Consider the following 456,234-nt stretch of genomic DNA (forward strand, 5'->3'; position numbering starts at 1 on the left):
TTAATTCGCTTTCCCGGAAAAAAATACCGGTAGAAGAAGCTTACGGACTCCTCATGGAAGCCCGCAAGTCTTTAGAAGGAGAATAGTTATTTTTTAGCGAGCACTTTCGCCGGGTTGCCCACCACCGTGGCGCCCGGCGGAACGTCTTTCGTCACCACACTACCCGCGCCGATAATCGCATCATCGCCCACGGTTACACCCGGCAAAATCAGCGCACCACCGCCAATCCACACGTTTTTACCAATATATACCGGCCGGCCCGATTCCAGTCCCGCCTTACGCAGTTCCGGATCGCGCGGATGATCGGCGGTTAATATTTGTACGCCCGGACCAATCTGCGTAAAGTCGCCGATGTGCACGGGGTTTACATCCGAGGATAATACAATTGAAATTCATGAATACGCCATTACCCAGCGTAATGTTATACCCGTAATCGCAGTAAAAAGGCGGACGAATATTTACATTCTCGCCAAGCGACGCAAAGGTCTGCGTAAGCAACATAGGCCGCTCTTCAGGTTGCGATTGGTTGTAACGCGCCATCCAGCGTGTAATCTCGGCGGCATCGGCCTGTAATTCGGGAGATCCGGCATTGTATAATTCACCGGCCAGCATTTTTTCTTTCTCTGTGCGCATATGTTTGGCTGTATCGTTATTCCTCTAATTTACGGGGAATTCTACAAACCCTGCCACCCTATCTCCATTGTTGCACCCGGCGATTTATACAACATTTACGCACCCGGAACGTGTGCAACACCTGCTACTCATCGGCACTAAAACCGCCGGGTAAAGTCAATCATCCTATGGGAGAAATTTTTCTAAAAACGGCTTACATCGAAGATTACAGTTTTGAAGATGAAATCATTTTATTTTTTGAACCGATATCCGAACAAAGTGTGCAGGCCGCCAAGGCAAGCCACGATCGCATTGCGGCCCGGGTAAACAAAGACATCAAAATAAAACCTGCTTTATGGCAGCACTACGGCATGGGTTCGGAAGATTTTATTGCAGACACCAATAATATCCGGGGATACCTAAAAACAACCAGCATCCCTATCTGGTGATCTCCGGCGACCATGAAGTATGTTTCCGCCCGAAAACTGGTTCGAGTTAAACCGCCAGCTGCCTACCACCCAGGTAGTGGTAATTCCCCGCGCCGGCCATGGCCCGCATCATCAGCACCCCCAAATGGTAACCCGCTACATCCACGCATTTCTTGAGCACCATTCATAAATAATCAGCATGAAAAAAGTATTGCTTTTTTGCGAGACCCTGCTGCCGGTAGACGGCTAACTCACTGATAACTAAACGCCGCCGCACCTATAGAAAAATACGATACACATTCACCAAATTCGTGCTTATCTTGTCCTTCATGTACATTAAAAACCTGGGGGAATTAAAAGCGCTCGCGTACGAAAAGCAGTTAACCTTCGCTTATCTGGCCTGCGAAAGATTGTACCCCAACTACGTTCATTTCTCCAACCACCACGTTTTTGGTGACCCTACAGCCTTGAAGGAAGCCATTGCGTTCATTCGCAGCGCCATACTCGCCAAAACGCTTAATCACACCCAGCGGGAACGCCTGTTACACGCCGTAAACGAACATACGCCCCTGCCCGAAGATTTCGACTCTATCCTGGCCTCTTCCGCACTGGATGCTACCTCGGTTATTTTTCACACGCTCGATTTTATGGGCGATCAGCATTCTTCTTCCCTGGAAGATATTTCCAATGCCGCTACCGACTCCATCCACATGTTCCTGCAATCGAAGTTGTCGCTGGATTATTTATCGCCCGACTTCGAAAACATTATCATGCAACATCCGTTAATGATACAGGAAGTGCACATACAGGAAGGCGTTATTACTTATCTGAGTAAGATCGATAAAATTGAGGAAGAAGACCTGGAAACCCTGCTGGCCATGCAGGACAAAGAGGGTAAAGGTAATCTGGGCTTATAAAATTTCTCCAACATGATAGAACTGCAACAGGGCGACATTACTAAAGTCGCTGTTGATGCGATTGTAAATGCCGCTAACACCTCGCTACTCGGCGGAGGCGGTGTAGATGGCGCTATTCACCGAGCAGGTGGCAAAGCGATCCTCGAAGATTGTATGCAGATCCGCACCCGGCAAGGCGGCTGCGCGGTGGGCGAAGCGGTGATCACTACCGGCGGCAACCTGCCGGCCAAACATGTGATCCATACCGTGGGGCCGGTGTGGAAAGACGGTTCGCGCAATGAAGCGCAGCTTTTACACAACGCCTATACGAATAGCCACGGAACTGGCCGCGGCGCACCAGCTGCAAACCATCGCGTTCCCGAATATCAGCACGGGTATTTATCATTTCCCGAAAGAAAAAGCGGCAGCTATCGCCGTAGCGGCGGTACAACAGTTCATGCGCCGCGAAAGCAGCGTGCAAAAGGTCATTTTCGTTTGCTTCGATGCGGAAAATGCTGCGTTATACCAGCAGTTACTTACTCGAACGTAATCTCGCGCATTTCGTCAATCAGTTCCGTTTGGGTAATACCTTTCAGTATCTTTTCTGTGCCACGGGCCTCCTGCGATTCCATGTCTATCTTTTCAAATTCTGCATAGTACCGCATTTCGTCGGGCGGTAAGGTGCGAAAATCCCAATTCGATATATATACCAGTTTACTTTTGTGTAAAAGCCCTACTGCATGATTATCCGCGTCCCAAAAGCTCGTCGGTGTCCAGAAGTCTGTGGGGAAGGATTTTTGGATCGCTTCCAGTATGTTCAGAATGGCTGTGTCTTTATCCATATTGCAATCAGTTTAAACAACCGGGAAGAGCCATTTTTTCCCGGGGGACTGAATTTACGACATCTCAGCCTTTTCACCAATACCGTTAGTCACTAAACTTTAAGCGGAGGTAGGTAATTTCCACATCACGCCCGGCATCGAGGTCGCGGCCGGCGATCGTCATGCAATAATCTTCGGGTTCCTCACCATTGCGGAAATACAGGAAGTAACAGTCTTCGCTGGCTACGTACTTCTTTTCGTACTGTGCATACAGCGCAAAAAAATCGGCCAGCTCCGGTCAAATACCCCGGAAAGACTAACCATCGCAGTACCTTCGGGGAGACACTCGAACTCCCAGGTATTGATATAGTGCTCGTTATTGCGCACCACCAGCCGCTGTTCCTGCTCCTCCTGCTCGCCATGCAGGATGTTGCCCAGTAGCATCACACTGTTACGGTGTTCGCGCAGGAGGCCGATAAAGGCGCCAAGGTTGTGCCCGTTGAGCAAAATGTTATTTAATTCGCTGAGGGTCATATATAGGGGACATTGATACCGGTACGAAGGCTAACACACAAACTGGGATATCTACGAATTAAATATAATGTTTTGGGGTGATTATATTATCTTTTTTAACACCGCGACCGGTCCGCGTCAGCCTACCCTTCTATTTGCGCCACACGGCCTACCTGGCCGTCTTCCAGCCGCACTTTGATGCCGCGTGAATGATAAGGTGCAGACGTTAAAATATCTTTCACCACCCCCTGCGTCAGTTTGCCGCTGCGCTGGTCTTTTTCAGGATGATGGACACTTCGAGTCCCGGGTAAATATCTTTTCTGTATCGGCCGTGCATTGTGCTAATGTTGATTTGCTGCAAAAGTACTTAACTTAAACATATGAAATTCAGATACGCACGACATACAAATGATCTCCATCAAATCGAAAAATTCTATACCGAAATCATTGGGCTGGAGAAATTAGGCGGTTTTGAAAACCACGATCACTACGATGGTATATTCCTGGGCTTTCCGCAACAGGACTGGCACCTGGAGTTTACCACGTCTGATGAAAAAACGCAAAGCAGGTTTGACGAAGATGATATTTTAGTTTTTATCTAAGCACCGTGGAGGAATTAGATGCCGTCAAAAACAGGCTGATAAAAAATAACATCCCGCTCGAAACCTCCAAAAATCCCTATTGGAATGAGAACGGGATACAGATTTCCGACCCGGACGGTTACAAGGTTATTTTCTCACAACGCTGATCCGCTCACCGGCCGATAGTAATGAAGCACAGCGCCACCACCAAACAGTTTAGTATTGACGCGGCTCAGGATTATTTTTTCGCTGATGTGTTTAAACAAGGGCAATCCACTTCCCACGATTACCGGGTGAACACAAAGTTGATATTCGTCGATTAAATGAAGCTGCGTTAACGCTACGATCAGGCTTGGGCTGCACACGAAAATGTCTTTACCCGGTTGCTGCCGGAGCTCCCGCACGGTTGTTTCAATATCTTTTGTCGCTAGTTCCGCACTTTGCCAGTCTACACTTTCCAGCGTGCGCGAAAAACCAGCTTGGGTGTGCCGTCTATTGCCACGGCAAAATCGTCCATGGCTTTATCGCCGGTGGGCTTTTCCAGTACGGTACGCCAGTATTCCATCAGCTGGTAGGTGATCCTGCCGTATAAGGCGACACCTGCGTTTCGTAACAGGTCTGCGTAGTGCTCGTGTATTTCTTCGTCGGGCAGGCCTGCGGTATGGTCGCAATACCCGTCGATTGTCATGTTCATGGCTGCAATTACTTTTCTCATATTACAAACATACGGGCTGGGCGCCGGATTAACGGGGTTAAAAACGACAATTGTGGGGTATTTTGGGACGAACGACATAGCCGGCAAAGCTGCTTGCATTTCCCATAGTTTTTGGCGAAATTCGCCTTCAATTCAATCAAAGTCTTTCATCCTATTCGTTTTCTCCCTCTGGTAATGCAACATCTTCCATTTTAATAGCGCCTATTGAACGACGGACAACCTATCGATGCTCCTGAGCTTTACCGACGTATAGCAGCCGGCGATGAAGCCGCCTTTAGCCAGCTGGTGGAAGTGTACGCTCCCCGCCTGCAGGCCATGGCTGCGCGCATTACCGGCTCCGTAGCCGTGGCGGACGATCTCGTGCAGGACACCTTCCTCAAAGTATGGCTCACCCGCGACCAGCTTGCCGACGTTACGCACCCGGCCGCCTGGATCAAAAAGATATGCTTTTACCGCGCTGTCAACTACGTGCGCCGGCAGTCCATCCACAACAAGGTCATCAACGCCATAGGCCCGCAAACGGAAACAACGGAAATGGTAGAGTTCCGCCAGTTGCTCGATATGGTGAATACCGCCGTGCAACAACTCCCGGAAAAACAACGCCAGGTCTACCGGCTCAGCCGCGAACAGGGCCTCAGCATTGCCGAAATTGCGGAACACATGCAGCTGGCCGTCAGCACCGTTAAAAACCTGATGGTGATGGCGCTCAAAAATATCCGGACGGCGCTGCAAAAAAGCGGCTATCCGTTGTTTGTCGTCCTTTTATTAGACTTCCTCTTTTAAGCTGAAAAAAACTTTGCTTTTTTTTCGGTACTAACCGGCTGCCCGATTGTCTGGTATAGATAAGGGAGCCATCACCCGATCATTTAATGGAACAAAACGCACGATTCGCCTATTTACTGGAACGCCTGGCCAGCCACACGGCTACCGCGGAGGAACTGGACGAGCTTACCGCCCTGGTAGACAGCGATACGCCCGGCGCGTCGATAAACGATGCGGAAGAATGGCTGGAAGCCCACAGCAGGCTGCCACTCCCTGCCTCCAGTCCGCAGCAATGGCGACAGTTGGCCAGCCGGATATTACAGGCGGACAAACTTCCGGAGGCGCCGCCGGCAACACGTGTGCACTTCCTCCACCGATGGTGGTGGGCGGCGGCGGCGGTGTTGTTGATAGCAGGTGCGGCCTGGTATGTAAACCGTAATGCCCCGCAGCCTGTTCGCCAGATGGTGCGTAATGCCGCCGTGGATGTGCCGCCCGGACAAACAGGCGCCATACTTACCCTGGCAGATGGCTCGCAGCGGGTGCTGGACAGTGCAGGTAATGGTATTATTGCCGGGCAGAACGGTGCTACCATCCTACTGCAGAACGGCAACCTGCAATACACACCGGAACAAACCATAGCGGGCACAGCGCCCTATAATACTATTACTACGGGCAAGGGAAGGCAGTTTGCCATTACCCTGCCGGACGGTACCAAAGTATGGCTGAATGCCGGCAGCTCGCTGCGGTTTCCCGTGGCGTTCAACGGCGCAGACAGGACCGTGGAGTTTACGGGCGAGGGTTATTTTGAAGTGGCCGCCAATGCCCGGCAGCCGTTCGGGTGAACGTGCCGGACCAGCTACACATCGAAGTACTGGGTACCGCTTTTAACATCAACGCCTATGCCAACGACCGGCGCAGTTATACCACGCTGGTAAACGGCGCGGTAAAAATATCGCCGGCTGGTAAAAGCAGTGGCAGCGTAGTATTGCGGCCGGGTGAACAGTTGCAGGCCACCGGCAGCAGTTTCGATGTAATGAGCAATGCAAACGTGGAAAAGGCCATCGCCTGGAAAAACGGCTTATTTAATTTCGATAACGTAGGGTTGAGAGATATGATGCGCCAGCTCGAACGCTGGTACGACACGGAGGTTACCTACGAAGGCAATGTACCTGATGTCATTTTCTTTGGTGAGATGAGCCGCAAACTGAAGTTATCTGATGTATTGAACGGGCTGGAGCGGTCCGACGTACACTTCCGGCTGGAAGAAGGCCGTAAACTGATCGTTATGCCATAATTATAAATGATGTAGCAATTATCAACTAAAATCGGGCTGCCAACAAATAAAAACCGGAAGTGGTGCAAACACTCCCGGTCGAATGTCGGTAGCTATAAAACGGGTTTCGAGACCTTCATTTTTAACAACCAAACGTTGCAAATCTATGCAAAAACTGCTTACCGGAGCCGTGGGGGTGCGCCATGCCGGCTTCCAACCAAAATCCTTCGGATCATGAAACTAACCAGTGCGCTGCTGCTCCTTTGCTGTTTACATGTGTCAGCCAACACCTTTTCCCAGTCGGTCACTTTTTCGGGAAGAGGCATCCCTATGAAGCAGGTATTCGCCGCTATTAAAAAACAAACCGGGTACGTGGTATGGGGTAAATCGGAACTCCTGCAAAAAGCAGACGCGGTCTCGGTTTCCGTACAAAATATGCCGCTATTGAGCTTCCTGGACCTCATCGTTAAAAATCAACCGTTTAATTATAAAGTCACCGACAATACGATTTTCCTTTACGGTAAAAACGATCCTTCGCCGGACGATGCCGCGAAGGCAACCGCCACGCCTGTATCGGGACGTGTAACCGATAGTACAGGCGTACCGCTGATCGGCGCTACAGTAGTAGTGGCAGGTGGCGGGCGCTCGGCCATTACGGATATGAATGGCAGCTTTTCGCTCCCCGTAGATGCCGGCAATGTACTGCGCATCAGCTTTATCGGCTATCAAACTAAAGAGATGGCCGTTACCAGCGCTATGTTACAAAGCGGTAACGCCGGTAACATCATCCTCGCCCATATTTCTTCCAACCTGACCGAACTGAATGTAACTGCCAATACCGGTTACCAGTCGATCCCCAAAGAACGCGCCACCGGCTCGTTTGGCGTTATTACCGAAGCCACGCTGGGCGCGAGGATGGAAACCAGCATCATGGACCGCCTGGAAGGCACGGTGCCGGGACTTTTCATGCAGAACGGCACCCCTACCGTACGTGGCCTGTCTACGTTATACGGCAACCAGCAACCTTTATATGTGGTAGATGGGTTTCCCTATGAAGGAGACCTTAACTACATTAACCCGGCCGACGTGGTAAACGTAACCGTGATGAAGGATGCGGCTGCCGCTTCGATTTATGGTACCCGCGCAGCCAATGGTGTGATCTCGATCACCACCCGTCACGGCAGCGCCCGTAAGCCAGTGGTGACGTTCAGCAGCGGCGTATTCTTCACCGCCAAACCCGATGCCGGTTATCTGAACCTGCTCAACTCATCGCAGATGGTGGATTTGCAGCAGGAACTGTTTAACAAATGGCATCCCGGGTTCAGCGACGGGATCAGGCGCACGGGCAATACCAAAGTACTACAGGCATTGTACAACCGGGAGCAGGGTTACATCACCCAGGCCGAACTCGATGCCACGCTCAGCCGCCTCAAAACATTGGACGGACAAAGCCAGGTAGAAGACCTGTACATGCGCAACAACATCAAACAACGCCACGCCTTTTCGGCCGGTGGCGGTAACGATGTGCACCAATATAACGTCACGATGAACTACACCGGCAATAGTGGATATGGATTGCGAACGGGCAGCGACGACATCAACATCGGGCTGAAAGACCGCCTGAAAGTATTCCGCTGGCTGGATGCCGAGATCGGCGCCAATACCAACATCCGCAAAGGAAAATACCAGCGGGAAAGCCCGGAATCGTATTACCGGAACATGCCGTACGAAGTGATCCGCAATCCCGATGGTACACCCGGCGACTTTACGAAACTGAAATCTGCTTACGAGATCAAGCGCCTGACAGATATTGGCCTGCATGATGAAACCTATTATCCGCTGGAAGAAATGAACCGGGGAGAATTGTCGTATTGGTCCAACTACTTCCGCGTGCAGGGCGGCTTTACGGCTAGGATTATGGAAGGGCTCAGCCTCGACCTGAAATACCAGACAGAACGGGGTTCCAGCTACAACAAACAGTATTTCAACTCGGCCTCCTACTTTGCCAAACGCATGATCAATGACGCCGCGCAACTCATCAACAATGAGCTGATCAAAAATGTACCCGATGGCGGGCAACTGTACGAAACCCGCGGCAACTCCCGGTCGTATACGGCACGGGCGCAACTGAACTTCGACCGTACGTTTGCCTCAAAGCACCACGTATCTGCCCTGGCCGGAACAGAACGCAGGGCCATCTCGAATGCAACTACGTCGGTGTTCAAAATGGGGTATAATGATAACAACCTGCAGTTTCAACCGGTAGACCAACTGGCGCTCGGCAACCTGAAAGGCACCGAGGCGCTGGGCAGCACCTTTTCGCTACAATTCAACGATGGCAACAGTTTTTATTATGGAGAAGACAGGTACATTTCGGTGTATGGTAACGCCGGTTACACCTACAACGGCCGTTACAACCTGACGGGCAGCGTCCGGGTAGACAACTCCAACCTTTTTGGTACTGATCCCCGTTACCGCTACCTGCCTTTATGGTCGGTGGGCGCAAGCTGGCGGATGACCGAAGAAAACTTTATGAAAGATATCAGCTGGCTGAATAACCTTACGGTTCGTGCTACGTACGGCCTGGGCGGTAACGTAGCCCGTACGGTGGGCCCCTTCCTGCAGGCGCGTTCTTCCTACTTTGCAGAAGCGAGTGCCACGGCCACTGATATCATCTATCCGCCTAACAAATCGTTGCGCTGGGAAAAAACTGCTACCACCAATATGGGTATCGACTTCGCGGTGCTGAACAACCGCATTTCGGGATCTATGGATTATTACATCCGCAACACCACAGACCTCCTGGGCGAAAAAACCATCGATCCCACCAATGCCTTCCCTAGTGCATTGATCAACTATGGCAGCCTGAATAACAAAGGCTTTGAGGTAGCGCTGAACACACGGAACATTGCCGGGAAAAACTTCTCCTGGAACACTACGCTGGCCATGAGTTTCAATAAAAACCGGATGACCGACATCAATACCAAAGACCAAACCGTGTATTCACTCACCGGCGGTTATGGCGTGAACAGGATCGGTTACCCGATGGATGCGGTATTCAGCTTCCGTTCGGCGGGCCTCGATCCCACCAATGGTTCCGTGTTGGTATACGATGCAGAAGGAAAAGTGGTGCAGAACTACGACCAAAGTGGAACGATCATCGCCAACATGACTGATATCAAGGGACTGGTGTACAGTGGTACCCTTCGTCCCACCTACACCACCGGGTTCACCAACAGCTTTACGTACAAACAGCTTTCACTCAGCGTGATGATTATTGCCAACGGCGGCAATGTGATCCGCGATGTGGTGCCCGCCATCCAGAACAATTTCCCGCTCAACAACACCGATCAGCGTGTGCGGAACTTCTGGCGTAACCCCGGCGACGAAAAAGTACCGGGCATGATGCCGGCCCCCGACCTGAAAGGCGACGGCGGTATCTATTACACCCTGCTGTCGTACGCATCCGACCGTAATGTGCTCAAAGGTGATTACGTGAAAGTACGCGACATCGCCCTCTCCTACAACTTTGAACAGCTGTTGTCGAAGGTTAAAAAACTGACGTCCGCCAAACTGACCCTGCAGGTGCAGAACCCGTTTGCCTGGTACCGCAACGATGCGGGTATAGATCCGGAAGCATACGAACACGCCAGTACATACGCCAACAAACTGTTACCGGTAATGCCGGTTTACTCAGCAGGTATTGACATCATCTTCTAAAAAAGCGGATCATGAAAAAATTATCTCTTTATATATTCAGCTTCCTCGTTTTATCCGGTTGCGACAAGTTTTTAGACATCAAACCGAAAGACAAATTTATTCCCGTAACCACGGCCGATTACGAGAACATGCTCAATTCAGGCACCACCGTCAACTTTGGCGATTATTTCTGGGACCTGCAATCGGACGACGCGTTCCTGCCCGAGGGAGAGCCCGGCAACCTGTATACCAAGCAGCAGATACATGGCCGGCGCATCTATACTTTTAACAACAATCCCTACGACCAGGGCGCCAATGATTACCTGTGGAGCGAAGGGTATAAAAGGATCTTCTACTACAACAGCATCATCAATAACATCATGGATGCTACCGAAGGAACAGAAGCCAACAAAAAAGCGTGCGCGCCGAGGCGGACCTGGGCCGCGCCATGGAGCACCTGCAAATGGTGAATGTGTACGCACAGCATTACGATGCCGCCACTGCCGCCACCACACCCGGTATTCCCCTTGCGTTGATTGCGGACATTAATGCGAAATTTACCCGCAACAGCGTGAAAGAAGTGTATGAACAGGTGATCCGCGACGGGGAAGCTGCCATCGCCGATCTGCCGGTAAAAAATAAACTCACGAAGTTCAGGGCTTCCAAAGCCGGCGGTTATGCACTGCTCGCCAGGACCTACCTGTTTATGGGCGATTATGAGAACGCGCGCAAAAACGCGGCGCTGGCCATTTCGCTACAGGGCGAACTGAAAAACATGAATGAGTACAGCATCATCATTCCGGGCCCCTTCCCGAATGTACCGGGCGCACCGCTGGGCTGGACCAACATTCCCGACGCACAGCTGAACCCGGAAAGTATTGTAGCGCGCCACTTTTTACGTCCTTTCGGGCTGGGCATGGACGTTTGCGCTTCGCCGGAACTCAGTGCGTTGTTCACCAACGACGATAAGCGCTGGACGCTCTACTACGCCGATGGCTGGCCACCTGCACCGCCGTTCAACTACATGTCGAGGTACCAGGTAAAGATTTTCCTGCGGGGTGATTTTTACAATAACTACCTCAACGTACCCGAAATGTACCTCGTACGCGCCGAAAGCTTTGCCCGCGAAGGTAAAAAACAGGAAGCGCTGGACGATATCAACAAGCTGCGCCTGAACAGGATTACACCGGCTGCCTATAAAGCATTTACACCGGCCGATTTCGGCAACGACGACGAACGCGTACTCCGCTTCGTACTGGAAGAAAGGCGCCGCGAGCTGGCCTTTACCGGCATGCGGGTAATTGACCTGAAACGATTGAACAAGGAAGCCCGCTTCCGCAAAACCATTAAACACACCGCCGAAGGAAAAGAATATGTGCTGGAACCCGGCAGCGACAAATACCTGCGCCAGCTGTGGCCCAATGCCACCATATTTAACCCGGACTGGCCACTGAACCCGTAAACCATCGCACCAACCATATATACACCCGGCGCCGGAACATCCCGGCGCCATTCATCTCTTATTGCGTAATAAATCTGACATGCAGGATAATATCGTAAAAATCGAAGGACTGTATCACCGCTACAGCAAAGACTGGGCGGTGCAGGACATCAACTTCGAAATTAACAGGAACGGCATCGTAGGACTGCTCGGCTCCAATGGCGCGGGGAAGTCTACCACCATGAACATCCTTTGCGGCGTACTAAGCCAAACCCGCGGCAGGGTGCTGATAGAGGGTATCGATATGCGTACCGACCCGGAAGCCGCCAAAAAACGGATCGGCTTTCTACCGCAGAACGCGCCGTTGTACCTGGAACAGACCGTAGACGAGTACCTCACCTATTGTGCGCACCTGCGGCTGATCGAAAAAAATAAGATCCGCGAATCCATCGACCGGGTAAAGGAAAGATGCGGCGTAGCCCACTTCTCCAACCGGCTGATCGGCAACTTATCCGGCGGCTACCGGCAACGCGTAGGCATTGCACAGGCCATTATTCACCGCCCGCTGCTGGTGGTGCTGGACGAGCCCACCAACGGCCTGGATCCTAACCAGATACTGGAAGTACGGCAGCTGATCAAAGAAATTGCGACCGACCGCGCGGTGATCTTCTCTTCCCATATTCTTTCGGAGATACAGGCTACCTGCCAGGATATCATCATGATCGAAGGTGGAAAAATCGTGTTTAAAGACACGATGGATACTTTTAACAATTACATAGAACCAGACAGCCTGGTCGCCACCATGGAAAATCCGCCATCGGCCGATACGCTGCGCGCCATACCGGGCGTGAAAGAAGTGGTGTTCCTTTCGGACAAAACCGTTCGCATGCGCTTTGATCCTACCGCCGACATTGCAGAAGGACTGGTGGAAACCAGCGTTCACCACAAATGGCGCCTGAAAGAAATCACCCTGGAGAAAAGCTCGCTCGACGCCATTTTCGCACAGTTATCCAACAAAACCGCTAAACCATCCATTCAATCATGAAAGTAATTATCAGAATAGCCCGACAGGAACTGGGCCTCCTGTTTCATTCGCCGGTGGCCTGGCTCATCCTGATCGTGTTTCCCGTACAGATTGGCGTCAATTTCCTTTATTACATACAGATGATCGGCCGCGCACAGCGCATGGGCAATCACTTCAGCGATGTAACGGCCATGGTGTTCGCGGGTTTGCAGGAAGGGTTTTATCCCGGTGTAAAGAGCACCCTCTACTTCTACATTCCCCTGCTCACCATGGGCCTCATCAGCCGCGAAATGCACAGCGGCTCTATTAAACTGCTGTTATCATCACCCATTAAAGTAAGGGACATTGTACTCGGCAAATACGTAGCCATGATGGGATATGGCGTGCTGCTGCTTATCATCATTTGCTTATATGGTGTGGCTGGCTCGTTTTTCATCACGAACATCGACTGGCAGTTTTTGCTGTCGGGCGCCATTGGCCTGTACCTGCTGATCTGCGCCTATGCGGCCATTGGCTTGTTTATGTCGTCGCTCACCACTTACCAGGTAGTAGCGGCCATCAGCACCCTCGCAGTGTTAGCCGGCCTCAACTTTGTGGGCGGGTTGTTCCAGTGGCAATGATACCGTGCGGCATATCACCTATTTCATGTCCATTGCCGGCAGGACCGAACAATTTATTTTCGGACTGATCAGCACCAGGACATCATTTACTTCCTGATCGTGATCGGCTTTTTAGCCATTACCGGCATGCGCCTGCAAGACCAGCGCGAGGCCCGCTCCAAAGCCATGCGCGCCGCGCGTTACCTGGGGCTGATCGGGTTGTGTTTCGTAGTGGGCTACCTGAGTACCTTCCCGGCCTTAACCGGTTATGTGGATATGACCGCCACGCAAACGCATACCCTGGGCAAACAAAGCCGGGAACTGATCGCCAAGATGGAGCATCCGCTGAAAGTGACTACCTATGTGAACATCCCGGATAATAACTACTACCTCGGCGCCCCGGAAAAGAAAAGTGAGGACGAACGCATCCTCACCCCTTACCGCCGTTTTATGCCCAACATGAAAATGGAGTACGTGTATTACTACGACTTTGCCAATAATGAAGGGCTCTACAAAAACTACCCCGGCGAAAGCGATGCGGCCATTGCCAAAAAGGTGGCCGACATCCGGGAACTCGATTACCGCAAGGTGCTGAAACCTTCCGAAGTAAAGAAGATGATAGACCTGAATCCCGAGGAAAACCGGCTGGTCCGCCTGTTGGAGTATGGTGATAAGAAAACCTTTTTACGTTACTATAACGACATTCGCATTTATCCCGGTGAACAGGAATTTACCGCCGCGCTGAAAAGGCTGATCACGCCCGGCGACATTCCCAACATCACGTTCCTGCGCGGCAACGGCGAACGCAGTATTACCAAAGCCGGCGATGCGGAATTTAAAACGTTCGTGAACGAGCTGTCGTTCCGGGGCGCGCTGATTAACCAGGGTTTTAATGTAGATACTGTTAACCTTACGCAGCAGGACATTCCGGCTACCACTTCGGTGCTGGTGATCGCCGATCCTAAAACGGCGTTTTTCCCGCGGTGGCGGAAAAGCTCGCGCAGTACATTGCGAGTGGCAGAAATCTTTTTGTGATTACCGAACCGGGATCGCAAAACATAGTCGCCCCGTTATTGCAGCCGCTTGGCATACAAACCAGTGATTCGGTGATCACGGAAGAAAGCCGCGATTATGCGCCGGACTTTATCCTGGCCCGTTTTGCGGACAGTGCGGGAACGATCGCGCCGCGGTTATCCGGTTACAAGGCTGACAAGGGCGTAGTATCCATGGTGGGTACTTCGGCTATTAGCTTTAAAGACACGGCAGGCTTCCATACCGTTCCTTTGCTGGTATCGAAAAACAATCAAGCCCCTGGCGGTGGCGGCGCAACGTAACAGGCAGCGGATCATCGTAACGGGTGATGCCGACTTCATGAGTTCGGGTGAACTGGGGCGACGTAAGCCTTATAACTGGAACCAGCCGATGATTACGGAGATGTTCCGGTGGTTTACATATTGGGCGTTCCCGGTGAATACGGGGGCGGTTCGGTCGAAAGATGTAATTGATAGTGATGATAGGGGGATATTAATGATGCGGGTGTTGTTTTTTGGCGTGATACCTGGTGGGTTGCTGGTGTTTGCGGCGGGTTTGTTGTTGTACAGGAGGAGGAGATAATGTAGGACGAAGCAGCTGCGGGGACGTGGCTGCATTTTTCCGCGCAGCCAACATAGCGGGACATTTATAACTGACGAGCAATCGCATCTGGCATGAAAGCAAGATGTGATTGCCCGTCAATAAAAATCACGGCTGATGCTTTGCGATTAAAGCGTCTGTAACGCAAGGAGCTTTATGAAGCGGCTAATTACTTGCGCGCCATTTCCACCATTTGTACAACTTCTTCTGCCGCAGCCTCAGCTTTACCGGAAAACCCGGATACACTGAAACGTATCCTGCCATTGCCATCAATAATGAATTTAGCAGGTATGCCGTTTACCTTAAATGCATCGGCAGCCGTACTCCGCCGGGTAGCAGGATCTTTTGGATCCATATACAGGTCGAATGCGTAATTACGTTTGGCCAGGAAATTTTTCGCATCGGTTAGCGGATCGGCAACATTTTCCCAGCAGTGGATAAACAGGAACTTTACGTTAGGATCGCCCGCATATCTGTTCGCGGCCATTTGCATAGCCGGGAATGACTCCACACATGGGCCGCACCAGGTTGCCCAGAAGTCCAGAACAATGGTTTTACCCTTAAAGTCTGCCAACGACACTTTGTTACCACTTACATCGGTTACTGAAAAATTGGGGGCAGCCTGGTTGATCAATAAAGTGGATACGTGAGCTTTAATTTTGTCGATAAAACCTTTCTGTAATTCAGCAATATAGGCATCAACGTCTTTTCCCGGGTTCAAATGGGAATAGGCTTTCCTCACCTCGTCTACATACCTCTTCTCGAATTTACCCTCCTTCACGGATTTAGCCAGGACCGGCAGCGCGTCCTTGTATTGGCCATTTAAGCTGGATAAAAAGGCATAGTTCTCCACCAGCTCATTATCCCGTTCGCTGATATTATTGTATGCCTCAGTGGTAAACTGGTATGCCAGACGGTTATCTCCCGCCTTGAAAAGCAGCTTTCCGTAAGTATTGATAAAACTGTAGTAGGTGGCCTGAGGATTTAATTTCATTGTTGAGCCAGTAGCGGGGAGGTCCTTCGTCTTTTTACCTCCTCCAGATTACTGGCTGCCAGGCTTAACGCTGTTGCATTGTCGAAGGCAGCGATAATATCCAATATCTGTATTAACCCCGCCACTTTTGCAGCCGGCACTTCTATATTACGGATATGCTGCATCACTTTCGCCGTATCGGGAATTTCCGCATAAGCGCAGGCTACGAGGGTCTTTTCCAGATCCAAATTAACACCGGATAATCTTTCAACATCGATTGGAGTAAAACATCAGCTTCCGGCCCTTTACCTATTTTCAAAAGGGTTGCAGCCGGACCATCATGGCAGGCTGGCTCTCAGGATACTTTCGCACAAGGTGCTTAACTGTTGCAACTCGCTTCAAAGAGTCTTTCGCATAATACTGTATCAGCACCTGCAGGTCATCGGCATTTCCGTTCTCCAGGGCTTTAATTTTAGCCTGGAGCGCCGGCTGGCCTTTTTCCTTCTTTAACGCTTCCAGCTTCGGATTTACTGCTGCTTTCTGCTGAGCCGTTGCTCCTATTGAACCTAACAACAGGAAAAACGCAATAACTATTCTCATGTCAAGATGGATTACTTTAATAAAATTTACAATTACGCCCAGTGGCATAACGATGCTCGCCGTTCTGTCGGCTTATTTCCGAAAACGTATATTCGGCGTAGCTTGTAAAAGAAGCCAGGATAGGATATGCTGATAACAGGTTGCCCCTGCTGCGCTGTCCGTACCCTTTTATAGCAGCCGGATAGCAGCGCACCAATGCACCCAGTTTTAAATTTTATAATACCTACTTACCCTGGTTATTTTTAGCAACAGCACCACGTGCCTTCACAATTTCCACCATTGCTTTCAGCTTGTAATATTCCCTGTCTGTGGAGCCGGCATAACCAACTGCATAAAAACGGATATTACCCATCGGATCGTAAATAATTTTGGTGGGCGTACCATTTATATTGAAGGCTTCATTGGGTTCATCGCGCAACACGTCCAGCGTAATACCCCTTCTCTCAACAAAAGTTTTAACTGCGTCCTCTGTTTCAAAAATGTTCACCACAAACAATTTAAACGGCTCTTGTTTATAGTCGGCAACTACTTTTTCAAAACCGGCAAATGCAGCTACGCATGGTGTACAACCTGTGGTCCAAAAATCCACCACCAGTATTTTACCTGCCATGTCCGACAACTTCACCGGCTGACCTGCCAGGTTAGTTAAAGCAATATTTTTCACGGGCTTGTTCGCGTCAAAAAGCGTCAACATTTCACCGCTTCCGTCCGGATGGGGAAATTTGCCGGTAATGGTGATACTGTCACCAGCGATATAGGACTTTTCCACTTCCTTATAATACTGCTGGTAAGCCTGATCCTGCAATGATTTGATATGCTGATCCACACCATCCACATTACCGTGCACCTTTTTGTAAATCTCTTTATACACGGCTACCATCTTTGGATTGGAATCCGCGTGGCGAAATGCCGCATCAAGCGTATCCAGCGCCCTTTTATGCTCGCCTGCAATAGAAATGATCTGGCAATAACGCGTGAGATATTTCGCTTTAGAATCTTTGAAATATTTTATTTCCCTTGCATTATCCTTCTGCAAACCGGACTTCTCGATATTTTTCATCGCCATGTCCAGCTTACCTAATTTGGCATTGGCCAGCGCGTTTACTTCCAGCAATACCTGCGTCCTGCTCACCCCATCACTTAAAGTGCCCTTCAATCTTATCCAGCAGGTCGCGGGAGGCCTTTTCAACGATGGGGATATGTTTGTCTTCATCTACCATGTATTCCAGCGTGTACGTCAGATCCACCAGTTGCAACACCGAAAAATTTGGCTTGGTGCGCATGTAATATTGATAGCGTGCGGTGTCTCCCTTTGTTAACCAACCTACAGCCAGTTGCGCACGATACTCGTTATACATCTCCGGCCTTTTTGCGTCCGGCGGGTTTTGCTTAATCAGCTCGTTATAATACTTTTCCTGGTCCTCTACTTTAGCGATCAGGTTAAAATCGTTGAGATTATATTTCTTACCGGGTTGCTGCTGTGCCCAGGCGGAGCTGGTTACCAACAGGCATAATATCAGTTTTTTCATTTTTATCGTTTTTAAGCCACTAATTATTTCATTACTTCTGCCAACCTTTTATGCAGTTCTTCCCCCTTAAATCCTTACCCACTATTTTACCGTTTGGATCCACGAGTACATTCGCAGGAATAGAAGAAATGTCATACAACTTATTCACCTCGCTTTGCGACGCTTTAAAGTCACAAAGCTGTTTCCAGGAAGTTTATCTTCTGCAATAGCTTTTAACCAACGGTCTTTTTTCTCGTCCAGCGAAACGCCCAGCACCTTGAAGCCTTTGTCTTTAAACTTCTCATAGGCGGCCAGCACATTGGGATTCTCAGCACGGCAAGGTACACACCAGCTTGCCCAAAAATCCACCAACACGTAGCCGCCCTTGTAGGCAGACAGTGATACCGGCTTACCGTCTACATCATTCATGGTAAAGTCCGGCGCGGTCATCGTACCGGATGCCGCCTGGATTGCGCGGTCCAGCCGTGGCTTCCAGCGCACTACCTTTTCGGACTGCTGCATTCTTTTACTTAATGTATTGTACATGGGGCCCACCAGTTGTGGTTGAATGGCGCTTTGCGTAAACAGGTCCATCAGGTCTACGCTAACGTAGGCATCCGGATAACGCTTCACCATATCGGACACCAACTGCTCGTAAAGGCCCATACCGGCGTCGGCGTTCGGCGCCTTACTTCTTTCAACAGCTTCTTTAGCATAAAATTGCCATGCTTCCTGCTCCTTGCCGCCGCCGCGGTAAGCTGCCATGCCTGCGGTGTCAAAAATCACATCAATCGTTTCCTCCAGGTAAAACAAGCCAACATTTTTCATATTGTTGCTCCCCTCTTCTCCCTGCCTGCTACGACTTTTGTCGCCAGCAGGCCGCGGAACAATTAAATTCAACTCTGCCAATTGCGGGCGTCCGATCGTTCCTTTGAACTGGAACTTCCCATTCACGATGGCGGCGGTATCCGCCTTGTATTCCCCGCCCTTGTCATCTTTTGGATAAGACATTACGGCGAGGGTGGCTTTATGCCCGGTTGGTACTGATCCCCTTATATTGTACTTTGTCTGCGCCAGGCCCAGTGCCGGTATAACTAATGCTATGGCTAATGTTTCCAGTCTTTTCATGGTTGTATTTTTCTGGTGATGAATCGCGGCTATTCGATAGTATTCGCTACAATTATGGATTTTCCTCCAGTCCCTTGCTTTCCCGCAGCATGCGTTCGCCAAACTTCAGCGCAAACCGTTTAGGGTCCAGCTGATAGGTCTCTACAACGTCGCCGGGAATACCATCGTTATTAGTATCCACATAACTGCGTACTTCATGGGTGTACCGAACGTGGTTACCATAAACGGGATCCACAGACAATCGGCGCATATCTAGCCAGCGCAGGCCGGTAAAGGTGTATTCACGAATGCGCTCGTCCAGTATGTACCTGACTAACGCCTCCCGGTTGGCGGCAGCTGCCGCTGGTACAGCGGGTGCGCCGGTGCGTTTCGCCCGGAGAAATTCGATATCGGATATGGCGCCGGCGAGATCATTGTCGCGCGCCCTGCATTCGGCCCGCATCAGATACAAATCCGGCAGGGAAGGACCTACAGGCGTAATGAACCCGATCGGATGCTTCATACCCAGTGGGAAAACAGCAGCCCCGTTAAATTCTAAAGAATCATACATGTTTGGGCGTTTATCCTGCGGATCAAACAAGGAAACAGTGTGCGGCGACATCAGAAAAACATTCGCGTTACCGCCCACGTAGGACATGGCACTTACGTCAATACCGTATATCGTCTGCGTATTTTCTGCAGGTAACGGCGTACCAATCAGGAAGGCGCCGATCAGCATAGGAAACCAGGTTTCCGGTGAATCAGGGTCCAGTACCTTATTGTAATCGTATAATGCCAGCGGTATGTTTGCCCTGGGTATTTCCGCAAAAGCGTCGTCCAGTTGTTGCTTTGCCGCTGTAAAATTCTGCATGGCCATATAAATGCGGGCCAGGTAAAATTGTGCTGCCAGCCTGGAAATTTTCCGCCGATGTTCCAGCGGCCCTAAATCAGGGATAGCTGCTGTCAGGTCTTTTATGATCGACTCGTAATTCTCCTTTTTCGTTAACCTTTTAAAGTTGGTGAGGGTAACGTCGGCTTGCGTCAGTTCGGGAATACCCAACTCGCTATTGGCCGTGGCGGGATTGTAGGGCGTAGAAAAGTCCGTAAGGAACATAAAATTGCAAACGGCCCTACCAGCTTTCGCTTCGGCCAGGATGGCTTTCTTTTCTGTTTCGGCGCCGCCCTTCGAGTCCATCACTTCATTGATGATCTTGTTAAACAAGTACAACTTCCGGATATACCCTGTTTCATCACTCAGCTCATCGGGCAAGCCATCTGCCTCATAAATCCGGTCGGCATATTTAAAAAGGCGTTGTACCCGTAGCCTGTGCTCGTTAAAAAAAGGTTGAAACGCAATGATCTCATCCCCCATATACACCCCGGCAGTGCTCTGCATCAGGTAATTCGTATTCAATATTTGACGGTAGTCTTTGGTCGTGCTGGCAATCTGCTGCCCTTTGGGTACAATCTCTAAAAATTCCTTTTTACAGGAAACCTGGGCTACAAGCCCTATCACCAGCACTGCGTAAAGGAAGTATCTTTTATTCGTCATCATAATGGTAATAATTAAAATGTAACATGTGCGCCTAACGAAATAGTACCTTGTGCCGGCCTGGAACGGGCGGAGCCGTTTTCCGGATCATAAAAGCGGTCGTTAGCGGTCCAGATCAGCAAATTGGATACGTTAAAGCGAAACGTTACTACCTGGCATTCACCTTACTTACTAAAAGCCTGGGCAGGTCATAGGCCAAACTGATATCCCTTATTTTAGCATAGGAAGCATTTAAAACCCGCGTGTGTGCGTTGGTGTAATAACCCAAAAAGCGGCTGGCGTTTTCTGAAGCCAGGAATACATACTTGGGAATATCCGTGCGGCTTTCATCCCCGGTTTTCCTCCAGCGGTCGTTAAACTCAGGATTTTCCGGATTAATACCGTTCAATGGATCACGCATCTTATAACCCAGGCTGTAAACAATATTTACAGACAGGTTGAAGTTTTGATACTGGAAATTGTTCGACAGGCCACCATTCCAGGGGCCTGCGTAAGTCCGCTGTAGACAACATCTTCCGGCGAAGTCACATTAGGCTCCGACGTAAGTGTTCCGTCGGCACGCCTGGCCTGGGGGTACCATCCGCATCTAAACCTGCGTAGTTATAGGAGAATAACAAATGCAAAGGACGGTCAAGCATCATCGTCGCCGCCACCTTTCCTTCGCCGGTGGTTGGCGCGTTCATATTCAGTTTGGTGAGTTTGTTACGGTTGTACCCGATTACCAGGCTGGTTGCCCACTGAAAATTGTTCGTACGAACATTCACAGTATTCAGCATCACGTCCACTCCTTTATTTTGAAGATCACCGAAGTTACCTATCACGCTCGGGTAGCCCGCGAGCGGTGAGGTAAACAGTGTACCAATCAAATCCGAAGTATTCTTCACGTATGCGTCAATTGCACCGGTGAGCCGGTTGTTGAGCAAACCAAAGTCTATCCCGGCGTTATATACCCTGGTTCTTTCCCAGGTTAACTTATCGTTGGCGGGAGTGGTAAGGATCAATCCGGCACCTGTTACCGCGCTTTGATCTTCCTCGGCTTCAAGAATATCGAACGAAGCCGCCTGTCCAACAATCGGCGCGTTACCGGTAATTCCGTAGCTGAAGCGGATATCCAGCCTGTCCAAACCTTTTATCCCTTTCATAAATTCCTCCCAGCCTAAAGCCCACTTACCGCCTACACTGTACACCGGCCGGTTCTGAGCCGACTTGTCCAGTCCGAAAAGATTGCTCTGGTCTATTCGCCAGCTTGCATTTAATGTATAGCGGGACTTATAAGTGTAACCAGCCGTTGAGAAGTAGGACGTTCTGCGGCTGGCACGGCCTTCCCCACCACCCAGGTTATTGGGCAGCCCGGCCGTACCGGTGGGGCCGGCAACACCTGTAAAGCCCTGCGACAGCCTGGCAAAGTCTACACGGCGCGACACCTGCAGCTGGTCATCCCAGCCATAGTACGCGGAGGTATTGTTCATGGTCTGGCTATGGGTGGCTTCCTGGCCAGCCATAATGCTCAACCAGTGATCTTCAAACTGTTTGGCGTAAGACAACTGGTTTCTGATCGTCCAGCTTTTGTCCAGCGAGTTTTCCGTGTTCAACCTGCCACCTAATTGGGGTAAATAATAAACCGGTGTTGATGCCAGCGTTGGGGCGGCAGTGTACATCATCAAATCGCGCCGCACGATCCAGTTGGACTCATCCAGCACTTCCCTGTCATTGACGGAAACAATATTGTAACCATACGTACCGGTAAACTTCAGACCGTCCAGGATGTCGATCGTTCCTCCTCCCACAAGCCTTGCAGCCAGCAGATTACCCCGGAAGTTCCGTCGGCCGAGTTCCAACAGCGGATTATAATCCAGGTTCACCCGGCTGCGTGCCTGGTAATCCAACCGCTTAACATCATTCGGTTGCAGGAAAACACCCCATGGGGCAATGTAGTTGATATCAATCGGGCGACCATCAGCATCCTGGTAAAGCTGGTAGCGCGGCGCGCCACTTCCGCCCGAACCTTTGGCGCTGCTGACAATATTAGTAAGGTCGGAGTTGACGTAAAGGCTCACCCGCTTACCCAACACCACGTCGTTACGAAAATTTACCTTGTACTGATTTTGCTTTTCACCGGGAACATTGCTCCTGGTTCCCACATGATTAAGCGAGCCGTAGAAAGAGTGTGCCTTACCACCGCCAGACACCGAAATGGTTTGATTATATTCAGCAGCGGAACGCACGAAAAAATCATCCAGCTGGCTCCAGTTGTCAATTCCGGACAAGCTGTCCAATTTACCCTGGGCCTGCGCCGCGGTCAATAAACCCCGCTGCTGGTCCCAGAGCACTTGTTTATGAGGCGTAAGCCCGTTCACATTCGCGGCGGCATAAGTGGTGCCTGATGCTTCCAGCGGAAATATCTCCCGCTCGCTGTTAATGTAGTCCGCACTTTTCCATACGGGCAAATAGTCGCGCCGGGGACGACCGTTGAATGCGTAATAGCCGTCATATGCTACGCTTAAACGCTCACCGGTTTTACCGCGTTTGGTCGTTATTACGATTACGCCATTGGCTGCTTTGGCGCCCCAGATGGAAACCGAAGTTGCATCCTTCAATACGGTGATGTCTTCCACGTCCTGCATGTTCACATTACCAATGCTTGGCACCTCCACCCCGTCCACAACGACCAGTGGCTCCGTGGCGGCGTTAATAGAAGTAGAGCCGCGGATAACCATTCCGCCATCCTGTCCACCGCTGCCACTCGACAAACCGGGAATCAGTCCTTCCAACCGGGAAAGCACATTCGTGCTGGTTGTGCGGTTGCGCATTATTTTCAGATCAGGCTTGGAAAAGACCCGGCGCTACGCGACCGGTCAATTCTCTCATATCCTGTATTGAATGTAACTTCCACTTCCTGCAGTTTTCCTGTTACCCGGACCAGCTTTATCGTGCCCAGGTCGCGTTCAACCGCCAGTTCTTCCGGCTGGTAACCAACGTACCCCACCAGTATCACGGCCTTGTCTTCCACATTTCGCAGTATAAACTCGCCCTTGTCGTTAGTAGTAGTGGCTATTTTCGAATCTTTAACAAAGATGGAAGCACCAGGTAAAGGTTCCCCATCTTCCCCCACTACCTTTCCGCGAACATCGATCAGCTCGGCAGCGACTACATTATTGTCGACCGCCTTTGGTTTGGGTTTCTTTTTAATCGTCACTATTTTTCCATCGATCGTGTAAGTCAAAGATGAACCTTCCAGTACAGACCTAAGGGCCTCATCGATATTGGCATTCTTCAGGTCCACATCAATGAATTTGTCTTTGGGAATAATTTTCCCGTCATAGAAAAAAATCTAACTGGCTTTGCTTTCGAATGGCCTTTAACACCGATTCTATAGACACATTTTTTTGGTTGATCGAAATCTGCTGTGCAAAGCAAGCAGCACTGACCTGCATGATAGAGGCTATCAATAGTAGGGTAGTTAATCGCATAGCGAATACGATTTTAGCGCCCAGGGGGTAGCGCCAGCCCCGGCGTCTGTTAAAAAATCTATACATTTGTTTAGTTTGGTTTTAACACAGCAATGCGCTTTTCGACGGGCAGCTTGCTGTAATTGATTTCGGTTGATTCCAGACTACGGCCCCGCTTTGTCGGGGTCTTTTTTAAAACGGCTTCTTGTTCATATTTGGTTGATTGAAATTGGTTGATAGTTCAGATATTCTACTCAAACAGTTTGGCGATCATTGCTTCCAGGTCCTGCCCGTGCAAATCAGTGGCAATAACCTGACCATCGCGGTCAATCAGTAAATTTCTAGGTACAGCAGTGATATTGTATTTTTTTACTTACGGGGATTCAAACCCCTTTAAGTCGCATACATTGGTCCAGGTATAACCATCGGCCAAAATGGCTTTTTTCCAGGCAGCGGCATCCGTATCCAGTGAAACTCCAATAACCGCGAAGCCCTTACTTTTATACTTATCATAAACTGGCAGCAGCTCGCGCGCCTGTTTACGGCAGGGGGCACACCAACTGGCCCAAAAGTCGATGAAAGTGTAGCGGGCCTTTGCCACCACGTCGCCGGCGGCAATTGTTTTGCCATCAATACCTGCCATGGAAAAGGCTTCATAAACAACCGCCTTTTTACTGGAATTAGCGCTGTCCACGGGCGCCGCACCATTAGTCGACATGCTAACATCTCCTCTATGATTAATGGCTACAGTGAATTCCTTTTTGGAAGGCGGCAGGCACATCTGGTTGGTACAGGCCATATATTTGATGGTAAAGGAAAGTGAGGTGGGCTGTGCTGCTTTCAGCCTGATGGTTTGGGCGAACGTGACGCCTTTGGCGAAATGTCCGGGCGTTTCACCGTCCTTCTGGTCTACTCCTTTTCCCGGATATTGTCGATAAACGTTACATTACTTTGCGGGGCAAAAATAATCTCGGTGGGCAGCCCCATCCCGCCCCCGCCCTGCTGGGAATAAATGTGATAGGGCGATGTTATAGTAGCGTGCATGTTTAACCGATACGTAAGCGGGGCTATTTCCTCCGTGCTGAACTGCCAGGATACGGGGTGCCCATTTTGCGCTATCGCTGAAAGCGACAGGCAGCTGAAAAATATGAATAGCTTCAACAGTTTCATTTCAAATTATTGCGTTACATAAATTTTCCGGCCTTCTACCCGGAACTTTACCATACCAGAAGATTCAATCGACTTGAGCACCGCAGCGAGTGGTTGCTGGCGGGAGATCCAGCCTCCCGATTCCAGGTTATCCGGAACAGTATTGTCATACACGATTTCCATATCATACCACCTGGCAATTTTTCGCATGGCTGTTTTGAACTCAATACCATTCAAGGCAAAATCACCATTCTTCCAGTCGATTACATTGTCTACATCCACTTTTTGTACTACAACCTGCCCATCCCTATTCAGCGCCTGTTCACCGGGACTAATCCGCCGCTTTATTCCTCCCGCGCTCACATTCACGGCGCCTTCCACCAATGTGGTAGTGACTACCGGTTCGTCGGCATAAGCGTTAACATTGAACTGTGTACCTAACACCTCAATTTCCTGCCCTTTGCTTTGTACCATAAAAGGACGTGCATGCTCCTTCGCTACTTCAAAATAGGCCTCGCCCTCCAGTTGTACCACCCGCTTACCATTGCTGGTCAGGTCTAACGTATAAACCAGGCTGGAAGCCGAGTTCAGCCAGGCGTGCGTATCGTCCGGAAGATAGATTTGATACGTTTCGCCGCGAGCCGTAGACAACTTATTTACACCGCCGGGCTGGCCCTTCTGCCCTTTAATTTCATATATCAATTGCCCGCCCGGGGACTTACTGATCACAACGCCCGCCTCGGCAGCCAATTGGCCGCTGGTGGCTTCAGACAACTTAATTTTCTTACCATTGGATAAGGTGAGCGTAGCGCCGGTCGTTCCCGCCGTAATTTGAACCGGATTTTCCGGGGCAGCTGATCGCTTACCGGTATAAAGAGAAACGCCGATGGCTATTACCCCTGCAACCGCAGCGGCAACGGCCACATGTGGCCAGTACCTGGTACGTTTTGCGGGCAGCGAAGGCTGACTAACAATACGGTCGAATACCGCTTCGGCCCTGTCCCCTGGCAAAAACGTCAATGCGTCGTCTGCCAGGCCATTCCAATGATCGTCCATCCCCTGGTCCAGGTCCGCTTCCTTCTCGGTATCCGGGATCACCTGGCGGAACTCCTCCAACTCTTCAGGACGCATGTTTTTATCCAGGTATAACCGGTATAGCGACTTAATTCTATTTGTATCCATGTAGGTAAATGTAAGTCTAAGTGACCCGTTTCAATGATAGACACCCGCGCGTGCGGGTTCGGGGTACACGCTCCACAAATTTTTTATAAAAAGCCGGAAAATAAAGGTGCTGGTAGGTAATAGCCGGATATGGTTGTGCTGGCAGAGGTGCTAAAAACGGCTTACATCAACTTTAAAATAACCAAAATAACAGCTATGTCTGTATGCGATTTAACATAGGTCCTTACCGATTTTAGTGCACGTTTTACGTGCGTTTGCACGGTTAAGGGAGATATATTCAAACGTTCGGCAGCCTCTTCATATTTAAGGCCCTGTTGCTGGCATAAAATATAAACCTCTTTTGCTGTTTGGGCAGGGCTTCAATGGCCCGGTTTAACACGCCACGAATATCCTTGATCAGCATTTCTTCCGCTAAATCACTATTTTCCTCCCGCCACTCCCTGCCCAGCGCTTTTTCAATTCTCCCATCCAGCGCCATCCGTCGCAGGGCGTTTAAAGACCGGTGTTTTGTCAGCGTTCTTAGATAGGCCTCCAGGCTGCTAATCTCCCGTATACGGTCGCCCATCAACCAGATTTTTAAGAAAACATCCTGCACCATTTCTTCTGCTTCAAACTCGGAATGCAGTAACTGTAAGGCATAAGTATAAACCTTCTTCCCATAGGTATTATAAACGATGCGGAAGGCCTGCTGATCACGTCCAGCAACCCTCTCTAATAATTCCCTTTCACTATACACCGGGGAAATGCCCATAGATTTTGATTTCGAATAAATGTACAAATTCGCCGACAATGATAAACATATTTTGCGATTAACCATATGTTGGAGCGCGATAGTGTACCATTTCGCAAATCGACCAGCTCCGGCAAATTATTGCGTAGCTATTTTGATAGAAATCGCGTAAGGTCAATGCCGTGTTCCCTTAAAAATAAAGGGCAGCCGCCGTCCTCCCTTCATACTCCGGAGTGCAAAGAACAGGACTAGCGGCTCCCCCTCTATATATTAGATAGAAAGACAACGCCCACCTTTTTTTTTTTTAACCAATATGTCAAAGAACTAACTACAGCACGTTCAGGAATCTTTTCGTGAACGAACGTCCTGCTCCAACACAGCCTTTACATCATCTTCCGACGGTAATGCCAGCTTGCAGTTGGATGCGATTTAATCATCCGGTCTTTTTCCTTACACTGGATGATGCCGATGGTCGGCAGCGATGTTATCGCTAACGACCATCGCGTTAACGGCAGGCGGATACATCACGCTTTCACCTTCCATCACCACTTCCCTTACTGTTTCATTGCCGGGCAGGTCTTTCACCGAAACAACCACACGACAGCCATCCAACTGCTTCTTACCGGGAACAAACAGCCATCTCTCATCGTCTTCCTGTACCGCCGTGCCGCTCTCCACCAGTTCACCGTTGCGGCTGTACAAACACACCGTTACCATGGCCACTTTGAAATTATCCGTAGCCGTTACGACGATACCGCCGTCGCCGATCTCCACACCGTGTATCACAGGCGCTTGCAGAAAGTCCGCGATGGCCAGGTTGTGTACGTTCAGTGAGCCATGGAGGCCTGCCTTATAAGTAGCATGCAACAAAGCCGATTTCCGCACTTTTGCGGACCATAACGCACCACCCCGGAAGTTCGCTTTCGTGCGCTCCTGGGCATCTGTGCCTCTGCCGGGACGCTTTCGCGGAGCCTTCGCTATAATCTGTTTGCCATAGCGGTAATACACAACGACCTGCTTACCGAACTGGCCGCTGGCACCACTGGAGATGGCGTTAAAACCTTGCTGGATCATAAGCGATGTTTTATACAAAGATGGGGGTCAAATTTGCGGTTGCCCGTATCATTTTGTCGCAAAAAAGAGTCAATTTATCGCAAAGATGCGGGGCGAAAATGCGTTTCGCCATATCCCTTTCGGTTGAAAAAGTCAATTTTGTCAGGATAGAAAATTGTATGATCGGGTAATGTGATATAGGTAGGCTGGATGGTTCAGTGGTGGTTGGGTGAGGGTTCGGTAACGACACTACAGAGAGAAAATTGAATTGAATCTGAATAAATGCTATTACTAAATAGCATCCGTAAACTGGAAAAATTTATAACTAACTATTTCATTATAACTTATGCTCCTTCAAGTCTTTCGTTTCATTAAATAGTTTATTCCGTAGACGGAGCATATTATCGGTGAGTTAACGTTGCGTCACCTTCGCATAAATCTGCCTAGCCCGGATTGACTTACCTAAGCTCACCGCCTTAATCGGCACATCCTACTGCGGAAATTAAATGCTTATTGATTCCGCAAATGATAGCAATTTCCGTTAGAAAGCGTTGAATTTCTGATTGCGCACTCACGGGGGAACAGGGTTCCGTTCGCCGACAAACCGGGTTGTGCTTATACCGCTAAATGATTTTCATGACGATGGGAAGGAGAGTAATATTCTCCCGGCTCTGCTTTTTGGAGTTACCCTCAAGAAACCCAAGTAAATACTGCATTTACGCATTTTTTTATTCTATTTGCTCTTGCTTGAGCTTCCTCTGTGATTCCGCTGGGACTATATCAAAGGCTTATTTACCGTTATTTTCCAAGGATTTATTAGCTGCTGTAGACGATTTTGTAGACTCGCGAAATAGCTTACTTTGTGGGAGTTTGAAAGAACTTGTAAACGGTACAAAGGTACGAAAAGCCTTGCTAAATAAGCACAAACTGGTATAAATTAAAGATAAAAATGACCACCGTCCGCAAGATCAATAAAAAAATCAGCCAGGGAACTATTCAGCTGACCAGCCGTTTTAAACTGCTTCAGAAAGTCGTCTGATAAAAAATCTTCTGCGTTCAGAAAACAGTATATACAAAAAATCGAGATCAAAATCCCGATTTTTATGATCTACACAGTATATAAGATAGTGACCAAATACCTTTCATTACCAGCTATATTTTCTTAATCTGCAAGTCCAAAGACGAACTACTATGCCTTATAATATAATCCTTATAGCTATCGCCATAAACATTAATATTTTGATGGACATTCGTGAAGCTATTTTCCTGAAAATATGTTTTGCTACCCATAAGTTTGGCTTCCAAATCACGGGCATCAATATGTGCAACCATATCAGCGGGCAAACTATCAATAATGTTCATCAGTCCAGGAAATTCTGCTGAGTGAAACAGTGGTAATTTAGCCATTTCCTCATCAAGATCAGGTAATAGCAATACTAAATAATCTCTTGCTCTACTGACTGCTACATTGATAATAAATTCCTTCTGAAAGAATCTGCTGTAAGAAGCGCGCAGTGACGACGGATTAAACAAGGCAAATACAATTTCTCTTTCTCCACCCTGAAACCCGTGAACGGTATCAGTAAGAATATCCAATTTCGATTTATCGCTATGCGCCTCCAACAATTTATTAATTAGATTAGCCTGCGCTTTATATGGTGACAATATTCCCACATTCCATGGAGCTACTGCCTCTCTTCTAAATCTGAATATAAGTTCATTGATCAACAATGCTGAATACAAATGAAAGGGGCTTTCATTTAGCTTATGGGGACTATAGATAGCATCCTCTCTATTAACCGGATACTTAACGATTGTAACGGGCCTAAATCCCATTTGCGAGAAATAAGCTGGCAACGCCCGCGCCACAGGCGCTCCTCCTATATTATTCTTTCTTCCATGTTCCAGTGTATCTCCATAAAGAAAACGGCTGAAAATCGTTCCTATTGCCTCAATACTACGATATTGAGTTGTCAGATTGCGTATTTTATCTCCGGAAAGTGATCCATACTTAGGTATATTGGCTTGTATTCCACTGTCAAATGATTGTAGTCCTACCATAGTATAAATGTTTTCATCTTTAATCCGTCCATTTTCTTCTCCCAATTCACTATCCGATATATCATATATCGGGGGATCTGAAAAGGATCTCCACCAATGATAAAATCAGTCAGCGGCCCTCCTTCATAGTGGATATACTTTCTTTTAAAGAGTGGATATACGATTGCAGGTAGCATCACCATAGAGGCTTCATCAAAAATGATGGTATCCCAGGGGATATCTGCCATCAACTGCTTTATCTCACCGTCATGGGTTTCCCCGGTGATTATTTTTCATACGGGAAACGCTGTACGGTAGTGACCACTACACATTTATTATACAGATGAAACTTAAGTAAATTGCCGTCATACACCAACTCCATATCTACTAAATTCATGTCCGTAGAAGCGCCAAATCTAACAAGCCAGGAATCAGGATAGTCTTGCCGATTACACATATTTAATATACTGTTCACCAATACATCCGCGGCAGTATTTGTAGGAGTAAGTACAAGTATATACTTACTGTTATCAGAACGAATTTTTTCAAGTATCCGTTTCGACAACTCAGTTGTTTTACCTGTACCCGGAGGCCCAAAAATAAACTGTATATTTTCACTCAGCTCTTCTTTCAGATTATAGTCGTCAGCATACCCCAGATCGCCAAACGCTTTCATTAGTCTTTTTATCAGATCAAGTATCCTTACGAAAGTAAAACTCACTTCAGTCACCTGCGACAATGGAATGTCGTCCAGATCAGCGCTATTCTTCGGAACTACAGCCAATTTGCTTCCTTTCTTACTAACCCCACTTATTCTTACATGTTTTTGCCTTTTTCGCCTGATTCATCCCGATAACTAAATATCGCGACAAAGTCTGTGAACAAATCTATATTCGGCGAAATGGAGGAAGATGGTCCGCAAAGAGTGATCAGGCGTAAATCTGAGGGATTATACTCGATCCTGGAAAAGACAATATTTCCAGCGGCATTATCAAGGGGATTAGTGCTACCACTCATCACCATCAACTCAAGTAACGCCATAAACCATTTCATAGAGTAAGCCCTATTAGTACTAATTCCATCTGCAAGTTCTTTTTTCTTCTGTTCTATTTTTTCTTTTTCCTTAAGTCGTTCGAATTCATCCCTTAATGTCTTATTTGATTGTAACCGCTTTAAAAAATCCTGTATACTTTCGTCATATTTATTGAAGAGCTCTTTCAATCTGTTAATGGCATTTGCAGGCAAATTGATTTCTGCTTCAATTCTCGAAATCATATTCCTGTCATTTAATTCGTTGTTCACAACTATTTTATTCTCAAAGAATATTATGTTGTCCTTTACATAATCGAAGATACTCCCTCCTTCAAACTGAAGGGTATAAGGGACACCTCCGGGATAACCAACAATTCGAAAATCGGGAAACAATGCTTTCCAGTCTGCATAATAGGCAGTACTCAATTCAATCCCTGCTGCAGCAAGAACTGCTTCGTTCAATACATCAAACTGAATATTCACAAGAGGAAACAGTTGATTTAACGCATCTGTTTTCCTCAACAAATCTCTAAATACAATGGGGCTTTTTAGAGAACCCGGTAATTGATGAATGGGATATTGCAGCTCCAGCAAGCTACTACAAAGTACCAAGTCAATTCCAGGAGCAGCCTCAACAAAGGCGAGTTCAATGCTACATATTCTTTGACTACTAATTATAGGAACTGGTATATCCTTATTATAAACTACATTATCGGGTAGCCTACCATATAAATCCCGGAGTAGATTAGCCCTATCGCTGTTAAACATGAATAAGACCTGCTCTTTGTGCAAAAACAGTAGCGTATTTTTCACAACACCAACGTGGAGATTGTTAAGTACAGGTAATGTCTGCTCTAAGTTTAGCAGATATTTTCTTATACGCACAATATCAGATCCACTGAGAGAAACACCAAAAATTCTCAAAAAATCAACCCGTTTTCTTCGTCTACCTTCTTCTACCTCATCCTGCAACCAGTGTATGACAAATTCCGGCAATCTTTCATCTTCCAGTGCTAAATCCGACCCATAAATGGCCAAAGCCGGGTTAAAATGTAGAAAGTTTGTCCAACTTTTCCCTTCTTCCATCTCCAGGAAAGAAAACATCTCCGGGTCTTCTTCCCACAGCGCATATAACTCTTCCATTAAAGCAATTGAGTCTGCCTCATCTTTTAGTCCTGAAACACACGGAATTAAAAATCTTCTCTTATCTAAATAAGGCTTAAAGGAAATTGTTACCTCACCAGTCGCCTTAAACGGGCCCCCTGTTAATGCTAAAATACTGGTAGCTGCTGCGTAATTATCGGCTAAAATGGCCGGCAAAGGTAAATACCTGCTGGGGGTGTCAGGAGCATATAAGACCACATTTTGCAGCTGACGAATGCCGTCTTTAGTCTTAACTGAAAAAAGTGCTGGATTAACTGTATCATTTACGTTGGCATATAACAGCAGGAATGCCAGTTGCTGACCATTAAGCAAAGGTGTTGAAGTATATTCCTCCAATAACTGCTGGTAGATAAATTGCTTGTCAGGCGGGGCTCCTAACCCTAAGAGGTTTCCAACTATATCGCGTTCGTTGCCGATCAATTCTGCAATAACACGCGCTAGTTCACTAATTATTTGGGTTGCCCTGGAATCCGGATTAGGCAAAATTTCCGACAATAGCAATACTCTTTCACTATGCTTCTCCTCAAAAATCACGTCATTTTGCCCAAGCAAATGCGAGGAATCCAAAATAATAAGGTTTTCCCCCTTCTTTACTGAGATACTGGATTTTGCATACTCCTGGGCGCTATTCTGATCATTGAGGCTAAGCAACAACTGAATATATCTGACACCACAGGTATCACCAGAAAGCAGGCCGTCCAGGTCTATTAAAATTTTTTTATGTGATTGACTAAATATACTCTTGAATCGATTCCTGATTCTATCGCCAGTTCGATTAACTCCGATAGCTGACGCTCGTTATTAATGTCGCGTTCATGGGTTAGCCTGTTAATTAATTTACCTCCCTGAAGTGGAATGGAATTCGAAAAATCCTTTAGCACAGCAGGAAAATGGCGGAATATTTCAGAATAATATGCTTTGATATAATCATTGATCTTAGCATTGCCAGAATAAATTAAAAATCTACCCGCTGTTTTCTTCTCAATGAATAGTTCTCCGTCCTCATTTTCGTACACCAACAGCGTACTATATACATCGGGCATTTCTAACTTACAAAGTTGAAGGAAAGCACCGGCTTCCTCAACGCTCAATTTAACAGCATCTTCTCCAGGATCATAACTCCCCTTTTTTGCGGGTATAAGGAACGGTGGACTGGAATAATACTTTAAAAATTCATAATCTGGCAGCGGGGATGCATTTAATCTGGACGTAATTGCCTTCAGATTATCGTACCCGGTCTCGTCAAAATTGCTCTCCAGATCTGTTAAATAACAATAGGGACTAGCTACTGTGACAAATGTCCCGTTAACAGATATGATGGCGCTGTCGGAAAGAGTCAGCGCTTTCGGTATTTTATTAAAAACACCTTGTGTGTATTCAAATATACTGACTTTTATATCCCTTGTATTCGCTACATTCTGAATAATAACATTCCAAAACGGGTTTATAATGTTATTGTAAATATCTCCATCATCATTTAAAAGATACTTATTGAGCTCAGTAGTAAACTCACTTTCCTTTACAGAAAAAGGCTGCAACCAGGTAATAGGCGTATGACTCAACAACCTAGTAAATGGCTGAACTTCCCCGGAACGATTACAATAAAGCGCCAGTTGTTTTACCCTGTCTATTCTATCTTTAACTGTGCGATCCTCTCCCAACCTTTCTACGAGCCCGAGTATCTGATGCTTTTCTTCTACTGTAAACGAGGCCGTCACAAATTTGTTATTGAACAACTTCGTCAAATAGGAGTAATCTCTCAGATACGTTATTATTCTGGGTTGAATATATTTGAATAAATCAGGAAATTCTGAAAGAGATAGAACACTTATTATAAAGCCTGCTTTCCGAAGATAAGGCACTAATCCATCAATCTGGTTGAAAGCGAGGAGGCGCAAAGCATGTATTTCTGGATTTGCAATTTCATCCAGCGTCAGATACTCCCCATTCTCGAACTTCCAGGTCCTGAGATGGGAAATATTTTCTTTAAATATATCGGCCTTAGAAGTTTTGTCGCTGTAACCAATGAGCTTATTATTCAGCTCATCCAATAAAATGCGTATATTTTCATCACTTCTTGCCCATTCATTTATTCTATTGAATATTCCCTTGACTTGCAACAAGTCAATAATTGTAAAAGGGGTCAACAACAATTTGGTGGGAGACATCGCTTCTTTACAAAGTAGATAGTCAGCTTTTTCATCCCAGTAAAACCAACTAATTGTCTCTTCCAACCATCCTTCAGCATCAACAGGCAGGCTAGTTTTCTTAATTTTCACCTGTTGATTTGAAGTGGATAGTTTAAAACTTCCGGTATCAATATCTTTAACGGGAATATTCGCCTGTATGAATTTTAAAAGTGGTACATACAATGGATCATTTACCCATACTCTTTCAGGGTTGTCACTTGGATCCGATAAAAGCAGGTTTGCATAAGCCATTAAAAATTTGCTTCGATCCTCCTCCTGCTGCGAGGCTGCCCATGTCAACATTCTTTCTGCCAGTCTCTTGACAAAGACTCTAAACAATCGTTCATTTATGCCTTCTTCGCCCACACTCCCCTTCTGCAAAAAGGTCCTTGATGCTGATTTGTAAAAAGCATTGGAATGAAGTATAAACCTAAGCCTGTGCTTCTCTTCGCTCAACGGGAAGAACAAATAAAAATTGGGGGCGTTATAGAAAACTTCCTTCCCTTCCCTATAATCAGTATAACCTAACAGGATTTCAATATCACTATCCGTCTGCTCCTTGGAGAGCTCTATCTCTGTCAGATCTGTTGATTTTCCAAAACGGAGTTTTCTGTATTCTTCCTGATCGGCGGTCTTACTTATAATAAATGTCTCAAAATGCAAATCAACAGGTGCTATTTCTTTTCCCTTTAGGTTAACGAGATTTAGCCCAGTATGATTGAGAGAATGTTGGGCAATTTTATTCAAAATAGCCAGCGAGAACTTCACCCCTTCTTCAAGGTTTTCTTCTTCCAGATGCGATTGTTTACCGTGTCCCAACTTGATAAAAAACAACGACCCTTGGTTGAAATCATTTTCTATGAAGTCGTAATGCCTTGTTATCCATTGAGCCATTTTTCTAAGTTCCTGTTTACTAAACGCATTTTTGGTACATACGAATTGACTATCATAAATCGCCTCCTCATGAACGTCATTCTCTGGATGGCAAGGAAAGTTTGTAATAAGAATCTTGAATAGCCAGGGGTCAGTTGATTTGACAGTTGCTTTCCTTTTCCCAAGATCAGTGTACACCTCATATTCCTGAGGATGTGGCAAGACTTCGGGGTTTTCAACCAGGTTTTTCAACTGTGCAATTTCACCATCTTGCCAACTAAATAAAATAGGACCATAGTTTTGATGTATGAGCTCATCTAGTCCATTCTCGCGTCCAACCAGTCGATGTGCCAGTTTAAATCCAATACCAAACTTTCCTATTGTAAAATTATTTGAAGACTTGGTAGATACCCCCACATTCAATATGGATCGAACCGCATCCATACTAAACATATCTCCGTTATTTAGTACCATCAAGTAATTATTACCATCTTCTTCATCTTTTCCCCAAAACAAACAAAATCTGGTACTTTTGGCATCAACAGCATTCTGCATAAATTCATAAACAGCCTGTCCATCTTTAGCCATGTCCAAAAATCCTTCTAAAAATCCCCGAATACCATCACTTTCATTAAACCCCTCCTTATCTCCATGATAAATTTCAAAGAAGCCATATTCACTTCTGCCTTCTATGTCCCTACGTACGCCTACATAATGTTCATTTCTGTTGGTGGAATCTATTTCTCTGATTTCCCTCTTATATAGGGTTCTAAACTGACGAATGTCTTTAATTTTCATAGCAATACAGTAATCCTGTTTTTATTGAAAAGTATAGGTAAATCAGTAAGATGATGGTTATCTGAACGAAGCGGTCGCATTAATATAAAGAGACAGATATATAGTATTCATTACTCTTACGATAACGCGTTTTTTCGAATTTAGGTAAAAAAATCAAGCTTTCAACTTGATACCCTAATAAATTAAGAAGGAAGAGTATAAAATGGCCGGGGCTATGTCATTAAATTTTAGAGAGAAGCTGGTTGCTGTGGTTTAATAAATACCACTGACTTCAACTGCCTCTATCCCAAATCCAAGCTAAGTTTTCTGGATTTTGGATAATCAGGGAAACCGGATTGGCCGAAATAACTGAACTGTTCAATAAAGTCATTTACAATAGGAACTTTTTAAAATTCTTATCCATGATGTGGGCAGAATATGCCGGGCTGACAGCTTATGCGCATCCACCAATGTGGTACGATCAAATGGAGCACTTTGTGCATATTGATAGGTGTCATAAAGGTCATCCACCCTGTGGGTGTAGCCCGGCTGAAATCTAATTCCAAAGCGCTTATACTTGATGTAGGAATCCAGTTGTATTTCTTCTCCTTCTATTTTGCTGGAATAAACCGATGCTACAGATGTGTAGAAACTGAAACCACTCGTAGATAGCTCCGCATCCACCAATGCTTCAAATGCAGCAGATAACGCATGTTCGTCTGTCTGTATTTTGAATGTAACCAGTAAGTCGGTTGGTATGATCTGCAATTCCATCAAAATAAATTGAGGCAGTACACTTTACAAAAAGCCAACTCATACGCCAGCAGAAATTGATCGTATCATTATCACCCCATCCCCTAACTTCACCAAAACAAAAGAGGCTCCACATCGCTGTGAAGCCTCTTTCTGTGATTCCGCTGGGACTCGAACCCAGGGCCCATACATTAAAAGTGTATTGCTCTACCAACTGAGCTACGAAATCATCCCCGTTTGTTTTGGGATTGCAAAGATAGGATTTTATAAATTCCTGCCAAATATTTTTACTTATTCCTGAAAACAATCTTGTACCGCCCCGTATCCGAAGCCGCGAAAACCCGCAACGGGTAATACTTTCCGGCCGTCCAGTCCCCTATCGCATTGTCGTAATATTTGCTGCCGGGATTACCGCTCTGGCCTCCCGGGTAAATGCCGTATGCCTCCGTCCGCTGCCCCAACTGCACCACCATTTTCCATGATGGGCCATGCCGCAGCTTCGTCGCATTCACAATGTGCGGGCCGCCACCCGTTAACAGGCCCTGCCGGCTGAAGGCGGGCAAACCTGCCAGGTGATTAATATTGGTACCGCGGAACTTCCCGAAGGCCAGCTTCCCGTCACGCAACGCGGCGCGGGCGGGTATGGCCATGCGCGAAAAACTGCGCAATACGATGTCGGGCAGCGTTTCCACCTGTGGGGTGCTGCGGTCGTCTACAAAACGCATGGCGCTGTCGCGCAGCAACCATAGTAATGTTGTTTTGGATTGCGGCAGTTCCAGCACGGCGCTGTCCTTATTCGCAAAATCATCTTTCCATATCTGCTGCTCAAATTCCTCCCACCATAAATTAAATACCGTGGCGCCAAAACTTTCGGGGCTTTGCACATAATCCCAGTGCATCAGCGTATCATACCACTCGCGCAGGTTGGGGCGCAGGTATTGTTCGTCCAGGTTCTTTAACAAAAATGGCAGCGCGGTGGCCGCAAACAGGTTTTTATTATCGTTCTGCAACGCCATCATATCCTGCGGCGTAATGCCCTGCATCGGCGCCAGCGCCTCGTTAATGCGTTTGCCGCGGTACAGGTCGTATATGCCGTACAGGTGATACGGGTAGGTGCTGTCTGTAGGATGCTGGTTGGCCGAGTTCAGGTAACCGCGCTCCGGATTGCGGATGTGCGGCACCTCGCCACGGGGAATGTAGCCCTGCCAGGCGTACGTACTATCCCAGCCCGGCATAATGTATTTGCCCTGGTCTTTCCAGCGCAGGGGGTAATCGCCATTATGCCACAGTGCAATGTCGCCCGTTTTAGCGGCGAACAGGAAGTTTTGGGCGGGACAGGTAAAGTGTTGCAGGGCAGCCGGTATTCGTCGTAATTACGGGCCCTGTTCAGGCCGTAAAACGTGGCCAGCTCATTGGTGCCATCGTGCGCCTTCCAGCGTACGGCTAAAAAGCCTTCGCGGGCAGTGTTGTCGGGGAAGGTATTATCGAACATCACCGGGCCCCATACCGTATAGGCCACCGTATCAAAATAAGACGCTTCGCCTTTGATTTTGATCTCCTCTACCCGCAGCTCGGCATTGCGATACTCGCCATTAAACAGGTATTGCGTTTTACCGTTGCGGAACTGCATGCGGTAATAGTCCTTCACATCTTCTGAACCGTTCGTGATGCCCCAGGCAATGTAATCGTTAAACCCGATCAGCACGCCGGGCGCGCCGGGAAGCGATACGCCATATACATTCATCGTGGGTGTGTGCAGCTGCACTTCGTACCAAAGGGAGGGCAGGTTCAGGCCCAGGTGAGGATCGTTCGCCAGGATGGGCGCGCCGCTTTTTGTTCTGCTGCCGGCCACGGCCCAGTTATTACTGCCATTGTCCGGGTCCGGTTTCTCCATCTTAAAGCGCAGGGCCACCTGGTCGCGGTAAAGTATGCTGTCCGCCGGGCGCACAGGGCGTTTCGAAGGGGCTGGGTACGGCGTACCCGCCGGAATAATCGGGTCCAGCGTATCGGTAAAGTCCGGGAACATTTGTTCCGCTTCATTTTCGGAAAAATAACGACGTGCGTTCGTGTATTCAAGATCGTTAGCCGCGCCGGCAAGGTCGTCTGCCATGTATTTGATGAGCAGCGCCGTTTTCAGGTTACTCCAGGGTTCGGGCCGGTAATTCAATAGTTTATATTCCAGCGGTAACTGGCGCGTGCGCAGGCTTTTAATATAAGTATTTACCCCACGCGTGTAGGCGTCGAGGTAGGCTTTCTGTACCGGGTCACTTTCAATGGCCTTCAGGCTGTTTTGTGCGCCGAACACCATTCCCTGCCTGCGTTTCAGGCGGTCGCGCTCCAGCAGCGAGGGGCCGAGGATTTCGCAGAGGCGGCCGGCGGAGGCCATGGTTTGTACTTCCATCTGCCACAGGCGGTCGCGCGCATGCAGGTAGCCCAGCACGTACGCGGCATCGTTTTCCGTTTCGGCAAAAACATGCGGTACCAGGCGCTCATCTTCCCACACCGTTACGTTTTTAGAGAGGCCCGGCAATACCAGCTGCGCGCTGAAGTTGCGGTTCACCGATTCGGCGTTCTGCCAGAAACCGTGTTGTGGACTCAATAACTTCCCGAGCGGCGGCAGTGAACCCCAACTTTTGTTCAGGGCCCATACCAGTACCAGCGTCACGAACGAGGAAAACAGAAAGGCAACAATTCTCATGATTGAAAGTTAGCGGATAAATTTCAAATTTCAATAATTTATGCACCAGCTGCAGCGCGCTCCTCACCCGCCGTTGTCACTCACTTCCTCCGCAACAATCCTACTCAGCTGGTCTATCTCTTCCGTTGTATTAAACACATGCAGCACCACCCTCAACCGCTCCGCTCCCACTGCCACCGTAGGGTGCAGCACCGCCCGCACGTCCAGCCCCGCGGCCTGTAACCGCAGCGCCAACAGCTTCACCCGTTGGTTGCCCGGCGTAATAATGGCCTGTATCGGCGTATCGCTCTGCGTAAGCCGGTCGGCAGGTATCTTACTTCTGAAATATTGTACCAGGTGGCGCAAATATTCACGCTGCACATCCATGTTCCGCAACAGCGAAAGACTCTGCATCACCGTGGCAATAGCCGATGCCGGCAAGGCTGTTGTATAAATAAATGATCGTGCAAAGTTGATCAAATAATCATGCAACGCCCATGAGCCTACGACAATCGCCCCATGGCACCCGACCGCTTTACCAAAGGTATACACCCTGGCAAAACACTGCGTTTCCAACTGCAGTTCCTTCACCACCCCCGCTCCATCCGGCCCTAGTACGCCCGTTGCGTGCGCCTCATCAACGATCAGATGGGCGCCTTCACGCGCACAAAGCGCGCTGATCTCCGCGAGCGGCGCCCGGTCACCATCCATCGAATACACCGATTCCACCGCCACAAACACCCGCCCCTGTGCATGTCTTATTTTCTTCTCAAGGTCAGCCACATCGTTATGCTTAAACGACAACCGCTGTGCGTGCGACAACCGTATGCCGTCGATAATCGACGCATGGATCAACTGGTCATGTATCACCGTATCCCCCTTCTGCGGTACGCTGGCAAACAAACCCACATTGGCATCATACCCCGAATTAAAAATAAGTCCGCACCTGGCGCCAAAAAAATGCGCAATGTCTGACTCCGCCTGTTCTATATACTTGTAATTCCCCGCGAGCAACCGCGATCCCCGCTCCCGTGCCAGTACGCACGATCTTCGGTTTCCTCCTGCGCAAGAGTAAACACATCGGCCGTGCGCGCCAGTCCCAGGTAGTCATTGGAACAAAAGTCCACCCCGTTTTGCGCAATGGCCAGTTGCCGGAAAGATTGTTCCTCCCTGCGTTTGTCCAGCGCCCTATGCAGAAATTCTTCGTTAAGCATAAACCAAATCTAAATATCTTCTATGTAACTTTGCGCCTGTAAACGAAAATCATGAGCAGCAGCAAAGTTTCCATACTCGGCCTCAAATTACCCTCCGATCCCCGCTGGGTAAACCTTGCAGCCATTTCCCTCGAAGAAGTGCTTACCGACCACGCCTTCTGCGAACAAAAGGCCGCCACCTCCTGCATTTCCCTGATACAGCGTTACCCGGATAAGGAAAAGCTGGTGTTTGAACTGGCGCCGATCGTCACAGAGGAATGGGGCCATTTCCGCCAGGTACTGGCCGAAATGAAGAAACGCGGCTACCAGTTAGGCCGCCAGCGGAAAGACGAATACGTGAACAAACTGCGCGAACACGAACGCAAAGGCGGAGACCTGAACCACCAGTTTCTCGACCGCCTGCTCATCATGGCCCTTATCGAAGCCCGCAGCTGCGAACGTTTCCGCCTGCTCAGCGAAGGCCTCGAAGATGCCTACCTCCGCGATTTTTATTATAAGTTCATGGTATCCGAAGCCGGTCACTACCGCCTGTTCATCGATCTCGCCAATGAGTATATGGAGGAGGAAGTGGTACGCCTGCGCTGGCAGGAATGGTTGAAAATCGAAGCAGATATTATTTCGAAATTAGTGGTGCGGGGGATAGGATGCATTAAAAGTTAAACCCAAGATTCACATACACCCGCAGATTCCGCGACTGGTCACTGTACATCACCGAGGCATCCAGCGGCCCCACCCGCGAGGAGTAGCCCAGCGACAAACCATACCCGCTCAGGTAATTGTACCGTGCACCCGCCGCACCGTAGGTAAAGTCGTATACCGCCACCGCCGCCCGGGGTGTCACAAAGAAATTTTTATACGCCTCGTACTGCACACCAATCTGCGTAGCCGCCACGCTGGGCGAAATTACTTCGCCTTCATAGATGCCCACGAACGGCACGCTGTTCCGGGTAAAGGCATTCAAACCGCCCAGCAGGTAAGCGTTTACGAGCGACTGGCTATAGTCGAAGTTCACGCCACCATTAACGCCCAGCTGGATGGCGCCGCGGTACCCCAGGGGTATATAGTAGTTCATCTTCGCCACCAGGCGCTGATAGTTGGAAAAGTCCAGGTTCAGGGTATCTACCGGCAACTCACGCCCATCTTCATACGCGGCAAAATCCGGCTGGTGGCCGAAAATGTAACCGGTTTCCAACTGGATATCCACCCCGCTCGTAGGATACATCTTTCTATTTAAGGTATTGACCCCGAAATTGAAATGGCCATTGTACTGCCACACATTACCCGTCATCTGGATGAAGTTCGCGATCTTTGGCTTCAGGCGAAGGTTTTCGAGGAGCAGACCGCCACCGAACGACATGTTACGGTTGGGCATATACTGCACGTGCGCGCCCATTCCCGGTACTTGTTACGGTACACCTGTTCGCGGTCAAAGTTGCGGTAAATGTTGAGGGGATTGTCTTCGTAATGCAGTTTCAGCCCGAAACCCACGTTGCGTTTGTTGCCCAGGTATTTAAAGTACTCGGCTTTCAGGCGCGGACTTTCACTGATGCCGATCGTTAAAAAGGAACGGGAGTTCGGCACCAGGAAGTTGCGGCGGGTAAAGTTGATGTTCGCACTGATGTCCGTAAATGTATTGTAATGCAGGGAGCCTTTTACATAAGTGAGCGCATTTTCCTCCACGGTCACATCCATGCGGTATTTGCCGAGGTCTTCAGGCACCAGGTCGTAAGTGATCTGTTTATAAAAACGCGTACCGAAAACGTTCATCACCGCTTCACGCAACTCCTCCGAACGGTAACAGCCGCCGGTTTTTAAACCCAGCCGGCCCATAAAGAAGTTTTCGTCCGAATGTCGCAGGCCTTTTACGGTAATACCCGTTAATTCAATATCATGTGCATACGGCAGGCGCGGGCCGGGAATGAACGGCGCTTCCTTGATCGCATTCAGCGAATCGGCCAGTTTTTTAAAGATGGGGTAGTACTCCCGGCCGCGGCGTTTGCCCTCCTCGATAATTTCGTCGGCGCTGTTAAAACTCGCCGCGGTAAACTTCCGGCCGGGATGGTCTATATAAATGTCGGTAATGGGTCTTGCCTTTTTAAAATCCTCCGCCGCTTTGTAAAAGCCAAGCTGGTAAAGGATATCGAGCGGACTCACCAACTCTTCCGCCGGGCGCAGGCCGGAGCTTACGTTGGAACCGATGATAAACTCCGCCCCCATGTCCTGCACGGTAAGCGTCGGGAAGTTGCGCACCACGCCCCCATCCACCAGTTTGCGGTCGCCTATTTTTACAGCGGTGAATACAGATGGGATGGCAATACTCGCACGCACACACGAAACCAGCTCCCCGTTTTCCAGGGTTACCATATCGCCAGTGGCCACATCGGTGGCAATACATTTAAAAGGAATATTGAAGCGGGAAAAGTCTTTGATGTCTTTTACGGGGTAATATAATTTGGCCAGCTCCAGCCACAATTGTTCGCCGGTAATCATGCCCGACGTGAGTTTCGGCTTGCCATGCTCGAACGGCACCTCTATCAGGTAGCGGTTAAACTCTTCTTTCTCTTCATAACTTATATCAGTAAGTGGGGGTTGGTTGGCAAACAGCGTGGTCCAGTCAATTTTGCGGGCCATGGCTTCTATGGAGTCGGCGGGGTAACCAATGGCGTACAGCGAGCCTACAATGGCGCCCATGCTGGTACCGGCAATGTAATCGATCTTCAGCCCCGCGCTGTCAATAGCTTCGAGAATGCCGATGTGGGCCAGTCCCTTGGCACCGCCGCCACTTAACGCAACGCCTATACGCGGCCGCCTGGCGCCCGTACCGCTTGTCCCCGCACCACTAATATCCTGCACAATGGTTTGTGCGTCAGTCGACATAGGGAGCAACGTCAGAACATACAACCATATCAGCCAAAAACGTCGCATCATGCTTATTCAATAAAGTTAATGGTTTAAATAATAGACGCGGCCGATTTTGTATGACCCCTATGAAAATTATTAAAGTTATTTTTTATCTTTTCGGGATAACTGATAACAACAACATGCAAAAGACCCACGGTACGAAAAACATCTGGCAGGTGATCTTTGCCTCGTCGGCAGGTACGCTCATAGAATGGTACGATTTTTACATTTTTGGGAGCCTTTCCCTCATTATCTCTGAAAAATTCTTTCCTGCATCCAACCCTACCCTGGCTTATATAGCCACCCTGGCCACTTTTGCCGTAGGCTTCATCGTTCGCCCCTTTGGCGCCATCGTGTTTGGCCGCCTGGGCGATGTAGTTGGGCGTAAATACACGTTCCTGCTAACGTTGTTATTGATGGGCGGCTCCACTTTCGCCATCGGTCTTATTCCCGGTTACGAAACCATTGGAGTAGCAGCGCCTATTATAGTATTGCTACTCAGGCTCGTACAAGGCCTGGCCCTCGGCGGCGAATACGGCGGCGCAGCCACTTATGTGGCCGAACATTCCCCGTCCGACCAGCGCGGGTATTTCACCAGCTTTATTCAAACGACGGCTACACTGGGTTTATTTCTTTCCCTCGGCGTTATCCCGGCCACGCGCACACTGTTGAGTGCCGACCAGTTCGCTGCATGGGGCTGGCGTATTCCCTTCCTGCTATCGGTGTTGCTGGTCATCATGTCTTACTACATCCGCACCCAACTCGAAGAATCGCCGCTGTTCGCGCAAATGAAGGCAGAAGGTAAAACGTCTAAAAATCCTTTAAAAGAAAGTTTCGGCAATAAAGAAAACCTCCGCCTCGTGCTGCTCGCGCTGTTCGGCGCCACCATGGGACAAGGCGTGGTTTGGTATACCGGGCAGTTCTATGCCCTCTCCTTCCTGCAGGCCACCATGCATGTGGAGTTCGTGCAATCGAACGTAATTATTGCCATGGCCTTGCTGGCAGCCACACCGTTTTTCATTTACTTCGGCCGGCTCAGCGACCGCATTGGCCGTAAAAAGATCATGATGATGGGCATGCTGCTCGCCGCCCTCGGCTACTACCCCATCTACCGGGTGATGGATTACACCGTGGATGTAAAGCAGAAAGAAGAGCTGATGGATAAATTCAGGATCGAAAGCCACACTAATCAAAATGATAAAGGACAACTGGTGGAAAAAACCACCCGCATCCACCTGTATTCCGACAGCACCGAAGTGCGCGAAACGATTACGGCAAAAGATGGCGTTACGGTTGCCGACAACACCGGCAAAGCGGTAAAAGACGTGCAGGTAAAGGTGAATATGCGGAATGTATTCCTTTTAGTACTGATGGTGTTTATCCAGGTTTTATTTGTAACCATGGCCTACGCGCCTATCGCCGCCTTCCTGGTAGAGCTGTTTCCGACCAGGATCCGGTACACGTCGATGTCGCTGCCCTACCACCTGGGTAACGGGGTATTCGGCGGACTCATGCCCACCATCGCCGCCATCATGGTCGCCAAAACCGGTAATCACTTTGCTGGTTTGATTTACCCGATCGCGATTTCGGTGATCTGTTTAATCGTGGGAACGTTTTTCCTGAAGGAAAGAAAAGTGGAAGATCTTATCCACGACTAAAATACGCCAGCTCTTCCTGTAAGTGCAGGTAAGGATGCTGCTCCATCAACCCGCGCACCTTTTGCGCATAATGGGCCAGGAACTGCCGGTGGTGTGCCGTGTCTTCATTGAACGGACGGTGCCGGCGGGCCCTGGAAACTTCGGCCACCACTTTCAGCAACTCTTGCGTAGATGCATCCATACTGGATGTCACGAACTTCTCCCACACATACTGGATGGCCTGCTCGTTCGGGTGCACCATATCTTCTTTAAAAAAGCGATAGTCGCGCAAATCGTCGATCACCAGTTCGTAGGCAGGGAAATAATACAACCGGTCGAATTTATTCACCAGGTGATGGACTGCCTGCAGCAAGATCGCCTTACTCAGGTTATTCTCCACCACCCCATCGCGCACATACCGCACGGGGCTTACGGTAAACAGGATTTTCACTTTACGGTTGACGAAAAACAACCGGTGCATCATGTTGTCGATCGCTGTAATGATCTCTTCGGCGTTATACAGTTTTTTGGTAAACTGCTGTTGCGGTACTTTATGGCAATTGTTAACCAGTTGCCCGTTTTCTTTAATATATAACCAAAAGCTGACCCCAGGGTAATGATGAGCCAGTCGGCTTCCTTCAGCCGCTGTGTGGCGGCGGTTTGTAAAGCATTGATCTTTTCGAGCACCACTGTTTTATCCGTTCCGGAAAAACAGCTGTGATGCTGGTAACTATGCCAGGCGCCGTTTTGTTCAAACAGGTCGGCTTCCGTGTATACGCGGCCATCCAGGTAATGATAAATGGATTGTACAATGCTGATGGGATTGAACAGGATGCCGTTCGGGTTCAGTAACACGTTAAACCGGTGCGACTGCATCAGCCCGCCAATTTCTGCTGCAAAGCACGAGCCGGCCATCAAAATGGAATGTTGGTATTGTATCGGCTGCGGCAGTGGCGGCACCGGGAACTGTAAATGGAAGTGCATGTTCAGTATTTAGACGAATACCTTGCTGGCCAGCAGTTGCGCGGCAAGCAGGGCATCGGCATCGATCTTTGGCAATATTTGTTGTTCGCGGAAAAAGTGCAGCAGGTTTTCGGTAGCAATATTGCCCACGAGCTCGTCTTTCGCCATCGGGCAACCGCCAATCCCCTTAATGGTACTGTCGAACCGGCGGCAGCCTTGCGCAAAAGCCGCACTGATCTTCTCTTCCCAGTTATGAGGGGCAGAATGAAAGTGTGCGCCAAATTCCACCTCCGGGTAAGCCGGTATGAGCTTAGAAAACAGGTAGTTAATGATCTCCGGATCTGCCACCCCCACGGTATCCGCCAGGGAAATGATCTGGATATCCATCTCCGCCAGCTTATCCACCCACTGCAGCGCTACTTCCGCACTGTACGGGTCGCCATAAGTATTACCGAAGCCCATGGAAATATACACCACCAGCTGCATGTCGTTTTTAATGCACAGCTCTTGTATGGCCTGCACCTCGTCCAGCGACTCAGCGATGGTTTTATTGGTATTGCGGAGTTGAAAGGTTTCGGAAATCGAAAACGGGAATCCCAGGTACGCGATACGGTCGCTGCTCACCGCCACCGCCTCCTCTGCTCCGCGCAGGTTGGCCACAATGGCCAATAACTTGCTTTGGGTTTGGGAGAGATCCAATGCTTCCAGCACTTCGCGGGTATCCGCCATTTGCGGGATCGCCCTGGGCGATACGAAACTACCGAAGTCGATCGTGTCGAACCCGGCGCGCAGTAACGTATTGAGATATTCAATCTTCTGCGCCGCCGGTATTTGCCGGTGCCATCCCTGCATCGCATCGCGGGGACATTCAATAAGTTTTACAGCCTGTTGCGTCATGATATAAAACCTTTTGATAGTGAGCCTTTTTCCTACATTCGCTGCTTCATCGCCTCGTACATAATGATGCCGGCTGCCACAGAAACGTTAAACGATTCGAAGCCGCCCGCCATGGGGATGTTAAATACGCCATCCGCCGCCTTCAACAGTGCGGGGTACACGCCTTTATCTTCCGAACCCATGATAATCGCAATGGGTTCTTTCCATTCCATGTCGAATAATTTCTGCTCGGCCGTCATTTCGCTCGCCAACACTTTGATGCCATTCAAATGAAGGGTATCTATGGCTTTCAGCAAACTGTTCACCCTGCATACAGAAATACGTTCCAGTGCGCCAGCGGACGATTTTACCGCTTCTTCATTCAGCGCGGCAATGCCTTTATCGGGAATAATGATCGCCTGCGCACCGCAACACACCGCGCTGCGGGCAATAGCGCCAATATTCCGCACATCGGTAATCCCGTCCAGGATCAGGAACAAGGGCGTAGCGCCACTTTCCGTTACATGGGAGATCACGTCCTGCAAATCGAGGTAGCTAACTTTTGCCGTAACGGCAATAATACCCTGGTGAGTAGCCTGGGTAAGACTATCCAGCTTTTCCAGCGGTACCGCATTGATGGGCACCTGGTTGGCCATGGCCAGCTGGCGGATTTGCAGCATAATTTCGCCACCCGCGTTACGCTGCATAAAAATACGCTCGATAGGTTTACCGGCGTTCAGTGCTTCTATCACGGGCTGACGGCCAATAATCAGCGATGATTGTTTTGGCCGGGGCGCCTGCGGTTTGCGGGCAAAACCGCCTCCTTCCTCTTTTCTCCCCTGGGAGACTTGAAGTTTCTTTGATTCATTGGCGCAAAGATAGGGAAAAGGGCTACAACTCCCCTTCCAACACCATCAACTGCACCTTCTGGATCGCCGCCACTGAAATGGAATCGGTAATCTGGTACTCCTTCACCATCCGGTAAGCTTCGGCAAAAGGCAGTTTCCTGATGGTAAGATCTTCCGTTTCCTCGGGCATGGGGGCATGCTGCTCCGGTTACGGGCTAAGAACACCAGGGCCACTTCATCACTTACAGAATTGGAAAGATGCATTTGCAACAGCGGTTTCCAGCTATGCGCTACAAGACCCGTTTCTTCCAGCAGCTCGCGCTTCGCGGTATCCAGCGGCTCATCGTCAAAAGACCCGCCACCTTCGGGAATTTCCCAGCTGTAAGCTTCTAGTGGAAAGCGGTACTGTCCAACGAGGTAGGTATTCATATCTTCGTCCAATGCAATGACGCCAATAGCCAGTGCTTAAAACTCACCACGCCGTAAATACCGGGACCACCCGCCGGGTTCAGCACCGGTGCTCGGTTACATTAATCCATTTGTTGTCGTACTTCTCCTCCGACGAGAGGATCTTCCAGGGATTCTGCGTTGGTTCCATCCAGCGAAAATAAAGAAAAAGGAAGGCGCCTCAACAGGCGCCTTGTCTTTGCATCCAAAATCTATATTGGTTTAAACTAGTATTTTGTAGTGACCGGCAATACCTGCCCAAGGTGATGTTGCAGGTGCGCCAGGTAATCTTCCGCCAGGAACTGCAGCGTTACCGGCGCATAGTCGCCCACGCTCACCACGTGCGATAACGGTTCGTCGCGGATCAGTTCCAGTACGCGGGCAATGTTATTATTAATACCCTGCCACAGGCCGATGAGTACCAGCCAGTCGGCGTCCTGATAATGCTGTACAGATACCCAATAATCCTGCGCGTACCCCGGCGTTTCGAGGAAAGCCGCCTGTTGCGCGCGGATAAAACGATGGTGGTTATTAAACGCTGAATCGATCAGGTGACCGAGTACCTCTTTACGGCTCCATTTATCCGGCGCCCGTTTCTCCGCTACTTCCCTTTCGCTGAACAACTTCATTTTCGCCGCGGCATCGGCCACCGCGGCGCGAATACCTGCTGCTACCTGTTTTAACACCGGCGGCTCCAGCGGAATTTCCATCTGGATGTTGCAGCGTTCGTAAACGCCCGGCTCCACCGGCACTTCGACAAAACCGTACTTGCGGTACATCGCGATAGCCGTAGCCTGTTTGGTATTGGAGTACAACACCATCTTATTATACCCCTGCCGGCGGGCGCGTTCAATGCACTCCACCATCAGCAGCCAGCCCAGTTTTAAACCGCGGAAGCCCGGGTCTACCGCGAGTTTGGTCATCTCAACGGTATTGTCGTCTTTTTTGCGGAGGCCTACCGTGCCGGCAATCTGGTCTTTTACCGCTACAAAAATGATATCTCCCCCTGTTCTAAAATGTACTTTTCAGGATAACGCAATACCGCGATATCTCCTTCTTCCATTTTGAAATCTTTCTCGATCCACTCCGTGTTAAGGCTTTCGAAGTACGGTTGGTACTGCGGGTGCCAGGAAAGGATGCGCACGTCATTCGCTGTGTTCATAACTTTGGGCTTTTGCTTTATTAAACGACCTGTTCACCAGGTAAACGCCGAGTAATATCACCAGGCTGAAAAGGGCCATATTCCAGTTCAGGCGCTCGCGGAACCAAACCCACCCGAGCAGCAATGCCACCACGGGATTAATATAGGCATACACCGACACCAGCGACGGCGGCAGCCGGTTCAACGCGAATATATAGGAAGAGTAACCGATGATCGAGCCAAAGAAAATGAGGTAGAGCAGCGCGCCCCAAAGTTCCGTGGTAAAGGCGGCGGCTTCAAAATGTTGCCCCATCAGGATACTGATAAACAGCATTTCAACACCACTAAAGATCATCTGGAAACCCGCACCGTACAGAGGGTTCATGTCCAGCGCCCACTTGGCGGTAAGCACCGAGCCCAGTGCCCACAGGATGCAGGCGATCATAATCAGTATAATACCAAAACGAAAGTCGGGCTTCATCAGCTCCGCGAAATAATCATAAAAGATGCCTACTACCCCACCGAACCCTAATAATATGCCGATAATCAGCTGGAACGAAAACTTGCTCTTCGCCACCAGGTAAAAACTGAATATCGTGATCCAGATCGGCACCGTGGCGCCAATGATGGCCCCCAGTCCGCTCGGTACATACTGCATGGCCCAGGTCATGAGCCCGTTGCTGCCGCAAAGCATCAACGTACCGATCACCGCCAGTTTGCCAAGCTGGCTTTTCTCCGGCAACTTGTAACCCCTGAACAGCATAAAGTAACCGATAAGAATAATACCTGCCACCGTTTGCCGGATTCCCGCGAGCGACATGCCGTGCATGTGTTGCACACCTATGCGGGCGGCGAGGTAAGTGGTGCCCCAGAATATACTAACCAGCACCAACGCCAGGTAGGCGGTGGCATTAGATGTTTGTTTCATTGTACGCAGTGGATTAAAAAGGGTCTGTTCTTATTGTGGCGAAGGAGCAACCTGCGTTTCATAAACATGTGACCACCTTGTCGTAAACTCGTTTTTCATTCCTCACAGCCGGCTTTGAAAAAAGCGCAATGGGTGGAGACCCATCGCCCAGGCTTCATCAACCTAATATCTTTTTCAACCTGTAATCTGCCACGGCCTATCAGATACCGTCCGATTACAGGGTCAAAATTCCAACATTTATTACTAACAAAACAGATTCAGTTTTGAAAAATTTGACCATATCAGATTTCAGAACAAGGTTTGGGTGCCCCTTCTTATCCTGTACTCGTGCTCCAACAGCCATTTCTTTCGCCACAGGCCACCGGCATAGCCAGTGAGCTTCCCGTTGCTGCCGATAACCCGGTGGCAGGGTACTACAATGGCGATCTGATTGCGGCCGTTCGTGGCGCCCACTGCCCGCGTGGCCGAGGGACTCTCCACCCGGTTCGCCAGTTGCTGGTAACTGATGGTGCTGGCATACGGAATACCGCATAATTGCAGCCACACGCTTTGCTGAAATGTTGTTCCGGGCTGATGAATGGGCAATTCAAAATCGAGCCGTGTTCCGGCAAAGTATTCTTCCAGTTGCCGCCGGCATTCCAGCAGCAACGGCGGCGCATCTTCCGCTGATATGCCCATTTCTTCCCGGAAATTAATGCCGCTGATAAACTCCGCATCCCCTTTAATTTCCAGGGGACCTACCGGCGTTTCTATAAATAACAGGCGCTCATTTGGTGTAGAGGGAGCGCCAGAGGTAAAAGGTTGCATAAGCAGCGTGGTTTTTCCAATGTTGGGTAAGTGTTTTTACATCGGCAATACCGGGCTTCACCGGCAGTTGCAATTGCGTTTTCAGTGCATTGTGCAGCCCCGCGTCTTCCAGCGGCAACGCCTGCGGGAAGCGGGCATACTTCATCAGTACATAGTTGGCCGACCAGTTGCCAATACCTTTCAGGCTTACCAGCTTTTGCAGGGCTTCCTCATAGTCCATTTCCAGCAGCAGTTGGGGAGATAAACGGCCTTCCGCCATTTCGCGCGCCACGTGCAGGATGTAGGCGGTTTTACCTTTGGAGAACTGCATTGCCAGTAATTGCTCCGGCGGTACCGCAGCAAGCACTTCCGGTGGTGGATACAGATAATAAGGGATGCCGTCAATTTCCGTTTCATAACCAAAAGCCTGCACCAACCGCTGTTTCAGGGTATACGCAAAGGCCAGGTTAATCTGCTGCCCGGTAATCGTCCAGGTAAGGCTTTCGAACAAATCAGGGATACCGATCAGCCGCAGGCCCTGGTAGTTTTTCACCAGCTGCGCCAGCACTTTATCTTTCCTGGCAAACTGATAAAAGGCATGCATATCACCATCGAGATGCAGCCAGCGGGTAAGGTAATCGGCTACCGCGGCTTCGTCTACCTCGCTATCCGTGTTCACCAACACTTCCCCATTCGCATAACTGATATCGAGCAATGCAGGCGCATCGCCCTGGGAAAAGAGTTTGTACAGGCGGCCGTTCGCCACCCGGTGCATACACTCGCGGGGCGACCGGTTCAGGAAGAGCAGGCACTCGTCGAAGTTAAAGTGCTCTGCATCGTTAACAGGTATACGGATCATGGTTTACATCTTTTGCAGGCGCGGAAGCCGTTCTTCTCGGCATCTTCACGGTGAAGGTAAAAGATCACATTGTCCGGGCGCGGATTGGCTGAGCACGAAGGTTTACAAAAGATACCCGTCGTTTTTACTGCATTGTAAAACACGCCATCGAACTCCCTGTCCTTACTCAGCATCGCCTGCAACATGACCGGGTGCGTAAGCGCATCGCCCTTGCGATACCCTTTTTTTCCAGGAACACACCGTGATCGTTGCGCAACGAAGACCGGTCAATATCCGGTACTCCTGCAGCCAGTCTTTCAGCTGATAAAAGGCCGATTTGTTCAGGTAGCCGTAACGCTCCCGCCCAGCCTGGTATATTTTGATCCATCCCGCTTCTTCCAGTACCGCCGGTGTTTGCTTACCGCCTGCCGGCTGATATCCCCGAAATGTTCATTGATCTGGTTCACGTTCAGCGGTTGCCGCGACAGTAATTCGAGTATCTGCCGCCGCACCGGGTCTGCTATGCCTTTAAACAACCCATCCATAGCGCAACTTTTTAGTTGCTCAAACTTAATGCAATTTATTAGTTGCGCAAATTAAAATTCAGATTTAGTGTATTTTTGGGCACCGTCTTTTAAATGGTTCCTGTTATGGCAGATCATCTTTACCAACAAGTGGCAGACCGTATTGAACAACTGATAGAGAAAGAAGTGATCAAAATCGGTGACAAACTGCCATCTGTCCGCACCCTCAGCAAAGAACAAGGCATCAGCCTGAGCACCGCCTTCCAGGCGTACTATCACCTGGAGCGCAAAGGCCTTATTGAACCGCGTCCGAAATCGGGTTACTACGCCCGCTTTTCGCCGCGCAAGTTGCCGGACATGCCCAAGATCTGCGCACCCGTTAAAAAGGTATCCGACGTCAGCGTGAGCGAAATGATCACGCAGGTGTTTTATGATATGCCGGACGACCGCATTCTCCGCTTCTCCCTGGCGGCTCCGCCCGACAGCATCCTGCCCGGCGCAAGACTCAGCAAAGCCATGATCCACGCCATCCGCACACTACCCGGCGGCGGCATCAATTATGAAAGTCTGCAGGGCAACATCGACCTGCGCCGGCAAATCGCCCGCATGAGTATTCACTGGGGCGGCACACTCACCGAAGATGATATTGTTACCACCACCGGTTGCATGGATGCGCTCACCCTCTGCCTCTCCGCCGTCACCGAACCCGGCGATGTGATTGCTTTGGAAAGTCCCGCTTACTGCGGTGCCTTTCAGCTGGCGGAAAGTCTCGGGTTAAAGGTGTTGGAAGTACCGACCAACCCGGTTTGTGGTGGATCTTAAATACCCGGAACAGGCCATCCCCCGCTTCAAAATAAAAGCCTGCCTGTTCGTCACCAACTTCAACAACCCGTTGGGCTCCCTCATGCCCGATGAAAACAAACGGGAGCTGGTGCGCATCATTAACAAGTATGATATCGCTTTAATAGAAGATGATATTTATGGCGACCTGTACTTCGGCAAACAACGGCCTACTACGTGTAAGTCGTACGACAAGGAAGGCAACGTATTGCTTTGCAACTCCTTCTCCAAATCGCTGGCGCCGGGTTACCGGGTAGGCTGGGCAGTGCCGGGCCGGTTTAAAGAAAAGGTGTTACGGCTTAAATTGAATCACTCCATCTCCTCCGCTACCCTGCCGCAAGCGGCCGTAGCACACTTCCCGGAGAATGGCCGGTACGAGCATCACCTCCGTAAAATGCGGAAGATGTTGCATACCCAGTGTTTACGCTACATGCAGGCCATTACCGAATACTTTCCGGAAGATACTTGTGTTACACGTCCGCAAGGTGGATTTGTACTCTGGCTGGAACTAAACCCGCGGGTGAACACTTTTGAGCTGTATGAACTGGCGTTGAAGAAAAAAATAAGCATCGCGCCGGGAAGAATTTTCACTTTACAGGAAAGATATGGCAATTGTTTGCGTATCAGTTACAGTCATCCATGGACAAAAAAGATCGATGACGGGCTGAAAACGCTGGGCAAACTGGTGACGAATATGCTCAGAGAAGCCGAAAACGCGAACTGAAAAGTAGCGCTTCAACATCAAAACAAAACCCGCTCAGGTAGTACCAGAGCGGGTTTGTTTATAAATGGGTTAGTAAGTATTACGCTTATTGGACGGCTTCGCGGTTAGTGATACTCACACACTTTGCTTCCAATATCTTTTTAAAGTTAGTAAAGTCTCTCATGCTTTCAAAATTCTCAGCAAAAAATTCGTAACGATTTTTGCTTTGCTCTGTAAAAAGGATCAGGGAATCGCTGTCTTCTTTGTTCCTTCGTTCACTTCGGAGAAGTTTGCCTTCGCAGCAAACGGCGTGTGCGAAGATTACTGCTGAATATCGATGATCCACTCTTCAACCTGGTGCGCCACTTTCCACTGGCCGCCATTAATAAAGAGATGAACAACCAATGCGGGCAGCCCGCGGCGGAAACTGCTGAAGAATTGCCCGGGTGCAATGGGCTGTATATCCACGACGTGTGGCGCTACAAAGACAATTTTCGCACCGGCGGAGGAAGACTTTTTAACAACCGGGCAACGGTTGTTCGCGCTCACCATATCATCTATCCATTGGTCGATCCGGATACTGGTTTCAAAAGCGCCTCCGGACCTGTCGTCGATAAACATTTTTAGCTTGTCCAGGTTATCAAACGCGGGTTGGACTTTTCGTAATGCCATAGGGGTTTGGTTAAACGTTAAGGTGATAGTTTAAGTTTCTTGAACAAATAATGCCTCTCTTTTCCTGAAGATTGCTGGGTCCTATTACTACCGGTATTCAGTTGTATATACCAGCATTAACAGAAAAAGGTTTTCCGGGCGACATGGATTTTGCGTTTTTCAAAGGTGGACTATGCATCGTCGGCGGAATCGGGAGCTCAAACCGGTTAACAATTTTGCCGCGACAAAGACAGGAGTCCTTTCACGCGGGCAAAATACAAAACTTCGTGTAGCCAGCGTAATATTTTTAGGGTTGATAACTTTAGCTGTAAAAAGGCCGGAACAGGATTGTTCCGGCCGGCTGTTTACCTACAACTGTTACTTGTTATACTGTCTTCCTGTAATTCCATACCGCCACCGCATTCAGCACTACCGCGAACGCGCACATAACCAATAAGTACCGGCTGATGTGCGTCCATCCGCTGCCTTTCAGCATGACCATGCGGATCACCTTTACGAAGTACGTAATGGGGTTAAACCAGGTAATTTTCTGCGCCCATAGCGGCATACTCTCTACGGGAGTGAACAGGCCGCTCATCAACACAAAAATGACCGTAAAAAACCAGGTGATAAACATGGCCTGTTGCTGGGTATCCGTAAAAGTGGAAATGAGCAGGCCCATACCCAGCATCACAAGCAGGTATACGGCGGCAAAGAGGAATATCCAGAGCAGGCTCCCTTCCATCGGCAAGTGAAAGATCATCTTACCCAATGCCAGCCCAAAAGCCAGCTCAAAGAGCGCGATGATCCAGAACGGCAGCAGCTTGCCGATAATGAAATGGTGTTTGCGAATGGGCGTTACGTTCAGCTGTTCAATAGTGCCTATCTCCTTTTCCTTCACGATGTTCATACCACTGAGGAACGCGCCGATCATGGTCACCAACACGACTAAGATGCCGGGCACCATAAAGAACTTATAATTCATACTGGGATTAAACCAGTTGCTCCAGGTAATATCTATCCGCGCAGGACCATTTTTTCATCCAGCGCCAGCCACTCGGTCCGCAGGTCTTTGTTAAAGCTGCGGATGATATTGGTTGCATACCCATTGGCCAGTCCCGCCTTGCTTCCGTTGATCGCGTTCACCAGCAATTGCAGCGACGCGGCATTGTCCCGCACGAGGTTACGCTCGAAGTGCGGCGGAATGGCAAGGACGATATCGGCCTTATCGCGCTCCAGGTCTTCGTATGCATCTTTGATGCTGAAGGGCGCATTGTTCAGCTTGAAATACCCGGAAGCCAGCATTTTATAGGTTAACCGCTGCGACCACGCGCTCCTGTCCTGGTCCACGATATCGATGCGTATATCGCGGATTTCATAGTTGGCGGCAAAGGCCAGCACCAGCAGCTGTATGACCGGCATCACAAAGATGATCGGCAACATGGCTCGGTTGCGGAACACCTGTAAAAATTCTTTCTGGAGGATGTATTTGATGGTACGCATTATGCCAGGCGGGTTTTGAAGTTACGCACGCTCAGTGCAATAAATAAAATCGTCATCCCGCACAGTACTGCCGTAGGCTGCCATATGCCCGGCAGTCCGGAGCCTTTGAGCATCACATCTTTTAAGATGATAATGAACCACTTGGCAGGGAACACGTTCGCCAGGATGCGCAGCGGCAACGGCATACTTTCCAGCGGAAATACAAACCCCGACAATAACATCGTGGGCATGAGCAGGCCAACCATAGAGATCATCATCGCCGCCTGCTGCGATGCGGTGATCGTGGAAATAAGGATGCCGAGGGTGAGCGCAGTAAGGACGAAGAGGCCGCACTCCATTAATAGCAGGAGCAGGCTGCCCTTTACCGGCATGCCGAACAGGAACACGCCCAGCCCGAGAATGATCAGGGCATTGATGAACGATAACAAGATGTACGGCACCACTTTGCCCACGATGATCTTGCCCGGTGAGAGCGGCGACACGAGCAATATTTCCATCGTACCGGTTTCTTTTTCCCGGGTGATGGTAATGGAGGTCATCATGGCGGAAACGAGCATGAGGATGAGCGTCATTACACCGGGTACGAACATAAATACACCTTTGAGGGCGGGGTTATACAGCATGCGCGGTTGCACATCGATCGTCAGCGGCAGCTGCTGATCGCCCATCATTTCCTGCTGGTAGTTATTGATGATAGCCGTGGCATAGTTCAGTAACGTGGAGGCCGAGTTAGGATCCGACGCGTCGGTGAGCAGCTGCACGGGCGCTTTGCGGCCATGGTAAAAATCGTAGCCGAAGTTTTTCGGCAGCACCAGTGCCACTTTTATAGATCCGTTACGGAACGCTTCTTCAATCTCCCGCTCGTTGCGCAAGGCGCGGGTAATTTTAAAATAGCCGGATGCGCCGATCTTGTTGACCAGGCGGTTGCTGTAGTAATCGTTGGCCTGGTCCAGCACCGCTATTTCTGCATGGCGGATCTCGTTGGTAATGGCGTAACCGAACAGGATGATCTGTACCACCGGCATCCCGAACAGGATGAGCAGCGTGCGGCGGTCGCGGAAAATATGATAAAACTCCTTTTTCACAAAGGCCGGGAACTGACGCATATCACTGGTTTGAAATGTTTTGTTGACGGGCCAGCTGCAGGAACACCCCGTTCATGCTGTCGGCCCCGAATTGTGCTTTCAGGCGGCGCGGCGTGTCCAGCGCCTTGATCCGGCCATCCACCATCATCGAAATACGGTCACAGTATTCGGCCTCGTCCATGTAGTGGGTGGTCACAAATACGGTTACTTGTTGATGGGCGGCCTCGTAAATCAGGTCCCAGAACTGGCGCCGTGTAATCGGGTCTACACCACCGGTAGGCTCATCCAGAAACACGATCGACGGATCGTGCAGGATGGCGATAGAAAAGGCCAGCTTTTGCTTCCAGCCCAGCGGCAACGAGCTTACCAGCTGATCGGCTTCCCGCGTGATCTGCAGCTTTTCAAGCAGCTGTTCCGTTTTTAGTTTGATCTGCCGGCGGCCCAGTCCATAGATGCCCCCGTAAAACCGGATGTTCTCCCGCACGGTAAGGTCTTCATATAAAGAAAACTTCTGGCTCATGTAACCGATGTTCTTCTTCACCCTATCAGTTTGTGTGAAGATGTCGTACCCCGCTACGGTGGCCTGTCCCGAACTGGGCTTCAGCAACCCGCACAACATACGCATGGCCGTAGTTTTACCGGCGCCGTTCGCACCGAGGAAGCCAAATATCTCGCCCCGCTCCACTTCGAACGTAATGGCATCCGTGGCGATGAAGTCGCCGAATCTTTTAGTGAGATCTTTGGTAACGATGGCTTTTTCCATATTATTGATTTTGTTCCTGCATAAGGAACATGAAACAATCTTCAATACCCGCCTGTGTGCGTTCCACGCTCAGGCCCCGGTGCCGCGACAAATGCTGCTTCAATGCCGCCTCTCCCGCTTCCCCGCTTTTCAACGTTACATGCAGGTGCTCGCCAAAGGCATAACTGCTGGCCGTGTCCGGGTATTTATTTACATCCTCCATCAGCTCATAACGGCGATCCGCACTCACAGCCCACAGCGGCTGCCGGAACCGTTGTATAATTCCCTGCGGCGTATCAATATCCATCAACGCCCCTTTCTGGATAAGCGCTATGCGGTCACAAAGCACGGCTTCGTCCATATAGGGCGTTGATACCAAAATGGTAATCCCCTTCTGCTTCAGGCGCTGCAACATTTCCCAGAACTCTTTACGCGATACAGGATCTACGCCGGTGGTCGGCTCATCCGGGAACAATACCGAAGGTTTGTGGATCAATGCACAACACAGGGCGAGCTTCTGCTTCATCCCGCCGGAAAGCTTACCGGCAGGGCGCTTTTTAAAAGGTTCGATCTGCACGTAGATGTCGCGGACCAGGTCATAGTTGGCGGCCACCGTTGTGTTAAAGATGGTGGCGAAGAAGGCCAGGTTTTCCTCTACACTCAGGTCCTGGTACAACGAAAAACGGCCGGGCATATAACCGACCGACCGGCGTATCCTCTTATAATCCTTCACCACATCGAGTCCCATCACACTGGCGCTGCCTTTATCGGCCAGCAGCAACGTGGTAAGAATACGAAACAGTGTGGATTTGCCGGCCCCGTCAGGTCCAATGAGCCCAAACAACTCGCCCTCTTCGACCGTAAACGACACATTGTTTAATGCAGACAACTTGCCGAACTGCTTACAAATACTGTTGATGACGATAGGTTGCATAACGCTTAATTTGCGAGGATGATTTCCCCCGGCATGCCTATTTTTAGCGTGCCATCGTTTTTCACTTTTACTTTCACGGCGTACACTAGTTGGGTACGCTCCTCTTTGGTCTGGATGATCTTCGGGGTGAATTCCGCCTCCGAAGCAATCCAGCTCACTATACCGGTCCAGTCGCGGTACTTCCCGCCGGCGGCGTCCGTACGCACTTTCACCTGTTGCCCGTTTTTGATGGCAGACAATTGCTCCGCGCCGATGTACACGCGTAAGATCATCTCGTCCAGGTTAGCGATGCGGTAAAGCGGCTTGCCATAGTTCACCACCTCTCCCTTTTCCACGTATTTCGTGAGCACCGTACCATTCACGGGGTTTACCACCCGCGTCTGATCCAGTTGATTCCGTACCTGGTCTGCCTGCAATTCCAGCGGTTTCGTTTCACTACGGATACCGCTGATCTGGGTTTGTAAAGAAGACGATAAAGAGGCGTACTGTTTCTGCAATACCGGGATCTGCGCGTTGATATCGTCCAGCTGCTTAGGAGTGGCGGCATTGGCTTTCAGCAGATTCTCAATACGGCGCTTTTCCCTACCCTGCGTGGCGATCTGCTGGCGGATCACTTCCAGCTGCGGCGATACATCGGGTTGTTTACTCAGCACCGCTTTAATATTAGCGCCAAGCTGCTGGCGCTTTAAATGCAGTTGGGTAGAATCGATGCTTCCTACAATTGCATTCTCTGCCAGCTTCGCGCCTTCCTCTACATCAAATCCCGTGAGCCTCCCCGTGCCTTCGGCCGATACAATAATTTCCGTAGCCTCAAAGTTGCCGTAAGCATCGGCCGTGTGATCGCCTTTGCCGCAGGCGGTGAGCAACAGCAGCGCGGCCAGCGTATGTATGAGCAGTTTCATATTATTGTCCTTTAGTGATGTTATAGTTGATGATGGCGTAAATCAATTGAATTTCATGTGTTTTGCGACTAATCACCGCCTGTGTTTCGGCATTCAGGTCGGCCAGGTAATCATGGATCGTCAGCACCCCATTATCCACTTGTGCGCCGGATACTTCCTTAACCCGCCTGCGCAATTCCACGATGCGCTCATCTTTTTCAAGGGCGCTTTGCAGGTTGCGGATCTCTGCCTGTTGTTGCAGCAGCTGCGTTTGTGCGCCGAGGACGAAGGTTTCGGATTGCCTGGCCAGTGATTGTTGTTGCAGCGCAATAGTTTGCTGTTCCGTTTTGTTATACCGCCAGTTCCAGATATTCCAGTTCAGGCGAATGCCCGCCATATAATAGAAATCAAAGTCAGCGGCGAGCATGTTCAGTCCCGGCCGGCCATAACCGCCCTGCGCAAAGGCGCTGAGGCGCGGCATGTTCGCCAGCCCGGTCAGTTTGGACTGTTGCGACAGTACGTCGGTTTGCAACTTGTACATGGCCACCTCCGGGCGTTGTCGCACATCCAGCCCCTGCGCCTGGCGGTTGCCGGGAATTTGCAGGCTTGCATTTTCAGGAATATTACTGCCCGTGAGCAAGGCCATTACCTGCATGGCTGCGGCTTTGCCGTTGGCGGCTTCGGCCAGTTGTTGTTCCGATTTTAATATCTCTGCGTCCAGCAGATCGGCCTGCGAGGTGAGGGTGGTACCGTTCGCGACGCCGGCTTTGGCGCGGTCGAGGCGCTGGCGCAGGTCGGCGATCATGACGGCGGTAGCTTTGGCGCGCTCGTCCCACAATAAAGCATGGAAGTACACCTGTGTTACCTGTTGTTTGAGCTTAAACAACTCCACCTCTATCTTCTGCGACTCGGCCTCCCGGTTCGCGGTGCGCAATTCCTGCCGGGCGCTGGTAGCGCCGCCGTCGTACAGCTGTTGTTTAATGTCCAGCGTGGCGCGGTACTGATCTTTAGCCACCTGCGGTATTTTTACATTGGGTAGCGAAATGGGCACTTGTGTCACCTGCGACTGGTAGGTTGCCGCGGCATTCAGTTCTGCCTGCGGCAGCCATGCCGTACGGTCATTTTTCACCTGCAGGGCGGCGATGTTTTCCAGGAGACCCTTTTGCTGTAACAGCGGGTAATGCTCGCGCGCCCGTTGCTGGCAGAAATCCAGGGTGAGCACGGTGTCCTGTGCGTGCAGTGAATGGACACACAGGAGTACGAGCAGCCATAACGATTGCTTCATCTTTAACTGGTTAATTTAACTATTTGGTTAATGCAGGGGCAAAAAAAACTACGGCCGCAAAGCCGCCATCACAAAATCGACGATAAACGTGCGCCTTTCTTCTATAAACTTTGCAAACTGCTTATTGTCCAACCCGAATATTCCCCTGGATCATGGGCCGGGCCACGAAGGGGAAAATGCTCATGGATATAATACTGATCACCAGCTGCAAAGGGTCTACCTTCCGGATAACGCCTTTTTTCGCGCCTGTCTGAATATCTTTTATGAAAGATTTAATTTCCGGGAAATTAGCCCCGCCCGTCATCCGCTGCACCATCCGTTCGGGGTGCTGGTTTACTTCGTGCAGGATGAACAACGGCAGATAAGGGTTTCGGCCGATCACGGTGATATAACTGTTGACGACTACCGTAATTTTCTCTTTCAGCGTCACATCTTTGCGCTGACTGGCCTTAATGTCTACGAACATCTCATTCATGGCGTCTTCGAATACCATATCGAACAGTTTGTCTTTACTGCGGTAGTAGTAATGCAGCAACGCCTTGTTAATCCCGGCTTCGTCGGCAATATCCTGCATACGCGCACCGCTTAGGCCCTTCTGGAAGAAGATCTTTTTAGCAGCCTCGATGATCTGTTTTTCAGTATTGCTGAGCGATTCCATGGTTTAACCTATTATTTTAACCATTTGGTTAATGATGCAAAGTAAGGACGGAAATGTGAGATGGGCAAATATTTTTTATACGGGAGATGGAGTAAAGAACTATAACAACGGCGACACCAACCTTACCAGTGCCTCAAACACCTTCCGCCATTTGCTGCGCACCAGCCAGGGCGTTAAATCCACCTCCGCACTATGCGCCTGGTCCTGCAAAAACGACTGTGTAAGCTGGTGGTTTACACTGGTGCTATATACAAACGCATTCACCTCGAAATTGAAGTCGAAGCTACGAATGTCCATATTGGCAGTGCCCACTACGGTAAGGTTATCATCGACCACCATCGTTTTGGCATGCACAAATCCTTTCTGGTAGCGAAAAATACGAACACCGCAACTGAGCAGGTCTTCGAAATAGGATTCGCTTGCCATGGAAACGAGGCGACTGTCGGTCTTATCGCCGGGCAGCAATAAGCGTACATCTTTACCGGAAAGGGCAGCCTGTCGCAGGGCATCGAAGATGGAATCATTGGGAATGAAGTAGGGCGTGGTGATATATACCGAACGTTCCGCCTGGTTAATTGCCGCCAGGTACGACAGCATAATAGCGGAGCGGTTAGAATCCGGGCCACTTGCGGCTATCTGTACCAGCGAATCATCGGGCTGTCCGCAGTCGGGAAAAAAGGTATGAGTGATGGGTAAATCTGTATCTGCACAGAAGTTCCAGTCCGACATAAAAATGAACTGCAGTGTATGCACCGCATGACCTTTGATCATCAGGTGCGTGTCGCGCCAGTACATGGCCGATTTTTTCGTGGGATTGTACCGCGTATCGTTAATATATTTATCTGCCACATTTATTCCGCCGATAAAACCGGTATGCCCATCGATGACCACGATCTTGCGGTGATTGCGGTAATTGAGCCGGTTAGCCAGGAAACGCACCCGGTAAAATGGATAAACCTGCACGCCAGCCGCGCGCATCTCTTTCAGGAAACGGCGGTTAATGTCACTGCTGCCGAAATCATCATAGATGAAACGAACCGCTACACCCGCCAGGGCCTTCTGCTTCAACACTTCCATGATTTCGCGGCCGATGGTATCTTCTTCAAAAATGTAATACTCAGGTGAATATGATCAGTAGCCAGCTTCAGTGCTTCCAGCAGGCGCGGAAACTTCTGTTCGCCGTTAAGCAACAGCTCCGCATAATTGTTGTCTGTAACGGGCGATAATGTATCGCGGAATAGCAGGCGGGCGATGCCATGTTTATTCCTCACCAGGTCGGCATGTTCGAGCAACACCGTGCGCGATTCCTGCTGCAGGTATTCCTGCAAACGCTGCGACAATCTAACATTACTAAGCCACTTGCGGCCATAGATGCGGTTGATGCGGCGGTTCACGCCTACGGTCATGTATACAATCAAACCTACGCCCGGTAAAAAGAAAAGGAGTAAAAGATAAGCAAGTGTTTTGCCGGAAGAACGGGTTTCCATGAGCGCCTTGTAGGCGGCCATGGCGGTGAAGAAATACAGGATAGTAAGGCCGATGGCTTCCCAGTGTAGTTTGATGAAAGCCCATATCTCGTTAAACATGCAAACGCTTTAGGCGATAAAAGTAGCCATTAAATGGCAAATGCCGGCAGTTACGCCGGCACGGAGTTTTTAAACCAGAAAGGGTAATCAAGGTTAGGCTGCAGTACAGGATATATATACCCTGTGTCAGTAAAAATCAGGTGTATTCACCAACATTCACTACTGTAGGTATAACGCATAAAGATGCATATACATGTCCGTTCTCCAGTTATCAATGTTCCTTTCCTGCCATCCGGCTTTCGCCGGTGTGTTAGAATAGCGGTGGAGGCAGTGTTGCCGCCACAGCTATTCTATATTAAGGGATGTCCATTTTCCAGACTTCCGTTTTTTCTGTTGTATAGATGCACGCGGCGAGATATACTATGCCGTCGCCGGCCACCTGTATATCAAACTCACTCACTCTTGTATTGATCACCCGCACCGGCGCATCCCAGTTATTGAGTTGTTTATTAAACGTTTTCACGAACAGCGCATTGCCATCGGAATAAGCGAGGTACAGCTTTCCGTTCGGGTGTACCGCGAGGTTGAAGTTATCGCGTTCGCCGGCTACGTTCACGGAGTTGCCCAACACTTCCCAGGTAGTGCCCGTGTAATGCATAACATGATTCAAACGTCCGACTGCCGCGGCTTCCTGGTAAGCGATATACAGTTCTCCCGCACGGTCCACGGCCAGTTCCACTTTAAGGAACCCGTTCGCCCCTGTGGCGCTGAACTGTGCATTTCCCACTGTCCGCCAGGCGGCGTTATCCCAGGTGTATACGGAAGGTTTGCTGAGCCCCCTGTCCTTTCCATCACAGCCACATACACTTTACCATTGCGGTTAGCCATTTGTGTGAAGCCGCAGGTAATACCGGCAGGCGGGTTGGCGGCATTCCGGCAGTGCCGTCAAAACGCATGGGATATAATCCACGCTCGGCTACCACCACGCCACCGCGGGCACTCATGGTAATAAACGGAATATTACCCGATCCTATTGTCATACTTAAATAATCTGGTCGTGGTACGGAAAAGCGCGCCTGCCCCACAAGCGCCCATGCCCCGTTCACATATTTCATTACCGTGGCGCGCTGCTCGCTGTTCGTAAAGTCTTTGAAACTTGCGTAAGGCACACCTGTATCATCAAACGCCGTGGTAAGGTCTTCTGCTTTATCTTCTGAAAAGCCTTTGGCATTGCCGTAAAACTCCCAACCGGTACCGGTGTAACTAATAACAGCCACTTTCTCTTCCGCCCCGTCTATCACCACTCCGCCCTCTGAACCATCACGTTGGTAGCCGATCAGCGGTTTATCGGTAACCGGGTTTACGCCAATGACGATGCCGTCTGTCCGGGAACCAATAATGTTCTCGCCTATTTTCGTCCACACAGGATCAGTGAGGAAATGCACCTTTACAATAAACTGTTCGCCACTGGTGGCGCCGGATTCCAGCACTTCGTAAGCCACCGGCTGCGTAAAATCGTGTGCATTTTTGCCGCTCTCCTGCACCACACCATTCACCTTTACGCCCCCTCCGCCACTATACTCGAAGCGGGGCGTCAGTTGAGTAAGGTCAGTTTCTTTAGGTACATAGATGTGGATGTTGACACCGGTGATCACGGCCCGGTAGTCTTTGAACAATACACCCGGGTTCTCATTTTCATAGAAACCGAATTTCGTGATAGCGGCCTTCTTCTCCACGCTCACCGTCCAGGTTTTGATACTGCGGTTCTCTGCCATCACCGTATATTTCACGGGTTCGGTAAAGTCCACAACTGATACACCGCTTTCCTGCACCACACCATTTATTTTGATAATGGTCCGCGGGTTCAGCATTTCAAAGGCGGGCACTAATTTAGATTGATCTACTGCGTTGGGCACGGTGAGCATGATCGATGTATCGCCGATAATACCCTGAATATCTGATGAAAGACCGTTATTGCGGGCGGCAGAGAGGGTAAATGATTTGAAGTCGCGGGTATACGTCAGGTCACGCTGATCCCTGCACCCCATGAGCATGGTGGCCAGGAATAGCACTATTAACATTATAACCAACAGTATAGGCTTCATTTCTCCATTTAATTCTTAATGATCACCAGGCTGCGCTGCAATTTATCCGGCCCCGGTAATCCAATGGTATAGTTTTTTGAATTGCTGATGATCGTTATCGTCAGGTTATTGTTTTTGGTTGCGTCGAGCGGACTTTCCTTCCAGGCAATGCGTACCGGGCGTTCAAACATGCCCTGTACGAAGTTTAAGGTGTCGGTAGTGTTGATCAGTTCATAATCTCTGCCTGCCTGTAAACCGTTGCCGGGTGTTACGCTGTACTTCACGGTAATCGGTTCGAACTGCAGTTTACCGCTGTAATACACATTGTAATTGACGGTATCGCGGCGATTGTAGCGCACATACACCGTGTCCTGGTTCTGCACGTGGATGTGAAAAAATGGATGATCGTAAGGTTTTGTTTCCTCCTTGTTACAGGCGGCCACTATCAACATTACCGGTATCATCTTCGTAAATATCTTCATCAGTTAATTTCTGGATTTGGCTGCATGGCTTTATTGGCATCCAGTTCCTTGCGGGGAATGGGCAATATGAACCTTGCGTTCGGATAAGTCAGGCTGCATCTCACCGCGTTGCAATCGTCGCCACGTTGCAGCTTCTGCTTGCGGCGGGAGATGTCGAACAGGCGGTGCCCTTCAAAGCACAATTCGCGGCGGCGCTCCGCGCTTATCTGCGCAAACAGGTCAGCTGCATCGTTGAATGCGATCGTGATCATATTCTCCGGGTGCGACCGCTGTGAAATCAATTGCAGGTCCTTCGCGGCATCGGCATACCGGCCTTTGTGCCACAACGCTTCGGCGCGGTTCAGGTACACTTCGGACAGGCGGCACACTTTTGGGTCCATCGGCCAGTCGAAGTTGGCGCCGTCCATCCGTGCATACTTCAGTGTATAGTGTTTGCCGGAAGCCGCGGTGCGGAACATCTTTTTCCGGATATCATCCGCATCGTACAACTCGTACAACTGGTTCGCCGCGTAAGCCTGGAACGAGTTGCTGGAGTAAATGGCCGAAAGCGACCCCACGATGCTCTGCGCAGCGCCTTTTCGGGCGTATAGCTGGAATATTACTTCACGGCCGGGCGTCCCGGACATGAACATATCTGCATATGCATTAGCGGGCGTCAGCGTGTAGCCGCCAAAGTTAATCACGCTGTCTGCATATAAAATGGATTTATCCCAATCTTCTTTATAAAGATACACACGGGAAAGCAAACCCCATGCGGCCACATGGCTGGCAGCGAAACTGCTGCGGCCGGGGTGCTGCTTCAGGAGGAATACCGCGTCTTCGAGGTCTTTGATCACCTGGTCGTAGGTCTGCTTCATGGTTTTGCGCGGTATCAGCTCACCGGGACTGGGTGTTTTCAGCAACACGGGCACGCCCCAGTGCGAGGCGTCGGCGGTAAAGGTATAGTGTTGGGCGTAGGCGCGGCTGAGGTCAAAGTGACAAAGGGCGCGCAATACCGGGGACTGGCCGTACAGCGAGTCCAGCTCTCCGCGGCGGTCGGGGTAGCTGGCCTTTAAGCCGGCAATACTGTTAATGATGTTATTAGCGTTATTCATGGCCGCAAATACATGCAGCCAGATATGGCCTACCGCGAGGTCCTCGCTTTCGGGCAGACTCTGGAAGTTGTGTTCGGGGTACAGCGCAAGGCCAGCATCGCCGCTACCGCCGGTAGTATTCAGGTTGACGTCGTCTCCCGCAATATCGGGATACATCATAAATTCGCCGGTATAGTAAAAGGCCATGCGGTTGTAAGTGCCGTTCATAGCCGCACGCACGCCATCCATATCTTTAAATACCGGTCCTTGCTGATCCTTCCAACCGGGTCCTTTTCCAGGAACCCTTTACCACAGGCTCTAACAGGCAGCATATGGCTGCCAGCAGGCCGGTGTGTCGTAAAATCTGCATATATCTGCTGCTCATAGGTCGCTTTAAATACCAGTTATCTCTTAAAAGATAACATCTTTTCCATGGGAAATCAAATTCCCGCTACCAGCCCAAAAGAAATCACCCTTTCCAGGGGATAGGGTGAAAATGAATTTTTGTAGGTGTTCCTGTCTTTCCGCGACTGGTAAGGCGTCCAGAATCCCACGTTATCGGCCTGCAAATAGGCGCTGAAGTTTTGTAACCGCAGTTTGCCGGCGATTTTTTCCGGCAGGCGGTAATTCAAACTCACATTCTGCAACCGCAGGTTGGTCTTTTTATGCACAAACCGGGTGGAGTTGCGGCTGGAAGAGCTGCTGATGCCATACATCAGCTTCGGCGATAACGCCAGGTCTCCCTCCTCCCGCCATCGGTCCAGCTGGTTGCGCGATTGGTTTTTATCGAAGATATACAGCCCGTCGCTTTCCGAGTTACGCCGAAGGCCGCTGAAGCCATATCCACCTACGGAATAATAAACGAGGGCAGAAAGCGAAAACTGGCGATAGCTTACGGTGTTGGTAATACCGCCAAAGAAATCGGGATTGGTAGAGCCGACCGCTACGCGGTTATTAAGGTCAAAAACTTTGGTGATGTTGCCCCGCAGATCATACCACATGGGCGAACCGTCACGCGGGTCCACGCCCGCCCAGCGTACAAGGTAAAGCGTGTTGGCATCCTCGCCAACACGCCTGATGGTTTCCGTTCCTAATACTTTGTCGTTGTTATTATATAATGATATGATGCGGTTCCTGTTGTGGGCAATGTTAAAATTCGTTACCCACTGGAAGTCTTTTGAATCCAGGTTGTTCGTAATCAATGTCAGTTCCACCCCGGTATTGCGCACGCTGCCCATATTCTGGTTAATCTTCGTCTCCCCGTGGTGCGTGATACGTCTACGTTATCGATCAACCGTGAAGTGGTGTTACGGTATCCTTCCAGCTCCACCGAAATTCTTTTGAGGATGCTAAGGTTGATGCCGGTATTAAACATCCGCGTGGTTTCCCAGCTAAAGGCCGGGTTCTCGCCGGTGGTCATCACCGCGCCGGGTTGCCCGTTATACGAATATTCCTCATCGAAGCTGTACAGCCCTTTGGAGGCATAATTGCCTACCCGGGAGTTACCATTCGTGCCATAACTCGCCTTTACTTTTACGAAGTCGATGGTCTTGCTCTTCCACCAGGCTTCGTTGCTTACCGTCCAGGCTACGCCCGCGGAGGCAAACGTACCCCAGGCTACATCCTTGCCGAAGCGGGAGTTGCCGTCGCGGCGAAGGTTAAACAGGGCGGCGAAGCGTTTATCGTACGTATAACTCACACGGCTAAAGCCCGATAACGCGCTTTCCTCTTCCACGCTACTGCCGGCACGTTGGGTTTCTTCCGGTGCAAAGGATATTTCGCGGATGTCGTCGTTCGCGAAGTTAGATCCGAAGGCATACAGGGAGTTCCGGCGGCCGTCCATTGCTTCCGAACCAATCAGCGCTTCCACGAGGTGCGCGCCGAATTGCTTCGCATAATTCAGCCGGTTGATGGAGATCCAGCGCAGGTAGTTCGTTTGCGCACGGCGGGCGTACCCTACCGGTTTACCATCTATATCCATCCCCGACCAGTTCTTGCGCGACTCATACTCATCTTCCCGGATGTTGAAGAAGTCCAGCCCATTGGTGGTCGTGAACTCCAGTCCGTCGATCAGCTTCAGCGTGGCGCTCACGTTGCCGTTTACCGCAAAGGTGCGCTGGTTGAAGTCGTTCTGCGCCGCATAGGCCAGCCGGTTCAAAAAGCGGTAGCCGGTTACAGAGTCGTACAGGGCATAACTGCCATCGGCGTTATACGGATTTATGTTCGGCCGGTTCGTATAATAATCCGACTGCGGCAAAAACAGGTTATTCCGGTTATACGACCCTCCCATCTTAAAGGCCAGCGATAACCTTTTGTTGATGCGCTGATCGAGGTTCATGCGTATCGACAATCGCTCATTGTCGTTCGCTATCATCGTTTTCTTTTCTTTAAAATAAGCACCGGAGATGAAGTACCGCGTCCGCTCGTTGCCGCCGGAAAACGAGAGGTCATGCAACATCGTAAGCCCGTTACGAAAAAATTTGTCGTACCAGTCGGTGTTTGCGGTGTCCTTCATAAGGGGAAATGGATAATCGGCCGGGTTCAGTCCTGCATTGGCATATGCTTCAGCGGCGAGCTCACGATATTCATCTCCGGTGAGCACCGGAACTTTGTATCGGTAATCGTATTGATGCCGGTACGAAAGTTATAAGTGATTTTATCTTTTGACGCCAGCCCCTTTTTAGTGTTCAGGAGAATTACTCCATTGGCGCCGTTAGCGCCGTAAATCGTGGTGGCGGCAGCATCTTTCAGTACGGTAATGCTTTGAATGTCATTCGGATTAATATAGGAAAGGGGGCTGATGCTTACATTAACACCGATGATAGCGTTCGTCGCATTCCCGGTATAAATGGGCACCCCGTCAATGATCCACAGGGGTTCGTTGGAAGCCAGGAACGAGGCCTGTCCGCGTATTCGCGTGCTGTACCTTGGGCGGGGACTACTCTGGTCGTCGGCCTGCACCTCATATTGCAGTCCTGGCACCAGGCCTTCCAGCACCCTGTCTACCCGGTCCAGCGGCTTGCGCTCCAGTTGCGCGGCTGTTACCACCACTGCACTACCGATCTGGTTCTCGCGGCGCTCGCTCAGGCCGTAGCCACTCACCACTACACCTTCGAGCAATCGCAGGTCCTGCTCCATGGATACGTTCATCACGCGGCCGGTAATGGCTACCCGTTTTGTCTGCATCCCCATAAAACTGAAAGCCAGTTCTGTAACGTCGCCGTTTGTTTCCAATGCATACTTTCCGGCGGGGTCGGTAACCGTATGGCGGGATTGTCCCAACGCCGATACGGTTACCCCTTCCAACGGGGTGCCGTCGATGTCGGAAGTGACTGTGCCGCTCACCGTTCCGGCCTTTTTCACTTCCGCTTTGGCGAACACTACCCGCTTGCCGTTGACGACATAGGTAATGCCAAGCGTTTTCGACAACTCGTCCAGAATGGGCGCCAGTTTATCACCTTTCGCCTTGAGGGCTACCAGCTTATTCAGCGGCAGCACATCGGGACTGTAGGCAAACTTCACCTGGAACCTCTTTTCGAGGGCCGATAATAAATCGCTTAGCTTTACCGCGTCCTGTTGTGTCATGGGTACAGGGTCCTGGGCCTGGACAGACCCGGCTAACTGCACGCCCACTAACAGCAGGACGATGAGTAGCATTTTCTTCATTTACGAAACGATTAATTACAGCTATTACTTAGGTTGAATGGTATATTGTTGATGGCCTGACTTTGTAAACTTCATATTTAAGGAGTAGCAGATCACTTCCAGCACATCTTCCAGCGGCTCACGGTCAAACGTTCCCGTAAAGCTCGCGGCGCCCATGTTGGCATGCTGCAACCGGATTTCTACTTTGTAATAGGTTTCCAGCGCCCGTACGATTTCTTCGAGTTTTGTTTCCTCGAAGTACAGGTTGCCGTTCCAGTACAACTGTTTTTCCCGGAGGCGGGCGTCCATTGCTACCACATTACCATGAACGGTGGCGCTCTGGCCGGCCTTTACAATTTTAGCGCCGGCCGCATTACCCGCGGGCTCGTAACTTACGGCTCCGGTTAACACGGCCAGCTGCTCCGTACCATCTTCTGCGTACGCTTTGAGGTCAAAACTGGTGCCCAGCACTTTAACAACGGAATGAGAAGTTTTTACCTTAAATGACACCTTGGGATTGGGCGCTACCTGGTAAAACACCTGCCCCTGCTGCTCCACACTCCGGTGATCCTTGCCAAATCCCGGCAGGAAACGGAGTTTACTATTGCGGTTGAGAAGGGCGGTAGAACTATCGGGTAACACAACGGAGAGAGGCTCGGCGAAGGCTTCATAAGTCTGGTATTCCTCTTTACCAGACCAATAAAATACAGCAAATACGGCGGCCGCTGCTGCTGCAGCCCCTGCAATGGCTAATCGCAGAGAACGAACTTTGCCCTTACCCGTTTCCATCACTGCAGTTTTGCCGGAAGCGGCTACACGGGCAGTAAACTGCGCCCAATGTTTATCCGTATCGATGGTTGCGGCCCAGGCTGGCACGTCCGCCTTATAGGTTTTGAGAAAAGCGGAGAATAAACGTTCGTTTTCAGAAGACGCAGCTACCCAGCTTTTAAGCTGGCCAAAGTGACTTCATCTGCCTCCCCGCGGAGGTAAAGGTCAAGCCACTCATGCCATATAGGGTGTTGCTCTGAAAATGCGCCGTTCATTTTTATCGTTTATTTTAGGGTATGACGCACGAAACGGCAAAAAGGAGTAAAAGGGCCCAAAAAAAAATATGTCATCCCACAAACCATCATTTCATCCACATTTAATGCACATACATCTTATCCAGCTATGAAAACTCCTTAATTGCGAGTATCTTTCGGTCAGGTTTGGCTTTAAATGAATAGTTTGCAGCTTATCAGGTAATAACACGAATGATAGAGGGCCGGAACGTTTAAAATTCCCTTACCCATTCCAGGAATGGACGATTTTGCAGCACATATCGACCCGAAGCGGGGCTTCCCCTGGGGGAACATCACCGATTTTGAGCATTTTTACAAAACACATTTTGTAAAGATGGTCGTGTTATGCGCCAAAATTGCGGAAGACCAGGACCTCTCTTCCCAACTGGTACAGGAAGCCTTTATCAAAATCTGGGAGAAACGCGAGTCACTGAAGAACGTGGCTAACCCTGCCGCCTACTTGTACCAGACGGTGCGCAATACCGCGCTCGACTATATGCGCAAAATGAAACGGGAACGGGTAGGCGTGGATATTGACCCCGATGCCCATCAGCATGAGGAAACCGACGGCAAGGATGAAATGCTTCACTTCGTACGCAGCGCCTCCCAAAAGCTCCCCGAAAAGTGCCGGGTCATCTTCGAAATGGCTTATTTTGAAGGTTTATCCAATGCAGAAATTGCAGATTATCTTGATTTATCGCCACTTACGGTAAAAAAGCAAAAGGCGATCGGGGTGCAAAAAGTAAAGGAATTGTTGATCCCGGCGATGCAGACCCTGCTGCTGTTAATAAGCTATCTAACTAAGTAAGTATATTAAATAACAAATTCATACACTAATGCGCCTCCTTTACGCAATGGTCGTGTTTATGTTCGTTTGCCACGCCCCTGCCCTCGCACAGCGAAAAATATCAGCGATAGCTTTACACTTATTCAACATCTCATCGGTAATAGGTTCACTACCGGACATGCTGTTTACGCAGTACCGGAAAACCGGGATACGCGTGCACTGCATATGCCTAGTGATACAACTTCCCTATTGGAAACCACCGATGGCAACGATACCTTGTTAAAAACATATCCTGCAATAACCGCCGCCTACGAGATAAGCCGTAAGGATTCGACAATACTGGAGGTACACCTTATTTTTAATCCCTCTAAGGCATTGAGCGATGAAATTGATCGTTTGTTGGGAAATCCCAACGTAACAGGAGGTCCGGGCTTAGGCGAAGATGAGGAAGACATTACAAAGGCATGGACATGGCAAAACCTGAGTGCCCTGAAGTTTATTGACGGGCCTTATTATCACGGCCAGATTCCTAAGATAATGGGGATGAAGTTTCGGCGTGCTTTAAGCAAAAAAGAGGTTCATTTTTCAGACTAGGAAAGTCAATATAGGATAATATGGTTATCCATTTGTTATATCAACGACGCGGACGGCGATCGATGATATCGAGCCTGCCGGTATTCGGTAGCGTACAAATTCGAAGCGTTTCTTGTCGGCTTCATCGGCACGTACGTACTTCATGAATATGGACAGCAACCTTGGATTTGCACGGATTTCTTTCATTAAAGGGCTGTTATTTCCTTCCATAAAATTTCCATTTTGTTATAACAAACTTACGTAATTTTCTTTATACGGATGCGCTCTCCCGAATACAAAAAGGCTGTCCCGAAAGGAGACAGCCTAAACAATTTGGTATGCAAAAGTGGATTAGTTACCACCGCCGCCCTGGCCACGACGTTCTCTCATTTTCGCCTGCTCTTCCTGGTATTTTTTGTACTGCTCTTCGGTGAGTACACCTTTGATTTTCTCGTTCAGCGCTTCCCTGTTTTTCTGCATGGTTTCGCGATCGGGACGCTGGCCGCTCTGGAATACTTTGTCCATTTCTTTGTTGTTGTTCAACAGGATAGTATCCAGTTTGGTTACCTGCTCAGCCGAAAGGGTCAGTTGCTCTTTCATGCGGTCCAGCTGCATTTTAGTGCGCTCTTCGGCAGTGCGGCGCTGGCCGCCCGGGCCTTGTGCGCTGGCAGTAAAGGAACCGGCAAGCAGCAGGCCCATGAACATCATGATGATTTTGTTTTTCATCTTCTTTGATTGTTTAAATGAATGATTCGAGTTACGGGTTTATGATTTGTTTTTGATACTGTCTTGTTTTTCTCCCCGGTCGCGGCGGTAAGGGCCGCTCATTTTCCGGATCACCTGGTTCACGAGCGAATCGAAGCGTGGACGCTGCTCGTCCGTACAAAGCCCCCGCACCTGCTGAAAGTGGCGGAACACCTGCATGTCGATCGACTTCTGTTTCAGTGCGATCGAATCGCCATAACTGCTTACTACCGAATCGGGCACCGCATCGCGGTACAATTGCTGGTAAAAGCTGTCTTTCGCCGCGCGCATCTCTGTAAAAACGGTTTCATCCGGTCCCAGTGCTGCTCCCGTAAATGGTTATACGTTTCCATCTGCTCCTTGTTAAAACCTACTTCTTTCTCCAGGATGATGGCTACATCGTACCCACCGCCCCTGGGTTTACCCGAACGCTGCGGCTGCGGCGGTTTCAGGAAAACAAAGAAAACAAGCATAGCTACGTTCGTGATCAGCAGGATGACTACCAGAATGCCGAGTATCCTGCTCTTAGTTGGCATCGTCATCAGGGCAATGTTTTTCATCATCATAAAAAGTTACCACACTCAGGTTATACTCGTCGGCAAAGGCCTGCAAAGCTACCTGCTCCTGCCGGGCGGGCGCCGGATTCCACTGTTTCAGCAGTGTGACTGCATTGATCAGCAGTATTACCGCAATACCGGTAATGGCTACTGCGGGACGGGCAATAAAACCAGCCAGGCGTTCTATCGCCGAAGGCTGCTCCTGTTGCATACGCGCCTGCAGACGGGTATAGAAAAAATCGCCGGGCGTAGCCCGCCCACTTCCATCCATACTGTTCAGTACGGCATCAATCTCCTTCTCTATGTCATGGCTCTTTCTCATACGGTACATATTTATTAGACGACAATCCGGGGAAAAACCTCCGCAACTTTTTCAACTTTTATAATATTTTTCCAGCTGCTCCCTCAAATTCGCTTTGGCACGATGCATCAGCCCCTCCACGGAAGCCAGGCTGATGTCCATTACGGCCGCAATTTCTTTTGCAGGCAAGCCTTCCAGCTTATGCAGCACAAAAACGGCTTTCTGGTTTTCGGGCAAACGCGCCACGGCGCGAAATAACAGCGTAGAACGCTCCTTGTTGGCCAATGTTACACCGGGATGCTCAAAGTCAGCGGGTTCTGGCACCGGCGCATCCTGCAACCCGAACAGACTGGTAATTTTCGCCCAGCGCTTCTTGCGGGTTTTGCGGCGCAGGTGGTCCAGCGATTTGGTAACAGTAATACGGTACAACCAGGTGCTGACACTGGATTCCCCTTTAAACGACGACATCGATTCGTAAGCCTGTATAAAAACTTCCTGGGTCACATCTTCTGCATCTTCTGCCTGTTGCAGTATACCAATAGCCGTATTGTACACCATGTCTTTACAGGTGTTCACCATATTTGAAAAAGCAGACGCGTCGCCCTGCTTCAGGTTGTCGATAAGGCCGGCCAAAGGGTGAAGTTGAACTTTTCTACTGCAGTGCGGCCGCCCCGTTATAATAACGGAAACGGCCTCCTAGCAATTATGATCTTTTGCCGAAATTTTTCAGCTTGTAAGTAAATGTAAGCATAAAATACTGGCGTAATACCATGGTGCTGACGTCTTCGATGACGTTGCCGTCCACCGTACGGCTGATGCTCCTGTTCTGGTTCAGCAGGTCAAACACGCTCAGGCGCAGCTCTCCTTTCTGCTCTTTCAGGAATTTCTTACCCACACCTGCGTTCCAGAGCCAGTACGACTGGTTGTAACCGTCGGCCAGACCGCTATAAAACTGGTTATTGATATCGGTGTTCAGGAACCAGCCGTTTTTGCTGAGCAGGTTCAGGCGTGCGCCGGCTACGTGGGAGAAATAGTTATAGTTCTGAGAAGGCTGCACCGTATTTTTCACCACGTTATAGTTTGCGTTGTACGATACAGTGAAGTCAATATACTCGCTTACGTTGCTGGACAATACCACGCCGCCATTGTAATTGAAGTTATCGGTCAGGCTGGTTACCTGGTTAATGATGCCCGGTACGCGCGAATAGCTGATGCCACCGTTCAGGTTCACATTGGTTTTGATCGCTTTCACGAGGATACCGTAGTTCAGGAAACCGTTCACGCTCCAGTAACCATCCAGGTTCACGGGTTTGGTTAACTGCGAACCGCGTTTGAGTGTATCGTTGCTCACCACCAGCGAATCGGCGCCGCGCACTACATAAGTAGCATTGGCTACGTAGTCCTGCGTTTTCTGGAAAAACAGGTTGGCTACGAAGCTGGAGCCGTTCGATGTGTTCGCGAAGTTATAGCGGGTATTGAGGGTGTGTGAGTACTGCTGGTTCAGGTCGGGGTTACCGGTTGTCCAGAACAACGGGTTACTGACATTGTACACGCCCTGCAGCTGCGTAATCGACGGCTGTGTGGTACGCGCACGATAGAATAACCGGATGCTGTTGCGGTCGTCGAATTTCCAGCGCATCATGGCGTTGGGCAACACGTTCGTAAAGCTCTTCCGGGTCCGGGTAGTCATCGGGAACGTCTGGTCGCCGTTCAGTTCAGAATACTGGTAATCGGTACCCACGGACAACATTTTATCACGGTCGCCGAAACGGTAGGTTATACCGCCGTTCTGGGTCATATAAGTATTGGAATATACGTTGGACAATGTTGTGTCAAACTGGGAGTATTTATTCTCTACATCATCGAACAAGTAAGCCTTTTGATCGGCGTTTGTTTTAGAATACGAAGGGTTATAACTGATCTGCAACTGGCTTTTCTGCCCTATTGGTTCGGTGTACGACAAGTTAGCCGATAACTGGTAACCATCGCTGTTGGGGAGCGTATGGCGGTCGCTGGAATCTGAAGGCTGCGCCACGTTGTTGGCAACATTGGTGGTATATACCTGCTGGTAAGTTTCGCCGGTGCGTTTGTTTACGCCGGTAGTAACCCCAGGGTAATGGTGCGTCCGCGTTTCGCGAAAGCGTGCCTGTACAAAATATTGTTATTGAAGTTGAATCCTTTGTTTTCGTTGGTCCGGTTGTTATAGGTAAGCGAATACGCCTTTACCGGGTCATACCCCAGCGAGCCTTCGGTTAAACTGCTGCTGGTGTTATCCTCGGAAGCTGATGTTCGGCGTAATGAACAGGGTATTGAACGAGTCAATTTTATACTCCAGCCGCAGGTTGATACGGTGGTTGTAGTTTTTACTGTTGCTTTGTGCCGTTTCTTTATAATAAGTAGATGTATCTGCACTCAGGATCGTTTGCCGGTCGGTGCTCGTCCGGTTCTCATTAATACTATTATTGAAGAAATAGCTGCCCGTTACCTGCAATTTTTTACCCCAGTTATCGGTGAAGTTAATACCGAAGGAGTTGGTTTTATTGTTACCGCTGGCATTACCGACCATGAAGTTACCGGAGTTACCCCCGCCCCAGCCACCGAAGCCGCCACCACCGCCACCGCGTCCACCACGGCCACCACCACCGCCGCGGCCACCAAATCCACCACCGCCACCGGTTACACCGAGAATATCCTGCATGGAAAAGTTTTGCTGGTTGATGTTGTTGGCCATGCCGATAATCGAAATCCTGCGGTCGCCGTTAAAGATGTTTACGTTGCCGCCGGCACTGTAACGCTCGTCTGTACCATACCCGGCATATAACTTACCGAACTGTGAAGCGCGCACGTTGCCATTGGTCACGATGTTGATGGTTTTATACGAGTTACCGTCATCGAAGCCCGTAAACTGTGCCTGGTCGCTCATTTTGTCGAACACCTCAATTTTGCTGATTACCTCGGCAGGCAGGTTGCGGAGGGCAAGTGTCGCATCTTCACCGAAATACTCCTTGCCATCCAGCAATACCTTGCGCACGTTTTCGCCCTGTGCTTTTACCGTACCATTCTCCACTGTGATACCCGGCATTTTCGTTACCAGGTCTTCGCCCGTGGCATCGGGATTAGTTTTAAAAGCCGATGCGTTGTATTGTGCGGTATCGCCTTTTTGTTGCACGGGTGGCACCTGCCCTTTTACGGTTACCGTTTTAAGATCCCGCGCACCTTCTATCATGTACTGAACGCCCATATCAGCAGAAGCCGGCTCCAGCATAAATGCCTTTGTATATTCACTAAACCCGATAGACGTAGCCGTTAACATGATCAACTGGGGCTTCATCCCCCTGATCTCGAAGTTGCCGTCTTTATCGGTCACCGCGTTAAACTTGTAAGTAGTATCCTGTGGGGAAGTAATCCGCACCGTTGCACCCCGCACCGGGGCCTCGCCATTCTTATTCCTGAACGTACCTTTCAGTACCAGGTCCTGCGCCTGTGCGCCGACTGATAGTAACACAAAAACGATGATCGCCGTAATCTGCCGCATAAAATTTATTGAGTACATACTTTATTGGACGCCACTCTTTTTAAAAACCTTCGCGCCGTCCGATATTTATTTTTAGACATATATGTTACTGGTATGAGCAAATTATAGTCCGGGCGCATTGCGTATATTGCAGGGAGGCCTTTTTATATGAAAACATCGTCCAGACAACCCAACCAGCGATACAATGCCCCGCTTATGAGCTGGGACATCTTCCTTTCGTACTATCACCGAAACCTGCGGCTGGGCACCGACGTGCAGCAGCTGGAAAAGATGGCGGAAGAGCAGCACTGGCAGCAAACGTGGGATTACGCGCAGCTGCTGCTGGAGCAAAACAAACTGATCGTGGTAACCGACCCGAAGCGGAAAATACTGTTTATCAGCAGCAACCTCTGGGAAATAACGGGCTATAATGCGGAACAAGTGCTACATCAACAACTGAAAAGCTTCCGCAACCCGGACAGCAGTACGGTGCTGATTGAAATGATGGGCAAAGCGATTATCGCGAAGCAACCTTTCGAAACGGCATTTGTGGCGCATTCGCAGACCGGCCGCCCTTTCCAGACGCGGTTAGAGAGCCGACCGGTGTTTAACCGGCAAGGCGAACTGGTAAATTATATTATCTTCTTAAAAGCGATATAGATGGCCTGTCACGAAACGAAATACTGCCAGCGATGCCAAGCGCCTTTCGAATGTAAAGTGGGAAACATCCTGCAGTGCCAGTGTAATGGAATTGAATTAACGGCCGATATGCGGGAACATATCGCTAATGCCTATACGGAATGCCTGTGCCGTCAATGCCTGCTCGAAATACAGGGCGACTTCCGCAATAAACCCCGACGGGAAAAACTTTCGCGCCTGCTTTCCTTTATTAAATCGCGATAGAAACCTGCTAAAACTAGCACCCCCACCCTTAGCAAAGCCGGGATGGGGGATTTAAAAGAATATACTTACTAACAAAAATTTGCTTTGTCGTTAACTATTCTGGTGCAAATATGCTGAAAACATCCAGCATTTACAAGCAAAATAAATATTTAAATATCTACAATTTGATACCTAAAACTGTATTATAAACTGATTGTCAAACATTAACGTAATATTTCAACTCACATTAAAATATTTACTATGCTGACATTTTTTGCTGCTCAGGCAATTTATTAACAACATATTTGTGAATTATATACATTAAAGGAATCATCACTAACATACTTCCGGCAATCACGTAGCCCAACATATCGAACCGGTCAAGGTAGCCCGATGGCTGTTTGATCACGATCAGCCCCCAATGAGGGCCGCCACGCCGCCAGACATCTGCTGTACCGCCGAGTTGACTGCCATAAACGCTCCCCTGTCCTTCATATCCGGCACCGCCGTCATTAATGCCGAACCGGAAATCATGCGGGACGACACGCCGAGCATCATGCACACGTTTACGATCATCACCAGCCAGATGGGGCTGATACCCAGGTGGGTATAGATCAGCACCACGACCAGCGCCAACAGCGAGCCTGCCGTAAACACATTGAACTTACCCACCTTATCGCTAAGTCTGCCAATCAACGGGCCGCCTACCAGCGTAACGAGCCCCACCACCATGTAAATCATCGGCTGCCTGTCTACCGCAATCCCCAGGTTATGGGCAGTGAAGTCGCTGCCGAACGGCATGAGCATAAAGCCACCGGTTGCCATCAGAATCGTGGCCGTAAAAGCCCTTGTATAAGCGGGACGGCGTACCGTATTCAATAAATGCTGTAAAGGACGATGATCATCTCCCTGATGTATCTGCAAATGCGCGTTTACAGGCTTCATTTTTAAAGCGATAACGATACCGATGGGAATACATACCCCACGATCATTAAGAAAGGCGCATGCCAGTTAAACTTCGTGGCCAGCCACAAGCCGATGGGCAGCCCCATGATCTGGCTGACAGAAAAAGCCATTTGCACAAAGCCCATCACCCGGCCGCGCACCTGCATAGGAAACAAATCCGTGATGATGGCGAAGGAAATGGACGATAACACGCCACCAAAAACACCGGTGACGATACGCGCCGCCAGGATGTATCCGAACGTGGGCGCCAGGCCGCAAAACAGTGTGCCTAGTACAAAGCCGCCATAGAAAACCAGCAGCAGCTTTTTACGATCGAACTTGTCGGCAAAGCTGGCGGATAAAAAACCGGAGATACCCGCGCTGATCGCATACGCCGACACCACCCAGCTGAAGTGCTGCGGGCTAAGATCGAGCACGGTTTTGTCCATCAGGATGGTACCCAGCGGCGACATCACCATAAAGTCAAGCACCACGGTGAACTGGAGAAAGGCCAGTATGGTGATAATAAACACCTGGTACGGGGAAAAAATGCGTTGTTTGATTTCCGTAGTCGTCTGTTCCATTAGTTTGAAAGATATATAATTGATTAAGGGGTGAGGGCTTTGACGGTGAGCGCCAGGGCTTCGTCCAGTTTTTCTTCGGTCAGCTGAAAGGGGCGGTCCATCCCGGCCAGGCCGCGCCCCTGCAGGTGAAACTTGATGAGGGAGTACAAAGGCGCATAGGCAATAGCCCAGAACACCTCGGTAGACACCCCATCGACCATCTCTCCGCGTTCACGGTTAATACGCACAAAGTCCGTGAGCTCCTCCACGAAGCGTGAAGTCACCTGTTTGGCGGCCCTGGCCTGGTACGGCGAGTGACGGATCTGTTCCAGGAACTGCATGCCCAGCGGGTTTTCCAGGCAGTACCGGCTACGGTTCTGCCATTGGACTTTTAACCCCTCCCGCAGGCTCATTTCCGGTGAGAAACCTTCGAGCGTCGCGGCTTCCATTTTACGCCCTTCAGTGGCGCAAACCTGGAGGATAAGGTCGTCACGATCCTTGTAATAAATGTAGATCGTAGCTGGTGAAATACCCGCGGCTTTGGCCAGTTTTTGCATGCTGAGCCCATCCAGACCGTCTTCCACGATCATCTTGAGCGCCGCCTGGTGCACAATGGCCTGCTTCTGTTCGTCTCTTAGCCTCATAGGAGCACAAAGATAAGTGAACGAACGTTCATTTATATATAAAATGGGAGGATTTTAATGTCTTTTTAAGCTGATGGTGAACAAAATGGCCTTCGGAGGGGGCTGTTTGTACGTGCACCTTGTAAGTGTAAACCTTAATCCGGATTACTAACCTGGGTGTAAACCTGTTTCCGGACGTAACACCTTTCGAAGAAGATAGCATCATCCTAGGTTCATCCTAGGTTCATCCTAGGTTCAAGGTAGGTTCAAGATAGGTTCATGTACCTATATTGAACCTATTATCAACGAAGGATAAGCGAAGGGTTAACCTAGGATGTCTAAAACATGGCCGAAGGATACACGGGAGATGAAGCGGGAAAACAACATGTCGGCTGTGACAGAGCATGTAAAGAAAATCGCCGCCTTCATGACAACAAAAGCGGCGATCGGCGTCGGACTAGAGGAGGCTGCGCAACTGCTTCCGCAACTCCACCGTTTGTGCCGGACTCACCGGTTCCTGCGGAATACGGTTCCCCTCGCGGTCGAACAGGAAATGACCCGGATAACGGCGGGTGTTGCCGGGTACCAGTACCTGCCAGATGCGTTCGATGTTTTTGTCCATGCGCAGGTGCACCCCGGTAATGTTGTTGGTGTAAATATAATTGCGCCACTTACCGTCCAGCTTGTCATCGTCGTTGCTCACGTAAAGAAACACCACATCCTCCCCGGCCATTTGCTTTTTCAGGGCGTGTGAATACTGCATTTCCTGCATGCATGCGCCGCACCAGGTGCCCCAGATATCCCGGTACACCAGTTTACCGCGATAAGGCGCCAGCAACTGCGCGAGATTTTCAACAGATTTGCCGTTGTCCGCCACCCGGATAGCTTTATTGGCAATGCCTTGTTTCGTTTCTTCTTTGAGCCGCTGCAGATAGGGCAATACTTCCGACCGCGTTTTACCGTTGGGGTAATAGTTGGTAAGCAACTGGCTATAACCCGCTGCCTCTATGGCTTCACGGGCATTGCTGTGAAAGATCACGGCGTTGGCCAACAGGCGCTCGTGTTGCGGGGCCGGCATATGTTTACGGAGATATATAGCGGCGATATAGGCATCTCCGTACAACTGCTCCATCGAGCGCAGAGAATCAATCGGCGCGCCGATATCTTCCAGGATGATTCGCTCCGCAGCCTTCCTGTCCTTTACATACATCCGTTTTACCAAACCAAACTGCCAGTCCGCGTAAGCAGCCAGGTACCCCGCCGCTTCGGGACTCCATCCCACTTCTTCCACGGAAGGCAGGCGATTACGAACGACAAGACTATCCTCAAAAGCCTCCCACAAAGGGTTCCCCCAGGTGTTGCGGAATTCGTAACGGAGTTCGTGCAGCCGGCGTGCGTAGTGAAAATGAAGCTGGGCCTGCAACATATTCTTTTCCAGGGTCGACATTTTAGCAGCCTGCATTACCGTGGCTACGTGTTGTTCCACGCTATCCACCATCTTCACGACCGCCTGCAGCTTTTGCACATCCACCGTATCGGGCAGTCCGGCAAACTTCGTTTCGAACCCGGGATAACCTTCCATCTCCAGCAGCCACTGGTTCGCTATGGCCCCGGAACCGGAGTAAACGGGGGCTTGCCGGGACGATATGCCACATGCAGCGGTTTGCCAGGCACCAGCATGATCCAGTGCGAGCGGGCATCGCTATAACGGAAACGCATCAACTTCGGTTGGGTGCCGGGCAGCTCAAAAGAGAAAGTACTATCTTTTTTAAGGGGCGCGAAAGTGGAAACGGCGGGTTGAAACCATCCCATCCAGCCCGGATTTACCGCAACACTGTCGGTATTATCGGCGAATACTTTGCCGGTAAACCGGAGTTGCCCATTCGACGGCAGGTAACTGGAAAGGATCAATAACAACAACGAATAAATCTTCATCAGGTAACATTTTAATGCAAGTATACCTGGTGAAAAAAGAGGAGCCGGTAAAAGTGACGAAGCGGGGAAAAGGTGGGATAAAAAGGCCGGTGTTGTAGATACACCGGCCGTTGCATTTAATTCCAGTTGAATATTGTATTGATGATCAGGCCATTGTTGCGCTGGTACACCGCCGCGCCATTCACGGGCCTTGGCTGCTGCACGATCTGGTTCAGGTAACCACCTTCCACGCTGAAGCGTTTGGAAAAGCGGTAACCAGCCAGGATACCAACGCGGTTCTGATCGAAAACATTGTTAAGGATCTGCCCGCCGAAGCCGATGAACAGCTCATCGTAAAGGCTGGCGTACAGTGTATTGTCGCCCATGGTTGGCTTATTCAGCGCCACCTGTGTCCGGAACTGGTAACGCACCCTTTGCAGGAACTGCCAGTCGGCGATCTCGCGCTTTTCATCAGCAGGCACGGCAGCGTCCAAAAGCCCCAGCCAGCGCTGCTCGTAACGGAAACGGTGGTTAAATGCCACGCGACCATGCACATCATTGATCACAAGTTGTTCATAAATACGATGCTCCGGAAAAGGTTGCGCCGCAGCAGGCGGATAATCACCATAGGGAAAGGTTTCGATCCAGCCGTAACCAGCTAGCACGCTGATATCTTTGGTGATATTACGCTGCAACCCCACGCGCAGCAGGCTTTGCTGCCAGTTGGTAATCGTATGCGTACGACGCCATTGATATTCTCCTAATACGGCCCATTTTTCATTCAGTTTCACCGTGTGGAACATGTTGTACCAGCCGATCGTGTTATGCGTCGTGAGCCTGTTCTGTGCTTCCGCTTCTTCAGCGGCGAACATCGCGCACAACGACGCGATGGCGTACTTAAATCCGGATAATATTTTCTTCATGCGCTGCTTTGATTATGGCCGCAAAAATAGTGCATCCTTGTTACATTTTCCGGAATACCACGATACCGTTATGTCCGCCAAAGCCGAACGTATCGCTCATGGCCACGTCCACCCTGCTTTCTTCTGCTTTGTTGATCACGATATTGAGTCCCGCAGGCAATGCCGGATCAAGGTTCTCCACATTAATAGTGGGCGGGATGATGGAATGCCTGATGGCCATGACGCTCGTAATGGCTTCAATCGCGCCGGCAGCGCCCAACAGGTGACCTGTCATCGACTTGGTGGCGCTGATCTTCAGGTGCGAAGGCGCATCGCCGAAAAGCCTTGTAATGGCTTTAATTTCGGAGAGGTCACCCACCGGGGTAGACGTCGCATGTGCATTTAAGTATTGCACCTCCGCCGGCGTAAGGCCCGCATCTTTCAATGCAAACTCCATGGCCTTTGCAGCACCGAGGCCTTCGGGATGCGTGGCGGTCATATGATAAGCATCGGCCGTCATCGCCGCACCTGCTACCTCTGCATAGATAGTGGCGCCGCGGGCTTTCGCGTGTTCGTATTCTTCAAGAATAAGCGCACCGGCGCCCTCTCCCATCACGAATCCATCGCGGCCGGCATCAAACGGACGGCAGGCGTGCGCGGGATCGTCGTTGCGGACAGACATGGCCTTCATGGCACTAAATCCACCTACGGAAGCGGCTGTAATCGGCGCTTCAGAGCCGCCGGTAACGATTACTTTGGCTTTGCCAAGCCGGATATAATTAAGCGCGTCCATGATGGCGGTATTGGAAGTAGAACAGGCCGATACCGTAGTATAGTTGATGCCCATGAGCCCGTACTTCATCGAGATCATACCCGACGCCATGTTGGCAATGAGCTTCGGCACAAAGAAAGGACTGAAGCGCGGCACACGATTGCCTTCTACATACTCCGTCACCTGTTCCTCGAACGTTTGCATGCCACCCTGGCCGCTACCCCAGATGACCCCGATATCGAACGGGTCCATTTTAGATACGTCAAGCCCGGCATCTTTCATGGCCTGATCTGCGGCCACCAGGGCATATTGCGTAAAAAGATCGGTACGTTTTATCTCATTGCGGTCGAGTACACCTTCGGCGGAAAAACCTTTCAGCTCGCAGGCGATCTGCGTACGGAAGGCGGAAGCATCGAAGCGTGTAATGGTAGCGGCGCCGCTGACGCCGGTCACCAGGCTATTCCAGAACGTTTGCACATCGTTGCCGATGGGCGTAAGCGCCCCATTCCTGTTATGACTACTCTCTTCATAATGATAAGCATTTACCACTTGTATTTTGCAAGTGAGTTACAAATGTAATGAAAACCGCGCTATATTTGCAAGTAGTGAAGAAAGTGAAAGATATGCGCTCTGCCTGCCCCCTCAATTTCGGGCTGGAACTGTTCGGGGACAAGTGGACCCTGCTGATCATCCGTGACCTGCTGTTATTCGGGAAGCGCCATTTTAACGAGATACTGTCATCTGAAGAAGGCATCTCCACCAACATCCTCGCAGACCGCCTGGCGATGCTGGAGGCGGAAAAGGTGGTGAAGAAACGGAAAGACCCTGAGCATAAGCAGAAAATGGTATACAGCCTGACCGATAAAGGGCGCGACTTACTGCCGGTGATTCTCGCCATCGGGGAATGGAGCGGGAAATATGCGGCGGAGGTGTTGCCAAGGCTGGAGGTGGTAAGAGAAATAGTGGGCGGATTAAAAGATTAAATTTTTTCGCCTTATCTTGCATACTGATAACATATCATTTATGCGCCTTACTATCCTTTCACTCGTTACAATGCTCAGCCTCGCCGCCTGCAGCAAAAGCCCGGTACCGGCAACCGGGTCTTTCGACATCAACGCATCCTTTGCCCACCAGGGCACTACCCGCACCTATGCGGTACACCTACCTAAAAATTATTATCAGTCCAACCAACACTTCCCTGTTGTATTTGCCTTACATGGCGGATATGGTTCCGCAGTTAATATGGCTTCGCTGACCGGCCTTAATGCCAAGGCGGATAGTGCCGGCTTCATCGTCGTATACCCGGAAGGTGCAGAAAATCCGTCGGAAGCACGCACCTGGAACGCCGGCAATTGTTGCGGCGCTAATTCCGGTATAAAAACACGGATGACGTAGGTTTCCTTTCCCGGCTGATCGATACCATGACCACACGTTACCGCGGCAACAACAAAAAGGTATACTTCACCGGCCATTCCAACGGATCGATGATGTGTTACCGCCTGGCCAATGAAATACCGAACAAGATTGCCGCCATTGCACCCAACGCGGGCGCGTTCCAGATGAAAACGGCTTATACACCCGCGCGCAATGTCCCGGTAATGCATATTCACTCTTTGCAGGATGAAAACGCCCGTTACCTGGGAGGCAAAAGCAAAAATTATCTGCTTACAGGATTAGACAATGTACCCGTGGACTCCTGCCTCAACGTAGTGGCCTCGCGGGCGGGTTGTACCGCACTGAAACAAACAGTGGCCACTTATCCTTTGTATACGATTTATAAGTGGGCATCATGTACGGATGCAAACTTCCGGTGTTATTATACCTGACGAACGATGGCGGACACTCCTGGCCCGGTGGCAAAGCCGTGGCGGGGGATTGGATACGGATCCGCCGTCGCAGGCCTTCAGGAATAACGACGTGATATGGGAATTCTTTTCAAAATATAGTTTGCCTTAATAGCAAGGCCGGTCCCACAAAGACCGGCTTTTTTATCATCAGGATAAATTCTTCAACTTCTCCCGCACCTCTTTCAACGCTTTCCCTAACTTCACGCCGGCCCCCTTTTTCGCCATCCCCAGCGCATCAATCAAAAAGTCGAGATGCGGCTCGATCACATAAGCATTACGCTTCCTGCTGCCCTGTACCCAACACTTCTTATACGCCTCGAGCATGTTCACAAACGATGTATTCACATGTGACGCCAGGAACCCGCAGAGATCAATGTCCGCCAGCAACACTGGTGATCGGACGCCCGCTTAAATTCAGGGAGATTATCCAGCGATGTGCGACGACGCACCAGCGCTTCTTCCACGACTTCCCATCCGGGGATATAGTATTTCTCATGGCCGGACGCCTGTACTTCCAAGCCCCATTTACGGCCGGTAACCAGCAATTGCAACAGGAGTTCCATTTCCACCAATGGCACGATCGCGCTTTCCGCGTTCGGGTTATTGCGCATCGACCAGGCTTTGTAGTAGTAGTAGGCCGATTCTTCGTACAACCGCAGTTTTTGCGCATGCGCGCGTTCGGATTGCCCACCTTTCAACATCGCTTTATAGCGGGTGGCATGGCCCAACAGCAAGTAACGTTCTACCGTGGCGCCTAAACGAAGCAGGCCGGACAAGTCACCGATCACTTCGTCCAGCACATGTTGCAGATCGGTGGCGCTGGCGGCGGGAAGGTTATAATCTGCCATACACTTCTCGATACGCACGCGGCTAAAACGCTCCATAGCGGCTACAGAAAACGATGTATCTTCCATCTTCACCAGCACGTCATATTTGGAAATAGCTGCTTCGTACTCCAGCAGCTCGCTGTAAATCAGCGCCTCCTTCTCTGTAATTTCCGCGGTGCGGAGATCTGCATCATCTACCGCCTGAGCGATTTCTTTCATTTCTTCTTTCACCGCTTCGAGATTGGCACTGCCGGTTTCTACGCGGTTGGCGAGATTAGATAACGCTACAACGGCTTCTTCCGGGATGGCGAACATTATCGGGCCACGTTTAAATGCATCGTGATTGGTAACCAGGCGGTAGAACGGATCGCCATAACATTGATACGCGCCCCAGGTATTAGTATGCCCGTACTTCTCAAAAACCTGCACGCGCGCGGCTTGCACGGCATATCCAAAGCTCTGCCCATCGAACATGTATTTATAAAACACCTGCGTAAACTCCAGTGCCGCGGCGTCATCTACCGCCCAACCGGCTACAATCACCGCTTTCACACCATTTTCGATCAGCTGCGTACCGATGTTTGCGGCCAGCTTGTAACGATAGCGGAACAGCGATTCGGTAGCGGCGTCCGTTTTACCGAGGTAACAACAGTTAACGAACACCAGTTCCGGCGCCGCGCTCATCTGCCCCACTTCGCGGGTGGACAAGTAAGTATCGTAACCGATCAGCATGCCGGATCCTTTCGCAGGGTCTTCGTTGAAAACCCCATGTCCCGCAAGGTGAATGATCTTATATTCATTACTGAACATTGCTTCAATGATCGCAGAAGCAGTACTGTTGATCAGCGGTTTCACCTCATAACCATTGTTCGATAACTGTTCTGCCACCAGCTTACCTTCTTCCTGCGCACCCCGCAGTTGCGATACAAAACCGCGCAGATCCGGGTCGCCGACTACCAATGCCTGGTTATTGGTGACCGCGGTAATACGGGCCGGTGAATCCGGTGTAGCCAGTTGCCGTACCATGCCACCGTTCACACAGAGCGGACGGGCATTTGCCACCGTATCCTGCAATAATTCCCAGGGATAACCGGCCGTGGTTTTATCCACGATCCACATGGTGTTACCCTGCTTCTTCAACAATTCTTTAAAGTCGTTCGGAATCAGTAATTCAAAGATCGATTTGGCCAGCGATGGTGTCCAGTTACCACCCTCAGAAATCTCTTTTAATAGCTGGCTGATGATCTGCACCGATGTTAACAGGAACCGCTGTTCCTGCCGCGAACCATCCGTCGCCACGGTAAAGAGCAGTCCGCGGATCGTTACATTGTCCACCAGGTGATCGACTACCTGCACCGTGATGCGCGTCCACCAACCGGCCGACGAATTAGCCGCGATACGCTGCCTGAAACCGGGCTTGCACTGCACCTTTCGATCTGCCAGGGAAATATTCACCAGCCGGTCGTTTTCATTCTCCATGCGGCGCACGGCATGATACGTGCCCAACGCTACATCTTCGTATTGCTCCACGAACTCTATATGCTCGATCAAACGGGCATCGCCTTCGTACAAGCGGCTGATCTTCGCGTTAGCATTCACGATCCCGCGGATAATGGCTTTCACGGACTCTTCCACCGACAGGCCACCATATCCGCAGCCAATCACCAGTGCAGATATACCAATGACTTTCAGTTGCTGCGCGGGACTGCTCCCCTGCGGCCCCCTGGTGTTCAAATCCAGCAAATACCGCGACATTCCCTGCTCCACCGTTTGCGCCAGCTGGTATGCCGTCAGTTTGTTCATCTCTCCCAAACCCACGATGATCGTCCCTTTGAAGCTTTGTTCATTGGTCACGACGATCTCGCTCGATCCTATTTTACCTGGATACAACCCGAGGGCATGCCGCTGGGTGAGCGCACCTTTCAGGTTACTGTTGATGGCCTCCTCCGCATACAAAATACCATCACCCATGAAGTGCCCCGCCATCAGCGGGAACGAAGCGTACCGCAGGTCGCCCTTCGATACCACTACCTGCACCGGCGCTTCAACTGCTTCCGTCGTTTCTTCCTGTTCTATACCAAGCAAAGTATTGGTAATACCCGCCGGCGTCAGATCAAAGTCGTAGCGGTCGGGCATGCGGAATACCTTTTCATCGCCGCGTACAATGGGCCGGTTTTTACTAAGTTGATTGGTGAAGCCGTTTGATAAAATATCTTCAATAGCGCGGAACAGGCTTTTGTCGCAGGACAGGCCACCGTGCGTTACATTCGAGTAATACACGGTGTTTGCGTCGATCATCTTTTTAGGAATCCCGCTATCCCAGGTCACGCTCTGGTCACCTTCCGCCGTACTAAGGAACACCAGCTGTTTGCCATTGACGGTATCATCGATGCGATACGCGCTGGGTGTGGCTTATCGCGGCCGGCAATGTATACGGCATTCGTAAAGTCAATGTCCGGCATCTGTTTATTAATAAAATCGCGGTAGTCGCGGAACGTTTTACGATCAGTATCCGAAGGCAATGGCCAGTCGGCCACACCATAAGCATCCCGCATATTTTCCCAGGTAGATTTCTCCGCAAAGTCGTTCCCCGCATCGGTGGTAAGCGGTAACAAGCTGAGGATGCCGGGCAGTTTGGCAAATATTTTCAGCAAATCTTTCTTCGAGTGAAAAATGTCTACCTTATTTAACTTTTCGATGATGGCATCCTCGCCGAACAACACTGCCGGGATGCGGAACGATCCACCCAACGGCGCGCCCAGGAACAATAACCGGAAGCCCACGGACGCATTCAGCTGCTGCCAGGTATCCGGGAAATTGATAATAAAATCACGTACCAGCACACCGCCCATCGAATGCGCCACAAGCTTGATCGGTTGCCGGTACTTCAGTAACTCCTGTATTTTGGCGTTGAACAATGCCGCCGATTCATTCATCTGCAACCGCCAGTCGAAAGCAAAGGTCACCACATCATACTGCTTCTCCAGTTGCCGCGACAAATCGAGATAAGACGTGCGCACCAGTGAATGCGCCTTAATATTCTTCCCATCAATATTTAAACGCGACAACTTACCCGCCACGATTCCGAAATAATTAATCCAGATCAGAATATCGTCCTGGGATAGATTGGTGCCCATGATACCCGGCAACACCACTGCAATTGGCCGACTGCCGGTCACTTTGTCTTTGAACACCTGTCCGCCTTCGAGTCCCAGTGCGGCATTGCGCTCCTGTGCCAGTTGTTCGGCCTGCGACCTGAGTGCAAAGCCGGCTACGGGCGTATTCGGTTTTGCTTCCAACGCCTGTTTGATCAATAACCTGCTGCGATGGTTCTTAAAATAACTGAAGTGATCAACATCGGTGCCCTCATCGAACAATACCTGCACCAACCCGCTGCGCATCGGCGTTTTGTACATACTTTGTGTATCTACGATCAGGTCATTCTTCTTTAAAAAGAATAACTTACTCGCGATCACCAGCAATGCTTTCAGGTTGAATTTCGCTTTACAGTTGCCCGCGATGATTGTCAGCGGTGTATCTATAACGATCCCGCTAACGGGATGATTCAATATTTCAATAAAGGGCGAACGGGTGTCCATGGCCTCCAGTCCGGGCAGGGTTTTCACATCGTTCTTCGCACTGATCACGTTGGAGATAAGCCCTTTGAACGCCAGGTACACGGGACTTCCCGCCCAGGCGGTGCCGATGCCGATGAGGTTAAACAGCATGTTCAGTACATTATCCAGCCGTTTAGACGCTAACGTGGTACCATCTGCCGGACAAGCAGAGCGGATAAACTTTTCTACCCGGATCTGCTTGTTCATCAGCTCCATGCGCAACGCTTCGATCATTTGCAGGTCTACATTACGATCGGGTTCCTGTTGCAGGCGTTCGATGTTTTGCGTGGTGAAGCCGCGTACATTATCATCGGTGGTGCAAAAACGGCAAATAATATCGCCGATCAATCCGCCGCGCGACTGGCTCATGAGATGCAACGTGGCCCGCGGCGGCAGCGCCTGCACGAGTTGCAGCGCATTCATGAGCGGACTTTTCGTCAGCGATTCATGTTGAAAGGCCAGCAGGTTGTCGCCGTAAGTTTGCCGCAGGTAACTCCACACTTCTGTATTATGCAGGTCGCCGAATGAGCCTTTGGTCGAAGAGGCGGTGCCGTGCAGGAAAACAAAATAAGGCTTATCGGGATTGGACGCATCGAACGATTGAAACTTGAAGTTTTCATCGAGCCGGTACAGGCCACTGAAGTTCTCCAATGTTTTACGTTCCAGGTCGGCCGCGAGTTTGCGCACTTCAACAGCTACGGCTTTTTTGGTGAACACGTTCACCAGTTTGATGAGGACCTTGCCGAACAGGCCCCGTTCCGCCCCCGGCGAACTAATACCAATAGGCAGTTCAAACGCGCCGCTGTCGGTTCCCCGCGCCTGCAGCGCTACTTCGGGAAACACTTCATCAAGCGTATCGGGCCCGCAGATCCGGTGGTATCGTCTTCAAAAACAAGTTCCACCACATCATTGGGATCGAGCGCCACCTGTTGCTGACCGGCGATGCCGCGCATACGGCCGGTGACCACGATGGACTTTTTGAGGCTAAGGAGCTCGCTGGACGCAGCTTCGGTAAAGGTATCGGTTTGATCGTACCCTTTAAGGACAAGACTGGTAACTTTCATCTGTAGTGATGTTTAGATGACTGGATTTTGAGGTTATAATTTGGGGATATTCGTAAGTCAAGTTACGGATTATCAATTGGATAAACTAATTAAAAAACATTCCGGGAGGTCGGTTTACGATATATTGCCAGCTGCCTGTGTCCAACCTCGTTAATTTGCAGAGGTTGTAAAATATCATTCGCATATCAGCAGTATGATCGTCGCCTGTGCGTAGCGGGAGCTATCTTTTTTATACAAATAGCCCTGGCTTTTATTAAATTCGGGGAATAGACATTACCATTTAACTATGAGCCATTTTGAAAAATACCGGGCCGAACTAAAGGAACAGGGCCTTGGTAGCAAAGAAGACCTGACCCGACTTGTTCAACCTTTGCTGCGCAACACGACCCGCATTGCCGTGCAAAGCCCCATGCGTCCGCGTGAAGATGCCCAACTCCGCTCCCATTTTGGCGGTACGCCTTATTTTGAAAAGGGTGAAAGCTGGCCTGTGTCTGAGAACGGAGCGCCGCTCGATTTCATCTTCCGGTGGTGAACGATGGAACGCTGCAGCTGCCGGCCCACATACAAGTATTGCAATTCTATTACGACTGGCGCCTGAATCCCTGGAATACAGAAGACCCGGGCTGGCTGGTGAAAACATACCCGGCTATCGACCCGGAAAAACAGGTACGGCTGGATAAGCCGGCGGTGCTGCCGCGTGCGAAATATTGCGAGATCAAGTTTGCGCCGCAGCAAACATTACCTGACTGGCAAAGCCTGAGCGACTTCCAGTACGATGCGCAGAAACTTTCCTGCGTATTGAACGAAGAAGAGCCCTGGGAGCCTTATGAAACGGTAACAAAAGCCATGGAGGCCGAACCGCAGTACCAGTCACAACTAGGTGGTTATGCAAAATGGCTGCAGGGATTCGATCCGCCGGAGAACGATAACATGGAACTGCTGTTCCAATTAGACTCCGAGGTAAATGCCGATATTGCTTTCGGCGACCAGGGAGTGATTTACGTATTCTACGATCCTACGCAGCCGGGAGAATATGCTTTACGCTTACAATGCCTTTAAATACCAGCCCGGCCACTGCGCCGGGCTTTTGTTTTGTTAACGAGCGCTTAACCCAACGATGCCTGATCTATGCGGAACTTTAAGAGGCAGAACACTGCTTTTTTCCACGCTACCATATCATGGCCATTACCGCCCACATAGTTTTCGCCGTACGATCGCTGATCATGGCCGGCACCCAACACTTATCCGGCCGTGATGCCAGGCGGAGGGTCATTGTGATTAATACACTCGCACTTACCACCTGTTTCCTGATCCTTTGCATCGGGTTGTATTTTTCCGCCCTCACGCAATCAATCTATATCCTGGCAGGTGTGCTGCTCGAATCCATGGCGTTCATTGGCGTAATTGCCCTGAACAGCCAGCAGCAATATTACCTGGCCAATGCCGCTACCCTTATTATCCACTGCGTATTCGGCCTGTACTTTGGCGCCATGTTGGGCGATGCCATGCCTATTGAAGCACTGGCTGCATTCCTGCTCACGTTTTTAACGGCCACCTCATTTTTAGTATACCGGAAAGGATATAGCCGCCTCGCCACCATAGCGGCTACGCTGGCCATCGTCGCCATCTTCTTTTTAAATACCCAGTACGAATTCATCCACCCGATATTTATACCCGCCGACGTTGAAGGCACCATCCAGACAGGCAGCTGGGTGGGCATATGTATACTAATGACCTTTATCGCCGTATTTACCATACGACAGAACGATTTATCGCGGCAGGAAATAGAGGAACTGAACGAGCAGTTGAAAAAAGCCAACATGGCTAAAACCCGCTTCATCCGCGAAAATAACCACGAACTGCGCACACCCCTCAATGCCATTGCTATTGCCGCACAAGCTATCGTGGACATGCGCCAGCGACAGCCCGAACTGGCGGAGCTGGACGAAGAAATAGAAGTGATCAACACGTCCTGCCAGATGGCTGCTGAAATCATCAACGAAAAATTGGATTACGTTAAAATAGAAGCGGGTCAGCTGGAAGAGGTTTCATTACATTCTTTTAAGTTGACAGATTGTTTACAGGACTGCACGGTGATCAACCGCAGTATCGCCAAAGGCAAATCGATCAGCATCCTGCTGGAGATGCAGCCAGACGTACCATCCTTTATCGTTTCAGATAAAATCCTGCTGAAAAAGATATTAAACAACCTGTTGTATAACGCCGTAAAATTCCGGCGAACATGTGCCGATCCGGCTGGAAGTAAAAGCGGAGCAGGATGTGCTGAAGTTTGTGGTCACCAACAGCGGCACTATTCCCGAAGACCGGGTAGGCAAGCTATTTCAACCTTATCAATCTGAAAGAAACTACCAGCTGCCCGGCACGGGGCTGGGCCTGTTCAACACCAAAGCCTTTGTAGCGCAACTGCAGGGCGATATCGGTTTTAAAAGCACCCAGGGCTTTACGCTCTTCTGGTTTACCATTCCGCTGGTACCTGCACCGGAACGCCAATCGGGCCCATCGTTACCCCAACAGCGCCTGCAACTGGGCGGTTACCGCGTACTTATCGTAGAAGATGATACCATGACCCGCGAGGCCATCAAAAACACTTTTCGCGCATCGGCGCCCGCGTAAAGGCCACTGAAACCGCGGAAGACGCCCTGAAATACCTTCCCGGCTTCCGGCCGCATTTAGTCATGTGCGACGATGGACTGCCAGGCATGCAGGGCCGCGAGTTTATCCGCATACTGCGCGAACTGCCCGACTTCCGGCACATCCCCGTGATCGTGATGACCGGCAACGCATTTGACGATGAAGTGAGCGACATTATGGCTTCCGGGGCCAATGAGTTATTGAAGAAACCGGTACACCTCGGCAGCCTGCACGAGCGCATCATCAAACACCTGTTTCCCGCCGGAGTAATTACCTGATTGCATTATTACCGCAGCGTGATTGGCTAACTTAGTTAGGATACCGTATAAAAAGTTAGCTATGACACCCGATCTCCATGCGTTGCCCCGCGCTACCAGCCGCGAACTGCTGCTCATCTGGCGATTCATCAACAACGATATCTGGGATACGGTTATCCCCTGCATCCTCACGTTTATTACAGCATGGATTTACGCCGGCCGCGACTGGCAAATCTTTCCGCTCTATTTCTGCTACTGCCTGCTGTATTCACTATTGTATATCCTCACGTTCTGCGTCACCAATCAAATAAACGGCGTGGAAGAAGACCGGCTTAACAAGCCGCACCGCCCGCTGGTGGCTGGCATCATATCGCCGGACGCCGCGCGAAAGCGCCTGCTCGTCTACAATTTCCTGTTCCTGCTGGTCGCCCTCCCGATGGGACTATTATGGCTGGCGCTGGCCTGGCAACTCATTACACGGATGTTGTGCAACTGGGGCTTCTCCAATCACTGGGCGCTAAAGAACCTGTTATGTATCAGCCTCGGTACAGTAACGCTCCTGGCCGCCGAATGGGCGATCGTGGAACGCATCTCCCCTTCTACCTGGGCATATATTGGTTTCCTGAGTTTATGGGCAGGTTTGGGACTGCCTTTGCAAGATATGCGTGACCAGGCCGGAGACCGTATCATGGGCCGTAAAACGCTGCCGCTGGCCATTGGCGATAAGCGCGCACGCATGGCGCTAAGTCTTTACCTGGGGTTCATATCGCCGCTGATTTACTACTGTGCAATCCTGACGCAGGTGCCGCTTTCGGAGCTGCCAAAGCATTCCATGGCACTCGCTATTCTTTTTATAGAAGTGGGCTGGCATTGGTTCGTGGCCATCCGCCTGTGGTGTTTTAAAACGCCGCGTGCGGATGACCAGACCTATCATTGTTTCGTTTACCTGTTCTGTGCTACCATTCCGCTCATCTGCTTTTTATAACGGGGTACGCCATGCCATTTCGTAGTGAGGAAAATAATGAGGATCAAGGTGGTCAGAACCGCGTAACTGATGCCCAGTCCCACCTGCGTACGTACGGTGAGTCCGCCCGCTACGAGGTAACTGAACGCGGAAGTAAAGATGATATAGCCACCGCCCGCCAGGCCGCTTGCTTTGCCACCATGATGCGTAAACCGCGTGAGGCTGTACGAAAACAGCGTATTGAATACAAAACCCGAGAACATGTGCAGCAACATCACATAAGCCAGCAGGGTAAACAGATTATGCACGTAAAATGTGATGCCAATGAGCACCAGCGCGGCCGTGAGCTGTAACCCCAGCACCGTGGTTATTTTACGGGTAAAGTGTTTGGAGATATAGTACTTGGAAAGCAATCCACCCACCATCATAGACACGCCCGAAAGCAGCGCGCAGTTACCGGTTACGGATGCCGGGTAATGCAATACCTGTTCAATGATGAACGGGCTGGCCATATTGTAAACGAGCAGCATGCTGTACGCCAGGGCCAGGATCAGCAGCGCGGCCACGAAATCCCAGGCCTTTATCATGGACAGGTACGTGTTGGTAATAGCAGGAAGATGGAAGGGATGCGCTTCTTTCAGTGTTTCCCCGCTGAACAGGAGTTCCAGTACAAAGAGGAACAGGCCAAAGAAGCCGAGGAAATAGAAGTTCGACTGCCAGCCAAAATGCAGTTGCAGGTAACCGCCGATAAACGGTGCAATGATCGGCGCCGCCGCCCATATCACGGAAAAGAGGCTGGTATAGTGTTTCAGCTTTTCGCCGCTGTACATGTCTACAAAAAAGGAGCGTTTACTCACCACGATCGTTGCTACCATGATGCCCTGCAGCGCGCGCATGAGGTAAATGGTAGAAAGATCATGGGCCCGGGCAATCACGAAGCTGCTGAGGCTGAAACACAGCAGTGCGAACAGGCTCGGGCGATAGCGGCCGAAGCTGTCGAGCAGCGCGCCGATAAACAGCTGGCAAATGCCGTAAGCAATGAGATAAACAGATAAAGTAAGCTGGATGGCGGCCGGGGTCGTCTTCAGCTGTTCGGCCATGTGCGGCAGCGAGGGTATATATACATCCAGCGCAAAACCGGACAGGGGGATCAATGCAAAAGCCAGCAGGGTGCCGGCGCCTTTGTTCGTGTCGTTAATGGTCCGCATATGTTATTCGATTAGGTACCACAAAATTAGACACCGCTCCCCTTTCCGTTGTAAGACGAAACAAAGTGATCCTTATAAAAATCAAATATTGACAAGCGACCCCGTGCGGGCAGTTTCCCGGAAAAGCAACGGGGTATTGCTGGCATACTGCCGGAAGTATTTATTGAAGTGCGATGGATATTCAAAGCCCGGGGCGTAAGCGATTTCGGCCACATCCCAGTCGGTATTGAGCAACAGTACCTTGGCCTCCGCGATAATCCGTTCGTGGATCATTTCGCGGGTTGTTTTTCCCGTGCCTTTTTGATGACGGCGTTCAGGTAGTTCACATGTACGTTCAACCGGGCCGCATAATCGGCCGGCGTCATCATTTTCAAGGGGCTCTCCGGCGAATCGACGGGGAACTGCTGGTCCATCAGGTGAAAGAACTTTGTTACCAGCCGGTCCGATCCCTGGTAATGCTTTTCTTCCAGGGGCCCGCGCAGCCGGATACCATCATGGATCAACGCGAACAGCAGGTTGCGGATCATATCGTATTTATGCGGATAGTCACTGGCCATCAGTTCTTCCATCTCCAGAAAATACCTGGAAAATCTTTCTACCCCCGCTTCGTCCAGCAGAAATACAGATTCGAGCGTATCGTTGAACAACGGACTTTCATAACGGATTTCCTGGCGAAGACCGTTCAGCAAAAACGCATCATTAAAAATGCAACTGAACCCCGACTGCTCTTCCGACAATGCCGGAACTCCACCGGCAGCGAGGGGCAGGAAAATATAATGGCGGGTTGCTCGATCACCACCTGCCTTTTGCTGGTACTATGCACCATTTGCCCTACACCGAGGCATATCTTATAGTAGTCGCGGCGGTTATACGGCGTTTTGCGGGGAATGTACGTGCGGCGGCGCACATTGAAGTGGCTGTTGCCTGCAAGCAGGTCGGCCGGCACGGGGTGGCCTACGCGTTCGTAGTACTGGCGGATGGTTTCAGTCTGTATCTGCATCTCCCTTATATATTTCAAAGCAAAGGTAAGGAAGATTCACCTTAATCCCCGAACCGCCGCAGCAGGGCGTCCAGTTCGTTGCGGGTAAGATCCAGCTGGAGCCCGTCTACTGCAATGACCTTTTTCGCCCGCAGTTGTTGCAGGGTACGATTAAAGCTGCGAACGGTGATGCCGAGATAGGCCGCCATATCCTGCTTGGAAAAAAATACCTGTTGCGCTTCCTGTAACATAAGAAAGCGAAGCAGCCCGTACTCCAGCGGGTACACCTGCTGATAAGATGTGCGGACGCAGGTTTGCACGAGCCGCGTAGCCAATTCGCCCATCACCAGCCGGTTCAGGCTGGCATCACTGGCCAGCAGCGCGTTGAAGTCCGAATGGGGCATCGTCCAGGCGGTAACGGGAGTAATGGCTTCAATAGTGCAAATGCAGGGAGCGTTTCGGATCGCTTCCAGCTCACCAGTAATTTCACCGGGGCCTAGAAATTCGAAGATATAGTCCTTCCCGTTATCCTCCCGCATGTAACACTTGGTGATGCCTTCGCGGATCACATACACCTGCTGAATGCCGGCGCCCTGCCGCACGATGGCCTCGCCGGGCGACCAGGAGCGGCTCAGGAGGCGGTGGCCGGGTAATTGCGCCATATAGGCGGAGAAATCGGGATTGGTACGTAACATAATGCCTGGGTGGGACAAATGTCCCGTTTTTCGTTGTACTGCGGCCTAGTTTTGCCGCACATTAAAGGTAAAACAATGAAACAATTACTGGATATCGACAACTGGGCACGTAAAGAGCACTTCCATTTTTTCAGGCAATTTGAAGAGCCCTTTTTCGGCGTATGCGCCGATGTGGACTGCACCGGCGCCTATCAACGGGCGCAGGGTGGCCAGGGTTCCTTTTTCCTGACCTACCTGCATGCCACCCTGAAGGCGGCCAACGCCATTGAGCCTTTCCGTTACCGGATCAACGACGGGCAGGTATGGGTATACGATGTGGTGCATGCTTCGCCCACGATCAACCGGCCGGACGGCAGTTTCGGCTTTGCTTATATCGACTACCACGAAGACTTCGGCCTGTTCGAGGAAGCCGGCAACCGGGAAATCCACCGCGTACGCGGCAGCAAAGGGCTGGCCCCTGCTGTTTCCGGCGAAAACGTGTTGCATTGCAGCGCACTGCCCTGGCTGAGCTTTACGGGGCTGTCGCACGCCCGGGCCTTTTCCTTTGCAGACAGCTGCCCAAAGATATCCTTCGGGAAGATAAAAGACCAGCAGGGCCGTAAAATGATGCCCGTATCGGTACATGTGCACCATGCCCTGATGGACGGGTACCACGTAGGATTATTCTATGAGCGGTTAACCGCCTTACTAACTAATCCTTGACTATTTCTGCGGATTTGCCTAATCTTGCCCCTGTTTTGGCCTCAAATAGCGGTCAAAGGCAAAAACCAACATGGCAGATACCCTTAAACATAAAATACAGTCGGCACAACCGGGGCTTGTTTTTTACAGTCTGACCCCACCGAAAATCACTACAGAGGCCACTAAAATAGTTACCATCGCGGAAGCGCAGGTAGGCAGGCTGCAACACCTCGCGATCGACGGTTTGATTTTGTACGACATCCAGGACGAATCCATGCGTACCGATAAGGAGCGCCCGTTTTCGTTCATCCCTACCCTGGCGCCGGAGCATTACGGCCGCATTTCGCTGGCAGACCTGCCGGCGCCGAAGATCATCTATAAAAGCATTGCGAACCAAACGCGCGAGTCTTTCGGGAACTGGTTGCAGCAGAACGAAGACCTGGAGTACATGGTGTTTGTAGGCGCCTCGTCGAAGCAACAGGTGGAGAGCACGAACTTTTCGCTGGCCGATGCCTATCAGCTGCGTAAGGACAGGCACCCGGATTTACTGCTCGGCGGCGTTACCATCCCGGAGCGGCATACGAAGAAAGGTGATGAACACCGGCGCATCTTTGACAAGATGAAGAACGGCTGCAGCTTTTTGTGTCGCAGTGTGTATACAACATTAACGATACCAAAAACCTGTTATCGGACTACCATTACGAAAACGAGGGCGCACTCGCGCCGCTCATATTCACCCTTACCCCCTGCGGTTCCCTGAAAACCCTGCAGTTCATGGAATGGCTGGGCATTGAAGTGCCGAAGTGGCTGTACAACGACCTGAAAAACTCGAAAGATATACTCGAGGCGTCGGTGCAGACTTCCATCAATATCGCAAAAGAGATCATGGAGTATGCGGGCGCAAAAGGAATCCCGGTGGGATTCAATATTGAAAGCATCTCTATCAAAAAAGAAGAAATCAATGCGGCGCAGGAGATACTGGAGCAAGTATTGAAGATGGTGAAGCCTGAATCGGTCCGATTAAAAACACCGGCATATTAATAGCGAAGGCCCGCAGCACTGCTTGCGGGCTTTTTTATTTAACCGGACAGGTTAAAAAATAACACCAATCCTAAAGGGCGGCCGAAGACCGGGACTAGCGGCTCCCCTCTGTATATAAAATAGAAAGACAACGCCCTACCTATTTTAACCAATATGTCAAAGAACTAACTTCAGTACGTTCAGGAATCTTTTCGTGAACGTACATCCTGCTCCAACACAGCCTTTACATCATCTTCCGACGGTAATGCCAGCTTGTAGTTGGATGCGATTTAATCATCCGGTCTTTTTCCTTACACTGGATGATGCCGATGGTCGTCAGCGATGTTATCGCTAACGACCATCGCGTTAACGGCGGGTGGATACATCACACTTTCACCTTCCATCACCATTTCCCTTACCGTTTCATTGCCGGGCAGATCTTTCACCGAAACAACCACACGACAGCCATCCAACTGCTTCTTACCAGGCACAAACAACCACCGCTCATCGTCTTCCTGTACCGCCGCGCCCTTCTCCACCAGTTCACCGTTGCGGCTGTACAAACGCACCGTTACCATGGCCACTTTGAAATTATCCGTAGCCATTACGACGATACCGCTGTCGCCGATCTCCACACCATGGATCACGGGCGCTTGCAGAAAGTCGGCGATGGCCAGGTTGTGTACGTTCAGTGAGCCATGGAGGCCTGCCTTATAAGTAGCATGCAACAAAGCCGATTTCCGCACTTTTGCTGACCATAACGCACCACCCCGGAAGTTCGCTTTCGTGCGCTCCTGGGCATCCGTGCCCCTGCCGGGACGCTTGCGCGGAGCCTTCGCAATAATCTGTTTGCCATAGCGGTAATACACAACGACCTGCTTACCGAACTGGCCGCTGGCACCACTGGAGATGGCGTTAAAACCTTGCTGGATCATAAGCGATGTTTTATACAAAGATGGGGGTCAAATTTGCGTTTGCCCGTATCATTTTGTCGCAAAAAGAGTCAATTTATCGCAAAGATGCGGGGCGAAAATGCGCTTCGCCATATCACTTTCGGTTGAAAAAGTCATTTTGTGTCAACGTGGAAAGTTGTACGATCGGGTAACGGGATATGGGTAGATTGGATGGTTCAGTGGTGGTTGGGTGATGGTTGGGTGAAGGTCCGTGGAGGTCTGTCAATGACGCTTATGAAAGTATGCGCCGGACGGAACAGCAAGCTGAAATGTTTGCCGGCACTCGTTAAAGCGTACTTTAAGATAAAGGTTCTTTCATCACAATACCCTAAATTTATGCTATAAGATTTCCCGGCAACACCTGCGTAAACGGGACATCATTCTAAATTCCTGACAGCATATGACAGACAAACGTACATCTCCGCATATATTAAGCACCTCTACCAACCTGTTGGGCTTTTGCTTATTCGTCATCACGGCCCTGCATGTTACCAATAAAGCAGCTATCACCTACATCGATGAGGCAGCATCCGGCACGGCACTTTTCCTGGCCATATCATCCCTGCTCTCTTTTTCTCGATCCGGCTAAGCGGCACGCGCTGGGAAAGTAAGCTGGAACTGATCGCCGATTACTTGTTCATCACCGCGCTGATCGCGATCATCGTGCTGATCGCATTTATTATGCTCAATTACATTTAACCCACGTGTAGTAGCGTTTATTAAATCGGATACGCCGTATCACTCTTCGCCTCCGACAACACAAAGAAACTCTGCACCGTCGTAATATCCGGCAACGTTGCCAGCTTACGATACAGTATGTGATAAGTCCATATCTGTTGTCGCTATTCGTAAAATAAAATCGAAGGTACCCGTCATCTGGAAACACTCCATCACTTCAGGAAACTTCACTACTTCCTCCTCAAACCGGCTCAGCGTAGCCGCCGAGTGATCCTTCAGCAGCACATGGCTAAAGGCGATCAGGCCCTTGTTAATCTTCTTCCGGTCAACGATGGCGACAATACGTTTAATATACCCCTGTTCTTTCAGTCGCCGGACCCGTTCGTGAATGGTGGCTACCGACTTATGAAGTTTGAAGGAAATCTCCTTATTGGTTAGTTCAGCATCCTGTTGCAGCAACCGGAGAATCGCTATGTCTGTTTGATCTATGTCTTGCATTGTTAGTATGGTTTAAACTGGCATCCGGAAGATATTCGGGACTACTCCCCCACATGGCAGCCAGCATCGTAAAAAAGATAACATTTTGGCGAATTGACCGAATATTTTACGGTTTATTGGCCGACACTGTGGAATTTAAAAATCATTATTGAACTTAGTATGGAAATAATACGGCAGCAATTTAGCATATTTTCTACATCAGTCTGTTACCGCCGCAGTAAAAAAATAAAGACCAAAAACCAGCCATGATTCGCGGAGTTTCTGTAACCGGAGGCTCCGTTTTTATTAATGCATTCATACACCAAAACTTTTTGAAACTTGTAACTGAAAGCATGCCCGGGATCTCCCGGGGCTTTTTTGAAAAAAAAAATGCCGCCTTCCCGTAAAAGAAGACGGCATTTTTGATCAATGACTTACACCCCTATCCTGACACTGCTGCTAATGCTGCATGAAAACCACAAACATAGACATGTATGCGGAGTCAATATACGATTACAAATTGTCAACCAAATAGTGCCTATAGCACTAATTGAGCATTTAACAGGCGTAAAAACTGCAGACCGCAAAGCGATCAGAACAGATCGCCAGTTGCGGCCAGCGTTGTACCACCGATACTAGTCAGCGATACTATAAAGTTTTATTCCTTTACTCTTAAATTCTGGTTACCCGATACCATGTTCGCCACTACCCCCATCGACACCACAGTTTCTGCTGTAAGCGTAAAATTTGCATCAAGCGTTTTGTTGTTCAGGCTACCGTTGGTAAACTTCCCAAAACCAAGGCTTTGTTCGTATGCAGCAGCATCAGGGATAGTCGTACCAGCTGCGGCAACCAGGTAGGTTGCCGGGAGATCGTAGGCAATACTTTCTACCGACGCCTGCAGCTTGTACTTACCGGCGGGCAATGTTACCGTCTGGTAAATTTTACCGTTGTTAATGGCTGGCGTACCCCAGTATTCGAAAGCCAGTGGTACCATAACCGGGATAATTATCGAAACCGCCCTGCCCGCTGATATTCTTTGCAGCGGCGTTGGTCGTCCAATCGGCAAGGGTACCAAAACGACCATTGGCCATTACCGCAGCGTTAAAAGGAAAACCTGCATTTTTCAGGTACAGCGAAGTAATGTCCGCCGTTACGCCTTTTTGCTGCCAGGCAGTGTAAAACGTATCTATGGAAGCGGAATCCGGCAGGTATAATGTTCTGTATTCAAAGCGGGAACCAGTTTTATAGTCGGCCAGCAAAGAAGTATCGCTGATAGCATTTATTATTCGTTTAATTTGCGCGCCGGCGTTATTGGTATATCGCAATTCTGTAAACAATGCCTCCTGGTCTGCACTATACCAGCTGATTTCGGCATTTCCGCTTTTTATTTCCGCCGTTTTCACCAGCCGGTTTAAGAGCCCTGCCTGGTAAGTATCGCCGAATACCTCACCAGACCGCATTACCGTCACAGAGGCGTTGCCATCCGCATCATAGGAAATAATCTCAAAATTATAGTTTCCCTCTACCAGGTTATTGATGTACAGTTTAATGGTATCCACACCTGTTGTGCGCTTAACGACTACAGCGGTGGAATCTCTGCGATTATTCCAGTAAACTTTTGCATTGCTCACTTTCGGGTCCGCTATGTACAACCATTGCAGCAAAACCCTGTTCTTACCAGGGAACACTTTTACGGAATCGGCCTTTCCGGTATATAACTTCTCCCGTCCGTCGGTGAATTTGTCGCGATAGTCATCCATCTTAGTGCAGGCAGAGAACAATGCCACGGCAGTGAAAAAGAGGAATAAAATCCTGTTATTGTTTGGCTTCATGTGTATTATTTATCGTTGCCATAAAAAGTCATTTCAGAAATATGAGCAGCCTGCCCGCCTTTGCCAATCCAGGTATCCAGTACTTTTACGCGGATGTACCGTACTTTCGGCGCGGTGAGCGGAATGTTGAACTCCTCGCCCCGTGCTGCAGCTTCCACGTCCTCTGTAGTGTTCATCCCCGTTGGCTGGCCCGAAGGCTTCACGGAAGTACACTCCACCAGCTTTTCCCAGTTGTTCCAGCTGCCGTCGGACGGTGGGTTTACAGAACCCCATACTTCATAATGCCGCGGATTACCGTGATTGTAGATCCACACACCCCGGCGCTGCCACAATACAAAACGACTTAACTTGGCCGTTACGCCCAGGTCGAAACTAACATGCATGGGCATGGCGCCATCTGCAGAATGCCACATTTCTCCTTCGGCGGCTATTTTGCCGTTCCACAAGTTCGGTATGGGGAGCCCCCAGCCTACAGCAATATCCGTCGGCAGCACTACCGCGCGGAACTTCGATTTGTCAAGTTCTTTTTCGAAAATGGGCGTCATGGTCTGAAACACCGTATCCGTGCGGTTATCCCACCTGTCTCTTAAGTAAACCGCAAACTCAGTTTGTTCGGACGGAAAACCCCGCGAAGTAAAATTCCCTTCTTTCTGTTTGGAGTAAAAGGTTTCATACAGCACAAACGCTCCTGTAGAATCTTTGTAACAAACGACTACCGCCAGATCGGCTTCCGAAGGGTTATTGTAATGGATATTTACGCCCCCGAAATCTTCTTTGAGCTGCACGGTTTTAAAAGCATCATACACGGGCGGCGTATTCGCCTTTACTTCAATCTCCGATGCCGCAGACTTGTTTTCGCTGCGATTAACCGCATATAGCTTCATTTTATACTTTGCCGTATCTGCGAAGCCCTCCACCGTTATTGAATTAGTGTAGTAAGAAGCCTTTACTGATACCTCTTTCCCGTATTTGTTCGTATAAACAGCCTGTACATACAGCAGGTCCTTATCTGCAGGAAGGGAATACGTCATTTTTACCGCGCCGGGCAGACTTTCGTACGTCACGTTACTCACAGGGGCAGGACTGCCGCCAGCGGATTCCAGCGGTTTAAGCTGTTCGCGTTCGCAGCCAAAAAAAGCTGCTGCCAATAGCGCCCAGGACGTCATTTTTATATATCGTTTCATACAAATCTTTTTTGAAGTAATTGTTACCAGCCAATGTTTTGTACGAGATTGGGATTAACGATCAGGTCGTATTCCCGTATGGGCCAGAAGTAATCTCTCGGTGCCACAAACCGCTGGTTGAACAGCAACTTTTTACGGTAGTATGCGGTGGCGTCCGACTGCTCTATATCCCAGCCATAAATGGGCGCATTCATCACCTCCGCTGCTTTTTTCCAGCGCCGCAGGTCCCAGAAGCGGCTACCCTCAAACGCCAGCTCTATAGCTCTTTCCGTGTGAATAATCGAACGCAGCCCTTCTTTAGTGGTGTATTTGGTGGGATTACTGGAATAGGAAGACCCGGGATTCCTCTACCGATTTCAACCCGGCGCGTTTCCTCACCTCGTTAATATAAAAATAGGCGTCGGCAGATGGTCCGGCGCTTTCATTAAGCGCCTCAGCATATAGCAAATAGAGGTCCGCCAGGCGGATAACCGGCCACGCGTATTGCTCCAGGGAGTACGATTGTCCGTCCTGTATCACGAATTTCCAGTTGGCCAATTTTTTAGGAAAATAACCCGTAATTGAGTAGCCGAAGGCCGCTTTGCGCGACTGCAGCTGTCCTGATTTCGCCTGTACTTTCCAGGTGCCATTCTGCATGTACCACAAACCACCATCGAAGGCTATATTGGCATAAAACCGCGGTTCCCTGTTAAAATGCAGGCCAATAGTGGTATACCCTTCCTGCACATAGTTCTTTTCCGCAGCGGTCGCCGTTCTCAATGCATAGCGGTCACCGAAGTTCCAGGTAACATCTTCGCTGATGGGCACTCCTTTGTCGCTATAGAATATCTCGGCCATTTTCATGGTAGGGGCAATCTGGCCGTACGTTTGCTCATTACCCGGTCTTGCCGCGTCCAAACGCGGTAACGCCTGCTGCTGAATACCCGATCCGCCCATTGTGCCGCCCCAGATGATCTCACTGTTCCATCTTTCTGAAACACTGTTACGGATGCTCATTTCGCGCCGTATAGAGTCGTTTACATTCACAAGTATGTTATCGAACGTGTAGAGACGTATATTGGCCCTGTTACAGGCTTCGATGGCCGCCTGGCAAGCTACGGCTGCACGCATCCATTTCTGGCTGCTGGCCGTGGTTGGAAACAAAGTATTATTCTGCTTGTCTTTTAATGCAGAAAAATCAGCATCGCCATTGTAGAGGGGGCTTGCGGCAGTCACCAGCACTTTTGCCTTCAGCGCCAGTGCAATCGGTTTGGTAATCCGGCCCAGTTCGGAAGCGCGGTTCTGGATCTCCAATGGCAAGCCTTCTGCCGCCACATCCAGCAGGTTCACCATATAATTCACCACCGAGTCAACATGCTGGCGGCGCACCCTCACCTGTTCTGTAGTGGCATCTATCGGAAGATTTACATCAATTACCGGGATGGGGCCGTACATTCTGAACAGGTAAAAATGGTAATACGCCTTCAGGAATTTCACCTCACTGATCCAACGCTCTTTCATAGAGGGATCCAGGTCTATCACCTTATCAACATTATCCAGGAATATATTACACTCGCGGATGCCCCGGAAAAGGGGCTTGCCAGACACCGCACCATCCCAGAAATTTAACTTTGGATCCACCTTTCCCTGGTTGCCTCTTGCAATGTTCTGGGGTTCTACGGGCAAACGACTCAGGTTGGTGATCGGCCAGTACGTCCACATTTCGTCACCACCCAGCATCGCCGGGTTTTCATAAATATCATTGTCCTGTGGCAGGAACGAATAGCAGGTAAAGAGGTACTTTTCCGCCTCATTCCTGTTCGCGAATGCGTTTTCTATCGTTGCCACGTTGTCCGGTACAATATCGAGGTAGTCGTTTTTACACGAGGCCACCGCGCCAGCCAATATCAAAGCAAATACTATATTTCTGATCATTTCTTTAAGTTTAGAAGCCCAACAATATGCCCGCGTTAAACACTTTCTGTATGGGATATCCCAGGCCGTTTCCACCCATCTCCACATCCCAGAGTTTAAATGCACTGAAAGTGAGCATATTCACACCGCTTACATAAAGCCTGGCGGAATTGATGCGCGCGCGGGAAGCCAGTTTTTTTGGCAAAGAGTACCCTAATTCGATATTCTTCATCCTCAGGAAAGCGCCATTTCTCATAAACCAGGTATTCCACTGCGTATTATTGGAAATGATCGTCGTGCTAAGTCTCGGCCATAACGCATACAGATCGTTATTGTCTTCCGACCAGTGATTATCCGCGTATGCTTTCAACAGCGCATTCTGGTTCACGAACGGCGAAGTAGCATTCGCATCGATCCAGAAAGACGATCGGGCCGATCCCTGGAAAAACATGGAAAAGTCGAACCCTTTATATCCCGTGGAAAAACCAAAACCATAGATGATTTCGGGTACCGTAGGATAACCGATGGGAACAATGTCGAGGTCCGTGATCTGTCCGTCGCCGTTCACGTCGCGGTACTTCAGGTCGCCGGCCATATATTCGCCGTAGTTCTGGCGGGGAGAGTTGGCGACCTCGTGCTCATCAACGAACAAACGTTCTGCAACAAAACCGTAAATCTGGTTAATAGAACGACCGATCCTGGATTTGTAGGCTTCGTTATACTCGGGCTCCTCGTATCTTGTAAATTTGCTTTTTGCATAGGTAAAGTTGCCATTGGCCTGCAGCCATACGCCGGATGAAAAATTGCGGCTGTAGCTGGCCTGTATTTCCACCCCGTTCGATACCGCCTGGCCAAGATTCGCCCGCACATCCGCCGAAAGCCCCATAGAGGAAGGGATAAAAGAACGGCTCATCAGGATATTATCCCTGTCTTGCGAAAAGTAGTCTACGTTTAACGTGAAGTCATTGTATAATCCCAGCTCCATACCCACGGTCAGTGATTTGGCGCGTTCCCAGGTGATATCTTCGTTGTTATAGCGTGTTACGGTAATACCAGGCCGGTTGTAATTGAAGTTCTCGCCGAACGTATAACCTCTGCCAACGTCGTTCATGTTCACCTCCGACAAATAAAAGAACCGGTCGTCTGCACTGCCGATCGCATCGTTACCTACAAGACCATAGGTAGCCTTAAACTTCAACTTGCTGATCGACTTGCGCAGGGGCTTCCAGAAATCTTCATTGGAGATAAAATACCCTACACCCGCGGCGGGGAAAAAGCCGTACCGTTCCGATTTATAAAAGCGTTCCGACCCATTATAACCAAAGTTGAATTCAGCCAGGTAACGATCATCGTAACCGTAGGTGAAACGGCCGGATACGCCCTGGTTCCTGTAAGGCAGCGATTTCTGTAATGACCCCTGGTTGGCGAACAACTGGTTGCGGCGCATATACACGAGCAAACCGGTAACGTCATGCAGTTTATTGATCTTGGCTGCGTAGTTAACAGCTCCCTCCAGGTAGGCCGTCGTATTAATTTCTTTAAGTCCTTCAGAATAATTCAGATATTCCGTAGCCGAATTCTCATTAAGCAGTTTTAAAGTGTAGGTATTCCCCTGCTTGTCGTAATACCCCGGCGCATAAAAGAAAGGATTGTACGCACGGTTAACATCAAAATAGGAATAACGGGAAGTATTGAACAGGATGCGCGCAGACAGTCCCTTTGCCAGGAACGCAAGGTCCTGTTTAGCTTCAACCTGTGCGTTCATGTTAGACCGGGCATAATCTTTATAGCCCTTCACCATATCTGCATAAGGATTGATCAGGAGGTTGCCATCTGCGTTACCAAACAACGGATGTTTTACCCGTGGCATAATTTCGGAGGGATATACTGCAGGAAACAGCACCGGATTAGCACGCATAATTTTTGCATAAACACCGCTCCCCCGTCGATCGGACCGCGATAGTCATCGAAGGTACCCGTCAGCCGGACAATTACTTCTGTAGACTTCGTCATATTGATGTTCACATTGGAGCGCAGCTGGTAGGTTTTGAGCTTGATATTACTGTTAAAGTTGTTTAATTTCTCTACCTGCAGAATGCCATTATCCTGGTTATAAGTACCCGCGATGTAATAACGCGCCACCTTGCCACCGCCGCTGGCATTGAAGTTCAGACGCTGGTTGGTGGTACTTTTCTTCAGCAGCTGTTCCATCCAGTCATTAGCAGGGTAGATGTACGGATTGGTGCCCGCAATCGTATTATCGATTTTATTCTGCGAGTATGGCAGTACCCCCAGGCGGTTACGCGTGAGCACCGCTTCATTTTCCAATCTCATGTAGGTGATCGGATCTGCCAGTTGTACATTTTTAGTATTGGAAGAGGTGCTGTTCTCGAACCGCACAGATATATTTACCGGTCCTTCTTTACCGGACTTTGTGGTTACCAGGATAACACCATTAGCGCCTCTTGCGCCATATAGTGCCGTCGCGGTGGCATCGCGCATAATGGAGAAGCTGGCAATATCATCCGGCTGCATGCGGGCGAGGTCGGTCGCAGATACTTCCACACCATCCATCATAATCAATGGATCTTTCTTATACCCGAAAGTGGTGACCCCACGTATGAAAAACGAGGCATTGTCCTGCCCCGGCTCCCCGGTGCGCTGATAGGCAATTACCCCTGCCAACCGGCCCGCCAGCGCTGTCGTCAGGTTACTGGAGGGCACTTTTAAATCTTTCGGATCAATAGTAGTGATAGCACTTACCATGCTCGACTTCTTCTGCCGTCCAAAGGCTACGATGGCCACCTCGTCCAGCTCATTCGCCGAAACCGCCAGCCGCACCACGACTGGTGTACCTTTTTTAACCGTCAATATTTTTGACACGTACCCCACCATCGAAAACTGCAGTGCAACGGACTCTCTCGAAATGTCCAATTCAAAAAAGCCCTCGGCATTGGAACTTAAACCCTGCAAAGTTCCTACAATGGCAATCGTTACGTTCGGCAGCTTTTCACCGGTGGTGCTGTCTACCACCGTACCCGTGATTTTTGGCGAAGCCTGCGAATGCGCTTTCTGCGTCCAAAGGCAAATCAGCATCATGATAAAACAAGGGAATAAATTCCGAGGCGGCCTCAAAAAAGGCCATAAGGGATTTGATAAACGCATTTGTAGCATTTTTGCAATAAGTGATAGATAGGACACCGGTGGAAGGGCTGGTGACCATTAGTACATTACATAAAAGAAGGAAATACTGAATAGTGCCTTACAAGCAAAGGCATATGAAGGATATCTTCATAAAAGTGGAATTTAGTTTTAGTTGACCTGAACTGCCCGCCGGATATGTATTTCCGGCAGCATACATCAAAAGTACGGACGTATTTTCTTACCCGAAAGTATGATTAAGACTTTATTTTACCTAAATCCGACTATGCGAAATAGTGAAGTGATTACATATGCAACAATGATCCAGTTGCTTTATTAATGTATGCGATTATTTCATTTCATTTAACTGAAAAATCCTGTTCATCAGCACCCATTTCTGCCCTTCGCCGGCCCACGGAAGCGGCTGCTGAAACTTCCACATTAAGCGCTCCCATTCCTGTACCTTTGGATTTATAGCATCCATATCGGACTTGCGTTCAAAAGAAAAACTTTCTTCAGTTTCCATAATCATGAACAAACGATTCCCGGTACGATAAATTTCCATATTCTCGATACCGGCTTCTGATATACTCTTACGCACTTCGGGCCAGCCATTTTCCTTGTGCCATATTTCATATTCTTCGATTAACGCAGGATCGTCTACAAGATCAAGCGCCAGTGTGTACCTTTTCATAAGTTAATGCTGACGTGGATTTAGATGAAGAATGTTTGGATGCAATCTGCGGTATAGCAGAATAGAATTAAATGTCAGTTACAGCGCTTCCGCCGGACGAATCAAAAGTAACGTCAACAGCCTACTTTAACCACTATAAATAAGACTTTGTTTTGCGCAAATCCGACCTACCGGGATCAGCTCGATATTATGCCGCTTCTTTACGATCTTGTTCGTAACGCGTCAAATATCCAAATAAGACTTTATTTTATCTGAATCCGACTTCCTCTTTTAAAAAATGCCGTAGACCTCACCTATCGCTACAACTGAGTCGGGATATTCATTAATTTTATACGCATGAGTAGAAGACTTTTAAAGCATGCTTTCTCCTTGCTCCACGTAGACCATGTTCAACTTAATACAAAATGGAATTACAGGAACGTCGTTAGTCCGTACTACCGGATGTACTATATTGATGAAGGAGAAGGATGGATATCAAATGCGCAGGATCAATTACTCCCGGAGGCCGGTTTCATCTACCTCATTCCCAGTTTCACAGTATGCAACCTCAGTTGCACCGCTCACTTAGGACAATATTTCATCCAGTTCTTTGAAGAGGCGCCGGACGGCATATCTTTATTCTATAATAACAGGTCGCTGATGAAAATACCGGCGTCAGACATCGACATCGCAAATTTCAAACGCTTACTGCATATTAACCCGGGACGCGGAATTAACAGATCGGACAACCCTAAGGTATATGAAAAAGATGTGTACTACAGAGAATACCGGGGAGCTCAACAATCTACAGAACGATGCTGCGTACCTGGAAACACAGGGAATTCTGTTCCAGTTGCTTTCAAGATTTGTAGGCAGCGAAAAAGATGTTCTTCCCGATAAGCAGGTCATTCCCTCCAAGGTGCTGGATACCATTGCATACATTCAGATCAATTTAAAACAGCCGTTAACCATCACACAACTAGCAGCAAGGGTAAATCAAAACCAGGACTATTTCTCGCGTCAATTCCTTCAATATACAGGGATGCGACCGCTAAGCTATGTGCATGAAAAAAGAATAGAAAGAGCGCAATACCTTATCGCGACCAGTAGCGCTCCGTACCTGGATATTGCAGAAGAAGTAGGATTTGAAAGCCTGCCGCATTTCTCGAAAGTATTTAAAAAAGTGACCGGCATGACGCCTGCCCAATACCGCCAGCAACACCGGTCGGTCAATACAATTTAACCTGAGGAAACGCTGCAATAAAGTACCCAAAAGCTGCGCCCGTTCTACATTCCAGCATCCGAACTCAGCACGATACACACCGTTGCCCTTTGTAGAATTATCTGCCCGCAATAACCCGCTTCCTCCTATAGATCCGCAAAGGCACAATTCTGGCACCCTTTATCCTAAACAATAAATCATGAAAACCCAAAACAACTACGCGGTAATCACCGGCGCCACCAGCGGTATCGGCTATGAACTGGCGAAACTTTTCGCCGAAGACGGCTATAACCTGGTGATCGTTGGCCGCAGAGAAGACACACTTAATACCACGGCAGCACAGCTGCGCAGTTATGGCATTGATGTAAAAATTATTGTTAAAGACCTGTTTGATCCGCAAAATGCTACGGATGTGTACGAGCAGGTACGGCAAAGCGGCATTGAAGTAGGTGTACTGGTGAATGATGCCGGGCAGGGCCTGTATGGCGAATTCACCGAAACCGACATCAACAGGGAGTTAGCGATCATTAACCTGAACATTGCCAGCCTGGTGATTTTAACGAAACACTTTCTGAAGGATATGGTAACACGGGGCGAAGGTAAAATCCTCAATCTCTCGTCCATTGCCAGTAAAGCCCCCGGTCCTTACCAGTCGGTTTACCACGGCACGAAGGCGTTTGTACAATCGTTTACGGAAGCCATCAACAACGAAGTGCGGGAAACCGGCGTCACCATCACTGCACTCCTGCCAGGTGCAACCGATACGGACTTCTTCAACAAAGCAAACATGAATGAAGCTAAAATTGTACAGGAGGGCAAACTGGACGATGCCGCCAAAGTAGCGAAAGACGGTTACGAAGCGTTGATGAAAGGCGACGACATGGTGGTATCCGGCTTCAAAAACAAAGTAAATGTAGCCATGAGCAATGTGCTGCCCGACAGCGTGGCAGCGAACAACATGCGCAAACAGCAGGAGCCTGTTAATAACGATTCATCCAAACAATAATCTCAAAACGTTACAATTATGAAAGCAGCAGTGATACACGGCGCAGGAAAAATTACCTGCGATACGGTAGACGACCCGATCCTGCAAAACGACCGGGATATTATTCTGAAAGTAACAGCGACGGCGATATGCGGTTCCGACCTGCACATTTACTCTGGTGGCATTCCGCAGCCCCGGCCCATGGTGCTCGGTCATGAGTTCATGGGCATTGTGGAAGAAACCGGCAAAGCGGTCACCAATTTGAAGAAAGGCGACCGTGTAGTGGTGCCCTTCCCCATCGCCTGCGGACATTGTTTTTTCTGCGACCATCATTTACCGGGACATTGTGAAAACTCCAACCCGGAACACTACGGTCCCGAAGGTGGACTGATGACGGAGAAAGGTGGTGCACTGTTCGGCTATACAGATCTCTACGGCGGTTATGATGGCGGACAGGCACAATATGTAAGGGTGCCTTACGCTGATTACGGCCCGCGCAAAGTGCCGGACAATCTCACCGATGAACAGGTGCTGTTTTTAACCGACATTTTTCCAACCGGTTATACCGGTGTGGACTGGGCAGACATCCGCGGCGGAGAAACGGTAGCAATATTCGGAGCGGGGCCGGTGGGCATCATGGCAGCCAAAAGCGCCTGGCTTCGCGGCGCTGGCCGCGTGATCGTGGTAGACACGCTGCAATACCGGCTCGACAAAGCCCGCCTGGCAGCAGGCGCTGAAACCATCCTTTGGGAAGATGATGGTAAAAACGTGATTGAACAGATAAGGGCTGTTACACATGGCCGCGGGGCAGACGCCTGCATCGATGCAGTAGGCTTCGAGCCCGACCGTAACATACTGGAAAAGGCAAAAGCACTGGTAAATATGGAAAAAGGTTCCGTTAAAGTGCTGGAGGCCTGCATGAGCGCGGTACGCCGCGGCGGTACCGTATCGGTATTGGGTGTGTACCCTACCATGTATGATAACTTTCCCATCGGTCAGTTCTTCGATAAAGGCATTATTCTCAAAGGCGGCCAGGCGCCGGCGCAAAAGCATATAGACAAATTGCTGGACTATGTGGTACAAGGCAAAGTAGTGTTGGACGATATTATCACGCACCGCCTGCCGCTGACTAAAATTGCGGACGGCTACAGCATGTTCCAGAAAAAAGAAGACGGCTGCGTAAAAGTGGTATTGGACCCGTGGGCAGTTTAATACTTACATATGGGGAGGCGGCACTTGTCCCGCTTCCCCTTTTCATACAATCGTTGACGTGATTGACGACGACCAGGGTAAAGAATGGAAAAAGATGCACAACTAATCACGCAACAAAAATGTTTTCCATAATAAAGCTCATTGTGGCACGCTTTTGATACCGAGGATAAGTTTACCCAATTTTTCTCCCCGCTACTCGTAATAGTAATTTTTCAAAACCCGCAATCCATAAAGCTTTCAGCCTCGTAACTTATTACAGAACCGGTTCAGGGATAACTGCTGAAAACCCTAAAAGAGAGTAGGCACAGATTGTTTAATCCAGTAAAATTTTAACCATGAACTTACAACAACTCAGCCTTCAGGAAATGAAGGAAATCAATGGTGGCCTGTTAGGCCTGTTTGGCGGTAACGATTCCTCGAATATGCTCAAAGGTATGCTGGAAGGCTACGTAAGCATCACTACCACCGATGAAGACGGTGACACCAATAGCACTAAACTGAATTTCGGCCTGGGATCAATTTTTGATTCGATTTCACGCGAAGACTAATTTCATCTGAACTTGCAAGGGGGATAACATTGTTGTCCCCCTTCCTTTTGTTGTAATGCAAACGTGTATGTCCGCTACAGACAAGATATTTCCATTCGACGTTGTGAACACCTCCATAGAAAAGCACTTACAGCAATATGAACCCCGCAGCCGTGTGTTATACCTCTTATTGCTGACGGTTTTCCTCGTGGCTTTCGTATTACTGTTTATGCTGAAGGTGGATGTAACGGTACGCAGTACCGGGTTGCTTCGCCCCGAACAGGAGCGTACCGAAATCCGCAGCCTGGTTGCCGGCACTGTGGATTCGCTGTTTATTCGCGAAAACCAACATGTAACGATCGGGCAACCCATGCTAACACTCGCCGCCAGTGCGGTAAAAGATAAAAACCTTTCTTTGGGCACACAATTGCAGGAACTGCAGCAACAACAACATGACTTGCAGGTATTAACGGCAGGACGACAGAACGGTCTGCAGTCGGGGATGTACAGGCAGGAATGGCTGCTATACCGGCAAAAACTCGCCGAATCGGCCACACGTTTAGCCACCGCGCGCAAAAACTACGAACGATTTAATTCACTGTACAAGGACCGGGTGATATCGGCAGCGGAGTTCGAGCGTTACGATTATGAATACAAGGCGGTAAAAGACGAGGCAGCGCTTGTAAAGGCACAGCAGCAAACGAAATGGCAGGCAGACCTTACTGCAATAGATATACAGCTGCGCGAATTACAGGCGCGGCAAACTTTATATGTAGAACAGGAAGGACAATACACCGTTCGCGCGGCAGCAAACGGATACGTACAACAATTGAAAGGCATTCAGCCCGGAAGTTCCGTCGTGGCCGGCGAGTTGCTGGGTGAGGTGAGTCCCGATTCGGGGCTGGTCGCCGACGTATACGTATTACCGAAAGACATTGGTTACATCCGTGAAGGATCGCTGGTGCGGATGCAGGTAGATGCGTACGATTATAATTTGTGGGGCATGGCACAGGGCCGCGTGGCAGACATTTCAAAAGATGTGATGATCCAGGACGGACAGCCTTTGTTCCGCGTGCGGTGCGCGATAGACAATCCCGTGATGGCACTGAAGAATGGTTATAAAGGATATTTGAAAAAGGCATGACCGTACAGGCGCGGTTCCTCATAACGCGGCGCACGCTGTTCCAGCTGCTGTACGACCAGGCCGATGATTGGCTGAACCCAAATGTTGTAAAAGATGCAGGTTGATAAAAACCGTTTGTGGACATGGTTGCGCGGCCGGCCTTCGGCGCGCAGGTACATCATAAAACAGCACGACATAACAGATTGCGGCGCCGCCTGCATTGCTTCGCTGGCAGGCTGGTTTGGGCTGCAATTACCGATCGCACGCATCCGGCAATACGCCGCTACCGATAAAAAAGGCACATCGCTGCTGGGACTCGTTGAAGCCGCCACTCAATTAGGTTTTTCGGCAAAGGCCGTCCGCGCGCCCCTGGAAAGCGTCGGCGAGCTGCCCTGCCCGGCCATCCTACACGTGGTCATCGATAAAAAACTTCAGCATTACGTGGTTTTATACGGCAGCACGCCTGAAGGCGTCCGCATCATGGATCCCGCTAAAGGCACGCTGGAAACCATGTCAAAAGCCAAAATCGGCGAAATGTGGACAGGCGTAGCGCTGTTGCTGGCGCCTGCTGCGGATTTTCAGCCAGGAAACGAAAAAGTATCGGTAACAGAAAGGTTCATGGCCCTTCTGCAACCGCATAAAGGCATGCTGGTACAGATTGTACTAGGCGCTATGGTATACACCGTGCTGGGACTTTGCACCTCCATTTACCTGCAAAAAATAATCGACTATGTATTGCCGGATGGCAACCGCAACCTGCTCAACCTGATGAGCATCCTGATGATTTTTATAGTACTCGCACAGATATTTATTAACTATACCAAAACGATACTTACCATTAAAACCGGCCAGCAGATCGATGCACGCCTGATCCTGGGCTATTACAAACACCTGCTGAAACTGCCACAGTCCTTTTTCGACAGCATGCGCGTGGGCGAAATCATTTCGCGCATGAACGATGCCGTGAAAATCCGGATGTTCGTAAACGATGTGCTGATTAATCTCGCCGTAAACATTTTCATCTTATTCTTTTCCTTCGCACTCATGTTCACCGCCTACTGGAAACTTGCGCTGATCATGCTGACCGTAGTGCCTTTGTATGGCGTGGCTTATTATATATCCAACAAGTTAAACCGGCGTACGCAACGAAAATTAATGGAAAATACCGCGGAGCTGGAGGCCCAGCTCGTTGAATCGGTGCAGGCCATCGGCACGATTAAACGATTCGGACTGGAAGATTATGCAAATGTGAAAACGGAAGGAAAGTTTGTAAAGTTGTTGCACAGTGTATACAGATCGGGCAGCAACGCACTGCTCACGGGCAGCGGCACATCTATTATTTCAGGTTTGTTTACGATCGTACTGCTATGGGTAGGTTCCAGCTTTGTACTCGACAACTCGCTTACAGCTGGCGAGCTGTTATCATTTTACGCATTGATGGGCTATTTTACCGGTCCGGTTGTAAGTCTTATCGGTATGAATAAAGTGATGCAGGATGCGCTTATTGCAGCAGACCGGCTGTTCGAAATCATGGACCTGGATACTGAAACGCCGCCGAACACCACCGTGCTCACCCGCGATATGATGGGCGACATTGAACTGCGGGGCGTCCATTTCCGCTATGGGACACGTGTAACGGTATTCGACGGGCTCGACCTGCAGATTCCCCGTGGAAAGATTACTGCTATTGTAGGCGAAAGCGGCTCCGGGAAAACTACCCTGCTGTCACTTTTGCAAAACATCTACCCTTTGCAGGCCGGCAACATCACCATTAATGGCCTTGACCTGAAATACGTCGACATCAACAGTCTTCGCACGCTCGTAAGCGTTGTGCCGCAAAAGATCGACCTATTCGCGGGAACAGTTATGGAAACACATCGCCATCGGCGATTATACACCCGATGTAAAAAGGTAGTAGCCATTTGCCGCAAACTGGGCATTCTGAATTTTATTGAAAGTTTGCCCAACGGGTTCGACGCCTGGCTCGGTGAAAACGGTGCCAACCTATCGGGCGGACAACGGCAACGCACGGCCATTGCGCGGGCGCTGTACCGGGATCCGGAAGTGCTGATCCTGGACGAAGCTACTTCATCGCTGGACTCCCTGTCGGAAGTAAGCATCCAGGAAGCGGTAGCGGAATTGCGCGAAGCCGGGAAAACCGTGTTAATTATCGCACACCGTTTAAGTACCGTCATGAACGCGGATAAGATCGTTGTCATGCACCAGGGCAAAATACTGGAAGAAGGATTGCATGATGAATTACTAACGCTGGACGGTGCATACGCACGTATGTGGGAACAACAGTTTCCGGCGATGCGGAAAAAGGTGACAAGGAAGCGAAAAAGTGCGGAATAGCTTGTTACCAAGCTTTTCCAGCCCCGTATTTGCTGATCCGGCAAAAAAACAGACCTTAGCCCATGCTGCAACTCAACAGCGATCGTCCCATGCGCATTACCCATATCGTATTGCCTGTGGAGTAATAGCAAGATAAACTACGCCTTATTACGAATCTCGAAATAACATGCCATGATAACAATAGACAATTATCTGGATAGTCATTACATTCACCGCAGCAATTGGCTGAGAGCCGCAGTGCTGGGCGCCAACGACGGTATTATATCCATATCGAGCCTTGCTATAGGCGTTGCCACTGCGGGCACCATGAGAGCCCCTATCATCCTGACAACTGTCGCAGGGCTTGTGGCGGGGGCTTTATCAATGGCTGCCGGAGAATATGTTTCAGTAAGTTCCCAAACCGATATTGAAAAAGCAGATATTGAAAGGGAGAAAAAGAACTTGCAGAAATGCCCGACGAAGAATTGAATATGTTGGCACAGATCTATGAAAAACGCGGACTAAAAAAGGAAACGGCGATGCAGGTAGCCATTGAACTAACTGAAAAGGACGCGCTTGGCACACACGTACGGGATGAGCTGGGCATTAACGAAATCAGCCAGGCCCATCCTATTCAGGCAGCTTTGGCTTCCGGTGCGTCATTTACGGTCGGCGGCATCCTGCCCCTTTTAGTCGTTCTGTTTTCACCCGTCAAAGGTATGGAGTACTGGCTCTATGGATTTACCATCATTTTCCTGATGATACTGGGCGCCATCTCGGCAAAAACAGGTGGATCAAATATGGGGAAAGCAATTATCCGCATCACTATCTGGGGAACGATTGCCATGGTACTTTCTGCCCTGGTAGGTTATTCTTTTGGTGTTAAGATGTAATGAATAAAAAAAAGGCGACATGAATGCCGCCCTTGTGGTTAATACCTAATGATGAACGTGCTGCCTATTGGCAGCGTTTCTACTACATACAATCAGACAATATCCAACTCCCTGAGAAGAATTCCGGCCATACGTCCGGACTCTTCCTTCAGTGCATCTTCAATTGCCGAATGCAATGCTTCTATATCCGGGCTTAACACCTGCGTTTTACCAACGCCGGAGCCTACCATTAATTTCTGATCACAGAACACTGCGGCCGAGTTCATGAGATGTTTGCGACATGCTATGGGCCTTACCGGGTAAATGAGACAATTTTCGCCTTTTAAAAACACACAGGCGGAATGCGTTTGAGATAGGGGCCGATCTACTTTGCTTAAGGAAAGCTGCGCTTCCAAATATCCGGCATCAATCCCTATCGCATTCACCGCCATGTACTCCTTGATGAGCTGGGCTTCGGTTGAAGTTATATCTATATCCATGTGGCAACAAAAACTGCAGCCCTTTTTGCAGGTGACCGCCACATCCTTTATCAATTCCTCTATAAAGCCATCGATAAGGAAAAAGCTTTCAGCATGGCATCACGCCTGTCACTTTCCCACAACTCCGGGAACATTTTTCTATAAGCCTTTATCACCAGCCTTAATTCAGCGACAATTTCCCCTAGGGTATCGGCCTGTGCATTTTGCTGTAAATATAAATTGAGGTTCGAGCTGAACGCTATGTCGTTTTTCTGATTCAATAGTGAATGTTTACAGAATGAAAATCCAAATAAAGAACAGGGCTTTCTTTATCATGGAAATAATACATATAGAGGGATTCCCCTACCAATCGGGCAGTTACGTGGCCAATTAATGACGTTGAAATGCAACTATGGTAATAGGACTAATCTGCCGATTCCATCTCTCGACATCACTGATAGGCTATGGTATTTCAGAAATTGAATCTTCCAACTGTCATTGTTTACTTCTCGTTGGACCTTGTGATTGAATAGTACGGCGTGCCAGGCTGCACAGGTAAAAAAATATTGCGGGAAACAGCATAAGCTCTATTAACGAGAGGAGCTACGCCTTATACTCAAATATCCCGTAAAACTACGGCATTTATTTAACTATCATAATTAAAGTTTCTCCCGGTTGTTTTCTCTTTTCTAATGAGTATGATGAATATTGAAGAAATCTACCGGTTTTTATGCAGCTGATGTTTTACAATCTGGCTGACAATTCGCTGCGGACAGACAATAAATCATATTTCAACTACCTACTTAAAAAAAGGGGCCGTCTCAAAAAGAGACAGCCCCCATATCAACCTAAATAAAACTATTTATTTCCTCCAAAACGATATCTCACTCAAATTACTATAGAACCCATCGTTACTGGCCACTCGTATCACTCTCACCCGGATATATCGTACCGCCGGCAACCCATCATCAAACGCCACTTTATACGGTGCGACCCCATTATCAGGCCGCGTCACCGATTTCAGTAATTTCCAGCCCTTAGCGGTAGCTTCAGCCGACCAGCCGGTATCATTGCCCGGCAACGTCGTTACCGCTCCCGTAAGGTCATTAATACCCCAGATCTCGAACTGTACCGGGTTATGATATCCCACACGTCCCGTTACTTCCATTTCTGCAAGACCAGCATACGATGCGCCCATATCGAACGTAAAGTGATGGGGCAATGCCCTGTCGCCGTTACTGTGCCAGATGTTCGGGTAATCCTGCGGGCCTACGGAGCCGTCCCACAGCCTGTTAACATCCGTATTGCTGCCATAGGGATTGGCATCGTTGGGCAAACGGGTGATCGAGAACAGGCTCTTATCCACCGGCGCCAGGATGTTCGTCAGTGAATCCTCCCCTTTCGTTACGCTGAACGTATCGATAGCATTAGCCACCGGGATGTACGACGAACGATAGTAGATTTTTGTGCCGGACTTGTAACCATCCAGCACAATATCACCGGAAGCAGCGGGCAACAAGGAAAACCGTGTAGAACCGTCGGTATGCGTGTAACGGATGCGCGTACCGGTATTGATCGTATCGGCTTCCTCGAAGAATAAACGGATACCGTTGTTCACCAGCTCGTAAGGTTTACTCGACACGATGAAGCGGTTCGTAAGGCCCTGGCGGTAGTTATCGCCATATACCTTGATGTTACCGGCTTCCATGGGAACAGAGCGGTTGCCCTTTTCGTCGTAAGCATAAATAGTAAAGGAGTACGTGTATTCCACCAGGTTAGGCACCAATACTTCAATCGTGTCGCCTTTTGTATGTCCGGCAGTAGACACTTCTACAGAATCGCGGCCGTTGTTCCAGAACACCCGGTATTTCGCAACCGACGGGTCAGGACCGGGCTTCCAGCTTAAACGCACGCGGTAGTTGCCCGGGGCCGTGTGTAAACTGCCCGGCAGCCCGGGATAAATGATCTCTTTACCGTTGAGGTAATCGCGGTATTTATCGGCGTCCTTGTCACAGGCATACAGCAACAGGCCGCACCCAAGCACCATCAACAACCTTGTTATATTAAGTTTCATGTGTTTACGTTTTGTTGTGGATTAATTGGTATCGCCCCAGAAAGAAAGCTCCATCACATGCGCAATATCGCCGCCGCCCCAGGTCTGTTTTACGGCCAGGCGAATAAAGCGCACCTTGGGCGCCGTTAATGGAATATTGAATTCAAAACCCGCCTTCACCTGTTCCAGGTCTACCGCGGTGGTTTGTCCCGGTGGATTACCCGACCTTGGTGGCGGACAATCAAAGTTGCCCAGGTTCGTCCAGTCGCCTACCACATCGCCGGGATTAGAGTTTACCGGCAGGTTGGCATCCTGTGGCGCGGCTGCGTTAGAGCCCCACAGCGTCCAGGTTTTAGGGTTGCCGTGGCCAAACGAGTAGTCGTTACCGTAAGCCTCGCCCCTTTCCCACAATTTGTAGCGGCTTAGTTTAGTAGACACACCCATGTCGAACGTACAAATCTGTAACACCTTACCGCTGCCGGCTTCGGTGTGCCAGCCCGGATCATTGGTGTTGTTGTCCCACAAACGCGTGGTGTTCCAGCCCAGGCCCGTAGCGCCCAGCGGGGCATCGGAAGGCAAGCGGTATTCGGAGAACTTATTCTTCGGCACCAGCGTTTCATAAATCGGCTTCAGCGTTACCAGCTGCGTGTCGGAAATATTACCAAAGTGATCGGTGATGTAAACGCCAAACACATGTTGCATGGTGTCAAATCCTCTTACACTAAAGTTGATAAATTCTTCGTTCGTGCGGTTCTGCTCAATCGGTTCCATACGGCCGGACACACTGTCTTCCGTAATCACGATCACGCCGATCTCTTTTTTAGAAGGATTGGTCACTACGATATTTGCGCCGCCAAAATCACGCTGGATCTGCACGGTCGCAAACGCGGTGATGTAGGGCGGTTCTTTAGGATGCACTTTCACCGTAACGGGCTCCGACTGCACATTGGCGCGGGTCACACTCCAGAGGGTTACTTCGTACTCGCCTTCCTTTTCAAATCCTTCCACGGTAATGGTATCGGAATAGTAGGAAGATTTAGCCTTGCGTACCACCCGGTCGTTGATGCGGTACTCGGCCTGTACATACAACAGGTTCGAGGCCTTCGGCAACGTATAGGTAATGATAGATCCGCCGGGAAAGTCGTCGGTCTTGATGTTGGACACCACGTCCGGCTTTGTTTTGTCGCCGTCCGTAATATCATTATATAACTCCTTCTCCCCGCAACTGCCTATGAACAAGGGCAGCAGCGCGAGTAAGGCGATGAGTCGGAATGATAATTTCTGCATAAAAACGCTTTGAAAGATTTACCAATAAGGATTCTGGATCAGGTTCGGATTCACGACCAGTTCATCGTATTTAATCGGCCACAAGTAATCCTTCAATCCAAAAACTGGAATGGTAAGGGTGCGCGGGCGATAGTACGCCTGCGGGTCTGCCTGGTAAATATCCCAGCCTTGTATAGGGCTGGCAAGTACCTGCTGCATCACCTTCCAGCGACGCAGGTCCCAGCCTGCACGGCCCTCAAAGGCCAGTTCTATCCTTCTTTCTGTTTGAATGATCTGGCGCAGGCCATCTTTGCTCGATGCCTTGCCGGGATTGCTGGAGTAAGTGGTCCACGATTCCAGCACACCTTTCAGGCCCGCGCGCTCGCGCACCAGGTCCACGTATTTATACACGTCCGCCGTCGGGCCGCCCGCTTCGTTCAGTGCTTCCGCATACAACAAGTATAAACCTGCCAGGCGGATCATCGGGATGCGGAGGCCAATGGTGGTTACCTGCTCGCCAAACACACTCTGGTAGTTTACCAGCTTCTGCGGCCAGTAGCCCGTTACATTCACCCGTATCTTATCTTTTGGTCCCGCCATGGAGGTAGCACCCCGGGCAGTCACGTAAGGCAGGTTATCCACGCCCTGGTCCAGCATGCCGTTACCAAAGTAATTGGCGCCGTCAAAAGACAGGTCTGCGTAAAATCGGGGCTCGCGGCCGAAGTGCATCTTAGCAGTCTGGTAACCTTCGTGCATATAGTATTTATCTGCCGCAGTCACAGTTTCCACGGCATAACGGCCACGGTAATCAAAGCTGCGGTCTTCATTCATCGGCACGCCGTTTTTTGTATAAAACAGTTCCGCCATCACCAGCGGCACGGCAAAGTTGCCGGGGGCGCCACCAAGGTTCTGCACCATTTTATCGTTCACGCGCGGCATGCACATTCCCTGTAGCCCAAACACCGGGTTCAGTCCCCAGATGATTTCCGGGTTTTGCTCCCATTTCTCACCGATGGTATGACGGAGGTCCATCATCTTTTTTAACTCGGCAGGCAAGGCGGGCAGGTTACCCGGCGCAATAAAGTTGTACAGTTTTAAACCGGCTGCTTCAGCCGCATCTACCGCGGCTTTACACGCCAGTACGGCCGTATCCCATTTCGCGGCCACGTAAGTCTGCGGCATCAGCGGCGCTTCTCCTTTATACCCAAAACCGGCGTAATCCGGGTTGCCATTAAAGAACGGACTGGCTTGTGTTACCAACACTTCCGCCTTTACAGACAGTGCGATCAGCTGCGTAATACGACCAAGGCTCTGGGCCGGGTCCTGGATGGTCATTGGCAAATCGGGCGTAGCTTCATCCAGCAGCTGTTTTACATATTGAAACACGGAATCCGTGGCTTCGCGTTTCGTTCTCACTTCGCTGGTACCCGCGGTAATCGGCAGGTTCACGCGCACTACGGGAATAGGCCCGTACATGCGCAGGAGGTGAAAGTGGTAATAGGCTTTCAGGAATTTCACTTCCGCAATCCAGCGTTTTCTTTCACTGATGCCTAAATCACGGGGCTTATCAATATTCTCCGGAAGATATTGCAGCGACGAATGGCGCGGTATAACGGCTGGCCAAGGTCTTCGCCGTTCCAGTAGTTCATTACCGGGTGATCCACGGTCTGCCGGCCCTGTATGAGGTGAAAACCGGCTTCGGCCGCTTCACTGCCCAACGTGGGCTCCTGCAGGTCCGAAGGAAAAAGATTTCCCCGGAAGTGGTGAAAGCCGGGTTGGTGGTCATGCTGCTCATGCTCTGCAACGTAGAGTAGCAGGTGAACAGGTAGTTCTCCGCCTCGTTGCGGTTGCGGAAAGCATAGTCGATGGTAGCCACGTTGTCCGGCGTCACATCCGGTAGTTTTTACACCCGCCGCAGGCCAGCAACGCCCATATGTATATAATGAGTTGTTTGTTGAATTTCATTCCGCTTCTTTTTACAGGTTGACATTGAGGCCTACGTTAAATACTTTCTGCAGCGGATAGCTGAACGCGTTGGACGACAGCTCCGGATCCCAGTCCTTAAAGCGGCTGAAAGTAAGTAGGTTGAGGCCGTTGAAGTAAATGCGGCAGTTACTGAGGTAAGCCCTTTTCGCTAACCGGTCTGGCAGCGTATAGCCTATTTCCAGTGACTTCAAACGCAGGAACGCGCCGTTGCGCATCCACCAGGAACTGGTTTGCAGGTTGTTCCGGATGTATCGCTCCTGTGTACCCAAACGCGGGTACTTGGCGTATAAATCCTGGTTTTCTTCAGACCAGTGACTGTCCGCAAATACCTGTAACACCTGGCGGTTATTGATAAAGGGACTCACAGCACCCGGATCAATAAAGAAGGAAGTGCGGGCCGATCCCCTGGAAGAAAGCGCTCAGGTCAAAGCCTTTGTAACCGGAGGAAAGACCGGCGCCATACACGATTTCCGGCACCGTAGGCAAACCAAGGAATACCTGGTCCGCTTCAGAAATCACACCGTCGCCGTTCATGTCGCGGTACTTGATATCGCCGCCGCGCGGAGCACTCGCGCCGCTGCCAAACAGTTGCCTGGGCGAAGCCTCCGCTTCTTTATCATCCACGAATAAACGCTCAGCAATATAGCCCCAGCGTACGTTGATCTTTTGTCCGCTCAGCAAACGCCGGGGTTCCTGGTAAGCCGGCTGCTCGTACACGCCGTACTTGTTCTGCGAAAAAGTAAAGTTGGCGCGGCCACTCATCCACAAACCGCTGGCGAAGTTTTTACGGTAGTCGGCCGAAAGGTCAATACCATGACTGTTTGCCGTACCCAGGTTCGCGCTCACTGATGCTTCCAGCCCTGCAGTACCCGGTATGGACGCACGCGACATCAGGATGTTGTAGCGATGTTGTTTATACACCTCTGCAATCACGTTCACCGCGTTAAACAGGCTGAACTCCAGGCCAATATTAGTTTGGCGGGAAGTTTCCCAGGTCACGTCCTCATTCGGATAGTTGCGGATGCTTACACCGGGACGCGTCATGCCGTTGTCCTGGCCAAACGAAGCGGAGTTACCGCCCGCCAGGTTTACGTCAGACAAGTAGAAGAAGCGCTGTGCGCCAATCGCGTCGTTACCCACGAGACCATAACTGGCGCGTACCTTCAGTTTGTTCACGACTTTTGCCAGGTCGCCCTGCCAGAACGGCTCGCGGGATACGATCCAGGAGCCGCCGATGGTCGGGAAAAAGCCAAAACGGTTTTTCTCCGCAAATCTTTCAGAACCATTGTAACCGAAGTTAAACTCCACGAAGTAACGGCTGGCGTACGAATACGATGCCCGTCCGGACACTCCCAGGTTACGGTATGGCAGCGACAACTGTAAACTCGCATTACCGTTCGCATCCACGGCATTCGCATATAAACGCTGCTGCCTGTTGGCGATCAATGCCGCCGACACATTGTGCTGACGGCCGATCTGCCGGTTGTAATCCAGGATACCCCGGAAGTATACGAACGTATTGATGTCTTTAAACTGCTCGTTCGCATTGTAGCTCAGGTACTCGGTAGCCTGTCCCGGCAAACTGTTGATCCACGTCAAATCATAGACGTTGTTTACCCGGTCGTAATTGGATATCTGGTAATAGAAAGGATTGTACTTACGCGTCAGGTCAAAATAAGAATACCTGTTCGTGTTAAAAATGCCTTTAAAGCTCAACCCTTCTGTAATAAAATTCAGCTGTTGGTTCAACTCCAGCTGCGCGCTCATACGGGAACGCGAAAACGATTTAAACCCGCGCATCATTTCCGCATACGGATTCACAAAACCCGGCGTATTGGAGCTGGATCCTTCCGCGGTAGCATTACCGAACAGGATGTGCGTATTGATGCCCAGCGAAGGATCTTCCGGGTAAAACGCCGGGAACCTCACGGGACTGGTGTGCAACGCCCAGTAATACAGATCGGATGAAAAGGAGCCATCGGCCGTAATGGGGCCGTTATATTCGTCAAAGGTACCGGAGAGGCGTAAAATCGCTTCCGTGGTAGGGGTGATATTGATGTTGATATTCGACCGCAGCTGGTAGTTCTTCAGCTTTACGTTGTTGTTGAAATCATTCATCGGGCTTACTTTGAGGATACCGTTATCCACGTTGTAAGAACCGCCGATGTAATACCGCGCCACTTTGCCGCCGCCGCTTACGCTGGCGTTGGCGCGCTGGTTATTGGTGCGGTCTTTAAACATCACATCCAGCCAGTCTACCGCCGGATACATGTACTTGTTACTGCCCGGTGCATTTTTCAGCGTCTGCTCTGTAAAGTAGATCTTGTTTGCGCTGAACAGTGTGGCGCCGCGCACGTCGCGGGTAGACACGGCCTCGTTGTACAATTTCATGTACGAAATAGGGTCCGCGATTTTAATGTTTTGTGTTGGCTGGGAAATAGAGTTTTCAAGGCGCACGTTGATGCGCGCTTTGCCTTCCGCCCCTTCCTTGGTGGTCACCAGGATGACCCCGTTGGCGCCGCGCGCGCCATAGAGCGCGGTGGCGCTGGCGTCTTTCAGAATAGAAAAAGTAGCGATGTCGTCAACCTGTAAACGGGCAAGATCATTGGCAGTGAGTTCCACGTTATCTACGAGAATCAGCGGGTCCTGCTTGTAACCAAAAGTAGTCACACCGCGCACGAAGAAGGTGGAATTGTCGAGTCTGGCTGACCGCTGCGCTGGTACGCCACTACGCCGGCAATTTGCCCGGCCAGGGCGTTGGTCAGGTTACTCGACGGGATTTTTAACGCCCCGGGATTGATAGTGGCAACAGAACCTACCACGGCCTCCCGGCGTTCCTTTTACCAAAGGCGGTAACCACGACTTCGGAAATGGAACCTTCGGAGGGACGCAAACGAAAAGATACCTGCCGGTCGTTGGCGTTGGCCGTAAAACGCTGCTCCATAAAACCGATCGAAGATAACACGATCACATCGCCGTTAGCGGCTTCGATCACGAACTTACCATCGGAATCGGTGGCCGTGCCCACCGCACGGTTGTTGGCAAAATACACGCTCACACCGGGAATGCCGGTGCCGCTGGTATCTTTTACCAAACCGGCGATTTTGAACTTTGCAGGCGTTTGGGCATGCAGGGCGCTGGTCAACAATAACAAAAGCGTAGCTAAAAAGAATACCCGGCCTGGTGGCAAATGGCCGTAGTGGCGGCATAGACGCCTTGCCCAAGTGGAAATGGGACGATCCATAACAATTTTGGTTGTACTGATTTACGATAGTTCCCTGTAACCCGGGATTATTCATTCTGCCTGACGGAGCCAAAAGTACGTTGTCCCCGGAGTGGGCACAATGACAATATCATCGGTTCCGTATAACATATCATCAGTACAACCACTTTATCGCATCAACTTCTCAAGTACCTTTCTCTTTTTGATCGCAATGCGTTTACCGGCGGTAGCAATTACCCCATCCTGCTCCCATTCCGACATGGTTTTAAAAAGTGTTTCATAAGTGGTGCCGGCATAGGAAGCAATGTCCTGCCGCGTCAGCGTGTGTTTCGCAAATCCTTCTTCATCTACCTGGAAAAGCACTTCCAACCGCAATAGTTTTTCCGCGATGCGGGTTTTTACATCGAGCTGCACCAATTTGCGCATGCCCTCCTCCGCTTTCTGCAATTCGGCGGCAAAGAACAAAATGACCTGGTAGGCAAATTCATGGTTGGCCATTAGCGTAGTACGGAAAAAAGCGGGCGTGATAAAACAGGCCGTCACTTTTTCCACCGCAGTGGCGGATACCGGGTACCGCTGCTCCTTGCCGATAGCGCGGTGGCCAAGCAGGTCGCCTTCCGCCGCAAACTTGATGATCAGTTCGCGGTCTTCCAACCAGTGCTGATGCACTTTAACCTTGCCGGTATGAATAAAATAAAAACCTGCTATCTCGTCCCCTTCCCGGAAAATGACGTCGCCGCGGTTAAATTCCACGAGGCGCGCGTTGTCTTCAATAGCGGTGTGCCAGTCAGCAAAGGTATGTCGGCAAAGGAAGCAATTAGAGTGCATAAATATAGTTTATACAACATTATTATACCTCAAAAGTAAAAAATAATGACCAATAATATTGCAAAGGCAATACTTTTGCAGTAAATATTCAACAACATGGAACAAAAAATACCCGTCGCACCCCTGTTGGAAACAACAGGACCGTCCGGGGACATACCTTCAGAAAGGCCTGTATCGAGCCGCGTTTTATGGCTGAGCATACAGGTAGTGATCAATGCTATAATTATCGGATTCATTGCCCGCGGCCTGGTATGGCTGATCAGCCTGATTACCAATTTCGCTTTTTATGGGGAATTTTCTATACACGAGCGCGGTCCGGCCGGGAACCAATTGGGGTTATGGGTAATTGCAGTACCTATCGTGGGCGCCATTATCATCGGCATTATGGCCCGGCTGGGATCCGCTGCCATCCGCGGGCATGGCATTCCTGAAGCGATGGAGCAGGTATTAACGAACGAAAGCCGTATTAAACCCATCATCACGCTGCTAAAACCATTATCCGCCGCCATTTCTATAGGCACCGGCGGCCCGTTCGGGGCCGAAGGACCGATTATTTCCACCGGCGGTGCATTTGGTTCTGTAGCGGGACAAATCATGCGTATTACGCCCTCTGAGCGCAAAATTATGCTAACGGCGGGCGCAACGGCGGGTATGGCCGCCATTTTCGGCACCCCGGTAGCGGCGGTATTGCTGGCGATTGAATTATTGCTGTTCGAGTTTTCGCCCCGTACACTGATCCCGGTATCGCTGGCCTGTGCTACCGGCGCAGCCATGCACCTGATGCTGTTCGGTCGCGAAGCGGTGTTTGCCATGCCGGAGATTCCCGCCGCCCCGGGCAGCGCCATGGTGTGGTACACCGCGATGGGCATTGTACTGGGAGTAATCGCCGCGCTCATCTCCAAAAGCATTTATTTTATTGAAGATCTGTTCGAAAAGCTTCCCATCCACTGGATGTGGTGGCCGGCCATCGGCGCCATCGCCATTGGCGTAACGGGTTACTTCGCACCTTACACGTTGGGGGTGGGGTACGACAATATCAGCGGCTTGCTCACCGGCTCATTGCCGTTACAAATGGTATTAGGCCTCTGTTTCCTTAAATTCATCTCCTGGTCGGTTTCGCTGGGCAGCGGCACTTCCGGCGGTACACTGGCGCCTTTGCTCACTATTGGTGGCGCATCGGGATTGGGTTTGGGCCTACTTATACAGCACTTTTTCCCGGCAGCGGAAATCAATCTGCCTACCTGTGCATTGATAGGTATGGCCGCCACCTTCGCCGGCGCAGCGCGTGCATTGCTCACCGCTATTGTATTCGCATTGGAAACAACCATGCAACCTCACGGCCTGTTACCATTACTCGCCGCCTGTACGGCCGCTTATTTTATTTCCTTCTTTTTGATGAAAGGAAGTATCATGACGGAGAAAATTCGCCGCAGGGGCGTAAGTACACCGGAAGCTTACGAGCCCGATGTGTTACAGCACATCCCCACCAGCGCAGTGATGCAGACCGATGACTGGCAGCGGCAGCGTTGATGGGAACATCGCCCGCGTTTGTATATGACGATAGTAAAATCAGCCTTGCAGCAGCGCTCATGGATAAACACGGCGTTACTGCACTGCCGGTGATGCAGCGTGGCGGACAGGCTACAGGCATACTGGATGCGGCGGGGGTATTACGTGCTTATAATATGCATCGTCATCAGAATGAACCCATGCAACGGGTGATTTCCGTGAAACGAAGGGCTTACAAAATGTGGATTAATCAAAAGGGCCGTACGCAATAGCGCACAGCCCTTTTCTTCTGCCTGATAAAAAACGCGTTATTTAAAACGAATGTTGTAAGTGGTGCCAATGCCCACCGCCGGATGTTACCGCCGTTATCGGCCGAACGCAGCACCCCGTTGTAGAAGGCAAAGAAGTTCCAGTTATAGTTGTGATAACCTAACTGCGGCTTCACCATAAAACCGCCCGTATTCTCTACAGGGCCGGTCACAAAGCTGTAACCCACATCTGTTCCCACAAAAAAACCGCTGCTCTTAGGGTAGTAACGCGCAAATGCGCCCAGCGGTACGGTACCAAAATGATCGCCGTTGTCTTTCGGGAAAAAGTGGTTATATCCGGAAGTAAGACCAATGCCCCAATGCGGCGTGGTCATAAGTTGTCCTTTTAATTCGCCACCCAGCATAAAACTGTTGGTAGACGCTACTTCCCCGATGGGAACACCTGCACTCACCCCAAATTTCAGCCGGGAGTTTTTCTTGGTGATCTCTGTTGCTTCACGGGCTTGTACGCGGCCCGCTGCCAATGCTACTGTTAATAAAATAATGATCCTTTTCATAGAAGACTGTTTGGTTACCATCACATTTACAAACAGCGTACCAAAGCAATTTTAACAAAAATCAACAGGGGTAAATTATCTTCTATACCCCACCGGGTGCAAAACGCCACGGATGCGTCCGAATAGCGCATTAAAAAAAAAAAGCGCACCATGGCTTTCGCCACAGTACGCTCTTTGCTGCTCTTAGTGCGCCCGCCTAATTCTGCGTCAGTGCACCCTGACTGCGGTCTATTTGTTGTTGTGGTATTGGATAGATCGCATCTTTATCCTCAAAGGTGAGGCCCGCGAAAGAACTCAGCAAGCTGCCTTCAAAGGTAGAATATGATTCAAGTACGGACTTAGCCGTACCCCAACGTACCAGGTCATACCAGCGATGGCCTTCCAGCGCCAGCTCCAGCCTGCGCTCGAACTGTACGGCACTGCGTGCATAAGCTACGGTCGGGAAGGAAGTGTATTGCTGTACGCTGTACACCGCCGCAGGACCACCATCCACTACTTTGCCGGGCAATGCTGCTGCGCGCTGGCGTACCAGGTTTACGAGGCGCATGGCTTCTGCAAGATTCGGTGTAGGCCCGTCTACGTTACACTCCGCGGCCATCAGGTATACGTCGGCCAAACGGATAATGTTTACGTTCAGACCGGTGATCTGCAACGCACCTTTTACGGCATTGGAGCCAAAGGCCGACTGGTCGATCATGTGTTTGTAACCTACGAACGGACCAGCATATGCCGGGTCACGGATCCAGCCATCGCCAGCCATGATACCCCAGTCATGATAAGGTACGCCCCTTCTGCCTACGGTGTATTCCATACGCGGATCCACACGGAAGGTCTTATCCAGTACATACGCCGCTTTTTGCGCAGCCGTTAAACCGAAATCGGATTTAATGATCGGCGCGGTGCGGTAGGTATTGTCCAGGTAAGGCAAACCTGCCGCGGTCGTTTTAAATGCATTCACCAGGTCGAAGGTGGGCTGATAGAAGCCACAGCAGTTTACCGGTGCGCTACCGTAAAAACCGCCGAGCATATCGCTCACGTTTGCGTTTTCTCCACTACCATCGGGGTTAATCGCATGTTGTACCGCGAAAATGGACTCGGGGCCATTCTCTTTGGTTACGTCAAAGTTGTCCGGGAACGGCATGGTGGTCAGCGATGCTTTGGCGGCAATTACAGTATTGAACAACGCCGGGGCTTCCGTATACTTCTTTTGATAAAGATATACTTTACCCAGGTAAGCCTGTGCCGCCAGCCTGTCTACACGACCAATCTCCCCTTTCGGTTTGGTGGTGGGCAGATTGGTGATTGCAAACTGGAAGTCTGCTTCAATCTTAGGCCATATTTCCGCATCGTTTTTCACGGCGGCCGCTTGCGCGGTCGTCAGTGTTTCATCGATGTAAGGCACTTTGTTAAAGATCCTGCGGAGGAAAAAGTAATAGTGTCCGCGCAGCATTCTTGCTTCGCCCTGGATTTCCAGCGCGCGGGCATCGGTGAGTTTTTACCGCTGCCTGCCTGTACGGTGGCTACCATGCGCAGTACGTTATTGCAACGGGCAATACCTTCGAACTGGCGGTTCCACATTACTTCCAGGTTATCGTTGGTACTGGTTACCTGGTACAACTCGATCTGGTTCATGTTAGGCTGGTCACCATTGTTACTGCCTTTGTGGGCATTATCTGCGGCTACTTCGCCAAACAGCCATTGGCTGGGACCGGAGGAGTAGTTACCCCAGGTACCGTTTACGTTGCCGTTGAGCAATCCATATGCGCCTACCAGCAAACCCTCCACACCTTCCGGGGTGGCCAGCTGGTCGGTTACCAGTTCGCCCTGCGGTACACGTTCCAGGAAATCACCGGAACAACCACCCGACAGTGCGGATATCAACAGTATAGAAAAAAGATGTTTCGTTTTCATGATTTGAAGCTTTTGAGTTAGAAACCTGCTGTAATACCAATCAGATATTGTCTGCCCACCGGATAAATACCAAAGTCTACGCCCAGTGCCGAGAAGGTACTGTTAGTCTGGCTCACTTCAGGATCCAGGCCGGTGTAGTTGGTAATGGTAAACAGGTTAGTAGCGCTGCCATACACGCGCAGATTTTTCACCCTGCCGCCCAGCACTTTATCCATCTGGAAGTTGTAGCCGATCTGCAGGTTTTTCATCCTGAAATAGCTGCCGTCCTGTACATAGTAGCTGGAAGAAGCATACTCAAAGTCAGACGCGCCCCTGTAAGGAGAAGGCGTTTTGCTGCCTTTATTGGTGGGGCTCCACGCATCCAGCATACGGGTAGACGCAGAACCATCGAAGGTGCTGAAGTCCGTGAAGTAGCGGGTAGCCTCGTACAGGTCGTTGCCCTGTGAGCCATTAAAGAAGGCCGACAGGTCGAAGTTGCGGTAGCGCAGGTTCAGGCTGAAGGAATACAGGAAATCCGGGTGCGGGTTGCCGATAATGGTACGGTCGTTCGGATCAATTTTGCCATCGGGTTTGCCTTCGGGACCGGAAATATCCCGGTATTTGAGGCCACCTACGCGGGCGCGGTCATAAGAAGGACCAGCAGCCACTTCCGCCGCATCCTGGTAGATGCCGATTACTTTATATCCATAGAAGGAACCGAAAGGCTGTCCCGGTTTCAGGATGGTGGTAGACAAGCTCCTGAAGTTACCATACACCTGCTGTTTTACGGAAGGCGCCAGGTTTACCACTTCGTTCACGTTACGGGAGAAGTTTACACCTGCATCCAGGCCGAAATCGCTTTTGCTGTCGGTACCATAGTGGTAGTTCAGACCGATTTCAAAACCTTTGTTCTGCATGTCGCCGATGTTTACGAACGGCGCACTACCCTCTCCGCTGGCCTGTGAAGGCAAAGGAACGGGATACAGCATGTCCGATGTTTTACGGGTGTACCAGTCGATAGCACCATCAAACATACCCTGTGCGAGCGTGAAGTCCAGACCAACGTTCAGTGATTTCAGCTCCTCCCATTTAACATTGGGATTGGCATAAGCGTTCTGCCATACACCTGTAATCACATCGCCGCGGATGGGATAAGCAGAAGAGGCGAGTGCACTTTCGAAACGCTGCAGGTACTGGAAGCCCGGGATACGCTGGTTACCGGTAATACCGTAACCCGCACGGAGTTTCAGGTCTTCCAGCCAGGTAGCATCCGCCAGGAAAGGCTCTTCAGATAAACGCCAGGCCACGCTACCAGCAGGGAAGGTACCATACTTGTTGCTCGGACCAAAGTTTGAAGAACCATCACGGCGCACCGTTGCGCTCAACAGGTATTTATCACCATAAGCGTAATCCACACGACCGAACCAGGAATACAATGAGTTGGTACCGCCGGTGCTGTTATTGCTGATGTTCGCGGAACCCCGTGACAGGTAGTAGTAGTCGAGGTTACCCAGCAGGAAGAACTCGTTCCTGCCGCCCGTCAGCGAACGGCCGCGGTAATCATACGCTTCTGTACCTAACAGTACGGTAAGCGCATGTTTGTCCCTGTTCAGTTTATACGTTAACGTATTGGTCCAGGTCCAGTCTTTATTGAAACCGGAGTTTTCACTCAAGCTGTTGGCGTTGCTGCCTTCAGAGAACTCCAGGTTCGGATAACCGATAGACATGCCGGAGTAGTTTTCATAACGCAGACCGAAGCTGGTTTTAGCAGTCAGTCCTTTAATGATGTCTACTTCCGCAAACACGTTACCGAAGAAGAAATTACGTTTCTGTACGTTATCTTTTGCGCGATACAGCATGGCAAGCGGGTTTTGGGCGTTACCCAATTTGTCGCCGCGGCTGCCCGCAAAGTTGCCCATGATATCGTATACCGGGATGATGGTTGGAATACGGTAAGAGAAGCCCAGTGCACTACCTTCACCCTGGTAATCGCCGGATACGTTCGGGTTTACACCTACGCCATAGAATTGCTCGTAGCTGTATTGCATGTTTTCACCGAAACGGAAGTGACCGTCGAACAAGTTGAACGTAGTATTGGAGCGTACATTGTAACGCTCGTAACCCGTATGCTTCACGATACCCTGCTGCCCCATATAACCGCCGGAAATAGCATACGTAGCGTTTTCGCCACCGCCATTTACGCTCAGGTTATAGTTCTGGATCGGTGCGTTCTGGGTGATTTCCTTGAACCAGTTGGTGCCGGCTTTGTTTGCCTGCGTGATCTGGTAGAAAGTGCCGGATTCGCGGCTGTAGTTATATTTAGCAGGATCGATGTCGGCCGCGGTAATATTCTGACCGGTTTTGGAACCTGCTACGAGGTAGTCCGGTAAGGTTGGCGTAGTACCGGTACCGTAGTTGCTGCCGGTTGTCTCAGAAGTACCGGGCGTAATACCAGCATTCTTAAACGACTGGAACAGGTAGTCGGCATACTGTGTAGGGTTCATCATTTCCGGGAAGCGGTTGCGCTGTGGCACCTGTGTACCGTAGTACGCATCGAAGGTTACGCGGGGCGGACCTTTAATACCCTTTTTGGTAGTAATGATCACAACACCGTTGTTCGCACGGGCGCCATAGATGGAGGCAGACGAGGCATCCTTCAGTACCTGCAGGCTTTCGATATCGCTGGAACTTAACCAGCTCAACTTACCTTCGTACGGAACACCGTCTACCACATACAGCGGATCATTATTATTAATAGTAGAGAAACCCCTGATCCTGATCTGCGGTGTAGCGCCGGGAGCACCGTCGCTTACTACCTGCACGCCCGTAGCTTTACCCTGGAGGGCTTCCACCGGGCTGGCGGCGGGTTGTTGTTTCATCTGGTTTACATTTACCACCGCTACGGAACCGGTGAGGTCCTTCACTTTCTGCGAAGAATAACCGGTTACCACTACTTCGTTCAGGGTGCTGTTAGAGGAGGCCAGCGACTGATCGTAGGTGGTTACACCTGCTTCTACGGTAAATGTTTTTGTGTAAAGCCGATGGAGGAAAGGACGATCACGTCGCCCGGTTTAGCGCTTAATTTAAAGTTACCGTCGGCATCGGTCACAGCGCCTTTTGTAGTGCCTTTAATCTGTACGGCCACACCTGGTACCGGTGTTTTATCCGCATCGCTCGTAACGCGTCCCTTAATGGCCACCTCCTGGCTGAATGCCGGAATAGCCATCATTAGTAGGGCAAAGGTCAGGGTAAAGACAAGAGAAGTCCGTATTGCTTCGGACAAAGCAAATTTTGTTCGTTTTTTCATCTTGGCAGAATTAAGTTTTCAACAATGCTGTAGCCGGATATGTGCGGAACATACCAACTACTGTTTCTGCGTGTTTAAGTGTTAAGAGAATGGCACATGGTACATTTTTAACATGACGTGTATTTAATTAGCAGGTGGAGTACCGCTGGTTGTTATTCTTAATGTAACATGTACTTTTTTGTCAGTGTGCGCAGGCTTATCGCCGTCGATTTTGTTTGGATTTTTTCATTAGACAGAAGAATTATACGTGGTAAAAAATAACCCCGCGGCGGGCAATAGAGTGCCGGAGGCATGAACAGCCTGGATTGATGATAGATAGAATGGCGCGAAAAACGGACTTAACTGTTTTGAAAAGGGTAGTCAACGGAAAACCCCGCATGTAAAAATGCCCTAACGGTCAGATTCTGGTTTTAATGCTTGCATCTTCAAATGGGGGACAGTAAGTTGTTTTTAGTTTAATAAACCATAACGTGATTTGATCTTTTTTTTCTCATAAACGTTCTTAGAACGGCGTGAAATAAAACTACGCTTTCTTTATAGAAAATCCAAATGTAATTTCCATGAAATGAAGAAATAACGGGCTTTGCGCAATAGCTACCCAAACTACGTTTAACCGTTCTTTTAACGCTTATTTTTGGTCAACATAAAAAAAGACTGGTTTATTTGGAATATATTATGCAACTTTGATGCAAAATGAAAACAACGCTGAACATATATAATGGTGTGCGCAAAGTGTCTGCTTTGCTGCTGCTGTTATTGTTGTTTTCAGCTACTGTTATTCAAACACTGCATACACACCCGGCCGCTATTGATTTTTCTATTTCGGAAGATGAAGAAGCAGCGGGCGACTGTTCTATTTGCGATCATTATTATCACCAGGCAAACGCAGCCATAGAGCCGGCATACCCGCCGGTGTTCGACACACCGCTACCTGCGCCGGTAGTGCACCACGGCCGTACTTACGCAAGAATTTATAAGTTCACGTTACAAGGCTTTAGTAATAAAGGCCCACCCCACCCCTACGCTACCATCTAAGCTTTTCCATTTTTTATTTATCGAACAGGCATTGTAGCCTGCAATGCGCCCCTGCGCGTTCATTTCTGTAATGAAGAAAGAAGTAATCTTTTGCCTCGGCCTGTTGCCGTTTGGTAACGCTATTGCACAAACGAAAGACACGATTCAGCTCAACACTGTAAAGGTGCAGGACAACCGTGCCGAACAACGGAAACGCAACACCGCGCTGTCCGTCGAAACGGTGAACAATGCCTTTATCATGAAGCACCTCGGCGGTAGCTTAATGCAGTCGCTCGACCGGCTGCCCGGTGTTAAAACGATTGGTATAGGCTCGGGGCAATCCAAGCCACTGGTCAGGGGTTTGGGCTTTAACCGGGTGGTAGTAACAGATAAAGGTGTAAAACATGAAGGCCAGCAGTGGGGCGCCGACCACGGACTGGAAATGGACCAGCTTGCCGTGGGTGAGGTAACCCTCGTAAAAGGCGCCGCTTCTTTTTATATGGCTCCGACGCCATCGCCGGTGCTATTGATGTAAGACCATCCACGCCGCCCGCGCCGCATACTGCTGGCGGATCGGTAACAATGTCAGGCAAATCGAACAATCATTTATTAGGTGGATCGGCCAATCTGTACGGGCGAAAAGACCACTGGTTCGCCGATGCGCGGGTAACGTACCAAAGCTATGGCGACTACAAGGTTCCAGCCGACACGGTATACATTTATGACTATGCCGCCAGCTTACCGGGCAACCGTTTACGCAACACCGCTGGCCGCGAAACCGCGCTGCACCTGCAAACCGGCTACCTAGGCAACAAGTTTCGCAACATCGTACACCTCAGCCATCTTTTTAATAAAAGTGGCTTCTTCTTCGCCAATGCACACGGACTTGAACCACGCCGTGTAGATGAGGGCCTGCACGATGCCTCTTCGCGCGATATACAACTGCCGCGCCAGCAGGTACACCATTTTAAAGTAATTAATCAAAGCATTTACCAGGCCGGGAAACAACGCTTCGAAATGGAACTGGGCTTTCAGTACAATGGTCGTAAGGAATACAGCCAGTATGTGAACCACGGTTACATGCCCGCGGTGTACCCCAAAGACATGCCCATCCCCTCTGACCTGGAGCGCCAGTTTGATAAAAAGGTGTATTCGTTAAATCTGCGCGATCATATACAACTCGGTAAACACGCACTGGTGGCCGGCGTTACCCTGGAGCACCAACAGAACGACATCAATGGCTGGAGCTTCCTGGTGCCGGGCTTTAAGCAACATGCCGCCGGCGTGTTCGTATACGATAAGTATTCCATCAACGACGCCTGGCAGCTGCATGGCGCGATCCGGTACGACCATGCGCAACTTCAAACGCTAACCTACAGCGATTGGTTTTACTCCGGCTCCGAAAAGTTAGTACGGGCGCATGCGATGGAACGCAACTTTAACAGCCTGGTATGGTCACTGGGATTAAACTACAATAGCGGCCATTACGCCTTTAAAACCAATATTGGCAAGAGCTTCCGCATGCCGATCGCTAAAGAGCTGGCGGCAAACGGGGTGAATTACCACTACTTCAGTTACGAACGCGGCAACCCGGATCTTAACCCGGAAACTTCTTACCAGTTTGACGTAGAAGCAGCATATGCGGATGAGCGTTGGGAACTGCGCATCAGCCCATTTTTCAACTACTTCCCTAATTACATCTACTTAAACCCCACTGCCGGTCACGATTATTACTACGGCGCAGGCAACCAGGTATTCGCGTATGCGCAAAGTCGTGTGATGCGTTATGGTACTGAGTTGCAGGCAAAGTATCAGATCATCAAACAACTGAGCGCGGAGGTGGTGGGCGAATACGTATATGCAAGGCAATTATCGGGCGACAAACAGGGATATACGTTACCGTTTTCGCCGCCGCCTGCCGCGTATGTAAATCTTACTTACAATCCCGTTATTGGAAAAGAAACCTATATCTCGGCCGACTATCACTTTGTGGGCAGTCAGCACCGGATCGTACCGCCGGAGCGAAAAACACCGGGGTATCGTGTAATGCGCCTGCAGGCCGGCACTACCTTATTTGCCCGCAGGCAAGCCATTGGTTTGAGTTTACAGGTACAAAACGTATTCAATACCCGCTACCTGGACCATACCAGTTTTTACCGGTTGATCGGCTTACCTGAACCCGGACGCAACCTGGTGTTATCCATTAAAGTTCCGTTTACATGCAACACATCTATATGAAAAAATTGATGACATTTTTACTACTCGCTGCGTTTTGGGCGGGCTGTAAAAAAAGACGACAAGCCGGTGAAGCCGGTGGCAACCAATGTGGAAATTGGTTTGAGGAATGAAAAGACAGGTTACATCGGCCAGGACTTTCACCTGAATGCAGACATTAAAGCGGTGACGAAGATTGATGAGGTATCGATTGAGATCCGCCAGCGGGACGGCATTTGGGTTTTTAAACAAACCTGGAACGAGTACAAAGGTTTGCGTAACACCAACGTACACAAACACTTTTACATTCCCACCGATGCTCCCGCCGGCGCTGCAGCATTCCTGCTCCGTGTAAGTGACGCAAACGGATCGCTGCTGGAAATGCAAACACCTTTCACCATCCGGGAAAAATAAGATCAACATATGAAAAAACTCCGTTTTCTCCCGCTGTTGTTAGCGGGACTGCTACCCGCATGCTCGAAAGACGATGCAGCCGCGGACACCACTTACCCGGAAATAGACATCAGCGCGGCCGATGCGTTCCCGGTGCAATGCAGTGTGCTCAAACGTGGCGAAAACTTCGATGTAAAAATGCTGCTGCGCGACAACCGCGAGCTTGGCTCCCTGAGCATCGACATCCACCACAACTTTGACCAGCACAGTCATAGTACGGAAGTAAACACCTGCAACAGCGACCCGGTCAAAATACCGGTAAACCCTTTTGTACTGATCAAAAGTTACCCGCTGCCGGCGGCCCAAACCAGCTACCGCGCCGAGATGCAGATCAGCGTGCCGCAGGACATCGATCCGGGTGACTACCATTTCTTAGTGCGCGTTACCGATAAAGCCGGCTGGCAAACGATCCGCGGCATCAGTATAAAAATTATTTAACACTTAAACTACACATACCATGTTTTCTAAAAACAACCTGAAACAACTCGGCGTGGCTGTATTAGCCGCGTCAACCCTCTTCGCCTGTAAAAAAGACGATCATGATCACGACCACGATCATGACGATGACGGCAAAGAATACCAGTTCGTGCGCATCCTCACCGCCGACCAGCACACCAATACGCTGACCCAGCTGGAACCTAACAGCGGCAAAACCACCAGCTTCGAAGCCAAGTATCCACTGGCCAACCTGTACCCAACGGCTTCCGGTCGTTATACGGCAGTGTTGTACGGCACACAAAATCTCGTGGAAGTATTCGACGGTGGTTTAACCCTGCACGACGACCATGTGGACGTTGCGAATCCTGCCCGTTGGAGCGCTATTACTGCTGCAGGTCTGAAACCCACGCACTTCAAAAGCAAAGGCACAGAGTCCCTGATTTTTAATGACGGCGATGGTACCCTAAGCGTAGGCGAAGAAGCAAACTTCAACACCGCGGGCGCCAAGTTCGGCGTGATCAACGCTGGACTGGTTGCCCATCACGGCGCTATGGCACAATTCAACAACGGCACCTACGCGGTAACTTCCGCTCCCGCCGCCGGCGCATCGCCCAACCGCGTACTGGTGATTAAAAAGATGGTACTACCGCCTATGCTTCTACCCTGCTGACCGGTAACATTCACGGTAACGCATCGGACGGACAAACGGCTGTATTTGGCGCATTTAAAGATGCCACTGCCACCAGCGGCGGCGTACTGGCCGTTTCACAATCGGGCGAGCAGGTATTTATCGATAACCCGGAAGGCTTTGGCGCAGCGCGTTTGGGCAGCATTTATTATGCTTCCGCAGCTAAGAAGTTTATTGGTTATTCCGCCGCTAAAGGTGCTTACGTGATAGATGTCGCGGGTCGTAAGATCACCGCGCTCTACACCGGTACCGATGCGTTCCAGTGTAAAGTAGATTACGCGGGTAAAAACCTGTTGCTGTTATCACTCGATGGTAAACTGAGAATTTACGACCTGGTCACCGGGGCGTTAAAGAAGGAAGGCGCTGTAATATCAGCGGTAGCATCGGCAGATACTTACAAACCGGTGTTGGAAGCCACGGCTAGATTCGCGTACATCGCAATGCCCGCGGCTGGTGAAATACTCCAGGTAGCACTGGCGGACTTTGCCCTTATCACCAAACACAAAGTATCGGCAAACCCGGTGAGGATGGCGTTGTTTGGTTTTGAAACAAGCGAAAGCCACCATGAGTAAAACGAAAAGGGCCGCGTTGTTGCGGCCCTTTTCGTTTTACTCCTCCCCTTTTTCGAGTTGGGCGAGTGTAGCTTCATTAATATCTTTCCGAAGTTCGGAAAGCCGCAGCGCGTAAGCCTGCAGTTTCTTTTCCTGTTCCGTTTGCGGGATCCAGGCCGGTACTTCCACCGTTTTACCGTTATCGTCCACCGCCGCAAATACGATTACGCAGTGGGTGGTCTTCGTTTCCTTCTTTGTTTTTGGGTTGATGGCACGGATATCGACCGCAATATGCATGCTGCTGCGGCCCGTGTAAATGATCCGCGCCTGCACCTCTACCATATCGCCGATGTGGATCGGGTTAATAAACCGGATGCCGCCAACATATACGGTTACACAATACTGGCTGCTCCAGTTCACTGCGCAGGTATACCCCGCCTGGTCGATCCACTTCATTACCGCACCCCCGTGCACTTTACCACCGAAGTTAACATCGGCTGGTTCGCTCAGGAAACGGAAGGTGACAATATTGCTTTGCATAAGGATATATTTTGATACAGGCCGGCAATATAGGCAGATAAAATAAAATCCCCTATCTTTGCACCGTTATTCTATATCCCTTCTTCGGAAGTCCTTTAAAATGATGTGTGGATATACAATCTAGCAAACCTTCTCTTTTCTAAAGCTTTGGATTGTTAGCATCATTTTAACATTTAAACTTAACAATTTGTCATTTGAACAATTAGGGCTGATAGCGCCCATTTTACGCGCACTCGAAACGCAGGGTTACGCTACGCCTACACCTATACAGGCACAAGCCATTCCGGTTGTGCTGGCTAAGAAAGATTTGCTGGCCTGTGCACAGACCGGCACCGGCAAAACAGCTGCCTTCTCATTGCCAATCATTCAATTGCTGTACAACGAGCGCCCGCAGGGGCCCCGCCGCATTCGTACGCTGATCCTTACGCCTACCCGCGAGCTGGCCATCCAGATCGCCGAAAACGTACGGGACTACAGCGCGCACACCGACCTGAAACACGCGGTGATATTCGGCGGCGTATCGGCTCACCAGCAAATACAGCAGCTGAGGCAGGGTATCGATATCCTGATCGCCACCCCTGGCCGCCTGCTCGACCTTTACCAGCAGGGCCACATCAACTTGCTGGGCATCCAGCAGTTCGTACTTGATGAAGCTGACCGCATGCTGGATATGGGCTTTATTCATGATGTAAAAAGGATCATCGTGAAATTGCCGGAAGTAAAACAAACCTTGTTCTTTTCCGCTACCATGCCGCCGGAAATCGCGCAGCTGGCCAATTCTATTCTGACCAAACCCGTGAGCGTGGCCGTAACCCCGGTTTCGTCCACCGCACAAAAGGTAGCGCAGAAGCTTTATTATGTTGATAAAACAGCGAAACGCTCCCTCCTGGTGCACGTGTTGAAAGATAATTCCATTGCCAGCGCCCCGGTGTTTACGCGTACCAAACATGGTGCGGACCGTGTAGCCAAGGAACTGAACAAATCGCAGATCAGCGCCAGCGCGATCCATGGCGATAAATCACAAAACGCCAGGCAACGCGCCCTGTCGGACTTTAAAGCCGGCAGCATCCGCGTATTGGTAGCCACTGACATTGCAGCCCGCGGTATTGACGTGGATAATCTCTCCCACGTGATCAACTACGAAATCCCTAACGTACCTGAAACATATGTACACCGCATTGGCCGTACCGGCCGCGCAGGCGCCAGCGGCATAGCCCTTTCATTTTGTGATGAAGAAGAACGCGCATATGTAAAGGACATTATCAAAGTAATTGCACAGCCTATTCCCATCGTGGAAGAACACCCTTTCCTGCCGAGCATGTCGCCGGTAGATTTGGCGCCCAGGCCCGCAGCACCCGTGCAGATGCGCCAGTCTTCCTCGCAGCAGGTAGCCGCGCGGAAAAAGAATAACGGCAACAACCGCAAGTGGCATGGCAACAGGCAACAACAGCACAAAAAAGGTTAATCATAACAACGCCCGGTGTAATGCCGGGCGTTTTGCATTAATGGATGCCGGTATTTATATATCTTTACCCTATCCGTTTTCAATTTGAAATCAATTTTTGTATGACGATATCGAGAAGAAGCTTTTTGACAACTACCGGCCTTGCCGCATCTGCATTATTACTCCCATCTCTGTCTTTTGCAGCCGCTCCTGAAAAGGTAGGCATCCAACTTTGGTCGCTGCGCGACCTCCTGCCATCAGATGTGAAAGGTACCCTGGCACAGGTGGCCAAAGCAGGTTTTAAGCAGGTGGAAACTTATGGCTATTCTATTAACGATAAATTCTGGGGACTGACGCCGAACGAACTAAAGGCGGTATTATCTGCCAATGGTCTCACTGCACCCAGCGGCCACTATGGCCTCGGATCCTTCCTGTTCGACGGCAACACCGACGAAGTGAAAGCCGCCATCGATGCCGCTAAAACACTCGGCAGCAGTTATGTGACCGTTCCGTACCTGGTAGACAGCATCCGCCAGAACGCAGACGACTACAAAAAGATCGCCGCGAAAATCAATATCGCTGCCGAACTGGCGGCCAAAGCAGGTTTACGCGTAGCTTATCATAACCATGATTTCGAATTCGAAAAGCATGGCGATGTAACGGGATACGACATCCTGCTGAAAGAAACCGACAAAAAACTGGTGGATTTTGAACTGGACCTATACTGGGCCGTACGCGCAGGTCTCGATCCGCTGCAGCTGTTCAAAGAGAACCCCGGGCGCTTTACCATGTGGCACGTAAAAGACATGGACAAAGCCAATCACGATTTAAACGCCGTTATCGGACAGGGTGCTATCGACTTCAAACCGATCTTTAAAGCTGCGAAGCTGTCGGGCATGAAGTACTTCTTCGTGGAGCATGAAAGCAATTACATTCCGAATCCAATAGACTCGGTGCGTTTGAGCTGCGCTTACATTAAAAAGAACCTGATCTAAGCAATATTTCCAGGGGCTGCGGGTACGCGGCCCTTTTCTTTAAAACTTCGTTTATGGCAGACTACATCCCCATTAACTGCGACTACTATGATATTCTGGAACACCTGGCCACCTTGCGCCAGCCCGCCGAAATCCAATACCGGCAGCCCGGCAGCGAGGCGCAAACGGTTACCGGTATTATTACCGACCTGCAGGCGCGGCAGGGCGTAGAATATTTATACCTCGACGAAAAGCTGGAGATCCGGCTCGACTGGCTGATTTCGGTGAACGGGCAGCCGGTGCCGGGCGTATGTTAACTACCACTCAATCCAGGACACTACCTCCTCGAGAAACCGCTGATCGGTTTCATCGAACGTATCCAGTCAACACTGTCTACATCCAGCACCCCCACTACCTCGCCATTGCGGATAACGGGGACTACAATTTCCGATTTGGACAGGCTGCTGCAGGCGATGTGCCCGGGGAAGGCCTCCACGTCCGGCACAATCAATGTTTTCGCCTCGGCCCAGCTCGTACCACATACACCTTTGCCCTTACGGATGCGCGTACAGGCTATCGGTCCCTGGAACGGGCCAAGTACCAGCTCACCGCCTTTTACGAGGTAAAATCCTACCCATAACCAGCCAAACTGCTCCTTTAACGCCGCCGTAATGTTCGCCAGGTTCGCCGTTTGGTCAGGCTCGCCGGTAATTAGTCCTTTGATTTGCGGGAGGAGCGATTGATACTGGCTCTCTTTGGAACCTTCTGAAATGCTTAGATCTTCTGCCATGCTTGCAAAGGTACGCCACAAAAAAGGGCCGGCAAAATGCCGGCCCCGTAGGACAAAACAACTCGGGAACAGAAGGTGTATTAAGGCATCAACCAGATTTTTGTGGTGTTGACATCTTTAGCATTCGTTTCCTTCTTCCAGTTTTCGTTATTGAAGTTGAATTCCTCCTGCGGATACACAAAACGGAGATAAGTACCGAAGTTCGCGGTGTAATACGCGGGGTTGTCGGCAGACATCGGCGTTTTGTCGCCGGAGCGGCGCTTGAGCGTCCAGGCATCCCAGGGCTGGCGGAACGCATCGATCCAGTACTGGGCATAGATCTGGCGCAGCGCCGTAGCGGGTGTGGCCAGGTTATAAGCTGTTTTTACGTTCGTGGTTACCGCAGTCACTTCGGCCGGGGTAGCAGCGGCAGCGGCAGGTTTGGCGACCGTCCATACAGACGAAGCAAAAGCGATTCCCTTCCACATGTTTAAAGAAGAAGTAATACCTGCATCATAGGCCGCTTTGGCCAAAGCCGGATTGGCAGCCGTACCGATCCCGCGGTTGTACGCTTCCGCTTTCAGGAAGTATACCTGCGCAGCGGTCAGCATTGGTTCGGGAATAGTAGTGATATCCTGCTCAAAGTAAAAATTGAAAGGTGAATACACATTGCCTGCGCCTTTGTCACCCCACACTTTTGTGCGTTTATCGTAATCATACGGCGCACCGCCTTCCGAGGTAGTACCGGTTACAGGGTTCTGTGGAAATGCCACCCACTGACCAGCATTATTCGGTTCGAAGAATACCCTGGCGCGCAAATCGAAGATGCCGCTGCCGTCAGTATTGTTATTATCCGACATCAGGTTCCACATGGTGGAGCCCATGCGCAGGTAACAGTTCGCGGAGAACGACCACTGGCGCCATTCAAACTTCAAACCCGGTATTTTAGCAGGCCACATACCTACATCTTCGCCCTGCACCAACAATGGTTTGGCCAGTGCCTCGGTAACATGCGTGGTGGCCAGCGCCTGGTTTTTATCATACATGGTGAGCGCTACCTGCAAGCGCAGGCTGTTCGCGAATTTCACCCACATCGCCACATCACCTTTAAACAGCATTTCATAAGCTCCCACAGAATATTGGTCCGCGCCGGTACTTAGATTATCCACCGCCCATTTCAGGTCGGTCAGCACGGCGGCGTAAATGTCCTCCTGCTTATCGTAAGGCACTTTATAAGCCGCTGCTTTTTGATCGCCGCATAACCCGCTTCCTTGTAAGGCATGCTGCCAAAGTAGTTGGTCATCTTGATGGTTTTGTACGCCATCACGGTTTTCAACATGGCGTACACGTTATTCATCGTGGCGGGATTCGCTTCCTTGCTGATCCTGTCTTCGATTAAACGGTAGTTGGACAATGCCGCATAGTAATTAGCCCACAGCCCGTTTATCGCATTCTCGTACGGATATGAGCCGGACGTGATCATGCCCTGTTGCGTAATGGGATAGATCCACGCGTTGAGCACCGATTGCTCGCCACCTTCCAGAGGCAGGGAACTGAGGATCGCGTTGAACACTTCGGGCGTAGAGGCGTCCGTGGCATCCAGCGGCGGCTTGTTGATATCCTCGAAATTCTTTTTACAGGAGGCTGTTGCCAGTAAACCGGCAAACAGGCAGATGTTCCTTATGTATATTAAGTATTTCATCGTCAAGTGTTTTTTGGGTTAGAGCCTGGCTTTGATGGAAAAACCGAAATCACGCATCGCGGGATATTGCGCCCACTGGATGCCCTGCGCGTTACCAATGCCGTTGATCGCTTCGGGGTTAAGGTTGTCCGGCAGTGACGAGTAAATGTAAAACAGGTTGCGGCCGATCAGGGAAACATCCAGTCCCTGGAAAATACCGGTGCGTTTTACGATTGACTGCGGCAGGCTGTAAGTGATATTCAGCTCGCGGAGTTTCGCCCATGAGTTTTCGAAGATGCCTTCGCTGCGCGGCATTTTCACATTCGACCAACCCTGTGATACGGCCGCGTATTTGTACATGTAATGCACCACGTCCGTATTCGGTTTGCCATCTTCAAAAACACCATCCAGTGTTACGCCATGATTAGCCGTTGTACCATCGGGGTAAGTGTAAGGCAAACCTCCACCGTTACGCTCTTTCAGCGTTCTGGGCGAAAGGCCCATACCGATAGCAGCGGCATAATCGGCAGAATAAATATCGCCACCCAGTTTAAAATCGGTCAGCACATACAGGCTCAATCCTTTGTAGTTGAAGGTATTGCTTAAACCGCCCGTCAGTTTGGGCGTAGCGTTTCCAATCGCCACCGGATCGTCTGTTGTTACATACTGCGTACCCACTACTTTGGTCGGATCGTTTTTATCCAACACTTTCTTTACTACGCGTTTACCATCTATGTGCGTATAGTCATAACCGTAAATAGTACCGTAGTTCTCTCCCACTTTCACGTACATCTGCACACCGTTGTTACCCCACAGGTCCTGTAGCAGGTATTTGTCGATGCCTTCTGCCAGCGACACCACTTTGTTGGTGTTATGCGCGCCGTTCAGGGTCAGGTTCCAGCGGAAGTCTTTGGTGGCCACCGGCGTTGCCCGCACAATAAACTCGACGCCTTTGTTGGACAGTTCGCCACTGTTGAAAGTGATGGCATTGGCCCCGGAAGACCATGCCAGTGAACCGCTCATGATCTGGCTGGTGGCTTTGGCAGCGTAATAGGTTACTTCCATGTTCAGGCGGTTCTTGAAGAAGCCTAACTCCAGGCCGGCTTCGATCGATTTATTACGCTGTGGCAACAACAGGTCGGCCGGCGGCAGGTTGGGCTGGTATCTTCTTACCGTAAGACCTCCAAACGTTGCAGGCGCCGTACCGTTGATGTAATTACTGATCACGGTGGAGTTATAAGTGTAGGTAGTCTGGTAAGGATTAGCACCGTTCGCACTTTCGGCAGCCGAGAACTTCAACTTACCAAAACTTAACCAGTTGGTTTCTTTCAGTCCCTGGATCGCTTCGGTAAACACGAAGCTCAGGCTCGCGGAGGGAAAGAAGTAGGACGAAGTCGCTACCGGCAGTGTGGAAGACCAGTCGTTACGGCCTGTTACCCGGAGGAACAGGTAGTCATTGTAAGAGAGGTCGAGTACGCCGAACAGGGAGTTGAGGTTGTAATTGGCCCATGCCTCTTTCGGCAGATCGAGGGTTCCTGTGGTGTTCGCCAGGTAGTATTTAAACGGTACGGCGAAAGAAGTTTTCTCCCCATTGTTCCAGGCGCTGTAGTTGTACATGCGGCTGCGCAAGGCACTGTTACCAACGAGGAAGCTGGCGTTCAGCCCCTTTACGATGTTGTCTTTATGCAGCGTGGTAAACAGTTCGAAGTTCACATCCTGGTTACGTACACTTTCTGTACCGTATTGTCCGCGCACGCCGAAAGCATCTATCGGCGAGTATTTACTTTCGATCTCGGTATTGTTGTAGTTCAGCGAGGTACGACCGGCTACGTTCAGCCAGGGGGTAACGTCGGCAGACAGCTTAACAGAGCCGAGGAGCTGGTTCCTTGTCAGGTCCTGGTTGTGTTCGAACAGGTTCCAGAAAAGATCTTTAAACGAGTTGTTGTTGTACGGATAAAATTTTAAAGGAGAGGTCTGATCAAAAATATTCTTGCTGCCGTCTGCATTCTTGTAAATATCCATCTCTATCGGCTGCCAGTCGCGCGACATACCATGGATCATGAATTTCGCCACACTGTTTTCGGAGCCAATGTCCGGTGTGTTGTGCCGGTTATAATTGGTATAGCTTACATTGATCTCCGCCTTCATTTTACGGGAAATATTCAGCACCGAACCGAGGTTCACGTTGTTCTGATCATAGTTGCTGTTGAGCGCTGTAGAACGATTATCGAGTCGTGTTAACCCCACGCGGATGGTACCAAAATCACCACCGCCGCTGAACGACAGGTTATGCGTTTGGGTATTACCGGTGCGGAAGAACGTTTTGCGGTTATCCGGTTGCGGCGACCACTTACGTTTAGAGCCATCCCACCAAACAAGCTCGGTGCCGTCGAGTTTATGTCCCCAGGAAGCGGCCGGCCCATACCAGCTGAAAATATCCCAGGTAGAATAACCGCCTGGAATGGCGCCCGCTGCCTGGTATTTATCCCCTGCAGGCTGCCCGTCCCACGGATAATTACCGGGGTAACGCTTTTCGCCGGTACCGGTAGTCGGAAACTCCGGAACAGCCGACCACATGGAATTGGAGCCACCGTATCCATATTCGTTCTGCACGTCCTGGAAGCGGTAAGCGTTGGTGAATAAAGCCGTGTAATTATAATCTACCCCAAGTCCCGGGCGTTTGGCGCCTTTTTTAGTCGTGATGAGAATAACACCGTTAGCACCCCTTGCACCATACAATGCTGCTGCCGTAGCGCCTTTCAATACGGTGATATCGTCTACCTCGTCGGGGTTGATGAAGTTCATGAACGAACCCCAGTCCTTCGGGTTTTCCAGGCTTGTACCGGCAGTTTGGGTGGTACCGCCCACGGGATCATTCTGCACCTGGATGCCATCCATTACGATCAGTGGCTGGTTATTACCGAGGATGCTGTTGTTACCGCGGATCACAATACGGCTCGACCCGCCCTGCACGCCGTTGTTAGGCGTAATATTAAGACCGGCGGATTTGCCCATCAGGCCCGAAGATATGTCTGGTGCACCCGCTTTGGTGATTTCCACGCTGCTGACCTTTTGCGCGGAATAACCGATGGCGCGGGCTTCGCGCTTAATACCCATCGCGGTGACTACAATTTCATTCATGGCCTGGGGTGGATTTAATACCAGGTTCAGACTATTGTCTGTACCGACCGTGGTTTCCCCGGGCGAATACCCGATATAACTCACCACGAGCACCGTTCCCGGCTTATCGACAGTAATCGTGTATTTACCATTTTCGTCCGCAATGGTGCCCGTTTGCGAGCCCTTAATTTGTACGGTAGCGAAAGGAACGGGATTGCCGTTCGTATCCCTGATAGTGCCCGTGATGGTGCGTTTCACCTGGGCATAGGAAAGGTTGCCTATGAGCAATAGGGATACTGCACATAAGAACAGTTTGTGTCTGATCATGTGTAAAGATTTTAGGTAGATAAAATGCTGTACGTAGCCGCAATGGCCCGTTACATGGGATTTATCCGTGCATTAAGGAAAGTTCGCCACGTGCGTAAATGGCGGTGTGCAATTGTTCATCTGTTTACGTTTTTTGTTCTCTAACGTGTATGGCTGTTCATCTATAAAGCCTTTCGGCTGTGTCTTGCTCTATTGTTTTATTATTTTTGGTTGATGTAATTTTCCATCACTAGTGCTGCTGCCCCAAGAAGTTCCGCCTCGTAACCCAATTGAGAAACCTCTATTGTAGTATAGTTCATTAATCGTGGAATACAATGTTCATTTAACGCCTGCTGCACCGGGGCGGTCCAGAGTTTGCCCGCCAGCGACCCGCGCCCGCTGAGCACCACCGACCGGGGATTTAAAATGTGGATCAGGATGGCGATACCGCGCCCGATATTATAACCGATGGCCGCCAGCAACTCCACGCAAAACTTATCCCCTTTGCCTGCTGCTTCTAAAATACGCTCTACATCCGTTTCGCTGTGTCCAGATGGAAAATTGCCGTTCAGTACCGACAGCCGGCCCGCACGCAAACCTTCCACCGTCTTCTCCAATAACACCAAAAGAGAGGCTTCTGTTTCAAGACAACCGCTTTTTCCGCAGCTGCATAATTTATTATTATTGAATAAAGGAATGTGGCTGAACTCACCCGCAAAACCATTGTCTCCGCGGAACAACTGCCCTTCGAGCATCATGCCTAAGCCCACGCCCCATCCTACATTTACTACCATCGCATTACGGTGTCCACGCGCGGCACCAAAATGATATTCGGCTAAAGCGACTACGCTGGAATCATTGTCAATACACACCGGCAAACCGGTGGCAGCCGATAAATATTCAACGATGGTGCCGTTATCGGATTGCAGCAGCGGAAACGAATGATTAATACCTTTCCTCACATCTATAAATCCGGGCATTCCTATCCCAATTCCAATAATTTGCTTTTTGCTGATGCCCGATTGCGTAATGACTTCATTTAACTGTCTGGCAAGTTCCGCCGGCACACCGGGATTGTCCTTTAGCGGCAACTCTATCTGTTTAATACCTACCATGTGCCTGTTATCCATATTCATCATCGAAATACGGGTCACCAGCTGGTCCATCGATACGGATAATATAAATAAGGCGTCTTTATTCACTGTATACGTTGCAGCCCTGCGTCCTCCACTTGATGGGGCATAACCGGAGTCCTGCAATATATCTTCATCTGTCAGGTTGCTTAGCGTTCTTATAACAAGGGGTAGACTTTTTCCTATTCGTTCACTTAATTCTGGCGCGGACAATACCTTCGAATAATACAACTCCCTTAATACAAGTCGTTTGTAATGCTCGTCCTTTTTCATAACGCGAGTATCTCCTTCCTAAGATAATATTTTTTTAAGATCAAAGTATAACTTCCTAAAATTTTAAGGAAGTTTAAGTAGTAGGGAGAAATTACTATTGAGGAGCGTTTAGAAAGTATGGTTATGCAAAAAGCCCGGCATCACCGGGCTTCTTTTTGCTTATTGGTGGATGTTTTATTCTGCCCGCAAACTCTTCACCGGGTTGGTCAGCGCCGCCCTGATGGCCTGGAAACTGATGGTTGCCAGTGCTACCAGCAAAGCCATTAAACCCGCCACTAAAAAGTCCACGCGCTTATATTGATACGATAAGCGAAGTCGTTCAGCCAGTTATTCATCAGGTACCAGGCCACCGGTGAGGCAATGATGAACGCGATGAGCACCAGCCGTACAAACTCTTTCGACAGCAGCACCACGATACTCGCAATGGATGCTCCCAGCACCTTGCGCACACCTATTTCCTTGGTGCGTTGCAGGGTAGAAAACAACGACAATCCCAGCAGCCCGAGGCAGGCAATGAAGATCGCCAGCCCGGAAAAGATACCGAAGATGCGGCCGAACAGGCGGTCATTTGCATACTGCGCTTCGAACTGATCATCCACAAAACGGTAGTCAAACAAGTTTCCCGGGAAGATCGCATCATAGCGGGCTTTTACAAGCGCCATCGTGGTGGTTATATCTTTCGTGTCCACTTTCACCGACACGGTGCTGTACTGGCTGTACAACGGGTACATCACGAGCGGCTCCAGCGGGTAGTGCAGTGACTTCTGGTGAAAGTCACCGAAAACGCCCACCACGTCCCAGTCCTGGCCGGCTACGTGTACCTGCTGGCCAATGGCGGCTTCGGGCGTTTTGAAGCCGAGCAACCGCGATGCATTGGCATTGATCATCACATTGTGCACTTTAGAAGGATCGGTGTTATAATCAGTTTCGCCGAGGTTGCGGCCTGCCAGCAGTTTAATGTCATATACTTTAATAAACTCGGGACTAACCCCGGTTTTGCGGGTGGTAAAATGTCCGCCTTCCGGGTTGCTGGTACGCCGGAAATCAAAGTCGCGCCCCATTTCGCCACCTGCCACCGACCAGGAATTGGCCGCTTCACGTACACCGGGCAACTGTTTCAGTTCCGCCTGCAACGTATTCATCTTACCGATAAAAGAGGAATCCCAATGCGTGAGTTGCGGCGGCTGGATGGTCACCACCTGCGATAAATTATAGCCGAGGCTTTGTTTGCTCATGAAGCGCATCTGGTTGTACACGACCATAGCGCCGATCACGAGCACCACGGTTACCGCAAACTGGCCGATCACCGGGGCTTTGCGAAGGTTAATCCCTTTGGCCGTATTTACATATTTACCTTTCAGTACCAGCACCGGTTTAAAAGATGACAATACAAAGGCGGGGTAAAAACCGGAAACAAGGATGCCAAGCAACATGGCAACCGACAGCAGCCCAATAAACCCTATGCCGCTCCAGCCCTCCAGAAGATTGAATAAACTTAACTGGTAACCGATCAGCGTATTAAACGCCGGTTGCGCGAGCGATACCAGCCCCAGGCCAATGCCGAGCGCTACGAGATTAATCAATAGCGATTCGGTGAGGAACTGTTTTACCAGCTGCCCCTTTGTGGCGCCGGACACTTTCCGCACCCCAACTTCGCGGGCTCTTTCGGCCGACTTGGCAGTAGTGAGGTTGATATAATTGATCCATGCAATCACGATGATGAGCAGTGCGATGGCCAGCATGCCCCATACCACGGTGGCGCTGGCCGTACGGCCGATTTCGTATTCATAATCAGAATACAAATGCGCGCGGGTAAGCGGTTGCAGGAAGAATTTCTCCACGCTGCCCGACACTTTACTGCCCTGAAAATATCGGTCACTGAAGGCCGGTAACCGGGCTTCCACGGTTTTATAATCCGTACCCGGACGCAGTTGAACGTAGTGCCAGAAATCAGATTCTGTAAAATCATGTTCCGCCTTTTTCCAGCCATTCCTGCCGGCGTATAACGTTACATAGGAAGCCGGGAACTGGAAATCCAGGTGGGAATTATCCGGTACATCTTTCAATATTCCCGTTACCCGGTAGGGATCATCATTATCGCGCAATACAGACTGTCCGATCACCCTGCCAAAATCATTCCCCTTTACATCGAACAACCCGCGGGCGGCGCGTTCAGTGAGCAGGATCGTATTGGGTTCTTTGAGGGCGGTGTTTTTATCACCCGCCAGTAGTGGATAAGCTAAAATATCCGGGAAGGCATTGTCGACATATAAGCCTGGCTGCTCGCCCAGCTTCTTCTCCCCGTTAATCAGGATACCACCCCGGGGCCGCACCCGCGTGTAATTCACTACCTCCGGAAAATCCTGCGCCATGGCCTTTGCCACCCCTGAATAAGTGATCGTGCCATGCTGGATCAATTTTCCATGCTGATACCGGTCGTTCGTTACACGATACACATCTTCCGCATGCGGATTAAAGCGATCAAAGCTCAGCTGAAAACTTACGTACTGCAAAATGAGCAGACAGGCAGCCAGTCCTACCGAAAGCCCCGCAATATTGATAGCGGTGAATATCTTGTTTTTGGCCAGGTTGCGCCAGGCGGTTTTGAAGTAGTTACGAAACATGCAATGTCTTTAAGTAGAAGGTGTTTGCTAAAAACGATGCCACTCTTTTTTGGCGCTAAGCATCAGCAAGTTATGCTTTTATTATTGTCCGGATTTGATACAATGCCTGTCCGGTTTTACGGCTTAAGCTGCATACGGGACTAAAACTATCTTATGAATTTTGCTTCGCACAGGCAATAACTCCGGTTCATTTATGCACTATGGGAACAAATCATCACGCGCCGTTATGCGGTTTGCCGGCAGTATTCGCGGACGATATCATTGCACCCGCGCAGGAGCGCTATCGGGCTACCTTTGATGAATGGAAAGGACAATACATGCAGTGGTAATAAACAAAACGGCCGGAGAAATTATCCGGCTGTTCTGTTTATTAATCATTTAATCCGAGATATTTTTTCACTTCAGCATAGTCAGACCAGTTTACAGGATTAGCCGATTTGGCGGTGATATTGCCTGGTACGATCATGTAGCGGTATTGCAGATATTTTTTACCGGCTTGGGTGTAAGTGCCCACATTCCCGTTTGAGTATAAATCGATCTTCGTTGCATAAGCCGCGGCCTCAATATAAAGACCGGTTTGAAGGCTGGTATATGGTAACGAGTAAATAGTAGGATTAGCCGTTTCATCAATATTGAGGTATACTTTTACATCTGCAGTACTCAGGAGCGCCTGGGTGAGCTTAGGCGCATCAATAGTGGCCAACCAGCCAACTGTATCAATACCACCACCTGAGGTGTGTACAGTATCAGGCTTATAAACTACATCTAACCATGTGGAATAGATAATGTTACCGGAACCGGCAGGACCGGCGGGGCCAGCAGGACCCTCAGGACCAGCAGGCCCCTGTGCGCCTTCTTTACCACAAGCGGTCATCATTATTACAGAAACAAAGAATGCCGAAAGCATGGCTGCCGGGAAGGAAAGTTTACGTCTTGTCATATGGAGTTGTATTGTGGCATGAAGGGTTAGGGGTTTCACACCTGGTTTTAGTGGGGCTAAAAATACAAATTCTTACTAAAAATTTACATCATGCAATATGTTACCAAATGAAAAGCCCGGTGCTACAGGCATCCCGGCTTTTCATTTATTCGGCGGGCTTTACGCTGACCGCTTTCGCCAGCTCAATTGCTTTTTGTTTGATCTGCTGTACATCAATGTCCGGCGCATCGTACGTTAACACCACGCCCATGCGGCGGTACGGACGCATGGTAGGCTTGCCGAAAAGGCGGATGTCGGTCTTTGGTTGACTTAACACCTTTTCCACCCCGCTAAAAACGGGTTTACTGCCTTCCCGACCGGCGAGGATCACGGCACTGGCACCATTGCGCTCGTGGGTAATTTCGGCGATGGGAAGTCCCAGTACAGCGCGGGCGTGTAAGTCGAATTCGGAAAGATTTTGGGTGCCTGCCAGTGTAACCATGCCGGTATCGTGCGGCCGGGGCGACAACTCCGAAAAATACACACCTTCCTGCGCAAGGAAAAACTCCACGCCCCAGATACCTGCACCGCCCAGCGCCTTCGTTACGCGGGCGGCCATATCCTGCGCCGTGGCAAGATGATCCGTGGCCATCAATGCAGGCTGCCAGCTTTCCTGGTAATCGCCACGCTCCTGCCGGTGCCCGATGGGCAGGCAAAACAAGGTGGGGCCGTTTTGTTGGGTTACCGTCAGCAGGGTTATCTCAGCGGTAAAGTTTACGAAGGCTTCCACGATCACTTCCGTCTGATCGCCGCGTTTACCACTCTGCGCATAGTTCCAGGCGTTTTCGATATCGGCTTCGCTTTTAATCACCGACTGACCTTTACCGGAAGAAGACATAAGGGGCTTTACCACGCAGGGGATGCCAACTTCCTTTACAGCCGCCTGCAGTTCTTCCAGGCTGCCGGCGTAGCGATAATCTGCTGTGCGCAGTCCCAGTTCTTTCGCTGCCAGGTCGCGAATGGCGCGGCGGTTCATGGTAAAGTTGGCGGCTTTGGCGCTGGGCACTACCTGTATGCCCTGCCTCTCATATTCATAAAAACGTTCTGTGCGGATGGCTTCAATTTCCGGCACGATGATATCCGGCTGGTGTTTGGCGACGATGCGGTCGAGTTCCGCACCATCGAGCATGTTAATTACTTCCCGTTCATCGGCCACCTGCTGGGCAGGCGCATCATTGTAGGAATCAACGGCGATAATGTGCTGGCCCAGGCGTTGGGCGGAGATCACAAACTCTTTGCCCAGCTCACCGGAGCCAAGCAACAGGATCTTTTTCTGCATAAGATGGATTTGAGCGACAAAGCTAAGGTTTTCGGCGATGGCGCCAACCAATTTCAGGGCATGCTTAAATGAAAAAGGGCCGTTACTTCGCAAAGTAACGCCCCTCTTCCATCCATTAACATCTTACTGCAACTTTACGTCCAGGTACACCGAATGACGTCCGTATGTCTTATAAAATGGCTTAAACAACACGTCATCGATCTTAAATTCCAGCTGCTGCGGGTCTCCTTTGATGGATTTGCTGATATCGTCCGCATCCAGCGTTATTTTCCGCCAATCCTTCCTGGCTCCCGGCTCCTGCGCCGCGAGCAGAATAGGGCCATAAAACAGGCTCGCAATGTTCTGCTGGTCCATCACAGGATCCAGGTGGAACTGGAACGGCATCTTCAGCTCTATCACATCACCATCTTTCCAGCTGCGGTTTATTTTCAGGTAGCTGCCGGGCGTGGCCTGCACCTTCTGTTCTTTACCATTAATCTTCACAAAAATCCTTTGGTCGCCCAACCAGGTACCCGTACATTGATGTCAAACTTACCATTGCCTTTTATCGTCAGGCGGGTCTGGTCTTCATTCGGGAAGTCAGTGCTTTGCTCCACGGTTATTTTACGCTCCGTCCATTGCAGTGTGGAAGGGATGTACAGGTTTACATACAGTGCTTTGTCATCTTTGCTTTTAAAGTAGATGGAGTTCTGCAGTTTAGTGCTGCTTTCGATCGCGGTGCCGTTGCAGCAGGTAAAGCCCGTCATGTCCGGGTTGCCAAACTGTTTCATCGAACCGGGGCGTAAAGGCACATGATAAGTATTACCAGGACTGTTTTCCGCTACAGAAGCCAGTATATGATTGTACAATGCGCGCTCATAGTAATCCATGAGCTCCGCACGCTGATCGAACATAAACAGGTCGCTGGTTAACTTCAGCATGTTATAAGTAGCGCAGGTTTCATTCTGTCCGCCTTCAGAAAACCCGTTTTCATAGAGGCTCGCGGGCTGACTGATAAAACACTCCGCATTCGCGGGATTACGGGCGCCCGCCACACCGCCGATGCTGTACATGTAGTCGTTCACCGCTTTGTACCAAAAGTTATCGGCGATTTTATAATATTCCGGATTGTGGGATACGCGGTAGGTTTCAATACTGCCCACAATCTGCGGGATGTGCTGGTTGGCGTGCAGGCCGCGGAAGATATCTACGTTTTTAGCCAAACCATGTGAGTGTTTGGTGTCGCCAAAAAACACGCGGACGTTATCAAACAACTGTGCGGTTTTCAAATAGTCCGGATTACCTGTAATCCTGTAGAGGCGCGCCATTGCTTCGTTCATACCACCAAACTCGCCGGCAATGTAAGTGTTCCACATTTTAATGAGCGTGTCGGCCGGTACTTTGCTGAGGCGGGCATATACCCAGTCGCCCATACCGGTGGCGGTTTGCAGGGCTTTTTGTTACCGCTTACTTCATATACGTCCATCAATCCTGCGAGAATTTTATGCAGGGTATAATACGGCGCCCATATCTGGGTTTTCTGTCCACCATATTTAGCACCCTTTTCCAGCATGATAAACTGGTCGGGAGGATATGCGCTGATAAAACCTTTACCCCAGTTCCAATAATCGTTGCGGATGCCCGCATCGCTCAGGTCAGAATCATACGTAGATTTACCGGGACCATAAGGCACGGCTAACGGATCGGCCACATAGCTGCCACCTGGCTCTTTTGCTTTACCGGACAACTGCGACAGGTCGTACAGGGTATTCACCATGTAATCCATCTTTTCGGCAAACTTTGCCTGCAGGGCTTTGTCGTAACCCGTACTGGCATACGCCTGCGCAATGGCCGTAAGATAATGCCCGGTCGCATGTCCTCTCAACTTCGTATCCTGGCTGTCCCAAACACCTAAAGGCTTTGCTCCATCGGGCTGTTTTTGCCCGAAAGCGTGACGGAACATATAGAGGAAAGAGTTGGGATCTGTTGCTGCGAGTGTGTTAATGAATTTATCACGATTGGCAATGAATTGCGTATTGTGACCGTGTACGTCTGTTTTCAGCGTTACCCGGTTCAGATCAAAAGCCGCCAGCTTTAACACCGGTGGAGCGGATTTGACGGCTGCTTTTACTGTTACAATGGCCTTTGGCTGGAAACTGGTGCCGGCAACGCGTCCGGTAACTGTATAGCTTCCCGGCTCAAGCACCGCGCTGTTATCCGTGGGCAAAGGCCATAACACCCTTACCATCGGGCCCTTCCGGCCATCTTTATAAGTACCGGGCACGTGGGCCGGCAGTCGGGGCAGGTCCCCTACTGCTGTTTCCACTTTTACATCGGGCACCGCTGTTAAATAACGATTGTACAACTGCGCCTCGGCGGAGAAAAATGTGGGAGATCATCTTCCTTTTTTGCCGTGGTGTTTACCGCGCCTTCGTTCACACGTTTGCCGGCATTGTTATAGATACCGGCTACCTGTCTGCTGCTGAGCGGCACACGGTAAATACGAAAATCGTACAACAACGCATTAAGATTGGGATCGCCCGCCTGTAGCGACTTACCGATGTACAGGAGATTTTTCTCCCCGGCTGCTGTTCAAATAAAGCTGATAACTCAAGCGGCATTTCCTTCACTTGTCCTACCGGTTTGCTGTCCGCATAAGTGATAATAGCCTTTGAAGGCACATCTATCACAATCACCAGGTGTACCCATTTATTTAATTCGATAGCCGGGGCTACCGCTGCGTTTTTATCCTCCTTTTTAGCGGTCAGCGATGCGAGGTATCCCTGTTGGCCACCGGCGCCTGTGGGCGCTGCAAAGAAGTGGCGCGAAGCATCCTTTCCGAAATCGAAGAACCGCTGTCCCTGCTGAGGAGCACGCAGGTAAATCCATCCCGAAATGCTCAGCGATTCGAGATCAGATAACGTTTCGGCCGGCAGGGTCAGAAAAGCATTGCTTTCGCCGGAGAGCGACAGCACCTTTCCAAACCGGTTATCATTTACAAATTTAACATCGGCGCCTTTTGCATGCAGGTTGTTCCTGGACCAGTCTTTCGTATCGCCGTTAAATACATACCGTGCGATCATACCCGTTTCTCCGATGCCATCCAATATCTGGTCTCCGCTTTGCGCCTGCACGGGAGAAATACCGTTAATCAAAACAGCCACGAGCAGCAGGAGGACTTTGTACACTTTCATATTACTCAGATAGTTCATTTTTTGACAATTCACTAAACTAGCAAGAATCCATGGGCTGGCATGAGTAGATTTTAGCTAATGCTCCAATGATATTAACATGTATTTCCGGCGGATCATGTGCATTATCTACGCGGCACACTGACCTGCGATGGCAGTGTGCTGCCTATTTCGTGTTATTGCCACCGTGTGGTGATTTACTTTCTTTACACTGGAAACCCAATTTCCGCTAAGCAAGATTTTTTAACCCTTAACCCTTATTCCCCCATGAAAAGATCACTACTTTTTGGCATGTTACTGTTGTTGTGTATTGCTTCGTTTGCCCAGCCTTCCGGCTATGTGCCGGGCACGCAAACCTGCTGGACCATCAACGGGCGCGAGTATGCCTATTTCAAAGCGGCCGGTAGCGGCGAGCGGCACATCCTGCTGTCGTTTGCGGCCGACTACCAATCCGGCTGTTCTAATTTGACGGCGGCAGATCCCGCGCAAAGACTATTGACCAATGGCTGGGATGGGCGCACGGTACGCGCACCGGGTGATACGATCGTATGGGAAATTCTTACAATTCCCGATCCCACACCCGGCTCACCCACGTCGGCTACTTTTCCCCTGGTGGTAGACCTGTTCGGCTTCTTTACCAACATTGCCCCGATTGACACGTCGGAGCACTGGCGCTTTCACGCAACGGCCGTTCTCGGCGGCAACTGGCGCATGTGGAACGTTCTTCAGGCCAGTGCATACGGCAAAATTGTGTCCACAACGATTAACCAGTCTGCGCTGCAATTTTACCAGAACACCTATACGCCGGTAACCCTTGCGAGTCCTGGTAAGCGGCACTGGAGCTGGTATGGCACGGACCCTAATCCACTTGGCCCCAACGTGGCACAGTGGGCCGTAACACTGCACAGTTACCTGCAGGGGACCAAACGAATCACTGCACAAGCGGGCTCCGGGGTTACACAACAAACCTGGGACAGCTGCTTCTCGATTGCGGGTACAGATACCTTAACGAACCGCTGGCTATGGATGGTGAATCCCGGGCCGGCTGATATCAGTCCCAATCCCTGCGCTACCTGCGGTCCGAAAAACTATGTGCCCGGCACGCTGGCCATGTGGTACTTCAACGGTACAGAACACGCCTACTTTAAAGCGGCCGGTAACGGCGAGCGGCATATCCTCGTAGCGTTTACGGGCGACAGCATCACGGGCTTCAACAATTACAAAGTAGAAGCGCCGCAGAAACTTTTGAAGATGCGGGTATCAACTGGGACGGCCGTACCGTGCGGGCGCCGGGCGACACTGTTGTATGGGAACTCCTGACAATGCCAACTACCGCCAGCTTCAGTGATGTTAGTTACTTCCTGGAGCATATTGCGCCGGTCGACACGTCCGAAACCTGGCGATTCCATCTTGCAGGCCAGGGAGAAGGCGCCGATAAGATCTGGGGCTTCCTTTCTACCGGCGGTTATGCGAACATCTTCTCTACAACGATCAGCATGTCTGCCCAATTCTACGACGGTTACCTGGCAAATGCTTACAGCTACGGACGGCGTCATTGGGTATGGTATGGCACGAACGACACTTACATGGCACCATCGAAATCCACACAGTTATATGATACCCTGCGGGGCGACAAACAAATTACCGGCATACCGGGATATCACAATCAATATGTGTGGGACAGCTGCCTGTCGCTGAAAGGCGCTGATATCAGCAGCAATCGCTGGTTATGGATGGTAACCCGCGATACACCCGTAACAACTGTTTGCGATTATGGTGGCGGTCCGGCGGGTTACATTCCCGGCACACAGGTAAACTGGCGCTTTAATAGCCGCGACCACGGTTACTTCCGCTCCGGAGTTTGCGGCGAACGCCACGTACTCGTCGTATTTATGGGCGATGCGGCTACCGACAGCACCAACTATCAAACAGAATCGCCGCAGAAAATGCTGAACGATCTTGGCATCAACTGGGACGGCAGTACGATTACACCTGCCGGCGATACCATCTCATGGGAAGTATTTGGCATCCCGTATAACAGCGGCTACTGGCTGCCTAATTATGCCGCCGATGTCAATCATTACTTCGCCAACATGGTGGGTATGGATACCAGCGATCACAGTAAATTCCACATCGCCGGTATAAGCGGCGGTTGGCCGCATGTGGGGCTTCATTTGGAATGACCAGTCGCACAACAGCCCGTACCGCAGTATTTACTCTACGACGATCAGCGTGGCCACTCCATGGTTAGGCAACTACACCCCGCTGGCAGCAGCAAGTGCAGGTCTCCGTAACTGGGTATGGCATGGCGCGGACGATGTAAGCGGTAACCCTCCCGCAGCTTCCACATCGCTGTACAATGCTCTCAGCGGCGATAAGCGGCTTACGTTCCAGGCGGGCGCAGGGCATGACTACGTAACAGTAGATAGCGTGTTCAGTCTCGCGGGTACGGACAGCTCCGACAACCGCTGGATATGGATGGTATTGCCGCCGGAAAGTGGCGGTCTTCTCCGTATTGGCAATGAGCAGGCTTATAAACCATTCGTTATACCCAAAGCCATCAACCTGTACCCTAACCCGGTAACCAGCAGACTGTATGTTGATCTGAGCGCACTGCCTGCAGCGAACTACCGGGTTGGCATCGCAGATATGACCGGCAGGTTGCACAAAGTAGCGAACGATGTGAAGAACGTGGTGTACCAGGCGGATGTAAGCATACTGAAGACCGGGGTATATATACTTACGGTCGAAGGCGGAGGAACACGAGAGCAACGGAAATTTATAAAAGAATAGCACTAACAGGGCGCCGCTTGTAATGAGCGGCGCTTTTTTAAAGCCTTCTTCACACCACCGCACAATATAACATTGCCTTAATAAACATCCTCTTCAGTTATTCCCTACTTTTGTAGTATGATAAACAACGAACTGATCAGGCTTCATTTCCGCAGCGTCTGCGCTGAGGGGGACATGGCAGCCTATGATGCGTTGTACCGGCTGATGTACAGCAGGCTTGTTCACTTTTCGGCCGCCATCGTCGGGTCGTTTCACCTGGCCGAGGAAATTGTATCGGATGTTTTTATCATGATCTGGCAAAAGCGGCAGGAGCTGACCAATGTTGAAAACCCCGTTGTCTATATTTATATCAGCACCAAAAACCGCTCGCTGAATACCCTGCAGCAGCAAAAGCGGCATCGCCACGCCAGCCTCGACATGCTTGATACAGATGCACTCACCATCAGCCCCGATGCCGAGCACACTATCATTTCCGCGGAAATCGTTCAAAAGATAGAAGCGGCTATCCGCAGTCTGCCCGACCGTTGCCAGCTCATTTTCCGGCTGGTGAAGCAAGATGGCCTCCGGTACAAGGATGTAGCGGAGCTGCTGGAAATTTCCCCTAAGACAGTAGACGCACAACTGGCCATCGCGGTTAAAAAAGTGGCGGCCGCCATCCGGCTGAATATGCCACAGGAACTGGCGCAGGCCTTCCTTTTCAGCTAATCCCATCTCCCTGAAAAAAAAATTTTCAATCCTTTAGGGTATTTCTCCCCTCAACATTGTCCTTATAATATGACGCATGATCGGATCTGGTACCTGCTTGGCCGCAAAATGGCAAACGAACTGCTCCCCGAAGAGGAAAAGGAGCTGGAGCGCCTGCTGCAGCAATACCCGGACGTTTCTTACGCCAAAGAAGTACTGCTGCAATCGTGGAAGGACAAGCAAAAAGATTTCGCAGCTGCCGATGTAGAAGCAGCCCTGCAACGAAATAAACAACGCCTGCTGGAAGTACAGGTGGAGGAGGTGCCCACGCCCCGCACCAACAAAATATTCCGCATGGCGCTCCGCCTTGGCAGCGTGGCAGCGGCGGCCATCCTGTTATTTATTGGCGGCAGGATGTGGCTTTCAAGGCAAGCGGACAGCAAACCTGGTCAGCCGGCTTTACAGCAACTGGTGACTAAAACAGGTTCCCGCACATATATTAAACTACCCGATGGCACCAGCGTATGGCTGAATGCCGGCAGTAAACTGGATTACCCTGAGCAGTTCCATGGCAGCAACCGGGAAGTAGTATTGAGGGAGAAGCCTATTTCGAAGTGGCGAAAGATGCCGAGCATCCTTTCCTTGTAAAAACGACCGCCTGCGCGATACGGGTGCTGGGCACTTCGTTTAACATCCGGTTTTATCCCGTCGAAGAAATGGCCACGACTTCACTGGTAACCGGTTCTGTGGAAGTAGTCATAGATGAAAAAGTGGTGCGCCTGCAACCTAACGAGAAATTATCCGTTCCATTTACCCTGCCGGCAACCACGGCGACTGAAACTGCCAAAACACCGCCAATTAAAATAGGCACGCTTACACCTGTACGTGATAACATCATGGCCGAAACGGCCTGGAAAGATAATAAACTGGCTTTTAAAAGACTGCCACTCAGTGAAGTAGTACAACGCATGGAACATTGGTACGGCGTGGAGATACGCTTCAAAAACGAACGTAAAAAGAACCTTTCATTTTCAGCAGTGTTCGAGAAGGAGAGTCTGACCGAAGCATTGCAATACACGGAGATCAGTAGCGGAGGATTTCATTTCACGAAAGACAAAGACAATATTTACTGGATCGAGTAACTATCGGAGAAACAATTCAATAACATATAACAAAGCAGTGATGCCGAAAAAAACGGGAAATGTTCGTACCATTTCCCGTCAAAGAAATCGGCTAATGACATTGCTATGCGTAAACAGTCACTTAATCTATTAACCAACAAATCAAAGGTATGAAAAAAACTACAGTGGTGAGTTGGCTTCCACCAGGGCGAAGCCTCAAAAAACTGTTAATTTTTATGAAGCTCTACGCAATGTTCTTTTTTGCGGTATGTATGCAGGCAAGCGCTTCTGCCTATTCGCAGCATACCATTTCGGTTAAGTTGACCAAAGCCAATTTAGAAAAAGCCTTTACACAGATCGAAGACCAAACCGGTTATCGTTTCGTGTACAACGACGACAACCTTCCCATGTGGCATAAAGTGAGCATCGATGCGAAAGACGTGACCATCAGTGAAGTATTGACCAATATGCTGGCCAATACTAATCTCAGTTTCCGCCTGATGCCGAACAACCTGATCGTTATTGCGCCAGCCGCTACCGTGAGAAAAGACATCACCGTAAAAGGCCGTATCGTAAACCCTGCCGGCGAACCGTTGCAGATGGTGAGTGTGAGGCTTAAAAACAGCACGATCGGTGTTTTAACCAATGAGAAAGGCGAGTTTGAATTAAGTGTGCCCGAAGAAGGCATGCTTGTTTTGTCTTATATCGGTTTTGCATCGCAGGAAGTAGCAGTAAGCGCCAGCATGATGAATATTGTGCTGCAACCCAACTCCAACTCCATGGAAGAAGTGGTTGTGGTAGGTTATGGCGTTCAACGTAAAATCTCCACTACCGGTGCGGTAGACCAGATTGCGGGCAAACAGCTGGCCGAACGCCCGATCGCCAACATCTTCCAGGGTCTGCAAGGCGCCAGCCCTGGTTTGAACATCAACTATTCCGGTGGCCGCCCGGGTTCTACACCGACCATTAACATTCGTGGTGTGGGATCTATCGTGTCCAATGCCAGCGCTGTTACAACACCGCTGATCATTATCGACGGAATTCCGTCTATTACGGAAGATTTCTTCCGCATTAACGCCAACGATGTAAATACGGTTACGGTACTGCGCGACGCCGCATCCGCAGCAATCTACGGTGCACGCGCCGCGTTCGGGGTAATCCTTATCACCACCAAATCGGGCGCTTCCGGCAACCGTCAGAAAATCAGCTATAATAACTATTTCGCTTGGTCAAGACCAACAGTACTGCCCGACCAGGTAACTGACCCTTACATTTTTTCCCGCGTACTGGAAACAGCAACCGACAATACGCCCTGGGATTATGTAAACTATTCGGACTACCAGTACCAGTGGGCTAAAGAGCGTTCCGACAATCCTGCAGTAGAAGATACCCGTATCGACCCGAATGATCCTAACAAGTGGATTTACATGGGCAGCAACAACTGGAACGATTTCTTCTTCAATAAATCCAGTATGTCGGCCAGCCATAGCATTGCTTTAAGTGGCAGCGGCGAAAGCGGTAAAGGCCGCCCGTTCGGCTACCTTTTGTCCGGCGACTACACTAAAGAAAATGGGTTGAACCGCCTGGCGAAAGATGAGTGGAACCGTTATGGTTTGCGCGGCAGAATGAATTTCTCTCCGACCTCATGGCTGAAAGTCGATAACAACCTTAACATCTACCAGACGCAAACGGACGCTCCTGCTTACAAGATCACCGACATTTACTACCTGATGCCTACGCAGGTGGCCATTAACCCGGACGGCACATGGGCTAACACCGCTGCAGGCAGATTGGGCGCGCAACTGGTCAATGGCGGCCGCGATGTGCAAACACGCTTCGGTTTCCAGGACGTAATACGCGGTGTTGCGAGTTTCCTCGACAACGATCTGCAGGTGACCGCCAATGCATCTTTTAAAAGAGAGATGTGGAAATACAACACCGACAACCGCAAATACCAGATAGGTTACGGCCCTAACGACATCCGTGAAGAAGGTGGCAACGGGTTGGTATCTGTTAGAAATGGTATTTTAAAACAGGATGTATATGACCTGTACGCTAACTATACCAAACGTTTTAACGACCATGAGTTCAGATTGCTGGCGGGTTACAACCAGGAAAAATATGAATGGTCTTATGAAGATGCAGCCCGTACGGTACTGATATCCTCTTCCCTCCCCTACCTCGGCCTGACTACCGGCACACCCACCGTTGGCGCCTCTTATTCGGCATACTCCCTCCGTGGTGTATTTGGCCGTTTAAACTATTCCTACAAGAACAAATATATCATTGAAGGCAACGGTCGTATAGACGAAACTTCCCGCTTTCTCGCCAAAAAACGCAGGGGCTTTTTCCCTTCCGTGTCCGGCGCATGGATTGCCACGGAAGAACCGTTCATGCAGGATATCACCCGTGTGCTTTCGACGCTTAAGTTCCGTGTATCGTACGGTTCACTCGGCAACCAGGTAACGGATAACTTCCGCGCGGTACTCAGCCTACCCGTGGGCAACAGCGGTTATATTATCGATGGCCAGAAGCCTTCTATCATCACCCGCTCACCCCTGCTGCCGGTAGACCCCGATACTTATACCTGGGAAAAGATCAGAACTTTTAACCTCGGTGGTGATTTCGGTTTGCTGAAAGATCGTGTACTGATCGGTGTTGATGTGTATGACCGCCGTACCATCGGCATGCTGACCGACGCCATGAAATTGCCAGCAGTCCTGGGCGTGGCACCTCCTCCGACAAACGCCGCCAACCTGAGCACCAAAGGCTGGGAACTGTCTGTAAACTACCGCGACGAGCTCAATGTTGCAGGCAAACCACTTCACTTCGGCGCTAAATTCATTCTTTCCGATTCCCGTACGAAGATCACCAAGTACGACAAGAATGCCCTGGGCCTGCTCAACGATTACCGTGTTGGACAATACACCGGCGAAATATGGGGACTCGTAAATGATGGCTATTTTAAAAACAAGGAAGAAATTGATGCCCTGGACGAAACGGCGCTTATTCCCTGGGGTGCGCTGGACATCGTTCCGGGATGGCCTAAATACGTGGACCAGAACGGGGATAAAAAGATTACGAAAGGAAATGGGACGGTTAAAGATCCGGGTGATTACCGCGTAATCGGTAACAACAGTTCGCGTTACCGTTATGGCATTAACCTGGATGGTAGCTGGAATAACATTGACCTCTCGATCTTCATGCAGGGTGTTGCGAAGCGCGACTTCTACCCCCGTCACTACCTGTTCTGGGGGCCTTACCAGCAGCCATACGCCGGCATTTACCCCTGGAACCTCGACTTCTACCGTGGCACTTCGGAAACCGGTGCTGACCGTGAGCGTCATTCACAGGCGTATATCAATGCCGGACTGGCAGATGCGAACACCAACTCGTACTTCCCCGTGCTGCAGTCATGGCTGGCGGACGCGAACTACGGTTCCGGCCTGGACATTCCGCAAAGCAAATACCTGCTGAACGGCGCTTACCTGCGTGTGAAGAACGTAACCATCGGTTACACCCTTCCCAACCAGTTGACCAAACGTTTCAAGGTGAGCCGCCTGCGCCTGTTTGCTACCGGTGAAAACCTGTATGAATTCTCTTCCATCAAAAAATACTTTGATCCGGAAGCAATTGAAGATGGCTATGGATGGGCATATCCGTTCTCCCGTAAATATGCCTTCGGTTTAAACCTTGATTTCTAAGATCAAAAATCAGACAATTGAAAAAGTTATTCCTGCGCAACATATTGCTCGCCCTTACGGTTATCGTAACGGCAGTCTCCTGTCAGAAAGGTTTCCCGGATCTTTACCCGCAAACCACCGTACCACCAGATCTTTTCTTCCAATCTGAAGAAGACCTGAAACTATACACGCTCGGCCTTTTAACGATGCGCGAACGCGGCAGCTACCTGTCTGACCAGGACACCGACGACAAAGCCACCACCGGCGCGATGGAAGTGAAGACCATCATGACCGGTACCGCTACCTCCCAAACGCTGACCGGCGGCTGGAGCTGGGACCGTTTACGTAACATCAACTACTTCCCGGACAACTACAACAAGGCCAAAGTAACACAGGAAGTGAAAGACCACTATGCCGGTCTCGCCCGTTACTACCGCGCACTTTTTTATTTTGATAAAGTAAAGCGCTTTTCCAACGTGCCGTGGTATGCAGGTACGATCAATCCAAGCGACTCCGCGCAATTGTACAAAGCCCGCGATCCGCGTGCATTGGTGATGGACAGCGTTATTGCCGATCTCGAATTTGCAGCCGCGCATGTACGTACGTCCGTTCCCGCCGGCACACCGGGCAAATGGGTGATGAAACTCGTACTGGCAAAAGTAGCACTGTATGAAGGTACATACCGCCGCTACCATCCGGAGCTCGACCTGGGCGCTACCGCCGCCGCTTTACTGGATAAATCATGGAAAGCAGCAGAAGATGTTATGACGAATAGTCCGCACAAACTCTCCGGCGACTACGCTGCACTTTTTAACAGCGCAAGCCTGGCCGGCAATCCGGAAGTAATGTTGCTGAACGTATACGACCAGGACCTGGGCCGCAGCGGCAACAACAACAGTAATATCATCAACTACGAGCAGTCTCCCTCTCGCGAGCTGGTGCAAGCCTACCTGATGAAAGACGGTAGTCGCTTCACCGCGCAGCCGAATTACCAGACCATGCAGGTGGTACAGGAATTCAAAGACCGTGATCCGCGCATCTATGCGTCTTTTATGACACCAGGTTTTGTAATGGCAGGATCATCTACGCCTTACATCATGCGTTTGAACAAAAACTTCACCGGTTACCACCAGTTGAAGGGTTATATCAACAGCACGGATGCTAAAATCACCAACGGCGCGGATTTCGCGGCCTATCGATTTGCAGAAGTATTATTGACTTTCGCCGAAGCGAAGGCAGAAGCCGGCAGTCTTACCCAGTCAGATATCGATAAATCCATCAAACTGCTGAGAGACCGCGTAAGCATGCCTAACCTTAACCTCGCTACTGCCAACGCCAACGTTGACCCGGTAATGGCCGCTAAACATCCCAACGTAACGGGCGCTAACAAAGGCGTTATCCACGGAAATCCGCCGCGAAAGAAGGGTAGAATTTGCCATGGAAGGTCTTCGTTACGATGACCTCATGCGCTGGGGCGCGGGCAAATCATTGGAAGTTATTCCGGAAGGCATGTACTTCCCGGGCCTTGGCAAATATGACCTTACCGGCGATGGCGTGGAAGATATCATCTTGATAGATAAAAATACTTCCATTCCCGCCGCTGCACAGCAGGAAAGCAATTCCCTGGGCGTGAAGCTGGTTTATTACAAAGCAGGCGCCTTCGGCGACGACGTAACCGTATACCTGAAAAACGGCAATGCCGGCGGCACGATCGTAACCGAAGTACGCCCCCGCACCTTCCAGGAACCGAAGCACTATTACCGCCCGGTACCGTTCAGTGAAGTACTGATGAACCCACGTCTTGCCCCGCAAATCTTTGGCTGGGAATAATTCATATTCGCACGGAGGATGATCGTCCTCCGTGCTTCTTAAATTCTTCAAATATGGATAGAAGGAAACTACTTAAGTCTGGCAGCCTGCTGCTGGCGGCATCCGCCATGGGTGGTGCGGGCAAAGTAGCCGCCGCCAATGCTCCACGCAAGCCCGTACTTACCATAGCACATATCACCGATGTACACTTACCGGCGGAAGAAGCGGTGAAAGCCCGTTTCCGTCAGTGCCTTGAAGCCGTAAAAGACCGGAAACCAGATTTCATCCTAAATGGCGGCGACGCTATCATGGATGCCTCTTACGACAACGTGTCAAGGGATAAAGTGACCGCGCAATGGGCGGCCTGGGACGATTGCATCAGCGTATTGAAAGGATACGAACTGCACAGTTGCCTGGGCAACCACGACATGTGGTGGGCTGCGCCGGACAAAAGCGATGCGATGTACGGCAAAGATTACGTGGTGAAACGATTGAAAATTCCTCACCGTTACTACAGCTTTGCCAAAAGCGGCTGGCATTTTATCATCACGGATGGCAACAATAGCAAAACCACGCTGGATGACGAACAATACCAGTGGCTGGAAAAAGAACTGGCCGGCTTAAAGCCCAATACACCGGTGCTGCTGATGTCGCATTTCCCGGTATTCGGCGCCACGCCGGTACTGGTTGGCGGCAACCACTCCGACAACAAAAAGCTGAAAGACCTTTTCTATCAACATAAAGATAAAGTAAAGGTAATGCTGGCCGGCCACAACCACCTGTACGATAAAGTCATGTATAACGGCGTATGGTACTGCTGTAATGGTGCTATGAGCGGCTTCTGGTGGGGCAAGGGTGATAAAGAATCTGCGGGGCCGGGTTATTACCTGGAAACACCTCCCGGCTTTGCTATTATAAAACTCTATGAAGATGGCACGGTAGAAAACGAATACCTGTCACATTCATTCTAAACACGACCACATGAAAAAATATATCCTCGCTTTCATGCTCCTGGCCGGCGCCAACACGTATGCCCAGCAAAAGAAAGCTGTCTTCATTATCGTAGATGGCATTTCCGCAGATGTAATCGAAGAACTGAAAACACCGGCGCTCGCGGAAATCGCTAAAGAAGGAAAATACATCCGCGCCCACGTTGGCGGCGAAAAAGACGATTATGCACAAACACCTACCATTTCGGCTGTTGGTTACAACAGTGTGATCACCGGCGTTTGGTATAATAAACACAATGTTGGCGGCAACTCCATTACTGCGCCCAATTACAACTACCCGAATATTTTCCGCCTGTTCAAAGCGCAGTACCCGCAGAAAAAAACGGCCATTTACAGTAGCTGGACAGATAACCGCACCAAACTCGTGCAGGATGCTTACCTCGATATCAAGTTCGATGGTTATGAACTGGACACCGCGAAGTTCCCGCACGATAAGCAAAGTGATTATATGGAGCGGATCGACAACCAGGTAGCCACAGATGCGGCAAACAGCATCCGCAAGGATGCACCGGACCTGTCGTGGGTATACCTCGAATACACCGATGACATGGGACATAAATATGGCGACAGCGAACAGTTTCACAGCGCTATTCGTAAGATGGACGAGAAAGTAAGCCGTATCTGGAAAGCCGTGCAATATCGCGAAAAGCAATTCAAAGAAGACTGGATACTAATTGTCACCACCGATCACGGCCGCGACGAAAAAAGCGGCAAGGGACATGGTGGCCAGTCTATGCGTCAGCGTTCGGGCTGGATCGTTACCAACGAGCCACAGCTGAACAATTATGCGCAATATTATTACCCGGGTGTGGTAGACATTCTGCCTACCGTGGCGAAATTCCTGAACGTACAGCTGCCGCAGGATATCCGCAGGGAGAATGATGGCATTTCGCTCATCGGCAAAGTATCTGTGGCGCAACCCACGGTTAACTACTTCCAGCATAAACTTGATATTACCTGGAAAGCGATGGACACGAAGGGCAATGTAAAAATCTGGGTAACACCGACCAATCTTTTCAAAGAAGGGCAGCAAGATGATTATAAACTATTGACCGAAGTACCTGTTGGACAGGAACATGCGGTACTGGACGTGACGGACATGCCGTCAGCGTTCTACAAAGTAGTGCTGGAAGGTGCGGAAAACACCGTAAACCGGTGGTGGATGCCGGAAGATGCGAAGAAACAGCTATTGAAGACCGTAGTTCCTTAACAACCACGAGGGCCGGCCTCTCACAACGGCCGGCCCTTGCAGTTATTCACAAACCCAGACCCCGCCACTCTTTTTAAACTCTCCCATCTTATAAGTGATCATATTTTTCATGATATGATAGTTCGATCCTCCGAATGGCGTGTGATTAAAGTTCAGCATGTCGTCGGGGTGCAGACCTGTTATGATGGTCATTATCTTTTGCGGATTGTCTGGGTTCACCCATCCTGCCATCAATAGATAGCCTTTACCATCGTACTTCTTTTCGCCGATGATGCCGTTTTCGTTCAGCTGGATCGGCAGCGCCGTCATTACTTTTCGTACAATTGCATTACCGGCAGGCGTGCCCGCTACGAACAGATTATATTTACCCAGATCGTAGTTGCGTACTTCCCCGTCTGTAATGATTTTTCCCTTGGCGAGACCGGGAACCTGCTTTATAAATCCATGAATAAATTCCTTGAACCGCCTGTCGCCAGCCGTATCCGCTTCCTGTGCGGCAAGAATGATCAATACGCTGTCTTTATTGAACACCTCATGAATCTGGGGCATCTTTGCAACATCCGGCTTGCGGGTGTCGGCCGCAGCGGCGATCCATTTATCAATATCCGCCTGTGTTATCTTCTGAAACGTTTCCACGATCCGCGGCATAAAACTTTCCAGCGTAGGATACCTGGCACGATTGGCTTCATATTCCTTCAGTGCATCGAGCAGCGGGTACAGGTACGTCCAGTTCTGCCCCTTTTTTACGCGGATGATGTTTTGCGCGGCGAAGTCTTCCCCAAACTTCTGTGCTGCCAATCTGCAGGCCACTGCTTCGGTTAAATGCTCCCTTACTACCGACATCCATTCGTGATAAGCCTTTTGGCGCATGAATTCCCTTACCGGCTCATGCAGGTGTGATAGTGCGTTCAGCTGGTCTGCATACGGCTTTTTATCAACCGCCGGGTTGGCAAAGGAATGCCCGAACTCATGCCATACGAGATCAAACAACCGGGTCTGGTCAAAAGTAGGGATGCGGATGTAACTCTTTTGCGGCGCTATAACAGCGTACATCTCACGCCCCTTGTTGGTGATCAGTCGCGGGCCGAAGTTGCCCCAGCCTAAAAAGTTCAGTATAAGATTGAATTCGTTGCGTTCACTTTGTTTAACGCCGTAATAATTGAGTACCCGTTGCTTTTCGTTAAAATCGTCGAGATTAAACTGCAGGTTGCGCAGACTCAAACTATAGAACGTTTCATTACTATTGAAAAAACGGATGTAGTCCGTTTCCTCCGCAAACCGCTTCAGGCATAACCGGAAAGAATCTATTTTAGGATCGTTCCGCAGTTCATAATTAACATCCGTTCTCCATTCAAAATTATTATCAAGATGTAATAAAAACGTGATGGGCGCATCGATGTATTTAAAAATATTGTTTCTTTTCAGATGCCGCGCAGTGAAATCAAACAGCGGATGGGTTTTATACTTCGCCATCTGTTGATCTACCCTGACCTTGTAATCAATATCTACATAGTTGGTCACCTGCATACCGGAAGCCAGCACGACGGCCTGGTACAATTCAATACGCGGATCTACACTGAAGGCAACGCCTCCGTATTCGAACCTGAATACTTTAAACCGTTCGCGCGGAGCGCTGGCGGCAAACGTATTAATAACAAACAGAGAGAAAAATGTGGTGAGCAGCAGCTTGCTGAGCAACTTCATGGCGGTGATGTTTAATATCCACGCCAAAAGTAAATGAACCGCCATACCAGGAATTGTAAAAATCATGCATTTTTACCGGCGGGAATGAGAATAAGCTTCTCCTGTACAACGGCGATTATCTTGTGGATCAGCCCCGGGCTGTAATTGGAGAAGAGGGAAAAATCCCGGATGAAGTGCGATTGATCGTAGTAGCCCAAATCATACGCAAGGTCGGTGAGACTGGCATATTTTTTCTGCTGAAGCGCCTGCAGGGCTTTCCTGAACCTTACGACCTTCAGGTATTCTTTGGGAGATTGGCCAACATACTGTTTAAACTGCCGGTAAAGCGTTGACCCATCTTTGTTGCCGGCCGCCGCCATCGCAACAACCCGGGAATGCGAACTATGATGCTGAAGCTGTACCAGGAAATGATCGAGATGTTGCTGACGGTTGTTTTCAGAAAGAGCATCCGGGAGAAATTGGTCCAGCAATAGCTGGCGGCCGGCTACTGCACCTGTAGCATAAAGCTGTTCCACCAGGATGTTCCCTTTCTGCCCGAACATGGCGTCCAGCACATCGCCTTCGTCCATCAGCTCCGCGTAGGGAATGCGGGTGAACTTCCGGAGTCCGCCAGCCTGAAAGATGATGCACACCTGGTCCATTTGTCCTTCAACCACCACATCGAACGACTGCTTATGAAATCCCCATAACCTGCTTTGCACTTTGCCGCCGGGTTTCACCACACAATTGTTTTGCGTCTGCGAAACCTTCTTCAGCACCTCATTTTCCCTATAAATGGACAAACAAAGATTCGTAGCCGGAAACGTTTGATACTGGAAGCGCTCCCCGGCTTTTTGCGTGGTAAATATATAATATACCCCCAATGCCTGGAGTGCCTTTTCTGCCGGGTACCTGATTAGAATGTTCATCTCCAGCCTAAAATAGCGGTATTTCACTACTTTTCCCAGCATTACCGGTAATCCCTGCACGATAATTGCCACGTAAATATCCATAAACAGCTGACTTCATGAAGTACCTGACGGCTTTCCTTTTATTGCTCGCTCAACTTGTCCAGGCGCAACGTACGCCCGATTATAACAACCTGAATTACTGGGCTGCCCATCCCTGGAGGGTGGATGCGTCTGACAGCGTACCACAGTTCCTGAAAGGAGAAGTCCGTGATACGGCGGTGGACGTATTCTTCCTCCACCCTACCAGCTTTGTGCAACATTTTCGCAAGGCGCCGCTGATCGCCGATATTGACGACCCGGAGCTGAACGAACTGACCGAACGGCAGATCATCAAATTACAGGCAACCATTTTTAACGCGCATACCCGGGTATTTGCGCCCTATTACCGCCAGGCCCACCTGAAAGCTTTTTTCCAGCAGGACCAGGCGGCGGCCAGCGCGTTTGACACGGCTTACAGCGATCTTAAGGCTGCTTTTCAATATTACCTGAAACACTACAACCATGGACGGCCCATCATTATTGCCGCGCACAGCCGGGGAGCCATGCACGGCATCCGCTTACTGCAGGAATTTTTCGACGGCAGGCCGCTGCAAAAGCAATTGGTATGCGCCTACCTTGTGGGCTGGCGGGTAGGTGAAAATGACTTCAAACATATTCCGCCCGGCACCTCGCCTACCCAAACGGGCTGTGTGTTAACGTGGCGCACGTACGAAAACAAGTTTATCAGTAAAAGTGATAAGGCCACGGCGGAAGGGGCGCTATGTATAAACCCTCTTACCTGGCTGCCAGGCAACGAATGGTCGGATAAATCTGCTTATAAAGGTGCGCCCGACAAACACCTGAAAAAGAAGGTGAACAGCGACATCCGTATACGCGTTCACGAAAAATATCATGTAGTATGGGTAAAGGGGTATAACGAACTGAGTTTAGGCTTGCCAGGCATTGGAAGATTTGCAGAAGCCATAGGCAACCTGCACCTGTTCGACCTTAACCTCTTTTACCTGAATGTAAGAGAAAATGTAAAGCAGCGCATCGACGCTTACCGGGCTGCACATCCTACCTCTTTTACAAACGGTGCGGATTAACAGGTGAAGCTCATTTTACAATAATTATCCTGCTAGCAAGAAATGGCCGCTACCCTTCGTTTATTTTACTATTTTTAGCGGATCAATCCACGTTATGAAGTATTTATTGAAGCAGGCCATCACCTGCATGGCTATCCTGCCGGTTTATCTGCTTGCTGCCGCGGGCAAGCTGCACGCGCAAACGAAGCAACCGAATGTTATCATATTTATAGCAGATGATGTTTCCTACAATGACCTCGGCTGCATGGGACACCCGGTGGTCAAAACACCAGCGATTGATCAACTCGCGAAAAATGGCCTCCGGTTTACCAACGCCTACCTTACAACAAGCTCCTGCAGCCCCAGCAGGGTAAGTATATTAACCGGCAGGTACCCGCATAACACTGGCGCCGCCGAATTGCACAGTGCTATTCCGGCGGGACAAATCGCCTTTCCCAAGTTGCTGAAAGATGGCGGATATTACACGGCACAGGCGGGTAAATGGCATTTGGGATCATCGGGCGTGAAACCCGATGGCGTTTTTCTTAATGCGTTTGACAGGGTCGGCGGCTCACACGCCGAGGGCGGTGGTCCCGGTGGTGAAGAGTTGTGGGTCGATTATATACAGCAACGCCCTAAAGACAAGCCGTTTTTCATGTGGTTTGCCGCGCAGGATGCCCATCGTGGCTGGGACAGCGCCCACAAACCGATCAAGTATTCGGAACGCGACGTGAAAGTGCCTGCTAACCTGGTAGACACGAAGACTACACGCAATGACTTTGTCCGTTACTACGAAGAAGTAAGCCGTTTTGACCATTATGTTGGCAAAGTGGTGGATGAACTGAAGACGCAGGGGGTACTTGACAATACATTAATCATTATAATGGCGGATAATGGCCGGCCTTTCCCCAGGAATAAAACCCGTATGTATGACGAGGGCATTAAAACACCGCTCGTTATTCACTGGCCTGCCGGTTTAAAGGCGCGCAACGAAGTTTCTTCCAGTTTGGTAAGTGTGATAGATATTGCACCAACGATCCTGGAGCTTGCAGGAATATCCGGCTCTCCCACTATACAGGGTAAAAGCTTCAAAAAGCTGTTAGCCGCCCCAACGGCCAAATTCAGGAACTATGTATTTGCCGAACATAACTGGCACAGCTTCCGGGCGTATGAGCGGATGGTGCGGACAGACCAGTTCGTGTATATCGAGAACGGCCTGCCCGAACAGAGTAATGTGGGCGCAACTGACATTATGGGCGGAGCCGCCGGTACAGCGTTGAAAAACCATTACCAGGCCGGTAAAGCAACACCGTTGCAGTCCCTGATCTTTATTACCCCCAGCCGCAATATGAATTGTACGACTATCCAAGGGATAAAGATCAACTGGTCAATCTTTATGGAAAAAAGAATACAAGTCGCAGCAGCAACAACTGGCCAACATATTGGCAACCTGGAAAAAGGAAACCGGCGATGACCAGCCCGCCGATCTGACCCCTGACTGGTATGACAGATGGACGAATAAAGCAGTACCGGAAAAGGATAAACGTGGCACCATGCCCGGGACGCATTCAAACGCAACCTCCATCCTCAAGCCGGGGCCGTTCTAGCATGAAATAGCTGCTATTAATTCAACCTGTCTTATTAACTTTGATTTGGCATGGGCGAGCATTCTAATATATTTATCCTGCAATTGAATTTGCTGGCAACCGTGGTGTTGCTGAGTATAGCCGCTGTTCTCTTTTTCAGGAGAAACAATGTGAAGGCCAATATTTTCCTGGGCTTGCTCTTGTTATACCCGGCAACCACCATTCTTACCAATATCGCTTTCATTATTTTCAGGCAGCATCAATTCCTGTTTCTGGGGCCGGTAAGCATTGGGTTCAATCTTACTTTTGGCCCTGTGTTACTGACCTACCTTCATTTCATGCAAGGGAAAGAGGGAAAAGCGCCTATCCGAAGCATCGCTCATTTCGTACCTGCGTTCCTGGTTTTCGCCAGTGCTGTTTATTATATAGCGATACCCGAAAAAGAACAAATAGCGTTGCTTAACGAGGTGCTGTCCGGTGAAAGTGTATATATCAACCTGATTAACCTGTTCTTGCTTTTACACGTATGCGTGTACCTGGTTGCAGCCTGGCGGGATGTGAAACGGTATTCAAAAGGCGCCGCAGAACTGGAAATACCCCATGTTGAAAACGCCATAAAATGGCAGAAGTCTTTATTGGCTTGCATTATCACCATCAATATATCCCTGTTGCTGGCTTTTGCGTTGCCTGTAATACTGACCGGCAGCGCACATATCTATTCAGATCTGATCGCAGCCCCGGCCTGCGCGCTGCTTATTTATGGCTTCATGATCTACAAAGGCTCCGCTTACCATGTAATATACAACCAGGTCGACTACCGGGCTTTCACGCAGCTTGCCGAACCGGTCAACAGTTTTGTAGCAGAACAGGAAAACGCCGGTAGCCAGCCCGTTTATAAAGAAGAATTTATCGCAGAGCAGAAAACCAAGTTGCTCCGCCTGTTCGACGAGGAAAAAATCTTTACCAAGCCCGGCCTGAAATTACATGACGTGGCAGCCATGCTCGATATCAGTCCGGCCTCGCTGTCGTTCATCATCAATAAACAACTGAAAATGACTTTTTTGAGATGATGAACCAGTACCGGGTAGCGGAAGCCCAGCGGCTGTTTGCCTCGCCGGAGCATCAACATTATAAAATAGAATCTATTGGACAAATGTCCGGATTCAACTCAAAAGCATCCTTCTTTTCTGTTTTTAAGAAACTGACCGGCACCACACCGCAGGCATTTAAAGAAGAACTGACCAGCAAAAAAACCGGGTCAGTCTAAATTCTAACTTACTGTATATCAACACTATTACCCTTCCAGGTAGTACAAACTGGACAAGGCTGGACTCCCCTTTTTATGCCATAAGCCCCATTCTTGGCAACTTTAAGGCGGATCAATATCCCAACCTTTGAAACAGATGAAAGCAGCACTACTATTTGCCCTGACTATTATTTCTTGTCTTCCGCTCACTGCCCAGCCGCAGAGCGGGCGGCTCGTTATCACCAACACTACTCCCTATTACCGATTATCGCCCGATGGAAAAGCGCTCTGTATTTACGAAACAGACGACAACCGGGATAAATGGGGCATGTTCCTGAACCTGGACAACTATACCTGGCAAAAACAGTCCACGATCAGCCTGGCGCATTCCGGCGTGGCATTGTCGCCCGATTTAAACAGCGTATACGGCAACAGCGTAAACTACGATGGATTTAAAGGAGATGGCAACTGGTCGCGGTACAGGAAATATATGTCCCGGTATTACCCGAATGCGAGGGACATGACTAAAAAGGTGCAGTGGCCGGATAAATACTTCATCCTCGCTAAAATGGCCAACGGCAACCTGCTTACCGCTACCGGGCTTCATTTTAAAAAAGTAAAGGCACTGGCCTACCCCAGGATGACGGCAAGCGCCTTCAGTATTGTAAACCCGGCTACCGGCGAAGTTGTGCAAACCCTGCGCACGTTTCCCAGAGGCCAGGAATTTGACGTCGCTGACTCCTGGATCAAACCTTCCGGGGTTTTCTGGATAACGACAACCTGCTGATGTGGAACAATATGGGGCATTATACCACCCTTCGGCCTGCGGACGGGATACTCCATAAGTTTACCCCGCCGGTACCGATCTACTGCTATGCGGGCAAATACGGTATGGGACAAGAACGTAAAACCGGTAGCGGATCCGACAATATTATCCGGAAAGTGATCGTAAATATGGAGAATGGCGAGGTGGTGTACGACCAGACGCTTTCCTTAAAAGGAGCTTTGGGCTACTGGTGCGCCGCATGGGGCAACTACTTCTATACCCTTAATGCTCAAACCTCCCTCCTGTGCAAGGAAGAATGGACCGGCAGCGAGCTGGCGATACGCGATAGTGTGAAGCTGGACATCAAAGGCGTTTTATGGAACGACTCCTGGGGCAACCGCAACGCGTACAATTATCAACTGCTGGTATCGGAACCGGCCGGTAAGGTCATGATGCTGCCCAACGTCTGGAGCGAATTTATCAATCCACCCGAAGCCCTGCTGTCCTGGACGCTGAGAGACGGTCAACTATCCCTCGTTAACCCTAATTTCATCCAGCCATCCGCCGCCTATATGGCTAAACTAAACAGGCCCCGCCTTAATTCCGTTCCCTTTAACGTGCTGATAAAAAACTATCATGGCCTTTATGTGGTCCTGGGACAAAATCAAACCACTAAAAAATGGTCGGTTATTAAATATGTGAAAGACAGGAAGGGTAACTATGAGCGCATCACAAAAGAAGAAGACGCATGGGAATTTGTACCCGCGGGTATCGAAGTCGTTTCCTCGACCGCCTGCGCCCGGTGCAAAAACACGGGTATAATGGCCACGGTTAACCGCGTTACCTCCGAGCATACTGATAAAATGATCTATAACCAGGTGACCACTACCACCACCCGGGATGTGGTTGGACAGAGCACCTGCAGCGATTGCAAAGGTCTAGGCTTTTCAGGGATTCAATAACCGATTTACACGATAACTTATCTTCATGAAACGATATACCCTATTACTGTTATACTTTATTATACTGGCATCTTGCGGTAAAAAGACAAACGAAGGCGACACGCCCGGCAATACACCTACGGTCAATTTTACGCAAATAGGCCCGGCCACGACATCGGCGGCCATCATTACCTACTTTGCGTGTAATCGTAAGGGCAATGCCTTTATCGTTACGGTTATCGATGAAAACAACAGGCGGCAGACTTATGCAGGTAATGGTACCAAATGGGAAAAGCTTGGGGAATTCCAGGCAGCCGGCGCTGCAGTGTCCGACGCCGGTGTTGTTGTTTACTTTGACCACTCCAACACCCTCAAACGTTACACCGGCTCCGGGAGCCCTGAAACCGTTGCACTCAGCGGCTTCAATTACCCGAAGGTGGTATTAGGCATGGACGGCAATTTTTACACAGGTTCTTCTAATGCGAAGGTGTATAAAAGCACCGATGACGGTAAGACCTGGACCGCCACCGACATTCCCCAAAACCGCTTTAATTACGCCGGCAACGTTACCGTTGGCTTTTTAGTCCACCCCGACGGCAAGATGATTTCCTACCTCGGCGGAGGAAAATTTTATCAGTCTTCAGATGCCGGTAAAACCTGGACAGATGTTACTATCACTATTAACTATAGCAATGCAGGATATGTAGATATTTATAGCCCCATCAGCCATGACTTTACTGGTAGCGTCTATATTCAGGGCGCTACCGGCTTGGCGCTTGTCAACACCCTGAATATGAGCAGCCGCTCCGTTTCCTTCCAGTCCGCCGGATTAAATTCCTTTGAAAAATTTGAACGATTCGCCACCGATGCGCAGGGCGTATTGTACGCCGGCGCCACCAACTTCGGTTACGATTATGAAAATAGGAAGCAGGCTGCTGCTATCTATAAACTGGATGGTAATACCTGGCAGAAACAGGCCTTGCCCATTCCTTATGCGGGATTTAGTGGCATGAACATCCGGCAACGCAGGCGGGTATCATATCTGCTGCTAATGGCTTACTAAGTAAAGGACTTTATGCTTTGGATGCAGCAGGAAAATACACAGCCATCGGTGCACCACAATCTTTCGAAAACCAGGTACTGTGTATGGCGCCGCAAAGCAATGGAAAGATATTTTGCGTCGTGCGCCATGCCACGCCGGTAGGCAGTACGGCGGGGGCCGTACTTAACCCTGCCTACCCTTCGCTGATGGTGCTTGAAAACGGGCAATGGAAACATACCGGCAAAGTATCCGACGGTGTATTTGTAGCTTCCAACGGCAATATCTATTCTATTCAAAATGTAGATGCGAGTATTTCCAAAGACGGTGGGGCCACCTGGCAAACAAGCACTATCACGGTAAACGATCCTTTAAACCTACGGAATTTCCTGTCGGCCGAACCGGTACATTTTACCGAGCTGAAAGGAGAAGTACATGTTTACTTCGTAATGGGCTTTGGTGGCGTAGGCGGTGCTTACACGAACTATAGCTGGACAAAGGCGCCATTGGGCAGCACCAGCTTCGAAAAACTGACAGGCAGGGCGGGTAACTACGATCCCAGTTTAAGCCAGGTGCCACTGGTGACCGCCGCCAGGGGAGCTACTGGTTTCTTCTACGATCCGTTTGGCGCGTATGTCTATTATCCGGCGCGGGACAATGCTGTTTATTTCACTAAAGATGGTGGTGTTAGTTATACGCCGGCAGGCAACCTGCTGCCTTTTGCGGGAAGCAATTCCGGGCGTTATGTTGCATGGGGGCCAGGCGGTTTCGTGACTTCCCAGGCCGGCAATCCGCTTAGCTTTTCGGCTGTCAGGTTTAAACTCCCGGAGGGCGAGGTGGACATGAACAAGTTTAATGGGGCCAATTACTTTAAGACGTGGTGCAGGTTTGGGATGGATAATAAACTGTATCTCAATATCGACAATAAGATATATGGTGGAAAGGAGGTGTTGAACTAATGCGTGTTTAAAGTAAGGCCGTTTTGCCGGCGCTTTCAGTTTGCATATAACACTCAGTGAAACTTCTCCCCTTTTTCGAGCTTTGCAATAATTGTGTGCATGCGCTTCTGGAGGGTCTCCGGCTTCTTCGCCGTTTGTAAACGCCAGTTGATAGCGAAAAGGTTGGTTTTGTTCAGGGTTTTGAAGAAGGCGTAGGCAGCCTTGTTCTTTTTCAACAGGTTGATGAAATCCTCAGGCGTTTCGCTGCTGGAGGGCGGGTCGTAGGCAGCTGCCCAGCGGCCGTCTGCTTTGGCTTCCTCGATGGCTTTATGTCCGGCAGGTTGCATCCTTCCGGCTTCGATCAGTCGCGTTACATGGTCGATATTGACCTTCGACCAAAGGCTTTTGGGACGCCGCGGGCAAAAGCGTTGAAGGTAGGATTCGTCGTCGTGTTTTTGGGCCTGTCCGTCAATCCATCCATAGCAGAGCGCGACATCGAGCGCGCCGGAACGGTCCAGCGATTTGACACCTGAATCTTTCTTATACAGTTGCAGCCAAATGCCTGACACGTCCTGGTTCTTCTTTAACCAGGATTCAAACTGTTTGTCTGTTGTAAAAACTTTATTTCTTCGCCGTTTTTTGCTGTTGCCATAACGTAAATTTAATGAATTAACTTACGAGTACAATAAACCCATATGAACATTCCCCATCATAACATTCCACGAAGAAGATTCATTGGCAATCTCAGCAAAGCCGCGGCAGGATTAGCCCTGCTTGGCTGGCAGCCGGTGCAGCTGACGGTTCAGGAGGTGATAGACCTGGTATTGAAAGAAGGCAACCTGTCACCGATCAAAGATACGGTCGATACCCTTAAAAGCGGGCAGCCATCTCAAATCGTCACCGGCATCATTACGACTATGTTTCCTACGATCACGGTCATACAGGAAGCAATTAAACGGAATGCTAACTTCATCATCGCCCATGAACCTTCTTTCTACAACCATAAAGACGATAAAGATTGGGTAAAGGAAAATGATGTGCTCCGGCAAAAGCTGGCATTGCTCGACAAACACAAGATAGCTATCTGGCGCTTTCATGATTACTGCCACGCTTTAAAACCCGACGCCGTGATCTACGGTGTGGCAAAAAAGCGGGCTGGGAGCGTTATTATAAAACAGGGCAACTGTCGCTTACGATACCGGCAGTGTCTTTAAAGCAACTGGCACAGCACCTCAAAACGTCGTTGGGTATTGCGCATGTGCGGGTGATTGGCGACCTGCACCAGCCGTGTGCGCGCATTGCTTTACTACCCGGCGCCTGGGGCGGGCAACGGCAGGTAACTGCGGCTGAAACGGAAAACCCGGACGTGTTGATAGTCGGTGAATTGTCTGAATGGGAAACGGCGGAGTATATCCGCGATGCCAACCTGTTGGGCCAAAAGAAAGGCGTGATCGTGTTGGGGCATAGTGTAAGTGAAGAGGCGGGGATGGAATACTTTGCGGAATGGGTACGGCCCAAATTACTAGGCATTAAAGTTACACATGTGGCTTCGGGAGATCCATTTACGTGGCTGTAATTGGAGGTTTAGATACAATAGAGAGGCCCGCTCGTTGAGCGGGCCCTGTGATGAAATATCTGCATCCGGTCAAGCCGGCTGATTACAAACTATTCCAAATCGCCGGTTAATGAAACGGTCACCTCAAATACTTTCCGGCCCACATCACTTCACATACTTCTCCAACATCTCCTCCAGTAAAGGCCCCCTCAGATTCTGCGCAATGATCTTACCTTCCGGGTTCACGAGAAAATTACTCGGGATGGACGTTACTGAATACAACTGTCCGGCTGCATTATCGAAACCTGCCAGATCGCTCAGCTGCATCCAGGGCAGTGCGTCTTCATGGATCGCACGGATCCACGCGTTCCTGTTTTTATCCAAAGAAATAGCGAGCACCGTGAAGTTTTTATCTTTGAACTTATTGAAGGCTTTCAGTACGTTTGGGTTTTCCGCCCTGCAAGGCGCACACCAGCTCGCCCAGAAGTCGATAAATACGAATTTCCCACGGAGGCTGGAGAGGGTTACCGGTCGATTCAGGGTATCTGGTTGCGAAAAATCCGGCGCCATGGTGCCCGTTTGCCTGCTCAGCCTTGTATCGATCAGCGCGCGAACCTTTGTTGCAGCAGTATATTTTCCGGCAGGCGTTTGCTCGATCAAACGCATCACGCTGTCTACCCTGGCGACCGGCATCATGTTGAGCAGTGGCGCTACGCTCATGACGGCGGCCATGCTGTTAGGGTGCCTGGAAATGAAACGGACCTGGTAATTCCCCAATGAATCTTTCCATTTCATATTGGAGTTGATCACGGTGGCATTCATGGCAGCGGTATCGTTACGCAGTTTGGCTTCATGGTAAGGCTTCTGGAGCTCCATCATATAATGTCCGATCAGCTCCACTTCTTTTCGCTGTTCCGTCAACAATAAATGTTCACGGGACCCCGTAGCGGTGGCAAGATACACGCTGTCTGCATTCCCACTTAGCGTAATTACTGTGTTCTCTACCATAAAAGAATAAAATCCCCTGCGGCCTGCAAAGGCCAATTCAAACAGTCCGGGTTCTGCCACAGTACCCTGGAAAACAAACCGGCCGGCGTCATCAGCGATGGCGCTATCGCGGGAGGAACTGTTTCCCGGTTTCAGGTATACTTTGAGATGTGCCGCGTTTTCAAATTGTCCTTTTACCTGGTAAGATGTTTGCCCAAGATGTTTCTCTAAAGTTTCCTCCAATGCGGCGCCTCTCAAATTTTGCGCGATGATCTTGCCCTCGGGGTTGACGAGGAAATTACTTGGGATGGCGACGACGCCATACAGCTTCGCGGCAGCGTTACCGGATGCGTTCAGGTCACCCAGCTGCATCCAGGGTAGCTGATCTTCTTTATGGCCTTCAGCCAGGCTTCCCTGTTATTGTCCAGGGTTACCGCCATCACGGTAAAGTTTTGGTCTTTGAACCGGTTATACGCTTTCAATACGTTCGGGTTCTCTGCTCTGCAGGGCAGGCACCAGCTTGCCCAAAAATCGATAAAAACGTATTGTCCGCGCAGGTCCGACAGTGAAACACTTTTCCCATTGATATCAGGCTGTGAAAAGTCCGGCGCCATAGTCCCGGTTTGCACACGCATGCGGTTGTTGATCACCGTGCGGATCTTTAGGGCGTAGGGATATTTCCCGGCGGGTGTTTGTTCGATCAGGCGCATCAGGGAGTCCATTGTGCCAGCCGGCTTTGCGCTTATCAGGTAAGTCATTTGTAACAGCGATACGGCGCTGCCGGGATGTTTCCGGATGAAACTGGCCCGCACGTTGTTCATTGAGTCCAGCCATTTGAACGATGATTTGGTGGCTATTTCGATCATCGCGGCCGTATCCTTCCTGGCTTTGGCCTCATCCAATTGAGGCTGTTGCAGCGATACCAGGTAATCATTCGCCAGCTTTTCCTGCTGTTTTATTTCCTTGAACAGTGTATGCTCGCGCGATCCGCCGGTTTCGGTTTGGGTAAGATCGTTTGCATCGCCGCGAAGTGTGATATTTGAGTTCTCTGCAAAGAACTCATAGCTGCCCGTATGCCCTTCAAACTTCAGGTATACACGGCGCGGCTCTGCCAGTTTTCCTTTAAGCGTAAAATGACCGTTGCCGTCTGTAACGGTACTATCGTTAAAGGCCCGGTCATCCGACGTGAGGAACACTTTCACACGGGCTGCATTCCTGAATTGCCCGTTCACCTGGAAAGACGATTGCGCAAAGAGCTGCAATCCGTACAGTGTACATAATATCGTGCAATATATTCTTGTCATCACCAGTATTAGTTGTAAAGATCATTTTGATCGAGTTGATTATTCAAAGCCCGCTCAGCAGCCGGAACAGGCATTAGCGCTTTGTACGGTTCCCAGGTGCCGCCTTTTGTAGGTGCAACAACGCTCATCACCGCATCGATCCTCCCGGTTCGTTTCAGATCGAACCAGCGATGCCCCTGCTCGCAGAACAGTTCCACCTGGCGCTCTTTCATGATAGCGTCGAGGATGGCGGTTTGGGTAGTGGCAGGTGTGACGCCCAGGCCGGCACGTTCGCGTACAACGTTGAGGTCGGACCTGGCATCATCCAGCATGTTTTGCTGTGCCCCGGCTTCCGCACGGATCAAGTATTGCTCACTGATACGCAGGAAGGTGAAATATTCATTTTTGGCGCCTGCCGTTGCTGCATTGTATGCCTTGTATTTGTACGGGAACCTGTATTGCACGCCGCCGATCGTAGCAGTACCTATCCAGCTTGTTTTTCTCAGGTCGTTAGGCTCGAATGCTGCATCCAGCTGAGGACTGATCGTAGCGGGATTGGAACTCGTACCTACAGACGTGGTGAGCACAAAAACCTTGGCTCCAGCAGGGAGTTATTACCGGCCATTACCGGCTGGATCTGGTAGATGGCTTCTTTGGTGTTTTTCTGAAAAGCGGAAGCCACAGGAACAGGCGCGAACATCGCCGTATTACCGATCACGATGGATGCAGCTGATTCTGCCTCTGCCCATTTTTTGTCGTACAGGTAAATACGGGCCAGCAAAGCTGTGGCTGCCCAATAGGTAGGCCGTGCCCTTTCTGCGCTGGAGGGCGCGTAGGGCGTTAATGCGTCTGCATTCAGAAAATCCTTACTAAGCTTGGTTTGCGCATCTTTCAGATCGTTGATCATGGCCGCATACACCGCGCTTACCTCGGCCCTGCCCGCAACCATATTCTTCCGGTAATCTGTAGTGAGCAAGAGCGGTACCTTTCCATAAGTATTTACCATGTAATAGTACAGCAAGGCCCTCATGAATTTGGCTTCACCGATCAATTGCCCTTTTACGGCAGGGTTCAGCGAATTGCTGGCTTCAAGACCTTCGATCGCGGCATTACAATGATAGATCAATGTGTACGAGGTGTTCCAGTACAGCTCATTGTTGGACGTAAGCGTATGCTGGTACAGCAAGGTATAAGAAGAGGCTGCGTTCAGGTTCAGGTTCTTCAGCTCGTCTGCCGAAAAAGCCATATAAATTGTTGCCCGTTCCGACAATACGTTGCTGGTTTCTGCAATACGGATGTATAAGCCATTCAATACGGATGCCGCGGAAGAGTTGGTGGCAAAGGCGGTCGTATAGTTCATCCTGTCTTTGGGCGGATCCAACTCAACGAAGCTGCGGCAACTGCCCAACGACAGCACAAGTAATATCAGGAGGTATATGGAAGTATTACGTTTCATGTTCTTAAGATTAAAGGTTGATTTGTAAGCCTGCAACAAATACTTTCATCGGAGGTAGTATATAGAATGCCTGCGTTTCCGGATCGCGGCCTTCATAAGAAGTGATCGTAAACAGGTTTTGACCAGACAGATTGATACTGGCATTTTTCAGCTTCATTTTATCCTTCAGCCAGCCTGGCAGCTGGTAAGATAATGTGATGTTTTTGGCGCGGATGAAAGAGGCATCAACATACGAAGCATCGCTGTACAACCAGCTGTTATAAGCGTTTCTGCCGGCGGCCGACTGCGAATAACGCTGGTACCTGGCCTTGTCGCCAGGCTTCTGCCACCTGTCCAGGAATTGTACCGGCACATTGCTCGAAATAAACCCGGTAGAGTATACATCAACATTGAATATACCCGGAACATCCTGCAGCAGGCTTTGCTGACCGGTTTGTTTTACGAACTGCAGGAATATGTCCAGCTGCAGGCCTTTATACCGCAACGTATTGTTTATACCACCAAAGAACTTCGGCAGTGTAAGCACCCTCGTGGTTTCATATACGGGATGACCTGCATACAGATTACTGCCCGCATCGGAACCGGTGGTACCATCGAGCTTTCGTACCGTATAAAGACCGGTGTTGGGATCGATGCCTGCATATACCCATGCCAGTGCCCTGCCGGTTACGGGCTGCCCTATTTCCAGTGAAGAAGCGTAGCTGGAGTTTTCAAGATTATCAAATTTGATAAGCTTGTTGCGGTTGATGGAAATATTGAAAGAAGTATTCCACTGCAGCTCCTTTTTCGCGATGTTGCTCGTGTTCAGGATAAACTCCCACCCGGAGTTTTCTACCAGTGCCGGGAAGTTATAGTTCGGGATGCTTGAATACCCCGTCATGGAGGGTAGGCGGTAGCTCAGCAACTGATTGGAGCTGCGATTGTTGTAATACACAGACGAAAGGGAAATGCGGTCGTTGAAGAAAGCGAGGTCCAGCCCGAATTCCAGCTTTGCATTTTTCTCCCATGCCACATCCGGGTTCGCCAATGCGCCGGGGGCAAAACCCGTGGCGCCCTGGTAGGTATTGCTGCGCCGGGAGTAGAGGTCGTAATACGCATAGTTGTTAATACCGTCGTTACCGCTGGTGCCATAGCTGGCGCGTAGCTTGCCAAGACTCAGGAACGTGAGGTCCTGTGCAAATTTTTCGGAAGAAAAGATCCAGGCCATTGCAGCGGAATAAAAGTTACCAAACTGCCGGTCCGGACCGAATTTAGAAGAACCATCCCTTCTGCCGGTCAGGTTGATGATGTATTTATCATCGAGGTTGGCGTTTAAACGACCGAACAGCGCATTATAGTTATATAGATAAGAACCTCCATCGGCTGTTTGTACCGTACCCGCATTCGCAATGTTTCCGATGAGGGCATCGCTTACAAAGTTCATCCCTACGACATAATTTCCCTGGTTGTCCGACTTCTGGAAGGTGGTACCTAGCAATGCGGACATTTTCACGCCGATTAACGAAAAGTCATAGTTCAGTTGCGGCTCCGCGATCCAGGTTTTTTGTTGGTTCTTCGTCAGTATCAGGTTAGGATTAATAGGGCTCAGCGCCAGGTATAACGGCGAGTAGGACGACTGCGGCTGCGTGGTCGTAATGTTTGCGTCCAGCTTGGTCAGACCTATGTTTGCAGATGCTACCAGGCCTTTGATGAGCTGGTACGATGGCCGGAAGCTGATTACCAGATTATCTGTTTTGTTCTCGTATGAACGGACAGTATAGGCATAGGGATTGTTGGCATTGTCGGAGTTCGGGCCACCCCAGTTGAGCGTGCCGTCAGGTTTAAAAGATGCCGGTGCGTTAGGCGCCCGCAATGTAAAAGGCGATACGTCGAATTGTGCGTTTAAATTGGTATTTTTCAGGTAGTTGCCTGTAAAATCGATCTTCAGCTTTTTGTTGGCTGAATAAGAAACCAGGTTGAAGTTCAAGGCGCCGCGCTTGTCGTCGTACTCTCCCGGGAACATGCTGCCCTGGCGGTTGAAGGTGCCTCTTAACGTGTATTGCGTGAGATCATTGCCGCCGGAAAAAGACATATTGAGATTGGTATACGCCGCAAAATTCCCGATCAGTTCCTTCTGCCAGTCGTGATTCTCCGTTTGGCTCCACGTGCCATTTACATCATAGTTCGGGTCACTCGGATTAGTGGCAATGTCGGGGACGGGCAGCCCATCATTCCTGAAGGCTTCGCGACGCATCTCCGGTATTGTTGTGTACTCATCAACTCCAGTGGTTTCGGCGCCTGTGTGAAACCCTGTGTTACGTTCAGGCCCAGCGACATTTGTCCGGGTTTTCCTTTCTTAGTCGTGATCAGTATCACGCCATTACCACCACGGGAGCCATATATAGCGGTAGCATCCGCATCTTTCAGGATGTCGATACTGGCAATGTCGTTAGGGTTGATGTAATTCAGCGGATTGCCCTGCGCGCCATTCGCTGTAATACCGGAGATGCCGTTATTGCCCAGCGGGTCTTGCAGCAGCGCTGACTGGTAAGGCACACCATCGATCACATACAACGGGTTGTTCTGCACTGCACTGTTCAATGAGGAGCGGCCCCTGATGGTAACGCTGACGGTACCATTGGCAACACCGGAACTCTGAATGATCTGCAAGCCGGTGGCCCTCCCCTGCAAAGCCAGCAACGGGTTTACAACGGGTTGCTTTTCGATATCTTTCGAGGTGATGGTAACAATATTACCGGTAGATAACTTTTGCTTCTCCGTATAATAACCTTTGTTGACTACGATTTCGTTCAGGGCGGACACTTTAGTAATGGCAGTGAGGGTAGAAAGATCCGTTTTGCCATTCACGCGCACCTCCATCGTTTCGATCGTTAAGCCGCTGATCACCAGCACGGCATTTTCACTTACATTATTCAACTCGAAATATCCATCGCTGTTGCTGGAGGTCCCATTCTGTGAACCTTTCACCTGGATGGTGGCCACCACGGGCTGGCCCTTGGCATCCACCACACGTCCTTTTACGGGTATGAGCAGTATTGGTGCCTGTTCTGCCTCCACGGGCACTGCGGCAGCGAGTCGCGGGCTGATCACCACATATTGATCAACAATTTTAAAACGCAGGGGCTGATGCTCGAATATTTCCTCCAGTACCTGGGCCAGTGGCGCGCCCTGTACATTCATACTCACGTTCCTGCCCTGTCGGATCAGCTCTTTTCCATAGATGAAACTGAATCCGCTCTGGCGTTTGATTTCGGTCAATACCTTTTCCAATGGCCTGTCTTTGACGGACATGGTGATCGCCTGGCCATTGCTGTTGGCGGCCACCTGCAAAAATGTAATGGTCAATAAAACGGCAGTCAATCGCATAATCCGGGCAATTTGTGGGCTGAATCCGCTACGGTAGCTTACGAAGCGGAAAATGCTCCCGATGAATCCTGGTTGGCCAGAAGTTACTAAATGCATAGTTTTGCACTGTTTGGTGAAGTAATAAATGAGTCGCATTGTTTATTCTCGGTACTGAACTACGCCGTCCCGGTCGCAACGGGGCGGTTTTGGTTTTTTTACCACTTTGTAACGGTCACCTGGTCGCCATCGATCACGAACTTGATCTGGTGAGTCATTTCGAGCAGGGAAAGTAATTTGGAGATGGGCAGATTCCGGTTGATGTCAGCCACAAAAGTTTCGTTTATCTTGTCTTTATATACCACTTTGATATCATACCAACGGGCAATCTCGTCCATGATTTCTTCCATGGTATTGCCATTGAACTGGAAGCGCCCGTTCTTCCATGCCATTACTTCATCCAGGTCCGGCGATGCATTCGTACTGAGTCGCAATTCAGCAGAGAGCACGGCCTGTTGACCCGGTTGGATAACAATGGCAGATTTGTCAGCCTGTACTTTCACGCTTCCCTCCAGTAGCGTAGTCCGCACCATTTCCCGGTTATAGGTATTTATATTGAAATGTGTACCGAGGACTTCTATCACCTGCCTACCGCTCTTTACTTTAAAAGGCTGCGCGGGATTTTTGGCCACTTCAAAATACGCCTGGCCGTTTACTTCCACGATCCTGTCGCCTTTCGGAAAAGCGCCCGGGAAGCGGATGGAGGAAAGCGCGTCCAACCAAACTTCCGTGCCATCGGCCAGATGCAGGTGAAAGATCCTGCCCTTTTGCGTGGTGACGGTGTTGAACGCCGGTGTCCGTCAACCGTGGGTTGGTAGGAAAGCGAGCCTTCCTGCTTCACGGCCTGGGTGCCAGAGAGGCGGAGCGTTCCGTTTTGCACGCTATCTAATGATGTGATGGTGCCGTCGGGCAGGGTGAGCAACACCTGTTGCTGTGCCGGTGCAATATCATTTTTAAACCGCTGCTCCTGTGGCAGGCTGGCAAGGGAATGCCGTGCCGGTGCGCGGAAGAACAAAAAATAACCGCCTATGCCCATGGCTAGCAGTACAACAGCGGCCGCCCACCAGGTTCGGATAGGGATCCGGCGTACAGCGGGGGTTTCTTTAGCGAGAATGTTGGCCAGCAGCTTTTCCGCCCGTTGCGGCTCCAGTACCTCGTCGGTGTCCTGCAATTGCTCGCCATGCTCGGCAATGAGCTGACTTAACTCTTCTGGCGGGGAATGCTGCACCAGGAACATAAATTCCATTTTTTGTTCCTCGGTTGCGGTTTTGTTATAATATAGCCGGAATAACTCCTGTAACCGTTCCATAGAAATTGATTGATACTTACAGGACAAATCCGCTTTTCAAAAAGGGGGAAGGGAAGAAAATATTTTTAGTAGAAAAGAGAAATCAGGGAAACGTAAAGCCCGATCCTGCTCCGCAGGTGGGTAGAAATATGCTTTACGGCCAGTTCTATATGTGTTTTAACGGACTCCTTACCAATGTTCAACCGGTCGGCGATCTGTTGGTAGGTGAGCTTTTCGTGCCGATGCAGCAGGTACACCTGCCGCTGGCGTTCGGTAAGCTGATCGATGGCTTCATCCAGCAAGATGTAAAATGGGGCGGCAGGATCGTGTTGGTCGCCTTTGCCGGCATCTTCCTTTACCCATTTCTCCCAGTTCTGAAATTCCCGGGATATTTTCTGGAGGGCATTCAATGCCCTGGTGTTTGGATATCACAATGAGGTAGCTCCGGAAATTGCGGACGTCTGGTAGCGTTTCCCGGGTTTGCCAGATTTTGAGGAAGGCATCCTGTACAATTTCTTCCGTAAGCTCGCGGGATTCGGTAATACGGTAGATGTGTGTGGAGAGAAATGGCTGCCATTGATGGAACAGGTAGGTGAAAGCCTGTTCATTCCCCGCAGCTACCTGAGAAAGGAGCTCATGTTCATTGTATGGTTGATCTGCCGGCAATTCCCGCTCGTTGTAAACACCTGCAAACTAGTGCAAAAATCCTAAAAGTTCTAATTTCCGCCACTTTGGAAAAATATTGGCCTGGAAGGCTGGCAGCACCCGAGCGGGGTCTGATAAACGGGAAGGTGATGAACTGGAATAAAAATGGGCCGACGCAACAGTATTGGTCAGCCCTAATTTATCCTGAACCGTTCCTACGTTACAAATTCAGGAACCATTTAGTCGTTTCGATCCTGGATGCTTCGGGCCCAATCTCCGGGCGCCTGGCATAAATCTGTTTTGCTGCACCACCGGCAGGATAACGCAGCTGGTCCCTCCCGTCAGTTGCGGCCTCAAAAATAACTTTCGCAATATCTATGGGTTCTCCCGTTTGCTGTATGCGGCCGAGCACCTTCTTTATCACCCCATCGTATAAAGGATGCGCAACGGTATCGGCAGAGGTGAATAAACTGGTTTTCGTTGCATCCGGCGATACCGTTTTAACACCTATACCAAACATTGCTAACTCAATACTTAAACATTCGCTCAAACCCTCTAACGCCCACTTAGTAGAATTATAGACACTGCTTAACGGAAAACCCGTAAGTCCGGCCATAGAAGTGGTGTTAATAAACAACCCACCTTTCTTTTCCCTGAAATACGGTATAAAAGCCTGGATGACTTTCAACGGCCCCAAAAGATTGGTGTTAATCTGCCTTAATACCTGTTCCTCACTAACAGCTTCCAAAGGTCCAAATAAGCCATGACCGGCATTATTCAAGACTACATCAATGTTGCCTGAGGAAATTGCGGTTTGCACCGTTGATTGAATTTGTGCATCGTTTGTTACATCTAAAGGAAGAATCGATACATTTTCAAGTGCGGTTAACTCCGTTTCGGATGCTGGTGTCCTCATGGTCGCTATCACCTTCCAGCCTTTCGCCTGGAACAACTTCGCGGTTGCCTTGCCGATGCCTGATGAAGCACCGGTAATAAAATTGTTTTCATATATCCTGATACTGTTTATGATTCAAAAATATTGGCTAAAGAGTATACATTTGATACTTGTATCCTTTAGGATACTTACTACTATGACAAACAAAAACACCGAACGACATTTTAAAGAGAAGATTAAGGCCATACAGGACACGATGTTTGTACTTGGGGGAAAATGGAAACTGCCGGTCATCCTTTCCATTTACAGTGGCAACAAGCGGTTTAATGACATTGCCGGTTCTATTCCCGGTATAACCAACCGTGTATTGTCTAAAGAGCTAAAACACCTGGAAGAAAACTTACTGATCAACAGAACCGTTATAGATGATTATCCTGTCAGGATCGAATACACCATTACCGATTACTGTTTAACTACGGACGAAGTGGCTGCTCCAATGGAGAAGTGGGGTAAGATTCATCAGAAGAAGCTGAGGGGAAGGATGTAGGTTTAATCATCATTTTAATAGCGAAGCTGTGTCGGCATTGAAGATGGTACTTTGGAGGAATGCTATTTCTCTTTCGTATCCTAATATAAAAGTTAGTAAGACTGTTATACAATTTTTTTATATCGGCAGTATGTTCAATTTTTTTAGAAAGAAATCCAAATCGGCGGTCTATTCACTGGACGCACTAGCCTCCTATGCCAATAAGGACAAATATTTTGTGAGGGTAGCCCGCTTCATGGAGCTTGATGCTAATCAGTGTACCATTACAGTAATTGATCCATATGCACCGCGGATGATTACTATGGATTCATGGCCGGAAACAATCTTCCTAAATGCAACGGGGCAACGCACGGTAAAGCAATTTATCGAAGATACAGCAGAGCGCTATAATGGCCATATTCCGAGTAAACTCGATAGTTTCATTATCAGCGAATTAGAGAAGTTGGTATTTGAGTATAGGATTATAGAACTGACGGATTTCCCAAACGCTCTACAAGCTCAATTTGAAAAACCGGTGCCAAAAAGTAGTAAATGAGTTTTGCGTTTCGAACTAATTTGAGTTTGTATAGGCACGGCTTACATCTAAAGGGTGAAATAACATAAAAGCAGAAAACCCGCTCATAGAGCGGGTTTCACTTCGTTGGTGCCCGGTAGCGGGAGGTTTTCGAACCAGTTTGTGCAGATAATCAACAGATTAAGATATTGACAAATTCGTCTTTTAAAATTAACGATTAGTTAATTGAATTTTCTTACGAAGGGACGAGTAATAAGCTTATCGGGCACAATCCAATCGTCAAATGATATTGCAAGGATAGACTTAATGTTATCCCGCTTTTCTGGAAAATCCTATGGTTACTGTTTGTTCATTTAAATAGCTTACGATGGTTTTCTATCGATATTGGATGCAGGTAGGATGCTTCGATTCTAGTTAAACGGAGATTTTAATATAACTATTATTTTGAATAAAAAACAACCCAATAGAAAACTCCCAACCCCAGTTTTGCATAAAACATCTGAAAAACCTGAGATTACCGGAGTGGTATGAACTAGCATCAAATTTTCCTGGCTGTTTTGACTTGATAGTCTCATTAAAGACGTATATTTGAAAATACAGATATCATGTAATGATGAATTTTTTTAGTAAGAGGGAATAAAGAGTCTTTTCAATTTACTCATCGAATAAAGCATTTGGAGATTAGAATAGCTGGAAATATCGAGCAGAGCAGGGAAAATGCTGCCACGATTTTATATGATAATTTTCACTTGCGGTTTCCGGACTTTCGGAACCTTTATTCATTTACAGAAGAAGCAAAAGGGGCATCAAAGGAGAAACTATACATTTTGTCGGACAAGTATAATTTAGACAGGAATTTTAGAGATGCAATATTAGGTAAAGGGCCAATTGAAATTGGTTTATTCAAGGCTGTATTGTTAATATATGGTTGGATAGAAACTGCATTAACAGATCCCGATGTTTCTAGTATGAACGAAAAAATACATGATGATTTTATCATAGATGTCAACTATAATTCCATTCCGCAGAACGATATTTATTTCATAAAATCAAGTTATTTGAATGGCGCTTATGATATGCAGCTTGAAAAGCTCGTTGATTTAAACCTGTTGGCCGTGGCTTCAGTTAGTTCAGTGGCGGGTAACTTTAATACTTATTTTACCCCACTTGTAGCACCCGGCGCATCGAGAGAGAATTTTACTAGTGAGTCTGATAAGTCTGGAATGAAAACGTATAGCCTTTGGCGTGAAATTCTGAATGATAAACATAATAGAATAAGTTCCTGGCATAATAATAGATTCTAATGGTATTTGATCACACTGTAGCTTGGTCCTATTTTGGCGGATTTGCTTCCCTGGCACTAACAGTTCTTGTCATTTTTCTTAAAGATAATTATAAACGGGATACACAAAGAAAGGTTCTGGAAAAGCTCTATCACACAAGTCCGGAAGAAATAGGTAATATAGATGCAAAACTTGATATAGATGGATTTAAATCGCCTAATGTCTTCCAAATCGCTGCAATGTGGGGCGTGCAGCCGCTTTTTATTTTATGCTTTCTAAATATTCCCACTCTTGGAGGTGAATATTGGGTCATCGTTGTTTTTATCTTGATTTTGATAACTCTATTGCATGAATTTTATTCAGCTGATAGATTTTCGGGAAAATTATTATATCAATTATTTATACTCTCTCTTTGGATTAGCTTATTTTTATTTAATAATAAAATCGCGAAGATAAAGGGACAAGAAAAAATAACTTCTAAATCAGAGGTACTAAAATAATTATTAGCATGAGCTGCTCAATCATATGAGTAATAATACAAGAGCTCTACAATTATTAAACTTTCTATTATTGTCTTACGTTGAAATTTTTGGTTTATTAAATTAGGTATATCCCGGAATAGTGCGATCTACTGTACTGAGATTTTGTGCAGGTTCCTTTTCGCATTTCCTAATACCGTGTCATAGTTTGTTTCTTCGGTGAGCAATTCATCTATTCTATGAATCAGTTCCCTGTGTTTCCCTAAAAAGTAATAGAAGTAAGTACCAAAAATTTCAGCCGTATGCCGCGAGTTTACGCATTTTGCATTTGGGCAAACTCCTCAATTTACTGCATCGCTTCTATCCTCTTCTTATCTGTTTTATGCACGATACCTTGTCGAGTAGAATTGACTGGACAGTCTGCTGGTGGCTCTTTTAGTATCACCATTTGTAAGGACAGTTGCGAGACCATCGTCGAGATGATGCATGGAGAAGTCGTAAGAAAGTGGCAAAAGTAATTCCGGGAAATATGTGATAAAAGTCTGCTTAGGCAACTAGCAATCGATAGCTCAAAGAAGATAAAATGCGAAGTTGATTAAGAGGCCGCGTACTCCCCATAGTTGCGTTCCACTTCTTGTTGTATTTTTTGAATGATATCTGGGAGTGTCATGCTAGGATAACTTTTTGCATTGGCGTATATGATCCATTTGTAACGATAAATAATATGCGGCATGGTTTCCATCAATTTTACATGGGCTCTCAAATTAATCTGCCCGGTACCGTGAGTTTCAAGATTTCTCTGCTCGTAAAGTTCTTCTAAGATTGAATAGTAATAGGCGCGAGTTTGCTGGATTGCACTTGGAGTGAGTCTGGCTTCTAATTCTTTATGAGCAAGTTTGAAGAAATCGCTGTTGATCTTTTTCGCCAATAGTCTGAACGATTTCCCTCCGCGAAAGTAAAGTGACTGCTCATTAGCAGTAATGCCTAAAGACTGATAGCTGCTATTAATGGGGTGAATTGCATTTTGTAAATAGAGATATATTCTTCGTTTGCGAAACGATTGTTCCCCCAGCAACATTGCTCCCGATATAATGCTCATCTTTTTGTTTGCATCAAGTCCCTTGTGTAGTACTTCGATAAATCTCCAGATACCAGAAAGTAATCTGTTTTGAAGCGCATTCTGATACATTCTGTCTAACTTCAGAAATTCATCCTTGGCTGCACTAAGATTATTTTTAAACACTTGATCAGCATTATTATTAACTCGGTCAAGATTAAATTCATCTAAATATACTAATGGCCGTTCTCCTAAATCGTGAAAGTAGTAGCCGTAGTGTTTCTTCCGTCCGGAAGTAAACATATAGTTTCTGTGATTGAATGATAAGGCGGTTTTAAGTATTGAGTTGATATATGCAACAGTTTCTCTAGCAGAATTAATTGCTTTGGCATAAGCGGTTAAATAGGTTACGGCTTCAATCTGGACTTCACAGATTGCATAAGGTTCTTTAAAGAAATGATCCGGTTGTCAGCTGTTCCCTCATGTTTTTCGCATGAGGATGATTGCCATTAAATATTTTGGATTCGTGGTAAGTAAACACATCACCATCCTTCATTATCAAATTCTCTATCTTGAAGGCTATTAGCCATGTTCGTTTAGGCATATCATAGAAGGAATAAATTGCTTCGATCCTAGAGGCCCCGTTAAGTGATTTAAAATGTGCTTTTTTGCTTTTTCTGAGTTGATATCTCTGGGGTAGGGAAATCGTTCATACCGATCAGTAAAAATCTCACTGAGTAAATCTTGAGTTTCCTTTTTATTGTCGCGGGCCATTATAAGTTCCGAAGCAATGATCTGAGCATAAAACAAAAAGGATTTGCTCCATGCTCGCAGTGCAACTGATGCTTAAGTTCAGTTACAGCTGTTTTTATCATTTTTCTTCCAGCCCTTTCTTCAGTTCGCTAAGTAAAATCTCTATGGATGGCTCATGGTTAATTAAATATTGTCTTTGCAGCCTTACTGTTGGTTGGTCAATAGCCGTATCGAAAACGTCCGTTACAGGTTTATAACTGCTGAAACGCTTTAGATACTTATCGGTCATCTTTATTTTTCGATAATAATTCTTAACATATCTCCATCCTTTCGGATCATTGTTATGGTAAAGTTGGAAATGCAGTTTGTCTACAAGCGAAAGAGGATTTTCCAATTCTTTGCCCGATAGCATTCCAGCAAAATGGATATAGTAGCGGAAATAATCGATAAAAAGATTAAATTTTTCCTCAAAAACGGGTCGATTAGCGACGGTGATTCTATTTGCCTGCCATGATATAGGTTTTAGGGTTATAGCAATCTAACCATTTTTTGACTGAAAGATCTAAATCATACCGGTTATTTCTTGCGCCAACTTTTAAACCGGCTTATTAATTCATTGAAATTTATTCCAATGCCTCCAATATTTGGCTTTAACTCCAAAAGGTCTGAATCAAGGAAGTCTTCCGCCAACACTTTTCTTTTCTTTGGCTGAAAAGTTACCTCTACGGCTAAAGTTTCGGCAATTACTTTAATTAATTCAGGACTATAGTTTTCGATAATGTATTGCTTGTATTGCTCTTCCTTAGTTTGCAAAAATCCTCTCACGGCATACCATGATTCAAAATATTCCCTATTAACTTGAATTGAATTATTTCCAGTAAAGTATTCAAAAGATCCTATTCCAAATGGGAAGTCCAGGGTAGTGTAGGTTAGATCCATTGATTTGAGTTGACTAACTAGAAAATCAAATGAATCATCCTTAACCTGAAACCTTCGGCCATCAATAACAATTAAAAGGAGAAGGTCTCGAAGGTGGATCCTGAAGGCTATGTCATATTGTTTGATACTAGCCTTTACAAAATTGATAACTTTATAGGGAAGGCGTCGGAAATAATGGATATGGAAAGATATGTCAAATATAATTTCAAAGATGGCCATGCAAACAATAGATTCGAAGTGGCCTTTAGCAGCTGGAATTAAGCTATCTCGCGTATCTTCAAGGTTCTGGACCTTCGAAAAATCTTTTATCTTTTCCGCGAGAATTGCATTTCCCGGAACCCTCATATATAAATCAAATTGTTTGAGGGTTTCCTGGAGCGATTCCTCTGGCGTTTGTTCTTGACTCATATTACATTCTGTTCATCAGTTATGTACAAAAAAATGACCTTTTGTAGGCTACTTCATTCGCATTTTCGGTTTTAGACGATTAGCGGTAGACATAAGGAATATACTATAAAAAGGAAGATTGTTGGTTCGTCTTCCGGAGAAAGTTAATTTTTCAGAAAAACAAAGTTTGAACCCAAAACCGAATGTTATACTTGAACTGATGGCAGGAAAGAAAAGGACTGGACGTGCTTAAAGAAAAAGGCCGGAGTAAAACTCCGACCTTTCTTTCAGGTGCCCAGTAGCGGAATGTTTTCGAACCATTTTGGTTTGATAATCAATGAATTAATGCATCTAAGATAGCAATTGGCAATGGTGTGGCAGTCATACCCCGTGGGCGAATTTCCTCTTTACTTATTCTTCCTTTCAGCCTATACGCTTGTCAAGTTACTAAGCTACACATTCAGATTTCGATCTACCGAGAAGCGACTGCAGATCGCCTTCCTTGTGTATTCTCTTATATTTGGACTGATGGGTTTTCCATTTTGGATCGCCGCGTTCGTTCATGATACATTCTGGCTTTTCCTGATACTTGCCGCCATTCTTGACTATTATTTCCGCCCTTCAGCAGAACACTGGTAGAAGTTCCTGCGTCAATTGCGTTAGTCAATCTGGCATTCTGGTTTAAGAAGAAATACTGGTAAAGACAGCATGCGATTGCGAAGGAGTTAAGCGCGAAATGTAACTATATAGGGGCATTAATATTGACGACGTGAAACCCGCTCTATGAGGGGGCACGTCCTTGGTGTACGGTAGCGGGATGTATTCGGAACAGTTTACCTTGATCATCAGTTTACCACCGCCGGTATCCCAATCCCGTTAGTGCAAATATTTACATCGAAGATGAAAACCACGGCGACCTCACTACTACGATTACCGTTTATAACAATGCAGGGGTAAAACTGCTGGTATGGACAACAGCGGCAGACATCAAAAGATCAATGTTGGCATGTCTGCCATGCCGGGAGGTTGTACTTTGTGGAAATGAAGCGGAAATTGGGTAGAAGTGAATACTTCAGATTCCTGAAAGTACGATAAAATAGACGTCGTTAATGCTTAACACTCATTGGACTATTGGCAGGATAATATGCCTGACCATCTTTATAAACCACAGGGGAATACCAGCAATTTGAAAAACCTGAGATTTTTCTTTTCAAATCACCACTTGTCGTGCTGTACGCGCTAACATATTTACGACTACCGACGGTAGTGAAAACATAATCTTTACTTAAGGTCATATTTCCTGTGAAATCGCCGGATTGGGACCAAATTAGAGCTCCATTGACAGGATTAAGCTTGGCTATTGCATAGTCTCCGCAAGCATAAACGCCTGTAGTATCTACTGCGAGTTCGTCCAGTTGGTATATATTTACCATTGGCTTCTGCCAGACCAGCTTACCATTATTTATATTGACGGCATGGATAAAAGTCTTACTGGGGAGAGCGTAACCTTGCTCAACTGGAATGTAAATCATTTCATTTAAAATAACCGGAGCACCGGACTCCTCCACCTGCAAGGATGTGCCTACAAACTCATAGCGCCATTTTACTCCACCGGTGATGGCATCATATGCATACAAATAACCCGGCTTATCCATGGTGTTGGTTGATGTCAGATAAACCACCCCATTTTTTGCCACCATGGCGGACAAAATACCATCTGAAGCAGGTATAGTACTCCATTTTATGGCACCGGTTTTCGGATTGATGGCTTTTAGTTCACGCCGATTGGGCCCAACCGAGTTTAAAAGGTATAGTATCCCATTACCCATAGCAAGATCTCTCATGCTATTACAATCAATGCTCCAGATATTAGATCCATCAATTGTACTTATAGCATATAACCTGTTGTAATACTCTACGTATACTATTCCATCATGACAAATTGGATTACGATACTTTAGGGCACCAAACCCTTTTTTCCAAATCACCTTTCCATCAGATAATTTTAAAGCCGAAACTTTATCACTTTCCTGAACGATTAATACGGAATCATTAGTAATTACAGGCGTTCCAACACTAATCCAGCGATTTTCCCAGGAAAGTCGCCCGGTAATATCGTAGCTTCCTATAGCGCTATAAAGATCACTTACCAACAACTGTTCCTGATAGGCAGTGATTTCAAATTCAGCAGCGCGCTGTAACCCCTTTTTATTAGTCGCTACCACTTTACCACGGTAAAATTGGTTCTGTTCCAGACCTGTTATAACATATCGAGTTTGGCTGATATTGTGAATCGGCGTTCTCCCGTCCAGCTCAACGGAAAATGTAAGGGTATCTCCACTGGGGTCCGAAGCATCGTCCCAGGAAAGGAAGGCGGTGGCAGGTTCTCGCAAAACTTCTACGGAAAATTCATCCGGAGGGAGGTCCAGTGCCTTTTCGATCTTACTGCAAGCATAGAGGAGGACGACCACCAGGATCAGTATAGGGAATTTACGCATAAAGACAATTATCAGATTGAGACACCAAAATAGAGATATTATGGCAGATAAATGGTATTTCTATTAGAAAATGGGGCGTGCTGCTTAGTTTCCTTATAAGCTAATATAAATTTGGATATTCGTATTGATGAACGGGGCTACGAACAATTGAAATCGTTCCTGCTGCTGGACCAACGTATGTTCCTTTCACAGATAACGACAAGCCATCTCGCGACAAAACTTTTGCCCAAAAACTCAGTAGTTTTTACATCATCCTGATCGGTAGCTGGGAGGTTATTTACTTCTATAATTATGATTGAACGCGTGTATAAGATTGAAAACCACTAGCGATATCGAACCATTAAATTTTGATAATCATATAGTTAGAAGACTTGCATTAAAGGTATGAAACGACAAAACCCGCTCGTCGAGCGGGTTTCACTTCTTTTGGTGCCCAGTAGCGGAATGTTTTCGAACCAATTTTTACAGATTATCAGCCAATTAGCTGTTTTTTGACCTCATCCGACGCTACTGTTTCCATAGGTAACCCATTTCGCCAATCGCACTTGGTAAAGATCAGCCAGATTTCATACACCTAGTGACAATAAGGTGTGGAATTTGGGAGTAATTCACAGTCTATTTGAAAAACATACATACCGGATTAAATTATAATTATTTGTGTAGGATTTCGTCTGTGCATATTGTGAATAGGATTTTTTGGTTCTGTTGTGGAAAGGCTACAATTTTATGGGTAAAAAAGATATGGTTTCGCGGATTTATGAGCTAATAAGAAGTGAGCAGGTTGTCCTGTGGGCCGGGGCAGGCTTATCGTTAGGTTCAGGCTATCCATCCGGCAAGCAACTAAAAAAATGCTTTATGAATCACTTACAAAAGAAGAACAAACAAAAATAGAAGAAACAGCATCTCTACTGGATTTAACCGAAGAATACGTACGAATTAAGTACAGTCAACAGCCCCTATTCTCGGAAATTCAACGAATTTTCAGGAGCGTTACGCCTACTCCAGGAAGCGTTCATGAAACTATCGCAAAAATACCACAGATACATACAATTATTACTACGAATTATGACAAATGTTTTGAACATGCCTACGGGGGTAATATGGAAATTGTTACGAAGCCTGTGCATACACAATATCTGAACCCTGGTAAACCCCATCTTTATAAAATTCATGGGGACATTGATGACCCGGAATCTATGGTTATCACAAGTTCCCAATATCGAGAATTCTTTAAGGCAAATGAAAATCCAATTTGGTCGCTTGTAAGGTCTAAAATGATCTCCAATAACATATTGTTTATTGGCTATCTTTTGAAGATGCGCACATAAATAACATGTTTGATTCGATTTTAGAATCATTGAATGGACATCACAGGGAGTGCTTTTTGATTGCCCCGGGGCTTCCGAGTCACAAAGCCACGCATCTGGCGAAGCAAGGCATTCACTACATAGATATGACTGGAGAGGACTTTTTCGACGGTCTGAAAAGTGAAATAAAAGATAACGCGATAGCAGATTTTCAAAATGGGAAGTTGTCTAGTGATACTTTTATGAGGTATTGTAAGTTTAATGACGCATATCCTGTTATTGAAACCAGAAGTGACCGAACAGTAGTTGCAACCATAAAACGAGCGGATGGCAGTATCGATGGTAATTCCAACTGGACAGTATTGGCAGACTCCGAATTGGCTGAAAAAATGCGGAACTTTTTTGATGGTTATAGCTCAGGTAAGTTAGTAATTCCCAAGGAAAACCTACAATCATTGTCGTTTGTTTTGGCCGGTTTGCCGTTTCCGGAGGAGAAGTTCTCGTCAGAGATACAACTTGAATCAATTCCTATCTATGATGGGCCGTTTGAAGTCATATTTGATGATAATTTTGAGGTGCGAGGTGGGAACGCAAGAATTTTTAGGGGAAATAAGGTCCAAAGGATTGAGGTATCATATCGATGTATGGAACTGATCATTTTCATTCAAATACAAAAACACTCAGTCAACGTTGAAATAAAAACCATGACACCTGAGGTGTTTGATAGAGTATCCAGTGGATTAGATATTTTCGAATTGCTTACTAGATTATTCGGTGGACAGAGTTTGAAAATCCCCATTACAGGGGACTTAGCTATTGCCATGGCGGACAAAGTTATCCCGAATATAAGGATGCAGCAAAATATAATCTTGATGTATTTAATGACGCGAAAGCCGTTGAAAAACATTTTAAAGTTCGTTTTACTGATTTTAAGTATGACGACATCATAAAACATAGAGGCACACTACGTAATTTAGTATTAGTATCTAAGGGTCAGTCGGTAAAAAAGTCAATAGACGATGAATTTACTTTTTCGAATGGACTAATTTTAAAGGCTCTGCCGGAAGGTATGCTAAGGGGCGAATCGGGTCGAGTACGATTGCAAAATCCGCAGCCAGAAATAGCCGATATCTTAGGGCAAAAAATTAATTTAGGATATAGAACATTGATGATAGAAGACGCATATATTAAGAATCTGGCTGATTCTGATGTAGGTGAGCTCGAAATGATTGTTATTAGAAGCCAGAGTTGTACAGGATATTTAACATACACTACAGATCCTCCACAAAGAGCTCAAGAGTAGACTTAATTGCACGATGAATTTTCATGCTGTCATCATGCTAAATGGCTAGCCAGAAATTACATGATAAAAATAGAATAAAGGAAATTAGCCTCCAAAGCCTTTTGACGCATATTGGCCACAAGTAGTTCTTATTATAGCTACCCTAGGATATTTTGTCCAGCGGCTTTTAAATTTGCGAACGAAAACAATTGAGGTAAAGCAAAGCCTTTTTCAGCAGAATAGAACTATGAGTAAAGTTCGATTTATGGATAAGTATATTGAATGCAGACGGAATATAGAAAATTATTAGCCCGAAGTTTAATATGAGCGAAAATTTAACGAACGATTACATTATACAGCTAACGAATAAATCCGAAAAGCTATATTCTGCATATGTTTATAATAACCTTTTTTCTGATATTCTTGAACAGGCTAGATATTCGGATTTGGCTATTAGCATAAAAAAATGTTGGACCAGATCCTACACTAATGGATTTTCGGTATAAGTGAGGAATAATAGAAGGAGAGTAAGGTTCTATTCCATTTCCTCAGTTTCTATTGCTTCAGAGGCGTGCACCTCATTAGCTTTATCGGGATCAGTTAAAAGCGAAATAAACAACTGCGTAAAACGAACGCTTATTAGGATTGTATAAATGAATAATGCAATGTAGATTGTGTCTATATAGTTTAAACCTTTTATGTAGAATAGTAAGACTTTTCTATGCTCTATGTATTTTACAAGAAATGAGCTAAGCAGAAGTAGGATGTTACATTGAATTGCGGATTTAATATATCCGTACAAGAGTGATGTACCTCCACCTGCTAACACAAATCGCATTCTTCTTGACGTAATTGATTTAATAAGAGTTAAGATAGTCAGAAAGAAACCAGCTAGAGTGACTGATAAAGATATCGCATTGTCACACATTTGATCAATCATCTTTTCAGTATTATTGAATTTATCCTTATAGCATATTGCAACTACAGTAACTATTATAGAAATTACTGAAGGATAAAATTTTTCAACTATATACTTTGCCGAATATTTCTTTTTACTCATCTGGCTCATTCTTTACTTTGTAAGTTGATGTAATTTCAGGCTTAATAATCCGGTACTTATCAATAGCCTGTCTTATAATTCCATCAATTGAGTTAACATCAAAATATCTAGCTTTTGGTAAAGTTACTTCAATAACAACTTTGTTTGTAATAAAATCTATCACTTTAAGAGCTTCTTCATCAGTCTCTCTTCCAGTTACTTCCAGTTTTTTTATATCACCATGAGTATCTGCACGTAATAAATTTCTAAACATCGTCCATATTCCATTTCTTCTAAGTGATCCAGGAGCGTATCCCATGCCTAATGTAATAGATATTGTATCTGCATTAGTTTTATCTGCAATTCCTCGCAATTCGCCTACAGCGCGTACAACTTCATCATTTGCCAATATTCCCCCTCCTTGTACTCTGGCAACGGATAAAGTAACATTTCTAATCTCGCTCATTTGTTGCAGCTTGCGTATCTCGGATGGATTAATTACAATATTAAATTGCACCTTGTTTATATCATTTTTGAAATTTCTTTTGAAATATTTTGCCACACCATTTGCTGTAATTCCATTTCTATTCAATTGAACTAAAATAATACCATTTGATGAATCGTAAAAGAAAGATGTATAGTGCCCCAATCCCTCATCGTCATCTAGATTTAAATCTTTTGGCTGATCTCCCAATTTCGCTCTAGGGGCAGGTCATCCTTTTGTACTAGACAAAAGGTTCCTGAATATATACCTCTAGTTTTTTTTTTATTGCTTCATTCAAGTCAAATTCATCGCCCTCTTTCTTCATTGGAGTAGTATTTGTTGGCATATGATCAAGCATATCCTTGAAAGTTTGTAGTTCGGAATCCAACTTTGGTGTAACTATTACGTGATACATATAAAAACGTGAAACCTTACTCATTGAATTTAATGGGGATTTATTGGTAAATAGATATAGATAAAACGTGATTTTAACTGATTGTATTTCGATCACTGAGTCGTTTTTAGAAAATGGCGTAGGCAAAAAAACTCGCCAACCCTAACCTCCAACGCCGCACTCAAGTTTATTAAGGATTTAAAGGTGGAGTCATATAATACATATTTTGCTTGCAAAGCTCCACTCGCTTTTCTAATCTCGAATTGATTTACACTTATTTCCATTTAAAAAGGTCGTATAACTCGTCGAGCGGTTGCTCCCATTCATTTTTGAACTCAAGCCGATCCCGTTTCAGCATATCATTTGAATAGACTGTTCTGAAATAGGTGATTTTGCTACTACTATCACGATAGCCATAAGCCTGCCCTTCCTTAAATTGAAATTCAATTTCGCTTACATGATCAGTGAGAGAGTCTGTAACTCGAACGGGGCCGAGCATATCGGAAAACATAATTCCTTCAGAACCCGATTGGAAAGTTGGAGTGTCAATTTTAAGAATCCTCTCAGCGAATCTCTCGCAAAAATGGGCGGTATATATTTTTACCCATTTCTGCCAGCCAGTTGTCATTAAGGCACCGGTAGTAGGGACGCCGCCATTTGAGGTATCGACTGATATCAAAATTAGTCCTCTGGTGGTTTTATGAACCATTCCAATACTGACAATAGGAGAATCTTGAGTTGGTACTTTTTCACAGTAGAAGTTAAGTTTCGCGCCCTTAAATTCTTCGTATGTTTTTACCCACTTTTGTCGACTTATACGCAGCTTTTTCAAGCGTTTTACTTGATTTTCAATGGCGCCTTTGGACTTTGGAAGAGCAATTTCAATTGACTGTTGAAATAGGTCGGAGATTTCGCTCAAGGTTAAAGTTTCTACCGCGATTCTTTGGAGCATTTTATTGTCAATTATATACTTTGAAAGTTAACTGCACATCTCGTCGGGCACATTATGATAACGCATTTCGTGGAATACTTCGCAATATAAGCGAAAAATCTATTCAAAATACAGAAGTGCAGGACATTAGGAGAATGTATGGATTGAATATGCTCACAAATCCAATTGGAGAGCGCTAAGACCTGAAAATAAGCTATTAGGCTTTGAACTTGGGGATAGGTGAAAAGCGAAATCGAACCCGTAATTGCATGAAAATGAACGCGCGTAAAATCAATAGCGTTTAGATAAAACAACAAAGCCCGCTCTCACGAGCGTGCTTCATTTCTATCTTGTGCCCAGTAGCGGAATGTTTTCGAGCCAGTTTGTGCAGATAATCAATTACTTAACACCATGTTCGAAATAGTATTACTGTACCTTACTGCCATCCCTTAAACAATTAGGTAAGACGTGTCCACCATCGCCTAAATTTTTGAATAAATGATGTCTTACCAGATATCGGCTTGGATTCGGTGGTTTTTGCCAAGGATATATCAGGCGAAAGCGCGGCCGGTTTCCAGACGGTGTTCTGAGGAGGAAATGTTTTAATGTTGGGTTCCACATCGTAAAACGTAACATATATTGCCCCGTGGCCGATATCCGACATTCCGGAAGGCTCGTCGGCTTCTTTGCGTTTAATGATATGGTTAAAAATGTCTATTACTTTTTGTTTTGGCATTTCAAGTCCTGCCGTGTTAATACCACCCGTTTCTAACATTGCTAGATATCCTATTTTTCCCATTTTGAATGTATAGTCAGGCCATTGTCGCGCTGCATATTCGTGTAGCCCAAATTGGCTGGCGTTCAAAATCAGGACTTTGTTATCAACATCGATCAATAGATCGTCTAAAGAACGGGTTTCTCCTTCCTTGGGCAGTGGTATGGCTGGTCTGGCTTTCAATATTGACACCGCATCCTGGCCATAACAAATTACAGATTCGACAGTTGCGTTATGGGACGCTACTACGGATTTCTCCCTCGTTTTTGATTATAAACAGCCCATTCGCCCATTCGTCGTCAATTGGATCGTGTGTGATCATATTGGAATCCAACACGTCCGGCTTGACAGGTTGGTGCTGCGCCACATAGCCAATTCCCAATAAAGGCTCGGCGTCATACATGTTATTGGGCAGATGGATTATTTGCCAGTCAGGCCATTTCTCCTGAAGCGCAGATTTGTAATAGCGAATAACAGAGGTCTCCGTCTCCATATGCCATGACCAGTAACCTAATATTTTCTTTTCCATGTCGGCAATGACGAAAGCTTCGAGGAATATCGGATCTAACAACTGTTCGTGAACGTCACACGTGCGTACGAAATCTAAAAAAATATGTTCCCCGAGATAGAGATCAGACTCTATTCTGGTAGCACTCCATTTGTTGTAATATATATCCAGTTTTTCACCTGTTTTGATGACGTAGTTGGCTCGATCCCCCATGTGATGTCTGTTGTCATTCAAATATACTCATTTGGGTGAAGACGATTAAAGTCGCCGGGCTAAGTCATCGCTTCATTTAATTCTTCTCCGGGATTAAGAGAAACGGAATCGAACCTGTAATTGAATGCGAATGAGGCGTTTGTAGAGTGGGCTTGAATTGCGTGAAATAAGAAAACCCGCTCATAGAGCGGGTTTCACTTCGTTGGTGCCCAGTAGTGGAATATTTTCGAACCAGTTTATGCAGATAATCAATGAATTAGCTCTTTTACATAGCGGCTGGTTAGGTAAATCGCCGGGAGGTACGAGATAATTAATAATCCATCTGTCTTTCAGGAATGGATTAAAACAAAGAACATCCAGCTGAAGACAATGCGAAATACTACGGAAAAGAATCTCCCTTCAAGACTTAACCGAAGAACAGCAAATAAAATCTGCTTCTTATGCTATGGCCCAGAATGTGTTCAAGCATGGCTTAAAGCTCATGAACATCTTCACAAAAGAGATTGACCAGCTGGAAAAGGATTTAGAAGAAAATTTGATTGAAGCCGTAATTAGTACGCTGTTTGATTAGTAGATTGTAGTTCGATATACTTTTTATACTCCTTCCTAAATATTCCAAGGGCGTTTCCAGCATCTTCAATTCTTTTGGCCTCAACATGTAATTCAGTTGGTGTTCTAAAACTTTTTCTTGTTCGCGTGGCATCCTTAATTTCAAATCCCGGAACATAATTTCCTTCATCGTCATACCCTGCTGAAAATAGTACAGCGTGAGCAAATCCGTTTCTTACATCTTGTGTAACGTTATCAAATGCTAGAATTCCTTCATTTAGGATTTCTATAAGATTACTAGGAATTCCTTGTTGAACTAAAGCCTCCCTTAGTTCTTTCATTTTTCTAACTTTCCCCCTGCCATAAGCGCCCTAGATTCAGAAAGTGACATGTAGTTTGCTTCGTACAGAATTGCCACAACCTTTCCTTCAAGAGTTAAAAAATTATAAATTAACCTGCCTAACGCCGATAAAACCCTAGGATGTGATGGTATCCGGTAATGATGTCCGTCTGTGTGATGCGTGTCGTTTTTTCCATTCATAGGTATTCAATATTTAAAATAAAAATACCGAAACTCTTAATGATTTCATTAGCCAAACAACCAGCGTTATACACCCCGTCAGGCAATCCTATTATTTATCAATTCACTTCAGATAATTAAAATGTGATATATTTTAGATTAGAATTGAAGAAAGATGGAACAATATTAAGCACCCTCAACCTGTATCCAATGCAAGCTACCCAAATGCAGCCTACGTCAATCTTTCAAGTATACAGGAGAATTATGCTCGTACAGAGTTTAAAGGGTATAACGAGAATATGGTCGATTACTTTACTAAATCTTTGTTCAAGTATCATCTCACTGTTACAGAAAGAGTTAATGTAGCGGAACAATAACTGGATGGTGCTTACTTAGACGTTTCAGGTGATAGGTTTGTGTTTGATGCTAAGTTTGATTTGATTCTCTTTAAATCCTATAATCCTAACAACTACGTCGTTAATAACTTGGTGCCTATTAAATTTCTTACCACCAAACCTAACGGAACTTACCTTAATGATTTTAGCAATGAGGGGCTTTATTTCTTTCAATCAAATTACTCATTAGGCTTATCAGCTTCTTACATATTTTGGAACAAGGATGCACTATCTGGCAACAGTTACGCCTCATTGTTTCTGAAACCGATGTGGCAAATTATAATTCCTTCCGTATAAATCTAAGCCCCAAAAGAATGAAACAAAGGTGGCCTGATGTGGATTTTAGTACTCTTGAAAGGATTGATGTTTATATTCAGAACGACCAATATCAGCCCCTTTCTGTCACGAAATCTTACTATTATGAACCGTTTTTCGTGTTATCTATTCACCGTTAATATTGCTTGGTTGAATAAATTGGGTGGATATGATACAGTCCAGTTATATCAACCTGAACAAACTTTTAATGTAAGTAAAACCCATCTGAAGCATAACCAGTAAAAGTTTAACTCCAATGGTGATTATACTGCCCATGAAGAATAATGTCTTTAATGTTGTGGAGCAGATTATCAATACAACCTCAGAGCGCACTATTAAATTAAACACCCGCCGTCTTACAGATGCTGAACAAGAATGGCTTTCTGGTTTGTTGACGAGTAAGCAAATATACCTTCAGGCTGATACAGATTTGTGGATTCCGGTGACATTGACTGATAGTTCTTATTCGACAAGATCAACTGGAACTATGTCTGAGCCTAATATCAAACAATTCACTTTCAGGTTTGCGGAGGGCTTTGATATGGATGGGGGCTTGAAGAAATTACCGTTTTAAGTATATTGGGTGAAAATTTTCAATTATGACTTGGCAATATTTCGTTTTGGGAGCGTTCCAGATAGTCGGTTTGTTACTTTTGTTTATTCGGTCTTATGCAACAGAGAAGGGAAAAACCAAGCTACCAAAGAGGATATAAGAGAGATTACCAAGGAAATAGAAGAGGCAAAATCGCAATTTGTAGCCCGAAATAAGGAAATTGAGGCCGTTTTTAACAAGCAGAACGAGGAGCTTAAGTTTCGACTTTCTTTAAATAATCAGCATATTCTTAATCTGAAAACACGACAAATTGAAGCGCTGATTGAGTTTGGGGGAAGTGTGCATCAACTTGTGCAAATGGCGAATTCCTTTGCCACAATTCCGAAAAATTCAAAGGAGTTGAAGGATGCATCGGAGAAAGTACATGGGCTAGTGACTTATGGTTATGAAATCATTAATGTCAATGCCAAGGTCGAATTGTTGATTGATGATAGCGACCTTCAAAAGCTTGGTGCATCAGTTATAAATCAAGTATTCGATGTACTAACACTTACCACGGTGTACATGGATAAAATTAAATTGGAACTTTCCGAAAGGAAGGTAGAAGAAACGACACAAGAAAGATATGATGCGATAATATCAAAATATTCAGGCCAATATCTTATTGACATAAAGGATAAAAAGAATTTGGTAAATGCTACCGCGATTCAATTTAGGCGCTTTACGAGGCAAATAATTTCTAAAATTGAGCCAGCTATTTAAAAAGAAAAATGGCTTCAATTTTTCTCTACGATTGTTTAACGCCGACTTCAGGGGAGATTACTTTCCAATTGAAATCTCAGCCTGTATTAAATTCAGGGGTAACGCCAGTAGTTAAAGCAAGGGTAGTATTACATTAAGTGTGTCAGAATGATTAAAGGTTAAGTTTTAATCTATCACTAAAGATAATTGGGCTAAAGTCTGGTTCCAGTTGTGAACAGGCTTATTTCACTTAGCACAAATATTCTCTTGTACCAGGAACAGTAGTTTCATTAGGGCATCTTCAGATTGGAAGGCACCTTTTAATTTAGTAACTGCCCGTAGTTGCCGATGGAATCCATCAATGATATTGGTAGTTATACATGATCCGACGAACATCCTTGTTGTATTGGAAGTAGTTACTCAGTCTGGGCCAATTCTTGCGCCAGGATTCAATAACCTTTGGATAGCGTTGTCTCCAGTTTGCGTCTAGTAGATCAAGATTACGCTCCGCTTGTTCTATTGTAGTGGCTTTATAGACACCCTGCAAGTCTTTCATAAAGGGTTTTGCATCTTTATAGGACAGATACTTTTGAGAGTTTCGTATCTGGTGAACAATACAGAGTGTACTTCTGTTTTAGGGAAGATGCTTTCTATTGCTTCTGCAAAGCCCGTTAGGTTATCAATACAGGCAATAAAGATGTCCTCCAGTCCCCTGTTTTGCAGGTCAGTAAGCACCTGCAGCCAGAATTTAGCACCTTCGTTTTCGCCAATATACATGCCTAATAGTTTCTTTGTACCCTTCCTGGGTAAGGCCTATAATGCAATATACCGCGCGGTTAATGACCCGGCCTTCATGACGAACTTTGTAATGAATAGCATCCAGCCATACAAAGGGATACACCCTTTCCAATGGACGGCTACGCCATTCCTGGACCAGGGGCAGGATTTTATCTGTTACACGGCTAATGGTGGCTGTAGACGCTTCCAGCCCGTACATGTCCATCAGGTGATCCCGGATATCACTATAGCTGGCCCCGCGGGCATATAGCCCAATGATCTGCCGATCCAGATCTACCCCTAAAGTCTTATGTCGCTTGGCAATTAATTCAGGTTCGAAGGTGCCATTTCTGTCCCTGGGCGGGTTAATATCTACAGCTCCTATAGAGGTCTTTATCTGTTTACGACCTTTCCCGTTCCTTCGGTTACCGTCTCCTTCTTCTTCAATATGGGCTTCTATTTCCCCGTCCAAAGCCCCCTTCCAGGAACTCCTTTAATAGCGGAGTCAATACCCCATCCTTACCTAATAAAGAATCTCCGTTCTTCAATCGGCCTGCGGCCTGCTTCTCAAATGCTTCAAAATCAAATTGCTTCTTTTCTATACTGCCAGTTTAAAGTTATAAAACTTTTACTGACACACTTTTTGTAATAGTCGCGACTGCTAGATTGAAGTGTCTATCCTTTTCATTTCATCATAAATAAGCCGTTGCAGTTGAACGACCTTTTATGCGCCCCCAAATTTGTCAAGTCTATCGGAATAGAACTTTTCGGTTTTTGCCGTAATATCATCATACATTTTTTGTAAATGTCAATCCTTTTGTCAATTGCGGTAGCATTTGCATTTAAGGTGGAAATTCTATATACTCCAATAATGTCAATTATGTATCTATCGGCAATCCCCTGCAATTCAGCCATGAGCTTCCCAATCTCATTACTCAAAAGAATAAACTCTTCGTTCTTGTAAAATATATACAAGTGCGATTCGGCAATGTCGTACAAATAATGCTTCTCGTCGATTTTTGCTGAAATTTCGGATAGATTTTCAAAATTTGACAAGCCGTATCCACTTGTTGAAACTCGCATAATTGAAAACAAAAGCTCGGACATGGTTTTATCCAAAGAGATAAATGCGTTCCTTTTTTCGTTCTGAATAGCCATTTTGGCTTGATTCTGATATGATAATTGTGCTTTTAACTCTTCAATCTGCTTACTGAAAGTTGTTTCAATGGCTTTGTTTCTTTCTACAAATTCTGACTTTGCTTCTTCAATTTCAAGAGTTATATCTTTAATATCTTCTTTCGTAGCTTTATTCTTCGCTTTTTCACTCAAGAACGCCCGGTAATACATTACAATCAGCGCAGCTAAATTCAGCAAGAAGATAGTCAAAAAATCAGATGGCATAGTTAAAAAATTTACTAAATATACTTATTTTCGAATATTCCTCTTTAAACATCTAAGCATGGCATTTGGAGCAGTCATTATCGTAATAATTGTTTGTTTAGATTCGACAGTTGCATTATAGGACGCTACTGTATGAATTTCCACCCTCTTTAATCACAAACAATCCATTTTCCCACTCGTCGTCAATTGGATCGTATGTAATCATATTGACATCCAACAAGTCAGGCTCGACAGGTTCTTGCTGCGCCACGTAGTTAATTTCGAATAGCGCCTCGGCATCATACATGTTATTAGCAAGATGGACGATTGCCAGTCAGGCCATTTCTCTTGGAGCGCCGCGTTGTAATAGCGCATAACAGAGGTATTCGTCTCGCGGTGCCATGACCAGTAACCTAATATTTTCTTTTCTATATCGACAATGACGAAAGTCTCCAGGAATATCGGGTTTAACAAATGTTCGTGAACATCGCAGGTGCGTACGAAATCTAAGAAAATTTGCTCCCCGAGGTAGAGGTCCGACTCTATTCTCGTAGCGCTCCATTTGTTGTAATAAATGTCCAGTTTTCTTCCGGTCTTGATGACGTAGTTGGCACGGTCTCCCATGTGAGGTCTGTTGTTTTTCAAATATACTTATTCGGAGGATATGGATTAAGGGAGACTCGGTTTAGCCACCGCTTGATTTACGTAGTTCTGGAATTAACGGAATCGAACCTGTAATTAATTGAAAACAAAGCGGTAGTAATGTTAGCATGAGTCGTGTGAAATAAGAAAACCCGCTCTTAGAGCGGGTTTCACCTCAGGTGCCCCTTGCTGTACCACAGTCGAAACATTTTCACCAGGATCTAAAAAAGCTGGCTTCATTACTTGCTTCCTAATGGGCTATTAATTATCCGGTTACGTGTTTTTATTTTTAATCATCCTTAATTTTTCACCATGTCTTTCGCAACGAAGAACCTTTTCTTTGATGAATTTACTGAACACATGGCTGCTGAGTGTATAAGATGCCAGAAGCTGGGTGGCGAGGCCGAAGCTGAAAACAAATATCAGCTATTATCATCCTACAGAGATATGTATAGAAATATTATGGTTTTCACGCATGCGTGTGCCGAATAGTTTTAACCGCAACCGGTTCAGATTTTAGGCATTACTGCAGGCATGTAATGGGGGACGTCACCCTGAATTTTGGGCTGCTTATGCTAAATTTCATAAGGAAAGAATCATATATCATATTGGGAAAACGGTGAAAGTTTGCAAGGTTACAATACAGACACGATTTAATATCTATGTTGTCGATTTCTGCGATGGCCCTGTTTAAGTTAGCGTTGTAAAATGACCTATATGACAGTTGGTTCAGGCGATTTACAATTGAGCGCCTTCCAGCCCAAGAAGGTGTCCTGTGCCCTATTTATTAAGAGCAAGACTCTACCAAGGGATCTCGAGAACTTTTTGTAGATTAGCGTGTCTTATTTGTCACTAACGTAAATTTCCAGCTTGTCATAAATGATTTCACTTCGATCCCAGACCTCTGAATATGAAAGCGCTGAAATTACCTGCTTTCTATTACAAAAAGGCAAAGATAAAACAGCCTACATAAATGTCTTCACGGCAATCGAGCTGGTCCCCTTTGAACAGCCGGCCTCGCCGTTGGTGGGAAGCGGGCCACATTCCCTTAACCAACGCTACACATGTGATGAAGGGACGCTGTATTTGGTTCGAGTTATAGGGTTAAAGGTAGAAGAAGCGGTTTCCATCTTCGAATCCGCGGAGCATGGTTTTTCTTTAGAACGAGGCTACCTTAAGGCTAAGGTCATCAATGCTCACCTAGTGCGCCAAGAACCCTCTGGCAATACTCCGCTGATGATCGAGCGATGGCAAAAAGAAAGTCTTTCTGCCATTCTTCCTGCCAGGCCGACCGGCTTTCGTGTATGGACGAAAATTCAGTTGCAGAAAAGTGGCTCGACACCTGTTCAGATAAATTCTGGGGCCATCTAAATACCGCCTCCACGCAGCATCTCGGTTACAACCTTGCAGAGAAGAAGGAGCATCTGGGTAACGTCTATCTTTTTGGTTGCAACCCGTTCGTAAGACGCTTGTCAATAAAACTAGTCGATGGCGGGCAGAGCTTGTTGCTTGGATTTAAATTACGAAAGAATAAAACCCTAGAAGGATGCAAGATCGTTATCGACGAACTGCGTGGGGGATTGGTAGGTTGGCATATCGAGTATCTTATAAACGACGTATATACTAAAGTGTCGCTGCCGAGCGAGCCGGATGTAATAGAGGTGAGGATCATCGACAAGAATGGCTTTTTGCTGGAATATTGCTATTGCGAATGGGATAACCATCTACTAAACTTCGATATCGTGGACAGAAGTGTGGAATACATTATGGATGCAGGAAAAGACGAGCCCAAACGCTTTAATGTCAATAAAACCGTATCTGACGGTCCGATCAAGATTGGAAAGCATGACAAAAGTCTTTCCCGCTACTTCCAACGTGCGACGCAGCGAAAGAAGTTTGAGACCGCGGCCGCTTCACGAGAATTCGTTTTTTTTTCCAAGGGGGCAGCAAAGTGTTGAGGCTGCCAAAGCTATTGTCCAAGAGTTGTTGAATAGAGCTAGAAGACGTTGCATGATATTGGATCCTTATTTTGGTTGGTCTGACCTTGAATATGCTTTCCGGATTTCCAATCTTTCCGTGCCCGTACAGATTATTTCTTCCTGGGCGCACCTTAGCACCAGACCGAGGGTAGAGCGGCCCGTGCTGTCCAAATGGCGCCGAATCTGGAATATAATTCGAGGAAAGGAAATTGATCAGGAAAAGGGTGAACCATTTTTGTATCCGCTTTACCATTCTTACATCGAGCACAAAAAGATCTATCCATCTCAGCAGATGGAAATAAGAGTTCTACCCGGTGACCGAAGTCCGTTGCACGATCGGTTCATTGTTGTTGATGATGAGGTTTACCTGCTAGGGAGTTCACTAAACGAGTTTGGGAATCGAACGACGACGATTTCGAGGGTACCTGTCCCAGAACCGATGATAGAATACGCCATGAATCTATGGAATAACCAAGATGCCTGTCCCTCCATCGAGAAATTGATCGCAGAACGAAATAAAAACATCAGAACACGATGAGCTTCGGTGTCAAAGATTATTATCAGCTTAAGCAGGAAAGAGAAGTAAAAAAATACTTCGATTTATTAGATACAAACAGTCACTGTAGTTTAGTCGCCATAATTGATTGGTTCGTTGAGCAAACAAAGCTAGTTGTTATCGATGATCAGCTCCTACCGACAATCGAGGTTGTGCTTACCGAGCAATCTCAGCTTTTCAGGCTGGTGCAGGAGGCGGATAATTTCTATCGTCAGCTTTTTATAAGTAATTGCCTCTTTGGGCTTCATGTTGATGGCAATTCGATGCGGCCAGTTCGCTATGTTTTGGGGGAATTCTATAAGGATCTTACCGGGCATCAAAACTTTCTGGAAGATGATAATTCGGTGACGTTTGAGTTAAAACGGTATTGCTATTCTCTGTTGTCAAAAAAACTTGCTCAGGACAAGCGCTTTTATACCTTCGATAATCTGTATAGGCTAGTTTGCCTCTATCGTGATCATGCATTTTATCATAATCTTATCAAAGAGCTCCCGCAGCATGTTATTGTGAACATTGAGCAAAGCCTTTCAATGGCTGTTGATGCAGCAGATCCTAGGAGCGGATTTGCTTTTTTTCAAGCACCAGGCCACCTTGATGCCAATTTTTGTCTAGTATCGCCCTCTATTGCTGATTCAAACTATTGGGAGTTGCTCCAACCAATTATTAGAGATGCGAGGAACGGCGGGACCGCTGAATTGCTCAGTTTTAAGCGGTCTCTTGTGTTGCGGCTTCCTTCGTTTTCAGTCGGCCGTTGGCTGTGTGATCTACGCTGGCCGCTTGCTCAGGCAATCATTCTTAATGATATCGATGACCTTCAGGTCCTCAGAGACGTGCTGTCTTTTGCTGACACTGTCGACCACGCTGATTGTTCCAATAGATACCTGCCACTTCTTATTCTTAATAGATATTGGGAGTTAACGCTAAAGGTGTCCTTTAGCCTGGATAGGCTATCTCAGGCAGTTGATCCTCAACAGCCGGAAATTGGCAAACAGATAGCAGCAGCAGCTACATCTGAACTAGCAACCTGGAAGCAAGAGGGTTTAAAGGTTGGTTTGGCGGCAGTTTTAAGGAGCTTTGTGGCGAAGTATCCGGTAAAATCTGCAGGTTTTTTTAAGAGTCTGTTCGACTGGGTGGCCCATCAAGACAACAGCCGGCACGCTGGAACCCTGTATTGGCATGCGGTTCAAAGCAACCATATTTTGCTAAGGGAAGAATTCAGCGGGTTGTTTGAGCAGGGGCTGGTGGGGGTAGATGGCCTATTATCTGCTACGAAACAAGAGGGGTTTAGTTGGATGAAGGCCGAATTGCTGATCGCCATCGAACCACATGCTGAGCATTTAACGAATTACCGAGATGAAATACTGAGACGTATGCTGGAGTTTGTGGAGTCAAAGGAATTTTGTTGGAATACCGGTATCATATTCAATGAAAAATATGTTACGGAAGCAAATTGTCTGGCTTACCTGTTGTATAATGACGTTGAGGGTGACGTCAAGTTGAGCCGATTGGTATCCAAACATGAACTTTTTGAACAGGGCTGGGGCTGCAGTAATCAGGACTACGCTGAGCGAGTTTACCGGTACGCCTATCTTTTGACTTCCGGTATTTCATTATCGCTGATGCATTTCAGGAATGAAAACGTTGTTCGCGGAACCGCCATATTAAACTTTTATATTTCGACTACTACACGTTCTTATCGAAACTCGGTGTCCTCCTTGAACATGGAACGGTACATTACTCCCTTAGAACTTGCAGCTCATATCCTAGTAAAGTATAAAATGGAGGATTTGAATCGGTTTGTTTCAAAGATGTATGACGAAATTGATGATATTGTACACTATGTTAGCCTGATGACCAGCATGATTCGGACGGCATCAGGCTTAGATATCGTCTTACCAAAAAGTGTGATGGATCGGTTACAAACGGATGTTAAGAAATATGAATGGGTGCTGGATGCTAGCACCGCCGGCTTGAATTTGGACCTCAAATTCAAAGCTCTAATAGATGGCAAACGGGAGATCCTAAACCTATGTTCGAAGTAAGGCTAATACTAATACGGGACGGCGTACTGAAAGCTTCGTTAGCTCTGGCTGCAATGAACAAAATCGAACCATTGAGAATAAAAGCGAAGTCTATTGAAAGTTGAATCCGTCCGTGAATTTTTTAGTGCCGATATCACCTATTCACATCTTATACTTTTTTATCTATGATAGTCGTATATTCGCAAGGAATAGATCATTTCTTATAATTTTTGAAAGTAGGAACTCGACATTGAAGACATTGCTATGAGATGTCAAACGAAAAAATAAAACGAATGATTGCAAAAATAACATTAGAGAATTTTTTTAGCTTTTCAGAACCGACTGCCATAGAACTTAATTCTGAAGTAAACATTTTAGTGGGAATTAATGGTAGTGGAAAATCCAATTTTCTAAGAGCGATAAGACTACTAATTGAAAGTATAGGGGGAGATGGATTTGAAAAATTTTTCTTAAGGATTGGAGCGGATTTAGTTCCGTTGCTAACTTCAATAACTCTCAAAAAGATTATATTAAGCTAATCTATGAGTTTGATAAAAATGCCATAAATAGGGTTATCGATAGCAAAGGCTATTATTTCAAAAGTAACCCGATTTACGAAATAACGATTCATCCTGCCGGAACTACATCATATTTTCTGGAAGAAAAAATATGTGTCAATAATAACAACGATAGAAAGACGCCATTTGTTCTGCTCGAGATGAAGAATACGCAAGGCATTATTAGTACAAGGGAAGATGGCAAGATCGGCATCCAAAAATATCCCCATAAAAATAAAGGGATTAGTTTCAAGCCCGGAGAACTAGTCCTAAGGCAGATTTCAGAGCCTGATCGGTATTATCCGTTATATACATTAAAGTACGCTATAGAAAGTCTAGCTGTTTACTCATATTTCGATACAACAACTAAAAGTCCATTAAGGCAACCAGGAAGCTTTGGGATTGAGGGAAAGCTGTTGCCGGATGCGCAAAACCTATTGTCTGTATTAATGAGAATCAAGAATCATCATTCTTTAGAGTATGAGAAAATAGAAAAGAACATTAAGAATATTAATCCGAATTTTAAAGATATTAATTTTGATCTTTTAGGGTCAAAGATGTTTTTAGTTTTAAGAGAAAACTTGCTAGCGAAGTCTGTTTCGATAGAACATATTTCAGATGGCACACTTAGATATTTAATACTACTTTCTATTTTTTATAACCCGGATAGAGGATACGCAGCCTGTCTCGATGAGCCCGAAACTGGACTTCACCCGGACATGATTAACTCAATTGCTACATCAATAAAGTACGCTGCAAATAACAACACACAACTTATAATTGCAACACATTCACCACTATTATTGAATTTATTTACTCTAGACGATATCCTGATCTTTGAGAAGGATGGCAATAACAAAACAGTTGTATCGAAGAAAAGCGAGGAAGATTTTGATGATTGGAATGAGAACTATTTGGTGGGACAATTGTGGTTAAGGGGACTAATAGGGGGAAAAGATGGTAAGAGTAACGATATATGTAGAGGGCAGCACAACACAACCGAATGATCCGGATGCGGTGCAGATTTTTGACAATAGTGCTTTTCTGAGGGAGGGATTTAGTAAGTTTTTTGCAAAAAGGTTGATACAACAAAAATAAATTTAGTGATACAACCTATTGGGTCAATCACTAAAACTAGGCGTTACCTTGAAAAAATAACAAGTGAAGGAGTGGATGGTGTGTTGTTAATTGATTTGGATGCCTCTAAAAGCCAAGCAGCTATAAGGCGGACAGGATTCGGACCAGATAACGCATCAAAAGTATATTTCATGATTCAAGAGATGGAGGCCTGGATAATTTCCCAGATAGACTGTTTGAGTGAGTATGCGGCCAACGAAGGATATATAAGGAAACGAGAAAGTGAGGTGATGAAAAACAATCCACTTATAAAAGATAAAAAGTATGAAGAGCTCGTTAAACCGAGCGGTTTGTTGGATACAATTTTTCGGCAGTATTTCGATGTTAAGTCAACCAGAGGAGGCAAAATAAAAGCCAAAGGGAAGCGATACTCAAAAACCCAAGATGGTCCTAACCTCGTCGCATTACTAGATGTCGAATTGTTGTGTCAAGAGTTTGAAGATGCTCAAAGATTGTTTCGCTACCTATACGAAAGATCTGTTGAAGATATTCGAACTACTTGAGAACTGAAATCTTGAACTGCCTAATCTGCCTCCAAAGCTATTACTTGTTCGTCCTGCTCATGTAAATGTCCTATGTTCAACTTACGCTATTGACATCAATTCTCGATAAAGATTTCAATTAACCATTGCCTTAATATTTTATAATCAATTTGTTGTACGTAATCCAGATCAAAGAGTAGGTGTGATGCAGACTATAGGAAAAATATTGTCGGATAAAAAGTTGGTTAACTTCAAACTGATAATATTTAGGAGCAAAGTTTTGATTTGAGGTTGACGGCGAGTAGATGGGATTCTGTGACCTCAAAAGTTGTTGTAACGGACTGTTTGCATTTTTCGAGTCGATAATGATTTAATGAACACATAGAGCAAGCGATCATTTTAGCAAGCCCTCAACCGAAATCGAATATCAGTTTATTTCAATATGGGTTGCCATAACTTATGATAGGAATCGAAATTAATTTTTCACTCGGTATGAGATGGAGGTCCACCTAAGTTGACAAAGAACTAATTTGTCCGGAATTTACAAAAGCTTTAGAAGACTTCCTTCAACTTCCAGGTTACCTCTAATGCCTCTAACCAGCCGGCGTTTGCAAAATGATCCAAAATGGATAGTAACCGGTTAAAATTGTGTTTATCTTTTAATAAGGCCTTATAATCCGCTAGTATCATCTCTACCAATTTCGTTGATTCCTGCATAGTTATTTGATCATATGTAAAATTGTTTTCTGCCGCACAGGCTACAGTATCAGCTGCTAATCCGAGTATGTAGACAGGGGCGGCAGGAAGCAGGAAATTTAGCAGTTGCATTAGGTAAAAGCCTGAATGCGCAACCATAAATCCGTTCTTAATTTTTTTGACTCTGAAAGAATCAGATCTAATAACGATTTGATTTGGGCCAGATAGGCTCTTTTTAGTTTTAAGATTGTCTGCTTAGATTTATTATTTTCCTCCTTTTCAACTTTAAAGAATAGCTGCTGAATGCACATATCTATGGTATGTAAAGGCGCCGAAATAGCTGGATCATCTAATTCGAGCATTTGGATGATCTTAAATTGCATGCCGATTAGTTCTTCAACTAATCCATACAACTCAGCTTCGCTTAATCTACCCATCATAACAGCTTTTTTCTTGTTTTTTGAATCAAGAATACCAAAGCACTGCAATATAAACTCTCTGCAGAAAGCCTCATTATCCGCATTTTTTACAGCGAGTTCCCATGCACGGCTAACGTTATGATTCAAGATAACCTCTAACAATAAATGAACAAACATGTTTTCCAAGGCATTGCTCACCTTATTGTCGTGTAACCGATGGCTTACAGACCAAAGTGCGTTGACCACTTTTACAGTGTCCTTCGCAATAATGTCCTTAAAAAACATGGAGTGCATAATTTCATGCAAACAATGTCCATCAGTCTCGGTTAAAAGCCTGCCCTCTATTGTTGACCAGTATTCTTTATGGCCGTTAGTATAGAAATAGGGAAGTGTTCGCAATGCCAGATAACGCACCCGTTGAGTATTGTCTTGCATCAACAATATTAACTTCCCAGCTATTGCTGGCTTTTTCGTTTCATACAATCGGCCTGCCAAGATACTCGTCGAATAGGTACGTGGGCTTGGGGAAAAAGCTCCAATTTGATTAGTCAATTCTCCGACTTCATTATCGCTGTAATACCGGGCCTCATCAATTAGTTCAAATGCTACTTCTTCAGCCCATAATTTCAAACTCTCTGGAACATTTTTATTTTTTTCCAAAACTGTTCTCAAATAACGGCTAATCTCGTTATCGCAGGCCTCCCTTAATCTCTCCGGAAACGACTCGGACCGAAGTTCGTATAGACGCTTCACAGGCTTCAAATATGGCTTGTAATCTTTCGGAATTGGCTTGGGCCTGTTTTGAATATTTGAATGACTATCATTAAACTCCTCAATTTCTTTTATAAGGTTATAAGCTTCATGCTCTGCGACAATTTCATCCCGAATATTCAGTCTTTGTTTCTCCTCAGCAATGGAGCGCTGAAAGGAGATCGAACTTTCCATTCGACCGGACTCTTCCTTAGTGATTTTACCTGTCATTTTTAGGTGTTGAATGCTCTGTTCTAACACCAATTCCCCTTCCGGTATGTTGCTAAAAAGTACTCCCTTTAGTCTGTTCATAGATGACTCATCGTAGTATTCCAGCATAGGTAACGAGAAAATCATCGTCTCGATGTGATATTTCTGTTCAAATGTAAAAAGACTCCAAGAGCTATTGAGTAGTTTATAAATTTCTTCCCTCGATTTAGATGATGAGTAAATTCCTTTATTGCTCAGAATTAGTGCGGAAAGGGTCGGATTAACCTCTGGCCGCTTTTGCAAAAAATTAAGCAATCGAGTCCATAACATTCTGGAACGTGCATTCTGCATATAAACATCCAGTAGTTCATTAACTACCGTCAATTCTTTTTCATCGACTAAGCGGTGCAAATATTTTGTAATGCTATTGATGTGAGAAAGTGGGCCGTGCCTTTTCTCTAGTTTATAGTCATAAACACTTCCATCTTCAACAATCTGAGCGTTTAAACCATTGATACCAAGGGTCTCAGAAAGCGGCGCTCTCCAATACGTTTTCCTCTCCAATAGGAAATTGTCTACAATTTGGAGGCCGAAAATGATCGACTCTTTCGGATTTAGCTCTAATAGATGCTCAAATTTAGCCTCTAGTCTATGATGTACAACATGGAAATCCTGCTTACGATTACTCTTCAATGATAGTACCGCACTATTACCGAGGTATGTTTCCTTATCACTTATTTCGATGTGGTCATAGAGAGTTTTATACACGGTAAATGAAAAAGCCAAGTCATATTTGGCAATAGTAACAATTTCATCGGCCAGTATGGAAAAAAGATAAATGTTAAAGTCAGGGACCTTTAATTGATTCAGCAGACGAATGAGAAGGTTTTTAGGCTTGGGAATCATATTTAAGCAGCTGACATAGTTACGCAGTGCCCAATGCTGTCCATTCCCTTCAATACGCATTTTTAGCGCAGGAATACCCAATGCGGTTAAAAAATATTCAAGATAGTTATAGCTGATTTGCCCAAGTAGTATAAGCCGCTTTCTATCCGCCGAGTATTGTTTTATGGATTTTTCTGTCAGAAAGCCTAACTCCCAGATACTTGCAGGGGTGATTTCTTTAGAGAGTGATAAGAAAAGTTGGATATCTTTGAATTGTATGCTGTTAGGTCGAATGAATCTAATTGCTTCGAGAATTTTTCGAAAAACAGACGACTTTTCTTCATCATCTATGAGATTATCGAGCGGTTCAAAGTCTGTTACAGAATTAAAGTTGTCAGCTAGCACGTAGTTTAGTATGGTCTGGTGAAACAGTCGAAAAAGTGGCTCGGCAATCATCCTCAATTTCAGATAATGTTGCCAGAAATTCTCGCGATCATAGTTCCATAGCATGCTATAAAAAAAAATATAGCTCGATCTGAATAAAAATGGTTGACGTTCATTCGCCTTTAAATGATTGATCATTTCATCAATATCATTCGGTAACGCATACTTAAAAAGTCCGTATTCAAGGAGTATATTATGTGCAAATGCAATGTTTTCACGTGTATAAGATGTTTCGGCTATAAGTCCATCACTCAATAAACCTTCATATGCAGTAATATTCTGCTCAGTGAGTACGTTTGATTTTCTGCAACTTAAATTTTCCGTAGTACATAGTAAGGAGGTCAGCTTGCGCAGAAATAGGTCCTTAGCTGTGTCTTGGCTTACCCGTTTGTTCCAGTAAAGGGTAAGCAACTGTTCTTCGGTGCGAATATGAAGCTGCTCTTTATTAGGCACAACCTGTGTGAAAAGACTGAGGAAATAGGGTATTTTTAGAATGTTCTTTAACGACGCATTGGCATGAAGAACAGAGTTTTTCAAGGTTTTATGAGGCTGTATAGCTTCTTGCAGTTCATTGTCTGTTAGGCCTGGGATTTCGATAAAGCGGCAGCCAATAGCATTTGCTGTAGCATTTTTCGGGAATAATTCCGCTAAGCGATGCGATTTTAGAGCATCATAAGAACGTGTACTGACCACAACGTGCCAGCTTGGCCCCAAACTTGCAATCGCTATCTTGATATGGCCAAGCATGTTGCCTTTAAACTCTTCATCTTTCGCTGTATCAAAAGCATCAAAAATCAAAAGTGACTTTCCAGTCGTACAAGGGACGCTTTTAAGGGCTTCTAGCCAGTTTGACGTCGTTCCTAATTCAAAAGATAACTCTTCTGAAGTGCCTTTTATCATTTCGTTGATCCTTATCACAAAACAAGCAATTCCTAACTGCTGATATTTTCGTTGCAGCTCCGTTATTGTAAAACTCTTTCCATAACCAGGACCACCTGTAATTAAGCCGCTGTCTTGTTGTGTGAATTCAAAAAGTTGATTCGTCAACGACTTCCGATCAATATAAAACTGATTTTTAGATATAGGTTTAAGTATCTGTTGCGGTGATATAACAAATTTAGTCTTTCCGACGATGGATGTAAAATGTGAGTTCAGTTCCTGATCGAGTAGATCAAAAACGGGCATTAACAATTTTGCAGATTTCTTCCTGTAATAAATGGCTTCGATCAATTTAGTAATATCCCAACCTTCATAGTTACTACCTCCAATTACCTTTCGTTCAAGGATTTTCGTATCAACTTTTTGAGCAATAAAGAATAAATAGAAATTCCGGTATTTTATATCTGAACCTTGCTTTGTTAAAGTTTTGACTGCTTTGTTGTACTTTGTTCGATGAGTTTTGTTTGAAGTAATCTGAACAAAAATTTCATTGCCTTCATTCCAGAGATCAAAGGTTTCCTGATTTATTTTCTTTTGATTGACATTTTCAAGATTCCAGGGGAATATCAAATTTAGCAATTCGCAGAAAAAATTTTCTGCATGAATAGCGTCGTTATGTAGATGCAACGAATTTGCGCTTTCAATATCGTCAGCCAGCCTAAATAGTAAGGTCTTTATTTTGGAAAATAACGCGGTCGAGTTCATTGCTAAAATTAAATTAATTGATCTGTTTAAACAAATGGGGCGCATCCGATAATCATTGTGATCTTGAATATTTTTACGAGTTGCCAAAAATACTGTTTAAAGGGGATCGCTCGGCAGGTATAATATTTAATATTATTAATAATCAGCTATATATATTGATCACTGTTGAATTATAAGGAAAAAAACATTTTAAATGGAGCGGGCTTTATTCGATTGTACCCAATAGCGGAGTTTCTTGCCCCAAATTTGTTCGATTATAAGTACGTTAGATTACATTACGCAGTCAGTTTCAGAGATAGGAGAACAGCCGCCGCTAAGGAGTTTGACAGATTAACAAGAAAAAGATAGCGCGAAGAGCATATACTCTAGTGCGTTAACTTACCGGTAGGCCCGTAGTTAATATTATATAAGTATGCAAATTTTTGAATATATTCAAACGAACTTTTGTGTTGAAGTGGCTGATGGGTGATATATTCTCAATGAGGAAGTTAAGACCAATCGACTAGTAGACACTTCTGTTTTAAGACATTATTTAGCAAGCGGCAGGAAAAGTATGGAAACAGTGTTTTATAACAAGGAGTATAATAGCAGCGGCGTTAACAACAGATAGTCACTGACAATTTTAAAATGGATGCTCAATTAAAGGTAGTATAACGATCGATGCTACCTTTATACATCATCGTCAACTAGCTAAATGCCAGCTTAACGTAAAGCACATCTGTGTTCCGATAGGTACTGACGAGTTTTACCTATTTGTTTGTTTTTCAAGATCGTGACGGCTTCCTCGGTATTCCCTACGGCCAACCGTTATCGCCAGGCAATTCCATAATGTGCCGATTTAATTGTATATTATTGCGCTGTTAGCAATCTCTAACTAAATGATTTCGCAAATATGTAACCAATGAAACAACGCATTACTATCCCCCAAAGCATTGACAATTCGAATATTCAGACTTTATCACTCGACTTAACCAGCGCCAAGCATGAAATAGATTTATGCATTCCTATGAAAATAACATACCGGGGATTTGGGGTAATGCCTTCTTTGTACCTGCTGGTGTTCACTGGCTACGGAACAATAAAGGCGCTGTGGTCTTAATAGGCGAAACTCTAAATGAGAAGAATTTAGAAGAGTTTGTCAAAAGCTACTGGGGCTATGTGGTCATCATAACAGTATGGAAAACACACGAGATTATCAATTCAGAGGGTGAATCGATGAAAAAACGTCTACGGAAATATACGCCCAATATGCGAGACCGCATTGATTTGCTACAAGGGTTACCGAACAGCGAAGTGGTTATCCCGAATTTTGACCATTATTCCAAGGAATTGGGGCTTTCCCATTGGTTTTACTTCAGAGATTTCGAATTTGCCCTAAGCCCATCTGAATTAGATCAGACTACATACCGTATTATGACTGAATTAGGGCGAATTTATACTAGTAGCCTGAAGTTATCTGTAAAAGAGGACTTTGAAACCATCACCCGCATCATTTGGGAATTGATGGCCAATACCAATGAACACGCAACAAAAGATCACCTTAACGAAGCTACTTTAGCCCCTAATACTCGCGGCCTTTACTTTAAAATACACGAAAGTAATAAAATAAATCTGGTGACAAACGCAAGTGATGAACCGGGTCTTCAACACTACTACGAGAGCGCTTTGCAAGAGGGAGAGAACAAGATTCGGATCCTTGAAATTTCCGTATTCGATAGTGGCCCCGGACTTGTCAAGCGATTTCTCGGAAGGGCATGGAAAGAACACGCAGACCTGACAGAAGATGTCACTACAGTGAAACAATGTCTTATTCGCGGTCAGAGTTCAGTTAAAGGACCAGATAGCATGAAAAAGGGATATGGCCTGGACGATGTTCTGCAACTCTTAGACAAAAAACAAGGGTTTCTCAAAATCCGGACTGGCAGAATCAGCCTGTATCGTAATCTAATTGCCGCCCCGTATGTCGCGACGAAATTCCCGCAAGAGGTTGAACTATGTGATACACAAACCCAAAGTGCAAATAATTTCACGGAATATCCCTGGATGGAAGGTACACAAATCACCATGGCTTACCCATTAACCTAACGCGTTATGAAGACTTGCTTCCTGTACAACTACTATAAAACGGTGTATGTTACTCAAAGAGGCGCACAACGCCAGAATCACCTAGTCGCGTTCTTTGCGTATAAAAAAGTGCTGAATAGCAAAGAGACCATTCAATTTCAATTTCGGAATTACTTTTTTTCCAATACCCTTCCTGATAAACTCATCATATTCTGCCTTGACCACAATAAGGCAGACGTCGTAGAGCTTTTCAAAACGGGTTCTACAATATTTGACTATATTCCTAAATTCCGGCACGACGAAGAAAACGGAAATATTGTTATTGTCTCTCTCGGGTTGACTGGCACTTTTAATGCCGAACTAGGAAATCTTACTGAGCCGGAAATACGGGAAATTTACAATCGAGGCATGACTAAAATATTCGTAGATAATGGTGGGCTTATTGTATCCCGTTCTGCGCATCATTTTGTTTTCCCCTCGGGCAAGCACTGTGACCGTTTTTTACGGACAGGCAATGTATTGCTACATGGTGCCCAAATTACGTTTTTAGCCTCGGCGCTGCTGCTCCATTTCAAAAATAGGGCGATTCAGTACATTTTTGTGATACGTCTTCCATCAATTCCCTGGCCTATGCTTATGTAAATCTCCGCCACGAACTGGGAGACTTATATGCACACTCAATTCACATCGAAAGTTTTGGCTCTTACAGCATGTTTGAAAAAATGCGTTTCAAGGCCCAGCGGAAAGCATTTATCTCATTTCGTCGTCGACCTCGGGCAGTATCCTCAAACGGATGACTGCAGAAAATAAAAGCAAAGCCATTCACTTGAACGATATTGCTGTGATTTATGGATTAGGGGTGGAAGCAGCCTTTAAGTCACAGGTTATTTGCGACCTAAACCAAGAATCGTCGACCAATCCGGAAGGGCTTGCCAAATTCGTATCTTACAACGTCAAAACCAGTGGAGACAAATGTGCGCTGTGCGAGGATAAATCTGTTCCCATTACCGTGGAAGGCGATGTGTTTCTACTTGAAAAACCTGCTGTATCTACCTATCTAATAAAAAGAGCAGATTTGCCTGTTTACATAAAGAATTTTATAGGTTTTTACCGAACACAAAAGAATCAAAAAGCCTTTTTACGGGCCCACTACAAGGAAAACGCAAATTTCGCACGCAAATATGAACTCTTTATTGATATCGAGTCATTACTAGATAGCTGGCTACAGACACCGGCAGGCGATCTTAAAACTCACAAAGTCGCGTACCAGAAACTGGAAAAGTCTATCGTACGTAGCTTTCCGGCATCTCTTAAATACATCATTACGCTGTCGGATACAGCTTCCCGGAGATTAGCGGAACTCATTGTCTCTGTCCTGGCAAGTCATGGTGCTGCTATAGATAATTCCTGCATTGTGCCCGATACAGACCTCAGTTTCATTGACCGGAATCAACCAGGTATGATTGCGGTAGTCAGCGCATCGGTCGTTACTGGCAGAAATCTACTCTTTCTGAGCCGCGCGCTACGTGAGTACGAAAAAGCCATCAGCGCCTTTTTTCAATTTCCTCAACCGTACCAACAAGAACGAGTTTTTCGAATTTCTTGAATCCAATCTTAGCCTCGGTGAAAACGGCGCAGGAACCTATCGTATTACCAATGTTGAAAAAATACACTGCTCATTAGAATCCACACAAACGCCGTGGCACACTGAAAAAGAGTTTCTCACCATACTCGAAGAATTTTGCGATGATGAAGAGGACTTTAAAACTACGCAAAAGTACTGCTCGGAACGTATTCAAATACTCAATGATTCTGGCAAACATCGCGGCCTTGACGATCAACTTTTCCATCCCGCGTTTGACAGAACCGCTCTAAAAATAAATAACGGATTTGCCTTTGCTCCCAATGAAAATTTTGCTCAAACTGCGGCTCAATCCGAAGTTTATTTCATCATTTCTTCAATCCTTAACGACCTTCGTAATAAGGAAACGTTACTTCAAAGCGAGTATGTGCGTAACCTATTGGATCCAGGAAATTTTGTACGCTATAACGACGGTATCATCCAAGCCTGTATCCTCCGCGCAGCCAAAGACTATGAACTCAAATTTCACCTATCTGATGAGCTGAGTTTGCAAATGAAATCCATCATTGGGGACATGATCCTACACCTAGAAGATCCACACTCGGAGGCGCTTATAGAATTTTTTTATGCCATCGCAATTAAAAAGCTCCGCCTGGTTGAAAGAGATCTGGAAGACTGTATAAAACTATTGGAAGAGCAACCGTCTTACTCAGAGGGTGATTCCATTCTAAAGGGCATGATAGCTTACATCCGAAAAAAGGTGTTGTCCAATCGGGACATCAAAGCGATCTTCAATGACTTGCCCAAAGTAAAAGTAGAAGGAGAGACGAGAGAAGAAATCTAGTGCTAGGCAGATGGAGGGCTGAGAAATACTGATTTGCAATGCAGTATCCCATCCTGATCTTTGGGGGATTCAATGCGTAAAAATCACCTTTAAGTGATCCATAAAACCTTTATCGTCTGTTTCTTGTTAATTACCTCTTTAGTTGTCAGATTCTCATTTCCAGCACATGGGTATCGTTCGATTTATGGCTGGAAATTCGGTTTTCCTTCGCGGTAAAGTCCGGCTATTTAAAAATTATTTGAAATTGATTTGAAAAACATTGAAAATATTTGAAAACCATTTGGAATTCGCCGCTACCACATTCACTTTCCAATTAAAAAAATGACAATTTCGCCGTTTTTATCTCAATAAACATTGCTTAACGCTACCTGGCAAATCCTTTTTCCACATTTCCAGCTTCCTCTCATACGATACTTTGTACGTATACTTGCAATCGGGGGCCAGAAAGGAATTGTCAATGAAGAATCTAACTCGGGTATCAGCTGACGACAGCATTTGAACGAAAAGATCGTCCACAATTGCAGTAGGCAGCCCAATTCCTTTCCCAAACTCGAAAAATGCAGCCGGACGAAGGCAGCCCGAAGTGGTTCGAAACCTATTTTCGTTATCACCCTGGAACAAGGTAAATCCTTCGCGATTTTCCGGCGCATGTAAAGCCGTGCAGGACAGGTTGTAATACGGCGCGAGACAGTGATCCGACCGATAATCTTTAATAATCGAAAATGAAGACAGGTTAAGGTTGTTGTTGGAAAACAAGTAGTTGAACATTGCCAGTCGGAAGAACGAAATCGCGGCGGGATATGGCGCTGATACATTTTTCCTAATTAGTTGAGCAACATCGTAATAGTTTGATAAGGTCGGGCTTACCTGTTCCCAAGCATTAGACCGCCTGCGATCTAAAAGCTGGGAAAGGTTTTCGGTATGCAGCCGTTCCGTATCCGAAATAATGTCGAACCGGCGACACATATAGGCCAGATCATGTCCATTTAGTAAGACCAGGCAGTTTTCTACCGTCGGTATTTTGAAAATTCGATTCGCTATCATCATGGTAAGATGTTCATTAGCCCCGTCATCGCGCCGTGCAGACGGGGCGGATCATTTAGCGGAACTTTTAGTAGGAAAAGCCCCTGTTCGCCGCCGGTAGCCAGCGATAGCGCATCGTTCACCAGACTTAATGAAAGTTTCAGTTCCGACCCCGGCATAGAAAAAGTATTCAAGTGCATGGCCGCCATAGATCCCGGCCGCAGCTCCAGGGACAAGTCTAACGTCGGATTAACCTTTGTACCGTCGAAAACGGCTCTTCGGCAGTCGCTGCATATAAGCAAGCGTTTTGCCACTTTGTAACACGATAGGCAGTTGGTTGACATAGCTATTATCTTATAGTTAACGCTCCGGTGGTATCGCTCGAACATACCCGCAGCAAAAGTTGAAAATCATCATCCAGCGGAATTTTGAAGTGCGAACACTGGATCTCTCGCGTAATGCCGGTTGATAACAGGCCGCGAAAACAGGAGAATAAATTCGCTGAAAAATACTGCGTCAGTTTTTACTGAAACACAGTGAGATAGGCGGCAGCGAATCATCTACAAAGTAGGCAAGGTTATACGTGAAAATGTAACTGCCATCATAACATTGCTTCAAAACGCCCGCCTCGACACCGTTATAGTACACATTTACTTCTATCTCCATCATACCGGCTGTTTTACTTCGATAACGAACCTTAAACCAAGTATATCCGCAATTTTCATGAGTGTTCCTATACTCGCTTTTTCGCTTCCATTGAGCGCGGTACTGACGGTCTTAATATTTTTTGACGTTAGCAGGGCGAGGTGTTCCCTGGAGAGATCGAGGTATTCTTGCCGGGCGATGATGGCCCGCTGCATTTCCTTTATAGTCATAGATGATGGGTGTTACGCAATGAGCAATACGTCAGCGCCATCAGGAGTTCGCTGCTAATCTATGATAGCTAAATGATAGTGGGATTATCTTTTTGGGGATGTTCGAAGCGTTTCAATAATTTATCTACGCTTCCTTTTCATCTTGTTCTGCGTTAAGCATCTTAAAGAAGGTTAGGATCTACGCCTATCGCCTTCGCCAAATTCCTTATTTCTTTGATAGTTAATTGACTAGGGTCGACGCGTCGGCGTTTCATCGTTTCAAAATGAATTTCTGCGGCCGCGGTTGCGGCGGTGACGCCCATCGATTGAATAAGCTCCTGAAATGTTTCCACGTTCCCCTTCACCAGACCTTTTTTACGAGATCAAAGTTTTTGTCATTATCGTTCATGATTGTAATATAATCATTTTTATTCCTATAACGCTGGTTTACAGAGTGAAAAGTTCTTATCGCGTAAATTTTATTCTGTTTTGTGAAATATTTATTCTGTTTTATGAAGTTTTATTCCTTATTTTTGGAAGGTCATTAGCCAAGGAGTTCTATAATATTTTATTAAGTAAAAAATTATCGACTTATGAAAAAAGAAAGTAGTTATTAATATTTTTGCGGCCTAACGGCCTTCGCTATAAGTATCTCGTGTCTCGAAAACTGGTAATTTTTGACATTACAAACGAGAGGCTAAAAAGTGAAGTGCCCACCAATAAACTTATTGCGTGGGCCCACTTGCCTGTTTGTAATGGGTATACCAGTACCTCGAGACAACGGTGAGTGCGGCCTGCGCTTTTTCCATTTTGCGCATGCTGTTTCTTAACCAACTCCAATCCCACACCATGAAGAGAAGCAAAACACGTGCGCATCCCCGCCCAACAACCAAAAACACACTTCAGGCAGTACATTTTGAAATGGCCGAACTTGGCCTCGACTTCCGAGACAAAGTAATATCCGCCCTCGGCTGGAGCCAGGCCACCTATTACCGCAAGCGCCGCGCAAAAGTTCAGGTTGCGCCTTCGGAACGGGAAAAGATACAAGCCGCTGCCATGGAAAGTATTAGCGAACTAAAGCGCCAGGTACGAAAGCTATTCATGTAAAAACATTGTGCTATGCGGAGGTATCTACTAATCTGCTGCTGTACACTTTCCTGCTGCAAAAAGCCCGAACAACCATCATTGCGCACCATCGGAGGAGAGTCAGGACGGTTGAACGGAACGTGGGAAATTATGTCCGTACGGCAAATTGCTATCAATCACCAATATGATACTGTTCAAGATTTTGATAAGATGGATTCCCCGTTTGTCCATGGCCCCGTTGAGAATATTGCTTTTTATGATAAGACATTTGATGTAGTTAGCTATTCGGGGTTGCTGCACGATATTATGTCATATGGCGGCAGTTACCGCACCAATCTTAGGTTGGATGTTGTTTATCTGCCATCGTATGATGTGAGAGGTGTTTTTTCTTACAGTACACCGTGGGATATAGATTTTCGCCCGGGCGTGATAATGGAGCTTACCAATGAAGCCTGGCATATCGATGATAAATATTTATACAAATCCATTTCGATTAGGATGTGTAAGATCATGTGACTGTTTTGATGTTCGATAGATTATGGTGGAATATGCGGCCGTTGATTCTTCTTCGGCCGCCATCTTCGCCCAACCTTGTTAAATCCTTGTTTATGTATACCTGTAATGCTGTTGTATACATTGTTGGCGCACCCGACTCTCAGGCGGATAACAAGCGTTTTTCGCTTGTTCGCGCCTGGAAACGACGATATGATATTCGGCAATATTGCAAAAAGAGAGGTTTAACGGCGGTGCGGTACTTCGCAGATCAATGTCGCGGAGCCACGATGGGACGACCAGGCTTTAGCCGGTTACTCGGTTTTGTGCAGGAAAGCACTGTAAACATCGACATAATACTGGTCTACTCATGGCAAGACCTCTTTTCCTCGGCCAGTGAGCTAACACAGATTTATGCTGAAATGGATCGACTAAATATTTATCCCGAAGCGGTAAAAAAACATGCGTTAGTAGCGTGGGTAAAGCACAAACAGGCAATGTTTGACAATGTGCAGCAGTTATCTGCAAAAGTGGGAAATGCCGTTTGCGGGAGTGGCTATATTGAGAAAAAGTAGATATGCAAGACGAAAAAGGAAGCGCCACTCCCAGCTTTACCGCACTTCGAGTAGCCTATAACGCTGCACGTTATGGTTATACCGACGAAGAGCTATTAATGATACATACTTTCCTCGAAAGTTTGTCGCAGTTGGATGCCGGGATCTTCCTGAGCAGTCGCAGCGATCATTGTAACACGACTAAATATGAATGTCGGCAAAAGCATAAAAAGGCTGCGTGAATTAAAGGATTTTTCTCAGGACCATATGGCCAAACAGCTGGGCATGAGCGTCACCGCCTATGGTAATATCGAGCGCAACCAGGTAAAAAACTTGCCAGTAACCAGGCTCGCGGAAATCGCGGCCGTCCTGGAAATTGATATTTGTGTCATTTTGAGGTTCGATGCAAAAACCGATTTGATAATAGGGGCGGCGGATAAAGAACGCCCGGCGGATCCTGCTTTAAATGCTGATGCGTTGTCGGAACTCCGCGTTGTGCTTACAGTGCAACGGAAGGCGAATGAAAAAATGCTGGAAGCCTTGAACCTCATCACTCTTTTACTAAAACAAAAAATATGAACAGACCTATGCCTATTGTAAACACCAGCGGCTCCTGCATTAAGCAGCGGGCCGCTTTTCTTTACCCCAGGGTAAGTACCGATGACCAGGCCGACGGCTACAGCCCCGCGCACCAGGAAGACGCCCTGCAAAAGTATTGTTTAAGAGAAAACATTCTTGTGAGAGACGTTTTCCACGAGGATTACTCCGCTAAAACCTTTGACCGGCCAGAGTTTAACAACATTCTCTCCATCGTCAAAAAGAACCGCGGCACCGTTGATCTGCTGCTGATTACGAAATGGGATAGGTTTTCCCGAAATTTCGCGGAAGCCTATCGGATGATAGGCGTGCTAAAAAAGCTGGGCGTCGAAGTTCAGGCCATAGAGCAGCCATTGGACATGGAGATTCCGGAAAGCAAAATCATGCTGGCCATCTACCTTACAGCACCGGAGGTCGAGAACGACCGGCGGGCACTGAATACTCTCCACGGCATGCGCCGGGCAAAGAAGGAAGGCCGGTATCTCGGTATCGCGCCCCGTGGTTATTTTAATGGCAGGGATGCTGCTAATAAACCGCTGCTTATTCCGAATAAAGATGCCGCAACGATTAAGTGGTGTTTTGAAGAAATGTCCAGGAGCTTTTCGACATACAGGCGTTATGGCGCATGGCTCGCCAGCGAGGATTGAAAGTGCAAAAGAGCCAATTCTGGAGCATGTTGCGCAATCCTATTTACTGCGGCAAAGTATTCGTGGCTGCTTATAAAACCGAACCAGCACATTGCGTGAGCGGCATCCATCAGCCCCTTATTACGGAACATCTTTTCAATGAGGTGCAGGATGTATTACAGGGGAGGCGCCGCAAAATCAGGGTTGACGCAAATTACCATATCACGGAAAGTCTTCCCTTGCGTGGCTTTCTTGTTTGCAGTCAATGCGGCCAGCCGCTTACAGGGAGTGGCTCAAAAGGAAATGGAGGGATTTATTACTATTACCATTGCGCTCCGGCGCGGAAGTGCAAGGAACGTTTCCGGGCATCGGACGCCAATGAGGCGTTCGTGAAATTGCTCCAAGGGATAGCCGTCAATTCGGACGTACTGCGCGCGTATGCGGCTATGGTGTATAAGAATCTGGAGAAAGGCCAGGTTAATGACAAAAACGAGCTATCTGCAATTGATGGTGATATACTCAAAATTGGCATTCGCCTTCAAAACGCCCGTAGCATCTTATTGGATGGCGAGTTATCGATGGCGGAGTATAGCCAGATCAAATTGGATTTGTTGCGAGAACAGGAGATACTTGCGGAGCGAAAGAATGCGCTTTTACAAAAGCCGAAAATCACAGAGGAGTTTTTGAGGGCAGGCGGGGACATACTTGCAAACATTGCCGTGCGCTTTAATAACGCCTCATCAGAAGATAAAAAGAGGATCATCAGTTCTATCTTTCCGGGAACGTTAATTTTTCAGGAAAAAAAAGTTCGAACCACGGAGCCGAATGTGTTGCTTGAGTTGATAAGCAGGACTGGTAAGGATTTGGACGGGTCTAAAAAGGAAAAGGTTGGAGATTTCTCCAACCTTTCCGCTAGTGTGCCCAGAACTGGATTCGAACCAGCACACCGTTGCCGGCGCTGCGACCTGAACACAGTGCGTCTACCAATTTCGCCATCTGGGCATCATTCCTTTGTGTCAGGGAGTGCAAAGGTAAATAGTTTGATATTATTTCCAAATTTTTGTGCTGATTTATTTTTCTGCAGCTGATGATCTGTTATTTTCTTCATCGCCTACTGAATAAAAAAAAGGGCATCCCATACAGAATGCCCTCATTATTTTATCATGCCATGACCGTACCGACCACACCACGGAAATAGCCCGCGGATTCTGCAATGCCGGGCAACGGATCACCCATGTCTTTCTCATATTCGATGGCGCAGATGCCCCGGTATTTTATCTTTTCGAGTGACTTGATCAGTCCCGGGAAGTCGATCACACCACGACCAATTTCCGTCGCTTTGCCATCTTTGGAACCTACCGTTACATCTTTGATATGCAGGTCGAAGATCTTGTCTTTGTACTCTCGGATCGCTTTCCCTGGCTCCTCTCCCGCCCTCATGGCGTGGCCGATGTCGATGCACAGGCCCATACGCGCATCGCGATTCTTTAACAGGCCGATTACATTGGCCGGACCAGGATACAGTTTATCCTCCGGGCCATGGTTATGAATCGCTATTTTGATATTGTATTCTTTTACTTTCTTCTCGGTGTAATCCAGCAACTCCGGATTCGGTACCCCCACGATCATTGGCACGCCTACCCGTTTCGCATAGGCAAATGCTTCGTCTACCTGCCTCTCCGATTTCATATAAATCACCCCTACCGCATACACGTTAATGCCGGCAGCAGCAAATTTTCCCTTCACCTCGGCAATCTTTTCGTCGGAAGCATTCAGGGGCAGATGGATATCTTTTACGGAAATATGTTTGATACCCACCCTTTTCATCATAGCGATGGCCTGGTCCAGGTCGAACTTAGCGAAAGTATAACCCGCCATACCAATGTTTACGGGTGTTTTTTCACCACCTTTTTTCGCCGGCGCCGCGGCTACGGACGCGAGGGGTGCTACTGCGGTAGCGGCCACGCCCAGGGCGGATTGCAATAGAAAATTTCTTCTTGAAGACATATGCTTTTTTATTTTGTTCATGAAAAGACCACAGCGGCGCTGTTCATAACGTGTTTGCCAATATCCCGCGCCAACGGATCAGCACTCCAATATGGCAAATTTCCGGGATTAATTCAATGATAATTACATAGGCGTTCGATTGCATAAACAAAAGGGGGTAATTTAACATCAACCTAAGAAAGGGTAATATACTATTGAAAATGCCCCCAAAAAGCACCTTTGGTACTTTCCAGGGGCATCTTTCCGGCAGGCTGTGACCGCCACGGAACCTACGCTGGACCATCACTGAACCATCACGGAACCATCCAACCAGGTAGTATACTATTTTATCACCATTTTCAATTTCTCCGGGTCCAGTACGGTTAGTATCTGCGCCACCCTTCCATCCACAATTTCGAGTACCTGGCAAACCTTGAGCTCCCCGTCCAGGTAATACAGCAAGGCCGGTTGATGGTTGATTACCGCATGCCGCTCCACATATTTGGACTGGAAAGTTTTGAATACGTATTGCAGGAGCCCCGCCACACGTTCGGCGCCCTCGCAATGACGCATAACCAGCTGAATACCCGGGCCGCCATCTGCGTAGAAGGCAATGTCGGCCGACAACAGGGCTTCCAGTCTGCCGGCATCGCCGCTACGGATTGCCTGTACATACTTTTCGATTAGCAGAAAGCCCTCATCGCGGCTCGCGGGTATACGCGGCTGGCGCGATCGCTCCAGTTTGGCTTTACCCCGGCTGAGCAATTTGCGCGACTGTTCTACCGTGAAGCCGAGTACTTCGGCAATCTCTTCGTGTGCGTAAGAAAAGGCTTCTTTCAGGATGAAAAACGGCGCGCTCCTTCGGGTTCAGCTGCTCCAGCAATACCAGCATGGAATAGGAAATGATGTCCTTCGAGTGCAGGGCGCTGTCCGCCTGCTCCGTGGCCACGGGTTCGGGCAGCCATACTTCCCCGGTGCTCAGCACTTTTCTTTTATTTTTCAGGTTGATGCTCTGATTGATCACGGACTTTACCAGGTAAGCCTTCTCATTTTCAATGCCGGCACGGTCAGAGGAAAGGTATCTGCCTAAAACATCCTGTATGGCGTCTTTTGCGTCTTCAGCGGAGCCCAGGATGTTGTAAGCGTAGGGGAATAACTCCTGTTGGTATTGTTTCATGATGCGGTTTTATATGCACCGGGCTGATACGTGCCTGCTTCGGTACGAAAGGTTTTGTTCAAACGGTTCCAGAGATTGGTCATACTCACGTACAATGCAAGGTCGGCGATTTCCGCCACTGAAAAAAACTGCTGAAGGCCCGCGTATAAGGCATCGTCGATTTCTTCAGCGCGGGTAATGGCCTCGGCGTAGGCCAGTGCAGCGCGTTCTTTTTCACTGTACCAGGGAAATTCGCGCCAGGCGGCGAGTCCGTACAGGCGGCCTGCTGTTTCGCCGTGTGCGGTTGCATCTTTATGCGCCATATCCGGGCAATATGCACAACCGTTGATCTGCGATACGCGGTAGTGCAGCAACTCCAGCAGCGCAGCATCTATGGTAGACTGTTTCAGGTAACCTGCCGTTTTCAGGAGGCCGTCCATATAGCCTTTGTTTGCTTGCTGAAAAGAAATTCTCGTTGTCATAATGTTCCGTTTTTAATTGGTTTACGGAATAATGACAGGCACCGGGAAGAAAACGTGACAGGAAATCTGAAGAAAATAAAAAATGGCCGCTACTCATTGAGCAGCAGCCATTTTTCTACCTCTGTATTTATACCCCTAAACCTTTAGTGCAGTATTCACGGGAAGTGATATCAACCTATTATAATTAAAAGAATAAAAACCGGGCCAATACGGGTGAGTGCCGCTACAGAAAACTTCTGCCGGAAGACGCTGCTTTTATACCGCGGCGCCTGTAGAAAGAAAGCAACGCTCCGCAGGCTTCAATATTAATTATTCTTATCATACAACTAACATATCAGTTAAAATACCGGGTAAAAGCACTTGCTTTGTCTCGTTAAAAAAACCCACCTGTCAACATGAAAAATACCCTTACCTATGCCGGCGTACTGCTGGTTACTGTTATCACAATTGTAACAGCCTGCAAAAAAGATGACGGAAAGAAACTAACAGCTTATGACAAGAAAGTAGCTCTCATCTACAACCGAAACTGGAACATTGTTTTCGCCGGATATGATTATAACAATGATGGCGTATTGAACTACGATATTGAAGCAGCCGAAGGCATTGAAAATGCCATAGCACACTGTATGGTCGACGATGAGTATGAGTTTCGCAAAGACAGCACATTTTATATGCGCATGCTCGGTGAAAACAACGGCTGTGGGGATGTAGACGGAGGACCTTTTCCCTGGTATCTTTCGGCCGACTGTAAAACATTTAATTATGCCGGCGAAAACTGGGATATAGTAACGCTCAACGACTCCGTTTTCCTGTTTAAAAAGAAAAATGAGGATAATGAGGTAATGTACACAGAATTCCGCCGCTAAAGAAAAAGGCCATCAGTGACGATCAGTTGTATCTGTTTGAGGGTGTTTTACGACGGATTCATGAAAACTATTAGCCCGCTCATACATGTAAAAGAACAACCACACGTTAAATACCAGCATCCCTACTGTTAGTAGTCCTGCCAATGTTAACAACAACGTATACGCAACCGGGCGCCGTGCAGGCGTTACTGTTGTTATAGGCTGCCAGGGCTCCAGTTCGTAACCCGGTCCGTGTTGATCGGGATCGTTCAGCAGGTCGTGCAGTTCATCCTGCTCGGAAGCACTGAGTGCGCCAGACAGGCGTTTTTCCAACAGGTATCTGATTCTTCGCTCCGACATGCAAACAGGCTTATTAAAGGACTTGATCGTTCAGCTGCTAAATAGAGAAAGGCAACACTAAAATAACAAAAACTCCACGCAAACTGTTTGTTTATGTTGCAACCTCCTGACTCATATTTTGTTATCTTGCAGGCGATTTACCGTCTAAGCAATGAAAAACCGAAGCCATATTTTACTTGCAGCCGTAGCGCTGGCAGGTTGCCAACCTCGTGAAAAGTCAATCCGGGAGTTGAGTGAGCCAGACACCCCCATCGTAAGTCGTCCGGAAATGACCGCCGAAACGCTGATTGTACCAGGCGAATCCGCCGGTATGCTCAGCCTGAACGAAGATGCCGCCAATGCCATTAAGTTACTCGGCAAACCAGACAGCAGCGATGCCGCTATGGGCAAAGCTGTAATTGTTTGGTATCCTGCCAGTAAACGTGGCGATGATCTCACCGCTGTATATTCAGAACGTAAAATGGGGGTTGACGAAACTGCCCGCATCCGAATGATCCGTGTTACTTCTCCGGCATATACCACTGCCGAGGGCATCCACACCGGTAAAAGCATCGAGGATATTCGCCAACACTACAGGCTGGAAGCCGAAGCTTCGTTTGGCAGCCACGGTTATACCTACACGATATTTGGGACCGGACAGGGTATTTCTTTTGAAGTGAATGCAGATAGTTTGCTAACAGGCATCATTGTGCACGACAGTGCCCGTAACGCCAAATCGGGGTCCCTGCCATTTCACCCGGGAGCAAAAATCTTATAGCACTTCGAGGGCGTCGCGGACAGGCAGTTTAGGAAAGGTGGTGTGCGGTTCGGACTGATACCAGAACACAACCGATGAAATATCGGATTGTTGCTTCAGGTAACGGCCACCGGAGCGCCAGCCCAGGTCCTGTATCGTCACTCTCAGGTCCTTATCGAATCGTATAGGGTCCATGATGTGCCAGCGGTACATGCCAAAGCGCTGCCTGGCCTTATACGTGCCATCCGGACGCAGCACCTGGTGCAAACCGGCGTAAGGTGTGCAGAACTCTGTATACTTGCCGCCACGGTCAAAATTGTAGGAGCCGCAGAAGTAATCTTCTGTACCCGTGCCGCAAATGGTCGGGAACTTCGTATCCCCGTCCATAAAGAACTTTATTTCACCTTCTCCCCACCAGCCATTGTTATTCACGCCTATGGCCATATAAGTGCCTACGTACTGACCTTTGCCGCGGATATTATCGACCAGTACATAATCAGACGCAGTATCGGGCCGCGCCTGGCGAAACTGTGCGTGGAAGTAAGCGGCATCGTCCGGCACATCGGTAAGGGTATAGTCTACCTGGTAATACAGCGTCATTTGTTCGGTGTTGATATTCTCCATCGTGATGCGGCACTTTTTCCGGAAAGGCATCTGCCAGTAACAGTTGAAAGCACTGCCGGGATTCACCGTTACCGGTAAGGAATTCAGCGGTGCGTACTCGTTAAAGCCCATGCCGAAAAAGTCGCCCACGGGACATTCTACCGAAGGTTCTTTTTCATCATCCCAATAAATGCGCAAAATGGAATAACGCCACACACCGGTGGGCGTCATCCAGATGTGCTGTATAGCACCTGATCCGGTAATTTCTGCCATCGTAAAGGTTTGACCCGGTTTAATGATCACGAACGGGTTTACCTTCCAGCCCTGCCCCAGGTCGCGCGCCGCGAGGGAGGCATTGGCCGTATTGGCAGGCGCATCTTTAGAAGGCACAGCCATGCCGCCCTTGCCCTTTTCGCCGGTAATATTTTCAGGGCTGATCGACCGTGTTTGCGCATTAGACAGGCGGTAGAGGTTGCCAAGGTTCATGTCGAGACCGTTAAATCGCTGGGAAAATGCGGGTAATGCAAGTGTAAAGCAGAGCAATAAAAGGGGCAATTTTTTCATACATGACGTTTTGTGGATGCCTTTAAATTAATAAATCTGTTGGCAATTGTCGCATCCCACCCCCAGATTGACGGAAAGTACCACCGTCGCTACTGCGAAATGGCCGTAAATTTGGATACATCATAAAAAACGTAAGCCATGTTCGCACACACCAAAGCATTTAGCGGCTTTTCGGTCAACGACTTAAAAGCGGCCAAAACATTTTACCAGGATAAGCTGGGCATTAACGTAAAAGAAGAAAGTGAGATGCCCGTACTGCAACTTCAGATCGAGGGCGGCATTCCCGTCCTCTTATATCAGAAAGATAACCACGAGCCGGCCACGTATACCGTGCTGAATTTCCCGGTACAGAATATAGACGAGGCGGTAGACCAGTTACGCGCAAAAGGTATTGAGTTTCTTCAATATGAGGGCAATATGAAAACGGATGAGAAGGGCATTTCCCGCAACAACGGCGGGCCGCAAATTGCCTGGTTCGAAGATCCGGCGGGAAATATTCTGTCGGTGTTGCAGGAATAAAGACATTAAAAAGCCGCAACGAATAAGGTTGCGGCTTTTTATGTTTACCTAGTGCAGGTACGCGCGTACCATCCAGGCCCATTTCTCATGTTGTTTCAGCACCCCGGTTAAGAAGTCGGTAGTGCCGGCATCCTTATATTTGTCTTCAACTTCAGGCAGATGCTCGCGAATGCTGCGGCAAATGGCCTCGTGATCGTCGAGCAGGTTTTGCAGCTGTTCCTCCTGTTTAGTGGTGTACTCCCCTTCCTCCAGGCTGGCCAGTTTGATAAAGTCTTTCAGCCGGCCTTCCGCAAAGTGGCCGATCTTGCGGATACGTTCCGCCACCTCGTCAATCGTTTCGGCCATTTCAGTATATAATGTTTCGTAAAACTTATGCAACTCAATAAAGTTGCGGCCTTCGATGTTCCAATGGTAGTTGCGTGTTTTTACATACAAAATATGTTCGTCTGCCAGCAGTTTGTTAAGGATCAAAGCGACCGCCTGGCTATTTTTGTCGCTGATGCCGATACCTGTTTTCATAGTTACCTTATTGTTATGCGAATACAACAACAACACTATTGTAATGGTTCGGGCAGGTAGCTTAAAATCAGCTTAAAACTAAATCGTACCGTGCTCGTTCAGGGTTGCTTCTCTTTGTCAGTGTTAAACTATAAAGTGAATATCACAGGCGCTGCCTCCTGTAAACAAGCGGGATTTATTCGGTACGCAGACTCTTCACCGGGTTCATTTGCGCCGTGCGGATCGTTTGCGCCACGATAAGCGCCACTGTCAGCAGCGCCAGTGCAGCGGTAGTGATCACAAAAGGCGTTGCGGTAATGGGCACATGGTATACATAATCCTGCAACCAGTGCCGCATCAGGAAAAACGCTGCCGGACAGGCCAGCAGCACGGCTACGAGCAGCACGCCCAACATATCTTTTACAAAAAGCGATACGATCCCCGCCACGGAAGCACCCAATACTTTCCGGATACCTATTTCCTTGGCGCGTTTGTGCACATTGAGCGATACAACGCCCAGTATACCCAGCAATGCGATCAGCAAAGCCAGTCCCGTTGCAATGTAAGCTGCCTGTTTTAATTGCAGCTCCGTCGTATACACTTTCGCCAGTGTTTCGTCCATGAACTTATATTCAAATGGTGCACCCGGCATCAGCTGCGCCCATTTCTGTTTTACAGCGGCTACCGAAGCGGGCATATTTCCCGGATGCAAACGGATGGAGAGGTAGCGGTAGATCGGCATCTGGCTCACATGCAAAAATACGATGGGCTGAATAGCCCGTTGCATGGAACCGAAGTGAAAGTCTTTCATCACTCCCACCACGTTAAAGACCTTATTGTCCTGTTGCGTGCGTACCTGTCTGCCCACGGCATCCTGCGGCTGCCAGCCCATCGCTTTCGCCAACGTTTCGTTAATCACCACGCCCATGCTATCTATCTGTCCTCCGGCTGCTGCAAAGAAACGTCCCTGCACCATCGGCACTTCGTAAGTGCGGGCGTATCCTTCGTCCGCGATCAGCATATAGCTGGATATCACGTCGTTGGCGTCGCCGCCGGGACGGAGGAGCGACATATTGTTACCGTTATTGCCGTCCGGCACTTCGAACGACAGCGATACCGACTTCACCTGCGGCAGTTGCGCCAGCTGGTCGCGGATGCCCCCATTTTCACGACGCCTTCTGCCGTCCAGTTGCGTGGCACCTGTGCGGAGAGCATAAATGATTTATCGTATCCTAAGGTGTTGCCGAAGAACATTTGTACCTGCCGCGTAACTATGAAAGCACCGATCAATACTACGGCTGCGGTAAAGAACTGGAAGCCCACCAGCGACTTCCGCATCCAGTAACCCTCCCGTACCGTGCGCATCTTCCCTTTTAAGGAATCTACCGACCTGAAGGAAGACAACACGAAGGCCGGGTACATGCCTGCAGCGAATCCTGTCAACAATATTAACAATACCGGGAAAGCAATAAACCACAAAGGAAAATCGGTTATGCCCGGCAAAGGGTTGTCCAATGCAGTGTTTACAACAGGCCGGGCAAGCGGGTACATGCAAATAGCCAATAAGGCAGACAGCGATACTAGTATAGTGGATTCCACCAGGAACTGCAGGATGAGTTGCTGCTTCACGCCGCCCAGTGCCTTCCGAACGCCGATCTCTTTTAACCGGGACGCCGCGCGGCTTACTGACATGTTCACAAAATTCACGATCGCCATGAGCAGGATGAACAAGCCGATGCCCGATAGCGTATATAACATGCGCCGCACCAGGCCATTATCGCGGCTGAAGTAAAAGTCGTCCAGTTGCACGAGTTGCGGGGTAAGATTGGCGGCTATTTCCGGCGAGGCATTCGCTTTAATCAGCCCGGCGATGGGTCGGTCCAGCTGCTCCGGTTTTACACCGGGCTGCAACTGCAAAAAGCCCGCTATATAAGGGTTGTTCCAGCTCTCGATATCGCGGCCAAAGTATTTACCGGATTCAATGGGCATGAAAAAATCGTTACTCACATCTTTGGCAAGATTGGCCACCATGTTGTTAAACGGCTTGCGGATCACGGTGGTAATGAGGAAGTCGCGGCGTACGCCTGCAAAGTTTTCTATGGAGAGAGTTTGTCCGGCTACCTGTGTTTTACCGAAATACTTTTGCGCCGCCTTATCAGTAATGATCACGCTGAACGGATCTTCCGAGGGTTGCCGGCTGCCGTCCAGCACATCAAAGCCATACATATGCAGGAAGGAGCTGTCGCCGATCTGCAATCCTTCGCGAAAGGACTTTTCTCCTTTCGATACAGAAATGGTAACACCGTCCCAACGGTAAAAGTTCTTTACCAGTGACGGGTATTGTTCTTTCAGCACCTTGGGCAGGGCGCCCAAGGTAGCCAGGTCAAATCCCATATTGGGCGATTTCCATTTACTCTGGATGATATACTGGTGCTCAATATCATTAATATCGCGGTTTACGCTGAATTCGTTCCAGACATAAGCCATCACGAGCATGGTAAAAGTGAGACCAAAAGCCAGACCGGCGATATTCAGCGCCGAGTAAAACCGGCTTTTAAATAGATTTCTCCAGCCTATTTTGATGTAGTTGAGCAGCATATTAACAGAATTGGACACATTCCGGCACCAAAGCAGATGCCATTGTTAAGCGCATTGCTTATCAAGTACTTATAAAGCTATATCCGCTCTAACTGTCCGGTTTCGGTACAACACCTGTCCGTTAGCGAAAGACCTTCACCTCCGTTCCCTGCCCCATCATCACCTGTTGGGCCAATCCCACGAACAGGCCGTGTTCCACCACGCCCACGATGCCATTCAGCGCTTCGGATAAGCCCTTCGGATCCGTGATCTGCTTAAAATCCACATCCACGATCACATTACCTTCTTCGGTAATAAACGTTTCGCCTTTGTGCTGACGGATAACGCCGTTGCCACCGAGTCTGGCGACCTGCTGCAGTACGTATCGCGATGCGAAGGGAATCACTTCTACCGGGAGCTTAAATTGTCCCAGCAGCTCCACATGCTTGGAAGAATCCGCAATAATGATCTCCTGCGCGGTTTTGGAAGCCACGATCTTTTCCTTCAGCAGTGCGCCACCGCCACCTTTAATCAGCTCCAGGCGGGACGTAAATTCATCTGCCCCATCGATCGTGATATCGATCGTATCAACCGAGTTAATATCAATTAAAGAGATACCCAGTGCTGTCGCCATTTTTGCGGTACTGTCAGAAGTAGGGATACCCTGTATCTTCAACCCCGCCTGCACACGTGCGGCAATGGCTTTTACCGCAAACTCCGCGGTGGATCCGGTACCGAGTCCCACGATTTGTCCGTCTTTTACCAGTGCGGCCGCTGCTTCGGCGGCGATTCTTTTTCAGCGATCAGGTCTGCTGCCATGGCATTTTTGTTTAAAACCGAATGTACGATGTTCTCCAAAAATAAAGACGCCGCCGTGTTGAGAAACAGGCGGCGGCATCCTTCTAAAAATTGTACTATTTATCGCTGATCGTAAACTTGAACTTCCCTTTCGGATAATCTTTTACCGTGGTAAAGTTGATGCGATAAATATTATCGCCCCATTTCTGTTTGATGCCTTCGTCTTCCATCGCCTGCAAAGGAATTTTCTCCACGTTCGCGCCGAAGAGCTTGTCGGGGTAATAGATGTAAAAATCTTTTGTCTCCCCTTTCTCCGATTTCCAATGCACCGCTACCTTTCCCGGCTGCACCAGGTTCGCCGGGAAGCTGGTCATCAGGTGTTCCACAATGCTGCCGCCTTTATCCAGTTGTATATCTTCGCTCACTTCCACATTTTTCCCTTTGTTGAAGCGAATATTGCGCTGCCACTTCGTAATCCCGGCCTCTGCGGGATAAGCTGCGTGAATATCCACCGAGAAATCGGTATAACCCTTCCCTTTTGCGTACGACACATTATTTGCCTTAAACTTCAGTCCGGGCGACTGCGTTTGCCCGTTCACGGTAGGCAGGTTATGATAATCAGAGCGGTTATACCAGATCGTGTAACGTTTGTCACTGAATGTTTTCGCGGTATATGTGCCACGGCCTACATCGATCAGCAGGGGTTGACCGTTATAGAAGACAACATAACTGCCTACATCGTTATGGTTATGACTTTCGGCATTGTGCCCGCCTTTCGCCGCCACGAAAAAGCCATCGGTCGTGCCTTGTTTATCGCGCGATACAAACACCTGCAGGTTTGGCAACCAGCTGTCGGCCGGCAACGGCAGGCCTTTTTCCGCCTTTGCGAATTCGTCCTGCATAAACAGTTCGAACAAGTTGCGGAAGTAGTGATAACGGGTAAGTTTATTGTTTTTGCCGATGTAGTAGGCCCCGAAACGCATCATATCCTTATCCTGTATGTCTTTGCCATAGCGGTAAATCATGGCGCCGTCCATACCAGGCTGCGGATCAGCATCTGCAAAATTGAGAAAGTATTTCGGGCTGATTTGCGCGCGGTAAATGTAGCGGCCCATGTTGCGCACCTTCTCATCTTCGAACACATATTTGAAAGCGTTGTTGCTGGCCAGGTTCAACATCGCCAGGTTATCGTACAGCGAAGCTGCCGCCGCTCCCCAGTAGCTGGGACCCTCATCGCAGCCGCCGTCGGCAGGGTACGGGTTCAGGAAGTTATCCGGGGTTTGCAGCAGCTTGTATACCGCCGTGGTGCGTTTGGCATCGTCCTTTTCGAGCAGCAATACGGCGTTCAGCCAATTGGAGCAGATCCGGGGTTCCAGTTGTTCGGTGGAATGCCCTGCGAATTGGCCTGCATCCAGCCGTGCGGTTTGGTCATCAGCGGCTCAAAAATGCGGTTGTTCACTTCATAGTAAATGCGTTTGCGTACCTGTTGCGACACGGCATCCAGCTTGTCGCCCACAAAGTAGTCTGTCCAGGCGAGCAGCGTGGAGGTTTCCGCGGAAAACAGCTCCACAAATGGCTGCGATACATCCACCAGCCCGGAGTGCGGTTTATTCTTGGGCAAATGTGCGGACGCGCCCCAGAAAGACTCTTCGCAGATGGCCCATACACCGTTGATGATATCGTCCGTAAAGCGGCCTTTATCTTCAAACCTCTGCCAGCAGCAAATAACCGAGTGCCTCGCGTTTAACGTTGGCAATATCCCGGTACTCGCTCCGGTTGCCGTTCCGCACAATCAGCAGCGATTTCGTTGCGGGGATCGAGGGCCAGGTAAAACCCAGGAAGGTTTCTGCTTTTTTGATCACGGCCGCTTTGGTGGCAGCATCCGCTTTGTCCCAGCCCGCACGGTCGGCAATGTGCGGGAAGGGTGTCCATTGCGCCTGCGGGATCAATATCTTCCCTAATGCTTCCTGGTTGTATTTACCGCTCAGCAGGTTTTGTTGCTGCTGCGCGGAGGCGGTCGACAGCTGCATCAGTAACAGGGCCGCTATAAAGAGTTTTCGCATGATTTTCGGTTTAAGTCCATTCATTGGTCGAAGTGCATACTTCGGGTCTCCCGTTTCTGTTCCGGAACGGTCTATTTACGCTTTAGATATACCCCGGATACAGGATGAATATAGAAAGCATATAAAAACTAATACTTCCAGGCTACCAGCTGCAACACCGGTTCGTGAAAGTCAGGATACTTTTGCCACAGCGCTTTCAGGTCGAGCTGCGGATATTTCCGGCCGGCCATGACCGCCAGTTCCAGGTAACCACTGGTATCCATGTGTTTGATCTGCTGGTGCTTCCATTCCTGTTTACCTTCCGCGAAAGGCAGCAGCCAGGTAAATGCCTTTTCAATCGTTTTACCTGATGGGGTCTGGTAGCGCCATAAATCTATGTTTACGTTCTCCGCCAGCAGGGCCAGTTCAAAAAACGCCTTGAGGTTCATCGTTGAGTAGTTCCAGGATAATGTGCGCGCCAGCTCGTGGGGCTGACTGCCATCGGCGGCCAGCTGGCTTTCAATGCGGGTTTTTGTCTGGTGTTCCAGCCACAGCTTTGCACTGTCACGCTGACCGGTAAACAGGGCCAGCGAAATCGCCTGTACATCGTACCAGGTGCCATGGTTGTTGTGCTCATCGGCTTCGTCCAGCCCAACGGGGCTGGTCCGCATCCAGGTCAGGAATTCGCGGCACCACGACTGCAAAGCCTTATAATCCTTTTCCGGCAAGGCTTTCGAGCCCTTCAGCAGTTGTACCCCATCGATCAGTTTATCCACGTTACGTGTATCAATGAGCCCGATACCACGCCCTTCGGTGATGCCGGGGATTGCCTGTCCGTAATTGAGGTGCGGGGTCATACGCGTCGCCGTATCGATGTACCAGGTGCGCAGCAGCCTGGCCGCGTGGCGGGCGTAAGCATCGTTGCCGGTGAAATACCAGCCTATCGCCAACGTGTATACGTCATGATTTAACGCGTTCTGAAACTCTGCGTCACGTACATGGTTGCGCTCCGGGTTTACTTGCCCGTCTTTCCGGATGTAGGGCAACCCATCGGGCTTGCTCGGGTCGGGCCACCAGTAAGGGCCTACGCTCATGTAATCGTGCTTGTTTCCGCTGGGTGGAGTTTTCGTTTTATAGGTTACCGAATACGGGCCACGGGTCAGCAGTGTGTCGCATTCTTTGGTGAGTTGCGCCAGGGCATGCCGGGTGGCTGCGTCTTTGCGGGCAAGCCGTTGTTTGGTTTCCTGCAATACATTTTTCTTCAGCAAGAAGGTTTCCTGCGCGCGGCCCTGGGTAAAGGCTGCGAGGCATACTACAATCAAAATCCGCTTCATGTGGGTGATTTGTCCGGGTAAAATATAAAATAAACAGGGGCTATTATAAAACAGCCCCCGTTTCCTGCATCCTTTCACTCTTATTGCAAAGGATAACGTTTGATGCTGATGGTGGCACTTTTTCCGGCATTATCCACTTTATTCACGTAGATGTATGCCCTGTATTTGCCATCGGCCGTTTCTACCCATAGGCCTGCTTCCGCTTTCATATTGATTGCGAAATTCGGCGCACCGGTAAAATTGATCTTATCAAAATCAATATCATCAATGTATACGTTGTAGGCGGCACGGGAAAGCTGCACGTCGCGCAGGTTCCAGGCTTTCTGTAATTTAGTGCTGTTGGTCAGCCCCGCCGGTACCACGGCCCCCTGTAAATACTGCGCTTCCGCCGAAGGCGATACAAAGGAGTGATTGTACGTTGCCGTTGTAAGCGCGCGATATACATACACCAGGTCGATCGCATTGCCTTTGGTGGCGGCATCGGCGGCATTATACACGGCCATGTCCGCAATGGATATAAAGTAGTTGGTGGCGTCTCTCACCACCAGGTCCAGTTTCATATCCATTTTTGATACCTTATACGGTCCCATTTTGTACGTAACCTTCCCCCATCGCTACTCTGTGCGCTAAAGGTAAAGCTCACCGTTTTACCGCGGGCGTCGGTCGGTACGTTATAGAAGTAGCGCAAAGTGGCCGCGGACGTATCTTTCGTAAAATCCACCTTGGTCACCGTACCGGTATTTACCGATGGATTACCAATCGCCACGCCCACATCTGGCCGCTGCCATTGGTAAAAAGAGCGGTACTCGAGATAAGTAGGCGCCGCGCCGGCAATGGTGGCTTCCACCTGCGCGGAGCTTAGTTTGCCTTTTGCGGGTGGCAATGCCATCGCATAGGCGAACTCAATGTTATTGCCCACGATATTAGGACCCATCGATCGTTTGATCACGTCATTCTGCAACTCGTTTTTCGGTGTTGGCACTGCATAGTCCTCATCTTCGGAACAGGCGGCCAGTGCGAAAGGGAACGACAGCAGCAGTAATATATTTCTTGTTAACATGTGCTGAGTTTTTATTGTTTCACAGTGATACGAACCGTATACATTTTCCGGATTTTCCGGTTGCCCGAAACCACCGAGTATTTACGGGGATTCGCCATGTCGGAGAAGTCTGTCCTGCCCACTACTTTCGGTTCCAGCTTACAGTCAGAAGCCAGGCTGAATACAGGATAGATATTTTTCAGGTCGGTACCGAAAAACACGGTAACATCTACCGTCAGCGCCGCCGTATCGATAATCGTAGCACCGGTGCGCACCGTTTGCAGGTCTGCGCCGAGCAGGTCCAGGTCGGTAATGAAACACTCCTCGCGTTTGGTGATCAGCAGCCCGTCTTCATCCACCGGGAATTCTTTCTTACAACCGAACACCAGCAGGGCTGCACCAAGAATGAGTATAGAAAATGCGAAATACTTTTTCATGTTGATACTTTTTAAGATTACAACCACACAGGATTCTGGGTCAAATTCGGGTTACGGTCACGTTCGCCCGGCGGAATGCGCCAGATGTAGAATTGCTGATACGTTCTTTCAGGCAGGTTCTGGTACAGCTGCTGCACCTGTCCGCCATGCGTATCGCGCATCCATACACCGGGAGAACCGGGTGCACCCCATATCTTCTCCAGCTTGCGCCAGCGGCGGATATCGAAGAAGCGATGCCCTTCCGCCAGCAATTCAATAATACGCTCCTGTTCAATCGCATCGAAAAACACTTCCTTGTTCGCGGTTTTCGTGCCCGCCAAAGCCGGCAGGTTACCACGACGGCGAATCCTGTTCACCAGGTCGATCGCATCTGCCTGCGGACCTACTGTTGCATTCGTTGCTTCCGCATACATCAGGTACACATCTGCCAACCGCATAACCGGGAAAGCATAATCGCCATCACTTCTGCCCTGGCCGGCGTAATTGCGGAGGAACTTGCGCAGTACATAACCGGAGTTGGTACCATCGGTATTATACGGATTGTATGTTACCCCATCGATCGTAATAGGTTGCGTCCAGGTTTTATAAAGAAATGGCACCCAGCCGGTAGACTTCAACGCTGCCATCCCGATGCTCATTTCATAATCCCACATGATCGATGCCTTCATGCGATAGTCGCGGCCGGCATAACTTTGCGGGTTGATCGCCGAATTCGGCGCCGTACGTGCGCCTGCTACTGCCGGGTCGGTCGGCACCAGTTTCGGCGCATAATCACCTGTTGATATCAGCTGATACCGGTCTGCAATTTCATACCGCGGCGATACCCAGCACTGCGAACCTTCGTGCGAACGACCCGCTACATCGCGCATCAGTTCTTCGCCCTGGTTGGTACCCGTGCCACCATGCGTAAACACCATGATCATTTCCGGGTTGCTTTGGTTAGCAAGCGGCGTAAACAAATAATAGTAGTTAGGCAGATTATCCGCTTTGCCCGGCGGATCGCAGGGACCGGGATCCCCGTTGCGCCATAGCGTTAACCCGTAATCGTTGATCACTTTTTGAAGTCGTCTGCGGCAGCAGTGTAAGCTGCTGTAGCGGCAGCGGCGCTGGGTGCAAAGCCCTGTAACTCCGGCCAGCCGTAATTATTCCAGGATGCCCAGTATAATTGCAGCTTACCACGAAACGCCAGTGCGGCAGGTTTACTTGCACGGCCAAACTCCGTGGCTTTTACCGGCAGCTTTTCGAACGCGTAAGTAAAGTCCGCCATGATCGAGTCTTTGATCTGCGCAATGGGCAGGCGGGACAGGCGGCTTACTTCCGCGTCCGCATATACCGTTTTACCGATGTAGGGCACATCGCCCCACAGTGTAATTAACCGGAAATAAATCATGCCGCGCAACAACCTCGCTTCTCCCACTACCCTTTCCAATCCCGGCACCGCCGTGGGCGCAGCCGTTTGCAGCATTTTATTCACATTATCGATCACGTAGTTGGCGCGGTTCACGCCGCCGTACAGGTAACGATACATTTTATCGAACGTTTGTCCGCTGCCCGATGGCGCGTAAGTAGCCCCCTGGTAAGCATCGCCTTTCTGGAGGTTGCCGTTGGTGGCGCTGGTACCGCGAGTGCGGATGTATTCTCCCATTCCATCGAAATAATAATCGCGGTCGAACAACGGGCGAATGTCCGCATAAGCTCCCTGTAACGCGATGATGGCATCGTTCTCTGTTTTCCAGAACGCGCCGGCATCCAGTTCGCCGGTGGGCGACTGGTTCAGCAGGTCTTTCCGGCAACCCGCCGTGAAGGCGGCCAATACGGCTAGTATGGCCACTGATGATATGATGTTGAAAGCTCTTTTCATAATAAAAATTTTAGAAGCCCACGTTTACGCCAACGGAATAAGACTTGGTAAGTGGATACGCGTTGCTCCTGTTGGCCTGAATTTCCGGATCAAGTCCGCGATACTTCGTAATGGTCGCCAGGTTTTCCGTAGAGCCGAATACGCGGAAGCTGGTGATCTTCACCTTTTCCAGCAACCGCTCCGGCAAGCTGTAGCCCAGCTGGATGTTTTTCAGCCGCATATAATTCATGTTATCCAGCCAGAACTGCGTTTCCGCGCGGTTGTTGCCGGAACCGCCCAGGCGGGGCCATTCGGCGGCACGGTTGTCCAGGTTCCGGTGTTGTAGTAGTGGTCCCAGGTAGAGGCGTAGCGCTGCGTGCCCATATTCGTGTTATTGTAGTTGTTGGTCACGAAATCCTTTCTGCCATAAGCGCTGGTGAGCAGTACCGAAAGATCGATGCCTTTCCAGGACAATGCTGTGCGGAACGAAAGGAACGTATGTGGGCGGTCGCGCTGGAATTTCGGGTATGCTTTCAGGTCGTTACCATCAATTTTACCGTCGCCGTTTAAGTCCTTACGTAACACATCGCCCGGCTGCGCGCCCTGTGGGGTAGCATTGTACACGTCCTGCCAGGTTTGTGCGATGCCCAGGTCTTCATACACATACACAAAGTGGTAAGGCATGTCGAGGAAGGTGTATCCACGGCCCAGGAACTCGTTCAGGATTCGAGCCGTGTCCAGTTATGCGAACCGTTCAGGTTAAAGAGATAGTTGAAATCACCGGCTTTGTCGGCCCAGGTGAGGTTCATTTCCATACCGCGGTTGCGCAGGTTGCCGATGTTGCGGCGGGGCGGAGGATTGTAAGCGCCGGAGAGGTGGATCGAGAAATCAGAGGGGCGGTTCATGCCGGTCGTGAGGCGATCGTAATAATCGAGCTCGGCGGACAGGCGGCCGTTGAAGAATCCTAAATCCAGGCCAACGTTCAGCACGTCCGTATTTTCCCAGGTCAGGTCGCGGTTCACCATTTTGGTATTTACCAAACCTTTTACACTGGTCGCATTAATCATATAAGAGCTGGAAGTAAGCGTGTTCAATTGCTCGTACCTGCCTACACCGCTGTTGTTACCCAGGCCGCCGTAGGACACGCGCAGTTTACCATTGCTTAACCATTTGCGGGTGGATGCCATAAACGCTTCCTCTGAAAACCGCCATCCCAGCGCTACAGAAGAAAAGAAGCCATACTGGTTACCCGGCAGAAAGCGCGAAGAACCATCTACACGGAAGTTCGCCTCCAGTAAATAACGCTGGAAAGCGGTATAGTTTACGCGACCGATATAAGAGCGCATTCCTTCCGTATTCGTGTTACCGCTGGCCGACTGAATATCGGGCAATGCGGCGTCGAGCTCGTGCAGTGTGGGATACAGGCGATCGTTGCGGGAACCATTCTGCCAGCGATCGTACCAATACTCTTCGCTGTATACGAATAAACCGGCCAGGTCATGATTTTTACCAAACTGCTTATTATAATTCAACCGTGCGTTGAACATGGTTTTGTAACCCGTATTCGTGAAGTTCTGGATCGGTGCATTATCGCCCACATAAATACGGCTACCGAAAATATTCTGCTGGAAGTTATAAGAACGATTAGGCATATCCGCCCTGTAACGGAACTGGTTGTAATAGTTTACCGTATAATCCAGGCGGGCTGTTAACCCTTTGATGGGCGTCCAGTCTATATAAGCCATGGTATTAGCTTCCTGGCGGTTCTGGCGATTTAGCGCGTTGGTATAAACTGTATATGGATTATACGCCTGCGGGTCTTCATTATATGCCATTACACCGCCGAAATAACCTGTAACGGGATCATAGGGCGTAATACCCGCGATGGCATATTGCATATCGAAACCAGCCGTGTTAGATGCATCATCATCTGTATAACCATCTTCAAGCGCGTACAGGAATTTAGACCAGTTGCCGAAGAAGCGCACACCGGTGTTCATGTTCTTCTTCAACTTATAATCAAAGTTGAAGCGTGCATTGTATTGCTGATAGTCGTTGTTGATCTGCAAACCTTTCTGATCCAGCGTGCCCACGGAGAAAAAGAAGTTAGATGTTTCACTGCCGCCGGAGGCCGATACGTTGTAGTTCTGCATGGTACCATTGCGCATAATAATATCCCACCAGTCGGTGTCGGGATAACGCAGTGGATCGATCATCGACATGGCCATCCACTGGTCGATGGTGCCGTCTTTAAACAGCAGCTGCGAGCGAAGCGTGTTGTTGAGGGCTGCACGTTGATGAACGGTGAGCGCACGGGCGTAATCGTTCATAAAATCATATGACTTCACGGGCTGTTCTACTGCATAGTTACCGTTGAAACTCAGTTGTGTTTTGCGCTGTCCTTTACCAGAACGCGTGGTAATGAGTATAACGCCGTTGGCTGCACGTGATCCGTAGATGGAGGCAGACGTAGCGTCTTTTAGTACAGAAATACTTTCAATATCATTAATATTGATGCGGTTGATGTTCACATCGGGCATGCCGTCTACCACCACCAGCGGGTTGGCATTGTTCACCGTACCCAGACCGCGTATCAGCAGGCTGGAGGTATTGCGGCCGGCCATGCCGGTGGATTGAGTAACGGCCAAACCGGGCACCAGTCCGGATAAAGCGGAAGAAGCATTTGGGAGCGAGCGGCTGGTAATTTTCTGGTCTACCGTGATGGCAGACACAGCGCCCACCATGTTTACTTTCTTTTGAGTACCATATCCTACTACCACCACTTCCCCCAAACCTTTCTGATCGGCACGCATTGTTACTTTCAGTGAAGCCTGTCCGGTATAGTTCACTTCCTGCGCCGTGTAGCCCATGAACTGAAATACCAATACCGGATTGGCCTGCCGCGTGTTCAGCGTAAAGGCGCCTTTCGCATCCGTAACAGTACCTCCACTGGCGCCCTTAATGAGCACGGTTACACCGGGCAAGGGCTGGCCGGATTCGTCTGTCACGGTGCCTTTAATAGATTTTACTTCGTCGGTTGTTTGCTTTTGCGGGTCCCGGAACATGGCTTCCGGCGTTGCATATGCAGGTGCGGAAAAAGCCGTTAGTACCAGCGAGGGGATCAGCAACCGGCTGGCTAACCAGCGCGGAGATCGTGGTAAATGTTTAGACATAACGTAAATTTTGAGTGAAAGGCAATAAATCACCATGACCGTTCAGGAAACGACCAGGGCAGGCAATACATCAAAAAATAAAGACAATACATCACCCGCGACGCTGCGCATCACATCAGCAAGGGCAATATCTTATCGGGGATTCGATTGCTCAAACGGATTCATGCAAACGTTTGCATGTAACTACGTAAAAGCGGCGCGTTGATTGGAAGTTATTCGCATCATTGTTTACGTGGATTTTAAAATGTCAGATACGTCGATTTTGGTTTTACCTACTATAACAAATTTATACAAAAACAATCGATTGTAATAACATCTGATAAAATATTTTTTATTAAACCGGAACTTTCGATGATAAATCTCTAAAAATAGGGCTCAATAAGAAACGTAAATTGAACATTTATTAAAAAGCGATGAAAATGCAGGCAACAATTATTAACTTAAAGTAGAGAGAAATGCCGACCGTCATGGATATACCTATCATCACACAGCGCCTGATTATCCGCGCCATCACCCTGGAAGACGACAACTTCATCGTAAAACTGCTAAACATGCCTTCGTGGCTGCAATTCATCGGTGACCGCAATGTACGTACGGCTGCCGATGCGCGGCAATACATCCGCTCGGGCCCCCTGCGCAGTTATGACGAAAACGGATTTGGGGCATGGGTGGTGATGAGCAAAGAAACGCTCGAACCAGTCGGCATGTGCGGTTTCTTTAAACGCGCTTACCTCGACCGGCCCGACCTGGGCTTCGCTTTTTACCGGAATACGAGGGGCGGGGATATGCAAAGGAAGCCGTATCCGCGTCGCTGGACTATGCCCGCCTAAAGCTAAACCTGCACAGCCTTCTGGCGATTACGCTGCCCCGCAACGAACGCAGTGTAAAACTTCTTGAGCGCGCTGGATTCCGCTTTCTGAAAAGCATTAAGCCGCCCGACGCTGAGCCGCTGGCACTCTATGAACTGAAGCAGCTGTTTTAGCTGTCGTATTTTTGCACTATATTACTGTGCATGCAATATATCCTCATCGACACCAATCCCGAAATGATTACTGCCGGAACACTTTTTTCCAGCACCAGGCAAATGTTCGCGTCGTTAACGGCGATATTACCCGCATTACCTGCGATGCGATCGTAAGTCCGGCCAACTCCTTCGGCTTCATGAACGGCGGCCTGGATTACGCTATTTCCGAGCGTTTGGGATGGGATCTTGAAATTGAATTGCAACGCCGCATTAAAGCCCTGCCCGAAGGCGAATTGCTTATCGGTACCGCCCTCGTGATAGAGACCGGCGATAACACTATCCCGTTCCTCATTTCGGCGCCTACCATGCGCGTACCTACTAATTTTAATATTGAAACCTCGGTGAATGCCTACCTGGCCATGAAAGCAGTACTGATTCAGGCACGCCAGCATGCGGACATTCACAGCATTGCCATATCGGGCCTCTGTACCGGTGTTGGCAGGATGAAGCCGATTATTTCGGCGCGACAAATGTGGTACGCGTTCCAGGAAATTGAGTTAGGTGAAAAGCAGGACTTCTCTACCTTTGGCGCAGCCCAGAAGTATCACAGGCATATTAATCCCGAAGGAAAACTCTGGCACTAATACAGGCCTATCCTCTCCTTTCTCATGAACATATCGAACCCTTCGCGGTGATGGCTGATCTCCCTCAGCCTGATGCGGTTATATTGCTGTAAAAACATGGGGTATAAATTGTACAGCACATTATTGATGGCAATGACCAGCGCCCAGATGTAATGCGCCTGCACCACCGCAAATACCATAATACCCGTCATAAAAGCGAACAAACCGCAGTGAAAGCGTTCGTTCATGTTGGCGCGTAAAATATACCGCCGCACGCCAGCCGGCTCGTGGATTACCTTGTAGCCCGGGAAACGTTTGCGTAAAAGGCGGTTAATAATATCGCCATCCTGGCTGAAACGGCGCACCCACATAATGCCGATGCGCTTGTACACAGCCACTTCCGCGCCGAGTTGCATTTTGCGGTACACGATCGCAGGCAGCAAAGCGACCAACAGCGCGGCGACCAGCAACACATATACCCACAGGGGACGCATCCATGTAAAACAAAAAACGGTAACGGGGGCCAGGTGGAGGATGGTCCAGGTGAGATTAGGCACCATATTATACAAAGCAGTCGTTCTCCTGATATGCGCCATTCGCCCTGGCGGCAGTTGTGCTTTTTTCATAACAGTTAATTCAGGATACAGCGGTTCTCAATAGTTTTATGGGTAACTAAATATAACTAAAATCTATATAAAAAAAAGAAAGCGCCTTGGCCGGCGCTTTTTATTAACGTTTTTTCTTTTTGGCTCCCCGGGTTTTCGGCTTGCCATATTTGAGCTGCATCTTTTCAGCGTGCGTCATCGTTTTATTCGTCTTCATGTTCTTCGCCTTTTTCTCATGGAACGCTGCGCCCGCGTCCTCTGCGCGTTTCACTGGCTTTAATTGAATTTCTTTTACCACTACTTTCGGCATCTCGTCTTCCGTTAACACATCGGAGAATACCAGGTTTTCCGGCAGCGGCTGCATCGGGATCCGGTAATTCATCAGTGCCTCTATCTGCTCTACCTGCTCTTTTTCACGCGGTGTAGTGAGCAGGATGGCAATGCCTTCCTTATCTGCGCGGCCGGTACGGCCAATGCGGTGGATATAGCTTTCGCGTTCTTCCGGCGCATCGAAGTTGATCACATGCGATACTTCGGCGATGTCCAGACCGCGGGCAATGATATCTGTAGCGATGATGAAGCGGTAGGTACCGTTCTTAAACTGTTTTACGGTATTGAAACGGTGGTTCTGTTCCTTGTTGGAGTGAATAACGCCCACCTGCCCCGGAAAACGGTTTTCTACCTGTTCAAATAATTGGTCGGCCAGCGACTTGGTAGCCGAGAACACGAGCACTTTCGTCATTTCCGGATCGGTACTGATCAGCAGCTCCAGCAAATTCACTTTTGTATTGAAGTTGGGCACTTCGTACCCCAGCTGCCGGATACTTTTCAACGGTGTACCTGCCGGCGCCGCTTCTACCGTCGTAGGATTGTTGAAATATGATTTTATGAGCGCCTCTACCTCATCGGTAATGGTGGCGGAGAACATCAGGTTCTGCCGTTTGGCCGGCAGCAGGTCAAATATGTTTTTGAGCTGTGTACGGAAGCCGAGGTTGAGCATTTCATCCACCTCATCAATAATTAGTTTTTTGATGGATTTCAGCTTCAACGCGCCGCTGAGCGCCACGTCCACCAGCCGGCCGGGAGTGGCCACGATGATGTCCTGTTTCTGCTTGGCGGCCTCCATTTGCGGGTTCATATTGGTGCCCCCGTAAATGCCCAGCGTTTCCACGCTCATGTAAGTCGTCAGTTTTTTTATCTCTTCCACCACCTGCGCTACCAGCTCGCGCGTGGGCACGAGGATGAGTACGCGGGGTGATTTATCTTTTGAAAACTCCAGCTGCCGTAGCGTAGGCAGCAGGTAAGCCAGGGTTTTACCGGTACCCGTTTGCGCAATACCGCACACGTCCTGGCCCGACATTACCACCGAAAACACCTTCTGCTGGATGGTGGTAGGCGTGGTGTAATTCAGGTCGGACAAGGCATTAAGCAGGGGCTTGTTCAGGTTTAAATCTTCAAAAGTCATATTACAGATAAAAAAATTGAACCGCAAAGGTAGGCTATTCTTTGCTTTTCAGCACGGCTACGGTCACGAGGAGCTGTCCCGTGTGCCGCATCGTATGCTCCGCCGCATGAAACAGCAGCCCGATCAGCGTAGAAGGCACCAGCTTCCGCCCTACCCCTCTTACTTCCGTAAGTTCGGCCTCGTTCGTAGCTTTAATTGATCAATGCAGCGGTCTACCTGCCAGCTGAAACGCTCCATTAGCGTGGCTGTGGTGAGGTCTTTGTGCACGATGGATTCCTGCTCGGTATTCGATCTGCTCCGGGCTCAGGGCCTCCTCGCGGGCGTAGGTAAAAAGCCGGTCGAGCACACCGGACAGGTGCTGCAGGTGAAATGCCGGAGAGGCAACGCCTGCAGGGCGTTCCCAGAGCCAGGCGTCGTGAAAGCCGGCCGTCATCGCTGTAATTTCTTCCCGCGCCTGCAACAGGGCGTGTGCTACGGGCTGCAATAACGGCGGCACATCCGCCACCGGCCCTCGCTGCCATACTTCTGCCATATCTTTTTTATTTAAAATTACGAATGCCAGCTTTTTTATCACTTTTGCCGACTATTTTTTAAAGATTGGCCATAGTAAAGCAATGAGTGCGATAACCATTAAGAAGTTCAGTAAACCGTTCATGATCGGCGATGCGGAAGTGCAGTTCGAATTTTTCCCCATGAACGTCCGCATCCGGGAATTATACCAGGTATACGCCATTCACGGCGACAAGAAATTACGCTTCCACATGCAGATCAACGACGAAGGCACGTTCAGGATCATGGACAAAGCCCGCATTCCGCCCACCTTCCTCGCGCTGGAAAGCGAATTTTCGGCAGCGATCCTCGCCAGCTGATCCTCCTTTGTAAATATTGTATCTTAGCAAGATGTCGAATATTGAACTGATCATCGAAGAACGCGCACGCGATATCGGAAATTTCATGGTCGGGCGCCTGCTGCCTTTCCGCGAAAAGAAGATGGTAGGTCCTTTTGTGTTTATCGACCATATGGGGCCGGTAAATATGAATGACCACCAGAACGTGGACATCGGCCCGCACCCGCACATTGGCCTGTCGACCCTCACCTTCCTGTTCGAGGGCAGCATTATGCACAAAGACAGCCTGGGCACCTCCGTGGAAATTAAACCCGGACAGGTAAACTGGATGACCGCTGGCAGCGGCATCGTACATAGCGAACGTACGCCGGATTACCTGCGCCACAGCGATAAACAGATGCATGGCCTCCAGATATGGGTTGCACTGCCGAAAGAACTGGAGCAAATGGATCCGTCCTTTGCACACATCGAAGCGGCCGAGCTGCCTGCCTGGCAACAGGACGGCGTCAACATAAAACTCATTGCGGGGGAAGCCTTTGGTAAAAAATCGCCGGTACCTGTATATAGCAAACTATTTTTCCTGGAGCTGAAAAGCGACAGCGAACAAACGGTGAACATCGGTCCGCACCTGTATGGCGAATGGGGAATGTACATCTTAGAAGGAAACGTGGAAAGCGAAGGCAATATATTTGGCACTAAGCAACTGTTAGTGGCTAAACCCGAAGTATTCTGCGCCTTTAAAATGCAGGCCGGAACAACCATCTATATCGTAGGCGGCGAACCGTTCCCGGAGCGGCGTTACATCGACTGGAACTTTGTGGCCACGAGCAAAGAGCTGATCGAAGCGGCGAAACAAAAATGGCGGGACCAGTCGTTTGCACCGGTACCCGGCGAACATGGATTTATACCTTTACCTGAACTCAAAAAACAATAAATATGGCGACGACAGAAATCAAACATACGCAGCACCAGGGCGAACATGGCAAACGCGGCTCTTTCGATTTTTAGTAGATGGCGTGAAGATGGCGGAGATGGCATACGTAATGGCTGGGGAACATAAAATGATTATTGAACATACGGAGGTGGATGATTCTTTAGGTGGACAGGGAATTGGGAAGCGATTGCAGACGGAACTGGTGGCTTATGTGCGGGAACATGGGATGAAGGTGTTGCCTTTGTGTCCGTTTGCGCATGCGATGTTTAAGAAGATGCCGGAGTGGCAAGACGTGTTAGCGTAGCCGTGTGCATATGATAAATCGAAAACGAGCCACTCATCAGAGCGGCTCGTTGACCTGGTTATGTTTTATTATTTCCCCCAATTCTTATTCGGCTTCGCCCCCATCTCTAACTCCAACACCCCGCCATTCATCAGCTCATCATGCGTAAAAAACGGCTTCTCCAACACCTTCCCGTTCAACTTCGCCTTCTGAATATACTTGTTAACGACAGAAGCTCCTTTCGCCACCAATTTAAACGTTTTCCCGTTCTCTAATTTAATAGACGACTCTTCGAACAACGGGCTGCCGATTGTATACACCGGCTCACCAGGTGTTACCGGGTAAAAGCCCAGCGACGAAAATACCACGAAAGCCGTCATACCGCCACCATCTTCATCACCGGGAATGCCGAAGATGTTATCCTTATACCACACATCGAGTAAAAAGCGGATACGCTTCTGCGTTTTCCAGGGTGCACCCACATAGTTATACAGGTAGGGAATATGGAAACTTGGTTCGTTGCCCATGGAGAACTGTCCAACGTTACCGGTAGCATCGGGCAGTTTGGACCAGAACTCGTATTTGCTGCGACCCAGGCCTTCGCGAAACAGTTGGTCCAGGTTGGCTTCCATGTTTGCGGCGCCGCCCATCAGGTCGCGCAGACCGGCGATATCGTGCTGCACCTGCCATTGGTAGGTGTAACCGTTGTTTTCGTCATAATAATCGCGTGCGCCCATGCCACCATCCCATTTCGGATCAATGGGCACCCAGTTGCCCTTATCATCTTTGGGCATGAACATTTTGAACTTCGGATCGTAGAGATTTTTATAATTCAGCGCGCGCTGTGCGAAACGTTTTGCATCTGCCTCTTTTCCTAAAGTAGATGCGAGTTGGCCTACCGCCCAGTCGTCGTAAGCCCCACCGAGCGTTACGGCAACGGCTGGCGTTTTTCCCAGCTGTGTACCAATTTATCGGTTTCCTGTTCTCCTTTGGCCAGCGCGGGGAAATAGCCATTTTTGTGATAGAAGTCGTCGAGCGGACCTTTAGGGCCGTTCTTCCAGGGCAGCATCGTGGCTTTATCGGCGTTCTTTAAGGCGCCTTCGTATGCTTTTTCAATGTCGAAATCCTTTACCCCTTTGCGGTATGCGTCCAGGAACGAGATGCTCGAATGAAAACCGTTCATGCAGGCATGATCGCCGTAAACGAGCGGAAACGTAGGTACCCAGCCGCTTTGCTCATACATCAGCACATAGGATTGCATCATATCTGCTTCCTGTTGCGGGTGCAAAATCGTTCGCAGCGGGTGATGGGCGAGATACGTATCCCAGCTCCAGTCATCCACATAAAACGGGCGTTTGGAGGTATGCACCTGTTTATCATAACCACTGTAATACTGGCCATCTTCGGTGATGTTTACCATACGTTCGTAGCACCGGTACAACGCGCTGTAAAAGCTGCGCTTCTGTGCTTCTGTACCACCTTTCACCTGTATCTGGTTAATCACTTTCGCCCAGGCGGCTTCTCCTTTCTTGGCCAGTGCGGCCGCGGTGATGCCATTACCCAGCTCCTGCTGATAGTTCTTTTTCGCCTGCTCCACGCTGATGAAGGAAACTGCGTAACGCCATTCTACTTTGGGCGCATCAAACTTCAATACCAATTTACCTTTGGAGGATGCGTCCTGCGAAGCGGGCGTTGTACTGAAAACACCGTATACGAATACTTTCACCTCGTCGTCGCCCCGAAAAATAGTGCTGCCGCTCAGTTCTGCTCCTTTCAACATCCATTCGTTCCGGCCATTGCTGTAATCGTCGAGCAGCAGGTATTTATCTTTTGTTGATGGAAATGCAAACTGGTAGATGCCTGCTTTTTCGCCGGGGGTAAAGCCTACCGTAATCTCATCATCTACTAAAAAGGTTTCATACTGCCATGGCCGGAGGACTTCCGGTCATGATCATAGGTCATCCTTTTGCGGAAGGCATCGGCCGTTAAGGAGGGTTTCATCGAAAACGCTTCGCCCTGGCGGTGCGACACGACCAGCATAGGGAAACTGCTAATCTGATCGTCGATATAACTGGCCCTGATGGGATACATGCGCATCACCTGGTTAGGTAGCTGGACCGTGGGCCGCGTGGGCTCCAGCAGCTGACCTACGTTACCGATACGCGTATCAACATAAGAAAGAAAATTCGGGGCCTGCTGCGCAAAGCTCACTGCTGCCGGAGCACACAGCGTTGCCGCAAGGCCCATCCACTTTAAACTGTTCTTGATCATAAACAAATTGGTGCTTGCGCGCAAAGTACAATTCAAAAGGCAAAGCAGCTAACCGCTCACGTAAAATCATGTATAGTACACCTGGCAGTTAGTGCAAAAGAAGCTACGGCGGCGGGTTTTGCCCGTATGTTTTTTGAAAAAAGGGATGTGGCAGCGGGGACAGGTTTTCTTCGTATGCGCCTGCCAGTGCTTTTTGAGGGTATTTTCCTTTTTCCAGTGAAGGAACTCGAAACTATATTTTACGACCTCCCGCAGCAACTCCGTTATCTTTTTCGCGGGAATCGCCCCCACCCTGCTTTCGGGGTGTATGCGGGTGCGGAATAACACTTCGTTCTTGATAATATTACCCAAACCCGAAAATATCTGCTGGTCCATTAACGCATCACAAACCAGCATATCCGGCGATGCCTTTAACTTAGCACGTGCCTGCCGTGCGTTCCAGCTGTCGCTCATGATATCCGCGCTCCAGTCGTACACTTCGTCCGGGGTTCGGTCAAGAACTTTACCTGGCAGGCATAAAAATACAGGTCACCATTGGTGAACGACAGCGATAAACGCGGTTGGGGTTTTGTTTTTTCATTGATGCTGTAGGAGCCGAACAGCAGCAGATGAATGCGCACGGTGAACTTCGGGAAACAGATAAGGAAATGTTTGCCCCAGCTTTTAAACGCCGTTACCTTTTTCCCCCCGGATGATTTCCAGGTCGATAGACGCATTGCCACCAGCTTCCAGCACTTTTTGCCGGTAAAACCGCTGACCAGTTCTTTCAGGATGATGATGGAAGGACCTTCGGGCATAACGGTGCAAATACAAATAGCGCGCCATCAGGGCTGGTCGATGCACGCTGGCCCGGAAGGTGGGCCTATATAAAAGGGGGCACCATGTTACAAGAAAACAACCGGGCCGGCCGGCCGATGAATTTCATACCTCAATAATTCAAAACGGGCCGCACATATCGTACGGCCCGTTTGAATTATTTAATATCCACCGGTATAAAAATCAGCGGCGTTGGCAGACAGGATGCGCCCGGAGGCGAATAGGTCATCCTGATCGTTTGTTCTTCGCCATTGGCTGATGGCTTGAACACCTGCACGAGAATCGCTTCCGGCGCGGCTTTCGTTACCAGGCGGTCGCTCGGCAGTTGAATGATGCCTTCCTTGAACTTACCACCGCTTACCACCATGGTGTTGGCCATACCGCCACACCATTGACTGTTGCCGCTGCGGGCGTTCCAGGTTACCAGCGCCAGGCCTTTACCGTCGGTGCTTTTCCATTTCAGTTCTATATTATACATCACGCCATAGTTACCGGCGAGTTCCGCCACACCTTCGCTGATGGCCGATTTACCGGTCACCCACGGATCCAGTTTACCATCGGCGACGATGATTTCTTTCACCCCATCTTTCGTGTCGTATACGTCGGTGTTGAGGATACGGTAGTTACTCACACCAAACACACCACGGCCCGCCCCGCTCTGACTTTTGCTGGGCAGCACGTTTTTAATACGCGCGTAGGCTTTGGGACCACTGGTATTAATATCTGTCTGCAATACATTGATCTCGCCCGGCTGGTCGATCACGAATTCGTAAAAACCATGCACGAGCTCATCATATTTCACAATTGCCTTTTCAAATTTATCATCGATCGCCACTACTTCTCCCGGCTTAATGCTGCGGATTACGTTCGAAGGTTTGGACGCGAAGAAGTCGGCCAACCCTTGTTTTCCGCAGAGGTAATAATTGGTACTCGGCTTCTGCGAAGAATAACGCAGCATGCGCAGGTGCATTACCCCGGTACCCGTATTTTTGATCACGGCAGTAATGCGCCGGTCGATTTTAGCCGGCTCTTTTACACCATTTACATTGTACACGTAAAGCCGCACGGCGCCGGGTTGCACCGCTTCCTGCAGGGCAATGGCTTCCGGTACGCGGATGTACTCAGGATCATCGGAAATTACGTGTTGCGGGCCAGCCATCGGCACTTTCACGTAATCGATGTTCGGGATCTTTTCCGTTAAAAAACCCGGCAATTCTACAATAGTGCCCTGTTTGGCGGCGAGCAGCGCGCGTACCTGTTCCGGCTTCAGTTCGGGCTTTCACCGGCATAACAGCGGCGGCCAGGCAGCACGAAATCAGGAGCGGTTTCCATTTTGGTTGTTTCATGAGCTTTTTTAATGCGTTTAGTCGGCAATGACGTGGATGCCAGATATAATCTTGAATGCATCAAACTTAATAATATTTTTTATTAATTAGATAATTGTTTTGAAATTATTTTTTCAACTTTTCCGCTACATTCGTTTTATGTTGATTCGCCCCGCTACCCTTTACGACATTTCCGCGCTCCATGATGTGCGTTGCGCCGTACAGGAGAACCGCCTGAATACGCCTTCGCTCGTCACCCCGGAACATTATACACGTTACCTGACATGGGCCGGCAAAGGCTGGCTTTGCGAAGTAGAAGGTCGGGTAGCCGGGTTTGCGATCGTAGCAACGGGCGAAAGTATGGTTTGGGCCATGTTCGTGCACCCAGATGCAGCGGGGAAAGGGATCGGGCGGCGGTTACAGGCAACAATGCTCGACTGGTACTTTGCGGAGAATGAAGGGCCGTTATGGCTCAGTACGGCAGCCGGAACACGGGCGGAGCGGTTTTACGTCGACTCCGGCTGGCGGATGGATGGGTTTACTCCCCAGGGTGAAATCCGGTTTGAAATGTCCGCCAAGAGTTGGCGACAGGTGCGGCGGGAGTGGTGAGAAATACCGGGGTAATTCTACTGTAATTCTACTATAATTCTACTATAAGTCCTATACGAGTTCACGACGAGGGCAGTCCGAGGACCCGATATATCTATGACGAGTCCCCAATAAGCTAAACCATCCTTCGCTCCCGTTCGCACTCCCCATCACCTTCTCCAACCTGCTCAACTGTGTAACCTCCTGTTTTGCGCCCATCACCCAGTGTACCAACCGTTTCTTATACGACGGTGGTGTCGTTTGCCAGTACGCCCAGGCCTTTTTGTTCGCTTTAAACCGCTTCTCGTAGGCGGGCTTCAGCGCTTCGGGCTCCTGTTGCTCGTGGGAGTAAACGCGCGACTTCGCCTCCGTGCGGTGCGCAAAAGCCGCCAGGCCCGCCGGGGTCATACGGCCCTGCTCCTGCAGCTCCGCCATCTTTTGATATTCACGTCGCTCCAGATGCTGGTGGATTTACGCGGGGTAAAACGGATCGTGTAGCTTTCTTCGCCCATTGACTTGCGTACCCCATCGATCCAGCCGAAACAAAGCGCCTCTTCCACCGATTCGGCCCAGGTCATGCTGGGCTTGCCGGTGGCGGTTTTATAAAAACCTACTAATAATTCGGTTTCCTTACGGTGATACGTTTGCAGCCATTTCCGGAACTCGGCCGGGTGCTTGAAAAAAACAGGTTCCATGATCTGATCGAGGGTGGCTTCAAAAATAATTAAAAATCGGGCATGGCCCTAAAGCCTTTACCCTACTGCATTTCTATCAAACTAAAAGAGAATCAGCGGGATAGCCGCAGCCGTTATTATTATTTTTTTAAACATTTGTTTCCAGTAATGACATTAATTTTTATCTTTATATGAAATTAAAGCAGAGTCACCTATCCTATGAGGCCGTTCATTTTAGCTATCACGGTAGCTATTCTTCAGTTTATTGTTTTGTCCGCAAGCGGGCAGAATAATGCTGCGCCTCCCGCTCCCAAACCAAAGAACGACGAATTTGTCATGAAAAGCGGTTCCATTCTCGGGTTCCGGCAGATCAACATGAGCATGGGTGAAGTGGGTTTCGAAGTAATGGTCACCTGTGCCGATAAGACGGGCGCCGGCCGATTGGAGTTCCGCATCGATCATGCCCGGGGAAAAAAGATAGGCACACTCGATATTCCATACACAGCCGATACAGTATATTCCGCAAAGTTAGTAGGGCACCTGCCTCACGCGAACGGGGTACACGACCTTTACCTGATCGCCAGGGGAAGCAGTGAATTCAGCATCAGTGCGTTCGGTTTTATCAGGAATTACTGGTACAAATAGGAAGGAGTTATCCACACAATTCCCTACCTGGCATATTTATACACATTGATAAATTTAACACGCGATAAATAATTTATATATCTATCTTAGCTTTCGTCAACCGGTACGGTTCGACGGACATTAATAATGTGACGCGAAAAAATTATAATAGCAAATAGAAGTTCAGATGTAATAAGCCAGTGGTTCCCCACTGGTTTTTTTATGCAACGTTCAGCGCACAAAAAGGCCAGCGGAGTACCCGCCGGCCTTTCCTTTTAAAAGTACGGAGCAGGTACAAAACCACCCCGGCGTTAATTCCACGAACAGGAACAGACCTGTTGTTTTTGTACTACCAGACGTAGGTGCCAACGGCGCCGTTATTCAGACTGGCAGTAGCGATCTTGCCGCGATAGCGGATATTAAAGGTCATGGGTACGCTCCCGGTGTTGATGACCACCAGCACTTTTTACCGTCGGCGCGCTGAAAAGCGACATTCTCTAGGCCACCTTCGATATTGGAGGCCACGCGCACCGAACCGGGACGTACAAATTTAGCGGCATGGGCTATGATATAGTAAGCAACGTTGCGGACAAAGCCGCCATTGGCAATTGTTAAAGCTCCCAGGCAGCTGGTACAGCCACCATCCGTATGAGGTTTGTAATCCGGGTCCGCCGCCAGGTTCCACTCCAGCACATTACGGCTCCAGTTACGGGTAGCGCCGATGATCAGCGTACTCACATGCCACCTCAGGTCATCCCCGAAATTACCGGGACCGCCCACCCATTGTTCCGTGAAATAGACATGTTTATTGGGATAGGCATCGTGCACCTGCGTTAACGCGGTAATAGGCCCGCCATACAGGTGAAACGCAGAACCATCCACATACTGCGCAGCCTGGGCATCCGCGAGTATCGCCAATGGGTAATCCGGCCGGTCGGCGTTATGGTCATACAGAATAATTTTCGTGGTGATGTTCGCTGCGCGAAATGCAGGGCCCAGGTGATTTTTAATAAAATCCGCCTGTTCCGCCGGCTGCATGACCATACTTGGCACATTACCGCCATGCAGCGGCTCGTTCTGAATGGTAATCGCATCAATCGCAATCCCCTCCGCCTTCATGGCCTGGATGTATTTCACAAAATACTGAGCGTACACACTGTAATATTCGGGCTTCAGGCTGCCGCCTTTAAATGCGTTATTGGTTTTCATCCATGTTGGCGCCGACCATGGCGAGCCCAGTATTTTAAGCTGCGGATTCAATGCCAGTATTTTTTCAATACCGGTATCAGGTCCGCTTTTTCTTTATCAATGCTAAACTGCGTAAGGTTTACGTCTGTTTGCCCATCCGGTACATCATCATAAGTGAAACTCGCCGCACTTAAATCGGACGCACCAATGCTCACCCGCAGGTAACTTACGCCAATGAAAGTACTGTCTGTCGCGAACAACTCCTTCAATAACGCCGCTTTAGTAGTTTCCGGCAAACCGTTTATCAACGTGGCGCTGCCGCCGGTGAGCGTGTAGCCGAAGCCGTCAATTTCCTGGTAGCGTTGGGTGGTGTCTATGGTAATAGTTGGCCAGGCGTTACTGGTGTCTTTAAAATTCAGGGCGGTGGTTTGTTTTGCGAATAACGCCAGGCGGTCTGGTTTCGTCATCCATACTTCAACATCGGACCTGTCCTGCGGTTTCCCCGGACCCGAAGGTCCCTGCCCGCTAGCGGTATCGCCCTTACAACCGATGCCCAGTGCTGTTACTAAGGCAAATGCATATATGCTTTTGATACGGATCATTTGTCTATCATTTTATACACTCTTACATAGTCTACTTCCATGGCTGCCGGCCATACATCTGTCGCCACTCCCTGTGCGCCGCCCCAGTCGCCGCCTACGGCAATATTCAGCAACAGGTGAAAACGTTTGTCGAAAGGCCATACGGTATATCCTTTTCCTTCATTCGTAAACTGGAACAACAACTGGTTATCGATGTAACCGCGAATGGCGTACGGCGTCCAGTCTACACGATACAAATGAAACTCCGTGCTCGCATTCTGAATACGGCGGGTAGCAGTTTTCTGGGTATTGATACGGAAGTAATACGCTTCGGTATGCGTGGAGATGTGCACGTTATCCTGGTCATAGCCTACATGTTCCATGATGTCGATTTCGCCGGACTTCGGCCAGTCGCCATAAGCCCAATCGGTGGGCAGCATCCAGATCGCGGGCCAGGTGCCTTTGCCGCTCGGGAGTTTCGCTTTGATCTCGAACCTGCCGTACAGGAAATCGCCCTTTTACGTGTTACCAAACGTGCAGATGTGTAATCGCGGCCACCCATCGCCTGTTTGCGGGCAGTGATGGTGAGCACGCCGTTACCCACCACAGCATTGTCCGTAGCGTTCGTATAATACTGCAATTCGTTGTTACCCCAGCCCGAACCGCCAATGTCGTAATCCCATTTCGCGGGATCGGGGGCGCCGGTGTAGTCAAATTCATCGGACCACGAGGGCGTAGCTTCAAATGCCCAGCCTTTGTCCTGCGGTGTTTGCGGACCGCTGAACACTGGCCCCGTTTCGTCTTTTTTGCCGGAGCAGGAAAGAATGTAAAGGCCTGCTACCAGCATGGGCAATAACAATACTTTTCTCATATGGATGTTTTAAAGAGGGCCGCCTATGCGGACAGGCGGCCTGTTTACATGATTTTACTGTTCCTCCGGGAACTTCACATCATCGATCGTAATGCCGGTTGCTCCCATGGTGCCACCGGAACTACCGCCTTTGATCATAATGTATACGGTGCCTGCTGTCGTGAATTTGATTTTGCCCCCAATCCTTTGCCCGAGCCATCGCAGCCAATAACTGCCAGGTCGCCGTCAAATGCCGATCCGCCACAGCCCGACCAGGTATTGAGCGCGATAAACTTGTTATCGCTGTAATCCGTTCCCTGCACCGGCACGGTTTTACCAATATAAACCTCAAACCAGGTATTGGTGGCGCCGCCCCCTTTCACGGTGCCGGAGAAGGTGTATTCTCTGCCCGCTTTCACGTTTACCGCCTGGTAAATAGCGCCGTTGGTATTGCCCGTATTCGAGAACTTTAACGCGCCGCCGGTAAATTCTATGGTCGTTTGCGTACCACCCGTGTTCAACTTTGTCCAGAACTGCGCGCTGGCCGTTTCCATATCGCCGCCTTTCAGAATATCCACGCCGGGCGCGTCCTGTGCAATCGTTACCTTTTGCACGGCGGAAGCAAATCCTCCGCTGGTATATGCCGTTAGCTGAATGGTATATTCTCCTTTTTGGAAAAGCTAAAGGTATCTTTTTCCAAGGCAGATGTGCCGGCAGTGCCATACTGCCACTTCCAGATGAAGCCGCCCTGCGTGGTGCTGGCCACCGCAATGCGGTTCGGACTGTTGGGTACGGGCGTGGCATTAAAGCTGACAGTGGGTTTCGGGCCTAATGAATAATCAGCAGACTCGGGTGTGCAGGCTGTGAATGCAGCCGCAGTGAATATCAATATGCGGAGGTATTTTTTCATGTTGATGTGTTGATGTTATTGTAGAATAATTACTTGGTCCCACCCCACTCCTTGCTCTGCACAATCTTCGTATTCTCCATCTCCAGCAAAGGAATCGGCAGTATCTCATGCTTTCCTTCCACGAACCCGCGATCTTTCAATACGGTCGGGGCTTGCCCGGAACGCACCAGGTCGAACCAACGATGCCCCTCTCCGGCCAGCTCCAGTCTTCTCTCTTTAAAAATATTATCGATAGTGGCCGGCACCGGAGTTAAGCCCACCCGTGCACGCACCGCGTTTAACAGGCTGTAGGAACGTGTGCCGACTGCTCCGGTTTCGCCTGCGCGCACCAGTGCCTCTGCTTCCATCAAATAAGTATCCGCAAGGCGGATTTCATACATATTCTGTGGATAGTTCAACTCTTTGGTACCACCACCTGTCGTCTGGTTACGCACGCGGCCTGCAAATTTCTCCAGGAAATAGCCTGTATTATTAAACCCTTTTTCATAATCGGCAATGCCATTTTTCTCCAGGCTGTCCAGGTTGGCCACAGTGTACAAATACCGTGGATCTCCATGAATGGCATCAAATAAATCTTTCGTCACCACCAGGAAACTCCAACCGGAAACATAGTCGGGCGCACCAGCCGTTTTAGGCTTGTATCCGCGGGGACCTACCATGATGTTTAATACGTTGCCTTCTGTACAGGCCACGCAATTCCAGGTGCCGGCAGATGTACTGGTGAACGCCATCTCCATAATGCTTTCGCTGTTGTATTTAGTGGCGTTGTCCGACTTCCAAAGGTCACCGAAGTTGGGGAGCAGTTTGTATCCATATTTCGGGTTTGCCTGACCAGGCGTGGCATTTACTTCTTTCAGCGCTTCTGCCGCGGGTCCCCATTTTTTCTGGTACAGTAACACCTTTCCCAGTAAAGCATACGCAGTGCCTTTTGTGACGCGGCCACCGTCTGTAGCTACAGGCACCTGGTCGGGCAGCAATGGTTCCGCGATGGCTTCCTGCAAATCCTTTTCAATCTGGGCATATACCTCTTCCGGCGTTGCCTGCAGCACATTATACATCTCCGAAGTAGCAACGGGCTTAGTAAACAGCGGCACATTTTTAAACATCCGTACCAGGTCAAAATTGAAATAAGCTCTCAGGAACTTCGCCTCCGCGATGAATCTTTTCTTCTTGCTTTCATCCATCGGGATGTTGGGCAGTTTTTCCAGCAGCACGTTTGCACGAAAAATACCGGAGTAGTTTCTTCTCCATAATTCGTCCTGCGGACCGGTAGCCGGCGTCAAAGTATAATTAGAGAAAACCTGGAACTGACTCACATCGTTGGGACCGCCACCACCTGCGAGGTGATCGTCGGAAGCCGCGTTCATGGCGCCGATGCGGGTTACATAGTTGCTGCTTTGCCAGCCTACCACATCGTATACTGCTACCAAGCCGTTAAAAGCCTCGGTTTCATTGCGGTAGTAGTTTGCCTCCAGGTCTGTACCACGGGGCTTCACTTCAGGAAGGCATCGCTGCACGAAGCAATAACAGTGAGCGTTGCACAGAGTATAATGGAATAATATTTTTTCATCTTAAAACTGATTTTAGAATGAATTAAAAAGTAACGTTCACACCGAGCATGAAAGAGCGGGCCTGCGGGTAAATACCGCGGTCAATGCTCATTACACCGCCGCCGATTTCCGGGTCATAACCGGTGTATTTCGTGAAGGTGAGCAGGTTCTCACTCATCACGTATACCCTTGCTTTCTGCAACGCTACTTTGCGAATAAGACCGGCAGGCAGGGAATAACCCAGTTGCAGGTTTTGATCCTGCAATAGCTGCCGTCTTCCAGGTAAAAATCAGATGGATTAGTAAAGTTTTTATTCGGGTCCGCACTGTTCAGACGTGGGAAAGAGTTGCTCGTACCTTCGCCAGTCCAGCGGCCAAGGGCTTTGGTTTGCCAGTTCGCATTGGTGATATCCAAACGGCGTAAGCCCCGGAAAATTTTGTTGCCGGCCGCGCCCTGACCAAAGAATACAAAGTCAAATCCTTCGTACTCCAGGTTGATCGTAAAGCCGTAGGTCCAGCTCGGGGTGGGATTACCAATAAAGTCGCGGTCGAGCTCTGTAATTTTACCGTCTTTATTAATGTCCGTCCAGCGGAAATCGCCCGGCGCCGCAGTGGGTTGCAACATCTCCCCTTTTTCGTTCACGTAGCTGCGTACGTCCTGCCAGTTCTGGAAGATGCCCGCTGTTTTATATCCGTAAAAGGAGTTGATCGGCTGATCCAGTGCCGTACGCGTGATCGGGTAACTGCTGGCCTGGAAGCCTTGTCCACCCGAAAGATAAGAGATGCCTGTACCGAGGTTGGTTACCCGGTTACGCAGGTACGATACGTTACCGCTGGTAAAGATGTTAAGATCGCCAATGCTCTTGCGATACCCCAACTCCAGCTCTACGCCTTTGTTTTCCATATCAGCCACGTTAGCGGCCGGATTGGAGATAGCGCCCACGTAGTAAGGAATGCGTGGGTTCTGCAAAATATCTTTTGTCTTTTTATAATACCAGTCAAAGGTCAGGGTCAGGTCGCGGAACAATGTCGCTTCAAGACCGATATTAGTCTGGCTGGTTTCTTCCCATTTCAGATCAGGATTGGAAGGCGCGTTCGGGCTGTAGCCGATGATATAACTGCCACTGCTGCCGAGTGCATAGTTCCTGCCACTGCCGATGGTGGCGAGGTAAGCGAAGTCGCCGATATTATCGTTACCTACCACACCATAACCACCGCGGATTTTCAGGCTGCTTACGTATTGTGTTTTCGGGAAGAAGTCTTCGTTGGAAAGTACCCATCCGAGCGAGAACGAAGGAAACACACCATACTTATTATTGGGACCAAAACGGGAAGAACCGTCGCGGCGAATGATGGCCTCCGCCAGGTATTTTTCCTTGTAGTTGTAGTTAACGCGCGCGAACAACGAAGATATGCGATGGTCGGCCCCTTCGCTGCCATCCGACAGGCGTTTGTCTGCCGGTACTTTAAAGTTGAGCGACGCATCTTCAAAATTATCTGCCGGCACGTCGTTAAATGTCACGTTGATGGCTTTCGTACGGCCGTCCATATAAGCACCCTGGCCTGCGAGCACAGAAAATTCGTGCTTGCCGATTACGCGGGAATACGAAACCGTGTTCTCCACGTTCCAGTTGAAGCCCGGTTATTCCCGCGATTAAACGACGTACGCGAAGAAATCGTGGAAGAATTCAGCCAGGAAATTGGCGTAAAGCTTTCATTTCCCCAGAACGATAACTTGGCGCCCACTACCGAACGGAAACGCAATCCTTTTATAGGTTCCATTTCGAGGTAGATATTGCCCACTGTGTTATGCGACCAGCCGTAGTTGCCGAGGCGGGTTTGTATATACGCGAGCGGATTAGTGATTTCCTGTCCTACGGCGGACGAGATACCATAGGGTCGGCCCAACGCATCACGGCGGATGCCCACGCTGGTGTAAGGCGATGCTCCGGCTACCGCTTCATCCGTTATGACCACCGGTGTGATCGGGTCCAGGTTAATTGCGGAACTCAGCGGACCGCCAAACTCGCTGTTCGTGTTGCCCAAACCGATCGATTTATCATATGCATATCCCACGTTTTGCCCGATAGATAACCATTTGGCGAGTTTATGCGTGGAATTGAGACGAACGTTAAAGCGTTTATATTTCGAGATGTCTGTAGCAACAATACCGTCTGTCTTCAAAAAGCCGAAAGAGGTGTAAAACGTAGAACGATCATTACCTCCGCTGATGCTCAGTTCATGGTTCTGGCGGCGTGCATCATTATTAAAAATCTGTGCCTGCCAGTCGGTGCCTTCGCCATATGCAGCAGGATCGGGATATACGATTGCTTTGCCGGCGGCTGCATCCGCCTCGTTGCGCAGGGTGGCGTATTCCGTAGCATTCAGCAGCTTCAGTTTACGTGCCGGTGCGGAGGTGCCGTAGTAAGCATTATAATTTACCGTCAATTTGCCGGCTTTTCCTTTCTTAGTGGTGACAAGAATTACACCCGACGCGGCGCGTGCACCATAGATGGCCTGCGAAGCGGCGTCTTTTAATACTTCTACCGATTCAATATCATATTGATTAAGATAACCGATGCCGCCATTATCGACCACTACCCCATCGATCACCCATAACGGATCATTATTATTAAAGGTGGTGATACCGCGCACCCGCACGGTAGAAGCCGATCCTGGCTGACCGGAACTCTGCGCGATCGTTAAACCTGAAGTGCGCCCCTGCAATACCTGCTCCAGGCGCGTAATGGGCATACCGTCGATGTCTTTGGCACGTACACTGGAAATAGCGCCGGTTACCACACTTTTCTTTTGCACACCATAACCAACTACCACGGTTTCTGTAAGTGCGGTAGATGATTCTTTCAGGGTGATATTAGTGCTTGCATTGCGGGCGATCACGGTTTCGGTGGTGTATCCAAGGAAGGAGAATTCCAGGCTGCTGCCGAGACGGGGTACTTTTAGCGTATAGTGCCCGGTCATATCAGTAGTGGTGCCGCTGGTGGTACCCTTCACCCGAACGCTCACGCCCGGCACGGCTTCGCCTGATTCGTTCAGTACGCGACCACTGACCGTAACGGACGTATCCTGTACAGGCGGTACATCGGGCAAACTTACTGTAACGCGGTTGCCTTCCATGGTAAAAAACACCGGCTGGTCCTTCATGCAGGCGTCCAGTACTTCTTTTACGGGCGTATTGGTCACCTGCAGGGTCACCGGCTTGGTGAGCTGCATGATGCTTTCATCGTAAAGATGGAGATACCGGTTTGGCGGGCCACTTCCTTAAAAACCCTTTTAGCGGGGCATTCTTTACGGACAATGTTACCTGCTGAGATACCCCTTTTGCGCTGATATGCAATGCAATAAGCAGCAAAAAGGCTGTAATTTTCATAACGAGAAACATTTTGGTTGACAGGCGTTCCTTATGGCAATAAGAAACTTTACCACACAAGTTTAAAAACATACTTTTGTAGTGTTTGGGAGTTGGGAATAAATAAGTCTTTAGCGGGATTTGTTTTTCGCCCAGGCGTTGCCGGGAGTGTTAGCGCACTACCGGCTTTTTTGTGGGCAGGCGTTGCCTAACCAGTTTCATTTTTCATGACGCAGTAAATTTTCGTTCGTGGAATAATTAACGTGAATACCAGTTTATATTACTTTACCGTGCTTACCTCCAGCCGTCGTCCTTCGAGGCGGAAAGTAACGCCGCTTGTGCTTAACATGTTCAATACCTCCGATAATGGGAGGTGACGGCTGATCCGGCCGCCAAACAGCTTTTGTGTCTCTATATCTTTCAGGTTGATTTCTATATCGTACCAGCGGGAAACCTGCCGCATAATGGTGGCCAGGTGCTCGTTATCGAATTCAAAGAAGCCGGTTTTCCAGGCAATTACCTGGTCGGCGTCTATATTTTGTACATTGATGTTAAAAGTGGTATTGTTCAACTGAGCCTGCTGTCCGGGCCGCAGCTGTTGCGCTTTAGCCCCGTACTGTACTTTCACCGAGCCGTCTATCAACGTGGTGTTAATCGTTTTTCGTCGGGGTATGCCATGATGTCGAAACTGGTGCCAAGTACCTGTACCTGCATGTCGTTTACTTTTACCACAAATGGCTGGCGCGCGTTCTGAGCCACTTCAAAGTACCCCTGCCCTTTTAGTTCCACCTTCCGCTCCTGGCCCGTGAAGGCTGTTGGATACACTAACGAGGAAGCCGCATTAAGCCATACTTTGGAGCCATCGGGCAATAGTACCGGAACTGACCGCCACGGGGTACTGTAAGCGTATTGTAAGTAACGTCCCCGCCACCGGCGCCTGCCGAGTATTGCAGTTGCCCGTTCTGCTGGTTCACGGTGGTTTGTCCCTGCTGAATGGTTTGCCGGCCGGTGCTGTCGAGTTGTACGGTAGTACCGTCAGCCAAAGTGAGAATAGCTACGTCCTGTCCCGGCGCTACGTCTTGTGCACGAAGTCCTGCATCGGCAGTTACCTTCTTATCCGTTTTCTGGTTGATGAAATAAAATGCTCCGGCGCTGATCAGCAGGGCTGCAACAGCCGCGGCGGCCAGCCAGCGCAATGACCGCCTTCTTTCCGGGTAAAGTGTATGTTGTACAACTTTATCGGACTGCAGTACATTCTGAATAACGGGCATCCACGCGGCCTCGTCGAACGCGGGAACGGTTCCTTCTTCGATTGCAGCCTTATCCAGCAGCGAAACAAACTGTTCGCGGTTGCCGGGATCGGCCATGAAGGCAGTAATTTCCTGCTGTTCGGCGGCGGTAAGCCGGTTAGATTGCCATTGGGCAACCAGGTATTGGAGGCGTGCGTCTTCCATGTTTCGTACGTGACTTACTATAATAAATAACGAAACAGCGTTTGGTCATCATCCACCTGAAAAAAATTTTCAATGAGTGCTTGGGGGATTATCATCACTATAAAAACCATCATCAAAAGAAGAGAAGGAACTTCCCGGCTTCCGCCAACCGCTCCCGGATAGCAGCAAGTGCCGCGGTGAGGGCGTTTTTACATAACCGTGGGAAAGATGGAGCGCATCGGCAATTTCAGCCGACTTCATGCCCTGAACGCGGCTCATCTGGTAAATCATCTTACGTTGGGGAGGCAATGTATCAATCGCCTGCTGTAAAATCGCCTGCGTTTCGCGGAGGGATATCCTGTCGGCCGTGTCGCCCTCGAGCGGCGCATCGGCTTCTAAGGGTAGAAAAAGCTTATTATGCCGCGCCCTGTTATTTAAATAAGTAAAGGTTTCGTTAAGGGCTACCCGTTTCATCCAGGGTAAGGGTTTTTCAAGTACGGGTAACTTATCCCGGTGTACCCAGATGCGGATCATGGTTTCCTGCAGTATATCGCGCACCGCATCGGATGCGGGCACCAGGCGGCCTACAATTACCTCCATTAAAGGAAGCAGTTGCTGCATAATTGCGGTAAACGCGGCCTCGTCGCCGTCGCCTGCCCGCATTAACCATTGGGACGGTATGTTTATTTTTTCGCTCAAGGTAAATGGTCCTGTCTAAAATACAAAAATAGCCGGATCATCTTCTCACGATTCAAACGCTTACCTATAAAAAAGATTTGCATTTGCCTGCTTTATGTAGTACTTTTACCACACAATAACGCCACGTCATGCGTTACTTGCCTATACATTCTTATCTCCTTCGAAAATCTGATTGTAACCCGTTACTATTGACATTCCTGTATTAAGACTGCGTCCTGTGCATCCTTAAGCCCTCAGGCTCTTTCGTCATTCGTCATAATTTTTTGGGAACAACTGAACTTAGCCGGCAGCTGCTAGTACTGCCACATCCGTATTTAACTAAAACAAGCAGATGGAAAAACACATTCTTATAATAGACGACGATCGCGATGAACTGGAAATTTTCAGAGAAGCGCTCCAAGGCATTCCTGCAATGTACAACTGCAGTTATGCACAAAGCCCGGAAGAAGCGCTCAACCTGCTGGCTGACGCCTCCCCGGACTATATTTTCATCGATTACAATATGCCCCGTACCAACGGGATCGAATGTTTAATCGCGATTAAAAAACTGGAACAGCTGCGTGATACGCCGTTGATTATTTATTCTAACTCTATCAGCGAGGAAACACGGCGCAATGCCTATCATCTCGGTGCGGCCAACTGCATCGTAAAACCGCCAACCATCAACATCTTAACCGCTATGCTTAAAGACATCCTGGTTTAACGCGGAAACCAGCAACTAAAAAGGCTTCCTTCGCCAGGATTACTTTCCGTTGTAATCAAACCACCGTGCCGATCCATAATCTTCTTACACACTGCCAGGCCAATGCCAGATCCTTTATAACGCTGCCTGTCCTCATGGCGGCTAAACAACTCAAATATCTTGTCCGACCTGCCCTCTTCAAATCCAATCCCATTGTCCTTAAATGATATTACATGATAACTGAGGTCCCGGCTATCGATGGAATTATACTTTACCGCTACAACCGGCTTTACACCGGGACGGGTAAACTTGACCGCATTATCCAGCAGGTGGTAAAAAAGTAACGATACCAACATGGCGTAACCATTGATAACGGGGAGCGTGTCCGCTGTAACCGTCACCTTGCTACGGGTCAGCTTCTCCTCCATCTCACCTCGTACAATATCCAGCACCTGGTTCAATTCCACTGCAGAAAAACTGGCTTCATCCGCCTCAATGCTGGAGAAAGCAACCAAGTCGGCCGTCATCAGCTTCATCCGCTGGAGGCTCGATTGAACACGACGCAAACTGGCGCGGCCTTCATTACTGAAGTTGCGTGCATCGTTATTGATCAGAAATTCGAGCGACGTATAAGCTTTCTGCAAAGCATCGGCATACTGCCCGCCGATAATGCGCGTGAAAGTTCCCAGCTCGTCCATCAACGCTTCATTAACGCGATCTTTGTGCAGCAACCGGCGGTTTAACTCGTCCAGTTCTATCTTCACATTACGCGTATGGGTAATGTCGCGCGCGATGCCCAGCACAGTATATACCTTCCCATGTATGTCGTATTCGGGTACAATACGCGAGTGAAAATGCACCAAACCGTCGGGGCTCGGAAAATAATTATAATGCTCCTGTGGACGGCCGGTAGCAAATACCATTCGGAGCTTGTCCATGTAAGCCTGCGCAATATCGACGGGCATGCCCATTCCGATACAGGTTTTTCCAATTGCATAGCTTACATCTGTTCCTGTTTTCTCGACAAAGGCGGCGTTCGCGAATACAAGTTTCAGCGAATCATCCCACCGCGTAATAACATCCGGTGTGTTTTCCACCAGGGCTCTCAACTGTTCTTCCCGCTCTATCAACGCTTGCTCGGCGCGCTGCTTATCCGGATGCTCCACTTGAAGGTTTTTCTCAATCATAAACACGAATTTCCGGTGAACTAATAATGATATGGCTGAGTTACTAGAGCAAAAAACCGTGCCATGTTTTGCTATCAAAATACTAAAATGAGGGATGTAGAAATTGTTCCACACCGGCCACCATGGCTATTGGCACAATATTTCTGCTGCTATAATAAAAACGTATTATGATTACGCAACTATCCAATGTACCCTCCAATATCGTGGCGTTTCGCGCCAGCGGCGAGGTGACTAAAGACGACTTCGAAACAGATGTATTACCGGCCGTACATGAACTGGTAAAACGAACGGGTAAACTGAATTACCTGATGATCATTGACACCGATCTGAAGAACTTTACCGGCGGTGCATGGGCGCAGGACATGCTGCTGGGCATTAAACAATTAACGAAGTGGCATCGCGCAGCGATTCTTACCGATTCGGATAATATCAACACTTTTACGGATGCCTTCAGCTATCTCGTACCGGGTGAATTTAAAGGCTTTAAAAAAGACGAGCTGGATGCGGCGGTTGCCTGGGTATCTGCTGAAAATTAGGACTGCAAACGAATGCAATAATAATTCAGCAAAAATAGATGTGGCACAACGTTGTAAAAAGTGAAAGATATGTTGTAGTATTGCATTCAGAAACGACAGACACTATCTGACTAATAATACACCAATGGTGTTAAAACCAAAAAAGAAAAGAGAAGCTTCGCAGATCGCGGAGCTTCTTTCTTTTGTGGCAGCGGGTTTGAGACTTCTCTCACGACTATTCCCGGTAGGCGGAAATATTACTCACACCGATATGAATAATCTAATCTTACACCTGCCTTTATTACACCGAATTACACCACACTAATGTGAGTAAAACCCAACATAAGGGTAGGTCGAAAATACGATCAATATTCGTTTTACATCGTTGCACTCCTACGCCCATACCAACCCATTGGCATTTTTCCGTTTCTTGCCTTATATTGTTCCGGTCATTTACAGGCGTTATGAAGTATCGTTTCCTTTTGTTCCCGGTATTGCTATTGCTGGTGGCCGCGTTATCCTCGGCGGGTAAACCCTTTTCGTGGAAAGGTGTACGCGTGCTCGTATACACGAAAAACGGCAAAGGGTACGTACACCAGAACATCCCGGCCGGCTCCGCCGCGCTGCGCGAAATGGGTAAACAGTATGGGTTTACCGTGGAGGTAACCGATAATCCGGCCGACTTCAACGAAACAAACCTGCGCCGGTACCACGCCATCATCTTTCATAATACCAATAATGATGTATTTAACACCGACAGTCAAAAGGTAGCACTGATGCGGTATGTACAGGCTGGCGGCGGCGTGGTCGGGATTCATTCTGCTACCGGCACCGAAAGAAACTGGCCCTGGTTTAAGCGGATGATGGGCGGCACTTTTGTAAGGCATCCGGCGTACCAGCAATATAAACAGATCGTGATTGACAGCACGCATCCGTCGACCTCCTTTCTGCCTAAAATCTGGGAACAAAAAACCGAGTGTTATTATGTAAAAGAACTGAACCCCGACCTGCATGTGCTCATGGTCAACGACCTGACAAGCGTGCAGGACAAAGACCGGGAAATCTTTGCGGGCGGTACGTTTTACGGCAACAGTTTTCCCGCGGTATGGTGCCATACCTTTGACGGCGGGCGGCAGTGGTACACGTCGTTCGGGCACGATAGCAGCACGTACAGCGATCCCTTGTTCCGAAGGCACCTGTTGGGCGGGCTGCAATGGGCCATCGGCGATAAAAAGCCGTTGAACTATGCGAAAGCCCGGGCAGTAACACCCAATGATCCATTACCTTATTAACGAGTAAAAAAATCCGTTATTCATGAAACAATACAGGTACCTCCTACCACTGATGGCCGCCGGCGCAGGCCGGACAGAGCTGCCAGCAGGCAACCAAAAAAGAAGTAAAAGCCGATTCCAACATGGTAAAACTGATCACCCTGGACCCGGGGCACTTCCATGCCGCCCTGGTACAGAAAAGCATGTCGCCGGGCATCGACTCCACCGTTTACGTGTTTGCCCCGGCGGGACAGGGGCTCAACGCCCACCTGAACCTGATCAAAGGTTACAATGAAAGAGCCGAAGCGCCTACTCACTGGTATGAAGTAGTAGACACAAGCACCGATTATTTTGATAAGATGCTCGCTGAGAAGCCCGGCAACGTGGTGGTGCTGGCCGGCAACAACAAACAGAAAACAGATTACATTTCCCGCTCTATCGATGCCGGACTGAACGTACTGGCCGACAAGCCCATGGTCATTACGCCAGCCGCTTTCCCGCAGCTGGAGCAGGCATTTAAGAACGCGGAACAAAAGAAAGTGTTGCTGTACGACATCATGACCGAACGTTCGGAGATCACGAACATGCTGCAGAAGGAACTTGTACACCAACCTGCGCTCTTCGGTGAATTGCAGAAAGGCACCAAAGACGCGCCGGCCGTAACGATCGAAAGCGTTCACTTTTATTATAAAAATGTATCCGGCAAAACCCTGGTACGTCCCACCTGGTTCTTCGATGCCGCCCAGCAGGGCGACGCGATCGCTGACGTAGGCGTTCACCTGATAGACATTGCGCAATGGGCATTGTTCCCGGAAACCGCGATCGATCATACCAAAGATGTAAACGTGGTAGCCGCCCGCAACTGGCCTACCCCGCTCACCAAATCGCAGTTCACTTCCATTACGCAGCAACCGGAATTCCCGGGGTTCCTGCAACAGCTGGTAGTTAAGGATACGATTCTCAACACGCGTGGTAATGGCGAAGTGACCTACTCCCTCAAAGGTGTGTTCGTAAAAGTGATTGCCCGTTGGGAATATAAAGCTGTGGAAGGCGGCGATACCCATTACGCACTCATGAAAGGCAGCCTGGCCAGCCTGGAAATCCGTCAGGGCAAGGAAGAAGGTTACAAACCTACCCTTTACATCCGCCCGGTAAAGAACGACGCGGCTTACGAGGCCAGCGTAAATACCGTGATCAGCGAAGTAGCCGCGAAATACCCGGGTGTTGCCGTGGAGAAAGCGGGCAAAGATTACAAAGTGGTCATTCCCGAAAAGTATAAAGACGGGCACGAAGCACACTTTTCACAGGTGTTGCAGCGTTACCTCGACTACCTGAAAACCGGCAGCCTCCCTGCCTGGGAAGTTCCCTGCATGCTATCTAAGTACTATACCGCTACCACCGCGTTAAAACTGGCGGCGGAGCAACCGTAAATTCATCCCGGCAGGTGTACATTACAAATACGCCTGCCGGCATTTCAGAAGATCACATTTTTGTTTACCCGAAAATCCGCTATCTTGCCTTCGCAATCCTTATCCTATAAAATCCAAATAGTTATGCTTAGGAAGATCCGTTACACGCTTGCCCTGCTCCTCCTCGAATTGTCGATTTACTTTTTCGCTATCGTGGCATTCATGTTACTGTTTACCAAAATTTCCTTGTTCATCATTCTCCCCGATTGTTTCGATAATCTGATGGTACAGGCAACACATCGTGTACTTACTTATCCCGTTTATATTCTTGCCTTTACCGGCCTCGCACTGCTGCTGCGGCCTAAGAATAAAGTACGCGCCATCAGCCTGATGAATGCAGGTTTGTATATCCTGATCACGCTTACTACTATGTACTTACAACACGAGCCACTTTACAGTGTATTTACCATGACGGCAGTTCAGATACAGGTAATCCTGGCGCTGGTTTCACCGTACCTCTTAAACCGTGCGGTAAATTTCCGCAGCATGGTAGCATTGGACATCTTTCGTGAAAAAATCCGTTTTGAAGCGCCCGTAGAATAGCGTTATTTAACAAGACTTTCACAAGCCGCCGTTTTCTTTTCCCTGCCAAGTCTTTATTTTGCCGCCAGCCGGTGCTTACAACCGCTGAACGCAACATGCCTTTCTACATCACCCGCCGGGTAAAAACCATCTGTGTAGCCCTTACAGGAATGTTATGCCCGCTATTGACCCGCGCGCAGGACAGTACCCGGCAGTTAAAAGCCGTTGAGATCACGTCCAAAAAACCACTGATAGAACGTAAGCCCGACCGCACCATATTTAATGTAGAAAACAGCATTGCAACAGCCGGCGCGGATGCATTCGAAACCCTAAAAAAACACCGGGGGTAAAAGCGACCGAGAAAGAGGTTAGTCTGGCCGGCAAATCCACCGTAATGGTAATGATCAATAACCGGCTGCAGCAACTTAGCGGCGATGAACTGGTGGCTATGCTTCGCGCTATTCCTGCCTCTTCCATTCAGAAGATAGAAGTGATCACCGCGCCGCCTGCCCGGTACGATGCGGCGGGAAATGCAGGCATCATTAACATCGTTACAAAAAAGCCCGTTGGCGAAGGTTTAAACGGCAACATCGCCGGCAGCTGGTTACAACGGCAAGCAGCCAGCCAGATAGTTACCGGCAACTTCAACTACCGCCGCAAGGCCCTGAACATATACGGCAATATGAACATGGCATGGATCAATGTGCACAACGATATTAATCTCACTACCTTTTACCCGGAACAATACTGGATACAACGATCCCCTTCGGATATAAAAAGCAGTTTTTATCGTGCGCAGATCGGGCTCGATTACCAGGTGGGGCCACGCAGCGTACTGGGTTTCCAGTATATGCGCGGAGCGGGTTATCCAAACGAACGGGCCAACATTGTATCTACCGGATACCAATACACCGGGATAGCAGATTCCAGTATTGTTACACGAGCGCATTCCGTGCCCAGCGGCGAGCGCCATGTTATAAACGCCAACTACGAATGGAGGATCGATTCGGTCGGCCGTAAACTCAATATTGACTTTGATTACTTTACCCGCACGGGCGAGGAAGACCGGCGGTTTACCGTGCAGAACGAAATGCCCGATCATACGCCTGTCGGCGCCCTGCTGACGAATCATACCGCCGGCAAAATGGTGTTTAATATCGCTTCGCTGAAGGCAGATATGGAATGGCCTACACGATTGGCGGAACTCAGTTTCGGCGGAAAAATATCTTTTATCGACAACAGCAGCAACACGATATTCCGTACGCTGTACGGTGACCACTACGTGGTAAATCCTAACCGCAGTAACGACTTTAAGTACCGCGAAAACACGCAGGCCGTTTACCTGAGCGCCACACGCCATCTGCAAAAATGGGAAATGCAGGCGGGCCTGCGCGCGGAGTATACCCAAACCGGGGGCAGGTCGCCCACCCTGCAGCAAACCAATACCAACCGCTACTTCCAGCTGTTTCCAACAGCATACGTGCAGTACCGGCTGTCAGACGATCACATCGTAAACGTGAACTACAACCGCCGCATCGACCGGCCCACGTTCTGGTACCTGAATCCCTTTCGCAGTTACAGCACCAACGACTCGTATGAAGAAGGCAATCCCTTCCTGCAGCCGAGTTTCGCGAACAACCTGGAAATATCCTATACACTCAAAGAACATTACAACTTTTCTATCTACCGGAATAAAGTAACAGATATGGTGACCCGCGTTTCCAACGTAGACTCCACCCTGAATGCGCTGTACTTCACAATGACCAACGCGGGCTCGGACCTGCGTTATGGCTTTACCGCCTCGGCCAATGGGAATCCGGCGAACTGGTGGAACGCCTCTTTCCTATTTAACGGGTACTACGTGGAATATGTACTTGGCTACTATCAACCCGGCCAAACGATCCGCTACAGCGGGCTGGCATGGTCCGTCACAGCTACTAACAGCTTCTTTTTAGATAAGACAAAAAGTCTTTCCGCCGAAGTAAACTACCGTTACCAGTCTAACCGCCCGGACGATTTTGACCTGATGACCACCACCAGCAACTTCGATATTGGCATCCGCAAAGCACTACTGCAAAAGCGGCTGACCGTTGCGCTTTCCGCCAACGACCTATTCCGGAAAGACATTTTCAGATTAAAGAACAGGTACAACGGCACCCGCAACAACAGTTATTACGATGAACGTTTTGTGAAGCTATACGTAGGTTACAAATTCGGGAACAACCAGGTGAAAGCGAAACGCGCCCGTAATGCCGGGGCCGACGAAGCGCAGCGCGCCCAATAAAAAAGGGCCTTACCGGTTTCCCGGCAGGCCCTCGCCTTCTGCGTGTCCGCGCCAATTAATAACTGTAGACGGTCTTTATCATAAACAAATGTTCGTTGCTGGTAAATCCTTTGTAGCTAACGATCAGCTGCGTGGGATAACCATCCGCATCGTATGTGTAATCAAATTGATAAGGTACTGACATGGGAATATTGCCTCCATAGTTCTTTTGCTCGCCAATGCGGTTATTGATCGACCGGCGGCCGAGGAACATATCCGGGTAATTGAGCTGGGCAAATGGATTGATGTAAAGATCATACTGGTATTTGCTCGTTTCGGAACCACCACGGCTGCTGTAAGCAGCATCTTCCACCAGGTTGCCATTCCGGTAGGTCTGCGTGTAATTCATGGTGTTACCGTTTACGTACTCGTAAAAGAATTTCACTTTACCGGCAAGCTGCTCCACGGTGGCGTTAGTGCCATTACCACTTGGCGAGCTCTCCCTGATGCCTTCTATGTTTCCGTTTGCACCGTACGTTAGGGCGTACCAGGTCTCCAGGTCACCTTCCTGTCCATAGTGATTGATGCGGTTCAGGCGGCCGTTGCGGTAAGCGAACATATCTTCACGCGTAAGCACCAGTCCCGGTTTTAAAGTGGATTTACCATAATAGAAAACATTACTGAGCATACCAGGCGAAATATAATCATATTCAATGCGGCCTTGCGGTTGCCAATCGCCCGTACCACGGATGTACTGCTCTTCTTTTGTTATAAACTTGGGCGCTTTACTCGCCGTGATCGTCAGCTGCGCCTGTGCAGCCAGATCAGCGGCATTGATCAGCGTATCCGCCGTAACGCCCCAGTGACTAATCTGCAGCCGATAGCGAACACCCTGCGGCAGGTTAACCGTATTCACCCCCGCCTCCAGCGTTAATCCGGATTCGTGTGGTGCCTGAAGGCTGTCCCACGCGGTGATGGTCAATGTAGCGGGAATGCTGTCGTACAGCAGGTTGCCTACCTTTACGGCGGCCTTAATTTTTATCTGGTAAGATGCGGGAGCACCATTGACAGGTGTTTCTGCCGGCTTATCGGCAGCTTTACCGGGGGCAGGTACCTCTGAATTTTCTTTTGAGCAGCCAATAAATGTAAGCGCGCACAATGCAGCGCCAAGCATGCGTTCCTGTATTCTGTTCATGTCGGTATTAGTTAGCGGGGCTCGTAGGAGTAACAAAACCTGATGCAAAGGTACCGGGCGGCGCATTACCAACTATTGGTATAATCACTGAAAAAAAAATATGCGGGAAGTACTGATACGATAAACGGAGCGGCGCTGTATACGGCGCCGCCCTGAAAACTATTTGATAATATCCTGCAGGTACACCCGCCTCCCTTCGCCCCAGATGATGGATGTGGTATACGTATACACCTTATCACCATTACCATACTCGAGGAACATTTCCAGCGGGATCACCACGGGCGGGTACGATCCCTGTACACGCATGGTATCGATCTGGTTTTTATAATGATCGGGAATAAAGCTGTAGCCTGGAAACAACGTGTGCGGGTCCATCGGCACCCACACGTGCGCAGTCACTTTCGCATGGTTGGTATTCACCACCCGCGCATGATGCCGCAGGTTATTGGCCACGTACTCTTCGCAGGCTACTCCTGAAATTACCTTCTTGGCGCCGGTTTTAAGCAATTGGCTCAGGTACCCGATTTCCCCGGGATACACGGGCTCCATCGTACTCAGGTCCAGCTGTGTTTTGTCACCGCTCGCCACCTTATCCACCCCGGATAAACTTAACTGCACTTCTTTCTGAAAATCACCGAAGAAAGAAATTCTGGGTGCGGGTACTGCGGCTTTTTAACTGGATGCAGAAGTGCGGATTTTTACTGCTGTAATACACTACGATCTGTTCACCACCGTCGATCACCAGTTGCGTGCCTTGGAAGGCCGCCGACTCTGGTATACCGCCACGTCATAATCGTAACTGGAATCTATTTCCACCCGTTCGTCGCCCCCAATGATGAGGGCCGGATTCACTGCGATGGGAGCGGATTTGCGAGGTTTAAACGGATCTGCTTCCGCATCTTCGTCGTCCCGGGCCTGTTCGGTCTTCTCTTTATTCCTGCCGGTTATCTTCTTGAGCAGTTGTGCATGCAGCACAGGCGTACAAAAGAAAAATGCGGCGGCCAGCAGCATTGGTCTTATCATAGGGATAGTTTATGCTGCTAAAATATGAATAAAAATCTAAATAGGAACTAGCTCACCATGAGGCTGCAACCACGCAGGGCAGAGTTATCGAGCCGGCCCAATACTTCAAAGGCGCCATCTGCATGCAGGCGGCCAATGTCGTCAGTGGCTATAAATGCGCAGGAGTAAATATTGGCGAGGTCCACCACGTTAATTACGCCGGCAGCTTTGCGGTCGTACAACTGGAAAGGATCGTTCTCATCGCGGACGAGCACCTTCATCCATGCCGGGCGCCGGAACAGCCCTTTACCCAGCGAGTAGGCCTGGCTCAGTAATTCGGTCATCCCGTATTCCGCGTGCACGGCTTGTACACCCAGCCGCTCCTTCAGGTAAGCATGCACCTCTTCGCGGGTCCATTCTTCCCGGCGACCTTTCATACCGCCGGTTTCCATCACAATGGTATTTTTAAGTGGAGTTGATGGGCCGCCGCGAAGTCGAGCAGCCCGAACGTAACACCGATCAACAATACTTTTTGTCCCCGCGCTTCCAGCGACTCCAGCGTCTGGCGCAGTTTATCGTGCTCGTACAGGTAAAAACCGCTTTCGGGATGGGCGCTGCGGGCGATCATGTCCTGCACCATATATACCAGCGAGGAAGATTTTCTTTCGAGATAAGATGGCAGAAGCCCCAGCACGACGAAGTCGCCGACCGGACCATAAAACTCTTCGAAGCAGGTGATATAACTGCGCAGGTAGATGTCTGCCCGCTTCACTTCATGCCGGCTGTTAATGGTTTGCGTGGTACCGCTACTTTCGAACACCACTTCGGGGCTAAACTCACCACAGGCCACGCGGTGACTTTTAAAGAACTGGATAGGCAAAAAGGGGATGCGATGCAGTTCCGTCACCTTGTGCGGCTGCACCTTCAGCGCGTCTACATAGGCGCGGTAGATGTTATTTTCGCGGTACTGGTAATGAAACAGTTCGATAGCGGCGTCATTGAGCCCCTGTTCCTGCAAGTTGAATATCCGGTCTGTAAAAGCCTGGTCCATGTAGTTCTAATCTGGGCACAAAGTTAGGATTTACAAGTACATACCGCGCCGGACACAATTATTTTGCTTCCGGGCAACGCGGGCGTAACAAACCACGTTATTACACGTTTAATAGGAGAACGGGGCCTGGCTGCCTCGTATTGGCATATTGGTTAATTTAACGTAGGTTTGTTATATGAAGAAATTGTTCCTTTTAAGCGCGGTTTTACTCACCGGCATCCTGGCCTGTAAAAAGGATGACGTGGGCGGCGATAAGCCCAAAATCCAGTTCAAAAGTTATTCGATGGAAGAAGTACCAGCTAACTTTCAGGGCCTTTTCGTGGTAACCTGGACGTGGAAGACGGTGATGGCAATATTGAGGACTCTCTCTTTATACAGGCCAACTGGGTAGCACCTTTCGCCTACCGTCCGTACGACCGTAAAAAAATGCCCGGCATCGGCGCCTACAAAGGCACCAACCTGAAAGCCCAGGTGCAGATCCAGCTGGACAATAACTTTATCGGCCCTTCCGACCCGGTAAGTCCGCCCGAATTCGATTCCATGTTTTTCAAGATATACATCCGGGACAACGCGCAGAACATCAGCGTACCATCATAACGCCTAATTTCCGCGTCAGGAACTAATCCTGCCCGAACAAATAAAGATAAAAGGGTTCCCGTCACCGGGAATCCTTTTATTTTTTTAGCTTTACTCCTCATTTTCAGGTCCATGAGCAAAATTGAACAACTGCATACAAAAACCGAAGCCGCCATGTTGGGCGGTGGACAGGCACGCATCGATTCCCAGCATAAAAAAGGAAAACTGACTGCCCGCGAACGGCTGAAGCTGTTGCTGGACGAAGATTCTTTTGAAGAGATGGGCGCATTGGTCAGCAATAACAACAAGGGCCTCACCCTTGACCAGGAAGCATTCCTGGGCGACGGTGTGGTAACCGGTTACGGCACCATCAACGGAAGGCTGGTATATGTGTATTCGCAGGACTTTACCGTGTATGGCGGCAGCCTCAGCGAGCCGCACGCGGAAAAGATCATCAAAATCATGGACCTCGCCATGCAGAACGGCGCCCCCATCATCGGCCTGAACGATAGCGGCGGCGCACGTATCGAGGAAGGGGTGGTAAGCCTCGGCGGTTATGCGGACATCTTTTACCGCAACACCCGCGCTTCGGGCGTTATCCCCCAGTTATCCGCGATCATGGGCCCCTGTGCGGGCGGCGCGGTGTACTCACCCGCCATTACCGACTTTATCTTAATGGTGGAGCAAACTTCTTACATGTTCGTCACCGGCCCAAACGTCGTAAAGACCGTTACACATGAAGAAGTAACCTCCGAAGAACTCGGCGGCGCGCAAACCCATGCCTCTAAAAGCGGCGTTACCCACTTTGCCTGCGCCAACGAACTGGAGTGCATAGAAAACCTGAAACAGCTGCTGAGTTATATGCCGCAGAACTGCCAGGACGATGCCCCCATTTACCCTTACGAACCCGCCGCGGAAGAACGCCCGGCCCTCAATACCATCATTCCTCAAAACCCCAACCAGCCTTACGACATGAAAGAAGTGATCGCGGAGCTGGTGGATACGGAGAGTTTCCTCGAAGTGCACAAGGACTTCGCGGAAAACATCATCGTGGGCTTTGCACGCATCGCAGGCCGCAGCATTGGCATCGTGGCCAATCAGCCGGCGCACCTGGCGGGCGTACTCGATATTCATGCTTCTGTAAAAGGCGCACGCTTTACCCGCTTCTGCGACGCCTTCAACATACCATTACTCGTACTGGTAGACGTTCCGGGCTTTTTACCGGGCACCGACCAGGAATGGAATGCCATCATCACCAATGGCGCCAAACTATTATACGCACTGAGCGAGGCCACCGTGCCGCGCATTACCGTCACCACCCGCAAAGCCTATGGCGGCGCATATTGTGTAATGAACTCGAAACACATCGGGGCAGATCTTAACCTGGCATCCCCCAGGCAGAGATTGCCGTAATGGGCGCAAAAGGTGCGGTGGAGATCATTTTCAAAAAGACATAGACAACGCCGCCAACCCGGAAACGCGGATGAACGAGCTGGTGGACGAATACACCAATCGATTCTCCAATCCCTACCTGGCTGCGGAAAAAGGCTATATCGATGAGGTGATCGTACCCGAGCAGGCGCGTAAAAAACTGATCCGTGGATTTAAAATGCTGGAAAATAAAGTAGTGGACATGCCGCGTAAAAAGCACGGCAACATTCCACTCTAGCCGTTTATGCTTTTCGTGTTACGCATAGTTCGCAGTTTGTTCAATTTCCTGCTTTTCAGCTCTCTTTACATTGCCTTTTGCGCGGTGGCCATGACTGGCAGAGCAACGAAATGCTGCGGCTCGATTATGACCGGAACAACTATTACGGCTTCGCATTTTTCGCCACCATCTGCAGTTATAACTTCCACTGGTATTTAACGCCGGGCGGCGTGGGCGTTACCTCGCACCGGCTGCTGTGGGGACAAAGGCAACGCATGTTGCAATTGTTGTTGTGTGCACTGGGCATGCTGGGCGCGTTGTGGTACTTTTTACCGCTGCAACGCCACTGGTTTCCCGTGAGCGGCGCCATCCTGCTTACCTTCCTCTACTCCGCGCCCAAACTGGCTTACCCGCCTTTTATCTGGCTAAGAAAAATAGCCATTGGCAAGACACTGTTCCTCACTTTCGTGTGGACCTACGTCACCACCGTACTGCCGGCCTTCGTAGCCGATCGTACACCGGGGCTGCCGCTGGTATTACTCACGCTCCATCGCTTTTTCCTCATCTACGCCATCTGCATTTTGTTCGACTACCGCGACCGGGAACAAGACAAACGCGAAGGCATCCGCAGTTTAATTACCTATTTTGATGAGAGAGGCGTGGGCCGGTTGTACTACGTGTCGGTGCTGCTGGCGGTCGTTTTCGCACTCCCCTGCTGTGGTATGTAAGCGCCTGGAAGGTGGGCACGCTGCTCGTTCCCGTACTCATAACGGCCTTCCTTAAGCGGTACGCCGAAACGCATACCTCCGATTATGTGTATTATTTTTATTTAGATGGATTGATGATGTTGTCTGCCCTGCTTCACTATATCGGATATATCGCAGGCTGGTAAAGCATTTTCCTTTATTTTTGTTAGATATCATTGATAAGACCATGGCTAAAAAGCAAAAATCCATACTGACGAAGGAATCATTGTCATTCCTGAAGAACTACCTGAACAACCCATCTCCCACCGGGTTTGAAAAAGAAGGACAGAAATTATGGCTGAAATACACGGAGCCTTACATCGACGAAACGTACGTGGATGCATATGGTTCGGCCGTAGGTATTATCAACCCGGATGCGCCTTTTAAAGTAGTGATAGAAGCCCACGCGGATGAGATCTCCTGGTTCGTGAACTACATTTCGCCCGAGGGTTTGATCTATGTGATCCGTAACGGAGGCTCCGATCAGCAGATCGCACCATCTAAACGCGTGAACATTCATACAGAAAAAGGTATTGTAAAAGCGGTATTCGGCTGGCCTGCCATTCACACCCGCTTACGTGGCGGCGAAGGCAAAGAGCCCACGCCTAAAGTGGACAACATCTTCTGGATTGCGGCGCCCGTAACCGTAAAGAAGTGGAGGACCTCGGCATCCATGTAGGTTGTGTGATCACTTTCGAAGATGGTTTTGAAGAACTGAACTACGATTATTATATCTGCCGCGCCATCGACAACCGCATCGGCGGTTTTATGATTGCGGAAGTAGCCCGTTTGCTGAAAGAAAACAAGCAGAAGCTGCCCTTTGGCCTGTATATCGTAAACGCGGTGCAGGAAGAAGTAGGGCTGCGCGGTGCGGAAATGATCGCCAAACGCATTAAACCTAATGTGGCCATCGTTACCGACGTAACGCACGACAGCACCACGCCGATGATCAACAAAAACGTGGAAGGCGAAATCAAATGTGGCGCGGGACCAAGCATTACTTATGGTCCGGCAGTACACAACATCCTCCGCGACCTGATCATCAAAACCGCTGAGAAAAACAACATTCCGTTCCAGCGCCACGCCGTTAGCCGCAGCACCGGCACCGATACCGATGCATTTGCATATTCTAACGACGGTACACCTTCTGCGCTTATCAGCCTGCCATTGCGCTACATGCACACCACGGTGGAAATGGTAAAGAAAGATGATATCGAAAATACGATCATGCTTATTTACCAGAGCTTATTAAACATCACGCCGAAAACCAATTTCCGGTATATATAATAATGCGAAGGGCGGTGAGTTTCACCGCCCTTTCTGTGTTTAAACGTCTAATACTGGACTTTTCCATTTTAAACTGTATGTTTGTTGCCGACCAAAACGCAACCATATGCAATCAGTGCAGATCCGGCATGACTGGAGCCTTGATGAAATCAGGGACATTTACAACACGCCACTCTTAGAACTGATTTACCGCGCGGCTACCGTGCACCGTGAATACCAGGATACCGCCGAGGTGCAGGTTTGCACCCTCCTCTCCATTAAAACAGGCGGCTGTTCCGAAGACTGCGCTTACTGTCCGCAGGCGGCCAGGTACAACACCGGGGTAAACGTACAGGCCCTCATGAAAAAGAAGAAGTGATGGAGTATGCCCGCAAAGCAAAAATGCCGGCTCTACCCGCTTCTGCATGGGCGCCGCCTGGCGCGAAGTACGTGATAACCGCGACTTTGACCGGGTATTAGACATGGTGAAAGGGGTAAATGAAATAGGCATGGAAGTATGCTGCACACTTGGCATGCTTACCGAAGACCAGGCACAGAAACTGGCGGATGCCGGCCTGTACTCCTACAACCACAACCTGGATACCTCAGAAGAACATTACAGTGAGATCATTACCACCCGCACATACGACGACCGCCTGAAAACACTGGACAATGTCCGCAAAGCCGGTGTAACCGTATGTTGTGGCGGCATTATCGGCCTGGGTGAATCGCACGATGACCGTATCGGCATGCTGCAAACACTGTCATCCCTGCCTAAACATCCAGACTCCGTACCTATCAATGCACTTGTACGCGTGGCCGGTACGCCGCTGTCGCACTTACCGAAAGTGGAATTCTGGGACATGGTAAGAATGATTGCTACCGCACGCATCCTGATGCCTGCCACCATGGTTCGCCTGAGCGCCGGCAGAACAGAAATGAGCGTATCGGAGCAGGCGTTATGCTTTATGGCGGGCGCTAATTCAATATTCGCGGGCGATAAATTATTGACCACGCCCAACCCTTCTTTTGATGAAGACAACCTGATGTTCCAATTGCTGGGACTGAAGCCGAGAGAAGCGTTTAAGGAGGAGAAAGCCGCGATGTCGGTGGAGTTTTAATAGAAAAGCCGCCGTTGATGTGAACACACAACGGCGGCTTCCTATATAACCTGAAGTTGGTTCCTAAGCCTGTTTCCCTAAAAATATTCCACCGCCAAACCATACCCCTGCATCCCCAGCCCCGCTATCACACCCACACACTTCGCGGCGATCATGGACACATGACGGAAATCTTCGCGCGCATGCACGTTGCTGATATGCACTTCGACCACAGGGGTGGTTCGCGGCAATGGCATCGCGAAGGGCGATAGACGTATGCGTGTACGCGCCGGCGTTCAGTACAATGCCGTCGAGGTCAAAACCGGTGCGGTGAATGAAGTTGATCAGCTCTCCTTCCACGTTGCTCTGGAAATAGGTGAACTCCACCTGCGGGTACTTTACAGCCAGCTGCCGGAAACATTCTTCCGCAGTGGTGCTGCCGTAAATACCGGGTTCACGTTTACCTAAAAGGTTCAAGTTAGGGCCGTTGACGATGGCGATTTTCATGCGTGATATTTGAATGCCTAAAATAGAAAAAATTATTCTCCCCAGCGGAAAGTATCGTGTTCGATTCCCGCGAGGTCCAGTACCCGGTCTACCACCGTAGCCGCTACCTCCTCAATACTTGTGGGTTTGCTGTAAAAAGAAGGCGTGGCCGGGCAAATGATACCGCCTGCCTCAGTTACCGTAGCCATGTTGCGGATGTGCACCAGGTTATACGGCGTATCGCGCACCACGCAGATAAGGCGCCGTCTTTCCTTGAGCACCACATCGGCCGCGCGGGTAATTAAATCGTTGGAGATGCCCCCGCGATGCGACCTAAAGTTCCCATGCTGCAGGGACAGATGATCATGGTATCATAACGGCCCGAACCCGAGGCAAAGGGCGCGTGAAAGTCGTGCTGTGCATACATACGAAACGGCAGCTGCTCGTAACCGTTGTCGTCCAGCTCCGTGTGCCATACCGTTTTGGCATTCTCAGTCATCACAACGGCTACCTCCTCCCCCGACTTTGCCAGCTTCTGTAACAACTGGCGGGCATATATGGAGCCGCTGGCCCCCGTAACCGCTACTACTATACGATGTTTCATTACCACAAAGCTATGTAATAATGCGCAGAAGGCCGTTACGTATCGCTACGCAACAGCCTTCCGTATCTAAATCTGTTGTTATGCCTATGCCCGGGCCGCGATCTGTTCCATCGAGATGCCCATATGACTTTCATCGTACACACACTTTCCATCCTTCACCACCAATACCTGGGGCGATTCGTGCCGGACGTTAAACAGGCCCGCTATCCGGTCGCTCAGCGAGCGGAAACGGATTAAATCGAGATAGTAGAAATCCATGCCTTGCGGCGGTGTGGCCCTTTCGAGGCGCGATTTTGCCATGGAACTAATAGAACAGCGGGTGCTGTGCTTAAAGATCACCACGGGACGAAGGAACGAATCTGACTGGATTTTACTCAACTGTTCCTCCTGCGACAAATCCATCCAATTCATACTCATTAGCAGTTCTTATTTTTTTCGGTTACAGGCGCCTTCGAAATTTTCATGGGGCAGCCCAGCTTTTGTGAAGCGCAGGAGCTGAACATCGCTGTCATAACAGCCATCAGACAAATAACACCTGCCAGTTTCATACTTGGTTTCATTTGGTTTACTTTAATTAATGAACGATTTTTCATAGGCATTAGATATATCTCTTTTTTAATCCCTTTTACTACGTTATTTTGCAAATATAAGTTTTATATTAGAAAAAACAATCCTATGTATTGTTAACAGGTTGCTAACATATTCCAGCAAATCTGTTACCAATTTTTAAAGTTTTGCTCCACATAACATATGGCAAAGGTACACTTTATCGCTATAGGCGGCAGCGTAATGCATCAACTGGCAATCGCCCTTAAACTTAAAGGTTACCAGGTAACCGGCAGCGACGACGAAATTTTCGACCCCGCCACCACCAACCTGACCAAAGCGGGCATTATGCCCGCCACGATCGGCTGGGACCCGGCCCGCATTACCCCGGACCTGGACGCTGTTATCCTTGGCATGCATGCCCGGATCGACAATCCCGAGCTGCAAAAAGCCAAAGAGCTGGGTTTAAAAATCTACTCCTTCCCTGAGTACATTTACCAGGAAAGTAAGACCAAAACCCGCGTGGCCATTGGTGGCAGTCATGGTAAAACAACCATCACCTCCATGATCATGCATGTGCTGAGAGCGGTACAAAGGGACTTCGACTATCGTTGGCGCAAAACTGGAAGGATTTTCCCAGTCTGTAAACATCACAAATGCCCCACTTATTGTGTGCGAGGCAGACGAATATCCGGCTTCCGCGATTGAGAAGCGGCCTAAGTTCCACTTTTTGCACCCGCATATGGCAGTGCTGAGCGGGATTGCGTGGGACCATATCAATGTTTTCCCTACATTCGAAAATTATAAGGAGCAGTTCGCCATTTTCCTCCGTACCATGGAGCCGGGTGGTAAACTCATTTACAATAGCAGCGACCCGGTCCTGAAGGAACTGGTAGAAAAGGAAGCCGGCCATCTGAGCCTGCTGCCTTACGAAGTACCGACCAACAGCATCGAAAACGGCGTTACCAGTGTAATACTCGAAGGCCACAGCACGGCCCTGCAGGTTTTTGGTGAACATAACCTCATGAACATCAATGCTGCCTGGCACATCTGCCGCGAATTAGGGGTAGATATCCGCAGTTTCATGGCAGCTATTTCGTCCTTTACCGGCGCCGCTAAAAGAATGGAACTCATCGGTAAAAACGAACATACCGCTATTTACCGCGACTTCGCCCATGCGCCGTCAAAGGTAAAAGCCACGATGCAGGCGCTGAAAGCACAGTATCCCGGCCGGAAACTGCTTGCCGTGCTGGAATTGCACACTTACAGCAGCCTGAACCGCGACTTCCTTACCGAATATAAAGGAGCCATGGACGGGGCCGACAAGGCAGTGGTGTTTTATAGTCAGCATGCGCTGGAAATTAAACGTATGCCCGATTTACCGGCTGAGGCTATTTATGATGGCTTTGGCCGTACCGATCTGCAGGTGATCACGAACAACGCTGCCCTGCAGGTGTGGCTGGACCAGCAGGAATATAAAGATGCCAATTTACTCCTGATGAGCTCCGGCACTTATGACGGCCTGGAATTTCCATCATTGAAAAAATATTTATAACAACAGCACCCGACGTGGTGCATTGAAACGCTCCTTATATGTCTGCTTTACAGCTTAGCCGTCCGCTGGCTTTTATTGACCTGGAAACAACCGGCACAAATGTGGCTACAGACCGCATTATCGAAATCGCGATCGTGAAAGTGATGCCGGACCGAAGCGTGGTGAAAAAGTAAAGCGCATCAATCCCGGTATGCCCATCCCCCGGTAACTACCGCTATTCACGGCATTTCGGACGAGGACGTGAAAAACGAACCTTCTTTCCGCGAGGTAGCCAACGAAATGCGCCAGTTCCTCGACAACTGCGACCTTGCGGGCTATAACTCCAACCGTTTCGATATTCCGTTGCTGGTAGAAGAGTTTTTGCGCGTGGAATTACCCCTGGACGTGAGCACCCGCAAGTTCATAGACGTACAGAAGATTTTCCACCTGATGGAAAAACGTACCCTGAGCGCCGCTTATAAGTTCTATTGCGATAAGATCCTCGAAAACGCGCATAGCGCCGAAGCCGACGCCTCCGCTACCTTCGAGATACTGGAAGCCCAGCTGGACCGGTACAGCAACCTCAAAGCGGACGTAAACTCCCTGGCGGATTTCACCAAGGAAGATGACTTCGTGGACTTTGCCCGCAGGATTGTAATGCAGGGCGGACAGGAAACGTTCAATTTCGGCAAGTATAAAGGCCGCGCGGTACGCGAGGTCCTTAAACTGGAGCCGCAATATTACGACTGGATGATGAAAGCCGATTTCCCGCTGAATACCAAACAGAAGCTGACGGAGATCTACCATAAAATGATGTTAAAAAAATGATAATACCTGGCCGGGGGACCCTGAGATTCCCCGGATTTGTGCTATTTTCGCCATCCTAAATGACAAACCTGATTGGAAAAGCTCGTCATCATACCGACTTATAACGAAAAAGATAATATCCGCAAGATCATCGCAGCAGTATTTGACCTGGATCAAAACTTCCATGTGCTGATCATTGATGACGGCTCTCCCGACGGCACCGGCGCGATTGTAAAGGAATTGCAGGTGGCGAATGCCGGACGCCTGTTCCTCGAGGAACGCACCGGCAAACTGGGTTTGGGCACCGCTTACATTCACGGCTTTAAATGGGCGCTGGCGCGTGGCTACGCCTACATCTTCGAGATGGACGCCGATTTTTCCCATCCGCCGAAAGACCTTATCCGCCTCTATAATGCCTGTGCCCATGAAGGCGCCGATGTATCGGTAGGCTCCCGCTACGTAAAAGGCGGCGCTACCGAAAACTGGCCCTGGGACCGCGCGGCATTATCGTACGGCGCCTCGGTGTACGTACGCCTTATTACCTGGTTACCTGTTAAGGACGGCACCGCCGGTTTCGTTTGTTACAAACGCGAAGTACTGGAAGCCATCAACCTCGACGAGATACAGTTTGTAGGGTACGCCTTCCAGATTGAAATGAAGTTTACTGCCTGGAAACTGGGCTTTAAAATAAAAGAAGTGCCCATCACCTTTGTGGAAAGAGTGGAAGGCTATTCTAAAATGAGCAAAAATATTGTGAAAGAAGGTGTATTCGGTGTGCTGAAAATCCAGTGGCAGAGCCTCTTCCGCAAGTACACCCGCAGAGTGAAGAGTGCAGCGTAACCCGCTGGAAGATGATCGTGAAGCATGAAAAAAGCGTTTATACAACTACACCTGGCGGTTTTCCTGGCAGGTTTCACCGGCATCCTCGGTAAATTAATCAGTCTCAATGAAGGACTGCTCACCTGGTACCGGATGCTGTTTACCGTTATCGCCCTGTACGTGCTGTTCCGCTTCCGGGGCGCGTTAAAGCGGCTCACTTTTACACAGGCATTACCAATTGGTCTTACCGGCTGCATAATTGCCCTGCACTGGGTATTCTTTTACGCCAGCATCAAATATGCCAACGCCACTATTGGTGTGGTCTGCTTCTCCCTCACCTCCTTTTTTACCGCCATACTCGAACCCGTCATTATCCGGCGCAAGTTCGATGCCTCCGAGTTATTACTCAGTTTAATCACCCTGGGCGGTATTTATTTAATCTTTCATTTTGATACCCAATACCGCACGGGCATTGTGCTGGGCGTGTTCTCCGCACTGTTCGCCGCGTTATTCACCATCTTCAATAAAAAACTGATCGTTCAATACGATACCAAGACGATTACGTTCTATGAACTGGGCATCGGTCTTTTAGGGCTAACGGTACTGATGCCGGTATACCTGTACCTGTTTCCGCCGCAGGGCTCTGTGCTCCCCGGCGCCATGGATATGGTGTACCTCCTGATCCTCGCCCTGTTCTGCACCGTATTGCTGTACCTGTTCCAGATGAACGCGCTGACGAAAATATCTGCCTTTACCGTAAACCTGACCTTTAACACGGAGCCGGTGTACACCATTGTGCTCGCCTTTATACTGTTCCATGAAAATGAAATGCTGAACCCGAACTTCTATATCGGCCTCAGTCTCATCATGATATCAGTTATATTACAGATGATTAAAGTGTTTTACGAAGGACGCAAATCACGCCAGGCCGGCCTGGCTGCATAAATTACACCAGCGGCCAGCCAGACCGCCGGTATTTCGCTAATTTTAGACCTGTTATTGCCAACGATCAAAATCTAAAACCATCTTTTCTGTTTATGAGGGCATTTTTAAGAAGAAGTGCAGTTTTGCTATTATTGACACCTGCTTATACCTATGCACAACAGGCAGGCAAAAAACCGCTGGACCACACTGTTTACGACGGCTGGCAGAGCATAGGCGCCAAAACCATCAGCAACAACGGCAAGTGGATCGCTTATGTGATCCAACCCCAGGAAGGCGACGCCACCCTGGTAATTACCGACAGCAAGGGCACACAAAAACTGGAAGTACCGCGCGGTACTGTTCCGTTTATTACGGAAGACAGTAAATACGTGCTGTTCACGATCAAACCTGCCTTTAAGGACACCCGTCAGGCTAAAATAAAAAAGAAAAAGGCAGACGAAATGCCCAAAGACACCATGGGGTACGTGGTGCTCGGCAGCAACGAAGTTATCCGCATCCCGCAGGTAAAAACGTTTAAAACACCGGAAAAAGGCAGCGGGGTCATTGCTTACACGCTTGATAAACCGAAAGCAGATACCAGCAAAAAGCGCGAACTGAAAGGCATTCCGCATTACGACAGCTTCTGGACGCGGACGACGAAAAACCCGGCGCCGATAAACCGTCCGATGCCGCTACCCTCGTGATCTGGAACTACGCCAGGAAAACGACCGATACGATTAAAAACGTAACGGACTTCCACTTTGCCAAACCCGGCAACCAGCTGCTGGTCGCTACGAAATACGATAAAAAAGATTCGCTGGCCACCGCGGGCGTATACCTCTGGAACGTGGCCACGCGCGACAAAAAGTTGATCAACACCGCGGGTAATTACAAACTCTTTATGTTTGATGATAAGGGCGAACAGGTGGCCTACATCGGCGAACGGGACAGCGCCAAAGCCGTACAGAAATTGTACAGCCTGTACTATTATAAACCTGGGGCCGATAGCGGCATTATTGCTGTAAACAAAGACAGCAAAGGCGTTCCCGCAAAATGGAACGTATCGGAAAACGGTTCTTTAAGTTTTTCGAAAGATGGCAAAAAGCTCTTCTTCGGTACGGCCCCTATTCCCCGGTGAAAGACACTAACATCGTGGATTTTGAAGTGGCGAAGGTAGACATCTGGCATTACCGGGACGATTACCTGCAACCACAACAGCTTAAAACCCTCGACCGCGACCTGAAGAAAAGCTATATCGCCGTTTATTATCCCGCCACGCAGCAAATGGTGCAGCTGGCAGATAAGAAAATGGACTTCCTGATGTTCCCGGAGGATAAAAAAGAGGTGTACGCGCTGGGGTACAGCGATTACGACCAGCGTATCGCGTTGCAGTGGACGGGCAAAACCCTGAAAACACTCTTCCTCGTAAACACCCTTACCGGCGAAAGGAAGGTGATCAAGGACAAGCTGCTAGGTCTTCAGAACATCTCGCCCGAAGGCAAATTCATTAACTGGTACGACTCGGATAAACGCCAGTATTCCACTTACGAAGTGGCCACCGGCGTTACCCGCGAAATCACCACCGCCATTCCCACTTCGCTGTGCGATGAGGAAAACGATGTGCCGGATTACGCGAGCCCATACGGCGCGCCTACCTGGCTGCAGGGCGATAAATACTTGTATGTATACGACCGTTACGATATCTGGCAGGTAGATCCGCTGGGCAAAGAAACGCCCACCATGATTACCGGGGTTACGGCCGCAAAACCCGCACTGCGCTGCGCTACAATAAATTGGTGAAGGACGAGAAATTCATCACCCCCAAACAAAACCTGTTACTCTCCGCTTTTAACGACAGCACTAAATACTACGGTTACTTCAGCTTAAAACTGAACGATAAAAAAGGTCCGCAGCAGATTGCTTTAGGCCCTTACGGTTACCTGGCACTGGAGAAAGCGGCCGATGCGGATGTACTGGTGTTCCAGCGTATGAATTACGTGGAAAGCCCGGATGTATACGCCGGCAAAACCGTAGCCGATGCCGTGAAACTGAGCGCCATCAATCCACAGCAAAAAGAATACAACTGGGGCACTGCCGAGCTGTTCAAATGGACAACTTATAAAGGCAAACAAACTGAAGGCATTCTTTACAAACCCGAAAATTTTGATCCGAATAAAAAGTATCCCGTATTGTTGTACTTCTACGAGAAGCTGACGGACGGCCTGTACAGCTACCAGCCCCCGGCGCCTACCCCGTCGAGGCTGAACATCAGCTTCTTCGTAAGCCGCGGTTACCTCGTACTGGCGCCGGACATCACCTACGAAATTGGTCACCCCGGCGAAAGCGCGTACGACTACATCGTGAGCGGCGCGGAAGCCCCGGCGAAAAACAGCTGGGCCGACAAAGCTAACATGGGTATCCGGGGACAAAGCTGGGGTGGTTACCAGGTGGCTTACCTCGTAACCCGTACCAACCTGTTTAAAGCGGCATGGTCGGGTGCACCGGTTGCGAATATGACCAGTGCTTACGGCGGCATCCGTTGGGAAAGCGGCATGAACAGGCAGTTCCAGTACGAACACACACAAAGCCGCATCGGCGCTACCCTTTGGGAAAAACCGGAGCTCTACATCGAGAACTCACCGCTGTTCCACCTGCCCAAGGTGAACACGCCAATGGTGATCATGGCCAACGATGCCGACGGCGCTGTTCCCCTGGTACCGGGGGTATTGAGCTGTTTACCGGCTTACGCCGCCTGGGTAAACCTGTTTGGATGCTGAACTATAACAACGAGGCACATAACCTGGTGCAGCGTCAGAACCGGAAAGACATACAGGTACGCGAGCAGCAGTTCTTCGATTATATGTTGAAGGGGGCACCACCGGCGCAGTGGATTAAGCACGGTTTGCCTGCTACCGACAAAGGACGTGACTGGGGCTTTGAAGCGGCATCGGCCGAATAAACCTATCTCCATATTATATATGAAGCCCGGCAAACTGCCGGGGCTTTCATTTTACATCAATGAAAATACCATCACTACCCCTTGGATGGTTCAGTGATGGTTCAGTGATGGCTCAGCGTGGGTTCCGCACCGGTAGCAGCACGATCAAAGAATATAGCAACATAGCCCAAATGTAGCTAAACCCACCTAAAACCGATACTATATTAACATTCGACTTAAGCAAACCCAACAAAGCAATCTTCATTCAAAAAATATTTCTTTAATATGATTTATTTACTATATTTACACAGCATATTCTATTTGTACGCTTAAGAAGACAAACCTAGAAAACCTGAACCTATGAATATCCAACAATTTCTTCCCAAGCAGTCGTTGAATCCATTTGTGCAGCAATATTTTGTGCTGGAGGATTTTACAGCAGACACCACTTTTGCCGGACAACAATTGTTTTCCCTTGGCAATCAATACCTGGTTTTTGTGTTGAAGGGTGAGATCACATTCCGTCCCTCTGACCATGCGCCATTTACCTTACCTGACGCATCGGTAGTGGGCCCCTTTACCTGTTCCGGTTCCGTTAAAATGACGGGCCCCAGTTCTGCTGTGATCGTACAGCTGAATGTATGCGGCAGCCACCGCCTGCTGGGCCTGAGCATGGATACGGTGACCAATTATTACCGCGATTTAAGCAAGCTGGATGCCGGCCAATGGAAATACCTGGGTCGCGAGCTGGCTGCTGCTACCGATATCGTATCGCTCCTGGACCGCTCACTGGAAAAGGCGCTGCGCGAACAGGAGCGCTCTTTGCAGGGTGTGGACGAGATCTGGAACACCTGCTGTTGCAGAACGGCAATGTGGATATGGAGAGCGTGGCCCTGTACTTCAAAACCTCCCGCCATACGCTGGAAAGAAGGTTTATGGAAGTAACCGGCCTAACACCGCAGATGTTCAGCCGCATTGCCCGGTTTAATATGGCTATGGCCAGCATTAAAGAAGACATGCAAACGCAGCAATGGCAAAGCGTACTGCAGGACTGCGGTTACGGCGATCAGAATCACTTTATTAAAGACTTCCTTTACTTTGGCGCGCCAAAGGCGGAGAAAGAGCCGAAAACTCCGCAGGTATCCCTGCGTAAGATTTTTAAACTGGCGGAAAACATGTATCCGCAGTACAAAACAGCATTCAATTAATCGCTAGTATAGTGCATATTCAGCCCCGGCGCCTTTTCTGGCGCCGGGATTTTTATTTACATTTAGTATATGAAAAAAGTTATCGGTGCGATTATATTGCTCCTCGCTTTAATTGGCGTGTTCTTTATTGGTAAACAGTTTGGCGGAAAAACCGTAAGTCAGCAGGTAGTATCCAACAGCATGATTGTTCGTGAAATTGCGGAACTGGCCTCGCTGGAAGTACAGGGTAATGCGAGCATCAAACGCAGCAACGTGGATAACGACGGCACCTGGGGCGGCAATATGAAGAAGTTATTTATTGAGAGCACGATCCAGGTGCAGGTGCCTTACACCGCGAAGTATGGCGTAAATGTGGATGATAAAAACTTCAACATCGACGTGGCCGAAAAGAAAGTGACCGTAACCCTGCCAGCTCCGCGCCTGTTGAGCTACGAGCTGAAAGTAGACCAGATGCAGACCTCCAATAAGAAGGGCCTGCTGATGTTCCAGGACGATGAAACGTACACCGATGTACAGAAGAAACTGTACCAGGAATCGCGCGGCCAACTGCAGCAGAACGTTACCTACCTGCAACAGTCGAAGGATAAAATTAAAAACACGATTGCCCGGTACTACGCGCCCCTAGGTTACGAAGTACAACTGAAGTTCGGCAACGACGCCGCCGTGACCATTCTCCCGCTTAAAAAAGACTAAGCCGCGTTAATGGTGAGATACTTCACCAGCGAACGTTTGGCCACCGGCAACAACGTTTCCGTTACCGGGAAAGTAAGGTCTGTTTCCACCCGGTATACCGCCGGGTTGGGCAGTATGCCATTTCGTGCCCGGATCAATTCCGTTTTAATGTTTTCGCAGGTATTGGCAATGCTCTTCGAATAGGCCGCCAGGTACTGCGTATGAATACCACGGTAACGCTCATCGTGCCGCTCAAAAATAGTGAGACGATAGTAGTACACCAACGTTTCGCTGTAATGCCCGTCGCGCAGCAACATGTAACCCTCCTGCATATCGAGGGGCACCAGTCCCACAGGGGCAATGTTCAACTGTTCTTCCACGAACTCGTACAGTCCCGTACCGCTTTTAATCGTATGGTCCATTTTGTGCATGGCATACTCGATAATATCTTCCATTTCACGCATCACGGCATCATCGGCGCTCATCTGCTCGTAGAGCAGCTGCAGGCGTTCGAGATTGACCGCGGTGAGGTGCTTGGGAAACTTTTCACTTAACAGTTGCTTGTTTTCCCGGAAAGCCCGGAGGTTGTTGTAATGGAATACTACATCGGCGAGTTGCGGGTACAACATGTTCTGATTAAAATACTTGCTGATTTCCTGAAGATAGGCCAGCAATGTGTATTTCTTCTGTTCAAAATCGATATAACCGTCTGCAAACCAGGTTTCACTCAGTCTTTTCATATGCTTCTCAGTTTAAAGGAATACCGTTCAAACTGAATTTACGAAAAAAAAATAATATCATTAACGGGTGATATAGATGATTGGAAAATCAGAAAATTAGTTTTACCTTCAAACAAGCCACCAGTGAGGGATAGCGAGTGTTATGCAAAATGGGGGCAGGGTTGCCGTCAAATTAATTTGGCGCTGACAAAACTTACCGTTAAATTTATTATATTGAAGTATTATTTCATTTTTTTAACTTTTCTATCATGAACATCTACGTAGCCAACCTACACTATAGGTTGAACGATGAGGATCTCCACCAGATCTTCAGCGAATTCGGTCAGGTAACCTCAGCTAAAGTCATCAAAGATCACGAAACTGGCCGCTCACGTGGTTTTGGCTTCGTAGAAATGCCAAATCAGGAAGAAGGCGCTAAAGCTATGGAGACGCTGAATGGCAGCCAGGTTGAAGGTAAACAACTGACCGTAAACGAAGCCCGTCCTAAACAACCGGGCAGCGGTGGCGGTGGCGGTCGCCCAGGCGGTGGTCGTCCAGGTGGTGGAGGCGGCTATGGCGCTCCGCGCGATCGTCGTTATTAATCAATTTGATTGTTATACTACCGATCATATAAAAGGCTTCCCGTTGGGAGGCCTTTTCGTTTTAGGACGATAAAAGCGGTTTGCTTACAAGTCCAACGACATGTTGCGCTGCATATCGTTTTTGCAAAAGCTATGGATACATAGTACACCCCAACACACAAAAGGCGCAAAAGCAGCCTCTCAGCTCCTTTTACGCCCTCGCGTTTTATTTAGCTTGCCGTGCTAATTCGTTAGTATTCCCTGCTCGGGTCAAAGTGCTCCATCTCCTGGGCCACAGCCGTCAGGAACGTAGCACCCAGCGCCCCGTCTACAATACGATGATCGTATGACATCGACAGGTACATCATATGGCGGATGGCGATAGAATCGCCCTGCTCCGTTTCCACAACCACCGGACGCTTTTTGATAGCGCCCACCGCCAGTATCGCTACCTGCGGCTGGTTGATGATCGGTGTGCCCGTCAGGCTGCCGAACGTACCCACGTTGGTGATCGTAAAGGTACCGTTCTGCGTATCTTCCGGCTTCAGTTTATTGCTGCGCGCCGCACCGGCCAGCTGGTTCACACTCTTGGTAAGGCCTACCAGGTTCAGCATATCCGCATTACGGATCACCGGAACGATCAGGTTGCCGGAAGGAAGCGCCGCCGCCATACCGATATTAATATCTTTCTTTACCAGGATTTTATCGCCTTCGATAGAGCAGTTGACCAGCGGAAATTTCTTGATACACCTCACTACCGCTTCAATGAACAGTGGCATAAAGGTGATCTTCTCGCCTTCTCTTTTCTGGAAACTATCTTTCACGCTATCGCGCCATCTTACCATGTTGGTAACGTCTACTTCCGCAAAGCTGGTCACATGCGGACTAACCTGCACGCTGCGCACCATGTGTTCTGCGATCAGCTTGCGCATGCGGTCCATTTCAATGATTTCCACGTTACCGCTGTAAGACGGGGTGGCCACCGGTTTAGATCCGGCCGCCGGCTGTTGCTGCGCTTTCGGCTTCTCTTCCACAGCGGGAGCAGTGGCGGGAGCGGCCTTTTTAGCGGCAATATATTCGAGAATGTCTTTTTAGTGACGCGGCCTTCGCTGCCGGAACCCGGGATCTTCTCCAGTTCAGCAAAACCAAGTCCCTCCTGCTGTGCAATGGTTAACACGAGCGGGGAATAAAACCTTGCTTCGCCGCTGGGGGCAGCAGCTGCAGGCGTTTCTGTACGTACGGGGGCGTGGAATTGTTTTTCCGCCGGCGCTGCGGTAACAGGTCCGGTAGCGGGAGAAGCAGCAGGCGCATCTTCGCCAACTGTTTTGATACGGGCTATAACTGTACCAACGGGTACCACATCATTCTCATTAAAAAGTATTTCGGCAATCTCCCCATCTGCAATGGAAGGTACGTCGCTATCCACCTTGTCGGTCGCAATTTCAAGCACCGTCTCATCAGCGCTCACCTTATCGCCCGGCTTCTTATGCCAGCGAAGGATGGTCGCTTCCATGATACTCTCCCCATTTTGGGCATCACCAATTCTACTATAGCCATAATTTTGAATTTAGTGTTTAAGTGGTCGCAAAAATAGGGAAATTAGTTATCCCAACATCAAAGCCCCTGCCGGCTGATCAGTTTTCGCAGCAGGTTGATCGCTGCAACCGATGCCATATCGGTATTCCGCGCACGATCATACCTGAAATGATGCTTGATCGTCACGATTTCTTTACCATCGCCTGCCGCCATCCAAACCGTACCCACCGGCTTTTCCATTGTACCGCCGTCGGGACCAAGAATGCCGCTGACGGCCACCATATAATCGGTGCCCAATGCTTTTAAACCGCCGCTCACCATGGCTTTCACGGTTTCTTCACTCACCGCGCCATATTGTTGCAATACCTCCGCTGGCACGCCTAATATGCTGGTTTTAATCTCATTGGCATAACTCACAATACTGCCCTTAAAGTAGGCAGAACTGCACGGCACCGACGTAAGCATATGCGCAATGTTGCCACCCGTGCAGCTTTCTGCGGTACCCATGGTTTTTCCCGTCGTCTTCAGTAATCGTCCTACCACCTGCTCAATCGGTATATCTTCATCAATTACCGCAATATCCGTGAGTAATTCTTTAAGTTGATGGAAGTGCTCGGACAATAAAGCCGCCGTACTTATTTTATCCTTCCCCATGGCGGTAAGCCGCAGTTTCAGCAAACCGAAATTAGGCAGATAAGCCAGTTTGATAGAGGCAGGCAGTGCTTCTTCAAATAACTTAATACGCTCCGCTACAAAGGATTCGCCCATGCCCGACGTGAGCAACGTCTGGTGCAACAGGGCGGGTGTATTGAATTCTTCCGGATGATGCCAAGCACGTAGTCCTCCATAATGCCTTTCATTTCATGCGGCACGCCGGGCATAGACACATAAATCTTCCCGTTTTTGCGGAACAACATACCGGGCGCAGTGCCTCGTTTATTAAACAGCACCTGGCATGAATCGGGTACGCGGGCCTGGTCTACATTGCGCTGCAGCACCGGCAAACCGCGACTTTCGAAAAAGGCCATCACGGAGTGAAGCGTTTCTTCGTGCACAATTAAAGTACCACCGAAATATTCGGTCAGCACTGGTTTGGTGATATCGTCGGCCGTAGGTCCGAGTCCCCCGGTAATCAACACAATGTGCGCATCGCGGCTTTCCTCGTCCAGCGCCTGCACAATATCCTCCTTGTTATCTCCCACGGCTACACGGCGTTTTACCCACACCCCGATGTTATTCAGTTGCTGGGCGATCCAGGCAGAATTCGTATCTACGGTCTGGCCGATCAATAGTTCGTCGCCTATGGTAATAAGGCTTGCATATATTTTTTCCACGCGGTAGTTGCTTTAAGTAAAGACAGACAAATTTACTGGCAAAAAGTTTGCCGTTGAGCAGGAATCGAATAATTTCCGGGTATGAGATTATGCTTTATGTTGATGGCCTGCCTGTGTGCACAGGTTTCTATGGCCCAATCGCCCGCTGCGAAAGCGAAAGATGCTATGGATGCGCTGGCCAGGGATCCGCAGATGACGTACGCCAGCTACTCATTTTACCTCATAAACGGGCAAACGGGGCAAAAGATATGGTCCGTTAACGAAAACATGGGACTGGCGCCGGCTTCCTGCTTAAAAGTACTCACGGCGGCGGCTACGCTCCACACTTTAGGCGACAATTATCAATATAAAACGAGATTGGCTTACGAGGGCCAGGTAGACGCGCAGGGCGTACTGCAGGGCAACCTGGTGATCAAAGGCGCCGGTGATCCTTCACTGGGTAGTACCCGTTACCAGGCCAGCACCGAAACGGCCATCCTCCAAAGCTGGCTGGCAGCTATTAAAAAGGCAGGTATTAAAAAGATTAATGGCCAGATCATCGGCGACGATAGTATCTTCGACACGCAAACCGTGCCGGATGGCTGGATCTGGCAGGATATGGGCAACTATTACGGCGCGGGCCCCTCCGGTTTAAACTGGCGCGAAAACCAGTTCGATATCCAGTTTCAACCCGGAACAGTGGCTGGAGCGCCTACTGCCTTGAGCGGTACCAAACCCGCCATGCCTTATCTAACACTCATAAACGAACTGCGCACAGGTCCAAAAGGCAGCGGCGACCAGGCTTACGCCTACATTGCGCCCTATGCCGAAACCGGCTACGTACGCGGCACCGCAGGACTCGATGAAAGGAATTTCTCCATTTCCGCGGCCGTACCCGATCCTGCTTTTGATGCTGCTTACCGCCTGCAACAAGCACTGGCAGCCGATAATATCACCACAACCAAAGAACCCGCCACCACGCGCAGGCTAATGATGACCAAAGCCCCGTTGCCGCAGAAGCTTACTACGCTTATGACAACGTTATCCCCATCACTCGATAAACTGGTGTACTGGTTCCTGCGTAAAAGTGTAAATCTGTACGGCGAGAGCTTCGTGAAAACACTGGCTTTGCAGTCGGGCGAACAAGTATCTACCGCGGCGGGCGTACAGCTGTTGAAGGAGTATTGCCAGCAGCTGGGCATGAACGAAGGAGCGGTGAACATCATCGATGGCAGCGGCTTGTCGCCCGCCAACCGTGTTACCACCACTGCCCTGGCCACCGTATTATACAACGCACAAAAGCAACCCTGGTTTGCTGCTTACTACGAAGCACTGCCCGAAAGCAACGGCATCAAAATGAAAGATGGATATATTGGCGGGGTGCGTTCGTACACCGGCTTTATAAAACCGAAACAGGGCCCTCCCCTGGTATTCGCTTTCATTGTAAACAACTTCAGCGGCGGAGCGGGCCCTATGCGGCAAAAAATGTGGAAAGTGCTGGATAGTCTTAAGTAAAGTACGGCAGCAGCTTTTCCTTTAACGGATCGGGCAGCGGCACCTTCTGGCGGGTGGTGGCGTTCAGGAACACCAGCGTGGTCACGCCTACGTTCAGCAACTCTCCTTTTTCGTTGAACAATTCAGTATGAAACTGGATCTTGTGCGCGGGCGGCAACTCGCGCAGCGTAGTTTTTACGGTAATCAGGTCGTCGTACAACGCCGGGCGCAGGTATTTAATATTGAGTTCAGCCACCGGCATAATCACGCCCTGCTCTTCCAGTTCACGATAAGTAAAGCCCAGCTGGCGGATCGCCTCGGCCCTTCCCACTTCAAAATACAAGGCATAATTGCCATAATACAGGTAACCCATCTGGTCGGTTTCGCCATATCTTACCCGTATGTGCGTCGTTGCTGTAAACATATCCTGTCAGGTTTAAAAATTACTTACCGATCAAACCATCGATCGATACACGGCCGGGACCACAGAACATCAGCACCAGGTAACCTACCAGGTAAAACACCGGCAGTTCCAGTTTGCCCGAACCATCGTGAATGTGAATCTTGAATACGATCACCGCACCAAGAATGATCAGCGGAATCAGCGCCAGCCTGGTAAAGAGCCCGAGTATCAGGAAAACGGAACAGAATACTTCCGCAAATACCGCCATACCGAGCGAAGTAGATTTACCCACACCCAGGGGATCACTGAACCTTTGTGCGAGATGAGCAAAATTCATGAGTTTAGGCCAGCCATGGTTCAGGATCATAAAAATACCCAACACCAGGCGCAAACCCAACATGGAAAAATGGACCGCGTTATCGGAAAATGCGGTGGAAAAAAGTTTTTTCATAGAACGGTTTATGGTTTGATTCTTGCTAATAACCGCTGCAAGATAGGAAAATGAATGTTTTGGCTGCAAAAGCGAGTTATCCACACTCGTGTAGATAACCTGCCCATCTTGCCAAAAATGTAAATTTTATATTTGTTTTGTTTGAAAACCCCCAAATTTGCACACTTTAGAAGATGTGAGAGAAGAAGACAGGCGAAATATTTTCGTTAACAGATCGTTTTAATTCGAGTATTACAAGGTATTAACAAAAAAGCATGAAGCAATTCATAAACAGGCTCTTTCTACCAGGACAAATTAGCGTACTATTAATCACCCTTACCGGCAGCAGCTTTATGGCTCCCACTGCCGCAAAGGCGCAGCAGACGAAGATATATACGGACGAAGAAAAGGTATTCAAAGATGCGCAGCAACTGTTCCGCGAAGAGAAATACGCCGTATCCATGCAGCTTTTTAAGCAAACAATAGATCATATCGACTATTGGCATGAAACCAACCGTACCCTCGTCAACACCGACGCGCACTATTATTTCACCATGTGTGCCCTCCGTTTGGGACAGGCAGATGGCGAAAAGTACGCGCTCCGTTTCCTGGAAATGTTTAACAGCGCACCCCGCGAACAGATGGTGAGCTTTGAACTGGCGCGCTACTACTTCCAGAAGAATAAGCTGAAAGAAGCCATTCCTTTTACGAAACCGCCGGCATCGACAACCTGACCAACGAACAGGTGGCAGACGCGAAATTTGAACTGGCCTATTGCTACTTCAACGTAAAAGACTTTAAAAAGGCACAGCCTTTGTTCGCCTCCATCAAGGATGTGCAAAACAAATATTACCTGCCCGCCAACTATTACTACGGCTTTATTTCGTACTACAACAAACAGTACGACCAGGCCCTGGCCAGCTTCAAAAAGGTGGTGAACGAGCCTAAATACAATGGCGTAGTACCATACTATATTGCTGAAATCTATTACTTCCAGAATAAGAAAGAAGAACTGATCACCTTTGCAGAACCGCTGATCAAAAAAGGCGGCATGTACTATGAAGGCGAACTGAAACAGCTCGTTGGACAAGCCTACTTCGAAAAACAGGACTACAAGAAGGCCCTGCCCTACCTCGAAGAATTCCAGACCAATGCCGACGAGGTAAGAAAGGAAGATGTTTACCAGCTTTCTTACAGCTACTATCAAACAGGCAACCTGGACAAAGCGATCGCCGGTTTTAAACAACTGAGCAGCGAGAAAGACAGTCTGGGCCAAAACTCCATGTACCTCCTGGGTGACTGTTACCTTCGTACCGGCCAGAAGGCCAATGCCCGCAATGCCTTTGCCTTTTGCGCCCGCAACAGCTCCAACCCGGTACAGCAGGAAATTTCCCGCTTTAATTACGGTAAACTTTCCTACGAGCTGGGCTACCAGGACGTGGCCATCACGGAACTGACCAACTTTGTAAAGAGCTATCCCCAATCCAAATTCAACAAAGAATCACGCGAAATACTGGTAACCCTCTTCGCCAACACGAACAACTACCGGGACGCACTTTCGATTATTGAAAGTTTGCCCGAAAAGAACGCCACCGTACTCAAAGCCTACCAGCGGGTGGCTTACGGCCGCGCCACACAACTGGTAAACGACCAGCAGCTGGCAGAAGCGGAACGTTTGCTGGATGTAGCCATAGCCAACAATTACGATGCACAGATCACCCAGCTGGCGCACTTCTGGAAAGCGGAAGTAGCGTTACGCCAGAATAATTCCGATAAAGCCATTGCAGGTTTACGCGGTTACCTGGTAACCAATCCGCCGCCGGCCTCCGGTGAGGCAAATGCGCAAACGGCCAGCTACAACCTCGGCTACAGCCTGCTGAAGAAAGAAAGCTATGCAGAAGCGCTGCCTTACTTCGAGGCGGCTCAGCGTGCAGGCGGTCCCAACGCGCAACGTATCGCTAACGATGCAGCGCTGCGTACGGCAGATTGCTACTATATGCTGAAAGACTTCGCAAAAGCAAATACCCTTTACGACCGGGTGATCGGCAGCGGTGAACCGGGCGCAGATTATGCTACCTACCAGAAAAGCCTGATCCTGGGCATCCAGGGCAAGCCGAATGAGAAAATTGCCGCACTGAAACAACTGGCCAGCAAGTATCCTTCTTCTGCCTACAATAACGAAGGCGAACTGGAAATAGCCAATACTTACCTGTCAGAAGAGCGCTTTAACGATGCGATCCCCTACCTCAAAAATGTATTGCAGAAACAGCCGAACGGTCCCAATGCCCCTAAAGCGTTGCTGAAACTGGGCCTGGCTTACTACAACATGGACAATGACAACACCGCCATGGGCTACTTTAAAGACGTGGTGCAGAAATATCCTAACTCCGCCGAAGCAGAAGAAGCGCTGGAAAGCCTGCAGGCCATTTATGTTGGTCAGGGTAAAACCGACGACTATGTGGCATTCATGAAGGCGAACGGTCGTACTGTATCTGCCGTAGCAGAAGATTCCATCAGCTTTGCGGCGGCGGAAGCCCGCTTCAGTAAAGGTGATTGTGCGGGGGCAGCACCGGCTTTAACGACCTACCTGCAGAAGTTCCCGAACGGGCAGTTTGCCTTACAGGCGAACTTCTACAAAGCGGAATGCCTGTACAACGCGAAAGACTACACGAATGCATTGCCCGGCTACGAGTTTGTGCTGAGCAAAGGCAGCAGCCCGTTTGCAGAACGCGCGGCGCAGCAGGCGGCTTACATCCAGTACTACCACGTGAAGAACTACGCCAAAGCCCGCGAACACTACCAGCGCCTGCAGGCCCTGTCTACTAATAAAGACAATACCCTCGCGGCTGCACGCGGCTTGCTGCGCAGCAACTATCAACTGAAGAACTGGAACGAGGTGACCACCTTCGCGGAAGCCCTGCTGAGTGGCACCAATATCAGTACGGACGACCAGATCCTGGGACACTTCTACCTGGGTAAAGCCCAGCAGGAAAATGGCAAGTTCGACGAGGCGATCAGCGAATACAAAACCGTTAGCGGTTTGACCAAATCAGAAATTGGTGCTGAAGCGCGTTACAACATTGCCGCATCTTACCTGCAAAAGAACGACCTGACCGCAGCAGAAAAAGCCGGCTTCGACCTGATTAAAAATGCGCCCGGTTACGAATACTGGACCGCGAAAACATACATCCTGTTAGGCGATGTGTACTGGAAACAGAAGGACTACTTCAATGCGAAAGCTACCTTCCAGAGCATTGCCGAAAACTGCCCGATCGATGAGCTGAAGAATGAGGCGAAAGACAAACTGGCAAAAGTAGAAGCGGAAGAAAAAGCAGGATCTAAAATTAAATAAAGACCATAATGGCACGCGAAAGCGCTCATTATACACATAAATCATTCGATAGCATGCATCTATTACGCAATATATTACTGGTTTCGGGCGCCGCCCCTGGCATTGCAGCAACAAGCGCAGGCGCAGGACACCCTGAAGCAGGAAACGATCAATATCATCTCCGTTTATCAACCTAAACTGCGCGAAGCGGCCAAGTTAAACCTGAACGCCTCGCTGCCTGCGGCCGACACTGCACGTCCCCGCCTGAGCTACCAGGTACCCGCGCTGAACCTCTACTTCATGTACCAGCCGGTGCCGTTAAAACCGCTGGCGCTGGGTAAGGATTCGCTGAAAGCCCTCCAGAACAATTACGTGAAGTTCGGCTACGGCAACCTGAATACCCCGCTCGTGGAAGCCGGTTTTGGCAGCGGCCGCAATGATAAATGGAACTTTGGTTTGTTCGGCCGTTACACCGGCTCTAAGGGCGATATCAAAAACCAGGACTATACCGCGGCCACCGTACTGGCCAGCGGCACCTACTACTCTCCCCTCTTCGAGATCAACGGCAGCCTGAAATACAGCCTGAACCAGGTACACTATTACGGTTATGACCACTCACTGTATGACTTCAAAAAAGTGATGTAAAACAGGCCTTTAATGAAGTAGTGGCACAACTGGGATTGAAAAACAGGCCGCAGGACGACTGGGGCTGGAAGTTTCAGCCCGACGCGAAGTTTATTGTATTCGGGGATTCTTACAAGCGGCTGGAGAACACCTTCGTGCTGAAAGCCCCGATCCGTAAGCAATTGTTCGAAGACCTGTATTTGAAGGCGGAAGGTATCTTGGACCTCTCCACTTTTAAAGAAGATGATAACAAAGCCATCAACAATAACGTAATGGCTATTCACCCCGCGCTTGAGCTGATTAAACCCGGCTTTATGCTGCATGCGGGCCTTAACCCTACCTGGACGAAGAAAAGCAAATTCTACCTGCTGCCGGATATCGTGAACGAATCGCACCTGATCCGTAACAAACTGATCCTGAGCAGTGGCTGGATTTCCTATATTGATAAAAACAATTACCGCAACCTGGCTAACCGCAATCCCTTTATCAGCGGGTTTGCAGACAGCATCCTGAACACGCGCATCGAGGAAAAGTACACCGGTATTAAGGGTACATTGGGCAGCCACTTTACCTATAACACCAAATTTGCCGGGGTTACTTATCATAACCTGCCCCTGTTCGTAAACGACAGCATCGACGGCAAAACTTTTGACCTGCGGAATGAAAACGAGCTGCGCGCCTTCCAGTTCCACGCGGAAATCGGTTATATCCAGGAAGAGAAATTCCAGATCCGCCTGAGCGGTGACTGGTGGAGCTTTAACAAACAGGAAACAGAACTGAAGCCTGGGGTATGGTACCTTTCCAGTATGACGTGTTCGCCCAATATACGTTCTTCAAGAACCTGCACCTGAACGCCAACCTGTTCGCCCTGGGCCGCAGCTATTACCTGGATCCGAAAACGCTGGACTTTGGCCGTACAAAAGCGGCAATGGACATGAACGTGGGCGCACAGTACAATATCGGTAAGAATTTCGCGGTGTGGGCCAACGCCAACAACCTGTTTAACAGCAAGTACCAGCGCTGGAACAACTACGCCTCTTACGGCCTGAACGTGCTGGGCGGTGTGATGATAAAATTTTAAATCGTAAACTTGCACCCAAATTAAAGCCAGCGGATGCTACAGCATTATATCTCAGAAGTCCTTTACAAACAGCAAACCTGCTGCGTGCCAGAGGTGGGTACGTTCACGATTCAGCATATTCCTGCCCACTTCAACGTGGTGGAGCAGCAGCTGGTCCCGCCGCGCCAGCAGATTCTGTTCGAGGAAAAGTGGGATGATGATGCCGCCTGTGCACAATGGGTATCGCATAAAGAAAACCTGGTAGAAAGCGTCGCCCGCCTGAAAATGGCCAAATACGTGGAGCAGTTCAAAGAGGAAGTCGCCAGCGGCCAGCCCGTGGTGATCCCCGATGTGGGCACGCTGCACAAGGACCCGTTCGGCCAGACTGTTTTCACCCCGCAGGAAGTACCCGACGCCTGGGAGCCCCTGGCCCTGCAACCGGTACTGCGCGCGCAGACAGCGCCCAAGGTGACCGTAGGCAACACTGAAATGGTGAACCAGCAGGTGGTAGACCATGTTTCCGCCGTACAGGAAAACGACGGCAACTTTAAATGGTGGTGGATCGTATTTCCCGCAGCACTGCTTTGCCTCGGCTTTGCGGGCTGGTACTTCTGGCAGCAGCAGCAATTGCAGCAAACGCCTGCCAACGAAGCCATTACGCCGGAAACTACCGTACGTGCAGCATCTCAGCCGGCATTTGATACCGGTGCGGTGAAGGGTGCGGATTCCGCTGCGGCGCCGGTAGTGGCAGCGCCGCCGCCGGCAAACGATACGGTGCAATACTACGCCGTATACCTTTTGGCGAAGGCCTCCGTTGCCGAAAAATACTATAAACAACAGTATACCTGGACAAACCACCAGGCCGTCATGTATACAAAAGATGACTCGGCCAGTTTCCGCATTGCCATTCCCGTAAGGGCTATGGCGAAGGATACCGTCGCGATCAAAGACTCGCTCCTGAAGATATTAAAGGTGCCGGTGAAAGTGATGGATACAAAATAACTAAGGGGCTGAACAAAAAAGTGAAATGAGGCTTCGAGAATCGCATAAACGATAACAGGTCTACATCAGGTACCCGAATAAATTAGGGCTGACCATTCCTTTTGGTCAGCCCCTTTTATTTCAGTCCGGTTTTCACTACTTCAATTCCCTCTTTAAAACTCCGCGGTCTATACCCAAGCTGCTCCACTGCCTTGTCGATGATAAACCCGGTACGGGCAGGCCGCTTCGCCGGCTGCGTAAACGTCTCCGCATTCACCCGTTCCATCAAAGAAGCATCGAGGGAGAAATGCTCCGCCACCGCCAGGGCCATATCAAAAGGCGTCATCAGGTCTTTCCCTGAAAGATGCCAGATTCCCTGCGCCTGCTGCTCCACGATCAGTTTGCAACCTATTGCCAGATCATGCACCAATGTGGGCGTACGCCACTGGTCATCCACCACTTTAATGGCTTTGCCCTGCTCCAGGTTCCCCTTCACCCAGGTGATAATATTACCCCGCTTCGGATCATCCGACACGCCATATACCAACACGGTGCGGGCAATGGCCCAGGGTGCCGCGCCCGCCATCACGGCACGTTCCGCGGCTACTTTGCTGGAGCCGTAATAACTCAGCGGGTTCACCAGGTCGGTTTCGAGGTACGGGCCTGACAGGCCATCGAACACAAAATCTGTCGACAGGAACAGGAAAAACGCATCCGATGCGGCACGTAGGTGCCTGGTGGCGGTTACGTTCGTTGTCCAGCAAGCCTCCTTATTACGTTCGCAGTCGTCCGCCTGCGTCATGGCGCCGGAATGGATAATCACTTCCGGCTGATGCGCGGCGATTAACGCAGTAATCTCTTCAGGAATGCTCAGATCGGCTGTTACATAAGTGTAGCCCTCCTGCCAGCGCAGGCGGTTAGGTCCTTTGCCGGTGGCAATTACCTGCCAGGCTGCATCTTCACTGAACAATTGTACGAGGTACTGGCCCAGCAGGCCGTTACTCCCCGTGATCAATACTTTCTTCATTACATTTTCATCCCCAGGTTAAACATCGTGAACGCCCACACGTCGGCCGCCTCGTCTATTACTTTGCTGGTTGGTTTACCCGCACCATGGCCGGCCTGTGTTTCAATGCGGATCAGCATCGGATTGGGACCGGCATTTGCTGCCTGCAAAGCAGCCGCGAACTTAAAGGAGTGCGCGGGCACTACGCGGTCATCGTGATCGCCCGTAGTAATGAGGGTAGCCGGGTAAGACGTGCCTTTCCTGATGTTATGTAAAGGTGAATATTTGAACAGGTAAGGGAACTCGTCTGCCTTTTCGCTGCTGCCATATTCCACCACCCAGGCCCAGCCGATAGTGAACTTCTGGTAACGCAGCATATCCAGCACTCCTACAGCGGGCAGTGCTACTTTGAACAGGTCGGGGCGCTGTGTCATACAGGCGCCAACGAGCAAACCACCGTTCGATCCGCCACGGATAGCAATTTTAGAAGGATTGGTATATTTCTCTTTGATAAGATATTCCGCCGCGCCAATAAAATCGTCGAACACATTTTGCTTCTTCTCTTTCATCCCGGCCTTATGCCAGCTTTCGCCATATTCGCTGCCGCCGCGCAGGTTTACGACCGCGTAAATACCACCCTGCTCCATGAAAAACAGGTTACTCACGCTGAAGCCCGGCGTTTGCGGAATATTGAACCCGCCATAGCCATACAACAGTACGGGTGTGTTACCATCCAGTTTTAACCCTTTTTTGTACGACAGGAACATCGGCACTTTCGTACCATCCTTACTGGTGAAAAACACCTGTCTGGTTTCAAATTGCTCCACGTCAAACTTTGCTTCGGGCCGCTTGTACACGTCGGATTTGCCGGAAGGTATCTGGTATTGATAAATCGTGGCGGGTGCTACAAACGAAGTATACGTATAGAAGAAGGTCTGGTCTTCTTTTTTACCGCCAAAGCCGCCGGCCGTACCGATACCGGGCAGTTTGATCTCGTGCTCCAGTTTGCCTGTTACATCGTATTGATAAATTTTAGTAGAAGCATCTTTCAGATAACTGGCAAACAGTTTACCACCACCGGTGCCCACGCTGTTCAGCACTTCCGGTTTTTCAGGGATGATGGTCTGCCAGTTTTCCTTCGCGGGATTTTTAGGATCGATGAGTACCAGTTTGTAGTTAGGCGCGTCTTCATTGGTAAGAACGAGCAGTTTGTCGCCCACGTTATCCACCACCGAAGGGTCGTATTTAAAACCAGGTACCACTACCTGAAAATCCTGCTGAGCCGCATCTTTCAGGTCGCGCACGGCCAGCTGGTTGCCCGAAGTACCTTCTGTGGTGACGAGTACCGGGAAGCGTTCATCTTCGGTTACCCCTACGCCGGCGTTGCGCAGCGGGTGTTCTTTATCTACGTATACCAGCTGGTCCTTTTCCTGCGTAGTGCCGAGTTTGTGGTAATACACCTTATGGAATTCATTTTTGCCGGACAGGCGGGCCTTCTCGTCCGGCGTATCATACCGGCTATAATAAAATCCATCCCCCTGCCAGCTGATACCGCTGAATTTGATCCAGTCGAGGTGATCGGGCAGCAATTGCTTCGTTTCCACATCCATCACAAAACACTCCTGCCAGTCGGACCCCGCTTTGGCAATCAGGTAGGCCGCATGCTTACTATCTTTCGAAAAACTCAGGTTCCCCAGGGCTACCGTACCTTTCTCCGACAACTTATTCGGATCGATGAATACCTCCGGCGTGCCGGTGATACCCACCTGGCGATATAGCACCGATTGGTTCTGTAATCCGTCATTCTTATAAAAATAGTAATACTTACCCTCACGGAAAGGCGCGCCGTACTTTGGATAATTCATCATTTCCTCCAGCCGTGCCTTGATTTTATCGCGGAAAGGAATTTTATCGAGATAGTCCCTGGTCACTTTATTTTGTTCAATCACCCAGGCCTTGGTATCTTCCGCGTGGTCATTTTCGAGCCAGCGGTAAGGATCTGGTACCTTGTGACCATTATATTCGTCTACGGTATCCGTTGTTTTTGTTAATGGATAGGTAATGGCGGTCTTTTGCGCAGCTGCTCCTAAAGTCATGCTCATCAGTATAAATATTAAAAAGCTTATTTGGTAAAACGATTTCATGAGGAAAATTTTTAAAAATGAGGGGCCTTTTTTCAAATAAAATCAAAATTTAACCATAAATGCTAACATTATATATAAGAATAGTTTTCAAAAAAATGTTATTTTTGTGCGCCCTTTAACGCAATATTTTGACCAATAATATGAAAAAAGTGAACAACATCGCAGTTCTTACTTCCGGGGTGACGCTCCCGGGATGAACGCCGCAATTCGCGCCGTGGTAAGAGCAGGTATCTATCATCATTTGAATGTATACGGTGTTATGTATGGTTACAAGGGGATGTTGACTAATGATATCTTTCCTATGGAATCCAAAACCGTGGCCAACATCATCCAGCGTGGCGGCACGATTTTGAAAACAGCCCGTTGCAAGGAATTTTATGAGCCGGAAGGTCGGAAAAAGGCATACGAGAACCTGAAAAAACTGGATATAGACGGTTTGGTGGTAATCGGTGGCGATGGTTCCTTCAAAGGTGCACAAAAATTCAGCGAAGAATTTGATATACCTTGCATTGGCCTGCCAGGCACAATCGATAAAGATATCGCCGGCACGGATTTTACAATTGGATTCGACACCGCGGTAAACACTGCCGTGGACGCGATCGACAAGATCCGCGACACCGCTGATGCGCACGACCGCCTGTTCATCATCGAAGTGATGGGCCGCGACGCCGGATACATTGCCCTGCACAGCGGCATTGCTACCGGTGCAGAGCACGTGCTGATGCCAGAGCGTAAAAGCGAGATCGACGACATCATCAACGAACTGCAGGCTAACGAACGCAGGAAAAAGCTCGTAAACCTCATCGTAGTGGCGGAAGGCGACGAATTCGGCGGCGCTAATGGCGTGGTTAAACACATCAAGGAACGCCTCCCGCAGCTGGACACCCGCGTGTGCATTCTCGGTCACATCCAGCGCGGCGGTACGCCTACCTGTATGGACCGCATCATTGCCAGCCGTCTCGGTTTTTCTGCCGTAGAAGCCCTGCTGGACGGCACCCACAATGTAATGGTCGGCGTAGTGAACGATAAAATCGCTTACACCCCGCTCACACAGGCAGTGAAGGCTAAACAGTCCATTGACGAAGAATGGTTTAAGATTATTAAAATTCTGGCGAGTTAAAATTATATAGCTTATGAGTACAAAAGACCTGTCGAAATACTATCACAGTCAAATGGACAACGTTGCAGGACGTGAACACTCCTCACATAAAACGAAGATAGTAGCAACCGTAGGCCCTGCCTGCGATACCTATGAAAAATTGCTGGAGCTGGTTCAAGCCGGTGTTAACGTGTTCCGTTTGAACTTCTCTCACGGCAGCCACGAAGACAAAGCCAGAATTATTGGTTATATCCGCGAGATTAATGCAACTCAGCCTTACAACGTCGCCATCCTGGCCGACCTGCAAGGTCCGAAATTGCGTGTGGGAGAGATTGAGAACAACGCACTGCCGCTCAAAACCGGCGACATCCTCACTTTCGTAAACGAAAAATGTGTAGGTAACATGGATCGTATCTATGTTTCTTACCATAACCTCCATAGAGATATTCGTCCCGGTCAGAAAATCCTGCTGGACGACGGTAAAATCGAAACTGTCGTAAAAGAGGTGACCGCTAACCAGGAAATCAAAGCAGAAGTTACCCTCGGCGGCATCCTGTCTTCCAAAAAAGGTTTTAACCTGCCCGATACCAAGGTAGAACTGCCTTCTCTGACAGAAAAAGACCTGGTGGACCTGGACTTCATCATTGACCAGGCGCCTGACTGGGTTGCCCTGTCGTTCGTTCGTAACGCGGCCGACCTGGTTGACCTGCGCAACCGTATTAAAGAGCGCAACTCCAAACTGAAAATCATTTCTAAAATAGAAAAGCCGGAAGCGATCCAGAACCTGAAAGAGATCATCTGGGAAAGCGATGGCGTGATGATTGCCCGCGGTGACCTCGGCGTAGAACTTCCCGTGGAAGTGATCCCGATGATCCAGAAAGACATCATCCGCAAATGTATCCACCGCGCGAAACCCGTTATCGTGGCTACACAGATGATGGAAAGCATGATCGACCGCAGCCGTCCGAACCGTTCTGAAATTACCGACGTGGCCAACGCCGTACTGGAAGGCGCCGACGCGGTAATGCTAAGTGGCGAAACTGCTACCGGCCAACATCCCACGCTGGTGATCCAGACGATGAGAAAAATCATCGGCGAAGTGGAAAAAGAAGAGATCATTTACAACCGTAACCTGATCCCTCACCGCCACTCTCCTACCTTCCTGAGCGATGCGCTGTGTTACAACGCGGCTAAAATTGCGGAAGACACGGATGCCGACGCACTGATCGGCATGACCGCTTCCGGTTACACCGGCTTCATGCTCTCCAGCTACCGTCCGAAATCACCGCTGTACGTATTTACTAAAGAGAAAACGCTGGTAAATCAGCTGAGCCTCAGCTGGGGTGTACGCGCCTTCTACTATGCAGAAGAAAACAGCGTAGACGATATCGTTCAGGACCAGATCAACATCCTGAAAGAACGCGGTTTCCTGAAAAACAACGATGTGGTGGTAAACACTGGTTCCACACCGGTTAAGGAACACCTGCCAACCAACATGATCAAGATCACACGCGTAGAAGACGAAAAGTAGGCTCGTTACTGGTCAATATATTAAAAAAGCGTACCGTCTTCCGATGGTACGCTTTTTTCTTTCTTATGTGGATGTGATTACTTCTTCCTGTAAGTAAATGCATAGATGGCAATCGCCAGCGACACGAGCAGCAGCCCGGTGAGGCACACCGCCGTCCATTCGCCCGCCTTCCACACAATTAACCCAATGCCCGAGCCAGCGGCCGTACCAATAAAACTTACCGTCATAAATACGGTATTCATGCGGTTACGCGCTTCCGGTAAAATGGCGTAAATACGCGTCTGGTTAGACACATGCACACCCCGGATACCCAGGTCCAACACTACAATACCCACTACGATACCCACAATGCTCGCGTGCGACAGCCAGAAAATCGCGAAACTCAGGAGCACCAATAGCAATCCATAACCAATAGCGATACGCGGGTTCTTTTTATCTGCAATACGCCCAATGAGCGGAGCGCCTAAAGCCCCGGCAGCGGCGGCGAGCCCCAGCATCCCGATCACATCGCTGCCATAGTTAAACGGCGCCTTCGCCAGGTGAAACACGATCGTTACCCAGAACAGGCCGAAAGAGGCAAATACACAGGCATTGATGGCCGCCGCTTCGCGCAGGAGCGGTTGTTCCTTCGCCAGCGTAAAAGAGATCCCATCAGCTCTCCATAACTACCCTTAAAGTTCGGACGGCTTTGCGGGAACGAGGCCCACATCAGTATCCACAGTAAAAGATGATACCCGCCGCGATCCAGAACATCGCGCGCCAGCCGAAGTGCTGTCCCACTATACCGCTAAGGGTGCGGGATAACAGGATGCCCACGAGCAAACCGCTCATGATCGAGCCTACGATCTTACCTCTTTTATCCGGGTCCGCAAGATTGGCGGCCAGCGGCAGGATCAGCTGCGGAATAACGGAGGTAAAGCCGATAAACAGGCCGCTGAGTTTAAGTAAAAAAATGTTTCGCGACAAAGCCGCAAGTACGAGCGCCAGTAAAGACAATGCCGCCATCACGAGGATCTGGCGCTTACGCTCTATTTTATCGCCGAGTGGCACACAAAAGAACAAGCCGAGTGCATAACCCGCCTGTGTAAGGAAAGTTACCTGTCCCGCGCTGCTCTCCGATACCCCAAAATCTTTGGCAATCAGCACCAGCAAAGGCTGGCTGTAATAAATATTCGCCACTATCAATCCCGTGCACATCGACATGATGATAATGTTCCACCTGCTTAAACCTGTTTTCTGTTCCATATTAGCAGGACAAAATTAGCCAATTGCCACCGAAAGCTGGTTGTACGAATCGTGACTATTTGAGTTAAATTTACAGTACCATCAACAAAAGCAGATTTTATGACGTTCAGCAGCATCTACCCGTACACCCAGGAAACCATCGCCACCTACCCCGCCCATACGCCCGCGGAAATAGAAAGGAAACTGGCGCTTGCCGACAAGGTTTACCACCAATGGCAACAAATACCGCTCGAAAAAAGGGCGGAACTGATGCGAAAACTGGCGGCCGTGTTGCAACAGGAGGTAGATGCCCACGCCACGATCATTACGCAGGAAATGGGCAAAACCTTAAAAGAAGCCAGGGCTGAAGTACTGAAGTGCGCCACTACTGCCGAATATTATGCCGATCATATCGAAGACATGATGCGCCCGAAACCGATCGCCTCAGATGCGCAAAACAGCTACGTATCCTACGAAGCGAAAGGTGTTATTCTGGCGATTATGCCCTGGAACTTCCCATACTGGCAGGTATTCCGATTTGCGATACCCAACGTACTGGCGGGAAATACCGGCGTGCTGAAACATGCGAGCAACGTGAGCGGCTGCGCGCTGGCCATCGAAAAATCCTTCATCACCGCGGGTTTCCCCGAAGGTGTGTTTCAATCGCTGCTGGTATCGTCGCAACATTTAGAACCGGTAATTGCCGACCGGCGGGTGCAGGGAGTAACGCTGACAGGCAGTACACCCGCAGGCATGAGCGTGGCCTCACTGGCAGGCAAATACATCAAAAAAACAGTACTGGAGCTGGGCGGCAGCGATCCTTTTATCGTATTGAAAGATGCGGATATTGAACAGGCTGCGAAAATAGCCGTGCAGGCGCGTATGCAAAACGCCGGGCAATCATGCATTGCCGCCAAACGCTGGATCGTGGAAAAGACGGTGGCGGCTGATTTTACGGCACGCGTGCAGGACATTATTCATCACCTGCAACAGGGCGACCCGATGCTGGACACGACCAACACCGGCCCTATGGCACGCCCGGACCTGGCAGAAGACTTGTTGAAGCAGATGAACGACACCCTGAAACTCGGGGCCAGGGTACTGGCAGGCGGCGTACTCGAAGGCTGCAACTTCACCCCGGCCCTGCTTGCAGATGTAAAACCAGGCATGAAAGCATTTGACGAAGAAACCTTCGGTCCGCTCGCGGCGATCATTACCGCAGAAAACGAACAGGAAGCCATCAGACTGGCCAATAAAACAGAGTTTGGACTGGGTGCCTCACTCTGGACAAAAGACCTCGGAAAAGCGGCTGTTTTGGCCCGCCAGATAGAAAGTGGCAACGTATTCGTGAATGCAATGGTCCGTTCCGATGCCCGTCTGCCTTTCGGCGGGATCAAACAATCGGGCTACGGCCGTGAATTGTCGCTGGAGGGTGTGCATGAATTTCTCAATATTAAAACGGTATACATACAGTAATGGCTTTTCTCGCAGGACTGCTCAGTTTCGGCTTACTACTCGCCCTTATCGGTTATCTTTTCAACATCCCGCTGCTAGCGCACTGGCAGGACGCAGCGCGGATCGCGGCCGCTATTATGTTCGTGCTTATTGGCTTCATGCATTTGCGTAAACCGCAGCAGCTCACCTACATGATCGAGGGCATGTTACCTTACCCCACAGCGCTTGTGATCTTCAGCGGTGTGCTGGAGATATTGCTGGGCGCAGGGCTGTTATTCCCGGCCACGCAGTATTGGAGCGCATGGGGATTGATCATCTTACTTGTATTGATGTTTCCCGCCAATATCCGGGTGGCGGTAGCGGGCCTGCCCGCACCGGGCGGATTGCCCGCGAAGGCTTGGTACACCTGGTCGCGGTTGTTGTTTCAACCGGTATATATCTGGTGGATCTGGTGGTCGGCTATAAGTGTTTAACGCTCACTTCCACCGGGTAGGCGTATTCCTGCCAGGCTGCTTCGGCTTCGGCAGCGCTGATGTCGCCGTTGAATACTTTCACGCGGTAACGCTGTGCATAGGTATGCCCATATGTCATCAGCCAGGGCGTGTTTTTCGTTGGTGTGAAGAACACGCATACATGTTGGTCCTTATCCGGCCAAACCCTTAAAGGCACCGGGAAGTTGAAATTAGAAGGATGGCACATAATGAGCAGCCCCGCTTTTCCTTTTTCCGTGTCACCCGCAATCTTTATCCATCTTGCTAAAGAAGAATCGGCATTGTTGCGCGTGCGGCCCTCGGAGGTAAGCATGCTGCTGTTCCCTGGCGTTCCAGCCGGCGTTGCCGCGGATGTTAAACCCGCCGCCATAACGGTATTGCTTCAATAACAAAGGACTTGATGTAGCGCAGCTTTGTATGGAATTGAAATCCCGGTATCGAGTCCGTCGTAGGCCCTGATATCCAATACTTCATTGAGGGCCGTTTTTTCAGGATTGAATACGATATGGTCCTGCAGGGCAGCAAAGCCTGTCCAGATGGGCCCCTGCGTCTTGCTTAAAAATCCTTTGAAAGCTACTGTTGCCTGCTTCTTTACGAGGTTCCAGAAGTCCACTTCCTTCCCTTCGAATTCCGCGTCGGTCCGGGGTTCCAGATGCCGAAGTGGTGGTAATGATCTCTAGGATGAATGCCGGTGAGTTCGGCCCCATTTGGCGCCCACAGCGGATGAATAAAGCCGCTGCGCCGATAAGCGGAATCTACGCCGGCCGGCGGATTTACCGTGGCGTAATTGTATTGCAACAGTCCTTCTATGGTCAGTGCGCCATTTTCTTCCTTCAGGTTGATGTGAGCAGGCGTTTGTTTCGACTGTCCTTTGTAAAGCACGTATTGCACCTTTCCGCCCACCGGTAAGGCTTCGTTAACGCGCCACCATAACTTACGGACAGCGCCCTCTTCTACCTGCACCGGGAGTTCCCGCGACCCCGACTTCAACACAAAATTACTTGTGGGCACGTTAGCGAAGGCCTCGAGCGATAAACAGGCGATCGCGTTTTTACGGGCATACTTGCCTGCTTTCACGGTAATTTCGGCAAGCATTTGAGCAGACGAATTCATGGCATTCAACATAAAAAAAGACAAAACACCAGCAGTTGTTTCATAAACGGGATGGGTTAGAATTACAAAATAGGAATAATACGTAACTTTCCGCTACTAAATCAACCCCAAATGAAAACTGATAAACTGATCGTCACCAACGTGGCGGCGCTGACCCGTAAGTATGGGAAGCAACACAAATCCATCCTCAACGACCTTAAAAAACTACAGACATACGACCGGCAACGCGGACTGACCACGCAACTCGTGTTCCTCGACCATGCGAAAGACATGGCCCAATACAAAGCAAAGCCGGTTACTGATCCCGAAAACGCGAAGCAAAACAAAGATGCGATCGATGCGGTGTACAGGTTCTTCTCCCCGACTACCTCCTGCTGGCGGGAGCGCAGGATATCATCCCATTTCAATCGCTGAACAACCTGCTGTTCAGCGACGATGACGAAGATCAAAAAATCCCCAGCGATCTGCCATACGCCTGCGAAGCCGCGTACAATACCAATCCCGCGAAGTTCATTGCACCAACACGGGTGGTTGGAAGGCTCCCGGACATTCCCGGTGTTGCCGATCCCGCCTACTTCCAATCATTGGTGCAGGATGTAATTAGCCACAAAGCCGGCAGCGATAAGGATTACAAAAAGTACTTTTCCGTGAGCGTATTCGAATGGCGGCAATCCACGGAAGAAAGCCTGCGTAATATGTTCGGCGGCAGCGATACCCTGTTTATTTCGCCGGTAAAAGGGCCGAAATGGACCAGCACCCAGTTCAAACCGAAAACACATTTTATCAACTGCCACGGCTCGCTGGAAGATCCCTGCTTTTACGGGCAGAAGGGCAAAAATTACCCGGAAGCTGTAAACGCTTCGCTCATGGCTAAAAAGGTTACACCGGGTACCATCGTCGCGGCGGAATGCTGCTATGGTGCGCAGTTATACAATCCGAACCTCACGGAATTCGATCAGCCGAGTGTTGCCAATACTTACCTGCAACACCACGCGCTGGCCTTCCTGGGCAGCTCCACGATTGCGTACGGCCCCGCAAAAGGCAATGGGCTGGCCGACCTTATCACCCAATATTTCTTGACCAATGTGATAAAAGGATCGTCAACCGGGGAAGCATTGCTGAAGGCCCGCCAGCGTTTCCTCGACGAAATGGGGCCAACATTAGATCCCTACGAGTTAAAAACCCTTGCGCAGTTTTACCTGTTGGGCGACCCTTCCGTGAAAGTAGTGGCATTGCCTGAAGCCCCTGCCCTGCGCGGCCTAGGGGAGCCGGACGCAAACACACGCACCAATCGCCGCGATGGCCTCGAAGCAAAAGGACTGCTGCTCGAAACCTTCATCACCACGCCCCAGGAAATTGTGGTAAAACCCCGGCACGAAAGTTCGCCTAAACTGGTGGGAGACCTGCTCGAGCAAAGAGGGTTTTCCGCCAATGCCACCCTGCGTATTTTTGAGAACGCACCCAAAGCGGCGCAAACGCGTAGTGGCATAAAAGCATTTGCACAACCGGTGAAATTTCGCGTATATTCGGAGAGCAGCCAGCACGGCAAGTTTAAACATACGAAAGTGCTGGTCGTGAAAGAAAGAAATAACGAGATTGTAGGATACCGTGAATATGTCAGAAAATAAACCACATAAAAACACGCCTGCCGCGGTTACACTCCGCGGCAGGCTTATTCTCCGCACTTTTGGCCGCACCACCAAAAGCGAACACCTCGGCGTACACCTCGATACCGGCGACGCCGTATACCTCATACGCCCTGCCGCCGGCAACCCGTTTATGGACAATCCGCTGGAAGCCCTGGCCGGCAAGTATATCGAAGCATCAGGACGCATCAGCGACTACGTTTTCTTTGCCCGGTCATGGAAAGAAATTGCTCCGCCGGAGGACTAGAAAACTTGCCCAACTGCTCATCTTATCTACCTAAAGAATTAATAGCATACCAAATTCCTTACTGGTACTGCGTTACAGGCTGGCCGTATAAACCTCTGTTATAACACCGGTATTTTCCGCACGGTTATTCTCCGGAACTTCGTGGCAATTTTACCCGTCACCACTAAACTCGTTGTTTATGAATCGCCATTCTAAAAACAAACCGGGTGTGTGCATGGCTATGCTATTGCTGCTTTGCAGCTCACTTGTTGTTCATGCACAACAACACAACCGGCATTTCCGGGAAAAGACCGACAGTCTTACCGGATGCTACAACGTGTCCTTCCGCACTACCGAAAAGACTTACCGCTACATCCTGTCGATCGACAGTGTAGACGGCGCCTATTTTTACGGAACACTGGCAGCAGACACTACCCTGTACAAAAAGCTGCGCGATTTTGTGCACGTAAAGGGCCTCGTAGCCGGCTCCGACGACTACGACTTTATCATGATGCCCGTCTTTAAACGCGGAACACCTTATGCACTCGGCTGCCCGCCCAGCGACTGGCTGTTTAACAACAAGGTGTATTTTTCAAGAAGAGAAGAAAACCGGCTGGTCGGGTTTATGGTCGTACGCAACGATTTTAAACCGTACACCTTCAGCTTTTTCGGGAAGAAACGTCCGGAAGAAGAACAGCCCCGGTTCCTGGCCGCTGGGCGTAAATAATGCGCCCGTCCACGATTTTCACGCCGTCGGCAATATCTTCCGCCAGCAACAGCGGACCGTCCATGTCGGTATAATCGAGGTAAGGCAGTAAATGTGCCACGGCCGATGTGCCGACGGTACTTTCATTCATACTGCCCGTCATCGTTTTCATGCCCAGGCGCTTTGCCGTATCGATCATTCTGCGGGCTGGTGTAATACCGCCGCATTTGGTGAGTTTGATGTTAACGCCGTGAAAGTATCCATTACATTTTTCCACGTCCTGCTCCACGATGCAGCTTTCGTCTGCAATGAGGGGCAGGGCACTTTTTTCGTACACTTCCTTCATGCCTTCCCAATTATCGGCACGCATAGGCTGTTCTATGAACTCCACGCCCAGCTGGCGAAATGCCGCGGCGTTGCGCAAAGTTTCCTCCACACCCCAGGCGCAGTTCGCATCTACCCGGAATATTGCGTTAGTATGTTTACGCAGTTCGGTAATGATCGCAATATCCTCGTTCGTCCCAAGTTTGATCTTGTAAATCGGCCATGGAAACTCCATCAGCTTCTTCACCATGTTCTCCACGGTATCGATGCCAATAGTGTAGTCGGTAAGCGGGTTGCGGGAGATGTCCAGTCCCCACACTTCATACAGCTTCTTGTTTTGCTTTTTAGCGTAGAGGTCGTGGGCGGCGAGGTCCAGGGCGCAGAGCGCAAACAGGTTGTGCTGCAGCCTCGGGTACATGTCCTGCCAGAAGGCTTCGGGCGTGTCCAGCTCATAACTTTCGATGAACTCGCGGTGCTTTTCCACGTCTTCCATCAGCATAGGTACGGTGATGTTATAATAGGAATTATCGGCCGTTTCGCCGAGACCTGTAAGCCCGTCCTGCGACAAGGCGATGACGAGCAGCGGCTGCACGTCTTTAGACTTGCGGGAAATGGTAAAGGTGTGCCTGAACTTCAGCGCCACGGGGTAAAACTGTAATTCCATGTAAGAAAGATAGGAGTATTTGCAGATTCATGCAACTTTTTTAAAACAAAGCGGCAGAAAGGTGCAAAGAAAAGGCCCCGGTAAACCGGGGCCTTCAAAAACCAATTATCTATAGCTATGTACTATTTCACTTCTTCGTACTCGGCATCTGTAACCTGGTCGCCGGAAGCGCCCTGGTTAGGCTGGCCCTGTTGTGCACCCGCGCCTGCATCGGCACCTGGCTGGCCCTGTGTTGCTTTGTACATTTCTTCTGAAGCAGCTGTCCAGGCGTTAGTAACTTCTGTCATAGCGGCATCTACCTGGGCAACATCCTGCGCTTTGTGGGCGGCTTTCAGTTTTTCCAGTGCAGCTTCGATCGGTGCTTTCTTATCAGCAGGGATCTTATCGCCGTACTCTTTCAGTTGCTTTTCTGTCTGGAAGATGGTGCTGTCGGCCTGGTTCAGCTTTTCGATCGTCTCGCGCTGAGCTTTATCGGCAGCTTCATTGGCTTTCGCCTCGTTCTTCATTTTTCGATCTCTTCTTTATTCAGACCGCTACCTGCCTCGATACGGATGTTCTGGGTTTTACCAGTACCCTGATCTTTCGCAGTTACGTGCAGGATACCGTTGGCGTCGATATCGAAGATAACTTCGATTTTAGGCGTACCGCGGGGAGCAGGCGGAATATCAGCGAGGATGAACCTGCCGAGGGTGCGGTTTTGCGCGGCCATCGGGCGCTCGCCCTGCAGTACGTGGATTTCCACGCTCGGCTGGCTGTCAGCAGCGGTTGAGAACACCTCAGATTTTTTGGTCGGGATGGTGGTGTTAGACTCGATCAGTTTGGTGAACACGCCGCCCATGGTTTCGATACCCAGCGACAGCGGGGTTACGTCCAGCAGCAGTACGTCTTTTACTTCACCGGTAAGTACACCGCCCTGGATAGCGGCGCCGATAGCTACCACCTCATCAGGGTTCACACCTCTATTCGGTTTTTTACCGAAGAATTTCTCTACTACTTCTCGGATTTTAGGAATACGGGTAGAACCGCCTACCAGGATCACTTCGTCGATGTCGGAAGTAGAAAGGCCAGCATCGCTCAGGGCTTTCTTACACGGGGCGAGGGTTCTTTCTACCAGTGCATCGCTCAGCTGCTCGAATTTCGCGCGGTTGAGTTTTTTCACCAGTGTTTGGGAACACCATCTACCGCAGTGATGTAAGGCAGGTTAATTTCAGTTTCCTGTGAAGAAGACAATTCGATTTTTGCTTTCTCTGATGCTTCTTTCAGACGCTGCCATGCCATCGGATCTTTATGCAGGTCAACCGCTTCTTCTTTTTTGAATTCGTCGGCCAGCCAGTCCATGATCACTTTATCAAAGTCGTCACCACCAAGGTGGGTGTCACCATTGGTAGATTTTACTTCGAATACACCATCACCGAGTTCGAGGATGGAGATATCGAATGTACCACCACCAAGGTCGAATACAGCGATTTTGCTATCCTCGCTTTTCTTATCGAGACCGTAAGCCAGCGCTGCTGCCGTAGGTTCGTTAATGATACGGCGAACATTGAGGCCTGCGATTTCGCCGGCTTCTTTGGTTGCCTGACGCTGAGCGTCGTTGAAGTAAGCCGGCACGGTAATTACCGCTTCACTTACCTCTGTGCCGAGGTAGTCTTCCGCAGTTTTCTTCATTTTCTGAAGAATCATTGCTGAAATTTCCTGCGGCGTATATTGCCTGCCATCGATATCGATGCGGGGTGTATTGTTATCGCCTTTTACTACCTTGTAGCTCCAGTGCCCCGCTTCATTGGTAACCTCGTCGAAACGACCGCCCATGAAACGTTTTACTGACATGATGGTATTAACAGGGTTAGTGATCGCCTGGCGTTTTGCAGGATCGCCTACTTTCCTTTCCCCGTTCTTCAAAAATGCCACAACGGAAGGTGTGGTCCTGCGACCTTCATCGTTGGCAATTACTACCGGCTCGTTACCTTCCATTACGGCAACGCAAGAGTTGGTAGTTCCTAAGTCAATACCTATGATCTTTCCCATGATTATTAATTATTCTCCTTTTAGTTAGTGTAAACCTGTTGTGCAGATTTTCAGTAGTTTAGTCAATGATTATGCCAAGTGACAAAATGTGCAATATTGGCAGTCACCCTGTCTTTCCCCTGTATTTTCGGCCTTCCACAACCTGTCACAACAATTCCCGGGATTGCGGCTTTAAACAAAAACACTTGCCGCCTGTTATATGTTCACGCACAAGGGCCCGCTACCAGCCCAAATGCACGTCCATGGCTTTTTTCAATTATTAAGACAAATAGATCACCAGCTTAATTTACTCGCTATCACCGGTTTATACGGCGTGATGGCCCCAAATTTGGATCAACCCATAAACGTACCACAACCACTTCTCATGAAAACAAACTTCCTTGCAGCGGCCCTGGTGCTGACGGCCGCATTCTCCCCTTATGCACACAAGCACAGGACGATATGTCCACTCCACGAAACACCGAAACAACCGCCCCGGCCGGGCTTTTTAAAGGCACCGAAGGATACCGTACCTGGTCCATCGGCATTAACGGCGGCGCACTGGCGCCCGTAGCTTTTACCGGCGGGCACAACGACTTTACGAAATGGCAGCTGTCTTACGGCTACGGCGCCTACGTAAAATGGCAGCTGCTGCATTTTATGTCTTTGCGGGCCGATTTCCTTGGCGGACAGCTGAAGGGGAACAATGACAAAAAGCTGGGCAACGGCTCTGCTCCCAACAGTCCCTACTCACAGTTCGAAACACAGCTGCAGTGGTCGGGCAGTCTTAACGCGGTATTTAACGTGGCGAACATGAACTTCTTTGCCAAAAGGAATTTTATGCAGCTGTACGTATCGGCAGGTGGCGGACTGGCAGGCTACAAGCCCACGATTACCACCACGGGTAATGTAACCACCGATTACAAGCCCAACGGCAACATCACCGAATTTTTTGTACCGGTTGGCGCGGGATTGAAGTTTAAACTGTCTGAATCCGTGAACTTCGACATCGGCTACACGATGCATTACCCGGATGGCGATAACCTCGATGGCGTACCCAATGGCATTGGGCGCGACAAATACTCCTATGGTTATATAGGCGTGGAATTCCCGCTGGGTAAAAAATCGAAACCGCAGCTGGCCTGGCATAACCCGATCGCGGAAATGTATGACGACCTGTCATCACAACGCGACCAGGTAAAACTGGAACTGGACGCACAGAAAGAAGCTAATGCCAAACTGGCCGCCGATATGGCAAAGCTAACGGCAGACAGCGATGGCGATGGTGTTTCGGACATGTTCGACAAATGTCCTAATACGCCTAAAGGCGAAAAAGTAGATGGTGCGGGTTGTACCCTGCCACGCGATACCGTGCAGCCGAAACAGGTGAAAATTTTTGTGACCGAAGCGGATAACCGCCTGGTACGCGAAGCCATCGCAAACCTCGAGTTCGAAACCGGCAAGGCAAGCATCAAAGCCGCTTCGTTCCCGGCCCTGGACCGTGTAGCCGAACTGCTCACGCAAAAAGGCTTCAGCATCAAACTGAGCGGCCACACCGACAATGTAGGTAAAGCGGAAAGCAATATGATATTATCGAAACAACGCGCCGAATCGGTGAAATCATACCTGGTGGGCCGTGGTGTAAATCCATCTAAAGTAGAAGCTGTCGGTTACGGACAAACGCAGCCGATCGCCAGCAATAAAACAGCGGCGGGCAGGCAGCAGAACCGAAGGGTAGAGTTTGTGTTGTATTAATTTAGTATTGATATCAAATGTAATGGCGGGGCAGGATCACTGTCCCGCCATTGTTATTACCAGAAAACGCCCGTTTTAGGGGATATCCGGATTTCCGATTACCTTTGCCCTCTGACAATTTTTAACAGCATGAGTGTTGTATCTGCCATTAAGACCGCTGCGATAGCAGCCATACAGGAAATATACCAGCAGCCGGTAACGGCGCAGGACATTGCCGTGAATATCACCAAGCCCGAGTTTGAGGGAGAATATACCGTTGTTACTTTTGGTTTTACCAAGATGAGCCGCCAAAGCCCGGAAGAAACCGGCAAAGCGATTGGCGCTGCCATGGTAAAAGCCTTTCCCGAGCTGATTTCGAAGTTTAACGTGGTAAAAGGGTTCCTGAACCTGAGCATCAGCGATAATTACTGGACCAACTTTTTACAGGGGGCCTTTAATAATAAAACGACCGCACAAAAACCGGCCAACGGTAAAAAGGTAATGGTGGAATATTCTTCTCCCAATACCAACAAACCGCTGCACCTCGGTCACCTCCGGAACAACTTCCTGGGTTATTCGATTGCCGAAATCCTCAAAGCCAACGGTTATGAAGTGATTAAAGCCAACCTGGTAAACGACCGCGGCATCCACATCTGTAAATCGATGCTGGCCTGGCAGCTGTTCGCCCATGGCGATACGCCGGAAAGCACCGGCATTAAAGGCGACCACCTCGTTGGCGACTACTATGTGAAGTTCGAAAGCATCCTGAAAGAACAGGCCGAACCGATCATTTCCCGCGTACTAGAAGGCAAATTCTCCGATTTTGACGGGGAGGAGCTGGAGAAAGTAAGAAAACTCCATGCCGCCTTCATTAAACCGGAGAACCAGGACAACGCAGACAAACTGGGCAAGATTACCGACGAGATCAAAGAACTCACGCGTAATAAAACGGAGATCATGGTGCAGGCGAAAATCATGCTGCAGCAATGGGAAGCCGGCAACCCGGATGTACGCAGCCTGTGGAGCAACATGAACCAGTGGGTGTACAAAGGTTTCGACGAAACGTACAAACGCCACGGGCATCGACTTTGACAAAATGTATTACGAGAGTGAAACCTACCTGCTGGGCAAATCCTTTGTAGAAGAAGGCCTGGAGAAAGGAGTACTGTTCCGTAAAGACGATAATTCTGTGTGGATCGACCTGACGGCCGACGGCCTGGACCAGAAACTGCTCCTGCGCGGCGATGGCACTTCGGTGTACATGACGCAGGACCTGGGTACCGCCCGCCTCAAATACGACGACTACCACATGGATCAGAGCATGTACGTGGTGGCCGACGAGCAGGCGTACCACTTTAAAGTGCTGAAACTGATCCCTGGAGAAAATGCAGGAGCCCTGCGCTTCCGGCATTCATCACCTCTCCTACGGCATGGTGGAACTGCCGCACGGCCGTATGAAAAGCCGTGAAGGCACTGTGGTGGACGCCGACGACATGATCGACGAGATGCTGGCCACTGCCAAACAACAAACGCAGGAACTGGGCAAGGTAAAAGACTTTTCGGAAGATGAACTGACACGCCTCTACGAAACCATCGGTCTGGGCGCCATCAAGTTTTTCCTCCTGAAAGTGGACCCGCGTAAGCGAATGATCTTCAACCCGGAGGAATCTATCGACCTGCATGGCTTTACCGCACCATTTATCCAATACGCCTACGCGCGTATCCGCTCTATCCTGCGCGAATTGGGCGGCACTAACCTGTCCGGCGCGTTCAAGTACACCGAGGACCTGTTACCGTTGGAGAAAGAACTGATCGTGCTGAACGAACAATTCGGCAACGTGATCGAAGAAGCAGCAAGGGAAACCAGCCCGGCGGTGATCGCGAACTACGCGTTCCAGCTGGCGCAGAGCTTCAACTCTTTCTATGCAAAAAGGAAAGCGGCCGTTATGTGTATTCGATTATCGATGCGGAAAACGAAGAGAAAAAACACCTGCGGTTGCAGATCGCATCCCTGACGGCGAATACGATTGCACAGAGCTTAAAGCTCTTAGGCATCAACGTTCCGGAAAGAATGTAATAAACGGGCCGCGAAGTATCGCGGCCCGTTTTATATGCCCCTTCCGCTAAAAGAAAAGGGATGCCCTTTACGAACATCCCTCCCAAAAAAATACCACGGGAAACACAAAACAGTTTCCTGCACGCTTGCCATGTACAAGGCCGCTTTGCGCTTTTTGAATCCTGTGGCGTAAGTAGTATCTTATTTTACATCGCCAAGCGCAAGCGCCTGGTCGCAGATCTGCTGGCCTTTTACCAGTTGCCCCGCGCCGATATACGATTTACCGAGCATAAACATCGCGAACGCGTTCATGGGCTGCATCACCAGGATGCCGTTCCACTGCGTAAGCGCATGGGTGTAATCTTGTTTTTGTAATACGCATTAGCGAGCGAAAGCATAATACGAATGTCTTTCGGACGCAGGGTGAGCGCCGTTGTCAGGTGGCGAATGCCTTCTTCTGTTTCTGATTGCCGCAAACAGGCATTGCCAAGGTTAAAATAAAAATCCGCATCTGCGGGGCGACCTAAAGCGTTGGCTTTTTCGAAGGCGCCGGCGGCATGTTTAAAGTCTGCCATGTTGTAATAAATCATTCCAAGTTCAAAAAATAAGTTGGCCTGGGTGCTGTCAATCCGGAGGGAAGCGTGGTAGTATTCGATACTTTCGGTATAGCGTTCTTTCAGTGCCAGCACTTGCGCTATTTTATAGGGAACCGCCGGGTTGTCCGGCTCTTCATCCAACGCTTTGAAGAGGTGGCGTATTGCATTATCGGCATGGTCCAGGTGGTAATAGCATAGGCCAATCATCTTTTCCATCCTTATTGCACCTGCTTCCTGAGCCTGTAGAGCCAGGGTAAGCGCATCTTCAAAGGCCTTCTGTTCGTAATAAAGTTCAGCCATGTTTTGCAAAGCTGCTTTATGGAACGGTTCCTTTTTCAAAAGTACGAGAAACTGCTGCTTCGCGGATTCAGTCTGCTGCTGCTGGCGGAATAACAGGCCCAGCTCAAGGTGAGCGTCGGTCAAACTTTCGTTTTCCCGAATGGCGGCTGTAAAACAAGCCTGTGCTGCAGTTAACTGGCCTGATTGTTTCAGCGCCAAACCTTCTCTGTACAGTTTTTTTGCCTTGTGATCATTCTCGGGCGAGGAAGCTATAACAGGGTTGCCAACAGTCAATAGCAGCAACGGGAGCCATAGGATACAGGTTCGGGATACGGTCATATAGGCGGGGAGGTTTAAGCCCCCTTTTCACAAATATAAATATCTTATAATTTATAACAAATAACGTTTGTGTTATTTCATACTATCTGCACTAAAAGAAAAGGGCAAAATATCTTTTACACTGTCAATCAGCCACACCGGACCTGTTTGTCCCCCCAGGATAATACGGATCGGTTTGCCCTGCCGCACCTCGTACTCCCGTAATGTTTGCCGGCAAATGCCGCAGGGCGAAATAGGACTGCTCCCCTCCCCGTTTTCGTTGCGGTAACTGACTGCAATCGCCTCGATACCCACCCCGGATACACCGACGAAGCAGCCGACAACGCCGTACGCTCCGCGCAGATCCCCACGGGATAAGAAGCATTTTCCTGGTTAGTACCCGTCAGCGTTTCCCCATTATCGAGCTTCACCACGGCCGCTACCTGGAAATTAGAATACGGCGCATATGCATGTTTCACAGCTTGCTGCGCATGCACCAGTAATGAAGCGTCTTCAGGCGCCAGTTGCTGCAGATCGTCATATTGCAGGTAGTCAAAGGACTCCGTCACTTTTTTCATTCCTACAATTTAAGGAATTCTATATAAAGAAAAAGGGATGAAAGTTGCCCTTCATCCCTTTTAAGTATATGTTGTTGAACTGATTAGTGAATGGTGCGGAACAAACGGCTCCAGCGGATGCCATTGTTGCCGTAGCTCATCCATATCAGCCAGGCTTTACCTACTACGTGATCTTCCGGAACAAAGCCCCAATAGCGGCTATCCAGTGAGTTATCGCGGTTATCGCCCATCATCCAGTAGTAATCCATTTTAAAGGTATACTCGGTAGCATGCTGGCCATTAATGTAGAACTGACCATTTCTTTCTTCGAGCTTGTTGCCTTCGTAAATAGCGATCGCACGGCGGTAGAAGTTAATGCTCATGCTGTCGAGTTTAACGGTAGCACCTTTCTTCGGTACGTAAATCGGTCCGAAGTTATCTTTATTCCAGTTCAGGGAGTCTACAAAAGGATACAGCAAATCGTTGGAAGCACCCTGTCCAGGGCCGTTGGGAATATAAGGCTGCACGCTGGTTACCGCCTGTTTCAGCGCCTGCAATTCTGTAACGTTGTCTTTCGTTAAATTGTAGATAGCGCTGCTGCCATCTCCGCCGCGACCACCTTCGATGCCCATATCTTCGAGCGTGGAAAGGTTTAGACCGCCGTTGGGAGCATACACGCTGTAGTAATGCTGGCTTTTCGGCGGCACTTCCGCAGGCTGACCGTTCACATATACCACAGCATTGATCGCATATACAGAATCGCCGGCGATGGCGATACAACGTTTAATGTAGTTTTCGCGTTTATCTACCGGGCGGGAAGTAACGGGACCTAAAGAGTCCCACACTTTTTCACGGCCAAAAGCGCGCACGAGGCCATAATAGCTGGCGTCCTGCTGGTTTAACGCAACGGTATCGCCTTCAGGAAAGTTGAATACGACCACGTCATTGCGTTTAATGTCGGAGAAGCCCCACCAGCGGCGGTACTTCCATTGCACAGCTTCAGAATATGCTTTCGTGTATTTAGTGAAGGGCAGTGTATGGTGTGTAAAAGGCACGGCCAGCGGGGTCATGGGAACACGCGGACCATAACTGATCTTGCTTACGAACAGGAAATCGTTAACCAGGAGTGTTTTCTCCATCGAAGGAGTAGGGATGGTATAGGCTTCAAAAATGAAAGTACGGATCAGCGTGGCTGCAATGATCGCAAAAACTGCCGCGTCAATCCATTCGCGCAAAGGCGATTTCTTTTGGGCGGACCGTCTTTCTTTCTCCAAAATGCAAGATTCATTGGTGAATTTTAGATGTAATGTTAAGTGCTTTAAGCAACAAATATAATATTCTGCTAATTCTAACCAGCTTTATTGACGTAAAAGTTTTCTTAAAACCGGGAAAAGAAGGAAAAAAATAGCACGTTCGTTCAACTTCTTAATCTCTATTTTTGTTTAATTCTAGATATACTACCTTGAACAGTTTCACCATAAAAGATATTGAATTGCTTACCGGTATCAAGGCCCATACCATCCGTATATGGGAGCAGCGCTATAAGCTGCTGAGGCCTAAAAGAAAAGATACCAATCACCGGGTGTACGACAACGACGACCTGAAGCACATCATGCGCGTATCTTACCTCTACCACCGCGGCGTTAAAATTTCCAAGATCGCAGAAATGACCGACGAGGAAATCCGCCGCCGCTCGCTGGAAGAAAAGTTGGAAGAAGACCTCTTTCAGCCTTTAAGCAACCAGCTGGTAGAAGCCATGATCGATTTTGACCAGCAGCGTTTCGAGAAAGTGTTTAATAACGCATTGCTCCGCTTTGGTTTTGAAAAAACGATCCTGCAGGTAATTTATCCTTTCCTGCAACGCGTGGGACTGCTCTGGCTCAACGACTGCGTTAACCCCGCACAGGAGCATTTTGCCTCGCTCATCGTCCGTAAAAAGATGATGGTGGCCATTGACGGGCTGGAGCTATCGCGCGAAAGCGGTACCGACAGCTTCCTGCTGTTTTTGCCGGAGGGTGAGTACCATGAAATACCCTTGCTGTTCGTACAATACCTGCTGAAACAACACGGCTGCCAGGTGGTTAACCTCGGCGCCAGCGTACCGTTGGAGGACCTGAAGTTCTTCACCGACCGCCGCCGCGTAACGCATATTTATACCCATATGCTCACCTGCTTTTCGCAAAAAGACATGGACGCTTTTTTACACGAGATGGCCGATATGTTCCCTGCCGTACAGATCATTGTGTCGGGACCGCAGACGGAGCGCATTGCGCATACCTTGCCCGCCAATGTCAGGGCATTACACTCGCTAGATGAAATTATTGAGTTTACAAGGAAGTCGAAAAAAGCGGCTGTCCGTTAATTTCCAGTGATTCTTTAATGATGCGGTTAATTTCTTCCGCCCTGTTCAACACCATGAAGTGCCCGCCGCCATTGATCCGATGCGTGGGTTGCAGGTAACGGATGGGAAAGGGACGGTCTTTTGTGCCATGAATGTGCACTACCCTTTCGGGCATCCAGTCGTTTTTCCATTGGCAGATGGCGCTCATCGCCCAACGGGTATATGCATAGTCCTTTTTAGCAAGATATTCGCGCACCAGTTGCAGTTCGTACTTCGTTTCGGTTTGCAGGAAATACTCCACGATCAGGCGCCGGCGTCCGAACAGGAGGCGGTCCGGCACTTTCGTCAACACAAATTTAGAAAGCAGGTTATAGCGGTAGTAGGGCGGCCGCTCTTTCCGGTGCTTAATGCTGGAGAGCAGGATCACCTTTTCCGTTTCGAGGAAACGCGCGATTTCCACACACATCATACCACCAAAGGATAAGCCCAGCAAAATGGGATTGGGATGTTGAATAGACTGCGCCATGCGTGCGGCATAGGCTTCGATAGACTCGTCCGGACCGGCTGGTTTAATCCGGGGCAGGTAATGCGTTTCATACCCGGCGGGGAACTCAAGATTGCCGAATACCCGGTCGTCTGCCCCCAGGCCGCTGATTAGATAAATATGCTTACTCATCGTCTGCCCCGGATTTTTTTATACCGTACCGTTCGAGTTTATTGTACAAATGGCTGCGCTGGATCCCCAATTCCTGGGCGGTATGGGTCATATTCCAGGCATTTTTGCGCAGCATGAATGCTATGAAGATGCGTTCTACTTCCTCGCGGAATTCATGTAGCCTGTTAAAATCTAACAGTTCGTCACTCAGGTAGTTGCTTTTTTTTTTGTCGTGATTTGGCACTACATAATTCTCCACATCATCGGCTACGATCGTTTTGCCGGAGAGGATCACCAGTCGCTCCACGACGTTCCGCAGTTCGCGGATGTTACCTGTCCAGTTATGCGCCTGCAATGCCTTGATCGCATCTTTATCGATCGTCTTGCGCGCAGTGCCGTATTCCGCACAGATGCCGTCGAGGAAGTGCTCTACCAGCAACGGAATATCCTCACGGCGCTCGTTCAAAGAAGGTACGTGAATCAAAATTACACTGAGACGGTGATACAGGTCGAGGCGAAAGTTTTTGTCTTCTACTTCTTTCAGCAGATCTTTATTAGTAGCCGCGACTACGCGTACGTCTACACTTATTTCTTTATCGCCGCCCACGCGGGTAATTTTACCTTCCTGTAAAGCACGCAGCACTTTCGCCTGTGCACTGAGGCTCATGTCGCCGATCTCGTCGAGAAACAGCGTACCGCCACTCGCCTGCTCAAACTTACCGATGCGCTGTTTTACCGCAGAAGTAAAAGAACCTTTTTCGTGACCAAACAGTTCGCTTTCGATCAGTTCACCGGGAATAGCGGCGCAGTTTACTTCCACGATGGGGCCACCACTGCGGTTGCTGTAAGCGTGAATCCAGCGGGCTACCACTTCCTTCCCCACCCCGTTTTCGCCGGTAATAAGCACGCGGGCATCCGTAGGCGCCACTTTCTGTATAGTATCTTTTATTTTGATAATGGGAGATGCTTCCCCGATCATTTCCGGTGTCTTGTTCACCTTTTTGCGCAACGTTTTGGTTTCGGCCACCAGCGTGGTTTTGTCCATCGCATTACGCAGGGTGATAAGGAGCCGGTTTAAGTCCGGCGGTTTGGAAATGTAATCGTACGCGCCTTTCTTCACCGCGTCTACCGCGGTGTCTATATTACCGTGTCCCGACACCATCACAATGGGCACATCGGGATTAATTTCTTTCGCTTTTTCGAGGAACTCGAGGCCGTCCATTTTCGGCATTTTAATATCGCAGAGCACTGCATCATACGTTTTGCCCTGGAACATTTTAAACCCTTCTGCCCCGTCGACCGCTTCGTCGATCTTATAACCTTCGTAGCTAAGAATTTCGGTAAGCGTTTTACGGATACTTTTTCGTCGTCGATAATCAGGATATTGGCCATAGTGTGCTGTCCATTATATTAAACAGTGCCAAAAATAACACAATGCAGTTAAATAGCCGTTAAAAGTCTTTTTTGCTGATGCACCTGTTACTTCCGGTCGCCTGTATAACGTTGGAGGTGCGGGTAATATTGAAAAAAGGCCGATTTGGCAAAAGTCTACTAACTTTACATACTGAAAGACTAATTTTAACTTACAGCGCCGTTAAGGTAACTGTTCCAAATATGAAAGATTTACTGCATCAACTCAGATTGCGGCATGCCGAAGCTGCGGCCAATGCGTACCCCTCCACTGACCTGGTGATTGCGTTCAGCAATAACCTAATCAACTGGATGTTCCCGGAACATGCGGGGAGCGTGATGGCAGACGCGGAGCTCGAGCATTATGCCACCGTGCTGGAAGGTCAGCTGGCAGCGCTGTTACAGGGTGTGCAACACCGTTTGCCGGTGAGCGCCACCACGATCAGCCAGCAATTTATGGCGCAGGTGCCCGGTATCTACAGCGACCTTACCAAAGACGCCGAAGCCATTTTACAGGGCGACCCGGCCGCCACCTGCCTGTACGAAGTGATCCGCGCTTATCCCGGCTTTTATGCGATTGCCGCGTACCGCGTGGCACACGCCTTACACAATATAAAAGTGCCGTTGTTGCCGCGTATTATCACGGAACACGCGCATACCCGGACTGGGGTGGACATTCATCCTGCCGCGGTGATCGGTCCTTACTTCTGCATCGACCATGGCACCGGCATCGTAATAGGCGAAACCACCACCATCGGCGCGCATGTGAAACTGTACCAGGGCGTAACCCTGGGCGCATTAAGCATTGACAAGAGCATGGCGAAAGACAAACGCCATCCTACCATAGAAGACCATGTGGTGATTTACGCCGCGGCCACCATACTCGGCGGCGATACCGTCATTGGTCATCATAGTGTAATCGGCGGGAACGTGTGGCTGATCAAATCAGTATCGGCGTATTCGCGCATCTATTATAAGGCGGATGGCACCATTAACGTAGTAGAAAACAAGGTAGTTTAACATGAGATCAATCCTGGACCTGGTAGGCAACACCCCTATGGTGGCGCTGAAAAATATAGTACCGAACCCAAACGTCACTATTTATGCAAAACTTGAGGGCCAAAACCCCGGCGGAAGCGTAAAGGACAGGGCCGCATACGGTAGATCAAAGGCGCGCTTGACCGTGGTGAACTGAAGCCCGGCATGAAGCTGATTGAAGCGACCAGCGGTAATACCGGCATTGCGTTGGCCATGATCGCCAACCTGTTTGACGTGGAAATGGAAATCGTGATGCCTTCGGATGCCACCAAAGAGCGCGTACTGAGCATGGAAGCGTTCGGCGCCAAAGTGGTGCTGACCCCGAAGGAGGAATCCATGGAAGGGGCCATCGACTATGCGAACAGGCAGCTCGCCAAAGGTGGATATTTTAACCTGAATCAATTTGCCAACCCGGACAACTATGGCGCACATTACCGCAGCACCGGCCCGGAAATATGGCGCGACACCAACGGACAGGTGACGCATTTCGTGAGCGCCATGGGTACCACCGGTACGATCATGGGGGTATCCCGATACCTGAAAGAGCAAAACCCCAAGGTACAGATCGTAGGCTGCCAGCCTACCGACGGCTCAAAAATTCCCGGTATCCGGAAATGGCCGGAAGCGTACCTGCCGAAGATATTTGAAAAAGAGCGGGTAGACCGCATCATGGACATCGCCGAAACCGATGCCCGCAATATGACCCGTCGCCTGGCCCGGGAGGAAGCCATTTTCTGCGGCATGAGCAGCGGCGGCGCGGTATCTGCCGCGGTACGGGTAGCCGGGGAGCTGGAACATGGCACGATCGTATGTATTATCTGTGATAAGGGAGACCGGTATTTGTCGACCGACTTGTTTGCTTAAGTGCTATATCTGGTAAAGATAGTTGCCCCGGGAGTGCCCGGGGCTTTTTTATGCGTAGGAAGATGTAATTATTTGCGACCTCACCGGCCCACGGAAGAAAGAGAGCAACAAACGACTTCCGTATGGCCGATTTCAACCATAGCAAAACCATAGTGTTTACTAGGGTTTCAGGGGAATGAGGCCTCCAGGATGCTTGCTGGAAGGGACCCTGGCCCTTTGCCTGCCCTTTCCCTGCCCTTTCCCTGGGCATTTGGGGGGTAAAAGGGCCGTTTCCGACGAAACGACCCTTTAATATAGTGAACTGTACTGTTTACTTCTTCATGTACATTACTTCCTTCACCAGTTTCACAGTACGCTCGATATCGGGCAGGTACAGTTTTACCAGGTTAGGTGCGTAGTGCATCGGAGCATCTGCAGCTGTGATACGACGGATGGGGGCATCCAGGTAGTCAAAGCCTTCCTTCTGGATGCGGTAGCTGATCTCGGAAGAAATGCTGGAAAACGGCCATTGCTCTTCCACGATTACCAGGCGGTTGGTCTTTTTAACAGACTCCAGGATGGTGAACCAGTCGAGCGGACGGATGGTACGGAGGTCGATTACTTCGGCTTCAATACCCTCTTTTGCCAGTTCCTCAGCAGCACCGAGGGCAACTTTCATCATTTTATTGAAAGAAACGATGGTCACGTCACGGCCGGCGCGTTTGATGTCGGCTTTACCGATAGGGATGATGTATTCCTCTTCAGGAACCTCGCCCATATCGCCGTACATCTGCTCACTTTCCATGAAAACAACCGGATCGTCGTCGCGGATAGCCGCTTTCAGCAGGCCTTTTGCGTCGTACGGGTTGGAAACAGAAACTACTTTAAGACCGGGGATGTTCGCGTAGTAGCTTTCGAAGGCAGTGGAGTGCTGGGCACCGAGCTGGCCGGCAGAACCGTTAGGTCCGCGGAACACGATAGGACAGCCAACCTGTCCGCCGCTCATGGCGAGCATTTTCGAAGCAGTATTCAGGATCTGGTCCAGTGCCAGTACGGCAAAGTTCCGGTCATAAATTCGAGTACAGGACGAAGGCCGTTTTGCGCTGCACCTACGCCGATGGCGGTGAAGCCCAGTTCTGCGATCGGTGTGTCAATTACACGCTTAGGACCAAATTCGTCCAGCATTCCCTGGCTCACTTTATAGGCACCGTTGTATTCTGCCACTTCTTCTCCCATGAGGAATACGCGGTCGTCCCGGCGCATTTCTTCCTGCATGGCTTCCCTTAAGGCTTGTCTGAAAGCTATCTGACGCATTTGCTTAGTAATAAGTTATGAACGTTAATTGCCACTATAAAAATGGTAGGCAAAAATATTGTTTGTTCACGAAAAAGCAAACATAATTGTTCAAATATGTTAATTGGACACAATATTATACCCTTTCAATGATCATCGCACTCGCCCCGCCACCGCCATTGCAGATGCCTGCCACGCCGTAACGGCCTTTGTTATGTTGGAGGATAGAACTGAGGGTAACGATGATGCGCGCGCCGCTACAGCCGATCGGGTGGCCCATGGCTACTGCCCCGCCCCATACGTTCAGTTGCTCGGCGCCAAGGCCCAGCTCCTGCTGATTAGCCATGGCCACACAGGAGAAGGCTTCATTGATTTCCGCGAAGTCCATATCGCTGATTTCCAGTTTCGCCTTGCCCAGTGCGCGGTTAATGGCTTTTACCGGGGTGGTGGTAAACCACTCCGGCGCCTGCGACGCGTCGGCAAAGCTCACAATGCGGGCCAGCGGGGTGAGGTTCAATTCTTTGAGCGCATCCTCTCCCACCAGTACTACTGCCGCGGCACCGTCGTTCAGGTTGGAGGCATTGGCCGGGGTAATAGTGCCTTCTTTAACGAAAGTAGGTTTCAGGGTAGGGATTTTATCGAAGTTTACCTTTTTAATGTCTTCATCCTCATTGACCACCACGGTTTGCTTGCCGGCAATTTCCACCGGGGCGATCTCGCTCACGAAATAGCCCTTTTCCTGGGCCGCAGCGGCGCGCTGGTAGCTCTGAACAGCATATGCGTCCTGGTCTTCCCGGGTAAATTTATAGGTAGATGCGCACAGTTCACCCGCATTGCCCATGTGATAGTTGTTATAAGGATCCCACAGGCCGTCGCGGATAATGCCGTCGGTGACGGCGCCGTGGCCAAGGCGGTAGCCGTTACGGGCCTTATCCAGGTAATAGGGTACGTTGCTCATACTCTCCATGCCGCCGGCCACCACGATGTCGTTTTCGCCCAGCATGATGCTTTGCGCGCCCAACATAATGGCTTTCATGCCCGAAGCACATACTTTGTTCACCGTGGTACAGGGCACATTTACCGGGAAGCCCGCATAAATGCTGGCCTGGTTGGCCGGCGCCTGACCAAGGTTGGCACTGATCACATTACCCATGTAAACCTCCTGTACTTTGTCGGCCGCAATACCCGAACGCTGGAGCGCGGCTTTCATCACCGTTGCGCCCAGTTGGGTGGCGGACAAAGAGGACAGGCTTCCGTTAAAACTGCCAATCGGGGTTCTGGCTACTGCTGCGATAAAAACTTCTTTCATTGTGGATTTTCTTTTTAAAAGCTATCAAATTTAGGGAATAGGATTTTGTGAAGCGGGAATCGGGGATAGATGGTTTTTAATGATGGGGATGTTTGGTTAGGAGATTGCTAAGAATTCCATTGGTTTTCAGATACATTTCTGACACCGGCCCGATGAAACCAGTGATTTATTAATTAAGACAGTTCTTAAATGAAGGGCATTCCGTAAGTTTGCAGTTGACTTTCCACACTTGATCACACAAAACACCATACAGCAAATCCTCGCCCGCATCGACATCGTCGACGTGGTAGGCACCTTCGTGAAACTGAAGAAGCGCGGCAACGGCTACCTTGGCCTCTGCCCCTTTCACAATGAAAAAACGCCTTCGTTCACGGTATCGGCCAGCAAGGAAATATATAAATGTTTCGGCTGCGGCAAAAGCGGCAACGGCATCAACTTCATCATGGAGCACGAAAAGTACTCCTATGTGGAAGCATTACGCTGGCTCGCCCAACGTTACAGCGTGGAAGTCGAGGAAACGGAACAGAGTCCCGAGCAAAAACAGCGGGCCCTCATGTCCGACTCCCTCTTCATCATCAACAACTTTGCCCGGGAATATTTTTCTAAAACCCTGTTCGAATCCGAAGAAGGCCAGAATGTAGGCCTCTCCTACTTCGAGGAAAGGGGCTTTACCCAGAAACGGTCAAAAAGTTCCAGCTCGGCTACTGTTTAAATACCCGCGACGCCTTCGCCAAAACTGCCATCTCCAAGGGATATAACCTGGAGTACCTGCAGAAACTCGGGTTGGTGACCATGCGGTACGAACAGCCGGCGGATAACTACCGTGGCCGTGTTATTTTCCCGATCCACAATCAGAGCGGTAAGATTCTCGGCTTCGGGGCGAGGATATTGGGCAAGGCCGATAAGGCGCCCAAGTACATCAACTCCCCGGAAAACGAAATTTATTATAAGAGTAAGGTGCTGTACGGCACTTACTTCGCCCGGCACTCGATCGATAAACTCGATGAATGCCTGCTCGTGGAGGGTTATACGGACGTGATATCGCTGCACCAGGCCGGTGTGGAGAACGTGGTGGCGTCCAGCGGTACCTCGCTTACGCAGGACCAGCTGCGCCTTATCCGCAAATACACCAATAACCTCACCATCCTGTATGATGGCGATGCCGCAGGTGTGAAAGCGGCCCTGCGCGGACTGGACATGGCCGTGGAAGAGGGCCTCAACGTAAAAGTAGTGCTCATCCCCGATAAGGAAGACCCCGATAGTTACGTACAAAAGATCGGCGCGGACGCCTTCCGCCAGTTTATTGCGGACAACAAGCAGGACTTCGTGATCTTTAAACTGCAGGCGTCCCTGGTGGATGCCGGCAGCGACATGAACAAAAAGTCGAAACTGGTAAGCGAGATCGCGGAAACGATTTCTAAAATCAACAAAACAGAAGGCTTTACCCGCCAGCAGGAATACATCCGCCAGAGCGCTGAAATCCTCAAGATCGATGAGGAAGGCATGACGCAGCTGGTGAACAAGTTCATCCGCGAAAAGATGACCAAGCTCGAAAAAGAGCTTACCAAGAATAAAAATCCTGACTACGATGTGCCGGAAGAGGACCTGCCGCCTATTCCGGAGGAGTACCTCGATGATACGAGCAACATTGCCCTGTTCAATCCCCACGAAAAACAGGAACAGGAACTCGTAAAAATCCTGCTGCGCTTTGGTCAGAAACAGTTTTCGGAAGAAGATAATAGCTCGGTAGCCGATTATATATTCCACCTGCCGTACGACTTCGAATCACTGTCGGACAACGAAATGGTGAAACGTATCCTGCACGAGTATAAAGCAGAATATGATAAAGGAAATATGCTCGACAGCCGCTGGTTCCTGTATCACAGCGATCCTGAAGTAGTGAAAGCCACCACGGTTATCTGGAAGATAAAGAAGCGGAACTGAGCACCAACTGGAAGGAGAAATTCGAGATCATGACCAAGTACGGCGACAATGCCTACATCAACGACACGATCTCTACGACTAACTATCTCATCCTCCGGAAGATCAAAAAACTGATCCTGGAAAACCAGGAGGAAATGAAGAATGCAGCGGAATTTGCGGATCAGATGCGGTGCCTGGAAATGGCGAAACACCTGAAAGAGATTGAGATGGAGTTAACGAAAACGGTGAATACGGTGATATTAAAATAGAAAAGGCGCGGAGTGATCCGCGCCTTTTCAGTTACCTACTTCCGCTCCCACACCTCAAACGTATACGCATACGCATGTTTCTCATCCGCCTCATGTTTATCCGCCTTTACTAACTTCCACTCCAGCGCATTGATGTCCGGGAAATATGCATCCCCCTCCACTTTAGCGTGTACCCTTGTCAGGTAGATGCGGTTTACGGCGGGCAGCGACTGTACAAATATCTCGGTACCACCGGTAATGAAAATCTCTTTTGTATCGTACACCAGCGCTTTATCAATCGCCTTGCTGATGGAATTTACCACCTCCACACCTTCCGGTGCAAAGTCCGGCTGGCGCGTGATCACGATATTAGGCCGGCCCTTCAGCGGGCTGCCGCCCATCGATTCAAAGGTCTTGCGTCCCATGATAATAGGCATGCCCCAGGTGGTATTCTTAAAATATTTCAGATCGTTGGGCAGCTTCCGGGGCAAATCGTTGTTAATGCCGATCACGTTATTTTCGGAGGCTGCGACTATAATAGATACCATCATAAACTATACGGCTACCGGTGCTTTGATGTGAGGATGTGATTCATAATTCTCCAGCGTGAAATCTTCAAACTCGAAAGAGAAGATATCTTTTACGTCCGGGTTTAGCTTCATCTGCGGCAGCGGGAAAGGCTGACGGGTAAGCTGCAGTTTGGCCTGTTCAACGTGGTTGCTGTACAGGTGCACATCCCCGAAGCTGTGTATGAACTCTCCGGGCTGTAAACCGCATACCTGTGCGATCATCAGCGTCAGCAGAGCGTAGGAGGCAATATTGAACGGTACGCCGAGAAATACGTCCGCGCTGCGCTGGTACAGCTGGCAGCTCAGTTTACCATCGGCCACGTAAAACTGGAACAGGCAATGGCAGGGACTCAACGCCATATGCGGCAAATCGGCCACGTTCCATGCACTGATGATGAGGCGGCGGCTGTCGGGTGTTTTCTTTATCTGGTTGATAAGATCCGTTACCTGGTCAATCACCTTGCCGTCTGCGCCCGTCCAGCTACGCCATTGATGACCGTAAACGGGACCGAGATCACCGTTTTCATCGGCCCACTCGTTCCAGATCTTCACCCCGTTATCTGTCAGGTACTTAATATTGGTGTCGCCTTTCAGGAACCAGAGCAGTTCGTAGATAATGGATTTCAGGTGAAGTTTTTTGGTAGTAACCAGCGGAAAACCCTCCTGCAGGTCAAACCGCATCTGGTAACCAAAGCAGCTGAGTGTTCCGGTACCGGTGCGGTCGGTTTTCACCGCGCCTTTATCAAGGATATGTTGAAGTAAATCGAGATATTGTTGCATACTGGGGGCAAGTTACAAAAAAGGCCCCCATTACCGGAGGCCCTTTATGCACATTTGTGGATATTAACTTTTAAAGCTTCCTGCGTTTCAGTTCCTTGCGGATGAGCCCCAGCTCCCGTCCCATTTGTCCCGCAATAGATGTATTCTCCTGCGCGCGGCGGATCAGGTAGGGCATTACATCCCGTACCGGGCCGTAAGGCAGGTACTTGGACACATGGTAACCGGCATGGGCCAGGTTAAACGTGATGTTATCGCTCATGCCGTATAACTGCGAAAAGCTGATATGCGGGTGATTCGGCGGAAGGTGCCTTTCGGCCATCAGCCTGGTCACGAGCAGTGTACTGTCTTCGTTGTGTGTACCCACGAACAGGCCCAGTTTCTGGATATGATCGAGGCAGAAGTGAATGGCCTCGTTGTAATCTTCGTCGGCCGACTGCTTATCGGGTTGTATGGGCGACTCATAGCTTTGCTCCTCGGCCCGGCGGCGTTCCTTTTCCATATAGGCGCCGCGTACCAGCTTGGCGCCCAGGAAGTAACCTACCTTTTCGGCCTTGTGCTGCGATGATTTCAGGAACTCGAGGCGGTCGTGGCGGTACAGCTGGAACGTATTGTAAACAATCACTTCCGAGCGGTTGTAACGCGCCATCATGGCATCCGCCAGGTCGTCGACCGGCTGCTGTATCCACGATTCTTCCGCGTCGATCAGCACGGCCACCTTGTGCAGCGCGGCTGTTTCGGCAATAGTATTGATACGCGCCTGTACGCGCTCGTACTCACGCGCTTCTTCGGCGGTAAGCGTTTCGCCCCGGTGCAGCTTTTCGAGCAGCGCAAAACGCGCGAAGCCCGTTACCTTGATCGCGATGAAAGGAATATGCTTTTTACCGGCGGCAAACTGTATCGCTTTAATAAACTCCGGAACCGCATTGTCATAGTTTTCCTCCCCTTCCATGGCTTCCACCCCATAATCCAGCACGGCGCCTACGCCGAACTTGCTCAGGTTTTGCGCGGTCAGGGCAGCTTCCCGGAGATTTTCACCTCCGCAGAACTGTTCAAAAATGGTGGATTTGATGATGCCTTTACGGGCAGGCCCAGCTTAAAGGCAAGGGGCGTGGCCCACGCGCCGAACTTCACCAGCCAGGGTTTACCGATGTTGGAAAAAGGAAATTTGCTTTTTTAATGATCGGTTGCTGCGGTGTTCAAATGCAATGGCGGTATTCTCGAAAGATATTAATGGCTGCGTTTCCATGGCCGGCAAAGTTAGGGTCCTCCCCGATACCAACAAAAACTATAATGGCCCATCCGTTAACACATATTGTCTTTTTCTATCCGTTAAAATCCCTGTCTAAAAAATAGGGCATTCATACTCACCCTAAAAAGTCAACATAGTATACTATTCCGAAATATTTTAATGAATTGTTAAAAATACTTAAAAGTAAGTATCGGGAGTGGATGCCGTGGAATTACCTTTGCAGCAAGCATTTCATCCAATTACGCTACGAGAGAGCACATTTGAGTATAAACAACCGAGATCAATCCCTAACCTGGCAATCCGCACAAACAGCGATTCCCACGGGGATATCAAGAGCCAAAGCCTACAACAACAGTGATGAAGGACGCACCAATCGCACCTCCGACCTGTACAGGTAATATTCAATGTTGAATACTTCATACTAAAAATATCGGGTTGATTACCCTCTATCAGCCTTGTTGCTTGCCCCAAGGATTTAAGCTGTCTTATTTGCGCATGCTTCTTTGTATAGAAGAATTATGGCAAGGTAAGACGGCTTATAATCATTTAGGGGATGATAATCATTAACAATTCCACAGAAAAAATTTACTACTTTTATCGCGGCTCAACATCTCAACCAACCTTACCTAATGACACCAAAAGCACTTTTTACTTACAAAGGTGAACGCGTTATGAATACAAAGAAACGAAGAAAGCACTCCTGGCAACCATTTACTGCCGGTATTCTCGTGGTGATGATGCTGGTATCCGGTTTTGTGTATTATGACCATAACCGCGTACAGCGCCCCAGTTCTACGGCTACGGCCGAAGAGCTGCGCGACCACTACCGCGCTCACCAATGCCAGCCCGGCAGCCGTAAAACGCTTCCCCTGGCCGACGGTACGCAGGTGACGCTCAACGGACAAACCACGTTGTATGTTCCGAACGACTATGGTCGTAACGGTAGCCGCACGCTTATCCTGAACGGCGAAGCATTTTTTGAGATCCCCCGCAGCCGCGATTTGTTCACCATTAAGTCCGATAAACTGATCACCACCGGTTATGGCGGCTCTGTTCGCGTACGCACCGCCGAAAACCAGGCCGGCGCTACCGTGCACGTGCTGAACGGACAGTTTACGGTGAAAAAGCCTACCACTCTCCCACCGATAACCAGCCCGAAATGCTGGAACGCGGCAACGAAATCCTGTTTAACCGCGACATCGACCTGATGGAAAAGGAAACGTATGATCCGGCTGCGCTGGAAGAATGGAAAAAGGGAAAACTGGTACTGAATAATGTACCCTTGCAGGCGGCTATCAATAAACTGCAGGATTGGTATGGTGTAGAGATCAGCATCCGCGGAAATGCACAAGATGTAGGGTTAATTTCCGCCAGTTTCGATAACCGGCCTTTACAGGAAGTGTTATCGTCCCTGAAAGAAAGCACCGGCTTAAAGTATAAGATCCGCTAGTTACCCAGGCGCTCGAACGAGAACACGGGCGCCAGTTCATTTTTTTTTTACCCGGATTAAATCTGTAACAATCCCCGCGGCCACCGGCTAAAAGTAATGCCGTTGCCGCCAAAGCCCAGCGCAAAGTAGGTGTGTTTCATCGGCGCGTATTCTCCAATATAGGGCAAGCCGTCTTTCGTTGTTCCGAAAGTACCCGTCCATTCAAACTCCGGCAAAAACTCCAGCTTCGGGAACAGTTCGTTAAAGTCGCCCAGCAACTGACGGGATTTACTTTTGAGCAGCTTATCGCGTTTAAGCGGGTTGTAGTAATCTACGTCACGGCCGCCGATCAGCAAACGATTATCGTAAGTGGTACGCATATACCTGTAAGGATTGCGCGTTTCCCACAGCAGGCAGTTCTCATGCCAGAACTCTTTCTGGTTGTGGGTTTCACTTAACAGCACATAGGTACCTTTCAGGTCAACTACTTTCTCTTTTATATATTGAACTGACTCATAACCGGTTGCGATGACCAGTTTCTTTGTCTGTACTTTTTGCCCGTTATGCGTGGTGAGTGTTACACTACGCGGGTTAATCGCTATATCGTTCACCTTTGTACGATCATATACAGCAGCGCCCTGCTGCAAACAGTATTGCAGCAACGCATGGGTAAGTGTATAAGCATCGGTATATGCCGCGCGCTGCGAATAGATCGCCGCAGGCGCTTCAAATCCCATATTCTTTTTTCACCGGCCTTTGGTCCACCACTCCACTTCCAGCCCATGTTTATCCCGCGCAGCAAATTCCTTCTCCAGCATAGCTAAATGTTGCGGCGCCGAAGCGAAATATAAACTCCGCTTGGGTTCAAACTCTTTTACTTTCAGTTTGCGGGTAATCCTTTCTACATCGGTGATGGATTGCGCGCAGGCATGGTAAGCTTTAACAGCATGCGATACACCTACCTTCTCCATCAGCTGATGAAGCGGTACATCAATTTCATATTGTAAAAGAGAAGTGCTGGCGCAGGTGCTTCCGAGACCAACCGTGCGCGCATCCAGCACGGTGCAGGAGATACCTGCATTGATCAGTGCGTAAGCCGTTAAGGCGCCGGAAATACCAGCGCCAATGACTGCTACGTCTGTACGTATATTGTTCTCGAGCTTAGGGTAATTGTATGGCAGCCCGTATCGCACCAGCGAATAAGGGAGTCCTGCATGTAATATCATGGGATTGGAACGGTGTATCTTTTCGTCTTTCTATTGTTCGCGCGTTCTATTGCTTTGACTCCCGAAAACAGTTAGTCACGGGTAGCATACGCAGTATTCTCGTAGCTTTCGTGTACCGACATCTTACGGATAAAGTTATAAAGCGTATCGCCTTCGTAGTCAGCATAAGTGCCAAAGGCGTTCATCAGGTAACCCGTGTTGCCGGATTCATCTTCAATCAGGTAAACCACTGCCGGATCCGCATACCGTGAACCAGTAGGAATCTGAAGGGTTTCAATAATACGCAGTTCTTCGGGGGTGTACTTACGGGTGTTTTCCTGCAGCCTTGCGCGACCGTCATTACGTAATACGAATTCCTGGCCGTAGCCACGTGCTTTCAATTCTTCGATGAGGCTGCTCAATGAGGTAGTGCCGGTTGTAACTTGCTGAGCCATACTTTCCTGAGTTTAATGTTTGATAAATATTGGTTTCTGTCGTTTCCGTGCCAGATGGTGATTAACGTTTGCAAAAAGCAGACCAGCTGCCGGGGTCTATAATACTTGGGGTATTTCTACTGCAAATAACGGTCATTTCGGCGACATAATACCAATCACATGGATAAAACAGATCAGATTGAGGATTTTGGGTAACAAATGGTGTAAAGCTGGTGATGGATGACATAAAAAATTCGGGACCCGGTGAGTCCCGAATTCATATATACAAAAATTGTATCTATGCCAGCTGGCTCCTTACTTTAATGAGTAGGTCGCGCGTTTTCTTCACCCCTCGGCTTCCGACAGTTTACTGCCCTCGTACTCGATGCCGATATGCCCGGTATAGCCCGCTTCCTTCACGATCTTCAGCATTTTCGCGTAATCGGTGTCGGTACAGTTACCGGCGTCGTCGAAGTCGTGGGTTTTAGCACTTACGCCTTTTGCAAAAGGCATCAGCTCCTGTACACCCAGGTAACGGTCGTATTCTTCCAGGCAGGTTGTTTTAGCCCAGGCCTCCGGGGTATTGGCCTCCGGCTTGGAACGGTTGATACAGAAATTGCCGAAATCGGGCAGCGTTCCGCAGCCGGGACGATTCACCGCTTTCATCACCCCCGCCAACCATTTGCCGTTAGAGGAATAGCCGCCGTGGTTTTCCACGATTACACCAATGTTATAGTCTTTGGCGAAGTCGGTCAGTTTTCCCAGGCCTTCAGCCGCGTTCTTCGCTACTTCTTCCGCGGTACCCGCTCCGGCCGCATTTACGCGAATAGAGTGGCAACCCAGAACTGCGCGGCTTCTACCCATTTATAGTGATTCTCTACCGCTTTCAGACGGGCCTTTGCGTCTTTATCCCCCAGCTCTCCTTCCCCGTCGCACATAATGAGCACACTGCGTACGCCATTGTCGTCGCAGCGCTTCTTCATTTCGCCGAGATAGGTTTTATCCTTCGCCTTGTCTTTGAAAAACTGGTTCACATACTCCACCGCCTGTATATCGAATTCTTTTTTCGCCCGCACGGCAAAATCCAGGTGGTCCATTTCTTTGGCGAAGATCGCCTTGTGAAACGACCATTCCGCCAGGGAAATATCAAATGCCCAGGCAGCCGCGCCGGCGCCCTGCACACTGGTATCCGGACCTGCCGTACCGCTGTCGGACCCGGGCGTTTTGCCCGCATTGTTACAGGCCGCCAGGAAAGCAGGTCCCAGGCCAACACCGGCCGTAAATACGCTCAGCTGGCGCAGGAAATTTCTACGATTGTGGAAGTTGTGATTCATGGGTTGTTGTGGTTTAGTAACGTGGATTGATATATGTTTTTGAAAATACGGATTATTTTCGAAAAAAAAGGGGAAAAGTGAAGGGATGTACAAGTGTGCAACGGGGGCCGATAAGAGCGTTGCAGCCGGGTTCATAAAAAAGCCGGCCCAGTAAAGGGCCGGCCGTCGCTTTCTTCAACCAAAATTCCAGTGCGGAAGATCTTTAAGGCTTGCGGTCCACACCCGTATTCATGGTGATCGTCCGGTGCCGCCCGCGTACAGCGTTACCGCGAACGTAGCGTTCACATTGCGGTTGGCCGTTGTAAAAGCAGCCGGGATGCGGTAATACGATGATACATCGCCGTTCACCGTGAAGTACGGGAACTTCGCGAGGTTCGGATGCCCGAACTCAATGGTACTATCGGTGCGCACCTCCTTGAAATAGGGATTATACTTCTGGAAGTGCGGCCGGTCGCCACGATAAACGACTTCGCCTTTGGCGGGATTAAATGATTTGCCCAGCCTGTCTTTAAATTTAATGATGATTTTATGCGGCCCCGCCGGATCACGCTCCACGGTCATCGGCATTTGTCCGCCCGCAAACACATCTTGGAAATTCGTTTCCGAACCATTGTCAGATGTAGTTACTGTACGCCTTTGCACCTCGTACGTCACTTTCGGGTTCACCTGTATTTCACCCGCGTTTTTGATAATGCGGGTGCCGCTGATGTTCGATACCTGCACATCAAACACGTACCGGCCACTGTTCCAGTACTCTGTCGCCGCCGACAATACCATGCGGCCACCATTCTCGACGATCTCGAACGGCCGTTTGCTCGCCCGGGCCAGTTTCTTATTGAGCAATTCCACGGTAGTGTCGTTCGATGTTAATTCCGCCAGGTACACGGTGATTTCCTTCGGTGCAAGGTCATTGCTGTCAAGTACTTTACCGGTCGATTTATCGCGGATCTCCAGCAGCTTTACTTTCACGGGCAAGGTAGACCCGTCGGCCTCAATAGCGGGCGAATAAGCACTGATGCCCTGCGTTACGTTAAAGGGCCGCGGGCGGTAGGTAAATTTGTCGCTGATAAACCCCTCGGGCACTTTCTCGCAGGCCACAACACCGGCAATACCCAATACCAGCGCCATTATACAATATTTCAATTTCATAAAATGATGTTTAAATGACTGGAATATCAGAACCGTACGAAGCGGTGCTGGTTGTTTAACACATGCAACAGCGGCCCTGCCCCGTCGCGGGTTTCAATGCCGGTGGTCTGGCAGCGTACCGTTACATCATACCCCGGATCGTTGGCCGGCGGCGGATTGTTGGGATCATCGATCGTACCCCGCACGTTGATGAAAAACATAAAGTACACCGGTGTTACGGTTGTAGTATACCCCGTTTGCCGCACTTTACGATACGCCCGCTGCTGACCGGTCTTAGCTTTAATACCTACCGGATCTTCACCCGTCAGCGCACTCATAGGCAACTTGTCAGCGAAGAAGTACTGCCTTAAGGAATCGGCGGTAATGTCTTTATACAAACTGTCCATCGTATACTTGGCATTTTCATCGATCTGCTGTTTCGCAGCCCTGCGCATCTCCATATACAGGTTGATGGAGCGGTTCGTCGGCACGAAAATGGTGCCCACGCTGTTCACCTCTTCCTGCAGGTTGTAATGATCAATGATCATCACCAGCGTGTCGAAGCTCTTCCAGGAATGGTTCTTCAGGTACTCGTATGCGGTAAGCGGCGTTTTCGCGGAGTGTACCCCGTCGTCCGTGAGGTAGTCGGCCTTTTTACAGGCGATGGCAAGCAAAAAAATGCTGCAGGCGGCCAGTAGCCATATTTTCATATTCATAAGTTCGTTTTTGATATTTAGAATCGGGTAGACCAGTACGGCGTTTGTTCCAGCTTCGCGCTCATGTTGATGAGCACGGGATCCAGCGGCCAGTAGTACTTGCCCTGTGTGAATTCCAGGTCGCTCATTTTGCCAGGCAGTTTGTTAATGCCGGTTTTGCGCATCAACCGAATGATGTCATAAAAGCGATGGCCTTCGAGGAATAATTCCCGCGCACGTTCTTCGATGATGTTTTCGAACAGGGCATCGTCCGGGCCCACCCAATCGCCGATACCGGCTGCACCGCGGATAAGGTTCAACGCAGCACGCGCCTCACCGTATTTAGCCGTCGCTGCCAGCGCTTCGGCGCGCAGCAGGATGATATCAGACAGGCGGAATACGATGATGTTGTTACGCGCAACAGGACCGGTGTTATTTGGCTGCAGGTAATAGATGTTCGAATACTTGATGCAGATAGCCTCTTCCACGCTGTTGTAAAACGCAAAACCACTGCGCAGGCGACGGTCTGTGGTATCGGCAAACAAGCGATGCACACGTACGGTATCCAACCCGAACGTAGGGTTACCGATCACCGTTTTAAGGTAAGGCGCGCGCAGCGTACGGAAAGCGATGCCGTCACCGGCTCCTTCGCTCTCGTCACTCATTGCAATTTCAAAAATGCCTTCACTGGAATGTTTCGCGAACATGCCCGGTACGTTGTTGCGATCAGCCAGTGCAAGACCGCCATACGCGATCACAGAATCGGCCGCGGGCACTACGTTCGCGTATTCGCCCATCCAGGCGTAAATATGTGCTTTCAGCGCAAAGGCGGATGTTTTATTGGCGCGTACACCGGCATCCGCGGCGTTGGGATTCGAGTATTGCATGTTCGCAATGGCAAGGTCCACATCTTTTAACGCCTGCGCCAGCACTTCGGCCTGTGGCGAGCGTGCCAGGTCTTCCGCATCGGCCAGGTTAGGCACCGATTTTAATACCAACGGCACATCGCCCCAGATGCGGGCCATGTAGAAGTACGTGAAGGCACGCATAAAATACGCTTCGCCCAGGAATGCTTTCCTTACCTGTTCGGGATTACCGGAAGTGAATTTTTCCAATGGCACTTTCGGCAGGTAGTTGATACAACGGTTCGCCTGGTCGATCACACGGTAGAAGTTGTCGTAGCGGCGGGCCACCATCATGGAACGCCAGGTGTTGGAGGCCGGCACAGGCAGGCTCCAGTTCATGGTACTGATCTGCTGCCAGTCGATTGTTACACGGCTGGAATTGAACTCATCGGACGGCAGATCGCCGTAGCCGAAAAAGGACAGCGACCATTCACCTGAGTTGAAGGCTTTGCGGGTAAGCGCATACATGGCGGCAGTACCGGAATTAGCTTCCGCTTCGTTTTTCCAGAAGTTCTGGTCCGTAGCGGTGCTGATTGGCTCCAGGTCCAGGAAGTCTTTACAGGAGGCGGCGCCAAGCGCAACACCACCGATAAATATATAAGCAAGTATCTTTTTCATGTTGAGGTAGTTTTTAGAAGATCACGTCCACGCCAAGGGTTACTTTCTTTGGTATCGGGTAGTCGTTACCGGATGAGTAGCCATCATACCCTACCGCTTCCGGGTCCGGCACGGTGGCCCGGGAAAGGATGAACACGTTATCGAGCATACCATAGAAACGAACGCTCTTCAGCTTTGCAGGCATGGTCCATTTTTCCGGCAACATATAACCGAGGCGAATGTTCTTCATCCTGAAGAAGCTGGCATCTTCCACGAACATCGATTGTGCGATATGCCATTTATCTACGCTGTTGGTCACGAGCGCCGGGTAGGTAGCCCTGCTGCCCGCACCGTTCCAGAAGTGTACGCCGCTGCCGAACTGGGAAGCGGGACCGGAATTGGGTCCCCATACAGCGTAAGGGTTCGAGGTACCTGCATCCTGCAGTTTATCGGATAAATAGCCGTTCCAGAGTTTGCGGCCCGCGAAGAATGTACACAGCACATCCATCGTAATTCCTTTCCAGGAAAAGGAATGCGTCATACCACCATATACTTTCGCGTTGGGATCGCCGGCATTTATTTTATCCGGTCATCGATAATGTAATCGCCATTCTGATCGCGGCGCATCGGGTCGCCTGCCCCGAACTGCGTACCGCCATACCAGCTGATACGACGGCCGGTAAGCGGATCTACCGGCACGGCTTCATTGGAATCATAAATCCCATCTACCTGCCAAACCGAGAACTGGAACAAAGGTTGGCCCAGGGTCAGCACGCGTTCCAGCCAGGGATCGCCGAACTTAAAGTCACGGCCGCCCTGCGGCAGTTTGGTCACCATGTTCTGGTTAAAGCTGATGTTAAAGTTCGTGCGCCACTGGAAAGGTGATGTAAATGGCAGGTTCACGGTATTCAACGTGAGCTCCAGGCCCTGGTTCAATACATCCACATAGTTATCGCTCACACGGGTGTAACCGGTCGTTACCTTCACCGGGATGTTAAATACTTTGGATGCGGATTTACGATGGTAGAAATCACCGGTAAACTGTACCCTGTCTTTAAACAGGTTCAGGTCGATGCCGATGTTGTACTGCGGACTGCGTTCCCAGCTGATATTACGGGAAGCGCTGGGCGCCGCATAATCGGGATATACTACCGTAGTACCATTATAAGATGTCATCGCGCCGGAATTGAACACCACGCCATCCAGGGTAGAACCGGGATAAGACGCATTGGTGGTCAACGGTTGAAACTGTGCATAGTACTCGCCCGGATCCATACCGGTAATACCGTAGCTACCGCGGATTTTAAAGAACGATACAATATTGTGTAGCGGCTCCATAAACGGCTCGTCGGTAGCTACCCAACCGGCAGACACTGAAGGAAATTCAGCCCAGCGGTTGTCTTTGCTGTAACGCGAAGATGCATCGCGACGGTAGTTTGCCTGGATCAGGTATTTGCCTTCATAATCGTAGCCAAACCGGCCAAAAAACGAAAGGCGCGCACGCTGCGACAAACCCGAAGAGCCAATAAGATTCGGCCCCGCAGGTACCCCGTTCACTGTTTTCACCGCATCCACGCTAATGCCGGAGCCACGCACCCAGCTGTTGGCGTTCGACTGCCTTTCAGCGCCCTGTCCGGCCAACGCGGTCACCGTATGTTTACCATATGTTTTATTAAACATCAGGTAGTTCTCTATTTCATAACGGCGGTTCTGGTATACCTGGTTCTCTGCCACGTTCAGGCCGTTGTTGATGATGCCAGGTTTAAAATAATCGCGCCGCTGGTTAATGAAGTTGTACGCCACGTTGCTGTTCCATACCAGCCCCGGTACAATGGTATACAGGATGCGGCTGTTGCCGGTGAAGGAAATACTGCGGTCATCGTCCATCAGCGCGTCGTATTCACCGGTATACAGCTCCCTGTCCGCATCGGTAATCTTCCAGAACGATGAGGGGAAACCCCAGATCGAGAACGGGTACTTCTGTTCATCGCCACGCCCATGTTTCGATTTCACAAAAGAGAAAAACAGGTCGTTGGATATTTCCACGTTTTTGGTGGGACGGAGGGACAGGTACAAACGCGGTGTGGAGCGTTGAATGTCGAAACCTTTCATGACCCCTTCCTCGCGGTAATAGTTATACGATAAGCGATATGCGAAGTTCTCGGTCGCCGCGCCCACGCTGGCGTCTACATTGTTGATCATCGCACGTTGCAGGAATAACCCCTGCCAGTCGGTATTGTTATTGAACGCTGGATTAAGACTGTCGGTAAGCATCATGTGCAGATCGTTGTTGCGCTGCCAGTCGCCCATGTCGTGTAAGATATCCATCTTCATCCGGCGTTCGGCCGCACCTACGATAATAGGCTTCATTGCAGGCTTGTCGGCCACACCGGCATAACTGCCTACACGGAATTCCGCCTTGCCGGTCTTCGGGCGTTTTGTTTTTACAATGATTACCCCGTTGGCCGCGCGTGCGCCATATATCGCAGAAGCGGAAGCATCTTTCAGAATGTCCAGTGATTCAATATCATTGGGGTTGATGCCGGATAAGGGATTGGAGAAAGTATAGGTGCTCGAAATATCACTCACATCAAAAATCACCCCGTCGATCACATAAAGCGGCGCACTAACACCGGTGGGATTTACACTGGTGGAACCGCGTACGTTCACGATGCTGGAGCTGCCCGGTTCACCGGTGGTGCTCAATACCGTAAGACCGGCCACACGTCCCTGCAACATCGCGTCAAAGGTGGCATAAGGTGTGTTTTCAATTTCTTTTCCTTTGATAGATGCCACCGAAGAAGTGGTTTTACGGCGCTGAATATCCACGGTAACCGATGATCACCACATCGTTCAGCGACTTCACATCTTCTTCCAGGTTGATATCAATGCCCGTACGGCCGCCCACACTGATCGTTTGCGGCAGGTAGCCCATGTAGCTCACGAGCAGTACCGCCTCACCGGATTTTACCTCCAGTGAATAAGCGCCATCCGGACCGGTAGCAGTGCCCTGTTTGGTGCCTTTCTCGCGGACCACCACACCCGGCACCGGGGTGTTGGTCTTCTTATCGGTGACCCTGCCCGTTATTTTAAACTGTGCCAGCGCGGCCAGCGGCAACATCAGCAGGCAGGTCATCGCCGCTGCAAGCGCCCGTTTGAAATTTGGTTGATTCGTCATGTTGTAGTTATTAGAAGATGAAACGATGCATGAGGTCAGGGCAATAAGGAGCCGCGGGCTTCACCCGTATTTTTCCGTGGAACCATCATTTGTTGTTTAAACGGCGCACGAATCCTTATCGAACCGTAAGTATTCGTTCCCTGCCCGCATTTTAACAGGCAAAGGCATTTGGCTGATCTGTTTTTATGTTGTTAAAAATCCGGCCATCCATACCCTGTCTAAAGGCCAGACAGGCGACCCAATTGAGCTAATTCTTCTGCGTGTTCCTTGCTTATTGGCTGATGCGGATGGTTAAAAAAGTACTAAGTGACGGTACACATTACCGGGGCGTTTTCACAATTAATACCAAACGTTCGCAACTATTCATAATTGTCACTATGACACTATAAAACTAGTATGAACGGTTGCTTTCCGCTTTGCGGATTTTACCTTCTTATATGCAGATATTATTGATTTAATTTTGGGTGTAGAAGTGACACTTATGCACATGATAAGTAGCGCTCAATATCATTGTTCCTGTTCCTGCAACCATTGGTAATAGCTGACCACTGCACGTATTTCGCCGTAGGAAAACTGGTCGCCCAGCCGCTCTTTGAGCGGACCTAAAGCCTCGCCGCCCATCTTTTCAATGGCATTCATGATAGGCGGAATTTTCTGCCGCGGCACCAGTTCATGCACATCCAGTTCACCGGTGCGGATAAAAGCCGCCAGGTGCGCCTGGATGGTGTTGGGCGCCAGGTTGCGCAGGTGCGCCACATCGTCCACGGAATTGCCTTCCAGGAATAATTGTAATGTTTGCCGCTGGGTATTGCTGTTCCCGCTCGTGGCGGCAGCCGGCTTCTGCTTTTTGGCCGTGCTGCGTTTGGGGGCGCTCACGTTCGATTTGAGGTGTATTTGTGTAGGTACCCTGTTCAGGATGCAATAGTCCTGCACGGTCTGTAGAAATGCATCGCCGTATTTGGCCAGCTTCACTTCACCAAAGCCGGAGATTTTCGAAATATCGGTAAGGGTTAATGGCAGATAGGTAGCCAGTTCTACCAGGGTGGCATCGGAGAACACAATGTACGGCGGCACATTGTCGCGCTGCGCCACTTCGCGGCGCAATTGCTTCAACAGCTTCAGCAGATCGTCCTGCTGCGGCGCCTTGTTCTTCGGTGTCGCGCCCGACAACTGCACTTCCCTGGCAGCTGCCGTTTGTTTCGTCAGCATCACCTGCTGCCCGCCTTTCAGTACTTCCCAGCTGGTGTCGGAAAGTTTTAATACGGGAAACTCATTGCCGGACAGTTGCAGTAAGCCAAGCTGCAATAATTCGCGGCCATATTGTTTCCATTGTTCTTTACTGAACTCGCGACCGATCCCATAGGTTTTAATCTCCTTATGAAAATCTTTTACAGCAGCGCTGCCGCGCAAAAAGTCGATCACGTAATTCATGCCCCAGCGCTCCTGTAAGCGGTATACCGCACTCAGCATCTTCTGCGCCGCAATGGTCGCATCCTCCCTTCCCCTTCCGTCATACAACGATCGCAGCTGCCGCAATGATCGGGCGCCGTTTCATCGAAGTAGTTGAGCAGGTATTTGCGGCGGCACATAAAAGTTTCGCAGAGACCGGCCATCTGATCCAGCTTTTTAAGCATGATGGCGCTCTGCGCTTCGTTGCCGTCCACGGTAGCAAAACGCTTCAGTTTAAATACATCACCGGGACTGTAAAACAGCACCGCCTCACTTGGTAACCCGTCACGGCCGGCACGACCGGTTTCCTGGTAATAGCCCTCAATATTTTTGGGCAGGTCTACGTGCACGACAAACCGCACGTTGCTTTTATTGATGCCCATGCCGAAGGCGATGGTGGCCACCATGATGCGAATATCGTCTTTCAGGAACTTCTCCTGCCGCTCTTCACGCAGGTTGCGCTCCAGTCCGGCGTGATAAGCCGCGGCAGCAAAACCCGCGCGTTGGAGGTCTTCTGCCAGCGACTCGGTGGAAGCGCGGGACAGGCAATAGATAATACCGCTGTCCTCTTTCTTCTCTTCCAGGTAAGCCGCGAGTTGATCGAAGTAGTTTCGCTTCGGGCGGATGGAGTATTGGATATTGGGCCGGTTGAAGGAGTTTTCAAATACTTTGAATTCCTTCAGTTCCAGCTTGTCGATGATATCTTTTTTGGTGAGTGAATCAGCCGTAGCCGTCAGCGCGATCACCGGTGTATTGGGGAAAAATTGTTTCAGTTGTCCCAGCCCGAGGTACTCCGGACGAAAATCGTGGCCCCATTGGCTGATACAATGTGCTTCGTCTATAGCGAACAGCGACACGTCCAGCGTTTGCAGGTACTGCATAAATTTGCCATCGCCGAGCAGCCGCTCCGGCGCCACGTATAATAGTTTAATGGTTTTGTTACGCAGGTGTTGCGATACTTCCTGCTGCTCTGCCATACTGAGCGTGGAGTTGAGGAAGGCGGCGGGGATACCGTTCGCTTTCAGGGCGTCTACCTGGTCCTTCATCAATGCAATGAGCGGCGACACCACGATGGTGACACCCTTAAAGGCGAGGGCCGGCAACTGGTAACAAATAGACTTACCGCCACCCGTAGGCATCAGCACCACCGTATCCTTTCCGTCCATCACGTTCTCCACGATCGCCTGTTGGTTATGACGGAAATTCTCGTACCCGAAATGTTGCTTGAGCAGCGTTAACACAGATTGCATATTTCCCCGGCCTCCAAATTGCATTTAGCGGCAAATATAGTCGTAAAAAATAACTCCGTGCCTTTCCCGGTGTAACGGGAGGGCACGGAGCTCAGTAATCAAATCTACTTAAAAATATTAATCTACTTTTTGCTGATAAATTTAGCGAGCGCTTTACCGGTGAGAGCATACGCTTCAGAAATACGCCAGCCCGAGTCAAAGTCAACACCCATCGCATCGCCACCGGGGTGTTGTCTACCGTGAACTTTACCAGCTCTTTGTTAGACGCGTCTACCAGGGTAATTTCTGTATCGATGCGGGCGGATTTACGCATGACGCCTACATTAAAACCAGGCTCAATGAACGTAGTATGCACGATCATCGTGTACTTTGCCCTTTTATAGTTACCGGCCGGGTGATCGAAGTGTTTGGAGAACAATTCGTTGAACTTGGGCTCATAGCGGGAGCTGCGGTCGTCTTTCCAGGCTTTTTCCAGGCATCGCCCTTACCGGCTTCTTTTTTATTGTATTCCGCTTTTTCTTGTCGATGTAGTGCTGCTCATCGCCCTCTTTGCCTACCTGTAAACCGTCGTACGTAAAGGTCGTGTTGAGGGTGTCGATGTTTTTAAAGGCGGCGATGTCGCCACTTACGAGTTTGATTTTTTGGGCAGAAGAGCGCTGCGGGGCCAGGGACGCGGCCAGCAGCAGGAGCATTGCAGTCGGAAAATGTTTCATATTGTTGATGAGGTTTATGCGGCAAAACTAAGCATTAATTAATTTACTATATCTTATCAGATTATAACAAACGTGTTAAAATCCGTTTATCGTCTATTTTTGCGGTTTACACGCAGCAGCAAGCAAATTCTGGCATAAACTGTGCGGCTGGATAATTTATTCAACCTGTATAAACTTAAGCGGACAGCATTTCGTAACTTCATCATGTTGTTACAAACCCGCTTTATTCAAACCTACTACTGATGCAAAACGACACCGCAACGATCAGCGCACTTTTTAACGCGGCCAACCTGGAAGTGGAGATGGGCAACCTGGAAGAAGCAGCTGTATTCCTCCGCAAAGCCATCCACCTGAAAGAGGACAGCTCACCCACGGAAGCCTCCCTGGCCAATGATTATTTTAATCTCGGGCTCATGGAAAAGGCACTGGACAACCTGGAAGCGGCCCGTACCACGATGTACAAAGCACTGGAACTCGAATCTGCTTCCAGCCAGCCCCGGGACTTGTCCGACATCTACTATCACCTGTCGGCAGTGGAAAATAACCTTGGTAACTTCACCGCCGCCAAAATGCTGGTGGAAAAAAGCCTGCCCGGCATCATCGCCCGTTACGGCGAAAACGACCTGCGCACCGCCAACCTTTATTATCACCTGTCACTTACAGAAGATGAATTGGGCAACCTCCAGGCCGCAAAAACAGCTATTGAGCAAAACATCGGGATCGAAAAAACGCACTACGAAGACACACATCCTTCGCTTGGCAAAAGTTACTACCAGCTGGCCATGATCGAGCGTAAACTGCAGCATTACCCTGCCGCACTGGAGCTCATCAAAAAAACACTGGCCTCCGACTTTGCACAGGAAGAAGTATCGCCCATCGAAACCAGTGTGCACTTCTGGAGCCTTTCCGAAGTTACCCTCGAAATGGGCGACCGCGAAGAAGCCAAAAAGATCGGCGTACACTGCTACAACATGATCGATGAGGAAATTCCGGAAGATCACATTCTTAAACGCGACGTTTATCAATATCTCTTCACTAACTTCCCGGAGCTTTTCGAAGAAACCGTTTAGCACAACGGGGTCATCATACACTGTACAAAGGCAGTCCCGGCCGGGGCTGCCTTTGTATTTCAGCAGAAACCGGTATAGAATATGTTATGGTTGCGTAGGCGCTATGCGTTATCAGCACTGTAGCCAACCATGAAGTGATTTACTTTTTATTGTTGGGAATTGACTTGTGGAAATATTTGTAGAACAAATACCACAATGCCCTTTATTTTTGGCGATAACAAGAAAACCATTTAAAGCTTTGAGACAACTAACCTGCCTGCTAATCGATGATGATGCCGATGACCTCTCGAATTTTTTTCGATGGCCATGCAGCGTTTGAACAAACAGGTACATTGCATCGCCTACGACGATGCCATTGAAGCGCTGAAGGAACTGTCGGCCGATGCGAACTTTCTGCCCGACTTCATTTTCCTTGACCTGAACATGCCACGCATGCAGGGCAAACAATTATTACGCGAGATGAAAAAACTGGAACATCTTTCGAACGTACCGTTTATCATCTATTCCACTTCCTCCGAATCGCATGATGTGGAGGAAACGAAAGCACTCGGCGCGGTGGATTATGTTGTAAAAGCCCCCAGCATCAAACTATTGTCTGAACGCACGGAACAAGTCATTAATCTATATAAAAAGCCCTCTTAGTCAATATGACCACTAACGAACAGACAATCCCGGGCTTCCTGACCGGCGGCGGCGAACTGGGCGAGTTAATCCGCGGAAAAGACTGGTCGGCAACCCCACTGGGACCAGTAGATACCTGGCCACAGAGCCTTCGCACCTGCGTCCGCATCATCCTCACGTCCTCGCAACCCATGTTCGTATGGTGGGGGCCCGATCTGATCAATCTTTATAATGATGCTTACAAAGCCATCGTAGGCGGTAAGCATCCCGATGCGCTGGGACAACCAGCCAGACAGGTGTGGGCGGAGATATGGGACGAGTCTGGGCCCCGCGCAGAAACGGCGCTCAGGAAAAATATAGGCACCTATGATGAAGCATTACTGCTTATCATGGAGCGCAACGGCTACCCCGAAGAAACTTATTACACCTTTTCCTACAGCCCCGTGCCCGGCGATGATGGCCAGCCACAGGGCATCATCTGCGCCAATTCGGACGATACCGAACGCATTACCGGCGACCGGCAGATGCGCACGCTTCGCGAAATCAGCAACCGCACCATGGAGGCAAAAACCGAAGCAGAAACTTATGAACGTACGTTAGCTGCATTGGAACAAAACCCACAGGACTTTCCCTTTGCAGCCATCTATCGTTTTGAAAATGAATGCACAGTAGCACACCTCGCCGGAAAAACCTCAACGGAGCTAACTGCGGGTATGATGCCAACGCAGCTAAGACTAAGCGAGCAGCTGCCCGACGTATGGGGATTGGCCGACATGTGCAGGGAGCATACGCACATCATTAAAACTGATTTACCAGCAGTATTCGGCCCTTTGCCTGCCGGCAGTTTCTGGAAGAGAAGCCCGGACAAGGTATTGATTATGCCGGTACAGCAGGCCGGCCAAAAGTTACCCTTCGCTGCGCTGGTCGTGGGACTTAGTCCTTTCCGGCAGGCAGATGAAAGGTATATTGGCTTTTTTAAACTCGTGGCCGACCAGGTCGCGTCGAGTCTTGTGAATGTGCGCACGTTCGAAGAAGAACGCAAACGGACGGAAGCACTGCTGGAACTAGACCGCGCTAAAACAACCTTCTTTAGCAACATCAGTCACGAATTCCGGACACCGCTGACATTGATGTTAGGTCCCCTCGAAGAATTATTGAACGATCCGCAGCAATTACTGCCGGAACAACACCGCGCCAACATTGCCTCCACGCACCGCAACGCTTTGCGGCTGCTGCGTTTGGTGAATACCCTGCTCGACTTCAGCCGCATTGAATCGGACCGGTTGCAGGCGGTATTCGCGCCGGTAGACTTATCACAGTTCACCACCGACCTGGCCGGCAGTTTCCGGGCTGCGGTAGAACATGCGGGCATGGAGTACGAGGTGCGTTGCGCACCACTGCCACAGGCTGCATACGTTGATAAGCAGATGTGGGAAAAGATCGTATTAAACCTATTATCGAACGCTTTTAAATATACCCTCAGAGGACGCATCTCTGTTTCGCTGGAAGCAGATGGCGCACAGGCTGTATTGAAGGTAGCAGATACGGGCATCGGCATCCCGGAAGCGGAGCTGCCACGCATGTTCGAACGTTTCCACCGCATACAGAACGCGAACGGGCGTACGCATGAAGGTACCGGCATCGGTTTGTCACTGGTAAAAGAATTAGTAAGTTTTCACCAGGGAGTAATTGACGTAAACAGTAAAGAAGGCGAAGGCAGCGTGTTTACCGTTCGCCTGCCGTTAGGCCGCGCCCATCTGCCGGACAGCCATATCGCAGAAACGGCCGCCAGCGACTACGAATCCATTTTGCCGGACATGTACCTGCAGGAAGTATTGAGCCTTACCGGCACTGAGAGAGCTGAACCCGTCGAAGAAAAACAACAAGGCACCCCCGCCCATATATTGGTGGTCGACGACAACGTGGACATGCGCGATTACATCAGCCGGCTGCTCCAGAAAGGCTACCGCGTAACGGTAGCAGCAAACGGCGAACAGGCGCTGGAGCTGATCGCAAAAGAAACGCCGGACCTGGTATTGTCCGATATCATGATGCCCGTTATGGACGGCATTGAACTGCTGCACAAGATAAAAGGAAACCCTGCCACGGCGGCATTACCCGTTATCCTCCTCTCTGCCCGCGCGGGTGAAGAAGCCCGTATCGAGGGTTATGATATCGGCGCAGATGATTACGTCGTAAAACCTTTCTCGGCCCGCGAGCTGCAGGCCCGCATCAAGGCGCAGATTAAAATAGCGGCAACACGACGGGAAACAGAGCAACACCTTCGCAACCTGTTTTCCCATACGCCTTTTCCCGTGGCCATTTTCCGCGGACCAGAATTATATATTGAACTGGCGAACGACAAGATGCTCGACTTCTGGAACCGTACACATGAAAAGTACGTTATAAAAAGCTGATAGAAGTATTCCCGGAAATCAGCGAGCAGTCGCCTTACCTGAAGCTGCGCGATGTATTCCATACCGGGAAACGGGTGGTAGAAACGGAGCGCATGATCACTTACCAGCGCGATATGTTCCTGCACAATGCTTATTACAACGCGGTATATGAGCCCGTGGCGGATGAACAGGGAAACATCACACATATTATCGTGATGACGCAGGATATTACTGACCTGGTAAGGGCGAGACAGCTGGCGCAAAGTAGTGCGGAAGAACTCGAACGCGCGGTAACGGAACGTACCGAAGAACTGCGCCAGTCCAATGTGCAGCTCACCAAATCGAACCACGAGCTGGAGCAGTTTGCTTACATCGCCAGCCATGACCTGCAGGAGCCTTTGCGTAAAATACAGGTCTTCTCCGAGCTGTTGAAAGATCACCTGGAAGATAAAACCATTGCAGACAAATACTTTGAAAAGATACATGAATCGGCCCGCCGCATGTCGTCGCTCATACGCGATGTATTGCACTACAGCCGGCTGAGCAACTCACCGGAACAACTGGTGAGCGTAGACCTGAACAAAACCCTGCAACATGTTACTTCCGATTTTGACCTGTTGATCGAGCAGAAGAAAGCGGTGGTCCGTCAATCGGGATTACCGGTGATACAGGGTATCCCTTCTCAATTGCAGCAATTGTTTGCCAACCTGCTGAACAATGCGCTGAAGTTTGCGGATAAGGAGCAGCCTGTCATCAGCCTGCGGTCCATGCCGGTTACTGCCGGAGAGGTGGCCTTATATCCACAGCTGGATGCGGCCAGGAATTACGTGAAAGTGATGTTTGCGGATAACGGGATCGGGTTTGAGCAACAATATGCCGAACAGATATTCGTGATCTTCCAGCGGTTGAATGATAAACAGCGGTATAAAGGAACAGGCATCGGGCTGGCACTTTGTAAAAAGATCGTGGAAAACCATGGCGGTGTGATTATAGCCAGGGGAGCGCCGGGCGAAGGGGCTGTGTTTGAAATGATATTTCCAGTATAAAAAAGCCCCGGCAGCCGGGCTTTTTTATTTTAATATTTCGCAGGTGTTCCCGGTTTCGGGATCGCCTTTTTATAAAGTTGCGGAGGTTCTCGTTGCTCGATACCAGGTCGTCTTTACGCAGGTACATCATGTGTCCGCTGCGGTAGCCTTCCCAGGACATACGGTCCTTCAGTTTACCGGATGGGTCCATTTGCCAGAGGTTGTATTTCGCGTTGAAATAATCGCAGGCGCCGTCGTAGTACCCCGACTGTACCAGCAGGTGCAGGTAAGGGTTCTGGGCCATGGCCTGGCGCAGATTTTCCGCGGTGCGGTCACCGCTGCGGTTCCAGGGATGTACCGGGCCGAACATGTAATATTTCATATCCGTCTTATAGTTCAGCTCATCTCTTAAATACATGTTGATGGCCGGTGTAAAAGAATGCAACCACGAAGTGAGTTCAGCATTGTAATCCGGGCTCTCCCCGCATCCTGCCGGTCGATGCCGCGGTAGCGCGAATCGAGGCGCCCTACGGTGAAGCTCTGGTCACGCAGCAGCTCTTTCCAGAAGAAGTCGTACGGGATATTCAGGTTAAACTGCAATACTACGCTTTCCTTCAGACCGGTATAACGTGCCATCTTAGCTGCAAGTTCTTTTTCTTTGCCTCCTCGAGCGTATGACCTTTGGCGATGGCCGGGATCAGTTCGTTTATGGTGAAAGCCTCCACTTCGGGCAACATCTGCTCCAGGTCTTTGCTTTGCAGATCGGGCGCCTGTTTTTATGATACCATGCCGTGGCCGCGAAATAAGGAATACGCAGCGCCGCCTCTACCGGGCCGGAACGCTCGATGCCCAGTTCTGTAGGCGACACCAGCACCACGCCATTGAGATACATCCACTGCGCGTTCTGCAGTTCCAATGCGAGACCGGATACGCGGGTGGTGCCGTAGCTTTCGCCGATCAGGAACTTCGGAGAAGCCCAGCGCTTGTAGCGGCTTACAAACGTATTGATCCATTCCGCGAGATAACGAATGTCTTCGTTCACGCCGAAAAACTGGCCGCGGTCAACGTCCTTATTGGCCATGCGCGAAAAGCCGGTGTTCACAGGATCTACGTACAGTATATCGGCCACGTCCAGGATGGAATTCGGGTTGTCCTTCATGCCATAAGGCTGTATAGGATACCCCTCGTCGTCTACTTTCAGGATGCGGGGACCGGTATAACCGATCTCCATCCATACCGCGGAAGTGCCGGGGCCGCCGTTGAAGGAGATCACGAGCGGACGGCTGTCTTTATCTTTTACATCCGTTCTTTCATAATAAGTGAAAAATACGCCTGCGATAGGCTTGTTCTCATTATCCCACACGGGAATGGTGCCTGTAACGGCCCTGTAAGGCACATTTACGCCCTTAATCGCCACGCTGTTGGTAGTGATCACGGTGCGGTCGAGATCAAGGCTGCGCGAGGCGCCCGCTTCGGGTTTCGGTTCTGGTTTAGACTGGGCGGTCGCCTGTAACAAAGCGCCGCAGGCAAAGCAGGCAAGGATTAGATTTTTATACATACTATTTAGATGCTGGTTATAGGGGCATAATGTAGGCTGTTTAAAGCAGATTTCGCCAAAAATTGGGATAAGAGGAAGGAAAAGGATAATATTTCGATAGCGCGGGCCAAAAAATGATTAGTTGCGGGATGCGGTTGCAGTGTACGACGAAAGGATGTCAGATAGGCAGGCACGGCTGAGTGCATGATTGTCACACTTACTGACAGGGAGGCACTTTCTTTAACATTTCTTTAAGATGAACGTCACCAAACTGTTAAGAAATAGCCCAAAACGCTGCTGTAACGTCCTGTGGAACAATATTTAAGCAATAGCAGGAGTTTAGAGAGAACCGTATCGTAATTTTAACCAAACAATCTGTTATTGCATGAAGTTGAACCTGCGTAAAATCAAACCGACCATCTTTGCTGCCACACTTGCCACTTTAGTAGTTGCTACTCATTTACCTTCCAACGGTAATAGATCCGCTGCTGTAGCTACAACCACTAAAACAACGACCACCGTTACCACCCGTGCGTCCGCCATGGCGGCATTGTACGATCAACTTTCGCTGGATTCTGCGGGTTTGTCCAAAGAGGCCTTCGATTATGCGCTGGCCGGCTACGAGCAACTCGGCGAAAGGTAAAATCCAGAACGACGGCGTACTGTCTATCGTGGATTTCAGCCTGCCTTCCAGCAAAAAACGCCTGTTCGTGATTGACCTGGAAAATGGCAAACTGTTGTTCAATACCCCGGTATCGCACGGCAGAAATTCCGGGAAGGGCGACGCCACCTCCTTTTCCAATGCGCCCAACAGCTTTAAAAGCAGCCTTGGCTTTTATGTGACCGGCAACACTTACTCCGGTGAACATGGCTATTCGCTGCGCCTGAACGGTGAGGAAAAGGGTTTTAACGATAACGCCCTGTCGCGCGGTATCGTGATGCATTGCGCCGATTATGTGAATGAAGGCCTGGTGCAGAGCCAGGGTTACATTGGCCGCAGCCTGGGTTGCCCCGCCATTCCTACCGCCGTACACAAGAAAGTAATTTCAGCCATCAGCAACGGGTCCTGCCTGTTTGTATACAGCCGCGACAAAGGTTACCTGGCTAAATCCAAATTGATAAATTTTTCCAAATTAGTGTAGCAGCAGGTTTGCTATTAAAGGAGGCGCGGTCCGGCTATTTGCAGGACCGCGTCCGCTATTTTTAGGCGTTCCTACTCCCCTTGCGGGTCTTCGAACATCTTCTTCGCCACTACGTTGTCGTGACCGTAAATATCGTCCCTGAAATGTAAAGTCTTGTTCTCGTCCACCCAGGCGGTGTAGTAGGTGATCATTACCGGCAGCGGATCCTTGATCTTCACCCATTTTTCTTTGCCGGCATTCATCGCGCTGTCAATCTTTTCCGCGGTCCAGTCGCCGTTATCCTGCAACACATAATTTGCCATTTTTACCGGGTCGCTGAGGCGGATACAGCCGTGACTGTAGGCACGGTTGTCGCGTTTAAAAAGATCTTTCGCCGGAGTATCATGGAAGTAGATGTTGAAACTGTTGGGGAAGAGAAACTTTACCTGTCCCAGCGAGTTTTTGGGGCCGGGTTTCTGACGTACTACCGGTAAGCCATTGCGTTCGCCGGTTACTTCCATATTATTATTGGCTAGATAATTGGCGTTGCGGCCCTGTGCGGGCAGTATTTCCTTACGCACAATACTCGCGGGAACGTTCCAGTAGGGACTGAATACTACGTTATTCATGTCGCCATAGAAGCTCACGGTGCTGTGGCCCTCCTTCCCTACTACAACCGGCATATCAAATTCCTTTTTACCGTTGTTGGTCGCATGCAACATAAACTCGGGAATGTTTACCACGATTAGTCGCCCTTCGGGGCTAACGGGCAGCCAGCGTACGCGCTCCATGTTGATCAGCAATTGCTGGATGCGGGTAAGTACCGGCACGTTCATCTGGCGGATGAGTGTATCGCTGATCACACCGCTGCCGCTGTAACCATGTCGTTGCTGGAATACCTTCACCGCACTTTCCAGGGCGTCGTCGAACAAAGCGGAGGTGTCGGCAGCAGGCAGTTCACCGGTAACGGACAAACGTTTGCGGATCTGCTGTATCTCCACACCTGGTCACCTTTTTTGAAGCGCTTTTTCGGCGCGGCTTCCACAGCTGGCCAACCGCCTTTCTGCGCAATTTCACGGTAACGTTGCAGCTGTTCCTTTAACTGGCCATAGTTTTCATTGCTGCGGGCATACCGGCGGTTATCTTTATCCGCCAGGATGCTATCGGCCATGGTAAGTATTTTATTTTTGCTGATGGGGATGAAATATGCCAGCTGCTCGCGGCGGATATTCTCATCTTCGAAAGTCTTTTCGGCGTATTGTAATAACCGTTGTGTGAGCTGTAATTCGGTTTTAATAAAACCCGCATCGGTTGGACTTACACCAATGCTGTCCTCTCCCACGAGATCGTCCAGTTTGGCTTCAAGGGCTTTGCTTTCTGTACTGTCCTTACTGTAGTCGTATAAACTGCGGAACCCGAGCGCCTGTTCGGCCAGCCCATGCGACGAAAACCAGGCAAACTGGTAATTGCGCGCATTGTAGAAACTTCTCATCGCATTGGCGACGGTATCGTTCAGCTTGGCGGTACCGATGTACTTTTCCATCGCCATACTGTCGAGGAAAATATCATTATAGGCATTTGCCGGTGTGATAGCGGTGTTACGGGGTACAATAGATTCCTTTGCACCCGGATCTCTTTTCGTGCTGCTGTTGTTGCAGGCGGCCAGTAAAACAAGGCCAAGCGATATGGTCAGTATTTGTTTCATACCGCATCTTGTAAACAAATCACATGCCTGAGCAGGCTTAACCTTGTGCAGCCAAGGCTTTGCGCCCCATACGCTGGGCAATGGCGCTGGCGAAAATGATCTGTAAGGCGTGGTATAACATCAACGGTAGTAACATAATGCCAATTACATCCGGCGTGTGGGCAAATAATACCTTCGACATGACGGTACCGTGTATCAACGACTTTTTAGAACCACAGAATACCGCCGTTATACGGTCTTCCCGGTTAAAGCGCAATAAGTTACAAAGCAGGGTAATTAACCCAAAGGCGACAAAGAAGAGTAATACCATTCCCAGGCCTATTAATACGATGTCCAACGCTTTGAAGCCATTAAACACACCATTCTCAAAACTCTCACAAAAGGCGGTGTATACGATCATCAGGATCACGGCCTGGTCCATCTGCCTGAGCGTAGTTTTATGTTTTTCAGCGAAAGCGCCGAAACGGCCGTTAAGCAGGAGGCCCAGTACTACGGGCAGCAATACCTGCAAGCATAATTTGCCCATAATAGCACCCAGGTCCATATCGCCGCCACCGGAAGTGGCCGTTACCAGCGACATGAGCAACGGCGTTAAAAACACCCCCATCAGGCTGGAAATACTGGCGTTAAAAATAGCAGCCGGCATATTACCATTGGCGATAGACACCATCACCACCGAGGAAGAAACGGTAGACGGCAGCGCCGCCAAGAAATAAATACTCAGCCAGGTAAGTTCGTTGCCGCCCGACATGAACAGCGGGCGCACGGCCAGCACGATCAGCGGGAACAACAGGAACGTGCTGAGTTGCACGACCAGGTGCAGTTTCCAGTTCCCCAGGCCGGCCTTTAACTTGGCGGGACTTAACCGCAGTCCGTAAAAGAAGAAAATGAGCGATACACCATACCCCGCAATGGCAGGCAACTGCGGGGCCCGTCGCCCGTACCGGGCTGCGGAAATAACTTCGCTAATAATATCATTGCCACCAGCAACAGCACAAACGTATCCAGTCCAACCTTTTTCAAAGTACCGCCAACGCGGCCCAACAGTCCCTTTTCCATACCTAGATCATTATAATTTAACACAATAGCGGCACGACCTCACACATTAGTGTTACACTATCCTATCGCAAAATACAAGAACTTTGTGTCATCTCTATAAAAAGAAAGTATTTGGCGAAACTACCATCCCGATTACCTACGTGGAATCAGCTGATTGGCGACAGCAGTGAATTTTCCCGACAAAACAGGGCCTTCAACTCGATCAGCATATTGACACTACTGATCCTCTGTATCCTGCTCCCCTTCAACCTGGCTATCGGGTTGCGGGAGGTGTCGGTTGCCATTATGGTACTGCTCTTGCTGCAATGTATCTTTTACTACTGCTCGCGTTTTCAGAAACGATATAAGTTTGGTACAGTGGCCTACATCGCGGCCAGTTACCCGGTGCTCGGCGTTACATTTTATTATAACTCCGGCAGCCTGGGCCCGATTATGCTGCTGTTTTTCCTTACATTCAATTTACTCGTTGCATTTACACCGCGCCGCACACATTACCTCTGGGCCGTACTGCACCTGGCCCTGCCAGCAATGATGCTGACGGTGGAATATCTCTACCCGCACCTCATCCCCGATAATTACAACAATCGCCAGGAGCGTTACATCGATATCCTCAGCAGTTATCTTGTTACACTGATCTGCGTATACCTCATCACGAACTACCTGCGCAACAACTGGGAAAAGGAAAAGCAAACAGCGGAAGAACGGGCCGATAAGATTGCCCTACAGAACAAACATATTGTTCACCAGAACACGAACCTGGATGAACTGAACCATAAGAAAGACAAGCTGTTTTCCATCATCTCGCACGACCTGCAAAGTCCGTTGCATTCCATCCTCAGCTCCCTGGAACTGCTGGCTGAATTTGACCTGCCCGAAGCCGATCAGAAGAAACTTGCGGAAGGATTGCTCATCATGACGCGCAATACCGCCAATATGCTGAGCAACCTGCTCACCTGGTCCAAAAGCCAGATATCGGGGGTAAACTTCAACTTTACCGAAGTGCACATCAATAACCTGGTGGAAAGGGTACTGAGCGTGCAATCCCTCCTTGCCCGCAAAAAAGAATTGCCGGATCATTACGGAAATTGATCCGAACATGATCGTGCGCACGGACCTCAACATGTTGGAACTGATCGTGCGCAATCTCATTAACAACGCTATCAAATTTACGCCCGAAGGCGGTTTAATAGAAATTAACACCATCAACAAAGAAGGCGAATGCCTGCTGCGTGTTAAAGACAATGGCATTGGTATGACGCTGGAGCAGGAAGCAAAATTATTCACGCTGAACTCCCGCTCTACCTACGGCACCAATAATGAAAAAGGTATTGGTTTAGGATTGATGTTGTGTAAAGAACTCACAGAACTGCTGCACGGCAGGCTCTGGTACGAAACCGCCCCCAACGAAGGCACCACCTTCTTCCTCGCACTGCCGCAGGGAAAACTCGCGAAGCTGGCCGAACAGCAATTGAACATCGGTAATAAGCACATCTAGGTGGATAAAAACATGATTTGAATAAGCATGTCTTTTATCCATGATAAGATTAACTTGTGAAATCAGCCGGTGATTAATTATTTAAAATAAACCATAGCGATACAGATGTTAACAATTCTAAAAATATCATGAAACTGTAATTTAATTTCCTGTTGAGTGTTCTAGGTTTGCATTTTGAGATAACAATTTCGACCTTTGCAAAGTTAAATAACAAAGCCCCTGGTCAGGAGGCACCCTGCCAGAGGCTAAGCTTTGGTTTAAACTGTCGGTATTCCGGCTCCGACGTCACCGGTCGTCCTCTATTACTAACGACGTCACTACTTGTCTAAGGCATGTGGAACTCCTCAATTGTCCTTCCTATTTATTGCAGCAGCGACAAGGGAATTTGTACTTCTTTCCCTCAGGATGCCAAACCCTTTTACCACTTTTCGTGGTTATGTAAGGCGTAAACACCCAACCCTCTGCGCAATTGCAAGGACATTCATTGTTGTTCATTACCATACGAACATCAATTGTAGTGAAAACTGTTGCCACCAACTTACACCCTGGTGGCTTAGGTGTTTGCACTCTTTGCAAAAATTTAAAAGCCCAGGCGTTTAGACAGACACCGGGCTTTAATTTTTTTCTTCTAGTGAGCCATACTCCTAAAACATTTTAGTTATCGAAGTTTAACACTACTAGTTCGTATGGTTCGGCAAATATAGTCGGCAAATCCATATTGTCCAAATCATTAACAAATAGCCAGGCGCCTCTAATGGGGCTAATTTTTATCGACAGTTTTTGCGAATTGTAACAGCGGAGTCCGAAGAACATAATAACATTGCTATTACAACCTCACAGAATACATATCTCTACAAACTTTATATCTATAACCTCGACTTTTGGGGACGGGGTATTTATCATTATCTAACAAATTTAAGAAGAGTAGATGTGAGGAGCCTTTAAAAGTTGCTAACAGGTGTGGAAACCAAATGTATTTTTGGGGCTATTCAGCGACCCTAGTAGAATTAACATCTAGTATATTGTATACTTAAATTATACAAAAAAACCCGTCAATAGAAATTGACGGGGCTGTTTCCTTGTTTGGTATAAACAACTTATCTAAACATATTGCTTGGGTGAAAGTAGTACTTCCGCGCATGGCGGCGAACGGGATGTAGACGGATCGCCAGAATGTGTCGATAAGTTGGAAAATAGTAACGGCAGGCGATACCGCCTGCCGTTACTATTTTTATCAATGCAGGCAAATTTAGATGATAGACCGCACCAGTCCGCCGTCGGCCCGAAGCGCCGCGCCATTGGTGGCCGCGGATAACGGGCTCGCCACATAGGTCACCAGGCTGGCGATCTCGTTCACATCGGCAAAACGCTGGATCAGTGAGCCGGGCCTCGCGGTTTTAAAGAAGTCGGCTTCCGCCTGCTCCTTCGTTTGCCCCTGGGTTTCCGCCAGTTGTTTGATAAATTCCTCCACACCTTCGGAGCGGGTAGGTCCGGGTAACACGGAGTTGACCGTTACACCCGTATTTTTCGTCAGCTCGGCCAGTCCCCTGCTTACCGCTAGTTGTGCTGTTTTGGTCATGCCGTAATGAATCATTTCTTCCGGTATGTGGATGGCCGATTCGCTGGAAATAAAGATGATGCGTCCCCAGTTTTTACCTATCATTTTAGGAAAGTAATGGCGCGCCAGGCGGATGCCGCTCAGCACATTCACTTCGTAGAAACGCAACCACTCTTCGTCCGTAATATCCGTAAAGGCTTTGGGTTCAAATATACCGGCGTTGTTCACCGGGATGTCTACATCCGGCAGCTGTGCGATCAATTTGCTCACATCTTCCCTGCGGGAAAAGTCTGCCGCAATACCGTTTACACTGGCGCCATGCACCAGTTCTTTCAGTCGTGCTACCGATTCGTCTACCCGCTCCTGTTTCCTGCCGTTAATGGTCACGATAGCGCCTTCTTCCAGCAACTGCCTGGCGATCGCAAATCCAATTCCCTGTGTGGAACCGCTCACAAAGGCGGTTTTTCCTTTTAATTTCAGATCCATGGCTATTCATTTATGCTTTACAAAGTTGAAGTAGTTTATAGTATTCCTGAAATAATACAACTGATGGGGAGGTATCACAAATCTGATAGGGGTAAAACAAAACTGCTTTGCCGGGGTGGCAAAGCAGTTCGTCATTTATTTTTTCTTCCAGCCGGCTTTATTGGAGCCGGATGCAATGTTATGTTGTGAGTTGCGTTCAAAGTCCATATCGTAGCGGTCTGCATATACACCGTAGGCTAAAAACCCGATGCCTTCTGCCTCTACGTCTGAATACAATATTTCCGGATCTTTGTCGGCTTTGTTATAGTATGCTTCGCCCATGCCTACAATAAAGCAGCGGCAGTACAGGAAACCATCGTCAGAACCATCGGTGCGTGCCCGGATGTCGCGGCGGTCGATGTGGTGCAGGCGTTCTTCCATATTCAGGATAAATCCTTCCAGCTCCTCTTTTTCCAGTTCGTACAATTTCTCTGTTAACGCGTCGGCAATATTATCGGCTACCTCGTCGCCAAGGGTGATGATATCTTCCACATCGTTTTCCTCCAGCGCTTTCGTGCGCAATGCTTTAGCCTCGGGGTGCTCGTCCCAGGCGGATTCAATGACCTGCCAAAACTGTTTCTGATCCATAATTTCTGTTACTATTGACTGCAAGATATAATTTTAGCCGTAAGTGGTCAAAATCCAGTTGCCTTTGTCAGCGAAAACGGCTTGTCCGATTCCGCCAATCCCCTGCTGGTATTCGGTTCCGGCCCCATCTGCAACACCAGTTTTCCGCCTGCCGTGATATCGCCGTGCGTAATGTAATGTTTAGTATATGGCGCGCCGTTCAGGGTGGCCGACTGAATATACACGTTCTTCTTACTGTTATTCACCGCTTCTATTACAAACTTTTTGCCGTTCTCCAGGCTGATGCCCGCTTTGCTAAAAACAGGGCTGCCAATCACGTACTGGTCGGTACCGGACAAACGCTATATAGTCCCAGTGCGCTCAATACATACCAGGAAGATGTTTGTCCCTGGTCTTCGTCGCCCGGGTAGCCATTGGGGCCTGCGCTGTACACTTTGGCCATTACGTTCCGTACATGGTACTGGGCTTTCCAGGGCTGCCGCACGTAGTTATACAGGTAAATCATATGTTGAATGGGCTGGTTGCCATGTGCATACTGCCCCAGGCCTGCCACCACCATTTCCTTCATTTCATGGATCATGCCTTTGTAGGAACCCACGTTCACAGAATCGGAAAGTGAGAACACCGAGTCGAGGCGGGCGGCGAAACGTTCTTCTCCCCCACGAGATCAACAAGCCCCCGGGTGTCGTGGAAAACAGACCACAGCCAGTGCCAGGCGTTGCCTTCTACGTAAGGGCCACCCCATTCGAACGGATCAAAGGGGCCATACCAGCTGCCATCTGCTTTGCGGGGGCGCATAAAGCCGGATACGGAATCATATACGTTGCGGTAATTGTACATCTGGCGGGCGAACAGTTGTTCGTAAAAGGGCTGGTTCGTCATTTTCGCCAGGTTGTACGCGCAGAAGTCGTCGTAGGCATACTCCAGCGTTTCGGATACCGCGCCGTAAGGACCGGGGAACGATACGTAGCCCAATTGGTAGTAGTCCTTCCAGCCTTCGCGACCGTTGGCCGGGCCCCATGGACCTTTATTAGATGCCTCGTGCCAGTAGGCTTCCAGTGCTTTTTCGGGTCGAAGGTGCGGATGCCTTTTACCCAGGCGTCTGTTAACAGGGAGATCGCGTGATTGCCCACCATACTACCGCCCTCGCCGGGAAACGACCACGCAGGAAACCAGCCGCACTGTGCCTGCGCATCGAGCAGCGCCTGCATATAGCGGCCTTCCATTTCGGGATGCAGGATGGTATTTAAAGGAAACTGTGCGCGGAACGTGTCCCAAAAGCCATTGTCCGTGTACATATAACCGTTATGTACCTGTCCATCGTAGGGACTATAGTAGTAAGGCTTTCCATCTGCCCCATATTCAAAAAACTGGTGGGAGAAGAGGTTGGCGCGGAACAGGCAGGAATAGAAAGTCGCTTTATCTTCCTCGCTTCCTTCTACGGATACGCGGCCGAACAGGGTGTTCCATGTTTTTCGGCAGCTGCTTTCGTAGCATCGAAATTCCCTTTCAGTTCCTGCTCCAGCGTACGCTGCGCCTGTTCATCGCTGATATAGGATGATGCCACTTTCACCTGCACCTTTGCGCCTTTTTTAAAGCGGATATAGGCGCCCGCGCCTTTACCTTCGTGGCTGGACTGCCGCGTCTTTACCTCGTTGCTCACATTGTCCCAGGCGCCGTAATCTTCAAAGGGCTGATCGAACGTGAGCACAAAGTAATTGCGGAAGTTTTTAGGGATGTAACGGCCGTTATTCACCCAACCTGTAATGCGGCGCTGTTTCGGATCGATGGTCACGCCGCTCAGCTTATCATATCCATCCAACACTAAAAATGCGGCCTGCCCCGACGGGAAACTGAAGCGCAGGTGCGCGCCCCTTTCGGTGGGCGCTATTTCTGTGGTGATCTTATTATCGAAAGTGACTTTGTAATAATGCGGATGCGCCGTTTCGTTATCATGACTGAATTTGCTGGCGCGTTTATCTTCATTTACCACCAGCTCACCGGTTTCCGGGAAAAGAGAGAACACGGCATAGTCGAGCGTCCATGGACTGCACTGGTGCGTTTGCTGGAAACCGCGGATCGTATTGGCTTTGTACTGGTACTTCCAGCCGTTGCCGTTTTTACCGGTTTGTGGCGACCAGGCATGCATGCCAAAGGGCAGGCAGGTAGATGGATGTGTGTTTCCGTAACTGAGGGCGAATTCGGAATTCGTACCCTGCAAAGTGCTGGCGTATTGGACCAGGGATTTCTGTGCACTGGCCGTTGTAGCCAGGAGCAGGAGAAAAGCGAGTGGTTTCAGGTTCATGCAAAATCGTTTAGATCATATCAATCCGGGCGGAAGATAATATCAGTATTAAACAACCTGCACATTTTTGTGATGAACGTAGCGGCATAAAAAAATCCATCCGCGGGCAAGCCGGGATGGATTTGGCGCCTTAATGCGCCTCCAGATATTTTGATGGACTGAGCCCGGTTAGGCGATACTAACCGAAGGCTTCCATGAATATGCTGTAGATTCCATGAATACCTCCTTTTTTTGGTGAATGAAATCTAATTTAGGAAATATTCACCAAACGAATTGTTAAAATTAATTCAGGATCGTCATGCTTAAATTGGTGAACGCGCTCTTCACATCCTGCAGGATAAAGCAGAAGTCGGAATACGTTTTCGCCTTCCATACCCGGGTGTTTAAATTCATCAGGTCTTCGTAAGCCCTTTGCTTATCGGCATGTTCCGCTGCTACTTTCCTTAAAGCCGTCGATAAAGCGAATTTAACATCATGACCCTGGTCATTGTTTAAATCGTTGTAAACGAGGTCTAATGTGTTGGCATCACCTAATTTGAAAGGGTCGGCATTGGTGCCGGATACCCCCACGCAGTCAGTACCAGCTCTTCAAAAAGTAAGTTGTAGTTCCGAAAAGTTGATTTCTTGACGCTCTCCGTTGTCTTCTCCATTCTCTTAAAAAAGTGTATTCTCATTCTCTGTCTCAGGATGGCCGGTCTCGTGTATTTCTGATTAATCCGATGCCGGCAAAGAAAAATATTGCGCCGAGCAGAGCGTAAATGATGATTTCTTTCACATTTTTGGTCTCACTCCCGCCATTCACAAAATTCAATGCGGCCAGTATCAGGCCGATTGCGCCCGCAAAGGTAAGAATTATACCGATAACCCGTTTTTCCATTGTGAATTTTTACAATTGGATTATCAAAAGCTGTGCCTTAGCGAGCGGCACGTTCGCGAATGGTTTCGTAACGGATATCCTGTAACAATTCCCCGTTTTCGAACACCGTCACCAGCTGGTCGGCCAGTTCGGGCAATTCCTCCTCCCGTACCGTTTTGTACCCTACCCCGGTTTGTACCAGTTTCAGGCGACCGGCTTTTGACTTTTTAAAGGATTTGATCAGCTGTCCGTGCCCGTTCAGCTCCGTCGGGTTCTTCTGCACATCCACTTCCTCCCCGTTAACCACGGCGTAAGAGCATTTAAAGGCGAATTTCTGGGTATCCCTGTCCACTTTCTGCAACAGTGCCCCACCCATGCCCAACACCAGGTTCTCTGCACTGATCCGGTTGATTTTCAACGCGTCGTAGATGCCACGGATGCTGTGGAGATTTACCCCGTCGCCCTGGATCACGCGCACCTGGGGCGGTAATACTTTAAATCCTTTACTGTTGATGGTGTAGCCAAACTTCGCGAACAGGATATCGAACACCCGCAGCAGCGTAAATACCGGGTCGCCGCTATCGGGACGAATCACCAGTGTTCCCTGGCGGCTTAGCACCAGCTCTTTGAGTTCACCGCCCCAGTACTCGGCACAGGCCCGGAAAATATCGTAAGAATCGGATACGCAGGCCACGGTGCCGGTCGGGAAGGTTTCCAGCACATGCCTGAACACCTCCAGCTCCCCTTCTTCCCCGCGCAGGGTACAGATGGAGTGCTCGGTGGCGGGGATGGACAGGCCATATACCTTATCCGTTCCGTAGTATTGTTGCGCCAGTAAAGAACCTACGATATTATCGCTCCCCAGGAAGTTGAGCAGGTGCGCCGCGCCGCCCAGTCCCGCGCTCTCCATGGAACTTACCCCACGCAGACCGAAGTCGTTCAGCACAAAGTCGATCATATCCGTATCGGCGGTTTCGCGGAAGTTTTCCGCTACCAGCTTGCGGACTTCCCGGCTTAAGGTGGCTACCGTGATGGGGTACCACACCTGGAGCAACAACGTTTCGAGGAAGTTGGGGAGCCAGTAACAGTTGTCATCGGTGTTTTCGATAGTCATCAGCACGTTACTCACGGGAACGGCTGTACCTTCCGGAACGGCTTTGATGCGGATGGGGAGTTTGCCGTCGTACTTCTCCAGGATGTAATCGAAACGGCTGCGGTCGAATACATCGTTTCTGCCAAACACCTTTAACAGGAACTGTTCAGCGGCATCTATCTTTTCTTTGGTGATGACTTTACCGGAGATATATTCTTTGAGGAAATATTGCAATCCGAAGAAGATGGTTTCATCAAATTCGCCGCCACGGCTTTCGAGGTAGGAGTACATGCGGGTGGTGCCGGGATAATACAGCTTGTGGTGGGAGTACTTGTAGGCGTCGGATAACAAAATGAGGTTATTGCTTGTGTTCATGGCTGTAGATTTTATAAGTCAACGTTCAGGTTAGTCAGCAGCAGTTTAACGAGCGGTTCATGTTCCGGTGTAATCTGCGGCAGGGCGGTTAAATCGAACCAGGCTACTTCCGCGAGATCGTCGCTTGCTTTAGGTTCGCCGCCTGTATAATTCGTTTTATAAAAGCTGGTGATGATTTTATCCACTTCACTGCGGTAGCGCCAGTCGTCTACCCTCACCGATCCAATATACTGCATCGGCGTGGTTTCCAGTTCGCCACACTCCTCGCGGAGCTCGCGGGCCGCAGCCGCTTCGTAGCTTTCGTCGGTCGGATCGGTAAACCCGCCGGGGAAGCGCCATACACTGGCATTATGCTTTTTGCCCAGCAATACTTTGTTATTGTGCAGCAGGGCTATATCCACGGTAGGATATACTTTCGCATACACGTTCTGGTACGCATAGTTGATGCCCATCCGGAAGTCCTGCGATTCAAGCACCTTATCCGCATAACCGTCACGGATGGCGGTGGCGGAATGATCGCCCTGTTCGGGCAGCAGTTCTACCGGGAGGCGACCGCTATAATAAGGAGCAAAGCTGCTGCGGCTGCCATAGAGTACGAAGTTTTCCTGCGGAAACACGGAGTCGAGCAAACTGTCGAGCTGCTGGCTCCATACCGCATCTGACGGGTGATCGCTCAGCGGGAGCACGACAAGTTCGGGGCAAAACTGCTTCAACAACTTTTCGCGGGTGTAGAAATCGAAGGGATTACGGCGGCTGCCTTTTACGGGGGTAACGCCGAGGAGAACAACGACCTTGTTATGCTTGGCCCTGATCTCGTTGATCAGGTAGCGGTGCCCTTCGTGAAGGTAGGGTGTTTGAAATCTTGCTATGATCACTCCAGTGGTTTTCATTTTGCGTTTCTTTGACGCAAAAATAGGATAGAATAGCTTAACCGCAAAATCTTTTTGCGTTAATTGACGCAAATTAACACTATACTCAAAACAGCTTTACAATCTGGAGATGCTACAGGCACAAACACAGGTTAATGAGGTGTACCCGGCCCGTCATTGCTCGCCCTCTCTTAAATCTCAAAGTTAATCCCCTCCTTCACCCTCCGCTGATAATTCTTCTTATTAAACTGGTAAATCTTACTCGGACGGCCCTTCCCCTCTCCTTTCGACATCTCACCGGTCTCCTCGAGAATATCCAGCTGCTGCATTTTACGGGCGAAATTGCGGCGGTCTATTTCGCGGCCCAGGAAGCTGATGTACAGGTGCTCGAGGTCTGCGAAAGAAAAGGTGCGGTCCAGCAGTTCGAAGCCGATCGGCTCGTAACGGATTTTCATGCGGACGCGGGCGATGGCTTTCTCCAGGATTTCCTGGTGGTCGAAGCCCAGTTTGGGTAAGCCGGTGATGGGGAACCACTGGGCGTTTTCCGCGTCCGTGGAGGCTTTTAGTTTTTCGTATTTAGAAGACTTTACGAGGGCGAAGTAAGCGACGGATACCACGTGCTGGCGGGGATCACGGGAGGGTTCGCCGAAGGTGTATAGTTGCTCGAGATAATTGACGGAGATACCGGTTTCTTCTTCCAGTTCGCGACGTACCGCGGTTTCAAGAGATTCTCCGTTCAGCACGAAGCCGCCGGGAATGGCCCAAGCATTTTTAAAGGGCGGGTACTTGCGCTGGATCAGCAGCACCGATACGCCGTCGCGTTTGGAGTAACCGAATACAACGGCATCTACGGCCAGCCTGATATTGGATGAATTAGCAGTCATACGCTCCGCAATTTAAAACAATCTTGGCTATCTTTACTTTAAACCGTTTACTTACATGTACCTGCTCATACCCGGAAGGCACCAGCTACTCACCAATTTCCAGTTTTCTTACCTCGAAAATATTCTATCACAAGGCCTTGCCGCAAAGCGCGACGCTTTTGGCCACGCCATTCCACATACGGAGCCAGTAACGGCCATCATCTTCGCGGTAACATCCGCCAACCACTCGGGCACGCGGCGCAATCCGCTGCCGTTCTACCTGCGCGCCATCGCCATCGAAGCCATGGGTAATGCATTGAGCGTACCGGTATTCAGTTACGGGGTGGATGATGTAGGCAACCTCTCCAACTTCGCCGACTATACGATCAAACGCATACGGCACGACAGTGACTTCCAGTTTGACCTGACGCCGGAGAATACCGTAGTGCTTTGTTCCACCCCGTATTGCAGATGTATGCCGATCTTGGTTATACCATTCTGCCCGCGGAGCTGGCGGATATCAGCACCTGGAAATATCACCAGCCTATGCCCTGGGATATCGTGGAGAAAGTAGCGTACAGCGACGACTGGCAGAACGATCCGTACATACGGCAGCATATGCACAAAGCGGCGTATGATGTGTGGCGCAAATACCGCCAGGGTGATAAGGTGCAACTGTTATTCCGCGACACGATGATCAGCAGCGACGGCGACCTTACCGACACCCGCGACTACAACGTATACGTACGACAGATGGACGATATCGCCGGGATGAAATTTCACGACACGGCAGCATACATTCAACCCGGCCGCATCGGCGATATTGGTTGCGCAGTGGGCTCATGGATCAAACTGGCATGTAAGGAAGAGAAGCTGCGCGAATCTGACTTCTACGGCATCGAGGTATCGCGCTACCTGTACGAGATTTGCCAGCAGCGGAAGGTGAACGGCGAGTTCGACAATCCTTTTGTCTTCTTCTCTAAAAAGAATGCGGTAACAGGACTGGTGTTCGAGAAGCATTCCATGCATACGATACACACCTCTTCGCTGACCCATGAGATTATTTCATATGGTCACGACGGCGACCTGGAGAAGTTTATCCGGAACCGTTATGAAGAACTGGCCGCCGGCGGCGTATGGATTAACCGCGATGTGGTAGGCCCCTACAACAAGGAGCAACCCGTACATGTGTGGCTGAATGCCGAAGATGGCGTGAATGACGATCCTTTCCGGCACTTCGAAGAACGTCATGCGCTTTCTGCTTATCTCGAAACACTGAGCACCCGGGCGCGTTTCCTGCGCTTCGCCCGCGACTTCCGTTACAAAGTTCCTTTTATAGTAGAGGGTGATCACTTCGTAATGAGCCTCCGCGATGCGTCGGAGTTCCTGAGCCGCAAGGACTACACCGATAACTGGCAGAGCGAAATGCATGAAACCTTCTGCTACTGGGACTTTAATGAATGGCAGGACCAGATGAAGGCCGCCGGCTTCCAGATACATCCGGCCTCTAAAGCGTTTACCAATGACTGGATCGCGGAGAACCGATGGAAAGGCAAAGTAGCCCTGTTCACCAAACAGGACGGCGAACTGCAGCCCATGGAATGGCCGGTGACCACGATGTTTTTAATGGGCATAAAAGCCTGATCAAAGCGGTTTGTAGTTGGAGACCTGCGACATGTTCGCCAATACCATGCGCGTGTTAAAAGCAGTATCAAGCGGTATTTTCTCTATCAGCCGGGCAACGTCCGGCGCGTATTGCGGCAGCAACACATAAGCGTCCGTTCCGTTCACGCGCGTCAGGAAATCTCCCAAAATCATGATTAACTGATCGTAAGAAATGATGCCCGTTTCTTCTTTTACCGCACCCAGCCAGTTTTTGACGCGGCGGTTAACGATCACATAGTCTACTTGCGGAAACACGGCCGCATTCGGCGCCAGCCATGCGGCCAGGCGGATCGGCTCGTGGGTGTGCAGGTCTTTAAACAACATGATCTGCGGTACGTAGTAAGCGCTGCCTAGCTCTGCCTGCAAAAGCGGGCGGGTAACGTTAAACCCCCATAATTTATCCGACAGTTCGGGCGCAAGATAAGTGGTAGCATGAACGTCGAAGAAATGCAGGCTGGCCTTGCGGTTCATTTGCTGCCATCCTTCGAAGAGCAGGGTGGAATTGCAGGGAACGGGATAATCGATGATCCCGCGCGGGTCGTTAATATATAGCCCCAGCTCGTCGGTCATCTGTTTCACAAAAATGAATGCTTCTCTTCCAAAGAAATCCGGGCGCACATAGTTGAGCTCCATCATGATGCCTGTATCCGAGAACCCGATGTAATCCTGGTGCATCTTTTCCGACGCATGATTTCTATATAGGGAAAAGTATACGCCCGTATGAATATTGCCGTAGTGCCAGGCGCCATCCTGCGGGGTTTGTCCTGGTGGTAACGGGATTTTCGCATCAAGGTAAGCATTGATGGTGTCGTCTGATAATGGCGCGGATTTGGGCCGAAAGAAATAGAGTTCGAAGCTCATAGGTAAGGCAAATGTAATTGAAATATGTATTTGTATACCCACTCGTCATTTTCCCACCCCCGTCCGCCTAAAACGCCGTATCTTCCCCCTACCAACGATCTAAATCATGAGAACTTTCCTCCTGGCAACCATGCTGTTCGCCGCCACCACCGCTATTGCGCAACAAACACAAAAACCTCCGCTGCACGGTAAAAACTGGATGGCCATCACCGGCAAACCGATGGCCGCCACCGCCGGCGCTATGATATTTCAGCAGGGCGGTAACGCCGTAGACGCCGCCTGCGGCATGCTGGCAGCTACCTGCACCATGTGGGACGTGCTCAGCTGGGGCGGCGAAACACAAGCCCTCATCTACAATCCGAAAAACAAAAAGGTCATCGCCATTAACGCACTGGGCGTCGCACCCACGGGCGCTACGCCATCTTTCTATAAAAGTAAAGGGTATAGTTTTCCTCCGGAATATGGACCGCTGGCAGCCGTAACGCCCGGTACCGCAGGCGGCCTCTGTCATATGCTGGCAGCGTATGGCACCATGAGTCTCAAACAGGTACTGGCGCCCGCCATGGAAATGGCCGCAGGTTACCCGATAGAAGCACAAACCGCCAACAGCTTCGAGCGCAATAAAAAACTGATCAAAGAATGGCCTTACAGCAAGGCCGTATATCTTCCTCATTTGGGAGCATTAAGAGAAGCGCCGGAAGCGGGAGAAATTTTCGTACAAAAAGATCTGCTGGCTATGCTGACCAAACTGGTAGAAGCAGAACAAACGGCGCTGGCGCAGAAGAAGAGCCGCAAAGAGGCGATCATGGCGGCATACGACCGTTTCTATAAAGGAGATATTGCGAAGGAGTTCGTGCGCGGTTGCCGGGAACAGGGTGGTTTAATTACTATGGAAGATCTCGCGAAATGGAAACCCGTGGAAGAAGAGCCACTGCATGTGAACTACAAAGGCATCGAGGTATACAAACTGCAACAATGGACACAAGGCCCCATGTTATTACAGGCCTCAACATCCTCGAAAACTTTGATCTGAAAGGCATGGGCTTCAACTCCGCGGCCTATATTCATACGCTTTTTCAAACCATGAACCTCACGTTCGCCGACCGCGATTTTTACTACGGTGATCCCGCGTTCTCGAAAGCAATGCCCATCAAAGGATTGCTCAGTAAAGAATATGCAAAAGCGAGAGCAAAGGAGATCAATACGGCTTTCAATAATGCCAATACGCAACCCGGCGATCCGTACCCGTTCGAAGGAAAGAAAAATCCTTTACGCCGTTTACTGGAAGCCCACGCCGCACTAAGCGACACGGCCCCTAAACGCGATGGCAACTTCGTACCGAAACACGACGCGATTACGGTCATGAACGATGCGGCTTACCAGGACCGCCTCTGGCGCGGCACCACCAGTGTGGAGGCCGCAGACAAGGAAGGCTGGGTAGTGTCCATTACCCCAAGCGGCGGCTGGGTGCCGGCCTGCATTGCCGGCCATACCGGTATTGGCATGAGCCAGCGGGCACAGAGTTTTGTATTGGATTCGGCACTTAGTCCGTTTAACGTGATCGCGCCGGGCAAACGGCCGCGCGTAACGCTTACGCCTTCGATGGCGCTGAAAGATGGTAAACCTTATCTCTCTTTCGCTGTACAGGGTGGCGATACGCAGGACCAGAACCTGCTGCAGTTTTTCCTGAACATGGTGGAGTTTAATATGACCGTGCAACAGGCCACCGAAGCGGCCAACATCAACAGTAACCAGTTATGGTTATCATTAGGCGGCAGCGCAATGAAAGACCGGATGCCCCGCGCCGGCAGTCTTTTATTAAACAGCAACACGCCGGATAAAACCCGTGAAACACTGAAGGGCATGGGCTACTCACTCAGCTTCTCGGAGCGTACGAGCGGGCCTATTAATGCTATCTTCTTCGATTGGAAACATGGAAGTTTGTGGGGCGGAAGCAGCAACCACGGGGAGGATTACGGGATCGGGTGGTAATTATTTTCCTAACGCATCATTACCTCGCTCAACAACAACCCGCTGCCACCACCATAATGCTGCACCAACTTCACCTCCGGCCGTTGCGCGGTAAAGTAATCGCGCAACGCCGCTTCTTCATCCGCACTGATGCCCGGCCCGAACAACACCAGGTCAAAAGCAGTATCGGCGAATAAGGCACGCGCCTCATCGTCCTGCACCACCCCCACGCCATTCCAGTCTTCCCGCTTGTTTAACAGGCGCACGACGGTATCACGTATTTCCGCATTGCGGCCAATGTAAAGGATATTTGTTTTCTCCATGATTTAATGTAATAACCTCGCCCGATAACCGGGCGAGGATGAATGTATAAAAAACTGCTCAGGAAATCATCATTGGCACGTCCATCAGCAGCACCTCCGCGTCCTGCGACCCGGATGTTATTTGTAAGGTGTTTTTGTCCCAGATCCCCAGCCCGTCCCGGCGGCCAAGCGGGGTATTATCGATCGTTACTTCGCCGTTGATAACGAATACATACACACCGTTGCCGGGTTTGTGCACTTTGTAATTCGTGGTAAAGCCTTTATCGAAGCGGCCCATATGAAACCAGGCATCTGGTTAATCCATACCCCGGCATCGTTCGGGTTTGGCGATAAGATCTGCTGCAGTTTATTATGCCGGTCGGCCACATTCAGCGTCAGCTGGTCGTAGCGGGGCGTTACGTTCTTTTTGTTGGGGAACAGCCATATCTGTAAAAAGCGCGTGTCCTTATCGCGGTTCTTATTGTATTCGCTGTGAAAGATGCCCGTGCCCGCGCTCATCACCTGTATGTCGCCATGTTTGATCACGGCCACGTTACCCATACTGTCTTTATGTTCCAAATCACCTTCCAGCGGAATGGAAATGATTTCCATATTGTCATGCGGATGCCGGTCGAATCCACGGCCCGGGGCTACCCAATCGTCGTTCAGCACGCGCAACACGCCGAAGTGCATACGATCGGGATTATAATAATTCGCGAAACTGAAGGTATGTTTACTTTCCAGCCAGCCATGGTTGGCATGTCCGCGGGTATCGGATGTATGCAGTACCATATTGGCGGTGAGGGTGGATTCCGGGTTAGGAAGATGATTAAAGCCCATTACGTCCAGCTCTTTCAACTCGTCTACATCATTCTGGATTACGTTGCCCATGGCGGCGTTGGCCACGAACATGCCGGTACCGAGCAGGCCTTTCCTGATAAAATCTTTTCTTTCCATAGCTTGGTGTGTTTATATAGCAAAACTACCCGCTACAGTTAACCCGGCCATTGAACTAGTTCAAGAAATTACTTTTTAGCAAGACGGGTGCGCACCTTGCTGAGGAACTCCGGTGAAAAGCCCAGGAAAGAGGCAATCTGGTGCTGCGGCGCCCTTTGAGGTATGGTGGGGTACCGTTCGAGGAAGTCGAGGTACTTTTGTTCGGCCGTAGTGGCAATGGTCTGGAACAACCGCTCCTGCAGCCGCGACACATTCCGCTGCACCATGAGGCGAAACATCCGCTCGAAGCGGGGCGCCTCCTGTAACAACTGTTCTTTCGTATCGGGATTCAACAATAACAACTCACAATCCTCCAGCGTTTCGATGAACATGCGACTGGGTTTGCCCTCATGAAAGCTGGCAATATCGCTCACCCACCAGTTTTCGATGGCAAACTGCAGGGTAATCTCCGCCCCATGCTCATCCACATAATAACTGCGGATGCATCCCTTATTGATGTACGCTTCAAAACGGCACACCTCCCCTTCTTTCAGCAGGAACGTTTTTTTGGGAACGTGCCGCTGTTCGAGCAGGGAATTAAAGAGGTTAACTTCGTCCGGCGCGAAGGCAGCATACCTGGTGATGTAGTTGTTGATGTGGGAGAACATGGATTAAAGATAGGGAAAAGGATCACTCCAGCTTCCCTGCTTTCGTACTCAAATACTTCTTCTCGTACGTATACAACGCCTCAATCACCTTCCGCGGATGCTTCTTTTCGAACAACCAGATCACGAACGTGGTAAAGCGGATGAGCCCCTTCGGACTTTTCAGCGCCTCGGCCAGTTTGGATATGCTGGTATCGCGGGCGGAGAGGCAGCCGTTACGCTCGGCGCCCTGTTTGCCATGCAGCTCCTCCGCGAAACTCCAGGCGCCGTCGCGGGCATTGCCGATGCTGAACTGGATGAGCACCGACTGGCCATTGGCCGCGTGTAAACCCATGAGTGATAATAGCGGGGAAATGCGGCTGATGCGGTTCATCACATCATAGGTGAGCGAACCGATGATATCGTTGATGCTGATAAAATCTTTGCGCAATCCCTGCAAATCGTTGGTGCCACTGGCATCTACGCTGGCCACGCCAAGGTCGTAGTTGATGTGTGCATTCATACCTAACAGTAGTTGCTGCAACAGCACTACCCGCCATTTACGGCAACCGGCAAAGGCCACCGCCCAGGGACCGCTGGGCTTTTGTCCGGCCCGGTATTGCTGCACGGCCTCCGGGTAACGGTTGGCGAAAAACACGTCGAGGCGTTCCATGCGGGGGCCATCTTCAAACTCATTTTTGAGAATGCCTTCTTTTACGCGGACCGTTACTTTGTGGTACAGCGCCGCGAAATAACCAACACGGTCCTTCCGGTCCATACAATCTTCAATAATCTTTTCAAGCTGAAAAATCACCTCATCGATAGTGGTAGCAGGTGTCATACGGGGACTATTTGGGATTAAAAGAATATGGCTGCAATGTTAACGCTATTTTCCCTACTTTTAACCATCTACCCAAACCCGTTTATCCTATGCCACGCATTGCGGCTACACTCTTTTTTCTCCTGTATGGCTTAACATCCTACGCGCAGCAGGACAGCGCGATGAGCGTTTACCTCTACGATACGAAGTTCAAACACAAAGTGCAACGTCGGCATAACTTTAACCGCGACTCCTTTTACCTGCGCCGCGGCGTGGTATACGTGGCTAAAATACGCGACACTTATCACCGGCCATTGCAACTGCTGGATATCACCGAAAACACGCTGGTGTTCCGCAACCTGTCGGGCACCTACCGTAACGAGCCCGACACCTTTTTCTCAAGCCCGGTGACCTCACGGAATTACAACTGAACCCGAAGGGCATGTCTGCCAAACTGCTGCTGCACCACCACCGCTATACATTCGGGTATGATACCGGCTCCGCGTACATTCCGCCACAGCCGGGTGTTACGTGGATCAAACAGCAGGAAGTTCATTACGAAAAGCTCCCCGTGCAAACGGCAAAAGGCATTACCTTCAGTTACCTGCCCGACTCCCTTGCCAACCGCGCCGAACCCGATCCCGCGTTGCTGGACAAAACTTACCGCAGGCGTTACTTCTTTGGTTTTACCCCTGCAGGACGGGAAGAGATCAATGGCATTGCCTTTGGCCTGTTGTCCGAAAACAGGAAGAATCACAAATACAACATACGCGACACGCTGGTCACGCGGGGCCTGAATATAGAGCTGCATCCCATGTCGCTGCTGTTCGGCTTCTTCCTTCCTTACATCGGCGAAATCGGCAAGCCCAACTACAGCTACGAACGATACCTGCAGGAAAGCGCGCCCGAATGGGAAACTAAAATGTATGGCGTTAACCTATCGCTCCTGCACATTGGCAGCCGGCGGATATACGGCCTGAACATCGCTCCCACCATGACGGTGGTGGACGAGATGCACGGCCTCACCATTACCCCGATCGTGAACTACGCGATGGTACAGCAAGGAACGATGATTTCCCTGTATAACAACAGTAAAAGAAGCCGCGGTTTCCAGCTGGGACTGATCAACACGAGCAGGGACCACCGCGGGTTGCAGATCGGTTTGTGGAACACGAACGCCAAAAGAAGATTACCCTTTATCAACTGGCAGCTGAAAGCGGCCGATTCCTCTCTTCAGCAGCGCGACTAACGACGCGCATAAATTTTCGCCGCACAGGTCGCGGGGGCAATGATCGTTATCTGTCGGGGGCGGTGTAAAACATTGACCACCCGGAACGCACCATGCCTCCCAAACGTAACGAAAACCTTAGCTACAAATCTGAAAATCCCGTACGCAAAGGGCAGCGAAAGGGCAGTTAAAGGGCAGGCAAAGGGCCAGGGTTGCTCCAGGCTTGCTTTTCCCTGGCTGCATCCTTGCTGGATGGTTAATTCTACTATGGTTTCGGGGAGGTACATTTTTACTAAAGTACCCCCGTTTTAGCAAGGATCGTCGAAGGATGGTATAAGGATGGTCCGGGGGAGGGTAAAATCATTAGCAAAAATGTAACGCAAACACTTGTTAATGAACAACATAAAGACGCTAAAATGGTACAATTTTTGCCGCAAAAATGTACACTAAAACAGCACTGATGATACAGAAATACATGAACGCACTTACGCACGGCGCCTCGGGGAAATTCGGCGACATCTGCGTGTTTTACCAGCGCAACGGCAAAACCTGCGTGGGTAAGGTACCGGTTGCGCGGCCGGGCAAGGGTACGCCTAACCAGCAACGCGCGCCCGGGGCGATTTCAGCGATGCCAATGCCTATGCTTCGGAAGTGATAGCAGATGAGCAGCGATATGCTATTTACTACCAGCTTCGCCTGCCGGGGTGTAACGTGCAGAACATGGCGGTGAAGGACTTCTTTGGGGCGCCGGAAATTACGCAGGTGAATACAGATGAATACACCGGGGTGAAAGGCAGCGCCATCACTATATGGGCAAAGGATAATGTGCGCGTGGAGGCGGTAACCGTCGCCATTTATGATGCGGACGACAACCTGATAGAGATGGGGCCGGCCACGGCGGTGAACAGGGGCAAAACGAAGAAGTGTAAGTCATCTTACTGGGAATATACCGCCACCCATACCGGCAATGCACAGCGTGTAACGATTACGGCATTAGACATGCCGGGTAATGCTACGGTGGCAGAATATATGCTGGCGGAGCGTGCTACCGTTGAAGTGTGTGACACAGCGGCGGCTGAAACGGGTACTGTTGCCGGTAAAAGGCTAAGCAGGCATATACCAGTGCCCGTTACCACTGATCGCGAGCAGGACCTCATCGCCGACGGCAATACCCTCACGGTTGGTGTGAAGCAGGAGCCGTTCGCCGGCGGCGAGCACTTCCACCTCGAAAACGGGGCCGATGAAGTCGACGCGTTGGACGATCGCTTTAACACCGCCCTCATTGACGATACTGATTTGCTCGGGACGGAGGAACAGGCGCGGTTGCGTGCCAGGGAAAATGGCGGCAGACAGGAGATTGTAACGGCCGAACAAGCCCGCGGCATATGCTGTAGCAGGTTGACGGTAAGTGGTGACTGGCGCGGCCTGTTGTACGATGGCGCCGTCCTTCACGAGCATCACTTCGTCGGCCCACGAGAGGATGTCGAGCGGGTCGTGCGAAACGAGCAGGATGGTGATATGGAGCTTTTCGCCGATGTCGGCGATCACAGACTTCAGGATTTGTTTATGAACGAGGTCGAGGTTGGAAAAGGGCTCATCGAGCACGAGCAGCTTTGGCGAAGTGGCCAGCTGGCGCGCGAGTGAAATACGTTGCTTCTCCCCTCCCGAAAGCTGGGTAGTCCAACGTTTCAACAGGTGATCGATGCGACAGATGCGGTATAAATCTGCGGAATCCTCGTCAAAAAGAGGTTGGCGTATGCCAGTTCTTCTTCTACGCGATAATTATTGCGGAGTTCGTAGTGCTGTGAGAGATAGGCAATACCCGGGTGGCCCGGCATCAACTTTTCGTGAATGCCCTTCACCTTTTTGCCATTAAACCACACCTGCCCGCTGGTAGCCTGTCCCAAACCGGCCACAATTTTGAGCAGCGTGCTTTTACCCGAGCCGGATTCGCCGGCGATAGCGATCTTTGCAGCTCCTGCTGCGTAAAACTGATCCCTTTCAGTACTTCTTCCTGACCTTCCTGCTTGCGGATGTCCGTAACCTGTAGTAAATTCATAAGAACGCTCAAAAGTAAGCTCCACCGGCATCTTAAAAAAACAAATATTCTCCGGTGGATTTTTTACTTTTACTAAGACACGATTCCACGATTCCTTTTTAAGCAATGGAGCTGATACCACGTTCAGAACAGATGCTGCTGCAACGCGCGGCAGAAGGCGACCAGGGGTCGTTCGCGGAGCTCTTTCGTGCATACAAAGACAAGCTTTACGGTATTTTACTTAAGATGACGGATTCTGCCGAACTGACAGAAGACATCATCCAGGACGTTTTCCTGCGCCTCTGGCGGAAGCGCGAAGAACTGGCCACGATCGACAACTTCGGCGGTTACGTGTTCCGCATGGCGCAATACAGGCGCTGAACGCGTTTAAGCGCCGCGCCCGGGAGTACCAGTACATCGCATCGTTGCAGGAACCCGTTACCGGCGCGGAGCCGGAAACGCAACTGCAATTCCAGGAGGCGCGCGCCCGGCTGGAAATGGCGGTACAGCAACTGCCGCCAAAACAGAAAGAAGTTTTCACACTCAGTCGCGACAAAGGCCTCAAACACGAGGAGATTGCCCGCGCACTCAACATATCGCCTGCCACCGTGAACAACCACCTCGTGGAGGCATTACGCCAGCTGCGTAAAAAGGTAGGTCCCTACCTCAATATCACCTATTTCCTCTGCTGCTTCTTTTTCTGATTGTAACACAATGCTTTAGCTGTGCCGAAAAATATTTTTCAGGCGACTAGTTATATGCTTCCGGGTAATTGTCTATTTGGTAACAACACTTGTTCCACGTAGATGAAATGGCCGGTTTTACCCACCGGGAATGCAATTAAACTGATACAAATTATGCCGATAGCAAGAATCCGGTATCTCGTAGAAAGATATATATATGGCACCTGCACCCTGCAGGAACGGCACGAACTGTTCGACTGCATAAGTCAGTCGCAACACGACGATGCACTCAAAGCGTCGCTGGAGGCGGTTTGGGCCGAGTACCAGCCAGATGCCCCCATGCCCGGTGATATGTCTGACCGGATCTTATCCAACATCTTCGCGGAAACGGCGCCTGTCATGCGCCCTGTACATAAACGCCGCTGGTGGCCCGCTGCCGCCGCTGCCGGGTTACTCGCCATTGGCGGTGTTACCTACTGGCAACTGCAGCCGCAAAAGCCGGTGCAGGTGGTGGAATCGCAGGAGCAACGCTTCCGGAACGAAGTGCAGCCCGGTGGCAACAAAGCCCTGCTGACCCTGGCAGACGGAACGGTGATTGAACTGGACAGCGCGGCGAACGGCGTACTGGCCCTGCAAGGCGGCGCAAAAGTGCGCAAGCTCGCAAACGGGCAAATCGTGTATGAAGCCGGCGCCGCAGCCAGTGGCACCAACACCATCCGCACCCCGCGTGGCGGCTCGTACCAGCTGACCTTACCAGACGGTACACAAATATGGCTGAACGCCTCTTCCTCCATCACGTACCCGCTCAACTTCAACGGGCAGCGCGAGGTAGACATTACCGGGGAAGCTTATTTCGAAGTGGCAAAGGATGCAGACCACCCGTTCAGCGTGCGTTCGGGAGATGTGAAGGTACAGGTGCTCGGCACCAGCTTCAACATCAATGCGTATGAAGATGAATCAGTAATGAAAACCACGCTGCTCAATGGCGCCATCGTTGTACAGTCACAGGGCGGCAGCAGCCCGGTGCTTCGTCCCGGCCAGCAGGCCAGGTACGGCGGAGGCAATATCACCGTGGCGGATAATGTAAATACAGAGGACGTGGTAGCCTGGAAAAACGGGTACTTCCAGTTTAACGAAGCCGATATGCCAACCGTGATGCGGCAACTGGAAAAATGGTACGATGTAGAAGTAGTATACGAAGGCGAAATACCCAAACGCAGCTTTGGTGGCGGCATGCAGCGCTCCTTACCACTTACTGAGGTATTAAAGATACTGGAAGAAAACAATGTAGCATTCCGGATAGATGGCAGAAAAATTATTGTGATGCAAAAATAAAAACTGAGTAGTTCATCTAAATTAAACGTTATGAAATAATCCACTTACCAACCCTGCTTCCCATAAAAAAGCCAGAAATGCGGGAACATTCCTGGCGGCATTTGGCAGCAGTTGAAAACCATCGGCAAAGACAGTTCAATTATTCAACCAAACAAAGCAAAAGTATGCAAATTAGCTTTAACATTTTTGCAGCCGCAAAGCCATGCCTATACCTGAGCAGGCGAAACAGCGGCCGGATCATGTGGTTAAGCAACGTTTTCCACGTTCAACTAAAATCTTGTTAGCGATGAAGTTAACACTATTACTTACTACCGTCGCCATCCTGCAAGCCAGCGCCCACAGCGTTGCGCAGAATGTAAGTTTCTCCGGCACCAACGTGCAGCTGAAGACGGTATTTGCCGCCATTAAAAAACAGACCGGTTTCGTGGTGTTTTACGATAACGAGTTGCTGAAAGCCAGCAAACCCGTTACCCTGCACCTCGACCAGGTGAGTGTGGAAGAATTGCTTTCGGCCTCTTTACGCGGACAGGGCATGGCGTTTTCGATCAGCGATAAAACCATCGCTATCCGCAAACAGCCCGTGTTCATGTTGCCCGTACTGGGCAGCGTAGCGCCTACGGTGATCAATATTTCCGGCAAGGTTACGGACAATGAAGGCCTGGCCCTGCCCGGCGTTACCGTAGTGATCAAAAACACGCAGAAAGCCACGGTTACAAACGACAGCGGTATTTACCGGCTGCCCGGCGTACCCAACGATGCCGTACTGGTGTTTTCTTATATTGGTTTTGAGAAACAGGAAATACCGGTATCCGGTCAAACCCGTGTGGACATTACCATGGCTAAAGCCGCCAATGCGGGATTAGACGAAATCGTGGTCGTAGGTTACGGCACGCAAAAGAAAAGTGACCTCACCGGCGCGGTGGCCAACGTAAGCGGCGATATGATCGCCCAGCGTAAAACCACCCAGATATCGCAGGCGCTGCAGGGTTCTATGCCCGGCGTAATGGTAACGCGTAACAGTAATGCACCCGGTGCTACCGCCTCGGTACGGGTACGCGGTATTACCACCATGAGCAATGAAGCCGCACCGCCGTTGATCATTCTCGATGGCGTACCGGTAGATGACATCAACTCTGTAAATCCGAATGACGTTGAATCCATTTCCGTACTGAAAGACGCCGCCTCCGCATCGATTTACGGCGCCCGCGCAGCTTCCGGCGTAGTGGTAATTACAACTAAACGTGCAAAAAGCGGACAGATGTCGTTGGATTACACCGTGGAGTACGGCGTGGAAAAACCCACTAAAATGCCGCAGTACGTGGACCCGCAACGTTACATGCAGCTGGTGAACGAACTGCGCTGGAACGATAACGGTAATAATGCGAACGAGTACCCTACTTATACCAAAGATCTCGTAGACAACTACTATACGCTCAATAAACAAAACCCCGACCAGTACCCGGTGACGGATTTCCGTGACCTCATAATGAAGAACAGCGCACCACGCCAGACGCACCTGCTCACGCTTTCCGGCTCCGGTAAAACACTACGCAGTCGTGTATCACTCGGTTATGATAAAACAGATGGTTTGTACGATCCACGTGGTTACGAAAGGGTGACTGCCCGTGTGAACAATGACCTGTTCTTCAATAAATATGTGAGCGCTACGGTGGACTTCAACTTCCGCCGTACCATGGTAACGCGTCCAACTATTACCACCGGTGAAGGTTATGGCGACGAACCATTTTATAAAATGGGTATTATGCCGGGCATCTATGCCGCTGAATGGTCGGATGGTCGCGTAGGTTCCGGTAAAGATGGCGCCAACGTGTTCGGCCAGATCAAATATGGCGGCTTTAAGAAAGAATGGTACAACCAGGCCGGCGCTAAAGTAGCCATTGACGTAACACCGGTAGAAGGGCTGAAATTATCTGCCGTACTGTCTCCTTTCCTCAATTTCGATAAGATCAAGCGCTTCCAGACCAAGGCGCCTTACACTGCCCGGAACAACCCTGGTACAACGGCGGGATACCTCGAAGGTTTGGCCGAAACGAAGCTGGAAGAAGTTCGCAACGACAACTATCGTTACACCATGCAGTTCCTCGCCAACTACAATAAAAAATTCGGCAAACATGACCTGGGCCTGCTGGCTGGCTATGAGTACTTCCGCGCATTTAACGAAGAACTGGGGGCTTCCCGCGGTCAGTACATTCTGGGCAGCTATCCATACCTGAACCTTGGTCCGCTGGAGTTCCGCGACAACTCGGGTAAGGCGTTTGAAAACGCTTACCGTTCAGTATTTGGTCGCGTGGCCTACAGCTTCGCCGACAAATACCTGATCCAGGGTAACCTCCGTTACGACGCTTCCTCCCGCTTTGCACCCGGTTACCGCTGGGGCGCATTCCCCTCCGTATCCGCAGGCTGGGTGCTGTCGGAAGAAAACTTCATGAAGAGCAGTTCAAAATGGTTATCCTTCCTGAAAGTGCGCGCTTCGTGGGGCTCGCTGGGTAATGAGCGGATCAAGGGCAACTATCCTTACCAGGCAATCTTGTCGTTCGAAAACTCCTCCCTGTTTTACCAGGGCAATACGGTCGTAACCGCACAATCGGCTGCCCAATGGCAGTACGCGATCCGCGATATTTCCTGGGAAACCACGGAGTCATACAACTTTGGTGCGGACGTAAACTTCCTGAACAACAGGCTGCGGCTGAGCGGCGACTATTTCCAGAAAACCACGCGCGACATCCTGCTGGAACTGGAAATCCCCGATTACATCGGCTTCGACAACCCTTTCCAGAACACCGGCCGCATGTACACCACAGGGTGGGAAATGACAGCCAACTGGAACGATCGTTTGGGTGATTTCTCCTACAGTGTTTCCGCGAACCTGTCCGACTTCCGTTCTAAAATGGGCGATTTGGGAGGTACAGAGTTCATCGGTGATAAGATCAAAATAAAAGGAAGTGAGTTCGATGAGTGGTATGGCTATATATCCGAAGGCATTTTCCAGACAGCTGCGGATGTTGCCAAATCGCCCGTAACCAGCGCTAACGTAAAAGCCGGCGATGTAAAGTACAGGGATATCAGCGGGCCTAACGGTGTGCCGGACGGGAAAATCTCCCCGGAGTACGACCGTGTACTGCTTGGCGGATCGCTGCCACGTTATATGTATGGCGGCTCCATCAACCTCAGTTACAAAAACCTGGACCTCGGCGTTTTTGTACAGGGTGTTGGCAAACAAAACGTACGCCTCTCCCCGGATATGGTACAGCCGCTGCGTGAAAACTTCGGCAACTTCCCTACCATCATCGACGGCCCCAGTTGGAGCATGTATAAAACCGAGGCACAGAACCTGGCCGCGAAATATCCCCGCTTCACCAATACGTCCGCCGGTAATAACTACGCTATGTCCGACTTCTGGATGTTTAACGGCCGTTATTTCCGACTGAAAAATATTAGCCTGGGATACAACCTGCCACGCACCTGGACAAACAAAGTACACATCCAGAACCTGCGTGTTTACGGCACGGTAACAGATCCTGTGAGCCTGAACAAATATCCCCGTGGATGGGACCCGGAAATGGGCATGCTCACTTATCCCATCACCACCGGCTATGTAATCGGCGCATCTGTTAAATTCTAAAACAGTACCACATGAAACTGATCAACAACAAACTTGCATATAAATTGATGACGGCGGGCATGCTGGTTGCCGGTCTTTCTGCCTGCGGTTCGCTCGACCTGAACCCACTTTCCGATGGTTCCAGCGAAACCTGGAATAAAAATGCGCAGGAGATTGAGATGTCGCTCAATGGCCTGTACAAAGAAGCGTTCTGGCAAAAGGACAGCGACGAATGGACGGATGACTTCATTTACCGTGATGCGGTAACGCCTATCACCGGCGCTACCATTAACGGCGAAACGGACTTCGTTAAAAACTGGTGGAAAGACACCTATAAAGCGATTGCGCGTGCCAATACGGTAATCGAAAGCGTAAACCGTGCTGCCAGTGTATTAACCCAGGAACAGATTAACCGTTATTCCGCGGAAGCCCGCTTTGCCCGTGCCTGCTTTTATTCCAGGCTGCTGGCCAAATACGGCAACATTGTGTACACGGAAAAAATGCTGAACATTGAAGAGGCATTGTCGCTGAAACAGATAAGTTCCGCGGAAGTATTAAAAAGTATTTACGCCGATTTCGATTCTGCCGCGCTGTACCTGAAACCTACCTACGCCGCCAATGAGCTGAAAAGGGCGAGTAAAGGCGCCGCGCTGGCCATGAAGGCGCGTATTGCCATCCAGATGGGCGATATGACCACGGCACGCGATGCGGCGCAGGCTGTAATTACACTGAACCAGTATAAACTGCATGCCACCTTCCCGGACCTGTTCCTTTCTAAAACCAAGAACTCCCAGGAAACAATTTTCGGCTTACCCCGCTCCATTGCACTGAAAGTAGTGCAGGGCGACTGCCAGAACTTCGTGCCGCGTAACGCAGGTGGCTGGGCCGCTAAAGATCCTTCATGGGATTTATTCTGTTCTTTCCTTTGTAAAGACGGATTACCCATTGATGAATCGCCGCTGTTCAATCCCCGCAAGCCGTTCGATAACCGCGATCCGCGTTGTAACGCGACCATCGTTCCGTTCGGCACCGCGCACCTGGGTTTTGTGTACGAACCGCATCCCGACTCTACCACTACCCTGCAAACCTCTACCGGTAAAAGGGTAACCAATAACGATACCCGCGCCATTGCGCAATACGCCTCGTTTAACGGCCTAGTTTTCAAAAAAGGTATCGATGGCGACTGGCTGCTGAATTCGTGGCAGGTTGAGCCGGATAAGATCCTTATTCGTTATGCCGATGTACTGCTGATGTATGCGGAAGCAAAAATCGAACTGAATGAAATTGACCAGACCGTACTCGATGCGATTAACCAGGTACGCGCAAGAGCGTATGGTGTGGCCTATACGAACGTGGCTGCCTACCCGGCCGTAACTACTACCGACCAGGCGAAACTACGCAGCATCGTTCGGGTGGAAAGAAGAATGGAGTTTGCACTGGAAGGTATTCGCTACGCGGATATCATCCGCTGGAAAATTGCCGGCAAAGTGCTGAACCAGCCTAACTACGGACTGCTGGACCCCGCCGACCTGAGAGCGAAAGTGGTGGCGCCGGGCCTCTGGTTCTTCCCGCAAACGCCGCAGATCGACGAGAACGGTACGGCTGACTTTGGGCCGATGTTTACTGCGGGACTGATCAAACAGATCGCCATCCGCAAATTTGATGAAACAAGACAGTACCTCTGGGCCATCCCTTCTACCGAAGTACTGGCAAGTGGTCTTGACCAAAACGACAATTACTAAGCATGCAGAAACTATCGTTTATCATATTACTGGGATCCATGTTCACAATACGCGATGCGGCCGCTCAAAAGGCCGCACCGCGTAACTTCAGCGGTGTGTATCCGCAGCTTGCCATGTACAACAACGAAGGCGAATGCGGCACCGGCGCCGTGGTTCCCTGGGCGGGCAAGCTGTGGGTTATTACCTACGGCCCGCACCTGCCCTACGGCTCATCCGACAAGTTATACGAGATCAACCCGCAGCTGCAACAGACCGTGCGCAGTGAAAGCATTGGCGGCACACCCGCCAACCGCATGATCCACGGCGAAAGCCAGCAGCTGTTTATCGGCCCCTATGCGATCGACAACAAGGGCGATGTACGTACCATCCCTTACACGTCCATGCAGGGCCGCCATACCGGCAACGCCCGTCACCTCACCGATCCCGCCGGTAAAATTTACTATGGCACCATGGAGGAAGGGTTTTACGAGGTGGACGTAAAAACGTTGCAGCCGAAACAACTGTACCCCGACCGTAACAAAAACGGCCGGGTGATCACCGATCCCAATTCAGAGGTGAAAGACCTGCTGCCCGGCGCACATGGCAAAGGTTTGTATTCGGGACAGGGCGTCATGATTTATTCCAACAATGGGGAGCCCACCAAAGAAGCCGAGAAGAAGTATGACATCCAGTCGGGCGTACTCGCTGAATGGGACGGCGCCAACTGGAAAGTAGTACGTCGCAACCAATTCGTGGAAGTAACAGGACCGGGCGGCATTGAGGGTAACAAAAATCCTGCTACCGACCCGATCTGGGCAACGGGCTGGGACCATAAATCGGTACTGTTAGGCTTACGCCAGAACGGTGGCTGGCAGTTTTTCCGCCTGCCCAAAGCAAGTCACAGTTACGATGGCGCACATGGCTGGAATACAGAATGGCCGCGTATCCGCAACATCGGCAGTGCACAGCAGCCCGAATATTTAATGACCATGCACGGCATGTTCTGGCATTTCCCGGGTACGTTCAGCGCGGGTAACACCGCTGGTATCCGTCCCCGCAGCGCGTATTTAAAAGTGATCGGCGACTTTACCCGCTGGAACGATCAGCTGGTATTTGGTTGTGACGATTCTGCGCAAAAAGAGTTCTTAAACAAGCGTAAAGCGAAAGGTAATATTGAAGGTCCGGGGCAATCCAACTCCAACCTGTGGTTCACGTCGTTACAGCTGCCCGATCAACTCGGTCCTGCTACAGCGGAAGGCGCGGTTTGGATCAGGGAAGAGGTGAAAGCGAACGAGTATTCCGAGCCGTTCCTGTTTGCGGGTTGGCCGGTGCGCTCGGCCTGGGTGCAGAACAACGGTGATGCAGCCACCCAATTCACTTTTGAAACAGATAAGGGAGAAGTGATTAAAACGGTAGAAGTGGCCGCCGGTAAATCCGCCAACCTGGTGTTCGACAACAACACCCGGGGCGAATGGATCAGGGCGAAGAGCAGTAAAAACACGAATGCCACCCTTCACTTTTACTTCAAATCGGCCGATGCGCGCACGACTACTCCCAATGCGATATTCACAGGTTTGTCTAAAGTAACTGCCGCTGGTACCCGCGGCGGATTGCTCTACGGCCTCGGCCACAACAGCCGCACCATGGGCATGAACGCCCTGCAATACAACGGCGCCAAAGCCATTGAGCAGGGATATTATGAACTGAACGAGCAGATGGAACTGGTAAAGAAAACAGACGATACCACCAGCGCCTTTATCCGTGACCGTTTTGCGATCCCGAAAAATGCCGTAACCGTGGATGCGGCATCTGTACTGGTGGTTGATGATGCCGGTCGCCGCTACCGCCTGCCAATGGGAGACGATGCATTTACACCACTCACCAATGGTGCTGCGCTGCGCATTTGCCGCGAAGTGGCGACGGAGCGCGACCTGTTCAACTGTCACGGTACGTTCTACGAATTGCCGGCGGAAAACGCGGATGGATATGCGAAGATCCGTCCTGTTGCATCGCACAACTACCGGATCAACGACTACGCTTCTTACCGCGGACTGCTGGTGATGACGGGTGTGGAACCCACTGCGAAAGCAGGTGAGCACATCATCGTATCCGGCGATAAAAAAGCAGCAGTATGGGCCGGGGTGATCGACGACTTATGGAAGCTGGGCAAACCCACTGGCCGTGGCGGGCCCCGGAAGAACAGCACCGTAAAAGCGGGTGATGCGTCCGATCCGTACCTCATTGGATTTTACGACAACCGCAGCCTGCAATTATCGCACAAAGCCGCTGGTCCCGTTACTTTTACCATTGAAGCAGATCCGGTAGGAACAGGCATATGGATGTCTTATCTTGAAGTGAAAGTTGAACCCGGACAAACCTTTCAACATGCTTTCCCAGCCGGATTCCAGGCAAGATGGGTGCGTGTGAAAGCTGATAAAGACTGTACAGCCACGTGCTGGTTGACCTATAAATAGATATGAAGAGGCATCTGACCATCGTTATACTGATACTGTTAGCCGTGTGCGCAAGGGCCGCCAATGTTGGCGACTCGCTGCGCACACGCAGCTATACCGTGCAGCTGAACGATACCACTACTTTTACGTTGCAGCTGGCGCTGGATGCGCAAAACAAACCGCAATACTTTTACCGTAACATCTTTACGCCCGTGTGCCTCACCGGTGAATGCAAACCCGTTTACATTAACCTTTACTGGGATTTGCTGGGCAATTATCAACGCTACGACTTCCCACCGGGTGAGATCCTCACCAAAATGGACCACAAGCCTTTTAAAGAGGATGACTATAAGAAACTGCAGTACATCCTGCTGAACCAGTCGTCCATTTTCGGCGAGCTGCTGATCACCGACCTGATTAACCCGGGTACAGAAAACCTGGCCGATTCGGCAGATGGTAAAACCGGCGCCACGCCTAAAAAGCTGAAGAACGAAGTGATCGAAGGCGCGGTGTACACCTGTTTTACCCTGTGGCACCTGGCTAACGGGCCGGTAAAAGAAGAGATGCGAAAGATCATGGAAACGTATAACAGTCCCGCCCTGCTGCATCGCTTCCTGCAATCGGGCAACCATCACTACCAATATTGGGCGATGGAAAAAGTGCTGGATAAAAAGGGCAGGTACAAAAAGGATTTGAAAGCGACATACGGGGCGTGATTGGTGGCGACAACCTGTTTGCGGCGAGGTATGCCTACAGCAAACATCCGCCGCATTCTTTGCACCCGAAGCCACGCAGCGCTGGTTGTGGAAGCGTTACTTGTCGGCCTCTTATCCATTGCAGAATGACATATTGAAGAAGTTGTCCGCCGTAAAAATGACGCCCTGGCTGGCCGGGGAAGTAGCGGAAAAACTGACGGCATCGAATACGGAACAGTTCAACTTAACGCTCGCCGCATTAAAGGGACAATCACAGTTGCCGGGCAAAGTGCTGCTGCAACTGGCCGGCTACCTGGAAGATCCCGGTCCGGGCGATGCGGAAGCCATCCTGGTCCTGTTGAAGAAGTTTAAAACATCCCCCGAAGTAAAAAACAAAATACAGCAATACGAAAAAAACACGCGCTAATGAAACAAGGAAAAACACTTTTGGGTTGCCTGTTCCTGCTACTCTTTAACGTAGCCGGAGTATTCGCCCAGCAACATGTTTTCGTAGAAACGGAATCGTTTGAAAATAAAGGTGGATGGGTCGTTGACCAGCAATCCTTTCCCGTGATCCACTCCGCGTACCTGATGGCGCACGGTATGGGTAAACCCGTAAAAGATGCGGAGACCACCGTCACCTTCCCGAAAACGGGCAAGTACCGTGTATGGGTGCGTACGAAAGACTGGGCCCCGTTCCCGAAGGGCCCGGGCCGTTTTACGATTAACGTGGACGGGCAAACGCTGAAACCGGTATTTGGAGAAAGCGGCAACGATCAATGGAAATGGTATGACGGTGGAGAAGTAACTATCAAAAATGCGAAAGCTGCTTTGAGCCTGCACGACCTCACCGGCTTTAACGGCCGCTGCGACGCCATCCTGTTTACGGACGCAGCTAAATTTACGCCGCCGAACAACATCGAAGCATTAACTGCCTTCCGTAATAAACTGCTGGGTGTGACCGGCACAAAAGACGCTGGCAAATTCGACCTGGTCGTGGTAGGCGGCGGCATCGCCGGTACTTGTGCGGCAATCAGCGCGGCGCGCCTTGGCTTAAAAGTGGCGCTCATCCAGGACCGGCCGGTACTCGGTGGCAATAACAGCTCCGAAGTACGCGTACACCTGATGGGCGATATCGACAAAAACGTATACCCTAAACTGGGTCGCATTGTACGCGAAATGGACAATGGCGATCCCGGTAATGGCAACCCGGATGCGAAAGAATATGGCGACCTGCGTAAAAACCAGATCGTGAAGGCAGAGAAAAACCTCAGCCTGTTCCTGAGCACCTACGTACATGCCGTGGAAAAAACAGGCGATAAAATTACGGCGGTGATTGGCCGTGATATCCCGAGCGGACAGGAATACCGCTTTTCCGGCACCTACTTTTCCGATTGCACCGGTGATGGCACCGTGGCTTACCTCGCCGGCGCCGAGTTCCGTTTTGGCCGCGAGAGCAAAGCCCAAACGGGCGAATCGTTGGCGGCAGAAAAGCCCGACAGCTTCACGCTGGGTACCTCCAACCTTTGGGCTTCCCTGCCGAAAGACACCGAGTCGAGCTTCCCGGCTACGCCCTGGGCGCTGCAGTTCTCCGACGAGTATCACATCGACGAACCCAAATCCGACTGGGAATGGGAAACCGGCTTTGGTAACTTCAACACTATTTACCAGGCCGAGCAACTGCGCGATCACAACCTGCGTGCGATTTACGGTAACTGGTCTTACCTGAAAAATCATAAAAAGGAAAAATACGCGAAAAGTGAACTGGCCTGGGTGGCATACATCGGTGGCAAACGCGAAAGCCGCCGCATTGTGGGCGATCACGTACTCACACAGATGGACATCCGGAGGGCAAACAATATCCTGATGGCTGTGTAACCGCCACCTGGACGATTGACCTGCACTTCCCGGATGCGAAGAACAACCAGTACTTCCCGGGGCAGGAGTTTTTCGCCAGTACGAAACACATCCGCGTAGCGCCTTATACGATCCCGTACCGCTGCCTGTACAGCCGCAACATCAGCAACCTGTTTATGGCCGGCCGTAACATCAGCACCACACGCACGTGGCATTTGGCAGCACCCGCGTAATGCGCACCTGCGGTATGATGGGAGAAGTGGTGGGATATGCCGCGTACATCGGCAAAAAGAACAATACCTCACCCCGTGGCGTATACGAAAAACACTTGTCAGAACTGATGAACATCATCAAAGATTAACATAACAGGGAGGCCATTGGTCATTTTTATACGGAGATACTCGTGATTTTGTATTAAACTTGGCTCACTAAATAAACATTCACGTCTATGAAACTTTTGGCCTCCCTGCTTTTTTATTTATCAGCACCTTCGCTCTTGCCCGGGATAAACCTGCTCCCGCAGCACCTCCGTTCTGGAACGATATTGTAAACTTTAAAAAACAGGATGCCGCTACCGCCCCGCAAACCAACGCCATCCTGTTCGTGGGCAGCTCTTCCTTTACCCGCTGGCGCGATGTGCAGACGTACTTCCCGGAGTACCCGATCATCAACCGCGGTTTCGGTGGCAGCACACTGGTAGACGTGATCCGTTATGTGTACGATGTGGTACTCCCCTATCAACCTAAACAAGTAGTGATTTACTGTGGAGAAAATGATGTGGCTTCCGGCGCCAGCGCGCCCGAAGTAGTGCACCGCTTTAAAACCCTGTACGGCATGCTCCGCGAAAACCTCCCCAACGCCACCATCGACTTCGTTTCCCTGAAACCAAGCCCCAGCCGCGTGAAACATACCGAGGCTGTTAAAGCTGCGAATAAAGAGATCGCCGCTTTCCTCAAAAAGCAGAAAAAAGCCCACTTCATCAACATCTATGATGCCATGCTGGATGCAAGCGGTCAGCCCCGTCCCGAGTTGTTCGTGGAAGACATGCTGCACATGAAGCCGGAAGGCTATGCGATCTGGCAAAAAATCATGCAACCGTATCTGCTTAAATAAACCAATTCACGTTGATCCCTATACGTAACGGGATAAAAGATTCATTATCAATTCACTGCTGATGGGGTTGTAAGGACTGCCACCCGGTAGCTTTTGCAGGATAAAATTTTCTTTGCACGGGAAGCCGCGCCTGTACTCGTTTTGGGTAAATGTCGTCATTCCACTGCGGTAATATTGCTTTCAGTTATAAAAGATATTATATACTTTTAAATGCGAAGATTTATCTACAGTAGCCAGCAAAACACCAACTAACCGTCTGCATCGCAGTCACATTTCCCTACCTTGTATGAAAGCAATTCTACTTGCTATTACCTTTTTATTGCCGTGCAAATCCCTGCACATGCCCGGGATACACTTTACCGGGGGCGGGTTTCCAACGCCATTAACGGGGCACTGCTGCCCGGCGTTACCGTGATGGTATCGGGTATTTCCGGCGCCGTGGTCACCGACAGTGCGGGCCTGTTCACCCTGCCGGCCGGCGTACGCGCGCCGTTCGTAATCACTGCCAGCAGCATTGGTTACTGGCAGCAACAGCTACATGTACACCACCAGCAGTTCCTCGATATCCGGATGGACCATCGCGATGAGCTCATGAACGAAGTGGTGGTAGCGGCAACCCGCCGCGAGGAGCGCTTGATACAGTCGCCTCTTAGCATCGACAAAATGGATAACAAGGCCATTCGTCAAACCCCTCCATCAACTTTTACGAAGGATTACAAAACTACAAAGGCGTGGAGATGGTTGCCAGCGGCCTGAACCTGCGGCAGATCAATACCCGTGGCTTTACCTCGGGCTCCAACCAGCGCTTTTTGCAACTGATCGACGGGGCAGACAACCAGCCGCCCGGTACCAACTTCGCGCTGGGCAATACGTTTGGTCCCTCCGATCTCGATATCGAAAGCGTGGAGATCATTCCCGGCTCCGCAGCTGCGTTGTACGGCCCGGTAGCGTTTAACGGCGTACTGGCCATGCAAACGAAAGATCCTTTTAAGTACCCCGGCCTCAGCGTACAAATCAAATCCGGTTTGAACCACGTGAACGACGCCAATACGGGTGCACAGGGCCTGTACGACTGGCCATGCGCTACGCGGGACCGATCGGCAAAAAATTCGCGATTAAACTGAATGCAGCATACTTTACGGGGCAGGACTGGTTTGCCGGCAACTATGACGATGTGGATGCCCTTACCCCGCCCGCACAGCGTGGCGACCTGAACCCGGCGCGTAATGCCCTTAACGTTTACGGCGACGAGATCTCCAAAACCATTACGGGTATTGGTCGTGTTACCCGCACCGGTTATGCCGAAAAAGACCTGATGGACTACCATGTGTACAACGTTCGCCTCAACGGCGCGCTATACTACCGGTTAAATGAGGGCAGCACGCTCAGCTATCAATACAACCTGGGGCAGGCCACGGTGTCGCAAACGGGCAGTCACCGCAATTCCCTGAACGACTACCGGGTGAGCCAGCACAAACTGGAGCTGAAGGGGCCGCAGTACTTTGTCCGGGCCTACGACATTATAGAAAATGCAGGACACTCTTATAACTCCCGCAAACTCGCGCAGGCGATTAACCAGACCTGGGTGCGCGACCTGGCCGGCAACCCGGTAACTGCAGCGCAGGCCAACGATACCTGGTTCGCCCGCTATGAAGCCGCTTACAAAGGCACTGTAGCTGGCGTAACAGCTGCTGATCACCTGGCGGCGCGCGGCTTTGCCGACCAGGGACGGTATACGCCGGGCAGCGACGCATTCGAGCGTGAGAAAGAACGCTTATCCCGTTTAGACGGCCCGGAAGGCGCCCGTATCTTTTCGGAAAGCAGTTTGTTCCATGCGGAAGGACAATATGATTTCAGCAAGCTGTTTAAACCGGTGCAGCTGATAGCGGGTGGCAACTTCCGCCGTTACCAGCTGTTTACCAATGGCTCCCTGTTTGATGATAAAGATGGTGACATTATCATCAACGAGGGTGGTGCATTTTTACAGGCAGGTAAGCGGTTGCTTAACGAACGTTTGAATATGCTGGCCTCTATCCGCTACGATAAGAACCAGAATTTTAAAGGAAGATTTACCCCCAGGGTGGCCGCGACGTACGAGTTTGCGAAGAACCATTACCTGCGGGCATCGTTCCAGACCGGTTTCCGGAGCCCCGTGCCGGCCGAGCAGTTTTACATGAGCAACTCCGGCAACGTGACCGTGATGGGCGGTGCGCCGGCAAACAGCAAAGGCCTGAACGCGTACGAAAATTCCTACACCTTTACCAGTGTAGACAGCTTTGGCGTAGCGGTAAGCCGTGCGATCCAGCAGGGCGCTACCCGCGATGCTGCGGTGGAAGCCAATAAACAATTGCTGCAACAGGCAAATGTAAAATACGTGGCGCCCGAACGCGTGCGTACCTGGGAAATCGGTTATCGCAGCAACATTAACGACAAACTGTTCTTCGACGCCAGCTACTACCGGAACGACTACACGGATTTCATCATCAACAGCCGCATGGTGCGACCGGATTCGCCGATCAAAGACAGCGACGGGAACATTAACAGCGCAGCGGCCACCAACCTACTGAACCGCCAGTACCACGTATTTGTAGTATTCACTAACGGCAGCGATAAAGTATCGTCGCAGGGCGCTTCCCTGGAAGCACGTTACCTGCTCACCAATAAACTGAGTGTAAGCGCCAATGGTACCTGGGCAGAGTTTAACATGCGCGATGCAAATCCTAACAACATTCCGGCCTTTAATACTCCGCGCTTCCGTACAGTGGTAACCGCAGGCGGCGAAAACCTGTGGAAACATGCGGGCTTTAACGTCGCATGGCGCTGGCATGAAGGATATAACTGGTTCGGATCATTTAATGACAACCGTCCCGGTTTCATCGGCGCTTACTCCACCATAGACGCACAGGTCAACTACCAGTTACCGAAGGTGAAAACCAATATCAAAATAGGGGCAAATAATCTGCTGAATTACTATGCTTCACAAGCGTACGGTATGCCTGCCATCGGCGGTGTTTACTATGTTAGCTTTACATTTGATTCCCTTACCCGGTAAGGGCTCGGACAAATCAGTGCAATAATTGGACATATTATCGATTCAGAAAGGCCGGATGCTGTGGAAGCATCCGGCCTTTCTGATTAATATTTAGCTTTGATAATGACCTCCAGCATACTGATTGTAGAAGACGAATTGATCGTAGCCCGCGATCTGCAACTTATTTTGCAGAAGGCCGGCTACCAGGTAAGCGGGATTGCACGGTCCGTGAAAAAGGCGCAGGAACTGGTACGGCAGGAAAAACCCGCCCTCGTGTTGCTGGACATCTGTTTAGCCGGTAAAGAAACCGGTATTGACCTGGCGCATCAGCTGCGCGAACAACATATCGCATTCATTTATTTGTCGGCCAACTCCAGTCCCGGTGTGCTGGCAGCCGCCAAAACCACGCAGCCCTACGGCTTCCTGGTAAAACCTTTCCGCGCACGGGATGTACTGGTAACGATTGAAATTGCTTTATACCTGCATCGCCAGCATATTACGAACCGCTTACAACAGGCCGCAGCGCTGCAAACGCTGATCCACCGTCAGCAGACAGACAACAGTAACCTATCAGAAACGCTCCAGGAATTATCGGCGGCCCTGCAATCGCTTTTACATTTTGACATGATGCTGTCGCACAATGCTACCGGCACGTTAACAGGTACCCTGCGAACGGGCTTTCAACATTACCAGTTGCTCGATGCGCAGGTACTGGCACGCCTGTCGGGCGTGCCGGACGAGCAGCTAAACAGCTTATTAGTCGCCGATTCCGTACAAATGACACCCACCACCTGCGACCAGCGCGACATACGGCAAAACGGGCTGTTGCAGTTGTTGTCCGACAATTTCGAATGGCAATCCGTGTTACGCATTCCGCTGCCCTGCGGGGAACAGCATTGCATGCTGAGCTTCTTCAGCCGTAAAGCCGGCGCCTATCACACCGAACACCTTAACCTGTTGCAGGATATCGTACAGGAACTGGGCATTTTACTTTCGGCCAAGTACCACCAATCGCCCGCCGGCCCCGGCAGCTGGCTTGCCGCGAATACCGGCACCAGTTGTTTTGACCAGATCATCGGTAAACACCACTTGCTGTTACAGGCCTTCGACGATGTGAAACAGGTAGCCGAACTCGACACCTCCGTATTGATTACCGGCGAAAGCGGTACCGGCAAGGAGCGCATTGCAGACTGCATCCACCGGTTGTCGCCCCGCCGCGACAAGCCCTTCATTAAAGTAAACTGCGCGGCGCTGCCCGAAAGCCTCATTAATTCCGAATTGTTCGGGCATGAGAAAGGCGCGTTTACAGGTGCTACAGAACGCCGCATCGGCAAATTTGAGCAGGCGCACGAAGGCACGCTCTTCCTCGACGAAATAGGCGAAATGCCATTGGAATTGCAATCACGGTTGTTACGCGTATTGCAGGAACGCGAGATAGAACGCCTGGGCGGCAAAGCTCCCATTAAGGTGGCAGTACGCGTGGTAGCGGCCACCAACCGCAACCTGGAACAGGAAGTAGCGGCCGGCAGGTTCCGGCTGGACTTGTATTACAGGTTACACATCTTCCCTATTCAACTGCCTGCGCTACGCGACCGTAAGGAAGATATTCCAGCCCTGACAGAACATTTCGTGACGCAGTTCAGCCATCGTTTCGGCAGAGCCATGCCGCAGATTCAACCTAAAGTGTTAAAGGATTTAATGGCGTATCACTGGCCGGGCAATGTGCGGGAGCTGGAACATGTAATAGAGCGGAGTGTGATCATGGTGCGGGACGGGGTGATGAAAGAAGCGTATATTAAATAAAAATATTACTATTTTAGGATCCGTCGCAACGAGGAAAACACACCCGGGAGCCAGTATCACCATATTAACTTTATGTAAATTCCGCTCCCGCATTTTCCCCGCAGCACCAGTAACAGCGCCGGTATCCACGTTATGCACGCCCGCCAGCTCCTATCTGCAGCGGGGTGGGCTGACTGCTTTCCTGGCGTGCTTATTATATTTGCAATTCAAAATCCATACGGGGATGGCAGAACAGGACGCACATAACGAGAAAGAACTGCTCAAGGCCGTTGCATCGGGTGACGAAAAAGCTTTCGGAGAGATTTTCCATCGCTATCGTAACAAGGTGTACACGATCGCCTTCCGGATCACAGCATCCGCCCCGCTTTCCGAAGAAATAGTACTGGACGTGTTCCTCAAAGCCTGGCTCAAACGCGAACAACTGGCTACCCTGGAGCACTTCTCCGCCTGGCTGTTTACCGTTACGCGCAACAGGGTATTCAGTCTCCTTAAGCAAATAGCCCTCCGCAAAGAAGCAGAGGCCGCGCTGGAACAGGAAGCCTTTCTGCCCCATGAAAATCCTAACGCCCTGTTACAGGAAAAGGAATACCGCCGGTACTGGCCCAGGCGATCGCCCGCCTGTCGCCCCAACAGAAAAAAGTATACCGCCTTATTAAAGAGAAAGGGCTAAAGAGAGAGCAAGCCGCCACGGAGCTGAACCTTTCGCCCGAAACCGTCAAACGCCACCTTTCCGAAGCCATGCAGGTGATCCGCGCCTATTGTGTGTCACACCTGGGGATGCAGGCTACCCTCCTGCTTATTAAGGAATTGTTATGAACCTTTTTTTACTGACCCGCCGCTGACCCATTTTCTTTTTAGCGGAGTTTCTTATTATAGATGCCCTGCAAAAGGGGCTCAGACATGCAAGTATGCCTGATTTTGAACAGCTCTTCCGGAAGTATATGTCCGGCGCCGCCAGCGCCCGGGAAAAGACGGAATTGTTTGACCTGATCGCGCAACCGGGGCATAATGACGACCTGCTGCGGCTGATCGACGAAGTAGTCGCCGATCCCGGGCAGGAACTGGAAGTAGCGCCGGAAAAAGCGGATGAAATACTGTCATTGATCGTGCAAACGCAGCCGGTAGCACCCAAACGTACGGCCCCTATCCGCACCATCGTGCGCTGGGCCGCTGCAGCGGCGGTTGTAGCCGGTATGGCCATAGCTACCTGGAAAACGGTGGCACCTGCGCCGTCCCAACGCGCCACTGCCTTAGCGAGCACAGATATTTCGCCTGCCGCTAATGGTGCACTGCTGACGTTATCCAATGGCAAAACGGTACTGCTGGATAGTTTACAGCAGGGCCCCGTAGCAAAAGGCATCACTTTACAGAAAGGCACCGTGACTTATGCCGGCGCAGAGACGGGCTATAACACACTGAGTACGCCGCGCGGCCGCGTATTTCATGTGGTACTGCCCGATGGTTCGCAGGTATGGTTAAACGCCGGCAGTACGCTCCAATACCCGACACAGTTTACGAATGAACGCGCAGTATCGTTGAACGGAGAGGCTTACTTCGAAGTAGCACAGAACGCACAACTGCCCTTCACCGTAAAAACCGGCGATCGCAGTGCAGTACGGGTGCTGGGTACCAGCTTCAATATCAACGCGTACGATAATGAGCCGGTGATACAAACAACGTTGCTGACAGGCAGCGTGCAGGTACAGGCAGGAAGCACATCGAATATATTGCGCCCGGGCGAACAGGCCAGCATATCGCCCGCCGCCACCATCCGTATTATTAAAGCCGATACCAGCCAGGTAATGGCCGGAGAAACGGCATCTTCAATTTCGACAATGCAGATATCACCACCATTATGAAACAACTGGAACGTTGGTACGATATCGATGTAGTATATGAAAAGAACATTCCTGCATTTGCCTTCGGCGGAAAGATGGAGCGTAACCTGAGCCTGCAACAGGTGATCAGGATCCTCGAAATTTCGAAAGTGCATTTCAGGCTTGACGGAAAAACACTGACAGTAACACCATAGTCATTTAAACAGCTTTACAGCAGCAACTGCACCGCATTCATTACGCGGATCGGGGTTTTATTGTCCAGCACCGGCGCCGGTAGCGGCATTAAAACAACCACAGGAGCAAACTAAAAACCATTCACGTCTATGCCGGGCAACAACTATTCCAATACCTGGCAGGCCATCAGGAAGCGCCTGCCACATGAGTCTATCAAACACAAACTGAGGATAATGAAACTGACATTGGTCCTGCTGACCGCCTGCTTCCTGCAGGTACAGGCGGCTGCGCAAACAGTGAGCATTTCAGGGAAAAATCTTGCTTTTAAAGAGATTTTCTCCCAGCTCGAAAAGCAAACCGGTTACGTGGTTTTCTACAACATGGCATTGCTACAGAAAACCAAACCCGTAACGGTTTCCGCTAAAAACATGCCTTTGGTGGATTTCCTGCACACGATCATGGACGGACAGCCCATCGATTTTGAGATCAGTGTGAAAACCATCACCATTAAAGAAAAAGCAACACCCGAAGATGCACCTGCGCCGGTGGTTTACAGGGAAGATCCGCCGGTAACAGGCCGTGTAACTGATCAAACGGGTACGCCCCTTCCGGGAACAACGGTATCCGTTGCAGGTACTACCCGCGGCGTGCAGACCAATGCGAAAGGGGAATTCACCATCAAAGCGGGGGCAACCGAAACACTGGTATTTTCTTTTATGGGGTATGATAAGAAATTAATCCCCCTAAAAGGCGCCAGGCTCCCGTTGGATGTACAACTGGCGCAGAGCCAGAAAGGCATTAACGAGGTGGTGGTGATCGGTTACGGCGCGGTGAATAAAATTGACCTCACGGGCGCGGTATCCAGTGTGAAACCCGCCGACCTGAAAGACATCCCCGTAACGCGTGTTGACCAGATGTTGCAGGGCCGCATCGCCGGCGCGGAAGTGGTATCCACCACCGGTGAACCCGGCGCCGGCACCTCCATCCGTATCCGCGGCACCCGCTCCATTTCCGCGAGTAACGAGCCGCTGTTTATTGTAGACGGATTAATGGACGCCATTACCAACCTGAACGAACTGAACCCCTCCGACATCGCCTCTATCGATGTGCTGAAAGACGCTTCGTCTACCGCCATCTACGGTTCGCGCGGCAGCAATGGTGTGATCATCATCACTACCAAATCGGGGGCGACAAACTGGGCAAAACAAACGTGAGCCTGCGTACCGATTTCGGCTACTCCGTACTGCCACGTTACCTCGACCTGATGAACGCTACGGAGTTTGCACAACTGCAAAACGACCGCTACTATTTTTCCAGCACAGCGAATCAAACTAAACCGCTTGAAGATTACCCGTTCCCCGACCCGCTGTCGCTGGGCGAAGGCACGAACTGGACGAAAGAGATCACGCGTAGGGCGCCGTACCAGAACCTCACGTTATCGGCTTCCGGCGGCGATAAAACCACGCAGTATTACTTTTCGACCAACTTCAACAACAACCAGGGCATCATCGAAAACAGCGGCTTAAAACGCTACCAGATGCGCCTGAACCTCGACCGTACCATCAACCAGTATGTAAAAGCAGGGGTAAGGTTCAACTATTCACAGATCGCGCGAAAAATAAACCTGGCGGACGTGGGCACCAACACGCTGTGGTACCGTTCCACCATCTTCCTGGCCCCTACTATGGCGGCTTACAAACCGGATGGCAGTCTGAATGATTTTAATACCCAGTGGTACAGCGGCACACTGTTCGATTCGCCGATAGCGAACGTGGAGTTGAAAAAGAACGACCACCTTGAGAAAAGCCTGAGCACTATGGCTTACATCGAGGCGCGCCTGTTTAAAGATTTCCTGGTAAAATCCACCATTTCCTACTCCGACTACAGCCGCATGGAAGACCAGTTTACACCGTCGACCATGCCTACCCGCGCCAATGCCAACACCGGCGCGTATGCGTACAAAAGAAGTTACGCGGTGGACAACCTGCTGAATGAAAACACCATTTCCTATAAAAAGTCATGGGCGAAGAAACATAATGTGGATGCCGTTTACGGCTTCACGTTTCAACGTAAAAAGTTCACTAACATGAACGTAAGCGCCAGCGGGTATTTCGTGGATGATAATGAAACCAATGACCTCGGCGCCGTGCCATCCAAGGAAACGATCGGGTTGGGTTCCTATCTCGAGAACCAGGTACGGCTATCGCAGCTGGCAAGGGTCAACTACAACTACCGCAGCAAGTACTACCTGACAATGACCGGCCGCATGGACGGTGCATCTAACTTCGCGGCGAGCAACAAATGGGCTTTCTTCCCATCTGCCGCGGCGAAATGGAACATTGCCCGTGAAGACTTCATGCGCACTGCTACAAAAGTGAATGAGCTGTCGTTACGCGCCAGTGCAGGTGTTTCGGGTAATGATGCCATTTCACGTTACCAATCACTTGCCAGGCTGACTTCCAGCGCTACCGGTTACTTATTCGACGGCGTGCAGCCGGTAGCCTACTACCCTTCGCGCATTGCGAACGAAGGCCTGACCTGGGAGAAAACAACTTCTTACAACGCAGGACTGGATATGGCCTTCTTTAACCGCCGGCTTGAAGTAACGCTGGACATGTACCAGAGCACGACCAGCGACCTGTTACTGACCGTACAACTGCCTACACAAACGGGATATAACTCAAGACTGGCGAACATCGGAAAAACTTCTAACAAAGGCATTGAACTGACCGTTACACACGATAACATCCGCAGGAAAGATTTTACCTGGAGCACCACACTCACGGCCGCGCACAACAAACAGATGGTGGAAGACATCGGCGGACTTGACCGCATCGCGGTGTACAACAACAACTGGGGCGCGCAATACATGATGTACGGGTATGTGAAAGGCCGTCCGCTGAACGCCCTGTGGGGTATGGAGTATGCAGGTGTATGGAAAAGCCAGGAAGAGATTAACCAGGATAAAACAGATAAAAAATATGCCTCTTCTGCCGTGAGTTATTACTCACCCGGTCGCCAGCGTTACATTGACCAGAACCATGATGGTGTGCTCGACAACGAAGACCTCGTGTACCTGGGCAACGCTGACCCCTATGTGTATGGCGGTTTACAAAACAACTTTACTTACAAAAAACTGAACTTCTCTTTCTATTTCAATTATTCCCTTGGCGGTAAAATTTACAACCCTGTAGAGGTGTTTATGGGTACAGGCACTTACCTGAGCAACCAGTTCCGGTACATGGTAAACGCCCGGCATCCTGTGCGCAACCCGGACTCTGACTACCCGCGCGCCGATTCCAAAGATGACATTCCGAACAACCGCTTTGTGCACGACGCGTCGTTCCTTCGTTTGAAGAATGTAAGCATTGGTTACCCGGTAGACCTGGCGAAGATCACGCATAACAAACTGCAGTCGCTTACGCTGACCTTCAGCGGTAATAACCTGGTACTGTGGAAATACTACAATGGTTACGATCCGGAAGTATCTACCGAAAGCGATGGCTCTACGATCCGCCGTATGGACAATGGAGCCTATCCCTCCGCCCGCACTGTCACTTTTAGCGCAGAACTGAAATTTTAATCAACATGAAAGGAAGAAGATATTTACTCACGATATTATGTGCCACCTCGCTGGCGATGGGCGGTTGCAGCAAACTGCTGGAAGAAAACGCGGAGAGCTTTGTGAGCCCGGATGGCTTTTACAAATCCGAGAACCAGTGCATTGCCGCGCTAAACGGCTGTTACGCACCGCTAAACAATGTATTTAACCATAACCTCATCGTTCCGCTGGAAGGGGTAACGGATCTTGCATGGCTGAACAGCGCCCAGCTGGACGCCAAGTTCGAGATCTCACCCGCTAACCCGGGTATGGGTGACGACATCTGGACGGCCTGTTACCGGGCATCATGTACTGCAACGCCGCCCTGGAAGGTATTTCCAAAGCCACGATCAGTGACGACCGTAAACCGGCACTGATGGGCGAAGCCATCGTACTGAGAGCAATGTACTACTATGTGCTCACCTGCTCATTCGGCGACGTACCTTTTTATACGGAGAATGTGGGCAGTCTCGGCGCGCTCGAGAAGATCGCGAAGCTGGGTCGTATGCCGGCCGGCGAAACGCGTAAAAAGCTGATCGCGGAATTACAGGAGTATGTGCCGCACCTGCCGCAGGCGCGTACCGCCGATGTGCCGCAGAACCGCATCTCCGCTCCTATTGCCTACATGCTTATTGGCAAAATGGCGCTCTGGGAAAAAGATTATACCACCTGTACCAATGCGATGGAGGAAATCCGGAAAATATACGGGCAGCTGACGCAGTATTCGCTGACGGACACCTACTTCCGGAACAAAAACACCGGCGAATCCATTTTTGAAGTACAGTATATCTGGTCTGCCGCGGGATTAAAAAGACAACGAACGTTGCCTGTTTCTTCACGCCCACCAAGGCCTCCGGCACGAGCACCTACGATGGCGTAAACATCCCGGAGCTGGGTACGAAAGCGAATCCCTACACGTCTGTGGTGCCTACGGAATATTTCATGAGCTTGTATGATGTAACCGATCCCCGCCGGGAGATCATCCTCGCATACACTTATAACGGCGCTTACTTCAAGCGGCCGATGGCGAACAACGGTACCGGCAAAGCGTGGATGGGGCCTAAGTTCTGGTGCCCCGGTATGGATAACATCGCAGATGGCAACAACCAGAAAGTATTTCGTTACGCGGATGCGTTGCTCATGCTCGCGGAATCTGCAAATGCCACCGACAATGCCGACCTGGCCATGCGTTGCCTGAACGAGGTGAAGACCCGTGCCAACGAAGCGTTTAAACTGGATGCCTATCCCGGCAAAGCGGCCTTTTTTGAAGAAGTAAAACAGGAACGCGCACGCGAACTGATGGGAGAATACGGCCGTAAATGGGACCTGGTGCGCTGGGGCATTTTCTTCCGGGCGCTGAGCGAAACGTCTGCCACCGAGTACGAGATCATTCGCACCAACCTGCGCCCCTACCACGAATACTACCCGATCCCGGACAAAGAAGTATTGCGTTCGGGCGGCATTTTAGATAATCCAACTTATAAATAAACCTTATGAAATATTTCTTTAGCCTGATGGCGATGCTCGTAATGGCCGTCTCCGCACAGGCGCAAAAACCTTTCGTGATCCTCAGTTACAACATCCTTGAAGGGATGAAAACCGATACCACCGCGGGCAAACAGGTGTTTGTGCGATGGATCAAGCCCATAATCCGGATGTACTGGCGCTGGAAGAATGTAATGGCTTCACCCAGAAATCGCTGGAGGAACTGGCTGCCACCTGGGGCCACCCATACGCGGTAATCGTTAAAGAAAACGGTTATCCGACCGGCCTCACGTCGAAATACCCCATCGCGGATATCCGGAAAATCAATGAAAACATGACCCATGGCTTTATCATGGCGAAAGTGGAAAATTATAACATCGTAGTGCTGCATCTCAATCCACACTTGTATAAAAAGAGAAGAGCGGAAATTGCGCAGGTGGTTAAAAATATCTCCCTTCAACCTGATAAAAAGAACTGGGTGATCATGGGTGATTTTAACTCACTGTCGCCTTTGGATAAAAGCCGCATTAAACCAGACGTACAGGTGGCACGCCAGCAGGCAGCGGCACAACGTAATCCAAAGATCGAAAACCTCGTTGACGGACAGCAAATCGACTACCAGACGCAACAAACCATGCTGGATGCCGGTTTCGTGGATGCAGGCAGAAGGTATGACGATCTGCAGATCGTACAGACGAAGAAAAGTGTGATCGCCTCCGACAGCCGCATCGACTATATCTACATCAGCAAAGACACGGAGAAAAAGCTGATCAGCTGCCAGTTTATTTATGATGATTTCACCAAAAAGTATTCTGATCACCGCCCGGTGATCATGGAACTGAAACAATAAACGTTTTCATGAAAAAGCAACTTCTCTTTATACACGCTTTACTGCTCGTGCTTTTCGCCGGATGCAGAAAACTGGAGGACCGTCACTTCAGCACCGACCTGGCCGTGGATTCGCGCATCGTTCGCGTAGCCGCCGATGCCGACACTACACGCATCATTGTTTACGCAGAAGGCGACTGGCGAATGGAGCCTGCAGAAAAAGTGAGCTGGGCAAGACTTACCAATGATCGTGGCAGCGGAAAAGGCCAGGTAATCGTGCAACTGGACAATAACACCGGCAACCTCCCGCGCGCTGTGATGTTGTACGTGAAAGCCAATGGCAAAACCGATTCTGTCAGCCTGCAGCAGCGTGGCCTGGTACCAGCACTGGCGATCACGGACACTACCGCGATCAGCATCGCCAACGGCGGCAGCCTTAAAACGGTGATCAATACCAATGTACCGATGGAACTCATGAAAGTGAGTTACCGTTTCCTCACAGAAGGTCAACAGAACTGGCTTTCTGACCTGAGCATCAAAGACGGCTACCTGTACTTTAAAGCAGACACCAACCGCAGCGCCGAAGCCCGCAGCGCCATCATGAAACTGAGCTACCTCGATGCGCTGGGTACCACAACTACCGATTCGATCATCGTTCGCCAGCACCCGGGCATGGATTACAGCGGTGCCCTGCTGAAGGACTTTGCGTATGTAAAGCAATTACTTGCTACCGGCGCTATCACCGAAAATATTTATGTGGAAGGAATCGTGGTGAGCGATAAAGGTCATCCTAACATTGCGAAAAACCTGAACACCGCGGCCAATAAACATGTGCTGGATAAAACAGAAAACGCCATCGCGGTATATGTACAGAGCGCAGATGGCAACAGTGGTATTTACTTCAAAACGAAAACCGCCGGTGATAATATATTTAACTTTAACGACCGGGTAAAAATATGGCTGAAAGGTGCTACACTTGACCATTTAGCTAACCCGGACCGTGTGATCGTAACAGGTATCGAAGCCAAACAGATCATGGCTAAAGAAGCCGGCAACACGCCGCTCATACCGAAAGAGAAATACATCGCCGACCTGACTGACAACGACCTGTACACCTATGTTAAACTGAAGGATGTGGAAATATCTGTGCCGGATGGCGCGTTTACCAACATCAACGAGGGATATACTGCACGTATGGATTGCTATCCCACCAGCATCCGCGACATTAAGGGCAACAGCATGTACCTGCTCACCAACCTCGATGTGGCGTACCGCCGCGACGGGCAGCGGGTGCCGCAGGGCTCCGGTAACATCAGCGGTATTATTGTTTACGAAACCATGGACCGCTTCGGCGGCAACATCGGCCGCTATGCGATTCGCCACCTGCAACGTTCAGATATTGCCCTGGCGGAAGACCGCAACAACAGCTTTTCCAATACGCTGGTAGAATGGAGCCGGTTTAAAACCGAATTCGCTGCCACACCTACACCTGCCGCCAATCCCATGACACCGGACGTAGGTGCAGGCAACATCAGTCACAGCGCGAAAGCTGCCATGGACTTCACCGCGAATGGCATTTATACGACTAACGACTACAACGGCCTGTTGCAGGAAGCAACGACCAACAAAGGCTCCGTAAGCAATGGTGGCTGGGGCGCAAAAACTGGTGGAACACGACTGCCAACCGCGGCGAATACTGGCTTATAGAAGTTTCAACAGCGGGTATCACCACACCGGTTTCTTTGCAACTCGATGGCAATACAGATATCGGCGGCCCGCGCAACTTTGTCGTAGAATGGGCCAGCACCAACACCGGTACAACTACCGGCAAACTGCCGGCACCTTTACATTTGAAGATGTGGCGAACTGGACGAGCACCCTGTTAACGCAGGTGGCCGGCTATAAAGCAGTGAATATCGCCTTCCCTGCCGGTGCATCCAATCTTGAGAAATTGTATATCCGCATCCGTGTGGCCAACAGAACGGTGGGCACTTCCACCGCGGCTACCGGCGGTACTTTGGGCGCTACTACTGCCTGCAGGCTGGGACATTTGTCCATCCGGTATAACAAATAAGCATACACGTCACGTCTGAACAAAAAGGGGCTGTTACTTCGGTAGCGGCCCTTTACATTTGGTTGTAGTTGTGGAAAGTGGGGCGCCGGACGTCGGACGGGTAAGCGGTGTACGGACAGGAGGCTCAGCGCATGCTTCATACTGTGTTTGATTAACGTGGCTGTAGCCAGCTTTGCGAGATCGGCCGCGGTGTAAATACCGCAAAGTGGTTCGTTCTCGTAAACGGTAGTGCGGTTGTTGCTTTCTTTATGGAGATGGGCTGGTACGTCCGCCTGCATATCACGGAAATCGCAAGCCAGCACCAGATCTGCGGTGAGGATGCCCTTGAGCGGGCCGCCTATGTTGAGCGTTGGATTGTCAACTACTAGCGCCGCCGCAGAGCACTACCCCTTTCATGGTGCCGGGTCGTGTTGTGTGCCTTTCACTACTTTAAACAGGTGTAATACTTGCGGAAATAGCGCGTGCATGCTTTCTTCCGCGCCTTTGGTAGAACCGGGCAGGGTAAGGACGAGCATATCGCCCATAAAACCTGCTACACCGCGTGACAGCATGGCATACGGCGTACGCTCCTGGCCATAACTCCGCGCGGCTTCCATGATGCCGGGGATCGGACGGTCCAGCAATGGACCGATGGCCTCCGGTGTGGTATCGCGGGGCGACAAACCGGTCCCCCGCAGAAAATGGCGAGCCGATACCCGGCGGCCTGCCATTCGCGGGCCTTCTGCTGTACCTGTTCCACATCGTCCGGGATAATATCATATTGCGCCGCCGACAGCCCATGCTGTTCCAATATTGCCACTATCGCCTTACCGGCCATATCGTGCTTTTTGCCGGCGCTTACGCTGTCTGAACAAACGACAACACCGCACAGCAGCTCCGCATCCTTCTCTTTAAAATCTGATTTGCCTCCTTTCTTTTCTACCAGTTGAATCTGGTGAACCGATACCCCTTTATCGATCGGCTTTAACATGTCGTACATCGTCAGCGCCGTGATAGCTGCGCCGTGCATGGCTTCCACTTCTACACCGGTGCGGTAGATCGTATGCACCTCCACCGATATTACTACATCCAGGCCATTGATCTCGTATTGAATACCGGCGTATTCTACCGGCAGAGGATGACAGTCGGGAATAACATCACTTGTTTTTTTGATAGCCAGCAAACCTGCTGCACGGGAAAATTCCAACACATCCCCCTTAGGTACTTTACGTTCCCTGATGGCGGTTACCGTTTCCTCTTTTGATACCCGGAGCGTGGCTCGTGCTATGGCTTTGCGCAGGCTGGTTTGTTTATGCGTAATATTGATCATGCGCTTAAGTATTTTGTTTCCATTGCGAGGCGTCGTCTTCCATCAACTCTTTGCCCCAGATAGGCAGCTTCGCTTTAATTTGTTCTACCGCCTCTTCACAAGCCGCTATAGCGGCCTTTCTGCGGGGAGCGGAAGTAAATACGAACAGGCAGAGTTCACCGGTTTTTACGACACCCGGGCTGTGATACACATGCATGCAGGAAAGGCCATAATTAGTAATGATGTCCTCGCGGATCTGGTGCATCTGTTCAAGGGCCATTGCTTCGTAAGCAGTGTATTCAATCGCGGTTACACCTTCGTCGCGCCGCACCTGTCCCAGGAAAATACTGTGTGCACCTATCTGCTGCATATGGCTGTGGCGTTGGATCTGGTCGGTAACTAACGTAGCCGGGATCGCGCCTTGTATAAATATGTTCTTCATTGTTGCTGTTTTATTTCATCAACCTCCCGAAAACGGCGGCAACAAAGCAACCTCTGCTCCCGCTGCGAATACTGTCTGATCATTTGCCAGTACCTTATTCACCGCTACACGATAGGATACATCCGCTAATAGCGGATACTTTTCCTCCAACTGTTTACGGAGTGTATACATATCAGTTACCTCGTTCCATTGCAGCTGCGACGAACCGGTAATCTCCTGCAGTTTGCCAAAAACCAAAATCTCCATAGGCATAAATCTACAAAATAAACCGGACCGGCACTTCGTCGCCGGCTTTAAACCGTCCGCCGCCGGCATTCAGTGTTCCCAGGTAGTTGGCCATGGCGAAAGAATTCAACTTGTAAGACTCCTCGTGCGAGCGCTAAACCGGCGGGCTTTCCCAACGGCAAAACCACCGATGGCAGTGGCGGTGGCATTAGCCTGCAGAATGTCGGGCGCGGTGCTTACATCGATCATAAACTGTGTTTTAATGTAACGTCAGTCATCATTCATATAAAATAAACAATAGAATATATACCATAAATCATAAAAACTGATTGAAGAAAACTCCCTTTCTATAATCGCGTGATGTTGCCAGACTATATCAGCGGCACGCAAAGCTGGGAGCAGATCGTGAAGATGACGGAGCTCCGGGAACGTGACATGCGCATCGAACTATTGAAAGGACGCAGCATAAAACACATCGATCGTGCGGCCAAAACCGTGACCGGTGAAGAAGAGCATACTCACCCTTATTCCTGCTACCGTTTAAGCTAAGTTTTTGTTATCTTCATTTCATCCTGCTAACATCCACGGCCGGGACTTATTTTTCAGCTACAAACGCTTTACCGATGAAACATTTTCTATTGTTGTTTTCATTGTTGCTGGCGGGCCGGGCCCTGCACGCGCAAACCGAATCCCCGTTGTACGAGGGCGCCATACCTGGCAACCTCCCCGGCAAAAACGAGGAAACGCGGGCTACTACCGGCGGCATCCTGCGCATTGCCAAAGTATCCGAACCCACTTTAACGGTCTATAAACCGTCCCGGTCCAAAGCCAACGGCGCGGCGGTGATCATTTGTCCCGGTGGCGGCTACTCGATTTTAGCAGCCGGGCACGAAGGCGCTGATGTGGCCAAAGCATTTAATGCCATTGGTGTAACGGCTTTTGTATTGAAGTATCGCATTCCTGACGCAACGAAACAGGAAACACCATCGATAGCGCCGTTACAGGATGCGCAGCAGGCGATCCGTATTGTACGGAAGAATTTCCAGAAATGGAATATAGATCCGCAGCGTGTAGGTATCCCGGGCTTTTCCGCCGGCGGACACCTTGCGGCTACCGCGGGCACCCACTTCGATAGCACCTTTATCAGCAACCCCGAAAATATCAGTCTGCGCCCTGATTACATGATGCTCATTTATCCCGTGATCAGTTTCACGCGTAATGCCCACCAGGGATCGGCGCAGAACCTGCTGGGAAAAAACGCGGGTGCTACGTCCCTCTCCTACTTTTCAAATGATGAACAGGTGACCGCGGCCACGCCTCCCACTTTTCTTGTGCATGCTACCGACGATGACGGGGTGAACCCGGAGAATAGCATCATGTTTTACGAGGCGGCCCGGGCGCATAAAGTACCGGCAGAATTGCATTTATATCAGCAGGGCGGACATGGTTTCGGTTTACAGATCAAAGGCAGGGAAGAACGCTGGTTTGAGCGTTGCGCCAGCTGGATGAAAAGCAACGGATGGTTATCGCCACCGGTGATACGCCAGCACCTATATGTAAAAGGACGCTTTTTATATACACCCGGCGGTGAAAAAATCGTATTACGCGGCGTGAACAAAATGAATGTATGGTCAGACAAAACCGGGGAAAAATCATTCCCGGAGATTGCGAAGACCGGCGCCAATACCGTACGTATTGTATGGACATCTGCCGGTGGGGGCGGCCCGCAGCTCGATACATTGATCGGCGCCGCCGTAAAGAACAAACTGATCCCCATTATTGAATTACACGATGCGACCGGCGACTGGAACAAACTACAGGCATGCGCAGATTACTGGGTGCGGAAAGATGTGCTGGCGGTCATTAAAAATACCAACGCTATCTGCTGCTGAACATCGCGAACGAAGCGGGTGATCAGCATGTGACGCAGGAGCAGTTTAACACCAGGTATGCTGCGGTCATTAAACAATTACGCAAAGCGGGCATCGGTTTACCGCTGGTGATTGATGCAGCGGGCTGGGGCCGGAACGAAACCCTTTTACTCAATGGTGCGGAAGCATTGCTGCAGGCCGACCCGGACAAGAACCTGATCTTCTCCTGGCATATATGGGATTCGGGTATTACGACAGGCCGTATCAGCAGTACAATTGATAAATCTATCCAGAAGAATTTCATGCTGCTGATCGGCGAGTTTGCACCGATGGAAGTGAAGTGCATGTGCTGTATTCCCTATCACTTTATCATGGAATATTGCCAGCAGAAAGGCATCGGCTGGCTTGCACGGAGCTGGGGGCCTGGTAATGGTGATTGCGCGGCCATGGATATGACGAAGACAGATGCTTTTGACAGTTTGTATGGCTGGGGAAAAGAAGTGGCGGAAACGCACCCATTCAGCATTAAAAATACATCGATGCGGGTATTATCGTTGTTTAAATAAGATATTCGCGCCAAAAGTCCCATGTGGGCGGCCGACACAAAAGCCGGATGCGTACAGCATCCGGCTTTTCGCTTACCGGGCAAACTGTTTGTTCCCTTGACGGGATATACTAATAAGAAAAGCCCCGGTATGCACCGGGGCTTTTATAAATTGAATTTGTAGTTCCGATCTTAGATCGCTGGAGCTGCAGGAGCTGAAGGCGTAGAAGGGGAAGCTTTAGGAGCAACCTTCTTAGCAGCAGCTTTCTTTTTAGGAGCAGCTTTCTTAGCAGCAGCCTTTTTAGGAGCAGCTTTCTTAGCAGCGGCTTTCTTAGGAGCAGCTTTCTTAGCAGCGGCCTTTTAGGAGCAGCTTTCTTAGCAGCGGCTTTCTTAGGAGCAGCTTTCTTAGCAGCGGCTTTTTTAGGAGCAGCTTTCTTAGCAGCAGCTTTCTTAGGAGCAGCCTTCTTAGCAGCAGCTTTTTTAGGAGCAGCTTTCTTTTTAGGAGCAGCTTTCTTAGCAGCGGCTTTTTAGGAGCAGCCTTCTTAGCAGCAGCTTTTTTAGGAGCGGCTTTCTTAGCAGCAGCTTTTTTCGGCGCAGCTTTTTTAGCCGCTTTTTTAATTGTTGCCATTGTTTTTTGAATTTTGGGTTAGTAATTAAAATTGGGTATTAAAAAAACTTTATGGCAAACACTAACTTAGGCTTCCGCCTGAGCAGTGGTGTCAAATGATTTTACAGAAACGTAAGTTTTGTTCTCACGGCCTTTCCTGAATTCCACTACACCATCTGTCATTGCGAAAATGGTAAAATCTCTACCAATTCCAACATTCTGACCAGCATGGTATACTGTACCACGCTGACGGATGATAATGTTGCCTGCTACAGCAACCTGACCACCGAAGATTTTCACGCCCAGCCTTTTGCTTTGGGAATCGCGGCCGTTCTTTACACTACCTTCACCTTTTTTATGTGCCATTGTCTAAGGTTCTTTAAACTTTTAATAATTAAGCAATCTCGTTGATCCTGATTTTAGTAAAATGGGTACGGTGACCGATCTTCTTTCTGAAACCCTTGCGGCGTTTCATTTTAAAGGCTATCACCTTATCCCCTTGTACATGACCGAGGATCTCTGCTTTGATCACTGATTTTACATCAGTACCCACAGTCAGCTGGGTGTCATTGTTTAACAGCAACACTTCAGAGAATTCTACTTTATCTCCAACGTTGCCATTCAATTGCTGAACAAAGATCTCCTGATCTTTTTGCACCTTGAATTGCTGACCTGATATTTTAACAACTGCGAACATAGTTATCCAAAAATAATTTCGGCAAAGGTAACCTTTACTTTTTAATCAACAAAAGTTTTTCCTACATTTTATGTACTCCCATGCTGAAAAGTTCAGTGGAAGTACACAATAATATCACCAAAGATACGGACTTTTTACAATTTTAGATTTTTTTAACAATTGTTTGTAATTGTTTGCCAGGGCCCCCGAATACATCGTTGCTCCGACATACCACCGTCCCCATTTAAATAAAGGCTAAACTCCCCGTGCAATGCGTCACAATTTTTATACTTTTGTTTTTTACCTTAAATAACAAAACTACAGCGGCATGAAGTTTAAAGCACTGCTGGCCAAGCCTTTTGCTTCTTATATCTCAGGAAAGATCAAGAAGGAAATGATGCGGGCGGTAGAAGATCAGGGAGCTATCTGGCAAGATTTGATCAAAACTGGCAGGAAGACTGAATTCGGTAGCGAACATGGTTTTAATGCCATCAATACCTACGAAGAATATAAGCAGGCTGTACCCATCAGGGATTACGAACAGTACCGGCCATATATAGACAGGATCAAACAAGGCAAGCATAATGTATTATGGAAGGGGCAACCCATCTACTTTGCCAAAACATCCGGAACGACGAGCGGCGTTAAGTATATACCTATTTCAAAAGATTCCATCTCCAACCATATGGACACTGCCCGCAATGCGCTGCTGTGTTACATGGCGGAGACCGGCAATACCGCCTTCGCCGACGGTAAACTCATTTTCCTCTCGGGTTCACCCGAACTGGAGCGTATCGGGGACATACCCACGGGCAGGCTCAGTGGCATTGTGAACCATCACGTGCCGAAGTACCTGCGTACCAACCAGCTGCCCTCCTACGAAACGAATTGCATCGACGACTGGGAAACAAAGCTGGGTAAAATCGTGGATGAAACCATCGACCAGAACATGACGCTCATCAGCGGCATACCACCATGGATGCAGATGTATTTCGACGAATTGATCGAACGCAGCGGCAAAAAGGTAGGCGAACTGTTTAAGAACCTGAGCGTTCTGGCCCATGGCGGCGTAAACTTTGAGCCCTATAAGGCCAAACTCTTCGACGCTATCGGTCGCCCGATCCACACCGTGGAAACATTCCCTGCCTCCGAAGGCTTTTTTGCCTTCCGGGACACACAAACCCAGGAAGGCTTACTGCTGAACACCAACAGCGGCATCTTTTTTGAATTTGTGCCGGCCGGCGAGATATTTAATGAAAATCCGACCCGCTTATCGCTTAAAGACGTGAAAGTCGGCGAAAACTACGCCCTGATCATCAACAGCAATGCAGGTATGTGGGCGTATAACATTGGCGATACTGTTAAATTTGTATCGACCAACCCATACAGGCTCGTAGTAACCGGTCGTACCAAACACTTCATCTCCGCCTTTGGCGAGCACGTAATTGGTGAAGAAGTGGAACACAGCCTGATGACGGTAGCCGAGCAGGAAAATGTACGGATCACCGAATTTACCGTGGCCCCGCGCATACAGACCGACGGAGAACTGCCCTATCATGAATGGTTCGTGGAGTTTGAAAATGCGCCGGACAATGTGGAAGCGTTCGCGAAAAAGGTGGACGATGCCATGCGCCGGAAAAACATTTATTATAACGACCTGCTTACCGGCAGCATTCTGCAAACGCTGAAAATAAGGCCGGTAAAAAAAAACGGGTTTATAGAATACATGAAATCGATCGGCAGACTGGGTGGTCAGAATAAGGTACCGCGCCTTAGTAACGATCGTAAAATCGCCGAAGGCCTGGCACCCTTTCTTTTCTAATATAAACGTAACCGGCGTTCATCGATAAAAAGACACCGGCAGGAAAACTTAAAACAGCAAACCATATAACGAGCGTCCATTCTCGTTTTGATAAACACACCATGAGGAAGAAACGTATTGGTATTTTCGGGTCTACCGGCTCCATCGGCAAACAAGCCCCGGACGTGATTGCCGCCCACCCGGAAAAGTTTGAAGTAGAAGTGCTGACCGCGCAGAATAATTCAGAACTGCTGATAGAGCAGGCTTTGAAGTTCCGCCCCAATGCCGTTGTAATCGGAGACGAAAGCAAGTACACCGAAGTGAAGGACGTACTGTTCGACAAAGGTGTAAAGGTATTTGCGGGCGCCAAAGCGATGGTAGAAGTAGCGTCATGGAATACTATTGACATGATGCTGGCTGCCATTGTCGGTTTTGCCGGACTGGCCCCTACGCTTTCGGCCATCGAACAAGGTACCCCGGTGGCGCTGGCCAACAAAGAAACACTGGTAGTGGCGGGCGACATTGTGATGGCGACCGCAAGGCGCAAAAATGTGCCGGTCATTCCCGTGGATTCGGAGCATGCCGCCATTTTTCAATGCCTGATCGGAGAGCCGGGCAACTGCGTGGAAAAAGTGATTTTAACCGCGTCGGGCGGACCGTTCCTTGGCAAGAAGCCTAACTATCTTATCAACGTAAAGAAAGATCATGCCCTGCAACACCCCAACTGGAGCATGGGCGCTAAAATAACGATCGATTCCGCTACCCTCATGAATAAGGGTCTGGAGATGATCGAAGCCCGCTGGCTGTTTAACCTGCACCCGGACCAGATAGACGTGATCGTGCATCCGCAGTCGATCATCCACTCGATGGTGCAGTTTACCGACGGTTCCATGAAAGCGCAGATGGGCTTACCGGACATGAAGCTGCCGATCCAGTATGCAATGGGTTTCCCGGAGCGGCTGCCGAACGCTTTTCCCCGTTTTCAGTTTAAAAACTACCCGGCCCTTACCTTTGAGGCGCCCGATACCAAAACCTTCCGCAACCTGGCCATTGCCATCGAGGCGCTGAAGACAGGCGGCAACGCCCCTGTGTGATGAACGCCGCCAACGAAGAAGTGGTAAACGCTTTCCTGCGCAACCGCATCGGCTTTTTGCAGATGACCGAGGTAATTGAAGAAACACTTGCCAAAGTGCCGTTCCAGGCCAAACCTTCCCTGAAGGATTATTATCATACTGACGCCCTGGCGCGGGACTACGCTGCATCTTTGATCAACCGCATGGGTTAAGAAAGCGTGTACAAACTTTAACCATTCACAAAAAGCATTACCTTAACAAGGTATTTAACACAAATAAATGGCAACAGAAATACTGGTGAAGGCCGGACAGCTGATATTATCACTGTCAATATTAGTAGTACTTCACGAAATGGGACACTTTATCCCTGCTAAACTTTTCAAGACAAGAGTAGAAAAGTTCTACCTGTTTTTTGATCCCTGGTTTTCGCTTTTCAAATTTAAGAAAGGAGAAACCGAGTACGGTATAGGCTGGCTGCCACTGGGCGGTTATGTAAAAATATCGGGCATGATCGATGAGAGCATGGACAAAGAACAAATGTCGAAACCGCCCGAGCCGCATGAATTCCGCTCTAAACCAGCCTGGCAACGCCTGATCATCATGATTGGCGGAGTTACGGTAAACCTTATACTCGGTTTTCTTATTTATACTTTGATTTTGTGGCATTGGGGCGAAACCTACCTGCCGACTAAAAACGTAAAATACGGTATCGCTACTGATTCTGTAGCCCAGAACATCGGTCTGCGCGACGGTGATAAAATTTTGTCTGTCGACGGCAAGTTTATCGAAAACTTCGCCAGCATTCCCGGCGAGCTGATTCTCCGCGAGGCCAAAAGCATCCAGGTAGATCGTGATGGCCAGCAGGTAAACATTGCGATTCCGGAAGGCTTTATCGCCCAGCTGATCGAGAAAAAGGAGAAGTATTCGGCATTCGCCTGCCTTCGGTGGTAGACAGCACGGACGGCGAGAACCTTGCAGGTACCAAAGCGGGTTTGAAACCCGGCGACAGGGTCCTGACGGTAAACAATCAACCTGCGGACTACCAGCACCTGATGGCGCGTGAGCTGATGAAGGATACCGGCAAAACCGTAGAAATCACCGTATTGCGTGGCGCCGACACAGTGCATAGCGAGGTAACCGTACCTGCTGCCGGCGAAACCAAAGGCAGACTGGGCGTGTTTCTGCGCAGTGGTCCCAAAGTATTCGACCTGTCTAAAAAGACTTACACATTTGGCGAGGCGATCCCTGCCGGCTTTAATAAAGCGGTAGGCAAACTCGTGGACTACGTGAAGCAACTGCGCCTGATCTTCGTATCAAAAGAAGTGAAAGTAACCGAGTCCCTCGGCGGATTTGGCTCTATCGGCAAATTGTTCCCGTCTGAGTGGGACTGGCAGAGCTTCTGGCAGTTAACTGCGCTGCTGTCGATCATCCTAGCATTCATGAACATCTTACCTATCCCCGCACTGGATGGAGGGCACGTACTGTTTTTGATTTATGAGATTATCACGGGCCGTAAACCTGGCGATAAATTCATGGAATATGCACAGATCGTGGGTATGGTAATCCTGTTCGGCCTCCTGCTGTTCGCCAACGGCCTCGACGTATGGCGTTGGGTACGCGACCTGTTTTAAACAAGTACTTCCGGGCAGTAGTGATTTTCAACTGTCCGGAAGTTTATATATCTTTGCATCCCCGGGGCTGACCGGTTTTGACAGCATAGGTCTTTGAAAGTGTAAGCATGTCGTGCGTTGGATAATTAGCACGTAAATCTGAATACCCAAATTTCAAATGGCGAATCTAACTACGCCATGGCTGCCTAATTAAATTAGCGCACCCATTATAGCCGCCGGAGTTGCTGCCCACTACGACTCCCGCCGCCGAATCAAACCATAGAGGGATAAGCGCATATGGTTTCTGTGAGTATGCGATGAAAAACTAAACGGATACGGATTGGGTTGGTTTGTTTTGCCCCTGCCTGATTCCGACAAAGCAATGCAGAAATAAACATGTAGAAAGCTTTCGGAGGATGTGTTTGGACGCGGGTTCGACTCCCGCCAGCTCCACTAAAGGGCGATCTTAGCAGATCGCCCTTTTTTATTCTAATAATGCGCAGATGGCAAGAACATTCGTATTAGGCGATATACACGGCGCACACCGCGCTTTACAGCAGGTATTGGACAGATCCGGCTTTAATTATGATAGCGACACCCTTATTCAACTGGGCGACATTACGGACGGTTGGACGGGCGTATACGCCTGCGTGGAAGAACTGCTGAAAGTAAAGCACCTCGTCGTGCTAAAAGGCAATCACGATATTTATTTCCAGGAATTTCTCAATACCGGCATCCACACAAAAAACTGGAAAGGTGGCGAAGCTACGCTTTTGTCCTATGCGCGTTTAATACAGCAGGATGTAGATATGCAAAGTATCCTCTCCGGCTTTCGTATACCACCGGACGATGTTCCATTATCTCACCGGGAGTTCTTCACCAAGAAACAACAACTATATTACATTGATGAAGAGCGCCGTCTCTTTGTTCATGCGGGCTTTAAACGGCATCAACCAATCGATGGTCAGCCACAGGAAAAGCTTTGCTGGGACAGGAAGCTATGGATGCAGGCACTATCCTGCGAAAGTGCTGCCAGGGGCATGCCTGCAGGAAGTGTTAAACTGAAAATTCATGACGGTTTCACTGAAGTTTTTATCGGGCACACTCCCACCATTATCTGGAAAAAAGATACCCCTATGAAAGCCGCTAATATCTGGAACCCGGACACAGGCGCCGGATGGAATGGTAAATTGACCATGATGGACGTAGCTACCAAAGCCTTTTGGCAGTCAGACAAGGTAACGGAACTTTATCCCGATGAACCCGGGCGGATGGGAAGCTGACTATGCCCATGACATGCGGCACATTACCTCACTCTCAGAATTATAAGTAACCTGCATACCCAAAAACAAAAAGGCAACCATCCGGATAACCCAGACAGTTGCCTATTCATCGTCACACTTTCCGGCTAGGGAAGTAATACCTGGTCTATGACATGTATTACACCGTTTGTAGTAACCATGTTTGCAGCCGTTACATTTGATGCTGTAGTATTCTTATTGCCTTTCACTTTCGCTCCGCCGGTTAATGTTATCGCTACGGTACCACCGTTAAGTGTAGCAGGTTTCGCTCCTTCCGTGAGGTCGCTGGAAAACACGCGGCCAGACACCACATGGTAAGTCAGGATGCTGGTAAGTACGGCAGGATCTGCTGCCTGTATAGCCGCTGCGTTCGCAAAGCCCGCGTTGATAAATGCCTGGTTGGTTGGCGCAAAAACAGTCAGGGGACCTGCACCGGACAACACCTGTGCTACATTTGTGCTGCCCTGGCTGGCCCTCAACACAGCAGCCACTAACAGGCTGAAGTTCGGGTTGCCCTGCGCTACTTCCACAATATTACCGCTGGGCGGCATCAGGACCGTATTGATCACATGTATTACGCCATTGCTCGCCATCAGGTCTGCCTGCGTAACCATTGCACCATTGACATATACCCCGGAAGCGTTTTTAGTAACAAAAATGTTGGCTTCATTCACCGTTTTCACAGGCGTATTGCTCGCCATCGCAATTGCCGATGCAGTCACTTTTTGATTCAATACGTGATACAGTAATATTTTCTTCAGGGTTTCAGCAGGTACGGCCTTGATTTTAGCCTCTGTATCAAAACCCGCCGCTACAAAAGCAGCATTGTTAGGCGCGAACACGGTAAAGGGTCCCTGGCCGGATAAGACAGTTGTAAGTCCGGCATGCACCAGCGCCGTTTCCAGTAAGGAGAAGTCATTGTTTGTTGTAACGATAGCAGTGATTGTGGAATCTTTCGTGTTATTATCATCATCCTTGCTGCAGGAGGTGAAAAACACAGATACTGCCGCCGCACAGGCCAGTACGGTCTTAGACATTGCTAATTTGAAGTTAATCATAACGATAGTTTTATTTTGTACCAATGTCAACACAAAATCAATACCAAAAGGTACACAAGTGAACTAAATAACGACAATAGGCAGGATAAATCTTGTAAAACAAGTCCATTTTTGTACTATTTTAGCACATAAGTTTCCTAAAAGTTGATTATGAAATACGAACTGATTATTGATATTATCCGGCTGGTTGACACATTTGAGGCGGATATTACAGATGAAAAGGCGGATTTACAGCAATTCGGGCAATGGTTAAATCAATACCTGAAGCAAAGAAGGCTGGCGGGCAGATGAGGCAGACTGGGAAGGAAAATCCACAGGCCGCTCGGCAGACAGTGTCATCAACACTACGCTGGTACATCTTTATAGATATGCAAAATTGCAGGCAAAGGCTGCTATCGCCGGCACCAGTTTTTCCACGCCCGACGACTTCATTTACCTGATCAACCTCGCGGTGCATGGCAGCATGAGCAAAACAGCGCTGATAAGGCGAAACGTTCACGAAAAATCAGCTGGTATGCAAATCGTGAAAAGGCTGATCGACAATGGCCTGGTGGAACAAACGGCTTCCGGCCAGGATAAACGTAACCGTACATTGCACATCACAGAAAAAGGAACGGATTTACTCGAAGCTAATATGGATAATATCCGACAGGCATCCAGAAACGTGACTGCGCCCCTCACCGACCAGGAAAAGACGGAGCTGATCCGGCTGCTTGCCAAATTGGAACAGTACCATGAAGGCAGGTGGCGTGGACAGGAATAAGAGGTCCCGTTTTCAGCAGGAATATACAGATCAGTCTCAGCAAGAGAAGATTAACAACAGGCTGGGGTATGGAAGATGCATAATACATCCTATATGGATCCTATATGCTTCCTATATCCCCCTCAGCACCAGCAACGCTTTCAGCGAACAAGCATATAGGAAGCATATAGGATCCATACAGGATCACCGGCGTTCCTTTACCGCAAGCACGCAATGATACATACAACACAGTAATAAGACCATTACAGCGCCCCATTGCGCCCCCGCGGCATCAGAAGCCACCCCCATCAATAAGGGGAAAATAGCCCCGCCGGAAACACCCATAATCAACAATCCCGATACTTCATTGGAACGCTCGGGCTTCCGTTGTAGGGCAAATGAGAAAAGTATAGAAAAGATATTGGCACAGGCAAAGCCCGCCAGCGCCACCGCGGTATAGATAGCTGTCGTACTGGAAACAAACAGTAAAAGCACCACCGCCGCCATTGCCGCAAAAGACGACACCACGTAAAAGGGCCTTGCCGACCACTTCGCCAGCATGATCGCCCCCAGGAACGTACCCACGGTTTTAAATACGAAGTAAACACTCGCAATATACCCCGACTCCTGCAGCGACACCCCCGCCCTTTCCATCAGTATTCTTGGTGCGGAAACATTTAGTCCCACATCGATACCTACCAGGGTAAGGATGCCGAGAAAGTAAAGAAAAATACTGCTATCGCCCAGTAAGGCAAAGCATTCGCGGATGGTAGATGTATTTTCTTTGCGATTATCTTCCTGAAGCGGCGTGGCGGTAAGCCATAAAAATGATAACAGGGTCACGCCTGCGAACACCGGGAACAGGTACTGCCAGTTGCTGAAAAACTTCACCGCGAAGGCAGCGATAATCGGCCCGAGGAAAGAGGATATTGCCTTGATGAACTGACCGGCCGTAAGGCTGCTCGTCAGTTTATCCTTGCTGACCACATTTGTCAGTAATGGGTTCAAAGCCACCTGCAGCAGTGTATTACCGATACCCAGCAAGGCAAAGGCGGCCAGCACTACCGGCAGGGAATAAGATAACATCGGCACCAGCAGTCCTACACCCGTTATCACCATGCTCAGCTGCACCGTGCGTTTACGGCCAATGCGGTTCATCAGCATGCCGGTTGGCACAGAGAATATCAGGAACCAGAGGAAAACGGCCATCGGCAGCAGGTTCGACAGCGTATCCGACAATCCGAAATCGTTCTTTACATAGTTGGTTGCAATGCCCACCACGTCCACAAAGCCCATGATAAAAAATCCGAACAGTATAGGCGCCAGTTGTAGTACGCTTGTTTTAGGTTGCTGGGTCATAAGTTTTTATTTTAGTTTGAGCTGCGCCATGCGGGCGTAAATCTCCGCAATACAGGCTTCATCCAGCAGCCACTTCGGTTTGCCGGTGTTGTCGCGCGCCTCGCTCCAGTCGTGGTTCAGTAAGCCATGCGGATCTTTGTTGTTCCAGGCATGATCTACTTTAGATATGATCGCTTTAAGATACTTCGGGTCTTTATTCACTGCATAATACGCTACATACCCGCGGAACAATACTGTGGCAAACCATGGCAGATCACAGAATGCACTGCGCATACCTTCCTGCGGGCGACCGAAATATTGATAGGCAGATGCTGCCGTCTGCGTAGCATGCTGATAGTATTTTTATCCCCGGTAAAAGCATATAACATCATCGCCGCTTCCAGCATCGATCCTGTGTTATACGTATAGTAAACCGGGTTGATCTTGCCGGTAGCCGTTTTGATATCGTTTACATACAAGCCGGCCGAATCACGCAAATGTGTATACATCCAGTCGTAAAAGCGGATGCCCTGTTGCAGGTAATACGGATCACGGCCTGCTTTATAGATCTTCAATGCCGCCAGCGTGGCCATCCCGTTACTGCAGGCCGGCTTCTGATCGCCATGGCCTTCCAGCCAGGTAACGCCGCCGCCAAGGGTATCGGTCCAGCCGCTCATAATGAAGGTAAATACTTCTTTGGCGTCTTTTAAATATATTGGATCGCCGGTATTTTCATACGCCTCCGCATAATCGATCGCGACCAGGCCGTTGTCGTCATAGTAGCGGTCTACCCGCTCAAACTTTGCGGGATAGGCCTGGTATCCGGCCGGTGCCCGCGTAGTATCGCGGTATTGCCGCATGCCCGCCATCACCGAGTCGAGATACGGCCGGTACTTGTTACCCGGGAACCGCATCAATATATTCGTAGCAGATACGATCCCGCTTAAAGGCCACAGGTAACTGACGGCTTTCGACTGCACATTACCATCCTGCATGTAGGTCAGCGAATCTTTATGCTGCTGCGGATAATATTCCGAAAACAATCCATGCTCCGGCACGCGGTACAACGTCCATACACGGGTAAACATTTCTTCCGCCCTGCGCTGGTATTCACGTGCAGACTGCGCAGCGGCAGACAGCAACAGCACACTCAATATCGAAGTGAATAACAATTTCTTCATAACGCCGGTTGATGAAGGGCCCGCCGAAACGGGCCCGCATCTTTATTTTTCTTTTTCCAGATAGATATCCTCGCATAAATCTCCACCATCGCTACCTGCGTCAGCAGCGAATGGTACCTGCCCAGGTCGGAGCCCGACCAGTCTTCATAAAACTGGCGCGTATCGGGCAGGCGGGCATGGTCCCACGCATAATCCACGTTAGCCACCAGCGTATCGATATAAGCCGTGTTAGCATCCACTGTATTCAGCTCCAGGTAACCACGCAGCAGCACCGCTGTAAACCAGGGATCGTTTGCTGTATAAAAGCGCCCCTGGTTAGCCACGTTCCGCGTAAATATGTTATACGCACCCTGTGCCCAGGCCTTCGCGTCGGCCAGGTAAGCCTGGTCGCCGGTGATCTTGAACAACAATGCAGCGTTCTGTATCATCGCGCCGGAGTTGTACGTCCACTTTGCATAGTTGATCGCGCCGGTTTTAATCGACACTGAGTTCCAGAAGCCCTTGTCAACGGGATCGAGCATATACTGTTTTACCCAGGCATACCAGCGTTTCGCGGAGGTTAAATACATCTCCTGTTTTTCCTGCTGATACAATTGCAGCGCCAGCGTTGCAGAAAGCGCGGTCACGTTGGTGGCCTTCATATAGTCGGGGTGATCGGGATTGTTTAACACCCCTCGTTCCAATACAGTCCACCACCCGCTTCCGGGCTTTCACCCGAAGCACAGAAGGTGTAACACAGTTTCGCATTGGTCAGCAACTGCTGATCGCCTGTCAGGTGAAATGCTTCCAGCATATCGATACCGGTAATCGCATTATCGTCATAAAAACGATCGGCCAGACCTTCGGTAACGGGCGACGACTGGTAAGCCGCCGGCGTTCTCGAAACATCTTTATACCCTTCCATACCGGCCAGCGTACTATTGTAATAGCCCTGCACCGCATCATCGGTATATCCCATCTGCTTTAATAAGGTAGCGCCGGTAAACATTGCCGAATACGGCCACAAATAAGCATACCGTGGATCACCGGGTTGAGTGGGATAGCTTTCCTTTACGTACACGCTGCCGTTTACGCCATAGTATTTGTAAATATCTTCCAGCACCTGGCGTGACTTCATTTTGTAAGTCATTTCGGTAGACGTGGTATCGCCGGGTACGATCACCGGTGAATCCTCACGCACCTTGTAACACCCGGTCATGAAAACTGCCGCTGCGGCTATTGATAAGATGAATAGTCTCATGTGAAAACCTTTAATGGTGATACAATTAGTGCACGGTCAGTTTGTAATTATAATCCGCCGCGGCATTCATTTGCAGGGTAAAGTCCCCTGTTTTGCCATCGGAGCCCGCAGGATACTTATAGGTAAAATCCCACTGCGAATTATCTACCGGTACAATGCTGTAGTAAGCTGCCGGTGTATTAGCATCAGGTGGCGTAGAGTTAGATTGATTTACGCTGCCGTAATACTGTACACCCGCGGTACCACCTGCATCTGCCGTCAGGAACTGGAATTTAAAACGGTCATCTTTCCAGCTGCCGAAATCGTAGTAAGCGATCGGTATGTTAGTGCTTTTCCAGGTGCCGTTACCCGCATAAGCAAGGGTGCCAATCGTTTTATTATAGGCAGATGCAAATACACCTACACCCGTGATCTCTGTCATCTCTGCAGCAGCATTGGCGAAATCAAGGCGAATACGATAGATTTTTTCTGCCGCCTGCTGGTTATCGCCACCTTCCGCCAGGCGGGTTCCCTGGATGGAATAGGTAACAGGTGTGCCGTTGTTGCGGTCTACAAACTGGAAAGCGCCGGCTTTCAAACGCGTGAAGATCTCGAACACACCGTCTGCATTCAGGCGCATTGGCTGTGCATTTGCCAGGTCGGCACCACCTTCGGTAGCCGCACCGGTAATGAATACGCTGGAAGGAATCTCTGTAAAGCCGGAAGGTCTTTCGACTACGATCGTCCTCGATGCCTCCGCTTTCTTTTCATTCAAACCTTTGCTGGCGATTACCGTCCACTGCAGCGAACCGGAGGTCGAAGGCTGAATACCCGCTTTGCTCGCAATGCTGTTCAGTATTTTATGCGATAACGACAGCGCATTCTGTACACCGTTACCGTTAGAAGCGATGGTATAAATCGGACGCTGGAAATCACCGCCCAGCGTATCGAAAGCCACTTCATACATCACCAGGCTGCCATCTTCCGCTCTTGCCGGGCTCCATTCGAAGCTCACCACCGCAGTGGTAGCGGGCTGCAGTTTCAGGTACTTACCCACTTCCGGGTAATAAAGTTCCTTCACGGTAGAAATATTGCTGTTGATGGATTTCTCTTTTTCGCAGGATGCGAAGCCAGTGATAGCCAACGTTGCGGCCAGTATGCTATATATTTTGAGTTTGATGTTGTGTATCATGATCATACTTTTTTCAATATGGAATAGTGGAATGTTACCAGTTTGGATTGTTGGGCAGCAGGTTTTTGTTCATCTCAATGTCTGCCTGCGGCACCGGCCACAAGTAGTGTTTCGCTGCATTAAACACGCGGCGGTCGGCCACTATGTTGCTATTTCCTACTTTCATGCCGTAGAGCACACCGTTCATCACGGTTTCTGCTATTCTCCAGCGACGAATATCAAACACACGCTGACTTTCCAGCGCCAGTTCACTTCTGCGCTCGCGGCGTACAATGTCGATCAAACCTGCATTACCCACACCCGCGTAGTTCGCGAAATTAAGGGCAGCCGGATCGGTAAAGCCTGCACGCTCACGGATAGCGCGGATCGTTTTGTTCCAGGTCGCTTCGTCCAGCTGGTTCTGCATTGCCTTCGCCTCTGCGTACATCAGCAGCACATCGGCATAACGGATCAGTATCAGGTTCAAACCGGAATTATTGTTACCATCCGCCGTACGGTCATAGTACTTGCGGAAGTAATAACCTGTCTTGGAGGCATCAGATTTATCTACCGCATTATCGCCGGTACCGGGCGCTGTACTGATCGTGATCGTCTCTCCTTTTTTGGTGATAAATGAAGAACCATCATGAATGATCGTGGCTTCCAGGCGCGGATCACGATTGGCGTAAGGCGTTGTTTCGTTATAACCGGAACCGGTTTCAGTAATGGCTTTACCATTCGTCATGATGAAATTATCCACCAATGACTGCGATGGCGCCATGCCCGTGATCAGCTGTCCTTCGGTAAATGGCAGGAAGAAACGCTGCATGGAATGCGTACGTTGTACCGGCACAAATTCCAGGTTCAGGATCACTTCACTGTTATTCTCATTTTCGGGCTGGAATATCCCGCTAAAGGAAGGGAACAAGGTATAAGTACCATAAGTCCCCGCCATGATCTGTTCCAGCAACGTAGCGGCATCGGCCCATTTGCTGTCGTACAGCAGTATCTGCGCTTTCAGGGCAGCAGCTGCACCGCGGGTGATGCGGCCTTTGTCAGACTCCGCATACTCGTTTTTTAACGGCAGGGCAGGCATGATTTCGTCCAGCTCCGTCTTCATGTAGGCCACTACATCTGCTTTGGGCGACCGCGCGATCTGGAAACTTTCGTCGTACGAAATCTCGTTCTTGATAAGTGCCACATCTCCATACCAATTTGTTAAATGGAAGTAATGGTAGGCGCGGATAAAACGTGCCTCTGCGAGGTAACGCGCTTTCAGTCCCGCTTCCAGGTTGGGCACTTTATCGATGTTGGCCAGTAGGTTATTTACATTACGGATACCGCCATAATGGAAAGCCCACTCTCCCGCCACGCGATTCGTACGGCCATCGTACGAACCCGCTGCGATCAGCTGCGCCTGTCCTCCGTTCACGGAGCTGGAGCTGAAAGCGTTATCACTCAGGCTTTCATTAAAGAAGTAATAGTCGGCCGAATACATACCGGCGTAAGCATTGTTGAGGCTCTGCTCCGCCGCTTCCGGCTTCTGCCAGAAGGTAAGGTCGGTGTCCTGGTAAGAAGGCCCCAGGTCGAGGTCCTTACAGCCTGCTGCACCCAGCAGCAGGACGCCCAGCACTATCGAACAATATTTTCTAATCCTCATATATCGATCATTTAAACGTGGTTAAAAGTTAATGTCCAGACCCACTGCCCAAACTTTCTGTACCGGGTAAATACGGCCGCTGGTAGCGCTGCTGAGTGCATTCAGGTTCAGCGTACTGTTAAACTCCGTCAGCTCCGGGTCCATACCGTTCTTCATGCTGGTCAGCGTGAGCAGGTTCTGCCCCGTTACGTATACCCTTACTTTCTGCAGCTTCGCCTGTTTGGTGAGCGATGCCGGCAGGGTGTAACCCAGCTGCGCATTCTTTAAACGGGCATACGCCGCGTTTTCCAGCCAGAAGGTAGAGTTCACATTGTTGTTTGCCGACGCCGTACCAATGGTCAGGCGCGGGTAATCCGCGTTCGGGTTGTTGGGTGTCCAGCGATCGAGGTGCTGTGAGTACACGTTATCCCAGTTATTATGGAACGCCTCAACACCTTCACCGCGCAGGTACACATTACGTTTACCCACACCCGGACGAAGATGCTCGCATCAAAGCCATTCCAGTTTACGGCATAGTTAAAGCCGTAAGTGTAACGCGGGAAAGGATTGCCCATGATAAAACGGTCGTTGTTATCGATCACGCCGTCTTTGTTACGATCCACGTATTTGATATCGCCGGGTTTCACATCGTTCACGAATGTTGGTCTCGGACTGTTTTTAATATCATCCGGCGTCTGGTAAAAGCCATCTGCCTGGTAACCGTAGTAAGAACTGATCGGGAAACCTTCGCGGTTAATGTACGTTACATCACCCTCCTGGATAAATGTTCTGCCTTTGAAATCCACGATCTCGTTCAGGTTGTCCGCTATGTTCGCACCGATAATATGTTCTACTTTACCGGTTGTAGCACGGTAGTTCACGGCCAGTTCGAAACCCTGGTTCCTGATTTTACCCGCGTTCTGGAAAGCCGGTGTAGCACCATACAGTCCAGGCGCTGGTAACTGCAGCAGGATGTTGTCCGTCATCTTATGGAAGTAGTCGTAGCTCACCGTCAGGCGGTTATTCAGCAGCGACAGATCAAAACCGATATTGGTAGAGTTGGCAGATTCCCAGGTAATTACCGGGTTGCCCACGGCAAAGGATGAACCCGGCTGCGGCAGGTTGTTAAAGCCGTACATATTGCTCACCGTCGTAAACACGTTCAGGTAACCGTAGTTGGAAATGATCTGCTGGTTGCCGAGTTGTCCCCATGAACCACGCAGCTTCAGGTCGCCGATCTTTTTCAGCGGCGCCATAAATTCCTCGTCGGTAATACGCCATGCAGCGGAGAACGATGGGAAGAACGCGCCACGATTACCTTTCGCAAAGCGGCTTGACGCGTCATAGCGGAAGTTGAATTCCACATAATACTTATTATCGAACGCATAGTTCAAACGACCGAAAGCAGAATTCAATGCCCATTGGTCAATGCGCGTATCATAGGTATCGTTAAAGCCTCTCAGCGTTTGGGTACCTGCATAGAATCACCTGTTACATTGTCTACGTTGATGCGGCGCGACTGGCGGTATTCATTTTTCCAGCCCTCAGTGGCATAACCGAGCAGCGCTTTCACTTCATGTTTCTGGTTAAAAGTCTGTTCGTAATTCAACAGCGCACGGAAGTTATCCTGCACACTTTTTGAATGGTTCATGCTGCGCGCGCTCTGGTTATCGGAACCGGAATACGGCGCGTAGTCAATCGACTTGCGGAACTCGTCCATGTTGTTCACGCGTACATCCGCACCATACACCACCTTGGCAGATAAATGTTTGGTAAGCGCATATTCCGCGTTGGCCATGTAGTTGTAGCTGTCGTTGTTATATAACCGGCGACCACCCTTTTCCAGCTGTGCCAGCGGGTTATTGGAGGCAGTAGGCGCCAGGAAGTAATGACCGGCGGTATCTTTTATCGGGTAAATGCGTGGAATACGGATGGCCGTAGAAACCAGCCAGTCGGAGTAATAGGCATGCTCGCGGATCTTCTGTTTAGCATAAGCAAAATTGCCGCCCAGCTTCAGTTTACCAAGGGTAGTACTGAGGTTGGCGCGGGCATTGTAGCGCTGGTAGCCGTAATCCGGACCGCGGTACAAACTGTTCTGATCGAGGTAACCGCCGGATACCAGGTAAGTCACCTTACCGATGGCGCCATTTACGCCGAGGTTGTGGTTCTGCTGCAATGCAGACGGACGCATTACTTCATCCATCCACCATTTTTCAGAACCTCTTTCGCCCTGCTCGCGGATTTGTTGCGGAGAGAACTGTGCGTTCTGACCGGAGTTCACCAGCGCTTCGTTTTTGAGCTGCATGTACTCCACACCGCTCACGGGTTTAATGAGGAAGGTAGGCGCCTGTGCACCAAACATCCCATTGTAGGTGATGCGCGGTATCTTGTTCAGCTTACCCGATTTAGTGGTCACGAGAATAACGCCATTGGCCGCGCGGGAGCCGTAGATCGCAGACGAAGCCGCATCTTTCAGCACGCTCACACTTTCAATATCATTCGGGTTGATGAGTTCCAGCGAACCGGGTACACCATCGATCAATACGAGCGGACTACTGTTATTCACGGTGCTTACACCACGCACATTGATGTTCATGGCGGCGCCGGGCTCGGTTGCATTCTGCTGGATGATCAGGTTAGGTGCGGCGCCCTGTAACGCCTGCATGGCATTGGCTACAGGTTTACCTTCCAGGTCTTTGGAGGTCACAACGCTCACCGCGCCGGTAAGGCTGGTGCGCTTTTGCGTGCCGTACCCCACCACTACCACGTCGGTTAAGTTATTGGCCGCCACCTTTAGGGTGATGGTCATCGCGCCTGTGCCTACCGCAACTTCGCGACCGGTGTACCCGAGTGAACTAAATACCGGGAACTGGTTGGTACCGGCAGGAACATTTAAAGAGAAAGTACCCTCGGCGGTAGTCGCAGTGCCGATGTTGGTGCCTTTCAGCGATACCGATACACCAGGTATCGGTTCCTTGAAACTTCATCCGTAACGCGGCCGGTTACAGTACGGGAATTTTGTGCGTACGCGCCATTGGCCATGCCCAGTAACAGCAGTAGTGCCATCATCAGGCGGCCATTTTTTTGCAGTAGCCTTGCTGCAATAACGTGGCAATAAGCTAACATAAGCCTTTCATTTTTGTTTGATGAAATGTGGAATGTATTATCGAATATCCGCGGCCTTAAAAGGCGGCTGGTTGGTCAGACAGGTCATACTCCAGTTTGCCTCCTTTCGTTAATTCGCTGAACGGAATAGCGTTGCGCTGCAGTTTTTTACCATTGAATGCCGGGCGATGTAAATAGATATTGGTCGCGCTGTTGTTGCGGGTCACAATCTCTACCTGATCACCTTTATAATATTTCTTATTCAGTTTGATGGTTACTTTATCAAAGATGGATGAACCGATCTGCATCTCCGGCTGCGCCGCTGCGCCGCCCTGCACATCGAACAAACCGATGGCGCTCAATACGTACCAGGCGCCCAGTTGTCCCTGGTCTTCATCCTGTCCGTAACCATAACCATGCACACCTTCCGTTCCGTAAAATTCATTACAGATAGCTCTTACCCATTTTTGCGTAAGATGTGGTTTGCCGGAGTAGTTAAACATCCGGGGCATTTGCAGGCAGGGCTGGTTGCCATGGTTGTATGGCGCAGCCAGACCGGCAAACGCATCGATTGTATTGCCACCACCGAAAATGGTTTTCTGTGCAGCGGTGAAGATGCTGTCCAGGCGTTTATTAAATTCCGCTTTACCCATTTTAGCGATCAGTCCCTGTGGATCATGCGGTACATAAAACGAATATTGTCCTGCATTACCTTCCTGGAATCCGCGCCAGGGTTCTGTCGGATTAAAATTGTCTACGAACTTGCCGTTTGCATAACGGGGACGCATGTATTTCGAGTTATTATCGAAGATGTTCTTCCAGCTGCCGGACATTTTCAGCAACGTGTTGTAATCGTTCTTCTTACCCAATTTCTTTGCCCACTGCGCCACGGCATATGCACTGAAAGAATATTCCAGTGTATGCGAACCGGAGAAGCACCACTCTCCCGCTTTCGGATCAATGTGATCTACATAGCCATACTTGCGGAAGCGCTCCACATCTTCCTTACCGGCGCCATCGGGTCTGTTTTCAAAACCGATTTCATTTTTCAATGATGCCGCATAAGCGTTGGCCACATCAAAGTCGCGGATGCCATAGTTATACGCGCCTGCCATTACAAGGCCCACGAAATTGGTACCTACACCGGAAACATATTTGCTCGAAGCGATGCCATCGCCCAGCCAGCCGGCGTCGTTGTATACGAGCAGCTGGCTGCTTACGAAGTCGGAGTAATACTCAGGATAAGCCAATGCCCAAAGTGGCGTGAGGTTCCAGTAGGCGCCCCATACAGCATCCGTGTTATAATGGTTGTGTTTCGGTTTACCGTCAGCATTTAAAGGAATTTGTCCTGCACCGCCAGTGTTCTTCGGGTAAGCTCCATTCACATCGCTGGCAAGTCCCCGGCCTAATACCGCGTGGTACAAACCAGTATAAAACTTCGTAAGATCCGCCTTGGTACCGCCCGTTGCATTAATACGGCCCAGGTAATCGTTCCACTGCTGGCGCGACTGCGTCCTGGCCTGTTCAAAGCTTAGGGAAGCCGCTTCTGCCTGCATGTTCTTACGGGCATTTTCGATAGAAGTGTACGACAAACCCAGTTTAACCGTCACCGCTTCATTGTTGGTGGTGGAGAAGGTGAGGTACATCCCTGCCCCCTGCCCCTTGATATCCCTGGCGCCGGCAGTTTGCGCAGCACCGCGGAACGTACCGTAGGCAGCAGGCTTTTTATCTGTCACAGCCGAAAAGTACATGGCCACTTCCGCGCCACGCTGGTACTTCTGCACATACGAAGGCAAGGTGATCACATACCCTTCGATACGGCCGTCGGGTGTCATGTATACCTGCGCATCTTTCACTTCGCCGCTTTCGCCCTGCTTGTTCCCGATATCGAAAAGAATATGCGAATCGGTACCGGCTGGGAAAGTGAACCGCTGAAAAGCCACACGGGGCGTAGCGGTCACTTCTGCTTTAATGCCGTAACGTTTCAGCAATACCGAGTAGTAACCCGCGGTGGCATGTTCATCTGCACGATCGAACGCGGAGCGGTAGCCAGACATGGAATCTTCCAGTACGCCGGGCACAGTTACCAGTGTGCCTTTTGTTGGCATCAGCGAAACACCGCCTACCTGGAACTCATGAAAATTGGGGAACCCTTCAATGGAAGTATGCCGGTAATCGTAGCCCACTGCTTCCCAGCCGTTCGGGTTACCGTAATGTCCGTTCGTGGAGGGACCCGGTTTCGCCATACCAAACGGATAGGCGCCGGGAGCAAAGTGGAACCAGCGGCAATGCGCCGTTCCTATCAATGGATCTACATAACCTGCCAGCTCTTCCTGCTGTTGCGCACTAACCCGGGATGTTGCTGCCAGCAACAATACCCAGAGTATCCATTTTCCTTTTTCATACGTACAATTCTTTTGTGTGATAAACGATCCTGCTGTTATTTCAAAAACGCCTTTACCACTTTCGCGGTAGCGGCTCCTTCATTGATAATTTTATAGGCGCCCGCCGCTGCCGGTATCGCAAACGTCTCCGCATAATTGTAACGGTGACGGCTTCCATTGGCGGTTTCCACGAGCACCGACGTGCCTTCTACCAGCATCAGCACATGGCATTTACCTTCGGTTTGCACATCGATGGTAGTATCGAATTCCATGCGATGGATATCGTAAAAATGTTCTGCATGCGTGGGTACATGCACCAGCTGCCAATCCGCACCGGATGCGATCACGCTTTGTTTGGAGATCAGCTCTTCCTGCACCTTCGCGCCCTTGCGGCTGAAGTCGAGGTTCTTGAACGCGTGATCGATGTTGATCGGCCTGGGTTTGCCGTTAAGATCCAGCCTTACCCAGTCGTACATTTTAAATGTGAAGATGTACGGCGTAGCACTGATCTCGAGCACCAGGTTATCTTTCCCGGAACTGTGCACGGTGCCGTTCGGAATCAGGAACAGTTCGTGCTTGCGCGCTTCGTGCACCTGTACATATTTTTCTATATCGATAGGCTTATTCGCTGCCACGCTCTCTTCCAGCGCCTGGCGGAAAGTAACGGGATCAATATCGTCCTGGAAACCCAGGTACACCTTCGCACCCGGACGGCAGTCCAGCATGTAGTAGGTTTCATCCTGCGTGATGTTTTCGCCAAAGTGCTCCCGGATGTACTGCAAACGCGGGTGACATTGAATAGACAGGTTACCGCCATCGAACGTATCGAGGAAATCGAAGCGGATCGGGAACTCAATACCGAAACGCTGCTCATCTTTCTGTCCTAATACTTGTGCTGCGTTTTTCATCATGAGCCAGTCGAACGCAATTTCCAGCAGTTGTCCGTCGCTTTCGAATACCAGCCCGTTTTCAGGTACAATCATT

Annotated in this window: 509 protein-coding genes, 2 tRNA genes, 1 other RNA gene and 21 pseudogenes (2 of these 533 only partly in view); 227 read left to right on the top strand and 306 right to left on the bottom strand. The window is 49.4% G+C overall.

Going from position 1 to position 456,234, the window contains the following annotated elements:
• Window positions 1–86, top strand: the 3' portion of a protein-coding gene (locus MKQ70_RS15455) for a DUF2625 domain-containing protein (RefSeq protein ID WP_248072359.1). Its footprint begins 589 nt before the window's first position; 86 of the gene's 675 nt are visible here — the last part of the coding sequence; its start codon lies off the left edge, out of view; its stop codon occupies window positions 84–86.
• On the opposite strand, the gene MKQ70_RS41270 is transcribed toward MKQ70_RS15455, so the two are convergent.
• Together MKQ70_RS41270 and MKQ70_RS38555 are read right to left on the bottom strand one after the other, a co-directional pair.
• A complete protein-coding gene (locus MKQ70_RS41270) occupies window positions 87–359 on the bottom strand; it encodes a DapH/DapD/GlmU-related protein (protein WP_308199037.1) in 273 nt (90 codons plus the stop codon).
• Entirely contained in the window at window positions 277–633 is a 357-nt protein-coding gene (locus MKQ70_RS38555; RefSeq protein WP_308199038.1) for a maltose acetyltransferase domain-containing protein, read from the bottom strand. The genes MKQ70_RS41270 and MKQ70_RS38555 overlap by 83 nt, the downstream gene beginning before the upstream one ends.
• Window positions 634–800: 167 nt before the next feature.
• Here MKQ70_RS38555 and MKQ70_RS15465 point away from each other — a divergent pair, with 167 nt between their 5' ends.
• The 4 genes and pseudogenes from MKQ70_RS15465 to MKQ70_RS38565 all read left to right on the top strand — a co-directional run bounded on the left by MKQ70_RS15465 (window position 801) and on the right by MKQ70_RS38565 (window position 2,486).
• The gene (locus MKQ70_RS15465) at window positions 801–1,061 is read left to right on the top strand and encodes a hypothetical protein (protein ID WP_248072360.1); all 261 of its coding nucleotides are present in this window, start codon (window positions 801–803) and stop codon (window positions 1,059–1,061) included.
• A gap of 308 nt (window positions 1,062–1,369) precedes the next feature.
• Window positions 1,370–1,957: a DUF416 family protein gene (locus tag MKQ70_RS15470; RefSeq protein ID WP_248072361.1), complete on the top strand. Its 588-nt coding sequence runs from the start codon at window positions 1,370–1,372 to the stop codon at window positions 1,955–1,957.
• 12 nt (window positions 1,958–1,969) lie between these two features.
• Window positions 1,970–2,209 (top strand): annotated as a pseudogene (locus MKQ70_RS38560) (macro domain-containing protein); the annotation flags it as partial.
• Between the two features lie 25 nt (window positions 2,210–2,234).
• Entirely contained in the window at window positions 2,235–2,486 is a 252-nt protein-coding gene (locus MKQ70_RS38565; protein WP_282456551.1) for a macro domain-containing protein, read from the top strand.
• On the opposite strand, the gene MKQ70_RS15480 is transcribed toward MKQ70_RS38565, so the two are convergent.
• From MKQ70_RS15480 to MKQ70_RS42265, 3 genes are all read right to left on the bottom strand, one after another.
• Window positions 2,473–2,778 (bottom strand): hypothetical protein, encoded by a 306-nt coding sequence (locus MKQ70_RS15480; protein WP_248072362.1) that lies wholly within the window; start codon window positions 2,776–2,778, stop codon window positions 2,473–2,475. The two genes, MKQ70_RS38565 and MKQ70_RS15480, sit on opposite strands and share 14 nt — an antisense overlap.
• Window positions 2,779–3,000: 222 nt before the next feature.
• Window positions 3,001–3,291 carry a hypothetical protein gene (locus tag MKQ70_RS15485; RefSeq protein WP_248072363.1) on the bottom strand — a complete coding sequence of 97 codons (291 nt, stop codon included), beginning with the start codon at window positions 3,289–3,291 and terminating at the stop codon, window positions 3,001–3,003.
• A gap of 122 nt (window positions 3,292–3,413) precedes the next feature.
• Window positions 3,414–3,515, bottom strand: a complete 102-nt coding sequence (locus tag MKQ70_RS42265; protein ID WP_372489981.1) for a DUF2196 domain-containing protein — start codon at window positions 3,513–3,515, stop codon at window positions 3,414–3,416.
• Window positions 3,516–3,650: 135 nt separating this feature from the next.
• Here MKQ70_RS42265 and MKQ70_RS15495 point away from each other — a divergent pair, with 135 nt between their 5' ends.
• Together MKQ70_RS15495 and MKQ70_RS42270 are read left to right on the top strand one after the other, a co-directional pair.
• Complete coding sequence (locus MKQ70_RS15495) at window positions 3,651–3,872, top strand: hypothetical protein (RefSeq protein WP_248072364.1); 222 nt, start codon at window positions 3,651–3,653, stop codon at window positions 3,870–3,872.
• Window positions 3,873–3,877: 5 nt separating this feature from the next.
• The gene (locus MKQ70_RS42270) at window positions 3,878–4,018 is read left to right on the top strand and encodes a hypothetical protein (RefSeq protein WP_372489982.1); all 141 of its coding nucleotides are present in this window, start codon (window positions 3,878–3,880) and stop codon (window positions 4,016–4,018) included.
• Here the strand turns inward: MKQ70_RS42270 and MKQ70_RS15500 are convergent.
• Both MKQ70_RS15500 and MKQ70_RS15505 read right to left on the bottom strand, forming a co-directional pair.
• Complete coding sequence (locus MKQ70_RS15500; RefSeq protein WP_248072365.1) at window positions 4,007–4,255, bottom strand: dihydrofolate reductase family protein; 249 nt, start codon at window positions 4,253–4,255, stop codon at window positions 4,007–4,009. The genes MKQ70_RS42270 and MKQ70_RS15500 overlap by 12 nt on opposite strands.
• Before the next feature lie 44 nt (window positions 4,256–4,299).
• Entirely contained in the window at window positions 4,300–4,545 is a 246-nt protein-coding gene (locus MKQ70_RS15505) for a dihydrofolate reductase family protein (protein ID WP_248072366.1), read from the bottom strand.
• Window positions 4,546–4,770: 225 nt separating this feature from the next.
• Here MKQ70_RS15505 and MKQ70_RS15510 point away from each other — a divergent pair, with 225 nt between their 5' ends.
• From MKQ70_RS15510 to MKQ70_RS15560, 11 genes are all read left to right on the top strand, one after another.
• Window positions 4,771–5,349 (top strand): RNA polymerase sigma factor, encoded by a 579-nt coding sequence (locus MKQ70_RS15510; protein WP_248072367.1) that lies wholly within the window; start codon window positions 4,771–4,773, stop codon window positions 5,347–5,349.
• 86 nt (window positions 5,350–5,435) lie between these two features.
• The gene (locus MKQ70_RS15515; RefSeq protein ID WP_248072368.1) at window positions 5,436–6,170 is read left to right on the top strand and encodes a FecR family protein; all 735 of its coding nucleotides are present in this window, start codon (window positions 5,436–5,438) and stop codon (window positions 6,168–6,170) included.
• A complete protein-coding gene (locus MKQ70_RS41275; RefSeq protein WP_248072369.1) occupies window positions 6,167–6,622 on the top strand; it encodes a FecR family protein in 456 nt (151 codons plus the stop codon). Before MKQ70_RS15515 ends, MKQ70_RS41275 begins: the two co-directional genes overlap by 4 nt.
• 213 nt (window positions 6,623–6,835) lie before the next feature.
• Window positions 6,836–10,321, top strand: a complete 3,486-nt coding sequence (locus tag MKQ70_RS15525; protein WP_248072370.1) for a SusC/RagA family TonB-linked outer membrane protein — start codon at window positions 6,836–6,838, stop codon at window positions 10,319–10,321.
• Between the two features lie 11 nt (window positions 10,322–10,332).
• Window positions 10,333–10,770 (top strand): RagB/SusD family nutrient uptake outer membrane protein, encoded by a 438-nt coding sequence (locus MKQ70_RS15530; protein ID WP_372489983.1) that lies wholly within the window; start codon window positions 10,333–10,335, stop codon window positions 10,768–10,770.
• Window positions 10,719–11,762: a RagB/SusD family nutrient uptake outer membrane protein gene (locus tag MKQ70_RS42275; protein WP_372489984.1), complete on the top strand. Its 1,044-nt coding sequence runs from the start codon at window positions 10,719–10,721 to the stop codon at window positions 11,760–11,762. The genes MKQ70_RS15530 and MKQ70_RS42275 overlap by 52 nt, the downstream gene beginning before the upstream one ends.
• 79 nt (window positions 11,763–11,841) lie before the next feature.
• Entirely contained in the window at window positions 11,842–12,786 is a 945-nt protein-coding gene (locus MKQ70_RS15540) for an ABC transporter ATP-binding protein (protein ID WP_248072371.1), read from the top strand.
• Complete coding sequence (locus MKQ70_RS15545) at window positions 12,783–13,385, top strand: ABC transporter permease (RefSeq protein ID WP_248072372.1); 603 nt, start codon at window positions 12,783–12,785, stop codon at window positions 13,383–13,385. Before MKQ70_RS15540 ends, MKQ70_RS15545 begins: the two co-directional genes overlap by 4 nt.
• A gap of 99 nt (window positions 13,386–13,484) precedes the next feature.
• Window positions 13,485–14,399 (top strand): Gldg family protein, encoded by a 915-nt coding sequence (locus MKQ70_RS15550; RefSeq protein WP_248072373.1) that lies wholly within the window; start codon window positions 13,485–13,487, stop codon window positions 14,397–14,399.
• Complete coding sequence (locus MKQ70_RS15555) at window positions 14,396–14,698, top strand: hypothetical protein (protein ID WP_248072374.1); 303 nt, start codon at window positions 14,396–14,398, stop codon at window positions 14,696–14,698. The genes MKQ70_RS15550 and MKQ70_RS15555 overlap by 4 nt, the downstream gene beginning before the upstream one ends.
• On the top strand, window positions 14,682–14,978 hold the full coding sequence (locus MKQ70_RS15560; protein WP_248072375.1) for a hypothetical protein: 297 nt from the start codon (window positions 14,682–14,684) through the stop codon (window positions 14,976–14,978). Before MKQ70_RS15555 ends, MKQ70_RS15560 begins: the two co-directional genes overlap by 17 nt.
• A 187-nt stretch (window positions 14,979–15,165) precedes the next feature.
• Here the strand turns inward: MKQ70_RS15560 and MKQ70_RS15565 are convergent, their stop codons facing one another.
• The 25 genes and pseudogenes from MKQ70_RS15565 to MKQ70_RS15685 all read right to left on the bottom strand — a co-directional run bounded on the left by MKQ70_RS15565 (window position 15,166) and on the right by MKQ70_RS15685 (window position 41,018).
• Window positions 15,166–15,990, bottom strand: a complete 825-nt coding sequence (locus tag MKQ70_RS15565; RefSeq protein WP_248072376.1) for a TlpA family protein disulfide reductase — start codon at window positions 15,988–15,990, stop codon at window positions 15,166–15,168.
• Window positions 15,987–16,217 (bottom strand): hypothetical protein, encoded by a 231-nt coding sequence (locus MKQ70_RS15570; protein WP_248072377.1) that lies wholly within the window; start codon window positions 16,215–16,217, stop codon window positions 15,987–15,989. Before MKQ70_RS15570 ends, MKQ70_RS15565 begins: the two co-directional genes overlap by 4 nt.
• 67 nt (window positions 16,218–16,284) lie before the next feature.
• Window positions 16,285–16,569 carry a hypothetical protein gene (locus MKQ70_RS15575; RefSeq protein ID WP_248072378.1) on the bottom strand — a complete coding sequence of 95 codons (285 nt, stop codon included), beginning with the start codon at window positions 16,567–16,569 and terminating at the stop codon, window positions 16,285–16,287.
• A gap of 223 nt (window positions 16,570–16,792) precedes the next feature.
• The gene (locus tag MKQ70_RS41280; protein WP_248072379.1) at window positions 16,793–17,701 is read right to left on the bottom strand and encodes a TlpA family protein disulfide reductase; all 909 of its coding nucleotides are present in this window, start codon (window positions 17,699–17,701) and stop codon (window positions 16,793–16,795) included.
• A 4-nt stretch (window positions 17,702–17,705) separates the two neighbouring features.
• On the bottom strand, window positions 17,706–18,098 hold the full coding sequence (locus MKQ70_RS15585) for a hypothetical protein (protein ID WP_248072380.1): 393 nt from the start codon (window positions 18,096–18,098) through the stop codon (window positions 17,706–17,708).
• A 144-nt stretch (window positions 18,099–18,242) separates the two neighbouring features.
• Window positions 18,243–19,205, bottom strand: coding sequence for a TlpA disulfide reductase family protein (locus MKQ70_RS15590; protein ID WP_248072381.1), 963 nt, complete (start codon window positions 19,203–19,205; stop codon window positions 18,243–18,245).
• A gap of 52 nt (window positions 19,206–19,257) precedes the next feature.
• Complete coding sequence (locus tag MKQ70_RS15595; protein WP_248072382.1) at window positions 19,258–20,739, bottom strand: RagB/SusD family nutrient uptake outer membrane protein; 1,482 nt, start codon at window positions 20,737–20,739, stop codon at window positions 19,258–19,260.
• 145 nt (window positions 20,740–20,884) lie between these two features.
• Entirely contained in the window at window positions 20,885–21,136 is a 252-nt protein-coding gene (locus MKQ70_RS15600) for a hypothetical protein (RefSeq protein WP_248072383.1), read from the bottom strand.
• A 124-nt stretch (window positions 21,137–21,260) separates the two neighbouring features.
• A complete protein-coding gene (locus tag MKQ70_RS15605; protein WP_248072384.1) occupies window positions 21,261–23,546 on the bottom strand; it encodes a SusC/RagA family TonB-linked outer membrane protein in 2,286 nt (761 codons plus the stop codon).
• 5 nt (window positions 23,547–23,551) lie between these two features.
• Complete coding sequence (locus MKQ70_RS41285) at window positions 23,552–24,067, bottom strand: STN domain-containing protein (protein WP_308199473.1); 516 nt, start codon at window positions 24,065–24,067, stop codon at window positions 23,552–23,554.
• A 491-nt stretch (window positions 24,068–24,558) separates the two neighbouring features.
• Window positions 24,559–24,984, bottom strand: a complete 426-nt coding sequence (locus MKQ70_RS15615; RefSeq protein ID WP_248072386.1) for a TlpA family protein disulfide reductase — start codon at window positions 24,982–24,984, stop codon at window positions 24,559–24,561.
• A gap of 110 nt (window positions 24,985–25,094) precedes the next feature.
• Window positions 25,095–25,346, bottom strand: coding sequence for a hypothetical protein (locus MKQ70_RS15620; protein ID WP_248072387.1), 252 nt, complete (start codon window positions 25,344–25,346; stop codon window positions 25,095–25,097).
• A 15-nt stretch (window positions 25,347–25,361) separates the two neighbouring features.
• On the bottom strand, window positions 25,362–26,516 hold the full coding sequence (locus MKQ70_RS15625) for a FecR family protein (protein WP_248072388.1): 1,155 nt from the start codon (window positions 26,514–26,516) through the stop codon (window positions 25,362–25,364).
• A gap of 161 nt (window positions 26,517–26,677) precedes the next feature.
• Window positions 26,678–26,845: a sigma factor-like helix-turn-helix DNA-binding protein gene (locus MKQ70_RS42280; protein ID WP_372490118.1), complete on the bottom strand. Its 168-nt coding sequence runs from the start codon at window positions 26,843–26,845 to the stop codon at window positions 26,678–26,680.
• Window positions 26,794–27,333, bottom strand: a complete 540-nt coding sequence (locus MKQ70_RS15630) for an RNA polymerase sigma factor (RefSeq protein WP_504909748.1) — start codon at window positions 27,331–27,333, stop codon at window positions 26,794–26,796. Before MKQ70_RS15630 ends, MKQ70_RS42280 begins: the two co-directional genes overlap by 52 nt.
• Window positions 27,334–27,696: 363 nt before the next feature.
• Window positions 27,697–28,320, bottom strand: coding sequence for a hypothetical protein (locus MKQ70_RS15635; RefSeq protein ID WP_248072390.1), 624 nt, complete (start codon window positions 28,318–28,320; stop codon window positions 27,697–27,699).
• Between the two features lie 1,131 nt (window positions 28,321–29,451).
• On the bottom strand, window positions 29,452–30,405 hold the full coding sequence (locus MKQ70_RS15640) for a C-terminal helicase domain-containing protein (protein ID WP_248072391.1): 954 nt from the start codon (window positions 30,403–30,405) through the stop codon (window positions 29,452–29,454).
• Between the two features lie 220 nt (window positions 30,406–30,625).
• Window positions 30,626–31,015 carry an AAA domain-containing protein gene (locus MKQ70_RS15645; protein WP_248072392.1) on the bottom strand — a complete coding sequence of 130 codons (390 nt, stop codon included), beginning with the start codon at window positions 31,013–31,015 and terminating at the stop codon, window positions 30,626–30,628.
• 140 nt (window positions 31,016–31,155) lie between these two features.
• A complete protein-coding gene (locus MKQ70_RS15650) occupies window positions 31,156–33,189 on the bottom strand; it encodes a hypothetical protein (RefSeq protein WP_248072393.1) in 2,034 nt (677 codons plus the stop codon).
• 53 nt (window positions 33,190–33,242) lie between these two features.
• Complete coding sequence (locus tag MKQ70_RS15655) at window positions 33,243–36,395, bottom strand: sacsin N-terminal ATP-binding-like domain-containing protein (protein ID WP_248072394.1); 3,153 nt, start codon at window positions 36,393–36,395, stop codon at window positions 33,243–33,245.
• A gap of 366 nt (window positions 36,396–36,761) precedes the next feature.
• Complete coding sequence (locus tag MKQ70_RS15660) at window positions 36,762–37,148, bottom strand: hypothetical protein (RefSeq protein WP_248072395.1); 387 nt, start codon at window positions 37,146–37,148, stop codon at window positions 36,762–36,764.
• Window positions 37,149–37,283: 135 nt separating this feature from the next.
• Window positions 37,284–37,356 (bottom strand) — tRNA-Lys (locus tag MKQ70_RS15665).
• A 58-nt stretch (window positions 37,357–37,414) separates the two neighbouring features.
• Window positions 37,415–39,825 (bottom strand): annotated as a pseudogene (locus tag MKQ70_RS42285) (penicillin acylase family protein).
• Between the two features lie 63 nt (window positions 39,826–39,888).
• On the bottom strand, window positions 39,889–40,818 hold the full coding sequence (locus tag MKQ70_RS15680; RefSeq protein WP_248072396.1) for an aminotransferase class I/II-fold pyridoxal phosphate-dependent enzyme: 930 nt from the start codon (window positions 40,816–40,818) through the stop codon (window positions 39,889–39,891).
• Complete coding sequence (locus MKQ70_RS15685) at window positions 40,791–41,018, bottom strand: hypothetical protein (RefSeq protein WP_248072397.1); 228 nt, start codon at window positions 41,016–41,018, stop codon at window positions 40,791–40,793. Before MKQ70_RS15685 ends, MKQ70_RS15680 begins: the two co-directional genes overlap by 28 nt.
• A 51-nt stretch (window positions 41,019–41,069) precedes the next feature.
• Between MKQ70_RS15685 and MKQ70_RS15690 the strand changes: the two genes are divergently transcribed.
• Entirely contained in the window at window positions 41,070–41,678 is a 609-nt protein-coding gene (locus MKQ70_RS15690; RefSeq protein ID WP_248072398.1) for a MiaE family protein, read from the top strand.
• On the opposite strand, the gene MKQ70_RS15695 is transcribed toward MKQ70_RS15690, so the two are convergent.
• Both MKQ70_RS15695 and MKQ70_RS15700 read right to left on the bottom strand, forming a co-directional pair.
• A complete protein-coding gene (locus MKQ70_RS15695; protein WP_248072399.1) occupies window positions 41,668–42,411 on the bottom strand; it encodes a BamA/TamA family outer membrane protein in 744 nt (247 codons plus the stop codon). The genes MKQ70_RS15690 and MKQ70_RS15695 overlap by 11 nt on opposite strands.
• The gene (locus MKQ70_RS15700; protein ID WP_248072400.1) at window positions 42,333–43,895 is read right to left on the bottom strand and encodes a patatin-like phospholipase family protein; all 1,563 of its coding nucleotides are present in this window, start codon (window positions 43,893–43,895) and stop codon (window positions 42,333–42,335) included. Before MKQ70_RS15700 ends, MKQ70_RS15695 begins: the two co-directional genes overlap by 79 nt.
• 164 nt (window positions 43,896–44,059) lie before the next feature.
• Here MKQ70_RS15700 and MKQ70_RS15705 point away from each other — a divergent pair, with 164 nt between their 5' ends.
• Complete coding sequence (locus tag MKQ70_RS15705) at window positions 44,060–45,577, top strand: MFS transporter (RefSeq protein WP_248072401.1); 1,518 nt, start codon at window positions 44,060–44,062, stop codon at window positions 45,575–45,577.
• Here MKQ70_RS15705 and MKQ70_RS43775 read toward each other — a convergent pair.
• The 14 genes and pseudogenes from MKQ70_RS43775 to MKQ70_RS15770 all read right to left on the bottom strand — a co-directional run bounded on the left by MKQ70_RS43775 (window position 45,564) and on the right by MKQ70_RS15770 (window position 52,928).
• On the bottom strand, window positions 45,564–45,818 hold the full coding sequence (locus MKQ70_RS43775; RefSeq protein WP_504909749.1) for a hypothetical protein: 255 nt from the start codon (window positions 45,816–45,818) through the stop codon (window positions 45,564–45,566). The two genes, MKQ70_RS15705 and MKQ70_RS43775, sit on opposite strands and share 14 nt — an antisense overlap.
• Window positions 45,819–45,830: 12 nt before the next feature.
• Window positions 45,831–46,540 (bottom strand): annotated as a pseudogene (locus MKQ70_RS42290) (GSCFA domain-containing protein); the annotation flags it as partial.
• A gap of 9 nt (window positions 46,541–46,549) precedes the next feature.
• Window positions 46,550–47,416, bottom strand: a complete 867-nt coding sequence (locus tag MKQ70_RS15720; RefSeq protein WP_248072403.1) for a hydroxymethylglutaryl-CoA lyase — start codon at window positions 47,414–47,416, stop codon at window positions 46,550–46,552.
• 32 nt (window positions 47,417–47,448) lie between these two features.
• A complete protein-coding gene (rlmB, locus tag MKQ70_RS15725; protein ID WP_282457349.1) occupies window positions 47,449–48,168 on the bottom strand; it encodes a 23S rRNA (guanosine(2251)-2'-O)-methyltransferase RlmB in 720 nt (239 codons plus the stop codon).
• A 118-nt stretch (window positions 48,169–48,286) separates the two neighbouring features.
• Window positions 48,287–48,433, bottom strand: coding sequence for an NUDIX hydrolase (locus MKQ70_RS15730; protein WP_248081882.1), 147 nt, complete (start codon window positions 48,431–48,433; stop codon window positions 48,287–48,289).
• The gene (locus MKQ70_RS15735) at window positions 48,367–48,672 is read right to left on the bottom strand and encodes an NUDIX domain-containing protein (RefSeq protein ID WP_248072405.1); all 306 of its coding nucleotides are present in this window, start codon (window positions 48,670–48,672) and stop codon (window positions 48,367–48,369) included. Before MKQ70_RS15735 ends, MKQ70_RS15730 begins: the two co-directional genes overlap by 67 nt.
• Before the next feature lie 79 nt (window positions 48,673–48,751).
• Window positions 48,752–48,841, bottom strand: a complete 90-nt coding sequence (locus MKQ70_RS43780; RefSeq protein WP_504908710.1) for a hypothetical protein — start codon at window positions 48,839–48,841, stop codon at window positions 48,752–48,754.
• 76 nt (window positions 48,842–48,917) lie between these two features.
• Window positions 48,918–49,688, bottom strand: a complete 771-nt coding sequence (locus tag MKQ70_RS41290) for a GNAT family N-acetyltransferase (RefSeq protein ID WP_308199476.1) — start codon at window positions 49,686–49,688, stop codon at window positions 48,918–48,920.
• Complete coding sequence (locus MKQ70_RS15745) at window positions 49,676–49,852, bottom strand: hypothetical protein (protein ID WP_248072406.1); 177 nt, start codon at window positions 49,850–49,852, stop codon at window positions 49,676–49,678. The genes MKQ70_RS41290 and MKQ70_RS15745 overlap by 13 nt, the downstream gene beginning before the upstream one ends.
• Window positions 49,836–50,759 (bottom strand): EamA family transporter, encoded by a 924-nt coding sequence (locus MKQ70_RS15750; protein ID WP_248072407.1) that lies wholly within the window; start codon window positions 50,757–50,759, stop codon window positions 49,836–49,838. Before MKQ70_RS15750 ends, MKQ70_RS15745 begins: the two co-directional genes overlap by 17 nt.
• 288 nt (window positions 50,760–51,047) lie before the next feature.
• Window positions 51,048–51,566 carry a methylated-DNA--[protein]-cysteine S-methyltransferase gene (locus MKQ70_RS15755; protein WP_248072408.1) on the bottom strand — a complete coding sequence of 173 codons (519 nt, stop codon included), beginning with the start codon at window positions 51,564–51,566 and terminating at the stop codon, window positions 51,048–51,050.
• Window positions 51,526–52,404 carry a DNA-3-methyladenine glycosylase family protein gene (locus MKQ70_RS15760; RefSeq protein ID WP_248072409.1) on the bottom strand — a complete coding sequence of 293 codons (879 nt, stop codon included), beginning with the start codon at window positions 52,402–52,404 and terminating at the stop codon, window positions 51,526–51,528. Before MKQ70_RS15760 ends, MKQ70_RS15755 begins: the two co-directional genes overlap by 41 nt.
• On the bottom strand, window positions 52,401–52,589 hold the full coding sequence (locus tag MKQ70_RS15765; protein ID WP_248072410.1) for an Ada metal-binding domain-containing protein: 189 nt from the start codon (window positions 52,587–52,589) through the stop codon (window positions 52,401–52,403). Before MKQ70_RS15765 ends, MKQ70_RS15760 begins: the two co-directional genes overlap by 4 nt.
• A 135-nt stretch (window positions 52,590–52,724) precedes the next feature.
• A complete protein-coding gene (locus tag MKQ70_RS15770) occupies window positions 52,725–52,928 on the bottom strand; it encodes an ArsR/SmtB family transcription factor (RefSeq protein ID WP_248072411.1) in 204 nt (67 codons plus the stop codon).
• A 105-nt stretch (window positions 52,929–53,033) separates the two neighbouring features.
• On the opposite strand from MKQ70_RS15770, the gene MKQ70_RS15775 reads away from it, so the two are divergent.
• Both MKQ70_RS15775 and MKQ70_RS15780 read left to right on the top strand, forming a co-directional pair.
• Window positions 53,034–53,729: an aminotransferase-like domain-containing protein gene (locus MKQ70_RS15775; RefSeq protein ID WP_248072412.1), complete on the top strand. Its 696-nt coding sequence runs from the start codon at window positions 53,034–53,036 to the stop codon at window positions 53,727–53,729.
• The gene (locus MKQ70_RS15780; RefSeq protein WP_248072413.1) at window positions 53,716–54,471 is read left to right on the top strand and encodes an aminotransferase-like domain-containing protein; all 756 of its coding nucleotides are present in this window, start codon (window positions 53,716–53,718) and stop codon (window positions 54,469–54,471) included. Before MKQ70_RS15775 ends, MKQ70_RS15780 begins: the two co-directional genes overlap by 14 nt.
• Window positions 54,472–54,771: 300 nt before the next feature.
• On the opposite strand, the gene MKQ70_RS15785 is transcribed toward MKQ70_RS15780, so the two are convergent.
• The 19 genes from MKQ70_RS15785 to MKQ70_RS15870 all read right to left on the bottom strand — a co-directional run bounded on the left by MKQ70_RS15785 (window position 54,772) and on the right by MKQ70_RS15870 (window position 71,875).
• On the bottom strand, window positions 54,772–55,122 hold the full coding sequence (locus tag MKQ70_RS15785; RefSeq protein WP_248072414.1) for a hypothetical protein: 351 nt from the start codon (window positions 55,120–55,122) through the stop codon (window positions 54,772–54,774).
• Between the two features lie 364 nt (window positions 55,123–55,486).
• Window positions 55,487–56,086, bottom strand: coding sequence for an ABC transporter permease (locus MKQ70_RS38595; RefSeq protein WP_282456552.1), 600 nt, complete (start codon window positions 56,084–56,086; stop codon window positions 55,487–55,489).
• 32 nt (window positions 56,087–56,118) lie between these two features.
• Entirely contained in the window at window positions 56,119–56,604 is a 486-nt protein-coding gene (locus MKQ70_RS38600; protein ID WP_282456553.1) for an ABC transporter permease, read from the bottom strand.
• The gene (locus tag MKQ70_RS15795) at window positions 56,604–57,710 is read right to left on the bottom strand and encodes an ABC transporter permease (protein ID WP_248072415.1); all 1,107 of its coding nucleotides are present in this window, start codon (window positions 57,708–57,710) and stop codon (window positions 56,604–56,606) included. Before MKQ70_RS15795 ends, MKQ70_RS38600 begins: the two co-directional genes overlap by 1 nt.
• A gap of 1 nt (window position 57,711) precedes the next feature.
• Window positions 57,712–58,452 (bottom strand): ABC transporter ATP-binding protein, encoded by a 741-nt coding sequence (locus tag MKQ70_RS15800; protein WP_248072416.1) that lies wholly within the window; start codon window positions 58,450–58,452, stop codon window positions 57,712–57,714.
• Between the two features lies 1 nt (window position 58,453).
• Complete coding sequence (locus MKQ70_RS15805; RefSeq protein WP_248072417.1) at window positions 58,454–59,365, bottom strand: ABC transporter ATP-binding protein; 912 nt, start codon at window positions 59,363–59,365, stop codon at window positions 58,454–58,456.
• Between the two features lie 5 nt (window positions 59,366–59,370).
• Window positions 59,371–60,267 (bottom strand): HlyD family secretion protein, encoded by an 897-nt coding sequence (locus MKQ70_RS15810; RefSeq protein WP_248072418.1) that lies wholly within the window; start codon window positions 60,265–60,267, stop codon window positions 59,371–59,373.
• A 1-nt stretch (window position 60,268) separates the two neighbouring features.
• Complete coding sequence (locus tag MKQ70_RS15815; protein ID WP_248072419.1) at window positions 60,269–61,531, bottom strand: TolC family protein; 1,263 nt, start codon at window positions 61,529–61,531, stop codon at window positions 60,269–60,271.
• A 121-nt stretch (window positions 61,532–61,652) separates the two neighbouring features.
• Window positions 61,653–62,189: a TetR/AcrR family transcriptional regulator gene (locus MKQ70_RS15820; protein WP_248072420.1), complete on the bottom strand. Its 537-nt coding sequence runs from the start codon at window positions 62,187–62,189 to the stop codon at window positions 61,653–61,655.
• Window positions 62,190–62,288: 99 nt separating this feature from the next.
• Complete coding sequence (cls, locus tag MKQ70_RS15825) at window positions 62,289–63,260, bottom strand: cardiolipin synthase (RefSeq protein ID WP_248072421.1); 972 nt, start codon at window positions 63,258–63,260, stop codon at window positions 62,289–62,291.
• A complete protein-coding gene (locus tag MKQ70_RS15830) occupies window positions 63,254–63,775 on the bottom strand; it encodes a PLDc N-terminal domain-containing protein (protein WP_248072422.1) in 522 nt (173 codons plus the stop codon). The genes cls and MKQ70_RS15830 overlap by 7 nt, the downstream gene beginning before the upstream one ends.
• A gap of 295 nt (window positions 63,776–64,070) precedes the next feature.
• On the bottom strand, window positions 64,071–64,502 hold the full coding sequence (locus MKQ70_RS15835; RefSeq protein WP_248072423.1) for a hypothetical protein: 432 nt from the start codon (window positions 64,500–64,502) through the stop codon (window positions 64,071–64,073).
• A 64-nt stretch (window positions 64,503–64,566) separates the two neighbouring features.
• Entirely contained in the window at window positions 64,567–65,796 is a 1,230-nt protein-coding gene (locus tag MKQ70_RS15840; protein ID WP_248072424.1) for an SGBP N-terminal domain-containing protein, read from the bottom strand.
• A 32-nt stretch (window positions 65,797–65,828) separates the two neighbouring features.
• The gene (locus MKQ70_RS15845; protein ID WP_248072425.1) at window positions 65,829–66,281 is read right to left on the bottom strand and encodes a hypothetical protein; all 453 of its coding nucleotides are present in this window, start codon (window positions 66,279–66,281) and stop codon (window positions 65,829–65,831) included.
• Window positions 66,281–67,594, bottom strand: a complete 1,314-nt coding sequence (locus tag MKQ70_RS15850; protein ID WP_248072426.1) for a RagB/SusD family nutrient uptake outer membrane protein — start codon at window positions 67,592–67,594, stop codon at window positions 66,281–66,283. Before MKQ70_RS15850 ends, MKQ70_RS15845 begins: the two co-directional genes overlap by 1 nt.
• 200 nt (window positions 67,595–67,794) lie before the next feature.
• Window positions 67,795–68,583, bottom strand: a complete 789-nt coding sequence (locus MKQ70_RS15855) for a SusC/RagA family TonB-linked outer membrane protein (RefSeq protein WP_248072427.1) — start codon at window positions 68,581–68,583, stop codon at window positions 67,795–67,797.
• Complete coding sequence (locus MKQ70_RS15860) at window positions 68,559–69,956, bottom strand: SusC/RagA family TonB-linked outer membrane protein (protein ID WP_248072428.1); 1,398 nt, start codon at window positions 69,954–69,956, stop codon at window positions 68,559–68,561. The genes MKQ70_RS15855 and MKQ70_RS15860 overlap by 25 nt, the downstream gene beginning before the upstream one ends.
• A complete protein-coding gene (locus MKQ70_RS15865) occupies window positions 69,896–71,020 on the bottom strand; it encodes a TonB-dependent receptor plug domain-containing protein (RefSeq protein ID WP_248072429.1) in 1,125 nt (374 codons plus the stop codon). Before MKQ70_RS15865 ends, MKQ70_RS15860 begins: the two co-directional genes overlap by 61 nt.
• Before the next feature lie 24 nt (window positions 71,021–71,044).
• Window positions 71,045–71,875: a FecR family protein gene (locus MKQ70_RS15870; RefSeq protein ID WP_248072430.1), complete on the bottom strand. Its 831-nt coding sequence runs from the start codon at window positions 71,873–71,875 to the stop codon at window positions 71,045–71,047.
• A gap of 423 nt (window positions 71,876–72,298) precedes the next feature.
• On the opposite strand from MKQ70_RS15870, the gene MKQ70_RS15875 reads away from it, so the two are divergent.
• Window positions 72,299–72,868 (top strand): RNA polymerase sigma factor, encoded by a 570-nt coding sequence (locus tag MKQ70_RS15875; RefSeq protein ID WP_248072431.1) that lies wholly within the window; start codon window positions 72,299–72,301, stop codon window positions 72,866–72,868.
• A 228-nt stretch (window positions 72,869–73,096) separates the two neighbouring features.
• Window positions 73,097–73,441, top strand: a complete 345-nt coding sequence (locus tag MKQ70_RS15880; RefSeq protein ID WP_248072432.1) for a hypothetical protein — start codon at window positions 73,097–73,099, stop codon at window positions 73,439–73,441.
• 330 nt (window positions 73,442–73,771) lie between these two features.
• Here the strand turns inward: MKQ70_RS15880 and MKQ70_RS15885 are convergent, their stop codons facing one another.
• The 6 genes and pseudogenes from MKQ70_RS15885 to MKQ70_RS15910 all read right to left on the bottom strand — a co-directional run bounded on the left by MKQ70_RS15885 (window position 73,772) and on the right by MKQ70_RS15910 (window position 78,557).
• Entirely contained in the window at window positions 73,772–74,146 is a 375-nt protein-coding gene (locus MKQ70_RS15885; RefSeq protein ID WP_248072433.1) for a DUF4890 domain-containing protein, read from the bottom strand.
• Window positions 74,147–74,185: 39 nt separating this feature from the next.
• The gene (locus MKQ70_RS15890; RefSeq protein WP_248072434.1) at window positions 74,186–74,455 is read right to left on the bottom strand and encodes a hypothetical protein; all 270 of its coding nucleotides are present in this window, start codon (window positions 74,453–74,455) and stop codon (window positions 74,186–74,188) included.
• Window positions 74,456–74,689: 234 nt separating this feature from the next.
• Complete coding sequence (locus tag MKQ70_RS15895) at window positions 74,690–75,043, bottom strand: hypothetical protein (protein ID WP_248072435.1); 354 nt, start codon at window positions 75,041–75,043, stop codon at window positions 74,690–74,692.
• 51 nt (window positions 75,044–75,094) lie between these two features.
• Window positions 75,095–75,655: an RNA polymerase sigma factor gene (locus tag MKQ70_RS15900; protein WP_248072436.1), complete on the bottom strand. Its 561-nt coding sequence runs from the start codon at window positions 75,653–75,655 to the stop codon at window positions 75,095–75,097.
• A gap of 70 nt (window positions 75,656–75,725) precedes the next feature.
• Window positions 75,726–77,087: pseudogene (locus tag MKQ70_RS15905) on the bottom strand (outer membrane beta-barrel protein); the annotation flags it as partial.
• 204 nt (window positions 77,088–77,291) lie between these two features.
• Window positions 77,292–78,557: a TonB-dependent receptor gene (locus MKQ70_RS15910; protein ID WP_248072438.1), complete on the bottom strand. Its 1,266-nt coding sequence runs from the start codon at window positions 78,555–78,557 to the stop codon at window positions 77,292–77,294.
• 195 nt (window positions 78,558–78,752) lie between these two features.
• Between MKQ70_RS15910 and MKQ70_RS15915 the strand changes: the two genes are divergently transcribed.
• Both MKQ70_RS15915 and MKQ70_RS15920 read left to right on the top strand, forming a co-directional pair.
• The gene (locus MKQ70_RS15915) at window positions 78,753–79,196 is read left to right on the top strand and encodes a PAS domain-containing protein (protein ID WP_248072439.1); all 444 of its coding nucleotides are present in this window, start codon (window positions 78,753–78,755) and stop codon (window positions 79,194–79,196) included.
• Window positions 79,197–79,439 carry a cysteine-rich CWC family protein gene (locus MKQ70_RS15920; RefSeq protein ID WP_248072440.1) on the top strand — a complete coding sequence of 81 codons (243 nt, stop codon included), beginning with the start codon at window positions 79,197–79,199 and terminating at the stop codon, window positions 79,437–79,439.
• Window positions 79,440–79,829: 390 nt separating this feature from the next.
• On the opposite strand, the gene MKQ70_RS15925 is transcribed toward MKQ70_RS15920, so the two are convergent.
• The 7 genes from MKQ70_RS15925 to fabF form a co-directional block, all read right to left on the bottom strand.
• Entirely contained in the window at window positions 79,830–80,363 is a 534-nt protein-coding gene (locus MKQ70_RS15925; protein WP_248072441.1) for an MFS transporter, read from the bottom strand.
• A 2-nt stretch (window positions 80,364–80,365) separates the two neighbouring features.
• Complete coding sequence (locus MKQ70_RS15930) at window positions 80,366–80,947, bottom strand: MFS transporter (protein WP_248072442.1); 582 nt, start codon at window positions 80,945–80,947, stop codon at window positions 80,366–80,368.
• A 23-nt stretch (window positions 80,948–80,970) separates the two neighbouring features.
• On the bottom strand, window positions 80,971–81,570 hold the full coding sequence (locus tag MKQ70_RS15935) for a TetR/AcrR family transcriptional regulator (RefSeq protein ID WP_248072443.1): 600 nt from the start codon (window positions 81,568–81,570) through the stop codon (window positions 80,971–80,973).
• A 436-nt stretch (window positions 81,571–82,006) separates the two neighbouring features.
• Window positions 82,007–83,131: a TlpA family protein disulfide reductase gene (locus MKQ70_RS15940; protein WP_248072444.1), complete on the bottom strand. Its 1,125-nt coding sequence runs from the start codon at window positions 83,129–83,131 to the stop codon at window positions 82,007–82,009.
• A gap of 20 nt (window positions 83,132–83,151) precedes the next feature.
• Complete coding sequence (locus MKQ70_RS15945) at window positions 83,152–83,484, bottom strand: hypothetical protein (RefSeq protein ID WP_248072445.1); 333 nt, start codon at window positions 83,482–83,484, stop codon at window positions 83,152–83,154.
• A gap of 116 nt (window positions 83,485–83,600) precedes the next feature.
• Window positions 83,601–84,386: a DUF2490 domain-containing protein gene (locus MKQ70_RS15950; RefSeq protein ID WP_248072446.1), complete on the bottom strand. Its 786-nt coding sequence runs from the start codon at window positions 84,384–84,386 to the stop codon at window positions 83,601–83,603.
• Between the two features lie 40 nt (window positions 84,387–84,426).
• Window positions 84,427–85,686, bottom strand: a complete 1,260-nt coding sequence (gene fabF, locus MKQ70_RS15955; protein ID WP_308199042.1) for a beta-ketoacyl-ACP synthase II — start codon at window positions 85,684–85,686, stop codon at window positions 84,427–84,429.
• A gap of 29 nt (window positions 85,687–85,715) precedes the next feature.
• Here fabF and MKQ70_RS15960 point away from each other — a divergent pair, with 29 nt between their 5' ends.
• Genes MKQ70_RS15960 through MKQ70_RS15970 form a run of 3 tightly spaced genes read left to right on the top strand, consistent with a single transcriptional unit; the run spans window position 85,716 to window position 86,963 of the window.
• Complete coding sequence (locus MKQ70_RS15960; RefSeq protein ID WP_248072447.1) at window positions 85,716–86,120, top strand: winged helix-turn-helix transcriptional regulator; 405 nt, start codon at window positions 85,716–85,718, stop codon at window positions 86,118–86,120.
• Window positions 86,121–86,160: 40 nt separating this feature from the next.
• The gene (locus MKQ70_RS15965) at window positions 86,161–86,532 is read left to right on the top strand and encodes a CE1 family esterase (RefSeq protein WP_248072448.1); all 372 of its coding nucleotides are present in this window, start codon (window positions 86,161–86,163) and stop codon (window positions 86,530–86,532) included.
• Window positions 86,533–86,558: 26 nt separating this feature from the next.
• Window positions 86,559–86,963 carry an alpha/beta hydrolase family protein gene (locus tag MKQ70_RS15970; protein WP_248072449.1) on the top strand — a complete coding sequence of 135 codons (405 nt, stop codon included), beginning with the start codon at window positions 86,559–86,561 and terminating at the stop codon, window positions 86,961–86,963.
• Between the two features lie 168 nt (window positions 86,964–87,131).
• Here MKQ70_RS15970 and MKQ70_RS15975 read toward each other — a convergent pair whose 3' ends face one another.
• Genes MKQ70_RS15975 through MKQ70_RS15990 form a run of 4 tightly spaced genes read right to left on the bottom strand, consistent with a single transcriptional unit; the run spans window position 87,132 to window position 92,492 of the window.
• The gene (locus MKQ70_RS15975) at window positions 87,132–87,314 is read right to left on the bottom strand and encodes a hypothetical protein (RefSeq protein WP_248072450.1); all 183 of its coding nucleotides are present in this window, start codon (window positions 87,312–87,314) and stop codon (window positions 87,132–87,134) included.
• An 11-nt stretch (window positions 87,315–87,325) separates the two neighbouring features.
• On the bottom strand, window positions 87,326–90,172 hold the full coding sequence (locus MKQ70_RS15980; RefSeq protein WP_248072451.1) for a CHAT domain-containing protein: 2,847 nt from the start codon (window positions 90,170–90,172) through the stop codon (window positions 87,326–87,328).
• The gene (locus tag MKQ70_RS41295; RefSeq protein ID WP_248072452.1) at window positions 90,136–92,271 is read right to left on the bottom strand and encodes a DUF7379 domain-containing protein; all 2,136 of its coding nucleotides are present in this window, start codon (window positions 92,269–92,271) and stop codon (window positions 90,136–90,138) included. Before MKQ70_RS41295 ends, MKQ70_RS15980 begins: the two co-directional genes overlap by 37 nt.
• Entirely contained in the window at window positions 92,256–92,492 is a 237-nt protein-coding gene (locus MKQ70_RS15990; RefSeq protein WP_248072453.1) for a hypothetical protein, read from the bottom strand. The genes MKQ70_RS41295 and MKQ70_RS15990 overlap by 16 nt, the downstream gene beginning before the upstream one ends.
• A 286-nt stretch (window positions 92,493–92,778) precedes the next feature.
• Here MKQ70_RS15990 and MKQ70_RS38610 point away from each other — a divergent pair, with 286 nt between their 5' ends.
• From MKQ70_RS38610 to MKQ70_RS16015, 6 genes are all read left to right on the top strand, one after another.
• A complete protein-coding gene (locus tag MKQ70_RS38610) occupies window positions 92,779–93,024 on the top strand; it encodes a DUF1963 domain-containing protein (protein ID WP_282456554.1) in 246 nt (81 codons plus the stop codon).
• Complete coding sequence (locus MKQ70_RS15995) at window positions 93,018–93,551, top strand: DUF1963 domain-containing protein (RefSeq protein WP_308199043.1); 534 nt, start codon at window positions 93,018–93,020, stop codon at window positions 93,549–93,551. Before MKQ70_RS38610 ends, MKQ70_RS15995 begins: the two co-directional genes overlap by 7 nt.
• A gap of 119 nt (window positions 93,552–93,670) precedes the next feature.
• Window positions 93,671–94,852: a histidine kinase dimerization/phospho-acceptor domain-containing protein gene (locus MKQ70_RS16000; protein WP_248072454.1), complete on the top strand. Its 1,182-nt coding sequence runs from the start codon at window positions 93,671–93,673 to the stop codon at window positions 94,850–94,852.
• Window positions 94,773–95,126, top strand: coding sequence for an ATP-binding protein (locus MKQ70_RS16005; RefSeq protein ID WP_248072455.1), 354 nt, complete (start codon window positions 94,773–94,775; stop codon window positions 95,124–95,126). Before MKQ70_RS16000 ends, MKQ70_RS16005 begins: the two co-directional genes overlap by 80 nt.
• Window positions 95,127–95,152: 26 nt before the next feature.
• Window positions 95,153–95,422: a response regulator gene (locus MKQ70_RS16010; RefSeq protein WP_248081412.1), complete on the top strand. Its 270-nt coding sequence runs from the start codon at window positions 95,153–95,155 to the stop codon at window positions 95,420–95,422.
• Window positions 95,423–95,483: 61 nt separating this feature from the next.
• A complete protein-coding gene (locus MKQ70_RS16015; RefSeq protein WP_248072456.1) occupies window positions 95,484–96,386 on the top strand; it encodes a UbiA family prenyltransferase in 903 nt (300 codons plus the stop codon).
• Here the strand turns inward: MKQ70_RS16015 and MKQ70_RS16020 are convergent.
• The 5 genes from MKQ70_RS16020 to MKQ70_RS16040 all read right to left on the bottom strand — a co-directional run bounded on the left by MKQ70_RS16020 (window position 96,344) and on the right by MKQ70_RS16040 (window position 99,265).
• Window positions 96,344–97,573: an MFS transporter gene (locus MKQ70_RS16020; protein ID WP_248072457.1), complete on the bottom strand. Its 1,230-nt coding sequence runs from the start codon at window positions 97,571–97,573 to the stop codon at window positions 96,344–96,346. The two genes, MKQ70_RS16015 and MKQ70_RS16020, sit on opposite strands and share 43 nt — an antisense overlap.
• A gap of 81 nt (window positions 97,574–97,654) precedes the next feature.
• Window positions 97,655–97,846: a helix-turn-helix domain-containing protein gene (locus tag MKQ70_RS16025; protein WP_248072458.1), complete on the bottom strand. Its 192-nt coding sequence runs from the start codon at window positions 97,844–97,846 to the stop codon at window positions 97,655–97,657.
• Window positions 97,843–98,262 carry a hypothetical protein gene (locus MKQ70_RS16030; RefSeq protein WP_248072459.1) on the bottom strand — a complete coding sequence of 140 codons (420 nt, stop codon included), beginning with the start codon at window positions 98,260–98,262 and terminating at the stop codon, window positions 97,843–97,845. The genes MKQ70_RS16025 and MKQ70_RS16030 overlap by 4 nt, the downstream gene beginning before the upstream one ends.
• The gene (locus MKQ70_RS16035) at window positions 98,256–98,573 is read right to left on the bottom strand and encodes a hypothetical protein (RefSeq protein ID WP_248072460.1); all 318 of its coding nucleotides are present in this window, start codon (window positions 98,571–98,573) and stop codon (window positions 98,256–98,258) included. The genes MKQ70_RS16030 and MKQ70_RS16035 overlap by 7 nt, the downstream gene beginning before the upstream one ends.
• A 41-nt stretch (window positions 98,574–98,614) precedes the next feature.
• Window positions 98,615–99,265 (bottom strand): Crp/Fnr family transcriptional regulator, encoded by a 651-nt coding sequence (locus MKQ70_RS16040; protein ID WP_248072461.1) that lies wholly within the window; start codon window positions 99,263–99,265, stop codon window positions 98,615–98,617.
• 57 nt (window positions 99,266–99,322) lie between these two features.
• Here MKQ70_RS16040 and MKQ70_RS16045 point away from each other — a divergent pair, with 57 nt between their 5' ends.
• The 3 genes from MKQ70_RS16045 (at window position 99,323) to MKQ70_RS16055 (ending at window position 100,969) form a co-directional block, all read left to right on the top strand.
• Complete coding sequence (locus MKQ70_RS16045) at window positions 99,323–99,949, top strand: chloramphenicol acetyltransferase (protein ID WP_248072462.1); 627 nt, start codon at window positions 99,323–99,325, stop codon at window positions 99,947–99,949.
• A gap of 70 nt (window positions 99,950–100,019) precedes the next feature.
• Complete coding sequence (locus MKQ70_RS16050) at window positions 100,020–100,688, top strand: hypothetical protein (RefSeq protein ID WP_248072463.1); 669 nt, start codon at window positions 100,020–100,022, stop codon at window positions 100,686–100,688.
• A gap of 14 nt (window positions 100,689–100,702) precedes the next feature.
• Window positions 100,703–100,969, top strand: a complete 267-nt coding sequence (locus MKQ70_RS16055) for a hypothetical protein (protein ID WP_248072464.1) — start codon at window positions 100,703–100,705, stop codon at window positions 100,967–100,969.
• Window positions 100,970–101,259: 290 nt separating this feature from the next.
• On the opposite strand, the gene MKQ70_RS16060 is transcribed toward MKQ70_RS16055, so the two are convergent.
• Window positions 101,260–101,883 carry a hypothetical protein gene (locus tag MKQ70_RS16060; protein WP_248072465.1) on the bottom strand — a complete coding sequence of 208 codons (624 nt, stop codon included), beginning with the start codon at window positions 101,881–101,883 and terminating at the stop codon, window positions 101,260–101,262.
• Window positions 101,884–102,301: 418 nt separating this feature from the next.
• On the opposite strand from MKQ70_RS16060, the gene MKQ70_RS16065 reads away from it, so the two are divergent.
• On the top strand, window positions 102,302–102,490 hold the full coding sequence (locus MKQ70_RS16065) for a hypothetical protein (protein WP_248072466.1): 189 nt from the start codon (window positions 102,302–102,304) through the stop codon (window positions 102,488–102,490).
• A 215-nt stretch (window positions 102,491–102,705) separates the two neighbouring features.
• Here the strand turns inward: MKQ70_RS16065 and MKQ70_RS16070 are convergent, their stop codons facing one another.
• From MKQ70_RS16070 to MKQ70_RS16100, 8 genes and pseudogenes are all read right to left on the bottom strand, one after another.
• The gene (locus tag MKQ70_RS16070; RefSeq protein WP_248072467.1) at window positions 102,706–103,077 is read right to left on the bottom strand and encodes an Lrp/AsnC family transcriptional regulator; all 372 of its coding nucleotides are present in this window, start codon (window positions 103,075–103,077) and stop codon (window positions 102,706–102,708) included.
• Between the two features lie 637 nt (window positions 103,078–103,714).
• Window positions 103,715–104,053 carry a DUF5013 domain-containing protein gene (locus tag MKQ70_RS38615; RefSeq protein WP_282456555.1) on the bottom strand — a complete coding sequence of 113 codons (339 nt, stop codon included), beginning with the start codon at window positions 104,051–104,053 and terminating at the stop codon, window positions 103,715–103,717.
• On the bottom strand, window positions 104,010–104,891 hold the full coding sequence (locus MKQ70_RS16075; RefSeq protein ID WP_282456556.1) for a DUF4998 domain-containing protein: 882 nt from the start codon (window positions 104,889–104,891) through the stop codon (window positions 104,010–104,012). The genes MKQ70_RS38615 and MKQ70_RS16075 overlap by 44 nt, the downstream gene beginning before the upstream one ends.
• Before the next feature lie 5 nt (window positions 104,892–104,896).
• Window positions 104,897–106,075: a DUF5000 domain-containing lipoprotein gene (locus MKQ70_RS16080; RefSeq protein ID WP_248072468.1), complete on the bottom strand. Its 1,179-nt coding sequence runs from the start codon at window positions 106,073–106,075 to the stop codon at window positions 104,897–104,899.
• A gap of 23 nt (window positions 106,076–106,098) precedes the next feature.
• Complete coding sequence (locus tag MKQ70_RS38620) at window positions 106,099–106,365, bottom strand: RagB/SusD family nutrient uptake outer membrane protein (RefSeq protein WP_282457368.1); 267 nt, start codon at window positions 106,363–106,365, stop codon at window positions 106,099–106,101.
• 28 nt (window positions 106,366–106,393) lie between these two features.
• On the bottom strand, window positions 106,394–107,989 hold the full coding sequence (locus MKQ70_RS16085) for a RagB/SusD family nutrient uptake outer membrane protein (protein WP_282456557.1): 1,596 nt from the start codon (window positions 107,987–107,989) through the stop codon (window positions 106,394–106,396).
• Between the two features lie 10 nt (window positions 107,990–107,999).
• A pseudogene (locus MKQ70_RS42295) lies at window positions 108,000–111,142 on the bottom strand (SusC/RagA family TonB-linked outer membrane protein).
• Between the two features lie 316 nt (window positions 111,143–111,458).
• On the bottom strand, window positions 111,459–111,803 hold the full coding sequence (locus MKQ70_RS16100) for an L-rhamnose mutarotase (protein ID WP_248072471.1): 345 nt from the start codon (window positions 111,801–111,803) through the stop codon (window positions 111,459–111,461).
• Between the two features lie 739 nt (window positions 111,804–112,542).
• Here MKQ70_RS16100 and MKQ70_RS16105 point away from each other — a divergent pair.
• From MKQ70_RS16105 to MKQ70_RS16135, 7 genes and pseudogenes are all read left to right on the top strand, one after another.
• Window positions 112,543–113,025 carry a helix-turn-helix domain-containing protein gene (locus tag MKQ70_RS16105; protein WP_248072472.1) on the top strand — a complete coding sequence of 161 codons (483 nt, stop codon included), beginning with the start codon at window positions 112,543–112,545 and terminating at the stop codon, window positions 113,023–113,025.
• Between the two features lie 178 nt (window positions 113,026–113,203).
• Window positions 113,204–114,010 carry an SDR family NAD(P)-dependent oxidoreductase gene (locus MKQ70_RS16110; RefSeq protein ID WP_248072473.1) on the top strand — a complete coding sequence of 269 codons (807 nt, stop codon included), beginning with the start codon at window positions 113,204–113,206 and terminating at the stop codon, window positions 114,008–114,010.
• A gap of 18 nt (window positions 114,011–114,028) precedes the next feature.
• Window positions 114,029–115,201 carry a zinc-dependent alcohol dehydrogenase gene (locus MKQ70_RS16115; RefSeq protein WP_248072474.1) on the top strand — a complete coding sequence of 391 codons (1,173 nt, stop codon included), beginning with the start codon at window positions 114,029–114,031 and terminating at the stop codon, window positions 115,199–115,201.
• Between the two features lie 335 nt (window positions 115,202–115,536).
• Window positions 115,537–115,749 carry a hypothetical protein gene (locus MKQ70_RS16120; protein WP_248072475.1) on the top strand — a complete coding sequence of 71 codons (213 nt, stop codon included), beginning with the start codon at window positions 115,537–115,539 and terminating at the stop codon, window positions 115,747–115,749.
• A 67-nt stretch (window positions 115,750–115,816) separates the two neighbouring features.
• Window positions 115,817–116,872: an HlyD family secretion protein gene (locus MKQ70_RS16125; protein WP_248072476.1), complete on the top strand. Its 1,056-nt coding sequence runs from the start codon at window positions 115,817–115,819 to the stop codon at window positions 116,870–116,872.
• 93 nt (window positions 116,873–116,965) lie between these two features.
• Window positions 116,966–119,206, top strand: coding sequence for a peptidase domain-containing ABC transporter (locus tag MKQ70_RS16130; RefSeq protein WP_248072477.1), 2,241 nt, complete (start codon window positions 116,966–116,968; stop codon window positions 119,204–119,206).
• A gap of 171 nt (window positions 119,207–119,377) precedes the next feature.
• Window positions 119,378–120,078: pseudogene (locus MKQ70_RS16135) on the top strand (VIT1/CCC1 transporter family protein).
• Window positions 120,079–120,170: 92 nt separating this feature from the next.
• Here MKQ70_RS16135 and MKQ70_RS16140 read toward each other — a convergent pair.
• The 11 genes from MKQ70_RS16140 to MKQ70_RS16190 form a co-directional block, all read right to left on the bottom strand.
• On the bottom strand, window positions 120,171–120,611 hold the full coding sequence (locus MKQ70_RS16140) for a YkgJ family cysteine cluster protein (RefSeq protein ID WP_248072478.1): 441 nt from the start codon (window positions 120,609–120,611) through the stop codon (window positions 120,171–120,173).
• A gap of 5 nt (window positions 120,612–120,616) precedes the next feature.
• Window positions 120,617–120,817 carry a hypothetical protein gene (locus MKQ70_RS16145; protein ID WP_248072479.1) on the bottom strand — a complete coding sequence of 67 codons (201 nt, stop codon included), beginning with the start codon at window positions 120,815–120,817 and terminating at the stop codon, window positions 120,617–120,619.
• A 581-nt stretch (window positions 120,818–121,398) separates the two neighbouring features.
• Entirely contained in the window at window positions 121,399–122,610 is a 1,212-nt protein-coding gene (locus MKQ70_RS16150) for a DUF4998 domain-containing protein (protein WP_248072480.1), read from the bottom strand.
• A 21-nt stretch (window positions 122,611–122,631) separates the two neighbouring features.
• Window positions 122,632–123,876 carry a DUF5000 domain-containing lipoprotein gene (locus MKQ70_RS16155; RefSeq protein ID WP_248072481.1) on the bottom strand — a complete coding sequence of 415 codons (1,245 nt, stop codon included), beginning with the start codon at window positions 123,874–123,876 and terminating at the stop codon, window positions 122,632–122,634.
• Between the two features lie 18 nt (window positions 123,877–123,894).
• Window positions 123,895–125,373: a RagB/SusD family nutrient uptake outer membrane protein gene (locus MKQ70_RS16160; protein ID WP_248072482.1), complete on the bottom strand. Its 1,479-nt coding sequence runs from the start codon at window positions 125,371–125,373 to the stop codon at window positions 123,895–123,897.
• A gap of 130 nt (window positions 125,374–125,503) precedes the next feature.
• A complete protein-coding gene (locus tag MKQ70_RS16165) occupies window positions 125,504–125,746 on the bottom strand; it encodes a hypothetical protein (protein ID WP_248072483.1) in 243 nt (80 codons plus the stop codon).
• Window positions 125,747–125,831: 85 nt separating this feature from the next.
• Window positions 125,832–126,206, bottom strand: a complete 375-nt coding sequence (locus MKQ70_RS16170) for a hypothetical protein (protein ID WP_248072484.1) — start codon at window positions 126,204–126,206, stop codon at window positions 125,832–125,834.
• A gap of 10 nt (window positions 126,207–126,216) precedes the next feature.
• Window positions 126,217–128,520 (bottom strand): SusC/RagA family TonB-linked outer membrane protein, encoded by a 2,304-nt coding sequence (locus MKQ70_RS16175; protein WP_248072485.1) that lies wholly within the window; start codon window positions 128,518–128,520, stop codon window positions 126,217–126,219.
• The gene (locus MKQ70_RS16180; protein WP_248072486.1) at window positions 128,508–128,663 is read right to left on the bottom strand and encodes a hypothetical protein; all 156 of its coding nucleotides are present in this window, start codon (window positions 128,661–128,663) and stop codon (window positions 128,508–128,510) included. Before MKQ70_RS16180 ends, MKQ70_RS16175 begins: the two co-directional genes overlap by 13 nt.
• The gene (locus MKQ70_RS16185) at window positions 128,657–128,995 is read right to left on the bottom strand and encodes a carboxypeptidase-like regulatory domain-containing protein (protein ID WP_248072487.1); all 339 of its coding nucleotides are present in this window, start codon (window positions 128,993–128,995) and stop codon (window positions 128,657–128,659) included. Before MKQ70_RS16185 ends, MKQ70_RS16180 begins: the two co-directional genes overlap by 7 nt.
• A 237-nt stretch (window positions 128,996–129,232) precedes the next feature.
• Window positions 129,233–129,892: a Crp/Fnr family transcriptional regulator gene (locus MKQ70_RS16190; RefSeq protein WP_248072488.1), complete on the bottom strand. Its 660-nt coding sequence runs from the start codon at window positions 129,890–129,892 to the stop codon at window positions 129,233–129,235.
• Window positions 129,893–129,988: 96 nt separating this feature from the next.
• Between MKQ70_RS16190 and MKQ70_RS16195 the strand changes: the two genes are divergently transcribed.
• Window positions 129,989–131,422 carry a chloride channel protein gene (locus MKQ70_RS16195; RefSeq protein ID WP_248072489.1) on the top strand — a complete coding sequence of 478 codons (1,434 nt, stop codon included), beginning with the start codon at window positions 129,989–129,991 and terminating at the stop codon, window positions 131,420–131,422.
• A complete protein-coding gene (locus MKQ70_RS16200) occupies window positions 131,422–131,673 on the top strand; it encodes a CBS domain-containing protein (RefSeq protein ID WP_248072490.1) in 252 nt (83 codons plus the stop codon). Before MKQ70_RS16195 ends, MKQ70_RS16200 begins: the two co-directional genes overlap by 1 nt.
• Here the strand turns inward: MKQ70_RS16200 and MKQ70_RS16205 are convergent.
• From MKQ70_RS16205 to MKQ70_RS16225, 5 genes are all read right to left on the bottom strand, one after another.
• Window positions 131,652–132,227, bottom strand: coding sequence for a hypothetical protein (locus MKQ70_RS16205; protein WP_248072491.1), 576 nt, complete (start codon window positions 132,225–132,227; stop codon window positions 131,652–131,654). The two genes, MKQ70_RS16200 and MKQ70_RS16205, sit on opposite strands and share 22 nt — an antisense overlap.
• A gap of 196 nt (window positions 132,228–132,423) precedes the next feature.
• Window positions 132,424–133,677 carry a RagB/SusD family nutrient uptake outer membrane protein gene (locus MKQ70_RS16210; RefSeq protein WP_248072492.1) on the bottom strand — a complete coding sequence of 418 codons (1,254 nt, stop codon included), beginning with the start codon at window positions 133,675–133,677 and terminating at the stop codon, window positions 132,424–132,426.
• Window positions 133,605–134,138 (bottom strand): RagB/SusD family nutrient uptake outer membrane protein, encoded by a 534-nt coding sequence (locus MKQ70_RS16215; protein ID WP_248072493.1) that lies wholly within the window; start codon window positions 134,136–134,138, stop codon window positions 133,605–133,607. Before MKQ70_RS16215 ends, MKQ70_RS16210 begins: the two co-directional genes overlap by 73 nt.
• Before the next feature lie 17 nt (window positions 134,139–134,155).
• Entirely contained in the window at window positions 134,156–137,068 is a 2,913-nt protein-coding gene (locus MKQ70_RS16220; RefSeq protein ID WP_248072494.1) for a SusC/RagA family TonB-linked outer membrane protein, read from the bottom strand.
• Between the two features lie 62 nt (window positions 137,069–137,130).
• Entirely contained in the window at window positions 137,131–137,424 is a 294-nt protein-coding gene (locus tag MKQ70_RS16225; protein WP_248072495.1) for a carboxypeptidase-like regulatory domain-containing protein, read from the bottom strand.
• Between the two features lie 693 nt (window positions 137,425–138,117).
• Here MKQ70_RS16225 and MKQ70_RS16230 point away from each other — a divergent pair.
• From MKQ70_RS16230 to MKQ70_RS16260, 7 genes are all read left to right on the top strand, one after another.
• Window positions 138,118–138,459, top strand: a complete 342-nt coding sequence (locus tag MKQ70_RS16230; protein WP_248072497.1) for a hypothetical protein — start codon at window positions 138,118–138,120, stop codon at window positions 138,457–138,459.
• 70 nt (window positions 138,460–138,529) lie between these two features.
• Window positions 138,530–138,973, top strand: a complete 444-nt coding sequence (locus MKQ70_RS16235) for a TonB-dependent receptor (RefSeq protein ID WP_248072498.1) — start codon at window positions 138,530–138,532, stop codon at window positions 138,971–138,973.
• A gap of 47 nt (window positions 138,974–139,020) precedes the next feature.
• The gene (locus MKQ70_RS16240; RefSeq protein WP_248072499.1) at window positions 139,021–140,676 is read left to right on the top strand and encodes a TonB-dependent receptor; all 1,656 of its coding nucleotides are present in this window, start codon (window positions 139,021–139,023) and stop codon (window positions 140,674–140,676) included.
• A gap of 27 nt (window positions 140,677–140,703) precedes the next feature.
• A complete protein-coding gene (locus MKQ70_RS16245) occupies window positions 140,704–141,066 on the top strand; it encodes a DUF4625 domain-containing protein (protein ID WP_282457374.1) in 363 nt (120 codons plus the stop codon).
• A gap of 9 nt (window positions 141,067–141,075) precedes the next feature.
• Window positions 141,076–141,543 (top strand): DUF4625 domain-containing protein, encoded by a 468-nt coding sequence (locus MKQ70_RS16250; RefSeq protein ID WP_248072501.1) that lies wholly within the window; start codon window positions 141,076–141,078, stop codon window positions 141,541–141,543.
• 19 nt (window positions 141,544–141,562) lie between these two features.
• Window positions 141,563–142,213, top strand: coding sequence for a hypothetical protein (locus tag MKQ70_RS16255; protein ID WP_248072502.1), 651 nt, complete (start codon window positions 141,563–141,565; stop codon window positions 142,211–142,213).
• Between the two features lie 152 nt (window positions 142,214–142,365).
• Entirely contained in the window at window positions 142,366–142,803 is a 438-nt protein-coding gene (locus MKQ70_RS16260) for a hypothetical protein (RefSeq protein ID WP_248072504.1), read from the top strand.
• A 36-nt stretch (window positions 142,804–142,839) separates the two neighbouring features.
• Here the strand turns inward: MKQ70_RS16260 and MKQ70_RS16265 are convergent, their stop codons facing one another.
• Window positions 142,840–143,322, bottom strand: coding sequence for an acyl-CoA thioesterase (locus tag MKQ70_RS16265; RefSeq protein ID WP_248072506.1), 483 nt, complete (start codon window positions 143,320–143,322; stop codon window positions 142,840–142,842).
• A 187-nt stretch (window positions 143,323–143,509) separates the two neighbouring features.
• Between MKQ70_RS16265 and MKQ70_RS16270 the strand changes: the two genes are divergently transcribed.
• The 3 genes from MKQ70_RS16270 to MKQ70_RS16280 all read left to right on the top strand — a co-directional run bounded on the left by MKQ70_RS16270 (window position 143,510) and on the right by MKQ70_RS16280 (window position 146,057).
• A complete protein-coding gene (locus MKQ70_RS16270) occupies window positions 143,510–144,787 on the top strand; it encodes a DEAD/DEAH box helicase (protein WP_248072507.1) in 1,278 nt (425 codons plus the stop codon).
• A gap of 125 nt (window positions 144,788–144,912) precedes the next feature.
• On the top strand, window positions 144,913–145,761 hold the full coding sequence (locus MKQ70_RS16275; RefSeq protein ID WP_248072509.1) for a sugar phosphate isomerase/epimerase family protein: 849 nt from the start codon (window positions 144,913–144,915) through the stop codon (window positions 145,759–145,761).
• 53 nt (window positions 145,762–145,814) lie between these two features.
• Window positions 145,815–146,057: a hypothetical protein gene (locus tag MKQ70_RS16280; RefSeq protein ID WP_248072511.1), complete on the top strand. Its 243-nt coding sequence runs from the start codon at window positions 145,815–145,817 to the stop codon at window positions 146,055–146,057.
• Between the two features lie 20 nt (window positions 146,058–146,077).
• Here the strand turns inward: MKQ70_RS16280 and msrC are convergent, their stop codons facing one another.
• The 6 genes from msrC to MKQ70_RS16305 form a co-directional block, all read right to left on the bottom strand.
• Complete coding sequence (msrC, locus tag MKQ70_RS16285) at window positions 146,078–146,530, bottom strand: free L-methionine (R)-S-oxide reductase MsrC (RefSeq protein WP_248072513.1); 453 nt, start codon at window positions 146,528–146,530, stop codon at window positions 146,078–146,080.
• Between the two features lie 80 nt (window positions 146,531–146,610).
• Complete coding sequence (locus tag MKQ70_RS16290) at window positions 146,611–147,738, bottom strand: SusD/RagB family nutrient-binding outer membrane lipoprotein (protein WP_308199046.1); 1,128 nt, start codon at window positions 147,736–147,738, stop codon at window positions 146,611–146,613.
• Window positions 147,696–148,211, bottom strand: a complete 516-nt coding sequence (locus tag MKQ70_RS38625) for a SusD/RagB family nutrient-binding outer membrane lipoprotein (RefSeq protein WP_282456558.1) — start codon at window positions 148,209–148,211, stop codon at window positions 147,696–147,698. The genes MKQ70_RS16290 and MKQ70_RS38625 overlap by 43 nt, the downstream gene beginning before the upstream one ends.
• An 18-nt stretch (window positions 148,212–148,229) precedes the next feature.
• Entirely contained in the window at window positions 148,230–151,637 is a 3,408-nt protein-coding gene (locus tag MKQ70_RS16295) for a SusC/RagA family TonB-linked outer membrane protein (protein ID WP_248072515.1), read from the bottom strand.
• Window positions 151,638–151,837: 200 nt separating this feature from the next.
• On the bottom strand, window positions 151,838–153,022 hold the full coding sequence (locus tag MKQ70_RS16300; protein WP_248072517.1) for an ROK family protein: 1,185 nt from the start codon (window positions 153,020–153,022) through the stop codon (window positions 151,838–151,840).
• A 275-nt stretch (window positions 153,023–153,297) separates the two neighbouring features.
• Entirely contained in the window at window positions 153,298–155,646 is a 2,349-nt protein-coding gene (locus MKQ70_RS16305; RefSeq protein ID WP_248072519.1) for an ABC transporter permease, read from the bottom strand.
• Window positions 155,647–155,846: 200 nt separating this feature from the next.
• Here MKQ70_RS16305 and MKQ70_RS38630 point away from each other — a divergent pair, with 200 nt between their 5' ends.
• Window positions 155,847–155,975, top strand: coding sequence for a hypothetical protein (locus MKQ70_RS38630; protein ID WP_282456559.1), 129 nt, complete (start codon window positions 155,847–155,849; stop codon window positions 155,973–155,975).
• A 41-nt stretch (window positions 155,976–156,016) separates the two neighbouring features.
• Here MKQ70_RS38630 and MKQ70_RS16310 read toward each other — a convergent pair whose 3' ends face one another.
• From MKQ70_RS16310 to MKQ70_RS16335, 6 genes are all read right to left on the bottom strand, one after another.
• Window positions 156,017–156,625, bottom strand: a complete 609-nt coding sequence (locus tag MKQ70_RS16310; RefSeq protein ID WP_248072521.1) for a hypothetical protein — start codon at window positions 156,623–156,625, stop codon at window positions 156,017–156,019.
• Between the two features lie 106 nt (window positions 156,626–156,731).
• Window positions 156,732–157,904, bottom strand: coding sequence for a formate-dependent phosphoribosylglycinamide formyltransferase (gene purT / locus MKQ70_RS16315; protein ID WP_248072523.1), 1,173 nt, complete (start codon window positions 157,902–157,904; stop codon window positions 156,732–156,734).
• A gap of 123 nt (window positions 157,905–158,027) precedes the next feature.
• Window positions 158,028–158,387 carry a beta-L-arabinofuranosidase domain-containing protein gene (locus MKQ70_RS16320; protein ID WP_248072525.1) on the bottom strand — a complete coding sequence of 120 codons (360 nt, stop codon included), beginning with the start codon at window positions 158,385–158,387 and terminating at the stop codon, window positions 158,028–158,030.
• Complete coding sequence (locus MKQ70_RS16325; RefSeq protein WP_248072526.1) at window positions 158,384–159,316, bottom strand: beta-L-arabinofuranosidase domain-containing protein; 933 nt, start codon at window positions 159,314–159,316, stop codon at window positions 158,384–158,386. The genes MKQ70_RS16320 and MKQ70_RS16325 overlap by 4 nt, the downstream gene beginning before the upstream one ends.
• A complete protein-coding gene (locus MKQ70_RS16330) occupies window positions 159,220–160,224 on the bottom strand; it encodes a beta-L-arabinofuranosidase domain-containing protein (RefSeq protein WP_248072527.1) in 1,005 nt (334 codons plus the stop codon). The genes MKQ70_RS16325 and MKQ70_RS16330 overlap by 97 nt, the downstream gene beginning before the upstream one ends.
• Before the next feature lie 127 nt (window positions 160,225–160,351).
• Window positions 160,352–161,095 (bottom strand): LamG-like jellyroll fold domain-containing protein, encoded by a 744-nt coding sequence (locus tag MKQ70_RS16335; protein ID WP_248072529.1) that lies wholly within the window; start codon window positions 161,093–161,095, stop codon window positions 160,352–160,354.
• Window positions 161,096–161,341: 246 nt separating this feature from the next.
• Between MKQ70_RS16335 and MKQ70_RS16340 the strand changes: the two genes are divergently transcribed.
• From MKQ70_RS16340 to MKQ70_RS16385, 11 genes are all read left to right on the top strand, one after another.
• Window positions 161,342–162,394 (top strand): hypothetical protein, encoded by a 1,053-nt coding sequence (locus MKQ70_RS16340; protein ID WP_248072531.1) that lies wholly within the window; start codon window positions 161,342–161,344, stop codon window positions 162,392–162,394.
• A gap of 2 nt (window positions 162,395–162,396) precedes the next feature.
• Window positions 162,397–163,257 carry a hypothetical protein gene (locus MKQ70_RS16345; RefSeq protein WP_248072533.1) on the top strand — a complete coding sequence of 287 codons (861 nt, stop codon included), beginning with the start codon at window positions 162,397–162,399 and terminating at the stop codon, window positions 163,255–163,257.
• The gene (locus MKQ70_RS16350) at window positions 163,235–163,867 is read left to right on the top strand and encodes a T9SS type A sorting domain-containing protein (protein ID WP_248072535.1); all 633 of its coding nucleotides are present in this window, start codon (window positions 163,235–163,237) and stop codon (window positions 163,865–163,867) included. Before MKQ70_RS16345 ends, MKQ70_RS16350 begins: the two co-directional genes overlap by 23 nt.
• A gap of 117 nt (window positions 163,868–163,984) precedes the next feature.
• Window positions 163,985–164,572, top strand: a complete 588-nt coding sequence (locus tag MKQ70_RS16355; RefSeq protein ID WP_248072537.1) for an RNA polymerase sigma-70 factor — start codon at window positions 163,985–163,987, stop codon at window positions 164,570–164,572.
• A 69-nt stretch (window positions 164,573–164,641) separates the two neighbouring features.
• Entirely contained in the window at window positions 164,642–165,199 is a 558-nt protein-coding gene (locus tag MKQ70_RS41300) for a FecR family protein (RefSeq protein WP_308199048.1), read from the top strand.
• Window positions 165,166–165,693, top strand: coding sequence for a FecR family protein (locus MKQ70_RS41305; RefSeq protein WP_308199049.1), 528 nt, complete (start codon window positions 165,166–165,168; stop codon window positions 165,691–165,693). Before MKQ70_RS41300 ends, MKQ70_RS41305 begins: the two co-directional genes overlap by 34 nt.
• 215 nt (window positions 165,694–165,908) lie before the next feature.
• Window positions 165,909–169,376, top strand: a complete 3,468-nt coding sequence (locus MKQ70_RS16370) for a SusC/RagA family TonB-linked outer membrane protein (RefSeq protein ID WP_248072539.1) — start codon at window positions 165,909–165,911, stop codon at window positions 169,374–169,376.
• Window positions 169,377–169,393: 17 nt separating this feature from the next.
• On the top strand, window positions 169,394–170,815 hold the full coding sequence (locus MKQ70_RS38635) for a RagB/SusD family nutrient uptake outer membrane protein (RefSeq protein WP_282456562.1): 1,422 nt from the start codon (window positions 169,394–169,396) through the stop codon (window positions 170,813–170,815).
• Complete coding sequence (locus MKQ70_RS38640) at window positions 170,793–171,185, top strand: RagB/SusD family nutrient uptake outer membrane protein (RefSeq protein ID WP_282456563.1); 393 nt, start codon at window positions 170,793–170,795, stop codon at window positions 171,183–171,185. The genes MKQ70_RS38635 and MKQ70_RS38640 overlap by 23 nt, the downstream gene beginning before the upstream one ends.
• Before the next feature lie 53 nt (window positions 171,186–171,238).
• A complete protein-coding gene (locus tag MKQ70_RS16380; protein WP_248072540.1) occupies window positions 171,239–172,135 on the top strand; it encodes a metallophosphoesterase family protein in 897 nt (298 codons plus the stop codon).
• 10 nt (window positions 172,136–172,145) lie between these two features.
• Window positions 172,146–173,384: an alkaline phosphatase family protein gene (locus tag MKQ70_RS16385; protein ID WP_248072542.1), complete on the top strand. Its 1,239-nt coding sequence runs from the start codon at window positions 172,146–172,148 to the stop codon at window positions 173,382–173,384.
• A 42-nt stretch (window positions 173,385–173,426) separates the two neighbouring features.
• On the opposite strand, the gene MKQ70_RS16390 is transcribed toward MKQ70_RS16385, so the two are convergent.
• Together MKQ70_RS16390 and MKQ70_RS16395 are read right to left on the bottom strand one after the other, a co-directional pair.
• On the bottom strand, window positions 173,427–175,088 hold the full coding sequence (locus tag MKQ70_RS16390; protein ID WP_248072544.1) for a DUF4932 domain-containing protein: 1,662 nt from the start codon (window positions 175,086–175,088) through the stop codon (window positions 173,427–173,429).
• A gap of 62 nt (window positions 175,089–175,150) precedes the next feature.
• Window positions 175,151–176,080 carry a helix-turn-helix domain-containing protein gene (locus MKQ70_RS16395; protein WP_248072545.1) on the bottom strand — a complete coding sequence of 310 codons (930 nt, stop codon included), beginning with the start codon at window positions 176,078–176,080 and terminating at the stop codon, window positions 175,151–175,153.
• A gap of 14 nt (window positions 176,081–176,094) precedes the next feature.
• Here MKQ70_RS16395 and MKQ70_RS16400 point away from each other — a divergent pair, with 14 nt between their 5' ends.
• The 8 genes from MKQ70_RS16400 (at window position 176,095) to MKQ70_RS16435 (ending at window position 183,639) form a co-directional block, all read left to right on the top strand.
• Window positions 176,095–177,123, top strand: coding sequence for a DUF3089 domain-containing protein (locus MKQ70_RS16400; protein ID WP_248072546.1), 1,029 nt, complete (start codon window positions 176,095–176,097; stop codon window positions 177,121–177,123).
• Window positions 177,124–177,217: 94 nt separating this feature from the next.
• On the top strand, window positions 177,218–178,576 hold the full coding sequence (locus MKQ70_RS16405; protein WP_248072547.1) for a sulfatase family protein: 1,359 nt from the start codon (window positions 177,218–177,220) through the stop codon (window positions 178,574–178,576).
• Between the two features lie 183 nt (window positions 178,577–178,759).
• Window positions 178,760–179,758, top strand: a complete 999-nt coding sequence (locus MKQ70_RS16410) for a hypothetical protein (protein ID WP_248072548.1) — start codon at window positions 178,760–178,762, stop codon at window positions 179,756–179,758.
• A complete protein-coding gene (locus MKQ70_RS16415) occupies window positions 179,755–179,955 on the top strand; it encodes a helix-turn-helix domain-containing protein (protein ID WP_248072549.1) in 201 nt (66 codons plus the stop codon). Before MKQ70_RS16410 ends, MKQ70_RS16415 begins: the two co-directional genes overlap by 4 nt.
• A gap of 127 nt (window positions 179,956–180,082) precedes the next feature.
• Window positions 180,083–180,721, top strand: coding sequence for a hypothetical protein (locus MKQ70_RS16420; RefSeq protein ID WP_248072550.1), 639 nt, complete (start codon window positions 180,083–180,085; stop codon window positions 180,719–180,721).
• Window positions 180,721–181,662 carry a hypothetical protein gene (locus MKQ70_RS16425; protein WP_248072551.1) on the top strand — a complete coding sequence of 314 codons (942 nt, stop codon included), beginning with the start codon at window positions 180,721–180,723 and terminating at the stop codon, window positions 181,660–181,662. The genes MKQ70_RS16420 and MKQ70_RS16425 overlap by 1 nt, the downstream gene beginning before the upstream one ends.
• Before the next feature lie 25 nt (window positions 181,663–181,687).
• Window positions 181,688–182,704: a hypothetical protein gene (locus MKQ70_RS16430; RefSeq protein WP_248072553.1), complete on the top strand. Its 1,017-nt coding sequence runs from the start codon at window positions 181,688–181,690 to the stop codon at window positions 182,702–182,704.
• 17 nt (window positions 182,705–182,721) lie between these two features.
• Window positions 182,722–183,639, top strand: a complete 918-nt coding sequence (locus tag MKQ70_RS16435; protein WP_248072555.1) for a hypothetical protein — start codon at window positions 182,722–182,724, stop codon at window positions 183,637–183,639.
• A gap of 53 nt (window positions 183,640–183,692) precedes the next feature.
• Here the strand turns inward: MKQ70_RS16435 and MKQ70_RS43785 are convergent, their stop codons facing one another.
• Window positions 183,693–183,965 (bottom strand): YdeI/OmpD-associated family protein, encoded by a 273-nt coding sequence (locus tag MKQ70_RS43785; RefSeq protein WP_504909752.1) that lies wholly within the window; start codon window positions 183,963–183,965, stop codon window positions 183,693–183,695.
• Window positions 183,957–184,223, bottom strand: a pseudogene (locus tag MKQ70_RS43790) (YdeI/OmpD-associated family protein); the annotation flags it as partial. The pseudogene MKQ70_RS43790 and the gene MKQ70_RS43785, both read right to left, overlap by 9 nt.
• Before the next feature lie 90 nt (window positions 184,224–184,313).
• Here MKQ70_RS43790 and MKQ70_RS38645 point away from each other — a divergent pair.
• Window positions 184,314–184,832: a Nif3-like dinuclear metal center hexameric protein gene (locus MKQ70_RS38645; protein ID WP_282456564.1), complete on the top strand. Its 519-nt coding sequence runs from the start codon at window positions 184,314–184,316 to the stop codon at window positions 184,830–184,832.
• On the top strand, window positions 184,823–185,194 hold the full coding sequence (locus MKQ70_RS38650) for a Nif3-like dinuclear metal center hexameric protein (RefSeq protein WP_308199051.1): 372 nt from the start codon (window positions 184,823–184,825) through the stop codon (window positions 185,192–185,194). Before MKQ70_RS38645 ends, MKQ70_RS38650 begins: the two co-directional genes overlap by 10 nt.
• 144 nt (window positions 185,195–185,338) lie before the next feature.
• On the opposite strand, the gene MKQ70_RS16450 is transcribed toward MKQ70_RS38650, so the two are convergent.
• The 10 genes from MKQ70_RS16450 to MKQ70_RS42300 all read right to left on the bottom strand — a co-directional run bounded on the left by MKQ70_RS16450 (window position 185,339) and on the right by MKQ70_RS42300 (window position 194,177).
• Window positions 185,339–186,532 carry a redoxin domain-containing protein gene (locus tag MKQ70_RS16450; protein WP_248072559.1) on the bottom strand — a complete coding sequence of 398 codons (1,194 nt, stop codon included), beginning with the start codon at window positions 186,530–186,532 and terminating at the stop codon, window positions 185,339–185,341.
• Window positions 186,514–187,464: a TlpA disulfide reductase family protein gene (locus tag MKQ70_RS16455; RefSeq protein ID WP_248081417.1), complete on the bottom strand. Its 951-nt coding sequence runs from the start codon at window positions 187,462–187,464 to the stop codon at window positions 186,514–186,516. The genes MKQ70_RS16450 and MKQ70_RS16455 overlap by 19 nt, the downstream gene beginning before the upstream one ends.
• Before the next feature lie 8 nt (window positions 187,465–187,472).
• Window positions 187,473–188,030 carry a RagB/SusD family nutrient uptake outer membrane protein gene (locus MKQ70_RS16460; protein ID WP_248072561.1) on the bottom strand — a complete coding sequence of 186 codons (558 nt, stop codon included), beginning with the start codon at window positions 188,028–188,030 and terminating at the stop codon, window positions 187,473–187,475.
• Entirely contained in the window at window positions 188,012–188,899 is an 888-nt protein-coding gene (locus tag MKQ70_RS16465; protein ID WP_248072564.1) for a RagB/SusD family nutrient uptake outer membrane protein, read from the bottom strand. The genes MKQ70_RS16460 and MKQ70_RS16465 overlap by 19 nt, the downstream gene beginning before the upstream one ends.
• Window positions 188,900–188,909: 10 nt before the next feature.
• Entirely contained in the window at window positions 188,910–191,132 is a 2,223-nt protein-coding gene (locus MKQ70_RS16470) for a SusC/RagA family TonB-linked outer membrane protein (RefSeq protein ID WP_248072566.1), read from the bottom strand.
• On the bottom strand, window positions 191,051–192,265 hold the full coding sequence (locus MKQ70_RS16475) for a SusC/RagA family TonB-linked outer membrane protein (RefSeq protein ID WP_248072568.1): 1,215 nt from the start codon (window positions 192,263–192,265) through the stop codon (window positions 191,051–191,053). Before MKQ70_RS16475 ends, MKQ70_RS16470 begins: the two co-directional genes overlap by 82 nt.
• Window positions 192,266–192,459: 194 nt before the next feature.
• On the bottom strand, window positions 192,460–193,059 hold the full coding sequence (locus tag MKQ70_RS16480; RefSeq protein WP_308199479.1) for a FecR family protein: 600 nt from the start codon (window positions 193,057–193,059) through the stop codon (window positions 192,460–192,462).
• The gene (locus MKQ70_RS16485) at window positions 192,954–193,610 is read right to left on the bottom strand and encodes a FecR family protein (protein WP_248072570.1); all 657 of its coding nucleotides are present in this window, start codon (window positions 193,608–193,610) and stop codon (window positions 192,954–192,956) included. The genes MKQ70_RS16480 and MKQ70_RS16485 overlap by 106 nt, the downstream gene beginning before the upstream one ends.
• A gap of 65 nt (window positions 193,611–193,675) precedes the next feature.
• Window positions 193,676–193,999, bottom strand: a complete 324-nt coding sequence (locus MKQ70_RS16490; protein WP_248072572.1) for a sigma factor-like helix-turn-helix DNA-binding protein — start codon at window positions 193,997–193,999, stop codon at window positions 193,676–193,678.
• Window positions 193,881–194,177, bottom strand: coding sequence for an RNA polymerase sigma factor (locus MKQ70_RS42300; protein ID WP_372490119.1), 297 nt, complete (start codon window positions 194,175–194,177; stop codon window positions 193,881–193,883). The genes MKQ70_RS16490 and MKQ70_RS42300 overlap by 119 nt, the downstream gene beginning before the upstream one ends.
• Between MKQ70_RS42300 and MKQ70_RS16495 the strand changes: the two genes are divergently transcribed.
• The gene (locus MKQ70_RS16495) at window positions 194,070–194,300 is read left to right on the top strand and encodes a hypothetical protein (protein ID WP_248072574.1); all 231 of its coding nucleotides are present in this window, start codon (window positions 194,070–194,072) and stop codon (window positions 194,298–194,300) included. The two genes, MKQ70_RS42300 and MKQ70_RS16495, sit on opposite strands and share 108 nt — an antisense overlap.
• Window positions 194,301–194,454: 154 nt before the next feature.
• Here the strand turns inward: MKQ70_RS16495 and MKQ70_RS16500 are convergent, their stop codons facing one another.
• Window positions 194,455–195,264: an SDR family oxidoreductase gene (locus MKQ70_RS16500; protein WP_308199480.1), complete on the bottom strand. Its 810-nt coding sequence runs from the start codon at window positions 195,262–195,264 to the stop codon at window positions 194,455–194,457.
• Window positions 195,265–195,325: 61 nt separating this feature from the next.
• Here MKQ70_RS16500 and MKQ70_RS16505 point away from each other — a divergent pair, with 61 nt between their 5' ends.
• From MKQ70_RS16505 to MKQ70_RS16520, 4 genes are all read left to right on the top strand, one after another.
• Complete coding sequence (locus tag MKQ70_RS16505; RefSeq protein WP_248072579.1) at window positions 195,326–195,676, top strand: winged helix-turn-helix transcriptional regulator; 351 nt, start codon at window positions 195,326–195,328, stop codon at window positions 195,674–195,676.
• 28 nt (window positions 195,677–195,704) lie between these two features.
• Window positions 195,705–196,211 carry a hypothetical protein gene (locus MKQ70_RS16510; protein ID WP_248072581.1) on the top strand — a complete coding sequence of 169 codons (507 nt, stop codon included), beginning with the start codon at window positions 195,705–195,707 and terminating at the stop codon, window positions 196,209–196,211.
• A 653-nt stretch (window positions 196,212–196,864) separates the two neighbouring features.
• Window positions 196,865–197,494: a hypothetical protein gene (locus tag MKQ70_RS16515; RefSeq protein ID WP_248072583.1), complete on the top strand. Its 630-nt coding sequence runs from the start codon at window positions 196,865–196,867 to the stop codon at window positions 197,492–197,494.
• On the top strand, window positions 197,494–197,973 hold the full coding sequence (locus MKQ70_RS16520) for a hypothetical protein (RefSeq protein WP_248072585.1): 480 nt from the start codon (window positions 197,494–197,496) through the stop codon (window positions 197,971–197,973). Before MKQ70_RS16515 ends, MKQ70_RS16520 begins: the two co-directional genes overlap by 1 nt.
• 574 nt (window positions 197,974–198,547) lie before the next feature.
• Here the strand turns inward: MKQ70_RS16520 and MKQ70_RS16525 are convergent.
• The 4 genes from MKQ70_RS16525 to MKQ70_RS16540 all read right to left on the bottom strand — a co-directional run bounded on the left by MKQ70_RS16525 (window position 198,548) and on the right by MKQ70_RS16540 (window position 203,586).
• Window positions 198,548–199,312: a hypothetical protein gene (locus MKQ70_RS16525; protein WP_248072587.1), complete on the bottom strand. Its 765-nt coding sequence runs from the start codon at window positions 199,310–199,312 to the stop codon at window positions 198,548–198,550.
• Window positions 199,313–199,880: 568 nt separating this feature from the next.
• A complete protein-coding gene (locus MKQ70_RS16530; RefSeq protein ID WP_248072588.1) occupies window positions 199,881–200,174 on the bottom strand; it encodes a hypothetical protein in 294 nt (97 codons plus the stop codon).
• Between the two features lie 164 nt (window positions 200,175–200,338).
• Window positions 200,339–201,109 (bottom strand): hypothetical protein, encoded by a 771-nt coding sequence (locus MKQ70_RS16535; RefSeq protein ID WP_248072589.1) that lies wholly within the window; start codon window positions 201,107–201,109, stop codon window positions 200,339–200,341.
• A gap of 1,085 nt (window positions 201,110–202,194) precedes the next feature.
• On the bottom strand, window positions 202,195–203,586 hold the full coding sequence (locus MKQ70_RS16540) for an outer membrane protein assembly factor BamB family protein (protein WP_248072590.1): 1,392 nt from the start codon (window positions 203,584–203,586) through the stop codon (window positions 202,195–202,197).
• A gap of 788 nt (window positions 203,587–204,374) precedes the next feature.
• On the opposite strand from MKQ70_RS16540, the gene MKQ70_RS16545 reads away from it, so the two are divergent.
• Both MKQ70_RS16545 and MKQ70_RS16550 read left to right on the top strand, forming a co-directional pair.
• Complete coding sequence (locus MKQ70_RS16545) at window positions 204,375–204,914, top strand: SIR2 family NAD-dependent protein deacylase (RefSeq protein ID WP_248072591.1); 540 nt, start codon at window positions 204,375–204,377, stop codon at window positions 204,912–204,914.
• A 5-nt stretch (window positions 204,915–204,919) separates the two neighbouring features.
• Window positions 204,920–205,843, top strand: a complete 924-nt coding sequence (locus MKQ70_RS16550; RefSeq protein ID WP_248072592.1) for a hypothetical protein — start codon at window positions 204,920–204,922, stop codon at window positions 205,841–205,843.
• An 867-nt stretch (window positions 205,844–206,710) separates the two neighbouring features.
• Here the strand turns inward: MKQ70_RS16550 and MKQ70_RS16555 are convergent.
• The 7 genes from MKQ70_RS16555 to MKQ70_RS16585 form a co-directional block, all read right to left on the bottom strand.
• Window positions 206,711–207,235, bottom strand: a complete 525-nt coding sequence (locus MKQ70_RS16555) for a hypothetical protein (RefSeq protein WP_248072594.1) — start codon at window positions 207,233–207,235, stop codon at window positions 206,711–206,713.
• Complete coding sequence (locus MKQ70_RS16560) at window positions 207,228–207,908, bottom strand: DUF6731 family protein (protein WP_248072596.1); 681 nt, start codon at window positions 207,906–207,908, stop codon at window positions 207,228–207,230. The genes MKQ70_RS16555 and MKQ70_RS16560 overlap by 8 nt, the downstream gene beginning before the upstream one ends.
• Window positions 207,909–207,939: 31 nt before the next feature.
• The gene (locus MKQ70_RS16565; RefSeq protein WP_248072598.1) at window positions 207,940–208,209 is read right to left on the bottom strand and encodes a hypothetical protein; all 270 of its coding nucleotides are present in this window, start codon (window positions 208,207–208,209) and stop codon (window positions 207,940–207,942) included.
• 157 nt (window positions 208,210–208,366) lie between these two features.
• Complete coding sequence (locus tag MKQ70_RS16570; RefSeq protein WP_248072600.1) at window positions 208,367–209,044, bottom strand: hypothetical protein; 678 nt, start codon at window positions 209,042–209,044, stop codon at window positions 208,367–208,369.
• A 436-nt stretch (window positions 209,045–209,480) separates the two neighbouring features.
• Window positions 209,481–209,981 carry a hypothetical protein gene (locus MKQ70_RS16575; protein ID WP_248072602.1) on the bottom strand — a complete coding sequence of 167 codons (501 nt, stop codon included), beginning with the start codon at window positions 209,979–209,981 and terminating at the stop codon, window positions 209,481–209,483.
• Between the two features lie 49 nt (window positions 209,982–210,030).
• Complete coding sequence (locus tag MKQ70_RS16580; protein WP_248072604.1) at window positions 210,031–210,540, bottom strand: hypothetical protein; 510 nt, start codon at window positions 210,538–210,540, stop codon at window positions 210,031–210,033.
• A 530-nt stretch (window positions 210,541–211,070) separates the two neighbouring features.
• Window positions 211,071–211,409 carry a hypothetical protein gene (locus tag MKQ70_RS16585; RefSeq protein WP_248072606.1) on the bottom strand — a complete coding sequence of 113 codons (339 nt, stop codon included), beginning with the start codon at window positions 211,407–211,409 and terminating at the stop codon, window positions 211,071–211,073.
• 1,145 nt (window positions 211,410–212,554) lie between these two features.
• On the opposite strand from MKQ70_RS16585, the gene MKQ70_RS16590 reads away from it, so the two are divergent.
• Together MKQ70_RS16590 and MKQ70_RS16595 are read left to right on the top strand one after the other, a co-directional pair.
• Complete coding sequence (locus tag MKQ70_RS16590) at window positions 212,555–212,872, top strand: hypothetical protein (RefSeq protein ID WP_248072608.1); 318 nt, start codon at window positions 212,555–212,557, stop codon at window positions 212,870–212,872.
• 9 nt (window positions 212,873–212,881) lie between these two features.
• Window positions 212,882–213,613: a hypothetical protein gene (locus MKQ70_RS16595; protein ID WP_248072609.1), complete on the top strand. Its 732-nt coding sequence runs from the start codon at window positions 212,882–212,884 to the stop codon at window positions 213,611–213,613.
• Window positions 213,614–213,764: 151 nt separating this feature from the next.
• Here MKQ70_RS16595 and MKQ70_RS16600 read toward each other — a convergent pair.
• Both MKQ70_RS16600 and MKQ70_RS16605 read right to left on the bottom strand, forming a co-directional pair.
• Window positions 213,765–214,971 (bottom strand): annotated as a pseudogene (locus tag MKQ70_RS16600) (IS256 family transposase).
• A gap of 82 nt (window positions 214,972–215,053) precedes the next feature.
• On the bottom strand, window positions 215,054–215,770 hold the full coding sequence (locus tag MKQ70_RS16605) for a hypothetical protein (RefSeq protein ID WP_248072610.1): 717 nt from the start codon (window positions 215,768–215,770) through the stop codon (window positions 215,054–215,056).
• A 1,500-nt stretch (window positions 215,771–217,270) separates the two neighbouring features.
• Between MKQ70_RS16605 and MKQ70_RS16610 the strand changes: the two genes are divergently transcribed.
• The 7 genes from MKQ70_RS16610 (at window position 217,271) to MKQ70_RS16635 (ending at window position 223,144) form a co-directional block, all read left to right on the top strand.
• A complete protein-coding gene (locus tag MKQ70_RS16610; protein ID WP_248072611.1) occupies window positions 217,271–217,762 on the top strand; it encodes a hypothetical protein in 492 nt (163 codons plus the stop codon).
• Window positions 217,696–218,349 (top strand): hypothetical protein, encoded by a 654-nt coding sequence (locus tag MKQ70_RS16615; RefSeq protein WP_248072612.1) that lies wholly within the window; start codon window positions 217,696–217,698, stop codon window positions 218,347–218,349. The genes MKQ70_RS16610 and MKQ70_RS16615 overlap by 67 nt, the downstream gene beginning before the upstream one ends.
• Window positions 218,237–218,908, top strand: coding sequence for a VPA1262 family N-terminal domain-containing protein (locus tag MKQ70_RS42305; protein WP_372489987.1), 672 nt, complete (start codon window positions 218,237–218,239; stop codon window positions 218,906–218,908). The genes MKQ70_RS16615 and MKQ70_RS42305 overlap by 113 nt, the downstream gene beginning before the upstream one ends.
• Window positions 218,905–220,968 carry a hypothetical protein gene (locus MKQ70_RS16620; protein WP_248072613.1) on the top strand — a complete coding sequence of 688 codons (2,064 nt, stop codon included), beginning with the start codon at window positions 218,905–218,907 and terminating at the stop codon, window positions 220,966–220,968. The genes MKQ70_RS42305 and MKQ70_RS16620 overlap by 4 nt, the downstream gene beginning before the upstream one ends.
• A 248-nt stretch (window positions 220,969–221,216) precedes the next feature.
• The gene (locus MKQ70_RS16625; RefSeq protein WP_248072615.1) at window positions 221,217–221,486 is read left to right on the top strand and encodes an AAA family ATPase; all 270 of its coding nucleotides are present in this window, start codon (window positions 221,217–221,219) and stop codon (window positions 221,484–221,486) included.
• Between the two features lie 179 nt (window positions 221,487–221,665).
• Window positions 221,666–222,511: an AAA family ATPase gene (locus tag MKQ70_RS16630; protein WP_248072617.1), complete on the top strand. Its 846-nt coding sequence runs from the start codon at window positions 221,666–221,668 to the stop codon at window positions 222,509–222,511.
• 96 nt (window positions 222,512–222,607) lie between these two features.
• Window positions 222,608–223,144 (top strand): DUF4276 family protein, encoded by a 537-nt coding sequence (locus MKQ70_RS16635; protein ID WP_248072619.1) that lies wholly within the window; start codon window positions 222,608–222,610, stop codon window positions 223,142–223,144.
• Between the two features lie 806 nt (window positions 223,145–223,950).
• Here MKQ70_RS16635 and MKQ70_RS16640 read toward each other — a convergent pair.
• A complete protein-coding gene (locus tag MKQ70_RS16640; RefSeq protein WP_248072620.1) occupies window positions 223,951–228,258 on the bottom strand; it encodes an SMEK domain-containing protein in 4,308 nt (1,435 codons plus the stop codon).
• A gap of 909 nt (window positions 228,259–229,167) precedes the next feature.
• Between MKQ70_RS16640 and MKQ70_RS16645 the strand changes: the two genes are divergently transcribed.
• From MKQ70_RS16645 to MKQ70_RS16660, 4 genes are all read left to right on the top strand, one after another.
• Window positions 229,168–230,256: a hypothetical protein gene (locus MKQ70_RS16645; protein WP_248072621.1), complete on the top strand. Its 1,089-nt coding sequence runs from the start codon at window positions 229,168–229,170 to the stop codon at window positions 230,254–230,256.
• 6 nt (window positions 230,257–230,262) lie between these two features.
• Window positions 230,263–230,877 carry a hypothetical protein gene (locus MKQ70_RS16650; protein ID WP_248072622.1) on the top strand — a complete coding sequence of 205 codons (615 nt, stop codon included), beginning with the start codon at window positions 230,263–230,265 and terminating at the stop codon, window positions 230,875–230,877.
• A gap of 151 nt (window positions 230,878–231,028) precedes the next feature.
• The gene (locus MKQ70_RS16655; RefSeq protein WP_248072623.1) at window positions 231,029–231,841 is read left to right on the top strand and encodes a molybdopterin-binding domain-containing protein; all 813 of its coding nucleotides are present in this window, start codon (window positions 231,029–231,031) and stop codon (window positions 231,839–231,841) included.
• Entirely contained in the window at window positions 231,762–232,661 is a 900-nt protein-coding gene (locus MKQ70_RS16660) for a hypothetical protein (protein ID WP_248072624.1), read from the top strand. Before MKQ70_RS16655 ends, MKQ70_RS16660 begins: the two co-directional genes overlap by 80 nt.
• Window positions 232,662–233,000: 339 nt before the next feature.
• On the opposite strand, the gene MKQ70_RS16665 is transcribed toward MKQ70_RS16660, so the two are convergent.
• From MKQ70_RS16665 to MKQ70_RS16685, 6 genes are all read right to left on the bottom strand, one after another.
• Complete coding sequence (locus MKQ70_RS16665; protein ID WP_248072625.1) at window positions 233,001–233,708, bottom strand: HipA domain-containing protein; 708 nt, start codon at window positions 233,706–233,708, stop codon at window positions 233,001–233,003.
• Window positions 233,705–233,920, bottom strand: coding sequence for a hypothetical protein (locus MKQ70_RS16670; RefSeq protein ID WP_248072627.1), 216 nt, complete (start codon window positions 233,918–233,920; stop codon window positions 233,705–233,707). Before MKQ70_RS16670 ends, MKQ70_RS16665 begins: the two co-directional genes overlap by 4 nt.
• 113 nt (window positions 233,921–234,033) lie before the next feature.
• Window positions 234,034–234,204, bottom strand: a complete 171-nt coding sequence (locus tag MKQ70_RS42310; protein ID WP_372490120.1) for a HipA N-terminal domain-containing protein — start codon at window positions 234,202–234,204, stop codon at window positions 234,034–234,036.
• Window positions 234,201–234,353 (bottom strand): hypothetical protein, encoded by a 153-nt coding sequence (locus MKQ70_RS16675; RefSeq protein ID WP_248072628.1) that lies wholly within the window; start codon window positions 234,351–234,353, stop codon window positions 234,201–234,203. Before MKQ70_RS16675 ends, MKQ70_RS42310 begins: the two co-directional genes overlap by 4 nt.
• Window positions 234,350–234,559: a hypothetical protein gene (locus MKQ70_RS16680; protein WP_248072629.1), complete on the bottom strand. Its 210-nt coding sequence runs from the start codon at window positions 234,557–234,559 to the stop codon at window positions 234,350–234,352. The genes MKQ70_RS16675 and MKQ70_RS16680 overlap by 4 nt, the downstream gene beginning before the upstream one ends.
• 161 nt (window positions 234,560–234,720) lie before the next feature.
• On the bottom strand, window positions 234,721–234,903 hold the full coding sequence (locus tag MKQ70_RS16685) for a hypothetical protein (protein WP_248072630.1): 183 nt from the start codon (window positions 234,901–234,903) through the stop codon (window positions 234,721–234,723).
• A 484-nt stretch (window positions 234,904–235,387) separates the two neighbouring features.
• Here MKQ70_RS16685 and MKQ70_RS16690 point away from each other — a divergent pair, with 484 nt between their 5' ends.
• From MKQ70_RS16690 to MKQ70_RS16720, 7 genes and pseudogenes are all read left to right on the top strand, one after another.
• Window positions 235,388–235,645, top strand: a complete 258-nt coding sequence (locus MKQ70_RS16690; RefSeq protein ID WP_248072631.1) for a hypothetical protein — start codon at window positions 235,388–235,390, stop codon at window positions 235,643–235,645.
• A 78-nt stretch (window positions 235,646–235,723) separates the two neighbouring features.
• Window positions 235,724–236,140 (top strand): hypothetical protein, encoded by a 417-nt coding sequence (locus MKQ70_RS16695; RefSeq protein WP_248072633.1) that lies wholly within the window; start codon window positions 235,724–235,726, stop codon window positions 236,138–236,140.
• Window positions 236,141–236,232: 92 nt separating this feature from the next.
• Complete coding sequence (locus tag MKQ70_RS16700; protein ID WP_248081423.1) at window positions 236,233–236,691, top strand: recombinase family protein; 459 nt, start codon at window positions 236,233–236,235, stop codon at window positions 236,689–236,691.
• 2 nt (window positions 236,692–236,693) lie between these two features.
• A complete protein-coding gene (locus tag MKQ70_RS16705) occupies window positions 236,694–236,912 on the top strand; it encodes a hypothetical protein (protein ID WP_248072636.1) in 219 nt (72 codons plus the stop codon).
• The gene (locus tag MKQ70_RS16710; RefSeq protein ID WP_248072638.1) at window positions 236,878–237,249 is read left to right on the top strand and encodes a helix-turn-helix domain-containing protein; all 372 of its coding nucleotides are present in this window, start codon (window positions 236,878–236,880) and stop codon (window positions 237,247–237,249) included. Before MKQ70_RS16705 ends, MKQ70_RS16710 begins: the two co-directional genes overlap by 35 nt.
• A complete protein-coding gene (locus tag MKQ70_RS16715) occupies window positions 237,246–237,914 on the top strand; it encodes a recombinase family protein (protein WP_248072640.1) in 669 nt (222 codons plus the stop codon). Before MKQ70_RS16710 ends, MKQ70_RS16715 begins: the two co-directional genes overlap by 4 nt.
• Window positions 237,915–237,940: 26 nt before the next feature.
• Window positions 237,941–238,234 (top strand): annotated as a pseudogene (locus tag MKQ70_RS16720) (recombinase zinc beta ribbon domain-containing protein); the annotation flags it as partial.
• Between the two features lie 577 nt (window positions 238,235–238,811).
• Here MKQ70_RS16720 and MKQ70_RS16725 read toward each other — a convergent pair.
• From MKQ70_RS16725 to MKQ70_RS16745, 5 genes are all read right to left on the bottom strand, one after another.
• Window positions 238,812–238,895 (bottom strand) — tRNA-Leu (locus tag MKQ70_RS16725).
• Window positions 238,896–239,054: 159 nt separating this feature from the next.
• Window positions 239,055–239,900 (bottom strand): sugar phosphate isomerase/epimerase family protein, encoded by an 846-nt coding sequence (locus MKQ70_RS16730; protein ID WP_248072642.1) that lies wholly within the window; start codon window positions 239,898–239,900, stop codon window positions 239,055–239,057.
• A gap of 321 nt (window positions 239,901–240,221) precedes the next feature.
• Window positions 240,222–240,644: a sigma-70 family RNA polymerase sigma factor family protein gene (locus MKQ70_RS16735; RefSeq protein ID WP_248072643.1), complete on the bottom strand. Its 423-nt coding sequence runs from the start codon at window positions 240,642–240,644 to the stop codon at window positions 240,222–240,224.
• A complete protein-coding gene (locus tag MKQ70_RS16740; protein ID WP_248072644.1) occupies window positions 240,628–241,056 on the bottom strand; it encodes a sigma factor in 429 nt (142 codons plus the stop codon). The genes MKQ70_RS16735 and MKQ70_RS16740 overlap by 17 nt, the downstream gene beginning before the upstream one ends.
• Window positions 241,053–241,517 carry a carboxymuconolactone decarboxylase family protein gene (locus tag MKQ70_RS16745; RefSeq protein ID WP_248072645.1) on the bottom strand — a complete coding sequence of 155 codons (465 nt, stop codon included), beginning with the start codon at window positions 241,515–241,517 and terminating at the stop codon, window positions 241,053–241,055. The genes MKQ70_RS16740 and MKQ70_RS16745 overlap by 4 nt, the downstream gene beginning before the upstream one ends.
• 395 nt (window positions 241,518–241,912) lie before the next feature.
• Between MKQ70_RS16745 and MKQ70_RS16750 the strand changes: the two genes are divergently transcribed.
• Window positions 241,913–242,383, top strand: a complete 471-nt coding sequence (locus tag MKQ70_RS16750; RefSeq protein ID WP_248072646.1) for a hypothetical protein — start codon at window positions 241,913–241,915, stop codon at window positions 242,381–242,383.
• Window positions 242,384–242,395: 12 nt separating this feature from the next.
• On the opposite strand, the gene MKQ70_RS16755 is transcribed toward MKQ70_RS16750, so the two are convergent.
• Window positions 242,396–242,722, bottom strand: coding sequence for a hypothetical protein (locus tag MKQ70_RS16755; RefSeq protein ID WP_248072647.1), 327 nt, complete (start codon window positions 242,720–242,722; stop codon window positions 242,396–242,398).
• A 151-nt stretch (window positions 242,723–242,873) separates the two neighbouring features.
• Between MKQ70_RS16755 and MKQ70_RS16760 the strand changes: the two genes are divergently transcribed.
• The gene (locus tag MKQ70_RS16760; RefSeq protein WP_248072648.1) at window positions 242,874–243,479 is read left to right on the top strand and encodes a hypothetical protein; all 606 of its coding nucleotides are present in this window, start codon (window positions 242,874–242,876) and stop codon (window positions 243,477–243,479) included.
• Here MKQ70_RS16760 and MKQ70_RS16765 read toward each other — a convergent pair.
• On the bottom strand, window positions 243,474–244,625 hold the full coding sequence (locus MKQ70_RS16765) for a glycoside hydrolase family 172 protein (RefSeq protein WP_248072649.1): 1,152 nt from the start codon (window positions 244,623–244,625) through the stop codon (window positions 243,474–243,476). The genes MKQ70_RS16760 and MKQ70_RS16765 overlap by 6 nt on opposite strands.
• A gap of 138 nt (window positions 244,626–244,763) precedes the next feature.
• Between MKQ70_RS16765 and MKQ70_RS16770 the strand changes: the two genes are divergently transcribed.
• Window positions 244,764–245,144 (top strand): VOC family protein, encoded by a 381-nt coding sequence (locus tag MKQ70_RS16770; protein ID WP_248072651.1) that lies wholly within the window; start codon window positions 244,764–244,766, stop codon window positions 245,142–245,144.
• 48 nt (window positions 245,145–245,192) lie between these two features.
• Here the strand turns inward: MKQ70_RS16770 and MKQ70_RS16775 are convergent, their stop codons facing one another.
• The 16 genes from MKQ70_RS16775 to MKQ70_RS16850 all read right to left on the bottom strand — a co-directional run bounded on the left by MKQ70_RS16775 (window position 245,193) and on the right by MKQ70_RS16850 (window position 258,882).
• The gene (locus tag MKQ70_RS16775; RefSeq protein ID WP_248072653.1) at window positions 245,193–245,663 is read right to left on the bottom strand and encodes a Dps family protein; all 471 of its coding nucleotides are present in this window, start codon (window positions 245,661–245,663) and stop codon (window positions 245,193–245,195) included.
• A 175-nt stretch (window positions 245,664–245,838) separates the two neighbouring features.
• A complete protein-coding gene (locus MKQ70_RS16780; protein WP_248072655.1) occupies window positions 245,839–246,768 on the bottom strand; it encodes an FtsX-like permease family protein in 930 nt (309 codons plus the stop codon).
• Window positions 246,765–248,240, bottom strand: a complete 1,476-nt coding sequence (locus MKQ70_RS16785; protein WP_248072657.1) for an ABC transporter permease — start codon at window positions 248,238–248,240, stop codon at window positions 246,765–246,767. The genes MKQ70_RS16780 and MKQ70_RS16785 overlap by 4 nt, the downstream gene beginning before the upstream one ends.
• Window positions 248,241–248,361: 121 nt before the next feature.
• The gene (gene rpiA / locus MKQ70_RS16790; RefSeq protein ID WP_308199481.1) at window positions 248,362–249,009 is read right to left on the bottom strand and encodes a ribose-5-phosphate isomerase RpiA; all 648 of its coding nucleotides are present in this window, start codon (window positions 249,007–249,009) and stop codon (window positions 248,362–248,364) included.
• Window positions 249,010–249,133: 124 nt separating this feature from the next.
• The gene (locus MKQ70_RS16795) at window positions 249,134–250,354 is read right to left on the bottom strand and encodes a heparinase II/III domain-containing protein (RefSeq protein ID WP_248072661.1); all 1,221 of its coding nucleotides are present in this window, start codon (window positions 250,352–250,354) and stop codon (window positions 249,134–249,136) included.
• 8 nt (window positions 250,355–250,362) lie between these two features.
• On the bottom strand, window positions 250,363–250,773 hold the full coding sequence (locus MKQ70_RS16800) for a hypothetical protein (protein WP_248072663.1): 411 nt from the start codon (window positions 250,771–250,773) through the stop codon (window positions 250,363–250,365).
• Window positions 250,721–251,080, bottom strand: coding sequence for a hypothetical protein (locus MKQ70_RS16805; RefSeq protein ID WP_248072664.1), 360 nt, complete (start codon window positions 251,078–251,080; stop codon window positions 250,721–250,723). Before MKQ70_RS16805 ends, MKQ70_RS16800 begins: the two co-directional genes overlap by 53 nt.
• Window positions 251,081–251,208: 128 nt before the next feature.
• A complete protein-coding gene (locus tag MKQ70_RS16810) occupies window positions 251,209–252,393 on the bottom strand; it encodes an alginate lyase family protein (RefSeq protein WP_248072665.1) in 1,185 nt (394 codons plus the stop codon).
• Between the two features lie 80 nt (window positions 252,394–252,473).
• Window positions 252,474–252,953: a DUF8576 domain-containing lipoprotein gene (locus tag MKQ70_RS43795; protein ID WP_248072666.1), complete on the bottom strand. Its 480-nt coding sequence runs from the start codon at window positions 252,951–252,953 to the stop codon at window positions 252,474–252,476.
• Complete coding sequence (locus tag MKQ70_RS43800) at window positions 252,950–253,453, bottom strand: DUF4466 family protein (protein ID WP_248072667.1); 504 nt, start codon at window positions 253,451–253,453, stop codon at window positions 252,950–252,952. Before MKQ70_RS43800 ends, MKQ70_RS43795 begins: the two co-directional genes overlap by 4 nt.
• Before the next feature lie 11 nt (window positions 253,454–253,464).
• Window positions 253,465–253,869, bottom strand: coding sequence for an SGBP N-terminal domain-containing protein (locus MKQ70_RS16825; RefSeq protein WP_248072669.1), 405 nt, complete (start codon window positions 253,867–253,869; stop codon window positions 253,465–253,467).
• A 17-nt stretch (window positions 253,870–253,886) separates the two neighbouring features.
• A complete protein-coding gene (locus MKQ70_RS16830) occupies window positions 253,887–254,924 on the bottom strand; it encodes a RagB/SusD family nutrient uptake outer membrane protein (RefSeq protein WP_248072671.1) in 1,038 nt (345 codons plus the stop codon).
• Entirely contained in the window at window positions 254,921–255,730 is an 810-nt protein-coding gene (locus MKQ70_RS16835) for a RagB/SusD family nutrient uptake outer membrane protein (RefSeq protein ID WP_248072673.1), read from the bottom strand. Before MKQ70_RS16835 ends, MKQ70_RS16830 begins: the two co-directional genes overlap by 4 nt.
• Before the next feature lie 10 nt (window positions 255,731–255,740).
• Window positions 255,741–255,950: a hypothetical protein gene (locus MKQ70_RS16840; RefSeq protein WP_248072675.1), complete on the bottom strand. Its 210-nt coding sequence runs from the start codon at window positions 255,948–255,950 to the stop codon at window positions 255,741–255,743.
• Between the two features lie 5 nt (window positions 255,951–255,955).
• Window positions 255,956–256,393, bottom strand: a complete 438-nt coding sequence (locus MKQ70_RS16845; RefSeq protein WP_248072677.1) for a hypothetical protein — start codon at window positions 256,391–256,393, stop codon at window positions 255,956–255,958.
• Between the two features lie 35 nt (window positions 256,394–256,428).
• Window positions 256,429–258,882, bottom strand: a complete 2,454-nt coding sequence (locus tag MKQ70_RS16850; RefSeq protein ID WP_248072679.1) for a SusC/RagA family TonB-linked outer membrane protein — start codon at window positions 258,880–258,882, stop codon at window positions 256,429–256,431.
• A 551-nt stretch (window positions 258,883–259,433) separates the two neighbouring features.
• Between MKQ70_RS16850 and MKQ70_RS42320 the strand changes: the two are divergent.
• Window positions 259,434–259,864, top strand: a pseudogene (locus MKQ70_RS42320) (GNAT family N-acetyltransferase).
• Between the two features lie 26 nt (window positions 259,865–259,890).
• Window positions 259,891–260,490: a macro domain-containing protein gene (locus tag MKQ70_RS16860; protein ID WP_248072683.1), complete on the top strand. Its 600-nt coding sequence runs from the start codon at window positions 259,891–259,893 to the stop codon at window positions 260,488–260,490.
• Here MKQ70_RS16860 and MKQ70_RS16865 read toward each other — a convergent pair.
• From MKQ70_RS16865 to MKQ70_RS16875, 3 genes are all read right to left on the bottom strand, one after another.
• On the bottom strand, window positions 260,487–261,095 hold the full coding sequence (locus MKQ70_RS16865) for a glycosyl-4,4'-diaponeurosporenoate acyltransferase CrtO family protein (RefSeq protein WP_248072685.1): 609 nt from the start codon (window positions 261,093–261,095) through the stop codon (window positions 260,487–260,489). The two genes, MKQ70_RS16860 and MKQ70_RS16865, sit on opposite strands and share 4 nt — an antisense overlap.
• A 103-nt stretch (window positions 261,096–261,198) precedes the next feature.
• On the bottom strand, window positions 261,199–262,539 hold the full coding sequence (locus MKQ70_RS16870) for a DEAD/DEAH box helicase (RefSeq protein ID WP_248072687.1): 1,341 nt from the start codon (window positions 262,537–262,539) through the stop codon (window positions 261,199–261,201).
• 199 nt (window positions 262,540–262,738) lie between these two features.
• Entirely contained in the window at window positions 262,739–263,071 is a 333-nt protein-coding gene (locus tag MKQ70_RS16875) for a hypothetical protein (protein ID WP_248072689.1), read from the bottom strand.
• An 82-nt stretch (window positions 263,072–263,153) separates the two neighbouring features.
• On the opposite strand from MKQ70_RS16875, the gene MKQ70_RS16880 reads away from it, so the two are divergent.
• Genes MKQ70_RS16880 through MKQ70_RS16890 form a run of 3 tightly spaced genes read left to right on the top strand, consistent with a single transcriptional unit; the run spans window position 263,154 to window position 264,625 of the window.
• The gene (locus MKQ70_RS16880; RefSeq protein ID WP_248072691.1) at window positions 263,154–263,408 is read left to right on the top strand and encodes a hypothetical protein; all 255 of its coding nucleotides are present in this window, start codon (window positions 263,154–263,156) and stop codon (window positions 263,406–263,408) included.
• Window positions 263,409–263,439: 31 nt separating this feature from the next.
• Complete coding sequence (locus MKQ70_RS16885; protein ID WP_248072692.1) at window positions 263,440–264,321, top strand: pirin family protein; 882 nt, start codon at window positions 263,440–263,442, stop codon at window positions 264,319–264,321.
• Window positions 264,284–264,625, top strand: a complete 342-nt coding sequence (locus MKQ70_RS16890) for a GNAT family N-acetyltransferase (RefSeq protein WP_248072694.1) — start codon at window positions 264,284–264,286, stop codon at window positions 264,623–264,625. The genes MKQ70_RS16885 and MKQ70_RS16890 overlap by 38 nt, the downstream gene beginning before the upstream one ends.
• Before the next feature lie 68 nt (window positions 264,626–264,693).
• On the opposite strand, the gene MKQ70_RS38655 is transcribed toward MKQ70_RS16890, so the two are convergent.
• From MKQ70_RS38655 to MKQ70_RS16915, 6 genes are all read right to left on the bottom strand, one after another.
• Window positions 264,694–265,572, bottom strand: coding sequence for a glycoside hydrolase family 92 protein (locus MKQ70_RS38655; RefSeq protein WP_308199482.1), 879 nt, complete (start codon window positions 265,570–265,572; stop codon window positions 264,694–264,696).
• On the bottom strand, window positions 265,533–266,498 hold the full coding sequence (locus tag MKQ70_RS38660) for a glycoside hydrolase domain-containing protein (protein WP_372490121.1): 966 nt from the start codon (window positions 266,496–266,498) through the stop codon (window positions 265,533–265,535). Before MKQ70_RS38660 ends, MKQ70_RS38655 begins: the two co-directional genes overlap by 40 nt.
• An 11-nt stretch (window positions 266,499–266,509) precedes the next feature.
• Window positions 266,510–266,875: a hypothetical protein gene (locus MKQ70_RS16900; RefSeq protein ID WP_248072696.1), complete on the bottom strand. Its 366-nt coding sequence runs from the start codon at window positions 266,873–266,875 to the stop codon at window positions 266,510–266,512.
• A gap of 66 nt (window positions 266,876–266,941) precedes the next feature.
• A complete protein-coding gene (locus MKQ70_RS16905) occupies window positions 266,942–267,352 on the bottom strand; it encodes an Fpg/Nei family DNA glycosylase (RefSeq protein ID WP_248072698.1) in 411 nt (136 codons plus the stop codon).
• The gene (locus tag MKQ70_RS16910) at window positions 267,325–267,672 is read right to left on the bottom strand and encodes a hypothetical protein (RefSeq protein ID WP_248072700.1); all 348 of its coding nucleotides are present in this window, start codon (window positions 267,670–267,672) and stop codon (window positions 267,325–267,327) included. Before MKQ70_RS16910 ends, MKQ70_RS16905 begins: the two co-directional genes overlap by 28 nt.
• Before the next feature lie 176 nt (window positions 267,673–267,848).
• On the bottom strand, window positions 267,849–268,904 hold the full coding sequence (locus MKQ70_RS16915) for a copper amine oxidase (protein WP_248072702.1): 1,056 nt from the start codon (window positions 268,902–268,904) through the stop codon (window positions 267,849–267,851).
• 271 nt (window positions 268,905–269,175) lie between these two features.
• On the opposite strand from MKQ70_RS16915, the gene MKQ70_RS16920 reads away from it, so the two are divergent.
• The gene (locus tag MKQ70_RS16920; RefSeq protein ID WP_248072706.1) at window positions 269,176–269,625 is read left to right on the top strand and encodes a GNAT family N-acetyltransferase; all 450 of its coding nucleotides are present in this window, start codon (window positions 269,176–269,178) and stop codon (window positions 269,623–269,625) included.
• A gap of 51 nt (window positions 269,626–269,676) precedes the next feature.
• Here the strand turns inward: MKQ70_RS16920 and MKQ70_RS16925 are convergent, their stop codons facing one another.
• Both MKQ70_RS16925 and MKQ70_RS16930 read right to left on the bottom strand, forming a co-directional pair.
• Complete coding sequence (locus MKQ70_RS16925) at window positions 269,677–270,039, bottom strand: YdeI/OmpD-associated family protein (RefSeq protein WP_248072707.1); 363 nt, start codon at window positions 270,037–270,039, stop codon at window positions 269,677–269,679.
• Window positions 270,009–270,299, bottom strand: coding sequence for a YdeI/OmpD-associated family protein (locus MKQ70_RS16930; protein ID WP_248072709.1), 291 nt, complete (start codon window positions 270,297–270,299; stop codon window positions 270,009–270,011). Before MKQ70_RS16930 ends, MKQ70_RS16925 begins: the two co-directional genes overlap by 31 nt.
• A gap of 198 nt (window positions 270,300–270,497) precedes the next feature.
• On the opposite strand from MKQ70_RS16930, the gene MKQ70_RS16935 reads away from it, so the two are divergent.
• Entirely contained in the window at window positions 270,498–270,923 is a 426-nt protein-coding gene (locus MKQ70_RS16935; RefSeq protein WP_248072711.1) for a carbohydrate-binding protein, read from the top strand.
• Between the two features lie 405 nt (window positions 270,924–271,328).
• Here MKQ70_RS16935 and MKQ70_RS42325 read toward each other — a convergent pair.
• From MKQ70_RS42325 to MKQ70_RS17000, 13 genes and pseudogenes are all read right to left on the bottom strand, one after another.
• Window positions 271,329–272,692 (bottom strand): annotated as a pseudogene (locus MKQ70_RS42325) (glycoside hydrolase family 30 protein).
• A complete protein-coding gene (locus MKQ70_RS16950; RefSeq protein ID WP_248081426.1) occupies window positions 272,689–273,159 on the bottom strand; it encodes a glycoside hydrolase family 16 protein in 471 nt (156 codons plus the stop codon). Before MKQ70_RS16950 ends, MKQ70_RS42325 begins: the two are co-directional and overlap by 4 nt.
• The gene (locus tag MKQ70_RS41310; protein ID WP_248072717.1) at window positions 273,042–273,542 is read right to left on the bottom strand and encodes a glycoside hydrolase family 16 protein; all 501 of its coding nucleotides are present in this window, start codon (window positions 273,540–273,542) and stop codon (window positions 273,042–273,044) included. Before MKQ70_RS41310 ends, MKQ70_RS16950 begins: the two co-directional genes overlap by 118 nt.
• Before the next feature lie 134 nt (window positions 273,543–273,676).
• Window positions 273,677–274,135: a hypothetical protein gene (locus tag MKQ70_RS16960; protein ID WP_248072719.1), complete on the bottom strand. Its 459-nt coding sequence runs from the start codon at window positions 274,133–274,135 to the stop codon at window positions 273,677–273,679.
• A gap of 32 nt (window positions 274,136–274,167) precedes the next feature.
• Window positions 274,168–274,431, bottom strand: coding sequence for a hypothetical protein (locus tag MKQ70_RS16965; RefSeq protein WP_248072722.1), 264 nt, complete (start codon window positions 274,429–274,431; stop codon window positions 274,168–274,170).
• A 29-nt stretch (window positions 274,432–274,460) separates the two neighbouring features.
• Window positions 274,461–275,927, bottom strand: a complete 1,467-nt coding sequence (locus MKQ70_RS16970; protein WP_248072723.1) for a RagB/SusD family nutrient uptake outer membrane protein — start codon at window positions 275,925–275,927, stop codon at window positions 274,461–274,463.
• Window positions 275,928–276,024: 97 nt separating this feature from the next.
• Window positions 276,025–276,246 carry a hypothetical protein gene (locus tag MKQ70_RS16975; RefSeq protein WP_248081884.1) on the bottom strand — a complete coding sequence of 74 codons (222 nt, stop codon included), beginning with the start codon at window positions 276,244–276,246 and terminating at the stop codon, window positions 276,025–276,027.
• On the bottom strand, window positions 276,186–277,604 hold the full coding sequence (locus tag MKQ70_RS38665) for a SusC/RagA family TonB-linked outer membrane protein (RefSeq protein ID WP_308199054.1): 1,419 nt from the start codon (window positions 277,602–277,604) through the stop codon (window positions 276,186–276,188). The genes MKQ70_RS16975 and MKQ70_RS38665 overlap by 61 nt, the downstream gene beginning before the upstream one ends.
• Complete coding sequence (locus tag MKQ70_RS38670; protein WP_282456566.1) at window positions 277,574–279,214, bottom strand: SusC/RagA family TonB-linked outer membrane protein; 1,641 nt, start codon at window positions 279,212–279,214, stop codon at window positions 277,574–277,576. Before MKQ70_RS38670 ends, MKQ70_RS38665 begins: the two co-directional genes overlap by 31 nt.
• 416 nt (window positions 279,215–279,630) lie before the next feature.
• The gene (locus MKQ70_RS16985; protein WP_248072725.1) at window positions 279,631–279,993 is read right to left on the bottom strand and encodes a FecR family protein; all 363 of its coding nucleotides are present in this window, start codon (window positions 279,991–279,993) and stop codon (window positions 279,631–279,633) included.
• The gene (locus MKQ70_RS16990; RefSeq protein WP_248072727.1) at window positions 279,990–280,175 is read right to left on the bottom strand and encodes a FecR domain-containing protein; all 186 of its coding nucleotides are present in this window, start codon (window positions 280,173–280,175) and stop codon (window positions 279,990–279,992) included. Before MKQ70_RS16990 ends, MKQ70_RS16985 begins: the two co-directional genes overlap by 4 nt.
• Window positions 280,175–280,804, bottom strand: a complete 630-nt coding sequence (locus tag MKQ70_RS16995) for a hypothetical protein (RefSeq protein ID WP_248072728.1) — start codon at window positions 280,802–280,804, stop codon at window positions 280,175–280,177. Before MKQ70_RS16995 ends, MKQ70_RS16990 begins: the two co-directional genes overlap by 1 nt.
• A 69-nt stretch (window positions 280,805–280,873) precedes the next feature.
• Window positions 280,874–281,446: an RNA polymerase sigma factor gene (locus tag MKQ70_RS17000; protein ID WP_248072731.1), complete on the bottom strand. Its 573-nt coding sequence runs from the start codon at window positions 281,444–281,446 to the stop codon at window positions 280,874–280,876.
• 367 nt (window positions 281,447–281,813) lie between these two features.
• Here MKQ70_RS17000 and MKQ70_RS17005 point away from each other — a divergent pair, with 367 nt between their 5' ends.
• Window positions 281,814–282,185, top strand: a complete 372-nt coding sequence (locus tag MKQ70_RS17005) for a response regulator (RefSeq protein ID WP_248072733.1) — start codon at window positions 281,814–281,816, stop codon at window positions 282,183–282,185.
• On the opposite strand, the gene MKQ70_RS17010 is transcribed toward MKQ70_RS17005, so the two are convergent.
• Window positions 282,182–283,351 carry a sensor histidine kinase gene (locus MKQ70_RS17010; RefSeq protein ID WP_248072736.1) on the bottom strand — a complete coding sequence of 390 codons (1,170 nt, stop codon included), beginning with the start codon at window positions 283,349–283,351 and terminating at the stop codon, window positions 282,182–282,184. The genes MKQ70_RS17005 and MKQ70_RS17010 overlap by 4 nt on opposite strands.
• Window positions 283,352–283,518: 167 nt before the next feature.
• Between MKQ70_RS17010 and MKQ70_RS17015 the strand changes: the two genes are divergently transcribed.
• The 6 genes from MKQ70_RS17015 (at window position 283,519) to MKQ70_RS17040 (ending at window position 289,412) form a co-directional block, all read left to right on the top strand.
• Window positions 283,519–283,887: a SpoIIAA family protein gene (locus MKQ70_RS17015; protein WP_248072739.1), complete on the top strand. Its 369-nt coding sequence runs from the start codon at window positions 283,519–283,521 to the stop codon at window positions 283,885–283,887.
• Window positions 283,888–284,330: 443 nt separating this feature from the next.
• The gene (locus MKQ70_RS17020; protein WP_248072742.1) at window positions 284,331–285,158 is read left to right on the top strand and encodes a ThuA domain-containing protein; all 828 of its coding nucleotides are present in this window, start codon (window positions 284,331–284,333) and stop codon (window positions 285,156–285,158) included.
• A 122-nt stretch (window positions 285,159–285,280) separates the two neighbouring features.
• Window positions 285,281–286,567 (top strand): putative oxidoreductase C-terminal domain-containing protein, encoded by a 1,287-nt coding sequence (locus MKQ70_RS17025; RefSeq protein ID WP_248072745.1) that lies wholly within the window; start codon window positions 285,281–285,283, stop codon window positions 286,565–286,567.
• Between the two features lie 123 nt (window positions 286,568–286,690).
• Entirely contained in the window at window positions 286,691–287,149 is a 459-nt protein-coding gene (locus tag MKQ70_RS17030) for a hypothetical protein (RefSeq protein ID WP_248072748.1), read from the top strand.
• Between the two features lie 95 nt (window positions 287,150–287,244).
• Entirely contained in the window at window positions 287,245–287,478 is a 234-nt protein-coding gene (locus MKQ70_RS17035) for a hypothetical protein (RefSeq protein WP_248072750.1), read from the top strand.
• Between the two features lie 44 nt (window positions 287,479–287,522).
• Window positions 287,523–289,412, top strand: coding sequence for an outer membrane beta-barrel family protein (locus MKQ70_RS17040; RefSeq protein ID WP_248072752.1), 1,890 nt, complete (start codon window positions 287,523–287,525; stop codon window positions 289,410–289,412).
• 55 nt (window positions 289,413–289,467) lie between these two features.
• Here the strand turns inward: MKQ70_RS17040 and MKQ70_RS17045 are convergent, their stop codons facing one another.
• The 5 genes from MKQ70_RS17045 to MKQ70_RS17065 form a co-directional block, all read right to left on the bottom strand.
• Window positions 289,468–290,586: a hypothetical protein gene (locus MKQ70_RS17045; RefSeq protein WP_248072754.1), complete on the bottom strand. Its 1,119-nt coding sequence runs from the start codon at window positions 290,584–290,586 to the stop codon at window positions 289,468–289,470.
• A gap of 159 nt (window positions 290,587–290,745) precedes the next feature.
• A complete protein-coding gene (locus MKQ70_RS17050; protein WP_248072756.1) occupies window positions 290,746–291,204 on the bottom strand; it encodes a hypothetical protein in 459 nt (152 codons plus the stop codon).
• Between the two features lie 120 nt (window positions 291,205–291,324).
• Window positions 291,325–291,609 (bottom strand): hypothetical protein, encoded by a 285-nt coding sequence (locus MKQ70_RS17055; protein WP_248072758.1) that lies wholly within the window; start codon window positions 291,607–291,609, stop codon window positions 291,325–291,327.
• 47 nt (window positions 291,610–291,656) lie between these two features.
• Window positions 291,657–292,043, bottom strand: a complete 387-nt coding sequence (locus MKQ70_RS17060; RefSeq protein ID WP_248072760.1) for an acyl-CoA synthetase family protein — start codon at window positions 292,041–292,043, stop codon at window positions 291,657–291,659.
• On the bottom strand, window positions 292,040–292,639 hold the full coding sequence (locus tag MKQ70_RS17065; RefSeq protein ID WP_248072763.1) for a hypothetical protein: 600 nt from the start codon (window positions 292,637–292,639) through the stop codon (window positions 292,040–292,042). The genes MKQ70_RS17060 and MKQ70_RS17065 overlap by 4 nt, the downstream gene beginning before the upstream one ends.
• A gap of 333 nt (window positions 292,640–292,972) precedes the next feature.
• Between MKQ70_RS17065 and MKQ70_RS17070 the strand changes: the two genes are divergently transcribed.
• The 6 genes and pseudogenes from MKQ70_RS17070 to bioB all read left to right on the top strand — a co-directional run bounded on the left by MKQ70_RS17070 (window position 292,973) and on the right by bioB (window position 297,996).
• A complete protein-coding gene (locus tag MKQ70_RS17070; RefSeq protein ID WP_248072766.1) occupies window positions 292,973–293,236 on the top strand; it encodes a hypothetical protein in 264 nt (87 codons plus the stop codon).
• A 153-nt stretch (window positions 293,237–293,389) separates the two neighbouring features.
• Window positions 293,390–294,884: pseudogene (locus MKQ70_RS17075) on the top strand (acyl-CoA carboxylase subunit beta).
• Between the two features lie 77 nt (window positions 294,885–294,961).
• Window positions 294,962–295,591 carry a UbiA family prenyltransferase gene (locus MKQ70_RS17080; protein ID WP_248072769.1) on the top strand — a complete coding sequence of 210 codons (630 nt, stop codon included), beginning with the start codon at window positions 294,962–294,964 and terminating at the stop codon, window positions 295,589–295,591.
• Between the two features lie 205 nt (window positions 295,592–295,796).
• Window positions 295,797–296,896: pseudogene (locus MKQ70_RS17085) on the top strand (M42 family metallopeptidase).
• Between the two features lie 106 nt (window positions 296,897–297,002).
• Complete coding sequence (locus MKQ70_RS17090) at window positions 297,003–297,254, top strand: biotin synthase (protein ID WP_248072772.1); 252 nt, start codon at window positions 297,003–297,005, stop codon at window positions 297,252–297,254.
• A 46-nt stretch (window positions 297,255–297,300) separates the two neighbouring features.
• A complete protein-coding gene (gene bioB / locus MKQ70_RS17095; protein WP_248072775.1) occupies window positions 297,301–297,996 on the top strand; it encodes a biotin synthase BioB in 696 nt (231 codons plus the stop codon).
• Between the two features lie 63 nt (window positions 297,997–298,059).
• On the opposite strand, the gene MKQ70_RS43260 is transcribed toward bioB, so the two are convergent.
• The 4 genes from MKQ70_RS43260 to ytxJ all read right to left on the bottom strand — a co-directional run bounded on the left by MKQ70_RS43260 (window position 298,060) and on the right by ytxJ (window position 299,482).
• A complete protein-coding gene (locus tag MKQ70_RS43260) occupies window positions 298,060–298,482 on the bottom strand; it encodes a type II 3-dehydroquinate dehydratase (protein ID WP_443657250.1) in 423 nt (140 codons plus the stop codon).
• 32 nt (window positions 298,483–298,514) lie between these two features.
• A complete protein-coding gene (locus tag MKQ70_RS43805) occupies window positions 298,515–298,745 on the bottom strand; it encodes a flavoprotein (protein ID WP_248072778.1) in 231 nt (76 codons plus the stop codon).
• Between the two features lie 17 nt (window positions 298,746–298,762).
• A complete protein-coding gene (locus tag MKQ70_RS43810; RefSeq protein ID WP_248072780.1) occupies window positions 298,763–299,065 on the bottom strand; it encodes a flavoprotein in 303 nt (100 codons plus the stop codon).
• Window positions 299,066–299,149: 84 nt separating this feature from the next.
• On the bottom strand, window positions 299,150–299,482 hold the full coding sequence (gene ytxJ / locus MKQ70_RS17115) for a bacillithiol system redox-active protein YtxJ (RefSeq protein ID WP_248072782.1): 333 nt from the start codon (window positions 299,480–299,482) through the stop codon (window positions 299,150–299,152).
• Window positions 299,483–299,815: 333 nt separating this feature from the next.
• On the opposite strand from ytxJ, the gene MKQ70_RS17120 reads away from it, so the two are divergent.
• The 14 genes from MKQ70_RS17120 (at window position 299,816) to MKQ70_RS17180 (ending at window position 308,534) form a co-directional block, all read left to right on the top strand.
• Window positions 299,816–300,319, top strand: a complete 504-nt coding sequence (locus MKQ70_RS17120) for a Mur ligase domain-containing protein (RefSeq protein ID WP_248072785.1) — start codon at window positions 299,816–299,818, stop codon at window positions 300,317–300,319.
• A complete protein-coding gene (locus tag MKQ70_RS17125; RefSeq protein ID WP_248072787.1) occupies window positions 300,282–301,166 on the top strand; it encodes a glutamate ligase domain-containing protein in 885 nt (294 codons plus the stop codon). The genes MKQ70_RS17120 and MKQ70_RS17125 overlap by 38 nt, the downstream gene beginning before the upstream one ends.
• 38 nt (window positions 301,167–301,204) lie before the next feature.
• Window positions 301,205–301,339: an exonuclease domain-containing protein gene (locus MKQ70_RS38690; RefSeq protein ID WP_282456570.1), complete on the top strand. Its 135-nt coding sequence runs from the start codon at window positions 301,205–301,207 to the stop codon at window positions 301,337–301,339.
• A 67-nt stretch (window positions 301,340–301,406) separates the two neighbouring features.
• Window positions 301,407–301,973 (top strand): exodeoxyribonuclease X C-terminal domain-containing protein, encoded by a 567-nt coding sequence (locus MKQ70_RS17130; protein WP_308199056.1) that lies wholly within the window; start codon window positions 301,407–301,409, stop codon window positions 301,971–301,973.
• 72 nt (window positions 301,974–302,045) lie between these two features.
• Entirely contained in the window at window positions 302,046–302,792 is a 747-nt protein-coding gene (locus MKQ70_RS17135; RefSeq protein WP_248072789.1) for a polyprenol monophosphomannose synthase, read from the top strand.
• A gap of 24 nt (window positions 302,793–302,816) precedes the next feature.
• Window positions 302,817–303,716: a DMT family transporter gene (locus MKQ70_RS17140; protein WP_248072791.1), complete on the top strand. Its 900-nt coding sequence runs from the start codon at window positions 302,817–302,819 to the stop codon at window positions 303,714–303,716.
• A 92-nt stretch (window positions 303,717–303,808) separates the two neighbouring features.
• Entirely contained in the window at window positions 303,809–304,399 is a 591-nt protein-coding gene (locus MKQ70_RS17145) for a hypothetical protein (RefSeq protein ID WP_248072793.1), read from the top strand.
• A complete protein-coding gene (locus tag MKQ70_RS17150; RefSeq protein ID WP_248072795.1) occupies window positions 304,396–304,833 on the top strand; it encodes a hypothetical protein in 438 nt (145 codons plus the stop codon). Before MKQ70_RS17145 ends, MKQ70_RS17150 begins: the two co-directional genes overlap by 4 nt.
• Window positions 304,830–305,495 carry a hypothetical protein gene (locus MKQ70_RS17155; RefSeq protein ID WP_248072797.1) on the top strand — a complete coding sequence of 222 codons (666 nt, stop codon included), beginning with the start codon at window positions 304,830–304,832 and terminating at the stop codon, window positions 305,493–305,495. The genes MKQ70_RS17150 and MKQ70_RS17155 overlap by 4 nt, the downstream gene beginning before the upstream one ends.
• Window positions 305,492–306,472: an alpha/beta hydrolase family protein gene (locus MKQ70_RS17160; RefSeq protein WP_248072799.1), complete on the top strand. Its 981-nt coding sequence runs from the start codon at window positions 305,492–305,494 to the stop codon at window positions 306,470–306,472. Before MKQ70_RS17155 ends, MKQ70_RS17160 begins: the two co-directional genes overlap by 4 nt.
• Window positions 306,466–306,654 (top strand): hypothetical protein, encoded by a 189-nt coding sequence (locus tag MKQ70_RS17165; protein ID WP_248072802.1) that lies wholly within the window; start codon window positions 306,466–306,468, stop codon window positions 306,652–306,654. Before MKQ70_RS17160 ends, MKQ70_RS17165 begins: the two co-directional genes overlap by 7 nt.
• A gap of 339 nt (window positions 306,655–306,993) precedes the next feature.
• Window positions 306,994–307,578, top strand: a complete 585-nt coding sequence (locus MKQ70_RS17170) for a DUF6597 domain-containing transcriptional factor (protein WP_248072804.1) — start codon at window positions 306,994–306,996, stop codon at window positions 307,576–307,578.
• Window positions 307,569–307,841, top strand: coding sequence for a helix-turn-helix domain-containing protein (locus tag MKQ70_RS17175; RefSeq protein ID WP_248072806.1), 273 nt, complete (start codon window positions 307,569–307,571; stop codon window positions 307,839–307,841). The genes MKQ70_RS17170 and MKQ70_RS17175 overlap by 10 nt, the downstream gene beginning before the upstream one ends.
• Before the next feature lie 69 nt (window positions 307,842–307,910).
• Window positions 307,911–308,534, top strand: coding sequence for a DUF4230 domain-containing protein (locus MKQ70_RS17180; RefSeq protein WP_248072808.1), 624 nt, complete (start codon window positions 307,911–307,913; stop codon window positions 308,532–308,534).
• Here the strand turns inward: MKQ70_RS17180 and MKQ70_RS17185 are convergent.
• Window positions 308,531–309,253 carry a hypothetical protein gene (locus MKQ70_RS17185; RefSeq protein WP_248072810.1) on the bottom strand — a complete coding sequence of 241 codons (723 nt, stop codon included), beginning with the start codon at window positions 309,251–309,253 and terminating at the stop codon, window positions 308,531–308,533. The genes MKQ70_RS17180 and MKQ70_RS17185 overlap by 4 nt on opposite strands.
• A gap of 248 nt (window positions 309,254–309,501) precedes the next feature.
• On the opposite strand from MKQ70_RS17185, the gene rbp reads away from it, so the two are divergent.
• Window positions 309,502–309,834, top strand: coding sequence for an RNA-binding regulator (rbp, locus tag MKQ70_RS17190; RefSeq protein ID WP_248072812.1), 333 nt, complete (start codon window positions 309,502–309,504; stop codon window positions 309,832–309,834).
• A 230-nt stretch (window positions 309,835–310,064) separates the two neighbouring features.
• Here rbp and MKQ70_RS17195 read toward each other — a convergent pair whose 3' ends face one another.
• The 4 genes from MKQ70_RS17195 to MKQ70_RS17210 form a co-directional block, all read right to left on the bottom strand.
• Window positions 310,065–310,796: a dihydrolipoamide acetyltransferase family protein gene (locus tag MKQ70_RS17195; RefSeq protein ID WP_248072813.1), complete on the bottom strand. Its 732-nt coding sequence runs from the start codon at window positions 310,794–310,796 to the stop codon at window positions 310,065–310,067.
• Window positions 310,733–311,326, bottom strand: a complete 594-nt coding sequence (locus MKQ70_RS17200) for a biotin/lipoyl-containing protein (protein WP_248072815.1) — start codon at window positions 311,324–311,326, stop codon at window positions 310,733–310,735. Before MKQ70_RS17200 ends, MKQ70_RS17195 begins: the two co-directional genes overlap by 64 nt.
• A gap of 101 nt (window positions 311,327–311,427) precedes the next feature.
• Window positions 311,428–312,144, bottom strand: coding sequence for a nicotinamide-nucleotide amidohydrolase family protein (locus MKQ70_RS17205; RefSeq protein ID WP_248072816.1), 717 nt, complete (start codon window positions 312,142–312,144; stop codon window positions 311,428–311,430).
• Window positions 312,099–312,683 (bottom strand): competence/damage-inducible protein A, encoded by a 585-nt coding sequence (locus MKQ70_RS17210; protein WP_248072817.1) that lies wholly within the window; start codon window positions 312,681–312,683, stop codon window positions 312,099–312,101. The genes MKQ70_RS17205 and MKQ70_RS17210 overlap by 46 nt, the downstream gene beginning before the upstream one ends.
• Before the next feature lie 81 nt (window positions 312,684–312,764).
• On the opposite strand from MKQ70_RS17210, the gene dacB reads away from it, so the two are divergent.
• Entirely contained in the window at window positions 312,765–314,177 is a 1,413-nt protein-coding gene (dacB, locus tag MKQ70_RS17215) for a D-alanyl-D-alanine carboxypeptidase/D-alanyl-D-alanine endopeptidase (RefSeq protein ID WP_248072818.1), read from the top strand.
• On the opposite strand, the gene MKQ70_RS17220 is transcribed toward dacB, so the two are convergent.
• Together MKQ70_RS17220 and MKQ70_RS17225 are read right to left on the bottom strand one after the other, a co-directional pair.
• Window positions 314,170–314,580: an acyl-CoA thioesterase gene (locus tag MKQ70_RS17220; RefSeq protein ID WP_248072819.1), complete on the bottom strand. Its 411-nt coding sequence runs from the start codon at window positions 314,578–314,580 to the stop codon at window positions 314,170–314,172. The genes dacB and MKQ70_RS17220 overlap by 8 nt on opposite strands.
• A gap of 19 nt (window positions 314,581–314,599) precedes the next feature.
• On the bottom strand, window positions 314,600–315,010 hold the full coding sequence (locus tag MKQ70_RS17225; protein ID WP_248072820.1) for a DoxX family protein: 411 nt from the start codon (window positions 315,008–315,010) through the stop codon (window positions 314,600–314,602).
• Between the two features lie 254 nt (window positions 315,011–315,264).
• Here MKQ70_RS17225 and MKQ70_RS17230 point away from each other — a divergent pair, with 254 nt between their 5' ends.
• The 6 genes from MKQ70_RS17230 to MKQ70_RS17255 all read left to right on the top strand — a co-directional run bounded on the left by MKQ70_RS17230 (window position 315,265) and on the right by MKQ70_RS17255 (window position 321,006).
• The gene (locus tag MKQ70_RS17230) at window positions 315,265–315,723 is read left to right on the top strand and encodes a hypothetical protein (RefSeq protein ID WP_248072823.1); all 459 of its coding nucleotides are present in this window, start codon (window positions 315,265–315,267) and stop codon (window positions 315,721–315,723) included.
• Between the two features lie 11 nt (window positions 315,724–315,734).
• Window positions 315,735–318,341 (top strand): tetratricopeptide repeat protein, encoded by a 2,607-nt coding sequence (locus MKQ70_RS17235; protein WP_248072825.1) that lies wholly within the window; start codon window positions 315,735–315,737, stop codon window positions 318,339–318,341.
• 102 nt (window positions 318,342–318,443) lie between these two features.
• Window positions 318,444–318,965: a hypothetical protein gene (locus tag MKQ70_RS17240; RefSeq protein WP_248072826.1), complete on the top strand. Its 522-nt coding sequence runs from the start codon at window positions 318,444–318,446 to the stop codon at window positions 318,963–318,965.
• Window positions 318,966–318,985: 20 nt separating this feature from the next.
• Entirely contained in the window at window positions 318,986–319,795 is an 810-nt protein-coding gene (locus tag MKQ70_RS17245; RefSeq protein ID WP_248072827.1) for a hypothetical protein, read from the top strand.
• Window positions 319,735–320,025 (top strand): autotransporter outer membrane beta-barrel domain-containing protein, encoded by a 291-nt coding sequence (locus MKQ70_RS17250; protein ID WP_248072828.1) that lies wholly within the window; start codon window positions 319,735–319,737, stop codon window positions 320,023–320,025. Before MKQ70_RS17245 ends, MKQ70_RS17250 begins: the two co-directional genes overlap by 61 nt.
• A 33-nt stretch (window positions 320,026–320,058) precedes the next feature.
• Window positions 320,059–321,006, top strand: a complete 948-nt coding sequence (locus MKQ70_RS17255; RefSeq protein ID WP_248072829.1) for an HU domain-containing protein — start codon at window positions 320,059–320,061, stop codon at window positions 321,004–321,006.
• Window positions 321,007–321,121: 115 nt separating this feature from the next.
• On the opposite strand, the gene MKQ70_RS17260 is transcribed toward MKQ70_RS17255, so the two are convergent.
• The gene (locus tag MKQ70_RS17260; RefSeq protein WP_248072830.1) at window positions 321,122–322,012 is read right to left on the bottom strand and encodes an SDR family oxidoreductase; all 891 of its coding nucleotides are present in this window, start codon (window positions 322,010–322,012) and stop codon (window positions 321,122–321,124) included.
• Window positions 322,012–324,093, bottom strand: a complete 2,082-nt coding sequence (locus MKQ70_RS17265; protein WP_248072832.1) for a prolyl oligopeptidase family serine peptidase — start codon at window positions 324,091–324,093, stop codon at window positions 322,012–322,014. Before MKQ70_RS17265 ends, MKQ70_RS17260 begins: the two co-directional genes overlap by 1 nt.
• Before the next feature lie 235 nt (window positions 324,094–324,328).
• On the opposite strand from MKQ70_RS17265, the gene pfkA reads away from it, so the two are divergent.
• Window positions 324,329–325,255 (top strand): 6-phosphofructokinase, encoded by a 927-nt coding sequence (gene pfkA, locus MKQ70_RS17270; RefSeq protein ID WP_248072835.1) that lies wholly within the window; start codon window positions 324,329–324,331, stop codon window positions 325,253–325,255.
• Window positions 325,256–325,268: 13 nt separating this feature from the next.
• The gene (pyk, locus tag MKQ70_RS17275) at window positions 325,269–326,765 is read left to right on the top strand and encodes a pyruvate kinase (protein WP_248072838.1); all 1,497 of its coding nucleotides are present in this window, start codon (window positions 325,269–325,271) and stop codon (window positions 326,763–326,765) included.
• Between the two features lie 77 nt (window positions 326,766–326,842).
• On the opposite strand, the gene MKQ70_RS17280 is transcribed toward pyk, so the two are convergent.
• Window positions 326,843–327,313, bottom strand: coding sequence for an MFS transporter (locus MKQ70_RS17280; RefSeq protein WP_248072840.1), 471 nt, complete (start codon window positions 327,311–327,313; stop codon window positions 326,843–326,845).
• Here MKQ70_RS17280 and MKQ70_RS38695 point away from each other — a divergent pair.
• Window positions 327,305–327,430 (top strand): hypothetical protein, encoded by a 126-nt coding sequence (locus MKQ70_RS38695; protein WP_282456571.1) that lies wholly within the window; start codon window positions 327,305–327,307, stop codon window positions 327,428–327,430. The two genes, MKQ70_RS17280 and MKQ70_RS38695, sit on opposite strands and share 9 nt — an antisense overlap.
• 43 nt (window positions 327,431–327,473) lie before the next feature.
• Here MKQ70_RS38695 and MKQ70_RS17285 read toward each other — a convergent pair whose 3' ends face one another.
• A complete protein-coding gene (locus tag MKQ70_RS17285; RefSeq protein WP_248072842.1) occupies window positions 327,474–328,010 on the bottom strand; it encodes an MFS transporter in 537 nt (178 codons plus the stop codon).
• A gap of 99 nt (window positions 328,011–328,109) precedes the next feature.
• Here MKQ70_RS17285 and MKQ70_RS17290 point away from each other — a divergent pair, with 99 nt between their 5' ends.
• Together MKQ70_RS17290 and MKQ70_RS17295 are read left to right on the top strand one after the other, a co-directional pair.
• Window positions 328,110–329,465 carry an NAD-dependent succinate-semialdehyde dehydrogenase gene (locus tag MKQ70_RS17290; protein WP_248072844.1) on the top strand — a complete coding sequence of 452 codons (1,356 nt, stop codon included), beginning with the start codon at window positions 328,110–328,112 and terminating at the stop codon, window positions 329,463–329,465.
• Window positions 329,465–329,917 (top strand): DoxX family protein, encoded by a 453-nt coding sequence (locus tag MKQ70_RS17295; RefSeq protein ID WP_248072846.1) that lies wholly within the window; start codon window positions 329,465–329,467, stop codon window positions 329,915–329,917. The genes MKQ70_RS17290 and MKQ70_RS17295 overlap by 1 nt, the downstream gene beginning before the upstream one ends.
• Here MKQ70_RS17295 and MKQ70_RS17300 read toward each other — a convergent pair.
• Both MKQ70_RS17300 and MKQ70_RS17305 read right to left on the bottom strand, forming a co-directional pair.
• Window positions 329,904–330,305, bottom strand: coding sequence for a DUF6807 family protein (locus tag MKQ70_RS17300; protein WP_248072848.1), 402 nt, complete (start codon window positions 330,303–330,305; stop codon window positions 329,904–329,906). The genes MKQ70_RS17295 and MKQ70_RS17300 overlap by 14 nt on opposite strands.
• Window positions 330,306–330,526: 221 nt before the next feature.
• The gene (locus tag MKQ70_RS17305) at window positions 330,527–331,048 is read right to left on the bottom strand and encodes a DUF6807 family protein (RefSeq protein WP_248072850.1); all 522 of its coding nucleotides are present in this window, start codon (window positions 331,046–331,048) and stop codon (window positions 330,527–330,529) included.
• Window positions 331,049–331,159: 111 nt separating this feature from the next.
• Between MKQ70_RS17305 and MKQ70_RS17310 the strand changes: the two genes are divergently transcribed.
• From MKQ70_RS17310 to MKQ70_RS17325, 4 genes are all read left to right on the top strand, one after another.
• Window positions 331,160–331,462 (top strand): hypothetical protein, encoded by a 303-nt coding sequence (locus MKQ70_RS17310; protein ID WP_248072852.1) that lies wholly within the window; start codon window positions 331,160–331,162, stop codon window positions 331,460–331,462.
• A gap of 113 nt (window positions 331,463–331,575) precedes the next feature.
• The gene (locus MKQ70_RS17315) at window positions 331,576–332,676 is read left to right on the top strand and encodes a C25 family cysteine peptidase (RefSeq protein ID WP_248072853.1); all 1,101 of its coding nucleotides are present in this window, start codon (window positions 331,576–331,578) and stop codon (window positions 332,674–332,676) included.
• The gene (locus tag MKQ70_RS17320; RefSeq protein ID WP_248072854.1) at window positions 332,663–332,941 is read left to right on the top strand and encodes a hypothetical protein; all 279 of its coding nucleotides are present in this window, start codon (window positions 332,663–332,665) and stop codon (window positions 332,939–332,941) included. The genes MKQ70_RS17315 and MKQ70_RS17320 overlap by 14 nt, the downstream gene beginning before the upstream one ends.
• Before the next feature lie 178 nt (window positions 332,942–333,119).
• Window positions 333,120–333,647: a hypothetical protein gene (locus MKQ70_RS17325; RefSeq protein WP_248072855.1), complete on the top strand. Its 528-nt coding sequence runs from the start codon at window positions 333,120–333,122 to the stop codon at window positions 333,645–333,647.
• Here the strand turns inward: MKQ70_RS17325 and MKQ70_RS17330 are convergent.
• The 3 genes and pseudogenes from MKQ70_RS17330 to MKQ70_RS43270 form a co-directional block, all read right to left on the bottom strand.
• Window positions 333,580–334,614 (bottom strand): dipeptide epimerase, encoded by a 1,035-nt coding sequence (locus MKQ70_RS17330; RefSeq protein ID WP_248072856.1) that lies wholly within the window; start codon window positions 334,612–334,614, stop codon window positions 333,580–333,582. The two genes, MKQ70_RS17325 and MKQ70_RS17330, sit on opposite strands and share 68 nt — an antisense overlap.
• 122 nt (window positions 334,615–334,736) lie before the next feature.
• Window positions 334,737–335,773, bottom strand: a pseudogene (locus tag MKQ70_RS43265) (Hsp70 family protein).
• Complete coding sequence (locus MKQ70_RS43270; protein ID WP_443657264.1) at window positions 335,770–336,642, bottom strand: Hsp70 family protein; 873 nt, start codon at window positions 336,640–336,642, stop codon at window positions 335,770–335,772. Before MKQ70_RS43270 ends, MKQ70_RS43265 begins: the two are co-directional and overlap by 4 nt.
• A 441-nt stretch (window positions 336,643–337,083) precedes the next feature.
• Between MKQ70_RS43270 and MKQ70_RS17340 the strand changes: the two genes are divergently transcribed.
• The 5 genes from MKQ70_RS17340 to MKQ70_RS38710 all read left to right on the top strand — a co-directional run bounded on the left by MKQ70_RS17340 (window position 337,084) and on the right by MKQ70_RS38710 (window position 340,432).
• A complete protein-coding gene (locus MKQ70_RS17340; protein WP_248072858.1) occupies window positions 337,084–338,376 on the top strand; it encodes an OmpA family protein in 1,293 nt (430 codons plus the stop codon).
• A 129-nt stretch (window positions 338,377–338,505) separates the two neighbouring features.
• Window positions 338,506–339,447, top strand: a complete 942-nt coding sequence (gene argS, locus MKQ70_RS17345; protein ID WP_248072860.1) for an arginine--tRNA ligase domain-containing protein — start codon at window positions 338,506–338,508, stop codon at window positions 339,445–339,447.
• A 4-nt stretch (window positions 339,448–339,451) separates the two neighbouring features.
• On the top strand, window positions 339,452–339,823 hold the full coding sequence (gene argS / locus MKQ70_RS38700) for an arginine--tRNA ligase domain-containing protein (protein ID WP_282456572.1): 372 nt from the start codon (window positions 339,452–339,454) through the stop codon (window positions 339,821–339,823).
• Window positions 339,741–340,370 carry an arginine--tRNA ligase domain-containing protein gene (gene argS / locus MKQ70_RS38705; RefSeq protein ID WP_282456573.1) on the top strand — a complete coding sequence of 210 codons (630 nt, stop codon included), beginning with the start codon at window positions 339,741–339,743 and terminating at the stop codon, window positions 340,368–340,370. Before argS (MKQ70_RS38700) ends, argS (MKQ70_RS38705) begins: the two co-directional genes overlap by 83 nt.
• On the top strand, window positions 340,352–340,432 hold the full coding sequence (locus MKQ70_RS38710) for a hypothetical protein (protein WP_282457397.1): 81 nt from the start codon (window positions 340,352–340,354) through the stop codon (window positions 340,430–340,432). The genes argS (MKQ70_RS38705) and MKQ70_RS38710 overlap by 19 nt, the downstream gene beginning before the upstream one ends.
• A gap of 180 nt (window positions 340,433–340,612) precedes the next feature.
• On the opposite strand, the gene MKQ70_RS38715 is transcribed toward MKQ70_RS38710, so the two are convergent.
• The 4 genes from MKQ70_RS38715 to lepB all read right to left on the bottom strand — a co-directional run bounded on the left by MKQ70_RS38715 (window position 340,613) and on the right by lepB (window position 343,396).
• Entirely contained in the window at window positions 340,613–340,735 is a 123-nt protein-coding gene (locus tag MKQ70_RS38715; RefSeq protein WP_282456574.1) for a hypothetical protein, read from the bottom strand.
• Window positions 340,732–341,505 carry a tetratricopeptide repeat protein gene (locus MKQ70_RS17355; RefSeq protein ID WP_248072863.1) on the bottom strand — a complete coding sequence of 258 codons (774 nt, stop codon included), beginning with the start codon at window positions 341,503–341,505 and terminating at the stop codon, window positions 340,732–340,734. The genes MKQ70_RS38715 and MKQ70_RS17355 overlap by 4 nt, the downstream gene beginning before the upstream one ends.
• 248 nt (window positions 341,506–341,753) lie before the next feature.
• Window positions 341,754–342,182 (bottom strand): cytidine deaminase family protein, encoded by a 429-nt coding sequence (locus MKQ70_RS17360; protein ID WP_248072865.1) that lies wholly within the window; start codon window positions 342,180–342,182, stop codon window positions 341,754–341,756.
• 83 nt (window positions 342,183–342,265) lie between these two features.
• Window positions 342,266–343,396, bottom strand: coding sequence for a signal peptidase I (gene lepB / locus MKQ70_RS17365; protein ID WP_248072866.1), 1,131 nt, complete (start codon window positions 343,394–343,396; stop codon window positions 342,266–342,268).
• A gap of 227 nt (window positions 343,397–343,623) precedes the next feature.
• On the opposite strand from lepB, the gene MKQ70_RS17370 reads away from it, so the two are divergent.
• Window positions 343,624–344,523 (top strand): MerR family transcriptional regulator, encoded by a 900-nt coding sequence (locus MKQ70_RS17370; RefSeq protein WP_248072868.1) that lies wholly within the window; start codon window positions 343,624–343,626, stop codon window positions 344,521–344,523.
• Here MKQ70_RS17370 and MKQ70_RS17375 read toward each other — a convergent pair.
• Window positions 344,489–345,178 (bottom strand): alpha/beta fold hydrolase, encoded by a 690-nt coding sequence (locus MKQ70_RS17375; RefSeq protein WP_248072870.1) that lies wholly within the window; start codon window positions 345,176–345,178, stop codon window positions 344,489–344,491. The genes MKQ70_RS17370 and MKQ70_RS17375 overlap by 35 nt on opposite strands.
• Window positions 345,171–346,514 carry a sigma-54-dependent transcriptional regulator gene (locus MKQ70_RS17380; protein WP_308199483.1) on the bottom strand — a complete coding sequence of 448 codons (1,344 nt, stop codon included), beginning with the start codon at window positions 346,512–346,514 and terminating at the stop codon, window positions 345,171–345,173. The genes MKQ70_RS17375 and MKQ70_RS17380 overlap by 8 nt, the downstream gene beginning before the upstream one ends.
• 257 nt (window positions 346,515–346,771) lie before the next feature.
• On the opposite strand from MKQ70_RS17380, the gene MKQ70_RS17385 reads away from it, so the two are divergent.
• Genes MKQ70_RS17385 through MKQ70_RS17390 form a run of 3 tightly spaced genes read left to right on the top strand, consistent with a single transcriptional unit; the run spans window position 346,772 to window position 348,469 of the window.
• Window positions 346,772–347,587 (top strand): serine O-acetyltransferase, encoded by an 816-nt coding sequence (locus tag MKQ70_RS17385; protein WP_248072872.1) that lies wholly within the window; start codon window positions 346,772–346,774, stop codon window positions 347,585–347,587.
• A gap of 1 nt (window position 347,588) precedes the next feature.
• On the top strand, window positions 347,589–347,762 hold the full coding sequence (locus MKQ70_RS43275) for a pyridoxal-phosphate dependent enzyme (RefSeq protein WP_282456575.1): 174 nt from the start codon (window positions 347,589–347,591) through the stop codon (window positions 347,760–347,762).
• Window positions 347,763–347,770: 8 nt separating this feature from the next.
• A complete protein-coding gene (locus MKQ70_RS17390; RefSeq protein WP_282456576.1) occupies window positions 347,771–348,469 on the top strand; it encodes a pyridoxal-phosphate dependent enzyme in 699 nt (232 codons plus the stop codon).
• A 310-nt stretch (window positions 348,470–348,779) separates the two neighbouring features.
• Here the strand turns inward: MKQ70_RS17390 and MKQ70_RS17395 are convergent, their stop codons facing one another.
• The 3 genes from MKQ70_RS17395 to MKQ70_RS17405 form a co-directional block, all read right to left on the bottom strand.
• Window positions 348,780–349,454, bottom strand: a complete 675-nt coding sequence (locus tag MKQ70_RS17395; protein WP_248072873.1) for an alpha-ketoacid dehydrogenase subunit beta — start codon at window positions 349,452–349,454, stop codon at window positions 348,780–348,782.
• 23 nt (window positions 349,455–349,477) lie between these two features.
• Window positions 349,478–349,762: a hypothetical protein gene (locus MKQ70_RS17400; RefSeq protein WP_248072874.1), complete on the bottom strand. Its 285-nt coding sequence runs from the start codon at window positions 349,760–349,762 to the stop codon at window positions 349,478–349,480.
• Between the two features lie 115 nt (window positions 349,763–349,877).
• Window positions 349,878–351,050 carry an acetyl-CoA C-acyltransferase gene (locus tag MKQ70_RS17405; RefSeq protein WP_248072876.1) on the bottom strand — a complete coding sequence of 391 codons (1,173 nt, stop codon included), beginning with the start codon at window positions 351,048–351,050 and terminating at the stop codon, window positions 349,878–349,880.
• Between the two features lie 229 nt (window positions 351,051–351,279).
• Between MKQ70_RS17405 and MKQ70_RS17410 the strand changes: the two genes are divergently transcribed.
• Genes MKQ70_RS17410 through MKQ70_RS17420 form a run of 3 tightly spaced genes read left to right on the top strand, consistent with a single transcriptional unit; the run spans window position 351,280 to window position 353,242 of the window.
• On the top strand, window positions 351,280–351,762 hold the full coding sequence (locus tag MKQ70_RS17410) for a CHC2 zinc finger domain-containing protein (protein ID WP_248072877.1): 483 nt from the start codon (window positions 351,280–351,282) through the stop codon (window positions 351,760–351,762).
• Window positions 351,669–352,994, top strand: a complete 1,326-nt coding sequence (locus MKQ70_RS17415) for a DNA primase (RefSeq protein WP_248081431.1) — start codon at window positions 351,669–351,671, stop codon at window positions 352,992–352,994. The genes MKQ70_RS17410 and MKQ70_RS17415 overlap by 94 nt, the downstream gene beginning before the upstream one ends.
• 29 nt (window positions 352,995–353,023) lie before the next feature.
• A complete protein-coding gene (locus MKQ70_RS17420; RefSeq protein WP_248072879.1) occupies window positions 353,024–353,242 on the top strand; it encodes a hypothetical protein in 219 nt (72 codons plus the stop codon).
• Window positions 353,243–353,277: 35 nt separating this feature from the next.
• On the opposite strand, the gene MKQ70_RS17425 is transcribed toward MKQ70_RS17420, so the two are convergent.
• From MKQ70_RS17425 to MKQ70_RS38735, 4 genes are all read right to left on the bottom strand, one after another.
• Entirely contained in the window at window positions 353,278–353,772 is a 495-nt protein-coding gene (locus MKQ70_RS17425) for a dihydrofolate reductase (RefSeq protein WP_248072882.1), read from the bottom strand.
• Window positions 353,773–353,775: 3 nt separating this feature from the next.
• Window positions 353,776–354,570 carry a thymidylate synthase gene (locus tag MKQ70_RS17430; protein WP_248072885.1) on the bottom strand — a complete coding sequence of 265 codons (795 nt, stop codon included), beginning with the start codon at window positions 354,568–354,570 and terminating at the stop codon, window positions 353,776–353,778.
• Between the two features lie 70 nt (window positions 354,571–354,640).
• Window positions 354,641–355,627, bottom strand: coding sequence for a proline dehydrogenase family protein (locus tag MKQ70_RS17435; RefSeq protein WP_308199484.1), 987 nt, complete (start codon window positions 355,625–355,627; stop codon window positions 354,641–354,643).
• Entirely contained in the window at window positions 355,579–355,701 is a 123-nt protein-coding gene (locus tag MKQ70_RS38735) for a hypothetical protein (protein ID WP_282456577.1), read from the bottom strand. The genes MKQ70_RS17435 and MKQ70_RS38735 overlap by 49 nt, the downstream gene beginning before the upstream one ends.
• 789 nt (window positions 355,702–356,490) lie before the next feature.
• On the opposite strand from MKQ70_RS38735, the gene MKQ70_RS17440 reads away from it, so the two are divergent.
• On the top strand, window positions 356,491–357,027 hold the full coding sequence (locus MKQ70_RS17440) for a FecR domain-containing protein (RefSeq protein WP_248072891.1): 537 nt from the start codon (window positions 356,491–356,493) through the stop codon (window positions 357,025–357,027).
• Window positions 356,979–357,269 (top strand): FecR domain-containing protein, encoded by a 291-nt coding sequence (locus tag MKQ70_RS17445; protein ID WP_248072892.1) that lies wholly within the window; start codon window positions 356,979–356,981, stop codon window positions 357,267–357,269. Before MKQ70_RS17440 ends, MKQ70_RS17445 begins: the two co-directional genes overlap by 49 nt.
• A gap of 56 nt (window positions 357,270–357,325) precedes the next feature.
• Here MKQ70_RS17445 and MKQ70_RS17450 read toward each other — a convergent pair.
• From MKQ70_RS17450 to MKQ70_RS17515, 14 genes and pseudogenes are all read right to left on the bottom strand, one after another.
• Window positions 357,326–358,474: pseudogene (locus tag MKQ70_RS17450) on the bottom strand (NAD(P)/FAD-dependent oxidoreductase).
• 71 nt (window positions 358,475–358,545) lie between these two features.
• On the bottom strand, window positions 358,546–358,908 hold the full coding sequence (locus tag MKQ70_RS17455; protein WP_248072894.1) for a hypothetical protein: 363 nt from the start codon (window positions 358,906–358,908) through the stop codon (window positions 358,546–358,548).
• Window positions 358,909–359,232: 324 nt separating this feature from the next.
• The gene (locus tag MKQ70_RS17460) at window positions 359,233–359,751 is read right to left on the bottom strand and encodes a sugar phosphate isomerase/epimerase family protein (protein WP_248072896.1); all 519 of its coding nucleotides are present in this window, start codon (window positions 359,749–359,751) and stop codon (window positions 359,233–359,235) included.
• Entirely contained in the window at window positions 359,706–360,221 is a 516-nt protein-coding gene (locus MKQ70_RS17465; protein WP_248072898.1) for a hypothetical protein, read from the bottom strand. The genes MKQ70_RS17460 and MKQ70_RS17465 overlap by 46 nt, the downstream gene beginning before the upstream one ends.
• Before the next feature lie 228 nt (window positions 360,222–360,449).
• Entirely contained in the window at window positions 360,450–361,370 is a 921-nt protein-coding gene (locus MKQ70_RS17470; protein ID WP_248072900.1) for a DUF5007 domain-containing protein, read from the bottom strand.
• Window positions 361,371–361,396: 26 nt separating this feature from the next.
• Window positions 361,397–362,065 (bottom strand): hypothetical protein, encoded by a 669-nt coding sequence (locus tag MKQ70_RS17475; protein WP_248072901.1) that lies wholly within the window; start codon window positions 362,063–362,065, stop codon window positions 361,397–361,399.
• A gap of 17 nt (window positions 362,066–362,082) precedes the next feature.
• Complete coding sequence (locus MKQ70_RS17480) at window positions 362,083–363,567, bottom strand: RagB/SusD family nutrient uptake outer membrane protein (protein ID WP_248072903.1); 1,485 nt, start codon at window positions 363,565–363,567, stop codon at window positions 362,083–362,085.
• A gap of 13 nt (window positions 363,568–363,580) precedes the next feature.
• Entirely contained in the window at window positions 363,581–364,087 is a 507-nt protein-coding gene (locus tag MKQ70_RS17485; RefSeq protein ID WP_248072905.1) for a hypothetical protein, read from the bottom strand.
• 35 nt (window positions 364,088–364,122) lie between these two features.
• Window positions 364,123–366,375: a SusC/RagA family TonB-linked outer membrane protein gene (locus MKQ70_RS17490; RefSeq protein ID WP_248072907.1), complete on the bottom strand. Its 2,253-nt coding sequence runs from the start codon at window positions 366,373–366,375 to the stop codon at window positions 364,123–364,125.
• Complete coding sequence (locus tag MKQ70_RS17495; RefSeq protein ID WP_248072908.1) at window positions 366,356–366,724, bottom strand: carboxypeptidase-like regulatory domain-containing protein; 369 nt, start codon at window positions 366,722–366,724, stop codon at window positions 366,356–366,358. The genes MKQ70_RS17490 and MKQ70_RS17495 overlap by 20 nt, the downstream gene beginning before the upstream one ends.
• Before the next feature lie 507 nt (window positions 366,725–367,231).
• Entirely contained in the window at window positions 367,232–368,194 is a 963-nt protein-coding gene (locus tag MKQ70_RS17500; RefSeq protein ID WP_248072910.1) for a helix-turn-helix domain-containing protein, read from the bottom strand.
• Window positions 368,188–369,414 carry a RecQ family ATP-dependent DNA helicase gene (locus MKQ70_RS17505; RefSeq protein ID WP_248072912.1) on the bottom strand — a complete coding sequence of 409 codons (1,227 nt, stop codon included), beginning with the start codon at window positions 369,412–369,414 and terminating at the stop codon, window positions 368,188–368,190. The genes MKQ70_RS17500 and MKQ70_RS17505 overlap by 7 nt, the downstream gene beginning before the upstream one ends.
• Window positions 369,415–369,514: 100 nt before the next feature.
• Window positions 369,515–369,841 carry a hypothetical protein gene (locus tag MKQ70_RS17510; protein WP_248072914.1) on the bottom strand — a complete coding sequence of 109 codons (327 nt, stop codon included), beginning with the start codon at window positions 369,839–369,841 and terminating at the stop codon, window positions 369,515–369,517.
• 16 nt (window positions 369,842–369,857) lie between these two features.
• Window positions 369,858–370,136 (bottom strand): hypothetical protein, encoded by a 279-nt coding sequence (locus tag MKQ70_RS17515; protein WP_248072916.1) that lies wholly within the window; start codon window positions 370,134–370,136, stop codon window positions 369,858–369,860.
• A gap of 242 nt (window positions 370,137–370,378) precedes the next feature.
• Here MKQ70_RS17515 and MKQ70_RS17520 point away from each other — a divergent pair, with 242 nt between their 5' ends.
• The 4 genes from MKQ70_RS17520 (at window position 370,379) to MKQ70_RS17535 (ending at window position 375,269) form a co-directional block, all read left to right on the top strand.
• Window positions 370,379–371,206 carry a tetratricopeptide repeat protein gene (locus MKQ70_RS17520; protein ID WP_248072917.1) on the top strand — a complete coding sequence of 276 codons (828 nt, stop codon included), beginning with the start codon at window positions 370,379–370,381 and terminating at the stop codon, window positions 371,204–371,206.
• Window positions 371,207–371,512: 306 nt separating this feature from the next.
• Window positions 371,513–371,848 (top strand): response regulator, encoded by a 336-nt coding sequence (locus tag MKQ70_RS17525; RefSeq protein WP_248072918.1) that lies wholly within the window; start codon window positions 371,513–371,515, stop codon window positions 371,846–371,848.
• Between the two features lie 5 nt (window positions 371,849–371,853).
• On the top strand, window positions 371,854–374,244 hold the full coding sequence (locus MKQ70_RS17530) for a response regulator (RefSeq protein ID WP_248072920.1): 2,391 nt from the start codon (window positions 371,854–371,856) through the stop codon (window positions 374,242–374,244).
• 74 nt (window positions 374,245–374,318) lie between these two features.
• Window positions 374,319–375,269, top strand: a complete 951-nt coding sequence (locus MKQ70_RS17535; RefSeq protein WP_248072922.1) for a sensor histidine kinase — start codon at window positions 374,319–374,321, stop codon at window positions 375,267–375,269.
• Here MKQ70_RS17535 and MKQ70_RS17540 read toward each other — a convergent pair.
• The 3 genes from MKQ70_RS17540 to MKQ70_RS17550 all read right to left on the bottom strand — a co-directional run bounded on the left by MKQ70_RS17540 (window position 375,211) and on the right by MKQ70_RS17550 (window position 376,806).
• Window positions 375,211–375,666, bottom strand: coding sequence for a hypothetical protein (locus MKQ70_RS17540; protein ID WP_248072925.1), 456 nt, complete (start codon window positions 375,664–375,666; stop codon window positions 375,211–375,213). The genes MKQ70_RS17535 and MKQ70_RS17540 overlap by 59 nt on opposite strands.
• Window positions 375,657–375,884 (bottom strand): hypothetical protein, encoded by a 228-nt coding sequence (locus MKQ70_RS17545; RefSeq protein ID WP_248072927.1) that lies wholly within the window; start codon window positions 375,882–375,884, stop codon window positions 375,657–375,659. The genes MKQ70_RS17540 and MKQ70_RS17545 overlap by 10 nt, the downstream gene beginning before the upstream one ends.
• A gap of 70 nt (window positions 375,885–375,954) precedes the next feature.
• Window positions 375,955–376,806 (bottom strand): S10 family serine carboxypeptidase-like protein, encoded by an 852-nt coding sequence (locus MKQ70_RS17550; RefSeq protein WP_248072929.1) that lies wholly within the window; start codon window positions 376,804–376,806, stop codon window positions 375,955–375,957.
• A gap of 364 nt (window positions 376,807–377,170) precedes the next feature.
• Between MKQ70_RS17550 and MKQ70_RS17555 the strand changes: the two genes are divergently transcribed.
• Both MKQ70_RS17555 and MKQ70_RS17560 read left to right on the top strand, forming a co-directional pair.
• On the top strand, window positions 377,171–377,428 hold the full coding sequence (locus MKQ70_RS17555; protein WP_248072932.1) for a hypothetical protein: 258 nt from the start codon (window positions 377,171–377,173) through the stop codon (window positions 377,426–377,428).
• The gene (locus MKQ70_RS17560) at window positions 377,391–377,927 is read left to right on the top strand and encodes a murein L,D-transpeptidase catalytic domain family protein (RefSeq protein WP_248072935.1); all 537 of its coding nucleotides are present in this window, start codon (window positions 377,391–377,393) and stop codon (window positions 377,925–377,927) included. The genes MKQ70_RS17555 and MKQ70_RS17560 overlap by 38 nt, the downstream gene beginning before the upstream one ends.
• A gap of 71 nt (window positions 377,928–377,998) precedes the next feature.
• On the opposite strand, the gene MKQ70_RS17565 is transcribed toward MKQ70_RS17560, so the two are convergent.
• The 3 genes from MKQ70_RS17565 to MKQ70_RS17575 are packed head-to-tail and all read right to left on the bottom strand — an operon-like array spanning window position 377,999 to window position 380,533.
• On the bottom strand, window positions 377,999–378,907 hold the full coding sequence (locus MKQ70_RS17565) for a L,D-transpeptidase family protein (protein ID WP_248072938.1): 909 nt from the start codon (window positions 378,905–378,907) through the stop codon (window positions 377,999–378,001).
• Window positions 378,808–379,611 carry a L,D-transpeptidase scaffold domain-containing protein gene (locus tag MKQ70_RS17570; protein WP_248072941.1) on the bottom strand — a complete coding sequence of 268 codons (804 nt, stop codon included), beginning with the start codon at window positions 379,609–379,611 and terminating at the stop codon, window positions 378,808–378,810. Before MKQ70_RS17570 ends, MKQ70_RS17565 begins: the two co-directional genes overlap by 100 nt.
• A gap of 37 nt (window positions 379,612–379,648) precedes the next feature.
• Window positions 379,649–380,533 (bottom strand): bile acid:sodium symporter family protein, encoded by an 885-nt coding sequence (locus MKQ70_RS17575; RefSeq protein ID WP_248072944.1) that lies wholly within the window; start codon window positions 380,531–380,533, stop codon window positions 379,649–379,651.
• A 248-nt stretch (window positions 380,534–380,781) separates the two neighbouring features.
• On the opposite strand from MKQ70_RS17575, the gene MKQ70_RS17580 reads away from it, so the two are divergent.
• Both MKQ70_RS17580 and MKQ70_RS17585 read left to right on the top strand, forming a co-directional pair.
• On the top strand, window positions 380,782–381,759 hold the full coding sequence (locus MKQ70_RS17580) for a sensor histidine kinase (protein WP_248072946.1): 978 nt from the start codon (window positions 380,782–380,784) through the stop codon (window positions 381,757–381,759).
• A 7-nt stretch (window positions 381,760–381,766) separates the two neighbouring features.
• Window positions 381,767–382,165, top strand: coding sequence for a sensor histidine kinase (locus MKQ70_RS17585; protein ID WP_248072949.1), 399 nt, complete (start codon window positions 381,767–381,769; stop codon window positions 382,163–382,165).
• Window positions 382,166–383,414: 1,249 nt separating this feature from the next.
• On the opposite strand, the gene MKQ70_RS17590 is transcribed toward MKQ70_RS17585, so the two are convergent.
• The 9 genes and pseudogenes from MKQ70_RS17590 to MKQ70_RS17645 all read right to left on the bottom strand — a co-directional run bounded on the left by MKQ70_RS17590 (window position 383,415) and on the right by MKQ70_RS17645 (window position 391,218).
• Complete coding sequence (locus MKQ70_RS17590) at window positions 383,415–384,209, bottom strand: SDR family NAD(P)-dependent oxidoreductase (protein ID WP_248072952.1); 795 nt, start codon at window positions 384,207–384,209, stop codon at window positions 383,415–383,417.
• A gap of 135 nt (window positions 384,210–384,344) precedes the next feature.
• The gene (locus MKQ70_RS17595; protein WP_248072954.1) at window positions 384,345–384,836 is read right to left on the bottom strand and encodes a DUF4240 domain-containing protein; all 492 of its coding nucleotides are present in this window, start codon (window positions 384,834–384,836) and stop codon (window positions 384,345–384,347) included.
• A gap of 47 nt (window positions 384,837–384,883) precedes the next feature.
• Window positions 384,884–386,296: pseudogene (locus MKQ70_RS42335) on the bottom strand (GH92 family glycosyl hydrolase).
• The gene (locus MKQ70_RS17620; RefSeq protein ID WP_248072958.1) at window positions 386,275–387,141 is read right to left on the bottom strand and encodes a hypothetical protein; all 867 of its coding nucleotides are present in this window, start codon (window positions 387,139–387,141) and stop codon (window positions 386,275–386,277) included. The pseudogene MKQ70_RS42335 and the gene MKQ70_RS17620 overlap by 22 nt, the downstream one beginning before the upstream one ends.
• Window positions 387,142–387,423: 282 nt before the next feature.
• Window positions 387,424–387,711: a hypothetical protein gene (locus tag MKQ70_RS17625; protein WP_248072959.1), complete on the bottom strand. Its 288-nt coding sequence runs from the start codon at window positions 387,709–387,711 to the stop codon at window positions 387,424–387,426.
• A gap of 112 nt (window positions 387,712–387,823) precedes the next feature.
• Window positions 387,824–388,018: a hypothetical protein gene (locus MKQ70_RS17630; protein ID WP_248072961.1), complete on the bottom strand. Its 195-nt coding sequence runs from the start codon at window positions 388,016–388,018 to the stop codon at window positions 387,824–387,826.
• 37 nt (window positions 388,019–388,055) lie between these two features.
• Entirely contained in the window at window positions 388,056–389,465 is a 1,410-nt protein-coding gene (locus tag MKQ70_RS17635) for a nicotinate phosphoribosyltransferase (protein WP_248072962.1), read from the bottom strand.
• A gap of 11 nt (window positions 389,466–389,476) precedes the next feature.
• Window positions 389,477–390,355, bottom strand: coding sequence for an NUDIX domain-containing protein (locus tag MKQ70_RS17640; protein WP_248072964.1), 879 nt, complete (start codon window positions 390,353–390,355; stop codon window positions 389,477–389,479).
• 170 nt (window positions 390,356–390,525) lie between these two features.
• On the bottom strand, window positions 390,526–391,218 hold the full coding sequence (locus tag MKQ70_RS17645; RefSeq protein WP_248072966.1) for an NUDIX hydrolase: 693 nt from the start codon (window positions 391,216–391,218) through the stop codon (window positions 390,526–390,528).
• A gap of 55 nt (window positions 391,219–391,273) precedes the next feature.
• Here MKQ70_RS17645 and MKQ70_RS17650 point away from each other — a divergent pair, with 55 nt between their 5' ends.
• Window positions 391,274–391,771, top strand: a complete 498-nt coding sequence (locus MKQ70_RS17650; protein ID WP_248072968.1) for a hypothetical protein — start codon at window positions 391,274–391,276, stop codon at window positions 391,769–391,771.
• On the top strand, window positions 391,669–392,841 hold the full coding sequence (locus MKQ70_RS17655) for a class I SAM-dependent methyltransferase (RefSeq protein WP_248072970.1): 1,173 nt from the start codon (window positions 391,669–391,671) through the stop codon (window positions 392,839–392,841). Before MKQ70_RS17650 ends, MKQ70_RS17655 begins: the two co-directional genes overlap by 103 nt.
• On the opposite strand, the gene MKQ70_RS17660 is transcribed toward MKQ70_RS17655, so the two are convergent.
• Entirely contained in the window at window positions 392,842–393,723 is an 882-nt protein-coding gene (locus MKQ70_RS17660; RefSeq protein WP_248072972.1) for a hypothetical protein, read from the bottom strand. It lies immediately after the preceding gene.
• Window positions 393,724–393,964: 241 nt separating this feature from the next.
• Between MKQ70_RS17660 and MKQ70_RS17665 the strand changes: the two are divergent.
• Window positions 393,965–395,715 (top strand): annotated as a pseudogene (locus MKQ70_RS17665) (gamma-glutamyltransferase family protein).
• 8 nt (window positions 395,716–395,723) lie between these two features.
• Here the strand turns inward: MKQ70_RS17665 and MKQ70_RS17670 are convergent.
• The 5 genes from MKQ70_RS17670 to MKQ70_RS17690 all read right to left on the bottom strand — a co-directional run bounded on the left by MKQ70_RS17670 (window position 395,724) and on the right by MKQ70_RS17690 (window position 398,417).
• A complete protein-coding gene (locus MKQ70_RS17670; protein WP_248072973.1) occupies window positions 395,724–396,017 on the bottom strand; it encodes a hypothetical protein in 294 nt (97 codons plus the stop codon).
• Between the two features lie 58 nt (window positions 396,018–396,075).
• Window positions 396,076–396,294: a pirin family protein gene (locus MKQ70_RS17675; RefSeq protein WP_248072974.1), complete on the bottom strand. Its 219-nt coding sequence runs from the start codon at window positions 396,292–396,294 to the stop codon at window positions 396,076–396,078.
• Entirely contained in the window at window positions 396,204–396,953 is a 750-nt protein-coding gene (locus tag MKQ70_RS17680) for a pirin family protein (protein WP_248072975.1), read from the bottom strand. Before MKQ70_RS17680 ends, MKQ70_RS17675 begins: the two co-directional genes overlap by 91 nt.
• A 68-nt stretch (window positions 396,954–397,021) precedes the next feature.
• Complete coding sequence (locus MKQ70_RS17685) at window positions 397,022–397,600, bottom strand: Crp/Fnr family transcriptional regulator (protein WP_248072976.1); 579 nt, start codon at window positions 397,598–397,600, stop codon at window positions 397,022–397,024.
• Between the two features lie 22 nt (window positions 397,601–397,622).
• Window positions 397,623–398,417 (bottom strand): DUF5995 family protein, encoded by a 795-nt coding sequence (locus MKQ70_RS17690; protein WP_248072977.1) that lies wholly within the window; start codon window positions 398,415–398,417, stop codon window positions 397,623–397,625.
• Between the two features lie 89 nt (window positions 398,418–398,506).
• Here MKQ70_RS17690 and MKQ70_RS17695 point away from each other — a divergent pair, with 89 nt between their 5' ends.
• The 3 genes from MKQ70_RS17695 to MKQ70_RS17705 all read left to right on the top strand — a co-directional run bounded on the left by MKQ70_RS17695 (window position 398,507) and on the right by MKQ70_RS17705 (window position 400,279).
• Window positions 398,507–398,827: a hypothetical protein gene (locus MKQ70_RS17695; RefSeq protein ID WP_248072979.1), complete on the top strand. Its 321-nt coding sequence runs from the start codon at window positions 398,507–398,509 to the stop codon at window positions 398,825–398,827.
• A gap of 11 nt (window positions 398,828–398,838) precedes the next feature.
• Window positions 398,839–399,645, top strand: coding sequence for an LA_2272 family surface repeat-containing protein (locus MKQ70_RS17700; RefSeq protein WP_248072980.1), 807 nt, complete (start codon window positions 398,839–398,841; stop codon window positions 399,643–399,645).
• Window positions 399,646–400,084: 439 nt separating this feature from the next.
• Window positions 400,085–400,279, top strand: coding sequence for a hypothetical protein (locus MKQ70_RS17705; RefSeq protein ID WP_248072983.1), 195 nt, complete (start codon window positions 400,085–400,087; stop codon window positions 400,277–400,279).
• A 449-nt stretch (window positions 400,280–400,728) separates the two neighbouring features.
• Here MKQ70_RS17705 and MKQ70_RS38740 read toward each other — a convergent pair whose 3' ends face one another.
• On the bottom strand, window positions 400,729–401,316 hold the full coding sequence (locus MKQ70_RS38740; protein WP_282456578.1) for an ATP-binding cassette domain-containing protein: 588 nt from the start codon (window positions 401,314–401,316) through the stop codon (window positions 400,729–400,731).
• Entirely contained in the window at window positions 401,313–401,714 is a 402-nt protein-coding gene (locus MKQ70_RS17715; protein ID WP_282456579.1) for an ATP-binding cassette domain-containing protein, read from the bottom strand. The genes MKQ70_RS38740 and MKQ70_RS17715 overlap by 4 nt, the downstream gene beginning before the upstream one ends.
• A gap of 74 nt (window positions 401,715–401,788) precedes the next feature.
• Between MKQ70_RS17715 and MKQ70_RS17720 the strand changes: the two genes are divergently transcribed.
• The 27 genes and pseudogenes from MKQ70_RS17720 (at window position 401,789) to MKQ70_RS17845 (ending at window position 429,975) form a co-directional block, all read left to right on the top strand.
• A complete protein-coding gene (locus MKQ70_RS17720) occupies window positions 401,789–402,043 on the top strand; it encodes an RNA polymerase sigma factor (protein ID WP_248072987.1) in 255 nt (84 codons plus the stop codon).
• A gap of 35 nt (window positions 402,044–402,078) precedes the next feature.
• Window positions 402,079–402,366 (top strand): sigma-70 family RNA polymerase sigma factor, encoded by a 288-nt coding sequence (locus tag MKQ70_RS17725; protein WP_308199488.1) that lies wholly within the window; start codon window positions 402,079–402,081, stop codon window positions 402,364–402,366.
• A gap of 153 nt (window positions 402,367–402,519) precedes the next feature.
• Entirely contained in the window at window positions 402,520–403,680 is a 1,161-nt protein-coding gene (locus tag MKQ70_RS17730) for a FecR family protein (protein ID WP_248072993.1), read from the top strand.
• Between the two features lie 286 nt (window positions 403,681–403,966).
• On the top strand, window positions 403,967–407,323 hold the full coding sequence (locus MKQ70_RS17735; RefSeq protein WP_248072994.1) for a TonB-dependent receptor: 3,357 nt from the start codon (window positions 403,967–403,969) through the stop codon (window positions 407,321–407,323).
• An 11-nt stretch (window positions 407,324–407,334) separates the two neighbouring features.
• Window positions 407,335–409,044: a RagB/SusD family nutrient uptake outer membrane protein gene (locus MKQ70_RS17740; RefSeq protein ID WP_248072996.1), complete on the top strand. Its 1,710-nt coding sequence runs from the start codon at window positions 407,335–407,337 to the stop codon at window positions 409,042–409,044.
• Window positions 409,045–409,046: 2 nt separating this feature from the next.
• Entirely contained in the window at window positions 409,047–411,497 is a 2,451-nt protein-coding gene (locus tag MKQ70_RS17745; protein WP_248072998.1) for a hypothetical protein, read from the top strand.
• A gap of 2 nt (window positions 411,498–411,499) precedes the next feature.
• Complete coding sequence (locus MKQ70_RS17750; protein WP_248073000.1) at window positions 411,500–412,192, top strand: hypothetical protein; 693 nt, start codon at window positions 411,500–411,502, stop codon at window positions 412,190–412,192.
• An 85-nt stretch (window positions 412,193–412,277) separates the two neighbouring features.
• A complete protein-coding gene (locus MKQ70_RS17755) occupies window positions 412,278–412,598 on the top strand; it encodes a hypothetical protein (protein ID WP_248073001.1) in 321 nt (106 codons plus the stop codon).
• Between the two features lie 176 nt (window positions 412,599–412,774).
• Window positions 412,775–414,261, top strand: a pseudogene (locus MKQ70_RS17760) (FAD-dependent oxidoreductase).
• Window positions 414,237–414,389, top strand: coding sequence for an FAD-dependent oxidoreductase (locus MKQ70_RS38745; RefSeq protein ID WP_308199059.1), 153 nt, complete (start codon window positions 414,237–414,239; stop codon window positions 414,387–414,389). The pseudogene MKQ70_RS17760 and the gene MKQ70_RS38745 overlap by 25 nt, the downstream one beginning before the upstream one ends.
• Window positions 414,390–414,631: 242 nt before the next feature.
• Window positions 414,632–415,141, top strand: a complete 510-nt coding sequence (locus tag MKQ70_RS17765) for a GDSL-type esterase/lipase family protein (RefSeq protein WP_248073003.1) — start codon at window positions 414,632–414,634, stop codon at window positions 415,139–415,141.
• Window positions 415,142–415,465: 324 nt separating this feature from the next.
• Window positions 415,466–415,897, top strand: a complete 432-nt coding sequence (locus MKQ70_RS17770) for a carboxypeptidase-like regulatory domain-containing protein (protein ID WP_248073005.1) — start codon at window positions 415,466–415,468, stop codon at window positions 415,895–415,897.
• Window positions 415,879–416,265 carry a TonB-dependent receptor gene (locus MKQ70_RS17775; protein ID WP_248081440.1) on the top strand — a complete coding sequence of 129 codons (387 nt, stop codon included), beginning with the start codon at window positions 415,879–415,881 and terminating at the stop codon, window positions 416,263–416,265. Before MKQ70_RS17770 ends, MKQ70_RS17775 begins: the two co-directional genes overlap by 19 nt.
• Window positions 416,220–418,193 (top strand): TonB-dependent receptor plug domain-containing protein, encoded by a 1,974-nt coding sequence (locus tag MKQ70_RS17780; protein WP_248073007.1) that lies wholly within the window; start codon window positions 416,220–416,222, stop codon window positions 418,191–418,193. Before MKQ70_RS17775 ends, MKQ70_RS17780 begins: the two co-directional genes overlap by 46 nt.
• A gap of 102 nt (window positions 418,194–418,295) precedes the next feature.
• Window positions 418,296–419,975, top strand: coding sequence for a sigma 54-interacting transcriptional regulator (locus MKQ70_RS38750; protein ID WP_282456582.1), 1,680 nt, complete (start codon window positions 418,296–418,298; stop codon window positions 419,973–419,975).
• Between the two features lie 223 nt (window positions 419,976–420,198).
• On the top strand, window positions 420,199–420,645 hold the full coding sequence (locus tag MKQ70_RS17795; RefSeq protein ID WP_248073010.1) for an RNA polymerase sigma factor: 447 nt from the start codon (window positions 420,199–420,201) through the stop codon (window positions 420,643–420,645).
• Window positions 420,627–420,791 carry a hypothetical protein gene (locus MKQ70_RS42340; RefSeq protein WP_372490122.1) on the top strand — a complete coding sequence of 55 codons (165 nt, stop codon included), beginning with the start codon at window positions 420,627–420,629 and terminating at the stop codon, window positions 420,789–420,791. Before MKQ70_RS17795 ends, MKQ70_RS42340 begins: the two co-directional genes overlap by 19 nt.
• A gap of 92 nt (window positions 420,792–420,883) precedes the next feature.
• Complete coding sequence (locus MKQ70_RS17800) at window positions 420,884–421,834, top strand: FecR family protein (protein ID WP_248073012.1); 951 nt, start codon at window positions 420,884–420,886, stop codon at window positions 421,832–421,834.
• The gene (locus MKQ70_RS17805; protein ID WP_248073015.1) at window positions 421,831–422,007 is read left to right on the top strand and encodes a DUF4974 domain-containing protein; all 177 of its coding nucleotides are present in this window, start codon (window positions 421,831–421,833) and stop codon (window positions 422,005–422,007) included. The genes MKQ70_RS17800 and MKQ70_RS17805 overlap by 4 nt, the downstream gene beginning before the upstream one ends.
• A 129-nt stretch (window positions 422,008–422,136) precedes the next feature.
• A complete protein-coding gene (locus MKQ70_RS17810) occupies window positions 422,137–423,201 on the top strand; it encodes a SusC/RagA family TonB-linked outer membrane protein (protein ID WP_248073017.1) in 1,065 nt (354 codons plus the stop codon).
• Window positions 423,198–425,570 (top strand): SusC/RagA family TonB-linked outer membrane protein, encoded by a 2,373-nt coding sequence (locus MKQ70_RS17815; protein ID WP_248073019.1) that lies wholly within the window; start codon window positions 423,198–423,200, stop codon window positions 425,568–425,570. Before MKQ70_RS17810 ends, MKQ70_RS17815 begins: the two co-directional genes overlap by 4 nt.
• Before the next feature lie 5 nt (window positions 425,571–425,575).
• Window positions 425,576–425,965 (top strand): hypothetical protein, encoded by a 390-nt coding sequence (locus MKQ70_RS17820; RefSeq protein WP_248073021.1) that lies wholly within the window; start codon window positions 425,576–425,578, stop codon window positions 425,963–425,965.
• Window positions 425,896–426,468 carry a RagB/SusD family nutrient uptake outer membrane protein gene (locus tag MKQ70_RS17825; RefSeq protein ID WP_248073023.1) on the top strand — a complete coding sequence of 191 codons (573 nt, stop codon included), beginning with the start codon at window positions 425,896–425,898 and terminating at the stop codon, window positions 426,466–426,468. The genes MKQ70_RS17820 and MKQ70_RS17825 overlap by 70 nt, the downstream gene beginning before the upstream one ends.
• 41 nt (window positions 426,469–426,509) lie before the next feature.
• Window positions 426,510–427,076 (top strand): RagB/SusD family nutrient uptake outer membrane protein, encoded by a 567-nt coding sequence (locus MKQ70_RS41315; protein WP_248073025.1) that lies wholly within the window; start codon window positions 426,510–426,512, stop codon window positions 427,074–427,076.
• 145 nt (window positions 427,077–427,221) lie between these two features.
• Window positions 427,222–427,923: an endonuclease/exonuclease/phosphatase family protein gene (locus tag MKQ70_RS17835; protein WP_248073027.1), complete on the top strand. Its 702-nt coding sequence runs from the start codon at window positions 427,222–427,224 to the stop codon at window positions 427,921–427,923.
• An 8-nt stretch (window positions 427,924–427,931) separates the two neighbouring features.
• Entirely contained in the window at window positions 427,932–429,608 is a 1,677-nt protein-coding gene (locus MKQ70_RS17840; RefSeq protein ID WP_248073029.1) for a DUF5689 domain-containing protein, read from the top strand.
• An 88-nt stretch (window positions 429,609–429,696) separates the two neighbouring features.
• Window positions 429,697–429,975 carry a hypothetical protein gene (locus tag MKQ70_RS17845; protein WP_248073031.1) on the top strand — a complete coding sequence of 93 codons (279 nt, stop codon included), beginning with the start codon at window positions 429,697–429,699 and terminating at the stop codon, window positions 429,973–429,975.
• Window positions 429,976–430,367: 392 nt separating this feature from the next.
• Here MKQ70_RS17845 and moaCB read toward each other — a convergent pair.
• The 4 genes and pseudogenes from moaCB to MKQ70_RS38760 form a co-directional block, all read right to left on the bottom strand.
• Window positions 430,368–431,284, bottom strand: a pseudogene (gene moaCB, locus MKQ70_RS17855) (bifunctional molybdenum cofactor biosynthesis protein MoaC/MoaB).
• Window positions 431,285–431,288: 4 nt separating this feature from the next.
• A complete protein-coding gene (locus MKQ70_RS17860) occupies window positions 431,289–431,705 on the bottom strand; it encodes a molybdenum cofactor biosynthesis protein MoaE (protein WP_248073040.1) in 417 nt (138 codons plus the stop codon).
• A gap of 18 nt (window positions 431,706–431,723) precedes the next feature.
• A complete protein-coding gene (locus MKQ70_RS17865; RefSeq protein WP_248073042.1) occupies window positions 431,724–431,951 on the bottom strand; it encodes a MoaD/ThiS family protein in 228 nt (75 codons plus the stop codon).
• A 105-nt stretch (window positions 431,952–432,056) separates the two neighbouring features.
• Entirely contained in the window at window positions 432,057–432,179 is a 123-nt protein-coding gene (locus MKQ70_RS38760; protein WP_282456583.1) for a hypothetical protein, read from the bottom strand.
• A gap of 111 nt (window positions 432,180–432,290) precedes the next feature.
• On the opposite strand from MKQ70_RS38760, the gene MKQ70_RS17870 reads away from it, so the two are divergent.
• The 3 genes from MKQ70_RS17870 (at window position 432,291) to MKQ70_RS17880 (ending at window position 434,367) form a co-directional block, all read left to right on the top strand.
• Window positions 432,291–432,479 carry a hypothetical protein gene (locus tag MKQ70_RS17870; protein WP_248073044.1) on the top strand — a complete coding sequence of 63 codons (189 nt, stop codon included), beginning with the start codon at window positions 432,291–432,293 and terminating at the stop codon, window positions 432,477–432,479.
• A 74-nt stretch (window positions 432,480–432,553) separates the two neighbouring features.
• The gene (locus MKQ70_RS17875; protein WP_248073046.1) at window positions 432,554–433,822 is read left to right on the top strand and encodes an alpha/beta hydrolase; all 1,269 of its coding nucleotides are present in this window, start codon (window positions 432,554–432,556) and stop codon (window positions 433,820–433,822) included.
• A gap of 29 nt (window positions 433,823–433,851) precedes the next feature.
• Window positions 433,852–434,367 (top strand): cellulase family glycosylhydrolase, encoded by a 516-nt coding sequence (locus tag MKQ70_RS17880; protein WP_248073047.1) that lies wholly within the window; start codon window positions 433,852–433,854, stop codon window positions 434,365–434,367.
• A 324-nt stretch (window positions 434,368–434,691) separates the two neighbouring features.
• Here MKQ70_RS17880 and MKQ70_RS42345 read toward each other — a convergent pair whose 3' ends face one another.
• The 3 genes from MKQ70_RS42345 to rplU all read right to left on the bottom strand — a co-directional run bounded on the left by MKQ70_RS42345 (window position 434,692) and on the right by rplU (window position 435,649).
• The gene (locus MKQ70_RS42345; RefSeq protein WP_372489989.1) at window positions 434,692–434,973 is read right to left on the bottom strand and encodes a histone H1-like repetitive region-containing protein; all 282 of its coding nucleotides are present in this window, start codon (window positions 434,971–434,973) and stop codon (window positions 434,692–434,694) included.
• Window positions 434,974–435,039: 66 nt separating this feature from the next.
• A complete protein-coding gene (gene rpmA, locus MKQ70_RS17885; RefSeq protein WP_248073049.1) occupies window positions 435,040–435,318 on the bottom strand; it encodes a 50S ribosomal protein L27 in 279 nt (92 codons plus the stop codon).
• Window positions 435,319–435,346: 28 nt separating this feature from the next.
• Entirely contained in the window at window positions 435,347–435,649 is a 303-nt protein-coding gene (gene rplU, locus MKQ70_RS17890) for a 50S ribosomal protein L21 (protein ID WP_282456584.1), read from the bottom strand.
• A 307-nt stretch (window positions 435,650–435,956) separates the two neighbouring features.
• Between rplU and MKQ70_RS17895 the strand changes: the two genes are divergently transcribed.
• The 6 genes and pseudogenes from MKQ70_RS17895 to MKQ70_RS17920 all read left to right on the top strand — a co-directional run bounded on the left by MKQ70_RS17895 (window position 435,957) and on the right by MKQ70_RS17920 (window position 441,395).
• A complete protein-coding gene (locus MKQ70_RS17895; protein ID WP_248073053.1) occupies window positions 435,957–437,450 on the top strand; it encodes a GH3 auxin-responsive promoter family protein in 1,494 nt (497 codons plus the stop codon).
• A gap of 101 nt (window positions 437,451–437,551) precedes the next feature.
• Window positions 437,552–438,714, top strand: a pseudogene (locus MKQ70_RS17900) (1-deoxy-D-xylulose-5-phosphate reductoisomerase).
• A gap of 67 nt (window positions 438,715–438,781) precedes the next feature.
• Window positions 438,782–439,453 carry a M50 family metallopeptidase gene (locus MKQ70_RS17905; RefSeq protein ID WP_248073055.1) on the top strand — a complete coding sequence of 224 codons (672 nt, stop codon included), beginning with the start codon at window positions 438,782–438,784 and terminating at the stop codon, window positions 439,451–439,453.
• Window positions 439,447–440,133 (top strand): site-2 protease family protein, encoded by a 687-nt coding sequence (locus tag MKQ70_RS17910; protein WP_248073058.1) that lies wholly within the window; start codon window positions 439,447–439,449, stop codon window positions 440,131–440,133. The genes MKQ70_RS17905 and MKQ70_RS17910 overlap by 7 nt, the downstream gene beginning before the upstream one ends.
• Window positions 440,134–440,196: 63 nt before the next feature.
• Window positions 440,197–440,568, top strand: a transfer-messenger RNA (tmRNA) gene (gene ssrA, locus MKQ70_RS17915).
• Window positions 440,569–440,615: 47 nt separating this feature from the next.
• Window positions 440,616–441,395 (top strand): metallophosphoesterase, encoded by a 780-nt coding sequence (locus MKQ70_RS17920; protein WP_248073061.1) that lies wholly within the window; start codon window positions 440,616–440,618, stop codon window positions 441,393–441,395.
• A gap of 125 nt (window positions 441,396–441,520) precedes the next feature.
• On the opposite strand, the gene MKQ70_RS17925 is transcribed toward MKQ70_RS17920, so the two are convergent.
• Window positions 441,521–442,471 carry a fasciclin domain-containing protein gene (locus tag MKQ70_RS17925; protein ID WP_248073064.1) on the bottom strand — a complete coding sequence of 317 codons (951 nt, stop codon included), beginning with the start codon at window positions 442,469–442,471 and terminating at the stop codon, window positions 441,521–441,523.
• 150 nt (window positions 442,472–442,621) lie between these two features.
• On the opposite strand from MKQ70_RS17925, the gene MKQ70_RS17930 reads away from it, so the two are divergent.
• Both MKQ70_RS17930 and MKQ70_RS17935 read left to right on the top strand, forming a co-directional pair.
• Entirely contained in the window at window positions 442,622–442,762 is a 141-nt protein-coding gene (locus tag MKQ70_RS17930; protein ID WP_248073066.1) for a hypothetical protein, read from the top strand.
• 85 nt (window positions 442,763–442,847) lie between these two features.
• A complete protein-coding gene (locus MKQ70_RS17935; RefSeq protein WP_248073068.1) occupies window positions 442,848–443,234 on the top strand; it encodes a MarR family winged helix-turn-helix transcriptional regulator in 387 nt (128 codons plus the stop codon).
• 183 nt (window positions 443,235–443,417) lie between these two features.
• Here MKQ70_RS17935 and MKQ70_RS17940 read toward each other — a convergent pair whose 3' ends face one another.
• From MKQ70_RS17940 to MKQ70_RS17995, 13 genes and pseudogenes are all read right to left on the bottom strand, one after another.
• On the bottom strand, window positions 443,418–444,572 hold the full coding sequence (locus tag MKQ70_RS17940) for an MFS transporter (protein WP_248073071.1): 1,155 nt from the start codon (window positions 444,570–444,572) through the stop codon (window positions 443,418–443,420).
• 6 nt (window positions 444,573–444,578) lie between these two features.
• A complete protein-coding gene (locus MKQ70_RS17945; protein ID WP_248073073.1) occupies window positions 444,579–444,773 on the bottom strand; it encodes a hypothetical protein in 195 nt (64 codons plus the stop codon).
• 11 nt (window positions 444,774–444,784) lie between these two features.
• Window positions 444,785–445,732 (bottom strand): glycoside hydrolase family 76 protein, encoded by a 948-nt coding sequence (locus MKQ70_RS17950; protein ID WP_248073075.1) that lies wholly within the window; start codon window positions 445,730–445,732, stop codon window positions 444,785–444,787.
• A complete protein-coding gene (locus tag MKQ70_RS17955; RefSeq protein ID WP_248073077.1) occupies window positions 445,729–446,373 on the bottom strand; it encodes a glycoside hydrolase family 76 protein in 645 nt (214 codons plus the stop codon). The genes MKQ70_RS17950 and MKQ70_RS17955 overlap by 4 nt, the downstream gene beginning before the upstream one ends.
• 23 nt (window positions 446,374–446,396) lie before the next feature.
• Window positions 446,397–446,972, bottom strand: coding sequence for a hypothetical protein (locus tag MKQ70_RS17960; protein WP_248073078.1), 576 nt, complete (start codon window positions 446,970–446,972; stop codon window positions 446,397–446,399).
• Between the two features lie 25 nt (window positions 446,973–446,997).
• Window positions 446,998–448,143, bottom strand: coding sequence for a SusE domain-containing protein (locus MKQ70_RS17965; protein ID WP_248073079.1), 1,146 nt, complete (start codon window positions 448,141–448,143; stop codon window positions 446,998–447,000).
• Between the two features lie 34 nt (window positions 448,144–448,177).
• On the bottom strand, window positions 448,178–449,755 hold the full coding sequence (locus tag MKQ70_RS17970; protein WP_248073081.1) for a RagB/SusD family nutrient uptake outer membrane protein: 1,578 nt from the start codon (window positions 449,753–449,755) through the stop codon (window positions 448,178–448,180).
• Window positions 449,756–449,803: 48 nt separating this feature from the next.
• Window positions 449,804–450,184 carry a hypothetical protein gene (locus tag MKQ70_RS17975; protein WP_248073083.1) on the bottom strand — a complete coding sequence of 127 codons (381 nt, stop codon included), beginning with the start codon at window positions 450,182–450,184 and terminating at the stop codon, window positions 449,804–449,806.
• A complete protein-coding gene (locus MKQ70_RS17980; protein ID WP_282457411.1) occupies window positions 450,121–451,224 on the bottom strand; it encodes a TonB-dependent receptor domain-containing protein in 1,104 nt (367 codons plus the stop codon). Before MKQ70_RS17980 ends, MKQ70_RS17975 begins: the two co-directional genes overlap by 64 nt.
• Window positions 451,221–452,729 carry a SusC/RagA family TonB-linked outer membrane protein gene (locus MKQ70_RS17985; protein ID WP_308199490.1) on the bottom strand — a complete coding sequence of 503 codons (1,509 nt, stop codon included), beginning with the start codon at window positions 452,727–452,729 and terminating at the stop codon, window positions 451,221–451,223. Before MKQ70_RS17985 ends, MKQ70_RS17980 begins: the two co-directional genes overlap by 4 nt.
• Entirely contained in the window at window positions 452,705–452,830 is a 126-nt protein-coding gene (locus MKQ70_RS38765) for a hypothetical protein (protein ID WP_282456585.1), read from the bottom strand. Before MKQ70_RS38765 ends, MKQ70_RS17985 begins: the two co-directional genes overlap by 25 nt.
• Window positions 452,831–452,943: 113 nt before the next feature.
• The gene (locus tag MKQ70_RS17990; RefSeq protein ID WP_248073088.1) at window positions 452,944–455,241 is read right to left on the bottom strand and encodes a GH92 family glycosyl hydrolase; all 2,298 of its coding nucleotides are present in this window, start codon (window positions 455,239–455,241) and stop codon (window positions 452,944–452,946) included.
• A 65-nt stretch (window positions 455,242–455,306) separates the two neighbouring features.
• Window positions 455,307–456,234, bottom strand: a pseudogene (locus MKQ70_RS17995) (class I mannose-6-phosphate isomerase) (it continues 853 nt past the right edge of the window).

This window comes from Chitinophaga sedimenti (assembly GCF_023156195.1).
GTDB lineage: Bacteria > Bacteroidota > Bacteroidia > Chitinophagales > Chitinophagaceae > Chitinophaga > Chitinophaga sedimenti.

Bases quoted from the DNA above. Each gene is read 5' to 3' on its own strand.
- MKQ70_RS16705 (WP_248072636.1), top strand. From the start codon at position 236,694: ATGCAAGACGAAAAAGGAAGCGCCACTCCCAGCTTTACCGCACTTCGA.
- bioB (WP_248072775.1), top strand. From the start codon at position 297,301: ATGGGCGCCGCCTGGCGCGAAGTACGTGATAACCGCGACTTTGACCGG.
- MKQ70_RS16300 (WP_248072517.1), bottom strand. From the start codon at position 153,022: ATGAAAAAGGACGAGCATTACAAACGACTTGTATTAAGGGAGTTGTAT.
- MKQ70_RS16055 (WP_248072464.1), top strand. From the start codon at position 100,703: ATGGAATGGCTGGGCATTGAAGTGCCGAAGTGGCTGTACAACGACCTG.
- MKQ70_RS16710 (WP_248072638.1), top strand. From the start codon at position 236,878: ATGAATGTCGGCAAAAGCATAAAAAGGCTGCGTGAATTAAAGGATTTT.
- MKQ70_RS17015 (WP_248072739.1), top strand. From the start codon at position 283,519: ATGATTACGCAACTATCCAATGTACCCTCCAATATCGTGGCGTTTCGC.
- MKQ70_RS16380 (WP_248072540.1), top strand. From the start codon at position 171,239: ATGGATAGAAGGAAACTACTTAAGTCTGGCAGCCTGCTGCTGGCGGCA.
- MKQ70_RS17590 (WP_248072952.1), bottom strand. From the start codon at position 384,209: ATGGATCTGAAATTAAAAGGAAAAACCGCCTTTGTGAGCGGTTCCACA.
- MKQ70_RS16150 (WP_248072480.1), bottom strand. From the start codon at position 122,610: ATGAAACTTAATATAACAAGGTTGTTGATGGTGCTTGGGTGCGGCCTG.
- MKQ70_RS17780 (WP_248073007.1), top strand. From the start codon at position 416,220: ATGCGCTACGCGGGACCGATCGGCAAAAAATTCGCGATTAAACTGAAT.
- argS (WP_282456573.1), top strand. From the start codon at position 339,741: ATGCAGGAGCCCTGCGCTTCCGGCATTCATCACCTCTCCTACGGCATG.
- MKQ70_RS17425 (WP_248072882.1), bottom strand. From the start codon at position 353,772: ATGATGGTATCTATTATAGTCGCAGCCTCCGAAAATAACGTGATCGGC.
- MKQ70_RS17795 (WP_248073010.1), top strand. From the start codon at position 420,199: ATGGCAGAACAGGACGCACATAACGAGAAAGAACTGCTCAAGGCCGTT.
- MKQ70_RS17145 (WP_248072793.1), top strand. From the start codon at position 303,809: ATGAGGGCATTTTTAAGAAGAAGTGCAGTTTTGCTATTATTGACACCT.
- MKQ70_RS17385 (WP_248072872.1), top strand. From the start codon at position 346,772: ATGAAAGATTTACTGCATCAACTCAGATTGCGGCATGCCGAAGCTGCG.
- MKQ70_RS17375 (WP_248072870.1), bottom strand. From the start codon at position 345,178: ATGAGTAAGCATATTTATCTAATCAGCGGCCTGGGGGCAGACGACCGG.
- MKQ70_RS17255 (WP_248072829.1), top strand. From the start codon at position 320,059: ATGCTACAGCATTATATCTCAGAAGTCCTTTACAAACAGCAAACCTGC.
- MKQ70_RS17655 (WP_248072970.1), top strand. From the start codon at position 391,669: ATGTATGCCGATCTTGGTTATACCATTCTGCCCGCGGAGCTGGCGGAT.
- MKQ70_RS17695 (WP_248072979.1), top strand. From the start codon at position 398,507: ATGCCACGCATTGCGGCTACACTCTTTTTTCTCCTGTATGGCTTAACA.
- MKQ70_RS16235 (WP_248072498.1), top strand. From the start codon at position 138,530: ATGAAGAAAGAAGTAATCTTTTGCCTCGGCCTGTTGCCGTTTGGTAAC.
- MKQ70_RS43780 (WP_504908710.1), bottom strand. From the start codon at position 48,841: ATGGAACCAACGCAGAATCCCTGGAAGATCCTCTCGTCGGAGGAGAAG.
- MKQ70_RS17895 (WP_248073053.1), top strand. From the start codon at position 435,957: ATGAAGTTTAAAGCACTGCTGGCCAAGCCTTTTGCTTCTTATATCTCA.
- MKQ70_RS15575 (WP_248072378.1), bottom strand. From the start codon at position 16,569: ATGAGAATAGTTATTGCGTTTTTCCTGTTGTTAGGTTCAATAGGAGCA.
- MKQ70_RS43270 (WP_443657264.1), bottom strand. From the start codon at position 336,642: ATGGGAAAGATCATAGGTATTGACTTAGGAACTACCAACTCTTGCGTT.
- MKQ70_RS15600 (WP_248072383.1), bottom strand. From the start codon at position 21,136: ATGCGTGATCCATTGAACGGTATTAATCCGGAAAATCCTGAGTTTAAC.
- MKQ70_RS16775 (WP_248072653.1), bottom strand. From the start codon at position 245,663: ATGAAAACAGGTATCGGCATCAGCGACAAAAATAGCCAGGCGGTCGCT.
- MKQ70_RS16850 (WP_248072679.1), bottom strand. From the start codon at position 258,882: ATGTCTAAACATTTACCACGATCTCCGCGCTGGTTAGCCAGCCGGTTG.
- MKQ70_RS15755 (WP_248072408.1), bottom strand. From the start codon at position 51,566: ATGCAACCTTTTACCTCTGGCGCTCCCTCTACACCAAATGAGCGCCTG.
- MKQ70_RS17340 (WP_248072858.1), top strand. From the start codon at position 337,084: ATGTCCACTCCACGAAACACCGAAACAACCGCCCCGGCCGGGCTTTTT.
- MKQ70_RS15465 (WP_248072360.1), top strand. From the start codon at position 801: ATGGGAGAAATTTTTCTAAAAACGGCTTACATCGAAGATTACAGTTTT.
- MKQ70_RS38625 (WP_282456558.1), bottom strand. From the start codon at position 148,211: ATGAAATACTTAATATACATAAGGAACATCTGCCTGTTTGCCGGTTTA.
- MKQ70_RS17065 (WP_248072763.1), bottom strand. From the start codon at position 292,639: ATGGACCAGGCTTTTACAGACCGGATATTCAACTTGCAGGAACAGGGG.
- MKQ70_RS43795 (WP_248072666.1), bottom strand. From the start codon at position 252,953: ATGAAACTGGACCTGGTGGTGAGAGACGCCACCAACTACTTTATATCC.
- MKQ70_RS38640 (WP_282456563.1), top strand. From the start codon at position 170,793: ATGGAAGGTCTTCGTTACGATGACCTCATGCGCTGGGGCGCGGGCAAA.
- MKQ70_RS16765 (WP_248072649.1), bottom strand. From the start codon at position 244,625: ATGAAAAAATTGCCCCTTTTATTGCTCTGCTTTACACTTGCATTACCC.
- MKQ70_RS17330 (WP_248072856.1), bottom strand. From the start codon at position 334,614: ATGGAATTACAGTTTTACCCCGTGGCGCTGAAGTTCAGGCACACCTTT.
- MKQ70_RS17005 (WP_248072733.1), top strand. From the start codon at position 281,814: ATGGAAAAACACATTCTTATAATAGACGACGATCGCGATGAACTGGAA.
- MKQ70_RS17680 (WP_248072975.1), bottom strand. From the start codon at position 396,953: ATGGAAAGAAAAGATTTTATCAGGAAAGGCCTGCTCGGTACCGGCATG.
- MKQ70_RS15765 (WP_248072410.1), bottom strand. From the start codon at position 52,589: ATGTTGCAGGCGATGCTGAGTAAGGACAGGGAGTTCGATGGCGTGTTT.
- MKQ70_RS15545 (WP_248072372.1), top strand. From the start codon at position 12,783: ATGAAAGTAATTATCAGAATAGCCCGACAGGAACTGGGCCTCCTGTTT.
- MKQ70_RS17805 (WP_248073015.1), top strand. From the start codon at position 421,831: ATGAAACAACTGGAACGTTGGTACGATATCGATGTAGTATATGAAAAG.
- MKQ70_RS15785 (WP_248072414.1), bottom strand. From the start codon at position 55,122: ATGGCATTACGAAAAGTCCAACCCGCGTTTGATAACCTGGACAAGCTA.
- MKQ70_RS16045 (WP_248072462.1), top strand. From the start codon at position 99,323: ATGAAACAATTACTGGATATCGACAACTGGGCACGTAAAGAGCACTTC.
- MKQ70_RS17540 (WP_248072925.1), bottom strand. From the start codon at position 375,666: ATGTATTTAAGAGATGAGCTGAACTATAAGACGGATATGAAATATTAC.
- MKQ70_RS17000 (WP_248072731.1), bottom strand. From the start codon at position 281,446: ATGCGGGCAGGCGACGGCGACGAGGCCGCGTTTACCGCAATTATGCAG.
- MKQ70_RS15745 (WP_248072406.1), bottom strand. From the start codon at position 49,852: ATGAACACAGCGAATGACGTGCGCATCCTTTCCTGGCACCCGCAGTAC.
- MKQ70_RS17745 (WP_248072998.1), top strand. From the start codon at position 409,047: ATGCAGAAACTATCGTTTATCATATTACTGGGATCCATGTTCACAATA.
- MKQ70_RS16395 (WP_248072545.1), bottom strand. From the start codon at position 176,080: ATGGATATTTACGTGGCAATTATCGTGCAGGGATTACCGGTAATGCTG.
- MKQ70_RS16525 (WP_248072587.1), bottom strand. From the start codon at position 199,312: ATGTTTACTTCCGGACGGAAGAAACACTACGGCTACTACTTTCACGAT.
- MKQ70_RS15525 (WP_248072370.1), top strand. From the start codon at position 6,836: ATGAAACTAACCAGTGCGCTGCTGCTCCTTTGCTGTTTACATGTGTCA.
- MKQ70_RS16000 (WP_248072454.1), top strand. From the start codon at position 93,671: ATGGCCATTACCGCCCACATAGTTTTCGCCGTACGATCGCTGATCATG.
- MKQ70_RS17440 (WP_248072891.1), top strand. From the start codon at position 356,491: ATGAATACAAAGAAACGAAGAAAGCACTCCTGGCAACCATTTACTGCC.
- MKQ70_RS17525 (WP_248072918.1), top strand. From the start codon at position 371,513: ATGCAGCGTTTGAACAAACAGGTACATTGCATCGCCTACGACGATGCC.
- MKQ70_RS16740 (WP_248072644.1), bottom strand. From the start codon at position 241,056: ATGAAACAATACCAACAGGAGTTATTCCCCTACGCTTACAACATCCTG.
- MKQ70_RS17030 (WP_248072748.1), top strand. From the start codon at position 286,691: ATGCTTAGGAAGATCCGTTACACGCTTGCCCTGCTCCTCCTCGAATTG.
- MKQ70_RS16025 (WP_248072458.1), bottom strand. From the start codon at position 97,846: ATGATCCACGAACGGATTATCGCGGAGGCCAAGGTACTGTTGCTCAAT.
- MKQ70_RS16910 (WP_248072700.1), bottom strand. From the start codon at position 267,672: ATGCCCGAAGGTCCTTCCATCATCATCCTGAAAGAACTGGTCAGCGGT.
- MKQ70_RS15565 (WP_248072376.1), bottom strand. From the start codon at position 15,990: ATGAAATTAAATCCTCAGGCCACCTACTACAGTTTTATCAATACTTAC.
- MKQ70_RS17025 (WP_248072745.1), top strand. From the start codon at position 285,281: ATGGTAAAACTGATCACCCTGGACCCGGGGCACTTCCATGCCGCCCTG.
- MKQ70_RS16390 (WP_248072544.1), bottom strand. From the start codon at position 175,088: ATGAAGTTGCTCAGCAAGCTGCTGCTCACCACATTTTTCTCTCTGTTT.
- MKQ70_RS16430 (WP_248072553.1), top strand. From the start codon at position 181,688: ATGAAACGATATACCCTATTACTGTTATACTTTATTATACTGGCATCT.
- MKQ70_RS17720 (WP_248072987.1), top strand. From the start codon at position 401,789: ATGGAGCTGATACCACGTTCAGAACAGATGCTGCTGCAACGCGCGGCA.
- MKQ70_RS16645 (WP_248072621.1), top strand. From the start codon at position 229,168: ATGCATTCCTATGAAAATAACATACCGGGGATTTGGGGTAATGCCTTC.
- MKQ70_RS16250 (WP_248072501.1), top strand. From the start codon at position 141,076: ATGAAAAAACTCCGTTTTCTCCCGCTGTTGTTAGCGGGACTGCTACCC.
- MKQ70_RS16190 (WP_248072488.1), bottom strand. From the start codon at position 129,892: ATGCACTCTAATTGCTTCCTTTGCCGACATACCTTTGCTGACTGGCAC.
- MKQ70_RS16590 (WP_248072608.1), top strand. From the start codon at position 212,555: ATGGTGATTATACTGCCCATGAAGAATAATGTCTTTAATGTTGTGGAG.
- MKQ70_RS16065 (WP_248072466.1), top strand. From the start codon at position 102,302: ATGACAGACAAACGTACATCTCCGCATATATTAAGCACCTCTACCAAC.
- MKQ70_RS16280 (WP_248072511.1), top strand. From the start codon at position 145,815: ATGGCAGACTACATCCCCATTAACTGCGACTACTATGATATTCTGGAA.
- MKQ70_RS15800 (WP_248072416.1), bottom strand. From the start codon at position 58,452: ATGGAAAAAGCCATCGTTACCAAAGATCTCACTAAAAGATTCGGCGAC.
- MKQ70_RS16080 (WP_248072468.1), bottom strand. From the start codon at position 106,075: ATGAAACGATATATAAAAATGACGTCCTGGGCGCTATTGGCAGCAGCT.
- MKQ70_RS16230 (WP_248072497.1), top strand. From the start codon at position 138,118: ATGAAAACAACGCTGAACATATATAATGGTGTGCGCAAAGTGTCTGCT.
- msrC (WP_248072513.1), bottom strand. From the start codon at position 146,530: ATGGCAGAAGATCTAAGCATTTCAGAAGGTTCCAAAGAGAGCCAGTAT.
- MKQ70_RS17310 (WP_248072852.1), top strand. From the start codon at position 331,160: ATGAAAACTGATAAACTGATCGTCACCAACGTGGCGGCGCTGACCCGT.
- MKQ70_RS17920 (WP_248073061.1), top strand. From the start codon at position 440,616: ATGGCAAGAACATTCGTATTAGGCGATATACACGGCGCACACCGCGCT.
- MKQ70_RS15990 (WP_248072453.1), bottom strand. From the start codon at position 92,492: ATGAAAGTTACCAGTCTTGTCCTTAAAGGGTACGATCAAACCGATACC.
- MKQ70_RS17045 (WP_248072754.1), bottom strand. From the start codon at position 290,586: ATGAACAGAATACAGGAACGCATGCTTGGCGCTGCATTGTGCGCGCTT.
- MKQ70_RS17800 (WP_248073012.1), top strand. From the start codon at position 420,884: ATGCCTGATTTTGAACAGCTCTTCCGGAAGTATATGTCCGGCGCCGCC.
- MKQ70_RS16070 (WP_248072467.1), bottom strand. From the start codon at position 103,077: ATGCAAGACATAGATCAAACAGACATAGCGATTCTCCGGTTGCTGCAA.
- MKQ70_RS16650 (WP_248072622.1), top strand. From the start codon at position 230,263: ATGAAGACTTGCTTCCTGTACAACTACTATAAAACGGTGTATGTTACT.
- MKQ70_RS38615 (WP_282456555.1), bottom strand. From the start codon at position 104,053: ATGGTACCACTGGCTTTCGAATACTGGGGTACGCCAGCCATTAACAAC.
- MKQ70_RS15915 (WP_248072439.1), top strand. From the start codon at position 78,753: ATGAGCTGGGACATCTTCCTTTCGTACTATCACCGAAACCTGCGGCTG.
- MKQ70_RS16325 (WP_248072526.1), bottom strand. From the start codon at position 159,316: ATGGGCGACTGGGTATATGCCCGCCTCAGCAAAGTACCGGCCGACACG.
- MKQ70_RS17010 (WP_248072736.1), bottom strand. From the start codon at position 283,351: ATGATTGAGAAAAACCTTCAAGTGGAGCATCCGGATAAGCAGCGCGCC.
- MKQ70_RS17705 (WP_248072983.1), top strand. From the start codon at position 400,085: ATGATACAGAAATACATGAACGCACTTACGCACGGCGCCTCGGGGAAA.
- MKQ70_RS16205 (WP_248072491.1), bottom strand. From the start codon at position 132,227: ATGAAAAGGATCATTATTTTATTAACAGTAGCATTGGCAGCGGGCCGC.
- MKQ70_RS15605 (WP_248072384.1), bottom strand. From the start codon at position 23,546: ATGCGCAACCGCACAACCAGCACGAATGTGCTTTCCCGGTTGGAAGGA.
- MKQ70_RS17420 (WP_248072879.1), top strand. From the start codon at position 353,024: ATGACCAAGTACGGCGACAATGCCTACATCAACGACACGATCTCTACG.
- MKQ70_RS43810 (WP_248072780.1), bottom strand. From the start codon at position 299,065: ATGAAACATCGTATAGTAGTAGCGGTTACGGGGGCCAGCGGCTCCATA.
- MKQ70_RS15940 (WP_248072444.1), bottom strand. From the start codon at position 83,131: ATGGAAGGTTATCCCGGGTTCGAAACGAAGTTTGCCGGACTGCCCGAT.
- MKQ70_RS16550 (WP_248072592.1), top strand. From the start codon at position 204,920: ATGTTTGATTCGATTTTAGAATCATTGAATGGACATCACAGGGAGTGC.
- MKQ70_RS17220 (WP_248072819.1), bottom strand. From the start codon at position 314,580: ATGTTTACAGCAACGACGCACATACGGGTAAGATATGGCGAAACCGAC.
- MKQ70_RS15485 (WP_248072363.1), bottom strand. From the start codon at position 3,291: ATGACCCTCAGCGAATTAAATAACATTTTGCTCAACGGGCACAACCTT.
- MKQ70_RS17960 (WP_248073078.1), bottom strand. From the start codon at position 446,972: ATGAGACTATTCATCTTATCAATAGCCGCAGCGGCAGTTTTCATGACC.
- MKQ70_RS17305 (WP_248072850.1), bottom strand. From the start codon at position 331,048: ATGAATTCGTCTGCTCAAATGCTTGCCGAAATTACCGTGAAAGCAGGC.
- MKQ70_RS15495 (WP_248072364.1), top strand. From the start codon at position 3,651: ATGAAATTCAGATACGCACGACATACAAATGATCTCCATCAAATCGAA.
- MKQ70_RS16345 (WP_248072533.1), top strand. From the start codon at position 162,397: ATGCCAACTACCGCCAGCTTCAGTGATGTTAGTTACTTCCTGGAGCAT.
- MKQ70_RS16505 (WP_248072579.1), top strand. From the start codon at position 195,326: ATGACAAACAAAAACACCGAACGACATTTTAAAGAGAAGATTAAGGCC.
- MKQ70_RS15910 (WP_248072438.1), bottom strand. From the start codon at position 78,557: ATGCGGCAGATTACGGCGATCATCGTTTTTGTGTTACTATCAGTCGGC.
- MKQ70_RS38595 (WP_282456552.1), bottom strand. From the start codon at position 56,086: ATGAATTATAAGTTCTTTATGGTGCCCGGCATCTTAGTCGTGTTGGTG.
- MKQ70_RS15630 (WP_504909748.1), bottom strand. From the start codon at position 27,333: ATGGTTAATCGCAAAATATGTTTATCATTGTCGGCGAATTTGTACATT.
- MKQ70_RS17265 (WP_248072832.1), bottom strand. From the start codon at position 324,093: ATGAGCATGACTTTAGGAGCAGCTGCGCAAAAGACCGCCATTACCTAT.
- MKQ70_RS17300 (WP_248072848.1), bottom strand. From the start codon at position 330,305: ATGGCGGCGGGTTTAACATCCGCGGCAACGCCGGCTGGAACGCCAGGG.
- MKQ70_RS15595 (WP_248072382.1), bottom strand. From the start codon at position 20,739: ATGATGACGAATAAAAGATACTTCCTTTACGCAGTGCTGGTGATAGGG.
- MKQ70_RS17170 (WP_248072804.1), top strand. From the start codon at position 306,994: ATGAATATCCAACAATTTCTTCCCAAGCAGTCGTTGAATCCATTTGTG.
- MKQ70_RS16770 (WP_248072651.1), top strand. From the start codon at position 244,764: ATGTTCGCACACACCAAAGCATTTAGCGGCTTTTCGGTCAACGACTTA.
- MKQ70_RS38765 (WP_282456585.1), bottom strand. From the start codon at position 452,830: ATGATGGCACTACTGCTGTTACTGGGCATGGCCAATGGCGCGTACGCA.
- MKQ70_RS17285 (WP_248072842.1), bottom strand. From the start codon at position 328,010: ATGGAACAGAAAACAGGTTTAAGCAGGTGGAACATTATCATCATGTCG.
- MKQ70_RS17090 (WP_248072772.1), top strand. From the start codon at position 297,003: ATGCAATCAGTGCAGATCCGGCATGACTGGAGCCTTGATGAAATCAGG.
- MKQ70_RS16920 (WP_248072706.1), top strand. From the start codon at position 269,176: ATGTTGATTCGCCCCGCTACCCTTTACGACATTTCCGCGCTCCATGAT.
- MKQ70_RS16470 (WP_248072566.1), bottom strand. From the start codon at position 191,132: ATGCGTCGCGAAGCCTTCAGGAATGATGGGCTGCCCGTCCCCGACATT.
- MKQ70_RS41300 (WP_308199048.1), top strand. From the start codon at position 164,642: ATGACGCATGATCGGATCTGGTACCTGCTTGGCCGCAAAATGGCAAAC.
- MKQ70_RS17700 (WP_248072980.1), top strand. From the start codon at position 398,839: ATGTCTGCCAAACTGCTGCTGCACCACCACCGCTATACATTCGGGTAT.
- MKQ70_RS16900 (WP_248072696.1), bottom strand. From the start codon at position 266,875: ATGATCAAGAACAGTTTAAAGTGGATGGGCCTTGCGGCAACGCTGTGT.
- MKQ70_RS17835 (WP_248073027.1), top strand. From the start codon at position 427,222: ATGGATCAAGCCCATAATCCGGATGTACTGGCGCTGGAAGAATGTAAT.
- MKQ70_RS17520 (WP_248072917.1), top strand. From the start codon at position 370,379: ATGCAAAACGACACCGCAACGATCAGCGCACTTTTTAACGCGGCCAAC.
- MKQ70_RS16200 (WP_248072490.1), top strand. From the start codon at position 131,422: ATGGGAACATCGCCCGCGTTTGTATATGACGATAGTAAAATCAGCCTT.
- MKQ70_RS17750 (WP_248073000.1), top strand. From the start codon at position 411,500: ATGAAGAGGCATCTGACCATCGTTATACTGATACTGTTAGCCGTGTGC.
- MKQ70_RS16805 (WP_248072664.1), bottom strand. From the start codon at position 251,080: ATGCGAAAACTCTTTATAGCGGCCCTGTTACTGATGCAGCTGTCGACC.
- MKQ70_RS16115 (WP_248072474.1), top strand. From the start codon at position 114,029: ATGAAAGCAGCAGTGATACACGGCGCAGGAAAAATTACCTGCGATACG.
- MKQ70_RS15645 (WP_248072392.1), bottom strand. From the start codon at position 31,015: ATGAAAGCGTTTGGCGATCTGGGGTATGCTGACGACTATAATCTGAAA.
- MKQ70_RS15470 (WP_248072361.1), top strand. From the start codon at position 1,370: ATGTACATTAAAAACCTGGGGGAATTAAAAGCGCTCGCGTACGAAAAG.
- MKQ70_RS15805 (WP_248072417.1), bottom strand. From the start codon at position 59,365: ATGCAACCTATCGTCATCAACAGTATTTGTAAGCAGTTCGGCAAGTTG.
- MKQ70_RS16785 (WP_248072657.1), bottom strand. From the start codon at position 248,240: ATGCTGCTCAACTACATCAAAATAGGCTGGAGAAATCTATTTAAAAGC.
- pyk (WP_248072838.1), top strand. From the start codon at position 325,269: ATGAGTACAAAAGACCTGTCGAAATACTATCACAGTCAAATGGACAAC.
- MKQ70_RS15945 (WP_248072445.1), bottom strand. From the start codon at position 83,484: ATGAAGATTTATTCGTTGTTGTTATTGATCCTTTCCAGTTACCTGCCG.
- MKQ70_RS17175 (WP_248072806.1), top strand. From the start codon at position 307,569: ATGGAAGTAACCGGCCTAACACCGCAGATGTTCAGCCGCATTGCCCGG.
- MKQ70_RS16350 (WP_248072535.1), top strand. From the start codon at position 163,235: ATGTGGGGCTTCATTTGGAATGACCAGTCGCACAACAGCCCGTACCGC.
- MKQ70_RS15705 (WP_248072401.1), top strand. From the start codon at position 44,060: ATGCAAAAGACCCACGGTACGAAAAACATCTGGCAGGTGATCTTTGCC.
- MKQ70_RS17260 (WP_248072830.1), bottom strand. From the start codon at position 322,012: ATGAAGAAAGTATTGATCACGGGGAGTAACGGCCTGCTGGGCCAGTAC.
- MKQ70_RS15625 (WP_248072388.1), bottom strand. From the start codon at position 26,516: ATGGATACAAATAGAATTAAGTCGCTATACCGGTTATACCTGGATAAA.
- rplU (WP_282456584.1), bottom strand. From the start codon at position 435,649: ATGTTCGCAGTTGTTAAAATATCAGGTCAGCAATTCAAGGTGCAAAAA.
- MKQ70_RS16835 (WP_248072673.1), bottom strand. From the start codon at position 255,730: ATGAAAAGAGCTTTCAACATCATATCATCAGTGGCCATACTAGCCGTA.
- MKQ70_RS17485 (WP_248072905.1), bottom strand. From the start codon at position 364,087: ATGACGCATTCCTTTTCCTGGAAAGGAATTACGATGGATGTGCTGTGT.
- MKQ70_RS17865 (WP_248073042.1), bottom strand. From the start codon at position 431,951: ATGGAGATTTTGGTTTTTGGCAAACTGCAGGAGATTACCGGTTCGTCG.
- MKQ70_RS17290 (WP_248072844.1), top strand. From the start codon at position 328,110: ATGACGTTCAGCAGCATCTACCCGTACACCCAGGAAACCATCGCCACC.
- MKQ70_RS17180 (WP_248072808.1), top strand. From the start codon at position 307,911: ATGAAAAAAGTTATCGGTGCGATTATATTGCTCCTCGCTTTAATTGGC.
- MKQ70_RS16810 (WP_248072665.1), bottom strand. From the start codon at position 252,393: ATGAAGCGGATTTTGATTGTAGTATGCCTCGCAGCCTTTACCCAGGGC.
- MKQ70_RS16255 (WP_248072502.1), top strand. From the start codon at position 141,563: ATGTTTTCTAAAAACAACCTGAAACAACTCGGCGTGGCTGTATTAGCC.
- MKQ70_RS16100 (WP_248072471.1), bottom strand. From the start codon at position 111,803: ATGAAAAGGTACACACTGGCGCTTGATCTTGTAGACGATCCTGCGTTA.
- MKQ70_RS38555 (WP_308199038.1), bottom strand. From the start codon at position 633: ATGCGCACAGAGAAAGAAAAAATGCTGGCCGGTGAATTATACAATGCC.
- MKQ70_RS17465 (WP_248072898.1), bottom strand. From the start codon at position 360,221: ATGAATCACAACTTCCACAATCGTAGAAATTTCCTGCGCCAGCTGAGC.
- MKQ70_RS15775 (WP_248072412.1), top strand. From the start codon at position 53,034: ATGGCAGATCATCTTTACCAACAAGTGGCAGACCGTATTGAACAACTG.
- MKQ70_RS17925 (WP_248073064.1), bottom strand. From the start codon at position 442,471: ATGATTAACTTCAAATTAGCAATGTCTAAGACCGTACTGGCCTGTGCG.
- MKQ70_RS17620 (WP_248072958.1), bottom strand. From the start codon at position 387,141: ATGAACCTGAAACCACTCGCTTTTCTCCTGCTCCTGGCTACAACGGCC.
- MKQ70_RS17955 (WP_248073077.1), bottom strand. From the start codon at position 446,373: ATGAAGGCCACCAACGTGACCGCGCTTTCTGCAACGCTGGCGCTGCAA.
- MKQ70_RS17480 (WP_248072903.1), bottom strand. From the start codon at position 363,567: ATGAAAAAGATACTTGCTTATATATTTATCGGTGGTGTTGCGCTTGGC.
- MKQ70_RS17950 (WP_248073075.1), bottom strand. From the start codon at position 445,732: ATGAAGAAATTGTTATTCACTTCGATATTGAGTGTGCTGTTGCTGTCT.
- MKQ70_RS16845 (WP_248072677.1), bottom strand. From the start codon at position 256,393: ATGCCTTACCACTTTGTGTATGTGTATGAAGACCTGGGCATCGCACAA.
- MKQ70_RS16425 (WP_248072551.1), top strand. From the start codon at position 180,721: ATGTGGAACAATATGGGGCATTATACCACCCTTCGGCCTGCGGACGGG.
- MKQ70_RS17140 (WP_248072791.1), top strand. From the start codon at position 302,817: ATGAAAAAAGCGTTTATACAACTACACCTGGCGGTTTTCCTGGCAGGT.
- MKQ70_RS43775 (WP_504909749.1), bottom strand. From the start codon at position 45,818: ATGGTGCACCCGAACGAGCAGGCCATCCAGTATGTGTGGGAGAAGTTC.
- MKQ70_RS16615 (WP_248072612.1), top strand. From the start codon at position 217,696: ATGGACGAAAATTCAGTTGCAGAAAAGTGGCTCGACACCTGTTCAGAT.
- MKQ70_RS17040 (WP_248072752.1), top strand. From the start codon at position 287,523: ATGGTAATGATCAATAACCGGCTGCAGCAACTTAGCGGCGATGAACTG.
- MKQ70_RS17250 (WP_248072828.1), top strand. From the start codon at position 319,735: ATGGTACCTTTCCAGTATGACGTGTTCGCCCAATATACGTTCTTCAAG.
- MKQ70_RS15935 (WP_248072443.1), bottom strand. From the start codon at position 81,570: ATGAGGCTAAGAGACGAACAGAAGCAGGCCATTGTGCACCAGGCGGCG.
- MKQ70_RS17495 (WP_248072908.1), bottom strand. From the start codon at position 366,724: ATGACGAATCAACCAAATTTCAAACGGGCGCTTGCAGCGGCGATGACC.
- MKQ70_RS41310 (WP_248072717.1), bottom strand. From the start codon at position 273,542: ATGAGAAAAGTATTGTTATTGCCCATGCTGGTAGCAGGCCTTTACATT.
- MKQ70_RS17400 (WP_248072874.1), bottom strand. From the start codon at position 349,762: ATGCGTCAGATAGCTTTCAGACAAGCCTTAAGGGAAGCCATGCAGGAA.
- MKQ70_RS16555 (WP_248072594.1), bottom strand. From the start codon at position 207,235: ATGAGTAAAAAGAAATATTCGGCAAAGTATATAGTTGAAAAATTTTAT.
- MKQ70_RS17690 (WP_248072977.1), bottom strand. From the start codon at position 398,417: ATGACACCTGCTACCACTATCGATGAGGTGATTTTTCAGCTTGAAAAG.
- MKQ70_RS17555 (WP_248072932.1), top strand. From the start codon at position 377,171: ATGAAGTTGAACCTGCGTAAAATCAAACCGACCATCTTTGCTGCCACA.
- MKQ70_RS16370 (WP_248072539.1), top strand. From the start codon at position 165,909: ATGAAGCTCTACGCAATGTTCTTTTTTGCGGTATGTATGCAGGCAAGC.
- MKQ70_RS17550 (WP_248072929.1), bottom strand. From the start codon at position 376,806: ATGTATAAAAATCTAATCCTTGCCTGCTTTGCCTGCGGCGCTTTGTTA.
- MKQ70_RS17905 (WP_248073055.1), top strand. From the start codon at position 438,782: ATGGCAACAGAAATACTGGTGAAGGCCGGACAGCTGATATTATCACTG.
- MKQ70_RS15890 (WP_248072434.1), bottom strand. From the start codon at position 74,455: ATGCGCGCGGCGAAAGACAGCTTTTACCAGCAATTGTACCGCGATGCG.
- MKQ70_RS17390 (WP_282456576.1), top strand. From the start codon at position 347,771: ATGAAGCTGATTGAAGCGACCAGCGGTAATACCGGCATTGCGTTGGCC.
- MKQ70_RS17660 (WP_248072972.1), bottom strand. From the start codon at position 393,723: ATGAGCTTCGAACTCTATTTCTTTCGGCCCAAATCCGCGCCATTATCA.
- MKQ70_RS16540 (WP_248072590.1), bottom strand. From the start codon at position 203,586: ATGCGTAAATTCCCTATACTGATCCTGGTGGTCGTCCTCCTCTATGCT.
- MKQ70_RS15820 (WP_248072420.1), bottom strand. From the start codon at position 62,189: ATGGAATCGCTCAGCAATACTGAAAAACAGATCATCGAGGCTGCTAAA.
- MKQ70_RS15930 (WP_248072442.1), bottom strand. From the start codon at position 80,947: ATGGAACAGACGACTACGGAAATCAAACAACGCATTTTTTCCCCGTAC.
- rpmA (WP_248073049.1), bottom strand. From the start codon at position 435,318: ATGGCACATAAAAAAGGTGAAGGTAGTGTAAAGAACGGCCGCGATTCC.
- MKQ70_RS16340 (WP_248072531.1), top strand. From the start codon at position 161,342: ATGAAAAGATCACTACTTTTTGGCATGTTACTGTTGTTGTGTATTGCT.
- MKQ70_RS16605 (WP_248072610.1), bottom strand. From the start codon at position 215,770: ATGCCATCTGATTTTTTGACTATCTTCTTGCTGAATTTAGCTGCGCTG.
- MKQ70_RS15795 (WP_248072415.1), bottom strand. From the start codon at position 57,710: ATGCGTCAGTTCCCGGCCTTTGTGAAAAAGGAGTTTTATCATATTTTC.
- MKQ70_RS16935 (WP_248072711.1), top strand. From the start codon at position 270,498: ATGAGGCCGTTCATTTTAGCTATCACGGTAGCTATTCTTCAGTTTATT.
- MKQ70_RS16995 (WP_248072728.1), bottom strand. From the start codon at position 280,804: ATGGAAGACGCACGCCTCCAATACCTGGTTGCCCAATGGCAATCTAAC.
- dacB (WP_248072818.1), top strand. From the start codon at position 312,765: ATGAGATTATGCTTTATGTTGATGGCCTGCCTGTGTGCACAGGTTTCT.
- MKQ70_RS16240 (WP_248072499.1), top strand. From the start codon at position 139,021: ATGTCAGGCAAATCGAACAATCATTTATTAGGTGGATCGGCCAATCTG.
- MKQ70_RS17445 (WP_248072892.1), top strand. From the start codon at position 356,979: ATGCTGGAACGCGGCAACGAAATCCTGTTTAACCGCGACATCGACCTG.
- MKQ70_RS15530 (WP_372489983.1), top strand. From the start codon at position 10,333: ATGAAAAAATTATCTCTTTATATATTCAGCTTCCTCGTTTTATCCGGT.
- MKQ70_RS16450 (WP_248072559.1), bottom strand. From the start codon at position 186,532: ATGCAGCTGGGTGACCTGAACGCATCCGGTAACGCTGCCGCGAAGCTG.
- MKQ70_RS17845 (WP_248073031.1), top strand. From the start codon at position 429,697: ATGGGCCAGCACCAACACCGGTACAACTACCGGCAAACTGCCGGCACC.
- MKQ70_RS15845 (WP_248072425.1), bottom strand. From the start codon at position 66,281: ATGAAGATATTTACGAAGATGATACCGGTAATGTTGATAGTGGCCGCC.
- MKQ70_RS16020 (WP_248072457.1), bottom strand. From the start codon at position 97,573: ATGCGGACCATTAACGACACGAACAAAGGCGCCGGCACCCTGCTGGCT.
- MKQ70_RS15505 (WP_248072366.1), bottom strand. From the start codon at position 4,545: ATGAACATGACAATCGACGGGTATTGCGACCATACCGCAGGCCTGCCC.
- MKQ70_RS17670 (WP_248072973.1), bottom strand. From the start codon at position 396,017: ATGGAGAAAACAAATATCCTTTACATTGGCCGCAATGCGGAAATACGT.
- rbp (WP_248072812.1), top strand. From the start codon at position 309,502: ATGAACATCTACGTAGCCAACCTACACTATAGGTTGAACGATGAGGAT.
- MKQ70_RS15815 (WP_248072419.1), bottom strand. From the start codon at position 61,531: ATGAAGCAATCGTTATGGCTGCTCGTACTCCTGTGTGTCCATTCACTG.
- MKQ70_RS17570 (WP_248072941.1), bottom strand. From the start codon at position 379,611: ATGAAACAAATACTGACCATATCGCTTGGCCTTGTTTTACTGGCCGCC.
- MKQ70_RS17165 (WP_248072802.1), top strand. From the start codon at position 306,466: ATGCTGAACTATAACAACGAGGCACATAACCTGGTGCAGCGTCAGAAC.
- MKQ70_RS17675 (WP_248072974.1), bottom strand. From the start codon at position 396,294: ATGGGCCGCTTCGATAAAGGCTTTACCACGAATTACAAAGTGCACAAA.
- MKQ70_RS16630 (WP_248072617.1), top strand. From the start codon at position 221,666: ATGAAGAATACGCAAGGCATTATTAGTACAAGGGAAGATGGCAAGATC.
- MKQ70_RS17965 (WP_248073079.1), bottom strand. From the start codon at position 448,143: ATGATACACAACATCAAACTCAAAATATATAGCATACTGGCCGCAACG.
- MKQ70_RS15730 (WP_248081882.1), bottom strand. From the start codon at position 48,433: ATGCCCGAGGAAACGGAAGATCTTACCATCAGGAAACTGCCTTTTGCC.
- MKQ70_RS17630 (WP_248072961.1), bottom strand. From the start codon at position 388,018: ATGGAAAAACGGGTTATCGGTATAATTCTTACCTTTGCGGGCGCAATC.
- MKQ70_RS17395 (WP_248072873.1), bottom strand. From the start codon at position 349,454: ATGAGCGGCGGACAGGTTGGCTGTCCTATCGTGTTCCGCGGACCTAAC.
- MKQ70_RS15720 (WP_248072403.1), bottom strand. From the start codon at position 47,416: ATGACGCAACAGGCTGTAAAACTTATTGAATGTCCCCGCGATGCGATG.
- MKQ70_RS17360 (WP_248072865.1), bottom strand. From the start codon at position 342,182: ATGAAAAAAGTGACGGAGTCCTTTGACTACCTGCAATATGACGATCTG.
- MKQ70_RS15695 (WP_248072399.1), bottom strand. From the start codon at position 42,411: ATGGGCGCGCACGTGCAGTATATGCCCAACCGTAACATGTCGTTCGGT.
- MKQ70_RS16195 (WP_248072489.1), top strand. From the start codon at position 129,989: ATGGAACAAAAAATACCCGTCGCACCCCTGTTGGAAACAACAGGACCG.
- MKQ70_RS16865 (WP_248072685.1), bottom strand. From the start codon at position 261,095: ATGAAAAAAGCACAACTGCCGCCAGGGCGAATGGCGCATATCAGGAGA.
- MKQ70_RS17185 (WP_248072810.1), bottom strand. From the start codon at position 309,253: ATGAAAAGACTGAGTGAAACCTGGTTTGCAGACGGTTATATCGATTTT.
- MKQ70_RS16530 (WP_248072588.1), bottom strand. From the start codon at position 200,174: ATGCTATCGGGCAAAGAATTGGAAAATCCTCTTTCGCTTGTAGACAAA.
- MKQ70_RS17640 (WP_248072964.1), bottom strand. From the start codon at position 390,355: ATGAAAACCACTGGAGTGATCATAGCAAGATTTCAAACACCCTACCTT.
- MKQ70_RS17475 (WP_248072901.1), bottom strand. From the start codon at position 362,065: ATGAATATGAAAATATGGCTACTGGCCGCCTGCAGCATTTTTTTGCTT.
- MKQ70_RS43785 (WP_504909752.1), bottom strand. From the start codon at position 183,965: ATGCAACCTGCCGGACATAAAGCCATCGAGGAAGCCAAAGCAGACGGC.
- MKQ70_RS17740 (WP_248072996.1), top strand. From the start codon at position 407,335: ATGAAACTGATCAACAACAAACTTGCATATAAATTGATGACGGCGGGC.
- MKQ70_RS17020 (WP_248072742.1), top strand. From the start codon at position 284,331: ATGAAGTATCGTTTCCTTTTGTTCCCGGTATTGCTATTGCTGGTGGCC.
- MKQ70_RS16295 (WP_248072515.1), bottom strand. From the start codon at position 151,637: ATGATCAGACACAAACTGTTCTTATGTGCAGTATCCCTATTGCTCATA.
- MKQ70_RS16225 (WP_248072495.1), bottom strand. From the start codon at position 137,424: ATGAAAAAACGAACAAAATTTGCTTTGTCCGAAGCAATACGGACTTCT.
- MKQ70_RS17470 (WP_248072900.1), bottom strand. From the start codon at position 361,370: ATGAAATTGAAATATTGTATAATGGCGCTGGTATTGGGTATTGCCGGT.
- MKQ70_RS17645 (WP_248072966.1), bottom strand. From the start codon at position 391,218: ATGACTGCTAATTCATCCAATATCAGGCTGGCCGTAGATGCCGTTGTA.
- MKQ70_RS16265 (WP_248072506.1), bottom strand. From the start codon at position 143,322: ATGCAAAGCAATATTGTCACCTTCCGTTTCCTGAGCGAACCAGCCGAT.
- MKQ70_RS15760 (WP_248072409.1), bottom strand. From the start codon at position 52,404: ATGATCCGTATACCTGTTAACGATGCAGAGCACTTTAACTTCGACGAG.
- MKQ70_RS17775 (WP_248081440.1), top strand. From the start codon at position 415,879: ATGGTTGCCAGCGGCCTGAACCTGCGGCAGATCAATACCCGTGGCTTT.
- MKQ70_RS17825 (WP_248073023.1), top strand. From the start codon at position 425,896: ATGTACTGCAACGCCGCCCTGGAAGGTATTTCCAAAGCCACGATCAGT.
- MKQ70_RS15590 (WP_248072381.1), bottom strand. From the start codon at position 19,205: ATGAAAAGACTGGAAACATTAGCCATAGCATTAGTTATACCGGCACTG.
- MKQ70_RS16690 (WP_248072631.1), top strand. From the start codon at position 235,388: ATGAAGAGAAGCAAAACACGTGCGCATCCCCGCCCAACAACCAAAAAC.
- MKQ70_RS17875 (WP_248073046.1), top strand. From the start codon at position 432,554: ATGAAACATTTTCTATTGTTGTTTTCATTGTTGCTGGCGGGCCGGGCC.
- MKQ70_RS15885 (WP_248072433.1), bottom strand. From the start codon at position 74,146: ATGAAAAACAAAATCATCATGATGTTCATGGGCCTGCTGCTTGCCGGT.
- MKQ70_RS17230 (WP_248072823.1), top strand. From the start codon at position 315,265: ATGAAGCAATTCATAAACAGGCTCTTTCTACCAGGACAAATTAGCGTA.
- MKQ70_RS17870 (WP_248073044.1), top strand. From the start codon at position 432,291: ATGTTGCCAGACTATATCAGCGGCACGCAAAGCTGGGAGCAGATCGTG.
- MKQ70_RS15615 (WP_248072386.1), bottom strand. From the start codon at position 24,984: ATGGCCTGTACCAACCAGATGTGCCTGCCGCCTTCCAAAAAGGAATTC.
- MKQ70_RS16870 (WP_248072687.1), bottom strand. From the start codon at position 262,539: ATGACTTTTGAAGATTTAAACCTGAACAAGCCCCTGCTTAATGCCTTG.
- MKQ70_RS42305 (WP_372489987.1), top strand. From the start codon at position 218,237: ATGACAAAAGTCTTTCCCGCTACTTCCAACGTGCGACGCAGCGAAAGA.
- MKQ70_RS15810 (WP_248072418.1), bottom strand. From the start codon at position 60,267: ATGAAACTGCTCATACATACGCTGGCCGCGCTGCTGTTGCTCACCGCC.
- MKQ70_RS17730 (WP_248072993.1), top strand. From the start codon at position 402,520: ATGCCGATAGCAAGAATCCGGTATCTCGTAGAAAGATATATATATGGC.
- pfkA (WP_248072835.1), top strand. From the start codon at position 324,329: ATGAACGCCGCAATTCGCGCCGTGGTAAGAGCAGGTATCTATCATCAT.
- MKQ70_RS15875 (WP_248072431.1), top strand. From the start codon at position 72,299: ATGGACGATTTTGCAGCACATATCGACCCGAAGCGGGGCTTCCCCTGG.
- MKQ70_RS15635 (WP_248072390.1), bottom strand. From the start codon at position 28,320: ATGATCCAGCAAGGTTTTAACGCCATCTCCAGTGGTGCCAGCGGCCAG.
- argS (WP_248072860.1), top strand. From the start codon at position 338,506: ATGAGTGTTGTATCTGCCATTAAGACCGCTGCGATAGCAGCCATACAG.
- MKQ70_RS15770 (WP_248072411.1), bottom strand. From the start codon at position 52,928: ATGGATGGGTTGTTTAAAGGCATAGCAGACCCGGTGCGGCGGCAGATA.
- MKQ70_RS43260 (WP_443657250.1), bottom strand. From the start codon at position 298,482: ATGAAAATCGCCATCGTCAACGGCCCTAACTTGAACCTTTTAGGTAAA.
- MKQ70_RS17320 (WP_248072854.1), top strand. From the start codon at position 332,663: ATGTCAGAAAATAAACCACATAAAAACACGCCTGCCGCGGTTACACTC.
- MKQ70_RS16475 (WP_248072568.1), bottom strand. From the start codon at position 192,265: ATGCGATTGACTGCCGTTTTATTGACCATTACATTTTTGCAGGTGGCC.
- MKQ70_RS16655 (WP_248072623.1), top strand. From the start codon at position 231,029: ATGACTGCAGAAAATAAAAGCAAAGCCATTCACTTGAACGATATTGCT.
- MKQ70_RS16760 (WP_248072648.1), top strand. From the start codon at position 242,874: ATGAAAAACCGAAGCCATATTTTACTTGCAGCCGTAGCGCTGGCAGGT.
- MKQ70_RS16155 (WP_248072481.1), bottom strand. From the start codon at position 123,876: ATGCAGAAATTATCATTCCGACTCATCGCCTTACTCGCGCTGCTGCCC.
- MKQ70_RS16075 (WP_282456556.1), bottom strand. From the start codon at position 104,891: ATGAAGCCAAACAATAACAGGATTTTATTCCTCTTTTTCACTGCCGTG.
- MKQ70_RS16485 (WP_248072570.1), bottom strand. From the start codon at position 193,610: ATGGAACGGTTACAGGAGTTATTCCGGCTATATTATAACAAAACCGCA.
- MKQ70_RS16570 (WP_248072600.1), bottom strand. From the start codon at position 209,044: ATGCTCCAAAGAATCGCGGTAGAAACTTTAACCTTGAGCGAAATCTCC.
- MKQ70_RS16715 (WP_248072640.1), top strand. From the start codon at position 237,246: ATGAACAGACCTATGCCTATTGTAAACACCAGCGGCTCCTGCATTAAG.
- MKQ70_RS15925 (WP_248072441.1), bottom strand. From the start codon at position 80,363: ATGAAGCCTGTAAACGCGCATTTGCAGATACATCAGGGAGATGATCAT.
- MKQ70_RS16825 (WP_248072669.1), bottom strand. From the start codon at position 253,869: ATGAAAAAGTATTTCGCATTTTCTATACTCATTCTTGGTGCAGCCCTG.
- MKQ70_RS16890 (WP_248072694.1), top strand. From the start codon at position 264,284: ATGGATTTATACCTTTACCTGAACTCAAAAAACAATAAATATGGCGAC.
- MKQ70_RS16465 (WP_248072564.1), bottom strand. From the start codon at position 188,899: ATGAAACGTAATACTTCCATATACCTCCTGATATTACTTGTGCTGTCG.
- MKQ70_RS17325 (WP_248072855.1), top strand. From the start codon at position 333,120: ATGAATCGCCATTCTAAAAACAAACCGGGTGTGTGCATGGCTATGCTA.
- MKQ70_RS16755 (WP_248072647.1), bottom strand. From the start codon at position 242,722: ATGTCGGAGCGAAGAATCAGATACCTGTTGGAAAAACGCCTGTCTGGC.
- MKQ70_RS15950 (WP_248072446.1), bottom strand. From the start codon at position 84,386: ATGAAGAAAATATTATCCGGATTTAAGTACGCCATCGCGTCGTTGTGC.
- MKQ70_RS17820 (WP_248073021.1), top strand. From the start codon at position 425,576: ATGAAAGGAAGAAGATATTTACTCACGATATTATGTGCCACCTCGCTG.
- MKQ70_RS17295 (WP_248072846.1), top strand. From the start codon at position 329,465: ATGGCTTTTCTCGCAGGACTGCTCAGTTTCGGCTTACTACTCGCCCTT.
- purT (WP_248072523.1), bottom strand. From the start codon at position 157,904: ATGCAGAAAAAGATCCTGTTGCTTGGCTCCGGTGAGCTGGGCAAAGAG.
- MKQ70_RS16110 (WP_248072473.1), top strand. From the start codon at position 113,204: ATGAAAACCCAAAACAACTACGCGGTAATCACCGGCGCCACCAGCGGT.
- MKQ70_RS16215 (WP_248072493.1), bottom strand. From the start codon at position 134,138: ATGAAAACGAAACATCTTTTTTCTATACTGTTGATATCCGCACTGTCG.
- MKQ70_RS38565 (WP_282456551.1), top strand. From the start codon at position 2,235: ATGAAGCGCAGCTTTTACACAACGCCTATACGAATAGCCACGGAACTG.
- MKQ70_RS38750 (WP_282456582.1), top strand. From the start codon at position 418,296: ATGACCTCCAGCATACTGATTGTAGAAGACGAATTGATCGTAGCCCGC.
- MKQ70_RS17735 (WP_248072994.1), top strand. From the start codon at position 403,967: ATGAAGTTAACACTATTACTTACTACCGTCGCCATCCTGCAAGCCAGC.
- MKQ70_RS17200 (WP_248072815.1), bottom strand. From the start codon at position 311,326: ATGGAAGCGACCATCCTTCGCTGGCATAAGAAGCCGGGCGATAAGGTG.
- MKQ70_RS15895 (WP_248072435.1), bottom strand. From the start codon at position 75,043: ATGAGAAAGAGCCATGACATAGAGAAGGAGATTGATGCCGTACTGAAC.
- MKQ70_RS15690 (WP_248072398.1), top strand. From the start codon at position 41,070: ATGAGCAGCAGCAAAGTTTCCATACTCGGCCTCAAATTACCCTCCGAT.
- MKQ70_RS15480 (WP_248072362.1), bottom strand. From the start codon at position 2,778: ATGGATAAAGACACAGCCATTCTGAACATACTGGAAGCGATCCAAAAA.
- argS (WP_282456572.1), top strand. From the start codon at position 339,452: ATGTATTACGAGAGTGAAACCTACCTGCTGGGCAAATCCTTTGTAGAA.
- MKQ70_RS38600 (WP_282456553.1), bottom strand. From the start codon at position 56,604: ATGCGTACCATCAAATACATCCTCCAGAAAGAATTTTTACAGGTGTTC.
- MKQ70_RS17405 (WP_248072876.1), bottom strand. From the start codon at position 351,050: ATGAAAGAAGTTTTTATCGCAGCAGTAGCCAGAACCCCGATTGGCAGT.
- MKQ70_RS15700 (WP_248072400.1), bottom strand. From the start codon at position 43,895: ATGTCGACTGACGCACAAACCATTGTGCAGGATATTAGTGGTGCGGGG.
- MKQ70_RS15965 (WP_248072448.1), top strand. From the start codon at position 86,161: ATGCGCCTTACTATCCTTTCACTCGTTACAATGCTCAGCCTCGCCGCC.
- MKQ70_RS16665 (WP_248072625.1), bottom strand. From the start codon at position 233,708: ATGATGATAGCGAATCGAATTTTCAAAATACCGACGGTAGAAAACTGC.
- MKQ70_RS16400 (WP_248072546.1), top strand. From the start codon at position 176,095: ATGAAGTACCTGACGGCTTTCCTTTTATTGCTCGCTCAACTTGTCCAG.
- MKQ70_RS16750 (WP_248072646.1), top strand. From the start codon at position 241,913: ATGAAAAATACCCTTACCTATGCCGGCGTACTGCTGGTTACTGTTATC.
- MKQ70_RS16625 (WP_248072615.1), top strand. From the start codon at position 221,217: ATGTCAAACGAAAAAATAAAACGAATGATTGCAAAAATAACATTAGAG.
- MKQ70_RS16885 (WP_248072692.1), top strand. From the start codon at position 263,440: ATGTCGAATATTGAACTGATCATCGAAGAACGCGCACGCGATATCGGA.
- MKQ70_RS16335 (WP_248072529.1), bottom strand. From the start codon at position 161,095: ATGAACTATCTGAGTAATATGAAAGTGTACAAAGTCCTCCTGCTGCTC.
- ytxJ (WP_248072782.1), bottom strand. From the start codon at position 299,482: ATGAGTATGAATTGGATGGATTTGTCGCAGGAGGAACAGTTGAGTAAA.
- MKQ70_RS16410 (WP_248072548.1), top strand. From the start codon at position 178,760: ATGGGCGAGCATTCTAATATATTTATCCTGCAATTGAATTTGCTGGCA.
- MKQ70_RS16930 (WP_248072709.1), bottom strand. From the start codon at position 270,299: ATGGAACCTGTTTTTTTCAAGCACCCGGCCGAGTTCCGGAAATGGCTG.
- MKQ70_RS17515 (WP_248072916.1), bottom strand. From the start codon at position 370,136: ATGAAACATTTTCCGACTGCAATGCTCCTGCTGCTGGCCGCGTCCCTG.
- MKQ70_RS17120 (WP_248072785.1), top strand. From the start codon at position 299,816: ATGGCAAAGGTACACTTTATCGCTATAGGCGGCAGCGTAATGCATCAA.
- MKQ70_RS15515 (WP_248072368.1), top strand. From the start codon at position 5,436: ATGGAACAAAACGCACGATTCGCCTATTTACTGGAACGCCTGGCCAGC.
- MKQ70_RS17545 (WP_248072927.1), bottom strand. From the start codon at position 375,884: ATGGCACGTTATACCGGTCTGAAGGAAAGCGTAGTATTGCAGTTTAAC.
- MKQ70_RS17685 (WP_248072976.1), bottom strand. From the start codon at position 397,600: ATGTTCTCCCACATCAACAACTACATCACCAGGTATGCTGCCTTCGCG.
- MKQ70_RS17500 (WP_248072910.1), bottom strand. From the start codon at position 368,194: ATGCTGAGTGCGGTATACCGCTTACAGGAGCGCTGGGGCATGAATTAC.
- MKQ70_RS16455 (WP_248081417.1), bottom strand. From the start codon at position 187,464: ATGACAAGAATATATTGCACGATATTATGTACACTGTACGGATTGCAG.
- MKQ70_RS15960 (WP_248072447.1), top strand. From the start codon at position 85,716: ATGAAAACCGCGCTATATTTGCAAGTAGTGAAGAAAGTGAAAGATATG.
- MKQ70_RS16875 (WP_248072689.1), bottom strand. From the start codon at position 263,071: ATGGCAGAAGTATGGCAGCGAGGGCCGGTGGCGGATGTGCCGCCGTTA.
- MKQ70_RS17460 (WP_248072896.1), bottom strand. From the start codon at position 359,751: ATGGGTAGAAGCCGCGCAGTTCTGGGTTGCCACTCTATTCGCGTAAAT.
- MKQ70_RS15540 (WP_248072371.1), top strand. From the start codon at position 11,842: ATGCAGGATAATATCGTAAAAATCGAAGGACTGTATCACCGCTACAGC.
- MKQ70_RS15685 (WP_248072397.1), bottom strand. From the start codon at position 41,018: ATGCTTAACGAAGAATTTCTGCATAGGGCGCTGGACAAACGCAGGGAG.
- MKQ70_RS16105 (WP_248072472.1), top strand. From the start codon at position 112,543: ATGAAAAAGATGTGTACTACAGAGAATACCGGGGAGCTCAACAATCTA.
- MKQ70_RS17595 (WP_248072954.1), bottom strand. From the start codon at position 384,836: ATGGATCAGAAACAGTTTTGGCAGGTCATTGAATCCGCCTGGGACGAG.
- MKQ70_RS16405 (WP_248072547.1), top strand. From the start codon at position 177,218: ATGAAGTATTTATTGAAGCAGGCCATCACCTGCATGGCTATCCTGCCG.
- MKQ70_RS16085 (WP_282456557.1), bottom strand. From the start codon at position 107,989: ATGATCAGAAATATAGTATTTGCTTTGATATTGGCTGGCGCGGTGGCC.
- MKQ70_RS17930 (WP_248073066.1), top strand. From the start codon at position 442,622: ATGAAATACGAACTGATTATTGATATTATCCGGCTGGTTGACACATTT.
- MKQ70_RS16730 (WP_248072642.1), bottom strand. From the start codon at position 239,900: ATGTCTTCAAGAAGAAATTTTCTATTGCAATCCGCCCTGGGCGTGGCC.
- MKQ70_RS16120 (WP_248072475.1), top strand. From the start codon at position 115,537: ATGAACTTACAACAACTCAGCCTTCAGGAAATGAAGGAAATCAATGGT.
- MKQ70_RS15970 (WP_248072449.1), top strand. From the start codon at position 86,559: ATGACCACACGTTACCGCGGCAACAACAAAAAGGTATACTTCACCGGC.
- MKQ70_RS17530 (WP_248072920.1), top strand. From the start codon at position 371,854: ATGACCACTAACGAACAGACAATCCCGGGCTTCCTGACCGGCGGCGGC.
- MKQ70_RS17035 (WP_248072750.1), top strand. From the start codon at position 287,245: ATGCCTTTCTACATCACCCGCCGGGTAAAAACCATCTGTGTAGCCCTT.
- MKQ70_RS16620 (WP_248072613.1), top strand. From the start codon at position 218,905: ATGAGCTTCGGTGTCAAAGATTATTATCAGCTTAAGCAGGAAAGAGAA.
- MKQ70_RS15655 (WP_248072394.1), bottom strand. From the start codon at position 36,395: ATGAAAATTAAAGACATTCGTCAGTTTAGAACCCTATATAAGAGGGAA.
- MKQ70_RS17840 (WP_248073029.1), top strand. From the start codon at position 427,932: ATGAAAAAGCAACTTCTCTTTATACACGCTTTACTGCTCGTGCTTTTC.
- MKQ70_RS42345 (WP_372489989.1), bottom strand. From the start codon at position 434,973: ATGGCAACAATTAAAAAAGCGGCTAAAAAAGCTGCGCCGAAAAAAGCT.
- MKQ70_RS43275 (WP_282456575.1), top strand. From the start codon at position 347,589: ATGAGATCAATCCTGGACCTGGTAGGCAACACCCCTATGGTGGCGCTG.
- MKQ70_RS15750 (WP_248072407.1), bottom strand. From the start codon at position 50,759: ATGAAACAAACATCTAATGCCACCGCCTACCTGGCGTTGGTGCTGGTT.
- MKQ70_RS17055 (WP_248072758.1), bottom strand. From the start codon at position 291,609: ATGATAAGACCAATGCTGCTGGCCGCCGCATTTTTCTTTTGTACGCCT.
- MKQ70_RS16050 (WP_248072463.1), top strand. From the start codon at position 100,020: ATGGCAGATACCCTTAAACATAAAATACAGTCGGCACAACCGGGGCTT.
- MKQ70_RS16035 (WP_248072460.1), bottom strand. From the start codon at position 98,573: ATGCAGATACAGACTGAAACCATCCGCCAGTACTACGAACGCGTAGGC.
- MKQ70_RS16965 (WP_248072722.1), bottom strand. From the start codon at position 274,431: ATGAAAAAATACCTCCGCATATTGATATTCACTGCGGCTGCATTCACA.
- MKQ70_RS17940 (WP_248073071.1), bottom strand. From the start codon at position 444,572: ATGACCCAGCAACCTAAAACAAGCGTACTACAACTGGCGCCTATACTG.
- MKQ70_RS16585 (WP_248072606.1), bottom strand. From the start codon at position 211,409: ATGAAAGAACTAAGGGAGGCTTTAGTTCAACAAGGAATTCCTAGTAAT.
- MKQ70_RS38690 (WP_282456570.1), top strand. From the start codon at position 301,205: ATGTCTGCTTTACAGCTTAGCCGTCCGCTGGCTTTTATTGACCTGGAA.
- MKQ70_RS16675 (WP_248072628.1), bottom strand. From the start codon at position 234,353: ATGATGGAGATAGAAGTAAATGTGTACTATAACGGTGTCGAGGCGGGC.
- MKQ70_RS17860 (WP_248073040.1), bottom strand. From the start codon at position 431,705: ATGAAGAACATATTTATACAAGGCGCGATCCCGGCTACGTTAGTTACC.
- MKQ70_RS16385 (WP_248072542.1), top strand. From the start codon at position 172,146: ATGAAAAAATATATCCTCGCTTTCATGCTCCTGGCCGGCGCCAACACG.
- MKQ70_RS16925 (WP_248072707.1), bottom strand. From the start codon at position 270,039: ATGGCGGAGCTGCAGGAGCAGGGCCGTATGACCCCGGCGGGCCTGGCG.
- MKQ70_RS15585 (WP_248072380.1), bottom strand. From the start codon at position 18,098: ATGAAAAAACTGATATTATGCCTGTTGGTAACCAGCTCCGCCTGGGCA.
- MKQ70_RS17455 (WP_248072894.1), bottom strand. From the start codon at position 358,908: ATGGCTCAGCAAGTTACAACCGGCACTACCTCATTGAGCAGCCTCATC.
- MKQ70_RS16840 (WP_248072675.1), bottom strand. From the start codon at position 255,950: ATGCGGCTGAAAAACATCCAGCTGGGCTACAGCTTGCCGGAGCGGTTG.
- MKQ70_RS15840 (WP_248072424.1), bottom strand. From the start codon at position 65,796: ATGTTAATAGTGCTATTCCTGGCCACCATGCTCATGGGGTGCAGGGAT.
- MKQ70_RS15660 (WP_248072395.1), bottom strand. From the start codon at position 37,148: ATGGAATTGCAGATCATACCAACCGACTTACTGGTTACATTCAAAATA.
- MKQ70_RS16355 (WP_248072537.1), top strand. From the start codon at position 163,985: ATGATAAACAACGAACTGATCAGGCTTCATTTCCGCAGCGTCTGCGCT.
- MKQ70_RS17810 (WP_248073017.1), top strand. From the start codon at position 422,137: ATGCCGGGCAACAACTATTCCAATACCTGGCAGGCCATCAGGAAGCGC.
- MKQ70_RS16305 (WP_248072519.1), bottom strand. From the start codon at position 155,646: ATGTTTCGTAACTACTTCAAAACCGCCTGGCGCAACCTGGCCAAAAAC.
- MKQ70_RS38645 (WP_282456564.1), top strand. From the start codon at position 184,314: ATGAACATTCCCCATCATAACATTCCACGAAGAAGATTCATTGGCAAT.
- MKQ70_RS17715 (WP_282456579.1), bottom strand. From the start codon at position 401,714: ATGCCGGTGGAGCTTACTTTTGAGCGTTCTTATGAATTTACTACAGGT.
- MKQ70_RS17635 (WP_248072962.1), bottom strand. From the start codon at position 389,465: ATGAACACAAGCAATAACCTCATTTTGTTATCCGACGCCTACAAGTAC.
- MKQ70_RS17585 (WP_248072949.1), top strand. From the start codon at position 381,767: ATGATCGTGCGCACGGACCTCAACATGTTGGAACTGATCGTGCGCAAT.
- MKQ70_RS16520 (WP_248072585.1), top strand. From the start codon at position 197,494: ATGGTATTTGATCACACTGTAGCTTGGTCCTATTTTGGCGGATTTGCT.
- MKQ70_RS16210 (WP_248072492.1), bottom strand. From the start codon at position 133,677: ATGCTGCGCGGACACTATTACTTTTTCCTCCGCAGGATCTTTAACAAA.
- MKQ70_RS38670 (WP_282456566.1), bottom strand. From the start codon at position 279,214: ATGCAGCTCACCAAGCCGGTGACCCTGCAGGTGACCAATACGCCCGTA.
- MKQ70_RS16060 (WP_248072465.1), bottom strand. From the start codon at position 101,883: ATGATCCAGCAAGGTTTTAACGCCATCTCCAGTGGTGCCAGCGGCCAG.
- MKQ70_RS38630 (WP_282456559.1), top strand. From the start codon at position 155,847: ATGGGAACAAATCATCACGCGCCGTTATGCGGTTTGCCGGCAGTATTC.
- MKQ70_RS15830 (WP_248072422.1), bottom strand. From the start codon at position 63,775: ATGTTTAACGAGATATGGGCTTTCATCAAACTACACTGGGAAGCCATC.
- MKQ70_RS16700 (WP_248081423.1), top strand. From the start codon at position 236,233: ATGTATACCTGTAATGCTGTTGTATACATTGTTGGCGCACCCGACTCT.
- MKQ70_RS16130 (WP_248072477.1), top strand. From the start codon at position 116,966: ATGCAGGTTGATAAAAACCGTTTGTGGACATGGTTGCGCGGCCGGCCT.
- MKQ70_RS15920 (WP_248072440.1), top strand. From the start codon at position 79,197: ATGGCCTGTCACGAAACGAAATACTGCCAGCGATGCCAAGCGCCTTTC.
- MKQ70_RS17225 (WP_248072820.1), bottom strand. From the start codon at position 315,010: ATGAAAAAACTTTTTTCCACCGCATTTTCCGATAACGCGGTCCATTTT.
- MKQ70_RS16880 (WP_248072691.1), top strand. From the start codon at position 263,154: ATGAGTGCGATAACCATTAAGAAGTTCAGTAAACCGTTCATGATCGGC.
- MKQ70_RS17650 (WP_248072968.1), top strand. From the start codon at position 391,274: ATGTACCTGCTCATACCCGGAAGGCACCAGCTACTCACCAATTTCCAG.
- MKQ70_RS16125 (WP_248072476.1), top strand. From the start codon at position 115,817: ATGTCCGCTACAGACAAGATATTTCCATTCGACGTTGTGAACACCTCC.
- MKQ70_RS38760 (WP_282456583.1), bottom strand. From the start codon at position 432,179: ATGATCGATGTAAGCACCGCGCCCGACATTCTGCAGGCTAATGCCACC.
- MKQ70_RS16015 (WP_248072456.1), top strand. From the start codon at position 95,484: ATGACACCCGATCTCCATGCGTTGCCCCGCGCTACCAGCCGCGAACTG.
- MKQ70_RS15865 (WP_248072429.1), bottom strand. From the start codon at position 71,020: ATGAAGAAAATGCTACTCATCGTCCTGCTGTTAGTGGGCGTGCAGTTA.
- MKQ70_RS38610 (WP_282456554.1), top strand. From the start codon at position 92,779: ATGAGCCATTTTGAAAAATACCGGGCCGAACTAAAGGAACAGGGCCTT.
- MKQ70_RS16415 (WP_248072549.1), top strand. From the start codon at position 179,755: ATGATGAACCAGTACCGGGTAGCGGAAGCCCAGCGGCTGTTTGCCTCG.
- MKQ70_RS17560 (WP_248072935.1), top strand. From the start codon at position 377,391: ATGCGCTGGCCGGCTACGAGCAACTCGGCGAAAGGTAAAATCCAGAAC.
- MKQ70_RS16745 (WP_248072645.1), bottom strand. From the start codon at position 241,517: ATGACAACGAGAATTTCTTTTCAGCAAGCAAACAAAGGCTATATGGAC.
- MKQ70_RS16680 (WP_248072629.1), bottom strand. From the start codon at position 234,559: ATGACTATAAAGGAAATGCAGCGGGCCATCATCGCCCGGCAAGAATAC.
- MKQ70_RS15735 (WP_248072405.1), bottom strand. From the start codon at position 48,672: ATGAATACCTACCTCGTTGGACAGTACCGCTTTCCACTAGAAGCTTAC.
- MKQ70_RS43800 (WP_248072667.1), bottom strand. From the start codon at position 253,453: ATGTTAACAAGAAATATATTACTGCTGCTGTCGTTCCCTTTCGCACTG.
- MKQ70_RS17430 (WP_248072885.1), bottom strand. From the start codon at position 354,570: ATGCAACAATATCTCGATTTACTTCAACATATCCTTGATAAAGGCGCG.
- MKQ70_RS16535 (WP_248072589.1), bottom strand. From the start codon at position 201,109: ATGAGTCAAGAACAAACGCCAGAGGAATCGCTCCAGGAAACCCTCAAA.
- MKQ70_RS16610 (WP_248072611.1), top strand. From the start codon at position 217,271: ATGATTTCACTTCGATCCCAGACCTCTGAATATGAAAGCGCTGAAATT.